General features: G+C 41.0%; 349 protein-coding genes, 4 tRNA genes, 3 rRNA genes and 2 pseudogenes (1 of these 358 cut by a window edge). 205 read left to right on the forward strand and 153 right to left on the reverse strand.

Annotation, left to right across the window (positions count from 1 at the left end; genetic code table 11):
- The 5 genes from FK004_RS03750 to FK004_RS03770 all read left to right on the forward strand — a co-directional run.
- Window positions 1–72, forward strand: partial view of a GNAT family N-acetyltransferase gene (locus FK004_RS03750; RefSeq protein ID WP_108736050.1) — the 3' portion only. It extends 372 nt beyond the left edge of the window; 72 of the gene's 444 nt are visible here — the last part of the coding sequence; its start codon lies beyond the left edge, outside the window; it ends in the stop codon at window positions 70–72.
- A gap of 185 nt (window positions 73–257) precedes the next feature.
- Window positions 258–1,034 carry an alpha/beta hydrolase gene (locus tag FK004_RS03755; protein ID WP_108736051.1) on the forward strand — a complete coding sequence of 259 codons (777 nt, stop codon included), beginning with the start codon at window positions 258–260 and terminating at the stop codon, window positions 1,032–1,034.
- Between the two features lie 75 nt (window positions 1,035–1,109).
- Window positions 1,110–1,952, forward strand: a complete 843-nt coding sequence (locus FK004_RS03760; protein ID WP_108736052.1) for an STM3941 family protein — start codon at window positions 1,110–1,112, stop codon at window positions 1,950–1,952.
- 70 nt (window positions 1,953–2,022) lie between these two features.
- Complete coding sequence (locus tag FK004_RS03765) at window positions 2,023–2,505, forward strand: DUF4348 domain-containing protein (RefSeq protein ID WP_108736053.1); 483 nt, start codon at window positions 2,023–2,025, stop codon at window positions 2,503–2,505.
- A gap of 12 nt (window positions 2,506–2,517) precedes the next feature.
- Window positions 2,518–2,994, forward strand: a complete 477-nt coding sequence (locus FK004_RS03770; RefSeq protein ID WP_108736054.1) for a GNAT family N-acetyltransferase — start codon at window positions 2,518–2,520, stop codon at window positions 2,992–2,994.
- A gap of 25 nt (window positions 2,995–3,019) precedes the next feature.
- Here FK004_RS03770 and FK004_RS03775 read toward each other — a convergent pair whose 3' ends face one another.
- Entirely contained in the window at window positions 3,020–5,224 is a 2,205-nt protein-coding gene (locus tag FK004_RS03775; RefSeq protein WP_108736055.1) for a bifunctional alpha,alpha-trehalose-phosphate synthase (UDP-forming)/trehalose-phosphatase, read from the reverse strand.
- A 78-nt stretch (window positions 5,225–5,302) separates the two neighbouring features.
- Between FK004_RS03775 and FK004_RS03780 the strand changes: the two genes are divergently transcribed.
- From FK004_RS03780 to FK004_RS03810, 7 genes are all read left to right on the forward strand, one after another.
- On the forward strand, window positions 5,303–7,102 hold the full coding sequence (locus tag FK004_RS03780; RefSeq protein ID WP_108736056.1) for a glycoside hydrolase family 15 protein: 1,800 nt from the start codon (window positions 5,303–5,305) through the stop codon (window positions 7,100–7,102).
- 12 nt (window positions 7,103–7,114) lie between these two features.
- Window positions 7,115–7,468, forward strand: coding sequence for a hypothetical protein (locus FK004_RS03785; protein ID WP_108736057.1), 354 nt, complete (start codon window positions 7,115–7,117; stop codon window positions 7,466–7,468).
- A gap of 12 nt (window positions 7,469–7,480) precedes the next feature.
- A complete protein-coding gene (locus FK004_RS03790; RefSeq protein ID WP_108736058.1) occupies window positions 7,481–7,852 on the forward strand; it encodes a hypothetical protein in 372 nt (123 codons plus the stop codon).
- A 91-nt stretch (window positions 7,853–7,943) separates the two neighbouring features.
- Window positions 7,944–8,714: a TonB C-terminal domain-containing protein gene (locus FK004_RS03795; protein ID WP_108736059.1), complete on the forward strand. Its 771-nt coding sequence runs from the start codon at window positions 7,944–7,946 to the stop codon at window positions 8,712–8,714.
- A gap of 120 nt (window positions 8,715–8,834) precedes the next feature.
- Window positions 8,835–9,653, forward strand: coding sequence for a DUF4261 domain-containing protein (locus FK004_RS03800; RefSeq protein WP_193844354.1), 819 nt, complete (start codon window positions 8,835–8,837; stop codon window positions 9,651–9,653).
- Window positions 9,654–9,672: 19 nt separating this feature from the next.
- The gene (locus FK004_RS03805; RefSeq protein ID WP_157956023.1) at window positions 9,673–10,860 is read left to right on the forward strand and encodes an immunity 26/phosphotriesterase HocA family protein; all 1,188 of its coding nucleotides are present in this window, start codon (window positions 9,673–9,675) and stop codon (window positions 10,858–10,860) included.
- 18 nt (window positions 10,861–10,878) lie between these two features.
- Window positions 10,879–11,403 (forward strand): hypothetical protein, encoded by a 525-nt coding sequence (locus FK004_RS03810; RefSeq protein WP_108736061.1) that lies wholly within the window; start codon window positions 10,879–10,881, stop codon window positions 11,401–11,403.
- Here the strand turns inward: FK004_RS03810 and FK004_RS03815 are convergent.
- Window positions 11,400–11,762: a winged helix-turn-helix transcriptional regulator gene (locus FK004_RS03815; protein WP_108736062.1), complete on the reverse strand. Its 363-nt coding sequence runs from the start codon at window positions 11,760–11,762 to the stop codon at window positions 11,400–11,402. The two genes, FK004_RS03810 and FK004_RS03815, sit on opposite strands and share 4 nt — an antisense overlap.
- Window positions 11,763–11,901: 139 nt before the next feature.
- Here FK004_RS03815 and FK004_RS03820 point away from each other — a divergent pair, with 139 nt between their 5' ends.
- Window positions 11,902–12,390: a cupin domain-containing protein gene (locus FK004_RS03820; protein WP_108736063.1), complete on the forward strand. Its 489-nt coding sequence runs from the start codon at window positions 11,902–11,904 to the stop codon at window positions 12,388–12,390.
- Here the strand turns inward: FK004_RS03820 and recO are convergent.
- From recO to gdhA, 3 genes are all read right to left on the reverse strand, one after another.
- Window positions 12,383–13,096, reverse strand: a complete 714-nt coding sequence (gene recO / locus FK004_RS03825; protein WP_108736064.1) for a DNA repair protein RecO — start codon at window positions 13,094–13,096, stop codon at window positions 12,383–12,385. The genes FK004_RS03820 and recO overlap by 8 nt on opposite strands.
- Before the next feature lie 31 nt (window positions 13,097–13,127).
- Entirely contained in the window at window positions 13,128–15,434 is a 2,307-nt protein-coding gene (gene porZ, locus FK004_RS03830) for a type IX secretion system anionic LPS delivery protein PorZ (protein WP_108736065.1), read from the reverse strand.
- A 147-nt stretch (window positions 15,435–15,581) separates the two neighbouring features.
- A complete protein-coding gene (gene gdhA / locus FK004_RS03835; protein ID WP_108736066.1) occupies window positions 15,582–16,922 on the reverse strand; it encodes an NADP-specific glutamate dehydrogenase in 1,341 nt (446 codons plus the stop codon).
- Window positions 16,923–17,188: 266 nt separating this feature from the next.
- Between gdhA and FK004_RS03840 the strand changes: the two genes are divergently transcribed.
- Window positions 17,189–17,971, forward strand: coding sequence for a THC0290_0291 family protein (locus tag FK004_RS03840; RefSeq protein WP_227871666.1), 783 nt, complete (start codon window positions 17,189–17,191; stop codon window positions 17,969–17,971).
- A gap of 68 nt (window positions 17,972–18,039) precedes the next feature.
- Here the strand turns inward: FK004_RS03840 and FK004_RS03845 are convergent, their stop codons facing one another.
- The gene (locus FK004_RS03845) at window positions 18,040–19,182 is read right to left on the reverse strand and encodes a cystathionine gamma-synthase (protein ID WP_108736067.1); all 1,143 of its coding nucleotides are present in this window, start codon (window positions 19,180–19,182) and stop codon (window positions 18,040–18,042) included.
- 104 nt (window positions 19,183–19,286) lie between these two features.
- Between FK004_RS03845 and FK004_RS03850 the strand changes: the two genes are divergently transcribed.
- Window positions 19,287–20,030 (forward strand): DUF3298 and DUF4163 domain-containing protein, encoded by a 744-nt coding sequence (locus FK004_RS03850; protein ID WP_108736068.1) that lies wholly within the window; start codon window positions 19,287–19,289, stop codon window positions 20,028–20,030.
- Between the two features lie 3 nt (window positions 20,031–20,033).
- On the opposite strand, the gene FK004_RS03855 is transcribed toward FK004_RS03850, so the two are convergent.
- The gene (locus FK004_RS03855) at window positions 20,034–20,489 is read right to left on the reverse strand and encodes a DinB family protein (protein ID WP_108736069.1); all 456 of its coding nucleotides are present in this window, start codon (window positions 20,487–20,489) and stop codon (window positions 20,034–20,036) included.
- 72 nt (window positions 20,490–20,561) lie between these two features.
- On the opposite strand from FK004_RS03855, the gene FK004_RS03860 reads away from it, so the two are divergent.
- From FK004_RS03860 to FK004_RS03890, 8 genes are all read left to right on the forward strand, one after another.
- Complete coding sequence (locus FK004_RS03860) at window positions 20,562–20,912, forward strand: arsenate reductase family protein (RefSeq protein WP_108736070.1); 351 nt, start codon at window positions 20,562–20,564, stop codon at window positions 20,910–20,912.
- 80 nt (window positions 20,913–20,992) lie between these two features.
- Window positions 20,993–21,850, forward strand: a complete 858-nt coding sequence (locus tag FK004_RS03865) for a YicC/YloC family endoribonuclease (protein ID WP_108736071.1) — start codon at window positions 20,993–20,995, stop codon at window positions 21,848–21,850.
- A 47-nt stretch (window positions 21,851–21,897) separates the two neighbouring features.
- The gene (gene gmk, locus FK004_RS03870) at window positions 21,898–22,473 is read left to right on the forward strand and encodes a guanylate kinase (RefSeq protein WP_108736072.1); all 576 of its coding nucleotides are present in this window, start codon (window positions 21,898–21,900) and stop codon (window positions 22,471–22,473) included.
- A 30-nt stretch (window positions 22,474–22,503) separates the two neighbouring features.
- A complete protein-coding gene (gene nadD, locus FK004_RS03875) occupies window positions 22,504–23,085 on the forward strand; it encodes a nicotinate (nicotinamide) nucleotide adenylyltransferase (RefSeq protein ID WP_108736073.1) in 582 nt (193 codons plus the stop codon).
- 132 nt (window positions 23,086–23,217) lie between these two features.
- Window positions 23,218–24,375 (forward strand): iron-containing alcohol dehydrogenase, encoded by a 1,158-nt coding sequence (locus FK004_RS03880; protein ID WP_108736074.1) that lies wholly within the window; start codon window positions 23,218–23,220, stop codon window positions 24,373–24,375.
- 320 nt (window positions 24,376–24,695) lie between these two features.
- Window positions 24,696–25,691: an NAD(P)H-dependent glycerol-3-phosphate dehydrogenase gene (locus FK004_RS03885; protein WP_108736075.1), complete on the forward strand. Its 996-nt coding sequence runs from the start codon at window positions 24,696–24,698 to the stop codon at window positions 25,689–25,691.
- A gap of 101 nt (window positions 25,692–25,792) precedes the next feature.
- Window positions 25,793–26,221, forward strand: a complete 429-nt coding sequence (locus tag FK004_RS19380; protein WP_227871586.1) for a hypothetical protein — start codon at window positions 25,793–25,795, stop codon at window positions 26,219–26,221.
- Between the two features lie 14 nt (window positions 26,222–26,235).
- Window positions 26,236–27,093 (forward strand): IS3 family transposase, encoded by an 858-nt coding sequence (locus FK004_RS03890; protein WP_262497642.1) that lies wholly within the window; start codon window positions 26,236–26,238, stop codon window positions 27,091–27,093.
- A 20-nt stretch (window positions 27,094–27,113) separates the two neighbouring features.
- Here FK004_RS03890 and FK004_RS03895 read toward each other — a convergent pair whose 3' ends face one another.
- The 3 genes from FK004_RS03895 to FK004_RS03905 all read right to left on the reverse strand — a co-directional run bounded on the left by FK004_RS03895 (window position 27,114) and on the right by FK004_RS03905 (window position 29,205).
- Entirely contained in the window at window positions 27,114–27,545 is a 432-nt protein-coding gene (locus FK004_RS03895) for a hypothetical protein (RefSeq protein WP_108736076.1), read from the reverse strand.
- Window positions 27,546–27,651: 106 nt separating this feature from the next.
- Complete coding sequence (pheS, locus tag FK004_RS03900) at window positions 27,652–28,671, reverse strand: phenylalanine--tRNA ligase subunit alpha (protein ID WP_108736077.1); 1,020 nt, start codon at window positions 28,669–28,671, stop codon at window positions 27,652–27,654.
- A gap of 177 nt (window positions 28,672–28,848) precedes the next feature.
- On the reverse strand, window positions 28,849–29,205 hold the full coding sequence (locus tag FK004_RS03905) for a hypothetical protein (protein WP_108736078.1): 357 nt from the start codon (window positions 29,203–29,205) through the stop codon (window positions 28,849–28,851).
- A gap of 122 nt (window positions 29,206–29,327) precedes the next feature.
- On the opposite strand from FK004_RS03905, the gene FK004_RS03910 reads away from it, so the two are divergent.
- Window positions 29,328–29,846: a CvpA family protein gene (locus FK004_RS03910; protein ID WP_108736079.1), complete on the forward strand. Its 519-nt coding sequence runs from the start codon at window positions 29,328–29,330 to the stop codon at window positions 29,844–29,846.
- A 3-nt stretch (window positions 29,847–29,849) separates the two neighbouring features.
- Here FK004_RS03910 and FK004_RS03915 read toward each other — a convergent pair whose 3' ends face one another.
- The 8 genes from FK004_RS03915 to FK004_RS03950 form a co-directional block, all read right to left on the reverse strand.
- A complete protein-coding gene (locus FK004_RS03915; RefSeq protein WP_108736080.1) occupies window positions 29,850–30,596 on the reverse strand; it encodes a tetratricopeptide repeat protein in 747 nt (248 codons plus the stop codon).
- A gap of 58 nt (window positions 30,597–30,654) precedes the next feature.
- Window positions 30,655–32,424 (reverse strand): BatD family protein, encoded by a 1,770-nt coding sequence (locus FK004_RS03920; protein WP_108736081.1) that lies wholly within the window; start codon window positions 32,422–32,424, stop codon window positions 30,655–30,657.
- 54 nt (window positions 32,425–32,478) lie between these two features.
- Window positions 32,479–33,282 (reverse strand): tetratricopeptide repeat protein, encoded by an 804-nt coding sequence (locus FK004_RS03925; RefSeq protein WP_108738744.1) that lies wholly within the window; start codon window positions 33,280–33,282, stop codon window positions 32,479–32,481.
- A 35-nt stretch (window positions 33,283–33,317) separates the two neighbouring features.
- Window positions 33,318–34,352, reverse strand: coding sequence for a vWA domain-containing protein (locus FK004_RS03930; protein ID WP_108736082.1), 1,035 nt, complete (start codon window positions 34,350–34,352; stop codon window positions 33,318–33,320).
- 86 nt (window positions 34,353–34,438) lie between these two features.
- Entirely contained in the window at window positions 34,439–35,440 is a 1,002-nt protein-coding gene (locus tag FK004_RS03935) for a vWA domain-containing protein (protein ID WP_108736083.1), read from the reverse strand.
- Window positions 35,440–37,062 (reverse strand): hypothetical protein, encoded by a 1,623-nt coding sequence (locus FK004_RS03940; RefSeq protein ID WP_108736084.1) that lies wholly within the window; start codon window positions 37,060–37,062, stop codon window positions 35,440–35,442. The genes FK004_RS03935 and FK004_RS03940 overlap by 1 nt, the downstream gene beginning before the upstream one ends.
- Before the next feature lie 48 nt (window positions 37,063–37,110).
- Window positions 37,111–37,974 carry a DUF58 domain-containing protein gene (locus FK004_RS03945; protein ID WP_108736085.1) on the reverse strand — a complete coding sequence of 288 codons (864 nt, stop codon included), beginning with the start codon at window positions 37,972–37,974 and terminating at the stop codon, window positions 37,111–37,113.
- 78 nt (window positions 37,975–38,052) lie between these two features.
- The gene (locus FK004_RS03950; RefSeq protein ID WP_108736086.1) at window positions 38,053–39,057 is read right to left on the reverse strand and encodes an AAA family ATPase; all 1,005 of its coding nucleotides are present in this window, start codon (window positions 39,055–39,057) and stop codon (window positions 38,053–38,055) included.
- A gap of 274 nt (window positions 39,058–39,331) precedes the next feature.
- Here FK004_RS03950 and FK004_RS03955 point away from each other — a divergent pair, with 274 nt between their 5' ends.
- From FK004_RS03955 to FK004_RS03965, 3 genes are read left to right on the forward strand one after another with little or no spacing between them, the layout of a single operon-like run.
- Entirely contained in the window at window positions 39,332–40,201 is an 870-nt protein-coding gene (locus FK004_RS03955; protein ID WP_108736087.1) for an aldo/keto reductase, read from the forward strand.
- Between the two features lie 34 nt (window positions 40,202–40,235).
- A complete protein-coding gene (locus tag FK004_RS03960) occupies window positions 40,236–40,988 on the forward strand; it encodes an SDR family NAD(P)-dependent oxidoreductase (protein ID WP_108736088.1) in 753 nt (250 codons plus the stop codon).
- Window positions 40,989–41,005: 17 nt separating this feature from the next.
- Complete coding sequence (locus FK004_RS03965) at window positions 41,006–42,163, forward strand: ATP-binding protein (protein WP_108736089.1); 1,158 nt, start codon at window positions 41,006–41,008, stop codon at window positions 42,161–42,163.
- Window positions 42,164–42,167: 4 nt separating this feature from the next.
- Here the strand turns inward: FK004_RS03965 and FK004_RS03970 are convergent, their stop codons facing one another.
- Window positions 42,168–44,552: a DUF5686 family protein gene (locus FK004_RS03970; protein ID WP_108736090.1), complete on the reverse strand. Its 2,385-nt coding sequence runs from the start codon at window positions 44,550–44,552 to the stop codon at window positions 42,168–42,170.
- 255 nt (window positions 44,553–44,807) lie between these two features.
- On the opposite strand from FK004_RS03970, the gene FK004_RS03975 reads away from it, so the two are divergent.
- The 4 genes from FK004_RS03975 to FK004_RS03990 all read left to right on the forward strand — a co-directional run bounded on the left by FK004_RS03975 (window position 44,808) and on the right by FK004_RS03990 (window position 48,396).
- Window positions 44,808–45,536, forward strand: a complete 729-nt coding sequence (locus tag FK004_RS03975; RefSeq protein ID WP_108736091.1) for a metallophosphoesterase family protein — start codon at window positions 44,808–44,810, stop codon at window positions 45,534–45,536.
- Window positions 45,537–45,559: 23 nt separating this feature from the next.
- Window positions 45,560–46,117: an autotransporter outer membrane beta-barrel domain-containing protein gene (locus tag FK004_RS03980; protein WP_108736092.1), complete on the forward strand. Its 558-nt coding sequence runs from the start codon at window positions 45,560–45,562 to the stop codon at window positions 46,115–46,117.
- A 167-nt stretch (window positions 46,118–46,284) separates the two neighbouring features.
- The gene (gene egtB, locus FK004_RS03985; RefSeq protein ID WP_108736093.1) at window positions 46,285–47,433 is read left to right on the forward strand and encodes an ergothioneine biosynthesis protein EgtB; all 1,149 of its coding nucleotides are present in this window, start codon (window positions 46,285–46,287) and stop codon (window positions 47,431–47,433) included.
- 6 nt (window positions 47,434–47,439) lie between these two features.
- Window positions 47,440–48,396, forward strand: a complete 957-nt coding sequence (locus tag FK004_RS03990) for an L-histidine N(alpha)-methyltransferase (RefSeq protein WP_108736094.1) — start codon at window positions 47,440–47,442, stop codon at window positions 48,394–48,396.
- A 69-nt stretch (window positions 48,397–48,465) separates the two neighbouring features.
- On the opposite strand, the gene amaB is transcribed toward FK004_RS03990, so the two are convergent.
- From amaB to FK004_RS04010, 4 genes are all read right to left on the reverse strand, one after another.
- Window positions 48,466–50,013: an L-piperidine-6-carboxylate dehydrogenase gene (gene amaB / locus FK004_RS03995; protein ID WP_108736095.1), complete on the reverse strand. Its 1,548-nt coding sequence runs from the start codon at window positions 50,011–50,013 to the stop codon at window positions 48,466–48,468.
- A 160-nt stretch (window positions 50,014–50,173) separates the two neighbouring features.
- Window positions 50,174–51,448, reverse strand: a complete 1,275-nt coding sequence (locus FK004_RS04000; RefSeq protein ID WP_108736096.1) for a DUF2130 domain-containing protein — start codon at window positions 51,446–51,448, stop codon at window positions 50,174–50,176.
- 133 nt (window positions 51,449–51,581) lie between these two features.
- Window positions 51,582–52,121 carry a 3-hydroxyanthranilate 3,4-dioxygenase gene (locus tag FK004_RS04005; RefSeq protein WP_108736097.1) on the reverse strand — a complete coding sequence of 180 codons (540 nt, stop codon included), beginning with the start codon at window positions 52,119–52,121 and terminating at the stop codon, window positions 51,582–51,584.
- Between the two features lie 103 nt (window positions 52,122–52,224).
- Complete coding sequence (locus FK004_RS04010; RefSeq protein WP_108736098.1) at window positions 52,225–53,325, reverse strand: endonuclease/exonuclease/phosphatase family protein; 1,101 nt, start codon at window positions 53,323–53,325, stop codon at window positions 52,225–52,227.
- A gap of 135 nt (window positions 53,326–53,460) precedes the next feature.
- Between FK004_RS04010 and FK004_RS04015 the strand changes: the two genes are divergently transcribed.
- From FK004_RS04015 to FK004_RS04040, 6 genes are all read left to right on the forward strand, one after another.
- Window positions 53,461–56,262, forward strand: coding sequence for a carboxypeptidase-like regulatory domain-containing protein (locus FK004_RS04015; RefSeq protein ID WP_108736099.1), 2,802 nt, complete (start codon window positions 53,461–53,463; stop codon window positions 56,260–56,262).
- Window positions 56,263–56,266: 4 nt separating this feature from the next.
- Window positions 56,267–57,667: a DUF5689 domain-containing protein gene (locus FK004_RS04020; protein ID WP_108736100.1), complete on the forward strand. Its 1,401-nt coding sequence runs from the start codon at window positions 56,267–56,269 to the stop codon at window positions 57,665–57,667.
- A 93-nt stretch (window positions 57,668–57,760) separates the two neighbouring features.
- Window positions 57,761–58,048 (forward strand): DUF2089 family protein, encoded by a 288-nt coding sequence (locus FK004_RS04025; protein WP_108736101.1) that lies wholly within the window; start codon window positions 57,761–57,763, stop codon window positions 58,046–58,048.
- Window positions 58,049–58,058: 10 nt separating this feature from the next.
- Complete coding sequence (locus FK004_RS04030; protein ID WP_108736102.1) at window positions 58,059–58,661, forward strand: hypothetical protein; 603 nt, start codon at window positions 58,059–58,061, stop codon at window positions 58,659–58,661.
- 6 nt (window positions 58,662–58,667) lie between these two features.
- On the forward strand, window positions 58,668–59,177 hold the full coding sequence (locus tag FK004_RS04035) for a DUF6141 family protein (RefSeq protein WP_108736103.1): 510 nt from the start codon (window positions 58,668–58,670) through the stop codon (window positions 59,175–59,177).
- A 2-nt stretch (window positions 59,178–59,179) separates the two neighbouring features.
- A complete protein-coding gene (locus FK004_RS04040) occupies window positions 59,180–60,112 on the forward strand; it encodes an alpha/beta hydrolase family protein (protein ID WP_108736104.1) in 933 nt (310 codons plus the stop codon).
- 126 nt (window positions 60,113–60,238) lie between these two features.
- Here the strand turns inward: FK004_RS04040 and FK004_RS04045 are convergent, their stop codons facing one another.
- The 3 genes from FK004_RS04045 to FK004_RS04055 form a co-directional block, all read right to left on the reverse strand.
- Window positions 60,239–62,110: an OmpA family protein gene (locus tag FK004_RS04045; RefSeq protein WP_108735838.1), complete on the reverse strand. Its 1,872-nt coding sequence runs from the start codon at window positions 62,108–62,110 to the stop codon at window positions 60,239–60,241.
- Between the two features lie 18 nt (window positions 62,111–62,128).
- A complete protein-coding gene (locus FK004_RS04050) occupies window positions 62,129–63,049 on the reverse strand; it encodes a PorP/SprF family type IX secretion system membrane protein (RefSeq protein WP_108735839.1) in 921 nt (306 codons plus the stop codon).
- Window positions 63,050–63,124: 75 nt separating this feature from the next.
- Window positions 63,125–69,442 carry a fibronectin type III domain-containing protein gene (locus tag FK004_RS04055; protein WP_108736105.1) on the reverse strand — a complete coding sequence of 2,106 codons (6,318 nt, stop codon included), beginning with the start codon at window positions 69,440–69,442 and terminating at the stop codon, window positions 63,125–63,127.
- 173 nt (window positions 69,443–69,615) lie between these two features.
- On the opposite strand from FK004_RS04055, the gene hflX reads away from it, so the two are divergent.
- On the forward strand, window positions 69,616–70,854 hold the full coding sequence (hflX, locus tag FK004_RS04060) for a GTPase HflX (RefSeq protein WP_108736106.1): 1,239 nt from the start codon (window positions 69,616–69,618) through the stop codon (window positions 70,852–70,854).
- Between the two features lie 175 nt (window positions 70,855–71,029).
- Here the strand turns inward: hflX and FK004_RS04065 are convergent, their stop codons facing one another.
- The 7 genes from FK004_RS04065 to FK004_RS04095 form a co-directional block, all read right to left on the reverse strand.
- Complete coding sequence (locus tag FK004_RS04065) at window positions 71,030–72,433, reverse strand: DUF5723 family protein (protein ID WP_157956024.1); 1,404 nt, start codon at window positions 72,431–72,433, stop codon at window positions 71,030–71,032.
- A gap of 572 nt (window positions 72,434–73,005) precedes the next feature.
- Window positions 73,006–73,899 (reverse strand): DUF3078 domain-containing protein, encoded by an 894-nt coding sequence (locus FK004_RS04070; RefSeq protein ID WP_108736108.1) that lies wholly within the window; start codon window positions 73,897–73,899, stop codon window positions 73,006–73,008.
- 68 nt (window positions 73,900–73,967) lie between these two features.
- Window positions 73,968–74,474, reverse strand: a complete 507-nt coding sequence (locus FK004_RS04075; RefSeq protein ID WP_108736109.1) for a DUF2480 family protein — start codon at window positions 74,472–74,474, stop codon at window positions 73,968–73,970.
- A gap of 22 nt (window positions 74,475–74,496) precedes the next feature.
- Complete coding sequence (locus FK004_RS04080) at window positions 74,497–74,826, reverse strand: SUF system Fe-S cluster assembly protein (protein WP_108736110.1); 330 nt, start codon at window positions 74,824–74,826, stop codon at window positions 74,497–74,499.
- A 62-nt stretch (window positions 74,827–74,888) separates the two neighbouring features.
- Entirely contained in the window at window positions 74,889–75,311 is a 423-nt protein-coding gene (locus tag FK004_RS04085) for a SufE family protein (RefSeq protein WP_108736111.1), read from the reverse strand.
- On the reverse strand, window positions 75,311–75,748 hold the full coding sequence (locus tag FK004_RS04090) for a hypothetical protein (RefSeq protein ID WP_108736112.1): 438 nt from the start codon (window positions 75,746–75,748) through the stop codon (window positions 75,311–75,313). The genes FK004_RS04085 and FK004_RS04090 overlap by 1 nt, the downstream gene beginning before the upstream one ends.
- A gap of 45 nt (window positions 75,749–75,793) precedes the next feature.
- On the reverse strand, window positions 75,794–77,017 hold the full coding sequence (locus FK004_RS04095) for an aminotransferase class V-fold PLP-dependent enzyme (protein ID WP_108736113.1): 1,224 nt from the start codon (window positions 77,015–77,017) through the stop codon (window positions 75,794–75,796).
- A gap of 394 nt (window positions 77,018–77,411) precedes the next feature.
- Between FK004_RS04095 and istA (FK004_RS04100) the strand changes: the two genes are divergently transcribed.
- The 4 genes from istA (FK004_RS04100) to FK004_RS04115 all read left to right on the forward strand — a co-directional run bounded on the left by istA (FK004_RS04100) (window position 77,412) and on the right by FK004_RS04115 (window position 81,960).
- Window positions 77,412–78,959, forward strand: a complete 1,548-nt coding sequence (gene istA / locus FK004_RS04100) for an IS21 family transposase (RefSeq protein WP_108735486.1) — start codon at window positions 77,412–77,414, stop codon at window positions 78,957–78,959.
- Between the two features lie 16 nt (window positions 78,960–78,975).
- Window positions 78,976–79,713, forward strand: a complete 738-nt coding sequence (istB, locus tag FK004_RS04105) for an IS21-like element helper ATPase IstB (protein ID WP_056251131.1) — start codon at window positions 78,976–78,978, stop codon at window positions 79,711–79,713.
- Window positions 79,714–80,019: 306 nt separating this feature from the next.
- The gene (locus FK004_RS04110; RefSeq protein WP_108736114.1) at window positions 80,020–81,000 is read left to right on the forward strand and encodes a helix-turn-helix transcriptional regulator; all 981 of its coding nucleotides are present in this window, start codon (window positions 80,020–80,022) and stop codon (window positions 80,998–81,000) included.
- A gap of 3 nt (window positions 81,001–81,003) precedes the next feature.
- Entirely contained in the window at window positions 81,004–81,960 is a 957-nt protein-coding gene (locus FK004_RS04115) for a helix-turn-helix transcriptional regulator (RefSeq protein WP_108736115.1), read from the forward strand.
- 860 nt (window positions 81,961–82,820) lie between these two features.
- Here the strand turns inward: FK004_RS04115 and FK004_RS04120 are convergent.
- Window positions 82,821–83,804: an ISAon1 family transposase gene (locus FK004_RS04120; protein ID WP_108736116.1), complete on the reverse strand. Its 984-nt coding sequence runs from the start codon at window positions 83,802–83,804 to the stop codon at window positions 82,821–82,823.
- On the reverse strand, window positions 83,797–84,117 hold the full coding sequence (locus FK004_RS04125; RefSeq protein WP_108738745.1) for an ISAon1 family transposase N-terminal region protein: 321 nt from the start codon (window positions 84,115–84,117) through the stop codon (window positions 83,797–83,799). The genes FK004_RS04120 and FK004_RS04125 overlap by 8 nt, the downstream gene beginning before the upstream one ends.
- A 216-nt stretch (window positions 84,118–84,333) precedes the next feature.
- Between FK004_RS04125 and FK004_RS04130 the strand changes: the two genes are divergently transcribed.
- From FK004_RS04130 to FK004_RS04150, 5 genes are all read left to right on the forward strand, one after another.
- On the forward strand, window positions 84,334–92,529 hold the full coding sequence (locus FK004_RS04130; RefSeq protein ID WP_157956025.1) for a beta strand repeat-containing protein: 8,196 nt from the start codon (window positions 84,334–84,336) through the stop codon (window positions 92,527–92,529).
- Between the two features lie 20 nt (window positions 92,530–92,549).
- On the forward strand, window positions 92,550–96,221 hold the full coding sequence (locus FK004_RS04135; protein WP_108736118.1) for a beta strand repeat-containing protein: 3,672 nt from the start codon (window positions 92,550–92,552) through the stop codon (window positions 96,219–96,221).
- An 18-nt stretch (window positions 96,222–96,239) separates the two neighbouring features.
- A complete protein-coding gene (locus FK004_RS04140) occupies window positions 96,240–97,478 on the forward strand; it encodes a T9SS type B sorting domain-containing protein (protein WP_108736119.1) in 1,239 nt (412 codons plus the stop codon).
- A 272-nt stretch (window positions 97,479–97,750) separates the two neighbouring features.
- A complete protein-coding gene (locus FK004_RS04145; RefSeq protein WP_108736120.1) occupies window positions 97,751–98,953 on the forward strand; it encodes an IS256 family transposase in 1,203 nt (400 codons plus the stop codon).
- Window positions 98,954–99,395: 442 nt separating this feature from the next.
- Window positions 99,396–99,812, forward strand: coding sequence for a helix-turn-helix domain-containing protein (locus FK004_RS04150; RefSeq protein WP_108736121.1), 417 nt, complete (start codon window positions 99,396–99,398; stop codon window positions 99,810–99,812).
- A gap of 1,183 nt (window positions 99,813–100,995) precedes the next feature.
- Here the strand turns inward: FK004_RS04150 and FK004_RS04155 are convergent.
- Together FK004_RS04155 and FK004_RS04160 are read right to left on the reverse strand one after the other, a co-directional pair.
- On the reverse strand, window positions 100,996–103,200 hold the full coding sequence (locus FK004_RS04155) for an OmpA family protein (protein WP_108736122.1): 2,205 nt from the start codon (window positions 103,198–103,200) through the stop codon (window positions 100,996–100,998).
- A 15-nt stretch (window positions 103,201–103,215) separates the two neighbouring features.
- Window positions 103,216–104,133, reverse strand: coding sequence for a PorP/SprF family type IX secretion system membrane protein (locus tag FK004_RS04160; protein ID WP_108738746.1), 918 nt, complete (start codon window positions 104,131–104,133; stop codon window positions 103,216–103,218).
- 646 nt (window positions 104,134–104,779) lie between these two features.
- Here FK004_RS04160 and FK004_RS04165 point away from each other — a divergent pair.
- The 4 genes from FK004_RS04165 to FK004_RS04180 are packed head-to-tail and all read left to right on the forward strand — an operon-like array spanning window position 104,780 to window position 108,512.
- Window positions 104,780–105,661, forward strand: coding sequence for a heme/hemin ABC transporter substrate-binding protein (locus tag FK004_RS04165; RefSeq protein ID WP_108736123.1), 882 nt, complete (start codon window positions 104,780–104,782; stop codon window positions 105,659–105,661).
- Complete coding sequence (locus FK004_RS04170) at window positions 105,651–106,685, forward strand: FecCD family ABC transporter permease (protein WP_108736124.1); 1,035 nt, start codon at window positions 105,651–105,653, stop codon at window positions 106,683–106,685. The genes FK004_RS04165 and FK004_RS04170 overlap by 11 nt, the downstream gene beginning before the upstream one ends.
- Before the next feature lie 2 nt (window positions 106,686–106,687).
- The gene (locus FK004_RS04175) at window positions 106,688–107,464 is read left to right on the forward strand and encodes a heme ABC transporter ATP-binding protein (RefSeq protein WP_108736125.1); all 777 of its coding nucleotides are present in this window, start codon (window positions 106,688–106,690) and stop codon (window positions 107,462–107,464) included.
- A 10-nt stretch (window positions 107,465–107,474) separates the two neighbouring features.
- Window positions 107,475–108,512 carry a hemin-degrading factor gene (locus tag FK004_RS04180; RefSeq protein ID WP_108736126.1) on the forward strand — a complete coding sequence of 346 codons (1,038 nt, stop codon included), beginning with the start codon at window positions 107,475–107,477 and terminating at the stop codon, window positions 108,510–108,512.
- A gap of 130 nt (window positions 108,513–108,642) precedes the next feature.
- Here the strand turns inward: FK004_RS04180 and FK004_RS04185 are convergent, their stop codons facing one another.
- The 9 genes from FK004_RS04185 to FK004_RS04225 form a co-directional block, all read right to left on the reverse strand.
- A complete protein-coding gene (locus tag FK004_RS04185; protein ID WP_108735475.1) occupies window positions 108,643–110,181 on the reverse strand; it encodes an IS1182 family transposase in 1,539 nt (512 codons plus the stop codon).
- Window positions 110,182–110,530: 349 nt separating this feature from the next.
- Window positions 110,531–111,043, reverse strand: a complete 513-nt coding sequence (locus FK004_RS04190; RefSeq protein WP_108736127.1) for a hypothetical protein — start codon at window positions 111,041–111,043, stop codon at window positions 110,531–110,533.
- Window positions 111,044–111,097: 54 nt separating this feature from the next.
- On the reverse strand, window positions 111,098–112,933 hold the full coding sequence (locus FK004_RS04195; protein WP_108736128.1) for a T9SS type A sorting domain-containing protein: 1,836 nt from the start codon (window positions 112,931–112,933) through the stop codon (window positions 111,098–111,100).
- Window positions 112,934–113,017: 84 nt separating this feature from the next.
- Complete coding sequence (locus FK004_RS04200; RefSeq protein ID WP_108736129.1) at window positions 113,018–114,433, reverse strand: HmuY family protein; 1,416 nt, start codon at window positions 114,431–114,433, stop codon at window positions 113,018–113,020.
- A gap of 12 nt (window positions 114,434–114,445) precedes the next feature.
- Window positions 114,446–116,602: a TonB-dependent receptor plug domain-containing protein gene (locus tag FK004_RS04205; protein WP_108736130.1), complete on the reverse strand. Its 2,157-nt coding sequence runs from the start codon at window positions 116,600–116,602 to the stop codon at window positions 114,446–114,448.
- 139 nt (window positions 116,603–116,741) lie between these two features.
- Window positions 116,742–118,058 carry a Fe-S cluster assembly protein SufD gene (gene sufD / locus FK004_RS04210; protein ID WP_108736131.1) on the reverse strand — a complete coding sequence of 439 codons (1,317 nt, stop codon included), beginning with the start codon at window positions 118,056–118,058 and terminating at the stop codon, window positions 116,742–116,744.
- A gap of 120 nt (window positions 118,059–118,178) precedes the next feature.
- Window positions 118,179–118,925, reverse strand: a complete 747-nt coding sequence (gene sufC / locus FK004_RS04215) for a Fe-S cluster assembly ATPase SufC (protein ID WP_108736132.1) — start codon at window positions 118,923–118,925, stop codon at window positions 118,179–118,181.
- A gap of 208 nt (window positions 118,926–119,133) precedes the next feature.
- The gene (gene sufB, locus FK004_RS04220; protein WP_108736133.1) at window positions 119,134–120,582 is read right to left on the reverse strand and encodes a Fe-S cluster assembly protein SufB; all 1,449 of its coding nucleotides are present in this window, start codon (window positions 120,580–120,582) and stop codon (window positions 119,134–119,136) included.
- An 88-nt stretch (window positions 120,583–120,670) separates the two neighbouring features.
- Window positions 120,671–121,000, reverse strand: coding sequence for a HesB/IscA family protein (locus tag FK004_RS04225; RefSeq protein WP_108736134.1), 330 nt, complete (start codon window positions 120,998–121,000; stop codon window positions 120,671–120,673).
- A 262-nt stretch (window positions 121,001–121,262) separates the two neighbouring features.
- Here FK004_RS04225 and FK004_RS04230 point away from each other — a divergent pair, with 262 nt between their 5' ends.
- From FK004_RS04230 to FK004_RS04240, 3 genes are all read left to right on the forward strand, one after another.
- Window positions 121,263–122,123, forward strand: a complete 861-nt coding sequence (locus FK004_RS04230; RefSeq protein ID WP_108736135.1) for an MBL fold metallo-hydrolase — start codon at window positions 121,263–121,265, stop codon at window positions 122,121–122,123.
- A gap of 78 nt (window positions 122,124–122,201) precedes the next feature.
- A complete protein-coding gene (locus FK004_RS04235; RefSeq protein ID WP_108736136.1) occupies window positions 122,202–123,800 on the forward strand; it encodes a S8 family peptidase in 1,599 nt (532 codons plus the stop codon).
- Between the two features lie 175 nt (window positions 123,801–123,975).
- Window positions 123,976–125,850 carry a M1 family metallopeptidase gene (locus tag FK004_RS04240; RefSeq protein ID WP_108736137.1) on the forward strand — a complete coding sequence of 625 codons (1,875 nt, stop codon included), beginning with the start codon at window positions 123,976–123,978 and terminating at the stop codon, window positions 125,848–125,850.
- A gap of 75 nt (window positions 125,851–125,925) precedes the next feature.
- On the opposite strand, the gene FK004_RS04245 is transcribed toward FK004_RS04240, so the two are convergent.
- Window positions 125,926–126,168 (reverse strand): hypothetical protein, encoded by a 243-nt coding sequence (locus FK004_RS04245; protein WP_108736138.1) that lies wholly within the window; start codon window positions 126,166–126,168, stop codon window positions 125,926–125,928.
- Window positions 126,169–126,579: 411 nt separating this feature from the next.
- Here FK004_RS04245 and rnpA point away from each other — a divergent pair, with 411 nt between their 5' ends.
- The 4 genes from rnpA to FK004_RS04265 all read left to right on the forward strand — a co-directional run bounded on the left by rnpA (window position 126,580) and on the right by FK004_RS04265 (window position 130,402).
- Entirely contained in the window at window positions 126,580–126,969 is a 390-nt protein-coding gene (gene rnpA / locus FK004_RS04250; RefSeq protein ID WP_108736139.1) for a ribonuclease P protein component, read from the forward strand.
- A gap of 103 nt (window positions 126,970–127,072) precedes the next feature.
- Window positions 127,073–128,710: a S41 family peptidase gene (locus FK004_RS04255; RefSeq protein ID WP_108736140.1), complete on the forward strand. Its 1,638-nt coding sequence runs from the start codon at window positions 127,073–127,075 to the stop codon at window positions 128,708–128,710.
- A complete protein-coding gene (locus tag FK004_RS04260) occupies window positions 128,710–129,534 on the forward strand; it encodes an OmpA family protein (protein ID WP_108736141.1) in 825 nt (274 codons plus the stop codon). The genes FK004_RS04255 and FK004_RS04260 overlap by 1 nt, the downstream gene beginning before the upstream one ends.
- A 1-nt stretch (window position 129,535) precedes the next feature.
- Entirely contained in the window at window positions 129,536–130,402 is an 867-nt protein-coding gene (locus tag FK004_RS04265) for an OmpA family protein (protein ID WP_108736142.1), read from the forward strand.
- Here FK004_RS04265 and FK004_RS04270 read toward each other — a convergent pair whose 3' ends face one another.
- The 14 genes and pseudogenes from FK004_RS04270 to FK004_RS19145 all read right to left on the reverse strand — a co-directional run bounded on the left by FK004_RS04270 (window position 130,403) and on the right by FK004_RS19145 (window position 177,077).
- Window positions 130,403–130,849 carry a GNAT family N-acetyltransferase gene (locus tag FK004_RS04270; protein ID WP_108736143.1) on the reverse strand — a complete coding sequence of 149 codons (447 nt, stop codon included), beginning with the start codon at window positions 130,847–130,849 and terminating at the stop codon, window positions 130,403–130,405.
- A gap of 67 nt (window positions 130,850–130,916) precedes the next feature.
- Window positions 130,917–131,888 carry a DUF4837 family protein gene (locus FK004_RS04275; RefSeq protein WP_108738747.1) on the reverse strand — a complete coding sequence of 324 codons (972 nt, stop codon included), beginning with the start codon at window positions 131,886–131,888 and terminating at the stop codon, window positions 130,917–130,919.
- Between the two features lie 110 nt (window positions 131,889–131,998).
- Complete coding sequence (locus tag FK004_RS04280; protein ID WP_108736144.1) at window positions 131,999–134,047, reverse strand: LysM peptidoglycan-binding domain-containing protein; 2,049 nt, start codon at window positions 134,045–134,047, stop codon at window positions 131,999–132,001.
- Window positions 134,048–134,258: 211 nt separating this feature from the next.
- Window positions 134,259–135,446: a phosphoglycerate kinase gene (locus FK004_RS04285; protein ID WP_108736145.1), complete on the reverse strand. Its 1,188-nt coding sequence runs from the start codon at window positions 135,444–135,446 to the stop codon at window positions 134,259–134,261.
- Window positions 135,447–135,680: 234 nt separating this feature from the next.
- Window positions 135,681–136,040, reverse strand: a complete 360-nt coding sequence (gene folB, locus FK004_RS04290) for a dihydroneopterin aldolase (RefSeq protein WP_108736146.1) — start codon at window positions 136,038–136,040, stop codon at window positions 135,681–135,683.
- 22 nt (window positions 136,041–136,062) lie between these two features.
- The gene (locus FK004_RS04295) at window positions 136,063–137,004 is read right to left on the reverse strand and encodes a PorP/SprF family type IX secretion system membrane protein (protein ID WP_108736147.1); all 942 of its coding nucleotides are present in this window, start codon (window positions 137,002–137,004) and stop codon (window positions 136,063–136,065) included.
- Between the two features lie 101 nt (window positions 137,005–137,105).
- Complete coding sequence (locus FK004_RS04300; RefSeq protein ID WP_108736148.1) at window positions 137,106–149,921, reverse strand: T9SS type B sorting domain-containing protein; 12,816 nt, start codon at window positions 149,919–149,921, stop codon at window positions 137,106–137,108.
- Between the two features lie 810 nt (window positions 149,922–150,731).
- A complete protein-coding gene (locus FK004_RS04305; RefSeq protein WP_108736149.1) occupies window positions 150,732–151,448 on the reverse strand; it encodes a T9SS type B sorting domain-containing protein in 717 nt (238 codons plus the stop codon).
- Complete coding sequence (locus tag FK004_RS19665; RefSeq protein WP_420358891.1) at window positions 151,445–153,253, reverse strand: SprB repeat-containing protein; 1,809 nt, start codon at window positions 153,251–153,253, stop codon at window positions 151,445–151,447. Before FK004_RS19665 ends, FK004_RS04305 begins: the two co-directional genes overlap by 4 nt.
- Window positions 153,254–153,796: 543 nt before the next feature.
- Window positions 153,797–160,726 (reverse strand): annotated as a pseudogene (locus FK004_RS04310) (hypothetical protein); the annotation flags it as partial.
- A 3-nt stretch (window positions 160,727–160,729) separates the two neighbouring features.
- Window positions 160,730–163,051, reverse strand: a complete 2,322-nt coding sequence (locus tag FK004_RS04315; RefSeq protein ID WP_108736151.1) for a hypothetical protein — start codon at window positions 163,049–163,051, stop codon at window positions 160,730–160,732.
- A complete protein-coding gene (locus FK004_RS04320; protein WP_108736152.1) occupies window positions 163,018–164,199 on the reverse strand; it encodes a hypothetical protein in 1,182 nt (393 codons plus the stop codon). The genes FK004_RS04315 and FK004_RS04320 overlap by 34 nt, the downstream gene beginning before the upstream one ends.
- 647 nt (window positions 164,200–164,846) lie before the next feature.
- Window positions 164,847–176,822 carry an Ig-like domain-containing protein gene (locus FK004_RS04330; protein WP_108736154.1) on the reverse strand — a complete coding sequence of 3,992 codons (11,976 nt, stop codon included), beginning with the start codon at window positions 176,820–176,822 and terminating at the stop codon, window positions 164,847–164,849.
- A gap of 96 nt (window positions 176,823–176,918) precedes the next feature.
- The gene (locus tag FK004_RS19145) at window positions 176,919–177,077 is read right to left on the reverse strand and encodes a hypothetical protein (protein WP_157956026.1); all 159 of its coding nucleotides are present in this window, start codon (window positions 177,075–177,077) and stop codon (window positions 176,919–176,921) included.
- A gap of 1,099 nt (window positions 177,078–178,176) precedes the next feature.
- On the opposite strand from FK004_RS19145, the gene FK004_RS04335 reads away from it, so the two are divergent.
- From FK004_RS04335 to FK004_RS19150, 8 genes are all read left to right on the forward strand, one after another.
- Complete coding sequence (locus FK004_RS04335; RefSeq protein ID WP_108736155.1) at window positions 178,177–179,823, forward strand: T9SS type A sorting domain-containing protein; 1,647 nt, start codon at window positions 178,177–178,179, stop codon at window positions 179,821–179,823.
- A gap of 23 nt (window positions 179,824–179,846) precedes the next feature.
- Entirely contained in the window at window positions 179,847–183,197 is a 3,351-nt protein-coding gene (locus tag FK004_RS04340) for an RHS repeat domain-containing protein (RefSeq protein WP_108736156.1), read from the forward strand.
- A gap of 6 nt (window positions 183,198–183,203) precedes the next feature.
- Window positions 183,204–186,701, forward strand: coding sequence for a DUF6443 domain-containing protein (locus FK004_RS04345; RefSeq protein WP_108736157.1), 3,498 nt, complete (start codon window positions 183,204–183,206; stop codon window positions 186,699–186,701).
- A 4-nt stretch (window positions 186,702–186,705) separates the two neighbouring features.
- On the forward strand, window positions 186,706–186,996 hold the full coding sequence (locus FK004_RS04350) for a hypothetical protein (protein WP_108736158.1): 291 nt from the start codon (window positions 186,706–186,708) through the stop codon (window positions 186,994–186,996).
- 287 nt (window positions 186,997–187,283) lie between these two features.
- Entirely contained in the window at window positions 187,284–187,943 is a 660-nt protein-coding gene (locus tag FK004_RS04355; protein WP_108736159.1) for an IS1 family transposase, read from the forward strand.
- 64 nt (window positions 187,944–188,007) lie between these two features.
- Window positions 188,008–188,847: an RHS repeat domain-containing protein gene (locus FK004_RS19385; protein WP_227871667.1), complete on the forward strand. Its 840-nt coding sequence runs from the start codon at window positions 188,008–188,010 to the stop codon at window positions 188,845–188,847.
- A 3-nt stretch (window positions 188,848–188,850) separates the two neighbouring features.
- Window positions 188,851–189,276, forward strand: a complete 426-nt coding sequence (locus FK004_RS04365; protein WP_108736160.1) for a hypothetical protein — start codon at window positions 188,851–188,853, stop codon at window positions 189,274–189,276.
- A gap of 234 nt (window positions 189,277–189,510) precedes the next feature.
- Window positions 189,511–189,687: a hypothetical protein gene (locus FK004_RS19150; RefSeq protein ID WP_157956027.1), complete on the forward strand. Its 177-nt coding sequence runs from the start codon at window positions 189,511–189,513 to the stop codon at window positions 189,685–189,687.
- A gap of 316 nt (window positions 189,688–190,003) precedes the next feature.
- Here the strand turns inward: FK004_RS19150 and FK004_RS04370 are convergent, their stop codons facing one another.
- Window positions 190,004–192,085, reverse strand: coding sequence for a PorP/SprF family type IX secretion system membrane protein (locus FK004_RS04370; RefSeq protein WP_108736161.1), 2,082 nt, complete (start codon window positions 192,083–192,085; stop codon window positions 190,004–190,006).
- A gap of 2 nt (window positions 192,086–192,087) precedes the next feature.
- Window positions 192,088–194,271 carry a T9SS type B sorting domain-containing protein gene (locus FK004_RS04375; protein ID WP_108736162.1) on the reverse strand — a complete coding sequence of 728 codons (2,184 nt, stop codon included), beginning with the start codon at window positions 194,269–194,271 and terminating at the stop codon, window positions 192,088–192,090.
- A 746-nt stretch (window positions 194,272–195,017) separates the two neighbouring features.
- Here FK004_RS04375 and FK004_RS04380 point away from each other — a divergent pair.
- Window positions 195,018–195,680 carry a thiamine diphosphokinase gene (locus FK004_RS04380; RefSeq protein WP_108736163.1) on the forward strand — a complete coding sequence of 221 codons (663 nt, stop codon included), beginning with the start codon at window positions 195,018–195,020 and terminating at the stop codon, window positions 195,678–195,680.
- Between the two features lie 2 nt (window positions 195,681–195,682).
- On the opposite strand, the gene FK004_RS04385 is transcribed toward FK004_RS04380, so the two are convergent.
- Entirely contained in the window at window positions 195,683–196,903 is a 1,221-nt protein-coding gene (locus tag FK004_RS04385) for a glycoside hydrolase family 5 protein (RefSeq protein WP_108736164.1), read from the reverse strand.
- Between the two features lie 134 nt (window positions 196,904–197,037).
- Between FK004_RS04385 and FK004_RS04390 the strand changes: the two genes are divergently transcribed.
- The 3 genes from FK004_RS04390 (at window position 197,038) to FK004_RS04400 (ending at window position 199,172) form a co-directional block, all read left to right on the forward strand.
- A complete protein-coding gene (locus FK004_RS04390) occupies window positions 197,038–197,514 on the forward strand; it encodes a hypothetical protein (protein WP_157956028.1) in 477 nt (158 codons plus the stop codon).
- Window positions 197,515–197,638: 124 nt separating this feature from the next.
- Window positions 197,639–198,787 (forward strand): DNA polymerase III subunit delta', encoded by a 1,149-nt coding sequence (gene holB, locus FK004_RS04395; protein WP_108736166.1) that lies wholly within the window; start codon window positions 197,639–197,641, stop codon window positions 198,785–198,787.
- Window positions 198,788–198,791: 4 nt separating this feature from the next.
- Entirely contained in the window at window positions 198,792–199,172 is a 381-nt protein-coding gene (locus tag FK004_RS04400) for a DoxX family membrane protein (RefSeq protein WP_108736167.1), read from the forward strand.
- On the opposite strand, the gene FK004_RS04405 is transcribed toward FK004_RS04400, so the two are convergent.
- The 7 genes from FK004_RS04405 to FK004_RS04435 form a co-directional block, all read right to left on the reverse strand.
- Window positions 199,135–201,459 (reverse strand): helix-turn-helix domain-containing protein, encoded by a 2,325-nt coding sequence (locus FK004_RS04405; RefSeq protein WP_108736168.1) that lies wholly within the window; start codon window positions 201,457–201,459, stop codon window positions 199,135–199,137. The genes FK004_RS04400 and FK004_RS04405 overlap by 38 nt on opposite strands.
- 91 nt (window positions 201,460–201,550) lie before the next feature.
- Window positions 201,551–202,141 carry an OmpH/Skp family outer membrane protein gene (locus tag FK004_RS04410; RefSeq protein WP_108736169.1) on the reverse strand — a complete coding sequence of 197 codons (591 nt, stop codon included), beginning with the start codon at window positions 202,139–202,141 and terminating at the stop codon, window positions 201,551–201,553.
- A gap of 265 nt (window positions 202,142–202,406) precedes the next feature.
- Entirely contained in the window at window positions 202,407–203,222 is an 816-nt protein-coding gene (locus FK004_RS04415) for a class I SAM-dependent methyltransferase (RefSeq protein ID WP_420358887.1), read from the reverse strand.
- 69 nt (window positions 203,223–203,291) lie between these two features.
- The gene (locus tag FK004_RS04420; protein WP_157956029.1) at window positions 203,292–203,744 is read right to left on the reverse strand and encodes a hypothetical protein; all 453 of its coding nucleotides are present in this window, start codon (window positions 203,742–203,744) and stop codon (window positions 203,292–203,294) included.
- A gap of 92 nt (window positions 203,745–203,836) precedes the next feature.
- Complete coding sequence (gene mnmG, locus FK004_RS04425) at window positions 203,837–205,708, reverse strand: tRNA uridine-5-carboxymethylaminomethyl(34) synthesis enzyme MnmG (RefSeq protein ID WP_108736172.1); 1,872 nt, start codon at window positions 205,706–205,708, stop codon at window positions 203,837–203,839.
- A gap of 127 nt (window positions 205,709–205,835) precedes the next feature.
- Window positions 205,836–206,255, reverse strand: coding sequence for an rRNA maturation RNase YbeY (gene ybeY, locus FK004_RS04430; protein ID WP_108736173.1), 420 nt, complete (start codon window positions 206,253–206,255; stop codon window positions 205,836–205,838).
- Entirely contained in the window at window positions 206,248–209,574 is a 3,327-nt protein-coding gene (locus FK004_RS04435; protein WP_108736174.1) for a DUF4175 family protein, read from the reverse strand. Before FK004_RS04435 ends, ybeY begins: the two co-directional genes overlap by 8 nt.
- 169 nt (window positions 209,575–209,743) lie before the next feature.
- Between FK004_RS04435 and gltX the strand changes: the two genes are divergently transcribed.
- Both gltX and FK004_RS04445 read left to right on the forward strand, forming a co-directional pair.
- The gene (gene gltX, locus FK004_RS04440; protein WP_108736175.1) at window positions 209,744–211,255 is read left to right on the forward strand and encodes a glutamate--tRNA ligase; all 1,512 of its coding nucleotides are present in this window, start codon (window positions 209,744–209,746) and stop codon (window positions 211,253–211,255) included.
- Between the two features lie 105 nt (window positions 211,256–211,360).
- On the forward strand, window positions 211,361–212,365 hold the full coding sequence (locus FK004_RS04445) for an SPFH domain-containing protein (RefSeq protein ID WP_108736176.1): 1,005 nt from the start codon (window positions 211,361–211,363) through the stop codon (window positions 212,363–212,365).
- A 34-nt stretch (window positions 212,366–212,399) separates the two neighbouring features.
- On the opposite strand, the gene FK004_RS04450 is transcribed toward FK004_RS04445, so the two are convergent.
- The 4 genes from FK004_RS04450 to FK004_RS04465 all read right to left on the reverse strand — a co-directional run bounded on the left by FK004_RS04450 (window position 212,400) and on the right by FK004_RS04465 (window position 216,314).
- Window positions 212,400–212,642, reverse strand: coding sequence for a DUF6327 family protein (locus FK004_RS04450; protein WP_108736177.1), 243 nt, complete (start codon window positions 212,640–212,642; stop codon window positions 212,400–212,402).
- Window positions 212,643–212,996, reverse strand: a complete 354-nt coding sequence (locus tag FK004_RS04455) for a competence protein (RefSeq protein ID WP_108736178.1) — start codon at window positions 212,994–212,996, stop codon at window positions 212,643–212,645.
- 15 nt (window positions 212,997–213,011) lie between these two features.
- Entirely contained in the window at window positions 213,012–213,341 is a 330-nt protein-coding gene (locus FK004_RS04460; RefSeq protein WP_108736179.1) for a YtxH domain-containing protein, read from the reverse strand.
- An 873-nt stretch (window positions 213,342–214,214) separates the two neighbouring features.
- A complete protein-coding gene (locus tag FK004_RS04465; protein ID WP_108736180.1) occupies window positions 214,215–216,314 on the reverse strand; it encodes a glutamine--tRNA ligase/YqeY domain fusion protein in 2,100 nt (699 codons plus the stop codon).
- 364 nt (window positions 216,315–216,678) lie between these two features.
- On the opposite strand from FK004_RS04465, the gene FK004_RS04470 reads away from it, so the two are divergent.
- The 4 genes from FK004_RS04470 to FK004_RS04485 all read left to right on the forward strand — a co-directional run bounded on the left by FK004_RS04470 (window position 216,679) and on the right by FK004_RS04485 (window position 242,035).
- A complete protein-coding gene (locus FK004_RS04470; protein WP_108736181.1) occupies window positions 216,679–221,946 on the forward strand; it encodes a T9SS type B sorting domain-containing protein in 5,268 nt (1,755 codons plus the stop codon).
- 5 nt (window positions 221,947–221,951) lie between these two features.
- On the forward strand, window positions 221,952–223,637 hold the full coding sequence (locus FK004_RS04475) for a PorP/SprF family type IX secretion system membrane protein (RefSeq protein WP_108736182.1): 1,686 nt from the start codon (window positions 221,952–221,954) through the stop codon (window positions 223,635–223,637).
- A gap of 4 nt (window positions 223,638–223,641) precedes the next feature.
- Window positions 223,642–241,008 (forward strand): T9SS type B sorting domain-containing protein, encoded by a 17,367-nt coding sequence (locus FK004_RS04480; RefSeq protein ID WP_108736183.1) that lies wholly within the window; start codon window positions 223,642–223,644, stop codon window positions 241,006–241,008.
- A gap of 88 nt (window positions 241,009–241,096) precedes the next feature.
- Window positions 241,097–242,035 carry a PorP/SprF family type IX secretion system membrane protein gene (locus FK004_RS04485; RefSeq protein ID WP_108738748.1) on the forward strand — a complete coding sequence of 313 codons (939 nt, stop codon included), beginning with the start codon at window positions 241,097–241,099 and terminating at the stop codon, window positions 242,033–242,035.
- Window positions 242,036–242,344: 309 nt separating this feature from the next.
- On the opposite strand, the gene FK004_RS04490 is transcribed toward FK004_RS04485, so the two are convergent.
- Entirely contained in the window at window positions 242,345–244,291 is a 1,947-nt protein-coding gene (locus FK004_RS04490; protein ID WP_108736184.1) for an LTA synthase family protein, read from the reverse strand.
- A 135-nt stretch (window positions 244,292–244,426) separates the two neighbouring features.
- Between FK004_RS04490 and FK004_RS04495 the strand changes: the two genes are divergently transcribed.
- A tRNA-Cys gene (locus FK004_RS04495) sits at window positions 244,427–244,497 on the forward strand.
- Between the two features lie 108 nt (window positions 244,498–244,605).
- Here the strand turns inward: FK004_RS04495 and FK004_RS04500 are convergent.
- The 3 genes from FK004_RS04500 to rnr form a co-directional block, all read right to left on the reverse strand.
- Complete coding sequence (locus FK004_RS04500) at window positions 244,606–245,289, reverse strand: LysE family translocator (protein ID WP_108736185.1); 684 nt, start codon at window positions 245,287–245,289, stop codon at window positions 244,606–244,608.
- 61 nt (window positions 245,290–245,350) lie between these two features.
- Window positions 245,351–246,025: a head GIN domain-containing protein gene (locus tag FK004_RS04505; RefSeq protein ID WP_108736186.1), complete on the reverse strand. Its 675-nt coding sequence runs from the start codon at window positions 246,023–246,025 to the stop codon at window positions 245,351–245,353.
- Between the two features lie 35 nt (window positions 246,026–246,060).
- The gene (gene rnr / locus FK004_RS04510) at window positions 246,061–248,241 is read right to left on the reverse strand and encodes a ribonuclease R (RefSeq protein WP_108736187.1); all 2,181 of its coding nucleotides are present in this window, start codon (window positions 248,239–248,241) and stop codon (window positions 246,061–246,063) included.
- Between the two features lie 176 nt (window positions 248,242–248,417).
- Between rnr and FK004_RS04515 the strand changes: the two genes are divergently transcribed.
- The 4 genes from FK004_RS04515 (at window position 248,418) to FK004_RS04530 (ending at window position 252,833) form a co-directional block, all read left to right on the forward strand.
- Complete coding sequence (locus FK004_RS04515; protein ID WP_108736188.1) at window positions 248,418–248,657, forward strand: putative signal transducing protein; 240 nt, start codon at window positions 248,418–248,420, stop codon at window positions 248,655–248,657.
- Between the two features lie 761 nt (window positions 248,658–249,418).
- The gene (gene rpiB / locus FK004_RS04520) at window positions 249,419–249,850 is read left to right on the forward strand and encodes a ribose 5-phosphate isomerase B (RefSeq protein WP_108736189.1); all 432 of its coding nucleotides are present in this window, start codon (window positions 249,419–249,421) and stop codon (window positions 249,848–249,850) included.
- 33 nt (window positions 249,851–249,883) lie between these two features.
- On the forward strand, window positions 249,884–250,474 hold the full coding sequence (locus tag FK004_RS04525; protein WP_157956030.1) for a hypothetical protein: 591 nt from the start codon (window positions 249,884–249,886) through the stop codon (window positions 250,472–250,474).
- A 235-nt stretch (window positions 250,475–250,709) separates the two neighbouring features.
- Window positions 250,710–252,833, forward strand: coding sequence for a Tex family protein (locus FK004_RS04530; protein ID WP_108736191.1), 2,124 nt, complete (start codon window positions 250,710–250,712; stop codon window positions 252,831–252,833).
- Between the two features lie 63 nt (window positions 252,834–252,896).
- Here FK004_RS04530 and tatA read toward each other — a convergent pair whose 3' ends face one another.
- Window positions 252,897–253,106, reverse strand: a complete 210-nt coding sequence (gene tatA, locus FK004_RS04535; RefSeq protein WP_108736192.1) for a twin-arginine translocase TatA/TatE family subunit — start codon at window positions 253,104–253,106, stop codon at window positions 252,897–252,899.
- Between the two features lie 180 nt (window positions 253,107–253,286).
- Between tatA and FK004_RS04540 the strand changes: the two genes are divergently transcribed.
- From FK004_RS04540 to FK004_RS04595, 11 genes are all read left to right on the forward strand, one after another.
- Window positions 253,287–254,150, forward strand: coding sequence for a M23 family metallopeptidase (locus FK004_RS04540; protein WP_108736193.1), 864 nt, complete (start codon window positions 253,287–253,289; stop codon window positions 254,148–254,150).
- 66 nt (window positions 254,151–254,216) lie between these two features.
- Window positions 254,217–255,707 (forward strand): GH3 family acyl-acid amido synthetase, encoded by a 1,491-nt coding sequence (locus FK004_RS04545; protein WP_108736194.1) that lies wholly within the window; start codon window positions 254,217–254,219, stop codon window positions 255,705–255,707.
- Window positions 255,708–255,959: 252 nt separating this feature from the next.
- Window positions 255,960–257,654 carry a DUF6909 family protein gene (locus FK004_RS04550; protein WP_108736195.1) on the forward strand — a complete coding sequence of 565 codons (1,695 nt, stop codon included), beginning with the start codon at window positions 255,960–255,962 and terminating at the stop codon, window positions 257,652–257,654.
- A 9-nt stretch (window positions 257,655–257,663) separates the two neighbouring features.
- Window positions 257,664–258,647: a hypothetical protein gene (locus tag FK004_RS04555; RefSeq protein WP_108736196.1), complete on the forward strand. Its 984-nt coding sequence runs from the start codon at window positions 257,664–257,666 to the stop codon at window positions 258,645–258,647.
- Between the two features lie 39 nt (window positions 258,648–258,686).
- Window positions 258,687–259,829, forward strand: a complete 1,143-nt coding sequence (gene wecB / locus FK004_RS04560) for a non-hydrolyzing UDP-N-acetylglucosamine 2-epimerase (protein WP_108736197.1) — start codon at window positions 258,687–258,689, stop codon at window positions 259,827–259,829.
- A gap of 35 nt (window positions 259,830–259,864) precedes the next feature.
- Complete coding sequence (locus FK004_RS04565; RefSeq protein ID WP_108736198.1) at window positions 259,865–260,491, forward strand: polysaccharide biosynthesis protein; 627 nt, start codon at window positions 259,865–259,867, stop codon at window positions 260,489–260,491.
- Complete coding sequence (locus tag FK004_RS04570; protein ID WP_227871668.1) at window positions 260,461–261,171, forward strand: MATE family efflux transporter; 711 nt, start codon at window positions 260,461–260,463, stop codon at window positions 261,169–261,171. The genes FK004_RS04565 and FK004_RS04570 overlap by 31 nt, the downstream gene beginning before the upstream one ends.
- Before the next feature lie 21 nt (window positions 261,172–261,192).
- Entirely contained in the window at window positions 261,193–262,212 is a 1,020-nt protein-coding gene (locus FK004_RS04575; RefSeq protein WP_108736200.1) for a glycosyltransferase family protein, read from the forward strand.
- A 356-nt stretch (window positions 262,213–262,568) separates the two neighbouring features.
- Window positions 262,569–263,309, forward strand: a complete 741-nt coding sequence (locus FK004_RS04585) for a hypothetical protein (RefSeq protein ID WP_108736202.1) — start codon at window positions 262,569–262,571, stop codon at window positions 263,307–263,309.
- Between the two features lie 55 nt (window positions 263,310–263,364).
- On the forward strand, window positions 263,365–264,579 hold the full coding sequence (locus FK004_RS04590) for an O-antigen ligase family protein (RefSeq protein ID WP_227871669.1): 1,215 nt from the start codon (window positions 263,365–263,367) through the stop codon (window positions 264,577–264,579).
- 1 nt (window position 264,580) lies between these two features.
- Window positions 264,581–265,639, forward strand: a complete 1,059-nt coding sequence (locus FK004_RS04595) for a hypothetical protein (RefSeq protein ID WP_108736204.1) — start codon at window positions 264,581–264,583, stop codon at window positions 265,637–265,639.
- 37 nt (window positions 265,640–265,676) lie between these two features.
- On the opposite strand, the gene FK004_RS04600 is transcribed toward FK004_RS04595, so the two are convergent.
- Complete coding sequence (locus tag FK004_RS04600; protein ID WP_108736205.1) at window positions 265,677–266,753, reverse strand: glycosyltransferase; 1,077 nt, start codon at window positions 266,751–266,753, stop codon at window positions 265,677–265,679.
- Window positions 266,754–267,035: 282 nt separating this feature from the next.
- On the opposite strand from FK004_RS04600, the gene FK004_RS04605 reads away from it, so the two are divergent.
- The 3 genes from FK004_RS04605 to FK004_RS04615 are packed head-to-tail and all read left to right on the forward strand — an operon-like array spanning window position 267,036 to window position 270,147.
- Window positions 267,036–268,019 carry a UDP-glucuronic acid decarboxylase family protein gene (locus tag FK004_RS04605; RefSeq protein WP_108738749.1) on the forward strand — a complete coding sequence of 328 codons (984 nt, stop codon included), beginning with the start codon at window positions 267,036–267,038 and terminating at the stop codon, window positions 268,017–268,019.
- Window positions 268,019–269,371, forward strand: a complete 1,353-nt coding sequence (locus tag FK004_RS04610; protein WP_108736206.1) for an undecaprenyl-phosphate glucose phosphotransferase — start codon at window positions 268,019–268,021, stop codon at window positions 269,369–269,371. The genes FK004_RS04605 and FK004_RS04610 overlap by 1 nt, the downstream gene beginning before the upstream one ends.
- 2 nt (window positions 269,372–269,373) lie before the next feature.
- Entirely contained in the window at window positions 269,374–270,147 is a 774-nt protein-coding gene (locus FK004_RS04615) for a glycosyltransferase family 2 protein (RefSeq protein ID WP_108736207.1), read from the forward strand.
- A gap of 46 nt (window positions 270,148–270,193) precedes the next feature.
- On the opposite strand, the gene FK004_RS04620 is transcribed toward FK004_RS04615, so the two are convergent.
- Complete coding sequence (locus FK004_RS04620; RefSeq protein ID WP_108738750.1) at window positions 270,194–271,504, reverse strand: phenylacetate--CoA ligase family protein; 1,311 nt, start codon at window positions 271,502–271,504, stop codon at window positions 270,194–270,196.
- Between the two features lie 133 nt (window positions 271,505–271,637).
- Here FK004_RS04620 and purD point away from each other — a divergent pair, with 133 nt between their 5' ends.
- Window positions 271,638–272,912 (forward strand): phosphoribosylamine--glycine ligase, encoded by a 1,275-nt coding sequence (gene purD, locus FK004_RS04625; protein ID WP_108736208.1) that lies wholly within the window; start codon window positions 271,638–271,640, stop codon window positions 272,910–272,912.
- On the opposite strand, the gene FK004_RS19310 is transcribed toward purD, so the two are convergent.
- Entirely contained in the window at window positions 272,904–273,134 is a 231-nt protein-coding gene (locus tag FK004_RS19310; protein WP_108736209.1) for a DUF6341 family protein, read from the reverse strand. The genes purD and FK004_RS19310 overlap by 9 nt on opposite strands.
- Before the next feature lie 49 nt (window positions 273,135–273,183).
- Between FK004_RS19310 and FK004_RS04635 the strand changes: the two genes are divergently transcribed.
- Window positions 273,184–274,113 carry a DUF6427 family protein gene (locus FK004_RS04635; RefSeq protein WP_108736210.1) on the forward strand — a complete coding sequence of 310 codons (930 nt, stop codon included), beginning with the start codon at window positions 273,184–273,186 and terminating at the stop codon, window positions 274,111–274,113.
- On the opposite strand, the gene upp is transcribed toward FK004_RS04635, so the two are convergent.
- A complete protein-coding gene (gene upp, locus FK004_RS04640; protein WP_108736211.1) occupies window positions 274,108–274,761 on the reverse strand; it encodes a uracil phosphoribosyltransferase in 654 nt (217 codons plus the stop codon). The genes FK004_RS04635 and upp overlap by 6 nt on opposite strands.
- A 73-nt stretch (window positions 274,762–274,834) precedes the next feature.
- Between upp and FK004_RS04645 the strand changes: the two genes are divergently transcribed.
- Complete coding sequence (locus FK004_RS04645) at window positions 274,835–275,440, forward strand: DUF4254 domain-containing protein (RefSeq protein ID WP_108736212.1); 606 nt, start codon at window positions 274,835–274,837, stop codon at window positions 275,438–275,440.
- Between the two features lie 111 nt (window positions 275,441–275,551).
- Window positions 275,552–276,589, forward strand: coding sequence for a glycosyltransferase family 9 protein (locus tag FK004_RS04650; RefSeq protein ID WP_170108542.1), 1,038 nt, complete (start codon window positions 275,552–275,554; stop codon window positions 276,587–276,589).
- Here FK004_RS04650 and FK004_RS04655 read toward each other — a convergent pair.
- Together FK004_RS04655 and FK004_RS04660 are read right to left on the reverse strand one after the other, a co-directional pair.
- Complete coding sequence (locus tag FK004_RS04655) at window positions 276,586–277,488, reverse strand: DUF4349 domain-containing protein (protein WP_108736213.1); 903 nt, start codon at window positions 277,486–277,488, stop codon at window positions 276,586–276,588. The two genes, FK004_RS04650 and FK004_RS04655, sit on opposite strands and share 4 nt — an antisense overlap.
- A 142-nt stretch (window positions 277,489–277,630) precedes the next feature.
- A complete protein-coding gene (locus tag FK004_RS04660) occupies window positions 277,631–278,683 on the reverse strand; it encodes a 2Fe-2S iron-sulfur cluster-binding protein (protein WP_108736214.1) in 1,053 nt (350 codons plus the stop codon).
- 120 nt (window positions 278,684–278,803) lie between these two features.
- Between FK004_RS04660 and FK004_RS04665 the strand changes: the two genes are divergently transcribed.
- From FK004_RS04665 to FK004_RS04770, 22 genes are all read left to right on the forward strand, one after another.
- Window positions 278,804–279,139 (forward strand): PadR family transcriptional regulator, encoded by a 336-nt coding sequence (locus FK004_RS04665; protein ID WP_108736215.1) that lies wholly within the window; start codon window positions 278,804–278,806, stop codon window positions 279,137–279,139.
- A gap of 11 nt (window positions 279,140–279,150) precedes the next feature.
- Window positions 279,151–279,825: a hypothetical protein gene (locus FK004_RS04670; protein WP_108736216.1), complete on the forward strand. Its 675-nt coding sequence runs from the start codon at window positions 279,151–279,153 to the stop codon at window positions 279,823–279,825.
- 1 nt (window position 279,826) lies between these two features.
- Window positions 279,827–280,441, forward strand: a complete 615-nt coding sequence (locus tag FK004_RS04675) for a hypothetical protein (protein ID WP_108736217.1) — start codon at window positions 279,827–279,829, stop codon at window positions 280,439–280,441.
- A complete protein-coding gene (locus FK004_RS04680; RefSeq protein ID WP_108736218.1) occupies window positions 280,438–281,148 on the forward strand; it encodes a hypothetical protein in 711 nt (236 codons plus the stop codon). The genes FK004_RS04675 and FK004_RS04680 overlap by 4 nt, the downstream gene beginning before the upstream one ends.
- Before the next feature lie 48 nt (window positions 281,149–281,196).
- Window positions 281,197–282,669: a DUF5687 family protein gene (locus FK004_RS04685; protein ID WP_108736219.1), complete on the forward strand. Its 1,473-nt coding sequence runs from the start codon at window positions 281,197–281,199 to the stop codon at window positions 282,667–282,669.
- Window positions 282,670–282,705: 36 nt separating this feature from the next.
- On the forward strand, window positions 282,706–283,401 hold the full coding sequence (locus FK004_RS04690) for an ABC transporter ATP-binding protein (RefSeq protein ID WP_108736220.1): 696 nt from the start codon (window positions 282,706–282,708) through the stop codon (window positions 283,399–283,401).
- A gap of 224 nt (window positions 283,402–283,625) precedes the next feature.
- Complete coding sequence (porW, locus tag FK004_RS04695) at window positions 283,626–286,289, forward strand: type IX secretion system periplasmic lipoprotein PorW/SprE (RefSeq protein WP_108736221.1); 2,664 nt, start codon at window positions 283,626–283,628, stop codon at window positions 286,287–286,289.
- A 56-nt stretch (window positions 286,290–286,345) separates the two neighbouring features.
- On the forward strand, window positions 286,346–286,759 hold the full coding sequence (locus FK004_RS04700) for a bactofilin family protein (RefSeq protein WP_108736222.1): 414 nt from the start codon (window positions 286,346–286,348) through the stop codon (window positions 286,757–286,759).
- A complete protein-coding gene (locus tag FK004_RS04705; protein WP_108736223.1) occupies window positions 286,725–286,958 on the forward strand; it encodes an AtpZ/AtpI family protein in 234 nt (77 codons plus the stop codon). Before FK004_RS04700 ends, FK004_RS04705 begins: the two co-directional genes overlap by 35 nt.
- The gene (locus FK004_RS04710; protein WP_108736224.1) at window positions 286,958–287,356 is read left to right on the forward strand and encodes a DUF6168 family protein; all 399 of its coding nucleotides are present in this window, start codon (window positions 286,958–286,960) and stop codon (window positions 287,354–287,356) included. The genes FK004_RS04705 and FK004_RS04710 overlap by 1 nt, the downstream gene beginning before the upstream one ends.
- 117 nt (window positions 287,357–287,473) lie before the next feature.
- Window positions 287,474–288,643 carry a F0F1 ATP synthase subunit A gene (gene atpB / locus FK004_RS04715; protein WP_108736225.1) on the forward strand — a complete coding sequence of 390 codons (1,170 nt, stop codon included), beginning with the start codon at window positions 287,474–287,476 and terminating at the stop codon, window positions 288,641–288,643.
- 33 nt (window positions 288,644–288,676) lie between these two features.
- The gene (gene atpE / locus FK004_RS04720; protein WP_108736226.1) at window positions 288,677–288,874 is read left to right on the forward strand and encodes an ATP synthase F0 subunit C; all 198 of its coding nucleotides are present in this window, start codon (window positions 288,677–288,679) and stop codon (window positions 288,872–288,874) included.
- An 89-nt stretch (window positions 288,875–288,963) separates the two neighbouring features.
- A complete protein-coding gene (locus FK004_RS04725) occupies window positions 288,964–289,464 on the forward strand; it encodes a F0F1 ATP synthase subunit B (protein WP_108736227.1) in 501 nt (166 codons plus the stop codon).
- Between the two features lie 5 nt (window positions 289,465–289,469).
- Entirely contained in the window at window positions 289,470–290,003 is a 534-nt protein-coding gene (gene atpH, locus FK004_RS04730) for an ATP synthase F1 subunit delta (protein ID WP_108736228.1), read from the forward strand.
- Between the two features lie 40 nt (window positions 290,004–290,043).
- Window positions 290,044–291,621, forward strand: coding sequence for a F0F1 ATP synthase subunit alpha (gene atpA / locus FK004_RS04735; RefSeq protein ID WP_108736229.1), 1,578 nt, complete (start codon window positions 290,044–290,046; stop codon window positions 291,619–291,621).
- 73 nt (window positions 291,622–291,694) lie between these two features.
- Entirely contained in the window at window positions 291,695–292,555 is an 861-nt protein-coding gene (atpG, locus tag FK004_RS04740; protein ID WP_108736230.1) for an ATP synthase F1 subunit gamma, read from the forward strand.
- A gap of 184 nt (window positions 292,556–292,739) precedes the next feature.
- Complete coding sequence (locus tag FK004_RS04745) at window positions 292,740–294,203, forward strand: lipopolysaccharide biosynthesis protein (RefSeq protein WP_108736231.1); 1,464 nt, start codon at window positions 292,740–292,742, stop codon at window positions 294,201–294,203.
- A gap of 52 nt (window positions 294,204–294,255) precedes the next feature.
- Entirely contained in the window at window positions 294,256–294,690 is a 435-nt protein-coding gene (gene dut, locus FK004_RS04750; protein WP_108736232.1) for a dUTP diphosphatase, read from the forward strand.
- Window positions 294,691–294,726: 36 nt separating this feature from the next.
- Window positions 294,727–295,737, forward strand: coding sequence for a sugar phosphate nucleotidyltransferase (locus FK004_RS04755; RefSeq protein WP_108736233.1), 1,011 nt, complete (start codon window positions 294,727–294,729; stop codon window positions 295,735–295,737).
- A 20-nt stretch (window positions 295,738–295,757) separates the two neighbouring features.
- Window positions 295,758–297,107 (forward strand): tetratricopeptide repeat protein, encoded by a 1,350-nt coding sequence (locus tag FK004_RS04760; protein WP_108736234.1) that lies wholly within the window; start codon window positions 295,758–295,760, stop codon window positions 297,105–297,107.
- Window positions 297,108–297,878, forward strand: coding sequence for a lipoprotein insertase outer membrane protein LolB1 (gene lolB1 / locus FK004_RS04765; RefSeq protein WP_108736235.1), 771 nt, complete (start codon window positions 297,108–297,110; stop codon window positions 297,876–297,878). It abuts the gene before it with no gap.
- Between the two features lie 56 nt (window positions 297,879–297,934).
- Window positions 297,935–299,173 (forward strand): murein hydrolase activator EnvC family protein, encoded by a 1,239-nt coding sequence (locus FK004_RS04770; protein WP_227871670.1) that lies wholly within the window; start codon window positions 297,935–297,937, stop codon window positions 299,171–299,173.
- A gap of 118 nt (window positions 299,174–299,291) precedes the next feature.
- Here FK004_RS04770 and FK004_RS19670 read toward each other — a convergent pair whose 3' ends face one another.
- The 5 genes from FK004_RS19670 to FK004_RS04795 form a co-directional block, all read right to left on the reverse strand.
- Complete coding sequence (locus FK004_RS19670; protein ID WP_157956032.1) at window positions 299,292–299,486, reverse strand: transposase; 195 nt, start codon at window positions 299,484–299,486, stop codon at window positions 299,292–299,294.
- Window positions 299,458–300,669, reverse strand: coding sequence for an IS256 family transposase (locus FK004_RS04780; RefSeq protein WP_108735429.1), 1,212 nt, complete (start codon window positions 300,667–300,669; stop codon window positions 299,458–299,460). Before FK004_RS04780 ends, FK004_RS19670 begins: the two co-directional genes overlap by 29 nt.
- 102 nt (window positions 300,670–300,771) lie before the next feature.
- The gene (locus FK004_RS04785) at window positions 300,772–302,220 is read right to left on the reverse strand and encodes an IS1182 family transposase (RefSeq protein ID WP_108736238.1); all 1,449 of its coding nucleotides are present in this window, start codon (window positions 302,218–302,220) and stop codon (window positions 300,772–300,774) included.
- Between the two features lie 103 nt (window positions 302,221–302,323).
- Entirely contained in the window at window positions 302,324–302,833 is a 510-nt protein-coding gene (locus FK004_RS04790) for an acyl-CoA thioesterase (protein WP_108736239.1), read from the reverse strand.
- A gap of 240 nt (window positions 302,834–303,073) precedes the next feature.
- Entirely contained in the window at window positions 303,074–304,009 is a 936-nt protein-coding gene (locus tag FK004_RS04795) for an HU domain-containing protein (RefSeq protein ID WP_108736240.1), read from the reverse strand.
- A 101-nt stretch (window positions 304,010–304,110) separates the two neighbouring features.
- Here FK004_RS04795 and dprA point away from each other — a divergent pair, with 101 nt between their 5' ends.
- The 7 genes from dprA to FK004_RS04830 all read left to right on the forward strand — a co-directional run bounded on the left by dprA (window position 304,111) and on the right by FK004_RS04830 (window position 312,571).
- The gene (gene dprA, locus FK004_RS04800; RefSeq protein ID WP_108736241.1) at window positions 304,111–305,214 is read left to right on the forward strand and encodes a DNA-processing protein DprA; all 1,104 of its coding nucleotides are present in this window, start codon (window positions 304,111–304,113) and stop codon (window positions 305,212–305,214) included.
- 87 nt (window positions 305,215–305,301) lie between these two features.
- Window positions 305,302–306,651, forward strand: a complete 1,350-nt coding sequence (trhO, locus tag FK004_RS04805; protein ID WP_108736242.1) for an oxygen-dependent tRNA uridine(34) hydroxylase TrhO — start codon at window positions 305,302–305,304, stop codon at window positions 306,649–306,651.
- Between the two features lie 246 nt (window positions 306,652–306,897).
- Window positions 306,898–308,235, forward strand: a complete 1,338-nt coding sequence (locus FK004_RS04810) for a PSP1 domain-containing protein (RefSeq protein WP_108736243.1) — start codon at window positions 306,898–306,900, stop codon at window positions 308,233–308,235.
- On the forward strand, window positions 308,219–308,704 hold the full coding sequence (locus FK004_RS04815) for a gliding motility lipoprotein GldH (protein ID WP_108736244.1): 486 nt from the start codon (window positions 308,219–308,221) through the stop codon (window positions 308,702–308,704). The genes FK004_RS04810 and FK004_RS04815 overlap by 17 nt, the downstream gene beginning before the upstream one ends.
- Window positions 308,705–308,710: 6 nt before the next feature.
- A complete protein-coding gene (locus tag FK004_RS04820; RefSeq protein WP_108736245.1) occupies window positions 308,711–311,008 on the forward strand; it encodes a penicillin-binding protein 1A in 2,298 nt (765 codons plus the stop codon).
- A gap of 81 nt (window positions 311,009–311,089) precedes the next feature.
- The gene (locus FK004_RS04825; RefSeq protein ID WP_108736246.1) at window positions 311,090–311,791 is read left to right on the forward strand and encodes a CoA transferase subunit A; all 702 of its coding nucleotides are present in this window, start codon (window positions 311,090–311,092) and stop codon (window positions 311,789–311,791) included.
- A 123-nt stretch (window positions 311,792–311,914) separates the two neighbouring features.
- A complete protein-coding gene (locus tag FK004_RS04830) occupies window positions 311,915–312,571 on the forward strand; it encodes a CoA transferase subunit B (protein ID WP_108736247.1) in 657 nt (218 codons plus the stop codon).
- 92 nt (window positions 312,572–312,663) lie between these two features.
- Here FK004_RS04830 and FK004_RS04835 read toward each other — a convergent pair whose 3' ends face one another.
- Window positions 312,664–314,355, reverse strand: a complete 1,692-nt coding sequence (locus FK004_RS04835; protein ID WP_108738752.1) for an ABC transporter ATP-binding protein — start codon at window positions 314,353–314,355, stop codon at window positions 312,664–312,666.
- Between the two features lie 343 nt (window positions 314,356–314,698).
- Here FK004_RS04835 and recA point away from each other — a divergent pair, with 343 nt between their 5' ends.
- From recA to FK004_RS04855, 4 genes are all read left to right on the forward strand, one after another.
- Window positions 314,699–315,703 (forward strand): recombinase RecA, encoded by a 1,005-nt coding sequence (recA, locus tag FK004_RS04840; protein WP_108736248.1) that lies wholly within the window; start codon window positions 314,699–314,701, stop codon window positions 315,701–315,703.
- A 95-nt stretch (window positions 315,704–315,798) separates the two neighbouring features.
- Window positions 315,799–316,248 carry a membrane lipoprotein lipid attachment site-containing protein gene (locus FK004_RS04845; protein ID WP_108736249.1) on the forward strand — a complete coding sequence of 150 codons (450 nt, stop codon included), beginning with the start codon at window positions 315,799–315,801 and terminating at the stop codon, window positions 316,246–316,248.
- Window positions 316,249–316,261: 13 nt separating this feature from the next.
- Window positions 316,262–316,807 (forward strand): RNA polymerase sigma factor, encoded by a 546-nt coding sequence (locus tag FK004_RS04850; RefSeq protein WP_108736250.1) that lies wholly within the window; start codon window positions 316,262–316,264, stop codon window positions 316,805–316,807.
- On the forward strand, window positions 316,804–318,360 hold the full coding sequence (locus FK004_RS04855; RefSeq protein WP_108736251.1) for a porin family protein: 1,557 nt from the start codon (window positions 316,804–316,806) through the stop codon (window positions 318,358–318,360). The genes FK004_RS04850 and FK004_RS04855 overlap by 4 nt, the downstream gene beginning before the upstream one ends.
- Window positions 318,361–318,446: 86 nt before the next feature.
- Here the strand turns inward: FK004_RS04855 and FK004_RS04860 are convergent, their stop codons facing one another.
- Window positions 318,447–319,220, reverse strand: coding sequence for a lysophospholipid acyltransferase family protein (locus tag FK004_RS04860; RefSeq protein WP_108736252.1), 774 nt, complete (start codon window positions 319,218–319,220; stop codon window positions 318,447–318,449).
- Between the two features lie 130 nt (window positions 319,221–319,350).
- On the opposite strand from FK004_RS04860, the gene trpS reads away from it, so the two are divergent.
- The gene (gene trpS, locus FK004_RS04865) at window positions 319,351–320,334 is read left to right on the forward strand and encodes a tryptophan--tRNA ligase (RefSeq protein ID WP_108736253.1); all 984 of its coding nucleotides are present in this window, start codon (window positions 319,351–319,353) and stop codon (window positions 320,332–320,334) included.
- A 34-nt stretch (window positions 320,335–320,368) separates the two neighbouring features.
- Here the strand turns inward: trpS and FK004_RS04870 are convergent, their stop codons facing one another.
- From FK004_RS04870 to FK004_RS04885, 4 genes are all read right to left on the reverse strand, one after another.
- Window positions 320,369–321,082 (reverse strand): 3'-5' exonuclease, encoded by a 714-nt coding sequence (locus FK004_RS04870; RefSeq protein WP_108736254.1) that lies wholly within the window; start codon window positions 321,080–321,082, stop codon window positions 320,369–320,371.
- The gene (locus tag FK004_RS04875; protein ID WP_108736255.1) at window positions 321,066–322,226 is read right to left on the reverse strand and encodes a serine hydrolase domain-containing protein; all 1,161 of its coding nucleotides are present in this window, start codon (window positions 322,224–322,226) and stop codon (window positions 321,066–321,068) included. Before FK004_RS04875 ends, FK004_RS04870 begins: the two co-directional genes overlap by 17 nt.
- Before the next feature lie 54 nt (window positions 322,227–322,280).
- Complete coding sequence (locus FK004_RS04880; protein ID WP_108736256.1) at window positions 322,281–322,757, reverse strand: methylated-DNA--[protein]-cysteine S-methyltransferase; 477 nt, start codon at window positions 322,755–322,757, stop codon at window positions 322,281–322,283.
- A 116-nt stretch (window positions 322,758–322,873) separates the two neighbouring features.
- Window positions 322,874–323,299: a DUF1573 domain-containing protein gene (locus tag FK004_RS04885; protein WP_108736257.1), complete on the reverse strand. Its 426-nt coding sequence runs from the start codon at window positions 323,297–323,299 to the stop codon at window positions 322,874–322,876.
- A 175-nt stretch (window positions 323,300–323,474) separates the two neighbouring features.
- Between FK004_RS04885 and FK004_RS04890 the strand changes: the two genes are divergently transcribed.
- The gene (locus tag FK004_RS04890; protein WP_108736258.1) at window positions 323,475–324,743 is read left to right on the forward strand and encodes a sensor histidine kinase; all 1,269 of its coding nucleotides are present in this window, start codon (window positions 323,475–323,477) and stop codon (window positions 324,741–324,743) included.
- 3 nt (window positions 324,744–324,746) lie between these two features.
- The gene (locus tag FK004_RS04895; RefSeq protein ID WP_108736259.1) at window positions 324,747–325,436 is read left to right on the forward strand and encodes a response regulator transcription factor; all 690 of its coding nucleotides are present in this window, start codon (window positions 324,747–324,749) and stop codon (window positions 325,434–325,436) included.
- 74 nt (window positions 325,437–325,510) lie between these two features.
- Here FK004_RS04895 and FK004_RS04900 read toward each other — a convergent pair whose 3' ends face one another.
- The 8 genes from FK004_RS04900 to hemA form a co-directional block, all read right to left on the reverse strand.
- Window positions 325,511–325,897, reverse strand: coding sequence for a c-type cytochrome (locus FK004_RS04900; protein ID WP_108736260.1), 387 nt, complete (start codon window positions 325,895–325,897; stop codon window positions 325,511–325,513).
- Between the two features lie 31 nt (window positions 325,898–325,928).
- Window positions 325,929–326,906, reverse strand: a complete 978-nt coding sequence (hemB, locus tag FK004_RS04905; protein WP_108736261.1) for a porphobilinogen synthase — start codon at window positions 326,904–326,906, stop codon at window positions 325,929–325,931.
- Window positions 326,907–326,942: 36 nt separating this feature from the next.
- Entirely contained in the window at window positions 326,943–327,851 is a 909-nt protein-coding gene (gene hemF, locus FK004_RS04910) for an oxygen-dependent coproporphyrinogen oxidase (protein WP_108736262.1), read from the reverse strand.
- The gene (locus FK004_RS04915; RefSeq protein ID WP_108736263.1) at window positions 327,851–328,216 is read right to left on the reverse strand and encodes a hypothetical protein; all 366 of its coding nucleotides are present in this window, start codon (window positions 328,214–328,216) and stop codon (window positions 327,851–327,853) included. Before FK004_RS04915 ends, hemF begins: the two co-directional genes overlap by 1 nt.
- A 40-nt stretch (window positions 328,217–328,256) precedes the next feature.
- Window positions 328,257–329,282 (reverse strand): uroporphyrinogen decarboxylase, encoded by a 1,026-nt coding sequence (gene hemE, locus FK004_RS04920; protein WP_108736264.1) that lies wholly within the window; start codon window positions 329,280–329,282, stop codon window positions 328,257–328,259.
- A gap of 44 nt (window positions 329,283–329,326) precedes the next feature.
- Window positions 329,327–329,992: a uroporphyrinogen-III synthase gene (locus FK004_RS04925; protein WP_108736265.1), complete on the reverse strand. Its 666-nt coding sequence runs from the start codon at window positions 329,990–329,992 to the stop codon at window positions 329,327–329,329.
- A 69-nt stretch (window positions 329,993–330,061) separates the two neighbouring features.
- Complete coding sequence (hemC, locus tag FK004_RS04930; RefSeq protein ID WP_108736266.1) at window positions 330,062–330,988, reverse strand: hydroxymethylbilane synthase; 927 nt, start codon at window positions 330,986–330,988, stop codon at window positions 330,062–330,064.
- Window positions 330,985–332,241 (reverse strand): glutamyl-tRNA reductase, encoded by a 1,257-nt coding sequence (gene hemA, locus FK004_RS04935; RefSeq protein WP_108736267.1) that lies wholly within the window; start codon window positions 332,239–332,241, stop codon window positions 330,985–330,987. The genes hemC and hemA overlap by 4 nt, the downstream gene beginning before the upstream one ends.
- 365 nt (window positions 332,242–332,606) lie before the next feature.
- Here hemA and FK004_RS04940 point away from each other — a divergent pair, with 365 nt between their 5' ends.
- The 6 genes from FK004_RS04940 (at window position 332,607) to FK004_RS04965 (ending at window position 338,789) form a co-directional block, all read left to right on the forward strand.
- A complete protein-coding gene (locus FK004_RS04940) occupies window positions 332,607–333,479 on the forward strand; it encodes a helix-turn-helix transcriptional regulator (RefSeq protein WP_108736268.1) in 873 nt (290 codons plus the stop codon).
- Window positions 333,480–333,534: 55 nt separating this feature from the next.
- On the forward strand, window positions 333,535–334,566 hold the full coding sequence (hemH, locus tag FK004_RS04945) for a ferrochelatase (RefSeq protein WP_108736269.1): 1,032 nt from the start codon (window positions 333,535–333,537) through the stop codon (window positions 334,564–334,566).
- Window positions 334,567–335,925 (forward strand): MATE family efflux transporter, encoded by a 1,359-nt coding sequence (locus tag FK004_RS04950; RefSeq protein WP_108736270.1) that lies wholly within the window; start codon window positions 334,567–334,569, stop codon window positions 335,923–335,925.
- Window positions 335,909–336,463, forward strand: coding sequence for a CopD family protein (locus FK004_RS04955; RefSeq protein WP_108736271.1), 555 nt, complete (start codon window positions 335,909–335,911; stop codon window positions 336,461–336,463). The genes FK004_RS04950 and FK004_RS04955 overlap by 17 nt, the downstream gene beginning before the upstream one ends.
- Before the next feature lie 94 nt (window positions 336,464–336,557).
- The gene (locus FK004_RS04960) at window positions 336,558–337,994 is read left to right on the forward strand and encodes a sensor histidine kinase (protein WP_108736272.1); all 1,437 of its coding nucleotides are present in this window, start codon (window positions 336,558–336,560) and stop codon (window positions 337,992–337,994) included.
- 12 nt (window positions 337,995–338,006) lie between these two features.
- Window positions 338,007–338,789, forward strand: coding sequence for an enoyl-CoA hydratase/isomerase family protein (locus FK004_RS04965; protein WP_108736273.1), 783 nt, complete (start codon window positions 338,007–338,009; stop codon window positions 338,787–338,789).
- A gap of 206 nt (window positions 338,790–338,995) precedes the next feature.
- On the opposite strand, the gene FK004_RS04970 is transcribed toward FK004_RS04965, so the two are convergent.
- The 4 genes from FK004_RS04970 to FK004_RS04990 all read right to left on the reverse strand — a co-directional run bounded on the left by FK004_RS04970 (window position 338,996) and on the right by FK004_RS04990 (window position 343,753).
- Window positions 338,996–339,649 (reverse strand): HD domain-containing protein, encoded by a 654-nt coding sequence (locus FK004_RS04970; protein ID WP_108736274.1) that lies wholly within the window; start codon window positions 339,647–339,649, stop codon window positions 338,996–338,998.
- 48 nt (window positions 339,650–339,697) lie between these two features.
- Window positions 339,698–340,696 carry an acyl-ACP desaturase gene (locus FK004_RS04975; protein ID WP_108736275.1) on the reverse strand — a complete coding sequence of 333 codons (999 nt, stop codon included), beginning with the start codon at window positions 340,694–340,696 and terminating at the stop codon, window positions 339,698–339,700.
- A gap of 4 nt (window positions 340,697–340,700) precedes the next feature.
- The gene (locus FK004_RS04980; RefSeq protein ID WP_108736276.1) at window positions 340,701–341,441 is read right to left on the reverse strand and encodes a lysophospholipid acyltransferase family protein; all 741 of its coding nucleotides are present in this window, start codon (window positions 341,439–341,441) and stop codon (window positions 340,701–340,703) included.
- Window positions 341,442–341,692: 251 nt separating this feature from the next.
- Window positions 341,693–343,753: a M13 family metallopeptidase gene (locus FK004_RS04990; protein ID WP_420358888.1), complete on the reverse strand. Its 2,061-nt coding sequence runs from the start codon at window positions 343,751–343,753 to the stop codon at window positions 341,693–341,695.
- A gap of 171 nt (window positions 343,754–343,924) precedes the next feature.
- Here FK004_RS04990 and FK004_RS04995 point away from each other — a divergent pair, with 171 nt between their 5' ends.
- Window positions 343,925–344,587: an SCO family protein gene (locus FK004_RS04995; protein WP_108736278.1), complete on the forward strand. Its 663-nt coding sequence runs from the start codon at window positions 343,925–343,927 to the stop codon at window positions 344,585–344,587.
- A gap of 4 nt (window positions 344,588–344,591) precedes the next feature.
- Here the strand turns inward: FK004_RS04995 and FK004_RS05000 are convergent, their stop codons facing one another.
- Window positions 344,592–345,203 carry a hypothetical protein gene (locus FK004_RS05000; protein ID WP_108736279.1) on the reverse strand — a complete coding sequence of 204 codons (612 nt, stop codon included), beginning with the start codon at window positions 345,201–345,203 and terminating at the stop codon, window positions 344,592–344,594.
- Window positions 345,204–345,443: 240 nt separating this feature from the next.
- Between FK004_RS05000 and FK004_RS05005 the strand changes: the two genes are divergently transcribed.
- The 3 genes from FK004_RS05005 to FK004_RS05015 are packed head-to-tail and all read left to right on the forward strand — an operon-like array spanning window position 345,444 to window position 347,917.
- Window positions 345,444–345,686 carry a FeoA family protein gene (locus FK004_RS05005; protein ID WP_108736280.1) on the forward strand — a complete coding sequence of 81 codons (243 nt, stop codon included), beginning with the start codon at window positions 345,444–345,446 and terminating at the stop codon, window positions 345,684–345,686.
- A complete protein-coding gene (feoB, locus tag FK004_RS05010) occupies window positions 345,686–347,788 on the forward strand; it encodes a ferrous iron transport protein B (RefSeq protein WP_108736281.1) in 2,103 nt (700 codons plus the stop codon). Before FK004_RS05005 ends, feoB begins: the two co-directional genes overlap by 1 nt.
- Window positions 347,789–347,794: 6 nt before the next feature.
- On the forward strand, window positions 347,795–347,917 hold the full coding sequence (locus tag FK004_RS05015) for a FeoB-associated Cys-rich membrane protein (RefSeq protein ID WP_108736282.1): 123 nt from the start codon (window positions 347,795–347,797) through the stop codon (window positions 347,915–347,917).
- A 34-nt stretch (window positions 347,918–347,951) separates the two neighbouring features.
- On the opposite strand, the gene FK004_RS05020 is transcribed toward FK004_RS05015, so the two are convergent.
- From FK004_RS05020 to FK004_RS05040, 5 genes are all read right to left on the reverse strand, one after another.
- The gene (locus FK004_RS05020) at window positions 347,952–348,473 is read right to left on the reverse strand and encodes a thioredoxin family protein (protein ID WP_108736283.1); all 522 of its coding nucleotides are present in this window, start codon (window positions 348,471–348,473) and stop codon (window positions 347,952–347,954) included.
- Window positions 348,474–348,571: 98 nt separating this feature from the next.
- Entirely contained in the window at window positions 348,572–350,455 is a 1,884-nt protein-coding gene (locus FK004_RS05025) for an Nramp family divalent metal transporter (RefSeq protein WP_108736284.1), read from the reverse strand.
- A 3-nt stretch (window positions 350,456–350,458) separates the two neighbouring features.
- Entirely contained in the window at window positions 350,459–351,112 is a 654-nt protein-coding gene (locus tag FK004_RS05030; RefSeq protein ID WP_108736285.1) for a metal-dependent transcriptional regulator, read from the reverse strand.
- Window positions 351,113–351,189: 77 nt separating this feature from the next.
- Window positions 351,190–351,633, reverse strand: coding sequence for a thioredoxin family protein (locus tag FK004_RS05035; protein WP_108736286.1), 444 nt, complete (start codon window positions 351,631–351,633; stop codon window positions 351,190–351,192).
- Complete coding sequence (locus FK004_RS05040; protein ID WP_108736287.1) at window positions 351,633–353,885, reverse strand: TonB-dependent receptor; 2,253 nt, start codon at window positions 353,883–353,885, stop codon at window positions 351,633–351,635. The genes FK004_RS05035 and FK004_RS05040 overlap by 1 nt, the downstream gene beginning before the upstream one ends.
- Before the next feature lie 153 nt (window positions 353,886–354,038).
- Between FK004_RS05040 and FK004_RS05045 the strand changes: the two genes are divergently transcribed.
- The 4 genes from FK004_RS05045 (at window position 354,039) to FK004_RS05060 (ending at window position 359,698) form a co-directional block, all read left to right on the forward strand.
- Entirely contained in the window at window positions 354,039–355,190 is a 1,152-nt protein-coding gene (locus tag FK004_RS05045) for a lycopene cyclase family protein (RefSeq protein WP_108736288.1), read from the forward strand.
- A gap of 354 nt (window positions 355,191–355,544) precedes the next feature.
- A complete protein-coding gene (locus tag FK004_RS05050; RefSeq protein ID WP_108736289.1) occupies window positions 355,545–357,923 on the forward strand; it encodes a TonB-dependent receptor in 2,379 nt (792 codons plus the stop codon).
- A 110-nt stretch (window positions 357,924–358,033) separates the two neighbouring features.
- On the forward strand, window positions 358,034–359,191 hold the full coding sequence (locus tag FK004_RS05055) for a PepSY-associated TM helix domain-containing protein (protein WP_108736290.1): 1,158 nt from the start codon (window positions 358,034–358,036) through the stop codon (window positions 359,189–359,191).
- 96 nt (window positions 359,192–359,287) lie between these two features.
- Complete coding sequence (locus FK004_RS05060) at window positions 359,288–359,698, forward strand: BrxA/BrxB family bacilliredoxin (RefSeq protein ID WP_108736291.1); 411 nt, start codon at window positions 359,288–359,290, stop codon at window positions 359,696–359,698.
- Window positions 359,699–360,506: 808 nt separating this feature from the next.
- On the opposite strand, the gene FK004_RS05065 is transcribed toward FK004_RS05060, so the two are convergent.
- From FK004_RS05065 to FK004_RS05090, 6 genes are all read right to left on the reverse strand, one after another.
- Entirely contained in the window at window positions 360,507–360,965 is a 459-nt protein-coding gene (locus FK004_RS05065; protein WP_108736292.1) for a TlpA family protein disulfide reductase, read from the reverse strand.
- Between the two features lie 3 nt (window positions 360,966–360,968).
- Entirely contained in the window at window positions 360,969–361,850 is an 882-nt protein-coding gene (locus FK004_RS05070) for a hypothetical protein (RefSeq protein WP_108736293.1), read from the reverse strand.
- 56 nt (window positions 361,851–361,906) lie between these two features.
- The gene (locus tag FK004_RS05075; protein ID WP_108736294.1) at window positions 361,907–362,155 is read right to left on the reverse strand and encodes a hypothetical protein; all 249 of its coding nucleotides are present in this window, start codon (window positions 362,153–362,155) and stop codon (window positions 361,907–361,909) included.
- Between the two features lie 404 nt (window positions 362,156–362,559).
- A complete protein-coding gene (locus FK004_RS05080) occupies window positions 362,560–363,360 on the reverse strand; it encodes an SDR family oxidoreductase (RefSeq protein ID WP_108736295.1) in 801 nt (266 codons plus the stop codon).
- Window positions 363,357–363,710 (reverse strand): DNA gyrase inhibitor YacG, encoded by a 354-nt coding sequence (locus FK004_RS05085; protein WP_108736296.1) that lies wholly within the window; start codon window positions 363,708–363,710, stop codon window positions 363,357–363,359. The genes FK004_RS05080 and FK004_RS05085 overlap by 4 nt, the downstream gene beginning before the upstream one ends.
- Window positions 363,711–363,779: 69 nt before the next feature.
- Window positions 363,780–365,306, reverse strand: coding sequence for a bifunctional GNAT family N-acetyltransferase/carbon-nitrogen hydrolase family protein (locus FK004_RS05090; protein WP_108738754.1), 1,527 nt, complete (start codon window positions 365,304–365,306; stop codon window positions 363,780–363,782).
- A gap of 186 nt (window positions 365,307–365,492) precedes the next feature.
- Here FK004_RS05090 and FK004_RS05095 point away from each other — a divergent pair, with 186 nt between their 5' ends.
- Window positions 365,493–365,825 (forward strand): single-stranded DNA-binding protein, encoded by a 333-nt coding sequence (locus FK004_RS05095; protein WP_108736297.1) that lies wholly within the window; start codon window positions 365,493–365,495, stop codon window positions 365,823–365,825.
- 66 nt (window positions 365,826–365,891) lie between these two features.
- On the opposite strand, the gene FK004_RS05100 is transcribed toward FK004_RS05095, so the two are convergent.
- The 5 genes from FK004_RS05100 to metG are packed head-to-tail and all read right to left on the reverse strand — an operon-like array spanning window position 365,892 to window position 371,761.
- Window positions 365,892–366,794 carry a histone deacetylase family protein gene (locus tag FK004_RS05100; RefSeq protein ID WP_108736298.1) on the reverse strand — a complete coding sequence of 301 codons (903 nt, stop codon included), beginning with the start codon at window positions 366,792–366,794 and terminating at the stop codon, window positions 365,892–365,894.
- Between the two features lie 11 nt (window positions 366,795–366,805).
- Window positions 366,806–368,212, reverse strand: a complete 1,407-nt coding sequence (locus FK004_RS05105; RefSeq protein ID WP_108736299.1) for a hypothetical protein — start codon at window positions 368,210–368,212, stop codon at window positions 366,806–366,808.
- A 49-nt stretch (window positions 368,213–368,261) separates the two neighbouring features.
- Window positions 368,262–368,891: a chloramphenicol acetyltransferase gene (locus FK004_RS05110; RefSeq protein WP_108736300.1), complete on the reverse strand. Its 630-nt coding sequence runs from the start codon at window positions 368,889–368,891 to the stop codon at window positions 368,262–368,264.
- Window positions 368,888–369,577: an HAD family hydrolase gene (locus FK004_RS05115; RefSeq protein WP_108736301.1), complete on the reverse strand. Its 690-nt coding sequence runs from the start codon at window positions 369,575–369,577 to the stop codon at window positions 368,888–368,890. Before FK004_RS05115 ends, FK004_RS05110 begins: the two co-directional genes overlap by 4 nt.
- 54 nt (window positions 369,578–369,631) lie before the next feature.
- A complete protein-coding gene (gene metG, locus FK004_RS05120) occupies window positions 369,632–371,761 on the reverse strand; it encodes a methionine--tRNA ligase (protein WP_108736302.1) in 2,130 nt (709 codons plus the stop codon).
- Between the two features lie 392 nt (window positions 371,762–372,153).
- Here metG and FK004_RS05130 point away from each other — a divergent pair, with 392 nt between their 5' ends.
- From FK004_RS05130 to FK004_RS05140, 3 genes are all read left to right on the forward strand, one after another.
- Window positions 372,154–373,047, forward strand: a complete 894-nt coding sequence (locus FK004_RS05130) for a S66 peptidase family protein (RefSeq protein ID WP_420358892.1) — start codon at window positions 372,154–372,156, stop codon at window positions 373,045–373,047.
- A gap of 27 nt (window positions 373,048–373,074) precedes the next feature.
- Window positions 373,075–373,434, forward strand: a complete 360-nt coding sequence (locus FK004_RS05135) for a YraN family protein (RefSeq protein WP_108736305.1) — start codon at window positions 373,075–373,077, stop codon at window positions 373,432–373,434.
- 73 nt (window positions 373,435–373,507) lie between these two features.
- The gene (locus tag FK004_RS05140) at window positions 373,508–374,167 is read left to right on the forward strand and encodes an aspartate kinase (protein ID WP_108736306.1); all 660 of its coding nucleotides are present in this window, start codon (window positions 373,508–373,510) and stop codon (window positions 374,165–374,167) included.
- 91 nt (window positions 374,168–374,258) lie between these two features.
- Here FK004_RS05140 and mfd read toward each other — a convergent pair whose 3' ends face one another.
- Both mfd and FK004_RS05150 read right to left on the reverse strand, forming a co-directional pair.
- Window positions 374,259–377,561 (reverse strand): transcription-repair coupling factor, encoded by a 3,303-nt coding sequence (gene mfd, locus FK004_RS05145; RefSeq protein WP_420358893.1) that lies wholly within the window; start codon window positions 377,559–377,561, stop codon window positions 374,259–374,261.
- A gap of 96 nt (window positions 377,562–377,657) precedes the next feature.
- Window positions 377,658–378,296: a hypothetical protein gene (locus FK004_RS05150; RefSeq protein WP_108736308.1), complete on the reverse strand. Its 639-nt coding sequence runs from the start codon at window positions 378,294–378,296 to the stop codon at window positions 377,658–377,660.
- Window positions 378,297–378,561: 265 nt separating this feature from the next.
- On the opposite strand from FK004_RS05150, the gene FK004_RS05155 reads away from it, so the two are divergent.
- Window positions 378,562–379,509: an L-threonine 3-dehydrogenase gene (locus FK004_RS05155; protein ID WP_108736309.1), complete on the forward strand. Its 948-nt coding sequence runs from the start codon at window positions 378,562–378,564 to the stop codon at window positions 379,507–379,509.
- 73 nt (window positions 379,510–379,582) lie between these two features.
- Here FK004_RS05155 and wrbA read toward each other — a convergent pair whose 3' ends face one another.
- From wrbA to FK004_RS05170, 3 genes are read right to left on the reverse strand one after another with little or no spacing between them, the layout of a single operon-like run.
- Complete coding sequence (gene wrbA / locus FK004_RS05160) at window positions 379,583–380,752, reverse strand: NAD(P)H:quinone oxidoreductase (RefSeq protein WP_108736310.1); 1,170 nt, start codon at window positions 380,750–380,752, stop codon at window positions 379,583–379,585.
- Window positions 380,753–380,802: 50 nt separating this feature from the next.
- Window positions 380,803–381,297: a nuclear transport factor 2 family protein gene (locus FK004_RS05165; protein ID WP_108738755.1), complete on the reverse strand. Its 495-nt coding sequence runs from the start codon at window positions 381,295–381,297 to the stop codon at window positions 380,803–380,805.
- A gap of 22 nt (window positions 381,298–381,319) precedes the next feature.
- Window positions 381,320–382,663 carry an ammonium transporter gene (locus FK004_RS05170; RefSeq protein ID WP_108736311.1) on the reverse strand — a complete coding sequence of 448 codons (1,344 nt, stop codon included), beginning with the start codon at window positions 382,661–382,663 and terminating at the stop codon, window positions 381,320–381,322.
- Window positions 382,664–382,887: 224 nt separating this feature from the next.
- Between FK004_RS05170 and FK004_RS05175 the strand changes: the two genes are divergently transcribed.
- On the forward strand, window positions 382,888–383,988 hold the full coding sequence (locus FK004_RS05175; protein ID WP_108736312.1) for an NADH:flavin oxidoreductase: 1,101 nt from the start codon (window positions 382,888–382,890) through the stop codon (window positions 383,986–383,988).
- Between the two features lie 144 nt (window positions 383,989–384,132).
- A complete protein-coding gene (locus FK004_RS05180) occupies window positions 384,133–384,741 on the forward strand; it encodes a hypothetical protein (RefSeq protein WP_108736313.1) in 609 nt (202 codons plus the stop codon).
- Window positions 384,742–384,768: 27 nt separating this feature from the next.
- On the opposite strand, the gene FK004_RS05185 is transcribed toward FK004_RS05180, so the two are convergent.
- Complete coding sequence (locus FK004_RS05185) at window positions 384,769–386,007, reverse strand: NAD(P)/FAD-dependent oxidoreductase (RefSeq protein ID WP_108736314.1); 1,239 nt, start codon at window positions 386,005–386,007, stop codon at window positions 384,769–384,771.
- Between the two features lie 122 nt (window positions 386,008–386,129).
- Between FK004_RS05185 and flxA the strand changes: the two genes are divergently transcribed.
- From flxA to FK004_RS05350, 33 genes are all read left to right on the forward strand, one after another.
- Complete coding sequence (flxA, locus tag FK004_RS05190; protein WP_108736315.1) at window positions 386,130–387,650, forward strand: flexirubin biosynthesis tyrosine ammonia-lyase FlxA; 1,521 nt, start codon at window positions 386,130–386,132, stop codon at window positions 387,648–387,650.
- Window positions 387,651–387,666: 16 nt separating this feature from the next.
- Window positions 387,667–388,398 carry a flexirubin biosynthesis SDR family reductase FlxB gene (gene flxB, locus FK004_RS05195; RefSeq protein WP_108736316.1) on the forward strand — a complete coding sequence of 244 codons (732 nt, stop codon included), beginning with the start codon at window positions 387,667–387,669 and terminating at the stop codon, window positions 388,396–388,398.
- 26 nt (window positions 388,399–388,424) lie between these two features.
- Complete coding sequence (locus FK004_RS05200; RefSeq protein ID WP_108736317.1) at window positions 388,425–389,648, forward strand: beta-ketoacyl-[acyl-carrier-protein] synthase family protein; 1,224 nt, start codon at window positions 388,425–388,427, stop codon at window positions 389,646–389,648.
- Between the two features lies 1 nt (window position 389,649).
- Window positions 389,650–389,904: an acyl carrier protein gene (locus FK004_RS05205; RefSeq protein ID WP_108736318.1), complete on the forward strand. Its 255-nt coding sequence runs from the start codon at window positions 389,650–389,652 to the stop codon at window positions 389,902–389,904.
- Window positions 389,905–390,004: 100 nt separating this feature from the next.
- Entirely contained in the window at window positions 390,005–390,895 is an 891-nt protein-coding gene (locus FK004_RS05210; protein WP_108736319.1) for an LpxL/LpxP family acyltransferase, read from the forward strand.
- A 56-nt stretch (window positions 390,896–390,951) separates the two neighbouring features.
- Complete coding sequence (locus tag FK004_RS05215; protein ID WP_108736320.1) at window positions 390,952–392,607, forward strand: phytoene desaturase family protein; 1,656 nt, start codon at window positions 390,952–390,954, stop codon at window positions 392,605–392,607.
- A 50-nt stretch (window positions 392,608–392,657) separates the two neighbouring features.
- On the forward strand, window positions 392,658–393,560 hold the full coding sequence (locus tag FK004_RS05220; protein WP_108736321.1) for an NADPH-dependent FMN reductase family protein: 903 nt from the start codon (window positions 392,658–392,660) through the stop codon (window positions 393,558–393,560).
- A gap of 30 nt (window positions 393,561–393,590) precedes the next feature.
- Window positions 393,591–394,724, forward strand: a complete 1,134-nt coding sequence (darB, locus tag FK004_RS05225; protein WP_108736322.1) for a dialkylresorcinol biosynthesis protein DarB — start codon at window positions 393,591–393,593, stop codon at window positions 394,722–394,724.
- 1 nt (window position 394,725) lies between these two features.
- Window positions 394,726–395,151, forward strand: a complete 426-nt coding sequence (locus tag FK004_RS05230) for a hotdog family protein (protein WP_108736323.1) — start codon at window positions 394,726–394,728, stop codon at window positions 395,149–395,151.
- A gap of 6 nt (window positions 395,152–395,157) precedes the next feature.
- The gene (locus tag FK004_RS05235) at window positions 395,158–395,637 is read left to right on the forward strand and encodes a hotdog family protein (protein ID WP_108736324.1); all 480 of its coding nucleotides are present in this window, start codon (window positions 395,158–395,160) and stop codon (window positions 395,635–395,637) included.
- Entirely contained in the window at window positions 395,609–396,013 is a 405-nt protein-coding gene (DarG, locus tag FK004_RS05240) for a flexirubin biosynthesis protein DarG (RefSeq protein WP_108736325.1), read from the forward strand. The genes FK004_RS05235 and DarG overlap by 29 nt, the downstream gene beginning before the upstream one ends.
- A complete protein-coding gene (gene darH / locus FK004_RS05245; protein WP_108736326.1) occupies window positions 396,013–397,008 on the forward strand; it encodes a BtrH-related acyltransferase DarH in 996 nt (331 codons plus the stop codon). The genes DarG and darH overlap by 1 nt, the downstream gene beginning before the upstream one ends.
- Before the next feature lie 3 nt (window positions 397,009–397,011).
- Window positions 397,012–397,767 carry an ABC transporter ATP-binding protein gene (locus FK004_RS05250; protein WP_108736327.1) on the forward strand — a complete coding sequence of 252 codons (756 nt, stop codon included), beginning with the start codon at window positions 397,012–397,014 and terminating at the stop codon, window positions 397,765–397,767.
- A 7-nt stretch (window positions 397,768–397,774) separates the two neighbouring features.
- Window positions 397,775–399,040 (forward strand): ABC transporter permease, encoded by a 1,266-nt coding sequence (locus FK004_RS05255; RefSeq protein WP_108738756.1) that lies wholly within the window; start codon window positions 397,775–397,777, stop codon window positions 399,038–399,040.
- A complete protein-coding gene (locus FK004_RS05260) occupies window positions 399,018–399,464 on the forward strand; it encodes an acyl-CoA thioesterase (RefSeq protein ID WP_108736328.1) in 447 nt (148 codons plus the stop codon). Before FK004_RS05255 ends, FK004_RS05260 begins: the two co-directional genes overlap by 23 nt.
- Before the next feature lie 55 nt (window positions 399,465–399,519).
- A complete protein-coding gene (locus FK004_RS05265) occupies window positions 399,520–400,656 on the forward strand; it encodes a beta-ketoacyl-[acyl-carrier-protein] synthase family protein (RefSeq protein ID WP_108736329.1) in 1,137 nt (378 codons plus the stop codon).
- Window positions 400,643–401,275: a 3-oxoacyl-ACP synthase gene (locus tag FK004_RS05270; protein WP_227871674.1), complete on the forward strand. Its 633-nt coding sequence runs from the start codon at window positions 400,643–400,645 to the stop codon at window positions 401,273–401,275. Before FK004_RS05265 ends, FK004_RS05270 begins: the two co-directional genes overlap by 14 nt.
- A 6-nt stretch (window positions 401,276–401,281) precedes the next feature.
- Complete coding sequence (locus tag FK004_RS05275; protein WP_108736330.1) at window positions 401,282–401,539, forward strand: phosphopantetheine-binding protein; 258 nt, start codon at window positions 401,282–401,284, stop codon at window positions 401,537–401,539.
- A gap of 3 nt (window positions 401,540–401,542) precedes the next feature.
- Window positions 401,543–402,739 (forward strand): beta-ketoacyl-[acyl-carrier-protein] synthase family protein, encoded by a 1,197-nt coding sequence (locus tag FK004_RS05280; RefSeq protein WP_108736331.1) that lies wholly within the window; start codon window positions 401,543–401,545, stop codon window positions 402,737–402,739.
- On the forward strand, window positions 402,736–403,800 hold the full coding sequence (locus FK004_RS05285; protein WP_108736332.1) for a beta-ketoacyl synthase chain length factor: 1,065 nt from the start codon (window positions 402,736–402,738) through the stop codon (window positions 403,798–403,800). Before FK004_RS05280 ends, FK004_RS05285 begins: the two co-directional genes overlap by 4 nt.
- Window positions 403,794–404,570 (forward strand): polysaccharide deacetylase family protein, encoded by a 777-nt coding sequence (locus tag FK004_RS05290; RefSeq protein WP_108736333.1) that lies wholly within the window; start codon window positions 403,794–403,796, stop codon window positions 404,568–404,570. Before FK004_RS05285 ends, FK004_RS05290 begins: the two co-directional genes overlap by 7 nt.
- Window positions 404,560–405,195: a flexirubin biosynthesis/transport protein LolA2 gene (lolA2, locus tag FK004_RS05295; RefSeq protein ID WP_108736334.1), complete on the forward strand. Its 636-nt coding sequence runs from the start codon at window positions 404,560–404,562 to the stop codon at window positions 405,193–405,195. The genes FK004_RS05290 and lolA2 overlap by 11 nt, the downstream gene beginning before the upstream one ends.
- A 40-nt stretch (window positions 405,196–405,235) precedes the next feature.
- Window positions 405,236–405,793, forward strand: coding sequence for a flexirubin biosynthesis protein LolB2 (gene lolB2, locus FK004_RS05300; RefSeq protein ID WP_227871675.1), 558 nt, complete (start codon window positions 405,236–405,238; stop codon window positions 405,791–405,793).
- A 13-nt stretch (window positions 405,794–405,806) separates the two neighbouring features.
- Complete coding sequence (locus FK004_RS05305) at window positions 405,807–406,454, forward strand: porin family protein (protein ID WP_108736336.1); 648 nt, start codon at window positions 405,807–405,809, stop codon at window positions 406,452–406,454.
- 37 nt (window positions 406,455–406,491) lie between these two features.
- Window positions 406,492–407,097, forward strand: a complete 606-nt coding sequence (locus FK004_RS05310; RefSeq protein WP_108736337.1) for an outer membrane beta-barrel protein — start codon at window positions 406,492–406,494, stop codon at window positions 407,095–407,097.
- Window positions 407,098–407,099: 2 nt separating this feature from the next.
- The gene (locus FK004_RS05315) at window positions 407,100–407,468 is read left to right on the forward strand and encodes an ApeI family dehydratase (protein WP_108736338.1); all 369 of its coding nucleotides are present in this window, start codon (window positions 407,100–407,102) and stop codon (window positions 407,466–407,468) included.
- 2 nt (window positions 407,469–407,470) lie between these two features.
- Window positions 407,471–407,953 (forward strand): hypothetical protein, encoded by a 483-nt coding sequence (locus tag FK004_RS05320; RefSeq protein WP_108736339.1) that lies wholly within the window; start codon window positions 407,471–407,473, stop codon window positions 407,951–407,953.
- 95 nt (window positions 407,954–408,048) lie between these two features.
- Window positions 408,049–409,215, forward strand: a complete 1,167-nt coding sequence (locus tag FK004_RS05325; RefSeq protein ID WP_227871676.1) for a DUF2062 domain-containing protein — start codon at window positions 408,049–408,051, stop codon at window positions 409,213–409,215.
- Window positions 409,208–412,816 carry a 1-acyl-sn-glycerol-3-phosphate acyltransferase gene (locus FK004_RS05330; RefSeq protein WP_108736341.1) on the forward strand — a complete coding sequence of 1,203 codons (3,609 nt, stop codon included), beginning with the start codon at window positions 409,208–409,210 and terminating at the stop codon, window positions 412,814–412,816. The genes FK004_RS05325 and FK004_RS05330 overlap by 8 nt, the downstream gene beginning before the upstream one ends.
- 14 nt (window positions 412,817–412,830) lie before the next feature.
- Window positions 412,831–414,399 carry a phytoene desaturase family protein gene (locus FK004_RS05335; RefSeq protein ID WP_317046967.1) on the forward strand — a complete coding sequence of 523 codons (1,569 nt, stop codon included), beginning with the start codon at window positions 412,831–412,833 and terminating at the stop codon, window positions 414,397–414,399.
- Window positions 414,400–414,457: 58 nt separating this feature from the next.
- Window positions 414,458–416,104 carry a C45 family autoproteolytic acyltransferase/hydrolase gene (locus FK004_RS05340; protein ID WP_108736342.1) on the forward strand — a complete coding sequence of 549 codons (1,647 nt, stop codon included), beginning with the start codon at window positions 414,458–414,460 and terminating at the stop codon, window positions 416,102–416,104.
- Between the two features lie 53 nt (window positions 416,105–416,157).
- Window positions 416,158–417,447 (forward strand): flexirubin biosynthesis putative acyl-CoA ligase FlxY, encoded by a 1,290-nt coding sequence (gene flxY / locus FK004_RS05345; RefSeq protein ID WP_170108544.1) that lies wholly within the window; start codon window positions 416,158–416,160, stop codon window positions 417,445–417,447.
- A 106-nt stretch (window positions 417,448–417,553) separates the two neighbouring features.
- The gene (locus FK004_RS05350; RefSeq protein ID WP_108736343.1) at window positions 417,554–418,147 is read left to right on the forward strand and encodes a 2OG-Fe(II) oxygenase; all 594 of its coding nucleotides are present in this window, start codon (window positions 417,554–417,556) and stop codon (window positions 418,145–418,147) included.
- Between the two features lie 85 nt (window positions 418,148–418,232).
- Here the strand turns inward: FK004_RS05350 and FK004_RS05355 are convergent, their stop codons facing one another.
- Window positions 418,233–418,640, reverse strand: a complete 408-nt coding sequence (locus tag FK004_RS05355; RefSeq protein WP_108736344.1) for a hypothetical protein — start codon at window positions 418,638–418,640, stop codon at window positions 418,233–418,235.
- Window positions 418,641–418,910: 270 nt separating this feature from the next.
- Window positions 418,911–419,558, reverse strand: coding sequence for a T9SS type B sorting domain-containing protein (locus FK004_RS05360; protein ID WP_108736345.1), 648 nt, complete (start codon window positions 419,556–419,558; stop codon window positions 418,911–418,913).
- A gap of 538 nt (window positions 419,559–420,096) precedes the next feature.
- Here FK004_RS05360 and FK004_RS05365 point away from each other — a divergent pair.
- On the forward strand, window positions 420,097–421,308 hold the full coding sequence (locus tag FK004_RS05365; RefSeq protein WP_108735429.1) for an IS256 family transposase: 1,212 nt from the start codon (window positions 420,097–420,099) through the stop codon (window positions 421,306–421,308).
- Between the two features lie 7 nt (window positions 421,309–421,315).
- On the opposite strand, the gene FK004_RS05370 is transcribed toward FK004_RS05365, so the two are convergent.
- Window positions 421,316–425,956 (reverse strand): beta strand repeat-containing protein, encoded by a 4,641-nt coding sequence (locus FK004_RS05370; protein WP_157956033.1) that lies wholly within the window; start codon window positions 425,954–425,956, stop codon window positions 421,316–421,318.
- An 882-nt stretch (window positions 425,957–426,838) separates the two neighbouring features.
- Between FK004_RS05370 and FK004_RS05375 the strand changes: the two genes are divergently transcribed.
- The 6 genes from FK004_RS05375 (at window position 426,839) to FK004_RS05400 (ending at window position 432,523) form a co-directional block, all read left to right on the forward strand.
- Window positions 426,839–428,354: ribosomal RNA gene (locus FK004_RS05375) — 16S ribosomal RNA — on the forward strand.
- Window positions 428,355–428,447: 93 nt separating this feature from the next.
- Window positions 428,448–428,521, forward strand: a tRNA-Ile gene (locus FK004_RS05380).
- Window positions 428,522–428,615: 94 nt separating this feature from the next.
- Window positions 428,616–428,689: transfer RNA gene (locus FK004_RS05385), tRNA-Ala, on the forward strand.
- Window positions 428,690–428,793: 104 nt separating this feature from the next.
- Window positions 428,794–431,675 (forward strand): 23S ribosomal RNA (locus FK004_RS05390).
- Window positions 431,676–431,829: 154 nt separating this feature from the next.
- Window positions 431,830–431,939 (forward strand): 5S ribosomal RNA (rrf, locus tag FK004_RS05395).
- Together the 16S, 23S and 5S rRNA genes with 2 tRNA genes alongside form the textbook arrangement of a ribosomal RNA operon.
- Before the next feature lie 281 nt (window positions 431,940–432,220).
- Window positions 432,221–432,523: a hypothetical protein gene (locus tag FK004_RS05400; RefSeq protein ID WP_108736347.1), complete on the forward strand. Its 303-nt coding sequence runs from the start codon at window positions 432,221–432,223 to the stop codon at window positions 432,521–432,523.
- 359 nt (window positions 432,524–432,882) lie between these two features.
- On the opposite strand, the gene FK004_RS05405 is transcribed toward FK004_RS05400, so the two are convergent.
- The 7 genes from FK004_RS05405 to FK004_RS05440 all read right to left on the reverse strand — a co-directional run bounded on the left by FK004_RS05405 (window position 432,883) and on the right by FK004_RS05440 (window position 439,478).
- On the reverse strand, window positions 432,883–433,323 hold the full coding sequence (locus tag FK004_RS05405) for a hypothetical protein (protein WP_170108545.1): 441 nt from the start codon (window positions 433,321–433,323) through the stop codon (window positions 432,883–432,885).
- The gene (locus FK004_RS05410) at window positions 433,262–433,666 is read right to left on the reverse strand and encodes a hypothetical protein (protein ID WP_108736349.1); all 405 of its coding nucleotides are present in this window, start codon (window positions 433,664–433,666) and stop codon (window positions 433,262–433,264) included. Before FK004_RS05410 ends, FK004_RS05405 begins: the two co-directional genes overlap by 62 nt.
- Before the next feature lie 521 nt (window positions 433,667–434,187).
- On the reverse strand, window positions 434,188–434,655 hold the full coding sequence (locus FK004_RS05420; RefSeq protein ID WP_108736351.1) for a YqhG/Tai3 family protein: 468 nt from the start codon (window positions 434,653–434,655) through the stop codon (window positions 434,188–434,190).
- 918 nt (window positions 434,656–435,573) lie between these two features.
- Window positions 435,574–436,065, reverse strand: a complete 492-nt coding sequence (locus FK004_RS05425; protein ID WP_108736352.1) for a hypothetical protein — start codon at window positions 436,063–436,065, stop codon at window positions 435,574–435,576.
- A gap of 4 nt (window positions 436,066–436,069) precedes the next feature.
- A complete protein-coding gene (locus FK004_RS05430; protein WP_108736353.1) occupies window positions 436,070–437,062 on the reverse strand; it encodes a hypothetical protein in 993 nt (330 codons plus the stop codon).
- Between the two features lie 5 nt (window positions 437,063–437,067).
- Window positions 437,068–438,111 (reverse strand): hypothetical protein, encoded by a 1,044-nt coding sequence (locus FK004_RS05435; protein ID WP_227871677.1) that lies wholly within the window; start codon window positions 438,109–438,111, stop codon window positions 437,068–437,070.
- A gap of 2 nt (window positions 438,112–438,113) precedes the next feature.
- Window positions 438,114–439,478 (reverse strand): hypothetical protein, encoded by a 1,365-nt coding sequence (locus tag FK004_RS05440; RefSeq protein ID WP_157956034.1) that lies wholly within the window; start codon window positions 439,476–439,478, stop codon window positions 438,114–438,116.
- Window positions 439,479–439,540: 62 nt separating this feature from the next.
- Between FK004_RS05440 and FK004_RS05445 the strand changes: the two genes are divergently transcribed.
- Window positions 439,541–439,762 (forward strand): helix-turn-helix domain-containing protein, encoded by a 222-nt coding sequence (locus FK004_RS05445; protein WP_108736355.1) that lies wholly within the window; start codon window positions 439,541–439,543, stop codon window positions 439,760–439,762.
- A 105-nt stretch (window positions 439,763–439,867) separates the two neighbouring features.
- Here the strand turns inward: FK004_RS05445 and FK004_RS05450 are convergent, their stop codons facing one another.
- Both FK004_RS05450 and dinB read right to left on the reverse strand, forming a co-directional pair.
- On the reverse strand, window positions 439,868–442,933 hold the full coding sequence (locus tag FK004_RS05450) for a DNA polymerase III subunit alpha (RefSeq protein ID WP_108736356.1): 3,066 nt from the start codon (window positions 442,931–442,933) through the stop codon (window positions 439,868–439,870).
- A gap of 3 nt (window positions 442,934–442,936) precedes the next feature.
- A complete protein-coding gene (gene dinB / locus FK004_RS05455) occupies window positions 442,937–444,118 on the reverse strand; it encodes a DNA polymerase IV (protein WP_108738761.1) in 1,182 nt (393 codons plus the stop codon).
- A gap of 85 nt (window positions 444,119–444,203) precedes the next feature.
- Here dinB and FK004_RS05460 point away from each other — a divergent pair, with 85 nt between their 5' ends.
- The 7 genes from FK004_RS05460 (at window position 444,204) to FK004_RS05500 (ending at window position 452,729) form a co-directional block, all read left to right on the forward strand.
- Entirely contained in the window at window positions 444,204–444,968 is a 765-nt protein-coding gene (locus FK004_RS05460) for an XRE family transcriptional regulator (protein ID WP_108736357.1), read from the forward strand.
- A gap of 240 nt (window positions 444,969–445,208) precedes the next feature.
- A complete protein-coding gene (locus FK004_RS05465) occupies window positions 445,209–446,243 on the forward strand; it encodes a MauE/DoxX family redox-associated membrane protein (protein WP_108736358.1) in 1,035 nt (344 codons plus the stop codon).
- Between the two features lie 545 nt (window positions 446,244–446,788).
- Window positions 446,789–447,052, forward strand: a complete 264-nt coding sequence (locus FK004_RS05475) for a DUF6520 family protein (protein ID WP_108736360.1) — start codon at window positions 446,789–446,791, stop codon at window positions 447,050–447,052.
- A gap of 107 nt (window positions 447,053–447,159) precedes the next feature.
- Entirely contained in the window at window positions 447,160–447,414 is a 255-nt protein-coding gene (locus FK004_RS05480; RefSeq protein ID WP_108736361.1) for a hypothetical protein, read from the forward strand.
- A gap of 159 nt (window positions 447,415–447,573) precedes the next feature.
- Window positions 447,574–449,121: an IS21 family transposase gene (gene istA, locus FK004_RS05485; RefSeq protein WP_108735486.1), complete on the forward strand. Its 1,548-nt coding sequence runs from the start codon at window positions 447,574–447,576 to the stop codon at window positions 449,119–449,121.
- Window positions 449,122–449,137: 16 nt separating this feature from the next.
- Window positions 449,138–449,875 carry an IS21-like element helper ATPase IstB gene (istB, locus tag FK004_RS05490; RefSeq protein ID WP_056251131.1) on the forward strand — a complete coding sequence of 246 codons (738 nt, stop codon included), beginning with the start codon at window positions 449,138–449,140 and terminating at the stop codon, window positions 449,873–449,875.
- A gap of 1,285 nt (window positions 449,876–451,160) precedes the next feature.
- Window positions 451,161–452,729 (forward strand): recombinase family protein, encoded by a 1,569-nt coding sequence (locus FK004_RS05500; RefSeq protein ID WP_108738762.1) that lies wholly within the window; start codon window positions 451,161–451,163, stop codon window positions 452,727–452,729.
- Here FK004_RS05500 and FK004_RS05505 read toward each other — a convergent pair.
- The 7 genes and pseudogenes from FK004_RS05505 to FK004_RS05535 form a co-directional block, all read right to left on the reverse strand.
- Window positions 452,692–452,763 (reverse strand) — tRNA-Arg (locus tag FK004_RS05505). The genes FK004_RS05500 and FK004_RS05505 overlap by 38 nt on opposite strands.
- A gap of 114 nt (window positions 452,764–452,877) precedes the next feature.
- Window positions 452,878–453,387 (reverse strand): annotated as a pseudogene (locus tag FK004_RS05510) (SDR family oxidoreductase); the annotation flags it as partial.
- Window positions 453,388–453,401: 14 nt separating this feature from the next.
- Entirely contained in the window at window positions 453,402–454,613 is a 1,212-nt protein-coding gene (locus tag FK004_RS05515; protein ID WP_108735429.1) for an IS256 family transposase, read from the reverse strand.
- 131 nt (window positions 454,614–454,744) lie between these two features.
- The gene (locus FK004_RS05520) at window positions 454,745–455,005 is read right to left on the reverse strand and encodes an SDR family NAD(P)-dependent oxidoreductase (RefSeq protein ID WP_108736364.1); all 261 of its coding nucleotides are present in this window, start codon (window positions 455,003–455,005) and stop codon (window positions 454,745–454,747) included.
- A 72-nt stretch (window positions 455,006–455,077) separates the two neighbouring features.
- Complete coding sequence (locus FK004_RS05525) at window positions 455,078–455,650, reverse strand: Crp/Fnr family transcriptional regulator (protein ID WP_108736365.1); 573 nt, start codon at window positions 455,648–455,650, stop codon at window positions 455,078–455,080.
- 118 nt (window positions 455,651–455,768) lie between these two features.
- Window positions 455,769–458,093 carry a T9SS type A sorting domain-containing protein gene (locus tag FK004_RS05530; RefSeq protein ID WP_157956035.1) on the reverse strand — a complete coding sequence of 775 codons (2,325 nt, stop codon included), beginning with the start codon at window positions 458,091–458,093 and terminating at the stop codon, window positions 455,769–455,771.
- A 111-nt stretch (window positions 458,094–458,204) separates the two neighbouring features.
- The gene (locus FK004_RS05535) at window positions 458,205–459,812 is read right to left on the reverse strand and encodes a tetratricopeptide repeat protein (protein ID WP_108736367.1); all 1,608 of its coding nucleotides are present in this window, start codon (window positions 459,810–459,812) and stop codon (window positions 458,205–458,207) included.
- Window positions 459,813–459,941: 129 nt separating this feature from the next.
- Between FK004_RS05535 and FK004_RS05540 the strand changes: the two genes are divergently transcribed.
- Complete coding sequence (locus FK004_RS05540; protein WP_108736368.1) at window positions 459,942–460,376, forward strand: hypothetical protein; 435 nt, start codon at window positions 459,942–459,944, stop codon at window positions 460,374–460,376.
- Between the two features lie 26 nt (window positions 460,377–460,402).
- Here the strand turns inward: FK004_RS05540 and FK004_RS05545 are convergent, their stop codons facing one another.
- Both FK004_RS05545 and FK004_RS05550 read right to left on the reverse strand, forming a co-directional pair.
- On the reverse strand, window positions 460,403–460,942 hold the full coding sequence (locus FK004_RS05545) for a hypothetical protein (RefSeq protein WP_108736369.1): 540 nt from the start codon (window positions 460,940–460,942) through the stop codon (window positions 460,403–460,405).
- 25 nt (window positions 460,943–460,967) lie between these two features.
- Window positions 460,968–461,246: a hypothetical protein gene (locus tag FK004_RS05550; protein ID WP_157956036.1), complete on the reverse strand. Its 279-nt coding sequence runs from the start codon at window positions 461,244–461,246 to the stop codon at window positions 460,968–460,970.
- Window positions 461,247–461,373 lie beyond the last annotated feature (127 nt).

The following is a 461,373-nucleotide window of genomic DNA, read 5'->3' on the forward strand; positions in this document are numbered from 1 at the left end:
GGGGCAATCGAAAACCTGGATCCCAACGATCCGGAAATCATTTACTTTTGTGATCTAAAGGGGGAGAAGTAAGAGGTAAAAAGTAAGAAGGGAAAAGTGAAAGTGAAATGGTATGCGGGTACACCTTGATAATCTCAACACACTATAACATGAAGAAAAACCGAAAAAATGTTAACATCTATCCAAAGTCGGTCCTGCCGTTACCTTAAAAATCTATATTTGCCCCCATCGGGTCTTGATCACCGAATATGCTATACATGAAACAGTTCCTTTTTTCTGCTGTCCTTTTTCTGGGACTATTACTCACCGCCTGCAGCAGCAGCAAATCGGGGATTCCTGATGTGGCGGCCCCCTTGGAAAACATAAAAACGGATACCCTCGTCCTTTTTGACAGGGCCCGGGATCGTTCTATCCCGGTGGCCTATTACTACAATCGCAAAAGCAAACCCACCAAAGGGGTCGTATTCTTCAGTCATGGCTATGGCGCCAATAAAGGCGGTGACTACCTGGCCTACTCCTACCTCACTACTTTTTTAGCGTCCCACGGGTATTTTGTCGTGAGCCTGCAACATGAACTGCCCAGCGACGAACTGCTCCCGATGACAGGCGACCTGCAGCAGGTGCGCAAACCCAACTGGCAACGCGGATCGGACAACCTGCTCTTTGTCCTGAAATCCTTAAAATTCAGCCGCCCGGAAATGAATTACAACCAACTCACCCTTATCGGGCATTCCAATGGCGGGGACATGACCATGTTATTTGCCGCACAGCATCCCGAAGATATTGTAAAAGCCATTTCGCTGGACAACCGCAGGATGTTGTTGCCACGTGTGAGCACCCCAAAGATCTACTCCCTTCGTTCGACCGACCTTCCTGCTGATCAATGGGTAATCCCGACCAAAGCTGAACAGGAAAAATACGGCATCACGGTTATTACCCTGCCCAAAACCAACCATAGCGATATGGATGATAAGGGTACAGCTGCTCAAAAAGAAGAAATTCAAAACTATATTTTAGGTTTTTTAAAGGAATAGCACAATTCGGTAGCACTACGAGGACGGTATTCCTGAATTTCTGTTTATTTTTACAGTACGCTGAACACTACGATCATGACACATTCAAAGAAAATAGAAATTCATTTTAGCCGCCTGAAACTGATCAAGCTGCTGTGCTTTGCCTTTTTGTTCCTAGCCTGTGGTATCTGGATGCTCCGCTTCCAGCCCGATACGCAAAGTGTTTTCCTCGATAATCCGTATTTCAAGAATGGGATCGCAATACTGGCATTGCTCATGGGGAGTTTTGGCAGTTATTATGCGCTTAAAAAGCTCTTCACCCCCAAGCCCGCCCTGGTCATCGATGCATTGGGCATTATCGACCATAGCAGTGCGGTCGCCATTGGACGCATCCATTGGTCCGACATTACCGAAATCAGGGAACATAAAACACCAGCAGGAGCACTATCCAAACACCGCTTTATTGTAGTCCTGTTACAGGATCCCGCGGCCTACCTCTCCCGCCAGGCCCATGGCCTGAAACGCAAAACGATGGAAGCCAACCTCCGCCAGTGCGGCAGCCCGGTTACCCTCTCGGTCACGGGACTGGATACCACCTTTGAACTGCTGGAATCCGAATTGCAACAGGGACTGGCCACTTACCGCGATACCGAAGCGGAAACCATCGAAGCCATCGGAACCCCACTGCCCAAAGATCTACAGGAAAAAGTAGCCGCAGCCAACAAAGCTCATGAATACGCTATGGAAATTCAAAAGATGCTGGATGCCGAATTTGTCATTGCCGAACTGCAGGTGGCAGCCACCGCAGACCATACGCTGTCCATTACCGGTGTCGTCACCAACCAGGGGACCAAAGATGCCATTGGCGAATACCTGATGCTGCACACGGATACCCCGAAAGTATACAACGGGCTGACCCTCGAAGAAGAAGAGGCCTAAAAAGAAACCTACCATTCCGGGTAAGGGCTATCAGTAATCCTTCCGGAATCCATTCAAATTATACAATACCATGTTCCTAAAAAATAGCTTTGTACTCCTCATCGCCCTTAGTGCCATAGCCTGTACCGACAAAAAAGATCCATCGGGAAGCCCGCAAACAGCAATTACGGTTATAGACAGCATCCGTGACATCGATCCCGAAGTTGCGCTAACCGCCAGTGAAGACTTTACGACTTTCCTGGACCATTTCAGTACCGATTCGGTATTCCAGCTGAGCCGGGTTACCTTTCCCCTTACCATAAAACAATTAGGCGACGGTCCGGAAGAGCCGGAACTGGCTTCTGTGAGCATTGCCCAAAAGGACTACCACATTATGGATTTTGCCCACAATCCGGCAGTAGCCGATAAGACCATCACACAGAATATCAAAATCAACGGGGATACCGCAGTAGTAGAAATACGCGGTGTGGAAACCGACTTTTATACCGATTTTATATTTGTGCGCCACGCTGGCAAATGGCGCCTGAAAACCTGGAATGACATGTCCCTTTAACTCCTCATACCGATGCGCCTGAGTACCACTACATCCCTGAGTCCGGCACAAAAAGAACACCTCTTGCAACTCTGGAATACGGAATACCCGGAAAAACTCCGGTATGCTACTATTTCGGGACTGGAGGCTTACCTCAACGGATTAGCACAAGCAGAACATCACCTCATCGAAGAAGAATCGGGTAAAATATTGGGATGGGCAGTCACTTTCCTGCGGGAGTCCGGGACCTGGTTTGCCATCATCCTGAACCACACGATCCAGAAACAAGGCCACGGAAGAATACTCCTGAACCGGATCAAAGCCCGTCATCGCGTACTGAACGGATGGGTGATCGATCATGACAACGACCGAAAGTCCGATGGTACGTCCTATCGGTCACCATTGGAATTTTACCGCAAAGAAGGATTTGTGGCCTGCCCGGAGCTACGACTCGAAACACCACAGCTTTCTGCACTAAAAATTACCTGGGAGGCCACTGCCAAAGTGTAACCCGGTAAAAAATAATCCCTATTGATTAAGCTTCGGCAAAGCGTTCCAATAATGCGCGCACCTCAACGGTATCCTGTACAAAGTATTTGGCACTCGTTTTCTGGAAGCCTACTTTAACGGTGTAGGCACTGGGTGGTAATTCTTCAAACATATACTCGTCGGTCCAGTCGTCGCCCATGGCAAAAATATAGTCGTACTGCGCCCCGGCTAATAATCGGGAAGAAGCCCGGCCTTTATTGACACTGCTGCTTTTAATTTCCAATACCTTATTCCCTTCCAGTACCGAAAGTCCATTGTTGGAAATCAGGCTTGTGAGTACAGCAGTAAGTTCCTGTACCCGCATTTGGGCGAGTTCCGGATCGGACTTGCGGTAATGCCACGCCAATGAATAATTCTTTTCTTCGACAAAAGAGCCCGGTGTCCGGTTGACATAGGTTTCCAATATCGGGCGGATGTTGTCCTTCCAACTGGTATTCAGCCGTTCTAAGGGTTTCCACTCTTTGCCTTTGCGGCGCAGCCAAACCCCGTGATCGGTAATGAGGGAATAGTTTTTATCCCCAAACCATTGTTCGATCGTAGCCTTATCCCGACCGCTGACAATGGCAATTTCGGTACGGCCATCGGCACTAATACGATCTAAGAGCGCAAACAATGCGGGATCAGGTATGGCATCCATCGGGTGGTTTTTAAACCCGACCAGTGTGCCGTCATAATCCAGGAGCAACAAGCGCTTGCCGGCTTTTTTATAATTGGTAAACATCGCTTCCTGATGGCTGTCATCCCATTTCCGGGAAGTAAATACCGGCAGTATGTTCTTGGTTTCTTCTAATGCGGAGATAAAATCGGCTGCCCATTTCTCTACCGTGTTGGGTTGTAGCCTTTTCTGTAAGATGCCCATACGCGAACGCTGTTCTTCGATCGGCATTTCGAGGGCATACTTGATGGTATCGGCGATCTGTTCAAAATTATTGGGGTTGATCAGCAGGGCTTCAGTCAGCTCTTTGGCTGCTCCTGCCATTTCACTCAATATCAGCACACCATCCTGGTGGATCCGGGTTGCCACATATTCCTTGGCGACCAGATTCATCCCGTCCCGGATAGGGTTGATCAGTGCGACCGGTGCCGTAGCATACAGCGTGATCAGTCCCTCAAACGGCATGGAACGGTAAAAGTACCCGATGGGGGTCCAGTTGATCGTCGAGAATTGCCCGTTGATACGGCCCACCAGTTCATCGGTTTCCCGTTTTAGCTTTTGGTACTGCGGCACATTGGACCGGGAAGGCACGGCGAGCATAATCAGTTGTACTTTTTCTTTAAATTGAGGGTATTTGTTCAGGAAGTATTCAAAGGCCCGAATCCGGTTTGGGATGCCTTTTGTATAATCCATCCGGTCGATGGAAACAATAGTTTGCACCTCATCCAGAGCCGGCGTACCATCGGGAACCGCGAGGGGCTGCTCTTCCAGTTGCCGTTGTGCCTCCTGCTGCACTGCCGTCTGGTAAAATTTATCATAATCAATCCCCATCGGAAAAGAATCCACTTTGACCATACGGTTCTGGCAGGTGATCTCGTTGAATTTTACTTCATAGTTCAGGATGCGTTTTACCGAACTCAGGAAATGCCGCTCATAGTCGTAGGTATGGAAACCAATGAGGTCCGATCCCAGCATGCCCTGTAATACTTCTTCCCGCCAGGGGAACGTGCGCAGGATCTCATAGGAAGGGAAAGGGATGTGCAGGAAGAACCCTATCGTAACCCCGGGCTTTTTGTCCCGGATCATTTGGGGCACCAGTAACAGCTGGTAATCGTGTACCCATACATTATCCCCATCTTCCAGGTGTTCCAGCACCGCATCGGCAAATTTCTGGTTGACCGCCTGGTAGGATTTCCATTGGCCCAATTCAAATTCGGCATATTCCATAAAGTAATGGAACAACGGCCACAACCCTTTATTGCTGAACCCAAAATAAAAATCTTCCACTTCGGCTCCCGTTAAGAGAACCGGGATACAGCGCTCCCGGGTAATCGCTTCGTGGGCTTTGGCCGATAAGGCCGGGGTAAGTTCCTCTTCTTTCAATCCGGACCATCCGATCCATAAACTGTTTCCTTCTGCATGAACCGATTTTAATCCGGTTGCCAGCCCGCCTACACTGGGATGTATCTCCAATTCATTCTTTTTTACTTTTACATCAAGGGGTAGTCTGTTCGAAACAATTATCGTCTTTTTCATATCATCCGTTTTGGTTAACAAGTGTGCTTTTCGTAAATTTAGGGAAAACTTAGGTCTTAACCTGTTAAAAACTACAAAATGGACAACTTAGATTATGGGATAATTGGGAATTGCAGAAGTGCCGCTTTAGTATCAAAAACCGGTTCGATCGTATGGTGCTGCCTACCTGAATTTGACTCCTCCTCGGTATTTGCCCGACTGCTGGACGATGAAAAAGGCGGGAGCTTTGACCTCCTCACTACCCCCGATTATACCACCACACAAACCTACCTGGAAAACACCAGTATCCTGATTACTACATTTCACAATGGCACAGACTCCTTTGAAGTACTGGACTTTATGCCCCGCTATAAAAAAACCAATGGTGCGAGTTATACCCCACCGGAGATCATCCGGTACCTGCGCCCAAAATCCGGGAAACCAAAATTCCGGGTCGGGTACAACCCCAAATTAGAATATGCTTTGGGCGAAACCATCACCCATGTCAAAGAGGACTTTATCATCAGCCTGACCCATACCAAAAAGTTTGACAGCCTTTTCCTGTACAGCAATTTTGACCACAACAGCATTGTTGCAGGCGAAGAGATCACACTGGAAGCCGACGGCTACTTTGTACTGGGTTATAATGAAAAAATATTCAATCCGACCCTCCATAAAATCAGCCTGGAACTGGAGCGTACCAAAATGTACTGGCTGGAATGGAACGAGAAAACGCCCTGCTATAAAAAATACAACCGCGAAATTGCCCGTAGTGCGATTACCCTGAAATTACTCAACTACGAAAAAACAGGAGCCGTACTGGCTGCGGCGACCACGTCACTACCGGAAACCATCGGTGAAGTACGCAACTGGGATTACCGTTTCTGCTGGATTCGCGATGCCTCGATGGTGATCAAAGTGATCTCGGAACTGGGCCACAAGAAAATGGCCAAAAACTATATGGATTTTATCATAGACCTGATTCCGGACAAAGATGAAAAACTACAGATCATGTATGGGATCAATAAGGAAAAGAAACTGACCGAGGAATTCTTAGACCACCTGAGTGGCTACCAGGGATCAAAACCGGTACGGATTGGAAACGCAGCTTTCGAACAGCGGCAGAATGATATTTATGGGATCCTGATGGATGTGATCCACCAGCAATTTGTCCACTTTAGTACCGATATCGAAAATGGGGAAGAGCTCTGGAACATCACCAAAGGTATTGTATGGGTGGTGAGCAAACACTGGACGGAACCGGACAAAGGAATCTGGGAGTTCCGGACCGAAGAGCGGCATTTTACCTTTTCGAAAGTCCTGTGCTGGGTAGCCATTGACAAAGCCATTAAAGTCGCCCGCATATTGGGCAAAGATTCCAAAGCGGCCAAATGGGAGGAACTGGAAAAGGAGATCAGGAACGATATCTATGCCCATGCCTGGAATGAGGAAGTACAGGCCTTTACCCAATCCTACGGATCGGCAGATCTCGATGCTTCGGTACTGCTGATGGAGCCCTATGGTTTTATTGCCGCCAGGGATCCGAAGTACATCAGTACGGTCAAAGCCATCGAACGGGAACTCAGCAATGATGGCCTGTTGTACCGCTACAAAAACAAAGATGATTTTGGATTGCCCTCGTCCTCCTTTACCATCTGTACCTTTTGGTTCATCAACAGCCTTTACAAAATCGGGGAACGCGAAAAAGCGGAACGTCTTTTTGAACGCCTGCTCTCCTATAGCAACCACCTGGGATTGTTTAGCGAAGACATCGACTTCAAGACCAAACGCCTGTTGGGGAATTTCCCACAAGCCTATTCCCACCTCGCCCTGATCGAAACTGCTATTAACCTGTCCACCACCACCGAAGAAGAAAAGGTCATGGATGCCATGCGCTAAATAAAAAACACGATGAGAACACGACCATCACGACGCACACCTCCGGTATCCAGAGGGGTGCTGTTCAGCATTGGGGCTTCGGTCCTGGTGTCCTGGATTTGCCTGGAAACGCACCTCCTCCAAAACAGCTGGGGACTGCTCACCAAAAATGGGTATACTATCCCCAAAGAAAGTTCCATCTTCGCCTTTCATGCCACTACCATGAATCCCGGAAACGGGGATTGGTGGCTGTATGGCGAAGACAGCAATTACTATTACAGCCAGGCGGCTACGGGGAAAAATACGGCCTATGTTGCCATTGCCAAAAGCAAAACTGCCGACTGCATGGACTTTGACCCCAAAAATGTACAAACCTGGTGCCCCTAAACACGTTTTATAATGATAACCGATTTTCAGCCTACCGCCTATACCCTGATCCGGGACCTGGTTATTGCGATACATACAAATGCAACTACTCTATTATATACAAAATTCAACCTCACCGATGCGGTATGGAAAGAATTACAGGAAGAGCTGGATCATTTTTACGGACCGGAAAGACAATTGGGAATTGCCCCGATAGCGCAGGCTTTTGACAACAGCAGCCGCGACAGGCCTTATATCGCACTTTTCCCAATGCAGGAACCGGAAACCTGGGGCGTGGAATGTGTGCTTTGGAACCACGGAAAGCCCAGCGATGCAATCCTCCACCTGAAACTGCATCACCTGGAGGCTGCCTGGATGTTACGCTACAGTTACCTTGGTGCTTAAGGATTTGGTTCCATCCATTTTCTTAAAAATATCTAAAAATGGTATGCCGGCACGATAAAGACCCGTATTTTTAAAATCCAAATGTAAACCTATGCACCGCCTACCCCTCTTTGTATGCCTCTTTTTATGTAGCCTTTCTTTTGCCCAAAAAGCAGGCACCACCTACACTGATGATGAAGGTGCAACTGTACCGGAGGCGAATGCAACCTATAAAACAGTGACCACTACATTGTCTGATACGGCCTATACCGTCGAATATTTTGATGCCAGAAGCAATCGGAAGCTCAGTACCGAAACCCATAATACAATGACCAAGATGGATTCGTATGTGTATTATGAAGAAGGTACAGTAAGTGCCAAACAATATTATACCAATGCGCTGCCTTCGGGCCAATGGACACGCTATGAAAATGGCAAACCGGTGGCTACATTAAACTATGATGCTGCTACAGCTTATTATACAGCACAAGTGGCTGAAAATGCCAAATCCGCAACAGCAGAACCTACCATTAGTGTATCACAACCCTCCTCCGGGGATACCAATGCCGGAAAATTTACAGCTGCCGAATTTAGCGGCGGGAATTTCATCAGCTATTTTAGCGATCAGCTGTTTGTAAATGACCACCTCAGCGAAGCGCTCCAGGAATCGGGTTTCAACAACCAGAAGATCATCATCCGGTTTACTATTGACACCAAGGGTGTTCCTACCGATATTGACATCCGTAACTGCCTCAATCCTGAATTTCAGATCGAGATCATGCGTGTGATCCTGAGTGCCCCAAAATGGAAACCGGCCTACAGAGGCACTGTCGCCGTACAGGATTCCAAAGTGATTCCCTTTACCTTTAAATTCGAAGAATAAGCTGCAGTAAGACCAAAGCCGTTAACCCGCAAAAGTGACTACCTGCGGTCGAAGCCCTACTAAACAGTCTCACCGAATACTTTAAATACTACCCTATCTATAACCTTAACCCCAATTAAAATGAGTGTATTTGATTTTTTAAAACCCAAAAAAGAAGAACAGGAAGAAACCACACAACAGGAAACCAACCTCTTGCTGGCCATGCCATTATACAATGGTACTGATTCCTATAATGTCCGTGCTGTAATTGACCAACTCCAAAACTATTGGGGACTTGAAGTGTCGGATATTGAGGGGCTTGAAGGCGCAGACGAAGATGCGGTTACCTTTACCCTGGATGGCGAAATGGTCGCTATGGCCAAAATGCCGGTGCCGGTGCCTGCCGAAGAAATCCAATCGACTGCCGAGTATGCTTACCTCTGGGAAACGGCAGCAACAGATTGTAAAGACCATACCTCCCATGCTATAGTGACCCTGCTTTCGGGCAATGCGCCTACTATAGAACGCTATAAATTATTTACGATGTTATTGGCTTCGATACTGGAAACCTCCAACGCTATCGGGATCTATCAGGGAGAACAGACATTGCTATTGCCGAAAGCATTGTACTTAGAGTATGCCGATTTCCTGAGAGAAGAGGATCAAAGCCCATTAGCATTATGGGTGTACATCGGACTGGTAAATGATGGTACTACCTGTAGTGCGTATACCTACGGACTGAGTGGGTTTGGCAAACAGGAGATTGAAGTGGTTCATTCTGATAAGAATATCGGGGAACTGTATGATTTTATCACCATGATTGCCCTCTATATCATTGATTACGATGTGACCTTGCGCCACGGCGAAACGATCGGTTTCAGCGAGGAAGAGAAAATCAAAATCACGGCTTCCAAAGGGGCATTCCTCGATGGTGAAACCCTGAAAATTGAATACAATTAATCCAAAAAACCAAAAAACAATGTCCCATTTTGAACTGACCAACCACCAGCGGTTGCATTTGGGGTTACGCCCTGTTGCCACCCACTGGGATCGGATAGTATTCCCAAAAGGACTGGTGTGTTTTTTCGAACAGGACACGATCCGGAAAGCGATTATCAGTGTACAGGACCTAACGGAACTGTACACCGAAATCGACCTGGATATCCAAACGGCGACCCGAACCCAAATACTCTCCAAGACCGGAAAAGGCAAAGCGAAAACCATTACAGCCAATACGATATTCGATTACAGTCCCAGAGTCGCCTGCCTGCGAGTCACGATCTCCACATTGGAAAATGAAAAACCATTTACGATCTACAGTACGATAGGCAAACGTGAACTCGACTTTACCCATAATGCTCCCGGCCTACAGGAAAGTATGACACTCGAAGCATTTGGGATGGCACTGGACCGGTTCATTGCTACACTTCCGGAATCGCATCTTCCCACAGTAGCCCTGCTACAAAACCTTCCGGATATAAAAACAAAACCAGTACGGTTTAAGAGTGGTGATTTTTTTGCCGTTCCTGTACGCTATGACCTGTATGGAAATCCAGTACACTATACCTTTGGAAGGCATTTGCTGAATATTGCTGCACTCCGAAAACAAAAAGGACTATTGCCCCAATTACACCAATGGAACAGCCTGATGACCATAGTGCAACTGGTTACCCTCTATGATTCGGATTCCGGCACACTCGATCCGGATCTTTTTGCGCTTTCCCAAACCAGGACTATTCCTGCTTTTCACATGATGGATAACCGCCTGATGCGGGGTGAATATCCTATCATCGGACATCTTCCTTTAGCCCCGGAAGCACTGAACTTCCCAATGCATCTTTTTGCCCGTAAAGGGACTGTCAACTTTGGATGGGGAATCTGTTACATCGAAAACATCAATTTCCAGCCCCAATCCCCTCCGGCACCTACGCTGGAAAATAATGGCGTAAACAGTGCCGCTGAAATACGGGTTTTGGAAAAACTGCGTGCAGGGGCTTCTGTTTATGATGAATACTGGGACCTGCAACATCCTGAGAACACCGAACTGATGGCAGGTGTATTTGCAGCTATGGGGGTTTCCCCTACGATTACCTATGATGATTTTTGCCATGCTTTTGGCTATCCCGATCGCAAAGCACTACTCGAAATGACAAAGCATTTAAATTAAGAATTAACGCACCTACCAATGGCAACGACCTTACACGATTTTCAAAACCGGATTTCAAAACTCAATGATGACTTCTTGTGGTATTCGGATAAAAAAGCACCTGCAACAACTGCGCAAATTCAACAGTATGAAACGGAAAACAGCCTTGCCTTTTCTGACGACATCAAAGAATTCCTGCTCACCTACGGCACTGCAATATTAGAAGTGGTAGCACCGATCTGGCCCCGACCAAATGAAGGCGATGTGGTACCCAACTGGGAATTTGGTTATGGTTTTTTTATCTATGGACTCTCTTCCGGAACCGATGCTATCGAATGGATGCAGTATGCTGCTCCAAAATCGAAAGAAGGGATCTCCGGGCAACTCATCTTCAAGAAAAGTGGAAACCTTTACCGGGCTTATGCACACCAACAGGCTATTCTGATCGAGGACGGTATCTATGATTCGGAAACCACCGTATTTGATGGTAATTTCTACGATTTCCTGATTGCTGAAATTAATATCCTGGAAAGTGACTACCAGGAATACATCGCACGCTATTAAAGCTCCGATTTAATCTTTTCCCGGTGTCCGGCACCCCATTGTATCAGTAGAGCAGTTATCGGTACGGTAGAGAACCCATATTCGGTTAGCGCATACGTAACCGTCACAGGTTTTGTAGCATGTACCTCGCGGGTCACTAAAAGATTTTGCTCGAGCTCCTTTAGTTCCTTCGAAAGCATCTTGGCAGAAATGCCATCCATCTCGAGTTGTATTTTCTTAAAGTTATTGGCTTCTGAAGGACGCCTGGAGAGGTAATTGATAATCAATAGTTTCCACTTCCCGCCTAATAATTCCAGGCTATCGCGGAGGGCCATCCGTTCCTGCCTGCAAACTGGTTTTCCTGTCATATCGTTTGCCATCACTGTAGTCGTTTAGAGTGGTAAAGGTAAAGCATTTGCCTTGAAATTGTGGAGTCAGGATGCATCTGCGGGTAACCCCAAGGTAACCCATAGCCGAGTTCCGGGTGGGTTTGGCGAACTTTGCCCAAAAATAGAAAAAATGCCAGACCGCAACAAGATTCCCCGCCGTATTATCACCGGAAAACAGAATGGTAAATCGGTTATTGTGGAAGATGCCGACACCTCTAATGTCGTCGAACATTTTCCCGGTCTTTTCATCTCCGACCTCTGGACGACAGACACTATGCCGGTTGTACTCTCTGATACCCATCAGATGCCCAATTATCCCATGCCGCAACTTCCGCACATGGGTTCGCTCTTTCGCCACGTCATCATTCCGCCGGATAAGGAATTGGGGCTTACGGCAGCACCTGGGCAACCGCACCCGCTTATGCACGAGACAGCCACCCTGGATTATATCATTATTCTATCGGGAGAAATTTACCTGATTATGGAAGAAGGAGAAACACTACTACGCGCCGGTGACCTCGTAGTACAACGCGGTACCAATCATGCTTGGAGCAACCGATCGGAACAGCCCTGTATACAGATTGCCATTGTCCTGGACGCTGCATTGCCCCTTACATAAACACTTCCCTGAGGACCTCGAGCGATTTCGGCTTTCGGAATCCGCTGAGGTGTGCCTCATAATAATTCACCAGGATCCTGAGCAGCAATTGCCGCTCGATGACATGGAAGCTTTTCGGTGCATCGCCCAGACGCAGCCCAAGCAGCTTTTTAAGGAGTTGTGTTTCATGTTCTGTCAGGCAGCTGATGCCGTGGAATGGGGTAAAAATGCCTTCGTTGATTTCAAAGTAAGGAAAATCAGAATCGGAAGTGTCCGGGTAAAACCCAAGGTATTTCGTGATTTGAAGCAGTACGATGAGGTGGAAATCGGCCATTTCCTCATGGGTATCCAGCCAGACCAGAGCCGTCTCGATAAAGTCAAAAAGGCTTTCGTTTTTTTCTTCTTCATGGATGCTGTGGTGTAATACTTCGGAAAGGAAAAGCACAATGGTACTCTTGAGTATATTCGTAGGAATCGTCTGGTACGGGATACTGACCCGGACTTCGCGAAAACTTTCCAATGTTCCCTTGTTTTTATGGTTCGCCTCGATTTCCAGAATCATCAGCGGCTGGAAATAGGCAATCTTTTGTTTGTTGTTCTTACCGGAAAAGGCATTCTGGACGAAATAGCTTTTCAGGCCATCCGATTGGGTAAAACATTTGACGATCAGGCTTTTTTCCTTGAACTTCAATGCCGATAGTACTATAGCTTTGGTGGTCACCAACATGTGCAGCGGTATTCAATAGGCCGTAGCCCGGTTATCGGATGATCATGACCTTTTTAACTTTGGTTTCTGTTCCATCATTATCGGATATAAAAATCATATACACCCCGGAAGCGACCCGGTATTTCCCAAAAGCGGTAGTATTCCATTCGATCGTCCCCCCTTTGGAAACTTCCTCGTGTACCAGGTTGCCTTCGATATCGGTAATTTTCACATTACAGTTCGTCATCAGGCCACTGATTTTTACAGTTCCCTGGTATTCCGGACGTACCGGGTTCGGGAACACAATCACATTGTTCAGGTTATCGGTGGGTGCGGTAGCCACCCCTTTAAACGAAACCATTCCACCATCGGTGGCAAAAAACACTTCTCCGGTGAGTGGATTGATATCGATATCATTGATGGTATTGCCCGGTAAAGGAGAGTTATCTTTCGTAAAGTGGTACTTGGTCTCCTGCCCATTTGGTGAAACCAAAAAAGCACCAGCACCAGCAGTTCCCACCCACTTATTATTGGAACCATCCACTTCGATATCGGTGATAAACTGATTGAAAAACAGCTCCTGCGCCAGGTCTTCTTCCAAAATAATAATAGGGTTGGTCGTAAGTTGTGTTTCTGTCAGGAAATTATCCACGCTGGGTAAAATGCGCAAGCCCTGAGAAGTACCGATCCAGAGTTGGTTCCTTCTGTCTATTGCGATAGCCCTTACATCGATCACCGGCAGGTTTCCCTCATCCGATCCTTCTGATATCTTTAGTATTTTATTATCGTAATTTTCATTGAACCCGATGACCCCTCCATAATTGGAAGCCAGCCATTTGGTACTATTCTTGTCAATCAGTAATTTGGAATAACTATTGGTGTTGGCCACATTCATCACCGGCGCCATCGAATAGGCCTGCCACTGGTTTCCGGGACGCATAACTACCAATCCTTTTTCGGCTAATGAATTCGTCATCCAAAGATTGCCATTACGGTCGAAAGCACTTCCATTCACACGGGATTCGTTAGGCGCTCCTCCAGTAGCCTGTTGCAATCCGCTTCCGTTTGTTGAAGTATTCTGAGGCGTATAGGTCTCGGCCAATACATCATTTTCCAATTGGAGTAAACCGGTAAAATAGGAACTCACATAAGCCACTTTGGTATTGGTGGGATGTGGGGTTACATAAACCAGTGATTTGGCTCCCGATAATTCGCTATAGGGAATATGGGTCCAGCCGATATTGGTGGTAAACTTACTGATCCCGTAGGCATCCAGCGGATACGGATTATAGGTTCCGTTATAGTCCCCAAAAACACACCACAACAGATTGGAGACTGCCTTGATCCGAAATACATTATTCCGTAAAGGCCCACCGGGATAAAAATTATCAAACTGGAACGTATTGCTGATACCACAGGAAAACACGCCATGATCATCCGTACCAACATAAATTGTATTATTAATAAGGGTACCGGAAGTAAAAACAATGGTTTCGGTGGACGATACCTGCGTAGCTGTAAAGCTCGCTACTACTGCAAATGTCGCACTATACACGGTCACTGCTTTTCGGGTGGTCACCACCAGGTATTCTTCCCTGCCCCGGACATCTACAACAGGATCGGGAAAAGAGGCAAATTGCTGAGGGGTGGCTCCATTGAAACGGAACTGGGTATTATTGGCGTCGGTCGCGACAATCTGATTGTTAAAAGTGGTCATGTGGATCCAGCTACCGGTATTGAATTGGGACCACTGGCTAAAATCATTCAGGTTCGGATTGGATAAGCTGGCACTTCGTATTCCATTATTCTGGGTCGCAGCGTAAATCGTATTGTTGAGGACACAGGTCTCAAAAACCCGGACTTCCTGCCCGGCAGGGCCAATATAGTAGGTGTCGCCAAATTCGAGTGTCGCCAGGTCGATGACTACAATCCCGAAATCACAGGAAATGTATACTTTCCCTTCATGCTCTAAGAAATGATTGATCTTTTTTACGTTTGGGGCTACCGGGATCTGGGTTAGGATGTCCACTTTGGTCAGTACGGCATTCGTCGCATCGTTGATGACTAACAATAATCCATTTTCATTCCCCACCAATGTTTTCTTGAAGGTATTGCTATGGTAGAGTGCTGTTATATTTTGTGCTTTCAGCCCATCGACCGAAGTGATGGTTTTAAGCTCCTGCGAAAGGATATTTTTAGAGAAAACGGCATTGGAGCCTGCGGCATATAACCGGCTTTCCGATTCCGCCAGATCCGTAATGTGATTGTAGGAGAAATAACTTCCCCAGGACTGGTTGATCTGTGCCTGGCCCAAGGCCACGAAGAAGAAGAGCAGAAAGGCAAAAAAATGCTTTTTCATTTTTTGATACGGAGTTAAAGTACAAATATAGCTAAAACGATTTTATTTGCTTTTTCATATCTGCCGTGCTAAATTTTGTAAGAAGGAAACCTTCTAAAAACAGAAAAGCCTTCTTACGAAGGCTTTTCCAAATTAAAATGCTGAAAATTATATGATTCCCTGTGCCAGCATAGCATCTGCTACTTTTACAAATCCGGCAAGGTTGGCTCCTTTTACATAATCTACATAACCATCTTCCTGCATACCATATTTCACACAAGATTCGTGGATATCGGTCATGATTTTTTTCAGGATTCTGTCTACTTCCTCTGCAGACCATTCTATTCTCAAAGAGTTTTGGGACATCTCAAGACCTGAAGTGGCTACACCACCAGCATTCGAGGCTTTACCCGGAGAGAATAAAATTTTATTTTGGTGGAAGTATTCCAATGCATCCGGCGTAGTAGGCATATTCGCTCCTTCTACCACACAGATAACACCATTTGCTACTAAGCTTTTAGCACCATCCAGTTTCAACTCATTTTGCGTTGCACATGGAAGCGCAATATCCACTTTTTGCTGCCAAGGGTGTTTGCCTTCAAAAAACGGCACCCCGTATTTATCAGCATACGGTTTAATCGTATCATTATTAGACGCTCTAAGCTCTAACATATAATCGATTTTTTCACCAGATACACCATCAGCATCATAGATATAACCATCAGGTCCGGAAAGCGTTACTACTTTAGCACCCAATTCATTGGCTTTGGTTACAGCTCCCCACGCTACGTTCCCAAATCCGGAAACAGCAATGGTTTTACCTTCAATACCCAATCCTTTAGTTGCCAGCATCGCCTGTAGGAAATATACCGCTCCGAAACCAGTAGCTTGTGGACGGATTAATGATCCACCCCAGGACATTCCTTTTCCGGTAATTACACCGGTAAATTCTCCTTTAATTTTTTTGTACATTCCGAACATGTACCCAATCTCACGGGATCCTACACCGATATCTCCAGCTGGAACGTCTGTGTTTGGCCCTATATATTTGTACAATTCGCTCATGAAGCTATGGCAAAAACGCATGATCTCACCATCAGATTTCCCTTTTGGATCAAAATCAGATCCTCCCTTAGCACCGCCCATTGGAAGTGTTGTCAGTGCATTTTTGAAAGTTTGCTCGAAAGCTAAGAATTTCATGATGCTCAGGTTGACAGACGGGTGGAAACGAAGTCCACCTTTGTAAGGCCCGATTGCAGAATTCATCTGAACTCTGAATCCTCTGTTTACTTGTATTTCTCCTTTATCATCTACCCAACATACACGGAAAGTAATTACACGCTCCGGCTCAGTCATTCTCAAAAGGATGTTTTTTCCGTTATAAATATCTTTTTCTGCTATAAAAGGTAGAATGGCTTCTGCTACCTCCTGTACAGCCTGCATAAATTCAGGCTCATTAGTATTTTTTTTAGCAACTGCTTCAATAAAAGACTTAATATTTTCTTTCATGATTATGAGATTATTAACGTTTATGAAAACGTTTTCGTTTGTTGTCACAAATATACGTCTTATTGAAATATTAGGACATTTTTTTTTGTATTCTCAATGGATTTATTTTTTTTATAAGAAATCTGTATATTCAATGCGTTTACCATTTATAAATTACCGATTTAATTCATTTTTTCTAACCAAATTCGAGTTTTTATTTATTTTTTTGTTTTGCTGCATTAACGCGGGATGTTTTATATATTTGTGCCGTAATTATTTAGGCCTTTATGACACCCCCGAAAAAGATCCTTTTTTGCATTCCCTTTATACTGAGTCTGTTCTCCCCGGCTTTTTCCCAATCAGGAACCGGCCTTACCCATGAGATCGGTGTGGTCGTAGGACCTGTTGCTTTACAGTCGGATTATGGTGAACGCAGGGATTTTGATACGAATAAAGGAAATACAGGTATTGCTGTAGGACTGGTGTATTTTATGGGATTTGAATACCTGACCAATTACCGCCTGAATTATTTTGAAGACCACTTTAAATTAAAGGCAGAGTTATCCTATACCAAAACGGATCTCAAACATTTTGGAAAATATGTAGAAGAAAGCAAGACTTCTGTTTTTGCACAACAGCTTCGCGCCATGCGGGGAAGTTCCAAAACAACCAATGCCGGAGTAGAGTTAGTCTATTTCCCGTTTAGCCTTAAAGATTACGGCTACAACAGTATGAGCTTTGCACCTTATGCAAGTTTTGGAGCACAAGCCACTCATTATACTACTGAAGCCCGATCGTATAACGGCCCGCTGACCCCACTGAACACCCCTGAAAAATACCGCAATGGCTACCGCAATACTTCCGATTATGCCTTATCTATTGTGGGCAGTATCGGGACACGTTATAAAATCAATGCCAATTCCGACCTGATTGCCGACCTGCGCCTGCAGTATTTCAACTCGGACTGGATTGATGGATTACGGCCTGACCCTGCTATTTACAAAGAAAATAAAGCCAATGACTGGCTGGCCTGGTTTACGGTAGGCTACGTCTATTATCTGCCGGAATAAACTATAACAAAAAAAGAAGCCCCGATAAAGATGATTTATCGGGGCTTCTTTTTTAAGCTTCAGGAAATTTATTCGAAAGCCTGTTTCAGGTCTTCCAGTAAATCTTCAATATCTTCTACTCCAACGCTAAGGCGAACCAAATCATCAGAGATACCAATTTCTTTACGTTTGTCTTCCGGAATAGAAGCATGTGTCATCAACGCAGGGTGATTGGCCAGTGACTCTACCCCACCCAACGATTCTGCCAGGGTAAAAACTTCCAGTTTCTCTAAGAAACGGATTGCATCTTCTTTTTTACCGGAAGTAAATGTGAAAGATACCATACCGCCAAATCCGTTTTTCATTTGCTTCTTCGCAATTTCATGGAACGGGTGTGATGGAAGCCCCGGATAAAATACCGTTTTCACTTTGGGGTGATTGCTCAGGTATTCCGTAACTTTTTCACCATTTTCACAATGACGCTGTACTCTCAAATGCAGGGTTTTTATCCCTCTAAGCACCAAAAAGGAATCCTGTGGCCCTAAAGTGGCTCCGGTAGCAAATTGCTGGAAGTGCAGTTGTTCGCCCAATGCTTCATCTTTTACGATCAAAGCACCCGCAATAACATCAGAATGTCCACCCAGGTATTTTGTTGCCGAATGCATCACAATATCAGCTCCTAAGTCCAATGGTTTTTGCAAATAAGGCGTTGCAAAAGTATTATCGACTGCAAAAAGAATGTTATTCGCTTTGGTGATTTCAGCGATTGCAGCAATATCAGCCAGTTTCATTAGAGGATTGGTTGGGGTTTCTACCCATACCAATTTGGTATTTTCATTGATCAGCGATTTGAATTTCTCCAGATCGTTCATGTCTACAAAATGGAATTTTATACCGGAATCCTTATAGATACGGGTAAACATTCTATAGGTACCTCCATATAAGTCGTCCATGGCAATAATTTCATCACCGGCTTTAAACGAACGTAAAACGCAGTCCGTTGCCGCCAATCCAGATGAAAAAGCAAGGCCACGGGTACCGTTTTCAATACTCGCTAAGGCATTTTCCAATGCGGTTCTTGTAGGATTTGCAGCGCGGCTGTACTCATAACCGCTATGTACGCCAGGGCTTTTCTGTATAAAGGTCGAGGTCTGATAAACTGGTGGCATTACAGCTCCAGTACTTGGATCTGGTTCCTGCCCTCCGTGAATAACTTTCGTGTTAAACTTCATATAAATAGTTTTAATTTCATGAATTATTCGACAAATTTACTCTATAATTTTGGTGTGACCAATTCCCAAAGTCTTACCTTTATGCATAATTTAACTTTCCTGCCATGAAAAAAATACTTTCAATTGCCGTAGTTGCCCTCCTTTTCGCAAGCTGTGCCAAAGAAGAACTGAGTTTCACTTCCGCAACCTACGAGAAAAAATCTACGCTTCCGTGCAAGGAAAATTGTACTGCCGCCACTTTGGTCATACCCGTAGCTGAAAATGCCGGCATCGTATCGGACAGCATCAACCAGACGATCTTCAATACCCTTCGCAATATTGTCTACTTTGGAGAAACACCTTCAAATGCAAAAAACTACAATGAATTAGTAGATTCCTTTATCGGCTCCTATGACGACATGAAGAAAAAATTTCCGGATGAGACCTTTGGCTGGGAGGCGAAAGTAAAAGGCAGCGTGAAATATGAATCGGATAGCATCGTGAATATTGAACTCGAGCATTATACCTTTACCGGAGGCGCTCATGGCTACAGCGGATTACGCTCCCTTATCTTCAATCGCCAAACGGGTAAATTAATTCCGAACGACCAACTTTTTAAAGACCGGAATGCCTTTAAAGCCTTTGCTGAACAAAAATTCCGTGCGTTATATAAAATCCCAAGTGGTCCGATCAATGCTACCGGGCTGATGTTTGAAGACGAGAAATTCCATCTCCCGCAAAACATCTTCTATACCGACAAAGGACTGCTCTTGTATTACAACCTCTACGAAGTTGCTTCCTATGCCGACGGCGCTAAAGAAGTGCTGCTTTCTTATGATGAAGTACAACCCTACCTGAAAACGAAATAAGTATCAGACCCTTTTTTTCAGCTGCAATATGATCCCCATGTGCACGCCCTCATGAAAGATATTAAAGCGGGCTGCATCATGGACATTTTTCACGGTAAATCCCGATGTGGTAGTAAACGCATTGTAGTTTTCAAAAACACCATCCATAAAATCGTTTTTGGTATGTTCCAGCGTAGAAAACAAAAATTCTTTGATCTGCACCAATTCCTCGACCGTACAATTCTTTTCGGGTCGGGTACCGCGTTTGTAGCGGGACACCAGTTCGTCGGGAATAACCATTGGCAGTCCGGAAAGATGGTACAACAGCATCTGCTGTACTACGATCACGTGAGCGACATTCCAGATCAGGTTGTTTGAAAATCCTATTGGTATTTCATTCAGTTGCTCCAACGAATGCGTATCGAGTATTGCCAGTAAATTGTTTCGGCTTGACAGTGTAATATCAAAAGTGATGTCCATTGTTTTATTTTTTTATAAATTTATCTTTTTTCATTTTCAAAAATCATTTCTTTGTACAGAAAATTATAGGCCATGAATACAATATACTATTTAGCTTCCTGCGATACCTGCAGAAAGATCATTAAATCCCTTCCCAATTCCGACAAGCTTCAATTCCATGACATCAAGCAGGATCCTATCACGGAGGCGGAACTGGAGGCCATGCACGAACTTTCCGGAAGCTATGAAGCGCTTTTCAGCAAAAAAGCCCAATTGTACAAATCGATGGATCTCAAAAATAAAAACCTGACCGAAGCGGATTATAAAAAATACATCCTGGAACATTACACCTTCCTGAGCCGCCCGGTTTTTATTATTGACGGCAAAATATACATTGGCAACAGCCAAAAAAACATCAATGAGGTGATTTCTGTTCTAAAATAATGATTTGACGCTGATATTCCGCCCAAACAGAATTTTCTACTGAAAACTATTTATTACCTTTGTAGCTATTACATTTTTATATGATACAATCCATGACGGGTTTTGGCAAGGCAACTTTGCAGCTACAAACCAAAAAAATTACTGTAGAACTCAAATCACTAAACAGTAAAGGTTTAGACTTGAACGTAAGAATCCCATCACTTTACCGTGAAATGGAACTCGGCTTACGCAATCAGATTGCCCAGAGATTAGAGCGTGGAAAAGTTGATTTTTCCCTTTATATAGAAATTACCGGCGAAGATACCTCTTCCAAAATCAACGTTCCCATTGTAAAAGGATACATGAACCAGTTGCGACAGGTAGTGCCTGGTGATGATACCGAATTGCTAAAGATGGCCATCCGGATGCCGGATGCTATGAAAGTGGAACGGGAAGAAATAGATGAAAACGAATGGAAAGAAATCCAGACGGTTATCGAAGAAGCGTCAAAAAATATCCAGAATTTCAGGATTTCAGAAGGTACTGCATTGGAAAAAGAATTCCTCCACCGCATTGCCAACATCATGACCCTTATGAACGACACTGTTGCCTTAGACAGCGAACGTATCCAGACGGTAAAGACAAGGCTGCAAACGGCTATTGATGAGTTGAAAGTGACTGTCGATGAAAACCGTTTTGAGCAGGAATTGATTTTTTACCTCGAAAAATATGACATCACAGAAGAAAAAGTACGCCTGGAAAACCACCTGAACTACTTTATCGAAACATTAGCCGGAACAGAAGCCAATGGACGTAAACTGGGTTTCATCACTCAGGAAATGGGACGTGAGATCAATACGATGGGCTCTAAATCCAATCATGCCCAAATGCAGAAACTGGTCGTGCAAATGAAAGATGAACTCGAAAAAATTAAAGAACAAGTATTAAACGTTCTCTAAAAATACAAACAGAAAGCCAAACACTTTTCGCAACTTAGTACCACACCATGAATAACGGTAAATTAATTGTCTTCTCTGCCCCTTCAGGATCCGGCAAAACAACCATAGTACGCTACCTCCTTGAGCAAAAAGAACTGCATCTGGATTTTTCCATTTCGGCTACTTCCCGCCAGAAAAGAGGCGATGAAATCGATGGAAAAGATTATTATTTTATTTCTGCTGCTGCATTTCAACAGAAAATTGCCGAAAATGCTTTTGTAGAATACGAAGAAGTCTATACGGACAACTGGTATGGAACGCTAAAAAGTGAACTGGAACGTATTTGGGCCGAAGGCAAACATGTCATTTTTGATATTGATGTCATAGGTGGCCTCAAGATTAAAAAGCAATATCCCAAAGAAACCCTGGCTATTTTTGTCAGCCCACCTTCCGTAGAGGAACTGGAACGCCGCCTGCGCTTCCGCCAGACGGAAAGTGAGGAAAAGATACAAATGCGCCTTGAAAAAGCCGAAAGGGAAATATCAACTGCTGGCCAGTTTGATGTGATCCTCAAAAATCACGACCTTGAAATTGCCAAAAACGATGCCTATAAACTGGTATCCGATTATTTAAAAATGATTTAAAACCATTTTGATTCATTAAAGTACAGCACTATGAAAATCGGATTATACTTCGGGACGTTTAACCCCATTCATGTCGGGCATCTGATTATCGCCAATCACATGGTTGAATTTTCAAATCTTGACGAAGTCTGGATGGTGGTCACTCCGCATAATCCGCACAAAAAGAAGAATACCCTGCTCGATGACCACCATCGTTTGGAAATGGTATTCCTGGCAACCGAAGATTTTGATAAAATCAAGCCTTCCGATATCGAATTCAAGCTTTCACAGCCCAATTATACGGTTACGACCCTCGCCTACCTGGAAGAGAAATTTCCGCAGCACGAGTTTTCACTGATCATGGGTGAAGACAATCTCAAATCATTCCACAAATGGAAAAATTATGAGACTATTTTGGAAAACTACGAATTGTACATTTACCCACGGATATCTCCGGAGCATGTGAACCCCCAATTTGATAACCATCCCAAAATACACCGTATTGAAGCACCGATAATCGAGATTTCGGCTACTTTTATTCGGGAGAGCATCAAAAACAAGAAAAACATACAGCCTTTATTACCCCCAAAAGTATGGCAGTACATCGACCATAACCTCTTGTATACCAAATAAAAACTCCGCTTTCGGGCCAATCGCGCATCCGTATCTACACTGTTCCCTAAGGCATTAGGTGCACAAACACTTAACAATACTTTACCACACTTCGGTATTGCATTTTATAACTTTGCATGAAAATAAAACCTTATGCAAAACTTCGAATTATATAATCCGACGAACTTAGTTTTCGGAAAAGGGCAAATCGCCAAACTAAAAGAATTAGTCCCTCAAAATGCAAAAGTCCTGTTAGCCTATGGTGGCGGCAGTATTTTTAAAAATGGCATATACGATCAGGTAATCAAGGCCCTTACCGGTTTTGAAATCGTTGAATTTGGTGGTATTGAACCCAATCCACGTTATGAGACGCTTATGAAAGCTGTCACAGTAATCAAGGAAAAGAAACTCGATTTCATCCTTGCTGTAGGCGGTGGTTCCGTAATTGATGGCGTGAAATTTATTGCTGCTGCAGTACATTTTGACGGCAATCCAATGGAAATCCTTCACAAACGAATGCAGATTAAAGCCAATGCGATGCCTTTTGGAACGGTACTGACCTTACCGGCAACCGGAAGCGAAATGAACTCCGGTGCGGTGGTTACCATTAATGAGACACAGGAGAAACTCTCCTTTGGTGGTTCGGCATTGTTTCCTAAATTTTCCATTTGTGATCCTACAGTGATTGCATCGCTACCTAAAAAACAAATCCAGAATGGTGTAATTGATGCTTTTACGCATGTACTGGAACAATACCTTACCTTCAAGCAGGATGCTTATCTGCAGGACCGTATTGCCGAAGGAATTCTCCATACCCTGATTGAAGTGGGCCCAAAAGTAGTAGACAATCCGACTGATTATGCACTGGCTTCCAATTACATGTGGAGCTGCACCATGGCGTTGAATGGATTGATCCAAAAAGGCGTTTCAACAGACTGGGCTACTCACATGATCGGACACGAACTAACTGCGTTATATGAAATTGACCATGCCCGTACATTGGCGATCATAGCACCAAACCTGTACAAAGTGATGTTTGCCACTAAAAAAGAAAAACTGGCACAATTTGGTGAAAGGATTTTCGGATTGCAGGGCGACACTGAAACCGTGGCCAAACAGGCAATTGAAAAAATGACTGACTTTTTCCACACGATGGGAATGCAGACTAAACTTTCGGAGAATACAGCCAATTACCAGGATACAGCTAATTTCATTGTGAAACGTTTTGACGAAAGAGGATGGAAAGGCTTAGGGGAAAAACAAAACATCACCCTGGAAAAAGTAAGAGAAATCGTAGAATTGAGCTACTAATTCCATTTTTGATCCTACCTCAAACAAAAGGTGCTCCAGAATAAATTTCAGGAGCACCTTTTTAAAAAACACCAAAAACAAAATTTAACTAACTTTTTATAAACCTAAGAAGAATTGCTTCTCAGATGGAATTATAGATTTAATAACGGTACATTTTAAATTGTATTTTATTGTAAATCATAATATTAAGTTAAAAATTAAAATAAGAGTCAATCCTCTGACGTTTAAACGTTAAAACACCGTGTCCTATAATTATACCGTATAATACTTTCTAATTTGAGTATTTTAAGTATTTTTGGATAATAATTGAAATATACAAAATGAGTGAACATCCGAAATTTGCAGTCATAGGGGGCGGAAGTTGGGCTACTGCGATTGCAAAAATGTTAAGCGTTAATCTGCCGGAAATAGCCTGGTACATGAGAAACACTGCTGCTATAGAACATATAGAAACGTATCACCACAATCCAAACTACCTGAGTTCTGTTGAATTCCACGTCAATAAATTAAAACTGACTTCTGATCTGAATGAAGCGGTTGCCTATGCAGACTATCTTATTTTTGCTATTCCCTCTGCATTCCTGAATGCGGAACTGGAAAAATTAACAGCCAGTCTGGAAGGAAAAGTAATTTTTTCTGCGATAAAAGGTATTGTTCCGGAGACCAGCCTGATTGTAGGCGAACACTTCCACCTGAAATATAACATTGACTATAACAATATTGGGGTAATCACAGGACCCTGCCACGCTGAAGAAGTAGCATTGGAAAAACTGTCCTACCTGACGATTGCCTGTGCCAATGAAGAAAAAGCAGGGGTTGTCGCTTCAAAACTTTCCGGGAATTTCATCAAAACAAAGATCTCTGATGATATTGTCGGTACGGAATATGCTGCAATGCTCAAGAATATTTATGCTATTGCTGCCGGTATGGCACATGGGCTCGGTTATGGAGATAATTTCCAGGCCGTATTAATGAGCAATGCCATACGCGAAATGAAGAAGTTCATCCGTAAGGTCCATAAGATGAAGCGTAATATTAATGATTCTGCTTATCTGGGCGATTTACTGGTAACCGGATATTCCATTTTTTCCCGAAACAGGATGTTTGGAAATATGATAGGGAAAGGCTATACGGTAAAATATGCTATGCTGGAGATGAGTATGGTCGCTGAGGGCTATTATGCCGCTAAAAGCGCTTATAAGCTCAATGAAGAGTATCAGGCAAAGACACCAATAATAAATGCGGTGTACAGCATCCTGTATGAAGGTAAAGACCCTAAAAAAGTATTTAAGAAACTGACCGATAAACTGGATTAATACAGTTCAAAAAACAATAAAAAAGCCCGGAACAACTTCCGGGCTTTTTTATTACCCTATATGTCCCGTCCTGAAATAGCGATACAAAAAAAAACTCAATTATGTCTAAAGAGAAAAATTATGTAAAGCGAACCCAGCGAGATTACAGTATGTCTCTCAAATTGCAAATCGTCCATGAGATTGAACGAGGAGAGTTATCTACACATGGAGCTTGTAAAAAATATGGTGTGCAAGCACGTTCAACAGTTGTTAGTTGGCTTAGAAAATTTGGTAACTTTGATTGGGAAACCCAAACCCCATCTCAAATGGCTAAAACACCTGAACAGCAAATCATGGAACTCGAAGCTAAAGTTACGCTTCTTGAAAAACAGAAAGCTCATCTGGAGCAACAAGTTAATTTTACGGATAAGAAAGCTATTATTTTTGATATGCTTATTGATATTGCAGAGAAAGAATATAATATCGATATCCGAAAAAACTCATCACCCGAACAATTGTCCTATTTAAAGAAGAACAAAAACAAACCTTAGGTTTTACCTGTAGTTTGTTCGGGATAGACAGGCAGGTCTATTATCGTAGCATTAAAAGAAAAATCTTAAAGCAATCAAAGTCTGAACAAGTCATTCTTATGGTAAGAAAGATTAGGATGAAAATGCCTCGTATCGGTACGAGAAAGTTGTATTATTTATTAAACCAGGAGCTTAGAGCATTGAAGATTGGAAGAGATATGTTTTTTAATATCCTCAAAGTAAACCATCTGCTAATATCTCCAAAACGGAGCTATCATATTACGACTAACTCATATCATCGTTTTAAAAAACACAAGAATTTAATTGAAAACTTAAAAATAATACGTCCTGAACAGGTTTGGGTATCCGATATTACATACATCGGAAAAAGAAGTAAGCCCTGCTATTTAAGCTTAGTAACAGATGCATATTCAAAACGGATCATGGGATTTAATGTAGCTACTAATTTAAATGCCGAAAATAGTCTTAAAGCTTTACAAATGGCTCTTAAGAGCAGGAAAAATAGTTGTTTGTCGTTAATCCATCACTCAGATAGAGGTATACAATATTGTTCTGATGAATATCAAAAAGTGATACGCAAGACTAAAAACCTGCGCTGTAGCATGACTGAGTCTTATGATCCATATCAAAATGCGGTCGCTGAAAGGGTAAATGGAATATTAAAACAGGAGTTTTTAGTAGATAGGTATAATGATCAGCAACTTAATATTATTAAGTTAGTAGTTAAGGAATCTATACAGATTTATAATCTAGTAAGACCGCATTGCTCTAATCATATGCTTACTCCGATGCAAATGCATCAGCAAAAAGAAATAGAAATGAAAACCTATAAAACAAAAAACAGAAGTAACCATGAAGCTACTTCTGTCTAAAAAATGTACTTTTATTATTATTAATCCTGTATTGCTATTCTAGGACTAGACATAATGATCCCGTCTTTAAAGATCAGCGGTACTTCTACCGTATAATCTTCATGGAGTGAATGGGCTTTAAAAATATATTTTTTATCGTGTAGTACATTATCTATGAAGAATGTAACCATAAATTCATTGTCCAGCACCAGCACACTGTCTTCCATCAGTTCAATCTTCACAAAAGAAACCGGTTCTACTGTAACAAAAGCATGCCGCAACAAAGAAGTTTTTTTAGCCTCTCCATCAATCACTCCGGAAGCTTTGGAGACAATTAATACATTTTCCAGCTTAAAATCACTGTCATTAATCAGATAAGCATACCACGTTTTCTGCATGAAGTCATCATTCCACTCCTGGACTGCAGCCACAAATATATTTTCTACTTTAGGGATTATAATGTCTTTTTTCATAGTCTGGCATTTAGAATCTGCATCCGGTTACTGCCGGCTCATTCGATTCTGATTGTGTATATAGTAAAAACGGGAACTCCTGTGTGGAATTCCCGAAATGTTTTGCTTAAAAACTGGATTTGAATTGCTCCAGAAAACGAACATCATTTTCATAGAACATTCGAATATCCCCAATTTGATATAATAGCATTGCAATTCGTTCAATTCCCATCCCGAAAGCAAATCCTGTAAATTCATCTGAATTGATCCCACAGTTCTTAAGAACATTAGGATCGACCATACCGCAGCCTCCTATTTCGAGCCAGCCTGTACCTTTGGTAATCCTGTAATCGGTTTCTGTTTTCAGTCCCCAATAGATGTCTACTTCCGCACTCGGCTCTGTAAAAGGAAAATAGGACGGACGAAGCCTGATTTTGGACTTCCCGAACATTTCCTTTGTAAAATACAACAGGGTTTGTTTCAGGTCGGCAAAAGACACATCCTTATCGATATAAAGTCCCTCCACCTGGTGGAAGATACAGTGGGAGCGTGACGATACGGCTTCATTACGAAACACCCTTCCCGGAGAAATGGTACGTATCGGTGGTTTATTATTTTCCATATAGCGCACCTGCACTGATGAAGTGTGGGTACGTAATAAGATATCAGGATTGGTTTGTATAAAAAAAGTATCCTGCATGTCCCGTGCCGGGTGGTATTCCGGAAGGTTCAATGCGGTAAAATTATGCCAGTCGTCCTCGATTTCCGGACCTTCGGAAACATTAAACCCAATCGTAGAAAAGATATCAATAATTTGATTTTTTACCAATGATATAGGATGGCGGGAACCAATTTTCAAAGGCTCACCCGGACGGCTAAGATCTCCGTAAAATCCAACGCTAACTTCCTGGCCTTCCAGAAAATCCTGAATGTCCTTTACTTTACCTTCTGCTGTATTCTTCAACAGGTTGACTACCTGGCCGAACTCTTTTTTCTGTTCGTTAGGAACCGTTTTAAAAGCAGCGAAGAAATCATTTAGTATTCCTTTTTTTCCGAGAAAACGAATTCGAAAGGCTTCCAGTTCTTCTTTGTTCTGAGTCTGAAATGCATTCGCTTCCCCTATATATTCTTTAATCTTATCTATCATAATCGCTTCGATAATTGAAGTGCAAATTTAGGAAAAAAAAATCAGTTCACCTTGACTTTTGATGGTTGTCCCTTTTTTTAACGCTCGTTAATTCCAGTCTTTTTAACTGTGCCCATTCCTTATTCCTGCTATTATCCGGAAATTCAAAAACGGTAACAGCAAGTCTTCCAGTCGATATCAGGCAATAATACCTTTTTCAAGGAAATAATTCACAATGGCTTCTTTCATAAGGACCGACTGTTCCCCGGCACGAAGCGCAGGCAGGTTTTCCTTAACGGTATAATGGGGCCAGCCTTCGGAATCGAAATAATCAAATTCATAAAACCCGTAGGGCTCGAGCAGGCGGCAAATGGCGATATGCATAAGGTTAACCTTTTCATCCTTCTTGAATGTAGTATGGAATTTTCCCAGCTCCTGGACACCGATCAGGTAAATTATAGCATCTAAATCCAGTACATCACCTTCGGCGAATTGTTTGGAAAGTAGTGTAACGAGCTGTTCCCAGCGTTCTTTTAATTGTGTATCTCTAGACATTGTTTTAGTTATATGTTATGAAAAATGGGACCTATTCATAATGCAGTCGGCAAAGATATTGCAATTTATAATTTTTAGCCCTTATTTAATTCGCATATCTTTGCAATCTTAAATAATGCAAAATGACTTTTTTAGATCTTTTCCTGGGAGGAATAGTAGCATATGGATGTATTCGTGGACTCTGGAAAGGGCTTTTCGTAGAAATGGCTTCTTTTGTTTCGCTGCTGATTGGTATTTATATTGCGATGAAATTCTCCTACCTGATGCGTTCCATCATTGAAGGCCATGTGTCCTGGGATCCAAAAACAATTGAAATTACGGCTTTTGCCCTTACGTTTATCGTAGTCGTAGTCGGGATATTCCTTTTGGCTAAATTATTTACGACCATTGCCGATTTCGCCAGCCTTGGAATCATTAACCGATTGGCAGGTGGTCTTTTCGGACTGCTAAAAATGATATTGATCCTGAGTATACTCCTGAGCCTCTTCCTGAAAATCAATTATAATGACATGCTGTTATCCAAAGAAAAACAGGAACAGTCGCTGTTTTTTAATCCGGTTCAAAAAGTAGCATCCTTTATTTTCCCGATGATTAAAGAATGGTTTCCGGAAAATCTGATCCCTACCGAAAGTGAACGGTAAATATTACTTTAATTCTTTGATTGACGCACTTTCTACCCAACCCTGAGAACCGTCGGTAAGCTCAATTTTTTTCCAGCCCTGCAACTCTTGTACAACATTTACTTTAGTGCCTTCGTGCAATAAAAATGAATCAGCAGCTGCTGTTTTCGGCTCGCCTTTCACGGGAAGTATTTCTGCATATACAATCGCTGGCCGGTCGTTTACATATTCGCTGTGCTCAAAATAGGCTGCACTTACGGCAATAGCGCCGCAAAGCAAAGCAATAGACATCCCTGCAAAAAATAACCGTTTGAAAAGTGTATGCTGTGAAAAATAGTAGCCTGCAAAAACAAATAGGAATACAAAAGCAAAAACCACTGCAATCCATGCCCAACTATCATAAGACCAGGAAGCCGTGAAATTATGGATGAGCTTCTCGAAACCTACTTTAGGAATCTCCTTGATTTCATCGATGGTCCGGTTTTTGGCAAACTTAAGGTTGTTTTTGGCGTCCTCATAGTTGGGCTTCAGCAATAGTGCCTTCTCATAATTATAAATCGACGGAGCGGTCTTGTTCAGTTTGTAATAGGCGTTCCCTAAGTTAAAATACAATTCGGGAGAATGCTGTCCTGTTTTCAATACATTTTCATAGGCTTCCACAGCGGCATCAAACTGATCTTTCCTGTAATAATCATTCCCTTTGTCAAATGCTGATTGTGCCCAAAAGCATTGGGACAACAGGCACAACATTATATAGAGTATCTTTTTCATTCTTGTCTTTAAAATTTTAAATTCCCGGTCATATCCTTGTACCAAAGTAACCTTGCTCTTACTTAATACTTTTTTCCAGTGCTGAAATAATTACCAAAGCCTTATCATAATCCTGCTGTATCGCTACGGGCGAAGAAGGAGCATAACGTGCAAATTCGCAGTTTTCAGTCAATTGGATAAAATCATGTACCGTGTCGGGATTGGCATTACGATCTACTAAGATCTCCCGGATTTTATCTTTACTCATTTCGGACGTTTCAATATTCAGCTTGGCTTTCAGGAAATTATGCATTGCTTTTTCCAATGAAATATAGAATAGTTCCTTATTATTGAGTTGTTTTTTCGCTTCCGTCAGGAATTTACGGGCGAGCTTATTATTTCTTTTGATCCTGTTCCCTACAACATCCTTATCAATAGCCTCTTTTTTCCTTTTCGTCAAAATCAAAAGTGGAATCCCTAAGAATGGAGTTAACAATAGGCCATAAAACAATCCTGATCCGAAGAAGTCTTCTTTTTTGGCCGATACTAACGTAGTTTTAAGATCAATAAATCGAAACTGGTCGCTTTTGGTCAGTTGATTTTTGTCTGCTTCCGAACCGGCTTCCTCATTTCCGGGCACAGCAGGTGCAGCAGCGACAGGGCCATCAAGGACTTTAATTCCAATTTCTGGTGACGTTATTGTTTTATAGGTTTTAGTAGTCAAATCAAAATACGTAAAACTCATAGGCTTAATCGAATAATCACCCTGGTATTGCGGAATCACTGTGTATTTGTCTGCAATTTTACCCTGCATGCCCGATAAGGCAACATTCACATTTTCGGTATGTACGGGATCATACATTTCAAGCGCACTGGGCACTACAGGCTTTGGAAGGCTGAATAACTTCAGGTTCCCCGTACCGGAAACGCTTACATCCAGGTCTAAAGACTCTCCATGTTTCAATTCGGTTTTTGATGCTTTTACCCTAAAATCGAATTTTCCAACAGCTCCGGAAAAATCAGCAGGTTTTCCATTTTCAGGCAATGCTTTCACATTGATTGTTTTCCCTCCGGCAGAGACTGTCTTGTTGGTTGTTGTAGTGATCATCCCGCCAAACATATCACGTCGGTTGGTTGGCAGTTCTACCGATACATCTATGGACAATGGCACAATGGTCAGTGGCCCTGATTTTTGAGGATATAATACTACTTTTTTCAGAACAATATACCGGTAGGTGGATCCATTATAATTGGCTCTTTCCGGAGCCATATTTTTAATCTCAATATTCTGGCTCCAAAAATCTTTGTATTTCGGCAGGTCGATATCTTTTAAGCCACGGATTCCAATATTATCACTAAAATACAGCTTGTACACTACTGTGATCGGCTCGTTGAGATACGGGCTTCCATTGGTAACCTCAGCGACCAAATGCAGGTTATCATCGGCAGAAATCACAGCATTGTTACCGTCGCGGGGTTCTTCTACAGCAGAAGATACCACAATCTTTACCGGTGAGGTTTTATACACCTGATTATTGATTTCGATAGAAGCCTGCTTGATGGTAAAAGTACCTTTTGCCGTAGGCACTAAGTAGTAGGAATACATCTTATTAAAAGAGCTCTTTCCATTAATCCAGGACTGGCTCACTTGTTGACTCGGCCCGGCTATTACCCTGAAGCCTTCGAAAGAAGGTGGCATAAAATTATCACCATCGGCATTCATTGCAAAATCAATTCGCAAACGCTCGTTGAGGCCTATGGTTGTTTTACTGACTTTTGCCTCAAATTGTACCTGTGCAAAAAGTCCCTGAAAACAGAAAAATAAAACTATAATAATATACTTCTTCATTAATACAATCCCCTTTTTTAATCTTTTAAATTTATTACACAACACATCGTAGCATTACCAATCTTTATCGGTTGGAACAGGCTTGCCTTTTTCTTTTTGGGCATTTACTTTCTCCTGAACCTTCTTTTCTTCTCCATTCACTGCATTCAGCATATTTTCCAACTGCTGTTTGGAGATACCACTTTTGGGTTGTGGATTTGGTTTTCCATCGCCTTTATCGTCCTTCTTATCGTCTCCTTTATCTTTTTTGTCCTTGTCGTCTTTTCCTTTATCGTCTTTCTTATCCTTATCGCCGTCTTTCTTGTCGTCCTTTTTATCCTTGTCGTCTTTCTTATCGTCCTTTTTGTCTTTATCCTTATCCTTGTCTTTATCCTTATCCTTGTCTTTGTCTTTATCTTTTTTATCCTTGTCCTTGTCGTCCTTGTCCGGATTATTTTTTTGATATTGTTTGGCTAAAGCATAGTTATAACGGGTTTCTTCATCCGCCGGATTATTACGTAAGGCATTTTTATACGCTTCTACAGCCTGCGAATAATTTTTTTCAGACATGAATACATTGCCTAAATTATGGAAGGCCTGGTGTTTTTGGTCTTTGGTCTTCGCATTTTCCAAGGTTTTCAAGTAGGACTGCTTGGCTTCTGCCGGTTGGTTTAGCCTGTAAATCGTATTCCCAAGATTATAGGATGCCACGGGTTGTTTGGGCATTTTAAACTGGGAGATTCTATAATTTGCCTCTGCATCGGCATAGGCTTTTTCTTTATATTCTTCGTTCGCTTTTGGCAAATCGGCATTACGGCGCTGTGCAAAAGTTACCGTAGCACTTAGCAGCAATATTATACCCAGCAGCAGTTTTCTCATCGGTATTGTACTATTTTTTCTATCCGTCCTCATGCTTATTTTTCTTCTTCATTAAACAGGTTCATTTTCTTCACCCATGCTGTTTTGCGTTCTGACAATAATACATCACCAAACAACAACAGCAGTGCAAATCCTAAAAACCACTGAAACTGGGAATCATACTCCGCAATCTGCTGGTTTTCAAATTTATTTTTTTCAATGCCGTCCAATGCGTTTTTTACAAACTCCGTTACCTGTTTTGTATTATTCCCTAATATAAAATTACTATTGGTCGCTTTGGAGATTTGCTTTAGTATCTCGGGATTCATCTTGGTAACTACTACCTGATCGCTTTTATCCCGTAAAAAACTTTCCGTAACTCCATTCCGTTTTATCGGGATTGGGCCACCTTTTTCAGTTCCAACGCCAATAGTCAATATTTTCAATCCTAATTTATTGGCTTCTTCTGCAGCGCCCTGGGCACCTTCAGAATGATCTTCCCCATCGGAGATCAGGATCAGGAGTTTGTTGGTCTCTTTATCATCAAAATAAGTGGACGCCAGATTGATCGCTTCGTTAATTGCAGTACCTCTGGAAGAAACCATATCGGTATTCATACTTTGAAGGAACATTTTCGCAACCCCATAATCGGTAGTAATAGGCAATACTGGGTATGCACTTCCTGCATAGGCCACAATGCCAATACGGTCGCTTCCCAATTGATTGATAATCTGGGATACAATTTGCTTGCTTTTCTCCAAACGGTTGGGCGCTATATCTTCCGCCAGCATACTTTTAGAAACGTCGATAGCAAAAACAACGTCAATACCTTCGCGCTTGATCGTCTCTACCCGGGTTCCAATCCTTGGATTTACCAGGCCAAAAATCAATCCTGTGATGGCCAATAGGAAAAGTACCAATTTCAAAACCGGTTTAAAAGTCGATTTATTGGGGCTGAGCCTTTTAAGCAGTACCGCATCAGCAAATTCACGCTGTTTTTTTCGTTTCCAAAACTGGAGGTACAAAAAAAGCAACAGTACTACTGGTAGTATAAAAAGTAAGTATAAATATTTTTCTTGTTCTAATTCCATTCTCTTTTTGACTAATTTTTATCCGACTGCCCGAATAACTCCTATTGGATACCTGAAAACAGTTCCGGCATCCTCATTATCCCTTATTAAATAAAACTCCTGAAAATGCTGTTGCGCAAGGCCAGTTCCAGCAGCAATAATATACCCGCTGCCCATACCCAGGGACGGTATTTTTCATCATAATTAAAATAACGCAGCTCTTCAATATCTGTTTTTTCTAACTGGTTGATCTCCTTATAGATTTCAGCCAGTTTCGTATTGCTGGTTGCCCTGAAATATTTTCCTCCGGTTGTTTTTGCAATTCCTTTCATCAGTTGCTCGTCAATTTCGACCTGCATCATCCGGTATACAAAAGTCCCGTTCGGGTTAATCGCGTATGGTGATTCTGCCATACCGTTTGTCCCTACCCCAATCGTATATACTTTTATTCCATATTCCTTAGCGATCTCTGCAGCAGTCGTTGGCTCTATCAGTCCGGCATTATTGACACCATCCGTTAGCAAAATAACTACTTTACTCTTCGCTTTACTATCTTTAAGACGATTCACCGCTGTTGCCAATCCCATTCCGATTCCAGTACCGTCCTGGATCACATTATCGTATTTCACATCTTTCAGTGCCTGTAGAATTACTGCCTTATCACTGGTAACGGGCGTTTTAGTATAACTTTCTGCAGCATATACTACTAAACCGATACGATCTGCAGGCCGGTCATTCACAAATTCTGAAGCTACCTTTTTTAAGGCTTCCAGACGATTGGGCTTCAAATCCCGGGTTAACATACTTCCCGAAACGTCCATTGCAATGACGATATCAATACCCTGGGAACTTTTAGTCCTGCTGTTTACATCCACTGTTCGGGGTCTTGCCATCGCCACAATAATACAGCTTAAGGCCAAGATCCGTAATACAAACAGTGCAGGTTTTAATTTGGCTAAAAGGGATGGTTTTGCCTTAAATCCCTGAATAGAACTGATGCGCAATGTTGCCTGTTGTTCATTTCTTTTCCAGATGTACCAGGCAATAGCGATAGGAATGAGGAGGAACAACCAAAATAATCCGGGATTTAAAAAGGTTATATTTTTCATTAGGGATTCACTTTTTTAAATTCAACGGAATTAAGGATACGTTTCGTAATCTGATCGGCATAATTGTCTCCTTCTTCATGTATAACAGTAATCTGTTGCAACCCTTTATCCTGTTTAAAAAGCAACAGTTCATAGAATGCCCTGTGGCTTTTCTTGGTCTCTGGATTTAGTACCGACATAGTTCCGTAGGCTTTCAGTCCTTCAATCCCTTCGGGGGTTTTATATTCTTCCTGTTTTACCAAGATATTCTGTGCGCCTTGTTTTTCCCAAAGTTTGAGGTTGCCCTCCAGCGTTGTATTCAGGTTGATTTCACCTTCCTGTTTGTAACTGGCAGTAAATACGGTAATGGAGAATTTATCCATCAGGGTTCCATAGGCAAACTGCTGCATTTCTTTTATGGTCGCAAAGGTCTCTTTAGGCAATATTTTATTATCAATACGCTTCAGTACTTTGGGTGTCGCTACAATAACCGATGGGATACCGTATTCACTTTTAATCCATTGGCTTTCAAGCAGCGATTTTGAAGAATTCATCAGCAAAGTATCTTTGACCGACGTAAATCCTTTTGTGGCTACAAAATAGCCAAACACCGCTGCAATAGCGACTACTGATCCTAAAACAGCCAGTCGTATTGTTCTTTTGCGTTGTTTTTCCTTTTCTTTTTTCAGCCTCAATTCTTCATTTCTCACATCCTGCAGCAATTCTTCCTCTGTAGGTTTCGGTATTGATTTATCTAAGGTCACAATCACTTTCCCGATACGGTTACTGTCATCGGCAATTTCAAAATCGATCGGTTTTGATTTTGCAAACTTCACCAAATCGGCCTGTTTGAGCACTTTTTCAAGGCTTTCCAGTGTTTCCTGTGTCAGCGTCATTTTTTTCTTTACCGCTGCAGCACGCAGTGCCACAATCAACTCGGAAGTAGTGCTTTCCATTGCCGGAATCTCAATAGCTTCCTCAATATAATTACGGGCAATATCGGTAAGCTCACTATAATACGTTTTTACCTCACCATGCTGCCATAGCTCTTTGCTTTCTAAGCTCGTTAGTAAAGTAGTCGCTTTTTCAATGGGCGTTTTGAAAATCTCGGCTTCCTTCTTTTCTTTTCGCTTTTTCAGCAATAGGAAAATACCATATCCTATGGCTCCTAAAATCAATAGCGCCAGGATATACCACCAAATCGCGGCAGGTGGTGCTTTTACTTCAATAATCGGTTTGATGTCGTACATTTTTTGCTTTAATGTATCGACTTTGATATTGGTTACCTCAACCAAAAGGGAATCGGTAAAAAAGGGTTTATTATTGATGAGTACCTGAAGTTTCGGTACTACATAACGCCCGGAGTCAAACTGGGTCAGCCCGTAACGTTTCACCAACTCATATTGTGCGTCATTTTTAACCGTATCAACTGGATAGGATTCCAGTACTTCCAGCGCCCCAAAATTTTTGGCTTCCGGAAACTGTACTTTCGCTTTGGAATCTACTGTTGTTTTTAGCGTCAGGTTCACCTGTGCACCAATCCTTATTTTTGTAGAATCTATTTTGGTTTCTATTGTATGCTGCCCAAAAGAAATGGCAGAAACCAGTAAAAAAACAATGATATAAAACTTACTTTTTGTCATTTTTTAGAATAATAATCCTCATTTACACAACCCTCCTGCGGGAATTAACTATCTTGATTTGAAATATCCTAATAACTTGGTTACATACGATTCATCCACACGGGTATTTACAACACCGGAGCCACATCGGCTGAAAGTTTCCCGGAAATATTTCAGTTTTTCCTGGTAGTGTTTCTCATAGTCCATACGAACTGATTTCGAGCCCGTATTTACGATCATAACTTCACCTGTTTCTGCATCCACCATAGGAACCATCCCAAGGTCTGGCATTTTTTCTTCTTTGGCATCATACACCCGGATACCAGTGACATCATGCTTTTTTCCAGCGATTTTCAGCGTATGCTCATAATCATCTGTCATAAAATCAGAAATCAAAAAAACAATGGCTTTCTTTTTTTGTACTCCGGACAGGAATTTCAAAGCTTCCGAAAGATTGGTTTTATAGCTTTTAGGCTGAAATTCAATCAACTCCCGGATAATCCGCAGTACGTGTGATCTTCCTTTTTTGGGTGGAATGTATAATTCAATCTGGTCTGAAAAAAGGATCAGCCCGATTTTGTCATTATTCTGGGTAGCCGAAAAAGCCATAGTCGCAGCAATTTCAGTAACGATATCTTTTTTAAACTGGTTTTTGGTACCAAAACTTTCCGATCCGCTCACATCCACCATCAACATCATCGTAAGTTCCCGCTCTTCCTCAAAAACCTTGATGTAAGGCTCATTATAACGCGCCGTTACATTCCAGTCTATCGCCCGGACATCATCCCCAAACTGATACTGCCGTACTTCGTTAAAGGTCATACCACGCCCTTTGAATGAGGTATGGTATTCACCCGAAAAAATGTGATCGCTCAGCCTTCGGGTCTTGATTTCTATCTTGCGAACTTTTTTTATTAAGTCTTTCGTATCCATGCTGAATTGTTTAAAATTTAAAACCTGAAAAAGTTTAAAGCAGCCTGCGCTTCTTTAAACTTTTAAATCTTAAACTTTTTAAGGTACCTCAACCTCATTAACAATTTTATTAATGATGTCTACGGAGGTTACATTTTCTGCCTCAGCTTCATACGTAATACCGATCCTGTGTCGTAATACATCGTGCACTACCGCTCTTACATCCTCAGGGATTACATAGCCTCTTCGTTTGATAAACGCATAACATTTTGCAGCAACAGCCAAATTGATACTTCCCCTTGGTGAAGCGCCAAAACTAATCAGTGGCTTCAGGTGTTCCAATTTGTATTTTTCAGGGTATCGGGTCGCAAAGATGATATCCAATATGTATTTTTCTATTTTTTCATCCATGTATACTTCACGAACGGCCTCTTGTGCCCGAAGTATCTGTTCTGTAGAAATAACTGCATTTACTTTTTCATACGCCCCTTTCAGGTTCTGACGAATTACAAGTCGCTCGTCTTCCATCTTAGGATAGTCAATTACCGTTTTCAACATAAAACGATCGACCTGCGCTTCCGGAAGTGGATAAGTCCCTTCCTGTTCCACCGGGTTTTGGGTCGCCAGTACTAAAAATGGGCGCTCCAATTTAAAAGTGGTATCGCCAATAGTTACTTGTTTTTCCTGCATCGCCTCCAATAAAGCCGATTGTACCTTGGCTGGAGCCCGGTTGATCTCATCCGCAAGGACGAAATTAGCGAAGATTGGCCCTTTTTTTATCGAAAATTCATTTTGCTTAATGTTGTAAATCATCGTTCCAACAACGTCAGCTGGTAATAAATCCGGCGTGAACTGAATCCTGCTGAACGAGCCCTGAACGGCTTGTGACAGGGTATTAATCGCCAGGGTTTTGGCAAGTCCGGGAACTCCTTCCAGTAAAATATGGCCCTGACCGAGAAGTCCTATCAGCAATCGTTCCACCATATGTTTCTGTCCCACAATCACTTTATTCATTTCCATAAAAAGCAAATCAATAAAAGCGCTCTCTCTTTCTATTTTTTCATTGATGGCACGAATGTCTAAGGTACCCGTATTTTCTTCCATTTTTGTATATTTAAAACTAACTCTGTTAAAACAATTATTTTACTGGTGCAAATTGAAAATTTATTCACTGACATAATGTTAACGTAGCGTTAAAATATCTTTTAAATCAAAGCATTTAAGGAGGATTTGTGATTTTGTTTTTATATTTTTAAGACCAGAATTAAAATCCGGAATGGTTATATCATAATACTCGGATTTACAGCAGCCTGAAATGTATTTTTACTTCCTTTGCTACTGTTAAATTTTAACAAAAATCCTAATTTCAAAAGCGTTAATGAAAACAAAATTTTCAAGAATTATTGCAGGAACCATGAATTGGGGAATCTGGGGTAAAAACCATAATTTAGAAGCCATGTCCCAACTGATCAGCCAATGTGTCGAAAACGGCATTACGTCGTTTGACCACGCGGACATTTATGGTGATTATACTACCGAAGCCGAATTTGGTAATGCCTTCCTAAACAGCACTATTCCACGGGAAAATGTACAGTTTATTTCAAAATGTGGTATTTGCCATAAAAATGAATCCCGTAATAACAGGCTCTCCCATTATGATTATTCCAAGGCCTATATTATTGCCTGTGCAGAAGATTCCCTGCAAAAATTACACACCGATTATCTGGACGTATTGCTACTTCACCGCCCCAGCCCATTGATGCAGGCAGATGAAATAGCAGAAGCCGTCACCCAGCTCCAAAAAGAAGGTAAAATCCGTGATTTTGGAGTATCCAATTTTACACCTTCCCAAACTGACCTCATCCAATCCCGTATCAAAGTCGAATGCAACCAGATCGAATTTTCGGTGACCCATTTTGAAGCCATGCTGGACGGCAGCCTGAACCACATGCAGATCAATGCCATTACGCCTATGGCCTGGAGCCCGTTAGGCAGTGTTTTCAAAATAGAAAACCAACAAACGGACCGGTTGAAAAACCTATTGATGGAATTAATGCTGAAATATGATGCTTCCCTGGATGTGCTTCTTTTTGCCTGGATCATGAAACATCCGGCGGGGATACTTCCTGTAACCGGAACCACTACCGGCGAGCGGATAGCCAACCTGACCCGTGCTATTGATTTCGAACTGGAAGCCCAGGACTGGTTTGCCCTTTGGGTAGCGAGCGAAGGCAAAAATGTGCCTTAATTACAAACGAATACTGATTTAATATACATTACGAATGAAAACAGCTTTAATCACCGGTGCCACCAGCGGTATCGGACGTGCAACAGCCAGGGTACTGGCACAACAGCAGTATAAAATTATACTTTGCGGAAGACGGGAAGACCGCCTGATGGAATTGAAAGAAGAACTTTCTGCCATGACATCCGTACATACGCTGCTTTTTGATGTACGCGATAAAAAAAATGTACTGGACTCCATTACCGGATTACCGGAAGACTTTGCCATTATTGACATACTGATTAATAATGCTGGAAACGCCCACGGCCTGGATCCGATCCAAAATGGTGATCCTGAGGATTGGGATGCGATGATTGATATTAATATCAAAGGGCTTTTGTATGTTTCAAAAGCTGTGATTCCAGGTATGGTGGAACGCAAAAGCGGCCATATTATCAATATTGGCTCCACCGCTGCCAAAGAAGTATATCCCAATGGAAATGTATATTGCGCCACCAAACATGCGGTTGATGCTATCAATCAGGGCATGCGCATGGACCTGAATGCTTATGGAATCCGTGTTGGGGGAATACATCCGGGAATGGTCGCTACTGAGTTTTCAGAAGTGCGCTTTAAAGGTGATGCGGCCCGTGCCGCCAATGTGTACAAAGGATTTACACCGCTTCAACCGGAAGATATTGCCGACATTATCCAGTTTGTACTCTCCCGTCCCTATCATGTGAATATTGCCGACCTGGTGGTTATGTCTACCGCCCAGGCTTCTTCTACAATTGTTAACCGTAGCCTTTAAGATTTTTCCAACTGTAAATGATAAATAAACGACTCCTCATAAAAAACCTGTTGGCTCACAATGATGAGAGCAGTTTTTATGACAAAAAACGCCAATTGAATTTACATACCAAAGAAGGAAAAGGAAAATTCCTGAAACACATTTGTGCGTTGTCCAATTCGAATCCCCACAACAATTCCTATATCGTTGTGGGTGTCGAGGACGATAATGAAGTGGTGGGTGATGATTTCTTTGACGACAGCCGGATCCAGAACCTGGTCAATGCTGTGCTGGAAAATCCGCCCCGCATCCAGTATGAAAATGTGCCTTTCCCGAATCTTCCAAAAGAAAAGGTGATCGGGCTGGTCACAATAAAACCCAACAATAAAACGTCCTTTTTCAAGAAAGGGATCGGTAATATCCCGGCACGCTCAACTTTTATCCGAAGAGGCAGCAATTCGATTCCCCTGGAAGATTCTTTTGCCCCAAAAGAAAATAAAGCCAACCAGAATACCAATACGGTTATCGATATCGAAAACAATTCGCGGAACAGTATTGAACACACCCTCGATGGTGTAGTAGACTTCCTGAACAACCGCCACAAAGATATGGAGGCCCATTATAAGGTGTTTAAAGAGCTTTTTATCATCTGCTGGGCCGGAACATCCAAAAAAGGCAAAACCCATACCTATTACTCCCGTGTGGATATTGAGCTCATCAATGAGCAGGTTAAGCTGTTCTACTCGGCTTTAGACGAGGTCAGTATTACTTATGACGATCATCAGTTTACCATTACAGAATATGTATGCCTTGGCCTCAACGACAAAACCAGCTATTATCCTCTCGAAGAAGTGAGTATTTTATTTTTTGATAATGGGTATTATAAGATTGAGCGAAAAATGCTTTTCGAACCGCCACAGTACAATCGTAAAATGCTGTACCATATCTACAATGCTAACCTGAGCCTGTTGCGAAAACTGGAACGGGAACTTCCCTTAACGGAACGGGAGAAAAAAGACCTGGAAAATGTGCCTTCCACCCTGATGATTTGTTACCTGAATGGTTTTGAAGAAGCACGGCAAAAACTCATAGACGCCAAACCTTTCTTAAAGGAACAGGCGAACAACCAATCGTATATCGCATTCAAGGAAGCCATGCGCATTCTCCGTAAAATGAAATATGACTTTAATGCCTAAAGGATTATTTCTGCGTAAAATTCACCGTAATGCGTAATGCAATATTGTCATTGAATTCCGGATTTGCATAATACCCGTAGCGGTAAAATGCAGCAGCACCCAATCCGAAATATCCTATGTTCAGATAGTTTATCTTGACAATATTATCCAGTTGTAATCCGGTTTCAAGGTATATTTTATCCTTTACTTTAAAAGGGATGAACTGATGGTTGCCACGTTCCGATAAAGTCCCCCACCCGATATTGTTATGAAGTGAAATGCCGGGCTGGAATGAGGGTGTCTTAAAGAGCAATGTTCCAAAATTATGGGACAAAAACAGATTGGCGTAGGTATCCGACAAAAACTCATTGGGCAACATGGTCTGGAAACTATTCTTAGACATGTAGGGAAAACCTTTTTCATATCCGCCTTCTCCTGTAAACAGAAGTCCATACGGCAGGCTGCTATCGATATATCCGCCTTCCAGCCTGTATTTTGTATTCCCGAAATTTTTAGTAAAAAACGATTGTTCCAAAACGGCTTCAAATTTATTATAATTGAAGTCACTCTCAAACAGTCCTTTTATACCTCTGGAATAGCGAAACGAAAATATTGGATATTCGGTGGCCAGGCTTAGGTTTTGGTGAAATGAATTAACGATACGCTCCTTAACCGCAAATCGGAGGTTAACCGACAATTCGGAATTGTAATACCCGGATGGATACAGTGCGGTATTCGTCTGGAAAAGATACTCGTACCGCGGTAAAACCTTTGCCTGCCGAAATTCTATTTTCCATTTTGCCGCTTTAAAAGTTCGGAAACCTACATTGAACGAGAATTCATCCACCTGATCAAAATTCATACCCAGGAAACTGCGGATACTCAATAGATTCCCAGTACTTTTCAATCCATAGAAACCTGCTTCTACAAGGTTATGCTGGTATTTTGCACCTATTGTAAATTCATTTTTGCTGATCGGATGATAGCTTACTTCGCCACCATATTTCCATTTATAATCTTTTAGTCCGTATCCCACAAAACCGCCAAGCGTAAAATCCCGGAATACGTCTTCATTCGTGTAAATTCCAGTTCCCAATCGCAAACCTTCATATTTATTTTGAACAATCGTTTTTGACAAATCAATATCTACATATTTCAAAGGAATCTTAGACTGGAATAATTTCTCTGCTACCTTCAGGTAATAATCAAATTTGTTTTCCTTGCCAATGCTATCAATTACCCGATAGGTATTTTTCTCTTTAGCAACTAATTTTTCAATCCGGTAACTATCCCAAAATAGACTATCCCGTTTGGTCGCATTCTCATCCATTCGTACACTTTCTAAGGAAAAATCCTTTTTCTCCAATGGAATATTGATCGCTACTTTATCAATATAACTTTTGCCATTCATGACGATTTTGGTCGTTGTGGAAGGAAACACCGGCATGGACAACGTATAATTCAATTGCTCCGGAAACCAATACCGATTATCGACCAAACTGTATTGCTGCTGTATTTTGATGGCTATTTTTGTTGCTTCATAGGGTTCGGCAATCACATTCTGAATAGCATACTGATTTGAATTGATGTACAACATGCCTTTTAATCCATCGAAATTCTTTCGCGGAAGCGGTTTAAATGATATTACAAACAGCGTATCATTACCCTGAAGGATCTCTTCTTCCAGTTTGAATTTATATTTATCAATACTTCCTTTACTAATGGGATTCAGATAATACAAATCAAACAGCCGTATATTATCCTGATAAAACGAGAAAGGCTGCATATCTGTGGCCAAAGTAGCAAATGAGGGGTTTTTAAAACCGGACATCCGTGTCGCAATGACCACCTCTTCACTGATATCTTTCCGGATATATTTACGTTCTGTTACACTTTCTTGAATAAAGAGAAAATTGTTTTGGAATGCTTTTTTCAACTTGACTTTAGCCTCGTCTCCAGTAGACTGAATATCATAAATCGTCTTATTGTAAGAGGTATATTGGAACGTAGCCTTGTTTTCCGGATTATTATTTTCCTTGTTTTTGGTCGCATTCCGAATGATCCGGTGGGCGGGATTATCTGCTGGTGAAATCACTACCTCATCCAGGGCATTAGAATTCCGTACCAGTTCAATGATTACTTTTTGGCCCGGAACGACGTTTACTTTTATTGATTCATACCCTACATAACTGCATCGTATAGTAGTAATCACCTTTTCTGAATGGAGGTCAAACTTTCCATCGATATCCGATACGGTTGTCGCTGGAGTGTTCGTTGTAATATTTGCAAAGGCCAACGCTACTTTGGTTTCGGAATCATATACTTTCCCTTCAACATGCTGTTGTGCAATGGCCTGCAGCGAGAATAGGAAACCAATAAAAATCCAATAAACGGTGTATTTCCGGATCATAATACGACTAAAAAATTAATTAGAACTCAATTACACTAAAGCAAACAAAAACCCGGAATCAGGATCGACCTGATAGCCCTTTTCTTAAATTCTTGCTATTTAAAACAGCAATCGTTGCCAAAAATAGATAATTGTCATTTATAATTCCGCACTTTGAACTTTTTATTCTTACAAATTTTCTTCTTAATCAAATCCTAATATAAACCCCGCTAATGCCTTTTTATGTATTTTTGTTATTCAATTTTTATACAAAAGATGGGTAAAACATACGTAATAGGTGACATCCACGGAGGATTGAGAGCCTTGCAGCAAGTTCTTGAACGTGCCGCAGTTACTGAAAAAGACAAATTGATTTTTCTGGGCGATTATGTAGACGGATGGAGCCAATCCCCTCAGGTGCTCGACTTTTTGATGGCTTTAAAATCTTCTCATACCTGTGTTTTTATACGAGGCAATCACGATGACCTGCTCACCCAATGGCTCGGGCATAAAACTGATAACCCACAATGGTTCCAGCATGGCGGCCAAGCCACGATAACAGCTTACGAAAAGGTGAGTGAAGCACAAAAACAATTGCATATTGCTTTTCTGGAAGGGCTAAATGATTATTATCTTGATGAACAGAACCGGCTTTTTGTACATGCGGGTTTCACCAATATGAACGGAGTCGATTTTGAATATTTCCCTGCCATGTTTTATTGGGAAAGAACCCTTTGGGAAACCGCATTAGCCCTCGATAAAAAATTAACTCCGGATGATCCCATGTATCCGAAGCGCTTTCGGTTGTACCGCGAAGTCTTTATAGGGCATACCCCGGTCACACGAATCGGAAGAACGGTTCCGGTACAAATGGCTACCGTTTGGAATGTCGACACCGGTGCTGCTTTTAAAGGCCCTTTAACCATTATGGATGTCGATACCAAAGAATACTGGCAAAGCGATCCATTACCCGTTTTATATCCGGACGAAAACGGACGAAATTAGAATACCAATTTTTAACTACAATTATGAAAAAGATATGTATTGCCATACTGTTATGCCTTGGCGTGACCACAACAAAAGCCCAGGACACACCTACAGGCGAAATTAAGCTGAACGTATTCAACACCATTGTATTAGGTTCCGTCGAAGTGGGCTATGAACATTTTATAGATGCAGACCAGTCAATTGGGGTCGAGGTATTCATCAATGACCGTTTCTCCTATACCGGTGAAGTAGGCAGCAGAAAATTCAACACAAACAGTGTTGCACTATCCTATAATTTTTACTTGTCTTCGGACAACAATGGCTCCGGATGGGAACTATCCCCCTTATTAAAATACCGTTTTGGCGACCATAAGGAAATAAAAGATTACACCATCAACGGGACAACTGTACCAACAGAAGTCACCACAGACATGGATAGTTTTATTATCGGGCTGGGTGTGGGTTACAAATGGGTCTTTAAAAATAAATTCACCATCAGTCCCTATGCCAACATTGGTCGCAATTTCAGCAAAGAAGTCGATGACCGGTTCGCTGCGGTAGAATTCAATGCCGGATTTAGTGTCGGGTACCGATTCTAACCTCACCCTATACAGACCAGTTTAGCGCTGGTCTTTTTTTTATATTGCGCTTTCCGGATTGGATTTGCATGGTTTAAAATCGTAAATTGAAGTTAATATACGAACCGGCTTTTATTTATTTTTTATCTTAGATATTCTTAAAATTTCAGCCTTAAAACCGACCCACAATGAGCATTTCAGAACACTATACCTCCGTCAGGAACCATACCGAGAAGATCTGTTCAACGTTGCAAACGGAAGATTTTGTCGTACAGCCCGCTATTTTTGTGAGCCCCCCAAAGTGGCATCTGGCACATACTACCTGGTTTTTTGAGCAATTCATATTAAAGGAACATGTTCCGGATTATGAGGTCTTCGATGCTGATTTTTGCTTTCTGTTCAACAGTTACTACAACACGGTCGGCAAAAGAGTCTTCCGGGCTGATCGCGGCAATATCACACGCCCCGGTGTACAGCAGGTTTACGAATACAGGGCCTATGTCGATATGCACATGAATCTCCTGCTTCAAATGAAATCGGAAGAACTTAAGGAACTGGTGGAACTTGGGCTACACCATGAACAACAACATCAGGAATTATTACTCACCGACATCAAATATATTTTAGGACATAACCCCATTTTTCCGGTATACGACGAAATGATCCATTGGGAAAATCAGGAAAATTCAGATTCCGGATTTTTAAAAATCAGTGAAGGCCTTTATGAAATCGGCCATACTGGAGATGGGTTTTCGTTTGATAATGAGCACGGGAGGCATAAGGTTTTCCTTGCTGAATTTGAAATTTCCAAATCCCTGGTTACCAACCGGGAATACCTGGAATTTATTACTGCTGGTGGTTATACTAATTTTAAATACTGGCTGGACGAAGGCTGGGCCTGGGTTACAGAAAACCAGATTAAAGCTCCCCTTTACTGGCATCACATTGAAAATGAATGGTATCATTATACCCTGAGCGGCTTGGAAACGGTTCATCCCGATGCCTACGTTACCCATATCAGTTATTTTGAAGCAGCAGCATTTGCCGAATGGAAAAATATGCGGCTCCCAACAGAATTCGAATGGGAAATTGCAGCTGACCAGTTGGACTGGGGCAAACGGTGGGAATGGACAAACAGTGCTTACCTGCCGTATCCGAATTTTAAAAAACCGGAAGGTGCGATTGGGGAGTATAATGGCAAATTCATGATCAATCAGATGGTACTTCGTGGGGCTTCCTGTGCCACATCCCCTTTACACAGCCGAAAGACCTATAGAAATTTTTTTCATACCGACGAACGCTGGCAATTTACCGCCATCCGCTTAGTCAAAATTTAATATAACATGAGTACAACTACTACGACGGATACTGCCTTTGCAGACGATATATTAGCCGGATTGACCGCAAAAAGGAAACATTTATCTTCCAAATATTTTTATGATGATGAGGGAAGCCATATTTTCCAGCAAATCATGAATATGCCCGAATATTACCCGACCAATTGCGAATTTGAAATCCTGTCCCAGCAATCGGAAAAAATTCTGTCCCGCCTTAATTTCTCTCAGAAATTCAACATTGTGGAGTTTGGATCCGGAGATGGCTTTAAAACCAAACAACTGCTAAAAGCCTTCCTGAATAAAGCCGCCGATTTTACCTATATCCCGATTGATATTTCGCAGGAAGCCAATGACATCCTCCAGGCCAATATCCTTAAAGTACTACCCAACATCGATATGCAGCCCAAAACCGGCGATTATTTTGATGTTTTAAATGAATTATCCGCTACAAAGGCACCAAATCTTTTTTTATTCCTCGGGGGGAATTTAGGCAATTACAAAGCGGATGAAGCACATGCTTTACTGGAAAAATTTGCCAAAGGAATGAAGAAAGGTGATAAGATGGTACTGGGACTGGATCTGAAAAAAAATCCACGAATCATACAAAAAGCGTATGATGATCCGCATGGCATCACAAAAGCCTTTAACATGAACCTGCTAAAGCGCATGAACAATGAACTGAAAATGGATATTGCGCTGGATCAGTTTGATTTTTACTGCCACTACAATCCCGAAAATGGCGAAGTCAACAGTTACCTGACGAGTTTGAAGCTGCAATATGTATACAGCGAAGTACTGGACACCACCTTTACCTTTGAAAAGGATGAAATGATCTGGACTGAACTTTCTAAAAAATACAGTCTTAATGAAATCACAGATCTGGCAGAAAGCCTGAATTTTAAAGTGGTGGAAAACTTCCTGGATTGCCGGCACTATTTCACCGATAGCTTATGGGAGAAATAAACCCTACACCATAAAAAAAGGCTTCTTTTCGCAGTGAAAAGAAGCCTTTTAATACCGTGATACTATAGACTATAGATCAAATTTTATTCCTTGTGCCAAAGGCAATTGTGTACCATAGTTAATGGTATTCGTTTGCCTTCTCATGTAGGCTTTCCAGGCATCAGATCCGGACTCACGACCACCACCAGTTTCTTTTTCACCACCAAAAGCACCACCGATTTCCGCTCCTGAAGTACCGATGTTTACATTGGCGATACCACAATCAGAACCAGCTTGTGACAAGAATAATTCCATTTCACGCATACTATTAGTGAAGATCGAAGATGATAATCCCTGAGGCACTCCGTTCTGTAAAGCAATTGCCTCTTCAATCGTAGTGTATTTCATCACATACAAAATTGGTGCAAATGTCTCTTCCTGTACAATTTCAAAGTGGTTCTCCGCTTCGATGATACAAGGTTTTACATAACAGCCACTTTCATATCCTGCGCCTTCTACAACACCACCTTCAACCAGGATTTTTCCGCCTTCTTTTTTCGCTTTCTCAATGGCTTTAAGATAATCGTTTACCGCTCCTTTATCGATCAGTGGCCCTACGTGATTGTTCTCATCCAAAGGATTTCCAATTTGTAACTGACCGTATGCATTTTGCAATACACTGATTGTTTTATCGTAGATACTTTCATGGATGATCAATCTTCGGGTAGAAGTACAACGTTGTCCGGCAGTTCCAACAGCACCAAATACAGCCCCTACTAATACCATACTGATATCAGCGTGTTCTGAAACGATGATTGCGTTATTTCCGCCCAATTCAAGGATTGTATTTCCAAAACGTTCTGCAACGGTTTTAGAGACGTGGCGTCCGATACGGGTAGATCCTGTAAAAGAAACCAACGGGATACGTTTATCATTATTGATAAGATCTCCAGATTCGTTTCCAGTCACCAGGCAGCTTACACCTTCTGGTACATTATTGCGTTCCAGGACGGTTTTTATAATATTTTGACAAGCAATCCCACACAATGGTGTTTTAGAACTTGGCTTCCAGATACAAACATCGCCACAAACCCAAGCCAACATAGAATTCCAGCTCCAAACAGCTACCGGGAAGTTGAATGCTGAAATGATTCCAACTGTTCCTACCGGATGCCATTGCTCATACATTCTGTGTAATGGTCTTTCAGAGTGCATGGTCAAACCGTACAACTGACGGGATAATCCAACGGCAAAATCACAGATGTCGATCATTTCCTGAACTTCACCGTAACCTTCCTGAAGGCTTTTACCCATTTCGTAAGAAACTAATTTCCCTAAAGGCTCTTTGAACTTACGAAGTTCATCTCCCATCTGACGTACAATTTCCCCACGTTTAGGAGCAGGGATCATGCGCCATTCCAAAAATGCTTCGGATGCTTTTTGCATTGCTTTTTCATAATCCTCTTTTGTAGAAGTTTTTACTTTTGCAATTAAAGTTCCATCTGCCGGAGAATAACTTTCAATTATATTACCGTTCGCATAGGTAGTCGAACCGGTAGAGGTTCCTTCATTTATTTCTTTAATACCCAGTTGTTGTAGGGCTTCTTTTATACCAAATTGGTCTGAAACTGTTGCCATTGTAACGTTTTAGTTTGTTATTGTTATATTTACAAATATATTATTTTTTTCGATGTAATTAATGCATTGCTAATTTATTGCCTAGAATCGTACGTTTTTTTGATTTAAACCAGCATAAAATTTTTATTCATCAATAAAAACGCATTCATTTCCATTAGTGTTAGCTATTATCGTCGTCTTCAAATTCATCCAGCCCGGCATCGAGTTCCAATGCTTTTACAGCCTGAACAGCATTACCGGCAATTCCCCGGATGGAACCGTACATGCCTAATGTGTTTTTAATCACTTTATCGATTTGCTTTTCCCTTTGGGTCCAGATTCGTTTCATGGCATTTTTTTCTTTGTTCAGATCCTCCTGCATTTGTGAAAAGCCTTCTACAATACCTTCGATCTGCAAACGGAATTCGGTACTGGTCAGGAAATCATATAACATTTCCATTTTGTCCCCCCGATTCTCCTGGGATTGCACCGCCTGGTTGACCTGGATCAAAGACTGCCGCAATACTGCACTCAGCCCTTTGAATTCCTCATAGGTACAAATCCAGATACCCTCTTTCATGCCCATGCGCTGCATATCACCCGGTAATACCTCTGTAACCAATACGCCTAAATTGGCTTTTTTATCCCGGATATCATTTTTGAATTTTTCAATCCAGGCCGGTTGAAAGGATTTGGTTCGTTTGCTTTCATAATAGATGGAACCGCAATTCTGGATTTCTCGGGTATTAACTGTCTGCAGGCAATCTGCACCATTGGCCCCTTTTTTAATTTCATCGATGGTATCCAATGGGAAATTTCCCGTAAGCCATTCTTCAATAGCCAATTCCATTACCTCGCCCTGCAATTGCATGGAGCCCTGCTCCTGTTTGCGTTTCATTTCCTCGGTGAGTTTTTTCTGCTCTTCCAGTTGTTTTTGCATCTCCCGGAATCGCAACTCATTCTTATCATCTTCCTGTTTCCGGATTTTTTCCTTTTCTACAGTTAGTGTCGCATTGAGTTGCTTTTGCGCTTCTGCTTCTATCGCTTCCTTCATTTCTGATTTCTCGCGTTGCAATCGTGCAATTTCACCTTCCATTTTATTCAGTTCCCGTATCTTATCCGATTTTTCGGTAAGCTCCTTCTCCATCAACAGGATGCGGTCTTTGCTTTCTTCTTCCAACCGAGCTTTTAATGTGGCCGTAATTGTTTTTTCCACCTCTTTTTTCTCCCGCTCCAGACGTTCCTGGAAAAGCTCATTTTCCTTTTTCTTTTTGGCTTCAAATTCTTCCTTGGATTTTTCCAAAGCTGCATTTTTAGCTTCCCACTGATGGTCCTGTTCTTTAAGTTTTTGTTGAAATTCCCGGCGTAGCGTATCTTCAATCTGATGCGTCAGAATATCATTGACATCGATAGATGTACCGCAATTCGGGCATTGTACAGAAGATTGATTGGTCATATAACGTTATATTTTTGATTGGCAGCACTGCTGCAATGGTGTAGTAAATTCAGAACTGCCCGGGTACATGTAGCATCCGGAAGCAGCAACAGGTATAAATCAGGCAACAGGCATTCAAAGCCCATTTTCCAGTTTATCTTTTTAGGGCATACCGTTTATCGGTATCCATTATTGTTCCGCATTTTGTACAGGTTCTCAGCGTTTTTGAATTGTAAAAATGCTGGAAATGAGGCAGAAAATCCTTTTCTATATCTTTCAGTTCAAAATAGACTTCATATAATTTATGGTTACAGTTTTCACAATGCCATAACAATCCATCGGTATAGCCTTTTCCGGCGCGTTTCCGTTCTACCACAAGTCCTATGGATCCTTCGCCACGCACTGGTGAATGCGGTACTTTTCCGGGATGCAGGTACATATCTCCGGCATGCAGTTCCATTTCCTTGCGTTCCCCGTCTTCCTGTATAACCACTTTGATACTGCCTTCCAACTGGTAAAACAATTCTTCGGTTTCATTATAATGGTAATCTTTACGGGCATTAGGCCCAGCAACGATCATTACAATAAAATCGTCAGATTCGACATAGATGTTTTTGTTACCAACCGGTGGTTTTAAAAGGTGACGGTTATCATTAATCCATTGATTAAGATTGAACGGTTTTGCTATTGCCATGATACTGATTTTTGGTGCATAAAATTACTGATTTTTAATGGTGACTAAAAGAAAAAGCAGCATAAATCGTGATTCCGGATTATGCTTCAGATATCCTTTTACATTACTTTTTTAGCCGTACCAGATAGATATAGACCGGAAAGTGATCGCTATAGCCTGCATCTCCATTAGCATTCCGGAGCGGATATCCCTTATAACGGCCTTCCGCCCGGGTCAGGAAAGAAGGATTATAAATACCAGCCTTCCAAAAATGCCAGGACTCATATCCCGGGCTTAGAAAAGGTGCTGAAACCATAATCTGGTCAAAAACTTCCCAAACATCACGATAGGCCAGTGTTCCAAATCCTTTTTGGGCTAATGCTCCCATAGGATTATACAAATCCAGCGCTTCAACCTGGGAACGTTCTGATTTTGCTTTTAGCCCATTCCTAATATTTTCACTGTGGGGCGGATCGTTAAAATCCCCTGCATTGATAATAAGGGCATCCGGGTTGCCTTTCTGAAGGGAATCAATAATTTTCCGGTTTTGCCGCGCAACTGCCATCCGGTAAGGTGCACTGCGTTTGACGCCTCCATAACGGGAGGGCCAATGGTTGATGATGATACTAATTTCCTCCCCTTCCAAAAATCCGGTGACCAATAGTATATTACGGGTATAAATCCTATAATCCCGACTGGTACCGGACTTATTTTTGAATTGTTTTTCTTTTTTTGGCATTGACCGAAGTGCTGCTTTTTCATAAATCAACACTGGAATACTGGCATAACTGGTGGGTTTAAAATACTGTTTCTGATACAGCAAACCCAAATCTATACCACGCCTGTCCGGGGAGTCGAAATGGACGATCCCATAATTCTGAGAGATCAGCTCCGGTTGCCGAATCAGGTCTTCCAAAACAGTCCGGTTTTCGACCTCTGCAACCCCCACAAGTACAGGAGGCTGCTGGTGTTCCGCATTTGTCCCAATCTGTCGAATGGCGGTGCTGAGATGCTGTAATTTCTGGATGTATTTTTCCGGGGTCCAATGTTGTTTGCCATGGGGCGTAAATTCATCATCCTTTATCCCTGCCTCATTAATAGTATCAAACAGATTTTCAAGATTATAGAACGCAATAGTATGGTTTGTAAATGTTGTTTTTTGCGCTACAGCTGTTATCCAAACAAAAACAAGCAACAAAAAAAGTCTTATTCTGATATTTTTCATCTTAAAATAGAATTTATTTATGAATATTTAACAAAACGTGTTTACGAATATAAATCAGACTATTAAATAATTTAAATTTACATATTGTTAAGATTTCAGTATTTTTTATAAAATAACTTTTTAATTGAATCGGTTATGAAAAAAAAGATCTTCATCCTCCTATCGTTACTATTTGCTAATCAGGCTATAAGCCAACAAACGATTACCATCCACGGAAAAGTAATTGACAGCCAGTCCAAAGGCCCTTTAGCGCAGGTAATAATACAACTTCACAACACCAATACAATTACGTTTACCGATACCAAAGGTTACTTTTCCTTACAGGTTAATTATACTGAAAAACTTATGCTCCAATGCCGGAGTAATGGCTATAAGACCCAGTTGCTCCCATTGGAGCCTGAGGGATTACTCCAGCTTGACCTTGGGCTTATAATGTTAGAAGAAGATTTTGTTGCTGAGCAACAAAATAGCACTATTGGCCTTACGGAAAGTGATTTTGAAGGAGAACATAGTGCCTCCGAAACCACACCCGCATTACTCGGTGCATCAAAAGATGCCTTTACACAAGTTAGTTTTTTCACCACAGGCCAGGCTCGTTTTAAAATAAGGGGACTGGATTCCGAATACGGGACAGTGACACTCAATGGTATCACCATGAACAGCCTGAACGATGGCAGGCCACAATGGATCCCTTTGAGCGGTCTTAATGATGTAACCCGGGAGCAGGAATACGGTACCGGTTCTTCCCCCACTTCCTATACTTTTGGTGGGATTCAGGGGAGTCAGTTTATAAGCACCAGGGCATCGGCTTACCGTCCGGGATCCAAAATTTCATTTACAGCCAGTACTTCCCGTTACAATTGGCGGACAGCAGCAACCCATAGTTATGCTCCTGACAAAAGAGGTTGGTCATTTACCGTTTCCGCCACAAGGCAATGGGCCAATAGCGGCTACTTCGATGATACAGCCAACCGTGACAATGCTTTCTTTTCCAGCATCGAAAAAAAAATAAATACCCGTCACAGTTTTAATCTAACCACCGCTTATACACAATTATACCGGGAGAAAAATTCAATAAACACAGAAGAAGTCACCACACTTGCAGGTAGACAGTATAATTCGTATTGGGGCTATCAAAACGGAAGCAAAAGAAATTCAAGATATCGGACTAACCAATCGTTATTGCTTATTGGAAATCATTACTGGAAAATCAACAATAACAATCATCTGAATTCAGGCTTTGCGTATCACTATACTACTACTGGGAATAGCGGCCTGAATTCCGGGATTGCCAAAAGTCCCGATCCGGTACACTACCGGAAATTGCCCAGTTATTATTCAACGTTACATAACGCTTCCGGGGACTATGTAGGAAATACCCCCGAAAACCAGGCTTTAGCAGAAAGCAACCGCAATCAATTCTTCGAAAATAAACAATTGGATTGGGATCAGCTGATTTATGGCAACACCGTCCCGCAAACTGACAGTGAAGGAAAAGAATATGGAAGAATCGCTGGAGAAAGCATCGTAGTGCTCTATGAAGACCGCACTCATAACCGGCAACTGAGTGCCAATACCCAATTCACATCACGTTTATCCGAAACTATTTCTTTTAGTGCCGCAGCAGCCTTACAGCTTCTTTCTTCAGAAAATTATCAGAAACTCGTGGATCTTTTGGGCGGTCATTCCTATACCGATAGCAGTCCGTTTTTAAGCGGCGATCAACAACAACCCAATTTGGATAATCCGAACCGAAGTCTGGGCATCGGAGACAAATTTGGTTATCATTATACCACAAATTCCGGAGCCCTAACTTTATTTTCCCAATTTCAATTCAAGTACCCCAATATTGACTTTTATATCGGTCAGCAATTTCTACGGTCACACTACCAACGAGAAGGCCATTACCGCAATGGGAATTATCCCTTTACGTCAAAAGGTAAAAGCCCAAAAGTTATTTTTGATACTTTCGGTTTTAAGGGCGGTATCACCTACAAATACTCCGGAAAACAATTCCTTCAGTTTCATGGCACCTATTACAGCAAAGCACCCACACTTGCATCTGTATTTCCAGTCATACGGCACAGTAACGTTATAGAAAATTTGCAAAATGAAACTGTGGCTGCGGTTGATGCTGGCTACCAGATTCAGACCCGACAATGGAAATTACGCCTGAACGGCTATTTTTCACGCATCTCCAATATAACAGCTCTTGCCTTCTATTTTACCGAAGGAATTTCACTATTAGATAATACTAAACCAACTGATGCATTTGTTACGGAATTGATCACTGGCCTGGCGAAAAAAAATCTGGGTGTAGAACTGGGTGTAGAATACGCCCTAACCCAAACCCTGAAATTAATGGCTACCGCGGCTTATGGTGAATATACTTATGATAGCAATCCTAATATAAAAATCAGTACAGAAACACAACCTTCATTTGCCGATTTTGGTGCTGCTACATTACAGCATTACAAACAACCCGGAATGCCACAACAAGCTTATTCCATAGGTTTAGAATACCGGGATCCGAAATTTTGGTGGATTGGAATCAATACGTATCATGTATCCCATCATTATATTGCGCTCACACCTTTGTCGCGGACTAAACACTTTACTTCTGAAAGCACGAATGCAATGGACTTCGATTGGCCGTATGCCAGACGCATTTTACAGCAGCAGCGATTGGATCCCGTTACACTATTTAATCTTATTGGCGGTAAATCCTGGAAAATTTCGGCATTAACCATTGGGTGTTTTGCCATGGTCAATAACCTATTCAATACGAGTTATAGAAATGGTGGATTTGAACAACCCCGAAATGCAACCTATTCACAACTTACCCAAGACCTAACAGGCCCAAATCGTGCATTTGGCCCCAAATATTCGTACAACAACGGAAGAACCTTTTTTCTAAACCTTTATATAAATTTTTGATCGTATGAAAAAACAGTACCTAAAATTGATTTGCCTGGGACTATTCATTTTACTCGCCAGTAACGAGTGTACTACGGATAATGAATATTCAATTCCCACACTGGACTGCATTGAACCCAATAGTGTTCCTACCAAAACTGTCCGTGAGTTATGGGATTTGGCGACTGCTATTCCTCAGTTGCAAACCGAAGATGATATTATTGAAGCCTACGTAGTTTCAAGTGATAAAGAAGGGCATTTTTTCAAGACCCTTTTCCTGCTTTCCCTGGATTATGAAATTGGCTTTTGCCTCTTACTTGATGATATCAGCCTTTTTACAGAATACAGAATAGGACAAAAAATATACATCCATCTGAAAGGGCTTTATATCGAAAAGCAGCACGACCTTCTTAAAATCGCAAGTGCAGTTGATGGAAACAGCCTCCCTATTAGCACTCCACAATATAAAAAACACATTACCAAATCCTGCTACAGTGTCATTGAATCCACGATTAGCACTGCTATGGATCTCAATACACCGGACAGCACTTTGATTGGAAAATTAGTAACATTAAAAAAGGTGCAATTTATAGAAAGTGTATTAGGGCAAACTTATTATAATCCGGAGAATACTTTTGGCCTTGATACGCGGCACCCCATTACCGACAGCCTGGGCAACCGAATCATTTTAAAAACCAGTTCATTTGCTTCTTATGCCACCACAGCAGTAGCATTCAAAAGTGGCTCGATACGCGGCATACTCACCCGGTACAATAATGAATATCAACTCACTCCCCGCTATGCCTCTGATCTTACGCTTACGGAACCCCGTTTTACAATAGCTGAAACTCCGGAAGCACCTGTCGTTCCTACAGATCCTGATCCTGAAACACCTGAGGAACCCGATAGCGAAGGCCATTATCTTTTTCCATATGGCAATCTCGAGAATTTCAATGGTTTTTTAACTGCTATAATCGGCTCCTCTTTACCGGAATTTTTACAACATAGCATTGGAACAGGATTTCAGGATAGCAATTGCCTGCATCTCACTACCAATGCACAAAGCGCAACTACGACTGTATTTACCGCTTTCCCAAACATAAATCTTCCTTCCACTTATTCAAAAATAAAATTTTACCTCAAAGGAAGCGCTGCCAAAAGTTTCTCCATCAATCTTTATAAAACGGATGGAAGCTATTACAAATTCAACCTTCGTGACATCACCACTAATACAACCCTGACAAATGAAAACACTAACAAGTACAATGGGACAATTGCGACTTCGGGACAATGGGTGCTCATTACTTTAGACCTTCAGTCATTGACAGATCTAAACACGACACTACTTACTAATCCTCTATTTTCTTTAAAAATTGGGAACAATAGTAATTATGATATTTATATGGATCATTTCACTATAGAATGAACTCAATTATTGATTATATGAATTTAAAAACAAACATTGTTAAACAATAATTAAATTATATTTATTTCTATATTTGAATTATAAATAAATGATATGATACCTAAATTGCCCATCCATTGTCCCAGTTGTTCCGAATCCTTATGTGTTTCCGAATTATCCTGCATGAATTGCCAGACTAAAGTATCAGGAAATTACGTCCTTCCGGTATTGCTACAACTCAATCCGGAGGAACAGCAGTTCATCCTGCAGTTTCTACTTTCGAGCGGTAGCCTCAAAGAAATGGCTACAAAAATGGGAAATAGCTATCCCACCGTTCGTAATAAACTGGATGATATGATCGAACGTATTACACTACTCCATACGAAAGACAACCCCTTATAAATCCTGAATTATGAACTATCGCACCTTTCTTAATCCTTTTGAAAAATACAATGAAAAAAAACTACTGCTGATTGGTGGTATTGCTACTCTCGCAGGTGGCTTTTTAAGCTATGCTTTTACCGGTCGTTTTGATGCTGCCTTGCATCTTTCTTATGTGAATGTGGTCAGTATCCGACAGGCTTTTAGCGATACACTCCTGATTTGTTTGTCACTATTCCTGAGTCTTTTTGGGGTTGGAAAAATTATCAATAGAAAAACACGCCCAATTGATATTCTCAATACTGTCTTAATCGCCCGGATACCACAATATTTATTGCTCTTTGCTAATATTGGCCATTTTATGGAGTATACTCAGGAAGCACTTCTAAAATTTGCCGGACCCGAAAACTTAACTGTTGCAAATCCAGATATTCCTCTTGGGACACTCATCGTAATACTCGTATTTGCATTTGTATCCATACTGCTATTAATCTGGTTTATTGTATTGCTCTATCAGGGATTTAAAGTAGCGGTAAACACTAAAACTACGGCACACAAATTTTATTTTGCCGGAGCACTCATCCTTGGTGATATTCTTTCCCGGATCTTATTGGCTTATAGCCCATTCAACTAAGAAAAAATGAAGGAAACGATCCTCTTCTCCGAAACACAACGTTTCCGCCAATGGTGGATTTGGATACTATTGTTGGGGATTTACAGTATATTCCTTTACGGATTGTATGTTCAGCTCATTATAGGCCAGCCCTATGGTGACAAACCGATGACCGACATCATGCTTATCATCAGCACTATACTCTATACTTCGTTTGTTGTTTTATTTCTGTTCGTGCGGATGGATACCCAAATTACACAAGATAGCATTCAGATCCGTTTTTTCCCTTTCCATCGAAAACCGAAACGGTATAGCTGGGACAGCATTAGCGAATATGCGATACGAAAATACAATGCAACCCAGGAATATGGGGGCTGGGGCATCAAAGGTTATTCGAACGACAGGGCTTATAATATTTCCGGCAACCAAGGATTACAAATCCAATTTAGGGATGGCCATAAACTATTAATTGGCACCAAAAATTCCGAAGGACTTCAAAAAGCACTTTCAAAAATAAAACAACCAACTCCTAACTGATTATGAAAAAACTATGGCTATTTTGCCTCCTTATCGCCTCATTAACACAAGCACAGGACAAGCCTGTAAAAACTCAGGAAATCGCAGTAAATGAGCTTCTCAACGGTACCTTATACCTTCCCACAGCCGGAACTCCAAAGAGCTTAGTTATCCTTATCGCCGGATCAGGCCCTACCGACAGAGATGGCAATCAGACCGGGATGGACAATAATTCCTTAAAATTCCTGGCAGAACAATTGGCTGCAAAAGGAATAGCTGTTTTCAGTTATGACAAACGTTTTTTTGCAATGGCACTAAAAGGCCCCATCGATGAGAGGAAACTGTCTTTTGATGATTTTATACACGATGCGGAAACTGTAGTTACTTATTTCAATAATCAGAAACACTATCGAAATATTATTATTGCAGGACATAGTGAAGGTTCCCTGGTAGGAATGGTAGCGGCAGCACACCGCACAACAGCGGGTTTTATTTCGCTCGCCGGCGCCGGCCGGCCTATTGACGCAGTCCTGGCAGACCAAATTGCGGAAAGAGCCCCCATGTTACTTCCGGAAACCAAGAGTATTTTAGCCCAACTCAAAAAAGGGGAAACAGTTGCCAACTTTAGCCCGGCATTGAATTCTCTTTTCCGACTAAGCGTACAGCCTTATATGATTTCGTGGATCAAATATGATCCCCAGTCTGAAATCAAAAAACTAAAAATTCCCGTATTATTGATTAATGGGACAAAAGACATACAAGTCAGCGTCTCCGAAGCAGAGTTGCTCCATAAAGCGAAACCCGACAGCCAGTTAAAAATCATTACCAATATGAATCATATTTTCAAAGACATAAAAGGGGATAGCAATGAAAACCAAAGCTCCTATAGCAATCCTGACCTTCCTGTGATGCCTGAACTTATAGAAGCAATTACAGTTTTCGTTAGTAAAATTTAAGCGGATCAGTCCCTTAATCAGCAGGAAAATCCAGGTCGATACACTTTAGATTTGTTTTATAACCAATCTTTATAACAAAAAAAGAGCATCCTTTTCAGGATGCTCTTTTGGTATGCGGGATGCAGGTTATTTTACAATCAGGAATTCTGATCTTCGGTTCAGCTTGTGCTGTTCCTCTGTACAGTTATCACCACAATCTACCTTAGGCTCACTCTCGCCAACTCCCTTACCGGAAATCCTGCCCTTAGCGATACCTTTCGATAAAATGTATTGTACCGTACTCTTAGCACGCCTGTCCGAAAGTTTTAAGTTGTACTCATCCGATCCACGGCTGTCCGTATGCCCTTTTACCAAAATCACCATCTCGGGCTTGGCCTTCATAGCCTCTACCAGTTTGTCCAATTCATAAGCTCCTTCTCTGGTGATGTTGCTCTTATCGAATTCAAAGATGATATCATTAAGTACCACTTCCGTTTCCTTGATGATCTCCTCTATCGGGTTGATCGGTGCGTTTACCTTGAGCTCTCCGCCTTTGGTTTTTGCTACCGCAAATGTGCCATTCTCATACCCTGGTTTACTCACCTGGATCGTATATGCCTTATCACATTCCACGCGGTATTCTACACTACCATCCGACTGGCTTGTTTCCGTTCCTACCACACTCTTCTTCTCATCTAATATCGAAACTGTAGCTCCCGATAACGTCCTGCCTGTTTTGGAGTCTGTTACTGTGGCTAAAACTTCAACATCACAAATTGGAGTCGCTTTATAGATATCATCGTTACCTCCAACATTACTCGCGTAGAATCCTACATTCTGAGCGGTATTGAAGCTAAACCCGAAGTCATCCTTTTCACTGTTAACCGGTTTACCCATGTTCACCGCTTCCTTGCCTTTGGCAAGATCTATCGAGAAAACATCAAGGCCTCCGAAGCCCTGCCTGCCGTTAGAGGCAAAGTACAATACTCCGTTGTCCGCGATAAATGGGAAGCTTTCCTTAGCTTCCGTATTCACTTTCTTACCCAGGTTCTCCGGGGTACCAAAGCTGCCATCAGCCTTAATCTCTACTTTCCAGATGTCCGAATCCCCTAAGCTGCCCGGCATATCCGAAGCAAAGTACAACGTCTTGCCATCTTTACTAAGGCTTGGGTTACTCACTGAGTAGTCTTTGCTGTTAAATGGAAGTGGCGTGATGTTACCCCACTGGTCTCCACTGCGTGTCGCCTTGAAAAGGTTCACCTGGCTTGTGCGGGTATTCGCTTTCTTGTCTTTCTCATACAGCTTTTCTTTAAAGCTCTCACTCGAGAAATAAGCGGTCTTACCGTCTGCACTTACTGTTACAGGACCATCATGGTATTTACTGTTCAATGCACTCACTGGCTCTGCCTTGGAGAACGTACCGTCTTCGTTATACGTAGACTGGTAGATATCAAGGTAAGGCTGGTCATTCCATCCGTAGGTCTTACGGCTGGTATTGCGCGCACTGGTAAAGTACAGCGTCTTGTCAACCAATACAGGTCCGAAGTCCGAGTACTCACTATTGATCTCAATCCCTTTAACCGTGTACTGCTTCGTCTTTTTTAATAACGCAGGAAGGTAGTTCGGCTCGGCCTTAAAGGCAATAGCACGCTGGTCGTTGGGCACTAAGCTCGCAAAATGCTGCATCTGCTTGTTCGACTCTTCGTATTTGCCATTGGCTTTGAGCATCTGGGCATAACGGAAATACGTCTCCGCATCCTGAACTCCGGCTTTGATAGCCTGCCCATACCAACGTTCCGCTTCTGTCGTGCTGAAAACATTGTAGTAGCTCTCTCCCAATTGTTTGTAAACATAAGCATCGCCTTTACCTTTCTCGGTTAGCTTAAGGTATTCACTCGCTGCATCAACATATTCAAATCGGTTGTACAGCTTATCGGCCTTGGCCGTGTCTTTGTTCTGTGCCGTTAAGGACATACTGCCCGCCAACACAAAACTTAGAGTAATATATAAATTCTTCATGATTCGCTTTGCTTTAGATTAGAAATATCGTGGGGAACGGGAGACCTTTTTAGGGAAGTTCAAATCAAACAACAACATCACCTCATGAGAGGCTGGCGTTGTTACTTTAAGGTCAGAAACGATATGGTCATAAGCATAACCAATACGTAAGTTCGGGGTGATCGCATAGTTCACCATACCTCCAAAGGAATCATCGATTCGGTAGGTAGCACCGATCTCAAACTTGTCAAAAAACATGAAATTCGCTGAGGCATCCAAAGATGTAGGCGCATTAAAGGCTGATTTAAGCATGAAAGACGGTTTGAATTTTGTATTCTCTGATAAATCAAATACATAACCTCCCGTTAAAAAGTAATGTTGTACTTCTGAGCCATATTCCACCCCGTTGTAATCCAAATGCGCGGATTTGATCATATTAGGCACCGAAAGGGCAACATAGTATTTCTGGGTATAGTAGAAGAATCCCGCTCCGGCATTAAACCGCGTGGTGCTGGTATTCTCTGCAAAGGCGCCATCCGTAGGTACTGGAAGCGTTCCCGCTACCTCGCTGTTAAGCCCGATTTTCTGGAATGTAGCTCCTGCTTTAATACCCAAAGCCAAGCGGTGTTCCCCGCCTAAATTTAATGTATACGAGAAATCCCCATATACATTGTTCTCTTTTACAGGACCAATCTCATCGGAGATAACCGATAATCCCAATCCTACATTCTTCCCAACTGGGCTGTGAATCGAAACTGTTCCTGTGGTTGGTGCATCTTCGATATCAACCCATTGCTTACGGTACAAAAGTCCAACAGCTAAGTTTTCCTTCGAGCCTGCATAAGCCGGGTTTATCACGTTCATATTATACATATACTGCGTATAATGTGGATCCTGCTGCGCATGTGCATCTAAGAGTGCCGTTAATGCTATCAGGGCGGTGAGGTATATTTTCTTCATCTTGATATTTATTATTTATCGCCTGGAGAATCCCTTCCGAATAATCGGAAGGAAAATCCAAACTTATGTTACTCTCTATTTATTAATATAAACCCATCCTGTTTCGTTCGTACCGTTGGTTTTCTCTATCATATAATAGTACGTACCATCTGGCAACTCATCATGATTTTTTGACTGGCCATGCCACTGGTTCGTATAAGCACCCGTAAAGCTATAAACCTCACGTCCGTAGCGATTGAAAATTACCAGTTTCTTAACCCCTAATCCACTTAGGTTAAAGTCATCATTATCACCATCACCATTGGGAGACAAACCTTTTGGAATCCTGCAGAAAACACTCTCCACAGTAAATCCTTCAGTACTCTCACAATCGCCATTGGTAATTGTTACCGTAAACAATAAAGGCAATGTATAATTCTCGCCCAAAGTCCCAACTACATAATCCGTAACATTAAACACATTACTGTTCGTTCCTACAATTGCACCCTGGGAGGTTTTCCACGTATACGTAACTACCGAGCCATCAAATGAGCCATTCAATGGACTGGCCGTTAACTCCAGCTTGTTGTTTACACAGTCATTCGCAATGGCGATTTCTGCTGGTGGTGTAATGGTTACTGTGAATGTATTCTCATCTGTACATGTACCAGAAACAGCGTAAACAAAAATTTCTTGTGTCGTTGTTATATCAGTACCTGCAGCCAGTTGTGTACCTCCTCCTTGAGTTGCTGTATAATAAGCATTGTTTGGAGAAAGTGCAGGAAGTGTATAGCTACCACATGCTACTACCGATGCTCGTGCATCTGCAACAATTGCTGCACCAATAGTTACCGTAAATTCACTTTCGTTAACACAATCTGCTCCAGTACCTGTTTGTGCAAATACGTGGATTGTTTGAGTTGTTGTTACAACATCACCTGGCTGAAGCTGGGTTCCTGTTGCGCCTGGACCTGTGTAATAACTATTATTTGCACTTAAAGCAGGTAATATATAAGAATCACAAACTGTTACGTCCTGAATTTGATCTGCTGGTGTTGGTGTGGTGAAAATCAATTGGAATGTTTTCACTACGAAACAACCTGTAGCAGCACCATTAGACGTTACTCTAACATAAATAGTCTGATTAGCAGTTCCTACAAAAGCAGTAGTATCAGCAATTGCATCAACAGCATTTCCAGTTTGAGCCGCAGCATCCGTAAGGAAATAAGCAACAGTATAATCTGCAGCGTTCAGTCCGTCAAGGATTACAGCTGTATTTGTTGAAAGATCAAATGTAGCTGTTGCTTCTGTAGTACAAGTCGTAAGATTCGTAGGCTGATTAGAAACCTCAGGATTTACAACTTTAATGATTACTTCAGAAGATCTGTTAATCTCATCTCCGTTACAGTTTGTATAGTTAGCTTGTGCTACCATAGTCGTCTGCTCAGAAAGACATACCTGAATATTTTGTTGATTACTAAAGAAAACACCGTCTCTTAACCATTGGAAGTTCACATTTGAATCTCCGTTTGGATTAAATCTCCATGCTTCATCAGTAGCAGTCCAAGGACCTGTATTCCTATCGTCTGGAGTGTAAGCATCTGTTCCAGCATTGTTCTGGATACCAATTACTCCCTCTCCACTTTGCCAAGAAGGACAAGCTACCCTGTTTTTTACATAAACCTCAATAATATTTGAAATTTCATAAATTACAATTTGTGATGTTTGTGCTCCAACAGCAGCATTTGAATTACAAGCTGATCCAAATTGTGCCACCTCAGAGAAGTTCACAACTAATGCTCTACAAGGATAGTTTCCTAATACCTGATAGTTTACACTTGGATGTGCGAATGCATTATTAATGGATGGATCGATATCCTGATACACGCCATAAATAGCATTTTTAATTGGGAAATTCGTAGCTGGTATTGCCTGGTTGTTAAAGCTATACGGACAGCTTCCAGCCTGATTCGCAGGATAGTTCGCATTGAATGAGATTACCCCATTAGATCCAACCTGAGCTGAAGTATAGGATTCTCCAAAGAAACAGAAGTCAAATGGCAAGTTAATCACCGGAGACCATGCATCATCAATAGTGGAGTTCATTTCGGTTCCTCCAACAAAAGGGAAAGGAGGATTATATGGGATAGAACTTACTTCATATGATGTAGTAGCTCCAATTCCGAAATAAGACGCGTTTAAGTTAACACATTGCTCTGCTTCACCTTCACAAAGTATAATTTGTGAGTCAACAATATCTACTCCTACACCTACGATATCCACTGCGGCACATCCAGGAGGAGAATAAATAGAGAATGCAAAAGGACCTGACCAGAAACTGCTCTCTGTATCACTACAGATGGCTCTTACATAATACTCATAGAAAACACCTGCATTAGCAGCATAACTATACGCTGGTGTACCGTTTACTATAACACCTGAAACCGGAGTTCCAGTACCTGCTACCTGAACTACAACTTCCCATTGGGTTTCTGTACCTGTAGGTGTCCATGATAAGTTAATTGTAGAACTATTCGTTTCTGCTGTAGAAGCTAAGTTTACAGGAGAAGGACACGTTAATGCCGACAGGTTGATATTATCAACTGCTGCTGGTGGCTGTGTTCCTCCACTGCCATCATTTCTCCATTCGAATACTAATCGTACAATCTGCCCCGCATATGGTGCAGCCTGAATGATGTAATTTTGGGTTGTAAAAGCTGCTGAAGCATTAAAATTAGCGCCCAACTGAATACCACCACTATTAGCTGCTGTAATTTGTGTACCAGGAGTTGGGACAAAGGTTACCGGAACTAACCATACTCTTAAATAGTCATAAATAGATTCTCCATTCGCTCTCCAGTCGAAAGATAAACTTACCTCTCCGATTACTGCTGGCATCTGGATATCTCTATAGGCCTGTGCCGTTGTTGTTGCACTTAAGGTATAAGCATTTGAATTCCCGTTATCATTAGTGATATACAAAGAATTTTCACCGCCATTATTTACTGCATTTCCGATGATCCATTTATTGGTTTGTGTACCATTATTCAATGTCCATGATGCTGTACCTTCAAAATCATCTGCAAAGTTCATTTGTGCAGGAATCTGAGGTGTTGTAAAACTGAATGGTCCAGTCCAAAGACTCGTACCATCTGTACCACAATTACTTCTTACCCAGAAATAATATGCTGTAGAAGGTGTCAGACCTGATAAAGCAACGGTTGCAGGAACAACGTTTCCAGTAGGAACCGTAGTTGCCGTTGGTACCGTATTTACCGTTTGAAGGTAATAATCATAAGAAGCAGCACCGTTAGCTGGCGGCGTCCATGACATATTTGTTGCATTTTCAGTAAGGCCTGCCATTGTTATAGCAGAAGGTGAAGAACAAGTTACGAGACCAATATTGATATTATCAACTGCTGCTGGCGGCTGAACACCACCACTACTATCATTTTTCCATTCAAAAACCAATCGCATTAATTGACCCGCATAAGCTGAAGCTGGTGCAATATACGTTTGTGTAACAAAAGACGTAGAAGCGTTTAAATTCTGGCTTAACTGTACACGGCCAGCTGCTGCTGTAATTTGTGTCCCTGGTGTAGGTGTGAAAGAAGCAGGCACTAACCATACTCTTAAGTAGTCATACGTCGACTCTCCTACAGTTCTCCAGTCAAAAACCACACTGATCTCACCAACAGTAGCTGGCATTTGAATATCCCTGTAAGCTTGTACTGTTGAAGCAGAAGATAAATTGTAGGTATTTGTCGTACCTCCATTATCTGTTATATAAAGAGAGTGTGTACCTCCATTGTTCACAGCAGTACCTACAATCCATTTATTTACTTGTGTTCCGTTGTTCATAATCCATTGTGGATTTGCCCCTTCGAAACCATCGGTATAATTTAATGTAGCCGGAACCTGAGGTGTTGTGAAAACAACTGGCCCTGTCCAGATACTTGTTCCATTTGTAGCACCACAATTGCTCCGTACCCAAACATAATAGGTAGTCGCAGAGTTAAGTCCAGTTAATGGTAAAGTAGTTCCTGCTACGTTCCCTGTAGGAACAGTAGTTCCATTAGGAGCCGTATTACTGGTTGCTGAATAGTAATCATAAGAAGCAGCGCCAGATGCTGGAGCTGTCCAGTTTACGTTGGCAGTAGTTGTAGTTACTCCGGCAGTAGCCAATGCGGTTGGAGCCTCACAGGTTACAACAGAAATATTTACATTATCGATAGCTGCTGGTGGTTGAGTACCGCCGCCGCCATCATTTCTCCACTCAAAGATGATTCTTACTACCTGACCTGCATAAGCTGCAGCAGGAAAAACATAAGAAGCCGTTGTAAAGTTTGCAGAGTTGTTAAGGCTTACCCCGATTTGCTGTCCGCCACTATTTGCAGCAGTAATTTGAGTTCCTGCAACTGGTGTAAATGTTGCCGGTACTACCCATACTCTAAAATAATCCGTGAATGTTCCCGTAAAACCTTCACCAACAGCTCTCCAGTCAAAAACTGTACTTACCTGGCTTACTGTAGCAGGCATTTGGATATCTCTATACGCATGTACAACAGATGTTGACGTTAAAGTATAGGCATTTGCCGTTCCGTTGTTCGAAATATATAATGATTTCGTTCCACCGTTATTCACAGCAGATCCTACAATCCATTTATTCGTTTGTGTTCCATTGCTCAACATCCATTGATGTGCGCCTTCAAAACCTTCTGTATAATTTAATGCAGCCGGTACTTGTGTCGTTGAAAAAGTAAAAGGACCTGTCCATAAACTTCCACCATTAGCACCGCAATTTGTTCTTACCCAAAAATAATAGGTTGTAGAAGGGGTCAAACCACTTAATGGCGCTGAAGCAGTGGCAACAGTTCCAGTTGGAGTCGTTGCAGCAGTCGGAGCCGTATTGGTTGTCGCTAAATAATATTCATAACTTGGAGTTACCGATGTTATCGGGTTCCAGGATAAAGTAGCCGCATTTTCAGTAAGGCCCGCAATAGTAATATTAGCAGGTGCCGGACATGTTACCGGAACAATTGAAATATTATCAATTGCCGCTGGTGGTTGTGTTCCTGCACTGCCATCATTTCTCCATTCAAAAACCAATCGAACGACCTGTCCGGCATAAGCCGATACGGGTACAATAAAGTTTGGTGATAAGAAAGTAGTAGAGTTATTAAAGTGTGCTCCAATTTGAGTTCCGTTAGCCGCCGTGATTTGAGTTCCCGGTGTCGGTACAAAAGAAGCTGGCACTAACCACACTCTGAAGTAATCATAGAATGTTCCTGAGAACCCTTCACCAACACCTTTCCAATCGAAAGAAAGATTAACTTCGTCGATGTTCGTAGGCATTTGTATATCTCTATATGCATGAACTACAGAAGTAGAGGCTACATTGTAAATGTTCAGTGCACCATCAGTGCTGCTTGATATATATAAGGAGTGGGTTCCACCATTATTGGTAGCCGTCCCGATAAACCATTTATTCAGTTGCGTTCCATTACCAATTGTCCATAATGGAGTTCCTTCAAAACCTTCCGTGTAATTGAGTGTCGCCGGTACCTGAGTTGTTGTAAAGGTAAAAGGACCTACCCAGTTTCCGGTTGTTGCACCACAATTGGCACGAACAAAATAAGTATATGTCGTACTTGGCGTTAAACCAGTTACAGGAAACGGGTTGTTCGTTCCTGTATGCGTTATTGTACCTGTGCCTACTGTTGGAGTTCCCTGAACGAGTTCTACGTCCCAGGAAGCTGCTGTACCCACCCATGTTAAATTAGCGGTATTCCCAGTAATATTTTGTGCTGCAGCTGTAGCTGCTGTAGGATCAAGACATTGCGTCACAAGATTAACGTCATCAATAAACCAACGTTCTCCCTGTATTCCAGTAACTTGCGTATGCAGTTTCACAAAAGCAATATAAACCTGTTGGCCTTGGTAAGCAGCAGGAATATTAAATACCTTTTCTTCATAGGTATTGTAATTTGTGTTCATTTCCAATTCCGTCCATTGTTTGACTACTGTATAAGCAGTTTCCAATGTTTGGGAAGTAGTAGAAATACGCAATTGAAAAATAGTCCCCTGATCTCCAGATGCCGCTTGCTTAGCAAAAAAGCGCAACTGCCCATTAATAGGTATCGAAACTTGATTACTAATTAACCAGTCTGTGTTAACCGTTCCGGCAACATCAACAGGAGGTCTATTTATTAATGCAGCCTGTGTACCAGAATGTACTGCACCAGTTGTTCCGGAATTAACCATACCCCAAGTAGGGGAATTGGCTGGCCCGGTGTGAATTGTCGTCCAACCCGTGGGCGGAAAAGACGCGCCCTCGAAGCCTTCTGTAAACTGGCCGTAGCCACTCACAAACGACAACAAGAGCATAAAAATTAATAGTGTAATTTTTTTCATAGTTTGTTTGTATGAATTTAATAGAATTTTGATTTTCAAATTTAACTCTTTTTAAGAATAATTTAAACTAAAATTAATATTTAACAATCATTTCTTTCAAACGGGCTTTTTTCAAATACAAATTCGATAATTAATCCTATTGAATTCACTAGCTTTGTAGTATAATAAGTTATATGCTGGAAAAAGAAAAAAATACGTTCGAAAAAACTGTTATTGTTGGAATTGTAACTCAGAATCAATCAGAAGATAAGCTGAAAGAATATTTGGATGAGTTGGAATTTTTAACTTTTACAGCCGGTGGTGAAGTAGTGAAACGATTTTCGCAGAAAATGGAGCGTCCAAATCCCAAAACCTTCTTAGGAACAGGAAAAATGGATGAGATTAACCTGTATGTTAAGGAGCACAATATCTCCACCATTATCTTTGATGATGAATTATCACCTTCCCAACAAAAAAATATTACCAAAATAGTAGATTGTAAGGTTTTAGACCGTACCAATCTTATTTTGGACATTTTCGCGCAAAGGGCTGAAACCTCCTATGCGAGAACACAGGTAGAATTGGCGCAGTGCATCTACCTGCTGCCAAGACTCTCTGGTATGTGGACGCACTTAGAACGTCAAAAAGGGGGAATTGGAATGCGTGGTCCGGGTGAAACCGAGATCGAAACTGACCGCCGTATTGTACGTGACAGGATTGCATTGCTCAAAGAAAAAATAAAAACCATCGACAAACAAATGTCTGTACAACGTGGAAACCGCGGCACTATGGTACGTGTGGCATTAGTTGGATATACCAATGTAGGTAAATCCACCCTGATGAATGCGATTGGAAAAAGCGATGTGTTTGTTGAAAATAAATTGTTTGCTACGCTGGACACTACCGTTCGTAAAGTAGTCATCCGCAACCTCCCATTCCTTTTATCGGATACGGTAGGTTTTATACGCAAACTGCCAACTCAATTGGTCGATTCTTTCAAAAGTACGCTGGATGAAGTTCGGGAAGCCGATTTACTGCTGCATGTCGTGGATATTTCACATCCAGATTTTGAGGATCATATTGCTTCCGTAAACCAGATCCTACAGGATATCAAAAGTGCGGACAAACCTACTATTATGGTATTCAATAAAATCGATGCCTACAAATACCTGACTATTGATGCTGATGATCTGGTAACCGAAAAAACCAATCGCCATAATACGCTGGAAGACTGGAAAGCTACCTGGATGTCCTCAGTAGGTCCCGATAATGCATTATTCATTTCTGCGGTTAATAAAGAAAATTTCGAAGAATTCAGAGAGAAGGTTTATGAAGCTGTAAGAGAAATCCACATTGCACGATTCCCTTACAATAAGTTTTTATATCCGGAGTTCAAAGAAGCTCCTGAAAAAGAGGAAGAAGAAGAAGAATAACATTCCCATAACGTGAAATCATAACATAATATAGGCGACGAATTCCTATCTGCACTGTTATTGTGTTTTAGTATCACTACTATACTACCCATTTGTTCCACAAGGCTTTATCACTAAGGCCTTGTGGAATTTTAAATTATATCATCATCAGGTTATCCGTTGAGGAATAGTAAGCCTATTTACTGAAATAACACGGCCTGCAGGTCTCTTTCAATTCTTTTTGATAAACCGGTATTTTTATTCCAATATAAAAATCAGCGGCTTTCGATTGTTTTGAAAGTAAATTGGTAAGTACAGAACCCGATCCAATAAAGAAAGCCCCCACCCTCAAACCCGAACCAACTTGCATTCCACTGTATTCCATCCAGGACACAGGCACATAAAAGCTAAACCAGCGACTTTCATACCGGGGCGTCAGGCTTAACCGGTTAGCAATACTATTTCCATTTAATTTATTATCAGCAACCATGCTAATATCCCCATTTAAATTCAGGTAGTATTTGTTCGCAATATTCCAGTCTACCTCCGCATGAAGCGCAGTAGGCAGGTTGGCTCTCACGCCTTTAGTCGTTGTAATCCTATTGTAATTCGCATTGAGGAAATCATAGATATCATCTACATTATCGATCATATCCACTGTAACTACACCATTCAGATTATAGGTATCTTGTCTGGATTTCCTATAATGGATGCCCCCAATATCGGTTACGGATAATCCAAAACGCAATTTATACTTATTAAATTCCCTAAAACCATTATCAAGTGGGCGGGCATACCGCAAATCATAATCTTCGTAATCCGGCCGCCATTCGTATACCAACCCGAAATCAAAACCTACTCCGGCCGAATTGATATCAAACTCTAAATCCTGGCTTGCTTCAAAGTCGTGACTGCCTCCAATAGTAACTTCTCCGTTTGAAGTCACACTGCCAAGTTTGGGATCTATAGTATTTCGAACCAATGTCAGTCCAATATCACCGCCTTGTACATAAGCATTAGCCCCTCCCTGCAAATATTTGACTGTAAGCCCCCCTTTCAGGAAATGCTCTCGCTGTTGCACTAATACCGTTGCATAAGAAAGCCCCACTTCTCCCCAGGCATGTCCTACACCATTGGGACTGTTTCCGTTAAATTTAAAACTTTGTGCAACATCCAATCCATCTTTTACATCATCGACAAGATTGCCATTTACCCGGCCAACATTTATTATAGAGCGTGCTCTTGTAAATAATGCCACAGTATGTTTGGGCGCAATATTAAACATAAATGAAGTCCCCATAACATCAACATTACCAATCGCATTATTAGTAGCACGAGTGGTCACTTTAGCTTCTTTATCAAAATCATACCCTTTCTTATATACATCAAAAAGCCGAACTCCATACAAATCATTCCCTGCAAAAGCGCTCACAGAAAACAAATTAATATCAGTCTTAAAACGGGAATCTGCAATCATTGCCGGATTAAAAAGTACACTTTGCACTCCGGCATAATTATCATGAAAATACCCCATATAGGATTGTGCCGTAGCCGTTACAGCAATATTGATAAAAAATAGGGCAAGCAAATGTTTTTTCACTGGGTAAGGAATAGGATGTTTAATTCGTTGCAGAAAACTCCAAAATAAGAATTGACACATGCAGTCTCCGGGAGCATAACAGTCGAGCAGCGATTTTACGCTTATCAAACAGAAACAATTGTTTCCTTATCGCTAAAAAGCAGTATAGGTTACTATAGTTACAATCCCTTTAGATATAAAAAATGCAAAGGTAATCCTGGCACATGGCATCAATAGCTACAATAAGCCAAAAGAATGTTAGAATAGGCTATTTATTACCTGCTTCAATTACAAAATCAATCAAAGCCAATCAGGATTGACAAATCATTCAAACCCATCAACTTTTAAACCATAGTACATTCAAAATAAACAAGATACGAACATAGCCCTACCCAATAGAAACGAAAGTTGCCCCCTGATTATTATTACCCGAAACAAAGGATGTAGGAACCTATTATAACTATAGGTAGTGCACAATTGGAATTTCAGGTACAGGCATAAAAAAACCAGTGATATAGCTATCACTGGTTTTGCTTATAGTTGATTCATCTGTCATCACATATAGGCTCTGACAGTAGCGTAATCTTTTAGTATTAGAATCCGTAGTTGGCCCCTACACCGAATACCTGACGTATCTGGAATCCACGGAAAGCATTGTCATCATAAATCGTTTGAAAAGACAGATTCGTCGACAAATAACGGTTAATCTTAAGCACAATATTAAGTTGGTAATCCAAATCGACATTCTGTGGATCTTCCAGGTAATTGGAATACAGATTCAGAATATTCTCAAAGGTTACATTAGCCATAACATCCAGCTTATAGTAGGCTGAAGCATTAAAACCTAATTCATAACGCAATGATTTCCCTTCGGCTACCCCAAAATATTTCTCATCGGGCAAGGTAAAGTTTTTATCTACAATAGTAATTTTAGAAGTTGCCGGTGCAAAATTGAATTTCAGGTTATCATTTTTCTTCCAAAGGATACCCGGACCAAAGGAAAGATATCCCGGAGAGAGAATATTGGTATATTCACTACGTATTTCTACCCCATTTACATCTTTACTATAAGAATATCCTTTGGTAAACTGTGTTTTAAAGTTTAAAAATGCAGAATAGTACCAAAGGCTCTGTGGATCAAATTTTTTCCCTAAAAGCGAATTGAATTCAAAACGGTCATCGGTCTTTTTGGCAAACGAACTATTTTGGGTCTTTACGATACCATAAGAGGCAATCACTTTATTATCCCAGCTCCATTCCTTCTTTTTATAATTGAAATCATAATTCAGACCGAGGTTTCCAGCAACGTTATTTTCTCCCCCGGCAAGCCAGTTACTAAAAGTAGACTGATTAAACAGTAAGGAAGCATTTCCCTTTGTCGTCCAGTGCTTGGTCGTATCTGCAACAGCCTGCGCATCATTCTGATCCTGGGCATAAGCATTTACCATTCCGAAAACACTTAGCAATGTAATGGCGATTTTTCTCATAGTTTTAGATTTGGGTTTTAACAAAAATAAAAAAGAACTGACAAATCACCCGGAAATTTTTAAAAAACTTACTTCTTTTTAAATAATGGAACCGCCGAGCAGGCTTCACCATACATAATACTTCGCGCAAAAGGCTGAAGGTATTGGGCTGCGAGCACATACGCACTCATGGGTACCGGTTTTGAAGAACAGCCTTTTATAATTAGGGGCTTACCTTCATAACTACTGTAATCCAGTGTGGGCAAAATATCCTGGTAGAGTGCGGTATCCAGGTCTTCCAGAGTTCCCACAACTACTTTTTTGGCAAAAGGCGCCAGGTGTAATGTGACCAAAATAGACGACCATGCTGGGACAATAGCATCGGTACTGCAATGTATCGCTACATACTGATCCTGATATTGTGTCCAGTCATGATTTTTCAATTGCTCCCGGAAGTCCTTTTCTTTGAGCAGAAAACCTTCATAGAGCCATTGCGATATATCCAGTTGGGTTCGTTTTCCTTTCGGATAATAATCCTCCAGGTCAAAAATCTGCAGGGCACTGTTGGCAACTTTATTTATAATCTCCCCTTCCATAGTCCGTTCCTTTTGCGTTTCATTATAGCATTCCTAATTCCAGTTTGGCCTCTTCACTCATTAGATCTTTAGTCCATGGCGGGTCGAATGTAATCTCTACTTCAGCTGCTTTGACACTGTCAAGAGCCTTTACTTTTTGTTCCACTTCCTGTGGCAGGCTTTCTGCAACCGGGCAGTTTGGAGAGGTCAGTGTCATTAAGATTTTTACCTCGTAATCCGTATTTACCATCACATCATAAATGAGACCTAATTCATAAATATCCACAGGTATCTCCGGGTCATAAATGGTTTTCAGCACTTTTACAATATCCTCACCTAATTGATTGGTATCTATTACTATATCTTGTTCCATGGGTCTGTTACGTATTAATTTACTTTGAATTTAAAATCCGGCGATGCTAATGGCTGCCGTTTTTAATTATTTTTAGATTCGAATGCCAGGGCATATATTTTAATTTGTTTGATCATCGAAACCAGGCCATTCGCACGGGTTGGCGACAAATGGTCCTTTAATCCGATTTCCTCAATAAATCCCATATCTGCTTCCAGTATTTCTTTGGCTTTATGGTTCGAGAACGTACGGATTAGTATCGCAATTATACCTTTGGTGATGATCGCATCACTATCGGCTGTAAAAACAATCACGCCATCCTGTTCTTCTGCATGGAGCCATACCTTCGACTGGCAGCCTTTAATTGTATTTTCATCTTTCTTAAAGGCTTCGTCAATAAGCGGCAGGCTTTTGCCTAAGTCAATGATATATTGAAAACGCTCGTCCCAGTCATCAAACATGGAAAATTCGTCTATGATCTCTTCTTGTATGGCTTTAATCGTCATTATTTATTTAAATCTGAGGTCGCAATTATTTTTTCGACCAGTTTTTCAATTTCTTTAGGGGGGTGCCCGTGGTCAAATGTCGTCGATTTATAGATTTTATCTCTATAGATTACTGTAATATTTGCCATCATGGCACCGTCGTGGAAACGTTCTTTTGTAGGCGCTTTCAAGTCAGCTACAGTCTCCAGATTTATTTCACTCATGAGTTTCAGAATGGTATTCCAGTCGTTGGTAGACAGTGTACGCTGTATCGGGTTTTTCATCTCCCGATCCTTGATCGTAATTACGGTATCACGTTTCGTAATTATTTTATTATACGTCCCACGGGTCAGCGCCTCATATTCTATCGAGATAGTGTCGCCTTCCTTTTTTAATCCGGTGCTACCGCATCCTTTCGCTAAAAATAATGTCAGTACTAACAAGGTTATTGTTTTCATAGTGCGTATACTTTAAAGTTCATTATTATTCCGGCGATTCCCGGTTTACACCAACATGGTTCGGGCTTTTTTAATCGCTGCCACCATAAGGTCAATTTCTTCCTTAGTGTTGTAAAAAGCAAAAGAAGCCCTGATGGTACCGGGTATTTCAAAAAAGCTCATTATCGGTTGTGCGCAGTGATGGCCTGTGCGTACTGCAATTCCCTGGCGGTCGATAATCGTACCGATATCATAGGGGTGGATCCCATCGATATTGAACGAAATTACAGCGGTTTTATTTCCACTGTCCACATTGGGGCCATAAATCTTTAGCCCTTCAATTTCGAGTAAACGTTCTGTTCCATAAACCAACAACTCGTGTTCATAGGCTGCAATGTTCTCAAAACCAATAGCATTCAGATAATCGATGGAAGTTCCCAGCACAATACCACCTTCAATATTTGGCGTTCCCGCTTCAAATTTATGCGGAAGGCCTGCATAGGTTGTTTTCTCGAATGTCACTTCTTTGATCATTTCACCGCCACCCTGATACGGTGGCAGTTTTTCAAGCCATACTTCTTTTCCATATAAAACACCGGTCCCCGTAGGGCCACAGATTTTATGGCCGGAAAAGACATAAAAATCACAATCCAGTGCCTGCACATCTGGTCTCAGGTGTGGTGTTGCCTGTGCGCCATCAATTAAAACAGCAGCACCCACTTCATGGGCTTTTGCAATCATCCGTTGAATCGGGTTGATCGTTCCTAACGCATTGGAGATATGGTTTACAGCAACAATTTTCGTTTTTTCAGATAATAAGGCATCATAGGCGTCCTGAATCAGTTCCCCATTTTGATCCATTGGGATTACTTTCAGTACGGCACCTGTTTTTTCACATAACATTTGCCACGGCACAATATTGGAATGGTGTTCCAATGCCGAAACCAATACTTCATCGCCCGATTTTAAAATAGCGCCAAATCCACTGGCCACAAGGTTGATTCCGTGTGTAGTTCCCGAAGTAAATAAAACTTCATGCGCTTTTTCCGCATTGATATGCGCCTGTATTTTTTTGCGCGACACTTCATAGGCATCCGTAGCAATCTGGCTTAACGTATGTACGCCTCTGTGAATATTCGCATTTATTTCTTTATAATATCCTGAGATGGCGTCAATCACCACCGTTGGTTTTTGTGAGGTGGCAGCGTTATCAAAATAAACGAGCGGCTTGCCATTTACCTTCTGGGAAAGTATCGGAAAATCAGCTCTAATCTTCTCTATATCTAACATATTATGAATCCTTTTATTAAGTGTTGCCCCTTTAAATCTGGCAACGGGCTTTCGTAATTTAAAACCGTTACAAATTTACTGTATGTTATTTAATTAAAAGAATAATATGGGATTATTTAGAGAGATTTAATATTTGCTGCAGCCTTGGCGAATAATCGGCAAAGTATTTGTTAACCAAAAAATGCTATGATTTTGTGCTCATTTGTACCGTTATTGGAAAAACCGGTCAATTTGACCACCTAATTCCGGAGTAAATTGACCACCCGTTCCGGAGCAAACTGACCACCTAATTCCGGAGCAAATTGACCACCAAGTTTTGTGGTGAATTAAGTATTAAAAACTATTGATTTTTTCATGTTGTTAGAACCATACATTCGTTAAAAATTTACGGATTATGGCAAACAAAATAACAGACATGAGTAAAATTAGAAAAGTAATTAAATTCTATTGTAATGGAAAGAGTAAGTTATTTATAAGTAGCTACTTATCCCTTTCAAGAAATACGGTAAAGAAATATATTTCTTTATTTGAAGTTCTCGAATTAAGCTTTGAATTAATCGACCAAAAAACCGATGCAGAGCTGGAACTTTTATTCTCCCAGACTAGTGTAGAGGCCATTAGCCCGAGATTACAGACACTTTATGATTTTTTTCCTAAAATGGAACGTGAACTAAAAAAAGTTGGCGTTACCGTACAGCATATGTGGGAACAATATATTGCTGTAAATCCTGATGGTTATCGAACTTCACAATTTCATTATCATTACAATATATGGGGCAAACGAGTTAATCCGGTCATGCATATGAACCATAAGGCTGGTGATAAAATGTATGTTGATTATGCCGGAAAGACACTCTCAATTATTGATATAGATACTGGAGAAGTCAAAGAAGTACAATTTTTTGTAGCAATATTGGGCGCTAGCCAATACACGTATGCTGAAGCTTCCATGAGCCAGCAAAAGGAAAACTTTGTTGACTCGGTAGAAAATGCCATGCGCTTTTTTGAAGGCACTCCTGCCGCCATTGTTCCAGATAATTTAAAATCTGCCGTAATAAAAAGCAGTCGTTTTGAACCGACAATCAATGAAACCCTGGCTGATTTAGCAGAACATTACGAAACCACAATTTTACCTGCCAGAGCTTACAGGCCCAGAGACAAGTCACTAGTTGAAGGAGCTGTTAAGATATTATATCGAAGGATTTATGTAACCATAAAAGAAACTAAGTTCTTTTCTCTGGAAGAATTAAACCAGCAGATCTGGGATTTACTTGACTCTCACAATAACAGAAAACTGACAGGACGCCCTTATTCCCGCTTTGAATTATTTTTAGAAGACGAGAAAGAAAAACTGCGTCCACTCCCACAAGATCGTTTTGAAATTAAATACCAGTCTTTTGCAACAGTAATGCAAAACGGTCATGTTCAATTAAGCCAGGACAAAAACTATTACAGCGTTCCGTATCAATATGTAAAGAAGAAAGCCAAGCTGTTATATACCAAATCAACAGTAGAGATTTATTATAAATACAATCGAATAGCTGTACATCCAAGAAACTACAAACCTTATGTCTATACAACAACTCCTGAGCATTTAGCCAGTACACATCAATTTGTAGCCCAATGGAGTGCTGCCCGCTTCATTGAATGGGCTAATAATATTGATGAGTCAGTAGGAGAATATATAATGCAGATAATCGAAAGCAGAAATCATCCAGAACAGGCTTATAAAAGCTGTTTAGGAATACTGAATTTTGAAAAAAAGGTAGGCAGACAGCGATTAATAAATGCCTGCAGGCGGGCACTTGATTTTAAAATTTACAATTTTAAGACCATACAAAACATTTTAGAAAACAACTTGGATCATATTGATTTTGATCAAGAACCTGAGCAGGAACTTCCCGATCACAGTAACATAAGAGGAAAACACTATTATAACTAAATTAAATCTTGAAAAAATGAATGAATCCACAGTAACCAAAATGAAACAAATGAAGCTTTATGGCATGTTTAATGCTTTTAAAACAGCCATTGAAAGCGGGAAAACAGATCATTATACCCTTGACCAGTTTGTATCGATGATTATTGATGCAGAATGGGATGAAAGGTACAATCGTCGTATTGAACGAAGTATCACTAATGCCAAATTCCATTACAAATCAAATATTGAAAGTATCAATTTTGATGTATCACGTAACCTGGACCGAAACATGGTACTGCGTCTGGCAGAATGCGAATTTATAGAGAAAAACGAAAACATTTTAATCACTGGAAGCACCGGTGTCGGTAAAAGTTATTTAGGTACTGCATTAGGTTATCAAGCCTGTATACAGGGTTTTAAGGTAAGTTATTTTAATACCTCAAAATTGTTCGCTAGACTAAAAATGGCTAAAGCAGATGGTACTTATCTACGGGAACTTACCAAAATACAAAGACAGGATGTTATAATACTTGATGATTTTGGACTCCAGGCACTTGACAGCCATAACCGAATTACTCTTTTAGAGATCATAGAGGACAGGCATAATAACGGCTCTATAATCGTGACATCACAAATACCAGTTCAAGGCTGGTATGATATAATTGGAGAAAAAACGATAGCCGATGCAATATTAGACAGACTTATACACCAATCTCATAGGCTTGAATTACATGGAGAATCCATGAGAAAGAAAAGAGGAATAAACAAAGAGTGATATTTTATTATATTTGAATACTAATTAACAGATGAAAAAATATAGTTTTTAATCAAAACGGAGGTGCTCACTTTGCACCGGAATTAGGTGGTCATTTTGAACTGGAATCAGGTGCTCACTTTAAAACGGAATGGGGTGATCAATATAACCGGAATTTGCACCGTTATAACATTCCCCTCAAAAATACTATATCCCACACATTTTACATTTGTGTAACATCTTGTTTTTTTTAGTAGTTTTGTTATCCTCCCCGAATCTCATTTAAAAAAAACCTTTTTTAGTACATACTAATTAATACTTACTTATATGAAAAAGATTGTCCACCATTATGGAGTCGAACTGGATTGGGCTGCGCATTTTGCCACACAACTTGATGGCACTGTAGACGGGAATTTCATCAGGATTCCCGAAACAATACATACGGGCCACCGCTATATCCTCGAGTGCGATCCCGGAATTTCGGTGATGTATGTTGATGTGGTTTACCATAAGGAACTGCACTTGCGCCAGGAAAACAACAATGATGATTTTGTGGGTTTGTATTACAATCTTACCGAAGGGGAAGCGGTATTGGTATCCGATACGGCGGCGAATCCTGTCGGGCGCTGGGATTATAACCTGGCCATTGTCGACAGCTCGCTGAGTTCCGATTATATCGTAAAACCCGGAAGCCATACTTTTGCCCTCTGCATCTTTATTAAAAAGGAAGCGGTAAAGTACTATTTTAAGAAAAACCCTACCTTAAGTGAACATACCGATCGGTTGCTGGATCCCAAAACCAATACCGTCATAAAGTTTACGCGAATGAGCAATGACAGCCACAACCTGATCAGTGACCTGAGAAGCAAAACACCCGGTGGCCCTGCCTTTGACTTTTACCTTAGGGGAACTGTCATGGCACTTATTGCTGATTATATCGAAAAAATGGATTTTAAGGACCTGGTCATCGAAACCCTGAATGAGGATGACCTGACCAGTATTATAAAATCCCAATCCTATCTGATTGATAACCTGGACAGTGCTTTCCCGGGAATTGAATTTTTAGCACAACAGGCCAATATGTCGGAATCGAAATACAAAGGGCTGTTCAAGAAAATTACTGGAATCACGCCCAATGCTTTTTTCTTAAACAACAAGCTCATCAAGGCAAAAACCCTATTAGAGACCGGGGAATTATCTATTACGCAGATTTCTGACCTGCTGAGTTTTACCAATAATTCATATTTTACCGTGAAATTTAAAGACTATTTCGGAATGTCCCCTAAGAAATTCATTAAACAGTTATAATATATGATTGAAGTTCATCATGTCTATTCTCTTACCCCTGAATGGCAGGAGGGAATTATTAAACAGACCGGCGGAGAACTGATCGGACTCAAAAGAATGGTTTTCCCCCGGGAAATTGCGGATGGGGAATGTTTTTTCACACAGGTTGTTCCCGGACTTTCGGTAGTATTGCTGGATCTAAATTTCAATCAGCCCATCCGGATCCGGCGACAGAGTTCGGACGAAAGCCTGTACATCATACATTATGATTTCAGCGACGAGATCAATTTGATCCACATCAACGGCAAGAAGCACAAAATCGGTTACAAAGCCAATCTTGGCCTTGGCGTGATTGACAACAATATCGAGAACATTTTTGAACCCGCGGTAGGAGAGCGTATTTTTGCCCTTCGGCTCCTGGTTTCAAAAGAACTGCTGCGTCCGGCAATTACATCCGGTATGCGCAATGCAACCTTATTTTTCCACGACCATATTGACAGCAGGAGTAAAATCATATTGCATGCCATTAAAAACAGGTCTCTTTCCGATCCTACTTTTGAAATACACCTCAAAAGCACTGCCCTCAAATTATTAGCCAAATTCATCGAGCGCTATACCAATCTTATGCCTTTGCTGCACCATGTCTCAGAGCCGGAAACCAAAGCACTGAACATGACCAAGGACTACTTGATGCACAACCTGTTTAGCGAATTCCCAGGATTGCCTTTTTTGGCAGAGAAAGCCGGAATGTCAATTTCCAAATACAAAGGGCTGTTTAAAAAAATGTATATCGATACCCCCAATAATTTTTTCATCCGTGAAAAAATGCTACTGGCACGCGTCATGCTGAAAAGCCAGAAGTACAAAAGCTTGACCGACGTCATCCATCAGCTCGGCTATAGTAAATTGAGTTATTTCTCTTCCAGTTATTACAAACATTTCAAAAGAAGGGCCATAGACGATTTCGAACGTTTGGAATAAAAACAGCCATTCCCAGCACAAATTAGCATCATTTTATCGCATTGACTATCAGGGTCTTTTCTGCCTAAAGCAGATGAGCCGATCACTCTTACACTATATTTTCCACCAAAATACCCGAAAAAATAACGGTTTTGTCTTATTCTACAATTAAAAAGACGTTTAGGGGTACTTTAAAAAAACTAAATGCCTCAATTTTGCAGTATCAATCAGCACATTAGAAATAATGACTGTATTGATCACTGTTTGTTGCTACTGTAAATCAGTAGTATAATCAGTACAGCCCGATTGAGCACTTGGTGCTTTACAGCAAAACAGCTCAATCGATTCACCACGAGTAGTAGGTGCTGATGGTACTGGCAGCGCGACTTTAATGATTAGGATTCAGGGGGAGCAAGCAATTGCAGAATTCAAAATTATGCGCTGCCGGACCTCAGTTACAACCATGCCACCCTTACCTTCTGGAAGGACAGGCAAAAATATAGTAGGCTGAAGGAACAACAGTGCGGTTACGTTATGATCCACGGGGAAGCAAGCAATTGCCGGATTTAATGTTACAAAAACTGCACCGTTGCCCCTCAGTGATATAGCATAGCGCTATACTACACCACATAGTAGACGGACGGACAGTACAGTAGGTTCCTATTTTCTGGGGAGACAAGCAATTGTCAAATAGGCACCATGAATCACACACACGCTGTACTGTCAGCCATCAGTAACATCTCTTCCTCTTTTAACAATCTCTTTCTTCCTTAAATGCTCCTTTGGAGCCAGTACTTCATACCATCAATTTTACATCTTCCCGTAAACGTTTTCGTTTGTCCATTGCTTCCAAAAAAAGGATCAAACGCAAAGCTTGGGGATTACCCAAAAAGATTAGATAATCTAAATAAGAAGAAATCTACTTTACGCACTCCTCTAAATTGACTTCTAAATGCTTTTACTTTAGCATTAAAAGATTCTGCTGAAGCATTTGTACTTCTATTGTCAAAATAGTTTAAGATTGACTGGTAATTAACCGTTATAGTATTTATAAGGATATTAAAATTTTTAAACCCTGACTCCTCTACATTCCTGTACCAATGTGCCAATTTTGTCATCGCAACGTGTTTATTGTTATGATTGTTGTAAATACCTCGTAGTTGTTGGGTTAAACTGTATGCCTTTTTAATATCGGGATATAAGCCAAATAACAATTGGGCTCGTTCATTTTGTCTTTCGGTCCATTTATCGCGGGATTTATAAAGAACATATCTACTTCTGGCGAGCAACTGTTTTACAGAGTCTCCATTAGATAAAAGATCTGGGAGATAAGTTTTTTTTTCTTTTTCCGCTTGTAATATGAATCGATTCTCAGTATCCATCGCTTCCCAACGATATTTTATTCTAATCTCCTGTAATGCTTCTAGAGCTAATTTTTGAACATGAAATCTATCGGTAACCTGTACCGCTTTTGGAAAACATTTTTTGGAAATCAACTTCATGGAATTAGCCATGTCAAGTGTTATTTCTTGAACCCAACTTCTTTTTTTGTAATCAATTTTACAGATATGTTCAATGACCTGATCTGCCTTTGTCCCTGCAATAATAGCAACTAGGCAACCTTTTTTACCTTTAGCTTCCTTATTGGTTACAATAGTAAAAAGCTCACCCTGAGACAAGGCTACTTCATCAATTGACAAGTGGGTACCTATATTTTCAGGATAAATAATCCACTCATGTGCATGTTCACGTTGAGCCCACGTACTAAAGGAGCTTAAATGTTTTTTGTATTGTCTTTGTAACTTTTTCCCATTGACTCCAAAGAAACCTCCAATGGTATGACAGTCAATAGCAGTTTTATCTATTAATTTCTTTTAAAAAAGCCGCAAACTCCTGAGTCATGCGGGTTCCCTTGGCAACTAGATTCCAATCTCTTTTAACGATCTCACTTGTGTCTTTATTGGTCCAGCGACGTCTTTTGATGTGTAGATACACGAACTTCCCTCTCAAAGGAAAGTCCTGAATAGTGATCTCATCCTGGAAACCCTTTGAGATTAACTGAAGTCCATTAAATTCTGACGGAGGTTTGGCATTCTCTTCAAAGTATAGGTGTAATATTTCTTCTGTATTAGTAGAAGAAACCACTTCAAAATGGTCAACTAAAAAATCAGGAAGCATAAACTTCAAAAGCTCTATAGGGTCATATCAAATTCTTAGATTGCAAATTTCTGATTTTATTTTGACATTCCTCCCCAAGTTTTGTTCTTGATCCCAAAAAAACCCTAATCTGTTATAAAAAAAACGTATTAGGGTAATTCAAAAAAAAAAATAAGCCGTTACTTTGCAGTCTAAAACATTGTTATTCAACATCTTTTAATTACAAAACACAGACGCATGCTCCAACTTTACTTTAAAGACTACAACAAACTCAGTCTATCAATTTGTTTATTGCTCTTTACAACTCTCACTTACAGCCAGGTAGGAATTGGGACCCTTACGCCCGATCCTTCTGCTGAGCTTGACATCACAACTGTTGACAAAGGGCTTCTTATTCCCCGGGTGCAGCTGGCGCAATCAGTGAATCCTTTTCCTATTGTCGGAACGCCAGCGAACAGTCTCCTGGTCTATAATACCACCACCATTAATGATGTTTCCCAGGGATTTTATTTTTGGAATAATAACAAATGGAACCGACTGCTCGACCAAACCAATATCGATGAGTTCAACCAGGATATCACCAGTATGGTCGATAATGGCAATGGTACCTATACATTTACGAATGAAGAAGGGACACAAACCCTTATCGATGTCGCCGGAATTATACTGGACCGCCAGACTTTAACTTCATTAGTTTACAACGCCACCGATCATAAGCTGACCTATACCGATGAGGCCAATGCCACACACGATTTCCTGCTACAGGATTTGGTAGGCGATGCCGAAACGGTGACCGAACTAACCTATGATGCACTTAGCAATGAACTCCGTTACAAAGATGAAGACGGGATTACCCATACCATCAATTTAAGAGATTTAGTATCCGGTGCAGAAACATTAACGGCACTAACCTATGATGCCACTGCAAATGAGTTACAGTATAAAGACGAAGAAGGAACAATCCACAACATCGACCTTACCGACTTAGTATCCGGTGCAGAAACATTAACGGCACTAACCTATGATGCGACTGCAAATGAGTTACAATACAAAGATGAAGAAGGAACAACACACAATATCGATCTTACCGATTTAGTATCCGGTGCTGAAACGTTGACCGCACTAACTTATGATGCGACTGCAAATGAGTTACAGTATAAAGACGAAGAAGGAACAACCCACAACATCGACCTTACCGACTTAGTATCCGGTGCAGAAACGCTTACCGCTTTAACCTATGATACCACTGCAAACCAGTTGATCTACAAAGATGAAGAAGGAAACACACACAATATCGATCTTACCGATTTAGTATCCGGTGCAGAAACATTAACCGCACTAACCTATGATGCGACTGCAAATGAGTTACAGTATAAAGACGAAGAAGGAACAACCCACAACATCGACCTTACCGACTTAGTATCCGGTGCAGAAACATTAACCGCTTTGACGTACGACGCTACGGCGAATGAGTTACAGTATAAAGATGAAGAAGGAAATATTCATAACATTGATCTTACCGATTTAGTATCCGGTGCAGAAACATTAACCGCACTAACTTATGATGCGACTGCAAATGAGTTACAGTATAAAGACGAAGAAGGAACAACCCACAACATCGACCTTACCGACTTAGTATCCGGTGCAGAAACACTAACGGCTTTGACCTATGATGCGACTGCAAATGAGTTACAATACAAAGACGAAGAAGGGACAACACACAACATTGACCTTACTGATTTAGTATCCGGTGCAGAAACGTTGACAGCTTTGACCTATGATGCGACTGCTAATGAATTACAATACAAAGACGAAGAAGGTAACACACACAACATCGACCTTACGGATTTAGTATCCGGTGCAGAGACATTAACGGCTTTGACGTATGATGCGAGTGCAAATGAGTTACAATACAAAGACGAAGAAGGAACAACCCATAACATTGATCTTACCGACTTAGTATCCGGTGCAGAAACATTAACGGCTTTGACCTATGATGCGACTGCTAATGAATTACAATACAAAGACGAAGAAGGTAACACACATAATATTGACCTTACTGATTTAGTATCCGGTGCAGAAACATTAACGGCTTTGACGTATGATGCGACTGCTAATGAATTACAATACAAAGACGAAGAAGGTAACACACACAACATCGACCTTACGGATTTAGTATCCGGTGCAGAGACATTAACGGCTTTGACGTATGATGCGACTGCAAATGAGTTACAATACAAAGACGAAGAAGGAACAACCCATAACATTGATCTTACCGACTTAGTATCCGGTGCAGAAACGTTGACAGCTTTAGCGTATGACGCTACGGCAAATGAGTTACAATACAAAGACGAAGAAGGTAACACACACAACATTGACCTTACTGATTTAGTATCCGGAGCGGAGACATTGACGGCTTTGACCTATGATGCGACTGCTAATGAGTTACAATACAAAGACGAAGAAGGTAATACACACAACATCGACCTAACGGATTTAGTATCCGGTGCAGAAACACTTACTGCGCTAACGTATGATACCACTGCAAACCAGTTGATCTACAAAGATGAAGAAGGAATCAATCACCCGATTGACTTAAAAGATGTAGTAGCCGGTGCCGAAACATTGACGGCACTAACCTACGATGCCACTGCAAATGAGTTACAATACAAAGACGAAGAAGGAAATACACACAACATCGATCTTACCGACTTAGTATCCGGTGCAGAAACATTAACGGCTTTGACGTATGATGCGACTGCAAATGAGTTACAATACAAAGACGAAGAAGGGACAACACACAACATTGACCTTACTGATTTAGTATCAGGAGCAGAAACGTTGACAGCTTTGACCTATGATGCGACTGCTAATGAATTACAATACAAAGACGAAGAAGGAACAACCCATAACATTGATCTTACCGACTTAGTATCGGGTGCAGAAACGTTGACAGCTTTAGCGTATGACGCTACGGCAAATGAGTTACAATACAAAGACGAAGAAGGGACAACACACAACATTGACCTTACTGATTTAGTATCCGGTGCAGAAACATTAACGGCTTTGACGTATGATGCGACTGCTAATGAATTACAATACAAAGACGAAGAAGGTACCGATCATACAATTGATCTTAAAGACTTAGTATCGGGTGCAGAAACATTAACTGCCCTGACGTACGACGCGACGGCAAATGAGTTACAATACAAAGACGAAGAAGGTAACACACATAATATTGACCTTACTGATTTAGTATCCGGTGCAGAAACACTAACGGCTTTGACCTATGATGCGACGGCTAATGAATTACAATACAAAGACGAAGAAGGAACAACACATAACATTGACCTTACTGATTTAGTATCCGGAGCGGAAACATTGACGGCGCTAACGTATGATACCACTGCAAACCAGTTGATCTACAAAGATGAAGAAGGAATCAATCACCCGATTGACTTAAAAGATGTAGTAGCCGGTGCCGAAACATTGACGGCACTAACCTACGATGCTACGGCGAATGAATTACAGTACAAAGACGAAGAAGGAACAACACACAACATTGACCTTACTGATTTAGTATCCGGTGCAGAAACACTAACGGCTTTGACCTATGATGCGACGGCTAATGAATTACAATACAAAGACGAAGAAGGAACAACACATAACATTGACCTTACTGATTTAGTATCCGGTGCAGAAACACTTACTGCGCTAACGTATGATACCACTGCAAACCAGTTGATCTACAAAGATGAAGAAGGAATCAATCACCCGATTGACTTAAAAGATGTAGTAGCCGGTGCCGAAACATTGACGGCACTAACCTACGATGCCACTGCAAATGAGTTACAATACAAAGACGAAGAAGGAAATACACACAACATCGATCTTACCGACTTAGTATCCGGTGCAGAAACATTAACGGCTTTGACGTATGATGCGACTGCAAATGAGTTACAATACAAAGACGAAGAAGGGACAACACACAACATTGACCTTACTGATTTAGTATCAGGAGCAGAAACGTTGACAGCTTTGACCTATGATGCGACTGCTAATGAATTACAATACAAAGACGAAGAAGGAACAACCCATAACATTGATCTTACCGACTTAGTATCGGGTGCAGAAACGTTGACAGCTTTAGCGTATGACGCTACGGCAAATGAGTTACAATACAAAGACGAAGAAGGGACAACACACAACATTGACCTTACTGATTTAGTATCCGGTGCAGAAACATTAACGGCTTTGACGTATGATGCGACTGCTAATGAATTACAATACAAAGACGAAGAAGGTACCGATCATACAATTGATCTTAAAGACTTAGTATCGGGTGCAGAAACATTAACTGCCCTGACGTACGACGCGACGGCAAATGAGTTACAATACAAAGACGAAGAAGGTAACACACATAATATTGACCTTACTGATTTAGTATCCGGTGCAGAAACACTAACGGCTTTGACCTATGATGCGACGGCTAATGAATTACAATACAAAGACGAAGAAGGAACAACACATAACATTGACCTTACTGATTTAGTATCCGGAGCGGAAACATTGACGGCGCTAACGTATGATACCACTGCAAACCAGTTGATCTACAAAGATGAAGAAGGAATCAGTCACCCAATTGACTTAAAAGATGTCGTAGCAGGTGCAGAAACATTGACGGCGCTAACGTATGATACCATTGCAAACCAGTTGATCTACAAAGATGAAGAAGGAATCAATCACCCGATTGACTTAAAAGACTTAGTATCCAATGCCGAGACATTGACCAAAATGATTTATGATACTACCGATAAGAAATTGACCTATACCGATGAAGCTAATGTAACTCATGATTTCCTATTACAGGATTTAGTAGCCGGTTCGGAAACACTTACGGTGCTAACGTATGACGCTACGGCAAATGAGTTACAATATAAAGACGAAGAAGGAAACACACACAATATCGATCTTACGGATTTAGTATCCGGTGCTGAAACATTGACGGCGCTAACGTATGATACCACCGCAAACCAGTTGATCTACAAAGATGAAGAAGGAATTAGTCACCCGATTGACTTAAAAGATGTCGTAGCCGGTGCCGAAACACTTACCGCTTTGACTTACGATGCGACTGCAAATGAATTAACCTATAAAGATGAAGAAGGAACAACCCACAACATTGACTTAAAAGATGTAGTAGCCGGTGCTGAAACACTTACGGCGCTAACGTATGACACCACCGCAAACCAGTTGATCTACAAAGATGAAGAAGGAACAACCCACAACATTGACTTAAAAGATGTAGTAGCCGGTGCCGAAACATTGACGGCTTTGACTTACGATGCGACTGCAAATGAATTAACCTATAAAGATGAAGAAGGAACAACCCACAACATTGACTTAAAAGATGTAGTATCCGGAGCAGAAACATTAACGGCGCTAACGTATGATAATGTAGCAAATGAATTAACGTATAAAGACGAAGCCGGTGACGATCATACGATTGACTTAAAAGACGTCGTTACGGGTGCGGAAACACTGACCAAAATTACACAAGGTTCAGGAACGATTACCTATACCGATGAGGAGGGTGCTGATACTGTATTGGATATTAATACAGTCATTTCCAAAGGAAATTTAACTTCTGGAGACCTGATTGAAATAACCGATGGTACCGATGCCCTGCTTAAAAACGCCGATGTGTCTTTAATACCGGGAACAGTAAACCAGTTATTAGTGACCAAACTTGATGGCTCGGGTAATTTAATCCCTTCCTGGGAAGATGCTTCAACAACTAAAGCCTGGGGATTACGTGGAAATACTATTGCCCCTATCGATTTTATCGGGACACTGAATGACTATCCGCTGAAATTTATGATTGGTGGAACGGCTTCCGGAATGCTTTCCGATTATACTACGGCATTTGGATACCGATCCTTATTTAATAATACTACAGGAACCAACAATACCGCTTTCGGTCTTGCAGCTTCCCTGGCGAACAAATCAGGAAGCAGTAATGTCGCAATTGGAAGTTTTGCACTCTCCACCTATACAAGTGGTGATCGCAATATTGGTATTGGTTCTTATGCGGGAAGAAATAATATTTCCGGAGATGGTAATATTTTCTTAGGCAACAGTGGCGTAAGACCTGCACGTAATGCCTCAAACGAACTGAATATTGGAGATGCCATCTATGGTATCAATGTCAATTTAGAAAGAGAAGCAGGGCAAGCCGGATACATCGAGCCTAAAATTGGTATTGGTGTCCTCGCTCCTACTGCAACCCTTGAGGTGGGCGGAACTGCAAAAGTAAATGTATTGCCAGCCGGTGCAGCTGCAGATGCCATTGTGACTACAGATGCCAATGGTAACCTGAGAAAAAGAACGATTGCTGATATCATCCCGCCACCGGTACCCACGACCAATACGCTGAACAGTGCGGTAAACACCCTGACTTCTGAAGTTAATGGAGTGAGTGCCGATGCTACGATCATCAATAGCAATGCGATAACCAGTAGCGGAAATACCTTGATGACTGCTGTAAATGGGGTGAATGCTCCCACAGGTGCCACCATCATCAACAGCAATATCACAACATTAACGGGAAATCAACTCGTTACTTCTGTAAATGGAGTATCGAGTACACCATTGGATTTATCCCCTTTGGTTCCACCAACCACCAATTCCATAACCAGCACAGGCAATATTTTAACGTCTGAAGTGAACGGAATTAGTGACGATACTGCTATTATCAATAGTAATGTCACGACATTAACCGGTAATATCCTGACCACTACTATAAATGGTGTGCCAGGTAGCGCAGTAGATTTATCAACAGTAACACTACCAACGACCAATACGCTGACCCTAACCGGCACTACTTTAAAAAGTACCGTAAACGGAACCGATAGTAATACCATTGATATCGATACTGCCATTACCAAAGGCAACCTAACCGGTGGCAGCCTGATTGCAGTAACCGATGGTACCGATGCTCTGCTTAAAGCTGCAAGTGTGGCTTTAACACCGGGAACAGCCGGACAAACTTTAGTAACCAAAGATGACGGTTCCGGAACACTGGTGCCTTCATGGGAAGATGCAGATGCTATAACCACGAACACATTAACCAGTACGGTAAACCTACTAAACTCTAACGTGAACGGAGTTCCTGCAACGGCAAACATCATCAATAGTAACACTGTCACATTAGCAGGTACTACCCTGACGACGACGGTTAACGGCGTCGCAAGTACTCCTGTAAATTTATCTTCATTGGTTCCGGCAACTACGAATGCATTAACCAGTGCCGTAAACGTAATGACTTCTGATGTAAATGGGGTCTCAAGAGATGCCAATATCATCAATAGCAATACCATTACCAGTACTGGAAACCAATTGACGACTACCGTAAATGGTATCGTGACAGCAACTGCTGCTCCTATTATTAATAGTAACGTTACCACATTAACCGGAAATAACCTGACGACTACCATCAACGGGGTGTCGAGTACACCATTGGATTTATCTACTTTGGTTACACCAACGACACACACCGTGACGAGCGCAGCCAATACCTTAACGTCTGACGTAAATGGAGTGATCGATAGCGCCGATATCATCAACACCAATATACTGACACTAACCGGGAACGACCTGACCAGTACCGTCAATGGAAAAGTGAGTACGGTGGCTAATTTATCTGCATTGGCCGGATGGGGATTAACTGGAAATGCAGGTACAGCAGCTGCCAATTTCTTAGGAACTACAGACAACCAGCCCTTACGCATTCGTACCAATAATACCGAGAAAGTGACGATTACCGCAGCGGGTAATGTGGGAATTGGGAACACCGCCCCTACCTACACTTTAGATGTAGTAAGTGCTGCCAACGATGAATTATTGGCCAGTTTTCAACCTGCAAACAAAACCCAGGGGGTGGCCATTGGATTTAGTGGTATTAGCAAGATTGCTTCTACTGCCAATAGTGACTTTAAAATTTCACCAAAAGGAACCGGAAAAGTCAACCTCGATGGTAGTGTATTGATTAAAACACTACCTGCCGGTGCCGCTGCAGATGCTATCGTTACGGCTGATGCCAACGGTAACCTTAGAAAAATAGCCGCAGCCCCTACCGATGTGATGAAGATCCGAAGGGTGACAGCAAACACTACAGTTGCTGTAACCGACCAGGTTATTCTTGTGAATGCTGCTGCCGGAGCTACTGTAACCATTACCCTACCGGTGAGTGTAGCTGGGAAAGTATATACGGTAAAAAGAGTAGACAACACAACGGCTACCGTAAAAATTGCTTTTGCAGGCACAGCTGCAGCAGTCGATGAAACAGATACCGAAGTGGTCGTTGGTGGTAAAGTCACCTACCAACTGATTCATGAAACAAACAATAAATGGCAAACCATTAGTAGATTTTAAATACTTATACTCCTTACACAATGAGATTATATTATATTCCGGTACTATTTGTCCTAATCGCGACGAGCACGCTAAAGAGCCATGCCCAAATTAGTAACAGTAACAACCCGCACCCCTCAGCAGCAGTAGATATTACTGCTACCAACAAAGGCCTTTTGCTCCCAAGAGTAGCCCTCACCGGAACGGCAGATGTAACCACTATTCCCGCTCCAGCCACAAGCCTCGTGGTCTATCATACTACCACTGTGGCCGGCATGCCCGAAGGATTTTATTACTGGAATGGCACCCGCTGGGAATCCCTGTCTAACGAAGCCGTGACCCATGCCTTCGCCAGTGCCGTGAATACACTAACCAGCACGGTTAACGGCGTACAAAAAACCGCACCAATCATCAATACTAATGCACTGAACCTAACAGGAACGAACCTCACCAGTACCGTAAACGGAAAAGCCAGTGCAGCACTCAACCTGGCATCTATTGTCCCTGCTACCACTAACCTATTGACCAGTACGGGAAATGTGTTAACGTCTAACGTTAATAATGTTCCCAAAACGGCACCTATCATTAATAGCAATGCGCTTACCTTATCAGGAACCAACCTGACCAGTACCGTAAATGGGGTAACCAGTCCAGCATTGAGTCTTGCCGGACTGGCAGGATGGAGCCTCGCAGGAAATGCAGGTACCGCTGCGGCCAACTTCTTAGGGACTACAGACAACCAACCCTTACGCTTCCGAACCAATAATACAGAGAAAATGACAATTACTGCAGCCGGTAATGTGGGTATCGGTAACACGGCGCCAACAGCACCATTACACTTTAGTACTGGAGTAGCCAACCGCAAAATAGTCTTGTTTGACAATAAAAATAACGACCATGAATTCTATGGTTTTGGAATCAGTTCCGGAATGCTCCGTTCTCATATCAATGCATCTACTGCCGCTTTTGGCTGGTTTTCAGGTGTAAATGATACTACATCGAATGAAATCATGAAATTGGGGGGCAATGGTGCCCTAAGCCTTGGTACAGCTGCCGGAACAGCCACAATGACCGGTGCACGACTGGATGTGGCCAAAGGGGAAGTACGTTTCCGGGACCTGCTGTCCAATGGAGTTGCTACCGATAGCCTCGTAACCATAACCAGTAGCGGTTACCTGAAGAAAAGAGCAATAGGCAGTATGGCATGGGGCCTCACTGGAAATACGGCGACAGCAACCGATTATATTGGAACTAAAGCAACGGTTAATCCCTTTATTATTAAAACCAGTAGTGCTGCGACCGGAGCCGGGGCTACTCCTACTGAACGGATGCGCATCGATAAAGATGGAGTAGTGACCATTGGTAATGTAGCCGGATCACGCCTGGCTTTCAATACAGAGCCTGATGCTACTACTGATATCAACAGCCGTAGAGTGGTACTGCATCTTGGTGCCAATGACCACCAATACCGCGGTTTTGGGATTTATAGTAATCTGCTGGTTTCACAGGTCGATGCCACTGGCGCCGATTTCCTCTGGCGCGCTGGTGCCAACGCCACGACCTCCAATGAACTCATGAAATTGAGGGGCAATGGTGCCCTAAGCCTTGGTACAGCTGCCGGAACAGCCACATTGACCGGTGCACGACTGGATGTGGCCAAAGGGCAAGTACGTTTCCAGGACCTGCTGTCCGATGGAGTTGCTACCGATAACCTCGTAACCATAACCAGTAGCGGTTACCTGAAGAAAAGAGCAATAGGCAGTATGGCATGGGGCCTCACTGGAAATACGGCGACAGCAACCGATTATATTGGAACTAAAGCAACGGTTAATCCCTTTATTATTAAAACCAGTAGTGCTGCGACCGGAGCCGGGGCTACTCCTACTGAACGGATGCGCATCGATAAAGATGGAGTAGTGACCATTGGTAATGTAGCCGGATCACGCCTGGCTTTCAATACAGCGCCTGCTACTACTGATATCAACAGCCGTAGAGTGGTACTGCATCTTGGTGCCAATGACCACCAATACCGCGGTTTTGGGATTTATAGTAATATGCTGGTTTCACAGGTCGATGCCACTGCCGCCAATTTCCTCTGGCGCGCTGGTGCCAACGACACGACCTCCAATGAACTCATGCGCCTTACAGGAACCGGTAACCTGGGTCTCGGCATTGCAGCCCCTACCCAAAAATTACATGTAGTTGGAAAAGCCATTATTACCGCAATGGATACCGGTGCCGCTGCCGACCAGGTTGTTACTGTAGATGCTGCAGGGCTTCTGAAAAAAAGAACCCTGGCTTCGGTCGTGCCACCTACCACCAATGCCCTGGCACTCAACGGAACCAACCTTACCAGTACGGTAAATGGGGTAACCAGTAATACATTGAGCCTTGCCGGACTGGCAGGATGGAGCCTCGCAGGAAATGCAGGTACCGCTGCGGCCAACTTCTTAGGGACTACAGACAACCAACCCTTACGCTTCCGTACTAATAATACAGAGAAAATGACCATCCTTGGAAATGGAAACGTAGGAATAGGTACCACTGCACCAGCCTATGGATTGCACGTACAATCAACGGCAGCGGCAGGGTATGTGGCGCAATTTTCTAATAGTACTAATGTTCATGGTGCTGTATATGTAAGGGATACTAATGACGGTAACACTGGAATTGCCGGATCTTATTTTGGCACACGCACGAACCATGGAACTAATATTATGACAAATGCAATCTCCCGCATTGCCATAACCAATGCAGGACGTGTAGGGATTGGACATAATGCACCCACCTACACCTTAGATGTAGTAAGTACTACCAACGACGAATTATTAGCTAGTTTTCTACCCCAAAATAAAACAGAAGGTATTGCTATCGGATTTTCCGGAATCAGTAAAATTGCTTCTACTGCTAACAGTGACCTAAAGATTTCACCTAAAGGAACCGGAAAAGTTAATATTGATGGCCCTGCATTAATTAAAACCTTACCTGCCGGAACTGTAGGAGAACAGGTCGTAGTCGTAGACGGCTCCAATAACCTGAAAAAAATAGCCGCTGCTTCGGTAGGAAAAACCTATGTAACGCGAGCAACAACAACAGCTGCCGTAACTTCGGCTACTTCTGGCATTACGACTACAGCAACAGTACAAAACACAGGAGCCTACTGGAATGCAAACCAATTACAGGGTAGAACAGTGGCTGCTACAACTCCAGCAGCGGGACAAATATTGCGATATGACGGCAGCCAATGGCAGCCTTACACCACCGCAACCTATTCCCCTACTCTCGTAGGTAACCTGGGCACTGGTCAGACCCTGCCAGCAAACAATGCACATGTCTGGACCCGGGCTCAAATCACATTACCAGCTAATTCTAAATATATCATTACGGTAAACATGCTGGCCACCTCACACCCCAACCGGGCACCGAACAACTCCTATGTATGGATACGTTCTTGGTTTTCAAATTCCAGTACCAATTCTACTCCAACGGGGGATAAGATAGGGGGAGGACTGGTGAGTGGTAATATAACCGCCAACTCCCTATACACTATGGTTAACGGTACAGTGATCCTGCACAATAGCAGCAATGCTGCCAAAACCTATTATTACTGGGCCCATACCGATGACCGTTTTGGTAATCCCAATGTTTTCAATAGTTTTGGCCGTATTACCGATGGGGAAAACCAAATGTTTGCAGTACCTATTGATAATTAACCTGCCTATCCTGTTACTATGAAAAATATACGAACTTCCTGTTTCAGCTTTTTAGCCCTCCTAAGCTATAGTGCCGTCCAGGGCCAATTTTACAATACCGCCCAGGTGGTAGTGCAGCCCGGGAGCCTGCTTTCCATCCATTCCGATTTTGAGAATGCCGCAACAGGGACATTCCGGAATGATGGTGAAGTCCACATTTTGCAGCATTATAATAATGATGGCCAGGTCACCTTTCATCCTGCACACCAGGGAATTACGGTATTTTCAGGAAACAGTGTCCAAACACTGATGAGTATTGCACCTGGTGCCAAGACCGACTTCAAACATTTAGAACTGAATAATCCTACACCGGTCATGGCGATTGACCTGTGGTCGCCCATCCAGATTTTTGGTACGGCCAGCTTTATGCGGGGAATTGTCGATGCGCGCACCAATGCCGGGTTAGTTACCTTTGGCGAAGATGCCGCAGTAACCAATGCCGACGAAGACAGCTTTATCGATGGCCCCACGGTAAAAGTAGGATCCAATGACTGGACCTCTCCTATTGGGCACCAGGGCCATTACCGCCCTGCCGGCCATACCCAATTGGCCGGGAGCGAACAGTACCGAAAGCAGTATTTTATGGAAAATCCCGGAACCCTCTATCCGCTATCGCAAAAAGCATCCGACGTCTATGTGATCAACCAGAACGAATATTGGGAAATGCATCGGGAAGTGGGGAACACGATGGCTGTAATTACGCTATCCCTTAATCCGGCAACCACACCCTCCTATCTCTTTGAAGAGACACCCGGCACTACTTTACAGATCGTACGCTGGAATGAAGACACCCAGCAATGGATCTCCCAGGGTGGTATTGGCGATAGTGGACTGACCGAAGTATCAGCATTGGTAACCGGTTATGGTGTGTTCACGATAGCACTGGTATTTGAGGATGATCATGAAAGTTTTGATGGCATGGTCTTTTACAATGGGGTATCGCCAAATGGTGATGGCAAAAATGACTTTTTCCACATTAGTGGTATCGAGCGTTATCCCGACAATACCCTCGAGATTTACAACCGGTATTCACAGTTGGTATACCGTGTCGATAGTTATAATGAAACGGAAAGGGTCTTTAAAGGAATTTCCAATACAAGCCTCAATGTCAATAAACCAGCGGGACTACCTGTGGGAACGTATTTCTATGTACTGAAATACAATAACGGCCACAGGACCAAATCCAAAACTGGATACCTCTACATCAGTAACAAATAATAGACTGTTGGACGATTGGTGAAAGGGAAAAAGTGAGAGGTCAGATAGAGGAAGTAAGAAGTAAAACTGATGTTGTCGAAGTGGTTTGAGGCCACAGGCAAGATGCCCGCGGGAGCGAAAATTACGAAACATAGTTTCTTTACAACTAAATACCACATAGGTAGCATCTCATTAAGTGTGTAAGTTAAAAAGTTATTCTGAAAATTTTGAGCTAATTCAAAAAGCTCAAAAATTTTCGGAAATAACTTTTTAACATTTTATATTTACATCTTATGATTGACAAAGAAGACTTATTGAACAACAAGGATTTCTATAAATCCTTTAAAACGGGGGAAGATTTGACATCTTTCTTCAAACAAATGCATAAAAGAGCAGTAGAACATATGCTCGAAGCTGAACTTGATGCGCATCTTGATAATGGGAAACATGAGAAAACGACTGATGGGAACTATCGTAATGGACATCAAATCAAAAAGATAAAATCGTCCTTTGGTGAGAGTGAAATCAAAGTTCCACGCGATCGGGAAAGCAATTTTGAACCAGCATTAGTGCCTAAGCGGCATAATATTATAGATGGTTTAGAAAATATTATCATCTCTTTCTACGCCAAAGGAATGAGCGTTAGCGACATTGAAGAACAGATTAGAGAAATGTATGATTTTGATGTATCTACTTCTACTATCTCACGTATTACCAGTAAAATATCGAATGAAATAGTTGCGTGGCAGCACCGTCCATTAGAAGATTTATATCTTATTGTTTGGATGGATGGAATCGTATTTAAAGTTCGTGATAACTCAAAAGTAATTAATAAAACCATTTATCTGGCTGTTGGGTTGCGGCGGGATGGCAAAAAGGAAATTCTTGGAATGTGGCTTGGAAAGAACGAAAGTTCAAGTTTTTGGATGAGTGTTCTGACTGACTTAAAAGCTCGTGGTGTGGAAGATATTTTGATCACTGCCACGGATAACTTAAATGGCTTTACTCAAACAATACGCTCGGTTTTTCCACAATCCCAAACTCAAATCTGCGTGGTTCATCAAATACGAAATGCCTGTAAATATGTGGTCTGGAAAGACAGGAAGGCCTTTACTGCTGATATGAAACACATTTATAACGCGCCAAATAAACAAGCAGCAGAACACGCGTTAAACGATTTTGCTGAGAAATGGGAGTCGAAATATTCGTATGCCATCAAGTCCTGGCGAGACAATTGGGATGAGTTGACTGTCTTTTTTGACTTCCCAGTGGAAATCCGTAAAATTATTTATACCACTAATCTGATTGAAAATCTTAACGGAAAAATCCGGAAATACACCAGAAATAAAATGTCTTTCCCAACCGATGATGCGGTCTTGAAATCGGTTTTCCTAGCCTTAAGAGAAGCTACAAAAAAATGGACAATGCCTATAAGAGATTGGGGGATTGTATTAAATCAATTTGTGCTTATATTTGAAAAAAGGCTCAGATTATAAATCCAAGCCTAAACTTTTTAACTTACACACTTTGCGGGATAGTGTCACCACATAGGCTACCGCGAAATTCCAGCTAGTGGCGACAATCTGAATCCATAACAATTGTAAAAGAAGTGAGACGTGAAATGGAAGAGGTAAAAGTAAACCGGACGTTGTCGATGTAGTTTGCGGCCACGGGCAGGATGCATCTCTCATTTTACCTCAACCATCTTACCTTTTCCCTTTTACTTCTCCACATCTTACCTTTTCACCTCTTACTTCCTCACCTCTTACTTTTCACTTCTTCACCTCTCACCCGCTGCTCTTTACTTTTCACAGATTTATCTCACAGACTTCGTTAAAAAGTGTATTTTTGTAATTCCCCTGCAAGTAAATAGTATTTTCTTGTGTAAACTACAAAACCAAAGTACTTTACGCAGCCCAAATTTTTAAAACCTTTATTATGACGAATCCCGTAACACCACCACATTACATTGTCCGTAAAATCAGTCGTATCCGCGAACTGAGAGGAATAAATCAGGACACGCTGGCTATCAAATTGGGAACAAGCCAACAAACCGTGAGCAGAATGGAACAAAGTGAAACTATTGACGACGAAAAGCTGGTGGAGATTGCAAAAATATTAGGCGTTACTACAGAAGCCATCAAAAACTTCTCGGAAGAAGCAGCCATTAATAACTACAATACATTTAATGACCATAGTGGAGATAACTTCTTAGGCAGTAATTGTAGTTTTACCATTAATCCTCTGGAAAAACTTATTGAAGTTGTGGACGAAAACAAAAAGTTATACGAACGCCTGTTACAATCGGAACAGGATAAGATTGCTTACCTGGAACAGATGCTAAAGAATAAGTAATACATATCATATATATACTGACTGTATGAGTCCAAAAAATAGTGGGGTTTAGTACCCCACTATTTTTTTGTACCTATTTTAAAGATGGACAGTGAGAAGTAAAACCGGACGATACCGAACGTAGTTTTCGGCCACGGGCAGGATGCCCACGGGAACAAGAACTACGGAACCTATTTACTTTACTACTAACTAACGCAAAGGCTACCGCGAGGTTCAAGCTCGTGGCGACAATCAGAATCCATAACTATTATAAAGAAGTAAGAGGTAAAAAGTGAGAGGTAAAAAGTAAAAACCGATGTTGTCGCTGTAGTTTGCGGCCACGGGCAGGATGCCCGCGGGAACGAAGAAAAGTGGGACGTACAGCTAAGGTATGTCGACGTAGTTTACATCTATCTAATACCGAGCTCCACTTCTCACTTCTTCCCTTCTAACACTCAAAAAATACGTCGAGGGACGTATTCCGATACGTCGAGGGACGCCAAATTATACGTCGAGGGACGTGTCGCGACCACACCTTTGACGTGTCGCGACACGTCCGGGGACGCCAAATTATACGTCGGGGGACGTGTCGCGACCACACCTTTGACGTATCGCGACCACACTTGGGACGTAAAATGACCACACCTCCGACGTATCGCGACACGTCCGGGGACGTATCGCGACCACACTTTGGACGTATAAAATGCACACTTTGGTGTGGTCGCGACCTCGACTTACCGTATAGTTTTTCACACTTTAGTGTCAACGTGACCTCGACACACCGTATAACGATGCACACTTTGGTGTGGTCGCGACCTCGATTTCACGTATCAGATGCACACTTTGGTGTGCACGCGACCTCGACCCACCGTATAACGATGCACACTTAAGTGTGGTCATAAATTCGATCCTATGTATCGGATGCACACTTTGGTGTGCACGCGACCTCGACTTACCGTATAACGATGCACACTTAAGTGTGGTCATAAATTCGATCCTATGTATCGCCCTCCCAATGGCACGGCTGTTTTTGGGTATTTATTCTCCTGTTACTTTCATTTAAATATATTTAGTCCTTATACACTATTAATGAACGCATTGCCTATCGTTGTCAATGCGACAATTATACATAAAAAAAGCCTCCCGAAGGAGGCTTATAACAAAACAAACTAAATAAATGGCGACTGGTACGATCGCCCATCTGTTATTTTTTATGGCCGATAAAGATAAATTCGGATCGGCGGTTCAGGGCATGCTCCGATTCGGCACAAGGCACATCATCGGTACATTGGTTAACGGTATGCTGTTCTCCATAACCGCGGCCACTCACCCGGTCATAATCAATGCCGTGTTCCAGTATGTAATTCATCACACTGCTGGTACGCCTTTCGGAGAGGGCATCATTATAGGAAGAACGTCCCCTACTATCGGTATAAGAACGGATATCAAGGCTTAATCTTGGATTATTCTTCAGGATCCGGATGACATTATCAAGCTGAACTACAGCCTCTTTGGTAATACGGGACTTATCGAATTCGAAATACACCGGATCGACATCAAATTCGCTATCGGTAAGGGTTCCTTCATACTCATTTGGATTATCGGAATTGGTTGCATTGGCTTGGTTATCCTTACTGCTATTATTTCGGTCACTTCCGTTACTTTCCCCCTCTTCATTGAGGCCTCCGGCAGTATCTTCCGGGACATTCTCTCCCGCCAAAGCGAGGTCATGCCCATTTTCATCTGTAATAATTCCGGTTACATTTTTTTCCCGGTGTATGAACCCCTTGACAAAAGGATGGTTTCCGTCACTGTCCTTAACTTCATTTTTAGTTATGGCTTTGAGGTTGTTTTGATAATCGGGGTCGGGTTCCAGTTCTACATTGAGCCGGACCATTTGGTTGTCATCGGCAGCCGTATTGCCTACTACCAATTTTGAAATGAGGAATCCCGGGTTTTCATAACGGAGCATATAGCGCCCGCGGGGTAATTTGACTAAATATTCGCCATTGGCATCGGTAAAAAATTCGTCTACCAAATTCCCCTCTTCATCATAGGCGGTGATTTTGGTAATTCCTGTTATCAGTTTCTGGTCATGATCCTGTAAGGTTCCAAAGAGAATCATCTCGTTGGTACTGATGGCTTCCTGGTCTACCGGAAAAACAGTAAACACGGCATCATTCCCAAAACGGTTACTGGCCACATAGCCCTGGTTATTTTCGGGATCCATGACAAATGTAAAATCATCCTGGGTAGAATTGATGGGTTTTCCCATATTCAGTATGGCAAAAACACCGTCGCTATCGACACGTGCTTCATAGACATCAAGCCCTCCCAACCCGGCATGGCCGTCGGAAGAGAAATAGAGTGTCCCGTCCGGTCCTACATACGGGAAGGATTCGCGTCCGGGGGTATTAATTTCATTGCCCAGGGATACGACTTCGCCAAAAGTGCCGTCATCGTTTATCGCTACACGATAGAGATCGGTAAGCCCTAGGGAACCGGGACGGTCGGAGGCAAAGATGAGTGTTTTTTCATCCTTGCTGAGTGTGGGATGGGCATTCGAAAATGACGCGCTATTAAATGGCAATTCCTGTAGGGAATCCCACAGGCCTTCGGCATTGATCGTTGCCCGGTAAATTTTGAGCTGATTTGTTTTCTCGGTATCCCTCCGCTTTTTGTTATAGCGCCTGCCACTTCGGGTAAAGTACATGGTTTTGCCATCCCGCGTAAAAGCAGGGGTTGACTCATGGTATTTGGACTGTTCGGTTTTCTCGAGTATTTTGGAAGCGATCAGGTCGCCATTATCGGCTATGGTCGCATTGAAAAGTTTAAAAAAGGGCTTATTGCTCCAGCGGTCGATCTGGGCAGTAGCATCTACAGCACGTGCGGAGGTATAGATCACGGCCCGGTCTTTATAAAAGGCGACACCATAATCTGAACTTCCGGAATTAAGGCTCACGGGGCGCAGCGTATAACGTCCCGAAAGCTTTTCGATGGCTTCGAGGTTGGTCATGGTATTGAGGCTATCGCAGGCAGCACCGGTACAGTGCTTATTAACGGATTCCAAAACACCTGCAGCGGCATCATAATCTCCTGCGGCCCGCAGGCATTGCCCATACCGGAAGAGGTGAACCGGATCGATGGCCGTTTCATTTTGCATGCCATGCATGAGAGTGTACCATTTCAGGGCTTCGGGCATATTGCCGTTCAGGTAGTAAATATCGCCCAGCCGGGTATAGGCTAAGGCAGACCGGTAGCCTTTATCCACAAATTTCGTATACAATTCTCCCGCTTCGACATAGGCAAACTGGTCATATTTTTTGTTGGCCTTATGGAGGTCCTTTTGCTGGGAGTAGGTGTGAAAGGACAAAACGGCAAAAGTTAAAAGCGTAAAGTATACCTTCATAGATTGTTTTTTAAGTTAGAAGAATCGGGGATTAACGTATCGATTTGTGTTTTTGGAGAAGAGGTCAAATCGAATGAATATTTCATGGGAACCGGAGTTGTAATTCCCCAGCTTGTTTGTATCAAAATCATAACTGTAGCCAATTTGCAGGTCTTCGCTAATCTGGAAACCCGCCAGGGCGCTAATAGCGGCATCCCAACGGTAGGAGGCACCCAGGGTAACCATGTCGCTGATCAGGAAATTGGCCGACACATCGATGGACAAAGGTGCTCCCGATATGGCGCGGATCATGGTAGCCGGCTTGAATTTCAACTCGGGGTTGATTTCAAACACATAACCGGCAACACCATAAAACTGGGGTTTGCTGGCCGTAAAACTGCTGGCCACGTCATCATAAAATTTGGTATTCAGGATATATGGTACCGATAGCCCCACATACCATTCTTCGGTATGTACAAATAGGCCTACCCCAACATTGGGAGAAAAGCGGTTCAGTGAGCCTGTTAAGGAGGTATCCCCACCGTGCTCTATATTTAATTTATTAAAATCAACCTGAAGTTGCCTTCCCCCGGCAGAAACACCAAAGGAGTACTTTACATCATTATCATAATCGACGATCGTATAACTGGCATTGATCATTGCGGTAGTTTCTTTGGACGGCCCAATCTGGTCATTAAAGATATTGACACCAAGACCGCCGTACTCGCCTAAGGGGCTTTGCCCTGAAAAGGATATGGTTTGTGGTGCGCCATCCAGCCCTACCCATTGGGTACGATAGGAAGCCAAAGCGCTCATCACGCCTCCTGTTCCGGCATATCCGGGGTTGAATGCCATAGGGTTGTACATGTATTGTGAAAATTGGGGTTGGTTTTGCGCCTGGGCACTGTTTAATCCCAGGACTGCTACAATAAAACCGATTGCTATCTTCTTCATTTCGTTTAGTTTCCGGAATACGGATGTCCGCATTCGCTAATTGTCATTAATTCATTTAAATAGTCAGTAATTCCAACTACCAGAGGCGGTATGATCTTTTTGATTACTGTAAAATAGGAGGCGATATTCTATACTATGCAGCACTGCGATGCTTGCCCCCCTACAGAAAAGGGTATAAAAATCAAACACTACCCAACCCAATTAGGGCTGTTACTGGTAATATTGGGGCAAAATTACTCCTTGGAGAACGTACCGATTACCCCAATACGTCATTATAATATCAGAATAGGACAATTCGTACCCATAATCGGTTGATTATAAACAATCCCATCCCTTTTATTGCAGGAATAGATTGCATAAGGGCCACTAAGCAACTGTAAATGTGTAGTCTAATTACACAGGATCCTGAAACAACCGGAACGTACTCCAATTTTTAAAATCGCAAAATGGCACGAATGAATCCGGTGTTTAGCAGCAAGACGCTATTTTTTACAAGTCCGGTACGGCTCCCGTTCTCATAGGCCGGATGGAATGTTTAAAATAGTCTTAATGGAACCATTTTTTAATAACTTTTCTTTTTTTAATAGGGATAAAAAAGATAGATTTGCACTTATTTAGATTGAATAAAAACAATTACCGACTACTTATGAAAAAAATAACCCGCATTATTGCCGTGACGCTCCTGATAACGGCCTTTACAGCTTGTAAAAAAGAGGACGCTAAACCTGTTGAAACACCGGTAACGGAAGTTGCTGCTCCGGCTCATAAAATTGTATCGCTTAACGGTGCTATTACAGAAATTGTAAGTGCCCTGGGCCATGAAAAAGAATTAGTAGGTGTGGATGTAACGTCGACTTACCCGGAATCGGTAAAACAAACTGCAAAAGATTTAGGGCATGTGAGTTCTATCTCAATCGAATCGGTAATTGCCTTACAGCCTACCATGATATTGGCTACTGCCAAAGACCTTACACCGGATTTGATTGCAAAAATTAAAAGTGCGGGAATCGAAGCTCACATCTTCGAACAAACCGTTTCGGAAACCGGAACAAAAGAACTGATCAAAGAAGTAGCAGCTGTATTACACAACACAGAATACAAAGCGCTACAAGATAAAATAGACACTGACCTTAAAGGGGTACAGGCGTTAAAAACAAAACCTAAAGTATTATTCATCTACGCTCGTGGCGCTGGTACCCTAATGGTAGCTGGAAAAAATACACCGGTAGAAAAAATGATCGCTTTGGCGGGTGGTGAAAATGCAACCCTTTCATTTGAAGACTACAAGCCTTTAACTCCGGAAGCGGTAATCCAAGGAAATCCTGATGCGATCCTAATGTTTACTTCTGGTTTAGGAAGCCTTGGCGGACCTGCGGGTGTGCTGAAAATCCCTGGAATTGACAAAACTAAAGCAGGAAAAAACAAAAGAATTATTGCAATGGACGGTGGATTACTTTCTGGTTTCGGACCACGTTTGGGAGAAGCTGCAAAAGAATTGAATACACTGTTACTTGAAAATGCAAAATAAATTACCATTATATCTTATTCTGAGCTTATTACTGCTGGTTGTACTGGCAGTAATTTCCTTATATATGGGGGTTTATGAATTTGAAAAACACAGCGTTGCCGAAATTATTGCTACCGTTTTCAATCCCAACACCGCGATTCCCGAAAGTGATCGGTTTGTGTTGCTGGAATTGCGATTGCCAAGAATTGTTATGGCCATCCTAATCGGTAGCGCCCTGGCCGTTTCCGGAACCTGCCTTCAGGGTATGTTCAAGAATCCACTGGCCACCCCCGATTTGATTGGGATCACGGCAGGGTCTACCCTGTTTGCTGCCATCACAATCGTATTGGGAAGTTCGTTTAAAAAATACATTCCGGAAGTGCTGCACTACTCTATCCTGAGTATTGCGGCCTTTATCGGGGCATTAATCGCCATGACGTTCATTTACCGGATTTCCACCTCAAAAGGGAAAACCAATGTCATCATTATGTTGCTTTCCGGAGTTGCCATTACGGCACTCACCCGTGCAGTAACGGGATTCCTGACCTATTTATCTACCGATGAAGAGCTTAGGGACCTTACTTTTTGGGAAATGGGTAGCTTGGGTGCTGCTTCCTGGACGAAAAACGGTATTTTAGCCGTCGTTATAGCCGTAGCCTACAGCTTCCTGATCACCAAAGGGAAAGCCCTGAATGCCATGATGCTGGGAGAACGGGATGCACAACACCTGGGGATTCCAGTCGAGAAGGTAAAGAAGAGAATTGTAATCCTGACCGCCTTAATGGTGGGAACCTCGGTAGCCTTTGCAGGAACCATTGGTTTTGTAGGACTTATTATTCCGTACATATTGCGTTTGATTTTTAAATCGAACTATCATATTATATTGCCGCTTTCTGCGGTACTGGGTAGTATTTTACTGCTCACGGCAGATACAATAAGCCGTACACTGGTAGCTCCATCGGAGATTCCAATAGGGATATTGACTGCTTTTATGGGGGCTCCAATTTTTATAGCCATCCTAATACATTATAAAAAATCCATGTAGCTATGTTACAAGCGCACAAAATATCGTATGCCCACAAAAAAGTCCCTATACTCGACAGTATTGATGTTACCATCAATTACGGCGAATTATTGGTCATCGTTGGGCCTAATGGTGCAGGAAAATCTACGTTGCTCAGCTTTTTGGCCAACGAGATTAAGGGAGAGAAAGATGCGATCCATTTTAAGAAAAAAACTTTTACCAACTGGAATCCGAAAGACCTTTCCAAACATAAGGCTAAGTTTTCCCAACAAAACAGCAATGATATCCCACTCAGCGTGAAAGATGTCGTGATGATGGGACGTTACCCTTATTTTAATTCCAATCCGCATCCCGAAGATATCACGGCTACCGAGCATGCCATGCAGGAAACTGATATCCTTAACATGCAGCACCGGGATTACAATTCGCTTTCGGGAGGTGAGAAACAACGGGTACACCTTGCCCGGGTGCTTACGCAGCTGGACAATGATGTGATGCACAAGTTGGTTTTTCTCGATGAGCCGCTGAATAACTTAGACGTCTCGCACCAGCATAAAATACTGAATACGCTTAAAAAATTTACAGAAAGGGGCAATACAGCCGTCGTCGTATTACATGACCTGAATCTGGCAGCACAATTTGCCGATTCTGTACTGCTCATGCAAAAAGGAAAAATTGTCGCACACGATATCCCCGATCAGGTATTTACCCGGGAAATCATCAGTAAAGTCTATAATTTTCCCTGCACGATCTGTGCCAACCCAGTTAATAACAATCCAATAATAATATTCGGAACTTAATTTCAATACTATGAGTACACTAACAAATGATCTAAAAGGACAGTGGGAATCACTAAAAGCTGAGAATCCACATTTGAGAATCCGTAATGCTGCAGAAAAACTGGGCGTTAGCGAGGCTGAACTTCTGGCTACACAAACAGGAGAAAATGTTATCAGGCTGAAAAATGAATTTCCACAAATACTTTTACAGGTAGAGAAGTTAGGAAAAGTAATGGGCCTTACCCGCAATGACGAGTGTGTACACGAACGTAAAGGTGTATATACCAATGGTGAATTCAACTCGCCTCATGTTGGTTTATTTGTAAACGAAGACATCGACATGCGTGTGTTCATCGGACACTGGGCAAAAGGATATGCTGTATCGGAGAAATCAGAACACGGAGACCGCAAAAGCCTTCAATTCTTCGGAAAAGACGGTCTTGCAATCCACAAAATATACCTGACCAAAGATAGCGACGAAGCTGCTTTTGATGCTTTGGTAGCAGAATTCAAATCAGACAACCAGGAGCCAACAGAAACGGTAGTAGCTGTTCCTTTAAACTTAGACGAGAAACCGGATTCAGAAATTGACTTAGAAGGATTCCAGGCTGCCTGGACCGGACTAAAAGATACACATGAATTCTTCGCTATGCTAAAGAAATTTGGCGTAACCAGAACACAGGCTTTACGTCTTGCTCCTAACGAAGAAATGGCACGTAAAGTAGACAACCTTACAGTAGTTAAAATCCTGGAAGGTGCTGCAGCAGAAAAATTCCCAATTATGGTTTTCGTAGGAAACCGCGGCAATATCCAGATCCACACCGGACTGGTACGTAAAACAATGTGGCATAATGAGTGGTTCAATGTAATGGATCCCGATTTTAACCTGCACTTGGATACGACCAAAATCGCACAAACCTGGATCGTAAGAAAACCAACGGAAGATGGTGTGGTTACTGCTATTGAAGTATTCAACGAAATGGGTGAAATCATCGTACAACTATTCGGAAAAAGAAAACCAGGAATTCCAGAATTGGAAGAATGGAGAACACTTGTGGCTTCTATCTAATCAGAATCCCCTGAAATAGTTTATCAAAACGAGAGGAAGCCGTCTCAAAACAAATTTTGAGACGGTTTTTTTATTTGATACAATTTTGGATTTTAACTATCTAGATTTTAACGGGAGTAAAAAATTGCCTTTATGCTGCAATTTTCTTTCTTAAGTTGTGACCTAAAGCCATTAATCCGAATTCTAATTCTACTTTTTGAAGTCCTTTTAAAGAAAACCGTCTAAAACCGTTATTATGCTTGAGTTGAGCGAATACAGGCTCTACATCGGCAGAGCGTTGCTTTCTTCTTTGTATTCCTATTTCACTTAGTAGTAATTCCCTTGCTTGTTGTTTATGTCTTTCAAGGTTGTGGTTTCGCTCGATGCTTCTGTTTCCCTGAGCTTTAAAACATTGACCTCGAAGTGAACAGCCTTCACAGTTTTTGGCCTGATAATGCGATAAGGTTTGGGTGTATCCTGTAGTTGTTGTTTTCTGGTTTTGATATGTTTTATGCATTTTTTGTCCCATTGGACATACATAATAGTCTTCTTCTGGATTGTAATAGAGATTTTCCTTGCTAAAAGCCTTGTGTTTCTTTTGGTAGTTTTGATCTTGTTCTTTTTCAAAAGTATTATACTTCACAAAAGCTTTGAGTTTCTTCTGTTTCAGATAATCGTAGTTTTCTTCACTTCCATAACCTGCGTCAGTAGTTATTTCTTTTATCTTTTTAAATACTTTTTTACCAAAGGTTTGTTCCAAATTTTCTAAATGAGGCTGGAGTGTTTTAGTATCGGTCGGATTTTGGTGGATGGTATAATGAACAATGATCTGATTTTGTGTAGATATTTGAGTATTATAAGCTGGTTTGAGCTGTCCGTTTAACATATGGTCTTCTTTCATGCGCATAAAAGTAGCCTGGGTGTCAGTTTTGCTGTAACTGTTTCTTTCTCCCAGAATAGCTTCTTGCTTTTCATACTTTTCAAGATTGGAAGTAAAATTATTTTTTATGTAGCGTAATTTAGCTTTTGCTTTAGAACTGGTCTTTTCATTACCAGAGAGTTTGGCATCTATTTTAGCTACAGTTTTCTCAATTACCTCTTTGCTGATTTCTTTGAACTCTGTTGGTTCCGGGTTGGGGTCATCTTCATTGTCGATACTTTGGGCATAGTTCCATAATTCTTCCAACTGGGTGAGCATTTTTGCTTTATTGGTTTTTATGCTCTTACCCCACACAAAAGTGTACCTGCCGGCCTGAGCTTCTATTTTTGTTCCGTCGGTATAAATTTGTTTTAGATTCACCAGTCCTTCTGAGGCCAACATCAAAACTACCTGCTTGAAGATTTCTTTAAAACTCTCTTTTAGTTTATCACTTCTAAATCTATTAATTGTATTATGATCAACAATAGTCATAGAAGTAAGCCACATAAAATTGATATTCTCACGAAGTGCAAGTTCTATCTTTCTCGAAGAATAGATATTAGTCATATAAGCATACAACATCACTTTGAGTAACATCTTTGGATGATATCCAGGATTACCTTCTTTACTGTACGCTTTTAAAAGAGGCTGGATATTAAGGGATTCCACAACTTGGTCAACTATTCGAACCGCATGTGTATGTGGAATTAAATCATCAAACGAATAAGGTAGAAGCATCGTTTGTTGTTGGTTATAATGTTTGAATCTCATATATAATCAGCTGTTTATCACTGATTAAATTTACAAAATTGCATATAAAAATACAAACTAAAAAAAAAGAAGCTGACTCAGTTTTGAGACAGCTTCTTTTTTATGCGGTACTGGCTCCTGCAAATTTGAAAACACTCCGTATATTTTCTTCTACCCTGATAACGTAAAATAAGGCTTTATAAAGGCCGGAAACCTACCGCCGTCGCCTCTTGCTCATTTTTAACATCCTCTTTGTGCTATGGGCTTATTTTGACCAAATAAAAGATCTTAGTATTCTATTCCCTGAGGCATTAATGCAAAAAACTCCAGAATGCTATTCCGGAGTTTCTAAAAATGTAATCTGATGTAATTACAGCAGGAAGATCATAATGGCCGCAACCATAAAATAGGCTACAAAAGCCAATATGGAGATGCCCACAACCTTCAGGTAACGCGAAGCCGTAGATTCCGGCAGCCGGAATACTGTATAATTCCCTATTGTTGCCGCAGCACCAATTGCCCCGCCTATTACACCTCCTATTAAAAGCAATACTATCGGGAAAGCACCAACGATATATTCGATTGTTTTTAGCTTGTCTACCACTCTGTTTTTCCTGCCATTGATCACTAATACCGGAGCAAAATCCGGGAATGATCCTTTTGGATATGCTTTGATGAGCTGTCCGTCATCACCGGAAATCAGGAAGGGTTTTCCTTTTTCTGTACTCTGTGTGACTGCCATGCCATTTTGGAATAGTTTGGACTTACCAGTCCAGACCGACGTTTCCATTTCAAATTCATTCAGCGGAAAGTCCGCCAGTTTAAAATCATATTTCATAGGGTATTCTTTGGGGTTATTATATTCCTGTGTAGGTGATCTCATAAAAAACCCGGGATCAGATCCCGGGTTTTACGTAAAAATAATACAACTTTGGGATTATCGCAACAATAGTTTGCCTGTTGTTACATCATTCCCACACACAATTTTGTAAAAATAAAGGCCTCTGGCACATTGAGCCGGAACATTCCAGGTCACTATTTGCCCCGGAGCCAGGTTTCCGTTATACACCGGAAGCTCTTGTCCTGAGAAATCAGAATATACACTGATTACCGTATTTTTCTGGATTTCATTGCCTAAAGCAAAATGCACCACTTCCGCTACCGGATTTGGATATACACTGATCGCGGTTGCTTTGGATGCTTCAGTAGCAATAGCCGCTTTTGCAGCGGGCCTGCCGGCTGTAGCATATACCAGCGCATTACTTTGGCTTGTTTTACCGCCAGATCGTACCGTCCTAATGATTATAGATCCCGGATATCCATTCCTGTAAGCAATCGTTGCCGGATTCAGCGAGAGGCTTTGGCCTGTATCCGGAAAATTATAAGGATCATCAGCACCTAATAAAATCCAGCTATAGGTGTATGTCCCGGAGCCACCAGTAGGTAAACTTCCGATAATTTGCGTTCCACTTTTAGAAATGGTATTGTTCTGGATAGCTGCATAAGCCGAAACTACAATAAAGTTACTACTGATCGTTTGGCGGCCCGAAGTGATATTCCTTACAATCGAAAGATTGGGATAGGAATTCAAATATTCAAATACTGATTCTGATAAGGTAAGGTTTTGTGTATTTTCAGGAAAAACATAAGGATCATCACCCCCTAATAATATCCATGTATAGGTATAGATCCCAGTACCACCAACAGGTAAACTTCCTGAAATAATATTTCCTGAAATAGAAATCGAATTGTTAAGCAATGTAGGAGCCGGTATAACTGTTATGGCTACCTCATTACTAATTGCATCTGATGCATTTCCAGATCGGATAACCCTCCTGTATTTAGCCGTTACGAAAGGGGATCCCGGAGCATAATTTACTTCAGTAGCACCCGCTATTGCAGTCCACGCACCTGTTCCTTCCTGTTTTTGCCATTCATAGCGATACGTTGCCGCTCCATTGCCTCCAGAAGGTAATGTACCTGATAATGCAGCAGCAGGATTCCCTTCATTGATTGTTTGATTCGCCGATATGGTATTGTTAGTAATCGGCGCAGAATTATTAACTGTCACCGTAACTGTATTACTTACATTCCCTTTGGTTGCTGATATTACATGTCGTCGGTATTGTGTTGTTTCTAACAATACACCTGGAGCCAAACTCTGTGAAGTAACTGTAAGTCGTACCCATTCGCTAGTTGCCGTTTTTTTATCCCATAAAAAAGTAAAAGTTCCTGTTCCTCCGCCAGGAGTACTGCCTCCAATTGCAGCTGCAGCCTGACCGTAAAATATTGACTGGTTACCAACGATTACGTTGTTGGTAATATCAGGCACATTTTGCTTGGTGACACTCCAGTTGCCACTCTTGTAAATCAAGCCAGAAAAACTTTTAAATTCCGCATATACCACACCACCCGTCGGGTCAAAATTAGAACTATAAAGATCAACTACAATAGGTCTTGTCGTTTGGTTCCCGTTAAATACAACACCGCCTTGTGTTATGATGCTAACCGGAAAAGCAGAAGCATTTTTTTTATACCACAACGTTATCTCACCCGGTTGTGAAGATGACGGTGGATTATTCGTGCTGATATCAACATCAAATTTTACAGAAACGGAATTATTTGTTCCAATACTGATGGGACTGCCCTGTGCTACTGGTTGGCCATTTACATAGACAATACTGCCAAAAGTGACAGTAAATTGCCCATAAGCAACTACACCCATCAGTGTAAAAAAGACCATTAAAAATTTAGAAAAGTAGGTATGTTTCATATTAAAAAAATTGGGTTAAAAAAATCCTGGCAGTAATGAAACTACCAGGACCTATTAAATTAAAAACTAACAAAAAAACTATCGTTATAGCAGGCTATAAAGGAAAGTAGGGAATCCTCTTTCACCAGTATTGCTTGCACCACCAGTCAATTTCACTTTGTAGATGTTTCCAGCAGGATCTTTTACAACAAAGAAACGATCTGTTCTCAATACGAATTGAGAAACTGGAATACCATCAGAACCTGTAACACTAGTGCTTCTCCAGTTGGAACCGATACCTCTTTGGTCTTCTGTAAAGTTAGCATCTACGACATTAGCAAGTGTAAAGTTGTCATACGTTACAGTTTGAGAAACGGCTACCATGTAAGCTTTAGCACCACCTTTAAGGTTATTTACGATAAAGTCTGGGTAGTAGTATGGAGTTGTTGGGCCTACAAGGTTTGTGAACGTTGTGAAATTTAAATCCCATTTGTCTTTTTGTGGCTCAACATTTACAGTTCCGTTTGTTGTGAAGCTGAAGAATGAGAAGTTATATCCTGAATTTTTAGAAATTACAACTTCTGTATGTGTTGTAGCACCAATTTCAGCATATTGTAATTTGTAATCATTACCGCTTTTTAGTACTCTGATTTTTTTCCATCCTCTTAAAGATCCTGAAGCTGATCCTTCAGTTCCTGAAGCTGGTGTGTTTGTTGCTGGATTACTTCCTAAGTTTACTAAATATACTTTATTGTCAGCATCATTTTCAGAAACGGGAGCAATTGCAGTACCTGTGATCAATCCAACTGGATTATCAATTTGGGTAGCACTACCGGCACCCTGGCTGATGATCATAGATTCGTCAGCGACCTGTACTTCATCAATATTTGTTGTAGTCAGTTGTTTTGCAGACATTTTCAAAGATCCGTTAATTGCAATTCTGAAATCAGTACCTGCATGGAATCCTAAATCCCATGATACTCTTGGCACTACTGTCATTGTTCCACTGCTCAAGTCAACATAAACCTGGTTTGGCTGATTTGCACCACCTACAGCAGCACTAAGTGATTGTCCTAAAGATGCAGTTTCATTAAAGTTTACCTGAAGTGATTTTGCCGCTTCTGTTACTACAACAGCAGATGTAGACACAGCAGTAATTGTAAATTTTACATTCTTAACTTCTCCTTCAATGGCATTGATTAATTTTTCGAAAGAAAAAGTAGCGCTTGAAGCTCCAGCAGTAAAAGGTACTACTAAAGTATTGTTTGCTACAGCGGGTACTGTTTTGAAATCTGTTCCGTATACTACATTTTCAGTAGCTACAGATAATGTTATTGTTCCTGCAGTAGCAGTAGCTCCAGAAAACACTAAATTTAATGTTGTTGTATTCTCTGTCAGATTTACTGACGGGCTTGCAAATGCAACATTTACACTGTTCGCTGTTGCCGTATCATCGTCATTGTTACAGCCAACTACAGCTATAAGCAAAAAGGTAAGAATGAAAATAAAATTTTTTTTCATGATTATTATATATTAATTAAAATTGAGGTTATACGTGAATTTAAGAAAATAAGAACGGCCATATCCTAACTGCAATGCCGAAGATGCCGCCGCATGTGCGCTGTTTCCACCGCCGGAAATGGACGACTGAACATCGGTTACATTAAGGATATTGCGGGCTCCTGCTGTGACTTCAAACTTATTTTTAAAAAATGTTTTTCGAACAGAAGCATCCATCCATCCATAAGAATCTACTTCAGACAGTTCAAATGAAGCTACAGTATTTACTGTGCTCTGAACATATTGTTGGTATTTTCCATTGTATTTGTAATAAATAGAAAACATCGTATTCCATTTTGGTATGTTGTAAGTTGCGCTGGAATTTAATTGTAATGAATACAGGAAAGCATCATCTGAAACCGCATTGAGAGAGGCTAAATCTATTTTTTGAGAAATCCCTACTAAAGACGCTCCCAACTTCAGGCTGAAGTTTTTATACGCCAGTTGATGTGTGGTAGAAATATTCCACATCTTGTACTTGTCAATGTTCATATATTTATATTCCATTGTAGGCACAATCTGCGTCATAATCAGGCTGATCCGGTCATTCACTTCCTGATAGCTCGCCGATACATTATTGGAAAGGCTTAGACCAGAATCAAAATGGGATGTTTTCTTTGCACTTACCTCATAAGAAAAACTTTCCTCAGGTGTTAATGCTGCATTCCCCTGCAGATTATGATTGGAATCTACGAAATACGTATATAGTTCATCAAAATTGGGTGTTCTATAGGATTTACCAATGGAGGCACGCAGTTCGATATTTTTCTTAAGAAGGTAACGAAATCCAAGAGAGGTTGCATACTGATCCTCAAATTGTGATTGCATGGAATAACGAAATCCGGGACGTATCGATAGCTTATCATTCAGGTTGATTTCTGCTGAAGTAAAAATATCATAATTTTCCAATCGCTTGCTGATATCCACCAGTTGTAGATTCTCATCCCTAAATGTCCCTGATGCAGCAGAGGCAAATCCTTTCTCATTTACCAATTCGTAGCCTAATTGCACATCAAACATCTTGTTGGTGAAAAAATTACTTACTGTACCGGTAGAGTAAATAACTTCTTTGGATTGGAAATTATTTTTTTCGTAGTTGCGTTCTTCATCGCTTAATATATAATAATTGAAGCGTTCGATATCACGTTGTTGCTTTTGGAAAGACAATGATACATTGTAAAGGAGCTTTGTAAAAAGATGCCCGTTTGAATTCAGGTGATGATAGAAACGATTGGTAACGTATCTCCTGTCACTTGAAAAATAAGTAGATTCAAATGGATAATTAGGAACTGGTACAACAATCGGATTGTAATAGTCTACGTTTTCATTAAAATAATCGAATTTATAGAATATGCTAAACCGGTCTTTGGTATACCCTAACATAGCATTGGTTACGAACTGTTGTTTTGGGAGCCAACGGTATCCTCGTTTGTCATCATTCTCTGTATAGTCTTTTCCTTTTTTATCATCAAAAAAACCTGCGAAGTCGTTTCTATTGGCACCCACAGAGACAAACCAGTTTTCAGAGATGGAATGTGAAACTTTAAAGGATTGGATGTGACGCCCTTTATCAAAAAAAGCAAATTCCTTACCTACTGTTTCCTCCTGCACATTTGCAGCAATCTCCCATTTTGTATGGGTGAATTTTTTAGTAATGATATTCAATATTCCGCTTACAGCATTGGCACCATGAGTCACCCCCATTGAACCTTCAATAATTTCGATGCGTTCAATATCATCGAGGTTTACCTGAGTAAGGTCAATATTATTTCCTAATCCGGTATCACTAACCAAAGGAATATTATCCACTAAGATTTTGAAATATTGTGAATCCAAACCAAACATAGACACTTTTGACCTACCATCACTACCACTATTCTGAACTGTGATATTCAGGTATTGGTTTAATACATCCGAAAGGTTATTGGCTGCCAGGTTTTTGATATCCTGTTTTGTAATAACACGAACATTAGAAACAGATTTTTTGATTGATTGTGGTTCAAACTGACCAGTTACCACGACTTCTTCCAATTTGTTATTCTTAAGAGAATCTTTGTGTGTCTCCTGGGATAGAGCCGAAACTCCTACCAGTAGGGAAAAGGAAAGAAACGCTTTGGTATAAATTTGCATTGCTATATTAACTTAGATTAATTCTAAATTGCAAATCTAACAAGGGATTTCGGTTTATGCAAATTATTTTTATTAATTCTAAATAAAAAAGGCAATGTTCTCACATTGCCTTTTTTATTCTATGGTATTTCGCTTCTTTTTACAGATCAAAACCGATGTTAACACCCAGTTTCATAGCGATAATCTTAGTAATACGGCTTTTCAGTTCCGGTATCTTGATACTTTCAATTACTTCATTGGAAAAGGCATACATCAGTAACGCCTTTGCCTCTTTTTGAGGGATTCCACGCGATTGCATGTAAAACATCGCTTTATCATCCAGCTGTCCAATCGTACACCCATGAGAACACTTCACATCATCTGCAAAGATTTCAAGCTGTGGTTTCGCATTAATGGATGCTTTATCACTCAATAAGATATTGTTATTCTGCTGGAAGGCATCCGTTTTTTGCGCTTCTTTTTCTACATAAATCTTCCCGTTGAATACCCCGGTTGATTTATCATCAAAGATTCCTTTATAATTTTGATGACTTTCACAATTTGGAGTGGCATGTTGCACTAATGTATAGTGATCGACATGCTGTTTTCCTTCTATAATGGTAATCCCTTTCAGGGTACTTTCAATTCTTTCACCCTGATGGTAGAAATTCAGGTTGTTTCGGGTAATATTACCTCCGAAGGAGAACGTATGCACAGCCGCATTACTATGCTCTTTCTGGGCGATAAAAGTGTTATCGATCAATGAGGCTTCAAGATTGTCATTCTGGATTTTATAATAATCCATAAAGGCACGCTTCTCTACAAAAATCTCCGTCACTACATTGGTCAATACCGGATTGTCATTCAGGCTCTGATGTCTTTCGATAATCTGAACATGGGAATTCTCTCCAGCAATAACCAGGTTGCGGGGCTGGATCAATAAAGCGGCCTCCGTACCAGTAGAAAAGTTGATAATTTCAATCGGTTTGTCGACTACTTTATTTTTTGGGATATTTATAAAAGCGCCTTCATAAGCAAAAGCCGTATTCAACGACGTCAGGCTTTCATTTTTATCCGCGATCTTATTAAAATAAGCATCGATCACCGATTTGTATTTCGGTTTGGTCAGCGCAGATGACATCAGGCAAACATCCAGTCCATCATGTGTCGTAGACGAGAGAAAAGAGCTGAATACGCCATCCACAAAGATAACTTTGTAGGTATCGATCTCATGCAGGAAATATTTCTTAACTGCCGAAAATTCGATGGTATTCTCTGTTTTTGGGAATACACTGAAATCATTCTTGAGAATAGCATTCAGTGAGGTATATTTCCAGGATTCTTCCTTTTTGGTTGGAAATCCTTTATTTTCAAAGTTCTTAAATGCCTCTGTACGAATATCATGCAGGTCAGACGTGACATCCACATTTTCTTCAAAAGCCATAAAAGATGATATTAATTTTTCTTTCAATTCCATTTTAAAATGTCTAAAAGTCGTAACGTAAAAAGCCAAAATACAATTGTATAGTGCTACCGTTTACCCGTTAAAACTTATTCTGTATCCAATCGTTAGTAAAGCTACTCTGTTAGAAGCGATTTAATTTTCTGCTTTAATCCAGTCGTATCCTTTTTCTTCCAGCTCATACGCCAGTTCCTTACCACCCGATTTTACAATTTTACCGTTGTACAATACATGTACAAAGTCCGGAACGATATAATCCAGCAAACGTTGGTAATGCGTAATCACGATAATGGCATTATTTTCACTTTTCAGTTTATTGACGCCATTGGCAACGATACGCAGGGCATCGATATCCAAACCAGAATCTGTTTCATCCAGAATCGCTAATTTAGGTTCCAGCATCGCCATTTGGAAAATCTCGTTACGTTTCTTTTCACCACCCGAAAAACCTTCGTTTAGGGAACGGGATAAAAACTTCCGGTCGATTTCCAGCAATTCTGATTTTTCACGAATCAATTTCAGCATTTCATTCGCAGGCATTTCTTCCTGTCCTTTAGCTTTGCGGGATTCGTTAATAGCCGTTTTCATGAAATTGGTTACTGATACTCCGGGAATTTCCACAGGATATTGGAACGAAAGAAAAACCCCTTTGTGGGCACGCTCTTCCGGAGCCAAATCTGCTAAATCTTCACCATCAAGAAGTACCTGGCCTTCTGTAACTTCATAGTTTTCATTTCCGGCAATAACGGCAGAAAGGGTACTTTTCCCAGAACCGTTAGGTCCCATAATTGCGTGAACTTCACCAGCTTTAACTTCAAGATTAATTCCTTTCAGGATATCTTTATCTTCAATTCCGGCGTGTAGATTTTTTATACTTAACATTCTCTTATTAGTTTAAGGATTTCAAAGCCTAAAATCTCAAAGCTGCTGCTTAACGAAACTTATTCTTTACTCCTTCTTATTTAAATACGTTATACAATTAGTTGTTTTTCAGAAGCTACATTCAGAGATGTGGCTTCGGCCGTTGATTCCATTTGGTATTCCGGGACACTTTACGTTACCTTACATCCGAAACGACACGGCACTCTATTTATCCTACTGATCCTTCTAATGAAATTTCAAGTAATTTTTGTGCTTCAACTGCAAATTCCATAGGAAGCTTATTCAATACTTCTTTACTGAAACCATTTACAATTAAGGCAATCGCCTTTTCTGTAGGGATTCCCCTTTGGTTGCAATAAAAAACCTGGTCTTCCCCAATTTTACTGGTTGTTGCTTCGTGTTCTATCTTAGCTGAAGGATTCTTAGATTCGATATATGGAAAGGTGTGTGCACCACATTCATTACCCATCAATAGGGAGTCACATTGCGAAAAGTTTCTCGCATTGTCTGCTCTCGAACTGATTTGTACCAATCCCCTGTAACTGTTTTGTGATTTACCCGCAGAAATTCCTTTTGAAATAATGGTCGACTTGGTGTTTTTCCCTAAGTGGATCATTTTAGTTCCGGTATCCGCTTGCTGGTAGTTGTTGGTTACCGCAATAGAATAGAATTCCCCTACAGAATTATCCCCTTTTAAAATACAGGAAGGATATTTCCAGGTAACTGCAGATCCAGTTTCTACTTGTGTCCAGGAGATTTTTGCGTTTTTCTCGCAAAGCCCTCTTTTTGTCACAAAATTATAGACTCCACCTTTACCTTCTTTGTTTCCAGGAAACCAGTTTTGTACGGTAGAATATTTGATTTCAGCATCATCCAGCGCGATCAGTTCCACAACCGCAGCGTGCAACTGGTTTTCGTCCCGTGATGGTGCGGTACAGCCTTCCAGGTAACTTACATAACTTCCTTCGTCGGCAATGACCAAAGTACGCTCAAACTGACCGGTTCCGGCCTGATTGATACGGAAATAAGTAGAAAGTTCCATTGGGCAGCGAACGCCTTTTGGAATATAACAGAAAGAACCGTCAGAGAAAACAGCCGAATTCAGGGCTGCATAAAAATTATCCTTCTGTGGTACGATCGTCCCCAGGTATTTCTGAACCAATTCCGAATGCTCTTTGATCGCTTCTGAAATCGAACAGAAAATAATTCCTTTTTCGGCTAATGTTTTTTTGAATGTGGTCGCTACAGACACGGAGTCCATCACGATATCTACTGCTACACCGGAGAGCATTTTTTGCTCATCGATTGAAATTCCCAGTTTTTTAAAGGTCTCCAGCAATTCCGGATCTACTTCATCCAGGCTTTCATACTTGGCTTTTTTCAAAGGAGCAGAATAGTAGGAGATGTCCTGGAATTTTGGTTTTTCATAATGTACATTCGCCCATTCCGGCTCAATCATTAATTCCCAGGCACGAAAAGCTTCGATTCTCCAGTCAGTCATCCATTTCGGCTCTTCTTTTTTCAGGGAAATAGCGCGAACGATGTCTTCATTTAATCCAACAGGAAAAGTCTCGGATTCAATATCGGTATAAAATCCGTATTCGTATTCTTTATTCTCGAGTTCGATCTTCAGATCGTCTTCTGTATATTTGCTCATTTTTTTATTTAATTTTTTTTCATTATCGTCTTTTTCGTACTGCCAAAGCCCAAATTATTTTCAATTTTACTTTAGCCTTTCCGTCAGACTATAATGAGAAACTCTCTCCGCAACCGCAGGTTCGGCTTGCATTTGGGTTATTAAACACGAATCCTTTTCCGTTTAAACCACCTGAAAATTCTAATATAGTGCCCGCCAAATACAGAAAACTTTTCTTTTCGACTGCAATTTTTATATCGTTATCTTCAAAAACTTTATCGGTATCACTCAGTGCTTTGTCAAATTTCAATTCATAAGATAACCCGGAACAACCACCGCTCTTTACTCCTACTCTTACATAGTCGGCCGCTGCATCAAAACCATCATCTTTCATCATGTCGATGATTTTCTTTTTGGCAATATCAGATACTTTTATCATAATAGTATGTTTTGATTTATTCTAAATTAATATGCAAAGATATTACATTTATAAGTTTTTCCCATAGCAGGAAAAAATTATTAACTTATTGCCGCATAAAAATCCTCTATGACAACAGAACTAGTGTACAATCCCTATTTTCAGTGGGCTAACTTCACTAGTGCCTGATTCTTACCGCGAACCTCTTTCCTCCTTTCCTGTTAAACTATTGTGAGTTCCTCCAATAATCAGTAATTTGCCCTGTTTTTAAACGACTTCAAAAATGAAATTATATCCTATAGAAAGTGGCAATTTTAAACTGGATGGTGGTGCGATGTTCGGTGTAGTACCGAAGTCCATCTGGCAAAAAACCAACCCTTCCGACGACAATAACATGATCGATCTTGCCGCACGATGCCTCCTGATCGAAGAGGGGAACCGGCTCATCCTGATCGATACCGGAATGGGTAATAAGCAATCCGAAAAGTTTTTTGGGCATTATTCCATGTGGGGCAATCATTCCCTGGACGGCTCTCTGGCCAAGCACGGTTTTCACCGCGACGCTATCACCGATGTATTCCTCACACACCTCCACTTTGACCATTGTGGTGGTGGCATTCAATGGAATGCGGACAGGACAGGCTATGAGCCAGCATTTAAAAATGCTAAATTCTGGAGCAATGAAAATCACTGGGCGTGGGCGACACAACCCAATGCACGCGAGAAAGCTTCTTTTTTAACCGAGAACATCCTTCCCATGCAGGAAAGTGGGCAATTGCATTTTATCAAAAGAGATGATACCGATTTCATGGCAACATCGGAACTGGGATTTGGTATTTTCTTCGCCGATGGACACACCGAAAAGCAAATGATCCCTCATATTACTTATAAAGACAAAACGATTGTTTTTGCTGCAGATTTGCTTCCTACAGCAGGCCATATTCCATTGCCTTACGTGATGGGTTATGACACGCGCCCCCTACTTACGCTTCCGGAAAAATCGAAATTCCTTTCCGCTGCAGCGACTAACGAATACTACATTTTCTTGGAGCATGATGCCCATAATGAGATCATAACGGTAGAGCACACGGAGAAAGGCGTCCGGCTTAAGGATAAATTTTCGTGCAGTGATATCTTAAGTTAGTGTTAATCATGCCTATATTTGTAACAATAAAAAATATTTTTACACCTATCTACTTTAGAAATTAAATATAACTACGTAATGAGATTAATCAGGCCCCTTTATGTTTCGGCTGTTTTGGCACTTGCACTGGCAAGCTGTGGAACTACAAAAAAAGTTACTGCTCCGGCAATCACCAATATTGACATGGCTGTCGCCAAAAAAGCACCAATCGCGGATGCGCAATTAAAACGCTGGAGCCATCTGGACCTGCTGAAAGATTCCATTCCCGGAATGAGTGTAGACAGAGCCTATGCAGAAATCTTAAAAGACCGCAAAAGCGAAAAAGTAATCGTGGGAATTGTAGATTCCGGTGTGGATATTGAACATGAAGATTTGGTGGATGTTATTTGGACAAACACTAAAGAGATCCCAGGAAACGGAATTGATGATGACAATAACGGTTACATCGATGACGTACACGGTTGGAACTTTTTGGGTGATGCCATCCATGAAAATATGGAATTGGTACGTATCCTGAAAAAAGGAGATACTAAAAACCCGGACTACGCAAGAGCTAAGGCAGAATATGATAAAGAATATGCTGAAGCAATGGCCGGAAAACAACAAATCGATTTTATCCTCAATGCTGACAAAGCTATTAAAACTGAGTTGAAAAAATCAAACTATACTATTGAGGACCTGAAAACCCTGACTACTACCAATTCATTGGTGAACCAGGTAAAACCAAGATTCATCCAGATCTTAAGCGAGATCTCCAAAGATGAATTTGACAAAGAAATCCAAGGGGCAAAAGACCACTATTACAGCCAGTTGAATTATTCCCTGAATATGGAATTTAACGGCCGAAAAATCGTTGGTGACAACGTAGATGACCTTAGTGATAATAAATACGGAAACAATAACGTGATGGGTCCTGATAAAACAGAAGCCAAACACGGAACCCACGTAGCCGGAATTGTTGCCGCTTCCCGAAATAATGGTAAAGGTGGTGATGGTATTGCTAATAATGTAGCTATTATGGCTGTTCGTGCCGTGCCGGATGGTGACGAATACGATAAAGACATTGCATTAGGGATTCGCTATGCAGTAGACAATGGTGCTAAAGTAATCAACGGAAGTTTTGGAAAATACTATTCCACACATCCACAATGGGTACTGGATGCATTGAAATATGCAGCGGATAAAGATGTATTGGTAGTAATTGCTGCCGGTAATGATTCGTACGACCTTGATGTTACCAACAAATACCCTAACGATTCCTACAATAATGACCCGGAATTTTCCAACAATGTGATTATCATTGGTGCGCTTAACACACCATACAACATCAATTTGTTAGCTGATTTCTCTAATTATGGTAAGAAAAATGTAGATGTATTTTCGCCAGGAATGAAAATCTACTCTACTACACCAAACAATACCTATGAGTACCTACAGGGTACTTCAATGGCTTCTCCAAACGTAGCTGGTGTTGCTGCTTTAATCCGTTCCTACTATCCGAAATTATCTGCAGTACAGGTAAAACAGATTTTAATGGAATCCGGGCTTCAGCCAAAACTTGATGTGATTGTTGGTGGTGATAAAGATGATGTAAAACCATTCTCTGAAGTTTCCAAATCAGGCCGAATGGTGAATGCTTATAACGCACTTATTATGGCGGATAAGCTTTCTAAATAATATTTTTAGAGGATTTTAAAAAGGGAAGGATGAAAATCCTTCCCTTTTTTTATACTTTTGACACCTAACAATCGTTCCCCTAATCCGAAAATAAAGGCTTCTCTATTTCCTTTACAGATTTGCTGATTAGAATTAAAAAGAATTACGCTTACAATTTGTTTTATATACTATCCTTATGAAAAAAATCCTATTTTTCTCTTTGCTCCTCACCGGAAGCTTTACAGCACAGAGCCAGGAAAGGCCTTATTACTGGCAACAGCATGTCGATTATAAAATGGACGTTACAATGAACGCCAAGAATTACAATTACCAGGGAACACAGGAACTGGTGTATACCAACAATTCGCCCGATACCCTGAAAAAAGTATTTTACCATCTTTATCCCAACGCATTCCAACCGGGAAGCGAAATGGATTTACGCCTGCAAAACATCAAAGATCCGGATGGCAGAATGGTAAAAACATTTAAAACGGCTGATAAAACTGTCAAGGAAAGCCGAATCAAAACCCTGAAGCCTGATGAAATCGGATTCCTTAAAATTACCAATTTCATGCAGGATGGCAGTGTGGCACAAACCAAAACGGTAGGTACTGTACTGGAAGTGACTCTTGCGCATCCCCTTTTGCCAAAACAGAAAACGACTTTCACATTAAATTTTGATGGCCAGGTACCGGTACAAATCCGTCGTTCCGGCCGTAACAATAGTGAGGGTATTGAACTTTCCATGACGCAATGGTATCCAAAACTGGCAGAGTATGATTTTGAAGGCTGGCATGCAGATCCTTATATCGGAAGGGAATTCCATGGTGTTTGGGGTAACTTTGATGTCAAAATAACGTTAGACAAAGCCTTTACCATTGGTGGATCCGGCTACCTGCAAAACAAAAACGAAATTGGTCACGGTTACGAGGACAAAGGCACAATCGTAAAAATGGACAAAAAGGCTAAAACACTGACCTGGCATTTTATTGCTCCCAATGTGCATGATTTTGCATGGGCAGCCGATAAAAATTACGTCCATGATACGGCACAGGTACCAAATGGTGCTACGCTTCATTTCTTTTACAAAAATGATCCTAAAATCATGGAGAACTGGAAAAAAATGGAACCTAAAGCTGTTGAGCTTATGGAATTCTACAACCAGATCGTTGGTAAATATCCTTATGAGCAATACTCTGTCATCCAGGGTGGTGATGGCGGTATGGAATATGCCATGTGTACGCTTATTGTAGGTAGTGGCAGTTTTGAAGGGCTTGTGGGTGTTACCGCACACGAGATGGGCCATTCCTGGTTCCAGCATGTTCTTGCCACCAATGAATCCAAACACAGCTGGATGGATGAAGGATTTACCACTTTCATTGAAGATCTGGGTGTCGATAAAGTCCTGAACAAAAAATCAGACAATCCGTTTAAAGATTCGTACAAAGGCTATATCAATATGGCGAATTCCGGCAAAGAACAACCCCAGGGAACCCATGCCGACCGTTATGATGAAAACCGCCTGTATAGCATTTCTTCCTATTCCAAAGGAAGTGTTTTCCTTTCGCAATTGGGGTATCTTATCGGTTATGATAAACTGATGGAAACTTTAAAACGCTACTATTCCGAATTCAAATTTACGCACCCTACTCCTAATGATTTCAAAAGAGTGGCTGAAAAAGTTTCCGGTGCCGAACTGGACTGGTACCTGATGGACTGGACCGAAACGACTAATACCATCGATTATGGGATCAAAGAAGTCAAAGAAAACGAAGGAAAAACAACCATTGCTTTAGAGCGTATCGGTAGAATGCCTATGCCACAGGAGGTGTATGTAAAATACAAAGACGGTAGTGAAGAATCTTTCTATATTCCACTTCGCATGATGAATTTTGTAAAGGAGAACCCTTTCCCGCAGCTTCACAGAACCGTATTGGGAGATTGGTTCTGGGGAAATCCAAATTATGAATTTACCATTAACCGTCCAAAATCAGATATTGAAGTGATCGTATTGGATCCTACTGAGATGACCGCTGATGTAAAAAGAGAAAACAATATCATCAAGCTGTAATTTGATGTGATCTTACCGCTATACATAAAAAGACCTCCCAGAATATAGGAGGTCTTTTTATTGGGGTGATGCTAATTAGTCTTTTTTTGCCGTTTTTGTAGCGGCGGCTTTTGCTTTTTTATCTGCTTCAACGGCTGCTTTTGCTTCTTTTTTAGTAGTCTCAGTAGTTGTTGTTGCAGTAGCTTGTGCTTTTTGCGGTGCTGGAGCTGGAACTTCAGTTGCTGGAGCAGCTTGTTGTGGTTGTTCTGTTGCTGGGGCTTCTTGTGCAAAAACACTTACTCCTGTCAGCATTAATGCGCTTAAAATTAACTTTTTCATAATATTGGTTTTTAATAGTTCATAATAGTATAGGCAATACAAGTGCCACGAATCCGGAATGCCCACCTGACGTTACGCCAACATCATATCAATACTGCTCAAAATACCCCACGTTTAAAGGGATTCACATTCATCGATATAGAAATAGTGTATTTGTATTATCGCTTTTAAGCTCTTTTTTGCTGTTCTGTGGGGCCTTTAGATTATGTAGAAACTGTAGAAAAAATCTGTTAAAAATGGGGAGTTTACCTCATTTGTCCCTGAAAACCTGTAAGGTACGGATCCGCAACAGTAACGATAATTCCTAAATAAACCGGGGAGGTAGTTTACAGTATGGACGAGAACTATAGTACGGAATAACTGGTGTCTTGATAATCTTGCTATCTTTGCCCCAATAAACCCGAATACCCAATGAATTTCACGTACCCGAAAGCGGAGAAACTAAAAAGCCGTACTACCATAGACCTCTTATTTAAAGATGGAAAATCGGTTTCCAAATATCCGTTACGCCTGGTGTATAAAAGTGGTGCCCTGCCAGAAGGCGAACTCATGAAATTCGGTGTTTCCGTTTCCAAAAAATATTTTAAAAAAGCAGTAGACCGGAATTACTTCAAAAGAGTATTGCGTGAATGTTACAGACTCAACAAACACCTGCTTCCTGATACTGCACGATCCGGGTCGTATGCTATGATGTTCTTTTACCAAACAAAAGAGCGCCTTACCTATGAGGAAATCAACACCAAAACCATTCAGCTTTTTGAAAAATTCACGCAACAGCTGAATAATGATACCCCAACCTAAGGGTTTTATAGCGAGATAAATGGATTGCTGCGTATATTTAATCTTTTATTTTTTACTTTAGTAGTCTCAATCACTGCTTCAAAACAACTTAAACAGTACAGCTATGTATACTTTACTTAAAAAAAGATATATCCTCCCGGCGCTGGCGAGTGGTTTCCTATTTGTAGGTGTCAGCTTCAAAGATGATTTTTTTGAAATTGCAAAACAGGTGGAAATCTTTACAACCCTGTTCAAAACCGTCAATATGAATTATGTGGACGAAACCAATCCCGGGGAGCTGATGGACAAAGCCATCAAAAGCATGCTGGCCGACCTGGATCCCTATACTGTTTATTTTAATGAGCAGGATGTCCTTAAATTCAAAATCAACAATACCGGAGAGTACACCGGCATTGGTGCTATTGTGAACCGCAAAGACGGAAGGCTCATCATCAAGGAACCATATAAAGGCTATCCTGCCGATAAAGCTGGATTAAAAGCCGGAGATGAAATAATCCAGATTGGCGATGTAAGCCTGATTGACTTTAAGGAAGATGCGTCCCAATTGATGAATGGTGCCAAAAACACCAAAATAAATATCAAATATAAACGCCAGGGAAAAACATACGATGCCCAGATCGTATTGGATGAAGTGGATGTAAAAGCAGTGCCTTTCTTTGCTATGGTAGATGATAAAACCGGTTATATTGTACTTACCCAGTTTACTACCAAAGCCTCCCAACAGACAAAAGAAGCCCTCGAAAAATTAAAATCCCAGGGCGCAGAGCGTATCATTCTTGATCTTCGTGGCAATCCCGGAGGGCTATTGGGTGAAGCGGTGGAGATCTGCAACCTTTTTGTTCCGAAAAATGAAACAATTGTGACCACAAAATCGCATATTGAAAAAAACAACAATACCTACAAGACGTTAAAAAATCCAGTGGATTTAGATATTCCATTAGCGATTTTAGTGGATGGCCGGAGTGCCTCTGCTTCTGAAATTGTCGCCGGTGCTTTACAGGATCTGGACAGGGCCGTAATTATCGGGAGCCGCAGTTATGGAAAAGGGCTGGTACAACGCCCGATTGACCTTACCTATGGCACACAGCTAAAAGTAACCATTTCCCGTTATTATACCCCATCGGGAAGATGCATCCAGGCTTTGGATTATGCCCACAAAGATAAAGATGGAAAAGCCATCCGTACCGATGCCAAAAATTACAATGCCTTCAAGACCCGTAAAGGAAGAAGTGTATTTGATGGTGGAGGCATCCAGCCGGATATTGAACTGGCCGGATCTAAATTCAGCCCGATTACAGAAGCTTTAGTAAAAAACGATGGCATCTTTAACTACGCTACTGTATATTACTTTAAACACGCGGATATGGGCGAAAAACTCCCTGTACTTACCGATGCCGACTACGAAGATTTCAGAAAATACCTGAAAACCGAAAATTTCTCCTATGATACGGAAACCGAAAAGGCATTAAAAACCACACTGGAGGCGGCTAAAAAGGAAAAAATAGACCAATCGATTACAATACAATACGAACAGCTACTAACCGCTTTAAAGAAAACCGAAGATGCGGAACTGACGAAGAACAAAGCGGAAATTAAAGAATTGCTGCTGGATGAAATCATCAAAAGGTACCAATACAAAGAAGGGCTTTACCACTATTACACTCAAAATAACGCCGAAATCAAGGAAGCACTCAACGTGCTGAAAAATCCAACACAGTACAACACCATACTTAAAAAATAATGATACGCTTTTTTACTTTCCTTTTCTTACTTTCTTTTGGCTGTTTGCACGCCCAGGAGCAGGTAGTACATTCCGTATATTTCGAATTTGACAAATTCAACCTGGATGCCAAACAGGCTGAAAGTGTTGTGGGTTTTATCAAAGCCACAGATTCGACCCGTATCGAATCCATCAGTATTTACGGCTATTGCGATGATCGTGGAAAGGATGCTTACAATTTCAAGTTGTCAAATAATCGCGCTACTACCATTCAAAATAAGCTTATCGAAAACGGCATTAAAAATAAAATCATCGTTACTATCGAAGGTAAAGGCCGTGTGCTCATTGATGATGATATTGTCGAAAACCTTCCGGAAGTACGTTCCAAAAACCGTCGGGTAGATGTTGTAATCAACTTCAAGGAACTGCCTAAAGAAGTGATTGTAGAAGGCAATGGAATTTACAATACCCTGAGCAAGGACCTCAAAGTGGGCGACCGCATTTTCCTGAATGACCTCCTTTTTGCACGGGGCAGCAGCAAACTGACCATCACGACTAAAAATGAACTGGATAAAGTCGCCCGGTTGCTGCACAAGTATAAAAATTATGAATTTGAAATTCAGGGCCATGTATGCTGTACCCCTCCTTATCAAAGGGAAGCCATCGATATGGATACCAAAAAAAGACAACTTTCTTCCAACCGTGCCGAAAATGTCTATAAATATTTTATCCTGAAAAGAATCGCCAAAAACCGTATGAAGTTCAAAGGCTATGGCACCACGCAACCCTTAGGAAAAGAAAGCGAATACGACCGAAGGGTCGAACTGGTAATTACCAAAATATAATATGCTTCAAAAAGGATTGCCTTTTCTTTTTTTACTTTTCCAGGCATTGGCCAATGGACAGCAGCTTCCTGAAAAACTGACCCTTTATTTTGACTACGACAGTTTCCAACTGAGTCCGGCAGAACACAATAAACTCACACCCTATCTCGCGAAACAGGATTCGATTGCGAACCTTTTTATACTGGCTTATTGTGATGATCGTGGAAGTCTCGATTACAACATCGGCCTTTCCCAGAGAAGAGCCGAAAATGTAGCGGGTTTATTCACTTTGAATCTTCTGAAACAAGCGCAAGGAAAAGGCGAAATAGCTACGGCCGATCATACGAAAATACAAATCGAAAATAACAGGCGTCGTAACCGAAGGGCAGACATGGTGATTCAATGGAAGACCTATCCCAAAGTACTTACACCTGTCTTTCCTGAAAATCCTGCATTAGAGCCTGAAATCATCGTCGCTCCCAAAACAATACAACCGGAATACACCACACTTTCAGCGACTTTAAAACCTGGAGATCGTATCCTTATGAAAGGTTTGGCATTTAAGGGGGGAAGAAGTATTGTACTTAAAAAATCAGAGAAAGAGCTGGACAAGATTGCTACATTTTTCATAGCAAATCCACAGCTTCATTTTGAAATCCAGGGTCATGTTTGTTGCATTGATGCTGCTACCCGGGATGCCTATGACGAAGATACGTTAAAACAAAATCTCTCGGAAGCCCGGGCATTGATGGTATACAATTACCTGCTTTCCAAAGGGATTGCCAAAGAAAGAATGCAATACAAAGGTTATGGCAGACAATTCCCGCTTCGACAAGGAAGGGAGCAACAAAATAAAAGAGTAGAAATCTTAATTACAAAATCGGACTAATTAACGCTTCACCATCTCGATATGAGGAATATCATCTTCCAGGTACATTTCGCTGGTAGCGGTAAAACCAAGGCTTTCATAAAATTTTTGCAGGTACAATTGTGCTGAAATCGTAATGGTCGTTTGCAGGAAACGCTCAGCTACAGCAGCTATCGCTTTTTCCATTAGTACCCGACCCAGTTTTTGGTCTCTTGCCGTTTGCTTTACAATTACCCGACCGATGGAAGCGGTTTCATACGGGAATCCTTTGTCAAAAATACGGGCATAGGCCACTACTTTTCCTTCGAATTCGCCAAATACATGTACGGCCTGCACATCTCTACCGTCCACATCCTGATAAACGCAGTTTTGCTCTACGACAAAGACTTCACTACGAAGCCGTAGTATTTCGTATAGTTCAGTGGCAGAAAGTGTCTCAAAAGGCTTTATTTTCCAAGTTAGGGTCATGGGTAATTCATTTAAGGTTTATGCAATTCCAAATATATCGATATCACACTGCAACATCCTATTGTTTTTAAAAAAACTTAACAGATTTCACAATGGATTCCAGTTCATACATAATATCACGGTTGGGGATGGACGGCGCATACGCAAATCCTTCAATCACCAATATGCGTTTGTTTTTTTCATCAATAATCGTATAATTCTGAAAGGAACCTGACATAAAATCATTCTTCATTTCCCAGCGCCCTTTGGTTTCAAAAGCTTTGCGCCCTTCCAGTTTTATCTGTTGGATGTAAGGCGAATAGGATTCTTCGGAAATCATATAAGTGCCCGCCTGCGTACCATGAACATAGAGATTACCAATAGAATCCCTGTTTTTCACAATATGCTGTATGACATTCTGGTCTTTTAAAATGGAACTCATCGGAACCTGGTAAATCAGGATGCTGGCATTTCCACTTGGGATTTCTTTTTTCAGCCAGATGAAATGGTCGTTGGTAACCGCATACGTATAAGCCGACGGTATTTTTAAGGATACCCGAAACCGCTCAATGATTTTTTTGCAATCGAGTGCCGCCACAGCACTGCGCTTCTGGCATTCCAGAATTTCACCCTGTTTGAGCCTCTTGATTATGGTATCTGATTTTTTCTCGATCAGCGAAATCAGTTCGGGGATATTTTTTCCGGTAATATGGATTACGGTCTGGTTTTTCGCAAACTCATCCTCCTTAATGCTGAATGCATTGGCATTCGCTTTTTTAATGATTACGATATTGCGGTTGTGGCAGAAAAAATCAGTGGTAGCTTTCGTAGTACACTGGTTGATGGTAAAAAGCGGTTCTTCCTGAAACAAGCCTTCAATTGGGGAGGCCAATTTCTTCCGGATACTATCACCTACTTCACCATTCCATAGTGGGTCATCAATGACGATGGTCACATCATTGATATCACCTGTGGATTCCTGGCCGGCATCGTCTTTTTGATGATTGTGGCAACTGGCCATGGTCATTGCAAAAAAGACTACTAGCGTAAAATATTTCATGGGGGCACTATTTTTTTCGGAATGCAAAACTACAGCAATTGCGTAAAAATAAAAATCCCGGCGAGTGTAAAACCTGCCGGGATTCATATAATCAATCGAAATTCAACGTATTATCCGTTAATTTTCAGTTTCATTCCAGGTTTGATACTTTCCCCACTAATACCGTTCCACTTTTTAATATCCGTGATAGAAACTCCAGGATATTTTTTAGAAATCGTATAAAGTGAGTCCCCTTTCTTCACCGTGTAAAACTGTTCTTTCTCTGGTGTAAACTCTTTTTTAGTGCTTTTAACCGTTTTAGTTTCTTTTACATCAACGGAAGCTACAACATCATTAGTAATGATTTTCAGCTTGTTGCCTACTTTCACAGTATTGTCTTCCATGTCGTTCCATTTTCTAAGATCGTCAATGGTTACATTATATTTCTGTGCGATTTTACCAAGGTTATCACCTGCTTTTACTACATAATCAGTAGCTGTTGCCAGGTCAATCTCTTTATCAATGATCAGTCCTTCTTTGGCATCGCCATCGTTCTGTGCAATCGCTTCATTATCCACTACTGTTTTAAGTTTTTTGCCCAAAGGTGCAGTGTCTGTTTTCAGGTTGTTCCATTTTTTAAGGTCTTCAACGCTTACTCCGAATTTCTGTGCGATTTTATTCAGGTTATCCCCGTTTTGTACCACATATATATCCGATGTTTTCTCGATTTCCTTTTTAAGGATCAAACCTTCTTTTGCTTTTGTTTTTTCTACTTTCGGTTCCGCTACAGCTACTGCGGTTTCAATTTCCACTGCATTGATCTGCTGTACAATTTTCAGCTTTCTGCCCAAAGGCACATTATTGCTGCGCAATTTGTTCCAGCTTTTCACCTGTGCCAGACTTACACCATAACGGCTTGCAATCTGACCCAGTGTATCGCCACGCTTTACCGTATGGAATTTTGTTTTTGTTTTCGCCACATTCGTACTGGCTACAGCACGGGAAGAATCAGCAGGAGCAGAAGTACTTCTGGAAGCATAAGCGCTTTCATATGGTCTTTCTCTCTTATTATCTTCTGATTGGATGTAAGCATAAATCTTATCTTCATTTGACGTAAACAAACCAATCTTATCTACCGGAAGCCTAAGGTAATGGTTGGTTGCATTTTCAAAAGGAATCACATCCAGTTTATAACCCGGATTCATGAATTGCAATTGTGCAACCGGTACATCCAATAATTGGGATACTTGCTTGAATGTCATTTTCTTTTTTACCATAATCGTATCAGTTGCCAAATAAGCCACAGGTGCTTTTTTAGGATTGATACCGTGTTCTTTATGGTATTCGTAAATGTACATCGTTGCTAAGAAAGCCGGAAGGTATCCCTGGGTTTCTTTTGGAAGGTTTTTACGGATGTTCCAGTAATTCTTTTGCCCGTTTGAACGGCGAATTGCTTTGGTAACATTCCCAGGCCCTGCGTTATATGATGCCAGTACCAAATCCCAGTCTCCAAACATATTGTACAGCCCGGATAGGTATTGACAGGCAGCTTCTGTTGCTTTCAATGGATCACTTCTTTCGTCTACATAGGAAGTAACATCAAGGTTGTATTGTTTTCCGGTAGCATACATAAATTGCCATAATCCCGCTGCTCCTACTCTTGATTTTGCTCTTGGATTCAAGGCCGATTCAATAATCGCCAGGTATTTAATCTCCAACGGTACGTTATACTTGGCTAAAGCCGTTTCAAACATTGGGAAATAAAACTCTGAAACCGCCATCAAACGCTCGTATGAACGTTTTCTGTTTTTCAGGAAGGATTTTATTACGTTTTCCAGTCCCTGGTTGTATTCAATATTGAAAGGTGATTTTGCGTCCATAGCCGCAAGCCGTTCTTTCAACAGGTCCGTGGACAAATCATAATCTACTTTCTCATCGGGATTGATTTTTGAAATATCCGAAAACATCTCATCCGAAAGCTCCGTATTCGCTAACTCACTCATCCACAAGCTGTCCAAACAAGCTGCTTCTTCATGGTGTACAAACGTTAATTTCAAAGAATCTAATGTGGATAATCTCGGCTGAGCAGCCATCAGCAGGTCCTGCTCGGTACTTTCCTGAGCCAGCACAACCGGTGCCGCAAAGAGAAGTAACAGAGGCAAAAATGTTCTTTTATTCATCTTTAATTTGAGTTTTATTTTTCTTAAGTTTTATGGATACACCATAATAATTCATTTTCCTTTTCATACGTATTGTCTAAAACTATTTGTCTTTTTGGGAACAAAAACTGAGTAACAGATTAGATTTCAAATCATTAAATAAACAATTTTGAAACACAAACATAAACAGTTATAACTAAAAAAATAAACTTTTATTGTTAATTGTGATTCGTTAGTCGAGAATTGCGGCAATTCCGGGTAGTGTTTTACCTTCGAGCATTTCAAGCATAGCACCGCCTCCCGTAGAGACATAACTCATTTTTTCTTCGAGTCCAAATTGTTTTACAGCCGCTACAGAGTCTCCTCCACCAACCAGTGAAAACGCTCCTTTTTCGGTTGCTTCTGCTATAAAATTACCCAATGCAATCGTTCCTTTTGCGAAATTTTCCATTTCGAAAACGCCTAATGGGCCATTCCAAAGGATTGTTTTGGATTCCAATATTATTTTTTTAAACTGCTCCAGGGATTTTGGTCCTGCATCCAGTCCTTGCCATCCGTCCGGAATTTTAGTTACGTCCACTACCTGCGTTGCAGCATCATTGCTGAAATTATCTGCAGCAATTACATCTACCGGTAAATGGATCTGTACGTTTTTTTGTTTGGCCAAGGCCAATATTTCCAAAGCCAGTTCCTGTTTGTCATCCTCACAGATGGAATCCCCGATCTTACCGCCTTGCGCTTTGATGAAGGTAAATGTCATTCCACCACCGATAATCAGATGGTCTACTTTATCTAAGATATTTTCAATCACGGTAATTTTAGAGGAAACTTTAGATCCTCCTAAAACTGCTGTTACTGGTTTGGCACTGCTTTTCAATACTTTATCAAGGCTTTCAATTTCTTTGGCCAATAAAAGACCAAATGCTTTATGTTCCGGGAAGAATTGTGCAATGATAGTAGTGGAAGCGTGTGCACGGTGTGCTGTTCCAAAAGCATCATTTACATAAATATCGCCCAGGGAAGCCAGTTCTTTTGCATAAGCAGTATCTCCCGCTTCTTCTTCGCCGTAGAAACGCAGGTTTTCCAATAGCAATACTTCACCCGGTTTCAGGTCTGCAGCCGCTTTTTGTGCTACTTCGCCTCTGCTGTCTGCTACAAATTTTACAGTCACACCAAGTACTTCAGAAGCTTTGGCTACGATATGTTCCAGCGAATATTTAGCTTCTTTTCCTTTTGGCCTTCCCAGGTGGGACATCAGGATTACACTTCCACCCTGCTTCAGGATGGCATCGATCGTAGGTTTTGCCGCTTCGATTCGCGTAGCATCTGTTACTTTAAAATGATCATCCAAAGGCACATTAAAATCTACCCTAACCAATGCTTTTTTATCCTTGAAATCGAAATCCTGTAAAGTTTTCATAGTTGTGACTTTTATTTATTTAAAATTTGTGACCGACAAATATAACTTTTTCCATCAAAAAAATATCTCAAAAAGCTATTAATGAATTGTTACGATCCTACGAAAACGTTTTCTTTTTCGCATGTTCCCTGCTTTTATCTCCATTTCAAATCCTGAACTCCGGCCAGCGGATGTAAAAAACGCTGTACAAGTGTGGCACTTACTACAGCGTTTTTTACAGTTTCCCAAAATGCATCAGGAACGGTATTCTTCCAGTTGCACGGTAACGGATTCCACATCACCACCAATAGGTGGATTGAGTTTCGAAACCCCGAGGATGATGGTCGAAACGGAGGGAATCTCCCTGAAAATGCGTTGTACGATACGATGTGCGACGTGCTCCAGCAATTTGGAACGGATCGCCATCTCTTCCTTGACTATTCGGTTCAGTTGCACATAGTCTACGGTATCATGCAATTCGTCTGTTTCCATAGATTTGCGCATGTCTGTTTTGATCTCCAGATCGACAGCATAATCCGAGCCGATTTTGCTTTCTTCTACCAGGCATCCGTGGTAGGAAAAAGTACGTATATTTTTTAGCTTAATAATTCCCATATCACAAAGATATCAGGAAAAATTAAAAGGTACAAGAACAATTACTAATGCCCTGGAAAATATCCACACCCAACGTCACCATATGGGTTCCGGAGTTGTGGGACATCAGGTTGTTTGTCGTTACCTGATAGGAATAGGCAAAGTAAAAACTACCGGATTTCAGTCCTGCCATTGGCCCGATATTCAGGGGGCTTCCAAGTTGGTCATTCAGGAAACGATAGGAAACACCACCCCATACATAATCTTCGCCATTCTTGCTTCTCTTGCGCAACTTCAGGTTCAAATCGGTTGTGGACCGGCCGTCACTTTCAAAAAGCTGAATATACATCGACGGCTCTACTTCGAGGTCGGAATATTTTTTCTTGAAGGTGTATCCGGTATACAGTTGGTAATTGCGTAATACATTAGGCTCATTGATTGCCAGGTCGTTCAGGTCTTTGTTCAGGATATTGCTCGCCGCAAGGCTGATATAAAACTCTTCGAAACGGTACAGGGCCGAAACATCAAAATTATGATTCACCGCAGACCGATCATTGGTCACACCCATATCGGGACCATTGAAGTTCTCAATTTGCAGGCGGAACTGGTTCATGTTGTAGGACAATCCCAAAGACAGGAATTCGTCACTGTACTTGTCCAGGATCAGGTGGTGTGCAAACGAAAATTTGGCTCCCGACTGGCGTGTATTCCCATTCTTGTCATTGTACAGGAAAACGCCGATCCCGGAGCGATCGCCAAGCCGCATATCGGCAGCCAGCGACTGGTTATCCGGAGCATCTTTGATCCCCACCCATTGCGTAAGCCCATTGAGCCGGATTTGCACGTTATCCCCAATTCCCGCATACGAGGGCGCAATCACAAAACGATTTTCCGCCAGGTATTGTGTAAAAGTCGGAATCGCCAGTTCTTGTGCCTTCGCATTCCAAAGGCAACCTAAAAAACACAGTGTGTAAATTTTTTTCATGGTATTTATGGTTTAAATATCCCGTTACTGGCTCTCACCGCGGTAGGCAGGTATATTGCTATACCTGCCGCTACGGCGACCCAATCCGGGTCATTGATTATTTATCGGTAAATGGTGACATGACCTACAATTTCACGGTTCGTCCCATTGTTCAGGCTAATGACATACCAGTAATCTCCGGAAGACAGGGCGTGGCCTTCATAGGTTCCATCCCAACTTTGCCCTTTGCGGATCGTGGCTACTTTCCGGCCACTACGGTCATAAATGTCCGTATTGATTTTCGGGTAGTGTTCGATCTTTACTGGTGTCCAGGTGTCATTTTCCCCATCTGCATTCGGTGTGAAGAAATTCGGGATCTCAATGTCAATGAACGTTACTGCTATGATCGCAAAGGCTTCACAACCGTTACTGTCGATCACCTTGACTACATAATTCCCCGATTGTGTAAATACATACACCGGATTCGTCCCGTTGTCATGATCGTTAAAATAATAACGGTAGCCCGGACGTCCTCCCCCGGCAACAGCCCGGATCTGGTTCAGCCCTTCTTCTGCAGCACTAACAATTAGTGGCGCTACTGCAATAACGGTTACCGTTATGGGCTGTATGCAACCGCTTGTATGGGCTATTTCAATCGTATGGGTTCCAGCCGGCACGTTATTGAAAACGTTTTCCAGTTGTGTTATCCCATTCAGCGTATACAACACTTCATTACTAATTTCCGGATTTACGGTAATCGTAACGGTATTCGCCTGACGGTTGCCTACACAACCATATGTTACTGTTGCACTGGCCACAATATGTACAGCAGCAACCATCGGCACAGCGAAATCTGTAGTACAACCTGTCGCATCACGTACCACGATATGGTGTGTCTGCCCTCCGCTCAGATTATTGAATTCCAGTTGTCCTGTTACAAACGGCCCGTTATTGATACTGGTAGCATACGGAGCAACGCCCCCCGCTACAGCCATCACAATCGTACCATCTGCATCTCCGAAACAAACTTCCGGCAGTACCGAAACTAATGCAGGCACTAAAGGTGCAGGGCCGGTAATCAGTACATTGAGTGGCTGTATACAGCCATTGCTGTCTTTTACCCGTACTACATAAAGTCCGGTCTCCAGGTTCTCAAAAATATTGGAAGCACTGTAGTTCTCTAAGTTCGGGCTGATCGAATATTCATAAGGCCGCGTTCCAGCGGTTACATTCACTGTAATCTTTCCTGAAGGTGTGTTTCCACAAACCAGATGCTCCACTACTGTTGTGGCGATTACCTGGCTTCGGAATTCCACCGTAAACGGCATGATCTCCTCACAACCATTACTATGCTTCACATGGTACAGGTGGTTTCCGGGTGCAATATTGGTAAAGGTATTGGCTATCTGGTAGCTTCCTCCATCCAGTGCAAACGTTACATCGGCAGCGACTGCCGGATTTACTGTAATCACCAGTTCATTGTCCGGTGTATTATTAAAGCAACTGTAATTCATGACATGGGTAGGATTCAGGGCTACTGAAGCAGCCAGGCTTACGGTTCTTGCTATGGTACATCCATTGGCATCGCGGATATAAATAGTATAATCCTGCCCACCGCTTAGGTTGTCATAGAGTACCTTCCCGACTACAAAGTCACCATCCATATCGGAATCCAGGCTGGTTGCATACGGCGCAACACCGCCTCCGGGCGTGATCCTGATGCTTCCTGTATTCGATCCGGAGCAAAGCTCCTCGCTTTCCACTACTACATTGGCAGTAAGGGCAGCAGGCTCAGTTACGGTCAATAGCAGGGCTTGATAACAGCCATTGGCATCCTGCACACCAACAATATAATCTCCTGCAACCAGGTTGTTGAATTCCGGATTGGTGGACCATTGGTTCAGGTTAGGCGAAATTGCATACATAATTATTCCTGTTCCGCCGGTAGCATTAATGGAAATGCTTCCTGTAGCCTGTCCGGCACACGATACAGACTGTACCGTTGGCACTATTGTCAATGGAGCAGGCTCCGCAATAACGATAACGGCTGAAATTCTTTCACAGTCCTGGCTGATCACTTTTACGGTATAATTCCCGGAACCCAATCCGTTGAAGAGGCCGCTGGCTTGTGGCCCTGCTACGATTGTATTGGTCGTGGCATTCCATAACTCATAAACGTAGCTTCCTAAACCGCCGGTGGCTGTCGCTGCAATAATAGCATTCGCCTGTCCGGAACAATTGACTACAGCTCCTGAAGTGTCGATGCTAATATCCAGTACGGGAACCGGTAAAATGGTTACCGTATTGGTCGCACTGCTACAGCCATTGGCATCCTGAATATAGTACGTATACGTACCCGCCGGAACACTGAAGTTCGGATTATTGGTGAAATTTATATTATCGGTACTGTATTGGTAAGGTGCTGTTCCACCACTGCCGACGATCGTCAACAAGGCTTCCCTTACACACCCTAATGCTACCGTTTCCGAAAGTACTCCTACCAATGCGGTAGGTTGTGTAATCGTAATTGGTGTGGCAGTTGCCTCACATGTCCAGGTATCTCGAACCGTAACGGTATAGGTTCCGGCTCCCAGCCCTGTAAATACAGGATTGGATTGTGGGCCGGTAACCTGTCCACTTTCGGCATGGGTCAATGTATATTGGTAATTCATGCCCTGCCCTCCGGTTGCTATAGCTGTAATTGTGGCTGTAGTATCTCCATAACAGCTTACTGCCGCGGTATCTGCCGTAGCGTTTACTACTATTGGCTGAGGCAGTTCGAGTACTATGGTATCGGTTGCCACACAACCCTGGTTGTCTTTTACGCTTACTAAATAACTTCCCGCTTCGAGGTTGCTAAATAATGCATTACTGTCATAATCCTGGAAAACAAAACCGGTTACTGCATCTTTTAATTCATACAGATACGTTCCATACCCACCGTTGGCATTCGCCCATAGGACGCCACGGTCATTGGTACAGGTTACGTTTGCATTTTCCACCAAAACCACCTGCAAGGCAGTAATTGGGGAACCAATGGTAACAGTATTGGATGGTTTGCCACAGAAAGGGGTATCGATAGCGATAACTTCCACACTATGGTTTCCTCCAGGTATATCATTGATGATTAACGGATTGACATCGGTATGCCCTATTCCATATTGCACTTCAGTTCCGGCACTATTCAAAACCCTGAATGTATAGGCTCCCGTATAGCCTGCTATGGAAATACGTAAGGCTCCGTCTGTTGCTCCAAGGCAACTCACCGGAGTGATCGCCATTGCAGTAACCACCATCGTATCAAAGTCCTGTACCTGATGGCTCGCAATCACGCTACAACCTGTAGCGGTATCGGTCACCTCAAAATAATACATCCCTACTGTTGCGAGTGGAAATACCGGAGTCGTTTCCGGGGTCCCAAGAGGCAATAACCTGTAGGTATAGCTTCCTGAACCACCGTTTACATCTACTGTTACCAATTCCGGATTATTACAGGTGATTCCCTGTAGTATCGAAACGGTAGCATCCTGCAGGGCAACATAGGCCGGAACAGTTACTATGGTCGTTCCTTCACAGGCATTGCTATCATAAGCACGGATGATGATTTGCATACCATTGGTATCAGTAACCACATATACCGGATTGGTACCGCTTTGCAGTACAGTCCCTGTCGCAGCATCTTCAAAAATATAGGACACATAGGTTCCGTTTCCTCCTGTAAGCTGCGAAGGATCAATTGTAATAAAGGCATTGTTTGGATTGTTACCGGCGGCACACCTGAATGGCGTCACCGTTACTGCTACTGCTGGGATAATTACCCCGGCAGGTTGTGCTACGGTAACCTCCAGGTCCTCACGGCATTCCTTACCGGATTTTACACTAACCTGGTACACTCCTGCTGACAATCCTGTGAACACAGGCGTATCCTGCCACGTCATACCATTGTCTTTGCTGTATTGGTATGGGGTATCGCTATTCCCGGGAGCTAAAACTACCGTGATGCTACCATCGTCACCGCCAAAACAACTTGCGGCCGTAGGTGTAGCCGTAAATGTTACGGCTATCGGATCATGCAGGGTTACCGAAAGTGGCATCTCACAAGTAGTCACCATATCCCGGATCATTACAGTATAGGTACCTCCGGAAAGGCCTGTAAAATCATTCGCCGATCCAAAAGGAACGAGGATCCCTCCTGCACTATCGCGCAATTCATATTCAAAATTCCCGGAACCACCGACAGGATTTACCCGTAGGGTTCCATCATCATTTGTACAATTTGGTTGTGTAGTCACGGGTATGCCCGGTATTATTGGGGCATAAATCTCAACCGTCACTGGTGGAATACCACAATCGTTAACGTCTTTTATAGTGACCGTATGGGTACCTGCTGCCAGGTTATCATAGGTAAAGGGTGCGGTCAGGTTCTGGAACATGCCGCCGTCAAGGCTATAACGGTAAGGGCCTACTCCTGTAGCTGTCATGGCTACGGCAATGGTAAAGGAACCATTGCCTCCAGTACACTGGTTGGTCACTACCGCCGTAATGGCCGGGGTAGGATCTGTAGGAACGGTAATAGCTACCGGAGCTGCCTGGATACAATTGTTGGCATCTTTAACATACACCCTATAGTCTCCACCATCAGTATATATCACATTTGCTGTTGTTCCTGCCCAGGTACCCACAGTGGGTGCAGGGCTTGTAGCAGGCAATAGTTCATATTCGTATGGAGCTACCCCACCAGCACCAACTGCTGTGATGATCCCTGAATCGGTAAAACAATTGGCGTTTTTATCCAGTGTCGCGGTTACGGAAAGCGCTACTGCAGCCTGGCTGATTGTAAAGGGCGATGAAGCCAGTTTACACTGGTCTGCACCCGGGTCTCCCCCTCTTTCCGTAAATACGATATAATATTCTCCAGGTGCCAGGTCGGTTTTAAAATCGGTTACCGTGATCGTTTGTCCCGGTGTCAGCCCGTTGGTATCTCCTGGTACTCCTATTGGTAAATTGCTAAAAGCGGAATGTAACTGGTATTCTACTGTTGTCGTTGTGTTATGATAATCGCTGAAAGTAAAGGAGATACTACCATCTGCAGCATCTTTACAGGTTACATTCTTTGGATCCATTACACTGGCCAGGTTCGAATAGGTTGGAATCGGTGACTCTGCCTGTTTGAAATAGTGGCAGCCCGTTGCCGTATCATATACTGCAAAACTATAGGTTGCCCCGGGGATTAACCCGGTGAAAGTATAACTCAGCCCATCCGGAGCATCCGATGGGAAAAATCCAGTCGGATAACGTTGTGCCGGATCGGTTATGATGGCAAACTCAAATGGGCCTCCCAAAAGGGAACCTCCCACCGTGACTTTTACATTCGCACCCGTAACACAGTCGAATGGCCCGGTAACTACCTCGATATCCAGGGATTCTGGTGGTGAAGCCACCGGGATATTGCTGGTTACAGATGGACAGTCATTGGCATCAATAACTTCTACCCTATAAAATCCAAAATCTACTACTGTAAAATCAAAATTAGGGGTATTAGTAGGCCCTTCCACCCCAATTTCAGTGCCTATACTGTTGTACAGTTTATAGGTATACGGAGCTGTTCCTCCGGAAACACCCTGGATATGGATAATTCCAAAAAGGGTACCTCCTGCAGGATCACAGGTAATGGGTGTGGTAGTAATGGTATAGGCAATCGGATCCGGTTGTGTAATGGTTAAAGGAGCTGTATCACTACATCCTTTTGCATCCGTTACGGTCACGATATAAGTGCCTGCCGGTAATCCCGAAACATAATCTGGATAAGGTGTCCCTGAGGTATCGGCTACAGTAATTACAAATGGCGCCTGGCCTTTTGCAGTATCGATCACCACACGGATCAAAGCTTTTCCATCATGACACCCAATCGGGCTGGTTACCGTGACACTTGTAATTTCAGGCAGTACAATTGGGTCAATAGTAATGATTGCAGTTTCACTACTGCACCCTAAAGCATCTGTCACTTTAAATCGGTAGTTTCCTGCAGTCGTTGTCATGTAGGTAAAATCAGTACCGGTAATAGGGGTTTCTGATCCGTATGCACTACCATCGATACTCACCTGGTACCGCAGTCCTGCTCTCCCTCCGGAAAGGGTCACTGTAATCAAAGCGTCTGTTACCGCAGTACAGTCAAGGCCTTTCGTCAGTATCGCATTTGCCGTCAGTGCAGCATCAATGGTTTGGGTTACCGTATCCGTACACCCATAGGCATCGGTTACGGTTATGGTATACTCTCCGGGTACCAGTCCTGCAAAAGTATTGCTGTTTTGCGCGGCTGCACCGTCAAGGCTATAGGAAAAAGGAGTGACACCATTGGCCACAGCCACAATAATGGTCGCTCCTGCTGCACCGAAGCAAAGGTCTGATGCCGGGTCAATTGTGGCTACAGGAGCCACAGTATCTATTATTTCAAAAGTTATCGGAGTACTGCAATTGGAAAGATCCGTCACGGTTACAGTATACGTTCCCGGGATAGTAAGCCCATCAAAACTACAAGTCGGCCCGGTGCTGCTTCCTGTGGCAGTGCCTCCGTCAGGATCTGTAAGCTGGTACGCATACGGGATGGTACCCCCGATAGTATTTACTACTGCACGCCCTCCTTCAATACAGGTTTTGGGTGTTACTACCGTGGTTACTTCAAGTTCATCAGGATCGGTAAATGTTACCGTTAATGGTATAATACAACTTACTCCATAATCGTTATAGGTATTTTTAACCAGTATAGTACGGGTTCCTACCTCAAAATAATATAGGATTGCTATATCCGCCATGTTGGCATACCAGGTAGTACCATTGTCTAAGCTAACTGCCCATTGTAAATCCCCACTATTCGGATCGCCTGGATTCTCAACCGCTATAGTAACGGTTCCATCAGCTCCGCCATGGCAGCTGATTGGGGTCGTACTTTGTACCCTGGCGCGGAATTCCGTATCGCCAACAGTTACCGGGACTGGGAAGCTACGCTCGCACACTTCCGGCAACTGGTATACTTCAATATCATCCAGCGCCAGGTCATTTCCTCCCGTCACGATTGAATTGGTACGGATTACAAAATTAAGCTGGGTATTGGTCCCCGGATTCAAATGCACTTCATACCGGTTCCAAATATTATTTTTAGGAATATCGCCCGTATCCTGGGATTGAATTACGGTTCCTGAACCATCCACCAGCTGTACCAGCATGTTAGGCGCACGACCTCCAGAAGTACTTCGCAGCAAGTTCATTGCATAAAAAGAGATGATCAGGTCCTGACCAGGGTAAATATCATTGATTTGTTTTTCGTAAATCACACCCTGAAGTCCCGCAACTACACCTACATTAAGGGCCAGGAAGCGACCACCCGCATTACCCGTATGATCTCTTGTGGCTACCCACGCAGGATTGTTTGGATTAAGCATCTGGGTTACACAATATTCTCCATCAGCCAAACGAGAGTCTGTACCACAGGTTCCCCCAGGTGTCTGCGCCTCATAACAATATACCGGATCAATATTCGGGATTGCCGTATTGGCTCCTGCTCCAAAATCCTCCCGCAGCAGTATACTGCTGTGCGGTAACGAAACTTGTATATAATTTGTGGTAATTTCATGATATCCCGGAGTAACGTTTGTAAACACATTGCTCAATTGCATCGTCCCTCCATCAAGGGCATAGGTATAGCTAAACTCGCTGCTGTTACTTTCTACAGTAATTACCGAAGTTCCGTCACAGCTGCTCACCACTACCGGTGTAAAGACCGGCGTAGCTGGCGCAGCTTCAATCACCACGGTCATGGGATAACTGCAGTTTACGGCATCTTTAATATAGACGGTATAGGTTCCGGCATCCAGAAAACCAACACCTGATGGGGCAAAATTCACTCCGTCAAAACTATAGGTATAGGGTGCTACACCCCCTTCAGGATTGGTAATCCGTACCTCGGCCTTATGGGTTGTCGGGTCGCAACTCGCGTCCCGCGTAATATTGACAGAGGCTGTCAGGGCTCGTGCAGGGCCTGTAATGACTACAGGCTGTGCAGGGCTTTCACAATAGATATTGATTATTGTTCCAAAAGGATCGGTTTCCGTTCTTACGACATAACGGATCTTTGCCGTATAAGTCCCCGGATTGAGTCCTGTGAAAAGGCTTGCGCTTTGGTAGCTACTGCCATTATCGATACTATATTCCGGGATAAATCCATAATCGGTGGTTACAGAAAAAAGAATTGTTCCTGTAGCAGTTCCGAAACATTGTACGGAAGAACCTGCTACTGTCCATACCGGAGTCACGGGCGGATCCATAATTAAAAGATGGGTATCCGTACAGCCCGCAGAATCACTGGCAGAAATGCTAATGTAACCGGACGTCGGTAATTCGAATACCGGGTTTGGGCTGCCAATACCATTAAAGAAATACATATACGGTGCGGTACCCCCTGATACACTCAGGGTAATCTCTCCGGGTTCACAGGTAATTGGGCGTGTGACCGTCGCAGTCACGACAAATGGAACCAAAGGCACAATTTCTACGGCTTCGGTAAATTCGCAGCCGGAATCAAGAGTAACCTTTACGGTATACTGACCCGGATTCACACTGTCAAAAGTATATTCGTAATCGTCCGGTCCATTCAGGAGTCCGGAAGAAGCGATTCGCAGCGTACCATCATACAATTCGTAGAGGTATTGCGGTGCTCCGTCCGTCATCACAATATGGATGCTTCCGTTACGGTTCATACATGTCACGGGACTGGTTGGTGTTACTGTAATTGAAGGAACCAAATCACGAACGGTAATTGCATCCAATATGAAAACACATTGGTTGGGGTTACTGGTAATATCGGTCGCTTTGATGTAAACGCTGTATACACCAGGCGTTACATTGGTAAAGGAAGGATTTGAGGTCCATGGCCCTGTTGCACTGTCCAGGCTGAATTCGTAGCCGGTAGCCGGTACATTGGTTACCAAGATTGCACCTTCGATACTACAAATTTTGTCCTGGACCTTTACTTTAGGGTCCAGTATGTTTTTATAAATGTTAAAGTAAAAAGTTTGGGAACAACCATTCTGATAGCGCAGGATGATCCGCCATTGCCCGGCAGTATCGGCACTAAACACATTTCCGGTTGCCCGTTCCGTCCAGGCACAGCCCGGACCAATATTCGCACAATTATCCGGTAACGAAGTCGTACAGGAACCTTCATCCAGCTGTTCCCAGCTGATACTATCGACATCGGTAATGGAAATGGTAATCTCCCGGCTATCGGTGGCGCCACAAAGTGCAATTTTCACCATTTCCGACAGGTCATTCGGGCATATTGCGGTTTCATCACCAAAAATAGCGATGGGATGTGTAGTCATTCCTAAAAAAGGAACCACTGTAATTTCTTCGGTTAATATCGTACAAAGTGTTGTCCCTACAACTGTATAACTGCCTGTTGCCGTTAGTGTAATTTCGCGGGTAGTACCAATGGTAGCCCCGGTACTATTGTCCGTCCAGACATAACTATCGTATCCTGCGGTAGCATTCACTACCACACTGCTTCCACACAGCACTACTGTCCGTTCGCTTACAGGGGTATCGACCGCTTTGACCGTAACGACTACTTTTTTAGCTGTAGTCGGCAGGTTTTTACAAACCCCTGGGCTTTCTACCGTTACGTAATAGTCTGTAGTCACTAAAGGGCTGGCTGAAAAATAACCCCCTGTAGCCAGGACCTGCGTCAGGGCCTCATCAGCATACCAGGTAATCTCCCCCCCGGTAACCCAGGTTTGGGCGATCATTTCAAAACCCATCCCAAGACAAATTGTGGTATCGGCAACTCCTGTGATATCAGAAGCAACAGCAGGGCGCTTGCCTATCAGGCTTACCTCCTTGACATCAGCTCCTACAATTGGATTTACAAGCTTTTCACATTTATTGTCGCCGCTTACCGTTACTATAAATGGCCAGTTGTGCGTTGCATCCGGCGCTTCATCCGGTGTAAAGGAAGATCCCGTATGCAATAAGGTGTATCCTCCCGATCCCCATCTGTACCATCGGAATATTGGATTGGTTACTGTGATACTAGAAGCATCGAATCTACCTTGTTGACCGTAGCAAACAAATACATTTGAAGCATCAATATCGGCAGCGGTAGCCAGTGGTTTTAACTGTGCCTCCACTATTTGGCCTACGGTATTTTTGGTACATACTTCCTCTCCTGCTACTGTTACAAAATAGGAACGATTAGCCGTTAATGCCGGCGTGGTAAAGGAAGGGCCTGTGGCTACTACTGTAGTCATCGCAGGATCATTGTACCAGGTAAAAACCGGGTTGGTTATTGTTGAGCTGGAAGCAGTAAACGTTACCGTTTCACCCTTACAGAATAGTACATCCTCCACTTCAAGATCGGTGGCAGTGCCTTCGCGTTTTACACTGACCTGTACTGATTGCGTAAAAGTACAGCCCGAAACGGTAACTACAGTTACCTGGTAGACGCCACTGTCGGCGATTCCTACATTTGGGATATTCAGGACATAATCGGTTGATGTAGTGTTGTCCGGCAAGGTCCAGGTAATACTGGTGATAGGCCCTAAAGGCAAGACTGCCAGCTGGAGCGCTTCGCCCACACAATAGTCGGTAGTGCCTTCGATGATATCCCCCACCCCGGTACCCGGACTGAGCATTCGGAATTGCTGTTCCACTTCATAAAAGCTGTTTTTTGCTTTTACCTGGTAAACACCCGGGAGAAGCCCGGTAAAAACATTATTCGTTTGTCCGGTAGGCGGATAATTGGCATCCGTATCTTTTTTGATAAAATAGGTAATGGTTCCCGGGGAATTATCTACCTTGACGGTTAGGTCGCCTACCGTATTCCCATTACAGATACTCCCTCCTGAACCCGAAAGGTCAAAAGACGGGAAGTTGGGTGCTACCGTTATGGCAGCAATTGCCGTTCCCGGTACCACCTGCGAAGGAGGCAATAATGCTGTAGTACTGTAAGTATAGGATAATCCTACTTCATAATCGCCGGGTAAGTCTGCCCCAAATGCAAAATTATAGCCACTATTGGTCCCTATTAAAGCCGGATTACCTCCATAGTAATTCGTTAATCCTGTAGGGCCGCTTACTATTCTTGCATATAAACGGATATTAGAACTATATACATACCCTATAGGATTACTCCCAGAACTGTTCAGGTAGCTTCCTACTACATTTACCGCAACTCTCCCACTTTTAATATAGCGGTCACAAACACCTCCCGTTGCCGGGACAGCAGTCAGGTTTTCCAAAGCCACACTATCGATGTAACTGTCGAGCACAATATCATATTCCTGGTCAAAACAAACGGCATCCTGCACCCTAAACCGGTAGGTTCCCGGAGTAAGATTATTGCTCACGCCGATATATCCCGAAGTTGGGAGTGTATTGTATGTAGTATCAAATGTATCAGGCCCGCTGATCGTACTAATCTTAATTGGCACTGTCAACTGACTCAGGCCGGTAAAGACCAAAGCCGATTTTCCGAAATTCTGCGGGCTTAATCCCGCTGTATATTGTACTGCCGCAACCGGATCCAATGGAGCATACAAAGCCGGATCCAGGTATACCGGGTTGAGTACTGAAGGTTTTGAAGGTGCCGGTGAGGTAGTCTTATTCGTAAAAAGATAATTCGTTGCGACATCACCGCTGGCATCGGTATATTCTATAGTATAGGTTTTCCCGATTTCCAGTAATAGTGTTGGAAAACGTTTGCCAATGGATAATCCTATGGTGTCCCGGAGGACAATACCCGTTTCCTGTTCGGTGGCGGCGATCGCATACGGTTCACAGCCCAATGTCTGTCCATTATTCCAGCTGTCGGTACTCAGCAGTACTTTGCCACTGCGCAAACAGGCTGTATTGGCCGGATCATCCCGAAGCTCGGTATAAATACTGGCAAATGGCCGTTTTTTGAAACGGGTATAGGCCGATAAATCGGATGTACTCACGCGTTCAATCCCACAAATGGTCACAGTAAGCCGTACGATTCCCCATTTGTCCCGATCGGTGGGCATCGGAAAAGACCCCGCCACAGCGGGTAGGTTTTCATACACATCAAAACCACCACTTTCATTTTGGATCTCTAATTTATAATTGATCGTCTTAGTCCCATAAAAAACGGTAGTTGGTGAAGCGGTTGTTACATCATATATATCCTTGCCTACAACAAAACCGAGTACTTTAATCGTAGCACTGGCAATTCCCGAACATATTTGGCCTGGTACATTATAGATCACCTCAAAGGCAGATTCCGGTGGTGAATTGTTGCCACCACTTACTGAAAAAGTAGTATAGGGAATACTCGCCTCTACGGTGAGTGAAGGGCCGTTTACTATAGTAGAACAGGCATCCATCGCACTTAGGGTATACGTTCCCGGAGCCAGGTCGCGGAAAAAAGCAAATCCCTGGGCATTACCCACCTGGGTTTCGACTATCGTCCCATCCGATGCAGTAAGCGTGATGTTATAAGGGGCATTGCCCCCAACCACCCTACTATTGATATACCCTAATGGTACATCCGTACCGCAATAGGCATAACGGTAGGCTTTGGTCTGTACCGCATCAAACGTAGGCGATATGGACGAATAGGAACTGGTCACCCTAACCGGGGTATTGGACTTTACAAAGGTACTCCCGTTGTAATAGCCATAGAAATAATCTCCAGGTTCTAAATCGGTAAACAAGGGATCGGAACCACTTATAATTTGTGATGGGTTAAAAGGTGCAGGAGCAATTCCCCAGATTGTGGGGGCTGGCGTACCCGTATAGCGCACTGTAATCGTCCCGTTGTTGAGGCAGGAAGAGGGTGTCGCTATTGCGGTAAGCCCGGTTTGGGCTTGCAGCAGGGGTATTGAAAGAACAAAGGCCAATGCTAAAAAATGTAGTTTTTTTATCATGTCGAGGTACTATTTGAAAATACATCCCATAGCAACAGGTGTATGAAACGGTTGTAGACCCGCTCCAAGCACCCATACAGGATGTTAAAGATGTTATTGTGCTGAAAACGATACTACGTCATACCAGACGTAATGGGGATTCTCCCTTTATCAGGTTTAAAAACAACACGGGGCGCCAGCAATTGCGCGTACATTGGGATAACATCCGGCAGGATTGTAACTGCCGCTGTCATACCTCCCACCATACCGCCGAGGCATAAGAGTAGTTTGATTTTCATTATTATGGTATTAAATAGTGTAATTCATTTTATGTATTGCGATACGACAAATCCGTACTGCCTCTGAAACCAAATGATTACAGGGTTAGGGTTTTGTCTTTTTATTCTATTTGCATTATGCGTAGTCCTGTTTAGTACTGCCAAAAGGCAGCAACCTGCAGGAAAAGGTATAACGGGTTTGGGCTTGGGGCCGCTGGGGAGGTTTTTTTTATGAGATATAAAAAGACTTGTGCCTATTGTTTTCAACAAATTACCGCTGGTGCGACGGGCTACAAAAGGTTTTTAATTTCAGCGGTAAAGCTACAGGACGACAGGAATATAATTAGCCACTATACGTTTTCATAATATCAGATAAAGACATATTTTAATTGGTATTTAGGAGTTTTCTGTTTTTTTTCTTATCTCAATACAGGAGTAGGCCTCTGGCGCCCTACAGCCTATAACATGGCGAAATCCCTGCTGCTATAGGAACAAAAACACCCTCGCGGAATCGTACTGAGAGTGTTTTTTATATTGCCGGAATTAATAGCAATTACCTGTAAAGGGTTACATGCCCTACCATTTCACGGTTCGTTCCATCATTCAGGCGTACCACATACCAGTAATCCCCGGAAGGCAATGGGTTTCCATCATAGACTCCGTTCCAGCTTTCCCCGATCCGGATTGTCGCTAATTTCCTTCCGGCACGGTCATAAATTGCAGTACTGATCGCCGGATAATTGTCGATATTCCGTGGTGTCCAGGTATCGTTTTCCCCATCGCTGTTTGGCGTAAAGAAATTCGGAATTTCAATAGGCACGAAGGTCATTGCCAGTAATATGATGGCTTCACAGCCATTGGCATCCACCACTTTTACTTCATAATCTCCGGATGCTGAGATACCAAAGACCGGGTTCGTTCCATTGTCCTGCCCGTTGAAATAATAACGGTACCCGGGAAGCCCTCCTGAAGCAGTCACCCTGATTGTGTTGAGCCCGTCTTCTGCTGCGGTCACTGTTAGCACCGCTACGGCTACCACCTCAACGGTCACTTCTTTGGAACAACCGCCGATATGCCCTACCACGACAGTATGGAGACCCGGAGACCAGTCGGTAAAGACATTTTCAAATTGTGACAGCCCATTGTGGCTATACACTACGTCGGCACTCACTTCCGGATTGACATGAATCGTGATAGTATTGGACTGGCTGTCCTGCGCACAACCGTATACTACTTCTGCTCTTGCATCGATAGTGGTGGATGGTATCATTGTACTTCGACTGCCGTAGTACAACCATTGGCATCCCGCACGACGATATGGTGCAGTTGCCCCCCGGATAATTCCAGGAATTCCAACTGCCCTGTAACAAATGGGCCATCATTCAGGCTGGTAGCATAAGGCGCTACCCCTCCTGTTACAGTTATGGCAATAGCCCCATCTGCTTCACCGGAACATACCTCCGGTACGACAGTCACTAAAGTCGCGACTAATGCCGCAGGGCCGTTTACGGTTACCTGACGTTCCAAAACGCAGCCATTGGCATCCCGCACCCATACGGTATAGTCTCCCACAGCCAAGCCTTCAAAAACATTGGAAGCCCCATATGCTGTTGGATTCGGCGAAATAGCATATTCGTACGGGGCTGTCCCTGCAGAAACCACCATAGTGATACTACCATCAGAGTCATTGCCACAAATTACCGGTGCTACTACTGCCAATGCGATAATCGGATCCCGGCGCTCAATGATAAACCAGCGTGTGATTTCACATCCGCCGGTATGCCGTACATGGAACTGGTGCGGGCCATAGTTCAGGTTGGTAAATGTATCCTGGCTTTGGTACACCCCATCATCTATTGCATAGAGTACGTCCCCAACTGCTTCGGGATTTACCACAATCCTGACTTCATGGACCGGAAGATTATTGGCACAACTGTAGGCCACCACCGGTTCGGCTTCCAAAATTACCGGTGCAGCCAGGGTTATTGTTCGTGTCACGATACACCCATTCGCATCGCGAATATGGATCGTATACTCCTGCCCTCCACTGAGGTTATCAAATAGGATCCTCCCCGGGACAAAATCACCTGCAAAATTAGAATTCAGGCTTGTCGCATACGGCGCCATACCACCGGAGGCTTCCACCCGGATGCTGCCGGTATTGGTTCCGGAACAGGCTTCTTCACTCTCAATCACCAGGATAGCTTCCAACGGTGCTGGTTCGGTAATGGTATATTCCTGGTAATCGTAACAGCCATTGGCATCCTGCACTTTAATCCCGTAAGTTCCGGCAGCCAGGTTTTCAAACGTGCTGCCCGATTGCCATTGGTCCAGGTTGGGCGTGATGGCAAACTGTAACGTCCCCGTCCCGCCTGTAGCGCTACTGCTAATCTGACCGGTAGTTGTCCCTGCGCACTGTATCATGGATACGGTAGCCGTTACGACTAAAGGCACCGGAGCAGCGATAGCAATTATTTCAGAAATACGGATACAATCCCCGCTACTTACGGTAACGGTATATGTTCCCGATCCCAAGCCTGTAAATACTCCGGTAGGCTGTGGCCCTGCGACCACACTATTGGTCGTGTAATCCATCAGTGTATAAGTATAATTCCCCACCCCACCAGTAGCAATGGCAACTATCTGGGCTGCGGTATCCCCTGCACAACTAATGGTTGCCCCTGCCAGATCCAGGACAATATCCAATACCGGGATTGGCGCTATCGTCAATTGCTGGGTCATCACCTCACAGTTATTGGCATCCCGTACATAATACTGATAGGTACCCGGGCCCACTGTAAAAGTATCCAGGGTGGCATAGGATAACCCATCGGTACTGTAGCTATAAGGTGCTGTTCCGCCCGTTGCCACAATACTAATTTGAGCACCGGACAGGCATCCTAACGGTTGGTTGACCACCAACTCCGCTACCAACTCCGCTGGAGAAACCACGACTACAGTAGCCGAAGTTCCGCTACAATTCCAGGTATCTGTTGCAGTTGCGGTATACGTTCCTGCACCTAATCCTTCAAATACCGGGCTGGACTGTGGTCCGGTAACCAAGCCGGTACCCATGTGCAACAGGCTGTATTGGTAATTCGCTCCTTCTCCACCATTCGCTGTTGCGGTTATGGTCACTGTATGGTCGCCAAAACATGTTACAGCAGCTGTACTGGCAATTGCCTGTACTACAATGGGTACCGGCAATGCTAATGTGATCGTCGCAATAGCAGTACAGCCTTCCAAATCCTGTACGGTTACGGTATAATTTCCTGCAGTAAGGTTCCCCAATACCGAATTCGTACTATACGGCTGTAGTATAGATCCTGTTGCTGTGTCGGTAAACTGGTAGGTATACCCCAACCAGCCCCCTGAAGGATTGGCAACAATGGCTCCCCCGATTCCATCACAGTGAACGGCTGACGTAAGCGCCAGGTTCACCGACAATGCACTAATTGGAGTACTGATGCCTACAAGATTGGACACGGCGGTACAGAATGGTGTAGTGGTAGCGGTGACTGCAACGGTATAATTCCCCGCATCCAGTCCCGGAATTTCCATCGGATTTACGGTTGTAGTACCCGTTCCATTGGCTACACTGGCTCCACTTCCATTACGTACTACAAAAGTATAGGGTCCGGAATAATCGGAAATCGAAATTTCGATGACTCCATTGCGGTCACCAAAACAGGTAATTTGTTTTTGGCTAGTAGCCGTTACACCAATACGCTCAAAGTCCGTTACCGTATAATACGCCATCCTGGAACATCCCGAAACGGTATCGCTTATTTTAATGATATATGCCCCTACCTCAGGAAGCGCGACCTGATTGCCCGCCTGCGGGATTCCCGAAGGCAAAAGCTGGTACAGGAATGCGCCGGAACCTCCAGTCACGTTAACTTCTACTATGGCAGCATTGGTACAGGTAAGTGCTGTAACCGGAACAATAATGGGCGCGCTCATGGGCACCGAAGGATCCAGTACCATATTGGTTGTTGCAATACAACCATTGGCATCTTTGACATATCCTGTAATGGCCTGTGGGGCTCCGGTATCGTAGACCGTAAAAGTAGCATTGCTGTAAAAGGATGTCCCGTCTATACTGTACATATAGTCCGGTGTACCACCAGAGCCTGCAAGTACGATCACTGCCGGTGCCGGCATATTGCCCGGTGTACAGCCAAAATCGTTTATACTGGCACTGGCCGTGACGGCTGTGGGCTCAACGATGGTCAGGGTTTCCACAGCAAAGCAGTGCCTTGCGGAGACCACTTTGACCGTATACGTCCCGGCAATCAATCCTGTAAATACCGGACTGTACTGTAATGGCCCATCATTACTACTATACTGATAATCCGGATTATTGTTTCCGGTTAACAGGGTGATGTCTATTCGTCCGTCAGCTCCTGCAAAACAGGATACGGGGGTGGCAACAGCATCAAAGGTGACCGGAATCGGGGCATCAAACGTATGGATTTGGCTCTTCTCACAGTCGGTTACGGTATCTTTTACGCTAATCGTATAGGTTCCTGCATCCGCCATGCCTGTAAATATCCCCGTGGTGTTGGTTGCCGTAGTGCCATCGGGATAGTGCAGCGTATAATCAAAATTGCCACTTCCACCCGATGCGGTTGCTGTAATTGCCGCTCCGGGTTGTACCACATCACAATCAATCCCTTTATCCACCGCACTCTCCAGTAACAGCCTTTCCAGCAGTACAATCGTATTCGTCGTGACCGTACAATTCCAGGTATCGCTGACTACTATGGCATATACTCCCGCATCCAATCCGCTGAATACCCGGTTTGCCTGCACGGTTCCCTGTGGGCTGCCGTCCTTAATCAGTTGGTACTGATAATTGTCTCCTGCTCCTCCCATAGCGGTTGATACCAGAATACTACCATCCAGTCCGTAACACTGTTGGGTGATAATTTCCAGATTTGCCGTAATCGGTGTTGGATCCACCAGGATTACATCGGGCAACTGTAGTTCACAGCCTCCGGCATCCCTGATCCATACCTGGTAAGTTCCTAGACTAAGGCCCTCCCAAAGTACTGTTGGTGTATACGCTGCCGCTGTTGGTGGTGAAATGCCCACATAATAGCGGTAATTGCCCCAGCCCCCGTTTGCCGTAAGTCTTATACTACCATCATTCCCATCACAGCTTATTTCCTGTACTGCGGTGGTACCATTTAATACCCCTCCTACTGGTGCTGCTATTGCAAATTCCAGTTCCTGCGTACAAAAAGGAGTTCCGTCGAGGGTAACCCTTACAGTATACGTTCCGGCTCCGAAAGCGATGGCCAGAGTGGGCCCCTGATCCGGCTGTGATCCGGAAAGCCCTGTTGGCGTCCCGTCACTTTCAAAAATTTCCCATTGGAAACCTCCGGTATAACCGGGATCGTTTACTGAAAAGGTTACTGCCCCGGTGTTGGTTCCTTCACACACTACTTGACTAATTGTATTGACCCCGATCGTAAATACATTGGGTGACCCAATGTCATGCACGGCATACAGCTTACATCCTGTCACTTTATGCCGGATTTGGAAACTATAATTACCAATACCCAGATTGGCAAAAATGGCACTATCCTGCCAGTTTGCCCCATTGTCTTTGCTATATTCCAATACGGAAAGATCACCTAAACCTGTTACGGCACTAATGGATATTGTAGCATCTGCCAGGCAGGTTATCGGTGTTACCACTACAACACTGGCGCTCTCCAGGCTGTCAAAAGCTGTAATTACTGCTGTTGCTGTAGCCTCACATCCGTTAGTGTCATATACGGTAATGGAGTAACTTCCGCCTCCGGCAGCCAAAACAATATATACCGGATTCGGGCTATCCTGCAACAGGCTATCGGACATCGTTTCCCGGAATACATACCGGACATAGGTACCAGATCCACCAGTAATCTGGTTCGGATCAATGGTAATCATTGCCGACTGCATCACATTTCCTGCCGTACAGGCAAATTCGGTTACTGTAATGGCTGCAGGAAGAAGTTCCATTAATGCCGGAGTTCCTATGGTAAAGGTCATTGATGCCACACAGTTTCGCGCTGACTTCACGGTAATTACATGATCGCCCGCTGTGAGGTTTATAAATAAAGGATCTGCCTGCCAGGTCGTACCGCCGTCTTTACTGTATTCGTAAGGGAAATCGGTACTGGCTGCTGCCATCGCTACAGTCAGCCTTCCATCAGCCGATCCGAAACAACCTACCGGAACAGTTGTGGCATCAAATACTACGGGTGCCGGAACGGCCAAAGTTACCAGTATGAATGCGCTACATAAAGTCGTTGTATCCCGAACCCCAAGTACATAGTCTCCAGAAGCTAAGTCCGGAAAAAGTGCGGTGGCCTGGAAAGCGGTACTGATTCCGCTACTGTCTTCCAACTGATACTCATAAGCCCCACTTCCGCCTGTGGCTATCGCGGTAATGGTACCATCATCCGCCGTACAATTTGTAAGATCTACTGTAGCTGTAAGGCCCAATGGCGCTTTAATCTCCAATGTAATAGTGGCATCACAACTATTGGTATCGGTAACAGTTATCGTGTGAGTTCCTGAATTCAGATTGGTCAAGGTATGTGGAAAGGAGACAGGGCCAATCGCTGTCGCTCCGTCCAGGCTAAGCCAATAGGGTGCAATTCCTTCTGTATCCAGGGTGATAATGGCACTATAAGTTCCTTCCGTGCTTTCGCAACTGTTGGTCAGTACTGCCGAAATTACGGGTGCAGGATCTTCATCCAGCACCACCACTGTTGATGCTGTAATACAATTATTAGCATCTTTTACATATACGATATAACTGCCTGCTTCGGCTGCAAATGTATTCGGGCTGCTGCCTGCCCAGGTAGCAAGAACCGGTGCCGGAGCGGTTGCTATGTCCCACTGGTATTCATAAGGGGCTGTCCCGTATTGTGCCGTCGCAGCAAGGATTCCTGTATTCAGGCCACAATTGTCATTTTGAAGCACTGCAGCTGTCACTTCTAATGCCAGTACCGATTCTGTAATGGTAAAGTTATTGGACGTAGTACAACAGCCGTTTGCTGTCCCACCGTTTTCGGTAAATAGCAGGTAATAAGATCCGGGTGCCAAAGGCCCGTAATGGGTTATCGTAATGGGTGCCCCGGCAAGCGTACTTGTGGTTTCAAGCGGCCCTGCCACGGTGTTATTCAGTGTATAATAGACCTGGTAACTCACCGAAGTGGCATCAATAGCATAGTCGGTAATGGTAAAGGAAATCTTTCCGTCCGCATTTCCGGTACAGCTTACGTTATCGACAACATCCAAAGCTGCCTTTAGGGTAGACAGTGACGGTATGGGTACTGCAGCCTGTTCATAATAATAGCAATTGGTACTTGCGTCATATACCATGAACGTATAGGTTACTCCCGATACTAAACCGGTAAACGTCTTTGTGAATGGCGTTCCCGGATCGGAGGCTACAAATGCCGGATCGGGATATACTGGTTCCGGCCAGGTATAGATTGCAAAGTAGAACGGCCCGGTGGAAATCGCGGCAGCACCTACCGTTACAGTGGCAGTACCCCCCGAAATACAATCGGTCACTACCGGATCGATATCAATATCCAGGTTATCCGGTGGGGAGGCGATCTTTATGTTTTCTTCAAAATGGGGACACCCATTACTATCGATGACTTCGACACGGTAAAATCCAAATACCAGGATATCAAATGTATGGTCTGTGGCTGTCGTAGGCCCATAGGAATCCACCAGATTACCGAGGCTATTGTGCAGGTAATAGGTATAGGTTCCCGTACCGCCCGTGACCCCATTGATGATAATCTCCCCTCTTTTCGTATCTCCGGCTGCCACATCACAAGTGATGGGTACTGCGGTAAAATTAAAGGCAACGGGATCCGGTTCGGTAATGGTAAAATGAGTTACGGCAGTACAGCTATAGTCTTCCGTCACGGTAATTTCATATACTCCTGCTGCCAGTCCCCAGGTTTGGCTTCCATAATTTGTCCCGGTCGTGGTGTTTACCACCTGTAGTGTATAATCCGGTGCCGTATACGTTACGTCCACGGTAATCGCTGCAATGGCCTCCCCGTGGCACGGGATTTCCTGGATTTGGGTGACGGCTGTAATTTCCGGTGGCGTGGCCGGAGTAATAGTGACAGTACGACTTTCCCTGGTACAATTATACAAATTTGTCAATTGGAATTTATAGTCCCCCGGGGTTGTCGTCGTATAAATCAGTCCTGCAGTTTCAAAATCATCCGGTACCGGTTGTAACGGCCCATACGCACCACCATCTATGGCTACCTGCCAATAGAGTACATCATCTCGATGCATATTATTTCTCAACCAAATTTCCGCAGCAGCGGTAGTGGTACATCCCAACGGCTTGTCCACAATTACCTGTGGATCAATTGGCAAAAGATTCGGCATCGAAAGGGTGTCGATACAACCGTTAGCATCCCGTACCGTAAAAGTATTGGTAATAGAATGGTCAAAAATGGTGAATACAGGACTATCCTGATAGGTACTGCCATTTTGATTGTAAGTAAAGGGCGCTTTTCCTTGGCTGACTGCTAATACTGCCTGTGTCAACCCATTAAAACAAAGAGTTGATGAAGGATCCAGGGTCAGTACTGGCGGTACGGGTTCTGTAATTTCAAAAGTAGCTGTTGCCCTACATCCGCCAGGAGATACTATATTAATAGTATATAATCCGGAATCTACGAGGTTATCGAAATAAGGGACACTACTGGTCCTGTTCCCATTAGGGCCTAATAGCGTATATTGATAGGGCGTCGTTCCTCCCGTTGCATTGATTACAACACTTCCACCGCTGATACAGGTTTTATCGGTGACATCTACTGTTACTTCAATCGGATCCGGTTGGGTAATGGTAAAGTTTAATGTTATAAAACAGGTCCCATCGGTATAACTGTTTTTTATCAAAAACACATGATCTCCAGCCGTTAAATAGGTTAGGTTCAGTAATGGATTGGCCTCGCCCGACCATATTACTTCATCATCCAAAATATATCCATACATATTGTCCGCAGGAGTACCGAAGTTTGTAATCCTGATTAATGCTTGTCCATCATTTAAACCGCTATTACAGGATAAATGGGTAAGTCCCACGATTTCCGCCGTAAAAGTTTTATCTTCTACGACTACCGAAGCCGTAAGGGTTCCGGGGCATGTTTCGGGTAGCTGTGTCACCTGGATGTCATCCAGCGCGATCGCATTTTCAGTTCCGGCCGTTGTGTAGGAACGCAATACGACTTTTATATTCGTTTGGTTACCAGGCTGTAACGTCACGCTATAATTATTCCAGTCCTCATTGTTTGGGATTCCTCCGGTATGGCTTTCCTGAATCAGGACTCCGGTAGCATCTACCAACTGGATGGTAATATCCGGAAAGGCACCCACAGCCATGCTGTTCCTAAGGTTGAGTGCGGCTAAAGTCACCGTAATTTCCTGGTTGGGCAGGCTATTCGTAATTTCTTTTTCATATAGCACACTGTCTGTATTCCCCAGGTTCAGGGCCAGGAAACGTCCTTGTGCATCCCCGGTATGATCGGGGCGTACAATCCAGTTGGCAGCCAGGGGCGCAATGGTAGTTGTAACCGTGTATTCGCCAGGCATTAAATCTGCCCCTGCCGTACAATCGTCCGGTCCTGCCTGTGCATTATAACAATAGGAAGGGTCGATATTCGGGAGCGGTTTATTCGCTCCGGTTCCAAAGGTTTCTTTTACTAAAATCCCGTGTGCGGGCGGCGGACTGCTGCTATAGTGTGCTGTTACCACATGGGGGCCGGGTGCTACATCGTCAAAGACATTGCCGGGTTGCACCGGATTCCCATCAAGGCTGTATTCATAGGTAAAATCAATATTGTTGGATGCCGTTACGGTCAGTATTGCTATTCCGTTACATGTTTCCTGTTTGTCAATTGTAATGGTTGGTGCGGCTACAGGCGGATCAATAGTGATACTCCTGCTAATGGTGCAGCCGGCCGCATCCCTGATCCATACGGTATGGGTTCCAGCCCCGAGATAGCCGGCATTGCTGCTGCCAAAACTACCGCCTCCGATCTGGTAGGTATAAGGTGATGTCCCTCCCGATACATTGGTAATCCGTATTTCCGAACGGTTATCGGCACGGCAACTGCCTTCTTTTGAAATGCCTACCTCAGCGGTTAAAGGCTCCGGGCCTTCAATGATTACCATTATAATCCCCGGGCAATAGGTTCCGGGATAATCGGCTACCCTGATGGTATAGGTTCCGGCACTCAGTCCGGTAAACGTATTTTGGGTGGCCGGGTGTGCCGGCTTTCCATCCATACTGTAAATATAATTGCCATTATTGCCCCCGGTAGCGGTTACCGTGATGGTCCCATTCGAATAGGCCGAACAGGCCACATTGGTATGGGTTTCGGTCACCGTGATGGGCAGGTTTTGTGTAATCGTAATGGGAAATGAAAGGGTACAGCCACTGGCATCCTTTACCCAAACGGTATAGGATCCTATAGTGTCCACAATAATAATCTTGGATACCGGCATCGGTCAATAGCTGATCGCACCGCCTGGCATTTGCTGCAAAGCATACTGATAGCTGGCAGGATTACCGCCCGAGACGGCAAACTGAAGCCGCCCGATAGGCAGTCCACCACCACCGCCCGGTACACAGGAAGCGATATTGGTTACAGCTACCGTCGCTATAAATTCTGGGTATATGGTATGGTTGACCGGAACATTACACCAGTTGGCATCCCGTACTACAAAGGTGTAATCGCCGGGAGCAAGACCAGTAAAAACGGGGCTTGCCTGATAGCTGCTGCCTCCATTACTGCTATAATATAGCGGTGCTACCCCGCCTGTCCCTGCCAGTTCGACGGTGGCACCATTGGCCGTATCATAACATGCTGTTTGCTGCAATGCTGCCGTTAGGGGTAACGCCCGGTTAATCGTAAAATCAACAGATGTGCTACAGCCCCTGCTGTCGGTAATGGTCGCGGTATACGTTCCTTCTACATTCAGGTAATCAAATACATTATGGGTTTGTGGCCCTACTATAGTACCCCCATCCGGAAACTGTACGGTATAGTGGCGTACACCCGGTGCACCGCCGGATCCCACTAATACTACCGAACCGTGAATGCAACTGATATCTGACGGATGGGCTGCTAACCCTAAAGTGGACGCGGTGCCACCAATTGTAACGGTAGCAGTATCCATACAGCCGGTAACCTCATCGGTCACGAGCAGCGTATAATTCCCCGGAGCGAGGTTTGGGAGGGTAATGGAAACGCCGGGTGTTTGCCCTGTTACTATTGCATCACTATTTAATTTATAAGAAAACAAATGCCCATCGCTATGATCCATGACCTTAAAGGTAATGGAACCATCATTGCTGCATCGTGCATTCTCCCCGGTAAATTCGATCAGCTGGATGGGGATTCCTCCCACTATCTCATGGTTTTGGGTGTAGGAACAGCCTTTGCTGTCGGTCACTTTAAAGGTATATACTCCGGGAGCAATATTGGCAAATAGCGGGTCATTGCCATTTCCGATGAGTGTCGGTGCTATAATTTCATAGGTAAAGGGCGCTGTGCCACCCGTTACCGCCAAGGCTACTGCTACACTATTGCAGCCCAAAGGCGTCGTGGTAAAAGTGAGTCCCGTCGGAGGATTTAGCGGTTCCAAAATCCAGGTGTCGGAAGGTGCGATACAGCCATTGGCATCCCGGATATAGGTGGTATAGGTTCCTGCCGCCAGATTGGTAAAAACGGGAGCTGCCTGAAACGTTCCGGAATCACCCAAACGGTATTCATACGGGGGTGTTCCCCCTGTAGCGCCATAAAATTCGATACTTCCCAGTGTCGTACAGGTTAACTCCTGCAGGATATTGGTCCCTACTTCCATATTAGAGGCCGCTACTATAACCGCAAGTTCCGGTTCGGTTTCACAATATAGTGTTGCACCACCAGCAGCTGTCCCTATGGTATACCGCAACTGGATGTAATAGTCGTTGGGTGCCAGATTGGGGAATATCCCTGAATCCTGATAGGCAGGATTACCAATGCTCCCTTCATGCAAACGGTAGGCTATTGGAAAACCATGACTGTTGGAGAGGTTTACTGTAATACTACCATTGGCAAAAACACCGCCACATAAGGGCTGGACGGCAGCGACGGTATATTCCGGGGCAATACGATTCAGGGTAATCCCGGCGGTAGTGGTACAGCCATTGGTATCCTCAACCGTAATGGTGTAGGTTCCCGGATCGGCTATGGCAAATTCGGGAGCTGCCTGTGTAGGCCGTCCCGGCAGCGTATAGGTAAAGGGAGCCACACCACCCGCCACAGCTACTGTAACTACAGCCGCATTACAGGTGAGTGGTGCTGTAAGATTGGCTACCGCTTCCAAAGGTTCCGAAGTAGTGGTGATCGTAACGACCTGTTCGCCATCGGTACAATCGCCTCCGGTATATTTTACGGTATAGGTTCCGGCACCCAGGTTCGAAAAGCTATAATATTTCTGGGTAATCAGATAAGGCAAAACCAACAGGAGGCTACCATCTTTCCATAATTCAAAACGCATTGTGGCGGTATTGCCCGCCCAGTTTAGCAATGCTGCCCTGATTGCACTCCTGCCACAGGCGGGTGGCGTTACCAGTACTTCCATAGCTCCCTGCTGCAAGTGTTCCACAGTAATATCCTGCAATGCTACACTACAACTTCCGGCTACTCCTCCGGTACCCGCACGGACGTATCCCGTATAGGTCCCGGGCGGGACTGTATTGAATTCGGGACTGTCCTGCCAGTCAAAAACCACAGTTGGATTCAACTGGTCTACCACTTTATATTGGTAGCCTGTCGCAGGCATATTGATAAAATGAATGGCCCCTTAATAGCAGCCGATACCGTACAATCCACAGGGGTCACTACGACCCCGGGATTCATTGTATTACTGCTTACATTAAAATAATAGGGCTTGAAACAGCCATTCTGGTAATAAATGGTTACCCGCCACTGGCCGGTGGTAGTGGCGGTAAAACTGTTCCCAACAGCGCGCTCTATCCACATGCATTCCGGATCTTTCGCGGCACAATTCTCCAATCCGGATCCACTGCAGGACGACTCGTCCAGCTGTTCCCATATAATATTCTGGACATCTGTAATGGGAATCGTAATGTGCCGGCTGTCGCCTGCACTGCATAAGACTATCGTAACCAGCTCTTCGCCATCATTGGGACAGGTAACCGTTTCGCCAAACGCAGCAAGCGGATGGGTTGTCATCTCGACAAACGGGATTACGGTAATTTCTTCGGTCAGAACCTCACAATTCCGTGTGGCTGTCACGGTATAATTGCCCGCTGTAGTCAGCGTGATTTGCTGGTTGTTCCCAATGGGAGTGCCCAGGTTATTTTTCCATACATACGAAGAGTAGCCCGCTATGGCCGTGACCTGAACCCCCGGCCCACAAAGCACTACCGTGCGCTGTTGCACGGGCATCGCTGTAGGCTGTACGGTTACGATGACCGATGTTATGTATCCATTTCCTACGAAATCATGAGTCCTGACTATATATTCTCCCGCATTTGCTGCAGTAAGATTTGGGACTTCCAGGTGGTATCCTGGTATGATGGTAAAATCCGGGAGTATCCACTCTACATACTCCCAATCCTCTGTTGAATCAAAGGCAAGTTGCAGGGTTTCCCCTGTACAGTAGACCGTTTCTCCTGTAATTGTTCCCATCAGGAAACGATCCTTCCCTACTGCTGTAACGTTTGTATCATCCGGGATGCGTATCCCCGTAAATAAAGAACCGGAAGCTACACCCCTGTTGGGGTTACAGGCTTCCGGGGCAACACTATATTTATCAGGGATCCGTAATCCGGGACTTGTTACACTCTTGTATTCCGTACCACCATGAACGGAACGGGCGACCTCCATCGTCGCTGCCGATAGGGCCTGTAGTACTGGAATTGAAAATAGGAATGCTACTGCAAAGAATTGTAGTTTTTTTATCATAAAATACTATTTTTCGAACTATACTAAACTGTAATCCCAGAAGGATTTTATATGGATTGCCAGCAGGACACCGCCTGGGCAGTATAAAATGGTGAAACCCTATAGCAGGTTCTATTGTAAGCCCTGCCATTGGGTTGTATTGCTATACCATCGATCGCCGCACTATACCTTCCTTTGCCTGCAAAAAGTGACATTCAACCCTATTTCCCATATTTGGGATAGGTCAAAGTACAGCCCTGCCATCAAGGCATGGCCTTGCATGAGGCAATGCAAATCATCGTGTTTGGGGATCGCTGAACGTGTACTAACGATTTCATAATTCTGCCTAAAACCCTGCTCATTTTGAGCGGATTATTGGCAAGCGTATAAAGTCGCATAGTGTACTCTTCAGGATTTGACATACAAAGCTACAGGACAGTTTGAAGATAAACTGCCACGATACGTTTTCTAAATATCAGATAACGACATTTTTTAAAGCCCATTTTCAGACTGTATTCGCGATTGTTTTATTTGTAATACTTATCGCCACGATATCCGGAGAAATACAACAAACCGAATTCGATTTTCCGGATCGCCTTAAACCAAAATACCCCCACGGTACAACCGTGAGGGTATTTTTATTGGATGCTTTTTTGCCTATTTAGGCATTATCTGTAGATCGTAACATGTCCTACGATCTCGCGATTCGTTCCATTGTTCAGGCGGATCACATACCAGTAATCTCCGGAGGGCAAAGCCACTCCTTCATAGACTCCATTCCAGGTTTCCCATTGTCGGATTGTGGCTACTTTCCTGCCACTACGGTCATGAAGATCGGTCATGATGTTCGGGTAATGCTCAATATGCAAAGGAGTCCAGGTATCATTTTCGCCATCGTTATTAGGCGTGAAGAAATTTGGCACTTCGATATCGATGAATACGACGACTATCTGTGTTATGGCTTCACACCCATTGGCATCTACTACTTTCACCGTATAGTTTCCGGAATGGGAGAACTGATATACCGGATTCGTACCATTATCATAATTGTTAAAATAATAACGATAGCCTGGCTGTCCGCCTTGTGCCGTAGCCCTGATCTGGTTGAGCCCTTCTTCCACCGCCGTTACGATTAGCGGTTGCGTGGCTGCCACCGTAAAGGTTACATTTTGGGTGCAACCGGAGCTGTGCGCTACCGCAACGGTATACGTTCCCGGAGTAAGGTCATTAAATACAGGTTCCAGCTGACTTTGGCCGTTCAAGGTATAAACGACACTTGAAACCACATCCGGATGTACCGTAATGGTAACGGTATTGGAAGGTGCATTAGCGGCACAACCGTAGGCCACATGGGCCACCGGTTCTATTTTCACCCCGTTAGCCATAGGTACCATCAGTGGTGTAATACAGCCGTTGGCATCCCGAACCACAATAGTATAAGTTTGTCCTCCTGCCAGACCTTCATAGGTCAGTTGCCCGGAAACAAATGGCGCACCGTCCAGACTGGTAGCATAAGGTGCTACGCCACCGGAAATTGCAATGGTAAAGGAAGCATCTTCGTCCCCATAACATACTTCGGGGATTAGATCTGCCAAGGTTACCACCAATGCCGGCGGCCCATTGACGATCACATTCTGTATCCTGATACAGCCGTTACTGTCTTTTACATGTATGGTATACGTTCCCGGTAACAGGGTATCAAATACATTGGAAGCCCCATAATCATTTGTATTCGGTGAAATGGAATATACATAAGGCCCGGTACCTGCACTTACATTCATGGTAATTTTCCCTATAGGATCCGAACCACAAACGACATGTTCTACCACGGGTAACGCGACCACCGGCACCCGCTGTGCTACAGTAAACGGTTCTGTTATTTCACAACCGTTAGTATGTTTTACCTTAAAAATATGGTCCCCATAAGGGATATTAGTAAATGTATTGTCAGCCTGATAGCTACCTCCATCCAGTGCAAAGGTCACATGACCTGATGCTTCTGCATTTACAGTAATCACCAGTTCGTTATCCGGTGTATTGTTAAAACAGCTGTAATTCATTTCATAAGTAGCGCTGAGCACAACCGGTTCTTCCAGGGTGATGGTCCTTCCGATCTCACAGCCATTGGCATCCCGAATGTAAATCGTGTAAGTCTGCCCGCCTGCCAGATTATCATAAATCACTTTTCCGATGACAAAATCATCCGGAAGGTTTGTATTAATACTGGTCGCATAAGGCGCTACGCCCCCACTCGGTTCCACCTGGATAATTCCAGTAGCGGTTCCCGCACATAGTTCTTCGCTCACCACAACCAGGTTACCATCCAGTGCCGCAGGCTCGGTAAGGGTCAGTACGAGGCTTTGATAACACCCATTGGCATCCTGTACCCTAACGGTATAGGTACCTGCTCCCAAATTGCTGAACACCGGATTGGTCGTCCAATACTCCAGATTCGGTGAAATGGCATACATAATGGTTCCGGTGCCTCCGGTAGCTGCAATACTAATACTTCCGGTAGCCTGTCCTGCACATCCTACATCCTGAAGTGTCGGTATGATGTTTAATGGTAATGGCTCGGTAATCGTAATCAGGCCAGAGTCCTTTTCACAATCCATACTGGTCACACGAATCCTGTAATTTCCGGATCCTAATCCGGTAAATAATCCGTCCGGCTGTGAACCGTCGATCATCGTATTGGTAGTTGCCTCCCACAATTCATAGCTGTAATTGCCCAAACCTCCGTTGGCTGTAGCCCGGATAACGGCTCCGGTTTGCCCGGAACAATTGACTATGGCGCCGGTAAGATCCAAAAGAATATGCAGCTCCGGAACCGGGTGAATGGTAATGGTGTTGGTTCCTACGCTACAGCCATTGGCATCGCGTACAAAGTACTGATAACTGCCTGCCCCTACAGAAAAAGTAGGATTTGGCCCGAAATTGATCCCATCGGTGCTGTACTCATAAGGGCTTGTACCTCCGGTGGCTGTTACTGTTATCACGGCATCAGCCGTACAGGTTAATGCTGTTGTTTGTGCCAGTATACCGAGCAGTACATCGGGCTGCGTTATGGTTACCGGTGACGCATCGGCCGTACAGGACCAGTTGTCTTTCACACTGATGGTGTAGGTTCCTGCTCCCAGGTTGGCAAATACCGCACTGGCTTGTGGGCCGGTTGACAACCCGCTTTCATGATGGTATAACGTATACGTATAATTCATTCCCTGCCCTCCGGTAGCGGCAGCGGTAATTGTAGCTGTCCTGTCTCCAAAACACGCTACCGCAACCCTATCGGCGATCGCCGTTGCTGTAATGGGCACCGGCAGTACTAACGTACTATTTTCCGAAACGACACAGCCTTTATCGTCTTTGACATTGACCTGGTAATTGCCTGCGGACAGATAGGTAAACAGGCCGTTACTGCTATAATCTGTGATTATGGTTCCGGTAGCCTGATCCACAAGCTGATAGGCATATACTCCCCATCCTCCGGTGGCCTGGGCCCAGATTTCGCCCCTGTCGTTGGTACAGGTTACACTACCCCGTTCTGTAAGCGTAAGTTGTAGTGCGGCTCCTGGAGCTGCGATAGCGACCCCATTCGACACCTGGGTACAGGACGGTATATCAATAGCGGTTACTGCTACCGTCACGTTTCCACCCGGCAATCCGGCAATGGCCAATGGGTTTACGGAAGTATCCCCGGTACCCGTGGCAATTGGATTGCCTGCACTATCCAATACGGCATAATTATAGCCTCCGGTATAGCCTGAAATAGTAATTTCCAGTGCTCCGGTACTTGCCCCAAAGCAACTTACCGGAACAGTGGCTGTAGCGGCAACCTGCATAAAATCAAAAGGCAGTACGTCATACTGTTCAGTACTAAAACAGTTGGTTGTGGTATCGGTAATCCTGAAATAATAGGTTCCTACTGCCGGCAATACAAATGTAGGGCTGGCCTGTGGTGTCCCGGAAGGTAATAGTTGGTATGTAAAGTTCCCGGATCCCCCGGTAACCCCGATACTTACTTCTTCCCCAACCAGACAGGTGATCCTGCTCTCCATCGTTACCGAAGCTCCTACCATAGGCGTGAAGGACTGGACTGTTGCTGTTGCAGTCCCTTCACAGCCATTGGTATCATAGGCATAGATTGTCATAGTACCACCATTGATATTCGTGTACTGCACTACCGGGCTTGGCCCGTTTTGCAGTACTGCCCCGGTCGCCTCATCTATAAACTTATAGCCGGTATAGGTACCGGATCCTCCTGTGATCAGTGCCGGATCGATCGTAATGACCGCCGTATTGAATGTATTTCCGGTGGTACAGCCAAATTCGACAACACTTACTGCGGCTGCCGGAATTGTAATTGCTGTAGGTGTTGTTACCGTCACGGTTTGTGTCAGTGCACAGGCTTTGGCTGACTGTACTGTAATGTCGTAGTTCCCGGCTGTTAATCCTGTAAATACTGGATTATTTTGCCAGTTCACCCCGCCATCCCTGCTATAGGTATACGGTACATCGCTATTGCCAGGCTCCAGGCTCACGGTAATGGTACCATTTGCAGCACCAAAACAGCTTACGGCTGTAGCCGTGGTTGTAAATGTTACGGCTACCGGTACCTCCAGTTGTACTGCAACCGGGCGTTCGCACGCTGTTGTAGTATCCTGTGTAATTACGGTATAGTTGCCTCCGGCTAATCCGGTAAAGGTATTGGAAGGCCCAAAAGGAACGAGTTCGGTACCGGTGCTATCTTCTAATTTATAGTTGAAATTTCCGGATCCTCCTGCCGGATTCATGGTAATCGTACCGTCAGCAATGCTACAGGCAGGATGTGTCACTACGGGAATTCCGGGAACTAATGGCGGATGTATTTCTATCATAACCGTAGCTCCGCAATCATTGAGATCCCTGATGATCACAGTATGTGTGCCTGCACTGAGATTCGTATAATCAAATGTATCGGCCTGGGTCTGGAATACGCCCCCGTCGAGACTGTAACGGTAAGGTGCTACACCATCGGCTACGCGGGTGACGCGGATGGTAAAATTACCATTGGTCGCACAGGCATCCGTAAGCACTGCCGTGATATCCGGTGTAGGATCGGTCGGTACTGTCACGACGGCTGAAGCCTGGATACAATTGTTGGCATCCCTGATGTATACATTATAATCACCGCCATCGGTAGCCATTATATTGGCAGGTGTCCCTGCCCAGGTTGCGATTGTTGGTGCCGGGCTTCCATCGGGTACCAACTGGTATTCGTAGGGTGCTGTGCCGCCATCCGCAACTGCTGTAATACGGCCTGAACCGGCATTACAATTGGCATTTTTCGTCAGGTGGGCGCGTACTGAAAGTGCTACCGCTGCTTCTTCAATGGTGAAGACGGCCGAGGCCAGCTGACAGCCCTCTATTGACGGGTCTCCGCCTGTTTCGGTAAACAAAATATAATAGTCACCCGGAGCCAGGTTGGCCCTAAAGTCGGTAACGGTAACCGTTTGTCCCGGAGTGAGTCCGGAACTGATACCTGCCGTTCCATTGGGCAGGTTGGTCAACGCATGGTAGAGCTGGTAGCTCACCGCGGTTGTACTTGGATCATAATCGCTGAATTCAAATGAAATACGGCCATCTGCGGCACCCCTGCACCTTACGTTTTCAGGATGCATCACCGGCAATAGTGTAGATTGCGACGGAGTAGGAAGATCGGCCTGCCTGAAATAATGGCATCCTGTGGCATGATCGTAGACGGCAAAACTATAGACGGCTCCGGGAATTAATCCGGTAAACGTATGGCTCAACCCGTCGGTACTATTGGGCACTACAAATCCGGTTGGATAGCGCTGTGCGGGATCTACTACAATCGCAAATTCAAATGGCCCACCCAATATGGCTCCGCCTACGGTTACTTTTACAGTGGCACCGGAAACACAATCGGAGGTGATCAGGTCATATTCTATGTCGAGGGATTCGGGCGGTGAAGCCACGGCAATATCTTTGGTTTCCTTCGGACAGTTATTGGCATCGATGACCAGCACGGTGTAAAAACCAAAGTCTACAACGGTGAAATCATGATCGGTAGCTGTCGTTGGGCCTTCGACATTCAGCTCTTCCCCGAGACTGTTGTACAGTTTGTAAATGTAAGGCCCGGTGCCACCGGTTACTCCCTGGATATGAACAATCCCAAAGAGGGTACCTCCGGTAAGGTCACAGGTAATGGGAGTAATCCCAATGGTATACTCAATCGGATCGGGTGCTGTGATGACCAGGTTTTCGGTAGCGGTACAGCCTTTGGCATCGGTTAGGGTCACCTCGTAATGCCCTGCGGGTAATCCGGCAAGGTAATCGGGATAAGCGGTGCCTGCACCATCTGCAACGGTAATGTTAAAGGGTGCCTGCCCTTTAGTACCATCAATATCCACCCGGATCAGGGCTTTCCCCCCATAACATTGTATAGGATCGGTCGCTGTAACCGCTATTATTTCAGGGAATACGATCGGGTCAATAGTGATGATTGCCGTTTCGGCAGCGCAATCCAATGCATCTGTAATTTTAAACCTGTAGGTTCCGGGTGTAGCTGTAGGATAAACAAAACTGTTGCCTGTTAGCGCGACTTCCGGTCCATAGGGATTGCCATCAATAGCAACCTGGTACCGGAATACTGCAGTTCCTCCGGATAGGGTAATGCTAATTTCGGCTTCGGGTGCGGGGCTACAATCTAAATTCTTGCTGAGTAAGGCGTTGGCCATCAGCTCGGGTTCAATAGTTGGTGTTATAGTCCCTACACAACCATAGGCATCTGTCACGGTAATGGTATAATCACCGGGTACCAGGCCTGCAAATAGTGCGCTGTCCTGTGCTGCCCCGCCATTTAGGGCATACCGGTAGGGTGCTACACCGCCGGCTACGGTTACCTGAATGGTGGCTCCGGAAGCACCGGAACACAGGTTGGAAGCGGCGCTCACGGTAACGGTAAGGGCTTCGGGATCCCTGATTTCAAATGTATCGAATACGAGGCAATTGCCATTATCAGTTACTTTTATTTCATACATTCCCGTGATGGTAAGTGCGTCAAAAAAGCAACTTGCCCCTGTACTGCTTCCTGTGAAAACATCTCCATTGGGATCGGTGAGTTCATAGGCATACGGCAATGTTCCGCCTGTAGCGGCTATGGTTACGCTTCCTCCGTTAACACAGGTTTTATCGGTTACCACTTTGGTCATTTCCAGGGTTTCGGGTTCGGTAATGGTAAAGGTGAGCGGTACGATACAGGTTCCTGTCAGATAACTGTTTTGTACCTGTATGGTGTGTGTGCCCGCCCCGAAATTGTCGGTCAGGGTGAAGATCGGATCTTCGGCACTGTACCAGGTCGCGCCATTATCGGTACTAATCCCGTAATAGGGTTCCCCGATTTCCAAATTTCCACTGTTTTTTACCCGTATGGTTACGGTTCCATCGGCGGCCCCTTTACAGCTCACAGCGGTAACACTGATGAGTTCTGCCTCAAATTTCTTGTCTTCTATGTTTAACCTGGTGTAGTGCTCGCGTTCGCAGATTTCAGGAATCTGGTACACCTCGATATCATCCAGTGCCAGGTCATTTCCTTCTGTCACAATAGAATTGGTACGGATCACCAATTTCAACTGGCTGTTGGGCCCGGGATTCAGGTGAATCTCATATTGGTTCCATATATTATTGCTTGGGATATTTCCGGTATCCTGGGAAGCCACGATGGCCCCTGTATTGTCTACCAGTTGAACCAAAATATTCGGTGGGCTCTTAGTGGTTGGGCTTCGCAGCAGGTTCATCGCATACATTGAAGTAATCAGGTCCTGGTTGGGATAGATATCACGGATTTGTTTTTCGTAAATAACACCTTCTAATCCGGCGACACTCCCTACATTCAATGCTAAGAAACGGCCATTTGGATTCCCGGTATGGTCCCTGGTATTTACCCACGATACATTATTAGGGTTCAGTGCCTGAGTGACGCAATATTCTCCATCGTTGAGTTCGATATTGGGCCCGCAGGTCTTGGCCAGGGTTTGTGATTCATAACAGTATACCGGATCAATATTCGGGATGGAGGTATTAGGCCCTGCCCCAAAATCTTCGTGCAGCAGTATACTATTATTCAGTGGCCGTGTGGCAGTATAATAGGTAACAATGTCATGGTAACCCGGCAGTATCCCGGTAAAAACATTCCCGGTTTGTCTCGGGCCACCATCAATAGAATAGGCATATGTATAGTCGGTACTATCATTGTGCATTGTTATTTCGGCCGTCCCATCACAGTGGTATAGGATTTCGTGGGTAAATACGGGAGGTGCCGGTTCCGGCTCGATAGTGACTTCCATTGAAAATTCACACCCTCCGGCATCCCTGATGTATACGGTAAAGGTACCGGCACCCAGGAAACCGACATTGGAAGGACCATAGGTCACCCCGTCAAAACTATAGGTATATGGTAGTGCGCCTCCTTCGGCATTGGTAATGTGCACCTCCGCCTTATGATTAACCGGATCGCAACTGATATCCTTTGCTACCCCTACGGATGCCTGTAAGGGCTGGTAGGGCCCGCTTACCACAACCGATTGTACCGGGCTTACACAATAGACTTCCGTAACCCCTCCCGAAGGATCGGTAATGGTACGAACTACATACCGGATCAACACCTGATAGGTATTGGGAACAAGGTTGGTAAACAGTCCGGCATCCTGGTACGAGGTTCCGTTGTCAATACTGTATTGCAGAGTAAAGCCATAATCGTTGGTCACGATAAAGGCAATGGTACCCGCCGCTGCATTATAACAGGCTACTGCAGATCCGGTTACTGTAAACTCCGGGGCTATAGGTGCCCCAATTGTAACATCAGTTGTGGCTTCACAGCCCAGGGCATCCCTTACAAGTATGGGAAAAGTACCCGGTGTGGTTACTGGAAATAGGGCATCCGGTACGACACTTCCATTAAATTCGTAGGTAAACGGAGCGGTACCGCCGCTCAGGCTCAGGGTAACTTCTCCGGGTTCACAGGTGATTTCCCGGGTTACGTTGGCCGCTACAACCAAAGGATCGGGACTGGTGATTTCCCCATCTTCGGTACGTTCACATCCAGCATCTATAGTTGCTTTTACGGTGTACAGTCCGGGATTAACCCCGGTAAATGTATATTCGTCATCATCGGGCCCATTTAGAAGTCCCGAATCGGCAATCAGGCTGCTGCCCTGATACAGGCGGTAACGGTATTGTGGGGCACCTTCGGTCATTATGACCTGGATACTTCCGGGCCCGGCAGTACAAGTAGGGCTTTCCCATGTTACTGCCATCGCGGGTACGAGTTCTTTTACCTCAACATCCTGTACTTTAAACGTACACTGATTTGGGTTTCCGGCAAAACCGGTCGCACGGATGTATACGGTGTGCAGTCCCGGCAGCAGGTTATCAAAAAAGGGATCGGCGGTAAAAGGCCCTGCTGCATCGAGGCTTAATTCATAGCCCGAAGCAGGGACATTGGTAACCAAAATGGAACCGCTTGTCGCGCATATTTTGTGCTGTACCTGTACCTGTGGATCGAGTATATTTTTATATACATTAAAATAAAAGGTTTGGAAACAACCATTCTGATAGGTGATTACCATGCGCCATTGCCCTGCAGTATCGGCACTAAACACATTTCCGGTTGCGCGTTCTGTCCAGGTACAGCCCGGACCTACATTCGCACAATTATCCGGTAGCGAAGTCGTACAGGAGCCTTCATCCAGCTGTTGCCAGCTGATACTATCAGCATCGGTAATGGCAATTGTAATGGCGCGGCTATCGCCGGCACCACATAACGCAATTTTAACCATTTCTGTCAAATCATTCGGGCAGGTCACGGTTTCATCCCCAAAAATGGCGATGGGGTTTGTGGCCTGTCCCAGAAAAGAGATGACCGTAATTTTTTCGGTCAGTACCGCACAGGCACTGCTCGCCACCAGAGTATAATTCCCCTCGGCAGTCAGCGTAATTTCGGGATCATTGCCAATTGTACCTCCAGTACTATCATCGGTCCATACGTAGGTATCATATCCCGTTGGTGCGGTAACGAGTACACTGCTGCCGCATAATACGACAGTCCGGTCTTCCTCCCGTATATCCTGTGCTACGGTCACGGTTACTGGTTTTGCCAACCCGGGCAGGTTTTCGCAGGCTCCGGGACTTTGGATGGTGACATAATAGGTCGTATTTATTGTGGGTGCCGGTTCATATACCGCTCCCGTATGGAGTTCGTTTGCAGTACCAAGCGCAGCATCACTATACCATTTGATGACCGGATTGTTGACGACCGTAGTACTGGTAGCAGTTAAGGTAGCCGTTTGCCCGGGACAGATGGTTTGTGGTGCTACCTGTATGTCCGAGGCTACTGATGGGCGCTTGCCCACTAGGCTCACCCCTTTATAATCAGCTCCAACGGTAGGATTGACGAGTTTTTCGCATTTGTTATCCCCACTTACAGTTACCACATACGGCCAGTTGTGGGTCGCATCGGGTACTTCATCCGGGGTAAAGGTTTCACCGGTATGCAACAAAACATACCCTGGTGCCCAACGGTACCAACGGAATACCGGATTAACGACTGTCGTAGTGGAAGCGGTAAAGGTACCCTGCTGCCCATAACATACATATATATGTCCGGCTGTAATATCGGCAGCCGTCGCCTGCGGTTTGAGCACTGCCCTCACCTGTCGGGGTTTGGTAGTGGTATAATTGGGGTTATTTTCACAATATTCATCGCCCTTTACCGTAACATAATAGGAACGGTTAGCCGTAAGCGGTGGTGTGGTAAAAGTAGGCCCTGTCCCTACCTTATTTAGCAGGTTTTCATCAGTGTACCAGTTAAAAACCGGATTGGTCACCACTGAAGTAAATGCATTAAAGACAGCGGGTTGGCCATAACAGAACGATCCACCGCTATCCCCTAAATGTGCACCACTGGCATAGCGTTTTACCACTACGACTACGGGCAGGCGGACTTCACTTTCGCAACCCACTGATAGGGATGCCGCATAATAGGTTGTATTGTGTGCCAAAGGTACTGAAGGTGCAAGCGCAGTTCCGCCTGTAGGCGTACTGTACCATATTACATTGATTCCACTGGCTACTAAATCGGCAATGGTAGGAATCACTTCCCCGGGTATACTACAAACCGTTTGTGGGCTGAAACCTGTTGGCGGTGCTGGTTCGGCACGAATGATTACCCGTACGGTAACCCGTGCCGTACTTTCACAGCCTGTTACAGGATCTGTCTGGGACCCAAAATAAGTGTCTGCATGAATCAAAGCTGTCGATGGGTCCAATAGCGTCGTTCCTGTATACGACGTATACCACTTTATATTGGTTCCTGTAGCCACCAGTTGGGCTACAGTGGGTGCAGCAGCATTACAAAAATTTTGGTAATATTCTGCTGTGGGTGCGCCCGGGAGTGGATGCACCGTTACCGTATGCGTTGCCGACACACTACCGTTACATGCGGTAGCCGTAGCAGTGATGACTGCTTCTCCGGAAAAGGCAGCATTCCATCGAATAGAAGCTCCGGTTGTTGGAGAGACCGATCGGATGCTGCCAGCAGCTGCCGGTGTTATAGTATAACTCACCGGAACTTCATTATTTCCCACGGCATAATACGATGCTGTAGCACCGGCACAACTGAACGAGGCAGGCCCTAAATCAAATGCTACACTATCTACCCGTGGTCGTACGGTCACTGTGTGATTAGCGCTTCGCTGTCCTCCCTCACAACCATAGGTTGTCCCCGTAATCGTTGCGGTTCCAGAGAAATCGGGGTTCCAGGTTACATTTGCAGATGACTGCAAACTATAATTGCCACCCATGTCTTCGAGCGGCAGGGTAATAATTGTTCCAGCTTCGGGGGGTGCTATGCTAAAGACAATATCACCGCCCCTGCGTCCCGTAACGGCATAAAACAGGCTACTGGCTTCTCCCTGACAGATGGATTGTAGCGGAGCACTATCATTTACTTCCTTACCTTTAAAATAGACAGTATCAGACTTGTTCCTCTTGCTCACAACGTGTGTGGCACTTACCGGTATACCGTTACATCCAGTTACTGTAGCGGTGATAGTAACATCTCCTGAAAAATAATGATTGCCCACGGAAGTGACCCAGAGTACCGTACCTGTAGTTGAATTTATACTCCCTACCCTGCCTCCTGTCGGATTCATCGTATAGGTAATCGTACGCCCATAGGGATCTACAGCTGCATACGAAATAGCCGCTGGATTTGGATCTCCACAAACTTCAGAAGTTGCTCCCCGATCAAATACGGGTGGGCTATCTGCGATGGTGGTTACGGTCACAGGTGCCGGGCCGCGTACAAAGTTGCCCGCAGTGGTATAGCCATACTGATAGGTACCGGGCGTCACTCCTGTAAAGTTTGTTGTGGCACTGGTAATTAGTGTCGCCGGATCATAGGGATCGGGCGCAATGGCATAATTGTCGGGTACTGTTGTTCCGGTATACGTAATCTGGATGGTTCCATTAGCGGTACAATAGGAAGGTGTAGCAACCGCCGATAGGCCCGCATCGGTCTGGGCCTGTAAAAGCGGTATAGAAAAAAGCAAGGCAACGGCTAAAACATGTAATTTTTTGATCATAAGAATAGGTTTGTCCCAACCTGATGGCACTTCCTGCTACAAGGCAAAAACCTCCATAGTACCGGAACCAGCAGGTTATTGGAACTATTTAGTGGATTAGGCTATAAAAAAGAGAGCATTACTCTGATATTCCATTTCCAGGGGTTGCGGCGGTATACGCAGTCGTGCATTGGTTCCTGGGTGTATGGCAAGCGTTGCTGTCACCAATACCGGGCAGCATTGGATAGTGGTACTGTAAGGTAGTTTTGTTCTCATTATTTCGTAGTATCTGGTATAAATCAATAGTTTACGGTATAACACATGGCAATAGTGCTCTTGAAAATGCATTTCAAAAGCCTACTGTAAGGGAATAAGTGTATTATTTTTTATTCCTGCCGATAGCATTACCGAGCCCTATTCCACTGGGAAGCGCTACAGTATTCGGTTACTTTGATTTTTAGGGCTTGGGACCTTGGGGATTGTATTATGAGGGATATCCATCATGTTACTGTAGTACTCTTTGGGCAATTTCCTTCGAATAAGACCGTTCGATAATGTATATACGGGTACAAAACTACAGGACAGGAAGAATATAAATAGCCACAATACGTTTTCAGAATATCAGATAAGGACATATTTTAACATGACTTTTAGAAGCTAACGGTTCACCACACCCCCTACTGGTGTTCTTTTTATTTTCGTCGGTATTTCGTATGGCGTTATATAGGACCCCTTGTAACCCCAGTAAATACGGATAGCCACCGCTGGCCTGTATTCCTGTTTTTGTCATTTCTACGACACGTCCCCCGACGTATATTTTGGCGTCCCAAGTGTGGTCGCGACCACACCTGGGACGTGTCGCGACCACACCTGGGACGTGTCAGATGCACACTTTACCGTGGTCGTATCCACACTTTGGTGTGATCGCGACCTCGATTGAACGTATCAGATGCACACTTATCACGTATCGCGACCACACTTTGGTGTGCATCCAATCTCGAATAAAAAATATAATAATCCGTATAAAAACCTTCGAATCCATTTAGCAACCGCGTTTTTATACATTCTTTTCTTATTGTGCAACAGTGTTTTAAACATGAGTCCTATCCTATCCATTATGCCCCATCTTTTACCGTGCTGCATTGCAATATGCATCGAAAGCAGATCGTCCTACTGCTAAGTGAGGATAAAAATAATTTACCACTATTCCACTTCCCTTTTGCTCATTTTTAGATTTTGCCCTCTTCATGTTATTCGCAGAATGAAATATTTGCGATAAAAACCATAGCTATCCTAATAATTTTTATATTTTTGCCAATACAAAGTTAAATTTGTGCTCCCCTTCTTACTGTAAAAACTAATATTGTCTTATCGTATGCAAAAAATTACCACCTTATTCCTATTGGGATTGGGCCTCTATGGCTATTCCCAGGACATCCTTTGGGAGAAATCCTATGGCGGCCAGCACGCCGAATACCTGTTTGATGCCCAGCCTACTGCCGACTATGGTTTTATACTGGCAGGCAGTTCCTTATCTAAAAAAACAGGTAAGAAAACCGAAGACAATAATGGTGATTTGGACTTCTGGCTTTGGAAGATGGACGAGAAAGGGCAGGACGAATGGCAGAAAAACATCGGTGGTTCGGGAGCCGACTTATTGCAAAGTATTCGCACCACGCAGGATGGTGGTTTTATCCTGGCCGGAACCTCCGAATCCAACAAGGGTTTTGCGAAGCTCCATGACGGAAAAGGCAAGGAAGATTACTGGATCATAAAACTCAATGCCAAAGGTGATGAGCAGTGGCAACAAACCTTTGGGGGCAGTGGCCAGGATCGCGTGACGGCAGTGATCCAAACCCGTGATGGCGGTTATTTTATCGGTGGCTCCAGTAGCAGCAGCCCGGACAAAAAGAACCTGCAGGATCCTACCGGGAAATCGGAAGCGAGCCGTGGGAATTTGGACTATTGGGTGATCAAGCTCGATAGCAAAGGTAAAATGGAATGGCAGAAAACAATGGGCGGCCAATATGCCGATATCTTAGAAAGCCTGCAACAAACCACCGATGGGGGGTATATTTTAGGCGGGTATTCCAACAGCCCATCGGGCGTTTTGGAAGACGGCCGTCGCAGTGATAAAACCGAAGAAGTCTTGGGCTATGGTGATTTCTGGATTGTAAAATTAGATGCCAAAGGTGAAGAAGAATGGCAACAGACTTTAGGTGGTGAAGGCGATGATCATTTGTACAGCATCATCCAAACCCAGGATGGCAATTATATCGCAGCGGGGAATTCCAACAGCAACCGCTTACCCAAAGGCGGCAGTACCCGCGACACGGATTTCTGGCTGATCAAACTTGATGAATACGGCCAACCGCTATGGAGCCGTACCTACGACTTTGGCAAAACGGATATCCTGACTTCCTTGACTGAAAATAAAGATCGTACGCTAATGGTGGGCGGGTATTCCAAAAGCAGCAATGTACCGGGCAGCAAAAAGAAAGACAAAGAAGGGATTAACGATTATATCGCCCTCAAACTCTCCGCTACCGGAGACGAGTTGTGGAGTAAAACGGTGGGTAGTAATGGGGAAGACCTGTTGAAGAAATTGGTCGAAACCCGTGATGGTGGCTATATCTTAGCCGGCACTTCCACCCCCAATCCAGCCTCAGTAACCGCCTACAACAAAGGCAACTCCCGGGACCGGAATACAGCTATTGGGAAAAATGACTTTTGGGTGGTAAAACTCTTAGACAAAGACAAGCCTAAAGACAACCGCCTCAACATACAGGCGGTACCGAATCCGGCGCAGCAGTTTACCAACGTGATTGTTGGCTATGAATACAACACCGGAAATCCTTTTGTCTATGACTTAGGCGGTAGGTTACTGCAAAGCTTCGCCATTGAAAACCGCACGGTTCCGGTAGACTTAAGCACGTATCCCGAAGGCATCTATATCGTACAGATCAAAACCGATGTACAGGAAGATTCGGTGAAGGTGGTGAAAGGAATTGAAAAACATTAAAGTTAACAGCATACTTATAACCAATGAAAAAAATATACTTAATCGCATTGCTGCTTGTGGGTGGTGGTGCATTTTCACAACTGGGTAATCCCGGAGAAATCAGATCAGAATTGCCGCAGGTCATTCCACCTTCTCCTACGGTAACGGCATTAATGCGTTTTGAAGAAATGCCGGTTAGCCATTATACAGGAATTCCGGATGTAAGCGTACCACTGTACAACATTCCTACCCATTCAAAGGATATTTCTATTGATATTTCCTTGAAATACCACCCGTCGGGTATCCGTACCGAAGAGGTAGCGGGTTATAATGGCCAAGGCTGGGCACTTTCCGGTGCCGGTGGTACCATATCACGAACCGTAAAAGGGCTTCCGGACGAGTACCTCTCCTATGGAACTGCCGATGGAACAGGTCCCAGAGTAGGGATCTACAATATTTTTGCTGCGACATATCCAAACCGTTATTATACTGTAATGTCGTTGCTGGATGTGGTCGCCATACCAGGAGATAATACGTTGAGTAAATTCCTTTGGGAAGCTCATGAAAAAGGAATTTTTGACACCGAACACGATTTATACCAATATAGCTTTCAGAATTACAATGGGCGTTTTTTTATCAAAAAAGATGGTGGCAGCGCTACGGTAGTACCACTGGATAATAATCCCGTAAAAATTGTGTACAACGAAGGCAGTGGTTTTACGATTTATGATGATAAAGGGTATCGCTATATGTTTACCGTTCCGGAAGAAACCCGAACTGTAACCAATATCAAAAATCAGCTTTTCGTAGGAAATTCTGAAACACTGGGAACTCCAATGACCTATATCAGTGCCTATCAGCTTTCTGCCATTTACGATACCAATGCCAGGTTATTGGCTTCTTATGTTTATGAAGATTTTGAAGAAAATGCCAAGATGACCTCCATTGTTCACAGCAGAATTTCAGATGTAGACCGTCTTGTGGTAAATAATATCCTCGCAAATGGGCCATGCCAGCAACTAATCAATGCTATTGAACCAACGCAGTCGATCCAAATAACATTAAACAAAACAATAACGAAAAAGATAAAGCAAATCCAGATCGTGGATAAAGGTAGTTTACAGTTTACAACTGCTATCGGACGCTCCGACACCAACATTGAGAATCCGGGATTGGCCGCAAAACTCAACACCATTGTATTAACCGACTGGTATGGCAGCACGATTAAAACTACAAGTTTCGAGTATGCACTGGAAAGCCGGATGAAACTAAAAAAAGTTATAGTAGGTACTGGATCTGGTACATTAAAAGAGACTACCGAGTTTTTCTACAAAAGGACACAGGTTACCGGGAAAGATTACTGGGGCTATCCCAATTATCAAGTTTCCTGTAAATATAACGCGGATGGAAACCGGGAAGTAAATAAAAATTATATCGGTAATGATGTACTGCAAAAGATAGCGTATCCTACTGGAGGTTGTGTAATCTTTGATTATGAATCTAATACCTATTCACATGTAGGCAACCAATATTTAGAAGATTTTAATGCCAATCCTGATAATCGTGGGGTACTTAATCTTGGTGAAGTAGCATTAAGCAGTGCCATAGGGCAGAATGTTTTAGACCTCGGATACTTCCCAAATTCACTGCGGTATAGTTTTGATTCTGGTGTTACGACTGGTGGCGTGGTACGTCTTATTAAAAAAAATAGTGCTGGCACGGTAGCAGGAACAACAAATCTTGCCGGACTGACTTGTGATACCGAAATTATCCTGGAAGGGGGCTATTATTATTCGCTGCAACTTAGTTGGTTTGATAGCAATTCTCCTGGCGGAGCCACCATAGGGATGAAAAGCTATTATGATATTAACCCAAAAAAGGAATGGTTGTATGGCGGAGGGATCCGTATTAAGAGAATAGGACATTTTACGGCTGATGTTCCTCAGGGCTATTACAGTCTCAGCGTAAATCAACAACTGCCTTATCAACCTTTACTGGCTAAAGAAAAAAATTATAGTTACCAGTTCCCTGACCGTACAAACCGTAGTAGTGGCTCCCTGGTTTTTATTAAACCCGTTTTCCATTATAGTATTAGCAAGAGACATGGTATTCGCTATTGTGGTGAAAATGGTATTCCTGTTGTAAACCAGCAACAATTCCAATACGATGTATATACCGATTTTAACAACCTGAGTTTTATCAAAACCCAGGGAGCTGAAGTTGGCTATCAATTTGTTACGGTAGGCGAAAGTGGAAACGGAAAGACAGTCTATTCATTTACTTCCCCAATTGATTATCCGGAAGATGATGAAGCCTATGATACCAGCTATCCTTTTTTGCCTTCAACAAACTTTGATTATAAAAGAGGCCTGACTACTTCAGAGCGTGTATACGATAATTCCAGTTTGGCAGGGCGCTTGCTTTCGGAATCCGTGAGTAACTATACTTTTGAAGAGAAAATAGAAACCACCGGATTACGGCTATTTTCCAATAATAATTGCGGCTATTCGAAACGATTTGCAAACTATGCCAGTTATGAAAACCTCATGAATTTGTGCATTGCCAATCCAAGTTCCACTGATTGTAGGTTTAATTGTGGACCTGTTTTAGATTTTGTACAATATTATAAACTTTTGGCTGCGTTTGGCTGGGCCAAACTATCACATAAAACCACTAAAAACTATTATGAAAATACTGGTCCCATTGAAACGATTGAGGAGTATGCTTATAACTCCGTAAATAAAAGGATAGCGTCTCATAAAACCATTACCAACAGCAACCCGTTAGAATTCAAACAAAATGAATACAGTTATGCTACTTTCCCGAACAATAAGATCGCGGAGATTAGTGACATTAAATCCTACGACCAGAATGGCTTGCTTTCAGCAAGCCGGTTAAACTACTCCGGTAGTTATCCCTCAAATGCTGCCTATTTGCCTGCTTCAGTAGATGTATCCAAAGGGAATGAAGTATTGCAACCCCGTCTGAATTATAATGGATATGATGAATTTTCGAATGTATTGGAAGTACAATTACAGGATGGTATTCAAACCAGTTATATCTGGGGGTATAATAAAACACAGGTGATTGCCAAAATTGAAAATATCGGATATGCCAACATAAACGCAGGCCTTATCACCGCAGCGCAGAATGCCTCCAATACAGCAGGAGCTACAGGCTTAGAAGCGGCTCTGACCAACCTGTGTAACAGCCTTCCTAATGCAATGGTAACTACTTATACGTATAAACCGATGGTTGGCGTGAGTACTGTTACCGATCCCAAAGGAGACAAAGTGAGTTATATCTATGATGCTTTTGGAAGGTTGTCTTCGGTTAAAGACAAAAATGGTTATATCCTGTCCCTGAACAATTACAATTACCGAACGCAAAACTAAAATCAGATGAAAAAACAATACCTCCTTATCGTATTATTATTCCCACTACTGGTTTTAGGACAGAGTGCAGATCAGAATTATGTAAAAACAACTACGTATAAAAAACCGATAACCCTGCCTTCTTTTGGGGTTCCTGCAGAAGATGTGGCCGACATCCAGATTACTTATTTTGATGGATTAGGCCGCCCGATCCAACAACGCGCCCACCGGCAGTCGGGTACTGGTAAAGATGTAGTGACCCCGATTTTTTATGATGCTTATGGCCGACAGGTGAAGGAATACCTGCCCTATCCTACCACTACAGCCCCACAGGCCTATGATGCGAATGCTATAACGGGGCAATCGAGTTATTATAGCACACCCGCAGGATTAGGCCAGCCCTATTTTGAAACCACCACCAATCCCTATAGTGAAAAACTTTTTGAAGCCTCCCCTTTAAATCGGGTATTGAAGCAAGCCGCTCCCGGGAATGACTGGGTGATGGGCAGTAACCATGAGGTCAAGGCCGAGTACCATACCAATACTGCGGCTGATGCCGTACGTTATTTTAAAGCCTCGGCAACCTGGGACGGTAACCTCTACAATAGCACGCTGACAATAGCCGGAACTTCGAATTATGCCGCAGGAGAATTGTTTAAAAACACAACCCGGGATGAGAACAACATCCAGACGGAAGAATTCAAGGACAAGGAAGGGCGTGTAATACTAAAAAGAGGGTATAACAATGCGGTACCGCATGATACGTATTATGTCTATGACCGCTATAATAACCTGGGGTATGTAATCCCACCAATGGCTGATGGAATCATTAGTCCAACTGTTTTGGACGGGGTATGTTACCAGTACAAATACGACAGCCGTAACCGTTTGGTGGAGAAAAAACTACCGGGTAAGCAATGGGAATATATCGTATACGATAAATTAGACCGTGTGGTAGCCACAGGCCCTGCTTATTCCCCATTTGGAGATGGGGCACCGGGGTGGCTGATGACCAAATATGATGCTTTTAACCGCGTAGCCTATACCGCATGGTTAGAAGCAGGGCGTCCGTATTACCTGACCAGTGCCGGTCGTAACATTTACCAGCTGGAACACGCCAACCAAACCCTGCTGAATGAAGCAAAAAATAGTGGCACCACAATAAATGGAATCACGTTCCATTATACCAGCCTGGCAGTTCCAAAGTTAGGGTACCATGTACTACAGGTAAATTATTATGACGATTATAATTTTCCCGGAGCCCCTAGTAATTTTACTGCGACGGCTACCGCGGCAGTCTATTATAACAATACCACATTGCAACCCAAAGGGATGCCTACCGGCAGCTGGACGCGCGCACTTCAGGGGGTGAATGCTACTGCTGGGGAAACCGTTTATATGCTGTATGATCTTAAATCCCGGGTAGTACAAAACCATGCGACCAGTTACCAGGGTGGTTTTACCCGTTCGGAACTGCAATATGATTTTGCCGGAAAAATATTGAAAAACATCACCACACACAATATTGAGGGAACTGCAGCAGCAATTACCACCGCTGAAACTTTTGAATATACGAACCAAAGCCGATTGCTCCGCCATAAACACCAGGTGAACGCCTTAGCAGAAGAGATACTATCTGAAAATAGTTATGATGAAAGGGGCCAGTTACTCCAGAAGAAAATTGGCGGAACGGGAAGCCCTTTACAATATGTAGATTATGATTATACAGTACGGGGATGGCTAAAAGCGATTAATTCAGCGGAAGTACGCGGCATCCCTCAAGACCTGTTTTCGTATAAAATTAATTACACCACTGTAGAACATGATTTATGGGGTACTATTCCTAAATTATATAATGGTAATATAACAGAAACATTTTGGAAAACCAGCTCTGATGGGATTTGGAGGAAATACGGTTATGCTTACGATGGGCTAAATCGCTTTATCCAATCCTGGTACCAGCGTCCCAATGAGGCTAATCCCGTTACGAATTCCTATAGTGAAGGGATGGACTATGATAAAAATGGCAATACTACTATTCTGATTCGTTTTGGCGGGCAGGATAGTGCGCCGTTGCAGATGATTGATGAGTTGCATTATACCTATGATGCCAACAGCCCGAACCGATTGATGAAAGTAAAGGATAATACTAATAGTCCACAGGGGTTTAAAGACAGTCCAACAGATACGGATGATTATACGTATGATGCCAATGGCAATATGACCCTGGACAACAATAAGGGAATTACGGCCATCAGTTACAACCACCTGAATCTTCCGGTGAAAATAGTTTTTGGTAGCGAAAGCCAAAAAATTGAATATCTTTATGATGCAGCGGGAGGTAAATTAGAGAAGATTACCACGGATAATACAGTAATTAGAAAAACGTCCTATCGCGATGGTTTTCAATATATGGAAGGGGAATTGGGATTCTTTCCAACAGCAGAAGGCTATGTGAGACGGAATGTTGTCAAAAACCGGGTACAGTTTAATTACATTTATAATTATACCGATCATTTGGGGAATGTCAGGGTCTCGTATACTAAAGATCCGCTTACAACGTCCGCCAAGATTGTTGAAGAGAACCATTATTATCCATTTGGATTAAAGCATGCGAACTATAATTCAGATCAATTGGCATTTCAACCCAATGCTCAGGATGCTATAATATTGGATGCGTTTGTTGACCCCATTCCTTTGGATAATTACTTAAACTATGAGTATAAGTACAACGGCAAGGAGCTGCAACGCGAATTTGGATTGAATATGTATGATTATGGAGCCAGGAATTATGATCCTGCGATTGGTAGGTGGATGAATATGGATCCGTTGGCGGAAAATCATCATGAGAATAATCCGTATATGTATGCTAATAATAATCCGATTATATTTGTAGATCCGGATGGGATGGATTTTACACTTACTGGTGAAGCAGCACAGGACTTTGCAAGGGGTTTGCAGCGTCAACTTTCGGAGACTGAAGCAAGTCAAAATTTTGGAGAAGACCCTCCTAAAAAAGAAAAACCAGGTATTATTAAGCAATTTCTATTAGTTATACCTGTTTTGGGACCTACAATAGAAAGCAGTGATAAAATAGAAGAAGGAGATTATTGGGGTTCTGCTGCAAGTTTTGGAATGGGAATCATGGATTTATTTACTTTAGGGGCTGCTAACAAATATAAAACTGGTACAGCTGGAGTAGTTATTGGAACGGAAGAAATTCTTGCTACAAATGCTACCAAAGCAACAACGACAGGTTTAGCAACAACGGGAAGAAAATTTAGTAAACATTCACTCGAGAGATTAGCAGAACGAGGTGTTACCGTTGATATGGCTGAATTAGCAATCAAAAAAGGGCAAAAATTTTATGACCCACTAAATAAATCGGTAAATTATATTTTGTCAAAAGGTTTTGTTAGTGGAAAAAGTTTATTAGTTGGTACAAATCCAGTAACAGGAGAAATAACGACAGTCATAAGAAGTAGTAAAAATTTAGTCAAAACAAGAATGGTTCCAATAAAATAATATTATGTTATTAGAAAAATTAAAAGAAATACTTTGCAAAGCATTGTTAATGTCAGGAAATGAAAGAGTATTACACATAAAAGAATTTCAAAATATAGTTTGGGACGATAGTTCCATTGAAGAAGATGAGTTAAATGACATTTTAACAGATATAGCTTATCTATTAGATTTTTATGAGCCGAATGAGATATGGCGAAAACAATCTCCAAATTATTATGGAGATGAAAAATTAGAAGATATTTTAAAAAAAGCAATAGAAAAAATTGAACTTTACTTAGGAAATACTTCTACATAAAATTCATGACATTGATATATTATCCTCTATGAAGAGTCCTTGTAATAAGCTGGCGAACGTCTCTGACTTCGCACGGTAATGTTACAGATTAGGTGTTTTTACAAAATAACAGGTAATGTTACAGATTAGGTGTTTTTACAAAATAACAGCGTAACGTACTGAAAAAGAATATAAATTATTACTTATTGAGTATAAAAAGAGACGACCAACTGGTCGTCTCTTCTATTTTTGGACTTTTAAAAAGCCTTATAATGCTTTTGTCATACCTTAGTGTTTCAAATTAGGTCATGAAAATAAAATGTAATTTTTGTAATGGTAAATGCATAAAAAATGGATTTCAATCTAACGGAAACAAGCGTTATAAATGTTGTGTTTGTCAAAAGAGACAGCAGTCTGATTATATGTATAATGCGTGTAAAAGAAGCATTAACCAAGAGATAATTTTATTCACAAAAGAAGGTTTAGGAATAAGAAGCACGGCAAGAATACTGAAAATATCCACCACAACATTATTAAAAAGGATAGTATCAATTGCCAGAAGTATTGCCAAGCCAATTATAAGCAAAGGGAAAACTTATGAAGTTGATGAAATGTGTACTTACATAGGAAATAAGCGAAATTTTATCTGGCTGGTTTATGCATTGGACAAGAATTCTAAAAATGTAGTGAGTTTTAACGTCGGAAAACGAACCAATAAAACGCTTAATCGTGTTCTGGATACTCTGAAATTATCCGAAGCTAAAAAGATATTTACAGACAGATTAAAAAACTACAGATATCTGATTAATGAGGAATTACATTCTGTAAAACGCTTTGGCACCAATCATATAGAGAGAAATAATTTGACACTCAGAACTCATCTCAAAAGACTAAATCGACGGACAATCTGCTTCAGTAAAAGTTTAGTGATTTTTATGGCTGTTTTAAAGATTTACTTTTGGATTTGAGCAATAAAATAGTAAGTTTATCTTCTAAAATCATATTCTTGAAAATTTTGTATTTAACAGGTAAATGCTTGTAAAAATAGTCGCAAAACCCTATAAGTATAAATACAACGGCAAGGAGCTGCAACGCGAATTTGGATTGAATATGTATGATTATGGAGCCAGGAATTATGATCCTGCTATTGGACGATGGATGAATATAGATCCGTTGGCAGAAAATCATCATGAGAATACTCCCTATATGTATGCTAATAATAATCCGATTATATTTGTAGATCCGGATGGGAGAGATTTTACACTTACTGGTGTAGCAGCACAGGATTTTGCAAGAGGGTTGCAAAGTAAAATGGACATTGATCCGCCAAGTAAGAAAAAACCTGCAGGGGGAGAGCTTATAAGTATAGAATCGCAGCAACCCCTTACAGGTTATCCAGGTCAAGCCTTGGATGATCTTATAACCTCGGGCATACAATGGTTAGGTAAGAAGATTATCGGTAGTGATGTATCTAAAGAGACATCCGAAAATTTCCAATTTGCTACAAGTTTAGCAATTGTTATTGTTTCTAAAGGAAAGAATAAGAAAGCGGATGAAGAATTAGGGGAACAAATATTAAAGGCTACTACAAAAGGTAATGAAAAAGGATCTCTGAATGCAACTAAAAAAGCGTTAGCTGAAGCAAAGGAAAAATTAAGATTAAAAGCTGGAGAGAGCTTGCCTAAAGGAGAAAAAGGCAAATTTGGAAGTCCTCAACGTGGGAATCCACAAAAAGGGTATAGGCTTGACCCCGCACATCCAAATGCAAAACCTGGTTCAGGTGAAGAATTCCCTCATATTAATTATTGGGATTATAGTGGAGGCAAAAGAGGTAATGGAGGAATAAGTGGAGCAATACCAATAACACATTAAAAAATGGAAGAATTTAAAATATCAATATTTGAAGAAGAACATAGTCATAGTTTTCCTCCATATAAAACTTTATCACATCAGGAATGTGAAAATTTACAGATTAAATTAGCTCGAAAATATAATATAGTAAAAAAAAACATAGTCTATGAACTTTTTACAAAACAAAAATATTACAGCAGTACAGATGCTTCTGAAAATTTTAACTTAATAGATACTTTAAATAGACTTTGGATCACTTCATTAAATAATGTTTATATAGATTGGTATGGATTTCAACGAATTGATTTAATTAACATTCAGGATTTGAGTAATTTTTTTTATGATATTTGGTATCCTGTTGCAGATGATATAAATATATTTGATGAAAGCTTAGATTGGCTTATTTTTATTAGGCATGATGGAGCTATCTATTACTTAAAAAACAAATAATATTTCAGATTAAGTGATTTTTTAAAATAGTAATAAAATGATTTAAGGATTTGAATTTAAAAGATTAAATATAGGAAGAGACGCCCCGATAATCGTATCTTCTATTTTATGATTTTTCAAAGTTGTAGAATACATGAATAGATTCCAGTGTAAGGGGGCTGTGCTTGACTTTTTCGCTACGGCCGAAGGTTATGTATAGCGTATGGCACCCAAAGAGCGGGAATATTTTAATATGTGTATAATTATACCGATCATTTGGGTAATGTCAGGATTTCGTATACTAAAGATCCGCTTACAACCTCCGCCAAGATAGTAGAGGAAAATAATTATTACCTGTTAGGATTAAAACATGCGAATTACAATTCAGATCAATTGGCATTCCAACCCAATGCTCAGGATGGTGTGGTATAGGACTTTTTGGATCCTGTTGATCCCCTGGATATTCCTTTGACGTGAATGCCTACAAAAAAGGGAAACTAAAACTTAAAGGAAAAATTGAAGAGGAATTATCTTTCGTAAACCTACAAAAGGATTCTTCTGAAATCACTATAAAAAAACAATATAAGTATTTTGAAAAGGATTTATATGTAGAATAAGTATTCTATTTCTAAAAAAAGCAGAAGTAACTCCTAAGTTACTTCTGCTTTTTAATTTCCGCTACTTTCAAATGCAACCCCTATCAATTTAGATCAATAAGCCGGAGGGCATAAAGCCCCCATTTATTTTACTACAACCTCTTCACTTTCATAATCCACATTTTATCATAATAGGAATTATTGATTTTACTGTTGTAGGCCGCTACTGCCTCTTCCCTGCCCTGGTGTTTCTTCAGGTAGACGTACCGGTAATTGTTGGCTGGATTGATAAAGTAATCCGCCTCCAGGCCTTTTTTACGCAGTTGGTTTACAAATCCGGTGGCATAGTCCGGCCTTGAAAAGACATTCGCAATGATATAAAAGCCTTCCTCCTGCCCGGCTATCTGTAATGTAGGCCCAATTTTAGGCATAACAGCCTTTTCCGGGACTTTTGCTGTTTTCACCACCTCATCCCTGACCGGTGCAGAAATCTTCTTTTTAACCTCTTTATTTGCAATCACCGGTGCTTGTTGTACCGATTTTCGTACTGCCGGTGTTGCACCTTCCGGATGTTCTTCCAAATACCTTCTTTTAATTGTTTCGGCACTAATCGTGGAGGCCAAAGCTGTGGTGGAAACGGTGGCATCAGGAACCGGCTGTTGTGGTATATTTATAACCTCACGTTCTTTTTCGGATTTGTGTGGCATGACAGCCGCTGTCTCATTCCCCTCTTCTATCGGATTGTCTACAAACATGATCCAGGTATCCTCGTAGTAAGTATGGTCTGAATTGGATTTGTAAGCACCCATCGCTTCCTGCCAGGTATCATACCGTTTCAGGTAGGCATAACTCATCCCATTCGCGGGATTGGTAAAATGGGCAGCAGAACTAATTCCTTTCGCATTGAGCCCTTTGACAAAAGCATCCCGGTATTTTTTATTTTTATACACATTCGCCACAAGGTAATACCCACGATGTACTCCGCTGATATTTTTTAATTTTCCCTGGCGTATGTTCCCTTTTTGGGCCGCCCGGCTAAATTCCTCCGCTTCGTTATTCTTGGCGGTTGACGTATTTTTTTTCGTAGTTTTCGGTTGTGCTACCGGCTTCGTATTTCCTGAAGTACTGTTAGTATTCGTGGTATTGGAGTTGTTATAACCATTTGCTGCACCCTGTCTGCCTGCTTTCGCAATAGAGTCCTGACGGTATAATAGTTCTTCCAGCATCATATTGGTGGCTTTCAGTTCATTTTTAATCTCCTGGAGCTCTTTACTTTCTGCTTTTACCACCGTGTCATTAGGCGCTACTGCCGCCACTTTTTCGGAAGCCGGCTTGGTTTTCGGCTGAAACGAATAGGCAAATACGATTTCATGGGTTGGCCCCAGATTGGACATGACTTTTTTAAGTCCCTGCTCATACGTGTATCCGATCGACATTCGGTTGGTAATATTAAACCCGATTCCTCCAGCAATTCCATACTGTTCGTCGTAACCGGCCTGTACCCATCCCAGTTTGGTATAATCCAGGAGCATGCTGCCTCCAAACGCTACATCTTCTGCTGAACGCGCACGTGCCATAGCGGTCAGTTTGCCACTATCATTCGCCATACGATGGGTATACATCAGGTGGCCTGAAAATGTTTTCTGTGAGAATTCCGTTAATGACTTACCGGTTTTCAGGTTATAGTCCACCAGGTTTTCCCCGTATACCCCGATATCAAAACTCCCCAAAGAGAGGTTAATGGCCGGTTGGAAGGAAAGCAGTGAGTTATTTTCGATTTGTTGCAATGCCGGATCTGGCATACCCGGAAATGCAGCGCCATTGTCCAGTCCACTGTTATAATAAGCCATATTAAACCCGAAAGTCAATGTGTTTTTTTCGCTCAGCTGAATGCCATAAGCATAGTTCACCAAAGCACCAAAACTACTGATTACCCCGATTTTTTGCTGGTACAATCCAAATCCAATCCCGTTTTTATCATTGATCCTCCCGGAGTAATTCAGGAAGTAGATTTGTGGTGAATTGTCAAACTGTATCCACTGGTTGCGGTGAAAGAAATTCACATAGGAATGATCCTCCCGCACAAAGGAAAAAGTAGGATTCATCAGGAAACGATTGAATTTCAATGCATTTTGGCTGGGTATATCGAATGATATTGCTCCATTGGCCTCCTGCCCGTTCATCAAGGAACAGCTCAAAAAGAGGCATAGCGTTATCAGGTATTTTTGTATCATGCTTATTGAATTATGGTAATAGAACCTTGTCTAATGGATTTACCATTTTTGAAAATCTTATAGTAAAACACGTTGTTTTTATGGCTGTATACCATCGAAGAGACTGGCCAGTTGTTTTGATAGCTAAAGGTCCGGAATACAACTTCCCCGTTGCTGTTATGGATCACGACTTCTACCTCAGGATTATTCACATACGCATTGGGTAGTATCCACTGGTCATTAATACCGTCTCCATTGGGTGTCACCACATTAGGGATCAACACGTTTCCGAGATTGGTATTATCGTTCACTGTTACCTGGAATATTTTTGTGGTCTCACAACTTCCCGAGGTCGCCCTAAGGAGATACGTACCTTCCTCTGAAATTGTCAGCGATGCGGAATTCGATAGCTGTACAGCACCTTTAAACCAGGCATACAATTGCGCCCCCGCTGCCGTTACGGTACGGGAATCTCCTTCGTTAATGCTAAAGCTATCCGGTGCATCTGCCGTTACCTGTGAAGCATCAAAAGGTGTTATTGCCAATGCATTGGATTCCAAGATACAGCCATTAAAGGCGACTTCCAATCGGTAGGTTCCCGGAGTATTGATAACCAAAGTCGTTTCATTGCCTATTGCAGTGTCGGCACCATCCCGGAACCAGTTGTATGTGTATTCGGGGGTTGTGATCGAACTGTGGAGCGTCAGACTCGAACTGCCGTCACAATAGGCATCGGTCGTTGAGATCGTTACGGTATCATCAATTTTTAATTTTACGTCCACGTAATTGGAACTTATTGTGGTATAATTAGGCACTGTAATACTCAGGTTATACTGGTCATTATCATCGGCGACGGCTACCAGGTAATTTTCAGCTGTAGCACCGGATACCGGCACGTCATTTTTCAGCCATTCATAGGAAGCTCCTATGTCCTGCCCTATCAAATCAACCTCACCCATAGGGGTAACGGCTTTAAACGTTTCAATACTCAAAAGATCCGAAGTGGAATCACATTCCATATAGTCTCCTTCATGAGCCACTGTCAGCATAAATCCGGAAGGTGCTTCAATACTGATCAAAGCGTCTTTTTCTATGAGGCACCCGACGGTTTGGCGGACGCTAATTTTATAATCTCCTGACTGACTGATGGTCAGCACATTTGACGTTTCACCATCGATCGGGCTGTTATTGCGATACCATTGGTATTCGGGTGATTGTGCATCCGTAGTGGCCGTGAGTATTTTCTCTTCTCCCGGCAGTATAATGGTTGTGCCCGGGGTATCTACCGTAACCATGATATCCTGCACTGCCAGGTCAATCGAATTGGATTGGGCAGTACAGCTGGAATTGTCGACCGTGACATAATAGGCTCCTGCTACTGCTGCTGTATAAGCAAAGGTTGTGGCTCCGCTAATGGGAAACGCATCCCTGTACCATTGATAGGCATAAGTGGGATCCTGTACCGAGCAGGTCAGGACTGCAGGGCTGTCCGGGCAGATTGCACCCGGTGGCCCACCTGAATCTATTACGGGTGTCAATCCGGGTACCACTATTATATTCACCGCATTGGAATAGGCACTTCCGGGACAATTCCCATAATCAATGGTGGCATAATATGAACCGGCTTCGGTTACGGTAAGCGACGGATTAACCGCGCCGGGAATTATACTGCTCCCTTTGTACCATTTGTATGTTAATCCGGAATAATGCACTGGCGAAGAGGCATCCCCGTTATAGTCGACTGTAATGGTGTAATCTGATCCCGCACAAATCGTTACATTCTGTACCAGTCCATTGATAAAAAAGGGCTGGTTGAATATGAGGTAATGGGCATAAAAAGAACCACTGGATATTCCAACCGCAGTGGGTGCTGAACTCCGGGCCCGGATCCTGTAACTGCCGCCCAATGTGGTAACCGGCAATGCAAAAGATACGGCAGCCGGACTAGTCGTCGCTGTACTGGTTCCCAACGGTATGGCATTTGCAAAACTTCCGGTATCATCGGAGAGTTCCAGGGTAAAAACATTCCCTGCCCCGAGGTTTTCCGGATTCGTAAAAGGAATCTGCACATTATAGTTATTTTGTCCCGGCGAGGCACAGACCTGCGTGAAAAGATATGTTGGAGCGTTAATATTAATATTTTGTGCAAAAACAACAGTGGGGCAACCCATCAGAATGAGGCACACGTAGTGTCTGATCTTATTCATAAGATTCTTTTTTTATTCCTGGTTAAATAAACTTTTGAGAACAGGAAAGCGGAAGCTCATAGGACCGGAATCCTATAAGCAAAAATACTTATCTGTTACAATGGGGATGGGCATTCTATAGTAGTGGGATGATGTTAAAACGAATGGGAATAGCGGATTAACATTGGTACAAAAGTAATTGCTTTATTTAAAAACGCACCATAGTTATTAACATTTTTGTTGCTTACCGATCGTTTTGTGTTATTAATTAGTATTTATTTTTAACATTATACAATACATTATTAGCAACAAAACTTAATTTTTTTAACGACTATAATTATGAAATGTTTACTTTTAAATTATTTCGTATTAATGCTAAATTTGTAAAAAAGTGTATTAATAACTCTTTTCCCACAACCGAAATCTGATTATTTTTATACTACAAATAACCAATCACTACCTATTGAATATCGAAATATGCACTTCCTAATACACTATTAAAAAGCTGGTTAAGGCTATAAAAAGTAATACCGGACGCTAATTTTAGGAGTGTTCTTTTACACCATCTGGGATCGTAATGATCGTGTTGGTAAGATTTGCTCATTCTTATACCGTTAGTATGACCAAAAGGCACTAAAAAACTCCTTTTAGGAGCAGGGTTTCGGATAAATAAAATTATTGTCTGAAGGAATTGTGGGGCGTGTTTTTTTGATTTTATAGTGTCAACTTATCGTATTACACTACTTTTGTTATTCAAAATCATCTTTATGTCCTCTCACCATATCGTACGCGACGACCAGGAACCTGCATTAATTATTGCTAATGGTGCTGCCTGCAGCAAGGAACTATTAGGGCAGTTACTGGAATGGTCTCCTATTGTGATTGTATTGGATTCTGCCATTGAGCGTGTATTGGAGCTCGGCATTAAAGTAGATGTGCTTTTGGGTGATTTTGACAACGGATTTGATCCGCATTTGTATGCAGCCCAGCAATATCCTATGAAGATTGTCCATACGCCAGACCAGGATAAAACGGATTTGGAAAAAGCATTTGATTATTTGATTACCAATGCCATTCCGGCTGTCAATGTGGTGTGGGCCACCGGAAAAAGAGCTGACCACACCATCACTAACCTGACCAATATTGTACGGTTTCGCAACCTGCTGAAAATTGTGATCCTGGATGACCATTCGAAGATTTTCCAGCTGCCGCCCACCTTCCGGAAATGGTATCCAAAAGGCAGCCCGATTTCATTAATCCCTGTAGGGGTTGCTTCGGGAATTACTACAGCGAACCTCAAATATCCTCTTGACAATGAAACCCTGACGATAGGCTACCGAACCGGAAGCAGCAACGAAGCACTGGAAGATGGCATTGTGACGATTACACACACTTCGGGCGACTTACTGCTTATGGAGTGCTTTGATTAATTTTAATGCTTTAAATCGGCCCGGATTACATCAAACAATGGATTGGAAACGGTTTTACTATAGTCCTGCGGTTTACCTGATTTTTGGTTTTCCCAATAAGATGCCGGAGTCCTTCCCGCACCCAGTTCATAATCCATAATATCCCATTCATCTTCCCGGAAACTATAAAAAGCCCAATGCCAGTGATAAGCATTAAAAACAGTGATAAGATCTTGGAGGTATTCCTCTGCTCCTGCCCCGTGGCGATTGACCCCAAATTCTCCGACGAGAATACGGTTATCCGGGATTCCGTACTGTTTTTGCCAATCCCGTACGGGTTTTAAAAAGGTTTCGACAGTATTTTTATCCCAGTAGATTGCGGCGGCCCCTTTTTCCTCTCCGGTTTCAAACAGCCCGGGATAGCGGTACTTCCCGGCATCACTATACGGAAAAGGCCAGGGGGAATACAGGTGGAAAGAATACAGGATTGCAGGATCATTCGGAATAGACTTCAAAATTTTAAATGCATGCGGCTGGGCATGAAAACCGCTATCCAGCACCAATAATAGTTGCGGGGCTACTTTTCGGATGGCCGCTACTGCCTTCGCATAAAACTGGTTCAGGTCCTGTGGAGTATCCCTGATCTGGCGCTCCCATTGCGCGTAATCTCCCGTATACCAATCTTTCAGCTGGATTCCGGTACGTTCGGGCGAAGGTTCATTGCGCAGGTTAAGGCCTACTACCGCCGGATGGTCTTTGATTGCGAATGCGAGGTTTTGCAGGAAAACAATTGCCGAATCCTGTTTTTTAAAATCATTCCACATCGCCCTTTCCTCTACGCCTTTATTATGCTGGCTCCATCGCGAATATGGTAGGCTCAGCAACGTCACAATTACTTTTTCATGTGCTTTTTCGGCAGCATCCAGTTGGGCAATCAACAATTTCAGGTCTGCTGCAACAGGCACAGTAACAGGGTTCTCTTTGGGACCCAACAGGAAATTTCCTTTTTCTTTCTTCGGACGCCCATTGGTATACTTACTGGGCGACAGCCGGATAAATGCGATCCCATATTCCGCTGCGGCTTCAAAATCAGTCGGTGTTACCGGATGTGCGTTAAACATATTCGCTCCCTTACGCTGTTGGTTCCAAAATTCAGCCTGAGTTCCAGGCATTCCACTTTGCTGTGCTTGCAGGGCACTGGTGCAAATGCATCCCAAAATTGCGATTTTCACTATTGCTTTCATCTATTATTGTTATAAAATTACATTTAAAATCATAATCGAGGGGTTTTGCCGTTATACTGTTTTAGAACCAACTTTAAACTCTTATTTTCAGCGTTTAGTATGATTGGTTTTTATATTTTTACGACATTGAACTTATGATGAACGAATTACAGCAAAAATCCATTCGCAGCCGTGCCCTGATAATTATGTTATTTTCGGGTATGATTATATTCAGTAACCTATTGGGTGCTTTGGCATTTGCGGTTATTGGAAACGGACAGGACTATATGTTCTCTATTGCAGAATATCAGAAAAATCCAGGATTGTACCTCTTTCGTTACTACTATGACATTTGCTTTATTTTTGCAATCACCGGCATTCTTTTTTTCACAGGTGCCCTGTTCCTCCGCAAACTACAGCCAAAAGGCCGTATCATACTCACTATCGTTTCCATAGTGCTTATCCTTGAAATTTGGGCCATTTCCTTTTTGATGCAATATGCCCTTCGCGATAATGGCAGCAGCAAACTGATCCTTACGATTGCATTCAATGGCTTATTATGGTCGGCGCCGCTGATTTACCTGATCCGTTATGTCAACAGTGAGGCAGTAATTGCGGCATTAAAAAAATAATTGCAACCGTAATTCTACTAAAAACGGATCCCAAAACAGCAATTTCTTATTGTTGCCATCCTACATCCAAACCCGACAGCCTGATCCGTTGTATATCTACAGCTTTTTCTTTTATCTTTGCTTCATGCAGTTTTCAGAAATTTTAGGACAGGAATACATTAAAAAACACCTTACTACCAGTGCCGAGGCAGGCCGTATTCCGCATGCCCAGCTTTTTGTAGGGCCGGAAGGAAGCGGTACACTCCCTATGGCGATTGCCTATGCGCAATATATTTTATGCCAGAACACAGAAGGGGAAAATACAGGAGGAAATGAATCCTGCAACCTGAAATTCAATGCCGCTGCACATCCCGATTTGCATTTTATTTATCCTATTGCAACCAATGATGAAGTGAAAAGCCGCCCTACCAGTGCTGCTTTCATGAAGTATTGGCGGGAATTCATCACAACCACACCCTATGGAGGCCTTTTTGACTGGTACAAACTCATTGGCATCCAAAACAAACAAGGACAGATTGGTGTGGATGACGCGCTGGAAGTAGTAAAATCGCTTTCGCTAAAATCGTATGAAGGAGGCTATAAAGTCATGATTGTATGGATGGCCGATAAAATGAATATCGCTTCTGCAAACAAGCTATTGAAAATCATCGAAGAACCACCTGCAAAAACGCTCTTTATACTGATTTCAGAAAATGAAGAAGATATTATCCAAACGATTCGTTCCCGATGCCAAACGCTTCACTTTAATGGCCTTAGCGAAAGTGTAATCGCACAACAGCTGATCCAGCAAAAGGGTATGGAAGCTACGGCTGCCAAGAAAATAGCCCATCAGGCGCAGGGAAATTACACCAAAGCCCTGCACTTACTGCATCAGGATAGTGACGAGCTGCCTTTTGAGGAATGGTTTGTAATGTGGGTTCGTGCTGCCTTTCGGGCAAAAGGAAATGCTGCTGCAATCCAGGACCTGATTGTATGGAGTGAAAATGTGGCTGGACTGGGCCGTGAAGCGCAAAAAAAATTCCTGCATTTTTGTATTGAAATGTTCCGACAGGCATTGCTGCAGAACTATCAGACACGCGAGCTGGTTTTTATGGAGCCCAAAGTGGAAAAATTCAAACTGGAAAATTTTGCCCCTTTTGTAAATGGTGGCAATATCAATGACATTTTCAAGGAGTTATCCGATGCCATTTATCACATTGAGCGCAATGGAAATGCCAAAATTATACTGACTGATTTATCTATAAAATTGACTCGTTTAATCCATAAAAAATAAGACTATGAATTTTGCTGTACTTTTGGTTTTGCTGTTTTTAGCGGTTACTTTCTTACAATCCGGTTATGATAAGATCATGGACTGGCAGGGCAATATTGGATGGCTCAAAGGGCATTTTTCCAGTACTTTTATCCGGAATCAGGTACCTTCAGCATTAGGGGTTGTTTTGGTACTTGAAATGATCGCCGGGATTCTTTGCTTAGTGGGCGTAGTGGAAAATTTAATGGGCACTGGTACGGTTTTCGGGCTTTCCGCCTGCGTATTATCCTGTGTTACATTAGGAATCCTGTTATTCGGACAGCGTATTGCAAAAGATTACGACGGCGCGAGAACCATCGTAATCTACTTTATGCCTGCTCTTTTTGGGGTGTACCTTTTGCAATAAACTCCCGGGCTGCCCGATAGATTTTCAATTCATTCCAAGTAAATTCATCACCATACTTTTCCTTTAGCATTCCGGCTGAATGGTCTTCATTTTCGTCAAATATTGTTGCCAACACTGCAATCTTTGCCTCGGGAAGCATACGTTCTATGGGTATATCACCCGATGCTACCAATTTGACAAAATGACCGTATACTGTGGTAACCGAAAGCTTTCTTAACTGTGCAATCTGGTTTATATTTTTATGTTCTTTCCATAATTCCAACGACATCTCGACCGTCGTTTTCCGGGATTCTTTCGGGCTGGTGGTTTTATTTCGCGTTACTTCAATAGGAGCTTCGTTATCCTGACTTTCCTCTGGGCTTTCCAACAGATTTGAACTTTGCCTACCGGCATCACGAATTACCTTTAATTTCCAAGGTTTGTACATGCTGATTTCTTCGCTACGCACCGAATCCCGAGTTATTTCTTTGCCTGCCAATACCTGACGCAACATAAGCCGGGCACGCATCAGCTGCAAAACTGCCTCAATCTGCAGTTCTTCGATTTCAACAATTTCTTCATAAAAGGCCTTAACCTTTTTCTGGTTTTTTACTTCATCTTTTTTCTTTAGCAAACTGTACACGATCCCGTCCAGCGATTTAAAGAAATAAGTATAAGCCGCTTCTACCCTTTCTGCAATAAAATCCAGGTCAAAATCCTGTTTTCGGAAGAGTGATTCCAGCTGGTTCAGGAATTTTTGGGAGGGTTCTATCAACGTCCGAAAAGCATTTGCCTGCGCTGCACCCCATTTGGCATGTTTCATTTTTTCCGATTTGGATCCTGAAGTGGCATAGGTATTTTTATGCAGGTCCCACTGATCAGCCAAATCCCGCCATTCAAAGGCATTCCGGAGGTAATTGAACAAAAATACACGGGTTTCAATTCGAAGGGTTTGCTCGAGATGCCTGTCTTCCGTTTTTGTATTCGCATATTGCATCACGTCATCATCATTGCTAATGCCATTCATACGCATCTCAGAAAGCAAAATTAAGCCTCCTAATGAACGCAAACGCGAAAGAGCCACATAGGCCTGCCCAGGCGCAAAAACCTGCGATACATCGAGAATAGCTTTATCAAAAGTAAGCCCCTGACTCTTATGCACCGTGATTGCCCACGCCAGTTTCAATGGATAATGCACAAAAGTGCCTAAAACCTCTTCTTTTATTTCGCGGGTATTTTCGTCCAGCGAATACTTAATGTTCTGCCATTCATAACGATCCACCTCGATGGTTTTATCTTCCGCAGGAAAATAAACCCGTATTTCGCCTTCATACAAGGACTGGATTACTCCTGTTTTTCCGTTGTAATAATTTTTGTCCATCGACAGGTCGTTCTTAACAAACATAACCTGCGCCCCTACTTTTAATTCCAGTTTCATATCAATTGGAAACAGTTGGGCTGGAAAATCATCTGTAATCTCTGCTTCGTAACTATAGGCTTTAGCCTCGAGCAATTCGAGTTCTTTCGCATTAATCTCATCTGCCTTAGCATTATGCGTCGTCAACGTAATGTATCCTTTGTTTTTACGGGTATCAAAATTAGGCTCCACAAATTGATTGAGCACACTCAGGTCCTCTTTCGTGATCCGGTTATTTCGAAGGTTGTTCAAAACAGTAATAAAACGAGGATCTTTCTGACGGTATATCTTGGTTAACTCAATATATAACAATGGGTTATCCCGTATTACATGCGCGCTAAAAAAGAAAATGCTCTTATAATAATTTTTAAGAAAGGCCCATTCTTCCTGCTTTACAATTGGTGGCAACTGAAACAGATCTCCTATAAAAAGCACCTGAACTCCTCCAAAAGGCCGGTTGTTCTTGCGGAGGCTTTTTAAGACAAAGTCAATAGCATCCAGCAGATCGGCGCGTAGCATACTAACTTCATCAATAATCAACAATTCCATAGCATTAAAAATGGCCTTTCGCCTGGAATTGGTATGCATAAAGTGCCGGTGGAGCGTATTTTTGGTCTCAAATTTTACCCTGTCAAAACTGGGCGGATTAGAATATTCGGGAATAAATCCGGCAAAAGGCAATTGAAACATCGAATGTATGGTTACACCACCTGCATTCAGGGCAGCTATCCCTGTAGGTGCCACCACCACTACATTTTTATGTGTGGACTCAATTATTTTTCGCAATAATGTTGTCTTTCCTGTGCCGGCTTTTCCTGTCAGGAAAAGAGAACGCTGGGTCTGATTGATAAATTTCAGCGCATAATCAGCAGGCTCAATCGCATTTTCCATTTTAATCCTTAATTATCAGTATTATAATCTTTTATACAACTAAAAAATGCCTTCTTTAGGGAAGGCATTTTTTATGTTTTCAGCGCAGAAATTATTTTTTTTCTTCTTTCTTATCATCTGTTTTTAAGGCTTCCGGAGCAACTAAACGCCCATCTTTCTTAAACTTCTCGTTGATCGCTGTTACGACTTCTTCAGTAATATCATATTTGTCTTTAGCATAAAGGATCGTTGCTGATTCTCCTGTACCGTAGATGTAACCATATCCTTTTTGTTTGCCATATTCCTTGATGTACAATTTTACTGATTTTACCAGTGTATCCATTTCTGCTCCACTTTCACGTTGCAATTGTTGCATCATCGCTTGTTGCTTGTAGGTAAGTTCCTGCTCTCTTTTTTGCAGAGCAGCACCATTTTGTTGCGCCCAAGCTTGTCCGTTTGCTTGTGCATTTCTTTGGAAATTAGCAGCATCTGACTGGAAATTCTTGATTTCTAAATCAAGTTCTTTACCCATCTGTTCTGATTTCGCCTTATATTTTGCTTCAATGTCTTTTGCCTGTGTGTATTCATCTAATAATTTAGATGTATCGATATAAGCAGTTTTTTCTTCACCACTAACTTCTGTTTTCTTATCACAAGAAATAATTGTCAATGCAAGTGCAATAAATAAAATTGTTTTTTTCATTCTAACGGTTTCTGATTTAATTTTTGTAAATGTATAAAAAAAAGTTTCAAACTCATAAAGTTGTTAAATGTCATTTTTGGCAATAGAAAACAGGAATTAAACAGTTTTTATCTATTATAAGTATTTTTTATAATTATTAAAAACCCATAGCAAAAGCCTATAAAAATAGAGTTATTATAAAGCCTCCTGCTTAATTTTCTGATTTTAGACAGCAAAATACACATTGTGTCGCCAAAAAGTTGCTTAAAACGGCTGTATTTTATTTTTATTCGTTTTTAATTATATAAATATGGGATGAATACTCCAGATGCTCTTTTGCCTTACGATTGGATCTCCAGCCTGTAATAAAAGCCTGAAAAAAATTCATCTTCCCATTTTTATATTTTTCCGATAATAAACTAACGTAATATGCATCAAATTTCATCGGAAGGATTTTAATAACTTCCATATGTTGCAATGCAAACAATTTCCGGATGGCTGTTTTTGAAAAATGCCATAAATGTCTCGGCACATCAAAAGCTGCCCAATATTTTCCATAATGCTTTGCGTCATAAGAATTAAAATTTGGTACAGCCACAAACAGCGATCCTCCTTTTTTAAGCAATCTTTTTAATTCTATAATCTGATTGTCCGGATTCGGCACATGTTCTAAAACGTGCCACATTGTAATGACATCAAAAGAATCATCTTCCAGTTCGCTCAAATCGGATACAAAAGAAACGCCTTTTTGGACGGCACTATTTTTAGCTTTTTCATTAGGCTCTATTCCCACGGCATCCCAGCCATCTTTTAGCATATAGCTTAAAAAATCACCGGTTCCTGCTCCTATATCCAATATACGCCCTTTCTCTGTATGATAGCTATTAATAAGCGTACGTTTGTTTTTTAAGGCTATATTTTTAATAAAATGGTAAATTTTCTCAAAAAAAGAACGTTTACCATCTGTATGGGAAATATAATCCTCGCTTTCATAATACTTTGCCAACTCAGCACCCATTGGTTGCGGGGTCGTAATGAGCATATCAAGCGTTTCATTATGGTATAATTCAAATTGTTCTTTCGAAACAGAAAAATCTGTCACAGACAGATAGGGTTTTAAGCTTGTAGCGTCCACAGCGGTGCAAAAGTATTAATTAATAGTATACAGGCATTACTTATACCTGAGATATTCGTCTTTTAAATTTTTCAGGAATTTTATAGCGATATTTTCATATAATGAACCTTCTGCCAGGCAATCTTCATTGGAAGCATTAAGCATTGATATGGCAACAAATTTTCCCTGTGATCCTATTTTCATGTCTTGTGTTTCCTCCGTACTCACCATGAATTTAGAAATATCAATATATTTTTCTAATTCTGCATTGTCGTACATAATAATCTTATACCGGTTGGAATCGATCGTAACCCAAAATTCACGAGTATGATATCCTGCCAGACTGAATTTATTAGTTACAAATTGATCGAACGGTAAATTCCTGAGGTTATTTTCAAAAACAAAGGCTGTAATATTTTTTGTTTCATATACGTCCTTTCCATTGGTTGTTACTAAAATATAATCGTCGATTTGAATCACATTTCGCGTACTCACACAGGAAGTGAGCATAAAAAATAAAACTAAAACGGAAAGCATCCCTTTATTCATAGTAGTTCACAGAGTTTGTTTCACGTGAAACATTGTACAATAATTTATTTTACTTAGCGACCCATATAAATTAGCAATACAGAAATATCACTTGGTGCTACGCCACTAATACGGGATGCCTGAGAAATGGTCACAGGACGGATCTTGCTTAGTTTTTGCTTTGCTTCAATAGACATTGATTTAATTTTAGTGTAATCGAAGTTTTCAGGAATCTTTACATCTTCCAAACGGGTAAGCTTATCTGCATTATTTCGTTCTTTCTCGATATAACCCGAATATTTCACCTGAATTTCTGCTTGCTCTAAAATTTCCTGATCAACATCGTGCGTAGCAATATATTCTTTTACTTTTTCAAACTTCAGGATATCATCTAAGTTTATTTGTGGTCGGGAAAAAATCTTAAACATTTTATCCGACTGTAGCATTGGAGCAGTTTCTTTTTCTAACAGTATTGGGTTAGCTTCTACTTGCGTCACACTGGTCTCTTTGAAAAAGTTCACCATGGCTTCTGATTCTTTTAGTTTTTTCTCCATTCGTCTCAATCGTTTCTCTGAAGCAAAACCAATTTCGTGCGACATCGGCGTGAGTCTAAAATCGGCATTATCCTGACGCAGCAACGTTCTGTATTCCGCTCTTGACGTAAACATACGATAGGGCTCTTCTGTCCCTTTGGTAATCAAATCATCGATCAGCACTCCGATATAAGCTTCATCTCTTTTCAGAATGAATGGATCTTTTTCGTGTACTTTGAGATGTGCATTTATTCCGGCCATCAGTCCTTGCGAAGCAGCTTCTTCATATCCGGTAGTACCATTGATTTGTCCTGCAAAATACAATCCTTCTACCAATTTAGTTTCAAGAGTGTGCTTCAATTGCGTAGGCGGAAAATAATCATATTCGATCGCATAACCCGGGCGGAAAAATTTTACTTTTTCAAAACCTACAACAGAACGCAGTGCTTTGAATTGAACATCTTCAGGCAAAGAAGTAGAGAATCCGTTTACATACACTTCAACGGTATTCCACCCTTCCGGTTCTACAAAAAGCTGGTGTCGGTCTTTGTCTGCAAATCGATTGATCTTGTCTTCGATAGAGGGGCAATAGCGCGGACCCAGACTTTTTATCCTCCCGTTGAACATCGGAGAACGGTCGAAACCTTCTCTCAATATATCGTGCACCTCTAAAGAGGTGTACGTCATGTGGCACGATTTCTGAATTTTCAATGCGTGTGTCTCATCAGAATAAGAAAATTTATCCGGCTTTGCATCACCAGGCTCTTCCCTCATTTTGGAGTAATCCAGAGAACGCCCATCGACTCTTGGAGGAGTTCCTGTCTTCATTCTTCCGGCTTCAAATCCTGCATTCACCAAATCCTCGGTAATGCCGTATGCGGCACTTTCCCCTGCTCTACCGCCGCCAAATTGTTTCTCCCCAATATGGATCAATCCATTCAGGAAAGTCCCATTGGTGAGTATCACTGATTTCGATCGAATCTCAAGTCCCAGGGAGGTTTTGATTCCTTTTATCTTTCCATCTTCAATAATCAATCCCTTAACCATTTCCTGATAGAAATCAAGATTGGGTGTTGCTTCCAGCATCAATCGCCACTCCTCTGCAAAACGCATTCTGTCGCTTTGTACTCTTGGCGACCACATGGCCGGACCTTTGGATTTGTTCAGCATCTTGAACTGGATTGCCGTCTTGTCAGAAACAATCCCCGAATAGCCACCCAAAGCATCGATCTCGCGAACGATCTGTCCTTTGGCAATTCCGCCCATGGCAGGATTGCAGGACATTTGTGCGATGTTCTGCAGGCTCATGGTAACCAATAAGGTTTTCGACCCCATATTAGCGGCCGCTGCCGCGGCCTCAGAACCAGCATGACCCGCTCCGACCACAATCACATCATATATCTCTTGAAACATTTTCTTTTTGATTTAGGTTTTCCCAAACCCGATATGGGCTTGTTTTGCTTCGTTGTTCCACGTGGAACAACTGATTTTTTACTCTACATTTTTTATCCGATAACGCAGATAAAAATATTTTAGCTGTTTAATGTTCCACGTGGAACATGGCTATTTTTTCATCTTCTTTGCTTCGCATTAATGCTGCGTCAGCATCACTCTTATCCTTATAGCCGCTGTAGTGTAATATGCCATGCGCTAATACTCTTCTCAACTCCTCCTCAAATACTGTTTTGAAATCTACCGCATTGTCACGCACTCTTTCAACAGAAACAAAGATGTCCCCATTCAATTCGTTCCCTACAGAGTAATCAAAACTTATAATATCAGTGAGGGTATCATGATTCAGGTATTCCAGATTAATTTTATGGAGGTATTCATCATAACAGAAGATGTAATTGATTTCTCCTTCTTTCTTGTTTTCAGAAAGAATCACAGCGGACAGCCATTGCTCATAAGCAGGTTCGTTGTCCAGTTCAAAGTCGGTTTCGTAATTGAAATTAATCATTTTTCTTGAAATACAGTTGTACTTTTTTGTTATAATTTGGGCGCAAAGGTAAGCTTTGTCTATTTAAAATTTCTATACTATTCAAATAATCTTGTAACGCAGGACTCAACGGCACAGCTTGATTATTAAAATCTTTTTTATTCGTTTGAGACTGCCTCTTATTCTCTTCGCCTTGTTGTTGTATCGCATTGTCCAGTTTCAACAATTCATGATTCAGGTTAAGCATCTTTTGCAGCGTCTCATTTTTAAATCCTTTATTCAAAAGTTCCTTCTCAATCTCTTTCATCTTGTTTAAAGCATTCTGCCCACTACCACTCATTCCTTCTTTTTGTAGTGTTTTCTGTAATGCTTCTTTCAGTCGCTGTTGCTCTTTATAGATCTCAAAAACATCATTAGCTTCTCCTTCACCATCGGATCCATTTTCGCCTTTGTTGCCTTTTTCACCTTTACCTTTATTACCAGGCTCACCATTTTTACCTTCTTTTCCTTCCTTACCTTCTCCCTCTTTTTCGCCTTTCATTCCCTTCTTCATTTTCTCTCCAAGCTCGCCCTGCTTCTTAATGATATCCGGTAATTGCATTCCCTGACCTTGTCCAGGCTTAGGTTTGCCCTTACCCACACCCTGCATCTGCATTTGATTTTGCATTTGATTCAAGACTTCACTCAAAAAGTCGGCCAATTTATTTGCAGCTGTAATGGTGTATTGCTGGTGCGATACTCCTTTTGGAATCTGTGAATCCGCTAAGGTTTCAATTGACTTATCTAAATTGTAATGTACATTACCTACTTCAGAAGTGATGATCTCATCAATTTTAGGATTACGCAGTGACATCGCAAACAAGCTATCGTCCACGTGCCTGAATTGTAGTTTTAAATCCTGCTGCAATTTCAGGTTCTTATTGTACGAAGGGGCACCTCTTTTAGCATTCTTAAATCTACCCATCAGATCCTCCTGAGAAAATGAAAATGCTAAAAGGTTATCTAAAATCTGACGCAACATTTTTACATCTTCTTCTAATTGCTCTGCTCCTTCCATTGCCATTGCTTCCATCATTTTACCGCCCATTTTCTTCATCTTATCGGCAGCACTTTTTTGTTTTGCTTTGGCTTTACCTGAATCTTTTTTCTGCAATTCATCTACAGATTTTTGCATGTCTTCACTGATGCTCTTCTCCTCTTTCTCATCCGACGGAATATCCATTGGCGTTTTAAGGTCGTTATTCTCCTTGTCCAGATTTTTAAGATCTTCTTTAATTTTATCAAATTCCTTATTCAGATCCTGCTGTTCTTTAACTGCATTTTCTTTCTTATTTTCATCGGCAAGTTTATTTTCTTTTTCCGCTAATTTATTCAACTTGTCTGCTAACTGTTCCGCCTTTTTTTCTACATAAAAACGTTTCGTCAGCTCCACTAATTGCTCCAGGTTTTTATTTTGATCTTTCGATGCCTGTTTGAATTTATCAATTTTCTCAAACAGTTCTTCCTGATTAATTTTGTTAGTAAGTTCCTTTAGCTCGTCTAATAACTTTTGGTTTTTCTCGATTTCCTTATCTGCATTTTTAAGACGCTCCTTTAGCGCTTCCTTTTGTTCCTCTTTTTTATCGGTTTTGAACTTGTCCAGATTATATTCCAGTTTCTTTGAAAACTCCTTCATCATCTCTTCCTGTTGTTTCTGGCGTTTCAAAAATTCCTGTATTTTTTGTTGGTCTTTAAACTCAAGGCTATTCTTTTCCTTATTCATTTTTTGCAGCTTGTCCAATTCATTCATCTGCTTATCCTGATTTTTTAAAGACTTTTCGAGGCTATTAATATTGCTATTTTGCTCCTGCAATACTTTGTCTTCATTCTCTTCATGAGTTAATTCGCGATGTCCAAAAACAGTGGATTTTGTACTTTTGAAATTATGAAGCGCGTCATTATCGAATACCTCAAAATAATATTCATATACTATTCCATCATCTATCTTTAAATTCCCGGGTAATGTAAATACAAACTGATCGAATGCTTCATTTTTAATCGCAAGATTTGCCTTTCGTATTTGTTTCGGCTGATCTATAGGATAGAATACAATCTGTAATTTAGAAAGTCCATAATCATCGGATACCTGACCTACGACCAGGCTCTTTCCTGCTTTAATAGAATCAGGAATAGCATTGATTGTGATTGTAGGATACTGATCTTTGATAACTCCTACCTGGTAATTCAGTTTTTCATGATGTTTCACGTTAGAATTGGAGGTAAGGATTTGATATTCTGTATTTTGAGTAATATTTTTGGTCAATGTAAAGGTATTACCCTCATGTAAAAACTGGCTGCTGTGCTGAAAATCAGTCCATTCCACCTCTTTTGTGGTTTGTGTCGCTAACTTCCAGGTAATCGCAGTACCCTCGGGAACAATTGCGTTCCCTGTTCCTTTCACAACTTCTGGTTTCTTATTCAGATATGCGGGATACCGAAGCAGCATTTCAAAATTGGCAATTGTAGGAACCGCAATAACTTTAAGCTCATAATCCGGGGATGCTACTGTATTTGCCTCCACGTGGAACATTATGTTAGCAACTGGTTTTGTAAAACGATATTGAAAAACACCGGGTTTTACATTCTCCAGAAAATAACTTTCATTATGAATATAAATCATCGCATTCTCCGGGATAACACTGCCCGTCGCTTTAAGCTGTAATACAAAATCCTCCCCTTGCTCTGTTTTCAAATCCCGGTTTAAGATTACAAACTGAAAAGGAGCTGGTGGCGTATAGCGATTCTGATAATGTACCACCCGATCAAGGCTGTTGGTAATTATGCCACTATTGCCCGATACCATAAAAAACAACAACAGCAATAGCGGAATACTCGCCCAAGGCAGGTACTTCCGATTCTGCTTAAAGCTTACTGCATTTACAAAAGGGATGGGTTTTAGGTTATTTGCTTTTTGTACTATGGAAGCAACTAAAAGTTCCGACTTCTCATCATGCCTTGAAAGCTGCAGGAAGTTAGTAAGACGGTCATTAATTTCCGGAAAGTGATTTCCAATAATCCGGGAAGCGGTATCATAATCAATCCCCTTTTGGAGCCGGAACAATTTAAAAACAGGAAACAATATGACTCGTGCCAGCAGTACAAGTTCAACTGCGATAAATACCCAAAACAATACTGTACGTCCGATCGATGGTAACCACAGAAAGTATTCTACCAGCAAAGTGATAATAAAATACAATACTCCGAGACCAATGAAAAAAATAAGACCTTTCAGTAATTCGTTGGAATAAAACTTCCTAATAAAAGCTTCCAGCTTTTTAAAAATGATATTTTCTGCTTCCAAAATTGCTCAATTGTTTATAACCGATAAATGTACGATTTTATCTGATTAATTAAAATCATCCGAAATCCAGATGTTAAGCACTTAAAGCAGCGAATTTTAGCATACGGGCAGAAGATTGTAGGTGATGAAATTTTGAAATTAGTATCTTTGTTGGATAAATTATCAAGAAATGTCGAAGCAAGTTCGCGTGCGTTTTGCACCCAGCCCTACAGGTCCTTTACATATTGGTGGCGTAAGGACCGCATTATTCAACTATCTGTTTGCCAAAAAACATGGTGGTGTATTCTATCTGAGAATTGAAGACACCGATCAAAATCGTTTTGTTCCGGGTGCGGAAAACTATATCCTGGAATCCCTGGAATGGTTAGGCATTGCTCCGGATGAAACAATTGGTAAAAACGAAAAATTTGGCCCTTACCGCCAGAGTGAACGAAAAGAGCTTTACAAACAATATGCCGATCAACTGATTGCAACCGGCTGGGCTTATTATGCTTTTGACACAGCAGCTGATTTGGATCAGTTGCGAAAAAATGAAGAAGAACAAGGAAAAACTTTTATCTATAACCATCATAACAGAGAAAAGCTGGATACTTCGCTTTCAATAAGTCAGGAAGAAACGGCTAAAAGAATCGCTGCAGGCGAAGAATTTGTAATTCGTTTTAAAACACCAGTAGACGAAATCCTGCACCTTAAAGACATTATCCGTGGTGATGTAAAGTTCGATACCAATTTGCTGGACGATAAAGTACTTTTTAAAAGCGATGGCATGCCGACGTATCATTTGGCAAATATCGTGGATGACCACCTGATGGAAACCTCACATGTTATCCGTGGTGAAGAATGGCTTCCTTCTATGCCCCTACATGTTTTACTGTACCGTGCCTTTGAATGGGAAGCTCCGGAATTTGCCCACCTGCCACTGATTTTAAAACCGGTTGGAAATGGAAAACTTTCCAAAAGGGATGGCGACAAGCTTGGTTTCCCCGTATTCCCATTGGAATGGAAAGATCCGAACAGCGGAGAAGTTGCCTCAGGCTATCGTGAAAAAGGATTTCTTCCAGAAGCGGTTATTAACTTTTTGGCTTTATTGGGTTGGAGTTCCGGTAATGACCAGGAATTATTTACTCTCGATGAACTTGTTCACTTTTTTGACCTGGATCGCGTTCATAAAGCCGGGGCAAAATTTGACCCTGAAAAAAACAAATGGTTCAACCACCAGTATTTCCAACGCGAAGACAATGCCCTTTTAGCGAAAAACCTGAATCATATACTATTGCAAAAAGGAATAAACAGGCCTATTGAAGTTATTACTGAGATTGTTGGCCTTGTAAAGGAACGTGCCACATTTGTACAGGAATTATGGGAACTATCTGATTTTTTCTTTGTAGCACCTACAAGTTATGATGAAAAAGCGATCAAAAACTGGAAACCAGAAACTGCTGAATTAATGCAGCGCCTGATTGGAGTCCTCGAAAATACACTTGACTTTACAGCTGTTCCTTTAGAAACAACAATTAAAGCCTGGATGAGCGAAAATGAGATTGGAATGGGCAAGATCATGCAGCCGTTGCGTTTGAGCCTCGTAGGCTCTTTAAAAGGCCCTCATTTGTTTGATATCATGGCCGTGATTGGAAAAGAAGAAACCATACAACGTATTGAAAGTGCTATCGCCGCATTATAAATCATTCATCTCTGATTAAATAATAACCTTCCCGAACAGGAAGGTTTTTTTATAACAATAAATTACGTATATTGACCAAATTAAACAATTCATAAAAACAAAATTATGACACCAAACATTCCATTAATTTTATTATTCATTGTAGGGCTATTTATCTTCCTGTCCTCTTTCTTTACTGTAAAGCAGCAAACCGCTGTTGTAGTAGAACGCTTTGGAAGATTTCTTAGTATCCGTAACTCCGGTTTACAACTTAAAATTCCGATAGTCGATAAGATCGCAGGAAAGATCAATCTAAAGATCCAACAGCTTGATGTAATCATTGAAACAAAAACGAAAGAAAATGTGTTCGTTAAGATGAAAGTATCGGTACAGTTCAAAGTAATACAGGACAAAGTATATGAAGCTTTTTATAAACTGGAATATCCACACGACCAAATTACTTCGTATGTATTTGACGTAGTTCGTGCCGAAGTACCAAAATTAAAGCTGGATGACGTTTTTGAACGTAAAGATGATATTGCTATTGCGGTAAAAAGAGAACTTAATGAAGCGATGACTACCTATGGATATGACATTATCAACACATTAATTACCGACATTGATCCGGATATCCAGGTTAAAAATGCGATGAACCGTATTAATGCTGCCGACCGTGAGAAATCCGCTGCAGAATATGAAGCAGAAGCTGGAAGGATTCGTATTGTTGCTAAAGCAAAAGCAGAAGCAGAAAGCAAAAGACTTCAGGGACAGGGTATTGCTGACCAAAGAAGAGAAATTGCAAGAGGTTTGGTGGAAAGTGTTGATGTATTGAATAAAGTGGGGATTAACTCACAGGAAGCTTCTGCATTGATTGTAGTAACCCAACATTATGATACTCTACAGGCAATTGGTGCAGATAGTAATTCCAATTTGATTTTGCTCCCTAACTCCCCTCAGGCTGGCAGTGACATGCTAAATAATATGGTTGCATCGTTCACAGCATCGAACCAAGTGGGTGAAGCCATGAAGAGAGGCGCAAAAAAGAATCCGCCAAGAGAAAATAGAAATGATTTTATCAAGCCATCTGACAATCCGTATACGGAACCTACAGATGATCCGGATATCATTTAATACCAAAAAAAGAGGCTCATATAGAGCCTCTTTTTTATTTAAATATCTTTTTGAGCAAATAGGTTAAGCCCATACTTTTGACGGGTCCTGGAATAATGCCTAAAAGCCGGATAGCAGCTTTAGGGACACTCCCAATCATATTCATTGGGGCTAAATTATCTTTGGTATCGTCAAAGCTTCTAACGAGCTTATGGTATGCGAGATCCTTTTCCATTTTAAGAATTTCCAAATCCCTGTTGATTTCATCGTATGTTCTATATGTCTTACTTTCCATCATTTAGTACTTTTTTAAAAATATTTTTGAAAATTTTTCTAAAATCGGACCTTCAACAATCTTGTCCTGAACTTTATATATTACAATAGAAACGATAAGATAAATTGCTCCTACGATAAAAAATCCCCAGGCAAAGTTATCCAATGCATACCCTATAGCTAAAGCTAATGCAATTGAAAAAAATATGGTAACAATCAACAGCATAATGCCTAACAAAAACATTTTAAGCATCATTGTCGTTGACTTCATCAGGATTTTAAAACTCCAGAGTTTATAATATTCGACATTTACATCGATAAACTCCTTTGCCTGTTCATGCAAATCCCCTGCACTTTCTTTTATTTTTTCAAATCCCATAAGCCTGATTTAATATTATTTCTTTGCTGCTGCGGCTGCTTTTTTCAAGTCTGCCAATTTATTCTCCAATGTAGCAATAACATCTTCAGTTTTATCATCAACATTAGCAACTAAATCATCGAAGGTAGCTTCTAAATCTAATTTCGTTTTTTGAGCTTTCATTTTTAAAGTGTCAGCCAAACTATTGAATTTATCTTTTAGTTCGTCTTTCGATTTATCATAACCGTCTTTAATTTTTCCTCTTGTTTTTGAACCTTTATCAGGAGCAAATAAAACTCCTATTCCAGCACCGATGGCTGCACCTACTAAAATTGCTCCGATAGCTTTTCCTGCGTTATTTGACATAATTGGTAATTTTAAAAGTTAATATTGGGTTTATTATTTTAAAGATACATTTAATCTTAACATATTGCTGTTAATAACTCGTTAAACTAAAATAACTAAATTAAACCCATACGTTCTACTCTTACTCATTCTATGTCTCTCGCTATCGATTTTTAAAGTGACCGGAGTGACCGGAGTGACCGGATTGTATACTATTACAGAATAAGAATTGAAGCAAAATAAAATTACCAATTAGAAATCTTCAATTAGTATCAAAATCGATATTTAAACCTTTAACAATGTGTAATCGAAAACAAAAAATTAAAATAAAGAGCACTAAAAGAGAAATAACAAGATAATGGCTACCAATATGGATTTTATAAAATAATCCATTAGCGGTAATTTATAGCGATCTATTTTAATAGCTTTTCATTATTGTTTTTAAAATTCAATAAGGTAAATTTATAATTACAGATTTAAGTTTGCTTTTTCATGCCAAAATTATTTTAAGCGCTTTATTCTTATTAAATAATAAATACTATGGAAATACCTTGCCATTTTTTTTTATAGGATTACAATGCATTTATAGAGGTCATTTTTAACCAATAAAAACTATAGTTATTTAATTTTGTATTGCAAATATTTATGAATCAATTTATATACCCATTTTTAAAAAATTTTTATATAAAAATTAAAATAAAGGCGATAATGAGCCTAATTTTTTAAAAACGTCCAAATACCTTACCGTTTTTTAAAAATGGATTATAGTCAATTTATGAAGGTTATTTTCAATAAATTATTTAAATAAAATACTATAATAAATAGATAATAGCTATAATAAAAAAAGCCTCTTAAAAAGAGGCTTTCAATATATAAAACTTATATGATATTCATTTAGACCATTTCTGAAACTGTGGCCAAAACCTGGTCATTCTTTTCAGAATTTTTCAAATCGGAAAGTTGTGATTTAAATTCGTTCAAATTTGCGCTATCTCTTTTTAAATTTTGCAACACCTCATAGCGTACATATGGAGATTCACTTTTTAAAGACATTGTATATAATTTATGTAGCAATTCTAAATCAACGTCAGTTGTTTTAAGCGCAGTATTATATTTCAAAAGTAAATTTGAAAACAGCAATGAACTCTTCGTATTGTTGACATTCTTTTTCAAAGTATTTTGCAACAAACTGAAATTTGAAACTGTTTTTAAAGTTTCACCAATGGCCGATTCGATAACAAATCGCTCTTCCGCAGTAGCTACTTTAAAATATTTATTGATTTCTTTAAGCCCATTATTAATGCTATTCTCTTCTTTTTTACCTTTTTCTTCCCAGGTATCCTTCAATCCAACAGTCCTGTTAAAAACAATATTATTTTCTGTACTATCCTTATCCACAGTAAAATAGCCCAATCTTTGAAATTGGAATTTATCTCCCGGTTTCACATCTTTCAAGCTTGGCTCAAGATACCCTTTGGATATTTTTAGAGAGTTTGGATTAACAAATTCTAAAAAGTCTTTTCCTTTGTGGGTGTCTGGTGATTCATCACTAAACAAGCGATCGTACAGCCTGATTTCAGCTTCAATAGCATGATCCACAGCTACCCAATGCAAGGTTCCTGATACTTTTCGCTGACTGGCTTCTGTACCGCTGCCACTCAAACTATCGATATCGTAGGTAACATGAATTTCAGTAATTGTTCCATTTTCATCTTTTACAACTGACTCACCTTTAATGATGTAAGCATTTTTAAGGCGTACTTCTTTTCCTAAAGTCAAACGGAAAAATTTGCTGCTGGCTTCTTCCAGGAAATCTTCCCTTTCGATATATAATACTTTCGAAAAAGGAACTTTTCTAAAACCGGCAGTGTCATCTTCCTGATTATTTTCCGCTTCAAGCCATTCAGTCTTATCTGCCGGATAATTATCAATAATCAATTTTACCGGATCTAAAACAGCCATAACCCTTGGTGCAATTTTATTCAGGTCTTCACGAACACAAAATTCCAAAACACTGACATCGATAAGGTTATCCCGTTTTGCTATCCCCGTTGTATTGGTGAAATTACGGATAGCAGCAGATGTATACCCTCTTCTTCTCATTCCCGAAATTGTAGACATCCTTGGATCATCCCAACCATTCACATGTTTTTCATTCACCAATTGCAGTAATTTTCTTTTGCTTACTACGGTGTGTGACAGATTCCTCCTGGCAAATTCCCTTTGTTTTGGACGTACTTTATCTGCCCCACAAATTTGATCCAAAAACCAATCGTATAATTCACGGTGTGGTAAAAATTCCAGTGTGCAGAAGGAATGTGAAATTTGCTCGAGGTAATCGCTTTCCCCATGAGCCCAATCGTACATTGGGTAAATTTTCCAATCGGTTCCGGTTCGGTGGTGCGGCTTATGTAGAATGCGATACATGATCGGATCCCGCATGAGCATATTCGTCGATTTCATATCGATTTTGGCACGCAAAATATGTGTTCCTTCGGGAAATTCACCATTCTTCATTCTTTCGAATAAGTCAAGATTTTCTGCCACGGAACGTTCCCTGAATGGACTATCGGTACCGGTTACTGTTGGTGTTCCTTTTTGTGCAGCCATCTCTTCTGAAGTCTGGCTGTCAACATAAGCCTTACCATTTTTAATAAATAATACGGCCCAGTCGTACAACTGATCGAAATAATCAGATGCATAACGTTCTTCTGCCCACTGGTAACCAAGCCATTCGATATCACGTTTGATCGCATCCACAAATTCCTGCTCTTCTTTGGCTGGATTCGTGTCGTCAAAACGCAGATTTACGGGAGATTGGTAATCAATCCCCAAACCAAAATTTAATGCAATCGAACTCGCATGCCCGATGTGCAAATACCCGTTGGGTTCTGGTGGAAAACGAAAACGCAATTTATCCTGCGGAAGGCCATTTTTAATATCTTCCTCAATGATTTGCTCTATAAAATTCAATGATTTTTCTTCAGTGGACATAAACATAAAATTAGGCTACAAAAATAACAAAGTAATCCTTGAAAAGGGCAATAATTATTATACTTCTTCGAATTACAATCAAAAAATAAATTCAAAATTTTAACGATTTGAAAATAAAAATGACTATAAATATATAAAAGCACAACGTTTTTAGTTAACGAAAACGATATAGTTAATATGTCGTAAGAAAAAACAGCCAATAGCATAATGAAATGTTAATAAAAATATTACTTTTGAAAGATTAAAAACTAAGTACTTTGAAGATGGTCTAAAATTAAAAAACAGTAATAGCAAGTTATCCCCATATCTGGCCCATTACATATTAAATATTATGTAACTAATTGTTTCGTAATACGTAACTACTATGAAAATAACTTTACCTTCTAAGACAATTAGTTGGTGTTTTATTGCATTGGTATTTGTTTGTAGCACCCCACTCTATTCACAATTCATCAATGCTCCAACCCTGGGCTTTACTGAAGCCTGTGCCTCTCCGGCATTCAATCAGTTTAATGCTTCTTTTTCCTATCTTGGAAATTTTGGCACGGGTAACCAGTTTATTGTAGAACTGTCTGCTCCCGGCGGCACTTTTACACAATCTACTGTGGTAGCGACTCTTCCACAGCATACTTCCCCGGTTCCAACTTCTTTTTCCTTACCGACTAACCTCATTGGAGGAACTTATAAAATACGCATCCGAAGTACTACTCCTGCTATCACCAGTGCAGCCTCGAACTTGTTATTTTATGCGAATTACATGTCCTACAACCAGAGTTTTTCCATCAATAACAGCCAGCCCAACATCAACCTTTGTGGCGGAGAAAATTATACGCTTTCGATAGATGCCAATGCCAGTGCGCCTATAAACAATCCCAACCTGACGTATAAATGGATGCGGAATTTTGGAGAAATAACCGGTCAGACGGGTTCTTCTATTGTAGTCAATCAGCCGGGATCCTATTATGCCCTGGTAAACTATGGAAATTGCAATCCTTCTTCCCAGGCCTATTCCAATGCAGTAACTGTGGCAGTAAGCCCGTCACTAACGGTAACTCTAACCACGGATGATAACTCCAATGTAATTTGTGATGGAGATGATAAAGTCTTAGTCAGTTCGGTACAAAATCCGAGTTATTCCTACCAATGGTACCATAATGATGTGTTACAGCCCAATGCTACTACCGATCTCTTCACGGCAACACTACCGGGCAACTATTACCTGAAAGTGGTCACCGGAACCTGCTTTTATCAATCGAATACACTACTACTTACGACTGCTCCCATAACAGCTACACTCAATCTTCCAGCTGTTAGCACCATTATACCCGGAGAAGAAAAAACGATTATCCTAACCGACAATGCCCTACAGCCTACTTACCAATGGTACAAAGATGGTCAGCTCCTAACCGGAGAAACATCACCTTCCCTAATCACAGGCCAGGCCGGAACCTATAAAGTAATCCTTACACAAAACCAGGGATGCCTTACACAAATCGAAAGGACGGTTACCTTAGCCTATCCACTATCATTTGAAGCCGTTGTAAGTGCAGGCACATATCAATCGTGTGTCAGTACTTCCGCTACTCTTTCCCTAACGGAACTTAAAGCCATAACCGCTAACGGAACCGTAGATATTACACAGAACAATTATGGCTATGCCCTTCAGTGGTTCCAGAATACTACTGCTATCAATGGTGCCACAACGCCTGCACTAATCCTGAATGACGCTACAGCCAATGGCAATTACAGCCTGCAAATCAGTATTCCAGAATTCGCCCCTGTTGTTTCCAATACCATAGCGATCGACCTGAAAATAACCGAAGCAAATGTGCTGACTGCCTCAGACCCTTTGTGTACTGAAGGAAATCCAGTGGTATTAAGCAGTAGCGTGGCTAATGTGGCCTATACCTACAAATGGCAAAAAGATGGCATCACGATAGCTGGTGCTGTATTGCAAAATTATACTGCAACAACCTCCGGAACATATACTGTTAGCATCCAAAGTGGTGCCTGCACAGTGCTTTCCAATCCTATAGTCCTTAGCACAGCTTCTATTACAGCCACCATCGATGGGCCTTCAACAGATGTGCTGTTTCCGGGACAACAAAAAACACTGACTACAACAACTAATGCTTTACAGCCCACTTATATCTGGTACCGAAATGAGCAGGTAATTCCATTACAAACGAATGCCAGCATCCAAATCAGCGAGCCTGGAGTATATCGGGTGGCTGTCACTCAAAACGAGGATTGTGTACTGACTGCTGAAAGTAGCGTTACTATTGCCTATCCTTCAGTATTTGAGGTGAGCATCCAGTTACCGCCCTCCTACCAGGAATGCGTAACGGAAAATGTAACCTTAAGCATGAGCCAGTTTACAGCAGAAACGGCAAATGGCCCAGTCGACCTTAGTGCCAACCCTTACAATTATGACTTTCAATGGTATAAAAATGGGATTGCCGTAACCAATGCAACCACAGCTTCCCTGATCCTAAACGGTGCTGAAACCAATGGGATTTATACGCTTATTGTGACAATTCCTGATTTTGATCCGGTAAGCACTAATGCCATTACCGTACAGCTTGCTATTCCAAATACAGTCATCAGTACTACCGATGTCCTCTGTGAAGAAGGTGATTCGGTACTTTTGCAATCCAATATTGTCGGTACTACGTATACTTATTCATGGCAAAAAAATGGAGTCACCATTGCCACAGCAAACCAAAATAATTACACTGCAACGACCTCCGGCACCTACATATTAACTGTTATGAATGGTAACTGTACCACTACTTCAAATACTATCCAATTACAGTCAGGCGCTATTAGTGTCTCCATTCAGCCTTTAGCGGATCTGTTGATCCTGCCGAACCAGACCCGTATCCTAACAGCAATCACCTCTGCCCTGCAACCGACTTACAGTTGGTATAAAGAGAGTGTATTGCTACCCGGTGAAAACAACAGTACCCTGACAGTGTCACAACCGGGTGATTATACTGTAAGGGTCACACAAAACCAAGGATGTACATTGAGCGGGGAAAGTCAAATCATAACCTTAGTTTACCCAACAGGATTTGAAGCCGAGGTAACAACAGCTGCCTATCAGGAATGCATCACTGAAAATACATCACTAAGCTTAAGCCAGTTTACTGCACTTACACAATCGGGTACTATTGATCTTATCACAAATCCCTACCAATACACTTTTCAATGGTATAAAAATGGCACCCCAATACTCAACGCCAATGCCACAACACTCGCATTAGTTGGAAATACAGCCAGTGGCAATTACCAACTGGAAATCACAATCCCTGATTTTAGTCCTGTGGTATCGAATACGATTGCCCTGCAGCTGGCTCTTGAAAATCCGGTCATTAGTACTACGGACCTGTTGTGTGAAGAAGGAGATGCAGTACTGCTGCAATCCAATAGTACTGCTCTCGGAAATGTATATTCATGGCAAAAAAATGGCATTCTAATACCTGATGCTGATCAAAATAATTATACTGCAACGACTTCCGGAACGTATACGATGATTGTCATGCATGGCAATTGTACCGCTACTTCCAATAGTATTACACTTCAGGCAGGAACGATCACCGCAGCAATCCAACCACTGACAGATTTAGTGATTCTTCCGAATCAAACCCGAACCCTTACCGCCATCACATCTGCTTTACAACCTACTTACAGTTGGTATAATGCTGGCGTATTGCTACCGGGAGAGAATGCCAGTACACTCACCGTGTCACAACCGGGTGAGTACACTGTAAGGGTAACACAAAATCAAGGGTGTATCCTGAATGGGGAAAGTCAAATCGTGACCCTGGTATATCCAACAGGATTTGAAGTGGGTATCACCACAACTGCTTATCAGGAATGCAGTACTGAAAACATGACACTCAGCGTGGACCAATTTAATGCACTTACCCAATCGGGGGTTATTGACCTTATTTCGAATCCGTATCAATATGCTTTTCAATGGTATAAAGACGATACTCCGGTACTCACCGCCAATGCAGCCACACTTGCCCTAACTGGTACCGCAGACAGTGGCAGCTATCAGTTAGAGATTACAATTCCTGGCTTTAGTCCAGTCTTATCCAATACACTCACTATACAATTGGCTATTACTACCATTCCGGTTATCACTACTACAGGCATTTTGTGTGGAACAGGTGACAGTATTGTATTGGAAAGTTCCATACAGGACCTGAGTTTTACGTATGAATGGTATAAAAATGGTATCCTGATTACTGATGCAGATCAGCCGGTTTACAGCACTACGACTGTGGGAGATTATAGTGTTACCATCCGAAAAGGAAACTGCTCCAGCACTTCGCTATCCTACACTGTTCAAACGGCTATAATTGATCTGGCCATCCAAAATGTTGATAATAGCATCATCCTCCCGAATCAGGTCATAACGATTACGACGACGACTACAGCCCAACAACCGACCTATGAATGGTACCAAAATGGAATTCTTATCACGGGAGAACAAAACAGCACAATCGCGGCTACAACTCCTGGAACTTATAAAGTTATCGTAACCCAAACACAGGGGTGCATCCTGACCAAAGAAGCAGAAATAACATTGGTGTATCCACAAGGTTTTGATGTGGCTATCGGATCGAATAACTATCAGGAATGTGTCAATGAAACCGCTACCCTGCATATTTCACAATTCATAGCAAATACTGGGACAGGCACGATTGATCTTTTGAACAATACCTATAATTACGGCTACCAATGGTATAAAGATACCCAGCCAGTAACAGGTGCTACCAGTGTCTCTCTTACAATTAATACTGCTGCGGAAAATGGCAATTATTACCTGGAAGTTACAATTCCCGGTTTTGCAGCAGTACAATCTAATTTATTCGTACTGAAATTAAAACTTGCGGAACAGGCTGTAATCAGTACTACAGATACGTATTGCGATCCCAATTCGACAGTCCTATTATCCAGTTCTGTAACGCATCCCTGGTACAGCTATGCCTGGTTTAAAACAGGCAATACTACTATTTTAGGGACACAACCAACGCTAACAGCACCAGGATTGGGCAGTTATTACCTTGAAATAAGTTACAATGGCTGTACTATCAGCTCAAATACACTGGATATAACGCCTTTCGACCCTTCATTGGTCACTATAGACGCTCCAGAGATGATCAGCCTTGTAGAAGGCACTACACAAACGATTACTGCCAGTGGGGCAACAGCTTACCTATGGACCAGTAATGGTACAGTAGTGTCTACAACTGCTCAGCTGACAATTTCCCAAGCCGGGACTTATGTGCTTACTGCCAGTGCAGGAAGGTGTGAAGTGGTGAAGACCATTACCGTTACCTTGCTTGAAAATCACTATACGGTGATTCCAAATGTAGTCACTCCCAATGCTGATGGTAGTAACGATTTGTGGACACTCCCGGAAAAATACGCCTATCGGCCGAATGTTGAAATCGTAATTTATGATTCCAAGGGTAAAGTAGTATTCCAAACCGTGAACTACCAGAACAACTGGCCGACTGATGCTTTAAACCTTTCTAAGAAAACACCTGTGTATTATTATACCATCCTGGAGAATGGTACTATAATCAAAAAAGGATCAATAACAATTATTAAATAGTACGAATGGTAAAAAAATACATTTATTTATTCCCGCTATTCACATTGTTCTGTCTTTTTAAGGCACAGGCACAGGAAGCTCCTGCCCTGACCTTTACCGTACCTTCCCAAAATGCTTTAGTCTATAACCGATTTCTGCAGAATCCTACTTTCTCCTTTGTACGGGAAAACAACACCCATATTTCAATGTACCACCGAAGCCAGTGGACACAGTTTGATAATTCACCCAAATTCTATATGCTGAGTTATTCCGGTGCATTCACAGAAAATTCCGGCTTGGGGATCGGATTGTTCAAACAGGAATTAGGCATACTTTCTAATTTTGGAGGTATTGCCAATTATGCTTACAATGTACAGCTGGCCGCAGACATGAACCTGACCCTTGGTTTTAACCTCAGCTATTACAACAGTGGTATTGATCATAGTAAAATTGCCGCAGAGCAACCGGATCCTTATCTGATGCAAATGGACAAATATTCATTGCTTACTTTAAATCCGGGAATTAACCTGAATTATAAACAATTCGATCTGGGCTTGTATGCTGAAAACATGGTCGATTATGATTTTAAATCAAGCCGTTCGGCAAAAGAATATTCACAAAAATCCATTTCCGGGCATTTGATGTATACCCATAAACTCACCACTGCACACGGGATGTTTGAAGCTGGTGATGTTACCGCAATGCTTCGGGGAAGGCAACAATTTGAAGATGAATTCTATTATGGTGCTTCACTACTGGTCGATTTTCCAAAACTCGGATGGGCACAGGTAGGTTATGACGGCCTTTATGGTATTGCAGTGGGAGCCGGTTTCCACATCACCCAAAAGCTTTCTTTAGGGTATGTTTATGAAAAAGGAATGAGGGACGCCCTTTCCAATTTAGGCCCCACACATGAAATCAATATGGTTTTTTCTATAAAACCCAAAAAAGGAACGTTACTACCGGAATCAAGAGGAACCGAAATGAGAGGCCCTTTTGAAGCCCTTAGTAAAAGTGACAGCCTAAAGATTAAAAGAACGGCCGCACAGGAAACGTTTCAGGATGACATGGAACGCCTGGAAGCGATTCAAACCCTTAAAAAATCACTCGATAAGAAAAACCACCACCTCCTGGATATGATCATCCAGCAGGATTCCATTGAAAAACTCGTACGGGAAGATTTCGATAACCGATTAGCAAACCTGAAAAATTATGTTGCGAAACTGGAAGCTGAAAATGCAACAACTGCTGTTACTGCTACAGTAAAAAAAATCAATGAAAAAGCAGCCGAAAAAACACAAAAGGCCAATGATCCTGCTGTTGCCTCCAAGCCTATAGCAGGTACAGTCCCTATAAATAGTACAGAGAAAAACCTCGAAACGGAGGAGGAAATCCGGGCCTATTATGCGAAAAAAACCAAACTGAAACGGGAAATTGTCCAGAAGGGCAATAAAATGAGCATCCAGGATATGGAATCCGGGTATTATATCATTACCAATGTCTTTTCAAGCCAGGTGCACGCCGATGAATTTATAGCAGAAATGGAGCGTAAAGGCCTCAAAACAAATTATTTTATCAACCCCAAAAACAATTATAGATATGTATACCTCAGAAAATTCCATGTTTGGAAAGAGGCCCTGATCTCTTATTATTCCAACGTAGACAATACTTATTTCGGCCCGATATGGATTTTGAGTATAAACACTAATTAAAAAAATGAATAAGCTTCCCCACCTTACTTTTACAAAAAAACTACTTACTGTTTCCCTACTATTATTTACAGTATTACTCTCTGCACAACAGGCAGTACCCTTTAGCATCCGCTATCAGAAAAACCTGAAAGGGGATATGACTATGATTGCGAATAATATTGTCAATCGAAAAACCAACAATCAAAGCCCTAATAATGCCTATAACGCAGTAGGTACACAATCTTCTAATAACGATAATCTAGACATGCGTTATATTGACGTCGATAATGATAATTCGACGTTCAGTTCCAGTACCGCTACACTCACCTATCCGTCTACCATTGATCCTGCCTGTACCAAAATCGTCTATGCCGGACTATACTGGTCTGCTACCTATCGGTATAAAATAGGAAACACTAATGGAACGGGAACGGGAACCCGCGATAATGATTTTAATAAAATAAAATTAAAATTACCTACAGGAAATTACATCGAAATCACCGGAGAGAAGATCTTTGATGGTTTTTACAATACGTCCTTTGTTTCCAACAGTCCCTATGCCTGTTATGCTGATATTACAGACTATGTAAAGAATCTCAGCAATCCGGAAGGGGTTTATACTGTCGCTGATGTCCGTAGTACTGAAGGCGATATCAGTGGTGGTGTTTCCGGGGGATGGAACATCTTTTTTGTCTATGAAAACCCAAAATTACCCGGGAAATATATTACATCCTATGATGGTTTTGCTGGTGTAAATTCAGGTCTTGGTACCTTGGATATCAATTATTCCGGATTTAATACTTTACCTGCCCCTTTCCCTGTAAATGCAAAACTGGCTGCTGCTGCCTTAGAAGGTGATAATAAAATTACGGGGGATCAATTACAGTTTAAAGGGGCTACAGCTGCTAATTTTTCTGCTTTAGGAAATGATTTAAACCCAAGCAATAATTTCTTTAATAGTAGTGTTACGGTTGATAACGTGGCTACAATAGGGCGAAATCCGTCCAGTGTGAATACCTTGGGATATGATTCGGATATTGTTAGCATTAAAAACATCAATAATGAAGTACTGCCCAACAATTCCACAGCAGCTACTTTAAGGCTTGTGTCTACCGGAGATACCTATTTTATGTTTTTCAATGCCCTGAGTGTTGAAATCATCGAACCGGAAATCAAGCTTGTAAAAACAGTACATGATATTGCCGGGAATGATATTGCCGGAGCCAATGTTGGGCTGGGGGACTATCTGGATTATGTAATCCGTTTCCAAAATACAGGGAATGATGCCGGACATAATTTTGTCATTGATGATATCCTGCCCATCAATACCAGCCTTATTGATGTGAATTTAGTCGAAGCGCCTGGTGTATCCTATACCTCGAATCCAGTAACCAGTCAATTGCATTTTACCATTCCGGACGTGTTAGTACAAGTAGGCAAACCTGTTTATACTATCAAACTTAGGGTACGGGTAGCCACAACCTGTAAAGAATTAAAAAATGCCTGTTCGAATTTTATCCAGAACCAGGCTTTCGCGACCTATACCGGTATCTTAAACAATATTATAATTTCGGATAGCCCGAGCTCCGTTGGTTTGGATAATTGTGGATTCGGCTATCAGGGACCTGCCAACTTCCTTGTTAACGTGGATAGCTGTGTTTATGATATGGATGTGCTTTTATGTGGTGCACAGGCTACATTAACCGCAGCCGGCGGCTATGCTTCGTACCAATGGACCAATGCCAGCGGTGCTGTAATAGGCAACTCACAAACCCTGATCGTGAATACGCCGGGTATCTATACCGTTCATGATACGCCAGCCGCACCCTGCTTCAATAATATCATTGAACATTTTAACGTAACATTATTCGGAACCAACCAGGCCAATCCAATTATTCCTTTTGCAAGTACCGTTGTAGAATGCCCTAATAATGGTGAACTGCTTCCTAATATATTTTTATGTGGTATCAACGATTCTAAATTGCTTAACCTCAACATTAGTGGGGCGACAAGCATCGTTTGGGAAAAGCTGAATGAAGCCAGTTGTCCGGCAATAACCCCGGAGGATTGTGCCAATAAAAATTCAACCTGTACCTGGGCACAACAAGCAACAGGGCAAAATTATAATGTAACCACAGCCGGGCAGTACCGATTGGTGATTAATTATGAAAACGGCTGTTTTAATCGTTTTTATTTTAATGTCTATGCCAATCTCTTAGATCCACATTATGAATTTAAGCCGCTGATTTGTAATACTCCCGGAGCTATCAGGGTGACTAACCTTCCGGATACCTACGAGTTTCAGCTGGTTAACCACGCCAACGAAGCCATTGTATATCCTTACCAGAACAATCCAAATTTTATCATCAACCAGTCCGGTTCTTATGATGTGCTAATAAGGCAAATCGGTGTTGTGGGTGGCTGTATCTATACCATTCCGCAAATTGGAATCACCAATACTCCTTTTACAGTAACCAAAATAATAAAAAATGCAACCTGTAATGGTTTGGGAAGTATCCGTCTTCAGCCTGCCAATGCAGCACCGCAATACTACTATTCTATCTCAGGTACCAGCAGCAATACTTCCGGGCCGGTTATTGACAATGACTATACCTTTACAGGATTGAATCCCGGAAATTATACGATCACGGTAACAACAGCCGATGGGTGTTCCTATACCGATACCGCAGTAATTACCGACTATCGTAATATGAGTCTTACGGCAGCGGTTACACAATCGGTTTCCTGTGTATCCGGTACTATTGAACTTACCGCTGCTGCAGGATTGCCACAATATTTATACGCGATTTACAGCTATAACGGCGTATTGCAAAATCCCGCTTCGGAAAACTACCAAAACGCCGCTGTATTTGAAATTGAACCAGGTCGGGAAGGTCTCTATGTGTTTACGGTCAGTGATGCCAATAACTGTAGTGTATTGTCCAATCCGGTGACCATTTCAGCACAGCCGAATGCTACCTATACGCCTTTGGTTACCAATGTAAGCTGCTTTGGAGCTGCCAATGGCGCTATTCAATATACCATTGGAAATACAAATGGCTATACTTTATCTTATGATTTATTAGATGCCGCACAAACCATCATTGCAAGCAATACAACCGGTTCTTTTACCAATCTGGCACCAGGAGATTACAGTATCGTAATGAATCAGGTGCGGGGTACGATCAGTTGTCCTGTTACGGCTACCTATACAATTACACAACCTTTATCCGCACTTACCGGACAAGCCCAAATCGTACAGGCTTATACCTGTACAACAACAGGGAGTATCGGAATTGTTGCAGGATCGGTACAGGGAGGGACTACGCCTTACCAGTACAGTATCGATGGAATCACCTTTGGGAATGCTTCCGTTTTTACAGGATTGACCAATGGAACATATACCATCAAAATTAAAGATGCCAAAGGCTGTACAACCGAAACCAATGCCCTTGTCCTCGTACCGCTAAATCCGCCTACCGATCTTACATTTGCTAAAACAGCCATTACCTGCCCTACATTAGTCAGTACTGTAACCGTAACTGTTGTGGGTGGAAATACTCCTTTTACATATGCTATTACAGCGCCAACAGCTGTAGCCAATGGCAACAATAATGTTTTCACTAATCTTACAGCCGGAACCTATACGTTTAAAGTAACCGATGCCAAAGGGTGTACTTATTCCGAGGACTACTTTATTGCGTCTATTGTACCAATACAAGTTACAGGCGCTGTAGACAATAATGTGACTTGTTTTACTGCTGCCGATGGTGCTGCTACTTTCAACGTAAGTGGATTTGCAACCACCTATTCTTATACAATCAATGGCGGAACAGCCATAAACAACCAAACCAATCCTACAATTCCGTTAACCAATCTTGCAGCGGGAACGCATACCGTTATTGTTAAAGACAATAGTACCCAATGTACTGCAACGGCTTTCGTCACTATTACAAAACCGGCTACGGCATTGGCATTGACTACTACTGTTACCGCTATAGGCTGTACTGCCAATGGCAGTGTTACTGTTAATGCGACAGGGGGATGGGGTGGTTATACCTATCAGCTTACTTTGCCGAATGCTACAGTAGTAGGATATCAAAATGGAGCTGTATTTAACAACCTTACACAAACCGGAACGTATACAGTAAAAGTAAAAGATGCTAACGGATGTGTAGCTACAGGCACCTTTGCTTTAACTGCCGCTACAGCACCTACCGCTACCATAAGCACCGGTTCTGATTTATGTTATGACACCACCAATCAGGCGACCATAATAGTAACTGCAACTGGTGGAACAACTCCGTATACCTATAGCATCAATAATGCTACACCGGTAAGTACAAATAGTTTCCTTATTACCACGGCAGGAACCTATACCATAAAAGTAACCGGAGCTAACGGATGCAGCACAACCGTCACTCAGGTAATTGCTCCCGCTTTGACAATTGGTGTAACTGCCCAAAACATTCCAACCTGTGGCACTGCTGCTACCATAAACGTTACAACATCAGGTGGTAGCGGGACTAAACAATATGCCGTACAAACCCTTCCTTCCGGAACAAAAACATACAGCACTACCATTCCAACTTCCATCACCGGAGTTGGGAATTATATGGTTTGGGTAAAAGATGCTATTGGATGTGAAGCCTCATTCCCCATTACAATCACTAAAAATGCACCCATTGTTGTAACCGAAACGCATACCAACATCTTATGTTATGGCAGCGCCACAGGTTCTATCACAGTTACTGCAACAGGCGGATCTTCCGTTTATACCTATAGCCTGAACAACACCACTGTAACAGGTACCAGCAATAGTTTTACCAATTTAGGCGCAGGAACTTACACGATCCGTGTGAAAGACAGCCAGAATTGTATCGTGACCAAAATAATAACCATCACCCAACCGCCTTTTTCACTTACAGCCTCTGCCGGTATATCCCGTGACAGTAGTTGTGATACTACAGGTGGATTGACGGAAGTACGGATTACCAATGCTGAAGGTGGCGTATTGCCGTACACCTATAGTTTCAATGGAACAACCTATGGTAACAGCAATATCGGAAACCTTCCGGTAGGCACTCATACCGTGTATATTAAAGATGCTAATGGATGTATTTACCCGATGACGGTAACCGTAAATGCCAACCTGCCTGCACCTGTAATAACTACAACAGTAGTTCCTAATTGCAACGGAACATCCAACATTACTGTAAATGCCGGTAGTACTGCTTTTACTTATACGTACAGTTTAGACGGTGTACCCAATGTTCCTCCTACAAGCAATATCTTCAACAATGTAGCGGCAGGACCACATAACATTACGACTACCTATGGCGCTGCGACACCTCCAACACCAAGTAATTTATTACTGGAAACATTTGGTACGGGAGCAAATACGTCAATTTCTAATATTAGCAGTACCTATTGTTATGAACCCCAGGACGGTACCAACCCCTGTGGTTCGGATCAAATGATTAATGATGGGGAATACTGTGTAACCAAAAAAATACAACCGGCTTACGGAGACTGGGTCGTATTACCCGATCATACCGGAGACCTCAACGGCAGAATGCTGGTAGTAAATATTGGTGGTGTAGCTGGACTTGGTGGAATAATTTATGAGAAACCTATCAACCAGATCATTCCAAATCAAAACGTAATTGTCTCGCTATGGGGATTGAACCTGATGCGATCCTATACCAACAAAGGAAAACCGGATATTGTAATTCAATTGGTCACTACGGGAGGAACCGTAGTACAGCAATTGAACACCGGACAAATCCCAAATAATGAATTATGGAATAATTATGTCGTCAGCCTAAATCCGGGAAGCAATACCTCTTTAAAATTAGTTTTACGGACAAATTCGACCGTAACAGATGGGAATGACCTTGCGGTAGACGATATCAAAGTAACACAGGTACCGGAAATCTGTGGAACGACGATCACCACACCGGTAGTAATTACGAATACAGCCTTCACCGCTACCATAACAGGAAGCCAGAATATCAGTTGTAACGCTGCTGCCGATGGTGCTGTAACAGTACAGGCCCAGAATTTCGGCCCTTATTTTTATAGCCTGAATAACGGTACAACCTGGATTCCTGCCCCTACGGCTTCCCCATTTACAATTACCGGATTACCGGCAGGAAACACTACCATCTTAGTAAAAGGAACCAATGCTGATTCCTGTATTAAAACACTAACGCAAACACTGACACAACCTAATGCGATAGCACTTACCGTTACACCTACACCAAAGACCTGTCTTGTGGCAGGCACAGTGACTGCTTTAGGAACTGGTGGCTCTGGAAATTACCAGTACCTGCTTACCTATCCTAACGGGACTACAGTAACGGCACCTCAGAACAGCGGCTTGTTTACAGGACTGACGATCGTAGGTACCTACACGGTTAAAGTAACCGATACCAATGGCTGTACCACAACAAAAACGTTTATCATCAGCGAACCAAATGCTCCGGTGGCAACGATCAGCAACAGTTCGGATATTTGTTATGATGCTGATAAAGCCAGCATTACGATTGATGTTACCGGAGGAGTAGCACCTTATACGTATAGCCTTAACGGGCAGTCACCACAAAATGAGGCTACTTTTTCCAACCTAATTCCAGGTTTATATACCGTAACTGTCAAAGACAGCTATGGCTGTACAACTACCGTCTCACAGACAATAGCAGAGCAATTAACGTCCGGTGCCATACTTACAAAAACATTAGATTGTAGTCCATCGCCAAATGCCTCTATCACAGTTTCAGTAGCGGGTGGGACAGCCCCTTATAAATACCAGGTCTCCTTTAATGGAGCCGATTATGGTACTTTGACTGCATTTACAGGAAGTAATTTTGTGTATCCCGCACTGCTTGCAGGAACCTATACCTTCCAGATTACCGATGCCAAAGGCTGTATCATCCAAACGTCTACCACCACAGTACCGGTATTGGTGCTCCCTGTACTCAATTCGGTGACACAAATTAAACCGATTTTATGTGCCGGTGGAGCAGATGCTGAAATCCAACTCAGCTATACCGCTTCTTCCGCAGTAACGATTAGTGTAGTAAATACAACTACAGGCGTAAATTATGGCAATCAGACATCAGGGCTTCCAAAAGGAACTTATCTTGTTACCATAACAGACATCAATTCCTGTCCGGCAACCAAAACAATTACTATTGCAGAACCAAATCCTATTACCTATGCGCATGATGAGGAAAATATCATTTGTGATGGTGTAAACGAAGCCATCATCAAAGGAAAGATCAATATTACGGGTGTAGCCGGAGGAACGGGTCAGTATACCTATCATTTGTACAATGACAATGGTGAAATCCTGCCTTCATTCGGGCCAACAACTGCAACCAATCATACCTTTGACATTTTGGAATTCGGAATTTATAAAATTTCTGTGACCGATGCCAATGGTTGTGTGACTATAGTTCCTAACATCAGGATTGCCTCGCCTCCAAACTCGCTGGCCATTACCGCTGTACCGGGAACCGTAACCTGTACCGAAGGCAATGTGAAAGTAACAGTAGGAAGTGCCATCATCAGCCCCGGCCCATTTTACTTTTCAATTTACAGCACGAATCCTGTACCGACTTATCCGGGGCCAACATATCAACCGGGAACGGGAGACGGTGGTTTAAGTGCCATCTTCGAAGGTTTGACTCCGGGCGTATTATACAGTTTCATCGTCTATGATGAAACGACACATTGTTATTATTACCAGGAAGCAGAAAGCCCTATACCAACTTTATCTTCTTTAGTAGTTTCTGTTCCTACTCCGACAAATGTTAGCTGTGTAGGCAATGCAGACGGAAATGTTTCATTTACGTTCAGCAACTGGTCTGCAGGAACAACGGCTGTAGAATATCAGATCTTTAAAGCGCAGCAAAATACACCACAAAGTAGCGTAGGATCTTCTAACGTTAGTGGTACTTCGGTCACCGTAAACAATTTTGCCACACTGGCACCGGGTAACTATTATATTAAATTCACCCAGATCGGTGGACCTACTTCAGGTTGTACCAGCGCTACCGGTTATTTTAGTATTGCACAGTCGACCGATCCTTTAATCGTTAAGGCAACAATTACTAAAAATGATAATTGTAACGTCAAAGCAGGACAAATTACAGTAACGGCACAACAAGGTACGGCACCTTATCAGTACATGGTATTGCCTACCGGCAGTACAGCACCAACACTTGCAACCTGGGCCGGAACGACATCCAGTGTATTCAACGCCGATGGTGGTAGTTATACCGCCTATGTTAAAGATGCCAATAATTGCATCCGTGCCGCTACGCCGATCTTGCTGCCAACCGATCCGGCACCATTCATTTCGGCCACAGTACCGAATCAGTGTACTGCAGCCGATACCAATTTCACCATCCAGGTTAACCGCATTGCAAATGGAATAGCACCGTATAATTTCAGCCTGGATAATGGAGCCCCTGTAACCCAGTCCGCCGCAACATTCACTTATACAAATCTAAGTTCTGGAAGCCATAGCGTGACCATAACAGATGCCAATGGTTGTGGAAATACTGTAAATATTACCGTATATCCGCCTTTGAATGGCAGCGCACCAACCATTGTACAACCTACCTGTGGTGAGAACAATGGCAGTATTTCAGTGACAGCCATAGGCGGTTCACTGCAACCAAACTACCGCTATGAACTACAAGGCCCTATGACCGTTCCTGTAGGAACCGCTTCGCTTTTCACAGGATTAGCACCGGGTAATTATACCGTGGTCATTTCTGATCTTACCACCAATTGTACGACCAGTATCCCAGCAGTTTTAAATACACCAACACCCGTAACGTTTACAGCAACAGCAACAGCTGTAAGTTGTGCCGGTGGCAATGATGGTACCATTACCGTACATTTAGATACCACAGCCAACGATAATCCTGCTTACCAATATGCGATTGATGGCGGCGCATTACAAAATAATCCTTTCTTTTCAGGATTGACAGCCGGCTCACACAACATCAAGGTGACTTCCGGTAAAAACTGTACTTTAACACAAACATTTACAGTACCTACACCAGATCCAATTGTGATTAGCCCTGCAGCCATTGCACTATCCGGTTTCCAGTGTGCTACCGGAAATACCGTTGAAAATGCAGTGATCACGATTGATCCGGCTTTAATAACAGGAGGAACGGGTACTTATACTATTTACGAATTTAGTAGTGGCGGAACGATACTCCAGACTGGTACTAACCCACACTACATTTCGACCAATACAGCCGGGGGAGTCATCCTCATCAAAGTATATGATACGAAGAGTTGTCTGGGTACACAAACGGTTACTATTCCAGGATACAATGCATTGGTTTCTGCTGAGGTTGTAGTGACCAGTACGATAACCTGTGCTACCGGTGAAACAATCCGTATCGATGTACAAACGTCATTGGCAAGCACCACGGATCTTGAATACAGCATCGATGGTACCACATGGCAGGATTCTAATGTTTTCACTGCGCTCACAATAGGAAGCTACACCTTTACAGTCCGGAACAAAATAACAGGCTGTATACTGTATGTCACTCATGTTGTAGCAAATCCAAATACATTTGACATTACGGTCACTAAAATCAACGAAGTTATCTGTGCAGGTACAGCTACCGGTGCCCTAACTTTTGCGATAAGCGATCCGGTATATAACGGCCCATTCAACTGGGAGATATTCCATAGTGATACTACGACAACAGGTATTGCAGGAACACAGGCCAATAACGGCCCAACCCCGATACAGTATTTACCAGTAGGGGATTATTATGTAAAAATCACATTAAACAATACCCCATATTGTAACCAGGAGGAACCCTTCTTTATTGCGGCACCAGCATTGGGCCCTTTGACAGGAGGAGCAGATTTTACAGCCATAACCTGCCTGGGTAATGATGGAACGATTACCATTAGTGCCGAAGGGGGATGGGGTGAGTATACCTATTATGCGGGGACAAGCACTCCGGTTGCAGCGGAGTATACCACAGCAACACTATGGGAGAATTTAGCCCCTGGAAATTATCAGGTATGGATTCAGGATCAAAATGGATGTGCTGTAAAAATTACGGATATCCTTTTGGCGAATCCGGATCCAATCACCGGTACGCTACACATCGTACAACAAAATTGCACCGGGATCCAAGGCCAGCTGGAAGTACTCAATACCGCTGGAGGACAGGGTAGCAATTACAGTTATCAATTGGTACTCGACGGTACACCGGTAGGTGATCCACAAACGGAAACACTTTTTACCAATCTGGGTGCCGGAGTGTATACCGTAATCATCAGTGACCAATGGAACTGTATGATGCCTCTAGGGCCAGTAACATTCTATGAAGCTTTAGGGCAGACAGTTACTATTGTTAAACCTATTCAGTGTGGCACTGTCAATCCGGGAGGAGCAGTAACCATTACCCCTGTAGGCGGATCAGCTGCTTTACAGTATACCGTGGTCTACCCTGACGGAACCACAACTGCTACCAACACTGACGGAATCTTCACCAATCTGACACAGGCCGGAATCTACACCTTTAGCGTATTGGATACCGTGACCAATTGTACTCACAGTATAACACAGGAACTTGAAGCCCCAACGCCAGTTCTTTTCTCTGCCACACCAACAGCGGTAAGTTGTTTTGGAGGCAATAACGGAAGCATTGCCATTACATTAGATCCTGCTAATGATAATCCCGATTATACCTTTAGCATCAATGGCGGAACGCCGCAAACCAATCCTTTATTTACCGGGTTGATTGCAGGAACTTACGATATAATCGTTACTTCAGGAAAGCTTTGTACACTGACCCAGCCAATAACGGTGACCCAGCCTTTGGAACTTACCGCGACAGCTACGGCAACAGCTTTTGGTTGTACTACGGCAAATAGTCCAACAACATCTTTGCTTACTATTATAGCGCAGGAAGGTACTTTGCCGTATACCTATAGCATTAATGGCGAGGCTTATTTTGAATTTAATACATTTACGATTGCAGATACAGCGGCACAACAAACCATCAACGTAAGTGTGAAAGATGCCAATGGGTGTATTGCGGTTACTACCGTAAGTATTGATCCGCTGCCGGTAATCACAAACAGCAGTGTAGATCAGGTTACAGCCCTTACCTGTACCAATGATGAATTAGTGCATATTACCGTAACCGGAGGATCAGGTACTTTTACCTACCAATTATTACCATCCGGAACACCTCAGCCAGATCCTGATTTTGCTTTAACTGCTCCTGGAAATTATACATTCCAGATTAACGATACCGTTACCGGCTGTTATGTGACCACGCTAACGTATGAAGTAGGAATTGTAAATACAATCAATGTAACGGCAACAGCCATCACTGCAGTCACCTGTTTTGGTACTCATGATGGTGCCCTGAGCATTACGGTAAATGATTATACAGGCCCTTATGACTATACCGTAACCAATACGAATGGTCAAACTGTAAATGGTTCCAGTACTACAGCAGCAAATCCATTGCTCATTACTGGACTTGCTGCGGGAAACACTACCGTATCCGTAATTGCGACAGGCACACCTTATTGTAGTGCATTGTCCAATACCGTGACCATTGGTTCCCCTGCCGAAGCCCTGAGTATAGGCCTTACAGCCACGGCTAATGTAACCTGCCTGAACAATCAGGGTGGTATTGCAGCATTGGCATCCGGTGGATGGGGTACCTATATGTACCAATTGGTTAACACCACAACAGGAATTACCATTCAGGATTATGCAGCGAATAATAACTTCACAGGATTATCCGCAGGCCAGTATACTATAGCGGTTCGTGATGCAGGCAATTGTACCGTTACGGATACTATTGAACTGATACAACCAACGGTAATTTCAGCATCCATTTCAGCATCCGTAACTGCGGTCAATTGTTATGGCCAGGCCAATGCCGTTATAACTGCTATCAATGTAACCGGAGGCCAGGGAACTTATGCTTATATCCTGAACACCTATGATGCCACAGGAACGACTATCGTAAGCAGTTCAGGCATTCAAAACAGTCCTGCCTTTACAGGATTAGGTGCCGGAATATACAGCATCACTATTACAGACGGATGGAATTGTGATATCACTACACCAATCCAGACGATTACACAACCACAACCATTGGTCGGAAATCTATCGCTGACGACTTCCATTACCTGTAACAATCCGGCAATCATCACTATTGCTGCTACAGGAGGAACAGCACCATATCAGTATAGCACTGATGGAAGCACCTATAACGGAACTGTAAATTATCCGGTTACAGCAGGCACCTATCAGTTTTATGTCAAAGATGCAAACGGATGTACAGCAGTACTCACCAATGCACTGACCATAGATCCGGTTCAACCACTGTTATTGAATCTTGATTTAAGTGGCGCCCATATCAATTGTTTTGGTGGAGCTACAGCTACAATTACTTCCAATGCAACCGGAGGCTTAGGCAACTATCAATATTCATTATTAGATGCTAACAATACCGTTATTGCTGGCCCACAATCATCAGGTTTCTTCTCCGGATTAGTGGCAGGCAATTACTACATCGCCGTAAATAGTGGCGATTGTTATGCTAAATCCGCATTGATCCCTATCACCGATCCATTACCGCTTACTGTTGTAGTACCAATAAATACTACTGATGTAACCTGTCATGGCCTTTTGGATGGTACGGTAACATTAGAAGCTTCTGGTGGAACAGGCATTATTCAATATGCTATAACGCCACATTTGGATCAATTTGTAAACAATAATGTATTTACAGGGCTTGCACCGGGTAATTACCAGGTTATTGTACAAGATCAGGCAGGCTGTTTTGAACTGCTATCCATCACGATTGGAGAACCAGATGAACTTCAGGCCGAAGTAGCTTCAGTTACACAGGAATTGTGTGTCAATGATGGAAATGGAAGCATTACTATTGCCATAACTGGTGGAACCGCTCCGTACAGTACCAGCTTTAATACGCCTGATAATTACATACAGGATCAACTGGTATTCAACAATCTTACCGGAGGACTCGGGTATTTTATCCTAATAAAAGATGCCCACGGTTGTGAGACAGGGCTATTTGTAACCTTAGACGCCCCTGTAGAAGTTATTCCATCAGCAACCATTGTTTACAACTGTACTGACAATGTACCAGGGAATATCGTAACGGTTTCCGTAAATGCTGAAGTTCTCAATGAGGTACAATATGCTATGGATGCTAATGATTATCAGCCGGGGAATACCTTCACAAATGTAGCTCCGGGAACACATATTATCTCTGTACAACATACAAACGGCTGTATTAAAACAACCACGATCGAAATAGAAGAGAAACTTCCGGTACAGGCTACAACAACTGTTACTAATGCCACCTGTAATGGTACTGCAACAGGAGCAATAGCAATTACTGCGACAGGAGGTACAGGAATAGTACAGTATGGTATCGCTCCCGATTATATAATGAGTGATAACCCAGTATTCGAAAATCTGGCAGCAGGAAATTATACAGTACTCATCCGGGATACGATCGGATGTGAAACCACTGTGAATGCTACTGTTACAGAACCAGATCTCTTAGTAGCAACTTTAGATACGGTAACACAGGAATTGTGTACCGATGATGCCAATGCTACAATTAGTGTCGCTATTACAGGCGGAACAGCACCCTACAGTACGAGTCTGGAAGCAGCAGGTCCGTATGTACTCGATCAGCTTACTTTTACCGGACTTACCGGAGGGCAAACCTATACAGTTTATGTAAAAGATGCGAATAACTGTCTGGCACAAATTGATGTCACACTGGATGCAGCTGTAACTATTCAGCCCGTAGCCGATATCACTTACCAGTGTAACAATAATAGTCCGGAGAATACTGTGACAATCACTGTAAACCCGGCAGTAGTAGGAGCCGTTACCTATGCATTGGATGGTGGAAGTTACCAAAATAGCAATATTTTTAACAGTGTTGCTGTTGGAAACCATACTGTTCAGGTACAGCATACCAATGGTTGTATCAAAACGGTTTCCTTTACAGTAGAAGCCAAACAACCAGTACAGGCCACAACAGTCGTAACACCAGTAACCTGTAATGGCGCTTCCACAGGAAGTATCGCTATAACAGCAACCGGAGGTACCGGAACACTTCAATATGCTATCTCACCAAATTATACCTTTGGCAGCAATCCTGCATTTACTGATTTACCAGCGGGTAACTATACTGTCCTCATAAAAGATAGTATCGGATGTGAACTGAGCTTAAACGAAGTGATCGGGCAGCCGGAAACAATGGCCATCACAACCACCACTATTGTTCAGGAATTGTGTGTTGGAGATGCGAATGCTACCTTTACTATTGCTATAACAGGCGGAACAGCACCATACAGTACCAGTCTGGAAGCAACAGGAACCTATGTTCTTGGCCAGTTTACCTTTGCCAACCTTACTGGTGGACAAACCTATACGGTATATGTCAAAGATGCGAACAACTGTCTGGCACAAATTGATGTCACACTGGATGCAGCGGTAGCTATCCAGCCTGTTGCGGATATCACTTACCAGTGCACCAATAATAGTCCGGAGAATACAGTGGCAATCACTGTAAACCCGGCAGTAGCAGGGGCAGTAACCTATGCATTGGATGGTGGAACTTACCAAAATAGCAATGTCTTTACCAATGTTGCTGTAGGTGGCCATACTGTTCAGGTACAGCATACCAATGGTTGTATCAAAACGGTTTCCTTTACAATAGAGGCCAAACAACCGGTACAGGCCACTACAGTAGTAACTCCAGTAACCTGTAATGGCGCTTCCACAGGAAGCATAGCCGTAACAGCAACCGGAGGTACCGGAACACTTCAATATGCTATCTCACCAAATTATACCTTCGGCAGCAATCCAATATTTAGCAATTTACCAGCGGGTAACTATACTGTACTCATAAGAGATGGTATCGGATGTGAACTGATTTTAAATGAAGTGATTGGACAACCGGAAACACTGGTTATTACCACCACAAGTATCGTTCAGGAATTGTGTGTAGGAGCTTTAAATGCTTCCTTCACCATTGCTATAAGCGGCGGAACAGCACCGTATGCGACAAGCCTAAATGCAGCAGGGCCATTTGTGCCGAACCAGTTTACCTTTGAAAACCTTGCCGGTGGACAATCGTATACGGTTTATGTCAAAGATGCTAACAATTGTATTACTCAGGCTATTGTCACTTTTGCCACAGCAGTAGCAATAACTCCAGCAGCACAGGTAACCTACAATTGTACCGATAATCTTCCGGGCAATAGTATTACAGTTACTGTAAATCCAATTGTAGTCAATGATGTTCAATATTCATTAGATGGTGTAACCTACCAAAATAGCAACCAGTTTTTCAATCTTGCTGTAGGATCACATACCATTTACATCAGGCATACTAATGGTTGTGTGAAGACCACCACGGTTATTATTGTCGCTAAACAACCGCTACAGGCAGTAACGACCAATACCAACATCGTATGTAATGGTGCCGCTACAGGTAGTATCAGCATCTTTGCAACCGGAGGTAATGGCGGCGTACAATATGCTATCTCACCAGCATTCAACTTTGGAACAACAAACGTATTTACTGGCTTGGTTGCAGGGACTTATAGTGTCAAAGCACGTGATGGTATTGGTTGTGAAAAAACAATTACAGTTACCATTACCGAAACTCCTGCCTTAGTCGTTGGAATTGCCAGTGTAACACAGGAAGTATGTATCGGGACACACAATGCTTCGGTAACTTTAAGTGCTACGGGCGGAACAGCACCGTATTATACCAGTCAGTCTCCAACAGGTCCGTTTATACCGAATCTTATGACGTATAATAACCTGAATGGTGGACAAACCTATACATTCTACATACGGGATCAGCGCAATTGTAGTATCATTCCGGTAATTGTAACACTGGACAACCCGGTAGACCTGCAGGCATCCCTGGATCTGGTATACAACTGTGCTGTAAATGCACCGGGAAATACAGTAACGGTACACGTGAATCCAGCTATTGAAGCTGCGGTACAATACAGCATTGACGGTGGAACATTCCAATCAGGGAATGTCTTTACCAACCTGAGTGTTGGAAATCATAGCATTGTAGTACAACATAGCAATGGTTGTACGAAAACACTGCCAGTAACCATCAAGGTTATCCAGCCTATCAAGTACAACACCACACAAACACAGGTAACCTGTGCAGGACTGAGCAACGGTAAAATTGTAGTTGCAGCAACCGGTGGAGAAGGTGTACTGCAGTACGCTATTTCTCCGGATTACATATTAACCACCAATCCGGTATTTGATAATCTTCCGGCAGGAAACTATACGATCCGGATTGAAGATCAAATCGGTTGTTTCCATTTGGTGAATATTGTAATTACAGAACCAAATGCACTTGAGGTGAATGTGCTCGACCTGATGCAGGAAATTTGTAGTGGTGATGCCAATGCAACTATAGAAATTGAAGTAGCCGAAGGGACAGGGCCTTACAGTACCAGCCTGAATCCAAATGGCCCATTTGTACAGGATCAGTTCTTGTTTGATGGACTGGCAGGAGGGCAGCAGTATACTGTTTATGTGAAAGATGCCAATGGGTGTGTGACCCAGATGAATGTCACATTAGACCAACCAATCACCATCAATGCCATTCCGAATGTAGTGTATAATTGTGTGGATAACACCACTACAATTACGGTAAACCAGGCGGTAGCCGGTCAGGTGACGTATGCCCTGGACGGAGGAACTTTCCAGACAACGAATGTATACCAGAACCTGGCTCCAGGAAACCATACTGTTGAGGTAGTACATGCAGCAGGCTGTTCCCAAACCGTACCATTTACAATCATAGCCGTAACCCCACTAACGCTTTCCGTATCACAAACCGGATTAAACCAGATTACAGCAGTGGCCGCAGGAGGTGCAGGAGGTTATACCTACACTTTCAATGAAGTAGACAATGGAATGAACAATGTATACGTAATCAACCATACTGCTTTGTATGTGGTTATTGTAACCGACAGGAACGGTTGCCAGGCCAAAGCTGAAATTGCGATGACATTTGTTGATATTGAAATCCCGAATTTCTTTACGCCAAATGATGACAATCACAACGACCACTGGTCACCACAGAATACACAGAATTACCCGAATATCAATACGCTGATTTTTGACCGTTACGGAAGAAAAATAGCCACATTGCGTCAAGGGCAGCAGTGGAATGGGCAATACAACGGTACCCCACTTCCTACAGGCGATTACTGGTATAAAATTACCTTAGGCGATGGTAGTGACAGAGAGTTTGTCGGACATTTCACCATTTACAGATAGCAGGACTAAAGCAACAACTGTTCTTGATAAACAGGACAGTTGTCAGCCTTTAGGATCAAAAATTACAATTCCATATTTAAGAAATAAAATGAAAAAAATATATACCCTGATCTTGTTTTGCTTCCTGATTAAAGCCTCAGCCCAGGAGCTTAATATTCCTACGTTTACCCAATACCTGGCAGACAGCCCTTTTGTGATTTCGCCTTCCTATGCAGGAATAGGGGATAATGTCAAGATACGCGCCAATGGCCTTACACAATGGGTAGGGATCAAAGGAGCTCCGGACAACCAGTCGGTAGCTGCCGATATGCGTATTGAAGATCGTTCCGGTATTGGTGTTTTCCTCTACAATGATAAAAATGGAAATACAAAACAATCGGGTGCCAAGTTTTCCTTTGCTCATCACCTGATGCTGGAAAAATACAGCGATCAGTTTCTTTCCTTAGGGATATCCTATAACATGAACCAATTCCGGATTCAGATCGAAAACTTCAATGGGCCGGATATCGGCGTAACCAACAACCGGGCTATCGTAAATCATAACTTTGATGTTTCGGCCTTGTACCGGATCCATGATTTTTATTTTAGTTTCGCTGCCAGTAATATCCTGAACAAAAACCTGGATAAGTTTGCGATTAACGAACCCAATACACTCCGAAACTACCAGATTTATACCGGATATACTTTTAAAAGCAAAAGCTCTGACCTGGAAGTAGAACCATCTGTATTTTACCAGCTTTATGAAAGTGATGGCAGGTCGTCTACCGATGTCAATCTAAAACTAAGGATGATGAGTCATGGGGAGGATTATTATTGGGCGGGTATTTCCTATAGGTTCCTGAACGATCAGATGTTTACCCCATTGAATATCGGCCCTATGGCCGGAATTAAAAAGTCCGGTTTCTATTTTGCCTATTCATACCAAATTACCACGAATGAATTTATTTCCATGAATTCAGGAACACACATGATTACCTTAGGACTGGATATCTTCCAGGGTGTCAGCAATTGTGCCTGTACGCTATAACGTATTGCAACAGCAGTCCATGAAAAAGGCTATTACACCAGATCGTGTAATAGCCTTTTTTTTTGGTACTAAACCTATTTAGCAATTCAATACACGCCTATAGAAATATAATACACACCTATAGCAACTCAATACACGCCTATAGAAATATAATACACACCTACAGAAACTCAATACACGCCTATAGAAATATAATACACACCTATAGAAACTCAATACACGCCTATAGCAATGAGGCAATCGTTCATAAAAAAAGAGACTATTCACAAATGTAGAATAGTCTCTTTTTAGTGTATGCTGGAAAGTATCTTATCGCTTCGCTTTAGGATCGCGCAGTTTATATTTCCCATCTTTATACAGATTGCCTGCAGTGATCACATGGGCCAAAGCATCCCTTGCCAATTCAGGATCTACTTTAACCGGGACAAATACCGTATCATTTTTCAATTCAAATTGTAGCGGTTCCAGATTTGGCTGCATGATAATCACCTGGTTGCCCACCCGGAATGCATTGATATCATTAAATTGCATAATCGATCTTCCTGTAGTAGCTTCCGGTAATTTCGCAAGATTCCTTCCTACCATAGGCGTTTCAAATTGTGCCCCTATCATTGCCAATAAGGTTGGAGGAATATCAATCTGACTGCTTAGTTTACTGTATTTTTTACCCTGAGGTACCTGAGGCCCGATAATCAATGCCGGAATATGAAACTTATTAACCGGTACCAAGTTATTACCATAGGTTCTGGTGTTATGATCGGCAATGACAATAAAAATAGTATTTTTAAAATAGGCTTCTTTCTTAGCCAGTTCAAAGAATTTGCCAATAGCAAAATCAGCATATTTCATCGCATTGTTTACAGTTGCTGGTTTTTTATCATACAATGCAATCCGACCGGCAGGAAATTCAAACGGTTCGTGGTTGGAAGTCGAAAACATCAGGGAGAAGAAAGGTTTGTTTCCTTTTGATTTAAAATAGTTGTTTGCCTTTACCGCCAGGTCTTCATCAGAATAGCCCCAGGTGCCTTTAAAAGCATATTTAGCGCCATCACTGTCAAAATCTTCCTGGTCGATAATATCTTCAAAACCATTACCATTAAAAAACGAAGCCATGTTATCAAAGTTCGCCATTCCGCCATAAATAAAACTCGTTTGGTAGCCCTTGCGTTTAAGCGCATCTGCGAGCGTAAAAAAACCTTGCTGGGAATTACCCAACTTTACGACACTTTCGGAAGGAGAAGGCAGGAAACCGGTCACTACAGCCTCGATTCCTCTTACGCTTCGGGTTCCGGTACAATATAAGTTGGTAAACAACAATCCTTCTTTGGTCAGTTTATCAAATTCCGGGGTGAGTGGCTTACCGCCTAAAGCACCTACATATTCCGCACCCAGGCTTTCCTGCAGGAAGATCACCAAATTATAAGGCTGTTCCCGTAGACTATCCGGATTTTGAATGTGCAGGAAAGGAAGGTCAGCATCGGTATAATCCGAAGGCGCCACATCCATATATTTTTTTACTCTTGCAGTTGCTTCATCAGCGTCCATCTTACCATACATTTTGGTGTTGCCTTCATTTTTAAGTGAATACGCTGCAAAAGCCACAGTATAAAATGAATTCAGCCCAAGGCAATTGGTAAGCTGGTCGGTAGAGAAAACAGCATTACTCGCATTGATTGGCCGTTTGGAGGTCAGGCTGGAACGTGCTCCAAAAAATACAAAGAACAGTACGAATGGAAATAGTATCAACCGATATTTAAAACCGGATTCCGGAGCATGAAAAAGCTTAGGTGCTTTTTTAATGGCAAAATACAGGGCAAGTCCTAAAATGATAAACGTAATAATGATAGAAACCAGGTAACTTTTTAATAGCATACCCACCACTTCACGGGGATAGATGAGGTAGTCCAGGAAAATACGATTGGGGCGTGTATCGTACTGATGTATAAAATCTGGTGTGGCCAATTCCATAAATAAAATCAGGAACAGGAACAGGATACAATAAAATCCTAAGAACTTATTGCTGTATTTACGATAGGTATTGGGTACAAATGTCAGCAATACTAAAGGCAGTAACGACAAATAACACAATAAAATCAAATCCATACGAAGTCCAATTGGAAAAATATGCCAGTAATTTTCCGTCTGTATTACCCTTTCCTTAAAAATAAAAAATAGGATAATCCTGCTTAGGGTAGTAATTAATAAACCGATAGCCAGAAAGTTAAGCAAGGGTTTGAGGTACGCTAATCTTCTCATTTAAAATATTTTTGTTTAAAATCCATCAAATGTAGAACTTATAATTTGACGTTGTTAACATTTGAAAATTAAAATTTCCTAAAGATTTACTTGCTTTACTGCTAATAAAATGTAAATTTGCAATCCAATTAAATTGGCGTCGTGGCCGAGTGGCTAGGCTGGGCTCTGCAAAAGCTCCTACAGCGGTTCGAATCCGCTCGATGCCTCAAAAAAGCTTTCCTTAACCGGAGAGCTTTTTTTTTGCCCTTATCTGAACTGCAATTCCAATAGCTATAAAACAAAAAAAATCCTGATTGCTCAGGATTTTTTTATCGTTAATTCTTCTTTTCTATTTTGTGTAACGCATCGTTTACCAATTTTTTCTCTCCTGGAAAGTAACCCTGAAAAATAAGGATCAACCCAAAGACAATCAAAACAATACTAATGGATTTCTTAATCTTATTGATATTGGAAATGGTCAGTTTGCTTTTCAATTGTTTTGCCAGCAATACTTTTCCAACATCTGTAAGGAAATAAGTGGCTAAAACGGCAGCAAAGAAAACAAGCATTCTGGAAGGTTCCATATCCAGTTTAGGTCCAAAAGTCAGGATGATCGCTAACCAGAATCCCAATACTCCAATATTGATAAAATTCAGTAAAAATCCTTTTATGAATAAGCTGAAATAATTCTTTTTAACAATTTCAACTTCTATCTTATCAATCGGGTTTTTACCTGCTTTTGTCAGTCTCATAAAGGTCATAACACCATAGGTAAGCATAATAATTCCTCCAAAAAGGAATAAGGCAGGCTCATCTTTTAAACTTTGTATCAGGCGATAACTACTGAAATAGGCAATCGAAATAAAAACCACATCCCCTAAAATCACACCCAGATCAAATGTCATTGCAGCTCTAAAGCCTTTTGTAACACTGGTTTCCAGAAGTACAAAAAATACCGGTCCAATCATGAAGCTTAAAAAAAAGCCCAAAGGGATACCCGTTATAATATCATCAATCATCAGTCTTTTGTGTTTGAAACTATTCTTTTTTCAGGCGGCAATTTAAACAATTTTAAATAAACTATTTTCCAGCCTCCACAATAGAACCTCCAAGGATCGTTTTCTGATTGATTTTCTTAGGTTTTCCGTAGATCGTGATGGTACCACCTGCTTTCACATTGGCATCTACAAGATCAGTAGCACTTACATCTGCCTCACCACCTGTTGTAATCTTGATTGTAGTCTGGCTTGTGGCCAGGTTTCTCGCTTCAATAATACCACCGGTAGTAATAGATGCTTCCTGATTGGTGGCTTTACCTGATAATTTCAGAATTCCACCACGTGTAGTTCTTGATTTTAATTTATCAACATCTAATTTTACTTTTATTTCAGCACCTTCTCTGGCATTGATTTCAAAAGATACCGCTTTTAAAGTATCTTCAGATGATACATACGATCCTTCACTGGCTTCCAGATTATCAATATTTTTAAAATAAAGCTTGGCTGTAACTTCTTCTCCTTTCAGGAGTTTGCTAAATTTCATACGGATTTTAAGTTCACCATTTTTGTTGATGACTTCTACATCTTCACTTCGGGCACCTGTAATTTCAATCTTGTTTTCTTTCGACTGAATCATCTGTAGCGAGATACGGTCAAAAACTTTTACTTCATCAAAATCACCTGTTTCTTTGGTCACGGTTTGTGCAAAATTTGCCTGTGCTACTAACAGGAAAGCTGCAATAATTATTTTTTTCATATTCAATTCATTTTAAAATAAGACATTAGAACGTACTATTCATTTTTACGTATGAAACTGAAATCCAGTTGTTTCTTCACTAAATCAGCATTTTTTACCTTTACAATTACTTCATCCCCAAGCTGTAAAATATTCCCGGAAACTTCTCCAACCAAAGCATATTGCTTGTCATCGAATGTGTAATAGTCATCTTTAATTTCACGGATACGGCACATACCTTCACATTTATTGGAAACGATTTCAACATAGATTCCCCATTCGGTAACCCCTGAAATAACCCCAACAAATTCTTCGTTTTGATGATCCTGCATGTATTTCACCTGCATGTACTTGATAGAATCCCGCTCTGCACTTGTCGCTAAATTTTCCATATTGGAAGCATGCACACATTTTTCTTCATATACCTCCTGGTCTACAGATTTTCCACCATCCAGATAGTATTGCAATAGACGGTGCACCATAACATCAGGATAACGACGGATCGGAGAGGTAAAGTGAGAATAATAATCAAAGGCAAGACCATAATGGCCTATGTTTTCCGTAGAATATTTCGCTTTACTCATCGTACGAATTGTAAGCGTATCCACTAAATTTTGTTCTTTTTTACCCTGAACTGCTGTCAAAAGGCTGTTCAGTGATTTTGAAATATCCCCTTTAGTTTTGAAATTAATGGAATACCCGAATTTTGAAATAACAGTTTGTAAATTGATCAGTTTATCTTCATTAGGCTCATCGTGAATACGATAGACAAATGTTTTCTTTTGCTTACCAATGTATTCTGCTACTTTTTTATTGGCTAACAGCATGAATTCTTCAATCAGGTGATTGGCATCTTTTGATGTTTTAAAGTACACACCGGTAGGTTCGCCTTCCTCATTCAGATTGAATTTTACTTCTACTTTATCAAATGAGATCGCACCATCGGCCATTCTTTTTCTCCTGAAGATTTTAGCAAGCTCATCGAGTTTCAAGGTAGCAGCTACAATTTCATCCGGCACTACATAGGCAGCTCCAGTAATTGAAATCTCTTCCGGGATAGTATTGTCTTTGGTTTCTATGATATACTGTGCTTCCTCATACGCAAACCGCTGATCGGAATAAATAACTGTTCTTCCAAACCATTGATTTACCAGTTTGGCATCATTTGTAATCTCAAACACTGCCGAAAAAGTATATTTTTCTTCATTCGGACGAAGAGAACAAGCAAAATTTGATAGTACTTCAGGTAACATCGGTACCACACGATCCACTAAATAAACAGAAGTTCCACGTTGGTACGCTTCTTCATCCAGTATCGTTCCTTCCTGCAGGTAATAGGAAACATCGGCAATATGGATCCCAATTTCATAGTTGCCATTTTCTAATTTTTTAAAGGAAAGGGCATCATCAAAATCTTTAGCATCCTTAGGGTCAATCGTAAACGTTAGTGTATCACGCATGTCCCGGCGGTTCGCTATCTCAGAAGCTTCGATAGAAGTATCAATCTTTTGTGCATAGGCTTCCACTTCAACAGGGAAATCATACGGGAGGCCGTATTCTGCTAATATTGCATGGATTTCAGTATTGTGTTCTCCTGGTTTTCCAAGTACTTTGATAACGGTACCAAATGGGCTATCGGCTTTTGCTGGCCAGTCTTCAATGTGAACCAGTACCACGTCACCGTTTTCTGCTTCCCCATATTTCTCTTTCGGAATAAAGATATCCGTATACATTTTTGGATTTGCCGTAGAGACAAAAGCAAAATTTTTCTGGATGTCAATAACTCCTACGAAGTCCGTTTTCTTACGTTCAATGATTTCAATTACCTCACCTTCAGGCTTTTTGCCTCTTCTTCGGTTGTACACATAAATTTTAACCTTATCGCCATCGAGTGCTTTGTTCAGGTTATTGGTCGGAATGAACACATCATCTTCAAAATCAGGCGATACAAAATAAGCCGTTTTGCGGCTTGTCATATCAATAGTGCCTTCATAATAATCTGGGCTATTGACAGTAAGGCTATATTTTCCAGGCTCTGTTTCGTCTATGCTTTTTTTGGAAGATAGTAGTTTCAGGTCTTTAATAATCTGATTCCTACTTTGGGTATCATCAACTTCAAGCTTAGCAGCTATCTGTTTATAATTAAATACTTTATTGGGACTTTGTGATAGTATTTTTAAAATTTTTTCTGTAAAATCTGTATGTTTCTTTACAGGTTTTCTTAGTTTCTTACTCATATTTCTTTTCTAATAATTCTTAAAATTACAAAATTGTTGGCAGTTTACGATAACATTGGGGACTTTTAAACAAATAATAACCTTTTGGCAATGATTTTGAGAGCATAGCAAAATAAATTAGGTAAATTTATATCCATAGGATCAACAAATATCCGCACTAATACTCAACTCAACGTATGGAAGATTTTATTACAGTTGCTATTTTCAATTACCCCCATGAGATAACCATACTAAAACACTTATTAACTGATTCCGGTATTGTTTACTTTTTTGAAAATGAAACGATGTCAAGTATTGTCCCGATGTATTCCCAGGCCTTTGGCGGAATCAAACTGAAAGTCCATCCCAACGATCTCGAAACCGTTACTGAAATCCTCGATCAATTCAACAGGAATAACCATCTCAAAATTGTATAATCTCAGACGTTACTTTATTTTTTTTCTTTTCATTTTCATAGTTGTTAACATTCATTAAAATAATAAAAAAGAAAAGATTTAAAATTAAATTTTTTTAATGGGTATTATAGCTTGTTAATAAGGCCTAAAACTTTCCTGAAAAAGACACTGATTTATAGTTTTGCTTTTTTATATAGGGTTGTTAACATAGTTTTAGAACTTTAAACCTTTCATTTCTAAGGTTTTTTAAAAGGTTATTCACAACTGTTGATAACCTATTTACTATAAAAATCTTTAATAAGTTTACTTGTTAATTACTGTTAACAACACAACCGAAGCTGCTGATAACTTTTCTAAAAATTCACCAAACTAAATTAGGTTTATAAGTTTGCATTTTGGATTACATTTTTTTCCGATACAACCAAAAAATACTTTCTATATTCTATCTGAAGTTATGAACAGTATTTGTTAATTTACAATTCATTCAAAATGAGACATTTAGTATTCATTGTTAACATCTATATTTTTTAACATTTAGAATCAAATATATGCAATGATAATCAGCCACTTACAAACGTCTTTTTTTACAAATAACTGAGTAGCAGCACTTATAAAAAATAAGTTAAATTCAGTAGGTTACTAACTATTAAGTTTTAACAGTATACCTATAATAGAATGTATAGTGGAATGCTAAAAGCTGCAAAATTAATTCTTTATTTGTTTTGTGACAGAATATATAATTCATTTAATAAATTTGTACACACAACTTAAAAATAACGATAATGAAAATTTCTATTGGTAACGACCATGCAGGTCCGGAATACAAAAAAGCTATTGTGGCAATGCTTACAGCAAAAGGGCATGAAGTTTTAAACCATGGTACAGATTCCGAAGCCAGTGTGGACTATCCTGATTTTGGGCATCCTGTTGCGGAAGATGTAACTTCCGGAAGAGCAGATTTAGGTATTGTAATCTGTGGCAGTGGAAATGGCATTGCTATGACTGTTAATAAACACCAGGGCATTCGTGCGGCATTATGCTGGAATAAAGAAATAGCAGCTTTGGCCAAATTACACAATGATGCCAATATCATCAGTATCCCGGCACGTTTTACATCTATTCATCAGGCTGTAGAAATGGTGGAAACATTTTTAGCTACTGAATTTGAAGGAGGAAGACACCAGGCTCGTGTTGATAAAATTGCATGTTCCTAATAGTAAACCGATTTATATTTTAACTACGGTATAATGAAAAGACCTCTCAAAATGCTGAAAACTGTTCTTGTGTGTTTGTTAGTAAACTTTGCTGCTCATGCACAACAGCCTAAAGATTATTTCAAGCTACCATCACTATTATTGAAAAATACAGAGTACAAATTGAGTTTTAGTACACATCCTGAGGGTGAATACTACAAACAGGAGTACCTCGCAGCTGGTGAAGATCCGGCGCGTTTTAAAACAATGGTATGGATTGATGTGATTCGATCCGGTATGACCCTGGAACGTATCGTAGAAATAAAAACGGCAGAACTGCAAAAAAGGAAAAAAACAGATAAACTCTGTAATTATAAAATTCTGGATAACGAAGAAACCGGAGAATACCTCATTGAATTTTTAATGAGCGCTAAAACTGCGGATAATGTGGATATCATAGAATGGAATGCTTACCGCTATAAAGGAACGATTGATAGGAATGGTAAAAAAGGCATTATGCTTTTTGCGATGAGCAAAAGAGCTTATGGAAAAGAAGTACCGGCTTTTATGGAAACACTTAAAAAAGAACGAGGCAATTATACCGCTATTATTGGAGATGCCTTAATTCCTAAAATAAGACTCTAAAAATAGCAAGTCCAAATCTATCCTATAACCCTCGCAACTGTGAGGGTTTTTTATGGCCGGTAGTGCCTGTATTGATATAATTTTATGAGACGCTGTTTGTTGTAATTATTGAAAAAAATAATTTAAGTCCTGCGTTCATAATTGTACATTTGGGTGGAGTATGGAAAGCAAAATTCCAAAATCACAACAATTTGATTTACAGTAATTATAATGTAATTGCATAATATAGGTATACATGAACAATATTGATTTTATTTCAAAACAGGTACCAACAGCAGTGGGCAACATACAAAATACCCTACAGCTTTTTTCGGAAGATTGTACGATTCCATTTATTGCACGCTACCGAAAAGACAGGACGGGAAATCTGGATGAAGTGGTTATCGAACAAATTTATAAACTGCAAAAGGAATATGATATCCTGACCAAGCGTAAGGAGGCTATTTTGAAATCGATTACCGAGCGAGGTAGCCTGACAGAGGAGTTAGGCCGTAAGATCCAGGCGAGTTTTGATTTGAATGAACTGGAAGATTTTTACCTGCCTTTTAAAAAGAAGAAAAAAACAAAAGCCGATACTGCCCGTGAAAATGGTTTGGAACCGTTGGCTAAAATTATAATGTCACAAAATGGAGATGATCTGGATCATGCAGCGGCACGTTATATAAATGATACAGTAGTCAATGAGGATGAAGCCCTGCAGGGAGCACGTGATATCGTGGCAGAATGGATCAATGAAAATAGCTACGTCCGTAAACAGCTCCGAAGGCTCTATCAAAGAAAAGCTTCGGTAACAACTAAAGTTGTGAAAGCAGCATTGGAAGAAGAAAAAGCCAAAAAATTCGAACAGTACTTCGATTGGTCTGAAGGGTTGCAACGCGCGCCATCCCACCGGTTGTTAGCAATGTTCCGTGCGGAAAACGAAGGCTATATCAAGCTGAAAGTTGCAGTTGAAAAAGAAGAAGCCCTGGAACTTATTACACAGGTCATTGTAAAAAATCCTAAAAATAAATCTGTACATCTGGAGCAAGCGATGGAAGACAGTTACAAACGACTGTTAGTTCCTGCGATTACGAATGAAGTGCTACAGGAAGCCAAGGCCAAAGCCGATGCAACGGCCATACAGGTTTTTGCCGGAAATTTAGGGCAGTTGTTATTAGCACCTCCTTTGGGTGAAAAGCGAATCCTGGCCATTGACCCTGGATTTCGTACAGGATGTAAAGTAGTCTGCCTGGATGAAAAAGGAGATTTACTCTATAATGAAACGATTTTCCCACATGCCCCTCAAAATGAGACTGCTATGGCAATGAAGAAAATCCGTTCGATGGTAAATTCCTATAAGATCGACGCTATTTCCATAGGAAACGGAACGGCGTCAAGGGAAACGGAATTCTTTATCAAGAAAATAGCTTTTGATAAACCGCTACAGGTATTTGTGGTAAGCGAAGCCGGAGCCTCCATTTACTCTGCTTCAAAAATTGCCCGGGACGAATTTCCAAATTATGATATCACAGTGCGTGGTGCGGTTTCCATTGGTCGCCGTTTGTCTGACCCTTTAGCAGAACTTGTTAAGATCGATGCCAAATCCATTGGTGTAGGACAATACCAGCACGATGTCGACCAAAACCTGCTAAAAGGCGAATTGGATACCGTAGTAATGCGTTGTGTTAATGCAGTGGGTATTAATATCAATACTGCTAGCAAGTCGCTGTTGAGCTATGTTTCTGGTATTGGAGAAAAAATGGCCGAAAACATTGTTACTTACCGTTCGGAAAACGGAGCTTTTGAAGATCGGAAACAGCTTAAGAAAGTTCCAAGGCTGGGGGAGAAAGCCTACCAGCAGGCCGCAGCATTTATACGGATTACCAATGGTAAAAACCCGTTGGATAATTCGGCAGTACATCCGGAAGCGTATAAAATTGTTGAAAAAATGGCGAAGGACCTCAAGATTTCGTTATCAGAGCTTATTGGAAATAAGGAAAAGATCGCACAAATAAAGATTGCAGAGTATTGTACGCCTGAAATCGGGTTACTGACATTGAAAGACATTGTCAAGGAGTTGGAAAAACCAGGACTGGATCCGAGAAAATCAGCCAAAGTATTTGAATTTGACAGTAGCGTAAAGACGATTAAAGACCTGAGAACCGGTATGGTGTTGCCTGGAATTGTAAATAATATTACCAATTTTGGATGCTTTGTCGATGTTGGTATCAAGGAAAGCGGACTTGTTCATATCTCGCAGCTAAAAGAAGGCTTTGTTTCGGATGTAAACGAAGTGGTAAAACTCCATCAGCACGTTCAGGTAAAAGTTACCGAAGTGGATGAGGACAAGAAAAGAATACAGTTGAGTATGATTCTTTAAAGCATGAAAAAATTACCAGGAATTAGAAAACTCCTGGTAATTTTTTTGATTAACTAGAAAAAATTATAATTTATTCTCGTCTTTATTTTGAGAATGCGCTGACGTAGGAGGAGTATCTTCTTTGGTAGCATTTTTAAACTCCTTCATCCCATTTCCTAATCCTTTCATTAATTCCGGAATTTTCTTACCTCCAAAAAGTAATAAAATTACTATAGCGATCAGAATCCATTCTGATCCACCAATAATTCCTAAAAATACGTTTAATGCAGTCATAATTTATCGTTTAATAATTTTACAAATATACGAAGAAAATGGACTGCTGGTTTTTATATGAGTTTTTTTTGCAATACAAAAACGTTAAAATATACTAAATAAAATACCCGTTTCTTAAATACCGAAAGAATAAAGTACTTCCTGTCAACAATTCCTATATTTGTGGATTAAAATAATGCAATGCCTGAAAAAAGACTTAAAAGACAGTTGATTAAGAAAAAACTACTCGACAAGAACCGATTAGTTATACTGAACGAGGATACTTTTGAAGAAATTTTTTCTCTGAAATTAACCCTGATGAATGTGTTTGTTGTCATTACAGGATCCACCATTTTCCTGATTGCCATCACCACTTATATTATTGCTTTTACCCCATTGCGGGAATATATTCCGGGTTATGCCTCCTCCAAATTGAAAAAAGAAGCCACAGAACTGGCTATAAAATCCGATTCACTCGAATTGGTATTACAGCAGAATGATGCCTATATAACATCGATAAAAAAGGTACTTACCGGGGAGCTGGAACTGGCTAAGTATGACAAGGATTCCATTATTGCCGCAGAAAAAAATGCCGCAGTCAGCTTTAAAAAATCAGAAGCCGATTCGTTATTGCGCCAGCAGGTGGCACAGGAAGATAAATACAATCTTTTTGAAAATGCAAAACCAAAAGTATCGTTGGTACTTTTTCCTCCTGTAAAAGGACACATTTCTCAAAAATACGACCCAAAGGAAAAACATTATGCGGTAGACATTGCCCTGGCCAAAAATACCCCGATAAAAGCTATCGCTGGGGGGACCGTTTTATTTTCGGACTGGACGCCTACCAATGGCAATGTTATTATTATTCGCCATAATGATGGAATTATCTCTGTTTACAAACATTGTGAATCGGTGACCAAAGAACAGGGTGATATTGTAAGGACCGGGGAGGTAATTGCCATAGCAGGTTCCACAGGGGAACAATCTACAGGCATACACCTGCATTTTGAATTATGGAAAGACGGATACCCTATTAATCCTACGAATTTTATTAATTTTGAATAGCGGTATGCTCTTACATCACATTGCTACTAATTTAAACGTTGTGATCACGTTCCAATTCTTTATAAAATGTCAATAAAATCATATTCTGCTAAACTGTTCGCTGCTCTTATTTATAATAAGACCCAAAAATGGGCACAGCATCCGGTGGAAACGCAGCAAAAAGTATTGGAGATGCTTATTTCTGAAGCTAAAGATACGGTGTTTGGGAAGGATCACTATTTTGATGCCATCAGGTCCCATGCAGATTTTGTACAGCGTGTCCCGGTTCGGGATTATGAAGCGTTAAAACCGTATGTAGAGCGTGTGGTAAAAGGGGAAGAAAATATCCTTTGGAAAGGGAAACCGTTATATTTTGCTAAAACTTCGGGCACGACTTCGGGAGCCAAATACATTCCGTTGACCAAAGAATCAATGCCTTACCATGTCGAAGCCGCCCGGAATGCAATATTGCATTATATACATGAAACCGGGAAGTCCGATTTTGTAGATGGTAAAATGATATTTCTGCAGGGAAGCCCAATCTTGGAAGAAAAAAACGGGATTAAATTCGGGAGACTTTCAGGAATCGTAGCTCATTTTGTTCCAAAATACCTGCAAAAAAACAGACTCCCAAGCTGGGAAACCAATTGTATTGAAGACTGGGAAACCAAAGTGGATGCTATTGTGGCCGAAACATACGATCAGGATATGTCCATTATTTCCGGGATTCCGTCCTGGGTACAAATGTATTTTGAAAAATTAAAGCAAAAAGGAAATAAACCGGTAGGCGAAATTTTTAAAAATTTCAACCTGTTTATCTATGGTGGGGTCAATTATGAACCGTATCGTGCTAAATTTGAAAACCTGATTGGAAGAAAGGTGGACAGTATTGAACTCTTTCCGGCATCGGAAGGATTTTTTGCTTATCAAGATTCGCAGCACGAAAAAGGGATGTTACTGCTTTTGGATTCCGGAATTTTCTATGAGTTTATCAAGGCATCGGAATTTTTTGATGCAGCTGCTAAGCGTTATACGATAGGAGGAGTGGAACTGAATGTGAATTATGTACTGATCATTTCTACCAACGCCGGACTTTGGGGTTATAATATCGGGGATACAATCCAGTTTACGTCACTCGCACCCTACCGGATTATCGTATCAGGCAGGATCAAACATTATATTTCTGCTTTTGGAGAGCATGTGATTGGGAAAGAGGTGGAAGCAGCACTGAAAGAAGCCATGGAAAACACCAACATACGGGTGAATGAGTTTACAGTAGCCCCGCAGATTACGCCTGAGACAGGATTACCGTACCATGAATGGTTTATTGAATTTGAAAATGAACCGGAAAACATGGCTGATTTCGCCTTAAAGATAGAGAATGCCATGCGCAGGCAAAATGTCTATTATGATGATCTTATTGTAGGGAATGTTTTGCAAACGCTTGTGATTTCAAAAGTAGTACAAAATGGTTTTCAGAACTATATGAAAGGCATTGGGAAACTGGGCGGGCAAAATAAAATACCAAGATTGGCCAATGATCGTACTATTGCGGATAAATTGATTGTAATACCGTAAAAACATAGAGTATAGTACTATAAATATATAACCAATTGTATGCTTTGATACCCGGGAATAAAGACGCTTACAAATTAATAACAGTTAGATTATCATATAATAACATACATTCTGAAATTGATCCGTACGGAAACGGGGATAAACAATTTCACACTTAACAAAATCCATAAAAATAGTATAGATTTGCATATTATTTTATACCATTACCATACCTTTTAAGGTAATGTTTTAGCATAAAAACAAAAAGAGATTATGACAGAGACCAGAAATATAATACGTTCAAGAGCCCAGGAATCTTCTGCGGCCATAGAGAGATTGTACATTACTATGCGACACCTATTCAATCGTGGTTTTTATAAACCCATGGGAATATCCGGTGATACGCTACGGGAAGCACTATTGCAGTTGCGTCCGGAAATATATGGCTCCATAGATGGAGAAAAAGTAGAATTAAGCGGTTTATTGTACGTGATTGAACGGTTACCCGTTGGGATTGAAGAATGCCGTTTTATTAACCTGACTTCGGATGAAGGGTATTCGAAATCACATTTTAAAGCGATTGTACCTCCAAAACGGAAGCGCAACTGTTACCGTATTGATGATGAGCAGATGAACGTGGAAATTACCAGGGGACGTTCGGATATCTATGATATCCTGACCCACCTGACGTTTATTTTTATAGAATCACATAAGATAAAAGACCGTGTTTTACTGGATGAAAACAATAATGAAGTAACTCGCGACTGGCAAAAGCTGGAGCAGGCTGCTTTATTGGACAAGAAACTGCCTCTTATTGAAAGAGAAAAAGCAATTTCGCATGCGGCCAATGTACTTGGGAGAAGTTTCGAGGAAGTGATGGAAATTTACGATGATTTCGGAACTACAGAAAAACCTGATCGTTTTCTGCATGTAATTTACTGGTTGGGAAAACTGGCCATAGAGGAAGTAATTGACAACAACAAACGCACCATTACGTTTAGCCCGATTTTAAGGGAACGTCTTGGGCACCATATCCACGGTGAAATTTGGGCGACTAATATCAAAAAAGTATTAAAGAAACACCATTTACTGGAACGCCCAATCCATATTATCAGTGCCAACATGCACAGTGTAATGAATTCGATTTATGCGACACATGTATTAAAAACACAATTGAAAGATAAGCCGGACTTTTACATCTATGAAGAACTTAGTAAATCCGGTAATGATAAAGTACGGGCCAAGGTGGAAGATTTTGCGTTGAAAAACGGAATGATTTCAATACCGGATACTTCAGGAACCAACATTGACGTACAGATTTTCGATACTGCACTTATAGACATTAGTAAATCTGCTTTTCCATCCGCTCAGTTCAGCGAGGAAAAGCCCGTTATTATTGTCATGGATTATGCTTTTGGAGAACAGGCTTTTGAAACGATCGATGAGCTTTTAAAGCCCTATCATGAAACCAAGGATAAAAAGTCACACATCAATGTGCAATCGGTATCCATTATGGGGAAAGCCGGAATCCTGGAAGGAGGTAAAGGTGATATTATGATTCCATCAGCACATATCAATGAAGGAACAGCCGATAATTATCCTTTCGAAAACGAACTAACTGCAGCAATGTTTGAAGGTAACGATATTGCTGTTTTTGCAGGCCCAATGGTGACGGTTTTAGGTACTTCCCTGCAAAACAAAGATTTATTGAAATTTTTTAAGGATTCTACGTGGAATGTCATAGGTTTGGAGATGGAAGGCGCTTACTATCAGAAAGCCATCCAGTCGGCTTCAAAAATCAGGAACAGCATCCCAAAAGGAGTGAAAGTACGGTATGCATATTATGCTTCAGATAACCCGCTGGAAACTGGAAGTACGCTGGCATCCGGAGGTTTAGGGACAACCGGGGTAAAGCCGACTTATTTGATTACCATAAAGATTTTAGAACAGATATTCAACGTAAAATAGTATTTCATAATGCAAACCAATCCACAGTATTCCGATAATCCGGAAATCGATTTAACACAGATTTCAAGAATGATGGGTCGTTTATCAGACCGTTTTGCTGGGTGGATTTATAAGTGTATGCTTTTTGTAAAAAGAAACATTGTAGCCTTAATTCTATTATTGATTATTGGATTGGTGGCTGGTTATTTTATGGATAGGGAAAAAACGGCTTACAATCAGGATATTATTGTAAAGCCTAATTTTAAAAGTACGGATTATTTGTATGCTAAAATCAATCTTTTGGATTCTAAAATTAGAGAGAATGATACCGTTTTTTTTAAAAAAATTGGTGTGCTCCAGAGTTCCAAAATAATAAGTATAAAAATAGAACCCATCGTAGATGTTTATGACTTTGTAGAAGATAATCCTCAAAATCTGGAAGTCCTGAAACTGATGGCTGATGGGAATGATATTAAGAAAGTTTTAGTAGATAAAAATACCAGTAAAAATTATAAAAATCATCTGATCAGGATCCAAACCAAAGATAGAATCTCACATAGTGATTTTATTCAGCCAATTTTGGAATACCTTAACGAAAGTGTTTTTTATAAAGAAATTCAAACAATATCGATTCAGAATTTAAAGACTGAAATTGCTCAGAATGATATAACAATTGCTCAAATTGATGGAATTCTGAATAGCTATTCTATTGCAGGACCTAATAAAGCAAGCGATAAATTGATGTATTATAACGAGAATACACAACTTAGCGAGGTACTAAAAAATAAAGAAAACCTGGTTAAGGAAAATGGTAAAGCGAAAATAGAGCTTTTATCCAGTGATGAGATTGTTAAAGAAAATAACAGTACATTAAATCAAAAAAATAATACCCGTATTTATCGTGAAAGAATCATTATTTTGCCTATTGTATTAATTTGCATCTTTTTATTAGCATGTTATAGCATAGCCTTTTACAAGAGACAAAGGGTAAAATTCGAAAACAGATTATTATAGATAGTAATTTTAATAAATGACTATTGAATTGTAATTATTATGAGTAAAAAAATACTTTTTGTTTTCGGAACACGGCCTGAAGGCATAAAAATGGCGCCTGTCATCAAAGCCTTCCAAAAAGAAGCTACTATTGAAACTACAGTATGTGTTACCGGTCAGCATAGAGAAATGTTAGATCAGGTTTTGGAGTTTTTTCAGATTATACCTGATTATGATTTGAATGTAATGAAGGAGGAGCAAACACTATATTCTTTAACAGCTATAATCATTACCAAATTAAAGGATGTGCTGGAAGAATACCGGCCAGATTATGTATTCGTCCATGGAGATACTACTACGGCAATGGCGGCCTCAATTGCTGCTTTTTATTTTGGAACTAAAATAGGCCATATTGAGGCGGGATTACGGACTTTCAATAATCGTTCACCATTTCCAGAGGAAGCAAATAGGCGGATTACAAGTGTAATTGCAGACTACCATTTTGCTCCAACGCTTACTTCAAAGAATAATTTACTATCAGAGAATATAAATCCGGATACCATAGTAGTTACTGGTAATACTGTTATTGATGCTTTATTTGAGAGTTTATCAATAATAGAAGCCGGTGAATTTCCTGAGATTGAAACTCTAAAAACAAAAATTCCTGTAGATGCGTCTATTATTTTAGTTACAGGACACAGGAGAGAGAATCATGTAGGAGGTTTTATAAGAATATGTGAGGCATTAAAAGAAATTGCTTTAAAGAATCCCGATATGATATTGGTTTATCCGGTCCATCTTAATCCGAACGTAAAAAATACAGTATATAAAATCCTATCAGGAATTTCAAATATATATTTAATGGCGCCACTCAATTATCCAGCATTTGTATGGCTCATGAATCGATCAAAATTAATTATTACAGATAGTGGAGGTGTCCAGGAAGAAGCACCAAGTTTAGGGAAGCCAGTGTTGGTAATGCGTGATACTACTGAAAGGCCAGAAGCAGTATTGGCTGGGACGGTGATATTGGTAGGGACAGAAAGTGATAAAATTGTCAGCCAAACTCAAAAATTAATAGATAATCCTGATTTTTATAACGAGATGAGTACTTTACATAATCCCTATGGAGATGGTAAAGCCAGCGCAAAAATTGTCGCTTTTATAAAAGAAAATATAGCAATGCAAAATTGTATCGTTTAAGATTAAAATTTCTACTGAATTACAGATAAATCAAAATGAGTATATACGATAAAGTAGTGTCTTCCCTACAAAATAAAATGCTTCGGCAAAGTATTTATACATTTATGCTTAGGGTATTTGGAGTAATTATTTTTTTTGGTTTCATGTTATTTATTACACGAAATTATAGTGCGGATAGGGTAGGTGAATTTGAATTTGTAAGGATGTTTATGCTTGTTACCGGTAGTATATGCTTACTTGGAACAGATATATCAATATTATATTTTTCAGGTAGATTTAAGGCATTGCAGAGTTTTCATTCTATTAGAGCCGTATATTTTAAAATGGTAAAATTAATTTTATCAATAGCCTTATCCATTTTACTCATTTATGTGCTTGTAATCCCTCAGGAATTTATTAATAATTTTTTTGGTGATACGGCCATTTATGGGTTATTACTGAAATGTCTTATTTTTTTGCCGGTATACATACTCACTTTGTTTAATACCGAAATGTTTCGTGCTATTGATAAAGCTATTTTAGCAGAGCTTTTTAGGAATACATTTAAATATATTCCAGTAATTATAGGAGGAATTCTACTGTTCAGTTATAGAGGGATCTTAAATTTGTTGATTTTTATATTTATGGTTTCGTGGTATTGGCTGCAATTTCCTTTATTTTGATATTCTATTTTCTTAACCGGATTAAAACCAGCAATACAAACGAAAATGTACCCGTAAAAGAGATTGTAAGATTATCATTGCCTATGGGAGTGAGTAACGTGATTATGTACTTATTATTAAGTATTGATATATTTATATTAAAAAAGTATTTTGGTAATCAGGCAGTAGCACATTATTCGGTGGCACTTAAAATTATCACTATATTATCCATGATAATTTTAAGCGCTACAATCAATATATCTCCAAAAATTTCTGAATTATATAATTCTAAAAAATTTTTGGAATTAGAGGCTTTGTGTAGGAAAACAGCAAAGATAATATTCAGTGTTAATGTCGTTATAAGTGTTCTTTTAGGGCTGTTCATAAAACAGGTATTGTTGTTTTTTGGACCAGAGTATTTAGCCATACAAAACGTATTTTTTGTACTGTTGTTTTCACAGTTATTTTGTTCTGTTTTTGGCGTAGTCCCTGTGTATTTAAATATGACCGAAAGATCCAGGATATTTCAAAAAATATTATTGATTACTTTGAGTATTAATACTGCTTTGAATTGTATCTTAATACCGTTGTATGGAGCTATGGGCGCAGCAATTGTATTTACTTCCAGCGTGGTATTCTGGAATATTTGCGTTGTCATTTACGTGTATAAAAAAGATCGGATTAAACTTTATTTTAATTAATCTATTAAGTAGTAAGCCATAATGAAAATCATATTTTATTTGCCTCCTAAAAGTATCAATGATGCTACTTTTTATTATACAAGATTAATTAAAAAAGCATTTAATGAGCTGGGCTTTAAGGTTACTATTTATGAAACACCTTCATTTAAGTCAACTAAAGAGGATATAATATTTACAATTCGTGTACGGGATTTTATAAAAGTTTTTTTTCGTTTTCAAAGGGGTACGTTATGTAATTGGTTTCAGGGATTAGGTCCGGAAGAATATGTAATGATACATGGGAAAAGTTTGAAAACAAAAATGATTTACTATTTCTTTACAACTATGGAATGGATCGTTTTACAGCAAAGTACATTGAATTTTTTTGTTTCTGAAAAAATGGTGGAGCATTATAAAACAAAATATAGGGTGTCCCAAACAAACGGTTGTATTATCCCCTGTTACAATAAAATGCTTAATCAACAATTATTCGATCGGGAAAAAAAAGCACTTAGTTTTGTATTTGCAGGCGCGTTATATTCCTGGCAATGTTTTGAAAAAACATTAGAAATTTATAAAAAAATTCAAACCAAACTTCCGGCGGCTCATTTGACAGTTCTTACTAAGGATATTGAGCAGGCTAAAGCGCTGTTGTCAGAAAAAAGCATCGTCAATAGTAGTGTTTATTATGTATCCTTAGAAAATTTAGATACAGAGCTCAGTAAATTTAAATATGGTTTTATAATTCGGGAAAATGACATTGTAAATAATGTTTCTACGCCTACAAAAATGAATTCCTATTTATCGGTGGGACTGATCCCTATTTATACTGATGTAATAGATTCTTTTGAAAAAAATATTGCTCTTGGGACGTATGCTATCAAATTAAGCTATAGTGCACCTATTGATGAGATGGTAGATAGGATTATAGAACATAATACCATAAGAATAGATTATAAGGCTTTTTATGAGCGATGTTTAAGTATTTTTAATCAGTATTATGATGATGGGTATAATGTGGAAAAAATAAAAAAAGCCATTCAAAAGGTATTGATAAAATAGAGTAGTAATTCGGCACTGGAAAACAAGAAGATGATAATTTTAAAGAATAAATTTATTTTTCATTTACTCATAGGTATTTGCCTTTTTTTGGGGATAGTATTGCCTTTTGTTTTGAGTAGTAAATTTTACTATGATGCTAATATGATTGTGGCAGATGTCCATAATGAAAAAGGTTTTATTGGTAGTTATCCGATATCTATGATGTTTTATAGTGTGACGCGTTTAGGCAAATTACCCTATTCACTTGTTGCGATTATCCAATTGCCTATTATTTATTATCTTATAAAAAAAATAGGTATCCCAAAAGACTTTTATTTATTAACGATAAAAAATGCGATCGTATTCTTTTCTTTTTGATGTTGGCAATTTTCATCGGGCAACCGTCTAAGGAATTTTTCACTTTTATTTTTACGGTAATTATCCTGATGATTTTAACCCGTAACTATTTTACATTCAATGTATCATTGATGCTGGTGTTTTTGTTATTGGTGTTTTTTGGAGTCCTGTTTCGTCCTTATTTTGTTTTAATACCAATTATTGCTGTTGGGATGTATTTTGTGACTTTTATACGTTTTGGAAGAAAAAACATCACTACTATTTTTTATGGAATTTTAATAGCTGTTTTTTTATCCTTAAGCCATGGGATCATTAATGGGAAACATTTTTCGGAAAGTACCAGAGAAGGACTCAATCTGGAGCGTTTAGGCGCTGCAGATGCCAACTCGATGATCGTATCTCCCGTTAGCACAACTACCTGGTATGGGGAGACGATAGGTATTTTTTATGGTTTTTTTACAGTTAATTTACCTTTAAATGGGCTGAAACATATTTTTTCACCTCAAATTATTGCTTTTATAATTTGGCAATTACTGCTATTCTGGATTCTGTTGGTACAGTTTTCTAAATGTCTTAAAGACAAGAAAAAATATAAAAATGAATTATGGGTTCTTTTAATATTGTTCTCTTATTTTATTGTTCAGGGAGTATTCGAGCCAGATTTAGGTTCTGCAGTACGTCATAAAATTGGAATGTTCCCATTAATCTATTATGCTTTGTACTATGAAGATTTCAGAAAAGCACTTCGCAAGACTATTTAATATACTGCTGTTACTGATTGCTGTAACTATGATTTTCAGGAAACAATGTACCTGGATGATCATTCTGTTTGTCGTATGCTGCCTTATATTCAGACGAAAACTTAATTTTCAACGGGAATCTATTATTTTCGGATTGATTATAGCTGCTCCATTCCTTCTTGAAATTCTTTTTTTCTGGAATAATAGTTCTCTATCTGGCGGTCTCAAATCCGCTGAAAAATCAATTTCATTGTTGTTATTTCCATTATTCATAATAGGGAATTATAAATACATTGATTATAAGTGGATTATAAATTATTATAGCAAAATAATGGTACTGCTATTGGTATTGCTGCTGCTTAGATTTGTGATTTTGTATCCGGATATGATCGATAAATACAGGAATGGTATCCATTTGTGGGAGATGGGTTATGTATTCAGCAACAGTTTTGGTAATCATGCACCTGCACTAAATATGCATTTGGCATTCGTAGCCATCCTTAATTTTTATTTAGTCTTGCAATCTTTTCATAATAATAGGGGAAGCGCATATAAAATAATGGAAATGCTGTTTCTTATTGTATCAATATTCTTTATTTTACTGGTAAATACCCGTATGGCTTTATTCAATATGGGAGCAGGATTTGGAATCGTTATTATTTACGAAATTCAACGTAGGCATAATTTTAAAAAAGTGTTGAAAACTGCGGGCTTGATGATGATTTTAGCATCAATTCTATTCTTTTTCTTTGTCAAAAATGATCCTTATATGAAGGAAAAATATTCAAAAGTTACTTTTGCCCATATGGATAAAATTGGGCGTTTGGATGAAATTGATCACCCGGAAATAAATGTGTTTAACTCTCTGGTTACAAGAGTTTCAATCTGGAAGTCAGGTTGGGAATTAGGAGTTCAAAATCTTCCATTTGGCGTAGGAGCCTCAGATGGGAAAAAAGAATTAGTACACTATTTTAAAGAAACGAATCAGGTTTTTCTGGCGAAATATGAATTTCCAATGCACAACCAATTTTTAGATTTTTTCTTGAAATATGGTATCGCAGGATTTTTTGTAGTAGCGCTCTATATTTTTACAATTGGTTATTTGGGATTTTCAGCTAAAAGTGGTGTAACAGTAGCATTTTTTCTCTTGTTTTTTACCTCCAATTTAACCGATGATTTTCTAATACGTTTTGATGGAATTGCTTTTAGTGGATTTTGGTTTTCTTTATTTACAGTAAACTGGTTGCAACAAAAGGAATTGCATCATAAGAATAATACTAAGTTACAATAGTATGAGCGTAAGGTATACAGTCATCTCGCTACTGATTTTTATAGTAGTAATATGCGGTTGTAATAGTAGTTCGGCAGTATATGGCTCCAAAACGGTAGACAGGGAATTAGAAAATAATGATACCATCCGAATGCTTTGGAATAATAGGCTGACAAAAAAATCATGGATATTTCTCAATCAGGACACGGGCTTAATTTTTGAGAAAGCAAGTCATTTGGAGGAAGCCCATGAAGTAGGAAATCCAGGGAATGTCTGGCCTTATAAATACAGTTGTAGTAATGGGGATACCATATCGGCCAGTAATAAAGCAGCACCTTCTGTAAAAGCAGTATCATGGAATTATAGCGAAAACCAGTGGCGAAAAAACCCGGGATATGAGATAAGCATCAATAGGGACAAATCAAGAGTAATTAATCCTATTGAATTCTTATTTAAAAACAATGCTAAAAAGGCTGTTGATAGTGACTTATTAAGAGAAATAGGCCTTGTTTTTGATCATTGGCCAGAACGGTTCAGGGATGGCAGTTGGAACGATGGACTATGGTCATTTCGAAAAGGATACAGAATAGCAGAATTTTCAGAGATAAGGCCTCTTCTAAAGGTCAAAATGGATAATTATAGTGCTCCAATATTAGCAGCTGAGGGTAGGGGAGCCTACATTTCAGTAGATTTTAGATTTGCTTATTATGATGAAGGCGGCAAAATTATTCGCAGTGATTTAATTGGAGTAGTCTTTGCTAATTTTTTTAACCTTGATTTTAATTTAAACCCTAATGATGCTATTTTTTGGCAGGATTTTATTAGTGATCCTACATCCAGAAGAATCCTCTTAAGTGCTGAAAAACTCGGATTTGATTTTTTAGGCAGCAGTCGTTCAGACAACGAATATCGTACCATTACATTTGATTACATACCGCTTATAAAAGAGTATCTCCCGGAACCACCAGAAGGCTATACTTTTGATGATGCAATTGTCCGGGGATTGGATATTTACTCAGGATCAAGAGGAACGGATATTTCCTTTTGGCTAAAAGATGTTCAACTTAATGGGATGCCCTAACAAGCAATTTTTGAAAATGGATACAAGTACTCAAGTACTAATGTTTATAAATCGAAACCAGCTTTCTAAAATTTTTATCTTTATCGAACACTTGTTGACAACGGCGAAAGCCATTATTGCCTAAGAGTATTCGTTTCTGTAGCTCTTTTAATTGCTCAAAATAGTTTTCCAGTTCAGCAGGAGAATCAAACAGAAAACCGGTTTCATTGGGAATAACGATATCTTTATTACCAATCACATTGGTCGCGACAACTGGTTTTCGCAGTGCCATTCCTTCTAAAACAGCAATTGGAAGGCCTTCCCATAAAGAAGTCTGAAGGTAAATATCTAAAGTATTTAATTCTTTCATAATATCATTTTGGTTTAAAAACCAACCGGTTACAATGATATTTTTTGCAGTGAGCAGACTTCTTAAATCACCATCTCCAATCCATACAAATTGAAACTGAGGAAATAAAGTGGCAATACGATTGAACAGTTCAGGGTCTTTTTGCGCTGTAATCCGGCCTACAATTCCAATTCTAAGTACAGGATTCAAAACAGGATTGTAAAAATGCTGCAGTTCATTAATAGAGATACCGTTTCGGACCAATACAGACTTACCTAGCTGTTTTGCAATTTCATATTCGGTATCACCACAGGCAATGGTAGTTCCACCAAAAATCCATTGACTATATTTTTCAATAGCTTGATATATTTTTTTGTGTAAGGGCGAAATATCGACTCTCAGGAAAGAATAACCATGAGGAGTGTAAAAAAGCTTTTTTTTGTCGAACAGTAGAAAATGTGCAGCCCTTCCTAATACGCCGGCTTTAGAAGAATGAAGATGGATAGCATCAGGATTTATTTCTTTTAAAACTTTTCTAAGTTTTAGTATTGATTTTAAATCTTTAAATATCGAAAACTCCCGAACCATTGGGACTTCAATGAGTTTTACATTTTTGGAAAAGTCTTCAGTTATTTTTGAAGGGTCTATTTCTTTCCGGTTACCGCTATAAATAATATAAGTTTCCAAGTCGTCAGCAGGTCCGTTTTCCCCGAAGAAAAAGGACAAATCTTTAAAATAAGTATAAACACCGCCGCCTAAGGCTTCAATAACATGGACAACTCTCAAAATGATCTTATTTGGGCAACAAAAATACGCAAAAGCAAATACAGTTCTTTGTATTTTTTGAGTGCTATGGTTAAATTATTATATTTTGTGCAGTATTAAGAAGCTGTTATTTTTTGATGAAGAATTTGTTTTTATTTGAAAATCAGGCATTATAATAAACAATTTGCAGGAATTAATTGGATTAATTAATTATAAGGTTACTTTTGGCAAATGAAATAGGAATTTACTTTTTTAGAAAAAAAAACGATACTATTTTTACAGGATCATTAGAAGGGCATGAATATGAAAAGAATACTAATAACCGGAGCAGCAGGATTTTTAGGATCCCATTTATGCGACAGGTTTATCAAAGAAGGTTATTTTGTGATTGGCATGGATAATCTGATTACAGGAGCTTTAAAGAATATTGAGCACTTGTTTAAATTGGAGAATTTTGAATTTTACCATCACGATATTACCAAATTTGTACACGTGCCCGGTGATTTGGATTATATTCTTCATTTTGCTTCCCCAGCCAGTCCCATAGATTATCTTAAAATTCCTATTCAGACGCTGAAAGTTGGTTCCTTGGGAACCCATAATCTTTTGGGCCTTGCGCGTGTCAAGCAAGCAAGGATATTGATTGCATCTACTTCAGAAGTATATGGAGATCCTTTAGTGCATCCCCAAACAGAGAATTATTATGGCAATGTAAATACCATCGGACCTAGAGGAGTGTATGACGAAGCCAAGCGTTTCCAGGAATCTATTACAATGGCCTACCATCGCTTTCATGGCGTAGAAACCCGTATTGTTCGTATTTTTAATACTTATGGCCCCAGAATGAGGCTCAATGACGGTCGTGTAATTCCAGCTTTTATTGGTCAGGCCTTACGGGGAGAAAACCTGACTATTTTTGGTGACGGCATGCAAACACGATCTTTTTGTTATGTAGATGATCAGGTCGAAGGTATTTACCGCTTATTGCTTAGTGATTATGTGGAACCAGTCAACATTGGTAATCCGGATGAAATTACGATCAGGGATTTTGCAGAAGAGATTATAAAATTGACCGGTACAGAACAAAAAGTAGTATACCATCCACTTCCAGTAAACGATCCGCTGCAACGACAGCCCGATACTACATTGGCCAAACAACTATTAGGGTGGGAGGCAAAGGTTAGCAGGGCAGATGGGATGAAAATTACATATGAATTTTTTAAGAATCTTTCTCCTGAGGAGTTGCTGAATGAAAATCATAAAGACTTTTCAAAATATATAAATTAGTGGCAAAAAAGACAGGCAGGTATTCGGGATACATCAGGCCCTTTTCATATTGCATTGATTTACTTAGTATCAATGTACTATCATTTGTGCTATTGCCTTCGGTATTTCATACACTGCTTCACACTGTTTTTATTTCACTTGCATGGGTCATTATTGCGACTAATATTGGCTTTTATGAAGTATACCGCTATACCAAAGTAGTGGCGATTTTAAATAAATTACTAAAACAGTTTGCCCTTTTTACGATACTTTGCTTTGCTTTTTCCGGCTGGTATACCAAGTATTCCGAATCGCAGGTAATTCTGTATTTTACAATAGCTGCTATCAGCCTTGTTGCGCTGATAAAATTGTTTATTTATTATTTTCTAAGAAAGTTCAGGGTACTTTTTGGCGGGAACTTTCGGCAGGTTGTTATTGTAGGAAATGGAAAAAGTGTAGACCAGTTGCAGGAATTTTTTAATGATAATCCGGATTATGGCTATAAGCTCGTTCGTGTTTTTGACTTTAAAGTAGAAAAAGAAGAACAGATTAATGAGTATTTTTCGTTTGTATTATCCACTCAGATTGATGAAATCTATTGTTCATTAGCCGATCTCAATAGCAACCAGATCAATGAATTTATTGATTTTACCGATAATAATCTTAAAATTCTGAAATTCTTACCGGATACCAAGGAGGTTTTTTCCCGTAATTTATCCTATGATTATTATGATTATATTCCCGTGATCTCCATGCGGAATATTCCATTGGATGAAACGATAAACAAAATTTTAAAACGCACTTTTGATATTATTTTCTCACTACTTGTAATACTCGGCGTGCTTTCATGGTTAATCCCAATATTGGCACTCTTTATAAAAGTAGAAACCAAAGGCCCTGTTTTCTTTAAGCAAAAGCGAAATGGATTGAATTATAAAGAATTTTACTGCTATAAGTTCCGTTCTATGGAACCCAATGCACTTGCAGATCTGCATCAGGTGACAAAGGGCGATACGCGAATTACGAAAGTAGGCCGTTTCATTCGGAAAACCAGTATTGATGAGCTACCGCAGTTTTTTAATGTACTGCTGGGCGAAATGTCTGTTGTTGGGCCAAGGCCCCATATGGTCAGCCATACCGAAATGTATGCCCGTAGTATTGATAAGTTCATGGTGCGCCATTTTATAAAACCCGGAATTACCGGATTGGCACAGACCAAAGGATTCCGTGGCGAGGTAGAGAATGATAAGGATATTATTTTCCGGGTAAAATATGATATTTTCTATCTGGAGAACTGGTCTATTTTGTTGGACCTAAAAATCGTATTCCTGACACTCTATAATGCAATCAAAGGAGAAGCAAAAGCCTATTAGTCATGAAGTTCCCTCTTGTCTCTATCATCACTCCCGCCTATAATTCTGAAAAGTTTATTGATCAGGCCATCCAATCGGTACAGCAGCAAACTTTTTCGGATTGGGAAATGATTTTGGTGAATGATGGTTCTTCAGATCATACCCAGGAGATTATAGAAAAATGGAGGCTACAGGATCCCCGAATCAAACTGCTTACACTTTCAAAAAATTCAGGAACGGGTGTAGCACGAAATAAGGGGCTTGAAAAAGCAACCGGTCGGTACATTGCCTTTTTGGATGCTGATGATCTCTGGACCCCGGAAAAGCTGCAAAAACAATTGGATTTCATGGTAGCCCGAAACATTCCTTTTACTTTTTCCTTTTACCAACAGATTGACGAAGATGGCAACGATTTACAAAAGATCGTAACAGCCCCCAATCCATTATCCTATACGCAATTATTGTATTGTAATTATGTTGGGAACCTTACCGGGATTTATGACACTGATTTTTTCGGTAAAATTGATATTTCCAGGTTCAGGAAAAGGCAGGATTGGATAGTATGGCTGACGATTGTAAAACGATTGAAAATCGTTCATCCCGTGCCGGAAGTGCTTGCACAATACAGGGTGAGGCAACATTCGATTTCAGCTTCCAAGATCGAATTAGTAAAGCACAATTACAAAGTATATCGGAATTTTCATCAAATGCCGGTATTAATTGCTTTCTTGGCCATGATCCGGTTCTTGATTACACAGTTGGTACTGAAACCGCGATACATTACCCGAAAAAAGTAACGCTAAATTGTGCAATACCGACAACAGGTTGGTTACAATGTTAGAGCTATTTTGCGAGAAGAGAAGTGAATTGTTTGAGTTTTCCTCGATGTGTCCGGTTGAGTGAATTTTTCCGGATAAAATCAAAGTGAAGTCCCGGCTCAAGATAAAGGGTAAGGGCGAGTTCCATTTTTTGAATCATTGCCTCTTGCAGCAGTCCCGTACTGACATAGTCGATTTCAAACCGATCGGCTGCGATTTGACGAATAACAAATTCTTTTACCATTCCGGAGTCTTCAATGATACTTTTAGTGACATAATAGAAAGCCAGACCAGGCACTTTTTTTCCACTGGGGAGCAAGGCAAAATCATTGGTGCGGCCCACAAGCTTCTCCAAAATTGCTTTTTTAGGAGTTGAATGCACCGATAGGGCACCAATATCTCCAATATCATAACGGATGAACGGGTGAGCAGTATTAAAGAGTGAGGTAATCACGATACGGCCTTCTGTTCCGTGTGGTACCACCCGATCCTGATCGTCCAGTATTTCTACATAGAGGGTTTCAGTATTGACTTGCCATTGCCCTTTCGGGTTTTCAAATGCAATAAGATCCAGTTCCGAAGCACCATACTCATTGACCACAGGAATACCGAACTGTTTTTCAAGCAATTCCCGGTCGGAAGCAAAGAGCATTTCGGAAGTAACGATGCAAACCTTCAGGCTGGGACAAATGGCACTCAGGATATAGTCATTGCGCTCCAGGAATTTTGCAAATTGTACAATCGCACTGGTATAGCCATTAATGTAATCAAAGGGTTTATTGCGGAAGTGCTGCAGTAATTTTTCAAGGGCAGTATCGGACAGATCAAAAATTGGAAATCGGTAGCGATGACCGAGAAAATCCTTAAATCGTTCTTTCCGGTTTCCGAAAAAATCCAATGGAATCCCATAAAATCGTGCTTGCAGTGAGGTATTGAAATCAATACCATACCATCCAAAACGGTAACAATTGGAAGCCCAGGTTAGAGCATGGGTCATTTTATCTTTTGCAAAAATAAAAGGTGTACCGCTCGATCCCGAAGTTTTGTTGCAATACACATTTTTCCGAGTATTGCCAATTGACAGCCTTTCCGATAAGGGGCGCTGCAGTACTTTTTTAGTCATGACCGGAAGATTCTCCCATGTGGTATAGTTACCGGCCAGTTGTTTGTAAAAAGTATTATGCTGAAGATGGTAGGCTACTATTTCCTGTTTTTTCGAGTGGATAAAATCAGGATATGCTGCTTCCGGAATAGCGAGGATGGCAGCAAGTTGTGCTTTTGCCTCCCGAAGCGGAAAGCCATTTATTTTCAGGGATAAATCGAAAATTTTTAGCACAGTTACTCTAATTTTTATCAAAAATAAGAAACCCGGACTACTAATAATGGAAACCGGATAATTTTTTAGCCCAATAATTTTTTTTCCGTTCAAAAGCCATTAATTTTGGGGTTGATAACAAAAACACACAACAATGAGAATTTTACTTTTAGGTTCAGGAGGAAGAGAACATGCATTGGCTTGGAAAATGCTTCAAAGCGAAAAATGTACGAAGTTATTTGTAGCGCCGGGAAATGCCGGAACAGCAGGTATTGCCACTAATGTAGCGATTTCTCCAACGGATTTGGGCGAAATTAAAAAATTCGTGATCGAAGAGAAAATTGAAATGGTTGTTGTGGGTCCGGAAGATCCTTTAGTAATTGGGATCCAGGATTTTTTCATGGAAGATGATTACCTGAAAAAAATTCCGGTTATTGGGCCATCAAAAGAAGGAGCAATGCTGGAAGGCAGTAAGGAATTTGCTAAAGAATTCCTGATCAGGCATCGTATTCCAACAGCGGCATATCATAGTTTTACCAAAGAAACTGTTGAAAAAGGGCACCATTTCTTAGAAACCCTGAAAGCACCTTATGTTCTGAAAGCCGATGGTTTGGCAGCAGGAAAAGGAGTATTGATTATTCATGATTTGGAAGAAGCTAAAGTAGAATTGACGAACATGCTGGTGCATGAAAAATTTGGCCCTGCAAGTTCCAAAGTTGTTATCGAAGAATTTCTGGACGGAATTGAATTAAGCTGTTTTGTACTTACAGATGGTAAAAACTATAAAATACTACCAACAGCCAAAGATTATAAAAGAATTGGAGAAGGAGATACCGGATTGAACACCGGCGGTATGGGCGCTGTTTCCCCAGTACCTTTTGCCAGTGCAGCACTTTTGGAAAAAATTGAGCACAGGATTGTAAAACCAACGATAGATGGATTGCACCAGGATGGTATTTTCTATAAAGGATTTGTTTTTATCGGACTGATCAATGTTGATAATGATCCGTATGTTATAGAATACAATGTAAGAATGGGTGATCCGGAAACTGAAGTGGTAATTCCAAGGTTAAAAACCGATTTAGTATCGTTATTCCATGCGGTATCTAATGAAACATTAGACCAGATTGATTTGGAAATCGATCCAAGGACTGCTGCAACAATTATGGTAGTATCTGGAGGATATCCAGAAGCTTTTGATAAAGGTAAAGTCATTTCAGGATTGGAAACGATAACCGATTCATTGGTATTCCATGCGGGAACAAAATCAGAAAATGAGCAAATACTCAGTAATGGCGGTAGGGTTTTAGCGGTAACTTCCTTTGGAGATGATTTTCAGGAAGCCGTAAAAAAATCTTATCAAAATATAGAGAAGCTACATTTTGATAAGATGTATTTTAGAAAAGATATCGGCTTTGACTTATTTTAAAAATGAGTGAGCCGTAGTATCTTGGTTTTCTTCGCCGTTTTTCTCGTGTAATTGAAGTTGCTTAACCCAATATACCATTGCACAAAGACAAACAATAGCCAATAGGAAATTGACGATGTTCGCGCCCCACCAGTTTTCAAGTTCCAGATGTCTGAAATAGTCTAACGGAGCAAATAAAAAATCAACAAATAGGGATTGTATTCCTTCAAAAAAAGCTTTCATCTTTAAACAAGTATTATATTTACGTCTTACAAAAGTATAAAATATCCAGATGATAACAAGTGTTTTTAGCAAATCAAAACCAGTAAATTATATTTTAATCACTTCTTTACTGGTTTTGTGCTTTTTTTTGTACCAGCTGGCACGTCCAGAATGGATGGAATCCGGTAGGGGAATTGCTGAAAAAACGGTTATTCTGCTGGTTTTGGTAGCCTCCCTTTTTATGGTAAATTTCATTACCAAAAAAAATGGGCTAAGCAAGGACAACTCCTTTGCATTTTTTCTGTTTTTTATCTTTTTGATCCTGTTTCCCAAGATTTTAAACGATACTAATATTGTATTATCCAATTTCTTTATCCTGTTATCGCTACGGCGAATGGTGTCACTACAGTCATTGGTCACGCCAAAAGAAAAAATATTCGATGCCTCGCTGTGGATATTTATCGCAGCATTGTTTCATTTTTGGAGTATCCTTTTTATTATCCTGGTATTTATTTCAATAATCTTCCACGTGGCTGGGGATTATAGGAACTGGATCATTCCATTTATTGCCTTTTTTGCAGTCTTTACCATTTATATTCTTGCAGGGCTGGTCTTTGATAAAACATTGATAACAGGCTTATTCCATAAAGCCGTATTCGATTTTGACCTTAATTACTTTAAGAATAGTTTCCATAATATCGCTTTGGGGCTTTATGTTGTACTTGCAGCATTGTTCTTACTGGGACAGATTTTTTCATTGCCCAATAAGCCGTTAAACTTACATGCTTCCTATAAAAAATTCATTTTCTTTTTTATAATTGGAGTAGTTATTTTCCTGATTTCACCCAATAAAAGCAACAGCCTGCTGGCGTTTACTTTCGCACCATTATGTGTTATGGGAGCCAATTTTATAGAATTGCTGCACAAATACTGGATGAAGGAAACGGTAATCGGGATTGTGTTACTTTTGACAATCTTTACATTTATCTCTCAGTTATAGCTTATTGCCATAGGCAAGATCGCCAGCATCTCCAATTCCAGGGATGATGTAGTTTTTGTCGTTTAGCCTTTCGTCGAGTGTCGCTACCCAAAGGTGGCAATTGGCAGGAAGGTGTTTTTCAAGGTAGGAAATCCCTTCCGGAGCAGCAATAATTACGGCAATATGGATTTCTTTCAGCGAAGCGGTCGCGGTTAATTTATTGAACACAGCAACCATAGACTGGCCGGTGGCAAGCATAGGATCTAACAAGAGCAGGTTCTTATTTTCAAGTGAAGGTACCGCCTGGTATTCTACTTTAATTTCAAAACTGTCATCCGCATCTGCATGGTAGCGATAGGCCGATACGAAGCCATTTTCGGCAGCATCGAAGTAATTCAGAAATCCTAAGTGTAAAGGCAATCCTGCGCGCAGAATGGAACATAGAACCAACTGATCCTGAATTTCCGTGGTCTTTTTTATACCTAATGGGGTTTGTATTTCAACAGCCTTATAATGCATATTTTTACTCATTTCGTAAGCCATAACTTCACCAATGCGTTCGATGTTTCTACGGAAACGCATGCTGTCATTCTGAACATTGACATTTCGAATCTGGGCAAGAAAGTGGTTTAAAACACTGTTTTCTTCTGATAAATAATGAATTTGCATATACTGCGGATGAAATTTATATTAGTTTAATAAATGTATAAAAAGTATATTTGTCTTTTAAAAGTGTAAAGATATGTTTTCTAAATTAGCTTATTCTGTTTTTGAGCAGAGTATTCAGGATTATCACAAGTATGATAATGTTGATCAACCCATTAACAATCCATTTCCAAAAGAGAAAATAGAACATTTGTTGTATTTCAAAAATTGGATTGATACCGTTCAATGGCACTTTGAAGATATCATCCGAGATCCGCAAATTGATCCGGTAGCAGCGTTGGCACTAAAAAGACGTATTGACGCTTCCAATCAGGAGCGTACCGATATGGTGGAATATATCGACAGTTATTTTCTACAGAAATTTGCGGGTACACCCTTAAAGCCCAATGCTAAGATTAATTCAGAAAGTCCGGCCTGGGCGATCGACCGTCTTTCTATCCTGGCGTTGAAAATATATCACATGCGGGAAGAAGCGACACGTGCGGAAGCTTCACAAGAACACCGTGACAAGTGTCAGGAGAAACTGAATGTGCTGTTAGAACAATTGACAGATCTTTCTACTGCCATTGATGACCTGCTTCATGATATTGAAAAAGGAGAGAAGTTCATGAAAGTATACAAGCAGATGAAAATGTATAATGATGATGAGCTGAACCCGGTTTTATATCAAAATAAAAAATAAGAACGTTATAAAAAACGTCTGACAACAATAGAAAACGGATTAAATCCAGATAAACCAAAAGACTTTTTGAAACCTCGTTTCGGGAAGTCTTTTTTTATATAAAAAAGTACGATGCCGGATATCAAACATATTTTAGTTTTTAGGCTTTCTGCAATGGGTGATGTTGCCATGACTGTGCCTGTAATACGGGCTCTTGTGGCGCAATATCCTACGATAAAGGTTACAGTAGTTTCAAGGCCTTTTTTCAGCCCTTTTTTCGAAGGGATTTTGAATGTGGATTTTTTCCCGATTGACCTAAAGGAAAGACATAAAGGGTTCTTGGGATTGTACCGGCTGTACCGGGATCTGAGAAAGAGTGATATAGATGCTGTAGCTGATTTGCATAATGTACTGCGCTCTAAAGTCATCCGTAGTTTTTTTGCATTGGGAGGTAAAAAAGTTGCTTTTGTAGATAAAGGAAGAGCCGAAAAAAAAGCGCTAACCCGTGGAAAAAATAAAATTTTTAAACCGCTTGCGCCAATGGTGATTCGGTATACGCGGGTTTTTGAGCAATTAGGATTTCCTGTTGACCTGCAGCAGCCGATTTTCCCATTACCACAACCGTTGGAAACAGCCGTAAAGGCAGTAACCGGTGAAAAAACCGGGAAATGGATTGGAATCGCTCCTTTTGCCCAATATGCATCAAAAGTATACCCACAGGAACTGATGCAGCAGGTTATTCGCCAGCTTGCCGGTAATCCGGAATATAGAATTTTCCTTTTTGGAGGCGGAGCTCAGGAAATTGCAGTTTTGGAGCAATTTGCTGCCGGATTAACCAACGTAAAAGTAATTGCCGGTACGCTCAAACTGAAACAGGAATTACAACTGATCAACCATCTGGATGTCATGCTCAGTATGGATTCCGGGAATGCCCATATTGCTGCGATGTTAGGGATAAAAGTGATTACCATTTGGGGCGCAACCCACCCTTATGCTGGTTTTTTACCATTCAATCAACCCATGGATTCCGCTATAGCAGCTGATCGGGAACGCTATCCACTGTTGCCTACTTCGATCTATGGAAATAAACAGGTTGAGGGTTACGAAGCGGTGATGGAGAGCATATCCCCTTCGGTAGTAGTTAAAAAAATAGAAGAAGCTTTAGGTTAAACACTCGGTTTTTTAAATTTACGGTACAACAGCCAGCCTACAATAGCGATTACAAATAAAGTCCAAAGATTAGAAAGGAATACCAATAGTGATTCGAGCATATACCAACCGTTTCTTAATCCGTCTGCAAAGCGGATTCCTAATCCTGTCCTGAACTTTTCATTTTCTGGATTTGCAATTTTTTCATGCCTTACGGCTTCTTTTTGATAGAGATATAAGCTCACAGTGCTGTAGCTTACTTGATCATTCAGGGCACGACTGGAAAGTTGTGCATCGTCTGATTCAGTCTGGCTTTCATGCAGGCGATCTTCTGCATCCAGGGTTTCGCCTAATTTTTTACCCCGGTTTTGTATCGCTTGTGTGACCCGTTGTTGATTGGCAGCATTTCTCTTTTGAGAGAGCTGGTTGGACAAAAGTTGTAAGGATACGTCATCCGCTTTAATAATACGGTAGTCTAAATAATCAATCTGCCGGGCAATGGTTTTTAGGGTGGTGTCAAGTGCTGTATTGGGCACGCGGATGATCATAGCATTTTCCACGTTAAAACGCGTTGTTTCAATCAGGGAATCGCTACTCACTTTAGTTGTAGTGGTATTGTTTACAATGCTTCGTAATTCTGTGGAAGTCACAAATCCATTAAATCTTGAAACTGTATTTTCGATGGAATAGGTAGATTGCGCTACGTTTTTGACTTTAAATTTAAGATCCGCTGTACGGATAAATTTCCGGTCGGGATTTTTACTTTCCACTGCAGCACTTGAAGAAGCCATTTGGCTTTCAGTAGCAGGAGCTATTTCACTGGTAGCTGCATTTTCTTCAGCATTTCTTGAATTTTCCTGTTTGCAGGAAAGCAAAACTGCTGAAACCAATAGTACACAAAAAGGGCGGTAGTAATTCATATCGTAGTAATTTTGCTATTTTGATCAAAAATATACAAAAAAATCGTTATTTTTTACTAAATATTTTAAGTGAACTATAATTTCAGCAGTCGTGTTTTTTTAATCGAATAGATTGTAAAAATAGTAGGGCTACAGCCTGTTTTTACACATCGTCAAAATCTACAAAAATCTCTGCGGATGTAGGATGTGCCTGACAAGTCAGAATCAATCCTTCAGCAATTTCCCCATCGGTTAATATAGAGTTTTTGGTCATCTCTGCCGTTCCTTGCGTAACACGTGCCATACAACTGCTACAGATCCCGCCCTGGCAGGAATATGGAGCATCAATACCCTGTTTTAGAGCCGCATCTAATATGGTTTGTTGTTTGGACATTACGAAATCGGTCGCTTCATTGTCTACGACCATAGTAATTTTTGTATGTCCTTCAAGAGAAGCTTCAATGACATGCTCTTCTGCCGGAGGCGTAAAAAGCTCAAATTTTATTTTGCTTTCTTTGATATTGCTTTCTTTCAATACGTCACTTACGGTATTGATCATTTGTTCCGGGCCACAAAGGTAAAATGTACTGAAATCCATCTCTTTGTGCTTGTTTTTCAGTACGAAATTAACAGTAGAACGTTCTATTCTTCCAAACAATTCCCCCTCAATTTTTGACTGGCTGTACACATAATGTACAAAAAGCCTTCCGGTATATTCCAAGTGAAGATCGTGCAATTGCTGTTTGAAAATGGTTTCCTCCGGGGTTCTGTTTCCATAAACCAGGACAAAAGAACTGAGAGGCTCTTGTTTTAAAACTGTTTTGATGATGGATAACATGGGTGTAATTCCACTACCAGCAACAAAGGAAGCATAGTTTTTTTGCTTTTCAACATTCGGTTCAAACGTAAATTTACCTTCCGGCGTACCGACTTCAATGGTATCACCCACCTTTAAAGAGGTGTTGGCAAATTTTGAAAAGGAGCCATTCTTCACGGCTTTAATTGCAATCCGCAATTCCCCACTGTCCGGTGAAGAACAAATAGAATACGCCCTGCGGATCTCTTTTCCGTCCAGTGTTAGTTTAAGATTAATATATTGTCCGGCAACGAACTCGTAATTTGGTTTTAGTTCTAATGGAACATTAAAGACCACAGAAACGGCTTGGGCAGTCTCGCGGGTAATTTCTTTAATATTCAATTTATAAAATGTAGACATTATCAGATATTTTTTGCAAAGGTACTAAACTGTGTGTTTTGATAAAATATTAATTTTAATACCTAAGTAAGTTATATACCTAAAAAACTTATGTATATTTGAAATCGAGATACAGACACTATGAAAAATTCACAATTGTACAAAGGAAGCCTTAATACCATAATAATGAAATTATTAGGTGAAAATGGCCGCATGTACGGCTATGAAATTACACAGAAAGTAAAGGAAATTACCAAAGGCGAACTGCAAATTACAGAAGGCGCATTATATCCGGCATTGCATAAATTAGAAGCAGAAGGCTTATTGGATGTGGAAATGGAAAAAGTAGATAACCGCCTGAGAAAATATTACAAACTTACAGAAAGCGGGCAACAGGAAACGGTCAACAGGCTGGCAGAACTGGAGGAGTTTATCCGGAATATGCAAAGTATTGTGAATCCAAAACTAAGCTATTAATAGTCGTAAGTATGGAAAAATTGACACGCGAACAGGTCGCAACTATTGAAAGAATACTTCAGAATTTAGGGATTGTTTATATCGATTTCAAGGAAGAAATACTCGATCACATGATCCTCGAAATAGAGCATAAGATGCAGGAAAAGACGATTTCCTTTGAAGAGGCTTCAAAGGAAGTGATTCAGAAATGGAGTCGCGAATTGGTTCAGTCTTCTTCAGGCTGGTTCGGAATGTTTTGGTCGCTTCCCAGAATTATCATGAAAAGTTGTATCGGTGTGTACAAAAAAATGTTGTTGCAGCATTTGGGCTATGCCTTAATCAATACTGTCATTATTGTTGCGCTAATTCGATATGCAGGAATTGGCCTGGAGGTTTTTTCAGGTCTGGTAGACCTGGTATTCATCGGAAGTAGTATAGTGATGTTGGGAGGATTTTATACGATAATCCGAAGTAAGCAAAAAACGATATTTCGGTTTTTATACGAACGGCAATTGATTACGGTCTTTTTGATCTATGTACAGAAAGTGCTGCTGAATCTCGGGAATCCCGATTTTGATGCATTTTCTATACTAGGTTTATGCAGGTTGCTGCACTGGTCCATCCTGATTGTTTATCCTGTAATGATCTATCAGTTGTACCAATCGCATTTCGAAAAAATTAGAACACGATTAGTTATCACCCAATAGTATGGCACTAACTCCGGAAAATATACAGCAGATAGACAACTATCTTATTCGTTTGGGAATCGGCTATTACGATATCCGTCTGGAAATGACAGACCACATTGCCTGTGACTTAAGAGCGGAAGAACGCAACTTTGATCTGGCATTTCGTGCCTATTGTGAATGCCATAAAAAAGAATTGATCCGGCTGAATGCCAAATTAGGCAGCCATGCCTCCCAAAAAGCGATCGCCCTTATTTTTAAGCAATTAAGATCCCCTTTATTTATTTTTTTAGGACTGCTTTTTTTTAGTGTTTCATTTTTGTACCGCGATTATTTTTCAAATTTTGATTTTGAATGGATAGACGGACACCGGATTATTCAGGGAATAGCGGGCATTCTGATCGGATGTAGTTATTTGTATAAAACATTTCTCAAAAAATTAAATTTTTCGGTTTCCGATAAAATCGCTGCTTTTTACTGTGTTTTTGTAACAATGGCGATAATGGTCAATGTAAATAACCATATTGATACTACCATAGGAAGAGCGCTTTATACCTCTTTTATGAGCAGCTTTGCTATTGTAATGTACTCTACTTACCGCACATCATTTAAACATTATACACTAAAACTGTCATGAAACTTACTTCGGAACAAATAGAGATATTATATGTTTTTACCCGTAAACATTTTGTAGAATGGTATGACTTGCAATCGGAATTGGTTGATCATCTTGCCAATAGTATTGAAGCAGGATGGGAAGCGGATCCAAACCTGAGTTTTGAAGCCGCTTTACAGATTCAGTTTCAGAAATTTGGCATTTTTGGATTTACAGGTATCATAGAACAGCGGCAGAAATTTTTAGGCAAAAAATACCAAAAGCTAATTTGGACTTATTACCGTGAATTTTTCCGATTGCCAAAAATTGTATTGACAGCCTTGGGCATGTATGGAATTTATTCGATCGCAAGCCTGTTTGGCCGTCCCGAATATTTTTTGTTTGTAGTGTTAATATTGGTCATGGCTTTTATGACAATTGGAATGCACAAACGCAGAAAGGAATCGGAACTCAGGTACATTCAAACCGGTAAAAAATGGCTTTTTGAAACTACAGCTCAGAACTTTAGGGTATTGCCAATCTTTATACTACAACCTGCATTTTCGATATTCAGCAGGATGATTAACTATGATGAGCCTATGTCCGCTTTGGGAATAGCAATAAGCAGTATATGCATTACGCTGTATGCTTTATTGGCCTATGTGCAGCTTCGCATATTACCGGGAAAAATACTGTCGGAAATACGGGCTACTTATCCCGTAGAAAATGAAATTGCAATAAAAGTGTAACATTTTATTTCATTAGGCATCTAATTAGCAAACCAAACTTAAACCAGTATGTTCAAAAAATTTTTAATCCTCGAATGGAAGGCATTTGCCAGATCCGCTTCATTTGGCAGTAACCTGGCCATGAAAATTGTGATGGGATTTGTTGCCGTTTATTTTTCAATTGTTTTCCTGGGCCTTGGAATCGCATCCTTTTATCTCATCCGGGAGGAACTACATCTTGATCCGCTCAGGACTGTCAACCGTTTCCTGATTTATTATTTTATAGTAGATCTTCTTATCCGTTTGCTCCTGCAAAAAACGCCCGTTATTAATATTAAGCCATTATTGACGATTAACCTCAGGAAGAATATGATCGTTCATTTTGCATTAGGCAAAACGCTATTGTCTTTCTTTAATTTTATACATGCGTTTTTCTTCATCCCATTTACGATTGTACTTTTGAAAGAAGGCTACAACCCCTCTCAGGTAGTTGTGTGGTTTGTAGCCATGACATTTGTAATTTATAGTAATAATTTATGGAATGTCCTTTTGAATAATAAGGATTACCTGATGATTATTTTTATAGGAATGCTTATAGTGCTTGGAATAGCACAATATTATGACCTTTTTGATATCACGACCTACACTGGGGTTGTTTTTGATGCATTTTTCGATACATCTTATGCTTTCATAGCGCAGATACTCGTATTTGTTGCCCTTTATGTAATTGCATTCCGGTATTTCAAATCCAATTTATACCTGGATACGGGACTTTCTGCAAAACAGGATATCGCAAAAACAGAAGCCTATACATGGCTGGATAAGTTTGGGACAGTGGGAACTTTCCTGAAAAATGATATCAAACTCATCCGGAGAAACAAGCGTTCTAAAATGACGTTATTCATGAGTGTAATGTTTTTATTTTATGGCTTTTTGTTTTTTACCAATAGCATTGAACTGTACAAAGGGCCGTTATGGCAGATTTTTGCCGGTATTTTTGTTTCCGGAGGCTTCTTGTTTACTTTCGGGCAATTTGTACCAAGTTGGGATAGTGGGTATTACTCGTTGATGATGACTCAAAATATCCGGTATAGAGATTACCTGACCTCCAAATGGTGGTTAGTAGTAATTGCTACGATTATTTCGACCGTTTTAGCTTCGTTTTACCTCTATTTTGGCGTTAAAGTATATGCAGCCATTGTAGTGGGAGCGATTTATAATATTGGTGTTAACTCTCATTTGGTGTTATTGGGTGGGGCTTATATCAAGACACCGATAGACCTTGCTTCCGGAAAAGGGGCATTTGGGGACAAGCAGGCTTTTAACATGAAGACGATGCTGCTGGTATTGCCAAAATTATTTTTGCCGATGGTTTTTTTCTGGATTGGAAATTTACTGATAGGCCCTGTGGCGGGTTATGCCTTTGTGGCGATCGCCGGGATTATCGGATTTGCTTTTCGGGATAAAGTATTCTCTATGATTGAAAAAATCTACAAAGACGAGAAATACAAAACTATAGCGGCTTACAAACAAAAAAATTAGGAAGAGTATTCCACCAACTTCAAAAAAGACCTTATCATGATACAAGTAAAAGACCTTATCAAAACCTATAACGGAACCACCGTATTGAATATCCAGGACCTTCAAATCGAAAAAGGGCAAAGTTTCGGCCTCGTGGGCAATAACGGAGCAGGGAAAACAACTTTCTTCAGCCTATTGCTGGACCTGATCCAACCCACTGCCGGTGCTATCATAAACAATGGCGTTGCTGTCGACAAGAGTGAAGACTGGAAAACATTCACCAGTTCCTTTATCGACGAAAGCTTCCTGATTGGCTATCTGACACCGGAAGAATATTTTTATTTCATCGGAGAATTGAGAGGGCAAAATAAAGCCGATATCGACAGTTTTATTAGCAAATATGAAGAGTTTTTCAATGGGGAAATCCTTAAAAACAAAAAATACCTACGGGATTTATCCAAGGGAAACCAAAAGAAAGTAGGGATTGTAGCTGCTTTAATCGGTAATCCTGAGGTGATTATACTCGATGAGCCATTTGCCAACCTGGATCCTACCACCCAGTTCCGACTCAAAAAAATCATCAAGGAACTGGCAGAAGACCCGAATGTAACCGTTTTGGTTTCCAGCCATGATTTGATGCATACCATAGAAGTTTCCGATCGTATTGTTGCCCTTCACAAAGGGGAAGTCGTGAAAGATATTCGTACTTCCGAAGAAACACTACAGGAACTCGAAGCTTTCTTTGCCATATAATTGGGGTGTGACCCTTGCTAAAAGAAAAGGAGCCATCAGCCGGAACGCTGATAGGCTCCTTTTTTTATCAACGGTCAGGCTATCTGCGCTGCTACGGCAGCCTGCGCCTATCCTTCACACAAAAAAAATATATTAATTTTCTTCTATATCAAAAAGAAATGTATTTTTACCAGTCATTATACTAAATTTAGCTTTTAACAGTTAAAGGATAAAACGTTTTTACATTGAAAACCAATCTATTTAAATATTCTTTTGGTACAGGATTTATTCTTGTTTTGGCGGCTTGCTCTACCAAAAAAGATTCGCTTATCAACAGAAATTTTCACGCTGTGAATACAGAATACAATATTCTGTATAATGGCAATATCGCTTTAGAGGCCGGTATCAAAGATTTAAAAAACCAGTATAAAGATAATTTTTGGGAACCGCTTCCTATCGAAAGGATGCAGATTACCAAAGAAGAAATGTTACCCGGGCAAACTAAAAATGCGAATTTTGAAAGGGCGGAAACCAAAGCGATAAAAGCCATTCAGAAACATTCCATGAACATCCAGGGAGAGGAAAGAAATCCACAGATGGATGAAGCGCATCTTTTGTTAGGGAAGGCGCGGTACTACGACAAGCGCTTTATTCCGGCATTGGAGGCGTTTAATTATGTACTCTACAAATATCCGAAAAGTGATAAAATTTATGAGGTAAAAGTATGGCGTGAAAAGACCAATATCCGGATGGAGAATGATGCTTTAGCGGTAAAAAACCTGAAAATTTTATTGAACGATATCAAATTCAAAGACCAGATTATTGCTGATGCCAATGCTATCCTTGCCCAGGCATTCCTCAACCTGGAACAGCAGGACAGTGCAGTAGTAGCATTGAAGAAAGCAGTAGTCTATACCCGTGAGAACGAAGAAAAAGCACGGTACCGTTTTATCCTGGGACAACTCTACGATAAAAAACAGGAAAAAGACAGTGCATTCCTCGCCTATCAGGCTGTGATTGATATGAACCGGAAATCGCCAAGGCAGTATGTTATTCAGGCTCATGCACATCAGGCCGCCTATTTTGATTTCGAACATGGTGATACACTGCTGTTTGTAAAGAAATACAATAGACTACTGAAAGACCGGGAGAACAGGCCTTACCTCGATGTATTAAACCATCAGATGGGATTGTTTTATGAGAAAGCAGGCGATCAGAAGAAAGCAATGGCTTACTATAACAAATCACTCCGGACCAATTCACAGGATCAATACCTCGCGGCTTCCAACTATAGGAATATGGCAGAAATGTATTTCCATAATGCAAAATATCCTACTGCGGGTAAATATTATGACAGTACCTTAATACGGCTGAATAACAGAACCCGTGAATACCGTAACATTAAGAAAAAGAGGGAAAATCTTGTTGATGTCATTAAATATGAGGCGATTGCCCAGCATAATGACAGTATCCTGAAATTAGTAGCGATGTCGGATGACGACAAGGCAAATTTTTTCCAGGATTATATTGTGAAACTTAAGAAGGAAGATGCCCTGAGAAAAATCCAGGAAGAAGCTGCAGCGGCTTCGCAGAACAATTCCGGGAATACGGGAAATACTGGAAATCCTATGGCCGGGAATACGGATAGTAATGATCCGAATTCCACGATGGCGAGCAAACGAAGGGCGATGGAAGAAATGAATTCCGGAATTGTACCTCCTCCAACCGACGGGCCCGTACCACCGGTTACTGGAAATACCTCATCCAGTACTTTTCCATTCTACAATCCATCGACGTTGGCCTATGGTAAAAATGAATTCCGTAAAAAATGGGGAAAAAGAACGCTGAAGGATAACTGGCGATTGTCAGTAATCAAATCAACCATAGATTTGGCTCCGGAAGAAATAACCGATACCGACACAGCAGAAGGAACGAAGGAAAAAGTGGAAAATCCGGCCTACAATACCGATTTTTATATCAGCCAGATCCCTACCGATAGGAAGGTAATCGATAGTTTGGGGAAAGAACGCAATTTTGCGTATTACCAATTGGGAATTATCTATAAAGAAAAATTCAAGGAAAATCAGTTGGCAGCGTCAAAACTGGAACAATTATTAGAAAACAAGCCAGAAGAGCGTTTGGTATTGCCGACATTATATAATCTGTATAAGATTTATGAAATTATCGATCCGGCCAAAGCCCAGGCCATGAAAGCCCGAATTGTGCGCGATTATCCGGAAACACGCTATGCGCAAATATTAGAAAACCCGACATCGGAAGAAACAATTGCCGGCAGCCCGGAGGAAGTATATGCCAAATTATTCCGCGTGTATGAGAAAGAAGATTATAAAGCGGTACTCGCAGCTTCCGATGCGCTTATCGATCAGTATACCGGTGAGGATATTGTTTCTAAATTTGAATTGCTGAAAGCCAATACCATTGCAAAATTAAAAGGCCTTGGAGAGTATAAGACAGCCCTGAATTTTGTGGCTCTAAATTACCCGAACAGCGAAGAAGGAAAACAGGCAGAAAGCCTGCTTCATAATTCTATTCCGATTCTTGAAAGTGCCAAATTTGACGCTATAGAATCGGCCAGCTGGAAAATTATATTTAAAGTAGGAGAGAACGAAAAAGAGAAGATCAAATACCTTCAGGACAAATTGAAAAAAGTCGTCGAAGACCGTAAATTTGAGCGCCTGACATTATCTTTTGATAATTATACCATGGATAACAATTTTATTGTAATCCATAATCTAAGGTCGGAAGCAGCAGCCCGTAATCTGGAAACGATACTGAAGGAATATAAAGAGTACAAGATTACAGAACCGGCAATTATCATCTCAAGTGAGAACTATAAAATTGTCCAGTTCCGTAAAAATATTGAGGAATACCTGGCATTAAAAAAATAAAACAGTAGCACGCGGTAGATCATTACTGCGTGCTACTGCTGTATAGTATAAAAATCATGTTTGAAAAAAGCAATAAGAATCTAATCAAGGAACAGTTCGGTAAGACGAACAGGATTGTAGAAGGAACCGTTATCACAGGAGACATTACCTCTTTAGCCGACTTCCGCCTTGATGGGGAATTGAATGGTAATTTTATATCAGGGGGTAAAATTGTGATTGGCCCTACGGGGAAAGTATTGGGTAATATTACCTGTAACAATGCGGATATAGAAGGCCGTTTTGAAGGGACCATACAGGTAACAGAACTGCTGAATATCAAAGCTAAAGCCAGTATCAAAGGGGAAGTATTCGTCGGGAAACTGGCGGTGGAACCTGGAGCTGATTTTAGTGCTTCCTGTGTGATGAAAGACACTATAAAAACCCTAAATATTAAAAATGGAGGAAAACAATCCGAAGAAAAAACCGCTTAATAAATGGTTGGGTTTGATTAATATTCCTTTTCAAATGGGAATAATAATCTATGGATTTTATTATTTAGGCGAGTGGCTCGACCACAAATATCCAAACGAGAATGCATTATATGTAAAGGTAAGCACCTTATTTGGTGTGTGCGTAGCCTTGTACAATGTGATACGGCAGGTAAACCAGTTGAATAAAGATAAAGACTAATGAATAGAACGAAATACAGTCCCATTTTTAAAATTGTAATTTTTTCAGGGATACTGTTACTCCTGCATTGGCTGGTTTTTCAGTTGCCATCGCTGGAAGCTTTGCAGGCTTCCTTTTTTTATAAATTGCCTTTGGTGTATGCTTTTGTGGCACTGTTGTCCGTAATTATGATGCTGGTTTTAATCCGGATCAAAACAAAGGCACCGGAACAATTGGGATATACTTTTTTATTGGGGACCAGTATAAAAATGGCGCTTTGTTACCTGTTTTTATTGCCAGTTTTGAACCGTACCGGGAATGCTGTTTATGCAGAAAAAATAAATTTTTTTATGATTTTTATTCTCTTTTTGGCAATTGAAGCGTTTTTCACAACTCGTTTATTAAACAATAAACAGTAAAGGGAGAATTAATTGTCATTTAGATCAAAAAAAAATAGGCTACGGTATGGGAATATCAATTAAAAAATTACCTTTGCAAAAAATTTAAAGACCGCAAATTTTAAGATAATAATAGATATGGTGATTTCTAAAAAACCTGTTAGATTAATAATAGCGACTTTTGTAGCTTTACTTCCTTTTAGTACAATGGCAACCCCGGGATCTGATTCTCTTAGGGTTACTACTGATTCTGTGCATACAACTGTACAGGCAGGACATCATGAGGAAATTGCTGCAGCTGATCCTAGAAAAGCAGAAGTGGATGCATTTATTGATCATCACTTGCAGGACTCACACGATTTTGTCTTCTTTTCCGATAAAGCCGAAGGTAAAAATTATGGTTTTCCATTACCTGTAATCCTTTTGGATAACGGACTGAAAGTTTTTTCTTCTTCCAAATTACACCACGGTGAAGCTGTTGCTGAAGTAGATGGTAACTTCTACAAATTAGTACACGGTAAAATTTATAAAACGGATGCTCAGGGTAACATCACTTTAGATGAGCACGGACATCCAAAAAATGAAAGACCACTGGATTTTTCCATTACAAAAAATGTTGTGTCCATGCTTTTTACGGCAATCTTATTATTGTTGATGTTTACAGCTTTGGCAAGATCCTATAAAAAAGGACCAATCCCAACTGGATTCGGAAGAGTATTGGAGCCTTTGATAATCTTCATCAGAGATGAGGTTGCGATTCCAAATATCGGAGAGAAAAAATACAGAAAATTTATGGGCTACCTTTTAACAGTATTCTTCTTTATCTGGATTCTGAATCTTTTAGGAATGACGCCACTGGGAATTAATGTTACCGGAAATATTGCGATTACAGTTTGTTTGGCTTTATTTACTTACATTATTACACAGTTTAGTGGAAATAAAGATTACTGGAAACATATTTTCTGGATGCCGGGAGTTCCTGTACCGATGAAAATTATTTTAATGCCAATCGAGATTTTAGGGACACTGACTAAACCATTCGCATTATTGGTTCGTTTGTTTGCAAATATTACTGCAGGTCACGTAGTAATCATGAGTTTGATCGGAATGATTTTCGTAACCAAAAACATCTATGCAGATTTGCCAATATCTTTTGGACTGACTTTATTTATTTCTGTAATTGAAATATTGGTTGCTTTCCTTCAGGCATTTATTTTTACAATGTTATCATCATTATTTATCGGAATGGCAGTACAGGATCATCATGATGATCATGGCCATGACGATCATTTGAATAGTTTAGTTTAATTTTTTGAAGTTTAATTTTTTATATTATACATTATGGGTGAGATTCCAAATTTAGTAGGAGCTGGTCTGGTAGTAATCGGTGCTGGTCTTGGTTTAGGTAAAATCGGTGGTTCTGCAATGGATGCTATTGCTCGTCAGCCAGAAGCTGCTGGTAAAATTCAAACTGCGATGATTATCATCGCGGCTTTATTAGAAGGTTTAGCATTTGCTGCTTTGATCTTAGGAAGATAATAAAGGAAGAAAAAACATTTCCTGTAACGGTTGGTTACAGGACTTGTTTTTGTTTTAAAAAGTTATAACGAAAAAACTACATTTATAAAATGGATAAATTAATTAACGATTTTTCATTCGGATTGTTTTTCTGGCAGGTTATTATCCTGGTAGTATTATTATTGTTATTAGCAAAATTCGCCTGGAAACCTATCATGAGTTCTATTACAGAACGTGAAGAAGGAATCAGAAATGCGATTGCATCTGCAGAAGCAGCTCGTAAAGAAATGCAAAATCTTCAGGCAGATAACGAACGTATCTTGCAGGAAGCTCGTTTAGAGCGTGATGCTCTATTAAAAGATGCCCGTGAAATGAAGGATAAAATTGTTGCTGATGCAAAACATGAAGCACAACTTCAGGGTGATCGTATGATCGAGCAGGCAAAAACAGCTATCGAAGGAGAAAAGAATGCAGCCATGGCAGAATTGAAAAACCAGGTGTCTTCTTTATCCCTTGAAATTGCGGAAAAATTATTGAAAAATGAACTTTCTAACAAAGAGGCTCAGGTGAAACTTGTAGACCAAATGTTAGGTGACGTTACCTTAAACTAAGCATTATGTCAGGAACAAGAGCAGCAATACGTTACGCAAAAGCAGTTTTAGAATTGGCGAACTCGCAAGGTCTGGCACAGCAGCTTAATGAGGATATGGTTTTGATCGCTTCAACGGTTAAAAACAATTTGGAACTGGATACTTTTATCAATAATCCAACAATTAAAGCTGAAGTTAAAGAAGCTGCCCTATCGGAAGTTTTTGGCGCAACAGATGGTATCACTAAGAAATTATTTCATTTATTAAAAGATAATAAAAGATTTCAAATTCTGGAAGCTATCGCGTTGCAGTACACGAAACTTTATGATGAGCTGAATGGTGTTGAAACGGCTAAAGTGACCACTGCATTCCCATTGACTGAAGAATTGGAAGCTAAAGTACTGGCTAAAATAAAAGAATTTTCAGATAAGAAAATTACAATTGAAAATATAGTAGATCCGGCGATTATCGGTGGATTTATATTACGCATAGGTGATAAGCAGTATAATGCTTCCATTGCCAACAGGTTACAAGTGTTAAAAAGAGAATTAAGTAATTAGTTATTTACCACACATTAAAGTGTTTAAATTATAAATTAAGATGGCGGAAATTAAACCTGCTGAAATTTCAGCAATATTAAGAAAGCAATTATCGGGTTCTGAATCTGGTGCTACGCTGGAAGAAGTTGGAACAGTACTTCAAGTTGGAGATGGTATCGCCCGTGTATATGGGTTATCGAATGTTCAATACGGTGAGTTAGTAGAATTTGACAATGGTATGGAAGGAATGGTTCTGAACCTTGAAGAAGACAACGTAGGTGTTGTACTTTTAGGGCCATCTACCGGAATCAGCGAAGGATCTACTGCCAAAAGAACACAACGTATCGCTTCACTTAAAGTTGGTGAGGAAATGGTAGGACGTGTGGTAAACACCCTTGGTTTTCCAATTGATGGAAAAGGACCTATCGGTGGAACTTTATATGAGATGCCATTGGAACGTAAAGCTCCTGGGGTTATCTTCCGTCAGCCGGTAACAGAACCGTTACAAACAGGTATTAAAGCTGTTGATGCTATGATCCCGGTGGGTCGTGGCCAGAGAGAACTTGTAATTGGTGACCGTCAAACTGGTAAATCTACCGTTTGTCTGGATACCATCCTGAATCAAAAAGAATTTTATGATGCTGGTAAACCAGTATTCTGTATATATGTAGCTATTGGGCAAAAAGCTTCTACTGTAGCGAATATCGCTAAAACATTAGAGGAAAAAGGTGCTATGGCATACACCGTGATCGTAGCAGCTAATGCTTCTGATCCAGCTCCGATGCAAGTATATGCTCCTTTCGCAGGTGCAGCTATCGGGGAGTACTTCCGTGATACAGGTCGTCCTGCATTAATTGTATATGATGATTTATCCAAACAAGCAGTTGCTTACCGTGAGGTATCTCTTTTGTTGAGAAGACCACCGGGCCGTGAAGCTTATCCTGGAGACGTTTTCTACCTGCACTCCCGTTTATTAGAGCGTGCGGCAAAAGTAATCGCGAATGATGAGATTGCTAAAAACATGAATGATTTACCAGATTCATTACGTCCAATCGTAAAAGGGGGTGGTTCGTTAACGGCATTGCCAATTATCGAAACTCAGGCGGGTGACGTTTCTGCTTATATCCCAACTAACGTAATTTCGATTACTGACGGACAGATATTCTTAGAATCTGACTTGTTTAACTCTGGTGTTCGTCCGGCGATTAACGTAGGTATCTCGGTATCACGTGTTGGAGGTAATGCTCAGATTAAATCCATGAAAAAAGTAGCCGGTACTTTAAAATTAGATCAGGCACAATTCCGTGAATTGGAAGCCTTTTCAAAATTCGGTTCCGATCTTGATGCAGTTACATTAAATGTAATTGAAAAAGGAAGAAGAAACGTTGAGATCCTGAAACAAGGGCTTAATGATCCGTACACTGTAGAAGACCAGGTTGCAATTATCTATGCAGGTTCTAAAAACCTGTTGCGTAATGTACCGGTTAATAAAGTGAAAGAATTTGAGAAAGATTTCCTTGAATTCCTGAACAACAAACACAGAGATACACTTGATGCTTTAAAAGCAGGTAAACTGGATGACAAAATTACTGATGTTATCGAGAATGTTGCAAAAGAAGTTTCAGCAAAATATAACTAAAACTAATTTGATAATCTGACCCCTGAAAGCATAGCGATCAGGGTTTCAGGTTGCCTAATTTTCAAATTAAACAATGGCAAATTTAAAGGAAATCCGTAATAGAATTACTTCCGTTTCATCTACGATGCAAATCACATCTGCGATGAAAATGGTTTCTGCTGCAAAGTTGAAAAAAGCACAGGATGCTATCACTGCAATGCGTCCTTATGCCGAAAAACTAACAGAATTGCTCCAAAATCTGAGTGCTACTTTAGATGGCGACAGCGCTGGGAAATTTGCTGAGCAAAGACCAGTTAATAAAATTCTTTTGGTAGCCATTACTTCCAACAGAGGTTTAAGTGGAGCTTTTAATGCTAATATTGTGAAAGAAACAAAACGTCTGACACAAACTATTTACCCGGGAAAACAAGTTGATTTCGTAACGATTGGTAAAAAAGGTAATGACATTATTCGTAAAATGAATACTGTAATTACCAATAACAATGAGATTTACGACAACCTGAATTTTGAAAATGTTTCCCTTATTGCTGAAGAACTAATGCAGTTGTTCGCAGACGGGCAATACGACAAGATTGAATTGGTTTACAATCAGTTTAAAAATGCCGCTACCCAGATTGTAATTACGGAACAGTTTCTGCCTATCATTCCGATGAAATCAGATAACGTAAAATCGGTAGATTATATTTTTGAACCTTCTAAAGAGCAAATCGTTGAAGAATTAATTCCACGATCTTTAAAAACACAATTGTATAAAGCCATTCGTGATTCTTATGCATCTGAACATGGTGCGCGTATGACTGCCATGCATAAAGCAACAGATAACGCTACTGAATTGAGAAATCAATTGAAATTGACATACAACAAAGCACGTCAGGCTGCAATTACAAACGAGATCCTTGAAATCGTTGGTGGTGCAGAAGCCTTAAACGGATAGTTGCCTGATACATAATCTCAAAAGCCAACAGTAATGTTGGCTTTTTTGTTTAATTGAAAATTCTACAGTTTTTTTGTTTTCGTTTTTTATAAAAAACGTGAAAATTTGATTAAGATTTTACCAAAACATCATTACCTACGGAATATTGGTTATTTTTGATACTTAAAAATTAATTTCAGCTATTTTGGGTCTATATAAGAATCTTTTTAAACAAACAGCCATCTACGGCCTTGCGACTGTATTGCCCAGAATGTTAAGCTTTTTGTTGGTAAGGTTGCATACAGACAAGATGGTTACAGCGGATTATGGTGAAGTTACCATTCTGCTATCCTTTATGGTTTTCTTTAATGTAATCTTATCCTATGGTATGGAGACCGCTTTTTTCCGGTTTTACAATTCCGAGGATGATAAGAAAAAAGTAATTGAAACGTCTACCATTTCTATTTTCTGGACTTCTATAGGTTTCCTGATTATCGCACTACTGTTCCGGAATACTTTTGCGAAGGAAATGAATGTCGAAGCGGAATATTTTACCTACGCCATCTGGACCCTTGTTTTTGATGCCCTCGTTATTATCCCCTTTTCGAGATTGCGTGCAGAACAGCGGCCTATTGTATATGCGGTAATAAAAATTGGTAATGTTATGGTGACGGTGCTATTGAATATTTTCTTTTTAGTCTACCTGCCCAAGATCGCCCTATCGAATCCAAATACTTTCATCAGTAGCTTATATGTGGAGAATTTCCAGATTGGCTATGTCTTCATTTCTAACTTAGTTGCAAGTGTGGCTACCTTCGTGGTGCTTTCTCCGAATTATATGAAAGTAAAATGGCATTTTGATGCGGTGCTTTGGAAGAAAATGATGCAATATGGCTTACCCATCCTGATTGCCGGAATTGCATTTGCAGTGAACGAGCATTTGGATAAAATTATCCTTGGTAACCTATTGCCTGAAAACATTGCCAAATCAGAAGTTGGGGCGTATTCCGCCTGCTATAAGCTTGGATTGTTCATGGTGCTCTATGCTACTGCGTTCCGTTTAGGGATTGAGCCTTTTTTCTTTAGCCATGCCAAAAATAAGAATGCCAAACAAACCTATGCCAATATCACCAAGTATTTTGTAATCTTCGGATCGATCATACTTTTGGGGGTAATTGTATTTGCAGATGTATTAAAACTGATCCTGCTTCCGAATAAGGAATATTGGGAAGCCATGAAAGTAGTGCCTTTGATTATTGTGGCTAATTTTTTCCTGGGCATTTACAACAACCTGTCGGTATGGTATAAACTAACCGATAAAACGAAAATTGGGGCTTATATTTCTGTAGTTGGTGCCGCCCTTACACTGGTACTCAATTTTTTCCTGATTCCGAAATACAGTTACTACGGTTCCGCTATTGCGACTATCGCTGCGTATGGCAGTATGATGGTGATTTCTTATATAATGGGTAATAAATATTATCCAATTCCCTATGACATGAAAAAAATAGGCGGCTATCTGGGATTGTCGATAGGCTTTTCCATACTCTCGTTTTATTTTTTCAGGGAGAATTACTGGATTGGGATTCCATTATTAGCAGCATTCATCTATTTCATCTATTATAATGAAAAAGAAATGTTACATCGTATTTTAAAAAAACAAGCATAATAGCAACGAAGGGTTGGGAATGTATCTACCGCGTATATCTAAAACAATAAAAATGACAATAAACATCATCACTACATCAGGGCATGCATTGCCTGGTTATGAAACTATAGCTTCTGCAGGAATGGATTTAAGAGCAGTCCTTGAAACGCCAGTTACTTTAAAACCCCTGGGCAGAGCCATTATAAAAACCGGATTATTCATTGAGCTTCCTATAGGTTATGAAGCACAGGTACGCCCGAGAAGTGGTTTGGCAGCCAAAAACGGGGTGACCGTATTGAACGCACCCGGAACAATTGATGCAGATTACCGTGGCGAAATAGGGGTCATATTAGTGAATCTATCATCAGAAGATTTCGTTGTTGAAAATGGTGAAAGGATAGCACAATTGGTTATCGCACGCCATGAAAGAGCCGAATGGTCTCTGGTTACTGCATTGTCAGAAACATCCCGGGGTGAAGGTGGCTTTGGCAGTACCGGAGTAAAATAGAAATTAGAAAATAAATATTGTCCTTAAAACGAGACCATGAAAATTATAGTTCCAATGGCAGGGCGTGGATCACGCCTTCGTCCACATACATTAACTGTTCCAAAACCATTAATCCCAATTGCAGGAAAACCAATTGTACACCGTCTTGTTGAAGATATTGCCGGAGTAATCAATCAGGAGATTAAAGAGATTGCGTTCATAATCCATAAGGATTTTGGGAATCAGGTAGAAAAAGAATTAATTGAAATAGCAGAAAAATTAGGAGCCAAAGGAACCATCTATTACCAGGAGCAGCCTTTAGGAACTGCGCATGCTATTATGGCTGCCAAAGAGTCGATGACAGGGCCTATTGTTGTTGCATATGCCGATACATTATTTCGCGCTGATTTTACCTTAGATACTACCGCTGATAGCGTAATATGGGTGAAACAGGTAGAAGATCCAAGTGCCTTTGGAGTAGTTCAGTTAAACGACCAAAACCAGATTATAGATTTCGTTGAAAAACCAACCGAATTTATCTCTGACCTGGCGATAATTGGAATTTACTATTTCAAAAGCGGGGAAACATTACGTAGTGAATTACAATATTTATTGGATAATAATGTTGTAAAAGGAGGAGAGTACCAACTTACCGACGGTCTGGAAAACATGAAAATCAAAGGCTTGAAGTTTGTTCCGGGAAAAGTGGAGGAATGGATGGATTGTGGGAATAAAAATGTAACAGTAGAAACGAATTCCAGAATGTTAGGTTTTTTATATGCCGACGGTCAGAATTTGGTTTCAGAATCGGTAATTACTGAAAACGCTACGATAATCCAACCGTGTTATATCGGGGAGAATGTGGTTTTGAAAAATGCAACAGTAGGCCCGAATGTTTCCTTAGGAGATGGGTGTATCGTAGAAAACACCACGATTAAGAACAGTCTGGTTCAGAATAATTCTAAAATAAAAAATGCAGATCTGGACAATGCTATGATTGGAAGTTATGCTTCTTTTGATGGAAACTTTAAGACGATCAGTATTGGAGATTACTCGGTTTTGGAATAACTTAGTAGAAATATTTTACAATGAAAATGAAATTTATCTTTTCGGGATTACTGTTTCTGGGATTACTATCAGGTCAGGTGGAGCTTTATGCGCAATCCGGTCCGGAAACCGTAATTTCTCCGGAAGATAAATTTCAAAATGCCTTTTATGAAGCCCTTAAGCAAAAGGGGATTGAAAATTATGATAAGGCGATATTAGAACTCGAAAAGTGCCTGGCATTACAACCCAACAATCCAGCGGTATATAACGAATTGGGGAGAAACTACCTGAGCCAGAAGAGTTATGAAAAGGCGCGGGTCAATTTTGATAAAGCAACCCAGCTGGATCCCAAAAACAAATGGTATTGGATGGGGCTTTATGATGTGTTTTACCAGACCAAAGAATATGAGCAGTCTATTATTGTGGTGCGGAAATTGATAGAATTTGATGCGAAATTCAAAGATGATCTCGTTTCGTTATACATGTACACTCAGCAATTTGATAAAGCGCTTGAACTGATCAATGAACTGGAAAAAACCGCAGAAAAATCCAAAACAAGGGAAATGTACAAGCTACAGATCCTGAGTGATGCCAAATTCAAAGGATCCGAGAAAAATTCCCTTTTGGAAATGCTACAGAAAAATCCAAAAGAAGAGTCGAATTATATCGCCCTGATTTACTTGTATTCCGATAGTAATCAGGAAGAAAAGGCCTATGAAATTGCCCAGCTTTTGGAAAAAAACCTGCCGGAGTCCGATTGGGCGCAAGTGAGCCTGTTTAAATTTCACCTGAATAATAATGAGCCCCAAAAGGCCATAAAATCAATGAATCAGGTTTTTGGCAGTAACAAAGTAGATAACAAGATCAAACACCGGATACTGAATGAGTTTTTGATTTTTGTGACTAAGAATCCACAATATGATGCCGATCTCGAAAAAGCAATTGGCTATTTCGAAAATGATAAAGAAGTACAGGTTTCCAAAGAAATTGGGAAGTTCTATCTCAACAAAAAGGATTTTTCAAAAGCAATAAAATATCTTGAAAAGGATCTTCAGGAAGATTCCGGAGATATGGAAGCAACGCGGCTTTTGCTACAGGCCTATGCCGACAGCAATAATTTTGAAAAGCTGGGTAAGACCGCCGAAGGATTAATTGACCTGTATCCTTTACAACCGGAATTGTATTATTATGCAGGTTTGGCTAATAATCAATTAAAAAAATTCAGCAAAGCGAAAGATTTGCTCGAATCTGGAATAGATTATGTGGTAGATCAGAAACAGTTGGAAATCAATTTTAATATCCAGTTGGGGGAAGCTTATTCCGGACTGGGAAACACGGCTAAAAAAGAACTGTTTTTTCAGAAAGCAGACAAACTATTAAAAGAACGATAAATGAAGAAATACTGCTGTATCATTGCAATTATAGCCCTGATGACCTCTTGTAAAACGACAAAGTCAGTAGTTGCTGAATCCGGCGCTGTAAGTGATGCAGCGTCCAGTAAAATCATTGCAGGCCATTATGACCGTAAATTCGATTTTTCGACTTTATACATTAAAGCGAATGTGCGGTATCAGGATCCCAAACAGACCCAGAATGTAAGTGCGGAAATCAAAATTAAGAAAGATGAAATGATTCTGGTTAGCATCCGATTCCTTGGATTTACAGTTGCGAAAGCCATCATTACACCAAAGGAAGTGAAATACTATGAAAAGGTAGGCAGTAAATATTTCGAAGGCGATTACAGGACGTTAAGCCAATGGCTGGGCACCGATCTGGATTATACTAAAGTACAGAATATGCTGATTGGAAAAGCTATGGATGACCTGACAAAATCAAAGTACAGATCTACGATAGAAAACGAACTCTATAAGCTGGAAAGTACAACAGGCTCCGTCAAAAAATCATTTTATTTTGAAGGCGCAAATTACCTTATAAAGAAGCAGGAGATTGCACAACCGGAGCAGCAACGCGACCTGCAGGTCAATTATCCGGCCTATAAAGAATATCCTGAAGTGATATTGCCACTGAAGGTCGTAATCGATGCCATGCAGAAAGAAAAGAAGACCAATATCAGCATCGATTATAATACGATTACTTTTAATGAGCAGCTCTCATTTCCATATGCTGTACCCGAAGGATATGAAAGAATTTTTATTGATTAGATTTGTATAAACTACATACTATGTCCAGATACCTCGTAAGTTTAATTTTTTTCTGCATGGCCTCAGTGTCATGGAGCCAATCCGACAAGCAACAAAAGCTGGAGGAGCGCAAGGAACAGATTCAGAAAGAAATCCAGAACTTCAGAAATTTGCTGAATAATGAAAAGTCAAAAGAAAAATCTGTTTTGACAAAAATTGTAGAGCAGAACACTAAAATAAAATTAACTGAAAAGTTAATCAATACGACCCAACAACAGGAAAAACTGCTTAATGATGGTATTTATATAAATCAGCTGGCGGTAAATAAATTGACGGGTGAATTGGAAATCCTCAAGCAGGATTATGCAAAGATGATTGTAAAGTCCTATAAAAGCCGTTCAGAACAAAGCCGTGCAATGTTCCTGTTATCTTCGGAAAACTTCCTGCAAGCTTATAAAAGGGCACAGTATATGAAGCAATATGCTAATTATAGAAAGACCCAGGGCGATGAGATAAAAGTCAAAACTGAAAAACTGGAAGTCAAAAATAAAGAACTGACGCTGCAAAAAATTGAAAAAAATAAGATTGTAAAAGAAACCGAAAAGGAAAAAATTAATCTGGAGAAAGATAAGAAAGACCAGGAAGTACTGATGGCTTCGATCAAGAAAGATCAGAAAAAAATCAATGCTGACATTAAGAAAAAACAACAGGAGTCTGCAAATATCGACAAGCAGATCCAAAAGCTGATCCGGGAAGCTATTGCTGAAGCAAACAGAAAAGCTGCTGCTGAAGCTGCTAAACGCAAAGCTGCCGCTTCTGGAAACAAAGCCGGAGCCAAAAAAGAACCGGTAAAAGAGGTTTCTTCTACCAAATTTGAATTAACTCCTGAAGGGAAGGCATTAGCAGACAATTTCAGAGGAAACAGGGGAAGACTGCCATGGCCTGTTGAAAAAGGGTTGTTAACTACCTTATATGGTGACCAGCCACATCCATTGCAAAAAAACCTTACCGTTCACAATAGTGGGATTGAGATTTCTACTGAAGCCGGTTCGAACGCAAGAGCCGTTTTTGGAGGTGAAGTAATCAATGTACAAGTATTGTCCGGAATTAATAAAGCAGTCTGGGTGCAACATGGTGACTATGTTACGATCTATATGAACTTGTCTTCTGTATCAGTAAGTAAAGGAGATAAGGTAAACAAGCTTCAGACTTTAGGAAAGATATACACCAATCCATCAGGACGCTCTGTAATTAAGTTCCTCGTACTTCAAAATACTACGATGCTAAATCCACAAAGCTGGCTGATGAATATGTAAATTAATTTTCAGCTCAATAAAAAGAAGCCGTCTCAAAACAAATTTTGAGACGGTTTTTTTATTTGATACAATTTTGGATTTTAACTATCTAGATTTTAACGGGAGTAAAAAATTGCCTTTATGCTGCAATTTTCTTTCTTAAGTTGTGACCTAAAGCCATTAATCCGAATTCTAATTCTACTTTTTGAAGTCCTTTTAAAGAAAACCGTCTAAAACCGTTATTATGCTTGAGTTGAGCGAATACAGGCTCTACGAGACTGGTCGAAATTTTGTGTAAACAGTTCTTAGTGTTTAATATTACACCTTTCTCCAAATATGACCAAGAACTGATTCATGATTAATCCCCAGCTTGGTATTGCATTTATCCAGCTTTTTTCACAATTTTGTATTGCTAAATAGACTGATTTCTTGACGCTTTTTTCATCTGGGAACTGCACTTTTGTTTTGGTATATTTTCTAATTCCCCTGTTTAAGTTTTCTATTGTATTTGTGGTGTACATTATTTTCCTGATTTCAGCAGGATAGGCCAAAAAAGGCATGAGATTTTCCCAATTCTTTTCCCAGGAGCAAACGGCATATTTATATTTTGCTTCCCAGTTTTTTTTAAATTCAGCCAGAGCTAAAACGGCTTCTTCCTGATTTATTGCAGTATATACTTCTTTCATTGCACTGCAAAATGCTTTTCTATCCTTAACTACTACAAACTTAAGGCTATTCCTTATTTGATGAACAATGCAAAGCTGGGATTCTGTATTTGGAAAAACACCTCTGATAGCTTTTGTAAATCCGGTAAGGTTATCTGTACAGGCAATGAGAATATCCTTTACTCCACGAGATTTTATGTCAGAGAGTACAGTCATCCAAAATGAAGCCGACTCTTCTTTATTTAGCCACATTCCTAATACTTCTTTCTTACCATCTGTTTTTAGTCCGATTACAATGTAAATTGCATGGTTTTCATATTTCCCATCTGTTCTTACTTTCATATGCACAGCATCCATCCAAACAATCAGATACTGTGGTTCTAAAGCCCTTTTAGTCCATAAATCAACATCAGCCAGTATTCTATCAGAGATGGTCGAAATCGTGGACTCACTTACTGATATCCCATAAACTTCTTTAACTTGTTCTACAATATCACTACGGGTCATTCCACGACTGTACATTCCTAAAATAGCATCTTCAATCTTTTCACTCATCGATTGGCCTTTTCCGATGACCTGAGGCTCGAATTCACCATTTCTATCCCGGGGAATAGCCAGGACCATATTGCCCAAAGTCTCTGATTTTATATTCTTTGAGAAAGAACCATTACGGCTATTGCCTGTATTGTATCCGTCAATATTATGCTTCTCATATCCCAGATGAGCATCCAATTCTCCCTGGAGTAGCTGTTCAATGCCTTGTTTATACAGGTCTTGAAAAAAAGTATGGAAGTCTTCTTTGTTTTTAAATTGCTTTGCAAAATCTTTGGGTAATTTACCATCTTCGATCATAATCCGCTCTTTTTAAATTATTTAAATGTAGTTCTTTTAAATTCTATACTTAATGATCTGTTGTTTTTTGGCTAAGCCTTAAAATCTCAAATCAAATTAAAATCAATTTCTACGTTTACACAATCTAACGACTACTCCCGGCTCTACATCGGCAGAGCGTTGCTTTCTTCTTTGTATTCCTATTTCACTTAGTAGTAATTCCCTTGCTTGTTGTTTATGTCTTTCAAGGTTGTGGTTTCGCTCGATGCTTCTGTTTCCCTGAGCTTTAAAACATTGACCTCGAAGTGAACAGCCTTCACAGTTTTTGGCCTGATAATGCGATAAGGTTTGGGTGTATCCTGTAGTTGTTGTTTTCTGGTTTTGATATGTTTTATGCATTTTTTGTCCCATTGGACATACATAATAGTCTTCTTCTGGATTGTAATAGAGATTTTCCTTGCTAAAAGCCTTGTGTTTCTTTTGGTAGTTTTGATCTTGTTCTTTTTCAAAAGTATTATACTTCACAAAAGCTTTGAGTTTCTTCTGTTTCAGATAATCGTAGTTTTCTTCACTTCCATAACCTGCGTCAGTAGTTATTTCTTTTATCTTTTTAAATACTTTTTTACCAAAGGTTTGTTCCAAATTTTCTAAATGAGGCTGGAGTGTTTTAGTATCGGTCGGATTTTGGTGGATGGTATAATGAACAATGATCTGATTTTGTGTAGATATTTGAGTATTATAAGCTGGTTTGAGCTGTCCGTTTAACATATGGTCTTCTTTCATGCGCATAAAAGTAGCCTGGGTGTCAGTTTTGCTGTAACTGTTTCTTTCTCCCAGAATAGCTTCTTGCTTTTCATACTTTTCAAGATTGGAAGTAAAATTATTTTTTATGTAGCGTAATTTAGCTTTTGCTTTAGAACTGGTCTTTTCATTACCAGAGAGTTTGGCATCTATTTTAGCTACAGTTTTCTCAATTACCTCTTTGCTGATTTCTTTGAACTCTGTTGGTTCCGGGTTGGGGTCATCTTCATTGTCGATACTTTGGGCATAGTTCCATAATTCTTCCAACTGGGTGAGCATTTTTGCTTTATTGGTTTTTATGCTCTTACCCCACACAAAAGTGTACCTGCCGGCCTGAGCTTCTATTTTTGTTCCGTCGGTATAAATTTGTTTTAGATTCACCAGTCCTTCTGAGGCCAACATCAAAACTACCTGCTTGAAGATTTCTTTAAAACTCTCTTTTAGTTTATCACTTCTAAATCTATTAATTGTATTATGATCAACAATAGTCATAGAAGTAAGCCACATAAAATTGATATTCTCACGAAGTGCAAGTTCTATCTTTCTCGAAGAATAGATATTAGTCATATAAGCATACAACATCACTTTGAGTAACATCTTTGGATGATATCCAGGATTACCTTCTTTACTGTACGCTTTTAAAAGAGGCTGGATATTAAGGGATTCCACAACTTGGTCAACTATTCGAACCGCATGTGTATGTGGAATTAAATCATCAAACGAATAAGGTAGAAGCATCGTTTGTTGTTGGTTATAATGTTTGAATCTCATATATAATCAGCTGTTTATCACTGATTAAATTTACAAAATTGCATATAAAAATACAAACTAAAAAAAAAGAAGCTGACTCAGTCTTGAGACAGCTTCTTTTTTACTATAAAAACAATGCTTTTAATTCAGTAGCATCGTGGGGATTCATTTTTCCGGCTAATACCAGGCTGAGTTGTTTTCGTCGTAATGCGGCATCAAAACGGATTTTTTCAATATCACTCTGTGGTTCAATAGGAGGGACTTCAGTAGGCCTTCCGGTTTCATCAACGGCAACGAAAGTATAAATGGCTTCATTTGCCTTGGCACGCCCACCAGATTCGCGGTCTTCTATCCAAACATCGATATAGACTTCCATAGAGCTACGGAAGCTTCTGGAAACTTTAGCTTCAATAGTGACAACACTTCCCAAAGGAATCGACCGGTTGAACGCTACATGGTTTACCGAAGCCGTTACTACAATTCTACGGGAATGTCTTCGGGCAGCAATACTGGCAGCACGATCCATACGGGCAAGTAATTCGCCTCCAAATAAATTATTCAAAGGATTGGTTTCACTGGGTAATACCAGGTCAGTATGTATCGTTAATGAATCGATCGGATATTTCGGTTTCATATTTTTTTTGGCAAAGATACAATGCAGCCTTAAATAATAGGATTTAAATGCAAAATTTCGGCAAAAATGGCGATTTATAAGAATAGTGAAAAGACGGATGCAGAAATATAGACATCTCTTAATTTCCAATTCAATTTAAAAAGAATTTAGCAGTAAGTTCGAATAGCCACCCACATGTGAAGCAATACAAACGTCGTTGAACCGCATAAAAAAACCTGAATTATTTCAGGTTTTACATTTTTATAATTCTTTGATCAAGAGCCAGGCTTCGTCGTTGACATGGCTATGGATTTGATTTAGGTTTTTTTGTGCTTCCTCATAGGTGGAATAACTTCCATATAAAACAGGATACAAACCGAATTTATTTTTTTCAAGCTTACGGGATTTATATCCTTTACGGCTCAATTGCTCATATTTCTTTTGAGCGTTAGATTCATCTCTAAAAGCACCGGCAACAATGTGATACGGTAATTTATCCTCTTTAAGGGTAAGTTTTACTGCAGGCATTGGTGTTTCGATAAAAAAGGTAGCTTCCTGGATTTTATCCTGTACTTGTTCCTGAACCGCTTGCTCTACCAATAGGGTTTGGGTATTTATTTGGTTCTGACGTAATTTTAATCCTCCAAAACCAGCAGCCAATAGTGTAAGTACAAATACCGCAGCATATTTAAGGTAGGACTGTGTAGCCCTTCTTTCCGGTGTAAAAGCAATAGGTGCTTTTTCTTCCAGTAATTGGATCTGTTCCTTATACACTTCACGTTTGATGGAAGGTGAAATAAAAGAACCGAGACCAAATGAATCCGTCAGGTAATTCGTTTCTTTTGAAGCGGTGAAAATAAGGTTATTTTCAAAATTCAATACAATCTCGCCAATATGCTTCAGGATCAAAGTTTCTTTTTTCTCCAAGATTTTTTTCCAGGAGGCCACTTCATTCTGAATACGAATAACCGCATCTTCATATGCTATTTTTTCGATCTGGGAAATATGGCTGGCCAATAAGCCGTCATTATTTTTCAGGTAGATATTAAAGGAAAGCGTCTTTTTGGGAGGATAGAAGGCATTCGTGCTCTCAGAAAGCGAGGCGGACTGAATTTCGGTTAGAAATGCACCAAAACCGGGAACCGTAACGCACTGATAACGATATAAAAGCTGTGAAATGTAATGTTCTGTCTTCATACAAACAAAGTTAAATATTAAGTGACGCGGTCAAAATTTTGTTTACAAATCTTATTAACAATTTGGATAAAAAATTATAACTTGAACGCCAAATAGTTACGATGAAGGAGACAGAATTGAGGTATGTACTCGCCTTGTTGAGGGTACAGGGAATAGGGGATATTTTTGCCAAAAAATTAATCCAGCATTGTGGTGGAGCGGAAGCCGTTTTTACTGCGGATGCTGCGATATTGCACAGGATAGACGGTATCGGGGAAATTGCCATCCAACGATTAAAGGCACCGGCCGTTTTAGAGAAAGCAGATGCGGAATTGGAGTATATCAGGAAGCATAATATCAAAGTCCTGTACTATCAGGACGATGACTATCCCGAACGCCTGAAACACTGTATTGATGGGCCAGTTTTATTATTTACCGCTGGCAAAATTTCCTTTCCAGAGCAAAAAATAATCAGTATTGTAGGAACAAGGCAGGTAACTCCCTACGGAACAGAATTCTGCAAAAAACTCATTGCCGACCTGGCGCCATTAAATCCGGTGATTGTTAGCGGATTTGCCTATGGAGTGGATATTGTAGCGCACCAGGCAGCAATGGAGCACCAGCTCCAGACCATAGGCGTCTTGGCCCATGGGCTGAATCAGACCTATCCGCCTGCACACCGTAAGTATTGTCCAAAAATGGAAGAAAACGGCGGTTTTGTCACGGAATTCTGGAGTTCCTCCAATCCTGATAAAGAGAATTTTGTGAAACGCAACCGTATTGTAGCTGGAATGTCCGAAGCAACTATTGTAATTGAATCTGCGGGAAAAGGCGGATCCCTTATCACTGCGGGAATGGCCAATGATTACAACAGGGATGTTTTTGCTGTTCCGGGAAGAGTAACTGACAAATACAGTCAGGGATGCAATAATCTGATAAAAACACAAAAAGCGAATGTGCTCACGGATGCCGCAGACTTGGTGTACATGCTGAACTGGGATTTGGCGGCTGAAAAGTGTAAACCGGTACAAAAACAACTTTTTGTGGCTTTGGAGGAAGAAGAAGAAAAAGTTTATCAGTACCTTAATTCCAAAGGGAAAGAGGTGATTGATCGCATTGCATTGGAATGCAACCTGCCCATTTATAAAGTAGCTTCGTTATTATTAAAAATGGAGCTCAAAGGTGTAATTCGCCCACTACCCGGTAAATTATTTGAGGCGGTATAGCCGTTTGGTAGTTACCATAAAAACACGTAATTTTGCGGTTCCAAAAATCTGCACGAGCAGATATTCTTAACTTAAAATGTTTATAGCATGCAACTGTATAACACCTTAAGCGCAGAAGAAAGATCCGTTATGATTGACGAAGCAGGAAAACAAAGGTTGACCCTGTCTTTCTACGCCTATGCGCAAATTCAAAATCCAGTACAATTTAGAAATGAGCTATTCATCGCCTGGAATCCGTTAGGGGTTTTAGGGCGGATTTATGTAGCGCACGAAGGAATCAATGCGCAATTGTCGCTGCCGGCAGATCATTTCTATGAGTTTAAAGATACCATCGAAGCCTATAGTTTTATGAAAGGCATACGCCTGAATATCGCTGTGGAGCAGGATGATCATTCCTTTTTAAAGCTTACTATAAAAGTAAGGGATAAAATTGTAGCTGACGGATTGAATGATGCTACTTTCGATGTGATGAACCGTGGAATACATTTGGGAGCCAATGATTTTAATAAAATGCTGGAAGATCCCAATACGATTGTAGTGGATATGAGAAATCATTACGAAAGTGAAATCGGTCATTTCCGTGATGCCATCACACCGGATGTTGATACGTTCCGCGAATCGTTGCCTATTATAGACGAGCAGTTAAAAGACCATAAAGAAGATAAAAACCTGTTGATGTATTGTACCGGAGGAATCCGTTGCGAAAAAGCAAGTGCGTATTTTAAGCACAAAGGGTTTCAGAATGTATACCAACTGGAAGGTGGGATTATCGAGTACACCCGACAGGTAAAAGAACAAAATCTGGAGAGTAAATTCATTGGTAAAAATTTCGTTTTTGACCACCGTTTGGGCGAAAGGATAACGGATGATGTCGTTTCTAAATGCCACCAGTGTGGTACTCCATGCGATAACCATACCAACTGTGCGAATGAAGGATGTCATTTGCTGTTTATTCAGTGTGACAATTGCAAGGCCGTGATGGAGAACTGTTGCTCGACAGAATGTCTTGATATTATCCATTTGCCACTTGAAGAACAGTTAAGCCTGAGAAGAGGCGTGAAAAATGGAAATAAAATTTTCAAAAAGGGAAAATCAGATGCTTTAAAGTTTAAAACGTCAACAGATTCCCATCATACAGATACCGTTGTAGTTCAGGCAAAAGCCCCAAAAGTTACCCGAAAGAAAAGCTATTTAGGAAAAGGGACACACTTTTTTCCTAAAGCCAGTATCGGGCAGTTTCAAATAGAATCGGGAATAATAGCCGTTGGCGACAAAATCCTGATCAGTGGCCCGACAACCGGAGAACAGGAAATGACAGTAACAGAGATGTTTGTAAATGACACTACTGCGCAAACAGCGACTGTCGGTGACAATTGTACCTTCCTGATTCCATTTCGCATACGGCTATCAGATAAACTGTATAAAATCATAGAATAATATTTTCTAACTCAAAAAGTAAACCCCGGTTAATAACCGGGGTTTTTTTATATAAGTTGTTTTTGAATCAAAATTTATCATTTTTAGGGGGTTGAAAAGACTGTAAGAGCAAGTGTGAGTGCGTGCTGTAGGGGTAACATAAACTTTGGGACAAATTTAAAGCTAAAAATACTATCTTTGTTCGCAAAACGTTTTTTATAAGAATCGAAGCTGTGTTGCGACACAGCCCAATATATAGTAAATAATATGGCATGTACAAGTTGTTCAACAAGCAGTGGCGGAGCGCCAAAAGGGTGCCAGAATAAAGGGACCTGTGGTACCGATAGCTGCAATAAATTGACTGTTTTTGACTGGCTTTCCAATATGAATCTTTCCAACGGAGAGGTTCCTTTTGATTGTGTTGAGATACGCTTTAAAAATGGAAGAAAAGAATTTTACAGGAATACAGAAAAACTCACGTTAAGTATTGGTGATATCGTAGCAACCGAGGCTTCACCAGGACATGATATCGGAATTGTAACCCTTACAGGAGAATTGGTAAAAATTCAAATGAAGAAAAAAGGGGTCAATCATACAAGTAATGAGATTGCTAAAATTTATAGAAAAGCATCACAAAAAGATATTGATATCTGGTCAGAAGCCAGGGCAAAAGAAGATCCGATGAAAGTCCGGGCACGGGAATTGGCGATCCAGTTAAAACTGGAGATGAAGATTTCTGATATAGAATTCCAGGGAGATGGCTCCAAAGCCACCTTTTACTATACGGCAAATGACCGTGTAGATTTCAGGCAGCTGATTAAAGATTTTGCCAGGGAATTCAGCACCAGGATTGAAATGAAGCAAGTTGGATTTCGTCAGGAAGCCGCCCGTTTGGGAGGTATTGGATCTTGTGGACGCGAACTTTGCTGCTCTACATGGTTGACTGATTTTAGGAGTGTCAACACTTCTGCAGCCCGATACCAACAACTGTCACTAAACCCACAGAAACTTGCGGGGCAGTGCGGTAAATTGAAATGCTGCCTTAATTATGAACTGGATACCTATATGGATGCCTTAAAGGAATTTCCAGACATGGACACGCAGCTGTTCACTGAAAAAGGAGATGCATTTTGCCAAAAGCTGGATATTTTCAAAGGCCTGATGTGGTTTGCTTATAAAAATAATATGGCCCAATGGCATGTTCTGAAAACGGAACAGGTTCGGGAGATCATGGCAGAAAATAAAGAGAAAAAGCGAGTATCTTCCCTGGAAGATTTTGCGCTCGAATTGACTCAGGAGCCGGAAAAAGACTTCAAAAATGCTATGGGGCAGGATAGCCTGACCCGTTTTGATGCGCCAAAAAATAAAAAGAAATCCAATAGCAGAAAGCGAAAACCAGCCAATGCAGCGGCTTCGGGAGATGCTGCTACGGGAGCACAAGTAATTAAAGCGAATCCGGCAGCACCGAAACAAAATGCAGCACCAAAACCCAATAATCCAGGGGCAAGACCCAATGCTGCTGCAAAACCGAATCCGAATAAAGGCGGGAACCGACCTCCGAATAAACCAAAAAACAACAATAATAGAAATGAGCCTAAAAAATAGTTTCGTACTACTTTTTACCGCAATGCTGCTTTTTTCTTGCGATAAGAAAAGGGTATTTGATGAATATATGTCGGTAGGCGATGCATGGAAAAAAGGAAGTATTATCCAGTTTAACATTCAGCAGGCAGACACGATAAAACCCTATAATCTCTTTGTTAACATAAGGGACAATAACAGCTATCCGTACAGCAATCTTTTTTTGATTGTTTCTATGGAGCAGCCGGGAGGGATAACACATGTCGATACGCTGGAATACCAAATGGCAAATCCTGATGGCAGTCTTTTAGGAAATGGTTTCTCCGATGTAAAAGAGAGTAAACTCTGGTATAAAGAAAAAATGCAATTCCCCAAAAAAGGAAAATATAAAGTACGCATCCAACAAGCGGTAAGGCAGACGGGTAAAGTAGCGGGCGAAAAAGCACTGAAGGGCATTACAGAAGTTGGATTTAGAATAGAATCAATAGAATAATCAGTTATGGCAACTCAAAAAAACAACACTAAAGAGGATTTTTCAAGATATGTAAAAAATTTCTGGAAGCTTTTCTGCGGAGTAATCGGATTCATATTATTATTTTTCCTTTTGGCTTCCTGGGGAGCTTTAGGAACTATGCCTTCATTTGAAGAATTGGAAAACCCGGCTTCCAATGTGGCTACGGAAGTTATTTCGTCTGATGGAGTAACATTAGGAAAATTTTACAGGCAAAACAGGACTCCGGTAAAATATGCTGACCTGCCGGATCATTTGGTAAAAGCCTTGATATCGACGGAGGATGAGCGTTTCTATGACCACTCCGGAATCGATGCACGCGGAACACTACGGGCCGTTTTTAGCTTGGGGACGAGTGGAGGTGCGAGTACGATAACACAACAGTTGGCAAAGAATCTTTTCCATGGAGAAGGATCGAAGAATATTGTGATGCGTGTGGTTCAGAAAGTAAAAGAATGGATCATTGCTATTCGTCTCGAAAGGCAATATACAAAAGAAGAAATTATAGCAATGTACCTGAATACGGTAGATTTTGTAAACCAGGCAGTAGGGATACGTTCAGCGTCTAAGATTTATTTCGGAAAAGAACCTAAGGACCTGACTATCGAAGAATCAGCAGTATTTGTAGGGATGCTTAAAAATCCATACTACCTGAATCCAAAGACATTTATGGACAAGTCATTGGCCAGAAGAAATGTCGTATTGTCACAAATGGTTAAAAGTGGCTTTTTGGAAGAAGCTAAAAAAGAGCAGTTGGCTAAAAAACCAATTAAACTTAACTTTCACCCGGAAAGTAATAACGAGGGATTGGCTACCTATTTTAGAGAGTACCTTCGCGATTTCCTGAAACAATGGACAAAAGACCATAAAAAAGAAGACGGTTCTGAATATGATATTTACAGGGATGGTCTGAAAATTTATACAACTATTGATTCCCGAATGCAGCGTTACGCAGAAGAAGCCGTTACAATGCACCTTTCAAACCTTCAGGAAGAATTTTTCATCCAGAATAAAAAGAATAAAACCGCACCATTCGTCAATCTTTCTATAGAAGAGACGAATAAGATTTTTAACCGGGCAATGCGCAATTCCGATCGGTGGTCGATAATGAAAGACCAGGGTAAAAGCGATGAGGAAATCACAAAGTCATTTAATGTAAAAACGAATATGACTGTTTTTACCTGGAAAGGAGAAAAGGATACTTTAATGACGCCTTTGGACTCTATCCGGTATTATAAACATTTCCTGCAAACAGGAGTTATGGCAATGGAACCACAAACCGGTCATGTGAAAGCTTGGGTTGGAGGGATTAATCATAAATATTTCAAATACGATCACGTGTATCAGGGTGCCCGTCAGGTAGGATCTACCTTCAAGCCATTCTTATATGCAACGGCTATTGAGCAATTGGGGATTTCACCTTGTGACAGTATTATCGATTCACCATTTACCATCCCTAAAGGGCGCCATAATGTTACGGAAAGCTGGACACCGAGAAACTCCAGCGGAACTTACCGTGGTATGGTTACCCTTAAAACAGCATTGGCAAATTCGATCAATACTGTTTCTGCGAAACTGATTGACAGGGTAGGGCCAAAAGCAGTAGTGGATATGACCCATAAATTGGGGGTAAGCGCCAAAATTCCGGAACAGCCTTCAATTGCTTTGGGAGCAGTAGAAATTACTGTGAGTGATATGGTAGCGGCTTACAGTACATTTGCCAATCAGGGCGTGTACATTAAACCGCAAATGATTATGCGTATAGAAGATAAAAAGGGACGGGTATTGTTCGAACCAACCCCGGAATCAAGAGATGTCCTGAGTAAAGACGTTTCCTATGCCGTAATCAAGTTATTGGAAGGGGTAACAGAATCCGGAACCGGAGCACGACTGAGAACGGGTGGCTATGGTGGTACCGGATACAACAGGGTTACCGGACATCCTTATGCGTTCCGTAATCCGATTGCCGGAAAATCCGGAACTACACAAAATCAATCCGATGGTTGGTTTGTTGGAATGGTACCGAATTTAGCTACCGGTGTTTGGGTAGGAAATGAAGATCGTTCGGCACACTTTAAAAGTATCATCTATGGACAGGGTGCAACAATGGCGCTTCCAATTTGGGCTATCTTTATGAAAAAATGTTATGAAGACCCTACACTGGAAGTTTCAAAAGGACAGTTTGAAAGACCGGCCAACTTACAAATAAAAGTAGATTGCTGGAAAGCTGCTGTAAAAGATACCGTTAGTACAGATCAGGAAAATATCGATGAATTTGATTTTTAATTAAATTTACTATAATTATAAAAAAACGCCCAATCAGGGCGTTTTTTTATATATTTATACTCCAAATTAAACTTATATTATATGATTAATAAAAAAGTAAAGAATGTACAGGAAGCTTTACGCGATATAAAGGATGAAGTTACAATAATGCTGGGCGGATTTGGCCTTTGCGGTATACCGGAAAACAGCATTGATGAATTGGTTAAAAAGGAGGTTACAGGCCTTACCTGTATTTCAAATAATGCCGGGGTAGGTGATTTCGGACTTGGATTTTTATTGAAAAAGAAACAGATAAAAAAAATGATTTCTTCCTATGTAGGAGAGAACGCTGAATTTGAGCGTCAGATGCTAAGCGGTGAGCTGGATGTGGAACTTACGCCACAAGGAACACTGGCTGAAAAATGTCGTGCAGCACAGGCTGGAATCCCAGCTTTTTATACACCGGCAGGCTATGGTACTGAAGTAGCCGAAGGAAAGGAAGCCCGTGAATTCAATGGGAAGATGCACATTATGGAAGAAGCGTATAAAGCAGATTTTGCGATTGTAAAAGCCTGGAAAGGGGATGAAGCGGGGAACCTGATTTTTAAAGGGACTGCCCGGAATTTCAATTCATGTATGGCAGGTGCCGCAAAAATAACGATTGCTGAAGTAGAAGAATTAGTACCTGCAGGAACACTTGATCCCAATCAGATCCACATCCCGGGAATTTTTGTACAACGAATCTTTCAGGGGGAACGCTATGAAAAAAGAATCGAGCAACGCACCGTTAGAAGTCGGGAGTAATGTAAGGATAAAGGGGCGATTTGAGAAAATCCGATCTTGAAAAATCAATACTAAAATTTATACTTGAAGGTTCTTGAAAACTTGCAAAAGAGCGTGAACCATCAAATTTCAACTCATCAGATTATGTTAGATAAAACAGGAATAGCAAAAAGAATAGCACAAGAATTACAAGATGGTTTTTTCGTGAACCTTGGTATCGGAATACCGACATTAGTAGCAAATTATATCCCGGAAGGCATAGCAGTAGAATTTCAAAGTGAAAACGGAGTCCTGGGTATGGGGCCATTTCCATTTGAAGGAGATGAAGATGCCGACCTGATCAATGCCGGAAAGCAGACGATTACTACACTGCCGGGCGCCTCTTTTTTTGATTCAGCAATGAGTTTTGGAATGATCCGTGGGCAGCATGTAGACCTGACTATCCTGGGGGCAATGGAAGTATCTGAAAATGGCGATATTGCCAACTGGAAAATTCCGGGTAAAATGGTAAAAGGGATGGGAGGCGCAATGGATCTTGTCGCTTCCGCAGAGAATATTATTGTGGCGATGATGCACGTCAACAAAGCCGGAGAATCTAAAATTTTGAAACGATGTACTCTTCCATTAACAGGTGTAGGTTGTGTGAAAAAAATTGTAACGGAGTTGGCCGTGCTGGAAGTTACACCAAAAGGATTTAAGCTATTGGAACGTGCTCCGGGAGTGACCACTGAACATATTATAGCATCAACAGAAGCAGAATTAATTATTGAAGGTGAAATCCCTGAAATGAAAATTCAATAGTATAAAGCATTTGATTGTATTAGGCCGTTTCACAACTGTGGAACGGCCTTTTTTAGTTTTTGCAATTTATTTCGAGGCGCTGAGAAGGCTGCTTATTTTCCTTTTGGAATCGCCGCAATCAGTTTTTGCGTATAGGCCGTTTGGGGATGTGCATAGAGGGTATCGGCGTCGGCCAGTTCTTCAATTTTTCCTTTATTCATCACCAGAACCTGGTCGGACATGTATTTGACAACTGCCAGATCATGTGAAATAAATATATAAGTAAAACCAAAATTTTCTTTGAGCTCATTTAGGAGGTTTAGCACCTGTGCCTGAACCGATATGTCCAGGGCGGAAACAGATTCATCACAGACGATCAGCTTGGGTTGTAGTGCAATTGTTCGGGCAATTCCGATACGTTTCCTTTGGCCACCTGAAAATTCATGCGGATACCGGTCAAAATGTTCGGCACCTAAACCTACACGTTCCAGTATTGCTATTGTTTTAGCTTTGCGTTCAGCATCATTTTTATATAATTTATGAACCTGCATGGGCTCCATAATTGCCCTTCCTACCGGAATGCGGGGATTCAGGGAAGAAAAAGGATCCTGAAAGATAATCTGGATTTCCTTTCTCAGTTTGATAATTTCTTTGGGGCGCAACGTGGTAATGTCCTTCCCATGGTATAAAATTTTTCCCGAACTGGCTTTATCCAGTTGTAGGATGGCATTGCCTAAAGTTGATTTTCCACAGCCCGATTCCCCTACTAAGCCCATTGTTTCGCCTTCATATACAGAAAAACTGACATCGTCTACAGCCCTGAAAACCGTTTTCCGGCCTAAAAGTCCTGTGTTGGTAATGTATTCTTTTGCCACGTTGATTACTTCGAGCAATGGTTTTTTACTATAGATTTTTTCCTGGGCGATTGCGCGTGCTTCGGCAGTTACAACCTCTTCCTGAATAGTATGGTTCATGAAATCCTGGATAGTCGGAAGCCGTTTCATCCGTACGTCCAGGGAAGGGCGTGAACTGATGAGAGCTTGAGTATACAGGTGTTCCGGATGGTGAAATACCTGTTCCGTTGCTCCTTGTTCTACAATCTCTCCTTTGTACATGACCAATACCCGCTGTGCGATTTCCGATACCAACGCCAGGTCATGGGAGATAAAAAGGATGCTCATTCCGGTTTCCTGCTGAAGTTCTTTCAATAGTTGGATAATCTCTTTCTGTACAGTAACATCAAGGGCAGTTGTGGGCTCATCGGCAATTAATACTTTGGGCTTGCACGCAATAGCCATTGCGATCATCACCCGTTGTTTTTGGCCTCCGGAAATTTCATGCGGGTAGCTGTTGAATATTTTCTCCGGATGGGGAAGTTTTACTTTTTCAAATAATGACAAAACCGCGGCTTTTGATGCTTTTGCCGATAAATCCGTATGCTGGAAAAGCATTTCCTGGACCTGAAAGCCACAGCGCAATGAGGGATTCAGGGAACTCATAGGTTCCTGGAAAATCATGGCAATTTCACGGCCGCGAATCCCCCGCATTGCTTTAGGGGACAATTGCGCGATATCGGTACCATTATATAAAATTTTGCCCTGAGTGATTTTTGAAATTTTTGGAGGAAGCAATCCCATGATAGCAAGGGAAGAAACCGACTTACCCGAACCCGATTCGCCAACGATGCCCAGAATTTCATTAGCGTTTAAAAAGTAACTGATGTTTTTTATAACAGGGCGCAGGGTTCCCTCATTACGGAAGGAAATTTCCAGGTTCTGGAGGACTAATAATCGTTCTTGAATCATAGCAATAAATATAAATAAAAAAGCAGGATGTGCAAGAGTTGAACTGGGCAATTATTTTTTGTTCATTCGGATCGTGTTTCTTAAAAAAGGAGCCGGTGAGCTGATGAATTCCAGATGGGATATATCGTAAATTATTGGGTGATTCCCATCTGGATCGTCTGTAACGCTTTGAAAAAGAATTTCATTGGCAATAAAAGCTTATATTTATGCTATAGACTAATAGGAAACACATTTCGCTTTTTTTGTTTTTCCAACAGTCGGGTGGTCTCCGTTTTTTTCTATTGTAGCATCAAAAAAAAGCACTAATTTTACGAAAAATAAAGTATTTAAACAGCAAGAAAATATGAGTTCAGAAAAAGAAGCTAAATTAAAAGCGTTACAGTTAACCCTTGATAAATTAGACAAAACCTACGGAAAAGGAACAGTAATGAAGTTGGGCGACAAAGCTATTGTTGAAGTAGATTCTATTTCTTCAGGTTCTTTGGGACTAGACTTGGCATTAGGAGTAAATGGATATCCGAGAGGAAGAATAATAGAAATTTATGGACCGGAATCTTCTGGTAAAACTACACTGACATTACATGCTATCGCAGAAGCGCAAAAAGCTGGTGGAATCGCTGCTTTCATTGATGCAGAACATGCTTTTGACAGGGCATATGCTGAAAAATTAGGAGTAGATGTAGAAAATCTTATCATTTCACAACCCGATAATGGGGAGCAGGCTTTGGAAATTGCAGAGAACCTGATCCGTTCAGGAGCAATTGATATTGTGGTAATTGACTCCGTTGCTGCATTAACACCAAAAAGTGAGATCGAAGGCGAAATGGGAGATTCTAAAATGGGTCTTCATGCGCGATTGATGTCTCAGGCGCTTCGTAAACTGACCGGAACAATCAGTAAAACAAATTGTACTGTATTTTTTATAAACCAATTACGGGAGAAAATTGGTGTGATGTTCGGTAATCCGGAGACTACTACCGGTGGTAATGCACTGAAGTTTTACGCTTCTGTACGTTTGGACATCCGAAGATCTTCACAGATTAAGGATGGAGATAATGTAATTGGTAACAGAACGAAAGTAAAAGTGATCAAGAATAAAGTAGCACCACCTTTTAAAACGGCGGAATTTGATATTATGTATGGTGAAGGGGTTTCCAAAGTTGGAGAAGTACTGGATCTTGCAGTAGAATTTGAAGTTGTAAAGAAGAGCGGTTCTTGGTTCAGCTATGGCGAGACCAAATTAGGCCAGGGAAGAGATGCTGTTAAAGCATTGATCAAAGATAACCCGGAACTAATGGATGAATTAGAGCTAAAAATTAAGGCGCTGATTAAAGATAAAGAAGCATAATAGTTTTAAAACCCGATTTATTCGGGTTTTTTTATGTCCTGACGCAACCTTTGAAAAAGTATAGCATCTACTAATAAAATATAAAAATTGTTACAATGAAAAAAGTTATCGCTATTTTGGTTTTAATGTTTGCACTTACTGCATGTTCACTTGGTGACGACAATAGTAATGGATTTTCTGTTGCTTTATTACCTGTAGAAACAGTACAAATCCCGGAGAGTTTTCAATATGGAAATACATATCTTATAAAAATGACTTATAAAAGGCCTACAACCTGTCATTCTTACAGTGGCATTTATTTCACAAGCAAGGATACCGTACGAACTGTGGCGATACAGAATTTGGTTGAAAACCGTTCCGACTGTCAGGCAATTGAAATTGGTGTGCCTCAGGAAGCCTCTTTTAATTTTAAAGTATTAGAAATAGAAGGAAAGTCGTATAAATTCCGTTTTTATAAAGGAATAGGAGAAAATGGACAGGATTTGTTCGAAGAAATAATAGTGCCGGTAGTAGCTCCAACAAATGTTGTAGGATCATCAAATTAAGATAAAAAAACAGATGAGTCTAGACCAGCTCATATATGATTGCCAAAAAAATGATGCTAAAGCACAGGAACAAATTTACAGGCTGTTTTCGGCCAAGTTGTTCACAGTGTGCCTGAAGTATTCGCGAAACTATGCAGAAGCGGAAGATAATCTTCAGGATGGGTTTATAATTATTTTTAAGAAAATCACCCAGTATAATTTTAAAGGGTCTTTTGAAGGGTGGTCCAAAAGGATAATGGTTAATAATGTATTGCAGCAATATCGTGGCGCCGGTGTTTTTGAACTGGTGAATGAAGATATTGTAGATGAAAATATAGTTGAAATTGATGATGAGGATATCTCCTTGGATTATCTATTACGAATAATACAGGAATTGCCGGACCGATACCGATTGGTTTTTAATTTATATGTAATGGACGGCTATTCACATAAGGAAATAGCAGAAATGCTGCATATTACAACAGGAACATCAAAGTCGAACCTGGCACGGGCAAGGATGATTCTGAAAGAGAAGATAGAGACGTATAAGGCAAAAGATCAATTACCCTCAGCGAAATGAGCGAAAGAAAAAATATAGACCGATTGTTTCAGGAAAAATTTAAAGATTTTGAAACAGAGCCTTCCGATAAAGTTTGGGAAAAGATTGCGGCTGAGCTTCAGGAAAAGAAGCAGAGGAAAGTGATCCCGATATGGTATAAGGTGGCTGGTGTTGCTGCCGTATTACTATTTGGATTTGTAATCACCGATGGTGTCATCAGCTATAAAAGCAATGAAATACAAGTCGTAAATGGAACAGGAATAGGTCCTGATAAGAAGGAAACCCAACCTAAAATCGATCCGAATCAGGAAATACATTTTGAACAGCATGCGGTTACGGAGACTGCAACAGGAGAGACACAAAAAGAAAGTACAGAAGAAAAAAGGACTGCAACAACGGGTTCTTATGTGATGCATCAAGGGGGACAATCGAATAGCGTGCAAAAGAAAGGCAGGAATACAGTTGGTGATGGCAAGAGTTCTCAAAGTCAAATTTTTGAAGCTGTGGCCGGTACTTCGGAACCTGCTCGTTTTGGAAACTCCAAAGCGGGTAGTTTTACAGATCCTAAAAATAATGTAGCCGTAGAATCGGGTTGGCAGAAAAACCAAAGCAGGAAAAAAAGCACGTTATTTTCAGAGAAAAATCTTTTAAAATCAGATGACCCTTCCTCAAATTATAGGAATGTCAATCGTTTTAATGAAGCAGCATCCGGAAGTTATTCCAAAAATTATAATCTGGCCTCCAGGGAAATGGGCAGTAAGACAGCCAGTAAAAAGGATAGTGCTACTGTTGGAATAGTGACGAATCCTTTAGAATTATTATTAAAGGAAAAAGAAAATACAGAAAAAGGAGCAAAAGTATTGGCAGAAGCCAAACCTGAGAAATGGCAGGTACGACCGAATGTAGCTCCGGTATATATGAACTCAGCTTCGAAAGGATCGCCTATTGATGCAGAATTCAGTGATAATTCAAAAAGCTATGAGTCGACAATGAGTTATGGTATTGGTGTAGATTATGCGATCAATAAAAAGCTGACCGTTCGAACAGGAATCAATCAGGTGGCGATGGGATACAATACAAATGATATTGTCTATTATGCAGACTTTTCCGGGAATGGAATGAAAAACCTGAACCTGAATGTGGACAATTCAAAAATAGTAGTGACCAATCAAATTGCTTCCGATCCGGAACTGTTTTCGACTAAGGAAACCTCAAATGGGTATCTGAATCAAAAAATGGGCTATTTGGAAGTTCCTATGGAAATTTCATACAAACTCGTCGACCGGAAATTTGCGGTGGAGCTCATCGGGGGGATGAGTACATTATTCCTGAATGATAATAAAGTGTCTTTATACTCAGAAGGGCGCAATGCCAATCTAGGAGAGGCGAATAACCTGAATACCGTGCATTTTAGTACCAATGTGGGTCTCGGGTTCAAATACAGTTTCCTGAAATCATTTGAAGCCAGCTTCGAACCGATGCTGAAATATCAATTGAACACATTTAGTGAGAGTTCAGGAAATTTCAAACCCTATTTTATAGGGCTTTACACTGGAGTTAGTTTTGGGTTTTAGAATAGTTTTATATGTTTTGTTAAGTTTGTTGTTACATCTTTGTAATAGCGAAAAAGCGCCCTGGTTAGGCGCTTTTTTTTATGGAATTAAGTGGTGAGCTTGTTTGCTTTGGCTACAGGTTCGTATTGTTCCTCTAAGAGTTCTTTATAGATTGCCATACGGGTGGTATCGCGTATGGCTTTACGGTTGTCCAGAGTAAAACCTTCAGTAGTTACAAAAGGCAGTATCTTTGCCCTCATAATACCCGGGCTTCCACTAAAAAACCGATAGGAGAATCTTTTTTTATTATCATAAAATACTAAGGGTACAATTGGGATCTGGTGTTCCAATGCCAGCCGGAAAGCCCCATCTTTGAAAGCATCCAGTATAATGGTCTGGTCATCCGGGACACCACCTTCGGGAAAAATACAGATACTGAGTCCCTGGCTAAGCCTTTTTTGTGCGCGTTCAAAAACATCAAACCTGCTTTTAGAACTGTTGCGGTCTACAAGGATACAGGTGCGTTTGTAAAAGAATCCAAACAATGGAATTTTTACGAGTTCCATTTTACCAACAAATACAAAGGGATTTTTGACCACACATAGCATGAGCATAATATCCATCATAGAAGTATGATTGGCAACAAACATATAACTTTTGTTTTTTTCAGGCTGCTGTAATTTTGTCAGCGTATAGTAAAAACCCATTCCATACAGGATAACCTTTGCCCAGATACGGGCCATTCTAAAAAAGTAAGGATACCAGCTCTCTTTGAGTATAGAGATAAAGAGGAATGGAAACATAATCAGAATGGGAACGCCTAAAAGAATATAGAACCAGATACGCCAGACTGACCAAAAAATAATCTTGAGTATTCTCATTTGTTTTTATTTAAGAAATAATAGATTTCAGGATAGCAGAAAGCATTTTATTTCACTCCCAAAAGTAAGGAATTGAACGGAATTTTTTCCCAAAAGCATTAACTTTGCAGAAATTACTACAAAATATACAATGGCAACAATTCTAACAGGCGTACAAAGTACCGGAACACCACATTTAGGAAATCTTTTGGGAGCGATTATTCCGGCTATTGAAATGGCTAATAAACCCGAAAACACTTCTTTTCTGTTCATTGCTGATTTACATTCGGTAACACAGATTAAAAATGGAGAAATTTTAAAAAACAATACCTACAGTACTGCAGCTACCTGGCTGGCTTGTGGGGTTGATGTGGACAAAGTTACTTTTTACCGCCAATCGGATGTTGCACAAACGGCTGAATTATCCTGGTACCTGAGTTGTTTCTTCCCCTTTCAGCGCCTGACACTGGCACACTCTTTCAAAGACAAGGCGGACCGGTTGGATGATGTCAATGCAGGACTCTTTACCTATCCGATGTTAATGGCAGCAGACATATTGCTATATGATGCTGATTTCGTTCCGGTTGGGAAAGACCAGTTACAGCATATTGAGATTACACGGGACGTAGCCTCACGGTTTAACCATCAAATGGGGGAAACCTTTGTGCTTCCGGAATCATACATACAGGAAGATACCAAATATGTGCCGGGGACAAATGGAGGAAAGATGAGTAAATCTGCCGGAAATATCATTAATATTTTCCTGGAAGATAAAGCCTTGCGCAAGCAGGTGATGTCTATAGAAACAGATAGTACGCCATTGGAAGAGCCCAAAGATACCACAACCTGTAAAATCTTTGCCATCTATAAACTGCTGGCTACTGATGCACAGTTGGAGGAAATGACAGAAAAATATAAAAATGTTAACCGCGATTTCGGTTACGGACATGCCAAGCAAGCGCTTTTTGAATTGATTACAGCGAAGTTTGCTGTGGAAAGGGAAAAGTACAACTACTATATGAGTAACTTGCCTGAAATTGATAAAGCTTTGGAAATAGGGGCAGCGAAAGCGGCAACGGTTGCCAACGATGTTCTGAATAGAGTACGGGAAAAATTAGGATATACTGTAAAATAATCAAAAAGCCTGTTTCAAACGAAACAGGCTTTTTTTAGATATGTATTATTTCTTCGGGAATCAATAAATCCTGCCGCTTTAAACGCAATAGTATCTGTGCTACCGCAATAGTATCTTTTTCACAGTAGATAATGATCCGGTCGATGTCTTTTTCGAGATAATAGGTATGCGCCACTTCACTGCCATCAATATCATCTTTTGGAGATGGAATACCCAAGACATTTGTTAAGAGTTTTAAAGAGGTGTAATGTTTATAGTCACCAAATTTCCAGAGTTCCAGAGTATCCAGATGGGGCACTTCCCACGGTTTTTTGCCAAACAGATTCAACTTGTTTGGTATAGCCACCTGGTTGATGATCATCCGCCGGGCAATATAGGGAAAATCAAATTCTTTGGCATTATGACCACACAATACATGTTGTGGTTGGTTGAAATGCGTCTCTAAAAGGTTGGAGAAATCAACCAGTATTTTACGTTCTTCACCATAAAAAGAAGTGACACGGAAATTACGAATATCACCTTTGATGATAAAATACCCGACGGAAATACAGATGATCTTTCCAAATTCTGCCCAAATTCCTGCCCGTTCATAAAATTCTTCGGGAGTGTATTCTTCCTTACGCTGGTATTGTGTTTTTAAATCAAATAGTTTTTGTTTAACCGCTGTTAAGGCATTAAAATCAGCCTCCTCCGGAACGGTTTCAATATCAAGGAACAGGATATTTTCCAGTCTAATTTTGTCCAGCATTACCTATCATTTTATACGTTTCATCAATATATTCATAAAAGTCATCGCTATGCGGTCTTGTAGTAGATTGATTTCCTTTCAGGTGTCCTAACCGGACGATTATCAGTTCGTCTTCCGGGATAACAATTACAAACTGGCCCAAATGGCCACGCATGTAATAAATGGTTTTGTTACGGTAGTCGCTGAGCCACCAGCCGTAGCCATATTCCGGGGCATCGGCAAATCGTGGTGTGATGGATTTTGCAATAAAAGTACTGTCCAGGATTTGCTGGCCATTCCATTTGCCATGCTGTCTGTATAATTTACCAAAACGGGCAAAATCCCTTGCATTACTGGCAATACAGCAATAGGCTTTTTCAATTCCTCCCGGATCATCAATTTGCCAAAGCGCATCATTTTCAGCTCCCATGGGTTTCCAGAAATTATCTGATACATAATCCGAAAGGTATTTCCCGGTAGCTTTTTCAATAACCATAGCCAGCAATTCAGTATTACCGCTGAGGTATTTGAATTTTTTACCCGGTTCCTCAATTACTTTAAGTCCTAAAATAAGTTCCTTCAGGTTATTGTCAAAATAGGCCCGTGTTACAATAGAAAAAGGGCTGTAATATTTTTCATCCCAGCTCAGTCCCGAAGCCATAGAAGACAGATCTCCCACAGTCATTTCCGCGGCCATACCCTGGCTGAATTCCGGAAAGAAATCGGAAACTGGCTGATCCAGGCTCTTTATTTTTCCTTCCATCAGGGCCTTACCCATTGCCGCAGAAACGACACTCTTTGCCATTGAGAAAGAATTGGATTTGGAATCTTTATCAAAACCATCAAAATAGCTTTCATGCCAAATGCTATCATTTTTGATGATCAGGAATGCAACAGAGCGTAATTCCTTATGCATGGAGAGCAGTTTCTCAGTCGCCGGAACTTTATTATAATCAGGGTGAATGGCCCAGGGCTGTCCTGTCCCTTTGTGTATTGTGCGGTTGGGGAATTCTTTATAGTCTTCCAGGTAAGCCGTAGTCTCGCCTTTAAAGTAAACGGTCCTCACCGCCCGGATCAGATATTCGACATTAAAAATGTACATCAGTATAATGATCAGGGCAAAAATGCCAACGAACCAAATCAGGAATTTTTTCAGGAATCTCATGTTTTTTATAATTTGTGCTACACTTACAGGTACATTAAAAATAGTAAATTAATTTTAAAAGAACAGGGAAATCTGTTTTACCGGATTTTCATGTTCCAGTAGCCATTTCTTACGCCAGATACCACCGGCATAACCTGTCATTGATCCATCTTTCCCAATCACACGATGACAGGGAATGATAATCCATAGAGGATTTTTACCATTTGCTGCCGCTACAGCCCGAATAGCTTTAGGATCACCGAGCTGATGGGACAACTCAATATAAGAAAGTGTTTTGCCAAAAGGGATTTGGAGCAAGGCATTCCATACTTTCTGTTGGAATTCTGTACCGGAAGGATTAAGGGGGAAATCGAAATCGGTTCTGTGGCCTTCAAAATATTCCGTGAGCTGGGTTACTGCTTTTTTAAGGTGTTGTGGAACCAGGGGTGAAAATGCAATTTCATCATCAAAAACGGTAACACTGGAAACACCATTTCCGTCTCCGGTAATGACAGCGATGCCTAAAGGGGTTTTTAAATAGGCTTTTTCCATAGTGTAGGATTTGGAAATTTATTTTTAAAGATAGTAAAATTTTCTAAAGCGGCACCTTAGGACAAAAAAAAACCACCCCAAATGGGATGGTTTTACGATATGTGACGTGACTGGAATTATGAAGCGTCAGCTACAGTTCCTTTGATAGTCAATATTTTTACTGGTTCAACATCATTAGTTGTAACCGTTACAGTTTTTGTAAATGCACCTGGAGCAGCAGCATTATAAGTAGCTGTTACAGTTCCTGTTTCTCCTGGTTTAATAGGTGTTTTTGTATAGTTTGTCGCTGTACATCCACAAGAAGCTTTTACATTGCTGATCAGGATTGTTTGTTTTGTAGTGTTTTTGAATGAAAATTCGTGAGAAACCGGAGTTCCTTTAACGATTTTAGCAAAATCATGTGTTGTGTCTTTCCAAGTGATTGCTTCACCTGCTTTTACAGTTGCAGCAGCTGGTTTCACAGCTGTTTGTGCAGTAGCACCAGCAGTTACCATAAAGAAAGCGCCAACAACGGCCATCAATGAAAGTTTAAGTGTTTTCATAATAAAGTAATTTATAAAAGTTTTTAGTTAAGATTCTAATTGGGAATCAAGGCAAATATATTCTATATATTTTTATTTTTTGTTAATCAGATTCAAATGATTGTTAACGAGTTGTTAACGGGTTGTTTTACATCGTATTATATAGTAATATCGCCACTCTAAATAGAACCGCTATTTGAAATTCAACCGTTTAAATATCATAATATTAATAGGGCTTATCGCGATGATCGGGGTATTGGTCATGCAATTGGTGATGTTGAGCCAGGCCTATAAATTTGAAAAAAAGGAAATAGGGGAAAAAATACACTTTGCCCTGGAAGATGTAGTAAAGAAAATATACCGCGACAATAACCAGACCGAACTCCCCGTTTCCAGCTCCATCAAAAAGATCTCAGAAGATTATTATATTGTCAATGTAAACGATGTTTTCGAATCGGATGTCCTGGAATTTTATCTCAAAAAAGAGTTTCGGAAAGTACGGCTGAACATCGACTTTGAATATGCCATGTATGATTGCTCATCGGATGAAATGGCCTATGGGGATTATGTTTCGTCTTCCGATAAAAAGACAGCAAAATGTAAAAACTGCTTTACCAAGAATCATGACCTGGTATATTATTTTGCGATTCGTTTCCCGGAACTCAAATACAATTATATCAGTTCACTACAGCAATACTGGGTCTACACAGGAATATTGGTGCTGGTCTTGATTATCTATGTCTATTCTATTTTGGTCCTGCTCCGGCAGAAACGATACTCTGAATTACAGAAGGATTTTATCAATAATATGACACATGAATTCAAAACGCCCATCTCATCAATATTGATTGCTTCCCAATATGCCAGCAACCAGCAGGAAATTATAAAAAATGAAAAACTGAATAAATACATTCAGATTATCATCGAACAGGGCAACAAACTGAATCAGCATATTGAGAAAATCCTGAGTATTGCTAAAAGCGATTCAGACCCGATGGAACTGGAACTGGTAATTTTCAATAGTGTCGAAACAATCCAACTGGTGCGGGAAAATATACTCATGAAATACCAAAGGCCAATTCACATCACTATCGGGAGTGATCATCCGGTTTATGAGATTGCTGCGGATGAGTTTCATTTTACCAATGTTGTGTATAATATCATTGACAATGCGGTAAAATACAATGATTCAGTTCCGGAAATTACGATTACAATCCATGAAACGCCTAAAGAGGTCATATTCGAATTCCGGGACAACGGTATTGGTATCAACGCTTCAGAATTGGGAAGTATCTTTGATAAATTCTACAGAGCTGCTACACCCAAGCGCAATGAAGTGGCTGGATTCGGGCTTGGATTGTTTTATGTGAAAAAAATCTGCAACTTGCATCAATGGAAAATTAGCCTGAAAAACAATTCGGATCAGGGAGTAACAGTGACCATACGAATGCCTAAAAACAAATAAGCCATGTCCAAAAGCCATATTTTTTATGTAGAAGATGATGCTACATTAGCGTTCCTCACCATGGACTATCTGGAACAATTTTATACCATTACACATTATACTGACGGATTAGAGGCATTGCAGCATTTCCAGGATGGCGTCTTTGATCTTTGCCTGCTGGATGTAATGCTCCCCAAAAAAGACGGTTTTGAAATTGCCAGTGCAATCCGGGAGCGGAATGCAGAAATACCGATACTTTTTCTTTCGGCCAAAGCACTCAAAGAAGACCGGATCAGGGGATTGAAGCTTGGCGCTGATGATTACCTCGTAAAGCCTTTTAGCCTGGAGGAATTAAGCTTAAAGATTGAAGTATTCCTGAAACGCAGCCAAAAAAACACGATAGAGCCAGTGAACCGATATGAAATTGGAAGTTACTTTTTTCATCCGGAAGATTACTGCCTGACCTTTGGTGCGGAACGGATCAACCTGACAGAAAGGGAATCCGCTTTGCTAAAACTATTCCTTGATCATAAAAATGATATTCTAAAAAGGGAAAAAATATTAACCACACTTTGGGGAACCGATGATTATTTTATGGGGCGTAGCCTTGATGTTTTTATTTCCAGGCTTCGGAAAATATTTCGGGAAGAGAAGAATGTACGAATTGAAAATATCCCACGTATCGGATTTAAACTCGTCATTGATAAGGAATAAGACTGGTTTTTCCAGCATAAAAAATCCCGATTTGCTGTACAGCAAATCGGGATTTTTAGGTTTAGTATAAGAGGCTATTTTTTGAGATGGCTATAAAAATAGGCTTCGAGTGCTTTAAGCTGCTCGTCGGTCATGGATTTTGTAATCGCAAAATTCGTTTTCATAACTTCATACTGAGAAGGATCAACTATCGGTTCCGCTTTTCCTTTTAGGAAAGCTACGATGTCACCATTTTGTTCCTTGTAGATTTTTGCAATATCCATTATACTGGGCCCGATTACTTTTTGATCAGGCTTATGACAGGAAGCACAGTTCCCTTTGGTTTCAAATATTTCACGCCCGAAAGCTATCGGGTCATAATCTTCTGAAACTTCAGTAGTAGCTTCCGTATTTTTTGGTGTTTCTTTTTTACAGGAAACTATAGCCAGCAGGACAAACAGAACGATAAGATTTTTACTCATGTTATTGGGATTCTTTTAGATGGGGGCAAATCTATTTGTTAAGTAATACGGCTGCTTCTTTGGCGAAATAAGTAGAGATGATACTCGCACCTGCTCTTTTAATGGCATAAAGTTGTTCCAGCATTACGGCATCATGATTCAGCCAGCCTCTTTCAGAAGCGGCTTTCACCATCGCATATTCACCGGAAACCTGGTATACCGCTACCGGAACTTCCACCGCATTTTTTACTTCACGGACAATGTCAAGATAGCACAATCCTGGCTTTACCATCACGATATCCGCTCCTTCAGCTACATCCAGTTGGGCTTCACGGATGGCCTCCAATCGGTTGGCATAATCCATCTGGTACGTTTTTTTGTCTCCAAATCCTGGTGCAGAATCGAGTGCATCACGGAAAGGGCCATAAAATGCAGAAGCATATTTGGCACTATAACTCATAATACCTACGTCCTGAAAATTATTTTCTTCCAATCCCCTACGGATTGCACCAATACGGCCATCCATCATATCACTTGGCGCGACAAAATCAGCACCAGCTTCAGCATGGCTAAGGCTCATTCGTACCAATGCATCGACAGTAGCATCATTGATAATCTTACCATTTTCGACAATACCATCATGCCCGTATATCGAAAAAGGATCGAGTGCCACATCCGGCATAACAATCATTTCCGGTACGGCATCTTTAATTGCACGAATCGTTTGTTGCATTAAGCCATTGGCATTCCACGCTTCTTTACCCGTATTATCTTTGAGCGTATCATCTACTTTTACATAGATGTTTACTGCTTTGATACCCAGATCCCAAATTTCCCGGACTTCTTTTATCGTATTGTCTAAAGATTGACGATAGATACCAGGCATGGAAGGAATTTCGATTTTGACATCTTTTCCTTCTGCCACAAAAATCGGCAACATAAAATCAGTTGGGCTTAATGAGGTTTCACGAACTAATGAACGAATGGATTCATTGGTTCTTAAACGACGGTTTCTTTTATATGGGAACATAATAGTTTATTTTTTAGCAAGTATTTTTTGATCCGTTTATGCTGGGATCCATTGTTTTGGTTCCGCGAGTAAACGGATTAATTTTTCTTCTTCACTTCCTGGTTCAGGATGATGGTCATACACCCACTGCACTCTTGGCGGGAGGCTCATGAGTATGCTTTCAATCCGGCCATTCGTCTTGAGGCCGAATAAGGTGCCTTTGTCATGAACCAGGTTGAATTCAACATAACGGCCACGGCGGATTTCCTGCCAGGTACGTTGTGCTTCGGTATAGTCCAGGTTTTTTCTTTTTTCAACAATAGGCACGTAGGCTTCGAGGAAGCTGTCGCCTACTTCGGTGACAAAGTTATACCAGTCCTGCATGGTAAAGGTATCATCGGCTTTGCAATAGTCAAAAAACAAGCCTCCTACACCACGGGATTCATGGCGGTGTGCGTTCCAGAAATAGGTATCACATTGTTTTTTATATTTCGGATAAAATTCAGGATGGTGTTTGTCACAAGCGGTTTTGCAGGTTTGGTGAAAATGAAGCGCATCTTCTTCAAAAAGGTAATAGGGGGTAAGATCCTGTCCGCCACCAAACCATTGTTGGATTACATCACCATTTTGATCGTACATTTCAAAATACCGCCAATTGGCATGTACAGTAGGAACCATTGCGTTTTTAGGGTGAAGCACAAGGCTCAATCCGCAGGCAAAAAAATCCGCCTCTCCTACATTGAACAATTTCTGCATACTTTCAGGCAGCTGGCCATGAACAGCGGAAATATTGACACCGCCTTTTTCAAATACAGCACCGTTTTCGATCACACGTGTTCTGCCACCGCCGCCTTCAGGGCGTTCCCAAAGGTCCTCCCGAAAAACAGCCTGGCCATCGGCCTGCTCCAGTCCGGCGACAATCTGATCTTGTAATCGTAGGATATAATTGTAAAATTGATCTTTCATTACTGCAGGGCATTGATTTTATTGAAAATATCAAAAGAAAAGGTCTTGCTTTCCATTTGGATATAGTGGTATACTGCTACGGCTTTTCCTTTTAACGTGCTATAGGCGGTTTGTGTGGAAAGCTGTTTTAGGAAATCAGCAAATTGCTCGGTATTGGTCCAGTCAAAGTGCAATTTTTCCAATTGTGCAATGAGTTGTCCCGCTTCAAAATCAACCAGGTTTTCCATAGTTAACCCCAGCATTTTTAATTGGTTATCCAAATCCGACAGGTTCCAGTTTTCCGGTACATGGGTCAACGCGATCAACTGTTTCAGCACATTGTTGATCCGCTCATTTTCCTCGTCTCTTAATCCTTTGTTTAGCATGGCAATTGGGTTATGGACAGCAACAGCTATTCGTTTTTGTTTATGCTTTATATTCTTTTACAGCATCAATAAAAGCTTTGGCGTGGTCTACCGGGATATTCGGCAGGATTCCGTGACCTAAGTTGACAATGTACTTATCTTTTCCGAATTCATCAATCATCTCGTGTACCATTTTCTTAATAACCGGAATTGGAGACAACAGGCGTGATGGGTCAAAATTTCCCTGTAAGGTGATTTCCCCACCGGATAAATAACGGGCATTGCGGGGGGAACAGGTCCAGTCTACTCCTAAAGCGGAAGCTTTACTACGTCCCATTTCGCCCAGGGCAAACCAGCATCCTTTTCCAAATACAATTACGGGAGTAACAGGAGCCAACGCTTCTACAATTTGGTTGATGTATTTCCAGGAAAATTCCTGATAGTCCACTGGCGAAAGCATACCGCCCCAACTGTCAAATATTTGTACGGCATTTACTCCGGCGATCACTTTTTCTTTCAGGTATGCGATAGTGGTATCGGTTATTTTTTGTAGCAATACATGTGCTGCTTCCGGATGTGAAAAACAAAATCCTTTGGCCTGATCAAAACTTTTCGAGCCTTTTCCTTCCACTGCATAACAGAAGATAGTCCAGGGAGAACCGGCAAAACCAATAAGAGGTACTTCATCATTCAGCATCTCTTTGGTCATTTTTATCGCATCCATTACATAACCCAACGTTTCATGAATATCAGGAACGATTACTTTCTCCACATCCTGGATTGTACGGATTGGATTTGGTAAAAATGGGCCTATATTTTCTTTCATCAGCACTTCAATACCCATCGCCTGTGGGATCACCAGGATGTCGGAAAACAGGATTGCTGCGTCCGGGGCGATTCTACGGATAGGCTGTACGGTAATTTCCGATGCTAATTCCGGGGTTTGACAACGGGTAAAAAAATCATATTTGTCGCGTAAAGCAATAAATTCAGGAAGGTATCTTCCGGCTTGCCGCATCATCCATACCGGTGGACGTTCTACAGTTTCTCCTTTTAATGCTCTTAAAAATAAGTCGTTCTTTATCATTTTTTTATTTTTGAACCCGTTCGGTTTACTATAGTACGGGATTATTAATTGTATTTTTTTATAGCCTGTATGATTACATTTTCTATCGTAGGCTGATTGGCATTGATGATGTTCTCCGTAATCCCTTTCAGGGCTTTGGCGGTAGTCGTGCCAATACAAAAACAGGTTTCGTGGGTAATGGTATTCCGCTGCAGGTAGCTTTTTACTCCCGATGGGCTAAAAAACAGGATCCCATCCAGACGGCTATCGATTTTGCTGGGGCTTAAAGTCGTTTCATAAATCTGTACTTCATTAAACGTAATATTTGCTTTCCGCAATGCTGTTGGAAGGGTTTCCCTTCGCATACTGCCGGAAAAAAAGGTAAAACTTTCATCCGCATAAATAGTTGTAAGGATGCGTGCCAGATCTTCTGCATAATCAGAAAAAAGAATTACATGAAACCCGTGTTGCTCAATCAGGGCCTTTGTCTTTAGCCCGACACAAAATACTTTACGATCCTTCAAGCTACTGCTATCTGCGTTTTCCAAAAAACTTTTAAAAGCATTCTGGCTCGTAAAAATCAGGTTTTCTGCCGTTGTACCCAATTCAAATTTCGTATTCCGGATCGTGATAAAGTCCGCTTCCAGTATTGAAAAATTAGCATTGAGTAAGTATTGCTTTTGATTGGGCAAAAGTTTTTTAGTGGACAGGATACGAATTATATGCGGCATTATACTAACATTTAAAAGAAGTGGGATTCCCCAATATCATGGCGGCTGAAATTTGAAATATTCCGGTCGTTATTGTTGTAAATCTTTCTTTATTTTCTCCATCACAGCGATTCCGCCATTTTCCAGTATTTCCAACGCACATTTGCGCCCGAAATTTTTATAATGGTTGATTTCAACTGTTTTTTCAATCTGCACTTTATCCTGCCCGTCTATGGAAAAAAGAACCCCTTCCAGTCGGATAGTGGTGCCTATGATTGTTGCCAGTGCACCAATGGGTGCTGTACAGCCACCTTCCAGTGTTTTTAGGAATTCCCGTTCGACATGGGTGGCGATTTCGCTTTCGAGATGATTTAATTTTCCGGCAGCTTCGCGTGAAAAAGCATCATTTTCCATTGCTACAATTACCATTGCTCCCTGTGCTGGTGCTGGAATCATCCAATCCAGTGTGATATGGTTTTCCGGCAAAACAGCTATCCGTTCCAGTCCGGCCAATGCAAATACAGCTCCGTTCCAGTCCTGATCCGCCAGTTTTTGCAATCGGGTATTGACATTTCCCCTGAGGTCCACTACAGTGTGATGGGGGAATCGGTTGAGCCATTGGGCTTGCCTGCGTAGGCTTCCGGTGGCAATAGTTCCCGGGCTGTTATTGTGCATGAAATCGAGGTTGCCTTTGTGAACCATGATATCCAATACGGATGCCCGCTCTAAGACGGCCGACTGAACAATGCCTTTTGGCAATGCGGTAGGGACATCTTTCATGGAATGTACTGCAATATCGATAGTGCCCTGTAACATCGCAATATCCAGGGTTTTGGTAAAAATACCGGTAATCCCCAGTTCATATAAAGGAACGTCAAGAATAATATCGCCTGTTGACTTTACCGCAACAATTTCTGTCAGGTAGCCTAAGGCATTCAATTTTTTCTCTACGGTATGGGCCTGCCACAAAGCCAGTTGGCTGTCTCGTGTTCCAATTCGGATAACTTTATTCATTATTTGCGTATGGCTTCAATTTGGAAAACTTTCTCGATCCATTCAATGCTTTCATCAACAATGGTGTCCTGGTCTTTCAGGTGGTTGGCAAAATGATTGGTGATTTTTTGTATAATGCGGTTGCTGATTAATTCCGCCTGCTCCTCATCAAAATTACTGATTTTTTTACGTTGAAAATTCAATTCTGTAGTTTTGATGGAATTTAGCTTTTCTTTCAGGGCATGAATGGTAGGGGCAAACTTCCTGCCGTTCAGCCAGTCGTTGAATTCCTCTTTGATTTCATCAATGATGGCTTCCGCTTGTGGGATATGCAGTTTTCGTTTTTCAAGGGTTTCATCGGTCATCTTTGCCAGGTCATCCAAATGGATCAGGCTGATTCCGGGAATATCCCTTACGTTTTCATGAACATTTTTTGGAATCGACAAATCCAGGATCAGCAAGGGTTTGTTGAGGTCAAGGATAGAAGCATCTATAGTAGGTAACTGGGCTCCGGTAGCTACGACAAGCACATCCGCTTTTTGTATTTCCAGCGGAAGCAGATCATAATCCTTTACAACCAGATTAAATTTTCCTGCAATTTTTTCCGCTTTCCCACGGGTTCTGTTGATCAGGATAATATGATCGTTTTTGGTGTGTTTTACCAGATTTTCACAGGTATTGCGCCCAATTTTACCGGTACCAAACAACAATATATTCTTGGAGCTGATGTCGGCGATGTTGTTCATTATATATTGTACCGACGCAAATGATACCGAAGTGGCACCAGAGCTGAGTTCGGTTTCATTCTTGATTTTTTTGCTCGCCTGAATTACACAGTTGACCAGCCGCTCAAAAAAAGTATCTGTCAAGCCAAAAGATTTGGATTCAATAAAACTGTTTTTGATTTGGCCAATAATTTCAAAGTCTCCCAGGATCTGGCTGTCCAATCCGGAACCCACACGGAATACGTGATTAATGGCATCCTGGTTTTTATATACGAAAGCAACTTTTTGAAATTCCTCCACTGTTCCGCGGCTATTGTCGCAAAGTAATTTGATAAGCTGGAAAGGATGTTCCGCAAAGCCATAGATTTCGGTTCTGTTACAGGTTGAAATCAGTATTAAGCTACTGATTCCTTCATTTTCTGCCTGTTGTAATAAGGCAGTTTTGGACTGGGCATCTAAACTGAACTTTCCCCTTACAGCGGCATCTGCTTTTTTATAGCTTAGACCGACGGCATAAAAGGTCAGGTGTTTCGATACATTATTATTGTTCATACGAGGTACTTTGAGTATGTTTTCTTAAGAAGCCTAAATTTGATGTGAATTTCTTTTTTGTTTCATGCCGGGATTTAAAACCAGCGTGAAAAGAAGTTCTTTAATTCCCGATCTGCGAAGGGTCAAAAGAGACAAAAAATGGCTTAGCTTAAAAAAGCTCAACAAAAGTATTATTATACTTTCATAAAAAACAACGCTCAAAGTTCTTTTTATGTCGCTATGAGATATTTTGATTTAAAATGGTGATTTAAATTTAAAATGATTTAAATTTGCACTGAAATCAACACTTTACATCGTTTTTGTTTAGAACCATTCTAAATAAAAAAGGATTTAATTTTGAAAAATAGCAATAAAAAAATACCGCTATGAGTTCACAGGAAGAGATTAAAATTGAGGATGGTTTTTCGATCTTACGCTTTCAAAATGATAGTGATGAAACGTCCCATTTCGAGCGGGAAGTACACATGGATTTAATCCAGTTTCATTTTGGAATTAAGGGTAGGGCGAAATTCATTTTTAACCAGGGTCGATATGCGCTGGATTTGAAAGAGGAAGTCTCTTTGTTTTTATACAACCCCCAAAAAGAACTTCCGGTACATTTGGAAATTGCCCCGCATTCCTGGGTGATTTCAGTCCTGATCTCGATCAAAAAATTTCATGGACTTTTTTCTTCAGAAGCAGATTATATCCCTTTTTTAAGTGAAGGGAATAAGGATAAGAAGTATTATAAGGATGAAACGATCAGTCCCTCGATGTCGATTGTACTGAATCAGCTGTTTAATTTCAACCTGCACCAATCCATAAAAAACCTCTACTTCAAAGGGAAGGCTTACGAATTGCTGAGTCTTTATTTCAACAGGAATGAAGATCCCAATGCCGAGCAATGCCCTTTTTTAGTGGATGAGGACAATGTACTTAAAATCCGCAAAGCAAAGGACATCGTTATCGCCAATATGGCCGAGCCTCCGGGACTTCAGGAATTAGCAGATCAGGTAGGGATAAATCTCAAAAAGCTTAAAATGGGCTTCAAACAGATTTATGGGGATAGTGTCTATAGCTTTTTGTTTGACTATAAAATGGAATTTGCACGAAAATTGCTGGACAGTGGTTCGTATAATGTCAATGAGGTAGGACTTAAGATCGGCTATAGTACAGCCAGTCATTTTATAGCGGCTTTCAAAAAGAAATTTGGAACCACTCCCAAAAAATACCTGATGTCAATTAATGTAAACGCATAATATAAAAACGCCTGAATGATAAAATCAGGCATTTTAATTTTTTAATAAAGAATAAATGAAAGGTGTATTGTTAGTAAACCTGGGTTCTCCAAAGAGTCCTGAGCCCAAAGATGTTAAACCGTATCTGGATGAATTTTTAATGGATAAATACGTGATTGATGTCCCGTTTTTATTACGCGCATTATTGGTCCGTGGCATTATTTTGAGAAAGCGGCCTGAAAAATCGGCAGAAGCTTATAAAAAAATCTGGTGGGAAGAAGGATCCCCGCTGATTGTGCTTTCGAAGCGAATGCATGAAAAAGTAAAGGCAAAAGCAGAAGTTCCGGTAGCATTAGCCATGCGTTACGGAACACCTTCAATAGAATCCGGATTACAGGAACTTGCTGATAAAGGGGTAACGGAAGTATTGCTTTTTCCATTGTATCCACAATATGCAATGGCTTCTACCTTAACCATATTGGTTTTGGCTGAAGAAATCCGGAAGAAGAAATTTCCACAAATGACTTTTACCGATGTTCCGGCATTCTATAATAAACCGGACTATATCAAAAACCTTTCTGATTCCATTCAGAAACATTTAAAAGGGTTTGACTATGACTTATTGTTGTTCTCCTACCACGGTATTCCGGAACGCCATGTGCGAAAAACCGATGTTACCAAATCCCATTGCAAAATAGATGGTAGCTGTTGTAGTACGCCATCGGCAGCGCATCAGTTCTGTTACCGCCACCAGTGTTATGAAACGACACGATTGGTAGTGGAGCAGCTGGGATTGCCAAAAGAAAAATACCGACAAACCTTTCAGTCCCGACTCGCAGGAGACAAATGGCTGGAACCTTATACCGATATTGAAATCAATAAAATGCCAGGGGAGGGGATTAAGAACCTTGCCGTTGTAACCCCGGCTTTTGTGGCGGATTGCTTAGAAACGCTGGAAGAAATTGCAATGCAGGCCAACGAAGATTTCAAAGCCAATGGTGGAGAAAACTTTTTAGCAATACCCTGCCTGAATGATGATGAAAATTGGATAGAGACCTTGGTCAAATGGATTGACGAATGGGCTTTTGCCGAAAAAACAGTAGTATAAATGGCTGTTTCATCGGTTGAATTAGGGACTCAGGATATCAAGAAATTACTGATAAAACAATCTGTACCCTCTTCTGTAGGCATTTTATTTATGTCGGTGAATATCCTGATTGATACGATTTTTGTCGGTCAATGGATTGGTTCACTGGCTATTGCTGCTGTTACAGTAGTTCTCCCGATTACCTTTTTGATTTCTTCACTGGGAATGGCCATTGGTGTTGGTGGAAGTTCCGTACTCTCTAGGGCTTTAGGGGCGGGAGATAAGGAAAAGGCACTATTGACTTTAGGGAATATGATCTCCATGACATTCCTGTTGGCATCCATCTTTGTACTTGTCGGCCTTTTTTTTAGTGAAGAAATGTTATTGCTTTTCGGGGCAAACGGAAATATTATGGCTCCAGCCCGGGAATTCTTTTTTCCGGTTTTATTCGGTGTTCCTTTTTTGGCACTTTGTATGGTGGGAAATAATGTGATACGTGCCGAAGGAAAAGCGAAATTTTCGATGTATTCGATGATCATTCCCGCTTTTGTAAATATTATCCTGGATATTGTATTCATTAAAATCCTGGATATGGGAATATATGGCGCGGCACTCGCAACCTGTATTTCCTATTTTATGGCTTTCCTGTTTGTACTGTGGTTTTTTGTTTATAAAAGTGAGATGCATTTGGCATGGCATCATTTTGCATTCCGGAATACTATTGTCAAAGAGATTACAACCTTAAGCTTTGTGACGTTTTCCCGGCAGGGAGTTGTCAGCATCCTGGCGATTATATTGAACCATACCCTGTATACCTACGGGGGAGAACATTCAGTTACCGTGTATGGCATTATTAGCCGGATGCTGATGTTTGCTTTATTTCCGGTCTTGGGTATTACACAGGGCTTTCTGCCTGTTGCAGGTTATAATTATGGTGCCCAGAATTACCATCGTGTCAAAGAGTCTATTTTAATCTCGATAAAATATGCAGGACTACTGGCCATACTAATTTTTATTGTGATCCTTACTTTTGCCCGCCCGATTGTGGCCATCTTTACAAACGATCCGGCGGTCATTGCAGAAACACCCAATGCGTTGCGCTGGGTATTTGCTGCCTCACCAATTATAGCCGTCCAGCTGATTGGCGCTGCTTATTTCCAGGCAGCGGGTAAAGCCAGGCAGGCTTTATTCCTGACCCTTACGAAACAGGGCTTTTTCCTGATTCCACTGGTGCTGATCCTCCCTAATTTTTTTGGCATTTTTGGAGTATGGGTAGCATTTCCGATTGCAGATGTATTATCCACCCTGATTACGGCCTACTTTTTAAAAAAAGAACTATCAACCAATCTTATCGAAACCGAAGATGGAAAACTATTATGATTACCTCAAATCCCTGCACCTTATTTTTGTAATTACCTGGTTTGCGGGTTTGTTTTATATTGTACGGCTTTTTGTTTACCAAATAGAAGCTGCCGATAAACCCTCGCCTGAAAAGGAAATCCTGCAAAACCAATACCGTATTATGACCTACAGGTTGTGGTATATTATTACCTGGCCTTCGGCGATCTTGGCCAGTATTTTTGCTTTCTGGATGCTTTTTTTTACCGACCGCGGCAATATCTGGCTAGAGTTTTCCTGGATGCATGTAAAACTTGGCTTTGTATTTGTGCTGTACCTGTATCATTTAAAATGCCACCAGATTTTCAAGCAGCTTCAAAAGGATGAAGTACGCTATACCACCAATTTTATGCGCCTTTGGAATGAGGGGGCAACAATTATTCTGTTTGCTGTCGTTTTTTTAGTAATTTTAAAAAGTGCAGTCAATTGGATTTTTGGTGTAATTGGAATCTTTTTGTTTTCGGTGCTGATTATGCTGGGATTCCGGTTTTACAAAAGAATCCGGGAGCGCAACCGTTAAGCTGTTCGTATAACCAGGAGGCACTTAATTTAATCCGATGTTTAGAAATTTCAAAATAAAACGGCTATCACTACGCGTCAGGATTTTCCTGTCGATGATACTGTTGACGCTGATTGCCTCCATCCTTATCGCTTCGATATCCATTTATCAGTTTAAAAAAGAAGCGAAGGATTATCATAAGGAACGGCTGGAACGCAAAGAGAATTCAGTCAAAGAGCATATCAATTACATACTGCAAACGACGACCTATCCCCTGACCACAGAAAACCTGCCGTTGATTTTTAAAGACCGCATTCATGAATTATCTAATATTCATGGATTGGAAATTAATATCTATGGACTGGATGGGAAGTTACTGAAATCATCCAAGGCCAAATTCTCCATTGATTCGGCCACACCACCCATTTCCGATTTTATACTAAAACTAATTCAGTCCACACCCGACAAACGGTATGTGGACATCCATACAATCGACGGGCAGAAATTCCGCTCTTCTTACAGTTATATTAAGGATATCAAATTCAAGCCGCTTGGGATACTCAATCTGCCCAATATTGAAGATGATGGTTTTTATGACCGCGAGTTGACCAATTTCCTGATACGCCTTGGTCAGGTATACCTCTTTATGTTGGTTTTTGCTATTGTACTGGCCTATTTCCTGTCCAGTTACATTACACAGTCTTTGAAAAATATTTCGGATAAGATCACAGAAACCAATTTCAATCAGAAAAATGAAAAGATTGAAGTAGAAGGCACCAGCAGGGAGATTAATTCCCTGATTAACGCCTACAACAGTATGGTGGATAAGCTGGAAGAAAGTGCCCTGAAGCTTGCACAAAGCCAAAGAGAACAGGCCTGGCGTGAAATGGCGAAACAGGTCGCCCACGAGATTAAAAATCCATTGACGCCAATGCGACTCACAGTACAGAGTTTCCAACGGAAATTTAATCCGGAAGATCCTGATGTAAGACAGAAAATGGATGATTATTCCAAAACATTAATCCAGCAAATTGATACCATGAGTTCGGTTGCTTCAGCCTTTTCGAACTTTGCTTCTATGCCTGCGCAGCAAAATGAAACCCTGAATGTTGTGGATGTAGTACAGTTGGCATTGGATATTTTTAATGAGGATTTTATCGTTTTTGAAAAAGAAGAAGATGAGATCATTACCAAAATGGATCGCACGCAGCTGATCCGGATCATTACTAACTTAGTTAAAAATGCACTACAGGCAGTACCGGAAGGGCGGCAGAAGGAAATTATCGTCAGTGTATTGCGTCGGGATAATATGGTTTTGATTAAAGTTAAAGACAATGGTTCCGGGATCGAGCCGGAGCATGCCGGAGTGATCTTTGAGCCGAAATTTACCACGAAAAACAGTGGCATGGGATTGGGTCTTGGAATTATAAAAAATATTATTGAAAATTATAAAGGAACGATTACTTTTGAAACAGAACCTGGACAAGGGACCATTTTTATTGTAACCTTGCCCATTATCAGGGAAGCAGTTTCGCGAAAATTTAATAGCTAAAATAAAAAAATTATGGCCTTCGAAAACATTTTGACAGCACAGGAAAACGGAGTGGCAACAATAACCATCAACCGACCGGCAAAATTAAATGCTTTGAATAAAGCAACAATAGAAGAATTACACGATGCTTTCAAAGCAGCAGATACAGATCATTCTGTAAAAGTTATCATAGTAACCGGCAGTGGGGAAAAAGCTTTTGTAGCGGGTGCTGATATTGCAGAGTTTTCAGAATTCTCTACAGAAGAAGGTGCGCAGCTTGCGGCCAGAGGACAGGAATTATTATTCGATTTTGTACAGCATTTAGGAACTCCGGTAATTGCCGCAGTAAACGGATTTGCTTTAGGAGGTGGATTGGAACTTGCAATGGCGGCACATTTCAGGATTGCTTCTGATAATGCTAAAATGGGACTTCCTGAAACTTCCCTTGGAGTTATTCCTGGTTATGGCGGTACACAACGGCTTCCGCAATTGGTCGGGAAAGGACGTGCTATGGAAATGATTATGACCGCCAGTATGATTGATGCCGAGACGGCAAAAGCATACGGATTGGTAAATCATGTAGTACCACAGGCAGAATTGGGCGAATTTGTAAAAACAATTGCTGCCAAAATCATGAAGAATTCACCTGCAGCAATCGCCGCGGCAATAGAATCGATTAATGCCAATTATGAAGATGGTGTCAACGGCTTTACAACCGAAATCAGGGCTTTTGGAAAATGCTTTGGTACAGCAGATTTCAAAGAGGGTACGACGGCTTTCCTGGAAAAGCGAAAAGCATCATTTACCGGAAAATAAAAAAAAAGAGGGAGTCTCAAAACTAAAAAAAGTCCTTGAGAATTGCATATTTGAGACCTGCGCTCCGACAGGAGTCCGAGTAAAAAACAGAAAAAGAGGCTATTTCACGAGTTGTGAGACAGCCTCTTTTTTTTGCTAAAATTTTTAGGGTAGTGAAAACGGTAATCCTAAAAATAAATGGTTATAGTTTAAAGTATATAATTATCCTATTTCAAGCCTTCCCATTCAGCATAAAACTGGGACAGGAAAGTTTCCATATACCGGTGGCGTTCCTGAGCAATTTTTTTTCCGGTTGTGGTATTCATCAGGTCTTTGAGCAATAATAGTTTCTCATAAAAATGATTGATAGTCGGAGTGTTGCTTTTTTTATATTCTTCTTTGGACATGGTAAGGTTAGGTGCAATATCCGGATTATAGAGTGGCCTGTTTTTAAAGCCCCCATAATTAAAGGTGCGTGCAATCCCTATGGCACCCAAAGCATCGAGACGATCGGCATCCTGTACGATCGCCAACTCAGGAGAGGAAAACTTCCGTTCAAAATTCCCGCCTTTATAAGAGATGTTTTCGATAATATTTATGACATGCGCAATGATAGCTTCCGGTACATTTTCACTTTCCAGAAAGTTGCGGGCGACCCTCGGGCCTACGGTTTCATCACCATTATGAAATTTGCTATCGGCAATGTCATGCAATAGTGCGCCGAGTTCTATAATTAAAAGATTGGCATTTTCTTCTTTGGCAATCAGGAGGGCATTTTTATACACTCTTTCAATATGGAACCAATCGTGCCCGCCTTCTGCATTTTGAAGTTGTTCCTGTACGAAGATTTTGGTTTTGGCGATCAGGTCGGTATGTTTCATGTTTTAGGTATTAAAAAAATCCTTTCTTGTGGAAAGGATTTTTAAAGATTATAATTTTGCAGGTTCTACCCATTTAAAGATGTGTGATTCCTGTGGGATAATGATTCGCTCTGAAATACGGGCCATACGAGCCGGAAGTTTCATCAGGTAATCCCGGGCTTTTTCGGCTTCATCTGTCAGGCCGGTGACTTTGGAAATCTCCCATTTGTCAATCAGCTTTTGCATGATATCGACATAATCATTAGCAGTATACACTCCAATTCGTTGTGCAGAATCTGAAAATTGCTCGAAAGCACTGCTGATCTTTTCTCCGGATTCCCTTAGGAATTGTGCCGGCATAACAATCTTTTGCTTCATCATGTATTGAAAAGCAAGCATCATTTCGCTCGGGTCAACCTGGAAAATACGCGTTACAAATTCGCTATAGGCATGGTGGTGACGCATTTCGTCTCCAGCAATCATACGACACATTTTAGACAATTTATTATCACCAAATTTCTTGGCCAGTTGGGATACGCGGTTGTGGGAAACATAGGTAGCCAATTCCTGGAAACTGGTGTATACGAAGTTTTTATACGGATCTCTTCCGGTTCCAATATCAAAACCGTCATTGATGAGGTGTTGGGTGGTCATTTCGATTTCGCGCATGTTGACACGCCCGGACAGATAAAGGTATTTATTCAGTAGATCCCCGTGACGGTTTTCTTCACCGGTCCATTGTCTTACCCATTTGGACCATCCGTTTCCTTTACCATCATTGTCATTTTGGTCTATTCCTTCTACATCCATTAACCAGGATTCGTAAGTAGGCAAAGCCTCTTCGGTAATGGTATCTCCTACAAGCACTACCCAGAAATCATATGGCATTTCTTTGGCCAGTTCACGTAATTCTTTTACTTCGTCAAAAAAGGTATCCTTTTGCGAATCCGGCAAAAAATCCGTGGGCTGCCAAATTTTCTCAACAGGAATCAGGAATTGTTCGACAAAAGTGTCGACATTTTTTTCCAGAAACTGCATCACTTCCAGACGTACGTTTTTAATTGACATATTGTTATTTTTGTATATTAATATCTTTGATGACCGCGTTTTCGGTTCGTTCTAAAATTTCGCCGAAAGGTAGGTCTTTTATTGGAAAGGCTTCTTGTGTTTTGATGGTTAATCGGTTTCCAAGGCCGAGGGGGAACATACCCCAGCGTACCATTTTCCAGGAATTATTAATCGTTACAGGTACAATGTACGCAGAAGGAGCGTATTTACAAAGGATTTTAAGACCGCTTTCTGAAAAGCGTTTTGGGATCCCGGTCTTGCTTCGCGTCCCTTCCGGAAAGATTACTGCCGACCGTTTGTATAATTCGATGTATTCTGACATTCCTTTTATTGCGGGCAAAGCCTGTTTTGGATCTTTCCGGTCAATCAGCACCGAGCCTCCATGTTTTAAATTATAAGACACACTTGGTATGCCTTTTCCCAACTCTTTTTTGCTGATAAATTTCGGATGAAATTTCCGCATGAACCAGATCAGGGCGGGAATATCATATAAACTCTGATGATTGGCTACTATTATTAACGGAATCCCGGCAGGTACGGTTTCCAAATTTTCAACTTTATAGGTAGTACCGAGTAAATGCGTGGTGCGTACCAGGCAGAAATTCAGGTAATCTACACTTTTTTTATGTGCCTGATAACCAAAGAGATTAAGGCATACCCATTGGATTGGATGAAATATCGCAAGGAAGGATCCAAAAACAAGGTAATAAATTACCGATATGGGATATGAAATTAACTTTTGCATGCGGGTTGAAATTATTTGCAAAAATAGTAAAAACGTTGGTAAAATTTGCTATAATTTCTCAATTAGCCCCGATGGTAGCGGCATCCTTTTCTTTTTGCTTCCAAAAGAAAAGATATAGCGGACAGCGGGACCGAAGTTTCTATAAAAACAGACTGGCCTGCTCCCTGATTTTTGTACTGTTTCTTAGAAATAAAGCATAAAAAAATCCCGGGTTTTGAGGCCCGGGATTTAGTACTATTGTGATTGGATAATTACCAGATTTTCACACGATTTTCAGGAGCGATATACATTCCGTCTCCTTTTTTGATTGAAAAGGCATCGTAAAAAGCGTCAACATTTTGTAATGGCACATAGGCACGGTAGATTCCAGGGGAGTGTGGATCTGTTTTTACCTGATTTTTGATAGCCTCGTCACGTGCTTTTGTTCTCCAGATGGTTGCCCATGAAAGGAAAAAGCGTTGTTCCGGAGTATAGCCGTCAATTAATCCAGGGTTTCCGTTTTCTTTCAGGTACAATTGCAATCCGTCATAGGCTGCATTTACACCACCAAGGTCACCAATATTTTCTCCCAGTGTAAATTTACCATCTACAAATGTTCCTGGAAGCGGTTGTAATTTGCTGTATTGGTCTGCTAAAGCAGTCCCTAATCCTGTAAATTGATCTAAGTCACTTTCAGACCACCAGTCTACTAAATTTCCATTAGCATCATAACGCGCTCCGGAATCATCAAAACCGTGAGAGATTTCATGGCCGATTACTGCACCAATACCACCATAGTTTACCGCTTCATCTGCACGATAATCATAGAAAGGAGGTTGCAGAATCGCTGCCGGGAATACGATTTCATTGTAGGATGGGTTGAAATAAGCATTGACCACTTGCGGTGCCATAAACCATTCGTCTTTGTCTACCGGTTTGTTCAGTTTTGCTATATTTTCATCAAATCTCCATTTGGTTGCATTTTTCATGTTTTCAAACAGGGTACCGCCTTCTTCCGGGCTTTTGATTGTCAGGGCAGAATAATCTTTCCATTTATCAGGGTAACCAATTTTGATTTTTGATTTGTGCAGTTTCTCGATTGCTTTTTGTTTGGTTTCTTTCGTCATCCAAGGCAATCTGTTGATTCTGTTTTCAAAAGCCAGGAATACATTTTTGATCATTTTTTCTGCTTTCTCTTTGGCTTCGGCAGGAAATTTTTTCTCAACATATAATTTACCCAATGCTTCTCCAACAGTTCCATTCACAGTCTGAAGTGCATTTTCTTCTCTTGGTTTCTGCTTGATAGCACCACCTAAGGTTTTACTGTAAAAATCCCAGTTGGTTTTTTCAATACTGGTTGTAAGTGTATTGGCAGATTCGTTAATTAATAACCAACGCATGTAAGCTTTCCACTCTTCTACATTGTTCTTTTTCAGGATTTCCTGTAAAGCGGTCATGTATTTTGGCTCTGATACTACAATTGTAGACACATTTTTGATCCCTACACCGCTTAAATAAGCATTCCAGTCGATAATCGGAGTCAGTTTCTGTAATTCAGCAACGGTCATCGGATTGTATGATTTTCGGCTGTCTCTGCTTTCTACACGGTCCATTCTTGGTTTGGCCATAGAAGTTTCAAACGCAAGGATCCCTTGTGCATGTTTTTTAGCTTCTGCTGGTTTTTCACCAAGGTATTCCAACATTTTAGCTACGTGTAGTACGTATTTTTCGCGTTTTTCTTTGGAGTCAGCATCATCAGAAACATAATAATCACGGTCTGGAAGCCCTAAGCTACCAGGTGCCAGTGTTACCACATTTTTGTTACTATCTTTTTCATCAGCCCCTACATATACACCAAAAAAGCCTAAACCTCCATAAGGTTCCATTTCGGTAAGGAGTTTTTGAAGATCAGCCACATTTTTAACGGCATTGATTTTTTTGAGATATGGTTTTAATGGTGCAATTCCCTGTTTGTTCCTTGCAACAGTATCCATAATAGTTTTGTACAGGTTCACTGCTTTCCCCTGATCAGTATTGGACTTGTATTTTGCATCTTTACTGGCTTCGTTCAGGATGGCTAAAGCATCTCTGTCGGTTTTTTGGCGCAGCTCGTCAAAACTTCCCCAACGGGTTCTGTCATTTGGAATCTGAGTAGCATCCAGCCATTTTCCGTTTACAAAACGAAAGAAATCATCATTTGGTTTTACCGATTTATCCATATAGGAAGTATTAATTCCGATAGGCTCGCCCTTTTGGCTGTTTTGGGCAGAAATACTATTGGCAACAACTAATGACAACATTGTTGCGAATAATGTTTTTTTATCCATTTTCATTCTGTATTTTTAAAGATTACCCAACAAAAATATCAATTTAATGCATAGTAATGATTTTTAAGTATGTTAAATACGGATCGGTTAACAGATTTTAAGTTTTAACAGTCAATTATAAATCTCATTCTTAGGCGCTGCGTTTATCTTTTGTATTTTTGCAGCAAATTCTATAGTATGCATTTCTTCAGGAGGTACCGCTTTTTCTTTATCGTATTATTCGTTCTATCGGCTATAATTATTACGTTATTCTATAACGTACTGGACCAGCCGAAAAGACTGAAAATTTACAGTCCTTCTGATGTGAATCCGGAAATGGTGGACAGTTCGATTTCTTTTATCCGTAAAGACCATCATATTGAAGATTTTTCGTTTACCAATCAGAACGGTAAGACAATTACCCAGGATGATTATGCCGGAAAAATATATGTTGCCGATTTTTTCTTCACCACCTGCCAGACCATTTGCCCAATCATGACGGATAATATGGTATGGCTTCAGGAACAGATAAAAGACAATCCAAAAGTGATGCTGCTGTCACATTCCGTTACTCCCGATACCGATACTCCGGAAGTATTAAAAGCGTATGCCCTGAAAAAAGGGGTTTTGGACGCCAAATGGAATTTGGTCACCGGTACTAAAAAAGATATTTATGGGATTGCCAGGAAATCGTATCTCGCTGTTAAAACCGGAAAACCGGAGGAAATGTACGATATGGTACATACCGAAAACTTTATATTAGTGGATAGCAAACGCAGGATTCGTGGCTTTTATGACGGAACCAAAATGGAAGACATGAAAAAACTGGTAGGCGATATCAAAATTTTATCGGAGGATTAGTATTTTATTTTAGATCATAATCGAAGCTGGTATTGTACTTGGTTTTGAGTCTCCATTTTGAATAGTCAATGTGTGGCAGTCCAATACTTTTGCGCAATGAATCCAGTTTTTTAGGATATTGTAAAGGCATTAGTTCTTTATAGTTTTTATTCATGGTGCCATAGAGCTGTGTTTCCGCTCCATAACTCAGCATCAGTTTATCAAAAGGTCCTGCGTAAATATAAGGTGGACAATCGCCATTGATCACATACTGTTTTAATTTAGATAAAAGCTCTTCTTGTAATTGTATAGGATCTGCATGCAAAAAGAGGGCATTTAAATTTACATTTTTTTGATTTAGGGAATAGCTGCCTATTTTCTTACGGCTCGGATATCCTTTTTCGGATAAAATCATTTGTAGTTTTTGGCGATTGATACGGTCTACTTTTTTCATAGTATCCATATTAAAGACGCTTGCAATTCGGCATTCTTTATCTTGTGCTAACATTATTTCAACAGTAAGGCGTAATTCCAAATCCAGACTATTGCGGTACTCCTCATATAGTTGTGCGATATCAGCATCACTGAATTTACTTAAAACCAAAGCCCTGTTGAGCAATTGTGATTGATTAAACAACCATTGTTTTTAGAGGACTGAAAGTAAAGAAAATCGAAAATAATTCTAAAAAACAGCTGCAGTTTTTATGTTCCTGCTTAAAATCCTGCGAATGAATGCCATTTGTATTTAAAAGATAAAAAAAATACTCATTTACCAGAAGTGAATAACGCTGTGGCTATAACCAATCAACAGGACAATTGTATGCTATTCTCCATAATAATCGCTACTTTTGTAATCTGAATTCAATCTAAATAAGCTTTGAGAACTACAATAGCTCAATTAAAGAAAGGCGATAAAGCCATTATTAAAGAATTTGACCTCAACAATATTCCGCTGAAATTATTGGAAATGGGATGTCTTCCGGGTAACACTGTGGAATTAATCCAAACAGCTCCATTCGGTGATCCTCTTTATTTAAATGTAAATGACAGCCATCTGGCAATCCGGTTGGAAACGGCGAACGAAATTGAAGTTGAAATCCAAACCCGAAATGCGCAGTAATGAGTCATAAAACGATCAAAATAGCTTTAATAGGAAATCCGAATACCGGTAAAACGTCAGTCTTTAACCAATTGACCGGATTAAACCAAAAAGTAGGGAATTATCCTGGAATCACTGTAGAAAAAAAACAAGGCTCCGCTAAGCTTCCCGACAATCACAGGGGAATTATTATCGATTTGCCAGGAACCTATAGCCTGAATGCAAGTTCACTGGATGAAAATGTTGCGGTAGAATTGCTCCTGAATAAAAATGATAAAGACTTTCCGGATGTTGCTGTAGTCGTTACTGATGTAGAAAATCTGAAGCGGAATCTGCTATTGTTTACGCAAATTAAGGATTTGGAAATCCCGACAATCCTTGTGATTAATATGTCGGATCGGATGGAATACAAAGGGATTTCATTAGATATCCCGTATTTAGAGGAACATTTAAAAACGAAAATAGCACTGGTAAGTTCCCGTAAAGGACATGGGATAGAAGCGTTGAGAGCGTTGATTGTAAACTATAAATCCCTCTCTTCGGAATCCTGCCTCCACGCTTCCACGATTGATGTAGATTATTTTAACAGCCTTCGGCAGGCATTCCCAGGTCAGTTGTTATATAAATTATGGCTGGTGATTACACAGGATGTCAATTTTTCCAACCTGCCACGGATTGAAGTTGAAAATCATTCTTTTGCCAAGACCAAACCGGAACTGAAAAGGCTGCAACAGAAAGAAACAATAAAGCGCTACCAGTTCATTAATGATGTCCTGAAAGTAGGTTATACTGTTGATGCTACGGTCGCAAAAGATCTTCGTAGCAGGCTTGACCGTGTATTGACGCATAAAGTATTTGGTTACCTGATTTTCTTCGGGATATTACTCCTGATTTTCCAGGCGATTTTTGACTGGTCGAGTGTCCCGATGGATTTCATTGATGGCGCATTTACCGATCTGAGTGCGTATGCCAATGAACACTTGCCGCCAGGCGTTTTTACGAATCTGATCAGCCAGGGAATTATTCCGGGTATCGGGGGTATTGTAATTTTTATTCCCCAGATTGCCATATTGTTCCTCTTTATATCGGTACTTGAAGAGAGTGGTTATATGAGCCGGGTGGTGTTCCTGATGGACAAAATCATGCGCAAATTTGGACTGAGTGGTAAAAGTATTGTACCGTTAATTTCGGGTACGGCCTGTGCTATTCCGGCAATTATGGCGACACGAAATATCGAAAACTGGAAGGAACGCCTGATCACCATACTGGTTACGCCATTTACGACCTGCTCCGCACGGCTTCCGGTGTATACGATTATTATTTCATTGGTAATCCCCAACGAAAAAGTATTAGGCATCTTCAATATGCAGGGATTGACATTGATGCTGTTGTACCTCCTTGGGTTTACCGCGGCTATTGTTTCTGCCTATATTTTAAATAAGATCCTCAAAATAAAGGCAAAAACCTTTTTTGTGATTGAAATGCCCAATTATAAACTGCCACTATCCAAAAATGTTCTTTATAATGTGATTGAAAAAACCAAAGCATTTGTTTTTGGTGCGGGTAAAATTATATTAGCCATCTCAATTATATTATGGTTTTTGGCTTCTTATGGCCCGGGCAGGAATTTTACCCATGCCGAAGAAATCGTGACAGCACAGCATACTGAAGCACCAATTTCCGACCATGATCTTGAAAATGAGATCGCATCATTTAAACTTGAAAATTCGTACATCGGATTGTTAGGCAGGGGAATCGAGCCGGTCATCAAACCATTAGGATATGATTGGAAAATAGGGATTGCAATCATTAGTTCTTTTGCTGCACGGGAAGTTTTTGTAGGTACGCTGGCAACCATTTATAGTGTAGGCGATAGTGAAAACGAAACGACGATCAAGAATAAAATGGCAGCTGAAATTCATCCGGATACCGGTGAAAAAGTATTCAATCTGGCTGCAGGGGTTTCATTATTGCTTTTTTATGCTTTTGCATTGCAATGTGCCAGTACGCTGGCCATAACCAAAAAGGAAACCAACAGCTGGAAATGGCCGATGATACAGTTGTTTTCCATGAGTGGCTTTGCCTATCTGACCGCCTTTATAGCCTATCAGATTTTAAAATAATAAGTTATGATACAGGAAGTATTAGTTGTCTTGGCATTAGTAATTGCCGTAGGCTTTTTGGTAAAGAAATTCTTTTTCAAAAAGAAAAAGTCCGGAGATTGCGGAGAAGACAATTGTGGATGTCACTAATTGCTTTCTCCGAATAGTCTCAATGGTGTAAATTTTACTTCTTTTTTAGGATAAAAGCGGCTTCAATAGCTTTGCTTTGTTTTTCTGAAACGGTAGCCGTTCTTTTTAGTTTGCCAATGAATTCAGCTACTTCTTCAGGTGTAGCCGGGCAACCCAGATTTTCTCCTTTGCTGTTAAAAGCATTTTCCAGCGGTTTCCCATTCTCATCATAAATAATCCAAAAAGGGATTCCCACATTTTCCGCTTTGAATTCTTTCAGGATAGTTTCGGCTCCCGGGTTTTCCAATTTTTTGTTTTGTTTGGATTCCTGAACAACAAGATGGGTGATGACATAATTCTTTTCAAAAAACGTTTTATTGGCAGCGCTGTACATATTGCTTTCCATCTTTTTGCACCAACTGCACCAGGAGGCATGGAAGAGTACGAATACTTTTTTGTGTTCTTTTTTGGCTTGGTGTACCGCTTTTTCTAAAATTACAGAAGCGTGTTCCTGTGCTTTTAATTGGGAAAAGCTCCCGATCAGGAAGAGGCAAAGCACTATTGTTTTTAATTTCATAAAGGGAATAGAATTGGTTAATAGCGAATAATACTGCAATGTATAAAATTAACGGTTTATCGGTTATTACAAAATTTAAAAAAGTTGCAATACAATCTTTATTCTTCTTTTACGATCAGCAGAGGTATGGATACGCGGTGGCGCACACCATCCACTGTAGTTCCTAAAATAAGATCTTTGAACCAGTTATGGCCATGTGCTCCCATGATTAAGATATCAAAATTACCATTATTTACAATTTTTGAGATCCCATCTTTTGGATTTCCAAATTCCAGTTTTACCGTAACATCATACCCGATGCTTTCCAGTTTGTGTTTGTAGCGTTGCAGGTACTCACTATCGCTGGACGTCTCATAATCCTCAATCTGATTCCCATAAACCATAGCGCCTACTGTTTCAACGATATGAATGATCGTGTAATGCGCATTTTTACCACCCAATTGCAAAGCACTACTGATGCTCTTGCTATCGGTTTTGGAAAAATCAAGCGATATGGCAATATTGGAGTAAACCACGGGGGCATTCATATCAGAGACTGTGATCTCATCAATATGGGGAACGTGCTTGGTCACTCTTTTGTTCTTATCGATTAGGGGTTTAAAAGTGATGTATAGCAGTAATAGTACGGCAGCAAAAGCCAGCGGAACAACAAATATCCAGATCCATACGGCATCTTCAGAAGTGGTTACCCAGGAGTGGATTTCGTCATAGACCAGTTTCGCATTTAGGGCAACAATAATAAGTGTGATGATCCAGGAAGCGATTCTCATGATCCGCCCAATTTCGAATCCGTCCATTTTTGATTTATCACTGACAAAATGGATCAAAGGAATAATAGCAAATCCCAATTGGAGGCTCAGGATAACCTGGCTTAAGATCAGTAATTTTCCGGTTCCTTCTTCACCATAGTAAAGAATGGCCAAAAACGCTGGGACAATTGCGATCAGTCTTGTAACCACACGACGCACCCAGGGTTGAATCCTCAGGTTCAGGTAGCCTTCCATTACGATTTGGCCGGCTAATGTTCCGGTGATGGTGGAACTTTGTCCCGCGGCGATCAGGGCCAGGGCAAAGAGTGCCGGAGCCCATTTTGAGCCTAATAACGGTTCCAGCATTTTATGGGCATCCTGTATTTCGGCGATTTCAAACATACCATTTTTGTAGAAAGTTGCAGCGGCTAAAATCAGTATGGCAGCATTGACAAAAAAGGCGAGGTTAAGAGCTATAAAGGAATCGAGGAAATTATACTTCAGGGCCTGTTTTATTCCCTTAGGTGATCGGTCATATTTCCGGGTTTGTACCAATGAGGAATGCAGGTAGAGGTTGTGGGGCATAACGGTAGCACCGATAATTCCTATTGCGATATAAAGAGCAGTACTGTTTGGAATCGTAGGGATAAATCCTTTTACCACTTCTGAAACATCCGGTTTGGCGAGGAACATTTCAGTAAGAAAAGAAAGGCCAATAATTGCGATCAAAGCAATGATAAAAGCTTCCATTTTTTTAATCCCTTTGTTCATCAGGAAGAGCAACAGGAAAGTGTCCAGCATAGTAATGCTCACTCCCCATAATAAAGGAAGGTCAAATAAAAGCTGTAGCCCGATGGCCATACCGAGTACTTCAGCCAGGTCACAGGCTGCAATAGCGATTTCGGCAAGCCCGTACAAGACATAATTAATTCCTTTAGAATAGGTTTCCCGGGAGGCTTGTGCCAAATCCCTGCGACGGACGATCCCGAGACGCGCACTAAGGCTCTGCAGTAAAAGAGCCATAATGTTAGACATGAGCAATACCCATATCAGCTGATAGCCAAACTGGCTTCCGCCGGCAATATCGGTAGCCCAGTTCCCCGGATCCATATAGCCCACGCTGACCATGTAGGCAGGGCCAAAAAAGGCCAGGATCTTTTTCCATGTAGACGTATTCTGAATAACTGAAACCGATTCATGGACTTCATCAAGCGAGTTAGTGCTGTGCTTCATAAATTAGACTTTTTTGACATACAGATTGGAAGTGATCTTATCGGATAATACCTTTTCTCCAAATTCGGTGTGAATCACTACCGAATTATCAAATTTCTCTTTCTGCACCATAGTAATGGATGTTCCCAGTGCTAAAGCCATTTTATCAAGATACTGCAGGAATTCTTTGGACGAATCCTTAACACCGACTAGTATTACTTTTTCATTCAGGTGTACTTTGGACAACAGGATTTTCTCCTGCACATAAAAGTTCCCTTCTTTGTCCGGAATGGGATCACCATGTGGGTCTTCTTTCGGATATTCCAGGAATTCATCCAGTTTATCAATGAGTTTGGTAGATTTGATATGCTCTAATTGTTCTGCGACATCGTGTACCTCATCCCAGCTAAAACCCAGTTTTTCCAGCAGGAATACTTCCCATAAACGGTGTTTACGGATGATCATCAGCGCAGAAGCACGCCCTTTATCGGTTAGTGTAACGCCCTGGTATTTTTTATAGGCTACAAGCTCCTTTTCTGCCAGTTTCTGAACCATATCAGTTACTGATGACGGTTTGCTTTCCATGACATTTGCGATGGAGTTGGTGTTTACATTTTTGGTGGCATTTACCGAAAGATGGTAAATTTCTTTAAGATAATTTTCTTCAGAATGAGTCATAACCAGGGGTTTGTCTAACAAAAATAAACTTTTAATTGGTTTTTAGATTATTTTTTTAGCTTAGACTAATTATAAGTTTAGTTGTTTAGTAATTTATACAGGGTTTTGGCTTTTACAAGACCATTAAAACGGGCCTGCACCTGAAACTGTGAATCAAGGATTACAAGGGTAGGATAGGACAACTGCCCTTTATTATTTCCCAACAGATAGGCCAGTTCGTGTAAGGAAGTATTGCCATTGGTAATAGAGTTGTATTTTTTACCATTGAAAATAATTGCTTCTTTCGTTTCTGCATTGAGTTCGAGATAATAATACTGATTTGCCAAAAGATGCTGCAAAGGCTTATGGGAATCGAATTGTTTCGATTGCATTTTACAGATGTTACACCAATCCGTGCGTAGGGCAATAACAACAGGCCTTGGGTCTGTTTTCATATTTTGTTCCAGCGACTCAAATGAAATTGCCTGAGCCAGGAGCATACAGGGTAGCAATAGCAGTAAGCCGAGGATTGATTTTTTCATTAGTATAAAGTATAACGAACACCAAGGAACATCCGGGCACCCTGAAGCTGTGCATAGTTGTAAGCAGTATCGAAAGTATAGTGGTTGGGATTTCCTATTGGGTCATTCACATGGTTGTTAAACGGGTCAAAAGCTCTGATGAGGGCATATTTTGGAACAAAATCCAGTATGTTTTTTACCCCGCCATAGACTTCAAATCCACGATCAAATTTCTTGGTCACCTGTATGTTTGCAATAGTAAACCAGGGAGAATATTCCGGGCGGTAATCGTTGGCCAAAATCGGTAATCGCATGGGGCCGCTCCAGGTTCCGGTGAAGTCTACGCTGAAATCTTTCGGAAGGCTGTAGCTGATGAGGTAATTACCCGACCATTTTGGTGCATGCAGCTGTTGGGTTCTGCCTACTGTTCCCAGATCATCTTTTTCTTCCGTATACACATCCATGTATGTTCCGCCCAACATGATTTTTAATGGGAAGTCAAAGGTGATCTCCGTATTTAGTGATATCCCACTGGAAATTGCGTGTCCATCGAGGTTGTCATAAATGATTTTAGACGGATCGGTATCAAAGTCACCAACGATTTTATTGGTGAAATAAGAATAGAATCCGGTGGCATCCACTTGGAGCACAAACGATGATGTTGGGATTTTTAAGTTATAATTCAGGTTGCTGTTGTAGGATCTTTCGGGATTCAGGGCATTGGCGATGATCACTTCCCTCGCGCCTGTTAAAGCAGAGTGGTCTTCTGTAAATAAATTAACAACACGGAAACCGGTACCGAAACTGGCACGGATAGCGTTATTGGCATTGGGGGATAATTTATAGGCAATACGCGGCGAATGAATCCCGCCATGATGTTTATCATAGTCAAAACGATAGCCTGCCAATAAAGTGTTTTTAGGATTAATAGCCCATTCATCCTGAATAAATATACCCGGAAGTGGGGTATCCATCGGTTGGTTGGTCAGGCCATCGGCAGAAAGGGTACCGGGAGTATTGTCATCATATTGAGTAAAGCGGAATGTGGCTCCCAACAACAGATTGTGTGAAGGAGTGAGCTGCTTGTCCCAATATCCTTGTACAAATGCTACTTGCTGTCTGGCTTTGAAAGGCGTAGCGCCATACCACGAATTCTGATCGTGCCAGTTGTATGAAAATTGGGTAAATATTTTTTCAGCGATCGGAAGCTGGTACATGCCAATCACTTCGGTACGCATGGTGTAAATACTTTCGCCATATACCTGGTCACTTCCCCTCATGTTGGGCCTAAAGTTCATCTCTCCGCCCCAACGGTCTTCATAAACATAACGGGTAGCCAGGCTGGCCACACGGTTTTCTTTTCTTTCGAAGCTCCATTTATTAAATACCGAAATACGATTTTGTAGGGTGACATCCGTAAAATTATCATTGTTTTTATCCAGAGGATTCTGATAATTAAAGTAATTCATACCCAGAATTCCTGTTGTTGTTCCGGTTTTAAACTTTACCGAAGCATCCACATTGTATTCTTCCCAGCTGGTGCAAAAAACATCCAGACTCACCAAAGGAGCATTCTTCGGGTTTTTAGTAATTACATTAATGATCCCGCCCATCGATTCGGAACCATAAAGAGACGATGCGGGACCTTTAACGACTTCTACCCGTTCGATCAGGCTGTTGGGAATCCCGCTCAGACCATATACCGTGGAAAGAGAGCTTACGATGGGCATTCCGTCAATGAGGATCATGGTATAGGGGCCTTCCATTCCGTTGATATGGATGTCTCCCGTATTGCAAACGTTACAATTGAGCTGCGGTTTTACACCGTTAATCATTCCAACTGCTTCAAAAAGATTAGGTGTTGGGTTTTTCTTGAAAAATTTAGGGGTAAAGACTTCTACCGGAACCGGACTCGTACTTCGGCTGACTTCCCGCATGGTTCCGGTAACGACAACTTCCTCCAAAGCCGATTCATCCTGTAGCAGTTGGATATCGAATGCTTTTACAGCAATAGTATCTATGACGATTTTGCTATTGTGGTTTTTAAAACCAATGGCACTTACCTGGATTTGATAGCTTCCCATAGGAATATCGGTAAGGTTATAATAGCCTTCGGTATCGGATTGTGTAGACATTCCCATCTTTATAAGGGTAATGTTAGCAAAGGAAACGGGCTGGTTTTTATAGCGTATGTGCCCGGAAATACTGCCATTCTGGGCCATTATTATTTGCGATAGCAACAGGAAAATAAAGAGTAGAGTTCTGTGAATCATAGTTTTTCAGGTATAATTAGCCTAACAAAAGTATAAATTTAGACAAGACTAAAAAATATTTTATAGCTTTTATTTTTTTTATTTTAGTCTTGTATGATTGTCTTGCTTTTAATTTATAATCCTTATTTTTGAGGAAAATGTGCTGCGTAGGTAATGAAACATTATGATTATATTTTTATTGGTTCAGGATTAGCTGCACTAATGACATTACACCAAATGGTGTTATCGGGTAAATTTACAGAGAATAGTATTCTTGTAATTGACCCGGATACCAAACAACAAAATGACAGAACCTGGTGCTTTTGGGAAAAAGCCAACGGTGCTTGGGATTCCATCGTCTATCGAAAATGGGAACATGCGATTTTTGCCAGTCCAGATTACCGTCGTACGCTGGACTTTACGCCTTATGCCTATAAGATGGTACGCGGGTTGGATTTTTACACCTATGTTTTGGAGATCCTTTCTAAAGTTCCTGGCATTACCTTTTTGAATGAAAGCGTAGAAGACTATAATGAATCGGATGACTGGGTGATTGTACAAACCACAAACCAGGTCTACAGCTGCAGTAAAGCTTTTTGTAGTATTTACAAACCAGCGCCTGTCTTAGGTCAAAAAAAGTATCCTGTATTGCAACAACATTTTATGGGGTGGGTTATACAGTCAGATGTTGCTGTTTTTGATCCGGCAAAACCGGTATTCATGGATTTTTCCATTCCACAATCGGGGAATACCCGTTTTATGTATGTCTTACCTTTTTCCAAAACAGAAGCCCTCATAGAATATACACTCTTTTCGGAGAAATTACTGCCACATGAAAGTTATGAAGAAGCCCTTCGGGAGTATATCGCCCAATTGGGAATCGAAGACTACCGTATTCTCGATAGAGAGCAGGCAAGTATCCCGATGACCAGTTATCCTTTTTGGAAAAGGAATACTAAGAACATTCTCCACATTGGTACAGCCGGAGGATGGACGAAAGCCAGTACAGGGTTTACTTTTAAAAATGCCGACAAGAAATCAAAGGCATTGGTAGCGTTTCTACAGACAAATAATGATTTTAGGGAATTCTACAGAAGGGATAAGTTTTGGTTTTATGATCTTTTACTGTTGGATATTTTGGATCGTACCAATGAAAAAGGAGCCTTAATCTTTTCGACACTCTTTCAGAAAGGCAATCCTGCATTAATCCTAAAATTCCTCGATGAAGATACTTCACTATGGGAAGATCTACAGGTAACCTCAAAATGCCCCAAATCACTTTTTTTAGCAGCCCTTTTCCGAAGATTATTTGGAAGGCGCGCATAACAAGTCACGACGATTTTTATTAAAAAAGTAAGAATATACTTTCTTTATGTTTTTTTATTACGGCTATTTATGTGTTTTCCTGTCTTGATTTTTTTATCACTTTTATAAGGGAACCCTAAAGGATACCTACAGCGAGTTAAAGGATGTGTAATCAAAATGTTAATAAAAAATAGGACTCGTATTTTCTGACCTTTTTGTTATAAAAATAGCTTAACAGTGTTGTTGTTTTTGTAATTAACTGTTTTTCATTGCTTTAAAAATTACTTTTCACTTATTATTCGTAATCATTTTTAATATTTAGGCAGAGACAATAAATTTGTATTGTTTTTATTCAGTCTAAATAATATAAGAATTATGAGATTACTTTACACATTTATGATCCTTTTGGCGGTCAATTGGAGTAGTGTTGCCCAAACAGGAACATTAAAAGGCACAATTACCGATGAAAAAAATAATCCGGTACAGGATGTGAATATTGTACTGCCAGAAATAAACGTTTCTGTCACGTCTGATGTTTCGGGAAATTATGTTTTAGAAAATCTTACCTACGGAAAATATATGATTCGTATTGGTATGGTAGGTTTTACAACTCAAACAGTCACCGTAAAAATTGACAAACCGATTACCGTTCTGAACAAATCCATTATGGTAGAAAATAGTGAACTGGATCAGGTTGAGGTATTCGGTGTGCGGAACAAACAGCCAGATAAGCTACAAAACCTGACGCGTCTTCCGTTGAAACCAAGTGAACAAATCCAGAGTATTTCAGTAATTTCTGAAAAAGTAATAGAACAGCAGGGTGCGCTTACGATTACTGAGGCAACACGTAACGTTCCGGGAGTATATGCTTTTGCATCTTACGGAAACAAAAGAGAAAGTATGGGTTCCAGAGGTTACCGTGGGATTCCAATCCTGAAAAATGGAGTACGTGTAAATTCAGATTTTCGGGGTATAGGTATTATTACCGATGCTGCGGGAATTGACAATATTCAGGTATTAAAAGGAGTGGCAGCCATCACACAAGGAGTGGCAACCGATATCGGTAGCCCGGGTGGTGTAATTAATATCGTTACCAAAACGCCAAAATTCCACTCCGGCGGAAGTGTTTCAATGCGTGCGGGAAGCTGGGGATTCATGAGGCCACAGTTTGATGTGTATGGCCCTATAGATGACAATGAGAAAATAGCATTCCGTATTAATGGGGCTTATGAAACAAAAGACAGTTACAGAAGCCAGGTTTCTGGCGAACGTTTGTATGTCAATCCATCGCTGGCATGGAGAGCCAATGATAAAACCACCATTACGGTAGAAATGGATTACCTGGATGACAGCAGGACACCCGATGTAGGAACCATCAATCTTGCCGGGAATGATACGTATGCCATCTATAACCTTCCGAACAATCAGTTTTTAGGATTCAATTCCGATCGTACCATCACACAAAATGCTACTTATTCGGTGCGTTTGGATCGGAAGATCAATGATGTTTTCTCTGTAAAAGCTTCTTATTTTAAATCCGATCTTGATATTGATGACCGTGGTGCGGTGTTGGCCGGAGCAGGATCACAATACAATCTGAGAAAAAGGAGCTATAATGAAAGTACACGTAAAGATATGAATGAAGTGCTGCAACTGGATTTAGTAGCGCAGGATTTACAGACAGGGTCGATTAAACATACTTTCCAGATTGGAATGGATTATAATAAAAATAGTGTTTCAACCACCAGCGGATCATCTGCTACATTGGATACCATTAATGTATTCGCCCCGATTAATAATGATCTTTCCAGCACTAATGCAGCTTTAGGAGCCTTGACCATTGCAGGATCTACTTCCCGCGGATTGGGTCTTTTGGCCCAGGGCGTAACCACCTGGAACCGATGGGTAAAAACCTTTGTAGGAGTACGCTATAGTTCGGTAGAAACTACTGAAATCACCACGTTAGGCGTTAATAAAAGCGATGCCTGGAATCCACTTGGAGGAATTATGATCACGCCTATTAAAAATGTCAACTTTTTTGCCTCCTATACCAACAGTTCCAATCCAAGATCGGCGACACGCAGGGATGTCAACGGAAGTGAACTGGGGAATGAACGATGGGATCAGTTGGAAGCAGGATGGAAAACATCATGGATCAATGACCGTTTGCGTTTTAATGTGACCTTCTTTAAAATCAACAATAAAGACATGAACCTTCCAACGTATGATGAAAACTGGGTAGCAACAGGGTATTTCCAAAAAGGAGGAAATGACCAACGCCAGGGAATCGAAGCAGAACTTTCCGGACGAATTTTACCGAACCTGGAAGTGATTACAGGATATTCGTATATCGATGCAAAATATAAAGAACATACGTCGTATGTGTACAATTCATCACCGTTAAATACACCGAAACATACATTCAATGCCTGGGCAAATTATACATTTGTAAATAATGACCTGGAAGGATTGTCATTGGCAGCGGGAGTGTATTATATTGGTGACCGTCCGATGAATGACTGGTCTTCAGGACCGGTAACCCATGAAGGAATTATTCCGGGGCAAAAGCCTTTTGATATGAAAGCCTATACCGTTGTAAACTTTCAGGCCGGTTATGCGATCAACAGGCATTGGGATGTTCGTGTGCTGGTCAATAATGTATTTGATGAAATGGGTTACAATGCTTACAGGACATCCTATATCAACCAGATAGATCCTGTAAATTACGCAGGGGTACTGACGTACCGCTTCTAAGAATTTGATTTAGAAATGTGAACGGTTTTTCGGCTTGGCCGGAAGGCCGTTTTTCCGGTTTATAAAAAATCTGCATCGTTGCACCATTTATTTAAAGTAAATTACCTGTCATGAAAAAGAAACAAGGCTACACATTTCGTAAATTTATTAATGACGCACATCTCTGGTTAGGAATAGCAAGTGCTATTGTCTTGTTTTTCGTATGCCTGAGCGGGACCTTATATGTGTTTCATGCTGAAGTCGATACCTGGTTGGAACCACAGAAGTTCCACATCGAGAAAATTGGTACTGCGAAAGCAGATCCGGAAATCCTGATTGCCAAAACACAAAAGGAAACAAAAGGAAAAGTAACCCGTATTACCATCCATGAAGATGCGTACCAGCCGTATGAACTCCAGGTCAGTAAAGGAAAAGAGGACAAGCGTGGAGAGACCTATTATGTGAATCCATACAATCAGGAGATCCTGGGGAATGGTAAAGGGCCTGCATCGGAGTTTTTCCGGTTTATGTTTAAGATGCACCGATGGCTGACCTTTGACGAGGCTATTGGACGGCCGATAGTAGGCATTGCTACTCTAATCTTTGTAGTGCTCAGTATCACCGGAATCGTATTATGGTTCCCTAAAAAAATCAAAGGTTTTAAAAGCCTTAAACCTGGTCTGGTGATTAAGCGGAAAGCCAACTGGAAACGAATCAATCATGACCTGCACAATACGTTGGGTTTTTATACTTGTATTATCATCCTGATCATGGCCTTTACCGGACTATGCTGGTCGTTTGAGTGGTATAAAGACGGTTTAAGTTCCGTGCTGGGATCTAAGGTTTTTGCACAACGAGGTGAGAAAAAGCCCCATTCAACGGTAGTACCTAATGCAAAAGCACTAACAATTTCTGAATTCCGGATACTTGCTGACAGCCTGCTTCCCTATAAAGGAAAAACAGTAATCTCGATCCCGAAATCGGTGGAAGATGCTGTAGAGATTACCAAATATGAAGCGGATGCTTTTAATGAGGCTTCGAATGACCGTTATAGTGTAGACCAGTTTACTGGTGCAGTATTGAAAAAGGATATTTTTGCAGATAAAAAATTGGGTGAAAAGATTGCTTCTCAAATCAAGCCGATCCATACCGGGGATATCTTCGGGCTTTTTTCTAAAATTATCTATTTCATTGTCTGCCTGATTGCTACAAGCCTTCCCATCACGGGTATTATTATCTGGATCAATAAACTTCGTAAACCGAAGAAAAAGAAAAAGGTTATCGTATGATAACAAATCTTTATAATCATAGAATTATAAATGATACGAAATCTTGTTATCTTTGCGGGGATATAACTTTGCAGTAATGCAACTAAACAAAAGATTATGTATCCAGAAGAAATGGTAAAACCAATGCGTGCTGAGCTTTCAGACGCTGGTTTCGAAGAATTATATACTGCAGGGGCTGTTGAAAATGCAATAGCAAAACCGGGTACCACATTAGTAGTTGTAAACTCTGTTTGTGGGTGTGCTGCAAGAAATGCACGTCCAGGAGCAAAAATGAGTTTGGATAACAGTAAAAAACCAGACCATATGGTTACTGTTTTTGCTGGTGTTGACAAAGAAGCTGTTGATGCTGCCCGAGGATTTATGTTCCCTTTTCCCCCTTCTTCGCCATGTTTGGCACTTTTCAAAGATGGAGAATTGGTTCATATGCTGGAACGTCACCATATCGAAGGACGTCCTGCTGAACTGATTGCAGAAAACCTTAAAGATGCATACGCTGAATTCTGCTAATTAAAGCCGATTCAAAAGTACAAAACCACGCTTCCTGCGTGGTTTTTTTTATGCCCTGATGTTAGGTGATAGCCTAGGTAAATTGGAGTAGGGTGACACTCTGGTTTCTGAACTGATTGCTATTTGCGGCAGCGGATTAAAGACCTTTTTGAATTGTGGGATCGAAAGCGGTGGCTTTGCGTAAGACTGCACTCTTTTCATGCAGATCGGGAATATATTCCTATTGTTTATCTTTCGGTTAGGCTATCCTTTCAATCCGGTTATTTTCTTTTTCTATAGGAGTGAATGAAATGACTGCAGCCTGTAATCCCTTTGCTATAGCGGCCTGAGCGGTTTCGATAGGGTAATATTCTTTTTCGATAGCGTGGATTTATGTTTCGATAAAGCCAGGTTTTCTGTCGATGAAATATGATACAGCTTCGATAAGGTATTATTTTCTATCGATAGGCACCTATTGAGTCTCGATACACTCGGGTTCTTTGTAGATACGTTGGGATTAAGTTTCGATAAGGTGGTGTTCTTTGCCGATATACTATGGTAAGGGTTCGGTAGGATACTATTCGCTATCGATAGGTTCGGGTTGGTTTTCGATAGGGTAAGATACCATATGGATTATATTGCATTCCGTTTCGATATAGTATGTTTATTGGTTGATGTGAGGTGTTTGTTTACCGATCCATTATGATAAAGATCCTTCTTGTGTTGCTCTTTTTATAAAGACCATACAGTTCATGGCTTTCAGTTCATTTGAAATGATATGCAGGTATTTTAATAGCTATAAGTGGTGTTGCATAACGGAATGTATGATTTACTCATTAAGATATTTGTCTAATTCGAGATACAATTTGTTTCCTTCATTAGGATGGGGGGCATTATGATTGACAAGTTCCCCTTTTTTATTGTAAATCAAATAAGTAGGGATAGCACTGTTGGCAAGTTTATTAGTGCCCGTCTTATTCATTTTAGAAGTCATCAGATTGTATTTATCCCCTGAAATCCCTATTTTTCCAGAAGCTTTTTTCCATGCTTTTTCATCGAGTTCAATTGACAAGTATACAAGAACGATATCCTTCCCATCATATTTTTGATGGATATTTGGAATTTTTTTCATTTCCTTTAAACAAGGCTTACACCAACTTGCCCAATAATCTACAAGGATAACTTTTCCTTTATTTTGAGCAATAATAGTTTCTAAAGATAATTTTTCCTGTCCATAAAATGGTACGGAATATGCTACCATTAATAGTAGTAAGAATCGTATTTTCATAGTTTATTTTTCAAATTCAACTTCCATTTGGAGATCACAATCCAACGACTCCCATTCCATGATTAGTTCGTTATTGTCTGTAGTTCTTAAAAGATAGGATTTTTGTTTGCTGGCAGCATCATGAAATTTAGCCCTCACAGTAGGGACAGCAGGTATTTGACCTTGTGAAGAGTTGACATATTCTGTTTTATAATCAGCCCTGTCTAAAACTTCAAAAACAATAAAAACACCTTCTTTGGGTATTTGTATTTTTTCTGATGCAACATCAATGATGACCCATTTTTTTCTATCGCTTTTTTTTATGATTTTACTTTTGTAGATTATTGTATCCGGTAGCATTGTTATGGTATCAACACTATAGATATTGGCTTTGAAAGGAAGGTACTTCATGTTTTTAACTCCCAGAATATCTACTAATTCGTACTTCAGGTATTGAATGTTTTTCGAGGCAAACTGTTCTTCATAAGGAATGTATAGCGATGCCCTATCTTTATAAACAAAGTTAATGGAATAATCCATGAGGTGTTTTAAAACAGATATCCCAAAATTATTTTTAATTTTATTTTTTTCAACCTTTACTTCTTGGAGATTATGATTCAGCGGGGTAAGAAAAAAAGTAGTAGCAGAATTGATAAGGATGGTGTCTTTATAGTTGAGGTGTGTCACTTTTAGAAACCGGAATTTCGGGTCTGAATTTACTGCTCCTTTGATGTTAGAGATATATGTTACAGTATCATTGGTATTGAAATATTTTACACTAACATCCTGGATCGGCTCCTTTGTTGCCAAGTCCAAAAAATAGGTGGCGCTTCTAAGGTTGTTATCTTGTGAATAACAATTGTTATAGATTACAGACAATAATGCAATGATGTATAGTTTATTCATGAATAAGAGATATGCGGTTTTTCAATACTGAAAAACCGCATTTTTATTTAGTTCAATTAGCAGTCCGCTTCAATCGTAGTATGGCCTGTTGTGATACCTAAAAATGATTTCTCACAAGTGAAATAGCATTTCATAGCAACAGGCACCAGTTCTCCAGCATTCGGACCGGCTGTAGTGCCTGGTTGATATATAAAGTGCTCGCTGCCTATTTGGCCCACACAGTTTCTAATACCACCATTAATACTCTTTTGTTGTGTTTTACTTAAAACCTGAATACCTTCTAAATTTAGTACATCTTTTAACATAATCTCAATGTTTAATTTATTAATTACCCAAACGGTTTAAGTCAGCCGGGCTTCTGACTACTCTTGCAAGAATATTATGAACTCCAAACCATCATCATGGATAAGGTGCCGAAATGAGACCCATTTAATGCAATAACTAATGTTCTGTTAGGGGAATGAGAAGAATTACTGATTATATCCTAAAGATATAGCAAAAGAGACAATAATAAATGCGTGTTGTATTTTAAAATCTCAAATGGTGAATATTAAAAACATTTTTTTAGTTAATAGTCAAATGCTTGCGTAGGTGTGTTTACTAATCGTAAATAATAGTAACCACTTTAATGTAGAATTCTAAATAGGTATTTGTTGGTAATAGCTAACCAGTACAAAACAATATGTTGCATAAAAAAGCAAAGGCTCTTTTATAACCGTTGTTGAAACGTATAGCCCAATTCTGAAATCACTTTTTGGCTATCGATTGTTTTCCCTTTTGAAGGTACGTCATTTTCAAATTCAGGTAACGGCAGTTGCAACTCCTTGGCTTTTTGAGTGTAATATTCCTTGCGGGAGGGATGGTGAGGAGCTGCCGCATTGAAAGTGGTATTCCAGCTTTCTTTAGCGATAATTTGCTGCAAAATCCCAATACAGTCGTCCTGATGGATTAGATTGATGGGAGCATCCGGATCTTTGATGCCTGTTTTACCGGAGAGGAACTTTACCGGATGCCGGTCTTCACCGATTAATCCTGCAAAGCGGACTACGGTCGTGTTGAAGCCGGGATCGTTCTGCAATAGTTTTTCGGCTTCCAATAATTGGATGCCGGAATCAGTTTCCGGTTGTGCGAGGGTAGTGACTGTAACTGTAGTATTATCATCGGCATAGACCGAAGTAGAGCTGATGAAAATTACATTAGTAATAGATGCGCTTTTTATTTCGGGAATAAGATGCGCTATTTTGGGCACAAAATTTTCCTTTACGGCTCCGCGTAACTTTGGGGGAATATCAATGAGGAGTGTTTCAACACCTTCAAGGAATGCGGTTATAGCGCCTTCATTTCCGTCGGCTCCCAGTGTAATCTGGAAGGGTATAATGCCTGCAGCTTCCAATATGGGGAGTTTTGCAGGGGTAGTGGTGGATCCTTTAATTCGGTATCCTTGTGTTATAAGCTGTTGTGCTAATGGGAATCCCAGCCAGCCACAGCCCAGTATTGCGATCGTTTTCATTTAAAGCCTTTTTTGACGAGCATACAATATCCATCTTCGAGGAGCAGGTAGCCCTGATCGTACAGGAAATAATAGGTATGCCCGTTTTTTGTATTTAAAATTGCGGTGATATGGTCAAAATCGAATCCTCTACTGGTCAATTGAGTCCGTGTTACCCTTGTTTTTCCACCTTCATTCAGTGCTATTAAAATCCGGTAATTTTTCCGAAGTTTATTATTGGTGTTCCGCATTAAATTGGTGCTGTCTTTGTTCACTTTGTTGTTGAACGCATTACGGCAGCCATCACTACAGAATTTCTTGTCTTCACGACCTATAATCTTTCCCTCACATTCCGGACACAATTTTTCCATGCTTTTCGTTTTTAGAATCCTATGTTTTTTTGTTTCGGGGTAGTCAGTTGGGTGGTTGGTTTCCGGAGATTATTTCAGTTTCCGGATTTTATACAAATCGTTCCGACGGTCTTTTAAGATGCGGACGCTTCCAAATTCGTGTAACTGGCGCAGTAAATCGAGATCTACATCGACAATCAGGGTCATCTCGGTATTAGGGGTGGCTTCAGCTTTGATTCCGTTGGATGGGAAGGCAAAATCGGAAGGGGTGAATACTGCCGCCTGGGCATATTGGATATCCATATTATTTACTTTAGGTAAATTTCCTACACAGCCGGTGATAGCAACATAACATTCGTTTTCGATCGCTCTTGCCTGTGCACAATGTTTGACGCGCGTATAACCATTTTGGGTGTCTGTAAGGAAAGGCACAAAGAGGATGTCCATCCCTTCGTCGGCCATCAGTCGTGATAATTCAGGAAATTCCACATCATAACAAATCATAATACCGATTTTACCACAATCGGTATCAAAGGTCCTGATTTCGGATCCGCCGATCATTCCCCAATACTGTACTTCGTTAGGGGTGATATGAATTTTGGTATACATCTCATAGGTACCATCCCTTTTACAAAGGAACCCTACATTGTAGAGGTTCCCATCTTCCAGGTGCGGCATGCTTCCTGTGATGATATTGATATTATACGAAATGGCAAATTCCTGGAATCGTTTTCGGATGGGTTCGGAATAGCGGGCGATCTCCCGGATGGCATCGGCTTCTGACAGGTGGTTAAAATCCGCCATCAATGGAGCGATGAATAATTCGGGGAAAACGGCAAAGTCACTTCCATATCCGGAAACGACATCGATAAAAAATTCTGCCTGCTCAAAGAGGGCTTCGACATTGGCCAATGGCCGCATTTGCCATTGTACCAATCCTAATCGGATTACCGTCTTCCGGGTGTTAATCAGTTTTGGGCTTTTGTCGTAATAGATGTTATTCCACTCTAACAGCACAGCATATTCGTGGGAGCTTTTATCCCCTTCGAGGTAATTTTTCATGACCTTGATCACGTGGAAATCGTTGCTGATCTGGAAGGATAATACCGGATCGTAGGCTTCTTTCAACCGGACCTTATCGATATATTGTTTCGGGGTCATTTCCTCTGAAAACTCATTGTAATTTGGAATCCTTCCGGCAAAAATAATCGACTTCAGGTTCAGCTGCTCACAGAGTTCCTTACGGGCATCATAGAGTCGTCTTCCCAATCGGAGGCCACGGTATTCGGGATCGATAAAAACATCAATGCCATACAGCACCTCTCCATTGGGATCATGGGTAGAAAACGTATAATTTCCGGTTATTTTTTCATAGGTATGATTGGAAGTCGCCTTTTTATAATCGACAATCAGCGAAAGGGCAGAACCCACCACTTTGTCATCGACCAGGATGACCAGCTGGCCTTCGGGGAAGATGGCGAGCAGATTTTCAATTTCTTCTTCTTTCCAGTAGGGCTCGTCCATTTCACAATAGGCTTTGACCATGGAATTTTTGAGCTGTTTATAATCTTCAATTTTTAAATTCCGAAGCTCAACTTTATTAATTTCAGTCTGCATAAATCGTTCTTTTTTGTTAAAGGTAGGAAATATCTTTTCCGTTTGCAAACGGTTACAAACAACTACAAACGATCTTAAATGTTTTTTAACCGGATAAATATGGGGCACTGTTACACCTTTGTGGTGTTGATTTTAAGCAGCGATTTAAAACGACACGAACACATTAACCTTTAAAATTTATACGCCATGAATGCCATGAAAAACAGAGTACAGTTAATTGGGAATGTAGGAAATGATCCTGAAATCAAAGTCCTGGACGGAGGAAAAAAAGTAGCCCGCCTGACTATCGCAACGAATGAAATATACTACAACGACAAAGGGGAGAAAGTAGAGCAAACCGAATGGCACCGCATATCAGCCTGGGGTAAAACGGCAGAAGTCATTGAGAAATATGTGCTTAAAGGAAAGGAGATTGCTGTTGACGGGAAACTGACCCACCGGATTTATGAAGATAAAAACGGAAAAACCTGTTATGCGACAGAAGTAGTCGTACATGAACTGTTATTGTTGGGACGCTAGTTTTCAGCGTAGGGGGAAAAGTAAAAGCCATTGGTAGTACTGATGGCTTTCCATAGTTTGTTCGCTTTAGCTGTAAATATGGCTTGCGGTGCGATAGGTATTTGCGTGGGCTTCAATAATCGTTTTGATGTCCGGAGAATAGCCGCCGCCCATACTGCATTGTACCGGTATTCCGGCAGCTTTGCAGTGGCTAAAAACAATTTCGTCCCTTTTACGGCAGCCTTCAATAGTACAGCCCAGTTTTCCTAATTTATCGGATTCCAGAATATCCACGCCGCTCAGGTAAAATATAAAGTCGGGTTTTTCTGCGGTAATCAGTTGGGGCAGTACCCGGGATACGATCGTCAGGTATTCCGTGTCAGTTGTACCATCGGGTAAAGCGATATCGAGATCAGAGGTTTCTTTTTTAAAGGGGTAATTGGTTTTTCCGTGTACCGAAAAGGTAAAAACGGCTGGATTTTCCCGGAATATTGCAGCAGTCCCATTTCCCTGATGTACATCGAGGTCTACGATGAGTATTTTGCGGGCCAATTGCTGATCAAGCAGGTGTTGCGCGGCTATGGCCTGATCGTTCAGGAGACAGAATGCTTCCCCATGATCAGAATAAGCATGGTGAGTACCTCCGGCACTATTAAAAGCAATCCCGGTTTCCAATGCTTTTTCAGCTCCGGTGATGGTGCCCTGGGCAATGCGTAATTCCCGTTCTACCAAAGCTGCCGAAAGTGGGAATCCAATTTTGCGGGCTGCCCGTGCCTCGAGCGTCAGATTGACAAGCTGGTCGACATATTCTTTTTGATGTACGTTGCATACGGTATCGAGACTGGCACTTTCAGGACTGAAAAAATCGGTTTCGGATACGGTTCCTTCATACAGGAGCTGTTGGTGCAACAGTTCATATTTGAGCATCGGAAAGCGGTGGGCTTCCGGTAAGGGATGCCTGAAAATGGGGTGGTATGCGATTGGGAACATTTGCTTTGTTTTTAATAAGAAACCGCATCCCGGAATTCCCGAAGGACATACTCTTTGGTTTTGGTATCGTAGTAACCCATGATGTAATAGTCTTTATAACGGAGAACCGTTTGTAATGAGACTTCCTGGTGCTCCGACATGAATTGGCCGATATAATCGTTGGCCAGTATTTCCTGCTGGTACGTTTTATGGGTAAAGGTCTCATCGAAGAGGCCTTCAAAATAAGAGGTTTGTACGTTAGGGCTATCAAATAAATCACCTGCAAAACCATTGCCGGTGGCAATGCCTGCAACACCAACAGAAACAGTGAGTATCAGGCTTCCGGTAGTTTGTACGTTGCGGATCCCCCCGACAGTGACTAACAGGTCATTCGGGGTTTTATAAACGGAAAGCGCAACGTAGGATGCGGAAAGTCGGTCCAGGAGTTTTTTGGTATTCTTTAATTCTTTCCTGCGGCTGTTCCCGGTTTGGGAATACAAAGGAGAATTCCGGAAACTGATACTATCATCTGCCGTAGCAGTATATTGATGCAGTGGTTTTAGGGAATCCACCGTAATAGCGGACAGGATTAATTCTTCTTTATTAACTTTAAGGTGGTAGAGTTTGTCCTGAAGGTAAAAGGAGTTTGTAAGGCTGGCTTTTTGACCTACGGGCTGTTGGAAATTCTTTTCAACAATGGTATAGGTGGTCAGGTCAATTTCAAACAATTGGGTTTGTTTGGAGGTATCGATAGTGATGATCATTTTTGTACCATCCACATACAATTTACTCTTTTGTATGGCATCTAATAAAGGGTTCATGCCACGGGTATCGATTTTCTGTAAAGAATTTTCCAGGAATAACTGGTACAGGGATATGGCTTTTCCTTTTTCATCCACAATAGGATGGCCGGAAAAATCCAGGAAGTGCTGTTCCATTTTTCCATTCCTGAAAACATACAGTTTCATCATTTCCCCGGATTTCATCAGGGTTAGGATATAGAAATTACCATTTTCACTGAAACTGTTCAGTAACATCTCCTCTTTTAAAGTGATGTCGAAAGAGGCTGTAGCTGTTTTTCGGTTGGTAAAATCAAAATAAACGGATTGTATTTTTTTGAATTCAGGTGTGACACGATAGAGGTACGGATTCCCGTTTTCATCGAAACTGTACCCGCTCATGATTTTGTAGGCAGTATCATAACCCTCCAGTTTTATACTGTCGGTATAAAACAAAAAATTATTATAATGTAACGCGGTGATGTTTTCCTTGTCTGCAACAAAGGCGAAGATCTCCCCATTCTTTTCATTAAAGGCATTTAATGCCTGTTGGTACACTTTGGATTTTTTGAGTTCCAAAGGCTGTCTGGAGAGCACCGTTTGTGCAAGCGCTCCCATAGCGGAATAAAGAATAAAAAACGTACATACTAATTTTTTCATATTGGGGTATATTAAATTCTACATTCATATTTGGGATGCTTCCGGTTTTTTAGTGATCCATAGCCTCCTGTAAATGGGTTAGGAATGCACCGATATGGTAGCCATCCATTAATCCATGGTGCACGTGTACTGAAATGGGCATGGTTCTTTTTCCATTGGGGTGCAGGGTCATTTTTCCTACGGATATTTTAGGGCAACTGTCGGGGAAACTATAACTCCGCGCATGGGACAAAGCCGTAAAATCAATCCAGGGAATGGCGGAGAAATGAATGATATTATCGTCCTCAAAGCTACGGGTAAAAAGCCCGGGAGTGTTGCGTACCCGTTCGATTTCGGCAGTCGCACCGGCGCTGAAAGTTTCGAAATCAGTATGGTAGTCTATCAGCGAAAAGCCAAAGGTATTATCCTCACGGGTCAGTGTGGCAGAAGCATTGATTGTGTCGTGTATATAAATCGGACCTTCTGAAATCCGGTACCGGAAATTTTCAACCGCATTCACTGCAATAAGGGTTTTATGCAAATAATATAAAAAAAATGAAAATCCTTTTTTCTTTGAAGTTTCATACGCAATGGTACAGTCAATAACTGTATTGATGCCAAAGAAAGGCTCTTCGAATTTACTGAAAAATTCAAAATGCTCCTTTCGGGGCCAGTTGGCAAGGTCTAATTCGTGTTTCATAAAGTGAATAGTTGCAGTACATCTGCAATTTTTTCAAAGGATTTAAAATTTACATGCTCAATAGTATGGTCGATTTTTTCATGTGCCCAGGTGGTATGGAAAGGGATGTGGATCGCATGGCCACCAATGCCTAATACCGGAAGTACATCTGATTTTAGCGAATTCCCAATCATCATGAATTCATCAGCTTTGATATCAAGCCTGCGAATGAGTTTCAGATAATCTGTTTCCTGTTTGTCCGACATGACTTCAATGTGGTGAAAGTAATGGCCCAATCCGGATTTCCGGAGTTTGCGTTGCTGGTCGAGCAGGTCTCCTTTGGTCGCGACTACCAGGCGGTATTTTCCCTTTAGGGATTCCAGGATATTCTCTACACCATCCAGTAACTCGATCGGTTTGTCGATCAGTTCTTTGCCATATTGCAGTATTTTCTCGACAGCATCCACACTCAGGGTTTTGTCGGAAACGGTCAGGGCGGTTTCGATCATGGAAAGAATATACCCTTTAATACCATAACCATAAAGCGGGAGATTCCGTATCTGTGTTTTAAAGACTTCCTGTGCTAATCCCTGGTGGGAAAGGAAATCCCCCATCAGGCCACAAAATTTCTTCTCTACTTCCTCGAAATAAGGCTCATTTACCCAAAGGGTGTCGTCGGCATCAAAGGCAATAACTTTCAGGCTCATAGGTGGTATAATTATCCCTTACACCACCGGATGACTGATGGTGTAAGCGTATTTTTAATTTATGGTTGCCCCATTTGGTGCATCAGCATCCGGATTGACAAAAACCAGTTTCCCTTCGGCATCACTGGTCATCAGGATCATTCCCTGGCTTTCGACACCTCTCAGGTTTCTTGGTGCCAGGTTGACCAATACGGTCACTTTTCGTCCAACGATTTCTTCTGGTGAAAAACTCTCTGCTAATCCGGAAACAATAGTACGGACATCAATTCCGGTATCTACTTTTAAAACCAGCAATTTGTTGGCTTTTGGCATCTTTGCTGCTTCCAGGATGGTTCCGACACGCAGGTCCATTCCGGCAAAATCATCATATTGGATGGCTTCTTTTTGCGGTTCTGTTTTGCGGTTTTCTACTTTATTCGCCGTTTTTGTCGCTTCCAGCTTATCAATTTGCTTCTGGATTTCTTCATCTTCAATTTTAGCAAAAAGCAAAGCTGCTTTCCCGATTTTATGTCCGGCAGGCATCAGGTCTGATTCTTCTGAAATCAATTTCCAGGTTAGCGCTTTTGCATTTAAGGCATCAGCAAGGATAAGCGTTGGATCGGTAATGCCTAAAGTATCCAGAACAGGAACACTGCCATGAAGGTTTAGGATTGTGCCCAGCTTGGAAGCGGTAAAAGGTAAAAAAGGCTCTGCTAACAGGCTTAGTGCTGCCGCAATCTGCAGGGCAACATACATTTGAGTCTGTACCCTTTCCGGATTATCCTTAATTACTTTCCAAGGCTCTTCATCGGCTAAATATTTATTACCCAAACGGGCTACATTCATCAGTTCGCCCAATGCTTCGCGGAAACGGTAGCGTTCTACAGAGCTGGCGATCACATCAGGATAGGCTTTTAGTTCGGTTAAAACTGCTTCGTCTACTGCTGTAAAAGCATTTGGTTGCGGTACTACACCCTCATAGTATTTGTTGGTTAAGACCACAACGCGGTTGATAAAGTTACCAAATATGGCAACTAATTCATTGTTATTTCGGGACTGGAAATCTTTCCAGGTAAAATCATTGTCTTTTGTTTCGGGAGCATTGGACGTCAGTGCATAGCGTAATACATCCTGTTTGTCCGGAAAATCTTCCAGGTATTCGTGTAACCAAACCGCCCAGTTTTTGGAGGTGGATAGTTTGTTACCTTCCAGGTTCAGGAATTCATTGGCCGGTACATTATCCGGAAGGATATAGCTGCCTTCTGCTTTGAGCATCGCCGGGAAAATAACACAGTGGAAAACGATATTGTCTTTTCCAATGAAGTGTACCAATTTGGTGTCTTCACTTTTCCAATATGGCTCCCAGTCTTTACCCACACGTTTTGCCCATTCTTTGGTAGAAGAAATATATCCGATAGGCGCATCAAACCATACATACAGTACCTTTCCTTCTGCACCAGGTACAGGAACAGGAATTCCCCAATCCAAATCTCGGGTTACAGCACGGGGTTTTAACCCATCATCCAGCCACGATTTTACCTGGCCGTATACATTCGGTTTCCAGTCATTTTTATGGCCTACGAGGATCCATTCGCGTAGGAATTCATCATAGCGATCCAACGGCAGGAACCAGTGTTTGGTCGATTTTAATATCGGAACAGTTCCGGTAATGGTGGATTTTGGATTGATCAGGTCAGTAGCGTTCAATGTGGAACCACATTTTTCGCATTGGTCACCATAGGCTTCTTCATTTCCACATTTAGGGCAGGTTCCCACGACAAATCGGTCGGCGAGGAACTGGTCGGCCTGTGCATCGTAAAGCTGTTCGGTTACTTCTTCGATAAAATCACCTTTGTCGTATAACGTCCTGAAAAATTCAGAAGCGGTATCATGGTGGATTTTCGCCGAAGTGCGGGAGTAATTATCAAAAGAAATTCCAAAATCTTCAAACGATTTTTTGATGATCGCATGATATTTATCGATTACCTCCTGTGGTGTGATGCCTTCTTTTTTAGCTTTCATCGAGATTGCCACTCCATGCTCATCGCTACCGCATATAAAGGCGACATCTTTGTTTTGGAGGCGCAGGAATCGCGCATAAATATCAGAGGGAACATAAACACCAGCTAAGTGCCCGATGTGGATGGGACCGTTCGTATAAGGCAAAGCGGCCGTAATCGTATATCTTTTCGGATTTTGTATCATGGATTTTCTTTAAATAGTATGCAAAAATAATCTATTGGCGTTGAAATACCTAAAATGGTACTATAATTCTGGCAGTGAGGAGCGAAAGGGACGGGCTTTTTCAGGATGCCGTGTTCCCGCTGTCTGCAGTATCTTTTATCACGGATAGTACGGAATTTACCTTTCGGTACAAAAAGGATACTGCTGCCCATCGGGGCTATGGGAAAATCCATTTTTGTAGTGGGAGGAAAGGCAAAAAAAGGAAAGACTTAAGCGGTGACAACGGAATTTTTTAGAAAAAAATCGTTAATTTGTTTAAATGAAAAATGAATATGAGGCAAAGGAAACTACGGAATATACTACTATTGTTACTGATGATATACAGCCCTATAGGGCTTAAAGCACAAAATAAAATAATTATGCCTGAATTTTTACACAAAGGAGATACGGTAGGGATCGTTGCTACAGCCCGTAAAATTGATTTGGCCACGCTACAGCCCGCTATAAAATTGCTGGAAAGCTGGGGGTTGCATGTGCTGGTGGGTAAAACAATTGGAAAAGAGGAGCACCAACTGGCAGGAGCCGACTGGCAACGCGCCACCGATTTTCAGGAAATGCTGGACAATCCCAAAGTGAAGGCCATCTGGGCAGCTAAAGGCGGCTACGGAACAGTACGGATCGTGGACCGCATTGACTTTACTAATTTTAAAAAGAAACCCAAATGGATTGTAGGTTTTAGCGATGTTACGGTATTGCACAGCCATATTAACAACATGGATATTGCCACCCTGCATGCGGTGATGTGCCTAACGGTGAAAAGTGCTACACCCGAAGCGATCGAATCCTTTCGGAAAGCGCTTTTCGGAGAACACCTGGAATACCATATCCCCTCTCATCCTTTTAACAAAACAGGACGGGCAGAAGGAGAACTCGTCGGCGGAAACCTATCGGTACTTTATAGTATACAGGGATCCAGTTCGGCGGTAGACATGAAAGGGAAAATACTTTTCCTGGAAGATCTGGACGAATACCTGTACCATATTGACCGAATGATGATGAACCTGAAAAGGAACGGTTCCCTGAATGGACTCAAAGGAATTATTATCGGTGGAATGACCTCGATGAATGACAATGATATCCCATGGGGGAAAGATGCGCTGGAGATTATCCAGGACATTGTAAAGGATCTCAAAATTCCTGTTGCTTACAACTTCCCGGCTGGTCATATTAAGGATAATAGAGCCCTTATTTTCGGAAAAACTATTATTTTGGATGTCACAAATCAAGAGACAATTGTAAAATTTTAAAATTTAACATTTGAAAAATCCAAGCGTATGGCGGAGCATAATGAATTGGGAAAATTGGGTGAAAAATTAGCCGCTGAATACCTTAAGGAACAAGGCTATACCATTCTGGAGACGAATTGGTTTTTTCAAAAAGCAGAAGTTGATATTATTGCACAAAAATCACAAACCCTCGCCATTGTTGAGGTTAAGACACGTTCCTCCCTTGATTTTGGCCTTCCTCAGGATTTTGTAAACGCCAAAAAGATAAAATTATTATTGAAGGCTGTAGATGAATATGTTGTCTCCAATGATTTGGATGTCAATGTGCGTTTTGACGTTATCGGCGTCTATAAAGCTAACGATAAATATAACATAGCGCATTTAAAAGACGCTTTTTTTCATTTTTAACCCTGTTCAATTTGTAACAAATTGTATTTTGCACTACATTTGGCAAACTAAACTACTAAAACTACATTATTTTATGAAAACAATTTCCTCCGTTGTTGAAAATTATATTAAAACAAAGCCTTTCCTGCTAAGTGCACTATCACAGGGAATCATCAATCTGACCTCATTAGCCAGAAACATGATGCCGGAATTGCAGCAGGAATTAGGAAAAGAGATTAAGCAGGGTGCTATTGTTATGGCACTAAAGAGATTATCTGAAGATTTGGATTTCAGGTTAAACCACAAAATTGTGAAAGTGCTAAAGAGTATAGGCGAAATTACTGTTCGTTCTTCTTTATCTGATTTCACATATTCTGTTTCTGATTCTATTTTACACAAACAAGCCGAATTAATTACAGATATTAATGATCATTCTGATATTTTTTATACTTCATCCCGTGGGGTGAGTGAAACTAATATCGTAGTAAGCGACAGTGTAGCTCACATGGTTGAAAAGCATTTAGCCGGAGAGCGACTGATCCATAAATTCTCTAATCTGGCTTCTATTACTGTGAAACTTCCAAAAGATAACGTTTCTACTCCGGGAATTTATTATTTTATTTTCCAGAGATTAGCCTGGGAAGGTATTATCATCAATGAGGTGATTTCTACTTCTTATGAATTTACAATTCTTGTAAATGATGATGAAGTTGATTTGGCTTTCAAAGTGATCAAAGATCTTAAAAGTCTATAATTGGGGTATAACATTACTATAACCAGATTGACGATAAAAAAACCTGTTCATTGCAATGAACAGGTTTTTTTTTGGCTGGAGCTTAAAGTAGCTATACCATTTCGAGCAATTCCAATGCTTTCCGTACGGATTTTACATTGTCAAACGTCAGGAGCAGGCGCAGTCCGTTTTTGGTTTCTTTTTCTTTCATGCGGCAGAGATTCGGGTTTTTCTGTACAAACTGCAGCACTTTATGAAACTGGTTCGACTGGTAATATTCGCTCTGTTGATTGGAGACAAAATAACCTACCATTTTCCCCTGTTTCAATACCAGTTTTTCAATTCCCATATTGGTAGCGCGCCATTTGATGCGAATGCTGTTCAATAAGGAGATGGCTTGTTTTGGTAAAGGGCCAAAACGGTCAATAAGTTTATTTTCGTAAGCAATAAGGTCTTCTTCATTTTTAATGGTACTCAACTCATTGTACAGGTTGAGCCTTTCCGAGACATTATTGATGTACTCATCCGGGAATAACAATTCAAAATCAGAATCGATCTGGATGTCTTTTACATATTCTTTTGGCGTATTGCTCTCTTCTTCTTCATACAGGTCTTTGAATTCATTTTCTTTCAGTTCATCAATCGCCTCATTCATGATTTTTTGATAGGTGTCAAACCCAATTTCATTGATGAAACCACTTTGTTCGCCTCCAAGCAAATCTCCTGCGCCCCGTATTTCCAAATCCTTCATGGCAATATTGAACCCGCTTCCCAATTCGCTGAATTGTTCCAGGGCCTGTATTCTTTTTCGGGCTTCTTCAGTCATAGCCGAATAGGGAGGGCAGATGAAGTAACAAAAGGCTTTTTTATTGCTTCTTCCAACACGCCCACGCATCTGGTGCAGGTCTGAGAGTCCAAAGTTATTGGCATTATTAATGAAAATCGTATTGGCATTCGGTACGTCCAGCCCACTTTCGATAATGGTAGTGGCTACCAGTACATCAAATTCACCAGCCATAAAAGCCAGCATCAGTTCTTCCAGTTTCTTTCCGTCCATCTGGCCATGCCCAATACCAACTTTGGCACCGGGAACCAGGCGCTGTATCATTCCGGCGACCTCTTTAATATTTTCGATGCGGTTATTGATAAAATAAACCTGACCGCCCCGTTCGATTTCATAAGACACGGCATCACGGATGATTTCTTCGTTAAAGCCTACGACATTAGTTTCAATAGGGTAACGGTTGGGTGGCGGGGTGGTAATAACCGATAAATCACGGGCAGCCATCAGTGAAAACTGTAAAGTTCTCGGGATGGGTGTTGCGGTAAGGGTGAGCGTATCGACGTTTTGTGCAATTGTTTTTAGCTTGTCTTTTACATTCACACCGAATTTCTGTTCCTCATCAACGATAAGCAATCCGAGGTCTTTGAAGATGACATTTTTATTGACCAATTGGTGTGTGCCAATGACAATATCGAGTTTGCCTTCTGCTAATTCCCGTATCGTATCGGCCTTTTGTTTGGCAGACCGGAAGCGGTTGAGGTAGGAAATCGTCACCGGCATGTCTTTTAGCCGTTCCGTAAATGTTTTATAATGCTGAAAAGCCAAGATTGTTGTAGGTACCAGTATGGCAACCTGCTTGCCGTTATCGACAGCTTTGAACGCGGCACGAATGGCAACTTCGGTTTTTCCAAAGCCTACATCTCCACACACTAAACGGTCCATTGGCCTTTCGCTTTCCATATCGGCCTTTACATCCTGAGTGGATTTTAACTGATCAGGCGTGTCTTCATAAATGAAGGAACTTTCCAGTTCAGCCTGCAGGTAGCTGTCCGGCGCATATTTGAATCCTTTTTCCAGTCGCCTTTTTGCATAGAGTTGGATCAGGTTGAAAGCAATATGTTTGACCCTTGCTTTGGTTTTTTGTTTTAGGACTTTCCAGGCATTAGAGCCCAGTTTGTAAATCTTTGGCGGTGTGCCGTCTTTTCCGTTGAATTTGGAAATCTTATGCAGCGAATGGATGCTGACATATACAATATCATTATCGGCATATACCAGTTTAATCGCTTCCTGGGTTTTGCCTTCGACCTGTATTTTTTGCAATCCTCCAAATCTTCCGATACCGTGGTCGATATGAGTGACATAATCACCCACAGAAAGTGTTGTAAGCTCTTTGAGTGTGATGGTTTGTTTTTTAGAATACCCATTTTTGATGCTGAATTTATGGTATCGCTCAAAAATCTGGTGGTCGGTATAACAGGCTACCTGTATCTCTTCGTCAATAAATCCCTGGAATAGCGGAAAGACAAGGGTTTTGAAATGCTTTCGGTCGGTTAAGTGCTGGTCTTCATCCAGTGTTTCTGAAATGTCCTCAAAACGTTTGGCCTGTTGCTCGTTGGAACAGAACAAATAATTCATGATGCCATTCTGGGTATTCTCCCTGAGGTTGTTAAACAGCAGGTCGAATTGCTTATTAAAGGACGGTTGGGGCTGGATGTGGAATTCAAAACTTTTCCGGGTGCGGAAGATGGCTTTGGAGCCCAGCTCTACAATCGTAAAATCCAGTGCTTTTTTTATAAAAGAAGTTTGGTTCAGGAATAATTCTTCCGGTTCCAAATGTTTAATTTCTTTGGCCAGTTTTTCAAAGGCTTCCGTAGCTTTCCCGAACAACCGATCAAGATTGGACAGTAGTAAATCGGTGTTCTCTATGAAAATAACTGTTTTCTCACTGATGTAATTCAGGAAGCTTTCCCGGTTTTCCTGCAGGAATTTGTTCTCTACATTGGGAATAATGGTAATCTTATTGTGTTTGGAAACAGAAAGCTGCGTTTCTACATCAAAACTACGGATGCTGTCGACTTCATTCCCGAAAAATTCAATCCGGTAAGGATTGTCATTGGAGAATGAAAAGACATCGATAATACCCCCACGAACCGAGAATTCACCGGGTTCGGTAACAAAATCTACGCGTTTAAACTGATATTCAAAAAGGACTTCGTTGATGAAGTCAATCGATATTTTGTCGTTATTGGCTACTTTAAGCGTGTTTTTATCCAGTTCTTTACGGGTCACTACTTTTTCGAAGAGTGCTTCAGGATAGGTGACAATAACTGCTGGTTTTTTGCGGGAGTTGATGCGGTTTAAAACTTCGGCACGCAATAAAACATTCGCATTGTCCGTATCTTCAATCTGGTAAGGGCGGCGGTAGGAGCTGGGATAGAATAAAACATCTCCTTCTCCAACCATTTGTTCCAGGTCATTCAGGTAATAGGCAGCCTCTTCTTTATCCTGGAAAACCAGCAGAAAAGGCAGTTCGCTTTTGCCGAAAAGGGATTGTACGACAAAAGAAAGTGAAGAGCCCAAAAGCCCTTTGATATGGATTTTGTTTTCCCGTTGCGCAATTTCTGTTGCAATCTGGTTTACTTTCGGGGAACTGTCGTATTTTTTATGGATATTAGGCTTTCTCAACGTGCTTCTTTTAGTAAGGTTGTACTTTTAGGATTTTCTGGATTACGGATGCCGTTGTGGTAAAACTGTTGGGGACGGTTGGCCATTAGGATTTTTAAAATTCGAAGGCTGCACGGCAGGTTTTCCTTTTACAGTATCCAGTGCGTGTAACATTTCGGCTTCGCCCTCTTCCATACGGATGCCCTGTCTTCGCACAATTTCATCCATCTGGTTCTGGATTGAATGAATTTCAATATTAGCTTCTTTAATCAGCTCAATAACTTTTTGATCCGGGATATTATCCAGATTGATATAAATGTCTAAGGATTTTAGCTTGGTGATCATAGCCATAATTCGGCTCACAACTTCCGGTTTGTCTAACTGGGAAGGAATATTGTTTTTTAAAGCATCGGCTTTAATTACAATCGCCTTTGATTTTTGCTGAAAAGCACCAATGGAACTCTTTGGTTTTTGGATGATCTCTGTCTGGAAGGAGCTCCATTCATTCCATTTCGCCACAATGGATTGCGTAGCCGGACTGAAGGGCCTGATATTAAATCCCCAGGCTTTACTTATATTTTTGAAGATCGCTTCTTTTTTATCCCGTGCTTTCAGGTTTTCGGCTTCGCGTTTGGCAGCATCGTCCTGGCAGGAAAGTAGCAGGCTGAAAATAAATACAATATAGAGTGTGTTCCACTTCATAGAATCTGATTTTGATGAAGCAAAGTTACAAATAATGGAGATGAATGTTGATTATTAAAAAAGAGGAATCTATAAAATGTTGCTACAGAGGATACAGAAGAATGTTTTTCTAACAAAAAAGCAAATTCCTCCGGCAGTGATTTAATGATTCTGTAATAATTATGGATGATTTATTGTAATAACACAAAAAATCCCGAATTATTGTCTTGTTAAATGATGATTTCGAGAAAGTGATTTTATTATATTTGCTCATAAAAAAACATAAATGAGCACAACTATTTTAATTATTGGGGCATGTGGCCAAATAGGTACGGAACTTACGCAGCAGCTACGTGAAAAATATGGAAAGGATTCCGTAATCGCATCAGATGTACGAAAGGGAAGCGCTGAATTTGTAGCCTCCGGTCCTTTTGAAGTAGTGAATGCTCTGGATTTTAACCAGATCCAGTTGATTATTGAAAAATACAATATCTCCGATGTGTACCTTATGGCAGCATTGCTCTCTGCTACGGCAGAGAAAAATCCGGCCTTTGCCTGGGATCTCAACATGAATTCTTTATTTCATGTGTTGAATTTGGCAAAAGAAGGAAAGGTTAAAAAAGTATTCTGGCCTTCCAGCATTGCTGTTTTCGGACCGACAACTCCAAAAGAACATACGCCTCAGTATACTGTTATGGAGCCTTCGACAGTTTACGGAATCAGTAAGCAATCGGGAGAAAGATGGTGCGAGTATTACCATACTATCTATGGCGTGGATGTGAGAAGTATCCGTTATCCCGGTTTGATCAGCTGGTCTACGTTGCCGGGTGGTGGTACCACAGATTATGCAGTAGATATTTACCACAAAGCATTAAGTGATAAAAAATACGAATGCTTCCTTTCTGAAGCAACCGGATTACCGATGATGTACATGGATGATGCGATTCGTGCGACTATGGAGATCATGGAAGCAGATTCGAAGGATGTCAAAATAAGATCGGCCTATAACCTGTCGGCCATGAGTTTTACACCAAAGGAAATTGCAGCGTCAATTAAGAAACATATTCCGGAATTTGAAATCACATACGCTCCGGATTTCCGTCAGAAGATCGCGGATAGCTGGCCTGCCAGTATTGACGATAATTATGCCAGAACCGACTGGAACTGGAAACCTGAATTTGATCTTGATGCGATGACCAAAATAATGTTGGAAAATCTCTCTAAACAAAAATAACGGCATTACTGCTGTAAAAAAAAGCCCATTCCTGATTTTCAGGAATGGGCTTTTTTAATTGGAATAGGTGGGGTTACTCCTCTATTTCAAAAATAGCCTGGATTTCAACAGCTGAATTTACAGGCAATGAAACTGCCCCGATCGTGGCGCGGGCATGTTTACCTTTTTCTCCAAATACTTTTACAGCCAAATCCGAAGCAGCATTCATCAGTCCGGCATGTTGTGTATATTCCGGGGTGGTATTGAAATAGCCAGTAAGCTGTATACAGCGTTTTACTTTATTCAAATCCCCTCCACAAGCTTCTTTTAGGACTGCAATTACATTCAACATAGTCTGATAGGTGGCTGCTTTGGCCTGTTCTTCGGTAATAGCGGTTGTTCCTACTTTTCCGGGATATAAGATTTTACCGTCCTGGAGGGCGACCTGGTTGATGTATACCTTGTGGTCTGAAATGACAAAAGGGACATAATTACCAACAGGTTTTGGCGCTGGTGGAATGACAATACCAGCATCTTTTACTACTGTATTGATATCAGGCGATATAGTTTTGTCACTGGTAGCTGGGGTATTTTGATTGCTGCTTTGTGTTTTTAGTCCTTTTGCTGCTTTAGCCAATGCTTTTCCCTGTTCCCGGGCGAGGTTTAGTTCGGAAGCGGTTGGTCCGGATCCATCGGCGTGGGCAATGGAAGCTGCGCCAAAAGGAGTGTTGCCTTGTGGTGTAGTTTTGTCGAGTTTATCCGTTCCCATTAATCCCGTTGGAATGATAATCATACCATGCACGGCGAGGGTATTCCAAAACGATTGGATGGCTGCTTCACGTCCTGCACCGGAACCTGCAGCCATAAATACGGTAGCTGGTTTACCTTCCAGTGACCGGGCAGTCCATATTGGAATGCTTTGACCGAAAAAGGAACTCATATCCGCACTGATATTGGCGAAATGTACCGGGCTGCCAAAAGCAATTCCATCATAACCGGCAAGTTCTTCGATTGTTGCTGCCGAAAGTTTCGCTACAGCGGCATTTATCTTTTCTTTCGGATTAATGGAAGGTACGCGTTTGATGGTCACTTTTGTATCAGGATAAGAAACGGCTCCTTCACTGATGGCTTTTGCCAATGTATAGGTACCTCCATTTTGAGAATGGATCAGGATTAAGATGTTTGTTTCTTTTGATTGTGCCTGCACTTTTTGAACGCCTGTACTCAAGAGTAACAGGAGACAGGTAAGAATGATGTTTTTCATGTTTAAATTTAAAAAGGCAAAGTTAAACGTTCAAAAACGGCATTTCGTTATTATTTTCTTAATTGATCAATCAGTTTGTTTTCAAGGCCTTCTTTTATTTTTACTACCGCATCGCTGTTTTCATTCGGGACCGTCATGGACAATACATACTGTACGATCTTCCATTGCCCATTTATTTTCTGCAGTACACCAGAGCCCCGGCAGATTTTCATTTGGGTATCCAGTAGCTCATCAAACCAGGCCATTTTCTGATCTTTACTCAGGTAGATGTTGCGTTGTAATGCGGTAAAATTCCATGCCTTTCCCCGGTCAAAATAGGGTTTGGCAAAAGCCCGGAATTCTGCAAAAGTCCAGTTCTCCGTTGCATCGGTTCCAATGTATATGGCGTCTGGGGCCATGTACCCAAAATAGTCTTCCATTTTAGCGTCCGCGGCAGCTTTATGCCAGGCGTTCAAAACAGTAGTAATGGCTTCTTTATCTTTTGTATTCTGGGCATGTAGTGTACTGAAGCCTAAGAATAACAGGAGGTAGGTTATGTTTTTCATACCGATAAAGCTACGGATAAAATCAGAAAGTTTCATCATGCTGCGACAAGTCCAGGCCTAAAGCTTCGGCTTCGGGAGACACGCGAAGGGGAATAAACAGGCTGGTGAACTTATACAATAGGATGGAGCCTCCAAATGTAAATGCACCCACAAGCACTAAGGCCATCATATGGTGTCCAAATACCGACCAGCCACCGTGCATCAGGCTGGCATTTTCGCCCTGGGCAAAAATAGCAGTTAAGATCATTCCCATAATACCGCCCATTCCATGACAGGCAAAAACGTCAAGTGTATCATCTATTTTTCGCATCAGTTTACAGTTCATTACAATGTTGCATACTATTGCAGTGATGAATCCAAAGAAAATACTTTGAGGAACGGTGACAAATCCGGCAGCCGGTGTAATGGCAACCAATCCTACTACGGCACCAATACAGGCTCCCAGGGCTGAGACTTTTCTTCCGTTTACACGATCGAAGAAGATCCAGGTTAACATGGCAGCGGCAGAGGCAGTCGTGGTGGTGGCAAAAGCCATAGCGGCGGTTCCGTTGGCGGCAAGAGCGGAGCCAGCATTGAATCCGAACCAGCCAAACCACAACATTCCGGTTCCTAATAATACGAATGGGATATTGGTGGGGATGTGTTCGCTATTTTGTCTTTTCCCAAGTACGAGGGCACCGGCTAAAGCCGCAAATCCTGCACTCATGTGTACAACGGTTCCTCCGGCAAAATCCTTAACTCCAAAATAGGTTCCTAGAATACCGTTCGGATGCCATACCGCATGGCATAACGGTGTATAAATACAGAGTATAAAAAGGCTGATAAATACCAAGTAAGACACAAAACGAACCCGTTCTGCAAACGAACCGGTAATGATTGCCGGTGTGATGATGGCAAATTTCATCTGGAATAAGGCAAAAAGCATGAAAGGGATGGTTGGGGCAATTTGTTTGTGTGGTAAAATGCCTACATAATCCATAAAGGTATAACTGAAAGGATTCCCAATAAAGCTATAGAGTTGCCCGTCTATTGTGATCCCGATAGGGTCGCCAAAAGCAAGGCTAAATCCGACTACCACCCAAATAAGGCTTACAATACCCAGGCAGATAAAACTTTGAAGCATGGTAGAAATTACATTTTTCCGGCCGACCATACCGCCATAGAAAAAAGAAAGCCCGGGTGTCATTAATAAAACAAGGCAGGAAGAAGTGAGTAACCAAGCCACATCGGCAGGTACGATTTGATCTGTAGTGCCAAATTCGAAGCGTTTGGCGGCATTTGGCGTAATCTCGGGCCATAGGATAGCGGCAATGGCGACGCAGGTTATGACAGCGAAAGAAATGATCCAGCGTTTTTCTATTTTCATCAGAATTTATATTTAACCCTATTTTTATAGGGGTCAAATATAAATAAAAACAATTATAATTTTAGCAACCCATATAAAAAATGGGGTATATTGAGATGTTTAATCATTTTTAAACAAAAAGAGTAGTGTGGTTATAATTTTAAGCCAAAACGAATTCCTTTCTGCTTTAGGATGTAGTATCTTTATAGCCTAATTTTTTTAACGCATAATTTAATTCTATTTAAATGGATATAACTGGTTTATTCAGGCCTTTCAACCTGAAATCGTTGTCAATTAAAAATCGTATTGTAATGGCTCCCATGACGCGTTCTTTTTCTCCTGATGGTATTCCGACAGCAGCTGTTGCGGAATATTACACCAAGCGGGCGGCAGGAGATGTGGGTTTGATATTATCAGAGGGTACGGTAATCGATCGGATATCGTCTTCCAATGATGCTAACATTCCCCGTTTTCATGGAGAAAAGGCATTAGCGGGATGGCAAAAAGTTATTAACGATGTGCATACTGCCGGTGGTGCTATGGGACCTCAAATTTGGCATATGGGTATTATGGCGGATCATCATTCCGGATGGATTCCTGAAGGGCCCTTTGAAGGGCCTTCAGGATTGCTCTCTGCAGAAGTGAAAAAAGGAGTTGCAATGACCGAAGCAGATATCGAAGCTACCGTTAAGGCGTATGGAGCATCTGCCGCTGCCGCAAAGCGACTGGGATTTGACTGTGTGGAAATCCATGGCGCGCATGGTTATCTTATCGATCAGTTTTTCTGGGAAAAAACCAATATCAGAACAGACGGTTATGGCGGAAAAACCCTGGAGGCCCGTAGTCGTTTTGCTATTGAAGTAATTAAAGAGGTCCGTAGGCAGGTAGGCGAAGATTTTACAATCATCATCCGGTTGTCACAGTGGAAACCATCGGATTATAACAGTAAATTAGCCAAAACACCACAAGAGATGGAAGCCTGGCTGGCTCCAATGGTGGCTGCAGGAGTGGATATTTTCCATTGTTCCCAAAGACGATTTTGGGAGCCTGAATTTGAGGGAAGTGACCTCAATTTTGCGGGCTGGGCGAAAAAGATCACCGGGCAGCCTACAATAACTGTAGGTTCTGTTGGGCTTACCGGAGACTTTACCGCTGCTTTTCAGGGAGAAAGTTCCGAACCGAGTTCACTGGAAGAATTGGTACGCCGTTTTGACCGGGGAGATTTTGACCTGGTTGCTGTAGGGCGTCCTTTATTGGCGGATCCGGAATGGGTGAAGAAAATCGAACAAGGCAGAACAAATGAGCTGAAAGGGTTTACGAAAGATGCCCTGATGAAATTGGTATAGCTACAACTACTAATACTGTTTATAAGAGCTGCCCGTAAGGGCAGCTCTTTTTATGTAAATAAATTAAAAATCTAATTTATTTGGAAGATTTTATCGGTTAAATTTTTATATAATTGCAAAAAATAACCAATTCTAAATTATTTTATGAAAAAAATTACGCTTATTGCATTGCTTTTAGTGACCGGGCTTACTGTGGCTCAGAAGATGAAAGTTGTTTCCGGAGATTATAAATTCCTGAATGGCCAAAAAGAACTGAACATTGCCTTTGATTACAGCGCGGTAAAATTAATGAAAGAGAATGTCTCTAATGCAGAGTATGTTGCGGAAAGAGTGGCAGATCTCAACAAAAAAAGTAAAGGCAATGGGGACATCTGGAAGAAAAGATGGGATTCAGCTCCTGAGCAAATCTGGAACCTGAAATTTCTGGAGTTATTTTCCAAATACTATGGTAATGAGAAAGATGTAACGATCCAGGAAGGCCTTACCAGTGCAAAATATACTTTACAGGTAAAAATCGTTTGGCTCTATCCGGGATGGGATGCCGGTGTAATGAAGCAGCATGCTAAAGTGACACTGAACTACAAATTTGTGGAAACAGCCAATACAAGTAAAGTGCTATTGGAAATCAATAGTGAAGAAGCTCCCGGAGACCAATGGGGCAACAATTATAGCAATGAAAGCAGGATTGGGGAAGGATTTGCTAAATCGGCAAAATCTTTAGCGAAAGAAATTGTGAAAAAAGCCTATAAATAAAAGCTTGTTATTTATTACAAAGCGCCCTTATTGGGCGCTTTTTTCGTTATTGAGGATGTACGCCATATTGCGTATAACATTATCGTGTTTTTTGACAAAAGGATTTTCTTCATCCCACACATATCCGGCTAATACGGCACATATTTTTCGTTTGACATCTGGATTTTCCGGCTTGTGGAAAAATAAGGTTTGCAGGTTGCCTGTATACCATTCTTTTACATAGGTAGCGAAAACATTGACTCCCCGGCGCATGTATTCGGTATATTCGGTATCCCAGTCTACAGCTTCACCATTCAACTCACGTAGGAATAATTTGGCAGACAGCAGTCCTGATTCTGTGGCGAAACATACCCCGGAAGAGAAAACCGGATCGAGGAACTCCGAACTATTCCCGGTTAAGGTATAGCCAGGGCCGCAAAGTCGGGTTACCGAACACGAATAGTTTTCTATTTTATGTGGGGTGAACAGAAAATCAATTCCCTCGAAGCGATCCCGGTAAAAATCAGATCGGTTAATGACTGCTTTCAATGCTTCGGCAGTATCGGGCGAAAGGGTATTAATAAATGCCGTAGGGCCCACTACACCGATACTGGTTGTGCCATTGGAAAAAGGAATGACCCATAGCCAGACTTTAGTTTCTAAAATATCAAAGGAAATGAGCGTGCCTTCGGTTCCTGCGGGACGCTTGCTGTCGATCACATGGGCAAATAAAGAGGAGTTCTCCGGAATTGAGGAAGGCGCATCCAATTGTAGCAGGCGGGGCAATACCCGGCCATAACCACTGGAATCAATGATGAATTTGGCTGAAATTTGTTTTAGAGTACCTTCTTTATCGCTCACAGTAATTATAGAGGAAGTTCCATTAAAGACCACATCCAGGACTTCGGTTTCAAATTCGAGATCAATTCCTTTCCGGATGATTTCCTGTGCCAGTGTATTGTCAAAATCAGCCCGGGGTACCTGCCATGTCCAGTTCCAGCCTTCGGTAAATTTATCGCTGAAATCAAAGAGGCAGACTTCATTGCCACGGATAAATCGGGCACCGAATTTCTTCTCGAAATTTTGAGCCATCAGGCAGTCCAGCAAACCCGCTGCTTCATAATGTTCCATCGACCTCGGGATCAGGCTTTCGCCGATGACAAAGCGTGGGAATTTTGTCTTTTCCACCACCTTTACGGAGGCATTATTTTTATGGAGGTAACCAGCAGCAACACAACCGGATGGTCCCGCTCCAATTATCAGTACATCAACACTTTCCTGTATCATAGTCAACTTTTTTGGGATGCCTTAAAATAATCTTAATATTATAGTACATTTGCAGGGTCAAATTAACTACAATAATTTCAAATTAAAAATTAATTATTTCCCCTATAAATATACTGTGCTGAATGAATACAATTAATGAATATTTAAACCTAAACGATTTTAAATCAATCATTTTTAATAGTAAAGGTATAACAGTCAGTGAGGACGTTTTAAAAAGGGTAAGTGAAAGTTTCGATTTTTTAAAAGAATTCTCTGCGAATAAAGTCATCTATGGTGTCAATACCGGCTTTGGCCCAATGGCTCAATACCGCATCCGGGATGAAGATCGGATCCAGTTGCAATATAACCTGATCCGCAGCCATGCTTCGGGTACCGGGAATCCATTGAATCCTTTATTTGTCAAGTCGTCTATACTGGCACGATTGAATACGCTGTCCCTTGGTAATTCGGGAGTACATCCTTCCGTGATCCACCTGATGGCAGCATTTATCAACCGTGATATTACACCATTAATTTTTGAACATGGCGGAGTAGGCGCCAGTGGGGACTTAGTACAATTGGCACATTTGGCATTAACGCTTATCGGAGAAGGGGAAGTGTTCTATAAAGGAGAACGAACGGCTACAAAAGCCGTATTTGAAAAAGAAAACCTACAGCCTATTGCGGTGGAAATACGGGAAGGCCTCGCCTTGATGAATGGTACCTCCGTAATGACCGGAATTGGAATCGTAAACCATCATAATGCAGAAAAATTAGTTAAATGGTCGATCCAGTTCTCTGCTGCGATTAATGAAATCGTAAAAGCCTATGATGATCATTTATCATTTGAATTAAACACCACCAAAAGGCATAAAGGACAACAGCAAATTGCAGAAAGGATGCGAAATCATCTTTCAGACAGTAAGCTGATCCGTAAAAGGGCAGATCATTTATATACGGGAGCCAATACTGAGGCTATTTTTAAGGAAAAAGTACAGGAGTATTATTCCCTGCGTTGTGTCCCTCAGATTTTAGGCCCGGTTTTGGATACCATCACAGCTGTAGGTGAAGTTTTGGAAAATGAAATCAATTCGGCTAACGATAATCCGATTATTGATGTAAAAAATAAACAAGTATACCACGGGGGGAATTTTCACGGGGATTACATTTCCCTGGAGATGGACAAATTGAAAATTGTTATTACCAAACTGACGATGCTGGCAGAGCGGCAATTGAATTATTTGCTGAATTCAAAAATCAATGAGATCCTGCCGCCATTTGTTAACCTGGGTACACTGGGATTCAATTTTGGGATGCAGGGTGTACAGTTTACGGCGACCTCTACCACAGCGGAAAATCAGATGCTTTCTAACCCGATGTACGTACACAGTATTCCGAATAATAATGATAATCAGGATATTGTAAGCATGGGTACGAATGCAGCCGTTATCACGGGCAAAGTAATCGAAAATGCATTTGAAGTGCTGGCGATTGAGTTAATTACCATTGTACAGGCTATAGATTATTTGGATTACAAAGATGAAATTGCCTCTGAGACACGCAAATTATATGATGCGGTGCGAAAAATCATTCCCGAATTTAAAGAAGATCAGGTGATGTATCCTTTTGTGCAACAGGTGAAGGATTACCTGATTAATAATTAAGAAATACAATTTAACTATGAAATGTGCATTAGTAACAGGGGGTTCAAGAGGGATCGGAAGTGCCATTTGCCAAAAACTGGCCATAGATACCGATTACCATATCCTGATCAACTACCAGGCTAATAAAGAAGCCGCAGCAGCAACCCTGGAAGCGGTTATAGCCAATGGGAATACAGGAGAACTCCTACAGTTTGATGTTGCCGATGGTGCAGCAGTAAAAACTGTTTTAACCCAATGGCAGGAAGCGAATCCTGAGGCTGTAGTAGAAGTAATTGTTAATAATGCCGGCATTACACGGGATGGCCTTTTTATGTGGATGGAACCTGAGGATTGGTCAGCGGTAATCAATACCAGCCTGAATGGCTTTTATAATGTAACTAATTTCTTTATCCAGAAGATGCTTCGGAATAAATATGGGCGGATTGTAAATTTAGCCTCTGTTTCCGGAGTAAAAGGTACTGCGGGGCAAACGAATTATTCCGCTGCCAAAGGAGCAATCGTAGGGGTTACCAAAGCCCTGGCGCAAGAAGTTGCCAAACGGAATATTACGGTAAATGCAGTAGCACCGGGATTTATAAAATCAGATATGACAAGCCAACTGGATGAAAAAGAACTGGTAAAACTGGTTCCATTGAACCGGTTTGGCGAAGCGGAAGAAGTAGCGGATCTCGTTAGTTTTTTAGTTTCGAAAAAAGCCTCCTATATTACTGGAGAAGTAATTAATATCAATGGAGGAATATATTCTTAAATACGATCAGTAGCACAGGGATTACTATGGAAAGGAGAGTAGTTATTACAGGTATGGGGATTTATTCCTGCATCGGGACTTCACTGGATGAGGTTACGCAATCGTTACAACAGGGAAAGTCGGGAATAGGCTATGATGCAGAACGCAAAGAATTTGGTTTTCGTTCGGCACTGACCGGAATGGTGCCCAAACCCGACCTGAAAAACCTTTTGAGCCGAAGACAGCGCATCAGCATCGGAGAGGAAACGGAATATGCCTATATGGCAACATTACAGGCTTTGGAACAAGCGGAAATCGATGATGCATTTTTGGACCACAACGAAGTAGGGATAATGTACGGCAACGATAGCGTTTCCAAAGCAATTATCGAAGCTACGGATATTGTCAGGGAAAAAAAGGATACGGCTTTAATCGGTTCCGGAGCGATATTCAAATCCATGAATTCTACTGTAACCATGAACCTGTCTACGATTTTCAGGCTCAAAGGGATCAATATGACCATTAGTGCCGCTTGTGCCAGTGGTTCTCACGCAATTGGGATGGGATACCACCTGATCAAAAGCGGATTACAGGATCTTATAATTTGTGGTGGCGCACAGGAAATTAATAAATATGCCATGAGCAGCTTTGATGGTCTTGGGGTTTTTTCCCCGGATGAAGCTGTTCCGGAAAAAGCATCGCGCCCTTTTGATGCGAGCCGTAATGGCCTTATTCCAAGTGGTGGTGGTGCTACCTTGGTTCTGGAAAGTTATGAGTCGGCGCTAAAAAGAGGGGTGCCTATCCTGGGCGAAGTAATCGGTTATGGCTTTTCTTCGAATGGCGGGCATATTTCTACACCCAATGTCGAAGGACCGGCACATGCCATGCAGAAAGCGCTGGATCAGGCAGGAATTCAGGCATCAGATGTGGATTATATCAATGCTCATGCGACCTCTACTCCTGTAGGTGATGAAAATGAAGCGAAGGCTATCTTTGAAATTTTCGGAAAAAGCAACCCCTATGTGAGTTCTACAAAATCAATGACCGGGCATGAATGCTGGATGGCGGGTGCCAGTGAAGTCATCTATTCTTTACTGATGATGCAGCATAATTTCATCGCTCCTAATATAAATTTGGAGGTTCCAGATGCTGACTCACAGAAATTAAATATTGCCCGAACGACCATTACTAAAGAAATTAATATATTTTTGTCGAATTCTTTCGGATTTGGGGGGACTAATTCCGCATTAATAGTAAAAAAGTTTAAGTAGAATGGACAAAGCAGCAATAATAACGACAATAAATGAGTTTCTGATCGATGAATTTGAAGTGGATGGTGCGACGATAAGCCCAGAAGCCATTTTAAAAGATACATTAGGACTTGATAGCCTGGATTATGTGGACCTGGTGGTGACTGTAGAATCTAATTTCGGGGTAAAACTTGGAGAGGCCGATTTTGTTGGGATCGCTACATTCCAGGATTTCTATGATCTCATAGAGAATAAAATTAAAAGTAAAACAGCGTAGCATTCATTTCCGTAATCCTACTCATTATAACATCAGACCTGTTGTGTTTTTTTTAAACGAACAGGTCTGTAACTTTATAAACAGTTAATACACAATACAAATGAGCAAGTGGGACGGTAAGTCAAAGGGTACCGTTTTGGGGTACAGAATATTTGTTTTTTGCATCAAAAACCTGGGTATCCGGACAGCCTACTTCATGCTGTACTTTGTAGCGTGTTACTATTTCCTGTTTCTCACAAAAAGCAACCGGGCGATGTACTATTATTTTAAGGAACGCCTCGGTTATTCTTCATTTAAAGCCCGGAAAATGGTGTACAATAGTTATTATACTTTTGGGCAGACACTCATTGATAAAACGGCGCTTTCTGCGGGCTTACGCAATCAGTTTACTTATGAGTTTGATGGGATTGAAAACCTGAGAAAGCTGTTGTCTGAAAAAAAGGGTGGCGTATTAATCAGTGCGCACATTGGTAATTTTGAGATAAACGAATATTTCTTTAATGATATTGATTCGGAACTCCAGATTAATGTGGTTACCACAGATAATGAACATCGTGCTATAAAGGAATACCTCGAAAGTATTTCCAAGGAACCCAATGCTAAATTCATTATCCTACAGGAAGATATGTCTCATATCTTTGAAATTAACAATGCCTTGGCCAATAATGAACTGGTGTGTTTTACCGGAGACCGTTATTTTGAAGGGACAAAATCACTGACCGCAGATTTTTTAGGCAAAGAAACTACATTTCCAGCCGGCCCTTTCCTGATTGCTTCACGGTTGCGCGTTCCTGTGGTTTTTGTATATGTGATGAAAGAACCGAAGATGCATTACCACCTGTATGCGAGGGTAGCAGAAGTCAGCCACAGAAATGAAAAAGAATTATTGAAAACCTATATAAAAAGCATCGAATTTATGTTAAGCCGTTACCCATTACAATGGTTTAACTATTTTGATTTCTGGAATGCTTTTCCACAGGATAAAAAATAGCCCGAAGTACTAATCAATTCCGGTTCCCGCAATAGGGTAGCCCAAACGAATGCTTTATGGAAGAATTTGATGCGATTATCATTGGTTCGGGGGCTGGAGGTCTTTCCACAGCCTTATGCCTGGCACGGGCCGGACAAAAAGTAATAGTACTGGAACAACATAGCGTTCCCGGTGGATGGTGCCATAGCTTCACGCTAAATGGGCAACGTTTTAGTCCCGGGGTTCATTATATCGGATTATTGGATGAAGGGGCTTCAACAAGCGAACTTTACAAAGGATTGGGTGTTGCGAATGACCTGGTTTTTTTCAGGATGAATCCAAATGGCTATGATCATTGCCGGATTAATTCGGAACGGTTCGATTTTCCGGCAGGAATTGAAAACTTACAGGCGGGCCTGATTGAAAAATTTCCCCACGAAGAAAAGAATATTAAAGAATACCTGACCCTGATTAAAAGGGTAAACCGGGAGCTACAGCTGATTCCAACCTTAAAAGGGCTTTGGCAAAAGATCACTGTGCCTTTCCGGACTAAACATTTTGGGAAGTTTGCCCTTTTCAGCCTTAAGAGGGTAGTGGATTGGCACATTAAAGACCCAATGTTAAAGGCAGTACTGAATGCGCAGTGTGGCGATCATGGATTGCCTCCCAAACGGGCCAGCTTTCCAGTGCACTGTTCGGTAATGAATCATTACCTGGAAGGCGGTTTTTATCCCATGGGCGGTGGCAGCGGAATCGTCAAAGCGATGACCAAACAAATCAAACGTCATGGAGGAACGATCCGGACGAATCAAACAGTTTCCAGGATATTAGTCGAAAATAATACGGCCTATGGTGTGGAACTGGCGAATGGCACCCAGATAAAAGCGAAGGTAATTGTCTCCAATACCGATCCAACCAATACGTACCTGAAACTGGTAGGCAAAGATAAGATTAGTAAAAAACTGGCCAGGCGACTGGAGAAAACAAAATACTCGGTGACTTCCCTGATCCTCTTCCTGACACTGGAGATGGATGTAACACAGGCGGGAATCGATTCGGGAAATGTATGGTATTTCAAGGATGAACATACCGATGCACATTTTGAGACCCTGATGCAACCCGATATTTTAGAAGGTGATGAGTTTCCTGCTTTTTTCTTAAGCTGTACTACGCTCAAAGATCCGGTAAGTTACAACGGGCGATACCATAATTTTGAAGTGGTGACCTATGTTGATTATGATAGTTTTTCCGCATTTCATGCATTGGAGGAATATCACTCTCCCGAGTATCATGTTTTTAAGGAAAAAATCATTGCAAAATTTATGAACAGCATCAGTAAAATTATACCCGGATCCCGGGATCATGTGGTTTATGCGGAGTTGGGAACACCAAAAACCAATGAATTCTATATTAATTCCACCCGGGGAAATGTATATGGAACCGAAAAAACCTTACAGCAGATAGGCCCTTTTGCCTATAAAAATAAAAGTGAAATTGACAACCTCTTCCTTTGTGGTGCAAGTACGTTGTCTCATGGCGTTACCGGCGCAACCTATTCCGGGCTGGAAGCTGCGGCAAGGATATTGAATTGCAAATCAAGTGACCTGATACTGAAAGATGACAATCAGAAAATCCGGATTTACGATGCAGAAGATCCTGCGGGCTGGGATGCATTCATCCATCAGAAAAGGGAAGATAAACAACGGAACTTTAAAGAAGCAAAATTTAATTAGCCTACAATTTCAGTATATTTTATATTTGCCTTTAGCATAAAACCAGCACAATGAAAAAGGTCCTCGTCATTCATTATTCTCAATCCGGGCAGCTTTCTGAGATTGCAGCAACTATCGCGGCACCTCTTGTGGAATGTCCGGAAATACAGGTGGATTTCCATCAAATTGAACCCGAAAAGCCTTTTCCTTTTCCCTGGACAAAAGCCACTTTTTTTGATGCTTTTCCAGAGTCCTTCCTGCAGGAACCGGTCGCATTGCAATCCGTTCCCGAAAAGATACGGAACACAAAGTATGATTTGGTTCTATTGGCGTATCAGGTTTGGTTTTTATCCCCCTCCATTCCTGTCAATTCTTTTCTGAAGAGCCCGGAAGCCAAAATACTACTTCAGGATACCCCGGTCGTTACCATTATTGGTTGCCGGAACATGTGGGCACTGGCCCAGGAAAAAGTAAAACGTTTATTGCAGGATACTGGCGCCAGGCTCAAAGGCAATATCGTATTAATCGATAGGGCGGGCAATCTGGTGAGTGTGATTACAATTGTAGACTGGATGTTCTCCGGGATAAAGAAAAAGTACCTTGGGATTTTTCCATTACCGGGTGTATCGGATAAAGATATCCGGGAATCCTCCCGTTTTGGGAAAACCATTCTCACTACTTTGCTTCAGGAGGATCTGGATTCGCTCCAGCCTAAATTGGTCGCGCAGGATGCGGTTTATGTTAGCCCTTATCTGGTTAGCGTGGATCGTAAAGGCAATATGATATTTGATAAATGGTCGACCTTTATTAAAAAAAGAAAAAATACACGGGCAGGCTGGCTCAATGTGTTTTATGTGTATTTGTTTCTTGCAATTTGGATAATCTCACCAATAGTCTATATCTTGCACATTCTTATCACACCATTGGTATACAGAAAAAGAAAAAAAGAAGTGAAATACTATCAGGGTGTTTGACGTTACATTATAAGGAGATTTAATTGAATTATGTTGGAAGTTTATATTACAAAAGCTGGAAAGTACCTGCCGAATGAGGCGGTTTCGAATGATGAGATGGAAGATTTTCTGGGATTAATTAATGGCACTGCTTCAAAAGCAAGGCGTATTATCCTGAGGAATAATGGGATTACTTCCCGCTATTATGCTTTAGACAAAGCAGGGACGATTACGCATAATAATGCGCAGTTGACCCATAATGCTATTGAAACCCTTTATGATAGTAGCTTTTCAAAAAAAGATGTGGAATTGCTGTCGTGTGGAACATCCACGCCAGATCATCTTTTGCCCTCCCACGCCGCTATGGTACACGGATTAATGAAAAATCATTCGATAGAGCTTAATTCTTCAACCGGTGTCTGTTGTGCGGGAATGAATTCCCTAAAATTTGGTTACTTGTCTGTAAAATCGGGCAATACAAAAAATGCAATCTGTACGGGATCAGAACGGGTTTCCACCTGGATGCTCGCCCAGAAATTTGATAATGAAATAATCAACTTAAAAAATCTGGAAGAACAGCCGATTGTCGCTTTTAAGAAAGATTTCTTACGCTGGATGTTATCGGATGGTGCGGGAGCCTTGCTGCTCGAAAACCAGCCTAAGGGAGATTTGTCCCTTAGAATTGAATGGATGGAAGCTTTTTCCTATGCTTATGAACTGGAAGCCTGTATGTATGCCGGTGGTGATAAACTCGAAAATGGGGAGCTAAAACCCTGGAGTGACTACCATCCGGATCAATGGCTGACTGAGTCTATTTTTGCAATCAAGCAGGATGTTAAAATCTTAGATAAAAATATATTGGAAAAGGGCGCACTCAGTATGAAAGATGCCCTTGATAAAAATAAGGTTGCTGCTGAAGCAATTGATTATTTCCTGCCGCATGTATCCTCCAACTATTTTGTTGCCGGACTCGATGCAGCACTAAAAGAAAGGAATGTTGAAATTCCGAGGGAAAAATGGTTTATGAACCTGAATAAGGTAGGAAATGTAGGTTCGGCATCGATATATCTGATGCTGGAAGAACTGATGCATTCCGGCAAGTTACAGAAAGGGCAGAAAATTTTATTATCTGTGCCCGAGAGTGGCAGGTTTTCTTATGCTTATGCCTATTTAACCGTGTGCTAATATGGAATCCTTAATAAGCCAGTACGAACTTGAAAAACTGATCCCGCAAAAGAAACCTTTTGTGATGGTCGGGCAGCTTTTTGCGTATGCAGAAGATAATCTGGTATCGGGATTTCAGATACTCGAAGAGAATATTTTTTCTGAAAACGGCTATTTTTCGGAATCCGGGATTATAGAGCATATGGCGCAGTCTGTGGCACTGCATACCGGGTATACCTTTTTTCTCAGGCAGGAAGAAACACCCACAGGATATATTGGATCGATCAAGGATATCGAAATTATAACGCTACCCAAAGTAGGTAGCCAACTGGTTACCACTGTGAAAATTATTCAGGAGTTTATGGGCATCACACTGGTAGAAATAAATGTACACCAGGATGATAGTGTAATCGCCAAAGGCAGTATGAAAACTGTATTGGCAAAATAATTGCGTATGACTACGAGTATCGACATACAGCTTTTCCTTCCGCATCGCGCTCCGATGCTCATGGTTGATTGTATTATTGAAATTGGTTGTGAAGCGGTAATCACACAATTCACAATTGAGGGCGATAATATTTTTGTACAAAACGGCTTTTTTTCCGAAACCGGGATGATTGAAAATGCCGCACAAACCTGCTCTTCTATTGTTGCCCAAAGTTTTTTTGCAGAAGGAGATGTAGAGAATAAAGAGCGGCTTAATGTATTGGGATTTATAAGTACGATTAAAACCCTTACGATATATGGATTACCGCCCGTAAATGAGACTATCGTGACAAAATCCACCCTGATCTCAAAATACGATGCGGAACATTATACGACCTGCCTGATGGACTGTAAAACCTATTTGGGGACGCAGCTGCTGATGAAAGGCGAGATTAACTTATTTATTCAGGAAAAAAGCAATGAAAAAGAACGAAGTACCACAGGATAAAAGCAGCCTTTCCGCGATTAATATGAAAGAATTATGCTATGCTACCGATGAAAACGGAAATTATACTACTGCTTTAAGTGAAGGATGGGAACCAAAAACCATAGCCTTGACCAATGCGATGGAAGATATTAACGAACGTATCGCTGCTGCAAAAATACAAGTGCAACAGGGGAAAATCAGCCCGATTGCGTATTATATGGAACTCCATAAAATGGATATTGGAATTTTAGCCAGTTATGTCGGAAAATGGCAATGGCAGGTAAAACGACATTTTAAACCATCCGTATTCCAAAAACTAAGCGGGAAAGTACTACAGCAATATGCTACCACATTTGGAATTACGGTAGCCGAATTAAAAAATAGCACGACAAACTAATGCAGTTGGATTTCACACACCATCAATCAGCACACTGTGAGAATGGTGTCGCTTCCAATCTCTTAAAAAATAACGGGCTTGCCATCAGTGAACCGATGGTTTTCGGAATTGGCTCGGGCCTCTTTTTTGTATACTTACCTTTTATCAAAGTCAATCATGCTCCCGCAATTAGTTACCGGCCATTACCGGGAATGATCTTCAATCGTATGGCACGGCGTTTAGGGATTACAATAAAGCGGCAGAAATTTGGTTCTGAAGAAAAAGCAAGCCGTGCGCTTAATGAAAAACTTGACGAAAAAATACCCGTAGGCTTACAGGTAGGCGTGTACAACCTGACCTATTTTCCTGACGAATACCGTTTCCATTTTAATGCACACAATCTCGTAGTCTATGGAAAAGAGGGGGATAACTACCTCATTAGTGATCCGGTTATGCAGACCGTAACAACTTTAACGACCGAAGAACTCAATCGTGTCCGGTTTGCAAAAGGTGCTTTTGCTCCCAAAGGGCAGTTGTATTACCCGATTCATATTCCAAAGGATATCGATTATAAAAAGGCAATTCATAAAGCCATTCGCCAAACGTGTCGCGATATGCTGGCACCAGTTCCTATTGTAGGGGTTAGAGGGATAAAATTTGTGGCGCGGCAGATCCGGAAATGGCCTGTAAAATATGGGAATAAAAAAGCCAATCATTACCTGGCGCAAATGGTACGGATGCAGGAAGAAATTGGTACTGGCGGCGGCGGATTCCGTTTTATCTATGCGGCATTTTTGCAGGAAGCTTCCGTGTTGCTACACAATGAACAGTTGAATATCCTTTCTGCAGAAATGACTGCAATAGGGGATTCCTGGCGTGATTTTGCCGTTCAGGCTTCACGGGTATATAAAAACAGAAGCGCGCAAACAGATGTATACAATACACTTGCGGATCAGTTGCTGGATATTGCCAATCGGGAAGAAGTATTTTTCAAGAAATTACGAAAAGCAATTTAAGGTATGGGAAATGCGATAATAGAAATACAATCCCTTACCAAACAATATAAAGGGGCAACATTGCTTTCGGTAGATAATTTATCGCTGGATATTCCTACGGGAGCTATTTTTGGGCTATTGGGACCGAATGGAGCCGGAAAGACCACCTTGATTTCCATGCTTTGCGGATTACTCAAGCCCACTTCGGGTTCTTTTACTATTAAAGGCATGAACTACCGTAAAAACGCCGCAACAATCAAGAAAATTATTGGTGTTGTACCTCAGGAATATGCTTTGTACCCCACATTGACTGCAAGGGAAAACCTGATGTATTTTGGGAGCATGTATGGCCTGAGTGGTCGCGACCTGAAACAAAAAGTAGCCAACAGCCTCGACTATCTGGGCTTGTTAAAATTTGCAGACCATAGAATAGATACCTATTCCGGAGGAATGAAAAGGCGAATCAACCTGATTGCCGGTATTTTACACCAACCGGATGTTTTGTTTTTAGACGAGCCGACTGTTGGCGTAGATGTACAATCCAAGAATGTGATCATCGACTACCTGAAAAAAATAAACGAAGAAGGAACAACCATTATTTACACCTCGCACCATTTGATGGAAGCACAGGATTTTTGTACGGAAATTGCAATCATTGAAGCCGGGAAAATCTTTGCCAAAGGCACTCCTGAAAGCCTGGTGGCTGCCACGCCCGGAACCCGGAACCTCGAAGAAGTATTTATTTCATTAATCGGAAAAGAACTGCGCGACGATGTATAAACTCTGGATGTCCATAAAAAAAGAAATGTTGCTGCTCCTTCGGGATATGGGCGGGCTTGTGATTTTGTTTGTGATGCCTTTGGTGCTCATTATTACAATAACACTGATCCAGGATAGTACATTTAAAACGGTCAACGATACTAAAATACCCATCTTGCTGGTGGATAATGACAAAGGGGAAGTGTCGAAAGTAATCAGTGCAAACCTCAATGCCAGTAATTCCTTTGAAATGATCCACACACTGGACGGGCAGTCTGTAACCGAAAGCATGGCGCGGGAACAGGTATTTAAAGGAAAATACCAACTTGCGATAATCATCCCGGAAAAATTAAGCAGTGATTTACAGGCCAAAGTCAACCAGAATGTCGATAAGATTGTCGCGGGTTTTGGTATTGGCGATACTGCTGTAGTCGCCCAGCCCAAAGCGGTGATTGGCCACAAAGAAGTAAAACTCTATTTTGATCCGGCAGCACAGTCCACATTTAAGAATGCTGTGAAAAGTACTATTGATAAAATGATTTCGCAGATTGAAACCCAATCGGTATATGCCGCTTTCCGGGAACAGCTTGGCGAAGAAGAAACCGCTTTCCAGCAGGAGAGTTTTATCAGCTTTCGCGAAATCATTCCCCGTATTAACGACAAAGAAGTTACTCCCAATTCCACCCAGCATAATGTGCCTGCATGGACACTTTTTGCAATATTTTTTATTGTGATTCCACTTTCCATTAATATTGTAAAAGAGAAGAATCAGGGAACGCTTGTCCGGCTGCGGACAAATCCGGTCTCCTACGCTACTGTAATTGCCGGAAAAACGATCACTTTTCTTATTATCTGTATGATCCAGTTTTACCTGATGGTAGCAGTGGGTGTATTTCTTTTCCCTCATATTGGGTTACCAGAATTATCGGTTAAAGGAATCTTAGGACTGATGAGCATTGTGGCTTTCTTTTCAGGGTTTGCAGCCATAGGTTTCGGAATACTTTTGGGAACCATAGCCAAGACACAAGAACAGTCAGCTCCGTTTGGCGCGACTTCCGTAGTGGTACTCGCTGCAATAGGCGGTGTATGGGTTCCTGTATTCGCCATGCCAAAAATCATGCAGATTATAGCGGTAGCCTCTCCGATGAATTGGGGGCTTAACGCATTTTATGATGTGATTCTCCGGAATGCATCCTTTATTGATATTGTCCCGGAACTGCTTTATTCAGTAATGTTCTTCGTGGCAATGATTACAATTTCACTATTTTACGATGAAAAGAAAAGAGCACTATAACGAGGCGACACACCTTACCGTATCGGAAGAAATCCGCGTGCGTTTCAATGAAACAGATCCGTTGGGTATCGTCTGGCATGGCTATTACATCACTTATTTTGAAGATGGCAGGGAAGCTTTTGGACGAAAACATGGTATTTCTTATTTGGATATTCATAAAAGCGGTTATACCACACCGATTGTAAAATCAACCTGCGAGCATAAACTGCCACTACGCTATGGTGACGTCATGCGTATAGAAACAGCAATCGTAGATACACCTGCGGCAAAAATCATATTTCGTTTTACGATTTATAACGGAAATAATGAGGTGGCCTGCATTGGGGAAACAATTCAGGTTTTCCTGGACAGTGAAGGTACTTTGTCGTTGAATATCCCGCCTTTTTATGAGGAATGGAAACGTAAAGTGGGATTGCTAAAATAAAGAATATAGAAGGTTCACTTTCGTATAGGAGTGTCAAATTAAAATCAATACCGGAATGCCAAAAGAAGTTTTTATCACCGAAACCAATATCATCTCTCCCTTGGGATTTGATGTGGCTGCGAATATTCAGCATATAGAACAGCGGATTTCCGGCGTGCGCCAGCACCAGGATTTCCGGTTTTCACCAGATCCTTTTTTCGGGGCATTGATTGATCCTGCAGCACGCGATACTGCCTTTTCGGCTTTATCTGCTACTACTGAATATACGCCATTGGAAAAAATGCTGATCCTGGCTTTACACCCTATAGTAAAAACAATTCCAGGCCCTAAAACAGCACTTATAATCTCCACAACCAAAGGAAATATATCCGTTTTGGCAGGTCAGCATGATACCGTTCCGCCTCAGGCATACCTACAACATTTGGCGCATACTGTGGGTGCCTTTTTTAAATTCCAGACTACACCGATTGTGATTTCAAATGCATGTGTTTCGGGGATTTTAGCGGTAGCTACAGCACAGCGGCTTATAGCAACAGGAAGGTATGATGATGCCTATGTGATCAGTGGCGATGAATTTTCTGAATTTGTATTTTCGGGATTTTCCTCTTTTCAGGCTTTGAGTGATGCACCCTGCAAACCCTATTCCCTACACCGTACCGGACTGAATCTGGGAGAAGCGGCAGCAGCAGTTTATATTACTGCTGATCCGGCATTAAAGCAGGACGGAGCTGTGAAAATCATTGGAACAGGAGCGATTAATGATGCGAATCATATTTCAGGCCCTTCACGAACGGGGGAAGGATTGTACCGTAGTATTGAAAATGCACTACAGGAAGCAAAAATCCCAGCAACAGCTCTTGATTATATTAGTGCTCATGGTACTGCAACGTTGTATAATGACGAGATGGAAGCCATTGCCTTTAACCGCCTGGGAATTAGCAGCATGCCAGTGAATAGCTTTAAAGGCTATTATGGGCATACGCTTGGTGCTTCCGGACTGCTGGAAACAATACTGGCGATGGCTTCAGCCAAACAGAACCGACTTTTTGAATCTTTGGGATACGATGAATCGGGTGTTTCAGTACCACTGAATGTGATTACCGAACATCGCGAACAAAACATAAATTATTTCCTAAAAACCGCTTCTGGTTTTGGGGGCTGCAATACAGCAGTTATCTTTGAAAAAATATAAATCTGTGGCATTGACAACTTATATTACATCCTATTGTTCTATTTTGGATAATACTTTGACCTTAAATGGGGAAACGGTGTGGACTTCGGACACGCCCCTCTTTGCCGATTTTTCGAAAAAAGCGTATCAGCATCTGGAACTGCAGTATCCTAAATTTTTTAAGATGGATGCGTTGAGCAAGCTGGCTTTTTTGGCTTCCGAATTGCTACTCACAACATTACCGGGAAATACCTATGAAGGTACTACGGCCCTCCTGTTCTCCAATAGGTCATCGAGTTTAGATACGGATATGAAATACCAGCAGTCTATTGCTGACAAAAAGGAATATTACCCAAGCCCGGCGGTATTTGTATATACCCTGCCGAATATTGGAATGGGGGAAATTAGCATTAGGAATGGGCTGAAAAGTGAAAATTCTTTCTTTATATTTGAGGCATTCAATTCCGAATTTATGACCAATTATGCCAATCTGCTGATCGAAACCGGAAAAGCAACAGCCGTTTTATGTGGCTGGGTAGAATTGTATCAGGAAGAATATCGGGCTTTTATGTACCTGGTTTCAAAAGAGGGCATCAAAATACACAATCAGGAAAATTTAGAAAATTTATATAATCGATAATTATTTATGGAAGCTTTAAAATCAGAATTAAAAGAAAAGATCATTACGGTATTGAACCTCGAGGATATTAATGCCGCGGAAGTAAATGATGACGATGCACTTTTTGGGGACGGAATGGGATTGGATTCTATCGATGCATTGGAGCTTATCGTAATGTTGGATAAAGATTATGGCATCAAATTGCGTGATCCGAAAGAAGGGAAATCGATTTTCCAGTCCATCAATACTATGGCTGCTTATATAACAGAACACAGAACAAAATAAGAAATGAGCTACGTTGCGATAACCGGAATGGGAATTATCTCTGCCATCGGAAATTCTCCGGAGGAAAACTTTACTGCGTTACAGCAGGGTAAAACTGCTGTGGATACGATAGACAATATCGAAACCCGCCATAAAGACGCCATTAAAGTAGGAGAGATTAAATATACCAATGCCGAGTTAGCCCAGCTGTTAGCACTACCGGATGATACGAACTATTCAAGGACGGCAATGCTCGGAGCTTATGCCGCAAGGCAGGCAGTAGCCAATGCCGGAATAACAGATTGTAATGCCTATGCCACCGGGCTGGTTTCTGCAACCAGTGTAGGAGGAATGGATATGACCGAACGGTATTTTTATGATTACCTGGAGCAGGAAGCTCACCGGAAGTATATTTTTGCCCATGATGCCGGTGATTCTTCCCGTAAGATCGCAGGATATTTAGGGCTGAAAGGTACGGTTACCACCATAAGTACCGCATGTTCTTCGGCTGCCAATGCTATTATGCTGGGTGCACGACTGATTAAGTCAAAACAATTGGATCGTGTGATTGTAGGAGGAACAGATGCCTTGTCAAAATTTACCATCAATGGTTTTAAAACCCTGATGATTTTGTCCGATACTTACAATACTCCATTTGATGCCGATCGAAAGGGATTGAATTTGGGAGAAGCCGCCGCGTACTTAGTGTTGGAATCCGACGAAATTGTACAGAAAGAAAATAAAAAAGTACTGGCCTATGTCTCCGGATATGGGAATGCCAATGATGCGTTCCACCAAACTGCTTCTTCAGAAAATGGAGATGGCGCTTTCCTGGCAATGGAAAAAGCACTGAAAGTGGCGGGATTGCAGCCATCGGAAATTGATTATATCAATGCGCACGGTACGGCAACACAAAATAATGATTTATCGGAGGGCAGGGCCATTGAACGAATCTTCGGGACTATGGTACCGGACTTCAGCTCTACCAAACCTTTTACCGGGCATACCCTAGCGGCTGCGGCGGCTATTGAGGCGGTATACAGCATTTTAGCTTTACAGCATGGTATTGTATTTCCAAACCTGAACTTTAAAACGCCGATGCCGGAAGTGGCACTGATTCCACAAACGGAATTAAAGCATAAGCCGATTCAGCATGTATTGTCCAATTCATTTGGATTTGGGGGCAACTGTTCGACGGTTTTATTTTCGAAAAGCAAATGAAAAAAGTATATATCAACGGTATGGGTTGTATTTCAGCCCAACCTACATTTGATTCTGTTTTCTTAGAAACGGCAGTCGTTAATACTACAGATAATGTACTGTCAGTAGTGGCACCACCATACAAGGATTTTATTCCTCCAGCCGCAAGCCGCAGGATGGGAAAGGGAGTTAAAAATGGTATTGTTGCAGCTGCACTGGCATTGAAAGAAGCCGGTGATCCTGCATTGGACGCAATTATTACCGGAACCGGAATGGGCTGTATCGAAGATTCGGAAAAATTCCTGAGAGGGATACTTGACAATCAGGAAGAATTCCTGACACCAACCTCTTTTATACAATCCACACACAATACCGTAGGTGGCCAAATCGCTTTAGGCCTGCAATGCAAAGCCTATAATTTTACCTATGTCAATGGTGGGAATTCTTTTGAGTCGGGACTTTTGGATGGCAGCATGCAATTGACTTCAGGAGAAGCGAACACAGTATTAACAGGAGGTATTGATGAATCGGCAGCATTTACAATTGATTTCTTCAAAGTGGCAGGATTGATAAAGAAAGCGGAAGAACAGCCATTTGTACTATTGGGTGCTACCACTACAGGTTCGGTTTTTGGTGAAGGCGCTACTTTTTTTGTGCTTGAAAATGAAAAGAAAACCAGCAGTTATGCAGAACTTGTAGCCGTTAATATTTGCAATAACCTTTCCGTTTCAGAGGCGGCACAGGAAGTTGTCGCATTTATACAAAAAAACAATTACACGGTCTCCGACATTGATGCCGTAGTGCTGGGATATAGTGGAGACGTAGTGTTTGACGAATATTATAAAGCAATATCATCGGGGCTTTTTAAAGAAATTCCTCAAATATACTACAAACATTTATCCGGGGAATACCATACTGCTTCTGCCTTTGGGTTATGGATGGCGGCCAAAATACTAAAAACACAGGAATTCCCTGAAATGGTTTGTGCCAATACACCGCGCAGAAAGCAGTATAAAACGATTTTACTATACAACCAGTTCAGGGGAGAAGACCACAGTTTTATACTTTTACGCCAATGTTAACACATAAAAGCAATACTTTTTTTTTAGGGACAGTGTTACTGCTCTTGTTCATCTTAAATTTCTATACCGATGTGGCGTGGGGGTATTTTTTAGTGGTAGGATTATTCTGGTTGGTCATTGCCGTTATGGGTTCCGGGCTGATCCGGATGAATTACCATGTAAAAGCCTACTGTGAAAATCGTAAAGCTGCGGGCAAAAAGGTGGCCATTACATTCGATGACGGACCTACACCCATGACACCACTGATCCTCGATATCCTTAAAAAACACCAGGTTGATGCTACTTTTTTTTGTATCGGCTCCCAAATCGAAAAATATCCTGAGATTTTTCAGCGCATACTCGATGAAGGCCATATTGTAGGCAATCATTCCTATACACATGCCAATACTATTGGTTTGTTCTCCGTTGCTGAAATGGTGAGCGAAATCCAAAGGACGGATGTTATAATACAGAAATTCTCCGGTAGGAAAGTACGCTATTACCGTCCACCTTTTGGAGTAACCAATCCGAATCTTGCCAAGGCACTGCAGGTTACCCCCCATGATGTTATCGGTTGGAATATCAGGTCATTTGATACCAAAATAAAGACAGCGGACAAAATTATGAAACGTATCGAACGGCAACTGGCACCGGGATCTGTAATCCTATTGCATGATACTTCGTTGAAAACCGTTGCAGTTTTGGAACAATTATTGGTATTTTTGTGGGAAAACGAATATGAAGCTGTTACAGTAGAGCAGCTTTTGAACCTTCCCGCTTATGAAAATTAAAATGCATTATGCAGTCGTATTGTTACTTCTGATCGTTGGTCGTGCAGCTGCACAGGAACAAAAGATGTCCGATAGCGAAATTACCGCATTCCGGGAGGCTGTAAATACAACGGCCAAAAATACCAAAACCCTAAACACTGATTTTACGCAGTACAAACACTTAGATTTTCTTTCTAAGGATATTGAAACTTCCGGTAAAATGAGTTTCAAGGCTCCGAACCTGTTATTATGGCAATACCTGAAGCCCTACCAATACAGTATCATTTTCAAAAACAATAAGATTTTTATTAATGATGCCGGTAAAAAAAGCAATATGGATATCGGGAACAGTAAAATGTTTGATAAGCTTAATAAGCTGATTGTAGGGAGTGTCAGCGGAAATATGTTTGACGAAAAGGAATTTACGATCTCCTATTTTAAAACCAAAGAATTTACCATCACACGGCTGGTTCCAAAAGATGCTACCCTGAAAAAATACATCAGGCAGATGGAACTTTATTTTGATAAAAATGGCAATATGGTTTCTCAGGTAAAAATGATTGAACCTTCCAATGACTACACCCGGATTGTTTTTAAAAATAAAGTACTCAATGCAAAAATTGAAGATTCCGTTTTTAGTAATTAGTTTCGTTTCTCTTTTTCTGGTATCCTGTGCTTCAAAAGCCATGAAAGAATATACAGAGTTACCGGTAACCCAAACCAATTTTAGTATCCCGTATTTTGCAGATGCAGGTGTGGATTATGTGTACAAGGCACACATCACCGTATTTGGAAAAGAATTTGGGGGCATATTTATTACTAAGAAAATCAATGATACGACACACCGTGTTGTGTTTACTACAGAATTTGGCAATACCTTATTTGATTTTGAAATCTGCGGAGACCAGCTGAAAGTGAATTCTATTGTAGAAGAACTCAATCGGGGTATCATAAAAAAGACATTGCAACATGACTTCGCGTTGTTGTTAAAAAAGGATTTTACCATTGAAGGGCAATACGAGAATGATACTATCGCCGTCTACAAGTCCCGGGACAAAAAAAGGTTTAACTTTATTTTTGTAAGCAAAAAAGAGAATAAGGTCTTAAAAATGAATCATTCATCCCGATTAAAAGAAAAAATTACAGTTGAATATTTGTCAGAAAATAATACTTTAGCCACTAAAATCAATATTACACATAAAAACTTTCCGTTACGGATCGAATTGGATTTTATAAACGATTAATAGTTTGAATTGTATGACAAATAAAGTACTTGCTGCGCTGCTATTGAGCTTAGGATGGCTACAAATAAATGCTCAGGTGACCATTAAACCCGGAGTACGTGCGGGAATGAATCTTGCGACAATTTCCAATATGAATGCGGATACCAAAGCCGATTTTTACGTTGGAGGTTTTGTATCGATTAAATTGGCAAGTTTCTATACGTTACAGCCCGAATTGACCTATTCCCGTCAGGGAGCCAAAAGTGGCCTTTATGATTTTAGTGGTGATTATCCGATAGTAATAGATCCCCAAATGTATTCGAGATCCCGAAATATTGAACTGCAATACCTTTCGGTAGGCGTAATGAATAAATTCAGGATTGTAGAGGGATTGCATGCTGTAGTAGGGCCAACACTGGATTTTAAAGTAGGGGATAATTTTACCAGTTTCTATGATGATCCTATTGGAGTTGATATGGCTATTGTCGCGGGTTTTGGGTATACATTCCCTTTTGGGCTGACGGTAGAAGCACGATACAAACAAGGGCTGATCGATATTTTTGGAAACGATTACGATGATGATTTTTATAGCAATAATGGCTATTATGAGAACAATGTGCTTAAACAGATCAAACTGAATCAGGTTATCCAGTTAGGAGCAGCTTACAGTTTTGATTTTTAATTGATACAATCCTTCACCTCACTAATCAATTATTATAATGAAAAAACAGGTATTGCTATTATTGTTAATTGGATTTGGAATACAATTACAGGCACAAGTAACATTGCGTCCGGGGATAAGGGGCGGTGCAAACTTCTCACAGATTACCCAATCGGATTCCAAAATTAAAACTGATTTCTATTTAGGTGTTTACGGGGCACTGAAATTAAGCAGGGTGTATACCATGCAACCCGAAATTACCTATTCCCGTCAGGGTGGGAACGATGTGCGTATAAGGTTCTATGACTATACAAATAACGAATTGAAGTTTCACAAAGAAGATATCTCTGCCAGCTATTTGTCATTGGCAATGATGAATAAATTTTTCCTTACCAGTAAATTTAATATTCATGTGGGACCAACGTTGGATTTACAACTCCAGGAGAATCGATATATCAACAGTTTAGGTGTGGATTTAGCTTTTATGACAGGGATTGGTTATACCTTTACAAAAAATATTACGGGAGAATTACGGGTTAAAAAAGGTATTATTAATGCGTATGATACCGATTACTCCGGAGATTATAATTATACCATAGGAAGTTATAATACGAATTTTCTATTTCAGCTGGGATTGGCTTACACGTTTGATTTAAATAAATAAAAATGCTATTACAGGATTTCTATACCGTACAACAAGTGGATACCTTATCGCAAGGAAAGTATAACGTTGGAATATACCTCAATGATAAACATCCCATTTTCAAAGGGCATTTTCCGGGTAATCCTGTAACTCCAGGTGTTTGTATGCTGCAAATTATAAAAGAACAGGTGGAGGAGATTACAGGGACAAAATTGATATTGAAGAGTGCTGCCAACGTAAAATTTATGGCGCTGATCAACCCGGAGCTTACGCCGGATTTGCGTTTGGAACTGGATATTGTAACATCGGATGATGAGGTAAAAATCAAGAACACTACTTATTTTGATGCTACAGTGGCATTAAAATTGAGTTGCATCTATAAAAAAGTATAAAATTGAAAGCTATTATTGCTCTTGTTTGTTATGTCATATTTTTGGGATTTCCGGAACTTTCGGAGGTGCGCCAATCCTATATTGGTGCTTCAGAATCCAAAGCGGGAAGTGACCAGTTGCTAAAATTACTATCCGAAATAACGCGGGAAGATGCTAAAGTATTTGTCGCCTACAAAGGAGCAGCATTGGCATTATCAGGGAAATATGCTCCTAAAGAAACAAGGAAGAAAAATATTAGCGAAGGCATCCAGCTGCTGGAATATGCGTTGGAGAAAGAACCCAACAACCTTGAAATTCATTTGGTTCGCCTTAGTTTTCAGGAACACGCACCTAAAATATTAAAATACAACCAGCAGATCACGGAGGATAAAGATTTTATACTCGCTCATTTTGGTAAACAGCCTGCGGCACTCAAAGCATTTGTACGGCAGTATTTAAAACAATCCAAAGCCTTCACAGATAAAGAGAAGGCGCTATTACAATAACCGCTTTCCCATGCATCGAAAATAAAAAGTATCTTTGCAGACTATTTTAAAATGAAATCTCTTTAATGGATCCGGCTATACCATTTTACGATCAAATGAACCAATTAAAGTGTTGTGTTATCATCCCTACGTATAATAACCACAAAACTTTAAAAGGGGTTATTGAAGGGGTTTTACAATACACCAACAATATTATTGTGATCAATGATGGTGCTACCGATAGTACCAGTATAATCCTTTCCGGTTATCCGGAGCTGGAGGTCATCCATTTGGAACACAATCGTGGAAAAGGAAACGCACTCCGATTGGGATTTCGGAAGGCTTTGAGCCTTGGCTATGACCACGCTATTACCATTGATTCCGATGGGCAGCACTTTCCCGAAGACATTCCTGTTTTTATCGAATACCTGAAAGAAGCGGGAGAAGCCATTCTATTGATCGGAAGCCGGAATATGCAACAGGAAGGGGTTCCGAAGAAAAGCAGTTTCGGAAATACTTTTTCTAATTTTTGGTTTTGGTTTGAAACCGGTAACAAGCTCGATGATACCCAATCCGGCTATCGTTTGTATCCACTCCATACGATTCCCACAACTTTTTATACCCGTAAATTTGAATTTGAAATCGAGGTCATTGTACGAAGTGCCTGGAAAGGTGTCCCCGTCAAGAATATCGGGATTCAGGTATGGTATGACCTGAAAGAGCGGGTTTCCCACTTTCGCCCATTTAAAGATTTTACCCGGATTAGTATTTTGAATACCGTGTTGGTCTTCATTTCCATATTCTACATCCGGCCACGGGATTTTTTTCGTAAAATAAAAAAAAAGGGATTTAAAAAATTCTTTTTTGAAAACATACTGGAAAGCGGTGACAGCCCTTCCAAAAAAGCATTGTCAATAGCATTAGGCATTTTTATTGGGATTGCTCCATTTTGGGGATTCCAGACCGTACTGGTATTGTTTCTGGCTTATCTGCTGCGGTTGAATAAAGTGATTGCCTTTGCTTTTTCCAATGTCAGTTTCCCACCATTCATTCCTTTTATCATATACGGATCATTACAAATCGGATCATTCTTTGTGCCCCGGACAGCTCCGGTACTGGAAGATACGGCATCAGCAATGGATATGATCCGGCAGAACCTGCTTCAGTATATTACCGGAAGTTTCATCCTGGCAGCAGTAATGTCGGCCCTTTTTGGTACAGTCGGTTATATCATACTGGCTTTTTTTAGTTCTAAATCTCCAAAACCTCTCAGGAATGCATAAGTATTTTATCGCGATACACTTTTTTGTCAATCGGAATAAAGGGCTTTCCCTGGGATTGGCTTTGCTTTCCCTGTTTATTTTCGGATATTTTGCCTCAAGGCTCTCTTTTGAAGAAGATATTACCAAACTGATTCCGAAAAATGAAAAGGCAGATGATACAGCCAAAATATTGGGACAACTGAATTTCTCGGATAAAATTACCGTTATTTTTAATGCCGGTCCAAAAGCCGGATCGGATGACCTGGCTGCAATGGCAACCGTATTTATCGATAGCCTGAAAAGCTGTGAGGCCTATGTAAATTCGGTACAGGGTAAAATAGATGAAGAAAACATACAGGAGACTTTTGGGTTCGTATACGAAAATTTACCCTTATTTCTCGATGATAGCGATTATGCCGCGATAAGCCAAAAACTGCAAAATGATAGTATAGCAGCCGTTGTTTCTGCTAATTATAAAGCGATCATATCCCCTACAGGATTGGTGACCAAAGAGTATATCATGCAGGATCCGTTAGGGATTTCCTTTATGGCACTTCGGAAACTGCAACGGCTGAGCATCAGTGATGACTTTATATTGAAAGACGGTTTTGTAGTTACTAAGGACGGGAAGAAACTGCTACTGTTCATCAATCCCAAATTACCCGGCAGTGAAACGGAACAGAATACACTATTTGTCGCAAAGCTGAACAGTATAAAAGACCATCTCAATACAGCATTTAAAGGTAAAGGAACACTGGATTATTTTGGCTCTACATTGATTGCTGTAGCAAATGCACGCCAGATCAAAAGCGATATTATGACAACGACCCTGATTGCGATGGGAACCCTCATGTTGATATTATGCATCTATTACCGGAAACTATTCATTCCGATCATTATATTCATCCCCACCATCTTCGGAGTACTGGCCGCATTGGCATTATTATATTTCCTGAAAGGTACAATTTCTGCCATTTCATTGAGTAGCGGAGCCGTACTGTTGGGAGTAACAATAGATTATTCCCTGCACATTCTTACGCATTACAAACACAATAGTGATGTGAGGGTGTTATACAAAGATATTACGATGCCATTGATCATGAGCAGTACAACGACTGCAGTAGCATTTTTATGCCTGCTTTTTGTCAAGTCAGAAGCATTGCAGGACCTTGGGATTTTTGCTTCGGCAAGTGTCGTGATTACGGCGATATTCTCCTTATTGATTATTCCGCATTTGTATGTGCCTTCCGATGAAGCGCCGGAACGTAAGAACATATTGGATAAAATGGCCGGATTTGCTTTTGAGCGCAATAAGTTCCTGATCATTTCAAGTGTAGTGATTATAATCGTCAGCTTTTTTACCTTTCATAAAGTCCTGTTCAATAATGATATTTCGCAACTTAATTATGTGCCGGATGAAATTAAAAAGACAGAAAAAGATCTGGAAACAGCAACAAGCCTGACCTCAAAATCCATCTACCTCGCCGCCTATGGGAATGACCCCAATGCGGTACTGGAAGAAAACAATGTGTTGTTTGCACAATTAGAGCGGTATAAAAAAGAAGGGAAAATACTCAATTTCAGTTCCGTGGGCGAAGTGATGCTATCACAAAAAGAGCAGCAGCAAAAAATTGAGCATTGGAATAGCTTCTGGCAGGGTACGCGCACGGCAGAACTGCAATCGGGGTTGATTCGCGAAGGTGCTAAACTGGGATTTAAACCCAGTGCTTATGATCCTTTTTATGCTTTACTGGATAAAAAATTCCAGCCTGTGCCCTATACCGATTACCTCAACATTAAGACATTATCCCTACAGGAATTTTTTACCGCTAAAAAAGGATTTTATACGCTGGCTACCATTGTTAAGATAAAGGAAGAACAACGGGATGCCCTGGTTAAAGAACTCATTGCCCAACCCAACCTTATTATTATCGACCGGCAGCAGATGAATGAAACATTTTTAGGGGAACTTAAAAATGATTTTAATACGCTGGTGAATTATTCCTTTGTCGCTGTTGTATTGATCCTGTTTTTCTTCTTCCGGCGTATTGAATTGGTGATCATCAGTTGTATTCCTATTGTAATTACAGGTGTTGTTACCGCTGGGATTATGGGCGTTTTTGGAATCCAGCTGAATATTTTCAGTACGATTGTCTGTACATTAATTTTTGGGCATGGTGTCGATTTTAGTATTTTCATGACCAGTGCGCTGCAAAAGGAATACAGCTATGGCAGAAATGAGATGGCTACCTACCGCACCTCCATTTTACTGGCAGTCCTGACGACCATATTGGGAATTGGTGCCTTGGTTTTTGCAGGTCATCCAGCATTAAAATCCATTTCCAGTGTTTCATTAATAGGGGTGTTTGCCGCCCTGATTATCACTTTTATCTTTTATCCCATATTATTCCGTTTCTTTTTATCCCATCGGGTGCAACAAGGGAAGTCCCCATTTGAATTCCGGACCCTTATCCATTCAATTGTATCCTTTACTTATTATGGATTGGGTGGATTCCTGCTGTCAATGATAGGCGTAGTATTGGTAAAAATCCTGCCGTTCCGCAAATCAGATAAAAAGAGAGGCTTCCATTATGTGATGTCGAAATTCATGAAATCGGTTTTGTATACCAATCCCTTTATTCATAAAAAAGTCATTAATGCCTCAGAAGAAACTTTTGAACGCCCCGCAGTGATTATCGCCAATCATACATCCTTTCTTGATATTCTTGCTGTAGGAATGCTGAATCCTAAGATTATATTCCTGGTGAGCGACTGGGTATACAATTCGCCTATTTTTGGCAGAGGAGTTCGCCTGGCTGGATTTTATCCCGTTTCCCAGGGCTTGGAAGGTGGAGTAGAACATTTGCGGGAGAAAGTAAACGAAGGCTATTCGCTGATGGTCTTTCCGGAAGGATCGCGGTCGGAAGATAATCATATCAGGCGATTCCATAAAGGCGCATTTTACCTGGCCGAACATTTCCAGTTGGATATTGTGCCTGTTGTCATACATGGCAATTCAGAAGTGCTGCCCAAAGGCGATTTTGTCATTAATGACGGGGAACTTACCGTTCATATATTGGATCGGATTACGCCTGATGCTCCCGAATTTGGAATCCATTATGCAGAACGTACCAAGAAAATCAGCACCTTTTTTAAGGAAACCTACCGAAACATACGGGCTGCATCAGAAGGTGTTTCGTATTTCCGTAAAATGATACTACACAGTTTTGCGTATAAAGAACGTGAAATTATAACATCCGTAAAAAATACGATAGACCGAAAGTTGGAATTAGGCTATCGGCTGAATATTCAGATTGGTGGCAAAGCAAAAATACTTCACATCGCAGATGATCATGGAGAACTGGATGTATTATTGGCATTACAGGAACCGCAACGTAAACTGTTTACTGTTATCCGGAATAGGGAGAAAAGGGACGTAGCCGAAACAAATTATATTACCCGGAAACGATCAATCGTTTATACTGATACACTTCCTGAAAGTGGCAGCGGATACGATGTGTTGTTGATTTCAACCCCGGAAGTGCCCGATAGCGAATTTCTGGCTACCTTTAAGCAGGTGATCCGAATTACAAATGACGGGATCGATTTTAAAATTAATTAAGTATAATTGCAGCTATGGTGTTGAACGCTACTGCAGACCCAAATGAAAATGAGCCTACTGTGAAAAAGGAATATGATGTAGTGGTAATAGGAAGTGGCCTTGGTGGATTGGTCTCTGCGATCATTCTGGCAAAAGAAGGCTATCGCGTAGGTGTGCTTGAAAAAAACAATCAGTTTGGAGGCAACCTTCAGACATTTGTTCGAGACAAGACCATTTTCGATACCGGAATCCATTATATTGGCGGATTGGAAAAAGGACAGAATCTGTACCAGTACTTCAAGTATATCGGTATTATGGATGACCTGAAATTGCACAAGATGGATACCGATGCATATGATGTTGTTTCGTTTGGTGATGACCCTACGGCCTATCCACATGCACAGGGATACGAAAATTTTGTAGCGCAATTACTGCCCTATTTTCCCGAGGAGAAAAAAGCACTGGAAGCCTATTGTCAGGAATTGCGGAGGATCTGCGATTCTTTTCCACTTTACAACCTGAATTTCGGTGGAGGTTACAGTGAAGAATTACTATCTATAAATACGAGTGAATTTTTAAATGCGTTGACGTCCAATGTCAAATTGCGAGCGGTCCTGGCAGGTTCTAACTTCCTGTATGCCGGGATTGAAGATAAAACGCCTTTATATGTACATGCCCTATCCGTGAATTCTTATATTCAAAGTGCCTGGCGTTGTATAAATGGAGGAAGCCAGATCACGAAACAGCTCATCAAACAGCTCAAAAAATACGGAGGCGAAGTACACAAATACAAGGAAGTTACTGGATTTGGTTTTGAGGGCGAGGAGTTAGTTTCTGCAAAGGTAAACGGTACCGAAGAAGTGTTTGGCAAAATTTTTATTTCAAATATCGAACCCAAAACGACACTGCAGATGATTGGGCCAGACAAATTTAGAAAACCTTTTTATAAACGTGTCCAGGGACTGGAAACAGTACCGTCTGCTTTTAGTTTATATATTGTATTTAAACCCGAAGGCTTTCCCTATTTCAATCATAATTATTACCATTTCAAAGAAAGTGCCGAAGTTTGGAAGGCCAACGATTATACCGAAGACACCTGGCCAAAGGCCTTTATGGTTTCGATGAATATAGGCGCTAAAACAGAACAGTGGGCAGAAAGCATGACAGCGATTACCTATATGAATTTTGAAGATGTACAAGAATGGGAAGCTACCGAAAATACTACGGCAAAGGCCAAGGATAGAGGAGCAGGGTATGAAGCATTTAAGGAAAAGAAAATAGAAAAGTTCCTGAAAAGCCTGGAGCTTAAATTTCCGGGTATACGGGAGACCATACGATCGGTGCATGCCTCAACACCATTATCGTACCGGGATTATATTGGAGGGCATCGGGGCAATCTTTACGGGTATATTAAAGATTCCCATAATCCCATGAAGACCTTTATTACGCCACGGACCAAAGTACCCAACTTGTTCCTGACCGGACAAAGTATTAGTATGCATGGTGTATTGGGCGTAACGATTGGTGCCGTAGTTACCTGTTCCGAAATTGTAGGTAAAGAATACCTGATTAATAAGATTAATGCGGAAGTGCAAACGGCATAACAAAAGTAAAATCGCAGGAGGGAATAGGCCCGGCCTGTAGTTAAGAATAACAGTTGTGATGAAACAGTTGTATACATTTATTTTGGTGCTTCTTCTCGTTTCCTGCGGTGTTTCACGTTCAGTGCATCACCTGCCGCAAACTATAGGCTACCATGAAGAAATCCCATCAGTCCAAAAACACACTGCCACTGCATTCTCCTATAAGAATAATTTTTTGGTACAAAACCCTCAGAAACTTTGGGAGTTGTATGCCGAAGGAGATCCTTTAGAACGGGGAATGATTATTGGAAGCCTTAGTGATTCCCTGATAAAGTACCAGGAGAAAGTATTTTTTGGCAAAATCGGAGAGCTGGTTCCTTCTAAATTCCGGCAACGCCTCTTACGTCATTTTCTGAAGTACTACAACCGCAACCTCTATAAAAATGTATTGGAAGAATACCAGACTGAAATTTATGGACTTTCTCTTTATACCTCCAATGATTTCGATTATTTAGGCCCCAAATACCTGAGGACATTATACCTGCACGGTGCTCATGATATCGGGCATGCATTAACCGATCTTTCACTGGTTGGCTGTACCTCTTTTGCGGTATGGAATGAAAAGAGTGCAGACGGAACGTTGTTGATTGGACGGAATCTTGATTTTTATGCCGGCGATGATTTTGCAACAAATAAAGTGGTTTATTTTATTCGCCCGGATCAGGGCTATCCTTATATGTCCGTTTCCTGGCCTGGTATGCTGGGAGTGGTTTCCGGAATGAATCTTGAAGGCCTGACGGTAACAATCAATGCCGGAAAATCCAGTATACCATTATCCGCAAAAACACCCATTTCCTTGGTAGCGCGGGAAATCGTTCAGTATGCAAGAACGATTGAAGAAGCCATTGCTATTGCCAAAAAACGGAAGGTCTTTGTATCAGAATCCATTATGGTGGGTAGTGCAGCCGACCACAAAGCCGTGCTGATTGAAGTATCCCCCAGCCATTTTGGCGTCTATGAAGTGGCAAACAAACCGGAATTAGTCTGTGCCAATCATTTTCAGAGTATGGAATACCAGGACGACAGCAAGAATTTGAAACATATCCGGGATAGCCATTCCCAATATCGTTTCGACCGCATGACGGAGTTGTTGAATTCCCATGAGACGATTAATCCCGAACAGGCGGCGGCAATATTGCGAAACACCAATGGGTTGCAGGATGCCTTACTCGGTTATGGTAATGAAAAAGCCCTAAACCAACTTTTAGCACATCACGGTATTATCTTCCAGCCGGAATTGAGACGTGTTTGGGTATCTGCAAATCCCTACCAACTCGGAACCTTTGTCTGCTATGACCTGAATACTGTTTTTAACACCCAAAAACACGAAGGGATTCCTGTCTCCCTTGCAACCACCCCTCTCAATATGGCGCCGGATCCATTTTTGGAGACAAAAGCCTATGCCAATTATGAGGCCTTCCGGATTCAAAACCGTATTTTTGATGCAGCATTACGATCAAACGATGCCGTAACTGATATTTTTATAGCAGAATACCAATCGCTCAATCCCGAATATTGGGGAGTATATGAAAAGGCGGGACGCTATTACCTCCGGCACAAAGAAATGGCAAAGGCAAAAGTCAATTTTGAGAAGGCGTTGACAAAAGAAATCACGACGCTTCCGGAACGTAAGGCAATTGAAAAAATCCTGAAAAATAAATTTTAACCCGGTCACTTTGTCCAATCACCTATTTAGACAGCCAAGATTAACGTAAACATATGATATTTCCAGCGATAGAAAGGGCTTCCCAAAAAGCAATACAGGCAACTCAGGAGCAATTACTCCAGGAAGTAATGCAGTATGTCAATACCCATTCCGAATTTTATAAAAGCCTTTTCCAAAAAAACGGGATAGTGGTTGACCATATTCGTACAATTGCCGATCTTCAGCAACTTCCTGTTACTACCAAAGATGACCTGCAGCAGCATAATGACGCATTTCTATGTGTGCCCAAGAAAAAAATTATAGATTATTGTACCACTTCGGGAACTTTGGGAGATCCGGTAACTTTTGGATTGACCGATAAAGATTTAGACCGACTGGCCTATAATGAAGCCATCTCATTTGATTGTGCCGGGATTCAGGAAGGTGATGTAGTACAGCTGATGACTACCATTGACCGCCGTTTTGTTGCAGGCCTTGCCTATTTTCTCGGCCTTCGGAAGTTGGGAGCAGGAGTCATTCGTGTAGGTGCCGGGATTCCACAATTGCAATGGGATTCCATCTTAAAATACCATCCGGATTACCTTATTACCGTTCCGTCATTTCTACTGAAACTGATTGAATTTGCTGAAAATCACAACATCGATTATAAGAATTGTGGTATCAAAGGGGCAATTTGTATTGGAGAGCCTTTACGAAACCAGGATTTTTCTAAAAACCTGCTGGCACTAAAGATTGCTGAAAAATGGGATATCCCGTTGTTTTCAACCTATGCTTCTACAGAAATGAGTACGGCTTTTACCGAGTGTAGTGCCGGGCAGGGGGGACACCACCATCCGGAACTGATTATTACCGAAGTACTAGATGACAATAACCAACCTGTAGCCGAAGGACAAACCGGAGAACTGACAATTACCACATTAGGGGTGGAAGGGATGCCATTGATCCGTTTTAAAACGGGAGATATTGTACAGTTGCATTCTACGCCCTGTACCTGTGGGCGTACCACACAAAGGGTAGGGCCAGTAGTAGGGCGCAAGCAGCAAATGATCAAATACAAAGGCACTACTTTATATCCGCCTGCAATGCATGATGTACTGAATCATTTTGATGCTGTAGAAAACCATGTGATTGAAATTTACCATAATGAATTGGGAACTGATGAAATACGGATCAAAATAGCAGCAAAAGTTCCTACGGAAGAATTGCTACAGGAGATAAAAGATTATTTCCGGGCCAAATTAAGAGTAACACCCAAAATAGAATTTGCTTCAGTTGAAGCATTACAGCAAATGGTTTTTCCCTTACTCAGCCGCAAGCCGGTACGTTTTTTTGACATGCGGTAATTGTTTTAAGGGGACTGTATGTTACAAGGTGGAAATAAAACACGAATAATGATAACTGTCAACTTATTAGTCTACCTTGTACCGCCTGTCAGGTCGGGCATTTTTTATGGAAAACAGTTTCGAGAGGTTGATCGCGAGTTACATTGAAAACAAGGTTGGCATTTCAGAACATTTTATTAGTGATGCGCTCGCAGCACATCTCAAGCAAAATCTGCGTACACTGAATGCAGAGAAATTATTGCTCGCAGCAGGAACCGGGAACGGAGATAAACTATTGCACAATACTGCCGTCCGGAGCGATGCCATTTACTGGCTCGACAAAAAGCACAATAATCCTCATGAAAATGAGTTTTTCCTCCGAATCGAAGATTTTATCCGATACCTCAATGACAGCTGTTATACCGGAATTACAGATTATGAATTTCATTATACCCTGTATGAGCCTGGTGCTTTTTATGTAAGGCATCTCGATCGATTCAAGAATAATCCCGGAAGGGAATTTTCCATGATCAGTTACCTGAATGAGAACTGGAAAGAGTCAGATGGTGGAGAGCTTCTAATTCACCAGGACGGTCATGATGAAAAGATTACGCCTACTCAGGGGAAAACAGTATTTTTTAAAAGCAATGAACTGGAGCACCAGGTACTCCCTACACAAGCCGACCGACTTAGCGTAACAGGATGGCTGAAAAGGGGTTAGTCTTATAATTTTACGAATTGAACTTGTATAAAAAACGGAAAAAGCCAGCATATCCGCTGGCTTTAGGTAGTACGTTTCATCATCATTAATCCCTTCCTCTTCCTCTATGATCATTGTGGTGTCCATGATTACGGCCCTTATGGTCATTTTTATAATGCTTATTATATTTTGGTTTGTGTTTGTAATGCAGGTAAGGGCTATTTCCCCTGTAATTGGCAACGATCACTTTTGGCCCACGGTTAAAATCATAGTTGCGGTATACAACCGGAAGGTTACGTGTGCGAACCCATTGACCGCGGTTTACATATACATATTGCGCATTATTCATGTCGTAATATGTATTGATATCGGGAAGATAGTAATACCGTTCCTGAACAGTGACCGGCGCAGCCCAGGCTGGGGTGCCAATATTTACATTAACGGATACCTGCGCTTTTGAGATGCCAAAGACCAATAACAATAGTCCTGTAAGCAATAGCTTTTGTGTTTTCATAGTAGTAGTTTTTAATTATTCCTGCTCCGTTAGGGGGATGCTTTGTAGGTGCAATTTCAATAACTGTGCCTAAATAATAAAGCGCAGCTTCTACCATAATGCCTTTTAGGAAATAATTAGGGAAGGGGGAAAGATAGGTGTTGAAAATCATTGCTATAGCTTATCTTTTTTTAACAAGGAAAAAATAAATTGCAATACAAAAAACGGATAAAATAAAAACAGCCTCTTTCTGAACTTGTCGGAAAAAGGCTGTTTTACGATACAACAGAATTATTTATTCAGGTAAACCCAACCTGTTTTCGCCTGATTATCGTTAGTCTCAATCAGGTAATAGTAGGTTCCGGAAGGTAGAATCGTACCTTCTTTACATTCCCCTTTCCATTGATTGGTGTAATTGCCACTAAAATGATAGACTTCGGTACCATACCGGTTAAAAATTTTCAGTTTATGGACATTAAGCCCGCTCAGGTCAAAACTATCATTGACACCATCTCCATTTGGAGAAATCCCTTTCGGAACTACACAAAGAAATTGGGTAACAGTAATAATTTCGGACTGACTACAACCATTATTGGATACCGTTACTGTAAACTCCATCGGCAATTGGGGATTTGAAAGTCCCGTTACATAGTCGGTCACATTAAAGGCAGCACTATTATTTCCCACATGGCTCCCTGAAGTATTGGTCCAGGTATAGGTATAGTCCCCATCTGGATTTTCCGGTAATATGGTTACGATATACTGGTCATTATTACATCCCTGCTCAACAGCAAAAGTACTATTGTTGATTGTGACGGTTAAAGTAAGTAGAGGGGCGCATTGACCGGGAGCAGGTGTAAAAATATAAGTTCCGTTTTCGGCGGTATTGATGCTGACTGGATTCCAGGTGCCTATCACGCCATTAGGAGAAGTGGTCAATAAAACCGGAGGTACTGCACCGGTACAAAGTGTAAGGTTGGTATCAAAATCAGGAATGATACTATTGTTGATTGTGACGGTTAAAGTAAGTGGAGGAGCACATTGCCCGGCATCCGGAGTAAACGTATAAGTACCATCTGTCGTAGTACTGATAATTGTTGGATTCCATGTTCCGGTTATACCATTGGGTGAAGTAGTGGCTAACGTTGGAGCCGTTGCACCACTGCATAATGATAAAGTGGTGTCAAAATCGGGAGTAGTGCCTGGTGTTATAGTTACGGTCAGTATTGTGGTTGTGGCACATTGTCCGGCATCCGGCGTAAAAGTATAAGTGCCATCTGTAGTCGTACTGATAACAGCTGGACTCCATGTTCCGGTTATACCATTCGGCGAAGTAGGGGGAGTAGTCGTTAGATTGTGTAAACGTAGAAATTGATTTTAATTTGATTTGAGATTTTAAGGCTTAGCCAAAAAACAACAGATCATTAAGTATAGAATTTAAAAGAACTACATTTAAATAATTTAAAAAGAGCGGATTATGATCGAAGATGGTAAATTACCCAAAGATTTTGCAAAGCAATTTAAAAACAAAGAAGACTTCCATACTTTTTTTCAAGACCTGTATAAACAAGGCATTGAACAGCTACTCCAGGGAGAATTGGATGCTCATCTGGGATATGAGAAGCATAATATTGACGGATACAATACAGGCAATAGCCGTAATGGTTCTTTCTCAAAGAATATAAAATCAGAGACTTTGGGCAATATGGTCCTGGCTATTCCCCGGGATAGAAATGGTGAATTCGAGCCTCAGGTCATCGGAAAAGGCCAATCGATGAGTGAAAAGATTGAAGATGCTATTTTAGGAATGTACAGTCGTGGAATGACCCGTAGTGATATTGTAGAACAAGTTAAAGAAGTTTATGGGATATCAGTAAGTGAGTCCACGATTTCGACCATCTCTGATAGAATACTGGCTGATGTTGATTTATGGACTAAAAGGGCTTTAGAACCACAGTATCTGATTGTTTGGATGGATGCTGTGCATATGAAAGTAAGAACAGATGGGAAATATGAAAACCATGCAATTTACATTGTAATCGGACTAAAAACAGATGGTAAGAAAGAAGTATTAGGAATGTGGCTAAATAAAGAAGAGTCGGCTTCATTTTGGATGACTGTACTCTCTGACATAAAATCTCGTGGAGTAAAGGATATTCTCATTGCCTGTACAGATAACCTTACCGGATTTACAAAAGCTATCAGAGGTGTTTTTCCAAATACAGAATCCCAGCTTTGCATTGTTCATCAAATAAGGAATAGCCTTAAGTTTGTAGTAGTTAAGGATAGAAAAGCATTTTGCAGTGCAATGAAAGAAGTATATACTGCAATAAATCAGGAAGAAGCCGTTTTAGCTCTGGCTGAATTTAAAAAAAACTGGGAAGCAAAATATAAATATGCCGTTTGCTCCTGGGAAAAGAATTGGGAAAATCTCATGCCTTTTTTGGCCTATCCTGCTGAAATCAGGAAAATAATGTACACCACAAATACAATAGAAAACTTAAACAGGGGAATTAGAAAATATACCAAAACAAAAGTGCAGTTCCCAGATGAAAAAAGCGTCAAGAAATCAGTCTATTTAGCAATACAAAATTGTGAAAAAAGCTGGATAAATGCAATACCAAGCTGGGGATTAATCATGAATCAGTTCTTGGTCATATTTGGAGAAAGGTGTAATATTAAACACTAAGAACTGTTTACACAAAATTTCGACCAGTCTCGAAGGAAGTAGGGGCTAATGTTGGAGCCGTTGCACCGCTACATAATGATAAAGTGGTGTCAAAATCAGGTGTAAGACTCGGTGTTATAGTTACAGCCAGTGTTGTGGTGGTAGCACATTGTCCTGCATCCGGAGTAAAAGTATAAGTGCCATTTGCTGTAGCACTGATAACTGCCGGGTTCCAGGTTCCGGTTATACCATTGGGTGAAGTAGAGGCTAATGTTGGAGCCGTTGCACCACTGCATAATGATAACGTAGTATCAAAATCAGGTGTGAGGATTGGTGTGATCGTTACGGTCAGTGTTGAGTTTGTAGCACATTGCCCTGCATCCGGCGTAAAAGTATAAGTGCCGTCTGCAGTAGTACTGATAATTGTAGGGTTCCAGCTTCCGGTTATACCATTGGGTGAAGTAGTGGCTAACGCTGGAGCCGTTGCACCACTGCATAATGATAAAGCCGTATCAAAATCGGGAGTAGTGCTTGGTATTATAGTTACAGCCAGTGTTGCAGTTGTGGCACATTGCCCAACATCAGGAGTAAAAGTATAGATGCCATTTCCAGTCATACTGATAACTGCCGGGTTCCAGGTTCCGGTTATGCCATTCGGCGAAGTAGGGGCTAATGTTGGAGCCGTTGCACCACTGCATAATGATAAAATGGTGTCAAAATCGGGAGTAGTGCTCGGTGTTATAGTTACAGCCAGTGTTGTAGTGGTAGCACATTGCCCGGCATCCGGAGTAAAAGTATAGGTGCCATTTGCAGTAGTACTGATAACTGCAGGATTCCAGGTTCCGATTATACCATTGGGTGAAGTAGTAGCTAATGTTGGAGTCGTTGCAGCACTGCATAATGATAAAGCCGTATCGAAATCGGGAGTAGTGCTCGGTGTTATAGTTACAACCAGTGTTGAGTTTGTAGCACATTGCCCGGCATCAGGAGTAAAAGTATAAGTGCCGCTGGTATTATTGTCAATAACTGCAGGATTCCAGGTTCCTGTGGTGCCATTGGGCGAGATGGTGGCTAATGGCGGAGCCGGAGTTCCGCTACATAGTATAAGCGTAGTATCAAAGCCGGGTGCACTAGGCGCATTAATAAGTACCGTAAGTGTAAAAGGAGCGGTACATTGTCCTGCATCGGGTGTGAAAAGATAGCTTCCTGCTGTACTGGTATCAATGACTGCAGGATTCCAGGTTCCGGTTATATTATTAGGTGAGATTATAGGCAGGTTTGGAGCCGTCGCGCCACTGCAAAAACTCAGTACCGGATCAAAATTCGGAAGCACCGGAGTACTAATGAGTACTTCTAATGTTGCAGTGGTGGCACATTGCCCCGCAAGGGGTGTAAAGTCATAATTTGCGCTTGTGCTCGTACTAATTACAGCAGGCGTCCATGTTCCTGTGATTCCATTAGGTGAAGTGGCGACTAATGCTGGTGCCGAAGTTTCACTACATAAGGTAAGTGTGGTATCAAAATCGGGTGTGGTTGGAGCGGTAATGGTTACTACTAAAGTTGTAGGACTTGCACATTGCCCGGCATCAGGTGTAAAAGTATAATTACCACTCGCAGTAGTATTTATAATTGTAGGACTCCAAATTCCGGTAACGCCATTAGGAGCGGTAGTGGCCAGTACAGGAGCAGTACTGCCATTACAAAGAGATAGTGTAGTGTCAAAATTAGGGATAATGTTTGGAGTTACTGTAACCGTTAGTGTCACAGTTGTGGAACATTGCCCGCCATCCGGAGTAAAAATATAGCTACCGTCAGCACTGGTACTGATTGCTGATGGATTCCATGTTCCAGTAATCCCATTGGGCGAAGTGGTGGCCAATATTGGAGCTGGGGATCCATTACAAATTGTAAGGGTAGTATTAAAATCGGGAGTGGTATTGGGGTTGATCGTTACCTGCAAAATGGACGTTGTAGCACATTGTCCGGCATCCGGAGTAAATAAATAGGTACCGTTGATGGTATTGCTGATTGCTGCAGGATTCCAGGTTCCGGCTACTCCATTAGGTGAAGTGTTGGCCAGAACAGGTACTGTTGCACCACTACAAAATTGAAGTGCCGTGTCAAAATCAGGTACCGTATTGGGTGTGATCGTTACATCCAACGTACTGTTCGTGGCACATTGCCCGGGATCAGCTGTAAAAATATAGGTGCCGGATGTGGTAGTGTCGATGGTGGAAGGGTTCCAGGTTCCGGTTACACCATTAGGCGAGGTAGTTGCTAATGGAGGGGCTGTAGCGCCATTACACAAATTAAGAGTTGTATCGAAATTTGGAGCGATACCGCTTACCCGTACAGTTACCGTTTGGCTTGTGTTGACAGCACATTGTCCGGCATCAGGTGTGAAGGTATAGGTACCGTTGTTGACATTGTCGATAGTCGGTGGATTCCAGGTACCACTAATGCCGTTAGGGGAAATCGAAGCTAGGGGTGGCGGTGTTGCGCCACTACACACTTCGAGTATCGTTTGGAAATCCGGAATAATACCGCCATTGGTTACAGTGACGGACAATGATGCTGTTGTAGCACATTGCCCGGCGTTAGGGGTAAACAAATATGTTCCGCTTAGCGTAGTATCAATAGTGGATGGGCTCCAATTTCCACTGATGCCATTTGGTGATGTAGGGGCTAATGCCGGTGGCGGTGTGCCGTTACAGACTTCAAGAGTTGTATTAAAATCGGGAACGGTCTGTGGTGTGAGGTGTACTTCAAGTGTTACTGTTGTAGCACATTGTCCCGAATCCGGCGTAAACGTATAAATTCCATTTGTACTGGTACTGATTGCAGTAGGGAACCATGTTCCGGCTATGCCATTCGGTGAAGTAGTGTCCAGTGTGGGAGCAATGCTACCCGTACACAGGGTTAATGCCGTATCGAAATCCGGTACTGTCTGGGGTGTAATGCTTACGGTTACTGTAGTCGTTGCAGCGCATTGTCCCGGATCTGGTGTAAAAGTATATGTTGCTGCTACTGTTGTATCGATAGTTGCGGGGTTCCAGGTTCCGGTAATTCCATTGGGAGCTGTAGTGGCCAAAGGAGGTGGTACTGTACCACTACAAAGTGTTTGTGTGCTGGCAAAATCAGGAATTGTCAATGGACTAATAGTCACCGTTAATGTAGAAGTCGTAGCACATTGACCGCTACCAGGTGTGAAAGTATACGTCCCGTTATTGGCATTATCGATAACTGCCGGAGTCCACGTGCCTATGATACCATTAGGTGAAGTTGTTTCCAAAATGGGCGCAGGAGTGTCGCTGCATAAGGTGAGTGTAGGGCTAAAATCAGGAATAACGGGAGCAGTGACGGTTACTTGTAGGGTAACAGCTGATGCACATTGGGATCCATTGGTGTCAGGAGTAAAGACATAGCTTCCGCTCGTTGTAGTATTGATACTATTTGGATTCCAGGTTCCGGTAATTCCATTGGGCGAAGTCGTTGCCAAAACGGGAGGGGTTGTCCCGCTGCAGACCGTAAGTGCAGTAGCGAAATCTGGGACTGTTTGAGGTGTAACGGTAGTAGTGAGCACGGCGATAGTAGCACATTGTCCCGCATCGGGTGTAAAAGTGTACGTGCCGTTGGTTGTATTGTTTATTGTAGCAGGATTCCAATTTCCAGTGATTCCATTAGGTGAAGTCGTCGCCAGGGGTAATGTTGCAGCCGGAGTACCACTGCAAAATGTTAGCGTAGAAGGGAAGTTAGGGACAACTGGCGTAGAAATGGTAAGGGTTACGGTGTCCGATACCTGAAGGCCGCAGGTATTTGTAGCAGTTAAGGTAAGTACAATAGTGCTTCCTGCAGCATTTGCCGGTATTGTATAATCCGTTGTTAAAGCAATTGGTGTAGAAAATGTCCCGGTTCCGGCAGTCCATAATTGACTTTGCTGCCCCTGAGCAGTACCGTTAAGTGTAATTGTACTTCCGGCACAAATGGTTACAGGTGTTCCGGCATCGACTGTAAAAGGAGGAACCGGAGCAACACAACCATTGTTAATATAAGTGGGCACACCGGCAGGAGTGAATAATACAGTAGCGCCATCCGCTGCTGCTGGTACTCCGGTAGGTGTGGTAAGTAACGCACGATCATAGGATACGGTATCGGTACAGGAACCAAAATTCATAATTAATGTCCGTATACCATTGGGGCCTGCTAAATAATTGGCAAAATGACCTGCAACGGTTGTCGTATTGTTTTGGAAGATAATATAGATAGTCTCCGATAATGGGCCGAATGAATTTAATGGGGTATCCATTTCGTAACTCGTAACCAATATCACAGAAGCATTCGCAGGAATAATTCCCCCTGGTGGTTCCAAAACCTGTCCACAGCCACCTGCAGCAGCAATATCAGCATTAAGCTCTGCTACTTTGGTGGCAGAAGTGGCATTTTGAATAACTCCTTTCCAGGAGTTATTCGGCCAGGTTACCGTTAGGGTATTGCTGTTAAGCGGAGCATTGCCCACTTTAAAGCGCACCATTTCATTTAGAGATTCCTGAGCACCACAAGCATCGACAAGAATACTTTGTATTTCAAAACATTGGGAAAAAACATGTTGGGTGCTGAAAAAGGGAAGGGAGAACAGTAAGAGACGACAAAGTAAAGTTTTAAATTTCATAGCGTAAAAATTTAAATCAGACATTATGCGAAGGGCATCCTCTCAAAATTAACTAATATTTTAGACAATTCTTAGATTATTTAAGATAATGTTTTGTTTTTTAACGCAATAGAAAGGTTAATTCAATAGTATTTATTGCGATTATCCTTTTTTGTGAATTATAATTAGGGTGTAATTCAGTTGTAAAAGAATAGAATTTGGTGTTTCTGTTTATAATCGGTGAAAGTATAGAAATGTCTTACCTATATATAGTAGTGTAAAAATACAGCAATCCCCTTTTTGATGCAGCTCAAAAAGGGGATTTGTTTTTAGGGAGATAGCTGAAGTGGTCTATTATATAGGAGTGATGCTGTGGCTAAAGCTAAAATCAGGGCAGAGCTAAAGAAAGTTTTAAAACCTATTAGTGTTTAATTTGTTGTTTTTTAGATACTTAAAATATGATATTAAATAAAGCTTAAAAAAAGGTTAGCAAAGAGTAGGAAAAGCGGAAAAAGGGCTTACTTTTGCACCCGCAATAAGAGTGAAGTTCATAAGAATATTGAGATGGGTTTAAGAAAAGGATTGAAAAAATACTTTACAAAAAGCTTGTCAGAAATAAAGAGATGATTTACCTTTGCGCTCCGCAAAACACGGGAAGTTCGTTGAAAGATTGAGTAAGTAATAGAAGGAAAAGGAGGTGTTAAATCTTCCGAAAAAAAAACTTCAAAAAAAGCTTGCGAGATAGAAACGAAAGATGTAGTTTTGCAGCCGCTTTGAGAGACAAGCGAAACACAAGAAGACACGTTCATAGACATATTGAATTGACAGCAAATAAGAGAGAGTAAGGCTACTATAGGTAGTAAAGAATACGCTAAATTTTCGTCGACAAATTATTAAAATTATACGATGAAGAGTTTGATCCTGGCTCAGGATGAACGCTAGCGGCAGGCTTAACACATGCAAGTCGAGGGGTATGGTTCTTCGGAACCAGAGACCGGCGCACGGGTGCGTAACGCGTATGCAATCTACCTTTTACAAAGGGATAGCCCAGAGAAATTTGGATTAATACCTTATAGTATTATTGAGTGGCATCATTTAATAATTAAAGATTTATCGGTAAAAGATGAGCATGCGTCCCATTAGCTAGTTGGTATGGTAACGGCATACCAAGGCAACGATGGGTAGGGGTCCTGAGAGGGAGATCCCCCACACTGGTACTGAGACACGGACCAGACTCCTACGGGAGGCAGCAGTGAGGAATATTGGACAATGGGCGCAAGCCTGATCCAGCCATGCCGCGTGCAGGATGACGGTCCTATGGATTGTAAACTGCTTTTATACGGGAAGAAACCCTGGCTCGTGAGCCAGATTGACGGTACCGTAGGAATAAGGATCGGCTAACTCCGTGCCAGCAGCCGCGGTAATACGGAGGATCCAAGCGTTATCCGGAATCATTGGGTTTAAAGGGTCCGTAGGCGGCCTCGTAAGTCAGTGGTGAAATCTCCCGGCTCAACCGGGAAATTGCCATTGATACTGCAGGGCTTGAATTATTAGGAAGTAACTAGAATATGTAGTGTAGCGGTGAAATGCTTAGATATTACATGGAATACCGATTGCGAAGGCAGGTTACTACTAATATATTGACGCTGATGGACGAAAGCGTGGGTAGCGAACAGGATTAGATACCCTGGTAGTCCACGCCGTAAACGATGGATACTAGCTGTTCGGGTGCAAATCTGAGTGGCTAAGCGAAAGTGATAAGTATCCCACCTGGGGAGTACGTTCGCAAGAATGAAACTCAAAGGAATTGACGGGGGCCCGCACAAGCGGTGGAGCATGTGGTTTAATTCGATGATACGCGAGGAACCTTACCAAGGCTTAAATGTAGATTGACAGGACTGGAAACAGTTTTTTCTTCGGACAATTTACAAGGTGCTGCATGGTTGTCGTCAGCTCGTGCCGTGAGGTGTCAGGTTAAGTCCTATAACGAGCGCAACCCCTGTCGTTAGTTGCCAGCGAGTCATGTCGGGAACTCTAACGAGACTGCCAGTGCAAACTGAGAGGAAGGTGGGGATGACGTCAAATCATCACGGCCCTTACGCCTTGGGCTACACACGTGCTACAATGGACGGTACAGAGAGCAGCCACTGGGCGACCAGGAGCGAATCTATAAAACCGTTCACAGTTCGGATCGGAGTCTGCAACTCGACTCCGTGAAGCTGGAATCGCTAGTAATCGGATATCAGCCATGATCCGGTGAATACGTTCCCGGGCCTTGTACACACCGCCCGTCAAGCCATGGAAGCTGGGGGTACCTGAAGTCGGTGACCGCAAGGAGCTGCCTAGGGTAAAACTGGTAACTGGGGCTAAGTCGTAACAAGGTAGCCGTACCGGAAGGTGCGGCTGGAACACCTCCTTTCTAGAGAAAGACGTAAAATGAAGCTCTTTATGATGTATATGATGCATTACTCTCGCTGTTAGTTCAAATAATACAAATTAAGCAAAAAAACAGAGTCTCGTAGCTCAGCTGGTTAGAGTACTACACTGATAATGTAGGGGTCGGCAGTTCGAGTCTGCCCGGGACTACTATTTTAAGCTTAATTAAAAGGAAATTTTAGAAGTATGAGTATGAATTACCATTAATTCAAAATTCAACATTCATAATTTAAAATTAGGAAATGGGGGATTAGCTCAGCTGGCTAGAGCGCCTGCCTTGCACGCAGGAGGTCATCGGTTCGACTCCGATATTCTCCACAATTCACGTAGAGTGAAAATAGTTCATTGACATATTGAGATAAGAAAAATATTAAAAAGTAGAAAGTACAATTTTTTACATAGTAATATGTAAAGAGAAAGTACAATAAGCAAAATAAGGGCGTATGGGGAATGCCTAGGCTCTCAGAGGCGATGAAGGACGTGATAAGCTGCGAAAAGCTACGGGGATCGGCACACACGACTTGATCCGTAGATATCCGAATGGGGCAACCCGGTATGTTGAAGACATGCCACACCGATAGGTGAGCAAACCCGCTGAACTGAAACATCTAAGTAGGCGGAGGAGAAGAAAACAAAAGTGATTCCGTAAGTAGTGGCGAGCGAACGCGGATTAGCCCAAACCAAAGTTGTTACGGCAATTTTGGGGTTGTAGGACCACGCGATTTCTTGCGGATAGAATAAGAATTAACTGGAAAGTTAAACCATAGAGGGTGATAGTCCCGTATTAGTAATAGAAGATAAGAATAGTGGTATCCTGAGTAGGGCGGGGCACGTGAAACCCTGTCTGAATTTGGCGGGACCATCCGCTAAGGCTAAATACTCCTGAGAGACCGATAGTGAACCAGTACCGTGAGGGAAAGGTGAAAAGAACCGTGAATAACGGAGTGAAATAGATCCTGAAACCATACGCTTACAAGCGGTCGGAGCCCTTTCGTGGGGTGACGGCGTGCCTTTTGCATAATGAGCCTACGAGTTAACGTTGCTGGCAAGGATAAGTGGTTAAGCCACGGATCCGTAGCGAAAGCGAGTCTGAATAGGGCGCTTTAGTCAGTAGTGTTAGACGCGAAACCGTGTGATCTACCCATGGGCAGGATGAAGCTGTGGTAACACATAGTGGAGGTCCGAACCGGTTGACGTTGAAAAGTCTTCGGATGACCTGTGGGTAGGGGTGAAAGGCCAATCAAACTCGGAAATAGCTCGTACTCCCCGAAATGCATTTAGGTGCAGCGTTAGTTATAAAGTTATATAGAGGTAGAGCTACTGATTGGATGCGGGGGCTTCACCGCCTACCAATTCCTGACAAACTCCGAATGCTATATAATGTTCACTAACAGTGAGGGCATGGGTGCTAAGGTCCATGTCCGAGAGGGAAAGAACCCAGACCATCAGCTAAGGTCCCCAAATATATGCTAAGTTGAAAAAACGAGGTTTGTCTGCCCAGACAGCTAGGATGTTGGCTTGGAAGCAGCCATTCATTTAAAGAGTGCGTAACAGCTCACTAGTCGAGCGGACGAGCATGGATAATAATCGGGCATAAGCATATTACCGAAGCTATGGATTTGTAATTTATTACAAGTGGTAGGGGAGCATTCTAACAGGGCCGAAGGTGTATCGTGAGGTATGCTGGACCGGTTAGAAAAGAAAATGTAGGCATAAGTAACGATAATGCGGGCGAGAAACCCGCACACCGAAAGACTAAGGTTTCCTCAGCTATGCTAATCAGCTGAGGGTTAGTCGGGTCCTAAGGCGAACCCGAAAGGGACAGTCGATGGCCAACGGGTTAATATTCCCGTACTACTGATAACTGTGATGGGGTGACGGAGTGATGAAAGTGTCGCGAACTGACGGAATAGTTCGTTGAAGGCTGTAGCTATATTCTCGATAGGCAAATCCGTTGAGAATGGCAAAGGCCGATAGTACTCGGAGTCTTCGGACAAAGAGATAGTACACCTAAGGGCTTCCAAGAAAAACCTCTAAACTTCAGGTTATTAGTACCCGTACCGTAAACCGACACAGGTAGTCGAGGAGAGAATCCTAAGGTGCTCGAGAGATTCATGGCTAAGGAATTAGGCAAAATAGACCTGTAACTTCGGGAGAAAGGTCGCCAGCGCAAGCTGGCCGCAGTGAAGAGGTCCAGGCGACTGTTTATCAAAAACACAGGGCTCTGCAAAATCGTAAGATGAAGTATAGGGCCTGACACCTGCCCGGTGCTGGAAGGTTAAGAGGAGATGTTATCTTCGGAGAAGCATTGAATTGAAGCCCCAGTAAACGGCGGCCGTAACTATAACGGTCCTAAGGTAGCGAAATTCCTTGTCGGGTAAGTTCCGACCTGCACGAATGGTGTAACGATCTGGACACTGTCTCAGCCATGAGCTCGGTGAAATTGTAGTATCGGTGAAGATGCCGATTACCCGCAGTGGGACGAAAAGACCCTGTGCACCTTTACTATAGCTTAGTATTGACTTTGGATAAGTGATGTGTAGGATAGGTGGGAGACTTCGATCCAGCGTCGCCAGGCGTTGGTTAGTCATTGTTGAAATACCACCCTTTGCTTATCTGAAGCCTAACCCCGTATTGCGGGGGACATTGCTTGGTGGGTAGTTTGACTGGGGTGGTCGCCTCCAAAAGAGTAACGGAGGCTTCTAAAGGTTCCCTCAGTACGCTTGGTAACCGTGCGTAGAGTGCAATGGCATAAGGGAGCTTGACTGAGAGACATACAGGTCGATCAGGTACGAAAGTAGAGCATAGTGATCCGGTGGTTCCGCATGGAAGGGCCATCGCTCAAAGGATAAAAGGTACGCCGGGGATAACAGGCTGATCTCCCCCAAGAGCTCATATCGACGGGGGGGTTTGGCACCTCGATGTCGGCTCGTCACATCCTGGGGCTGGAGAAGGTCCCAAGGGTTGGGCTGTTCGCCCATTAAAGTGGCACGCGAGCTGGGTTCAGAACGTCGTGAGACAGTTCGGTCTCTATCTACTGTGGGCGTTAGAAATTTGAGTGGATCTGACTCTAGTACGAGAGGACCGAGTTGGACAAACCTCTAGTGTATCTGTTGTCCCGCCAGGGGCATCGCAGAGTAGCTACGTTTGGAAGGGATAAGCGCTGAAAGCATATAAGCGCGAAACCCACCACAAGATGAGATTTCTTTTAAGGGTCGTGGAAGATGACCACGTTGATAGGCTATAGATGTAAAGGCAGTAATGTCATAGTCGAGTAGTACTAATAACCCGTAAGCTTATGTACGAATCCTCCCGGGCAACCGGGAGGGTGCAACTTTCTAAAAATAGTAAATAAAAATACTTTCTTTATCTCAGTATGTTAAGATATTGTCTGTTGTTTTGCATCAATTTATGGTGTATTAATAATAGAAAGATTGCCCAAAGCAATTGTAACGACTTAAGGTGGTTATTGCGGCGGGGCTCACCTCTTCCCATCCCGAACAGAGAAGTTAAGCCCGCCTGCGCAGATGGTACTGCAGTTATGTGGGAGAGTATGTCGTCGCCTTTCTTTTAAAAACCCTTCATCTATGATGAAGGGTTTTTTGTTTTACAAACTTCTGTACAACAAAATAATACAAAACAAACAACAAAAGTGTAGCATTTTTGGGTACGACTTCCCCATAGTGTAGAAATAAAACTGCTTTTTTAGATTTCCATAAAGCATACGAAACTTCATAAAGTATTGTAATACAGCAGTTAAACGACAAGCTTGAGTAAAGAGCTGTGTTTGGTATAGTTCTTTCATACTGATTATACAGAGAACAAGTATAACCTATAAAATATAGCATTATGAAAAATTTATTTTTAACAGCCGCTTTAGTAATCGCCTTATCGTTTAATGCCGCTGCTAACACAGTAACTGAAACAACGTCTACAAAGACTACTATCCACCAGGAGAAAGAATATAAAAGAATCGACGGATCGGAAGTATCCCAGGAAGCGCTTCAAAATATCTCTAAAAAATATGGAGGTTATAGCATGGAAGAAGCGTATGTAGCTGCTGATGGAGAATACAAATTGGTACTCTCGAAAGACGGGCAAAAAGTAACCGCACTCTTTACCGCTGCCGGTGAATTTGTGAAGGAAGCTTAAAAAAAAGCCCTATAACAGTTCTAACCATAAAACAAAGAAAGCCAATGATTTTATCATTGGCTTTCTTTGTTTTATGGACTTGCAGTAATTATTTGATGTTGGCCTTCAATTTAAGGCATAAATGATTAATTGTGGTATTAAATCCAATTGTTGCTTTAAAACAGTACATAATCCCTTAGAATTTACTGATAGCATTTTAATGAGCATAGTAAACCAGATCTTACTCTGATAAGATCACCAATAAGATTCAGTTTGGACTAGATTATGATTGTGTAAATAGATTTAGGCGATAGAGATATAAAATTATAGGTATAAAAAAATCCCGGTAAAGCCGGGATTTTTCTTTTCTGGATCATCTTTTATTTAAATAAACCATCAGAATTGACACTGTATTTAACTATTTTATATTTCTTATTTTCATCTTTTAATAAGCCAATGGTTTCTTTTGACTTATCATTTTCATAGATGACTTCATATACTAATGTACAAGTTGATAGTGAATTGGTTCCTACAGTATTAGTGGATTGCCAATCAATCAACTTGCGGGATTGATAAGTTCCAAGTGCACTTGTTTTTTTAAAAAAAAGATTGAGTTGCTCTTTAGATGTTATTTTATACAACTCATCTGAGAATAAAGCATCAGCAGAATCTAAATCCTTATTTTTTAGTGATTCATAGAGTTGATCAGCCACTTTTTCGGCTTTGATTTTCTCAGCGTCTTCGTTAAAATTCGTTCCGTTAATGTTGCAACTGACGAGTGTTAGACTCAGGATGGAGAAAAGAATAAAGATTGTCTTCATAATAATAGGTTTGCATTAATTGATAGCCAAAGGTAGTATTCTTCCTATAAACATCAAATTGAAATGTTTTTCCTTTTTTAACAATAGAATCACCTAATTTTAAGTCATATTCAGCTATCCCTGCTATTGAATCTATACGTATTTCATTGTCCACATAAAATGCGGTAGATTTCTGCTGCAACTTACTTCGTTTTACAATGATTGAATGTAATGAACTATCATAAAATTTATCAGCATTCTTATATTCATATACGCTAAGAATGGCTATGCTCCCAAACAAAATCAAAAGTGCAATGCAAAGCTGTAGGGTAAAATTATTTTTGATGAAGGAGTTAATTTTCATTGGTTTGATATGAAATCTTTATTTTTAATATTCTTTTGATTGCGTCGTGAAAGAGACTAATGGCTATTTGTCAATTTCAGGATGGAAAAAAGAATAAGTCTTTGTGTCATAAATATAAGCATGTATTAACTGATACTTAAAGGCACCATTCTTTCGGTAAACATCAAATTTTTTAGATTGCGCTTTTTTTACTATAGAATCGCCTATTTTTAGATCAAACTTAAAATCGCTAAAAGAGTCTATTTGTATTCCATTATCTAAATAAAAACTTGTAGATCTGACTTGCCAGTTACTACGATTTATAATAATTGAATTCGATGGGTTCCTATAAAAGTTTGTAGTAACTCTATAGGAATGAATTATCATTGTAATAATTAATACAATTATAATTGCAATTGGAATATAGATTCGAACCCATCGGGTATTCCTTAGCTTAAAATGATTTATAGCACTTATAAGATTCATGAAGAGAGGGTCAACGGGATTATTTTGAATAGGGTATAGTGTCCCTACCTAAGACACTACAAAATATTCAACTCCAGATCGCTTATTTTAAAGCCATCCGGGGTCGCAATCACTACAAGATTGACACAGTTGGGTTCAGGTTCTTCAGTAGCGGTATAACACATTGTATAACTGTCTTTATCAGCTGTCTTTTTGATCTTAAATGTTTTGAGCCATTCCGGATTACAGTCCTGCGCATTTAGAAACGGATCGGAATCCAACTGTGCAGCGGCTATTTTTTTGTACAGTTCCGGTGTGCAGTATTTTTGTAAGAGTGCAGTTCTTTGGTCTTCTGCGGATTCCGGCAATTCGAGGCATTGATTTAAATATTTGGTATAAAAAGATTCTAACATAGCGATAGCTTCTTTTTCAGGATCGGTAGAAAGCTCTTTGGGAGCTTCGGTAGTAGTAGTAGTTTGGGGTTCAACTTTATTAGTACAGGCTACGATAGATAGTATTACGAGGGCACTCCATATTTTTTGCATTAGATCTGGGATTAGGTTAGCGCAACAAATAAACAAAAAAGCGCACAAACTCTCTGCTTTTATGCGTCGAAATTAACCTCAGATTTGGCGCTGACCCGTACGATGCGAATTTTAGCACTATTTCTCTAACGAACCACATTAGCACACAGGTTAAAGGGATATTTTAATACCGGGATTGGAACAATTTTGAGAGCACTGTCTGTAAAGCCAAAGTTAATGTACTCCGAAATTGCCGTAATACAGTTGTACGCATGGGGGCAAACGATAAAAAAAATTGCAAAAAAGTTGATTGTTGCAATCGCTACCGTAAAATAGTACAGCAGGAAAATCTTTGAAACCTTAGAAGTCAAAACTATTGTTGAAGCACTTTCGTATGCGATCCACAATAAGATGATTTAAAAAAAGAAGTAGCCTTGACAGGACAAATGTCGAACTTTTTCTTGGAAGATTTAGAAAAAATATTAAATATTTTTAAAAACTCTGATATATAGAACTCTGATTTTGGATAAATGCCACCAATTGCATGAACTGCGTAAAGCAAAGAAAACCTTTACCATGCATCATGTTTTTTATATTCTAAGTGACGTTCAGCAATTTCTAAATCGCTACTTTACCCTTGCTATTTAAATCATGCTCTATTAGATGATGTTTCCGGAAAAAGATAAGGGGACTGAGATAGTTAAAAGCCGTAATAATAAAAAAAACCAGCCTATAAAGACTGGTCGGATTAAAGTGTGGTATTTGAAATAGAGACTAACTCAAAAAATTAAAAATACTAAAAAGATAGGATAAAGATTATAATAATATAAATTTTTAATGGTATTCAAGCTACTCCATTTTAGAAATGATAGTGTAGACCTTTCAATGATGTCTCATTGAAAATCATATTTAATACAATAGCTGGTGTCTGTCTAGATTCTAATTACAATTGAGCCAATCACTATCGCCTATTTTATTATTGGCTTTAATTGTGTTTTTAGAGTATTTTAGATAGGTCTGAATAGCGTCTACATAATTCAATAATTCATCATTGCTAGACTTAGTATCATCAAGAAATGCAATCAATTCTATTAACGATTCTCTCAAATTGCTAAAGGTTAGTAACTTAATTTGATTTCCCTTCTTTAAAACAATTAATTTGCGACGATGTGAATTAAATGTTGATATTAAAAAAACGCCGTTTGATTCTTTTTCAAAATCAGTCCCTTTTAATAATTCAGAAGACCTTAATAAAGGATCTTGTTTTTGGTTTTGTTCTATTGTACCCATTTTATGCATATACTCCTTTGCTAATCTTGTAGCACAATTATCATTGGTAATTTTAATCGAGTCTGGCACTGCTTGAGCATTTACCGAATGTATGCCAATCATCATCCATAGAAACCCGACTGTGAGAATTAAGTTTTTCATTTTATTATTTTTTTAACTCGTCAATAATTTTATCAGAAATTTTAGTTGCAGGCCCTTCCTCATTGCTGGGATTTTTATATCCATTTAGCATATCCTGTGGAGTTGCGTGTTCTATTTCATGTCCAAAAATAACGCCCATTAGTTGGGTGAAAGTTGTGTTTTTTGGCAACTCTTTTCCATAAACACCTGCACCACCTTTGGCATTACCATCAATTAATGCACCAGCATTTTTTGTATACAAAGTTATTTCAAATCCTGCGGGCTTCAAACCGACAACCTTGCCTGTTTCGTCCTTCATTTGGGCTACGTTGCCATTCTTTGAAAGTACTGGCCCTGTTTCACCAGCAATCATTTTTCCATTTTCATCTTTTGGAGTATTTTGAGTATCTATTATTACAGTTGTAGGAATGTCCGAATTTACAAGTTTGTTAAATTGTTCTCTACCCGTAGCTGTTTCTTGTAAAGCATTCCCTATATTTCTGTCATTTTTAGTCGCATGCTCAGTGTAATCTCCTTTGCCTCCGTTTGCTTTCGGATCATAAACTAGTTGTCCTGCTTTATTTCTCCAGTCGTCAGCAGCTCTTCCGTCAGGATCAATATTAGACATTGGATTGTTTTTCCCATAATTATATGGCGACCAACTCGAAAATTCTTCACTTAATGGATCAATTGCCATCCATCTACCTGCAGTATCTCCAATCGGTTGTGCGTCTACACTTAATGTATCAACTATGATTCTGCCAACAATTTCTTTTTTATCAACGTGCCAACGCATCGTGCCAATCGTTACAATACTATCAAGATCTTGAACTTCTAAATATTTCCCCTTACTTAAGGTAGCAACTTGTGCTTTACTACCATATTTTATGAAAGGATTTCCTGCTTGAATATTTTTTTCTCTTCTGGCTTTTTCTTCTTTAGAAAGTTTTTCTTTTTTCTGAGCAGATACTGTTCCGATTGTGAACAAAATAAAAATTAATAAATAGTACTTCTTCATAAGAATTAATTTTTGTTAAAGGTATTTAATTTTTTGTTTTCATATTTACTTCTTTCTTCTTTCAAAGAAACTAACCAATTGAGGTACATATCTTCCGGCATATTTCTATACCCAATTTGATGAATATGTTCGTACTCTTTTTGTAAATCTTTAAAGAGTAAATCACGTTTTATTTTATCTTCATTTTTTTCGATTTGCTTATAATGAGTCTCAGCTCTTAAAATCAAAGCAGTTGCAAAATTCGGATAGTTTTTAATTGCAGTTTCTGTACACTTTAAGATAAACATTCCATCATTATTTGGAAATTTAGAATTGTAATTGTTTGCTAGATCAACCAATACTAAAGCTATACTTTCCTTATTATTTAAAGCTTTCATATACACGCCGTTTGTTATTGCATCGACATGAACAAACCCCGAAGCCATTATCCACGCATCTATTGGAAACATCCTACTTGTCAATTCTGTATTGTACCAACCATCCTTTAAACTTCGATGTTTGATATAAATATGGTTTGGGGCTAATGCTAAATTGGCTTCAATACCAATTTCTTCACACAAGATTTTATACAGATATGGCAATGAATGGCAATTACCTTTATGTGTTTTTACAAGTTTTGAAACGAAAAGATTTTCAGGAGCATTATGTCCGAAAACGTCATTGAAGTCATAACCAAATGGCTCGTATTTGTAAATTTTACCATCAATACTAAGTGGCAAAGTATCACATAATATTGAAAATATTGAAGCACGTTTGTTAACTACATCTTTATCTCTTTCGGCATAATCAAGTTTTTTGCTATGTATGATTGAGTTGCTTAATACATGCATCAAGTTAATTTGTTTATCAACAAATGTAGTATCCAAATTTCCATCTAAATATGCATTTTCAACTGAGAAAACGGCTTTCTTGAAACTGTAAGAGCTTTCATTTTGAATCATACTGCTCAGCAGGGTATAACTTTCTTCAAATAGTTTTTCCTTATTTTGAGCTATCGCATAAAACTTTGAAAACAATAGTAAAAGAAGTATGAAGGTGCTTTTTGTCATTATTAGTTTTTAAATTTTATTATCGTTCCTTTAAATTGTTTAGCCAGTTTTTCACTTTCTTCTTTATTCTTTGTTTCTTTTAATGAGTTTAGCCATTTTTCATAAGCATCTGCGGGCATAAGTTGAAACCCTAAATCGTCAACTAACTTATATTGTGCGTGCATTTGTTGTAAAATTTCAATTGCCTGTGGATAGTTTAATATTTTATTTCTTCCATCCTGGGTTTGTGTATTTATTCCTAATTCTTTTACAACATATTTTAACCGTGCCTCATTATAATTTGCTTTAACCATATTAGCATTGATACTCGTTGGATATAATTCAATGGCTTTATTAATTACTTTATCAACAAATTCATCATAGCCAAACTTATGGATGTAACCACTGGCTAAATCAGTATAAAATTGTGAAAGCACTTGTTGTTTTGTTAGATTTTGCATATAGATTTTATTCTGCATCGCTTCAGCAGTAATATATCCATTGTTTAAAATAAAAGATGAAACGGTAAGCATTCCGTTTGTCAGCTCTAAGTTATACCACTTGCTTTTTTCATCTTGAAATTTAATGTATGAATGATTTGGAGAAAGTGCTAAATAAGCTTCTGCGTCGATTGCTTCAGCAAGTATCAAATAAAGCAATGGCATTGAGTGACATTGTCCGGTATTTGTCTTTAAAAGTTTAGTTACAAACATTTTCGCCCAATTCTCTCTGCCCCAATAATCCTCAAAATCATATTTGATTGGAAAGTGTTTTTCTTTAAATCCTTTAATCTGCATCGGTTGAGTAAAGAATTCGAAAAGCATAAAGTTTTTAGCTGTATTACTATTGGCATCAAAGTTTCTCTCTTTCATTTTTGCCAAAATAAATTCAGCAGATTGTTTTATAACTTTGTCAAATTCTACTTTATCAAGTTTGTTTTCGAAATAAGCATTTTCAATATCGAAATTGACATCTTTCACCGAATAGTTGTCAACATCAATATGTAGCATCTTGTCAAACACTTCTCTGTAACGCTCGGTCCCAGGGATTTGTAACAGGGAGGGGAGGTCATATTGTATAGTAGACTGCAATTCTTCTATATCAGATTTCACACTATTCAAGGTCTCTATACGAAGCTTTTCATGCTGGTCTACCTCATTCATAATCTGCTCGTTCTGTCGTTGCTGATAATTTTTACCAGTAGATGGTAGTTGAGTTGCAGAAGGCGCCAGAAAACTATCCATACCCGAAGGATAAATAGATGGTACTGGAGGTTTGATTTCTGGTAAACCAGGTGTCGTTATTGTTTGACCATTTAAATATACAGTAAACAGTACAACGCTAAAGGTTATAAGCTTACGGATTGTTGAAAATTTATTATTTCTCACTTTATTCCTAACTTGGACGTACGTCCTATAGTATTTATTATTAGAACTCTCAATTTTGTCCTGTGCGGGACAAAGACAAAGAATATTTACAAAATTTTGGAGCCAACCTTAAGAAAATTCGCGAAGACAAAGGCTTTACTCAAGCCCAGCTTGCTATTGACAGCGATTTGGATATCTCCTATATCAGCCGTATTGAAAACGGCAGGATTAGTCCGTCCCTAATCTATCTCAAATATCTTGCTGACGCACTTGGTGTGGATATGAAGCAATTAATTAGCTTTTAGTAGGTAAGACTTTTCCGAAGCGAACATACAAAATATTTTTTCTATATCCTTACGGAAAAACCTCAAAAAGTAAAAATAAGTATTTTTACGTGGTTTCTTTACTTATCATCTTTCGGCATTTCCCATCTTATGTCTTGGCAGACCTATCTCATGCTCCTGCGGGTACGGCGCTCTATGGGTCATGCTTACATCTTCCCGAATATTTCTATGTATATCATACTGCTTCTCACTGCTTTGAGAATACCGCGGATCTGGAATAAAGGGCATTTTTGCCATCTTAATTATTGTTACTGTAGGAAAATGATAATCAACCTCAACATTTCCTAGCAATAGATAACATCCCCCGCCTTGAAAAGGGTACTTTTTAAGACTGTCTGTAAAATGTGCCGTATCAAAAAGCTCACCTTCAACATCTATCCATGTTCCGAAATACATTGCACCCATCTTGGTTGGAACATGCTTTCGGGAAATCAAATACGCCAGCATTTTTACTGTTTTTTTGTGATGCTTTAATAAGTCTTTTGCCATCACACTGCCTCTGAATTTTGTCTGCAACAGATTGAATGGCGTGCAGGAAACAGGAAAGCTTAATAATTCAATTTCATCGAAAGCATCCTCAAAGTTTGAACGTTCCAATACAGGGAGGCTGTATTCCTGTAGCGGTTCCTGAAGAAGCATCAAACTGCGATTTTCAGGTTTGAAATTTACCAGTATCAGCCTTGCAATGACTAATAACTGGTTCTTGGTTTTGCCTGTGAAACGAAACGCTCCGATAAATATTAATATTTGGATTCCCTCGATTCCAATCGGAATTCTATTTATAAAATCTTCCAGTGAAATATATTCCCCATTTAACTGACGCTCTGTAACTATATGCTGAGCAATTTTAGCTTCCAATCCTTCCAGATGCATTAGCCCAAGGTAAACGTCGATGCCATAAAGCGTGGTTTCATATTCGCTTTTATTTACGCATGGATTATGTATTATTGCACCTGACATACGGGCCTCATGCACATAAACTTCAGTTCTGTAAAAACCTCCCTGATTATTTATTACCGCAACCATAAATTCAATTGGATAATGTACCTTAAGGTATAAACTCTGATAACTTTCTACAGCATAGGATGCAGAATGCGCTTTGCAAAAGGAATATCCTGCAAACGATTCGATCTGGCGATAAATTTCCTGGCTAAGTTCCAAAGGATGGCTTTGACGCTCACAGCATTCAAAAAAGTTATCTTTTACTTTCTGAAGAGCGGATTTTGACCTTCCTTTTCCGCTCATTGCCCTGCGCAAAATATCACCGTCTGCCGCGGGAAGTCCTCCATAATGCAGGGCTATCTTTATTACGTCTTCCTGATATACCATTATACCATACGTCTCACCGAGCTGCTCCTTAAATACGTCATGGAAGTACTCAAATAGGTCTGGATTATTATGCCTGAAAATATATTCCTTCATCATTCCACTTTGGGCAACGCCCGGACGAATAATAGACGATGCGGCCACAAGGATCTTGTAGTTATTGCATTGTAGTCTTCTAAGAAGCCCGCGCATTGCAGGACTTTCGATATAAAAACAGCCGATAGTTTTACCACGACTTAAATATTGATTGCATAAAGCCTCATCTTTGGAAAGCGATGTGTCCCTAATATCGACATTGATGCCACGGTTCTTACGTATCAGTTTGACACTATCATCAATATGGCCTATTCCGCGCTGGCTCAAAATATCGAATTTTTCAAAACCAATATCTTCTGCCACATGCATATCGAACAGTGCGATTGGAAATCCTTTTGGTGGCATTTCCAGCACTGTAAAATTTGTAATAGGTTCTTCAGAAATGAGTATGCCACATGAATGCATACTTCTTTGATTAGGGTATTTTTCAAGCAGCATTCCATATTCCTGTACTTGTTTCACCACTTTATTGGTGTCATGGAGTTCCATAGGGTTTTTAACCAGAACATCAAGTTCTTCTTTTGGAAGCCCGAATACTTTTCCAACCTCCCTGAAAATTGATCGGTATTTAAACTCGACATTGGTACCGCAAAAGGCTACATGTTCGGCTCCGTAGCGGCTGAAGATATATTCTAATATAATGTCACGTTCTTTCCATGACCAGTCAATATCGAAATCCGGAGGGCTCTTACGGTTTACATTTAAGAAACGTTCAAAATATAAATCCAGTTCGAGAGGACAGATATCGGTAATTCCCAAACAATATGCGATAATGCTGTTAGCCCCACTGCCGCGGCCAATATGCATAAATCCCATGCTATTGCTGTAGCGAATAATGTCCCAAGTAATGAGAAAGTAACCGCTGAACTCTAGTTCTTCAATTACCTTCAATTCTTTTACTACTCGCTCCTTAGCGGCAGTATTATCCGCACCGTATTTTTTGACCATGCCTTGTTGGGCAATCTGTCTGAGGAGTTTCATATCCTCATTTCGATTTTTGGTGTAGTATTTCTTATTACGTGGTATTCCGAATTCATATTCAAAATTGCACTGGTCGATGATACTTTGAGTATTTTGAACGATAGTTGGATAATGCGTATATTTTTCCAATATTTCTGAAAGAGGCAGCATTGTTTCTGAATCATTGCAATAATCCTCCGCAGTTAATTTTGACCCAAGCACGTTTAGATCGATAGCACGTAATATTTTATGAAGGTTATATTCTTTTTTATTCCTAATTGTAACAGGATGAAGCATCACCATTTTCTCTAACCTGTTTTTCCATTTTTCTTTATATAATATAAGAAGCTCTTCAGGCTTGATCCCGATGTATTCATTTTCTTGTAGGTTAGACGGGGCATTGCTGATAGGATAAATTACGATAACATTATCGAAAGCCGGCGCAAGGATTGGAAGCGGTGAATCCTCAAAATTATGCTTTGTCAAAAATCGGTTCATTTCTCCTAAGCCTTCGCGGTTTAGGGCTAGACCAATATATCGCAATGTATGCTGGCACCGAAATTCAATTCCTACAAGTGGTTTTATAGATGCAGCTTTACATAACTTAATAAAATCGTAAATGCCTGTTACCGTATTGATGTCAGTAAGTGCCATAGATTCTGCTTTGCATTGAATCCCCAGCTGTACCAATTCTTCAACTGGTATAGTGCCATAGCGTAGGCTGTGAAATGAGTGGCAATTGAGGTACATGGCTTATTTTTTTCTCTTTAATATTTCATTTTTATTGTTGGGCTTGAAAATGGCACCACCTCCGCGCATTACGGCATCAAAGCCATAGCGTGTTTTCATCCTGTCCATAGCCTGGTACAGCGAAAGCATTTCTTCGGTATCATCAAACATATTTATCTGGTAAGTACCACGTACCAGACCACTGAAGCGGATTCCGATCAGGCGAAGACGCATTCTGCGCTGGAATAGTTTATTGAACAATTCCGTCACATTCTTTATCAGTATATGGTCTGCAGAAGTGTACTGTACCTTACACTGCTTGGTTTCCGTGTCGAAATTTGAATAGCGTATCTTAACGACTACCGTTGAGGTAAGCCATTCTTCAGACCGAAGCTGAAAGGCCAGTTTTTCAACCATGCCCTGTAGCACACTTTTAAGTTCGCCAAGATCTATAGTATCCTGCAAGAAAGTATGTTCTGTAGAAATGGATTTGCGTTCCGTGTAGGGTTCAACGGGATTATTATCTATACCATTTGCTTTTTTCCATAACTCAATACCATTTTTGCCAATCATCTGCTGTAGTACCTCAGCCGGCATTTCGGAAAGTGTCTGGATATTGCGGACACCGATACGAGAAAGCAACTGGAAAGTAACATCGCCAACCATTGGAATTTTTTTTATGGACAGTGGATTAAGAAATGGTCTAACCATATTTTCTGGTATCTCAAGATTTCCTTTAGGCTTTCCTTCTCCGGTGGCAATTTTAGATACAGTCTTGTTAACAGACAACGCAAAACTTATAGGCAATCCCGTTTCCTTTGTAATGGATTGGGCAAGTTCATTGGTCCATATATAAGAACCATAGAATTTATCCATACCGGTGATATCAAGATAAAATTCATCAATACTGGCTTTTTCCACAACCGGTGCTTTCTCTTCAATAACTTCAGTTACGGCATGGGATAAGCGAGAATATAATTCCATATCACCTTTCATTACTTTTGCCTGCGGGCAAAGACGCAGCGCCATCTTAATTGGCATTGCAGAACGTACTCCGAAAGTCCTAGCTTCATAAGAACATGAAGCAACGACACCTCTTTCACCTCCGCCAATAATCAGTGGAATACCATTCAATCTTGAATCAGTAAGCCTCTCGCAGGACACAAAAAATGTGTCCAGATCCATGTGCACAATTGCCCTTCCCATAACCTTCATTTTTGTACCAAACAAAATTAGTACAGATTGTAACAAATAAATTATATTTGCTGATACAAATTGTAACAAAAATAACATGTCTTTATTTTCCGACAACATCAGAAGCCTAAGGCTTAAAAAGAAAATTTCTCAGGAAAAGGTCGCTATAAGCCTCCTAATAACACGTGGGAGGTATGCAAAGTATGAAGACGGGACTTCTGAAGCTCCTTATGAAATATTGAAAAGAATATCAAAATATTATCAGGTCAGTATTGACATTCTGCTATGTGTTGACGTAAGGAAAGTCAAAATTGATGAATTGGTTATGCTTGAGAATAACAGGGTTCTATTACCAGTTATAGTGAATAATGATGGTGAAAGTTTTATAGAAATTGTTACGCAAAAAGCCCAGGCTGGCTACATGAACGGATATTCTGATCCGGAATATATTGAAAGCCTGCCTCGTATTTCGCTGCCTTTTTTAGGTTCTGGCCTGCACAGGGGATTTACTGTTGATGGAGATTCCATGCCACCGCATGAGAACGGCGATGTAATTATCGCTAAATATATGGAAAGACTTAACGAGCTTGTTACGGGCAGGACTTATATTATTATGACTAAAAATGATGGGATTGTCTATAAAAGATTGAACAAAAACAAGAAAAATGTATTGGCACTTGAATCTGACGAATCGTTTTATAATCCTTATGAAGTAAAGGCATCAGACATTGAACAGATATGGGAGTTTAAATGCAATTTGGGAAAAAAGGACACTAAGCGGGTAAAAGTTATACCGGGAAGTATTGAGGAAATGTTTTTGGAATTAAAGAATGACATTCAGAAATTACAGCATAAGAAATAAAAAACAAGAAATTTTTACAATTCGGCTGGCATATGTCAGCTTTTTTTATTTGAATTTCCTTAAAAAAATGAAAAAATGCTCGTTTTTTACAAATTTTGGATCGTTTTTGTTAACAATCCTTCAAATTTATTGTCATAATTTCGCTTTGTATAATACTTGTACCGTGATAATTAAGTGATTAATACAATAATCCTATCGTGATTATTAATTATAAACGTCAACAGAGAAAAAGACTAAGACATGAAAATACCAGTTTCTTATAAAACCACTATCGTCTATATAATTTGCCTCCTTTATACTTTACTTTTTGTATATGCCGCAATGAGTAAAATACTCGATTTCGAAAACTTTAAGGTGCAATTGGGTCAATCTCCTCTATTAAGTGCTTATGCTGATTATGTTGCGCTTGCTGTACCAACTTTTGAATTAATAATATGCGGCTTGCTTTTGGTCCCTAAAAGTAGAGTCTTTGGACTTTTTTTCGCATATAGCTTAATGGTAATGTTTACAGCTTATATCTATATAATTCTCAATTTCAGTTCATTTGTACCATGTTCGTGTGGCGGAATTTTAGAAGATATGTCTTGGAGTCAGCATATGGTATTTAATCTGGTTTTCATTCTGCTTTCAATAATCGCAGTCTTGATATCACAGCCAAATTTAAAAAAAATTAATTTTATATTTATTGCATGTACTGGTCTACTTAGCATTGCATTCATTTTTGCATTATTCTACATGTCGGAAAATTTAATTCATCACAATAACAATTTTACTCGGAGATTTCCACATTTTCCCGCAGTTCAGACACAAGAAATGGACTTAAAGGCTGATTCTTATTACTTTGTAGGTAGTAACAATGGCAAGATTTATCTCGGCAATTACACAGCCCCACTTCAGATTTTGGAAATGGACAACAAGTTGAAAACACAAACTATCCACAATTTAAAAATTAATAAAATGAAGTTGCCATTTACATCAATTCAGATTAAAATAGACGCACCTTATTTCTACTTGATAGATGGTAATGTACCATGTATCTTTAAAGGTACTATATCGAATTGGGAAGCATCTTACATTATGCGTGGCGATCCATATTTCTCACAATTCGTAGCAACAGATTCAAGTCATATTGCTTTCCGTACTATTTTAAAAAAAACAAAAACAAATACGCTTGGCTTATTTAATTTAAACGATACAATAAATATCGCCTTTGAGCCAAAATTAATACAGAAGCAGATTGATGGTGTTTTTGACACGGATGGCCAGATGCTATAAGATAAAAGGTTTAAAAAAATAATATATATATACCGGTATAGAAACCAATATATTGTCACAGACCCAAATTTAAAACTTCTCTATCGTGGAAATACAATTGATACCACTACACATGCGAATATAAAGGTTGCAACGATCTCTGACTCTGGCGAAACAAAATTAGCAGCACCACCGTTAATCGTGAATAATACCAGTGCTGTTTTTAGCAACCATTTGTTTGTTTCATCCAACTTACCCGGGAAATATGAAAGCTTGATAATGTGGAAGAAAGCCAGTATTATTGATTTGTATAACTTACAAAACCACAGTTACTTGTTAAGCTTTTATATCTACGATATTAATGGAAAAAAAATGCGCAGCTTTTATATCGATGATGATAATTTGTATGCTCTTATTGGTTCAAAAATTGTCGCTTATAAACTTAGAAAGTCAGTTACCGAAAATTTCAAAACAAAAACTTTTCAATAAAAATATACCGGCCGGTTCAGGGATAAGATTGAAAACCTGTATAAAAGAGTAAATCATAACTTTTAAATTTTACGATTATGAAAACTAAGTTTTTTAAATTCATCTTACCAATGGCAGTAGTCGCTTTTGGTTTGGCAGGTGCAGCTCATACAAATGCAATGGGCAAAACAGCAGTCGCTTTGGCTGACAGATGGGGCTACACGCACCTTGAAGGTCAAAATTGTGTAATCACCAATGTGATGTGTAAAACTGATCCGGGAACTCCATGTAAACAAGGGTCTGCTCAGCTTTACGATTTTGTCAGCACTACAAGCTGCCCAAATCCTTTGAACAAAATTTAATTGATTAAATTTTGTTCAAATAGAAATGCAGCCCATTTGGGCTGCATTTTATTAACAGGGTTATAGCCTTATCTATTAGTTAAAAGGTTAAAAAGTAATTAATAAATATGAAAAACAAATTTTTAAAATCGATAGCATCGGCCATAATTATAGTTTTTGGTTTATCCGGCGCATTACGCACCAATGCAATGAACAAAAAAGCAGTTGCTTTGGCCGACAGGTGGGGATATTATAATCTTGATGGTTTATGCCTTAGATCGAATACGTTATGCACAACTAATCCTGGTTTTGCGTGTAAAGAGGGAACATTGTTTCTTTATGATTTTGTAAGTTCTGTTAGTTGGAAAAACCGGTCAATTTGACCACCTAATTCCGGAGTAAATTGACCACCCGTTCCGGAGCAAACTGACCACCTAATTCCGGAGCAAATTGACCACCAAGTTTTGTGGTGAATTAAGTATTAAAAACTATTGATTTTTTCATGTTGTTAGAACCATACATTCGTTAAAAATTTACGGATTATGGCAAACAAAATAACAGACATGAGTAAAATTAGAAAAGTAATTAAATTCTATTGTAATGGAAAGAGTAAGTTATTTATAAGTAGCTACTTATCCCTTTCAAGAAATACGGTAAAGAAATATATTTCTTTATTTGAAGTTCTCGAATTAAGCTTTGAATTAATCGACCAAAAAACCGATGCAGAGCTGGAACTTTTATTCTCCCAGACTAGTGTAGAGGCCATTAGCCCGAGATTACAGACACTTTATGATTTTTTTCCTAAAATGGAACGTGAACTAAAAAAAGTTGGCGTTACCGTACAGCATATGTGGGAACAATATATTGCTGTAAATCCTGATGGTTATCGAACTTCACAATTTCATTATCATTACAATATATGGGGCAAACGAGTTAATCCGGTCATGCATATGAACCATAAGGCTGGTGATAAAATGTATGTTGATTATGCCGGAAAGACACTCTCAATTATTGATATAGATACTGGAGAAGTCAAAGAAGTACAATTTTTTGTAGCAATATTGGGCGCTAGCCAATACACGTATGCTGAAGCTTCCATGAGCCAGCAAAAGGAAAACTTTGTTGACTCGGTAGAAAATGCCATGCGCTTTTTTGAAGGCACTCCTGCCGCCATTGTTCCAGATAATTTAAAATCTGCCGTAATAAAAAGCAGTCGTTTTGAACCGACAATCAATGAAACCCTGGCTGATTTAGCAGAACATTACGAAACCACAATTTTACCTGCCAGAGCTTACAGGCCCAGAGACAAGTCACTAGTTGAAGGAGCTGTTAAGATATTATATCGAAGGATTTATGTAACCATAAAAGAAACTAAGTTCTTTTCTCTGGAAGAATTAAACCAGCAGATCTGGGATTTACTTGACTCTCACAATAACAGAAAACTGACAGGACGCCCTTATTCCCGCTTTGAATTATTTTTAGAAGACGAGAAAGAAAAACTGCGTCCACTCCCACAAGATCGTTTTGAAATTAAATACCAGTCTTTTGCAACAGTAATGCAAAACGGTCATGTTCAATTAAGCCAGGACAAAAACTATTACAGCGTTCCGTATCAATATGTAAAGAAGAAAGCCAAGCTGTTATATACCAAATCAACAGTAGAGATTTATTATAAATACAATCGAATAGCTGTACATCCAAGAAACTACAAACCTTATGTCTATACAACAACTCCTGAGCATTTAGCCAGTACACATCAATTTGTAGCCCAATGGAGTGCTGCCCGCTTCATTGAATGGGCTAATAATATTGATGAGTCAGTAGGAGAATATATAATGCAGATAATCGAAAGCAGAAATCATCCAGAACAGGCTTATAAAAGCTGTTTAGGAATACTGAATTTTGAAAAAAAGGTAGGCAGACAGCGATTAATAAATGCCTGCAGGCGGGCACTTGATTTTAAAATTTACAATTTTAAGACCATACAAAACATTTTAGAAAACAACTTGGATCATATTGATTTTGATCAAGAACCTGAGCAGGAACTTCCCGATCACAGTAACATAAGAGGAAAACACTATTATAACTAAATTAAATCTTGAAAAAATGAATGAATCCACAGTAACCAAAATGAAACAAATGAAGCTTTATGGCATGTTTAATGCTTTTAAAACAGCCATTGAAAGCGGGAAAACAGATCATTATACCCTTGACCAGTTTGTATCGATGATTATTGATGCAGAATGGGATGAAAGGTACAATCGTCGTATTGAACGAAGTATCACTAATGCCAAATTCCATTACAAATCAAATATTGAAAGTATCAATTTTGATGTATCACGTAACCTGGACCGAAACATGGTACTGCGTCTGGCAGAATGCGAATTTATAGAGAAAAACGAAAACATTTTAATCACTGGAAGCACCGGTGTCGGTAAAAGTTATTTAGGTACTGCATTAGGTTATCAAGCCTGTATACAGGGTTTTAAGGTAAGTTATTTTAATACCTCAAAATTGTTCGCTAGACTAAAAATGGCTAAAGCAGATGGTACTTATCTACGGGAACTTACCAAAATACAAAGACAGGATGTTATAATACTTGATGATTTTGGACTCCAGGCACTTGACAGCCATAACCGAATTACTCTTTTAGAGATCATAGAGGACAGGCATAATAACGGCTCTATAATCGTGACATCACAAATACCAGTTCAAGGCTGGTATGATATAATTGGAGAAAAAACGATAGCCGATGCAATATTAGACAGACTTATACACCAATCTCATAGGCTTGAATTACATGGAGAATCCATGAGAAAGAAAAGAGGAATAAACAAAGAGTGATATTTTATTATATTTGAATACTAATTAACAGATGAAAAAATATAGTTTTTAATCAAAACGGAGGTGCTCACTTTGCACCGGAATTAGGTGGTCATTTTGAACTGGAATCAGGTGCTCACTTTAAAACGGAATGGGGTGATCAATATAACCGGAATTTGCACAGTGAGGACTTAAAAGGAATGTCATTTTTTTTCAAGAATCGCAGATATAGCCGAATAGCATATAAAAAAGCCCATGAAAATCATTGATTTTCATGGGCTTTTTTAGAATAAGAGGTTGTTATGATGTCTGATTTTCAATATATTATAATTAATTTTTATCTTTAGCAATGCGTTATATCTATCTCATACTCTGCTATTTCACAATACGAAGCATTAACACAACGCTAATAAAGATAGTCGTTGATAATGATGGTGATGTGCAGATTTTACAATCACATACAGCAGCCGAGCTTTACGTAAAAATGAAGGATATATATGCTCCGGGTATATGGAATATAAATACTGTAACGGAAATGAGAGAAAATTATAAAGCACTGTCAGATTTTGATAAGGTACTGAAGAAATCTAGCTTAAATAAAAAATAAAATTTACGCTTTTATATTTTTTTTCCAGTTCACCGGTCCATTAAGTGTTTCATCGTCATCACCTGAATAGTTGTTATCGTTTTCCATCAATTCCTTCATATCAAACAAAAACTCTTCTTTGAATTTTAAAGAAGCTTTACTTGACGGCTGACAACTGCTGGTTTTGTGGTAAATTGTTTACAGAAATGAGGGTCGACCTTATTATGATAAGCATGATGACAAGGAAATCATCTTCATTCTAAAAACAGCTTTTATGCTTTATCTTACTTGTACACGGGCTAATAAAAGTATTAAAGACATTTCGAAAATAGTATTTAATGGAAAAGCTGCATAATTTTTATACTGGGATTGGAAAGAGAGAGTTGTAAAGCCATTTACAGCCAAAATAGACTAGGGAATGCCAATTGGATAGAACTAAGCCGATCCTGCAATAAATTCGACAGTTGATTTATGTCGAACTATTAAATTATGCAGGGTGATGGATGAATTTGAGTTAAAAAAGATTACGATAGAAGATGCCTTTCAGAGAATGAAGGACGCAGGAATGGAGGTGACATATGAAGAAGTAGTATTAATAATGAATTTCTTACATATATTAACATACTTTGTCATTAAAAAGCATTTCAAACTCCCTTAAATTATCTACCTTTAGCTACTGTAAGTATAAAGTTTACAGCATATTAATGAAATTTTCAAGCTATGAAAAGTGCAATTTTATATATCCGCGTTTCAACTGATGAGCAGGCGGATAAAGGATACTCGCAGCGCGATCAGGATGAGCGTCTGCGCAGATACTGCAGTACCCAAAATATACAGGTCGATACAGCTATTTTTGAAGATCATTCAGCAAAATCCTTTAAACGTCCAGAGTGGGAACGGCTCCTTGCCGGTCTGAAAAAAAGCAAGATAAGACCTGATTATATTCTCTTTACTAAGTGGGATCGTTTCAGCAGAAACGCAGGAGACGCATATCAGATGATAAATACACTTAATGGTCTTGGTGTTGAACCACAGGCAGTAGAGCAGCCGCTTGACTTAACAATCCCAGAAAACAAAATGATGCTTGCGATATATCTTGCGGCCCCGGAAGTTGAGAACGACAGGAGAGCACTGAATACCTTTTATGGTATGAGGCGCGCGAGAAAAGAAGGCAGGGTATTGGGGCTTGCGCCATATGGTTATATTAATCGTACAAAAGAAAATGGTAAAAAGTACATAGCTCTTAAAGAACCTGAAGCAAGCAATTTGCAGTGGGCTTTTAAAGAAATTGCTAAAGGGGTACTTGCTGCGGATCAGGTTCGACTTGCTATCAACAAAAGAGGCGGACGAAAAATAAGCAAGAGTGCTTTTCATGTATCGCTACGCAATGCTGTCTACTGTGGAAAGGTTTTTATTCGAAAATTTAAAGATGAAGACGCTCACTTTGTCCCTGGTCTGCATGAGCCTTTGATTACTGAGGCATTATTTTATAAAGTTCAGAATATAATTGATGCCAATGTGAGGCATTCGCGGCCACAGACAAAAATATCGTCAGACGATAATCTTCCTCTACGAGGGTTTCTTGTATGTCCTGACTGTGGCAGAAACCTAACCGGCAGTGCCTCAAAAGGTTCAAAGGGAGGATATTACTATTATTATCACTGCATACCCAAATGCGGGTTTAGGAAAAGTGCTGTCAAGGCAAATGCAATATTTGAGAGTGATTTGGAAAAATATGAATTTCCTACTGTTATTCAAGAGATACTACATGATGCTATGATGCTTAATTATAAAAACTTTGGCTCCGTATTCGAAAAAAGGAGAAGTGAAATTGCGATAGAAATTGATCGTTTTACAGTGAAACTTACAAAGGCACGAGAACTGCTACTAGCAGAGAAACTTGATGCAGAAGATTACAGAGAAATAAAAGAGGAGTGTAAAAAGAATATAGAAGGATTAGAAGATGAATTATCAGCTTATATGACTGAAGAAAAAACTCATGATATTAAGAAAAGCCTAAATGATGCACTAACATGCCTTTCAAAGCTGTCAAACGTATATAAAGAGGGAGATAGTGAGATTAAGAGAAAAATAATAAGTTCGATATACCCTGAAAAATTGATTTTTGATGGATACACGTATCGAACCCCGAGAACCAATGTTATTGCGGAAAGTATGTTGCTGATTAATAAAGGCTTAGAGAATAAAAAAAACCGAACAAGTAAGTCGTTTTCTTACTTGTCCGGTGTAGTAGCCCCGCCAAGAATCGAACTTGGATCAAAAGTTTAGGAAACTCCCATTCTATCCGTTGAACTACGAGGCTGAAATTCTAAGGAACTGCAAATGTAAAAAAAAGCTCTCAATTCCGGGAAGAAATTGAGAGCGAATTATAGGAGATTATTAGATTGGACTATACCTTATTTATAAACTTCCACTCTTATACCAATACACCGCCACCATCGGTTATCAATACCTGGCCGGTGGTAAAAGGCTGCTGCATTAGGTAAAGGTAGGCTTTGGCAATATCCGACGCTGCACCAATCCGGCGTACCGGCAAGGAATGGCTCAGTTGATCGTACATGGCTTCGCGGTCGGTGTCGTTCATATTAGCCCACAAATTGGTCCGTACGATACCCGGAGAGACGATATTCACCCGTATGGGAGCCAACTCTACTGCCATAGCACGGGTAAAACCTTCCATAGCCGAACAGATGCTGGCACCTAATCCCCAACCCGATGCCGGGCGCACTGCTGCAATCCCACTGCTCAGCACAATAGAACCACCCGGAAGCAGGTGGGGACTGCCATATTTAACGGCTGTAAATGCGCCCCAATACCGCAGGTCAAAAAAGGCACGTGCCGTAGCCACTTCGGTTGCTGCTATCGTTCCCAGTTGGAGGCTTTCCCCTGCTGTAAAAACCAAATGGTCAGAGACTGGTCGAAATTTTGTGTAAACAGTTCTTAGTGTTTAATATTACACCTTTCTCCAAATATGACCAAGAACTGATTCATGATTAATCCCCAGCTTGGTATTGCATTTATCCAGCTTTTTTCACAATTTTGTATTGCTAAATAGACTGATTTCTTGACGCTTTTTTCATCTGGGAACTGCACTTTTGTTTTGGTATATTTTCTAATTCCCCTGTTTAAGTTTTCTATTGTATTTGTGGTGTACATTATTTTCCTGATTTCAGCAGGATAGGCCAAAAAAGGCATGAGATTTTCCCAATTCTTTTCCCAGGAGCAAACGGCATATTTATATTTTGCTTCCCAGTTTTTTTTAAATTCAGCCAGAGCTAAAACGGCTTCTTCCTGATTTATTGCAGTATATACTTCTTTCATTGCACTGCAAAATGCTTTTCTATCCTTAACTACTACAAACTTAAGGCTATTCCTTATTTGATGAACAATGCAAAGCTGGGATTCTGTATTTGGAAAAACACCTCTGATAGCTTTTGTAAATCCGGTAAGGTTATCTGTACAGGCAATGAGAATATCCTTTACTCCACGAGATTTTATGTCAGAGAGTACAGTCATCCAAAATGAAGCCGACTCTTCTTTATTTAGCCACATTCCTAATACTTCTTTCTTACCATCTGTTTTTAGTCCGATTACAATGTAAATTGCATGGTTTTCATATTTCCCATCTGTTCTTACTTTCATATGCACAGCATCCATCCAAACAATCAGATACTGTGGTTCTAAAGCCCTTTTAGTCCATAAATCAACATCAGCCAGTATTCTATCAGAGATGGTCGAAATCGTGGACTCACTTACTGATATCCCATAAACTTCTTTAACTTGTTCTACAATATCACTACGGGTCATTCCACGACTGTACATTCCTAAAATAGCATCTTCAATCTTTTCACTCATCGATTGGCCTTTTCCGATGACCTGAGGCTCGAATTCACCATTTCTATCCCGGGGAATAGCCAGGACCATATTGCCCAAAGTCTCTGATTTTATATTCTTTGAGAAAGAACCATTACGGCTATTGCCTGTATTGTATCCGTCAATATTATGCTTCTCATATCCCAGATGAGCATCCAATTCTCCCTGGAGTAGCTGTTCAATGCCTTGTTTATACAGGTCTTGAAAAAAAGTATGGAAGTCTTCTTTGTTTTTAAATTGCTTTGCAAAATCTTTGGGTAATTTACCATCTTCGATCATAATCCGCTCTTTTTAAATTATTTAAATGTAGTTCTTTTAAATTCTATACTTAATGATCTGTTGTTTTTTGGCTAAGCCTTAAAATCTCAAATCAAATTAAAATCAATTTCTACGTTTACACAATCTAACGACTACTCCCAATGGTCAAAGGTTCCGGTATGGGTAAAAAGCTGTTCGATTTCCGCAGTATTGCTAAGGTCTACGACAAAAGTTTGAGTGTTGCCCGGCAATTCGGATGCAGCTTGTGCGAGTCGGTCGGGGTTACTGGAAACCAGGATGATTTCGGCACCCGCTGCTGCAGCGGCCTGTGCGGTGGCCAATCCAATTCCGGAGCTTCCACCCAGGATGATGACTTTTTTACCGTTCAGGTCATTGGAATTTTGTGTTTTCATAAGAAGTAATTTGATCACACAAAGTAGCGGACTTTCCGCTGCTGTAGAATTACCAAATGGTAAAAAGCATTTTTAGCGGTTGCTTTTCCGGATGCGGCTCAGCGATTGGGGCGTAATGCCGAGGTACGATGCAATATCGCCCTGCGAAACCCGTAAGGCAATTTCCGGCTGTAGGATCAGGAACTGGTGGTAGCGTTTGGTCGCATCCAGCCCGTTATAGGCATTTCGTATGCGGATCTTTTCTAATAAAGATTCGTGCATTACGGCTTCAATCAGGTTTTTGAGATAGGGAAGCTGTCCATACAAATGCAGCAAATCGGTTTTACGGATGGCGAGCACTTCGGTAGGACAGGCGGCCTGTATGCTCTCGTTGGCGTGTTTTTCTTTCTCAAAGCTGTCCAGTAAGGTACAAAACTGATTTTCTTTCAGGAAGAAATGTGTGACATCGGTACCCTTTTCATTGGGCACCATAATCCGGACGATGCCTACGCAAATAAAGAACAGCTCATCACAAATCTTGGGTGCCTTAAAGAGGTAATCGCCTTCCTCATACGACTTGTGCAGGAATGCTTTGGCAATAAGCGCACGGTCGCCATCCGGAATCTCCCGGAACAATTCAAAGAAGGATAATAGTTTGTGATGCATCCCTTAAATGTACTGAAATTTTTTTTGTTTCTGGAAATTGCAATCCCTATTTCCAGTAACTAAAAAAGGCTGCCTCAACAAGAGAGACAGCCTTTAGGAATCAGGGGGGATTTGTAGTTTAGTATTTAATAAGTCGCTGTGTAGTAGTGCTACCGGTGGTATCGGTTGCTTTAACAAGGTAGACGCCATTGCTTAGTCCGGAAATATCCAGGGTATCCAGGTTGGTTGTGGTAACCACCTCCTGCCCGGTAATGCTGTATACTTTTAATGCTGTCGCACTACTGCCATTAGGCCATTTTACCGTTACAGTGCCACGGGAAGGATTAGGATACAGTGCGAATGTTGCTGTAGGATTTTCGAATCCCGGAGTACCTAATGTCGAAAAGCTCACCGTTTGTTTTAACAATCCCAGATCAGAAGAAGCCAGGTAAACATCGGCAGTTTCATCGTGAAATTTTACAGCACTCGAACTGATGATCGCATCATAAAGGGTAGTAGACAGGTTTTGGTTCCAGTTGATGCCTCCATCAGAAGAATACAGCACTTTTGGCGCTTCCATAACCGTAGTTTGTACTACAGCAACAATATGACCATTGGTTTTATCCGAATGATTTACGGTGTTTACAAAACCGTCATAGATTTTCGTCCAGCTGTCGCCATTGTTTATAGACGTATAAATACCATCTGACGCAGCGAGGGTAAATTGTTGCGCATTCATTGGATTTTGCACTAATTGGATTCCGATATTCGGAAGTTCCAAACCTTCCAGACCATCCGTGATAACCGTCCAGGTTGTTCCTGCGTCGGTAGAACGGTACATTTTATTTCCAACCGTCATACGGATGGTACCCGAAGCATCTATGTGAAGTGCCTGCAGGTAATCTTCGTTTTCTGGCAGGGTAATTTCAGTTACCACCACATTGTTCACATCGGTAAAGTCTATTTTTCTCAGGTAGGCATTCACCCCATCAAAAAAGCTAAACCATCCTACGGTAGGTGTTACCGGATCGGTACAGGCCGCAAAAAGCCCCTGGTACGTAGTATAAATGTCCGTTTTGGTTGTGCCATGATCATCGCTAACCTTTATTGTATTGCCCGAAAATCCCGGAGTATAAGTATATACTCTTCCCGGTAGTTTAGCATCGGTATACATTCTATAACTTCCTTGCCCATTAGGTACCTCTCCTATAGAAAGTACATCGGTAGGCGTTTCAATATTGGTTTGCTGATCGCGGTGAATGTATCCCCAGCGTGCGCCATAATACAGGTGCTCCTGTGTTGGTATGTCTACGATATTCACATCTCCGGTAACCGTAAAAAAGGGGTTGGGGATGATGGTAGTAGTCGTACCGCCATCTACTGATTTTAGCGGATACATGCCGTTGTTGATGAATACATCGTTGTTGTTAAATGGGTTGATGGTACCTCCAGTACCATAATAGTAGTGCGAAATCTCCGGAACCGGTCCTCCGGGATATACATTGTTTTCCCAGGTCACTCCATTATCATGTGTAATCAGGATTTGGTCTTCTTCAAGAATGATGATGTTATTTGGATCTCCGGCATTAAAAATATAACCGTTGAAGTTTTTTAGCGGACCCATATCCGACCATTGTTCCCAGGTAATCGGCAAACTCGTCCAGGTTATACCACCATCCAGGGAACGGTATAATGCCTGGGATTGTGTAGGCGTAGTCCATAAAACACCACTACCGGCAAAAATATCATTGGAATTGGCCGGGTTGATTGCCACGCTTTGTAAAACAAGGCCGTTTAGGGTTTCCGTCCAGGACTGTCCTCCGTCGTTAGAAATTAACAAGCCGCCCTTCACCGCTCCCGGACCATTATTTCTGGCCATGAAGATGCGCTGTCCGTTATTCGGGTCCAGTTGTACGTCATTTATCAGGACACCCGTGTGATCTTCAGCATCAAAAACGATGGACCAGTTGGTACCACCATCATTGGTATATACTACCTTATCCTCACCATCCCCTCGGGAAAGGTAAACCAATGTGTCGAGGTTCTCATTATCAATAAGGGAATAGTCATTAAAGCTTGTTGCCGCTATGGAAGGCATGTTGTACTGCTTAATGGTTTGTTTCGTCTGCAGGTCGATTACCGTGATACGGTTCAGGCTACTGCCGTTTGCATAAAATTCGGCAAAACTCAACGCTGTGTTGTTTTTGGTCAGTCGTAGGTTTTTGATTTCCCCATCGTAATTAAAATACGGGAGCGTGTAAAAAACAGTCCAGTTAAGGCCGTTGTCTTCAGACACCATAATGTGCTTGCTGAGTGTCGTGGCATAGATCCTGTTTTGTACTGTCGCATCGTACACAAAATTGGTCATTCGGCCATAGGCCTGGGAACCGTCAAATGTAGTTTGTGCTTCCATCTGGAATGTCGTGCTCGCCAGAAATAAAAGCAAAAGTGTAATTTTTTTCATGATGTATTGCATATTGGTTAAAGCACAAAAGTTGGAATAACCAAAAGAATGACCAAAAAAGCATACGGAAAAAACACGACATCGCTTTAGAAATAAGGCGACTATAACGGATTAAAGTGTTGAAAGGTAGGTGTATAACATCATGCTGTCTGCAATGCCCATTTTTTTGCAAATCCGTTCCCGCCTTTTCCGGCAGGCTTCGGGCGTAATGCTGAAAAGGGTCGCAATTTCCTTGATGGAAAGGTTCATATAGGTGTACAGCAGGAAGCGGATGTCATTTGGGTTCAGGTCGGGGTGCTTCTCTTTCAGGTGGACGAGAAAACCGTGGTTGACTTCTTCAAAATGGGTCAGGAAATCATTCCATTCATTGTCATTCTGAAGGTGTTTCTTGAGTTGAAGCAAATGTTTTTTCAAGGTCTGGTTGCTGGCCAGTTCGGGTTGTTCGGAAAGGGAGTTGACGATATCCTCAATCAGCTCATTGCGGTTGGAGGTGTCCAGTGCTTTGGCCGCCAGTTTCCTGTTTTTAGCTTCAATCTCGCTTTTCAGTTGTTCCTGTTCCAAGAGTGCCAGGACTTCTTTTTCGCGTAATTGTTTTTCCAGTTCCAAAGTGATGATCTGCTGATTGCGTTCGGAGATGATGCGCTTTTGACGGTATTTTACGGCATTATTGTAGAGTGCCCAGCCGATAGTAATAATGATGATCAGGCCGATGCCATTGAGGGTATAGCCAATTTTGCGTTCGGTAGCCATGCGTTGTTGGTTATCCGAAAGTTCCTTCTGGTACATCTGGAGTTCCAGTTTGATCTTGCTGTTGGTAAACAGGATTTTGTTCCTGACGCGGCTCAGCGAATCTTTGGCACTAATGAGGGAATCTTTATAGGCAAATGCCTTGTTGTAGTTGTTCTCTTTTCGGTACAAGTCTGAAATCCGGTCTAAGACTTCTATTTTTACCCGCTGGTCTTTATTGACTTTCAGCGCCTGAAAAGCCATCTGTAGTGCTTTCTCCGGATTGTGTTCTTTGGCTTCGTACACTTTGGAAAGGATCATCAATATTCCGGTTTTGTGCTGGGAATATTCAATATCATTTAAATGGGGCAAGAGCTCCAGCGCAGTTTTTTCAGCCAGATCGTATTCCTGGCGCAGGATCATATTCTCGGCGCGGGTGAGTTCCGTTTGTGCCAAAAGCCGGGGTTCATCCTTTGTTAGTGGCAAGGCAATATTCAGGTAGGCTTCCGATTTTTCGACCTTTTTCATCACGTTGTATACTGCCGCAAGGTTGCCGGCATACATACCAATTTTATAATTGCTTTTATGCTGTCGGGCTATGGCATAGGCTTTCAGAAAATATTTTTCGGCTTCCTCCAGTTTGTTGTCATCCAGGTATAGTACTGCGATATTATTAAGTACGATCATCTCATAGCTGCTGTCCATTTTCAGCGCCAGTTCATAGGCACTAAAGTAATATTCGAGTGCTTCGCCATAGTCGAGCATGGAGTAGTAGTTCAGGCCGATGTTATTGGTAGCCAGGAAAAGTTGTTTTTGCCAGTGGTGGCTTTCCGCTGCTGTTTTCGCTTCGGTCAGCAGCTCCAGCGAACGGGCATATTTTTTAGTGTATAGCGCATCAATACCGGAAGCGATCAGTTTGTCGCAGGCTTCCTGGGTTGTTTGGGCCTGTAGTTGCAGCACCAAAAAAAACAAAACGATACAATAGCGAATCATAGCTTCAAATATAGTATATTTTTTAAGGGGAAAAAGCACTGAAAAATCGTCGCAGCCTTCCCGTCTTTTAGTTTGTCCTTACGACAGAAATGGTATTTTTGCCACAGTACTACTTCCCAATCATACTTTATGACTTTATCTCATACACCACCACAATGTTATATCCTGTGCTGTTCCTCAGCAGTAGCGCTTGAGTGCTATCGCCAGGAACAGGGCCAAGGCATAGCGCTTAACCTGGGGGCTAATTCCCTTACTATTTCGGCCTATTGTGCACAAAACCAATTAAAAAAAGTGCCTCAGGGGCTGGCTTCCGCTTCCGATGTGCCACAACAATTGCTTGCTGCAGTATTGCATGGCGTTGAAGGGCACCAAAATTGTTATATTGGCCTTGCCGGGGTTTCGTATGAATCTGCGTTGGCGATTATACGTGCAGCCGAGGCCCGGGTACAAAATGTGGCTGTGTTTTTTGTGAGCTATACTGGGGAAGTACAACCTACAGTTGCCATTCCTACGGGAGCATTGTCTGACGCAGCCGTAGTGGAGTTACTGAAAAGGGGGAGGTAACAGTAACGAAAGACAAAGCTATGATTTTATAGTATAGTTATGGGGATAAATTTTAGTAGTTTCCATTCCTTATGAGATCGTGTAAGAATCCATAATGCAATCGTACCCTGATCTTTAACGGAGACAATAGCATAATTGCCATTTTTAGTATACAATGGTTTTGAGATCGTATAATGACTTGAAGTATTTGTAATACTGATTTTGTTTTTAAGATGGGGTGGCATTTTTTCTACCTCCCATGTTTGCCTTTTGAACTGACTTGACATGTAATTATAATTGGATACAGAAAAGACTTCTTTTAATAGCAGTGAATCATTTGTTCTTTTTGCTCCGGAATGTTCCGATAACCAAACAGCATTGGTTTCCTGTTTCAATAGTAAAGAGTCTTTAAAATTTTCCTCGAACAATGTTTTAAGGTATAGTGGTGTACTGGCATTTGGATTAAGAATTATGTTATCCTTATCCTTTAGTATAACTGTGAGTACCTCATAATCTTTAGTATTGTTTTCAAGAGTGCCAGATGGAAGTAATTGAGGGACGAGTAGTAAGAACAGTACTAACTTCATACGATTTAATTTATTTACATTCTATTTAATCTTCTACAATCCAAGTTTTTTCTACAGGATATAAAAAGCCAATTCCTGGATCTTCTTCTTTATAAATCCATAGGTCAAAAAAATCAGCGTAGTAGAAATCGGGATCCTTTTTTAGCCGGTTTTTTAGTTTTGCTTTTACAATAGCATTGAGATTTTCGATTGTAGTGATATCATTTTTAATGTTAGAATAGGACTGGTTTTTTTTGAGTGCAGGCTGTTTTTTTATTTTAAAAGATTGGCCACCTATGTGGAATACCTCTTTTACCAATTTCATAGTTAGATTTTTAGTTTCAAAAACCAATACTTTCATTTCTTTTTGCTGCGCTATAGTGCTAAAAGAATATAATAAAAGGAGTACTACTATTTTTTTTATTTTGAAGTAATTTTATTCTACAGGGATA

This window comes from Flavobacterium kingsejongi, from assembly GCF_003076475.1.
GTDB classification, from domain to species: Bacteria; Bacteroidota; Bacteroidia; order Flavobacteriales; family Flavobacteriaceae; genus Flavobacterium; species Flavobacterium kingsejongi.

Coding starts and splice junctions, on each gene's coding strand:
- FK004_RS03755 (WP_108736051.1), top strand. CDS start 258: ATGAAACAGTTCCTTTTTTCTGCTGTCCTTTTTCTGGGACTATTACTC.
- FK004_RS03760 (WP_108736052.1), top strand. CDS start 1,110: ATGACACATTCAAAGAAAATAGAAATTCATTTTAGCCGCCTGAAACTG.
- FK004_RS03765 (WP_108736053.1), top strand. CDS start 2,023: ATGTTCCTAAAAAATAGCTTTGTACTCCTCATCGCCCTTAGTGCCATA.
- FK004_RS03770 (WP_108736054.1), top strand. CDS start 2,518: ATGCGCCTGAGTACCACTACATCCCTGAGTCCGGCACAAAAAGAACAC.
- FK004_RS03775 (WP_108736055.1), bottom strand. CDS start 5,224: ATGAAAAAGACGATAATTGTTTCGAACAGACTACCCCTTGATGTAAAA.
- FK004_RS03780 (WP_108736056.1), top strand. CDS start 5,303: ATGGACAACTTAGATTATGGGATAATTGGGAATTGCAGAAGTGCCGCT.
- FK004_RS03785 (WP_108736057.1), top strand. CDS start 7,115: ATGAGAACACGACCATCACGACGCACACCTCCGGTATCCAGAGGGGTG.
- FK004_RS03790 (WP_108736058.1), top strand. CDS start 7,481: ATGATAACCGATTTTCAGCCTACCGCCTATACCCTGATCCGGGACCTG.
- FK004_RS03795 (WP_108736059.1), top strand. CDS start 7,944: ATGCACCGCCTACCCCTCTTTGTATGCCTCTTTTTATGTAGCCTTTCT.
- FK004_RS03800 (WP_193844354.1), top strand. CDS start 8,835: ATGAGTGTATTTGATTTTTTAAAACCCAAAAAAGAAGAACAGGAAGAA.
- FK004_RS03805 (WP_157956023.1), top strand. CDS start 9,673: ATGTCCCATTTTGAACTGACCAACCACCAGCGGTTGCATTTGGGGTTA.
- FK004_RS03810 (WP_108736061.1), top strand. CDS start 10,879: ATGGCAACGACCTTACACGATTTTCAAAACCGGATTTCAAAACTCAAT.
- FK004_RS03815 (WP_108736062.1), bottom strand. CDS start 11,762: ATGGCAAACGATATGACAGGAAAACCAGTTTGCAGGCAGGAACGGATG.
- FK004_RS03820 (WP_108736063.1), top strand. CDS start 11,902: ATGCCAGACCGCAACAAGATTCCCCGCCGTATTATCACCGGAAAACAG.
- recO (WP_108736064.1), bottom strand. CDS start 13,096: ATGTTGGTGACCACCAAAGCTATAGTACTATCGGCATTGAAGTTCAAG.
- porZ (WP_108736065.1), bottom strand. CDS start 15,434: ATGAAAAAGCATTTTTTTGCCTTTCTGCTCTTCTTCTTCGTGGCCTTG.
- gdhA (WP_108736066.1), bottom strand. CDS start 16,922: ATGAAAGAAAATATTAAGTCTTTTATTGAAGCAGTTGCTAAAAAAAAT.
- FK004_RS03840 (WP_227871666.1), top strand. CDS start 17,189: ATGACACCCCCGAAAAAGATCCTTTTTTGCATTCCCTTTATACTGAGT.
- FK004_RS03845 (WP_108736067.1), bottom strand. CDS start 19,182: ATGAAGTTTAACACGAAAGTTATTCACGGAGGGCAGGAACCAGATCCA.
- FK004_RS03850 (WP_108736068.1), top strand. CDS start 19,287: ATGAAAAAAATACTTTCAATTGCCGTAGTTGCCCTCCTTTTCGCAAGC.
- FK004_RS03855 (WP_108736069.1), bottom strand. CDS start 20,489: ATGGACATCACTTTTGATATTACACTGTCAAGCCGAAACAATTTACTG.
- FK004_RS03860 (WP_108736070.1), top strand. CDS start 20,562: ATGAATACAATATACTATTTAGCTTCCTGCGATACCTGCAGAAAGATC.
- FK004_RS03865 (WP_108736071.1), top strand. CDS start 20,993: ATGATACAATCCATGACGGGTTTTGGCAAGGCAACTTTGCAGCTACAA.
- gmk (WP_108736072.1), top strand. CDS start 21,898: ATGAATAACGGTAAATTAATTGTCTTCTCTGCCCCTTCAGGATCCGGC.
- nadD (WP_108736073.1), top strand. CDS start 22,504: ATGAAAATCGGATTATACTTCGGGACGTTTAACCCCATTCATGTCGGG.
- FK004_RS03880 (WP_108736074.1), top strand. CDS start 23,218: ATGCAAAACTTCGAATTATATAATCCGACGAACTTAGTTTTCGGAAAA.
- FK004_RS03885 (WP_108736075.1), top strand. CDS start 24,696: ATGAGTGAACATCCGAAATTTGCAGTCATAGGGGGCGGAAGTTGGGCT.
- FK004_RS19380 (WP_227871586.1), top strand. CDS start 25,793: ATGTCTAAAGAGAAAAATTATGTAAAGCGAACCCAGCGAGATTACAGT.
- FK004_RS03895 (WP_108736076.1), bottom strand. CDS start 27,545: ATGAAAAAAGACATTATAATCCCTAAAGTAGAAAATATATTTGTGGCT.
- pheS (WP_108736077.1), bottom strand. CDS start 28,671: ATGATAGATAAGATTAAAGAATATATAGGGGAAGCGAATGCATTTCAG.
- FK004_RS03905 (WP_108736078.1), bottom strand. CDS start 29,205: ATGTCTAGAGATACACAATTAAAAGAACGCTGGGAACAGCTCGTTACA.
- FK004_RS03910 (WP_108736079.1), top strand. CDS start 29,328: ATGACTTTTTTAGATCTTTTCCTGGGAGGAATAGTAGCATATGGATGT.
- FK004_RS03915 (WP_108736080.1), bottom strand. CDS start 30,596: ATGAAAAAGATACTCTATATAATGTTGTGCCTGTTGTCCCAATGCTTT.
- FK004_RS03920 (WP_108736081.1), bottom strand. CDS start 32,424: ATGAAGAAGTATATTATTATAGTTTTATTTTTCTGTTTTCAGGGACTT.
- FK004_RS03925 (WP_108738744.1), bottom strand. CDS start 33,282: ATGAGAAAACTGCTGCTGGGTATAATATTGCTGCTAAGTGCTACGGTA.
- FK004_RS03930 (WP_108736082.1), bottom strand. CDS start 34,352: ATGGAATTAGAACAAGAAAAATATTTATACTTACTTTTTATACTACCA.
- FK004_RS03935 (WP_108736083.1), bottom strand. CDS start 35,440: ATGAAAAATATAACCTTTTTAAATCCCGGATTATTTTGGTTGTTCCTC.
- FK004_RS03940 (WP_108736084.1), bottom strand. CDS start 37,062: ATGACAAAAAGTAAGTTTTATATCATTGTTTTTTTACTGGTTTCTGCC.
- FK004_RS03945 (WP_108736085.1), bottom strand. CDS start 37,974: ATGGATACGAAAGACTTAATAAAAAAAGTTCGCAAGATAGAAATCAAG.
- FK004_RS03950 (WP_108736086.1), bottom strand. CDS start 39,057: ATGGAAGAAAATACGGGTACCTTAGACATTCGTGCCATCAATGAAAAA.
- FK004_RS03955 (WP_108736087.1), top strand. CDS start 39,332: ATGAAAACAAAATTTTCAAGAATTATTGCAGGAACCATGAATTGGGGA.
- FK004_RS03960 (WP_108736088.1), top strand. CDS start 40,236: ATGAAAACAGCTTTAATCACCGGTGCCACCAGCGGTATCGGACGTGCA.
- FK004_RS03965 (WP_108736089.1), top strand. CDS start 41,006: ATGATAAATAAACGACTCCTCATAAAAAACCTGTTGGCTCACAATGAT.
- FK004_RS03970 (WP_108736090.1), bottom strand. CDS start 44,552: ATGATCCGGAAATACACCGTTTATTGGATTTTTATTGGTTTCCTATTC.
- FK004_RS03975 (WP_108736091.1), top strand. CDS start 44,808: ATGGGTAAAACATACGTAATAGGTGACATCCACGGAGGATTGAGAGCC.
- FK004_RS03980 (WP_108736092.1), top strand. CDS start 45,560: ATGAAAAAGATATGTATTGCCATACTGTTATGCCTTGGCGTGACCACA.
- egtB (WP_108736093.1), top strand. CDS start 46,285: ATGAGCATTTCAGAACACTATACCTCCGTCAGGAACCATACCGAGAAG.
- FK004_RS03990 (WP_108736094.1), top strand. CDS start 47,440: ATGAGTACAACTACTACGACGGATACTGCCTTTGCAGACGATATATTA.
- amaB (WP_108736095.1), bottom strand. CDS start 50,013: ATGGCAACAGTTTCAGACCAATTTGGTATAAAAGAAGCCCTACAACAA.
- FK004_RS04000 (WP_108736096.1), bottom strand. CDS start 51,448: ATGACCAATCAATCTTCTGTACAATGCCCGAATTGCGGTACATCTATC.
- FK004_RS04005 (WP_108736097.1), bottom strand. CDS start 52,121: ATGGCAATAGCAAAACCGTTCAATCTTAATCAATGGATTAATGATAAC.
- FK004_RS04010 (WP_108736098.1), bottom strand. CDS start 53,325: ATGAAAAATATCAGAATAAGACTTTTTTTGTTGCTTGTTTTTGTTTGG.
- FK004_RS04015 (WP_108736099.1), top strand. CDS start 53,461: ATGAAAAAAAAGATCTTCATCCTCCTATCGTTACTATTTGCTAATCAG.
- FK004_RS04020 (WP_108736100.1), top strand. CDS start 56,267: ATGAAAAAACAGTACCTAAAATTGATTTGCCTGGGACTATTCATTTTA.
- FK004_RS04025 (WP_108736101.1), top strand. CDS start 57,761: ATGATACCTAAATTGCCCATCCATTGTCCCAGTTGTTCCGAATCCTTA.
- FK004_RS04030 (WP_108736102.1), top strand. CDS start 58,059: ATGAACTATCGCACCTTTCTTAATCCTTTTGAAAAATACAATGAAAAA.
- FK004_RS04035 (WP_108736103.1), top strand. CDS start 58,668: ATGAAGGAAACGATCCTCTTCTCCGAAACACAACGTTTCCGCCAATGG.
- FK004_RS04040 (WP_108736104.1), top strand. CDS start 59,180: ATGAAAAAACTATGGCTATTTTGCCTCCTTATCGCCTCATTAACACAA.
- FK004_RS04045 (WP_108735838.1), bottom strand. CDS start 62,110: ATGAAGAATTTATATATTACTCTAAGTTTTGTGTTGGCGGGCAGTATG.
- FK004_RS04050 (WP_108735839.1), bottom strand. CDS start 63,049: ATGAAGAAAATATACCTCACCGCCCTGATAGCATTAACGGCACTCTTA.
- FK004_RS04055 (WP_108736105.1), bottom strand. CDS start 69,442: ATGAAAAAAATTACACTATTAATTTTTATGCTCTTGTTGTCGTTTGTG.
- hflX (WP_108736106.1), top strand. CDS start 69,616: ATGCTGGAAAAAGAAAAAAATACGTTCGAAAAAACTGTTATTGTTGGA.
- FK004_RS04070 (WP_108736108.1), bottom strand. CDS start 73,899: ATGAGAAAAATCGCCATTACATTGCTAAGTGTTTTCGGAATGGTAAAT.
- FK004_RS04075 (WP_108736109.1), bottom strand. CDS start 74,474: ATGGAAGGGGAGATTATAAATAAAGTTGCCAACAGTGCCCTGCAGATT.
- FK004_RS04080 (WP_108736110.1), bottom strand. CDS start 74,826: ATGGAACAAGATATAGTAATAGATACCAATCAATTAGGTGAGGATATT.
- FK004_RS04085 (WP_108736111.1), bottom strand. CDS start 75,311: ATGACGATTAAAGCCATACAAGAAGAGATCATAGACGAATTTTCCATG.
- FK004_RS04090 (WP_108736112.1), bottom strand. CDS start 75,748: ATGAAAACAATAACCTTGTTAGTACTGACATTATTTTTAGCGAAAGGA.
- FK004_RS04095 (WP_108736113.1), bottom strand. CDS start 77,017: ATGTTAGATATAGAGAAGATTAGAGCTGATTTTCCGATACTTTCCCAG.
- istA (WP_108735486.1), top strand. CDS start 77,412: ATGGCAAACAAAATAACAGACATGAGTAAAATTAGAAAAGTAATTAAA.
- istB (WP_056251131.1), top strand. CDS start 78,976: ATGAATGAATCCACAGTAACCAAAATGAAACAAATGAAGCTTTATGGC.
- FK004_RS04110 (WP_108736114.1), top strand. CDS start 80,020: ATGAAAAAGATTGTCCACCATTATGGAGTCGAACTGGATTGGGCTGCG.
- FK004_RS04115 (WP_108736115.1), top strand. CDS start 81,004: ATGATTGAAGTTCATCATGTCTATTCTCTTACCCCTGAATGGCAGGAG.
- FK004_RS04125 (WP_108738745.1), bottom strand. CDS start 84,117: ATGCTTCCTGATTTTTTAGTTGACCATTTTGAAGTGGTTTCTTCTACT.
- FK004_RS04130 (WP_157956025.1), top strand. CDS start 84,334: ATGCTCCAACTTTACTTTAAAGACTACAACAAACTCAGTCTATCAATT.
- FK004_RS04135 (WP_108736118.1), top strand. CDS start 92,550: ATGAGATTATATTATATTCCGGTACTATTTGTCCTAATCGCGACGAGC.
- FK004_RS04140 (WP_108736119.1), top strand. CDS start 96,240: ATGAAAAATATACGAACTTCCTGTTTCAGCTTTTTAGCCCTCCTAAGC.
- FK004_RS04145 (WP_108736120.1), top strand. CDS start 97,751: ATGATTGACAAAGAAGACTTATTGAACAACAAGGATTTCTATAAATCC.
- FK004_RS04150 (WP_108736121.1), top strand. CDS start 99,396: ATGACGAATCCCGTAACACCACCACATTACATTGTCCGTAAAATCAGT.
- FK004_RS04155 (WP_108736122.1), bottom strand. CDS start 103,200: ATGAAGGTATACTTTACGCTTTTAACTTTTGCCGTTTTGTCCTTTCAC.
- FK004_RS04160 (WP_108738746.1), bottom strand. CDS start 104,133: ATGAAGAAGATAGCAATCGGTTTTATTGTAGCAGTCCTGGGATTAAAC.
- FK004_RS04165 (WP_108736123.1), top strand. CDS start 104,780: ATGAAAAAAATAACCCGCATTATTGCCGTGACGCTCCTGATAACGGCC.
- FK004_RS04170 (WP_108736124.1), top strand. CDS start 105,651: ATGCAAAATAAATTACCATTATATCTTATTCTGAGCTTATTACTGCTG.
- FK004_RS04175 (WP_108736125.1), top strand. CDS start 106,688: ATGTTACAAGCGCACAAAATATCGTATGCCCACAAAAAAGTCCCTATA.
- FK004_RS04180 (WP_108736126.1), top strand. CDS start 107,475: ATGAGTACACTAACAAATGATCTAAAAGGACAGTGGGAATCACTAAAA.
- FK004_RS04185 (WP_108735475.1), bottom strand. CDS start 110,181: ATGAGATTCAAACATTATAACCAACAACAAACGATGCTTCTACCTTAT.
- FK004_RS04190 (WP_108736127.1), bottom strand. CDS start 111,043: ATGAGATCACCTACACAGGAATATAATAACCCCAAAGAATACCCTATG.
- FK004_RS04195 (WP_108736128.1), bottom strand. CDS start 112,933: ATGAAACATACCTACTTTTCTAAATTTTTAATGGTCTTTTTTACACTG.
- FK004_RS04200 (WP_108736129.1), bottom strand. CDS start 114,433: ATGAAAAAAAATTTTATTTTCATTCTTACCTTTTTGCTTATAGCTGTA.
- FK004_RS04205 (WP_108736130.1), bottom strand. CDS start 116,602: ATGCAAATTTATACCAAAGCGTTTCTTTCCTTTTCCCTACTGGTAGGA.
- sufD (WP_108736131.1), bottom strand. CDS start 118,058: ATGGAATTGAAAGAAAAATTAATATCATCTTTTATGGCTTTTGAAGAA.
- sufC (WP_108736132.1), bottom strand. CDS start 118,925: ATGTTAAGTATAAAAAATCTACACGCCGGAATTGAAGATAAAGATATC.
- sufB (WP_108736133.1), bottom strand. CDS start 120,582: ATGAGCAAATATACAGAAGACGATCTGAAGATCGAACTCGAGAATAAA.
- FK004_RS04225 (WP_108736134.1), bottom strand. CDS start 121,000: ATGATAAAAGTATCTGATATTGCCAAAAAGAAAATCATCGACATGATG.
- FK004_RS04230 (WP_108736135.1), top strand. CDS start 121,263: ATGAAATTATATCCTATAGAAAGTGGCAATTTTAAACTGGATGGTGGT.
- FK004_RS04235 (WP_108736136.1), top strand. CDS start 122,202: ATGAGATTAATCAGGCCCCTTTATGTTTCGGCTGTTTTGGCACTTGCA.
- FK004_RS04240 (WP_108736137.1), top strand. CDS start 123,976: ATGAAAAAAATCCTATTTTTCTCTTTGCTCCTCACCGGAAGCTTTACA.
- FK004_RS04245 (WP_108736138.1), bottom strand. CDS start 126,168: ATGAAAAAGTTAATTTTAAGCGCATTAATGCTGACAGGAGTAAGTGTT.
- rnpA (WP_108736139.1), top strand. CDS start 126,580: ATGAATTTCACGTACCCGAAAGCGGAGAAACTAAAAAGCCGTACTACC.
- FK004_RS04255 (WP_108736140.1), top strand. CDS start 127,073: ATGTATACTTTACTTAAAAAAAGATATATCCTCCCGGCGCTGGCGAGT.
- FK004_RS04260 (WP_108736141.1), top strand. CDS start 128,710: ATGATACGCTTTTTTACTTTCCTTTTCTTACTTTCTTTTGGCTGTTTG.
- FK004_RS04265 (WP_108736142.1), top strand. CDS start 129,536: ATGCTTCAAAAAGGATTGCCTTTTCTTTTTTTACTTTTCCAGGCATTG.
- FK004_RS04270 (WP_108736143.1), bottom strand. CDS start 130,849: ATGACCCTAACTTGGAAAATAAAGCCTTTTGAGACACTTTCTGCCACT.
- FK004_RS04275 (WP_108738747.1), bottom strand. CDS start 131,888: ATGAAATATTTTACGCTAGTAGTCTTTTTTGCAATGACCATGGCCAGT.
- FK004_RS04280 (WP_108736144.1), bottom strand. CDS start 134,047: ATGAATAAAAGAACATTTTTGCCTCTGTTACTTCTCTTTGCGGCACCG.
- FK004_RS04285 (WP_108736145.1), bottom strand. CDS start 135,446: ATGAAAACTTTACAGGATTTCGATTTCAAGGATAAAAAAGCATTGGTT.
- folB (WP_108736146.1), bottom strand. CDS start 136,040: ATGGGAATTATTAAGCTAAAAAATATACGTACTTTTTCCTACCACGGA.
- FK004_RS04295 (WP_108736147.1), bottom strand. CDS start 137,004: ATGAAAAAAATTTACACACTGTGTTTTTTAGGTTGCCTTTGGAATGCG.
- FK004_RS04300 (WP_108736148.1), bottom strand. CDS start 149,921: ATGATAAAAAAACTACATTTTTTAGCATTGGCCTTTGTTCTTTCAATA.
- FK004_RS04305 (WP_108736149.1), bottom strand. CDS start 151,448: ATGATACCATCCACCACTATCGATGCAAGAGCAGAAGTAGTATACGGT.
- FK004_RS19665 (WP_420358891.1), bottom strand. CDS start 153,253: ATGGGTACCGGCTTGGTTACCGGACCACAGTCCAGCCCGGTATTTGAA.
- FK004_RS04315 (WP_108736151.1), bottom strand. CDS start 163,051: ATGCCTGCGACAGGCTACCAATATAAAGTGGTAGACCAGTTGAATCCA.
- FK004_RS04320 (WP_108736152.1), bottom strand. CDS start 164,199: ATGATAAAAAAACTACAATTCTTTGCAGTAGCATTCCTATTTTCAATT.
- FK004_RS04330 (WP_108736154.1), bottom strand. CDS start 176,822: ATGATCAAAAAATTACATGTTTTAGCCGTTGCCTTGCTTTTTTCTATA.
- FK004_RS19145 (WP_157956026.1), bottom strand. CDS start 177,077: ATGAGAACAAAACTACCTTACAGTACCACTATCCAATGCTGCCCGGTA.
- FK004_RS04335 (WP_108736155.1), top strand. CDS start 178,177: ATGCAAAAAATTACCACCTTATTCCTATTGGGATTGGGCCTCTATGGC.
- FK004_RS04340 (WP_108736156.1), top strand. CDS start 179,847: ATGAAAAAAATATACTTAATCGCATTGCTGCTTGTGGGTGGTGGTGCA.
- FK004_RS04345 (WP_108736157.1), top strand. CDS start 183,204: ATGAAAAAACAATACCTCCTTATCGTATTATTATTCCCACTACTGGTT.
- FK004_RS04350 (WP_108736158.1), top strand. CDS start 186,706: ATGTTATTAGAAAAATTAAAAGAAATACTTTGCAAAGCATTGTTAATG.
- FK004_RS04355 (WP_108736159.1), top strand. CDS start 187,284: ATGAAAATAAAATGTAATTTTTGTAATGGTAAATGCATAAAAAATGGA.
- FK004_RS19385 (WP_227871667.1), top strand. CDS start 188,008: ATGCTTGTAAAAATAGTCGCAAAACCCTATAAGTATAAATACAACGGC.
- FK004_RS04365 (WP_108736160.1), top strand. CDS start 188,851: ATGGAAGAATTTAAAATATCAATATTTGAAGAAGAACATAGTCATAGT.
- FK004_RS04370 (WP_108736161.1), bottom strand. CDS start 192,085: ATGATACAAAAATACCTGATAACGCTATGCCTCTTTTTGAGCTGTTCC.
- FK004_RS04375 (WP_108736162.1), bottom strand. CDS start 194,271: ATGAATAAGATCAGACACTACGTGTGCCTCATTCTGATGGGTTGCCCC.
- FK004_RS04380 (WP_108736163.1), top strand. CDS start 195,018: ATGTCCTCTCACCATATCGTACGCGACGACCAGGAACCTGCATTAATT.
- FK004_RS04385 (WP_108736164.1), bottom strand. CDS start 196,903: ATGAAAGCAATAGTGAAAATCGCAATTTTGGGATGCATTTGCACCAGT.
- FK004_RS04390 (WP_157956028.1), top strand. CDS start 197,038: ATGATGAACGAATTACAGCAAAAATCCATTCGCAGCCGTGCCCTGATA.
- holB (WP_108736166.1), top strand. CDS start 197,639: ATGCAGTTTTCAGAAATTTTAGGACAGGAATACATTAAAAAACACCTT.
- FK004_RS04400 (WP_108736167.1), top strand. CDS start 198,792: ATGAATTTTGCTGTACTTTTGGTTTTGCTGTTTTTAGCGGTTACTTTC.
- FK004_RS04405 (WP_108736168.1), bottom strand. CDS start 201,459: ATGGAAAATGCGATTGAGCCTGCTGATTATGCGCTGAAATTTATCAAT.
- FK004_RS04410 (WP_108736169.1), bottom strand. CDS start 202,141: ATGAAAAAAACAATTTTATTTATTGCACTTGCATTGACAATTATTTCT.
- FK004_RS04420 (WP_157956029.1), bottom strand. CDS start 203,744: ATGCTCACTTCCTGTGTGAGTACGCGAAATGTGATTCAAATCGACGAT.
- mnmG (WP_108736172.1), bottom strand. CDS start 205,708: ATGTTTCAAGAGATATATGATGTGATTGTGGTCGGAGCGGGTCATGCT.
- ybeY (WP_108736173.1), bottom strand. CDS start 206,255: ATGATTAATTTCAATTACGAAACCGACTTTGAACTGGACAACGAACCT.
- gltX (WP_108736175.1), top strand. CDS start 209,744: ATGTCGAAGCAAGTTCGCGTGCGTTTTGCACCCAGCCCTACAGGTCCT.
- FK004_RS04445 (WP_108736176.1), top strand. CDS start 211,361: ATGACACCAAACATTCCATTAATTTTATTATTCATTGTAGGGCTATTT.
- FK004_RS04450 (WP_108736177.1), bottom strand. CDS start 212,642: ATGATGGAAAGTAAGACATATAGAACATACGATGAAATCAACAGGGAT.
- FK004_RS04455 (WP_108736178.1), bottom strand. CDS start 212,996: ATGGGATTTGAAAAAATAAAAGAAAGTGCAGGGGATTTGCATGAACAG.
- FK004_RS04460 (WP_108736179.1), bottom strand. CDS start 213,341: ATGTCAAATAACGCAGGAAAAGCTATCGGAGCAATTTTAGTAGGTGCA.
- FK004_RS04465 (WP_108736180.1), bottom strand. CDS start 216,314: ATGTCCACTGAAGAAAAATCATTGAATTTTATAGAGCAAATCATTGAG.
- FK004_RS04470 (WP_108736181.1), top strand. CDS start 216,679: ATGAAAATAACTTTACCTTCTAAGACAATTAGTTGGTGTTTTATTGCA.
- FK004_RS04475 (WP_108736182.1), top strand. CDS start 221,952: ATGGTAAAAAAATACATTTATTTATTCCCGCTATTCACATTGTTCTGT.
- FK004_RS04480 (WP_108736183.1), top strand. CDS start 223,642: ATGAATAAGCTTCCCCACCTTACTTTTACAAAAAAACTACTTACTGTT.
- FK004_RS04485 (WP_108738748.1), top strand. CDS start 241,097: ATGAAAAAAATATATACCCTGATCTTGTTTTGCTTCCTGATTAAAGCC.
- FK004_RS04490 (WP_108736184.1), bottom strand. CDS start 244,291: ATGAGAAGATTAGCGTACCTCAAACCCTTGCTTAACTTTCTGGCTATC.
- FK004_RS04500 (WP_108736185.1), bottom strand. CDS start 245,289: ATGATTGATGATATTATAACGGGTATCCCTTTGGGCTTTTTTTTAAGC.
- FK004_RS04505 (WP_108736186.1), bottom strand. CDS start 246,025: ATGAAAAAAATAATTATTGCAGCTTTCCTGTTAGTAGCACAGGCAAAT.
- rnr (WP_108736187.1), bottom strand. CDS start 248,241: ATGAGTAAGAAACTAAGAAAACCTGTAAAGAAACATACAGATTTTACA.
- FK004_RS04515 (WP_108736188.1), top strand. CDS start 248,418: ATGGAAGATTTTATTACAGTTGCTATTTTCAATTACCCCCATGAGATA.
- rpiB (WP_108736189.1), top strand. CDS start 249,419: ATGAAAATTTCTATTGGTAACGACCATGCAGGTCCGGAATACAAAAAA.
- FK004_RS04525 (WP_157956030.1), top strand. CDS start 249,884: ATGAAAAGACCTCTCAAAATGCTGAAAACTGTTCTTGTGTGTTTGTTA.
- FK004_RS04530 (WP_108736191.1), top strand. CDS start 250,710: ATGAACAATATTGATTTTATTTCAAAACAGGTACCAACAGCAGTGGGC.
- tatA (WP_108736192.1), bottom strand. CDS start 253,106: ATGACTGCATTAAACGTATTTTTAGGAATTATTGGTGGATCAGAATGG.
- FK004_RS04540 (WP_108736193.1), top strand. CDS start 253,287: ATGCCTGAAAAAAGACTTAAAAGACAGTTGATTAAGAAAAAACTACTC.
- FK004_RS04545 (WP_108736194.1), top strand. CDS start 254,217: ATGTCAATAAAATCATATTCTGCTAAACTGTTCGCTGCTCTTATTTAT.
- FK004_RS04550 (WP_108736195.1), top strand. CDS start 255,960: ATGACAGAGACCAGAAATATAATACGTTCAAGAGCCCAGGAATCTTCT.
- FK004_RS04555 (WP_108736196.1), top strand. CDS start 257,664: ATGCAAACCAATCCACAGTATTCCGATAATCCGGAAATCGATTTAACA.
- wecB (WP_108736197.1), top strand. CDS start 258,687: ATGAGTAAAAAAATACTTTTTGTTTTCGGAACACGGCCTGAAGGCATA.
- FK004_RS04565 (WP_108736198.1), top strand. CDS start 259,865: ATGAGTATATACGATAAAGTAGTGTCTTCCCTACAAAATAAAATGCTT.
- FK004_RS04575 (WP_108736200.1), top strand. CDS start 261,193: ATGAAAATCATATTTTATTTGCCTCCTAAAAGTATCAATGATGCTACT.
- FK004_RS04585 (WP_108736202.1), top strand. CDS start 262,569: ATGTTGGCAATTTTCATCGGGCAACCGTCTAAGGAATTTTTCACTTTT.
- FK004_RS04590 (WP_227871669.1), top strand. CDS start 263,365: ATGATCATTCTGTTTGTCGTATGCTGCCTTATATTCAGACGAAAACTT.
- FK004_RS04595 (WP_108736204.1), top strand. CDS start 264,581: ATGAGCGTAAGGTATACAGTCATCTCGCTACTGATTTTTATAGTAGTA.
- FK004_RS04605 (WP_108738749.1), top strand. CDS start 267,036: ATGAAAAGAATACTAATAACCGGAGCAGCAGGATTTTTAGGATCCCAT.
- FK004_RS04615 (WP_108736207.1), top strand. CDS start 269,374: ATGAAGTTCCCTCTTGTCTCTATCATCACTCCCGCCTATAATTCTGAA.
- purD (WP_108736208.1), top strand. CDS start 271,638: ATGAGAATTTTACTTTTAGGTTCAGGAGGAAGAGAACATGCATTGGCT.
- FK004_RS19310 (WP_108736209.1), bottom strand. CDS start 273,134: ATGAAAGCTTTTTTTGAAGGAATACAATCCCTATTTGTTGATTTTTTA.
- FK004_RS04635 (WP_108736210.1), top strand. CDS start 273,184: ATGATAACAAGTGTTTTTAGCAAATCAAAACCAGTAAATTATATTTTA.
- upp (WP_108736211.1), bottom strand. CDS start 274,761: ATGCAAATTCATTATTTATCAGAAGAAAACAGTGTTTTAAACCACTTT.
- FK004_RS04645 (WP_108736212.1), top strand. CDS start 274,835: ATGTTTTCTAAATTAGCTTATTCTGTTTTTGAGCAGAGTATTCAGGAT.
- FK004_RS04650 (WP_170108542.1), top strand. CDS start 275,552: ATGCCGGATATCAAACATATTTTAGTTTTTAGGCTTTCTGCAATGGGT.
- FK004_RS04655 (WP_108736213.1), bottom strand. CDS start 277,488: ATGAATTACTACCGCCCTTTTTGTGTACTATTGGTTTCAGCAGTTTTG.
- FK004_RS04660 (WP_108736214.1), bottom strand. CDS start 278,683: ATGTCTACATTTTATAAATTGAATATTAAAGAAATTACCCGCGAGACT.
- FK004_RS04665 (WP_108736215.1), top strand. CDS start 278,804: ATGAAAAATTCACAATTGTACAAAGGAAGCCTTAATACCATAATAATG.
- FK004_RS04670 (WP_108736216.1), top strand. CDS start 279,151: ATGGAAAAATTGACACGCGAACAGGTCGCAACTATTGAAAGAATACTT.
- FK004_RS04675 (WP_108736217.1), top strand. CDS start 279,827: ATGGCACTAACTCCGGAAAATATACAGCAGATAGACAACTATCTTATT.
- FK004_RS04680 (WP_108736218.1), top strand. CDS start 280,438: ATGAAACTTACTTCGGAACAAATAGAGATATTATATGTTTTTACCCGT.
- FK004_RS04685 (WP_108736219.1), top strand. CDS start 281,197: ATGTTCAAAAAATTTTTAATCCTCGAATGGAAGGCATTTGCCAGATCC.
- FK004_RS04690 (WP_108736220.1), top strand. CDS start 282,706: ATGATACAAGTAAAAGACCTTATCAAAACCTATAACGGAACCACCGTA.
- FK004_RS04700 (WP_108736222.1), top strand. CDS start 286,346: ATGTTTGAAAAAAGCAATAAGAATCTAATCAAGGAACAGTTCGGTAAG.
- FK004_RS04705 (WP_108736223.1), top strand. CDS start 286,725: ATGGAGGAAAACAATCCGAAGAAAAAACCGCTTAATAAATGGTTGGGT.
- FK004_RS04710 (WP_108736224.1), top strand. CDS start 286,958: ATGAATAGAACGAAATACAGTCCCATTTTTAAAATTGTAATTTTTTCA.
- atpB (WP_108736225.1), top strand. CDS start 287,474: ATGGTGATTTCTAAAAAACCTGTTAGATTAATAATAGCGACTTTTGTA.
- atpE (WP_108736226.1), top strand. CDS start 288,677: ATGGGTGAGATTCCAAATTTAGTAGGAGCTGGTCTGGTAGTAATCGGT.
- FK004_RS04725 (WP_108736227.1), top strand. CDS start 288,964: ATGGATAAATTAATTAACGATTTTTCATTCGGATTGTTTTTCTGGCAG.
- atpH (WP_108736228.1), top strand. CDS start 289,470: ATGTCAGGAACAAGAGCAGCAATACGTTACGCAAAAGCAGTTTTAGAA.
- atpA (WP_108736229.1), top strand. CDS start 290,044: ATGGCGGAAATTAAACCTGCTGAAATTTCAGCAATATTAAGAAAGCAA.
- atpG (WP_108736230.1), top strand. CDS start 291,695: ATGGCAAATTTAAAGGAAATCCGTAATAGAATTACTTCCGTTTCATCT.
- dut (WP_108736232.1), top strand. CDS start 294,256: ATGACAATAAACATCATCACTACATCAGGGCATGCATTGCCTGGTTAT.
- FK004_RS04755 (WP_108736233.1), top strand. CDS start 294,727: ATGAAAATTATAGTTCCAATGGCAGGGCGTGGATCACGCCTTCGTCCA.
- FK004_RS04760 (WP_108736234.1), top strand. CDS start 295,758: ATGAAAATGAAATTTATCTTTTCGGGATTACTGTTTCTGGGATTACTA.
- lolB1 (WP_108736235.1), top strand. CDS start 297,108: ATGAAGAAATACTGCTGTATCATTGCAATTATAGCCCTGATGACCTCT.
- FK004_RS04770 (WP_227871670.1), top strand. CDS start 297,935: ATGGCCTCAGTGTCATGGAGCCAATCCGACAAGCAACAAAAGCTGGAG.
- FK004_RS04780 (WP_108735429.1), bottom strand. CDS start 300,669: ATGATCGAAGATGGTAAATTACCCAAAGATTTTGCAAAGCAATTTAAA.
- FK004_RS04785 (WP_108736238.1), bottom strand. CDS start 302,220: ATGAGATTCAAACATTATAACCAACAACAAACGATGCTTCTACCTTAT.
- FK004_RS04790 (WP_108736239.1), bottom strand. CDS start 302,833: ATGAAACCGAAATATCCGATCGATTCATTAACGATACATACTGACCTG.
- FK004_RS04795 (WP_108736240.1), bottom strand. CDS start 304,009: ATGAAGACAGAACATTACATTTCACAGCTTTTATATCGTTATCAGTGC.
- dprA (WP_108736241.1), top strand. CDS start 304,111: ATGAAGGAGACAGAATTGAGGTATGTACTCGCCTTGTTGAGGGTACAG.
- trhO (WP_108736242.1), top strand. CDS start 305,302: ATGCAACTGTATAACACCTTAAGCGCAGAAGAAAGATCCGTTATGATT.
- FK004_RS04810 (WP_108736243.1), top strand. CDS start 306,898: ATGGCATGTACAAGTTGTTCAACAAGCAGTGGCGGAGCGCCAAAAGGG.
- FK004_RS04815 (WP_108736244.1), top strand. CDS start 308,219: ATGAGCCTAAAAAATAGTTTCGTACTACTTTTTACCGCAATGCTGCTT.
- FK004_RS04820 (WP_108736245.1), top strand. CDS start 308,711: ATGGCAACTCAAAAAAACAACACTAAAGAGGATTTTTCAAGATATGTA.
- FK004_RS04825 (WP_108736246.1), top strand. CDS start 311,090: ATGATTAATAAAAAAGTAAAGAATGTACAGGAAGCTTTACGCGATATA.
- FK004_RS04830 (WP_108736247.1), top strand. CDS start 311,915: ATGTTAGATAAAACAGGAATAGCAAAAAGAATAGCACAAGAATTACAA.
- FK004_RS04835 (WP_108738752.1), bottom strand. CDS start 314,355: ATGATTCAAGAACGATTATTAGTCCTCCAGAACCTGGAAATTTCCTTC.
- recA (WP_108736248.1), top strand. CDS start 314,699: ATGAGTTCAGAAAAAGAAGCTAAATTAAAAGCGTTACAGTTAACCCTT.
- FK004_RS04845 (WP_108736249.1), top strand. CDS start 315,799: ATGAAAAAAGTTATCGCTATTTTGGTTTTAATGTTTGCACTTACTGCA.
- FK004_RS04850 (WP_108736250.1), top strand. CDS start 316,262: ATGAGTCTAGACCAGCTCATATATGATTGCCAAAAAAATGATGCTAAA.
- FK004_RS04855 (WP_108736251.1), top strand. CDS start 316,804: ATGAGCGAAAGAAAAAATATAGACCGATTGTTTCAGGAAAAATTTAAA.
- FK004_RS04860 (WP_108736252.1), bottom strand. CDS start 319,220: ATGAGAATACTCAAGATTATTTTTTGGTCAGTCTGGCGTATCTGGTTC.
- trpS (WP_108736253.1), top strand. CDS start 319,351: ATGGCAACAATTCTAACAGGCGTACAAAGTACCGGAACACCACATTTA.
- FK004_RS04870 (WP_108736254.1), bottom strand. CDS start 321,082: ATGCTGGACAAAATTAGACTGGAAAATATCCTGTTCCTTGATATTGAA.
- FK004_RS04875 (WP_108736255.1), bottom strand. CDS start 322,226: ATGAGATTCCTGAAAAAATTCCTGATTTGGTTCGTTGGCATTTTTGCC.
- FK004_RS04880 (WP_108736256.1), bottom strand. CDS start 322,757: ATGGAAAAAGCCTATTTAAAAACCCCTTTAGGCATCGCTGTCATTACC.
- FK004_RS04885 (WP_108736257.1), bottom strand. CDS start 323,299: ATGAAAACACTTAAACTTTCATTGATGGCCGTTGTTGGCGCTTTCTTT.
- FK004_RS04895 (WP_108736259.1), top strand. CDS start 324,747: ATGTCCAAAAGCCATATTTTTTATGTAGAAGATGATGCTACATTAGCG.
- FK004_RS04900 (WP_108736260.1), bottom strand. CDS start 325,897: ATGAGTAAAAATCTTATCGTTCTGTTTGTCCTGCTGGCTATAGTTTCC.
- hemB (WP_108736261.1), bottom strand. CDS start 326,906: ATGTTCCCATATAAAAGAAACCGTCGTTTAAGAACCAATGAATCCATT.
- hemF (WP_108736262.1), bottom strand. CDS start 327,851: ATGAAAGATCAATTTTACAATTATATCCTACGATTACAAGATCAGATT.
- FK004_RS04915 (WP_108736263.1), bottom strand. CDS start 328,216: ATGCTAAACAAAGGATTAAGAGACGAGGAAAATGAGCGGATCAACAAT.
- hemE (WP_108736264.1), bottom strand. CDS start 329,282: ATGATAAAGAACGACTTATTTTTAAGAGCATTAAAAGGAGAAACTGTA.
- FK004_RS04925 (WP_108736265.1), bottom strand. CDS start 329,992: ATGCCGCATATAATTCGTATCCTGTCCACTAAAAAACTTTTGCCCAAT.
- hemA (WP_108736267.1), bottom strand. CDS start 332,241: ATGAACAATAATAATGTATCGAAACACCTGACCTTTTATGCCGTCGGT.
- FK004_RS04940 (WP_108736268.1), top strand. CDS start 332,607: ATGAGTTCACAGGAAGAGATTAAAATTGAGGATGGTTTTTCGATCTTA.
- hemH (WP_108736269.1), top strand. CDS start 333,535: ATGAAAGGTGTATTGTTAGTAAACCTGGGTTCTCCAAAGAGTCCTGAG.
- FK004_RS04950 (WP_108736270.1), top strand. CDS start 334,567: ATGGCTGTTTCATCGGTTGAATTAGGGACTCAGGATATCAAGAAATTA.
- FK004_RS04955 (WP_108736271.1), top strand. CDS start 335,909: ATGGAAAACTATTATGATTACCTCAAATCCCTGCACCTTATTTTTGTA.
- FK004_RS04960 (WP_108736272.1), top strand. CDS start 336,558: ATGATACTGTTGACGCTGATTGCCTCCATCCTTATCGCTTCGATATCC.
- FK004_RS04965 (WP_108736273.1), top strand. CDS start 338,007: ATGGCCTTCGAAAACATTTTGACAGCACAGGAAAACGGAGTGGCAACA.
- FK004_RS04970 (WP_108736274.1), bottom strand. CDS start 339,649: ATGAAACATACCGACCTGATCGCCAAAACCAAAATCTTCGTACAGGAA.
- FK004_RS04975 (WP_108736275.1), bottom strand. CDS start 340,696: ATGTCAATTAAAAACGTACGTCTGGAAGTGATGCAGTTTCTGGAAAAA.
- FK004_RS04980 (WP_108736276.1), bottom strand. CDS start 341,441: ATGCAAAAGTTAATTTCATATCCCATATCGGTAATTTATTACCTTGTT.
- FK004_RS04990 (WP_420358888.1), bottom strand. CDS start 343,753: ATGAAAATGGATAAAAAAACATTATTCGCAACAATGTTGTCATTAGTT.
- FK004_RS04995 (WP_108736278.1), top strand. CDS start 343,925: ATGCATTTCTTCAGGAGGTACCGCTTTTTCTTTATCGTATTATTCGTT.
- feoB (WP_108736281.1), top strand. CDS start 345,686: ATGAGTCATAAAACGATCAAAATAGCTTTAATAGGAAATCCGAATACC.
- FK004_RS05015 (WP_108736282.1), top strand. CDS start 347,795: ATGATACAGGAAGTATTAGTTGTCTTGGCATTAGTAATTGCCGTAGGC.
- FK004_RS05020 (WP_108736283.1), bottom strand. CDS start 348,473: ATGAAATTAAAAACAATAGTGCTTTGCCTCTTCCTGATCGGGAGCTTT.
- FK004_RS05025 (WP_108736284.1), bottom strand. CDS start 350,455: ATGAAGCACAGCACTAACTCGCTTGATGAAGTCCATGAATCGGTTTCA.
- FK004_RS05030 (WP_108736285.1), bottom strand. CDS start 351,112: ATGACTCATTCTGAAGAAAATTATCTTAAAGAAATTTACCATCTTTCG.
- FK004_RS05035 (WP_108736286.1), bottom strand. CDS start 351,633: ATGAAAAAATCAATCCTCGGCTTACTGCTATTGCTACCCTGTATGCTC.
- FK004_RS05040 (WP_108736287.1), bottom strand. CDS start 353,885: ATGATTCACAGAACTCTACTCTTTATTTTCCTGTTGCTATCGCAAATA.
- FK004_RS05045 (WP_108736288.1), top strand. CDS start 354,039: ATGAAACATTATGATTATATTTTTATTGGTTCAGGATTAGCTGCACTA.
- FK004_RS05050 (WP_108736289.1), top strand. CDS start 355,545: ATGAGATTACTTTACACATTTATGATCCTTTTGGCGGTCAATTGGAGT.
- FK004_RS05055 (WP_108736290.1), top strand. CDS start 358,034: ATGAAAAAGAAACAAGGCTACACATTTCGTAAATTTATTAATGACGCA.
- FK004_RS05060 (WP_108736291.1), top strand. CDS start 359,288: ATGTATCCAGAAGAAATGGTAAAACCAATGCGTGCTGAGCTTTCAGAC.
- FK004_RS05065 (WP_108736292.1), bottom strand. CDS start 360,965: ATGAAAATACGATTCTTACTACTATTAATGGTAGCATATTCCGTACCA.
- FK004_RS05070 (WP_108736293.1), bottom strand. CDS start 361,850: ATGAATAAACTATACATCATTGCATTATTGTCTGTAATCTATAACAAT.
- FK004_RS05075 (WP_108736294.1), bottom strand. CDS start 362,155: ATGTTAAAAGATGTACTAAATTTAGAAGGTATTCAGGTTTTAAGTAAA.
- FK004_RS05080 (WP_108736295.1), bottom strand. CDS start 363,360: ATGAAAACGATCGCAATACTGGGCTGTGGCTGGCTGGGATTCCCATTA.
- FK004_RS05085 (WP_108736296.1), bottom strand. CDS start 363,710: ATGGAAAAATTGTGTCCGGAATGTGAGGGAAAGATTATAGGTCGTGAA.
- FK004_RS05090 (WP_108738754.1), bottom strand. CDS start 365,306: ATGCAGACTGAAATTAATAAAGTTGAGCTTCGGAATTTAAAAATTGAA.
- FK004_RS05095 (WP_108736297.1), top strand. CDS start 365,493: ATGAATGCCATGAAAAACAGAGTACAGTTAATTGGGAATGTAGGAAAT.
- FK004_RS05100 (WP_108736298.1), bottom strand. CDS start 366,794: ATGTTCCCAATCGCATACCACCCCATTTTCAGGCATCCCTTACCGGAA.
- FK004_RS05105 (WP_108736299.1), bottom strand. CDS start 368,212: ATGAAAAAATTAGTATGTACGTTTTTTATTCTTTATTCCGCTATGGGA.
- FK004_RS05110 (WP_108736300.1), bottom strand. CDS start 368,891: ATGAAACACGAATTAGACCTTGCCAACTGGCCCCGAAAGGAGCATTTT.
- FK004_RS05115 (WP_108736301.1), bottom strand. CDS start 369,577: ATGAGCCTGAAAGTTATTGCCTTTGATGCCGACGACACCCTTTGGGTA.
- metG (WP_108736302.1), bottom strand. CDS start 371,761: ATGATACAAAATCCGAAAAGATATACGATTACGGCCGCTTTGCCTTAT.
- FK004_RS05135 (WP_108736305.1), top strand. CDS start 373,075: ATGGCGGAGCATAATGAATTGGGAAAATTGGGTGAAAAATTAGCCGCT.
- FK004_RS05140 (WP_108736306.1), top strand. CDS start 373,508: ATGAAAACAATTTCCTCCGTTGTTGAAAATTATATTAAAACAAAGCCT.
- FK004_RS05150 (WP_108736308.1), bottom strand. CDS start 378,296: ATGAAGTGGAACACACTCTATATTGTATTTATTTTCAGCCTGCTACTT.
- FK004_RS05155 (WP_108736309.1), top strand. CDS start 378,562: ATGAGCACAACTATTTTAATTATTGGGGCATGTGGCCAAATAGGTACG.
- wrbA (WP_108736310.1), bottom strand. CDS start 380,752: ATGAAAAACATCATTCTTACCTGTCTCCTGTTACTCTTGAGTACAGGC.
- FK004_RS05165 (WP_108738755.1), bottom strand. CDS start 381,297: ATGAAAAACATAACCTACCTCCTGTTATTCTTAGGCTTCAGTACACTA.
- FK004_RS05170 (WP_108736311.1), bottom strand. CDS start 382,663: ATGAAAATAGAAAAACGCTGGATCATTTCTTTCGCTGTCATAACCTGC.
- FK004_RS05175 (WP_108736312.1), top strand. CDS start 382,888: ATGGATATAACTGGTTTATTCAGGCCTTTCAACCTGAAATCGTTGTCA.
- FK004_RS05180 (WP_108736313.1), top strand. CDS start 384,133: ATGAAAAAAATTACGCTTATTGCATTGCTTTTAGTGACCGGGCTTACT.
- FK004_RS05185 (WP_108736314.1), bottom strand. CDS start 386,007: ATGATACAGGAAAGTGTTGATGTACTGATAATTGGAGCGGGACCATCC.
- flxA (WP_108736315.1), top strand. CDS start 386,130: ATGAATACAATTAATGAATATTTAAACCTAAACGATTTTAAATCAATC.
- flxB (WP_108736316.1), top strand. CDS start 387,667: ATGAAATGTGCATTAGTAACAGGGGGTTCAAGAGGGATCGGAAGTGCC.
- FK004_RS05200 (WP_108736317.1), top strand. CDS start 388,425: ATGGAAAGGAGAGTAGTTATTACAGGTATGGGGATTTATTCCTGCATC.
- FK004_RS05205 (WP_108736318.1), top strand. CDS start 389,650: ATGGACAAAGCAGCAATAATAACGACAATAAATGAGTTTCTGATCGAT.
- FK004_RS05210 (WP_108736319.1), top strand. CDS start 390,005: ATGAGCAAGTGGGACGGTAAGTCAAAGGGTACCGTTTTGGGGTACAGA.
- FK004_RS05215 (WP_108736320.1), top strand. CDS start 390,952: ATGGAAGAATTTGATGCGATTATCATTGGTTCGGGGGCTGGAGGTCTT.
- FK004_RS05220 (WP_108736321.1), top strand. CDS start 392,658: ATGAAAAAGGTCCTCGTCATTCATTATTCTCAATCCGGGCAGCTTTCT.
- darB (WP_108736322.1), top strand. CDS start 393,591: ATGTTGGAAGTTTATATTACAAAAGCTGGAAAGTACCTGCCGAATGAG.
- FK004_RS05230 (WP_108736323.1), top strand. CDS start 394,726: ATGGAATCCTTAATAAGCCAGTACGAACTTGAAAAACTGATCCCGCAA.
- FK004_RS05235 (WP_108736324.1), top strand. CDS start 395,158: ATGACTACGAGTATCGACATACAGCTTTTCCTTCCGCATCGCGCTCCG.
- DarG (WP_108736325.1), top strand. CDS start 395,609: ATGAAAAAGAACGAAGTACCACAGGATAAAAGCAGCCTTTCCGCGATT.
- darH (WP_108736326.1), top strand. CDS start 396,013: ATGCAGTTGGATTTCACACACCATCAATCAGCACACTGTGAGAATGGT.
- FK004_RS05250 (WP_108736327.1), top strand. CDS start 397,012: ATGGGAAATGCGATAATAGAAATACAATCCCTTACCAAACAATATAAA.
- FK004_RS05255 (WP_108738756.1), top strand. CDS start 397,775: ATGTCCATAAAAAAAGAAATGTTGCTGCTCCTTCGGGATATGGGCGGG.
- FK004_RS05260 (WP_108736328.1), top strand. CDS start 399,018: ATGAAAAGAAAAGAGCACTATAACGAGGCGACACACCTTACCGTATCG.
- FK004_RS05265 (WP_108736329.1), top strand. CDS start 399,520: ATGCCAAAAGAAGTTTTTATCACCGAAACCAATATCATCTCTCCCTTG.
- FK004_RS05275 (WP_108736330.1), top strand. CDS start 401,282: ATGGAAGCTTTAAAATCAGAATTAAAAGAAAAGATCATTACGGTATTG.
- FK004_RS05280 (WP_108736331.1), top strand. CDS start 401,543: ATGAGCTACGTTGCGATAACCGGAATGGGAATTATCTCTGCCATCGGA.
- FK004_RS05285 (WP_108736332.1), top strand. CDS start 402,736: ATGAAAAAAGTATATATCAACGGTATGGGTTGTATTTCAGCCCAACCT.
- FK004_RS05290 (WP_108736333.1), top strand. CDS start 403,794: ATGTTAACACATAAAAGCAATACTTTTTTTTTAGGGACAGTGTTACTG.
- lolA2 (WP_108736334.1), top strand. CDS start 404,560: ATGAAAATTAAAATGCATTATGCAGTCGTATTGTTACTTCTGATCGTT.
- lolB2 (WP_227871675.1), top strand. CDS start 405,236: ATGAAAGAATATACAGAGTTACCGGTAACCCAAACCAATTTTAGTATC.
- FK004_RS05305 (WP_108736336.1), top strand. CDS start 405,807: ATGACAAATAAAGTACTTGCTGCGCTGCTATTGAGCTTAGGATGGCTA.
- FK004_RS05310 (WP_108736337.1), top strand. CDS start 406,492: ATGAAAAAACAGGTATTGCTATTATTGTTAATTGGATTTGGAATACAA.
- FK004_RS05315 (WP_108736338.1), top strand. CDS start 407,100: ATGCTATTACAGGATTTCTATACCGTACAACAAGTGGATACCTTATCG.
- FK004_RS05325 (WP_227871676.1), top strand. CDS start 408,049: ATGAACCAATTAAAGTGTTGTGTTATCATCCCTACGTATAATAACCAC.
- FK004_RS05330 (WP_108736341.1), top strand. CDS start 409,208: ATGCATAAGTATTTTATCGCGATACACTTTTTTGTCAATCGGAATAAA.
- FK004_RS05335 (WP_317046967.1), top strand. CDS start 412,831: ATGGTGTTGAACGCTACTGCAGACCCAAATGAAAATGAGCCTACTGTG.
- FK004_RS05340 (WP_108736342.1), top strand. CDS start 414,458: ATGAAACAGTTGTATACATTTATTTTGGTGCTTCTTCTCGTTTCCTGC.
- flxY (WP_170108544.1), top strand. CDS start 416,158: ATGATATTTCCAGCGATAGAAAGGGCTTCCCAAAAAGCAATACAGGCA.
- FK004_RS05350 (WP_108736343.1), top strand. CDS start 417,554: ATGGAAAACAGTTTCGAGAGGTTGATCGCGAGTTACATTGAAAACAAG.
- FK004_RS05355 (WP_108736344.1), bottom strand. CDS start 418,640: ATGAAAACACAAAAGCTATTGCTTACAGGACTATTGTTATTGGTCTTT.
- FK004_RS05365 (WP_108735429.1), top strand. CDS start 420,097: ATGATCGAAGATGGTAAATTACCCAAAGATTTTGCAAAGCAATTTAAA.
- FK004_RS05370 (WP_157956033.1), bottom strand. CDS start 425,956: ATGAAATTTAAAACTTTACTTTGTCGTCTCTTACTGTTCTCCCTTCCC.
- FK004_RS05400 (WP_108736347.1), top strand. CDS start 432,221: ATGAAAAATTTATTTTTAACAGCCGCTTTAGTAATCGCCTTATCGTTT.
- FK004_RS05405 (WP_170108545.1), bottom strand. CDS start 433,323: ATGAAGACAATCTTTATTCTTTTCTCCATCCTGAGTCTAACACTCGTC.
- FK004_RS05410 (WP_108736349.1), bottom strand. CDS start 433,666: ATGAAAATTAACTCCTTCATCAAAAATAATTTTACCCTACAGCTTTGC.
- FK004_RS05420 (WP_108736351.1), bottom strand. CDS start 434,655: ATGCAAAAAATATGGAGTGCCCTCGTAATACTATCTATCGTAGCCTGT.
- FK004_RS05425 (WP_108736352.1), bottom strand. CDS start 436,065: ATGAAAAACTTAATTCTCACAGTCGGGTTTCTATGGATGATGATTGGC.
- FK004_RS05430 (WP_108736353.1), bottom strand. CDS start 437,062: ATGAAGAAGTACTATTTATTAATTTTTATTTTGTTCACAATCGGAACA.
- FK004_RS05435 (WP_227871677.1), bottom strand. CDS start 438,111: ATGACAAAAAGCACCTTCATACTTCTTTTACTATTGTTTTCAAAGTTT.
- FK004_RS05450 (WP_108736356.1), bottom strand. CDS start 442,933: ATGTACCTCAATTGCCACTCATTTCACAGCCTACGCTATGGCACTATA.
- dinB (WP_108738761.1), bottom strand. CDS start 444,118: ATGGGAAGGGCAATTGTGCACATGGATCTGGACACATTTTTTGTGTCC.
- FK004_RS05460 (WP_108736357.1), top strand. CDS start 444,204: ATGTCTTTATTTTCCGACAACATCAGAAGCCTAAGGCTTAAAAAGAAA.
- FK004_RS05465 (WP_108736358.1), top strand. CDS start 445,209: ATGAAAATACCAGTTTCTTATAAAACCACTATCGTCTATATAATTTGC.
- FK004_RS05475 (WP_108736360.1), top strand. CDS start 446,789: ATGAAAACTAAGTTTTTTAAATTCATCTTACCAATGGCAGTAGTCGCT.
- FK004_RS05480 (WP_108736361.1), top strand. CDS start 447,160: ATGAAAAACAAATTTTTAAAATCGATAGCATCGGCCATAATTATAGTT.
- istA (WP_108735486.1), top strand. CDS start 447,574: ATGGCAAACAAAATAACAGACATGAGTAAAATTAGAAAAGTAATTAAA.
- istB (WP_056251131.1), top strand. CDS start 449,138: ATGAATGAATCCACAGTAACCAAAATGAAACAAATGAAGCTTTATGGC.
- FK004_RS05500 (WP_108738762.1), top strand. CDS start 451,161: ATGAAAAGTGCAATTTTATATATCCGCGTTTCAACTGATGAGCAGGCG.
- FK004_RS05515 (WP_108735429.1), bottom strand. CDS start 454,613: ATGATCGAAGATGGTAAATTACCCAAAGATTTTGCAAAGCAATTTAAA.
- FK004_RS05520 (WP_108736364.1), bottom strand. CDS start 455,005: ATGAAAACACAAAATTCCAATGACCTGAACGGTAAAAAAGTCATCATC.
- FK004_RS05525 (WP_108736365.1), bottom strand. CDS start 455,650: ATGCATCACAAACTATTATCCTTCTTTGAATTGTTCCGGGAGATTCCG.
- FK004_RS05530 (WP_157956035.1), bottom strand. CDS start 458,093: ATGAAAAAAATTACACTTTTGCTTTTATTTCTGGCGAGCACGACATTC.
- FK004_RS05535 (WP_108736367.1), bottom strand. CDS start 459,812: ATGATTCGCTATTGTATCGTTTTGTTTTTTTTGGTGCTGCAACTACAG.
- FK004_RS05540 (WP_108736368.1), top strand. CDS start 459,942: ATGACTTTATCTCATACACCACCACAATGTTATATCCTGTGCTGTTCC.
- FK004_RS05545 (WP_108736369.1), bottom strand. CDS start 460,942: ATGAAGTTAGTACTGTTCTTACTACTCGTCCCTCAATTACTTCCATCT.
- FK004_RS05550 (WP_157956036.1), bottom strand. CDS start 461,246: ATGAAATTGGTAAAAGAGGTATTCCACATAGGTGGCCAATCTTTTAAA.